Origin of the sequence: Pseudomonas sp. GD03944, assembly GCF_029839275.1 — a bacterium.
Lineage (GTDB): Bacteria > Pseudomonadota > Gammaproteobacteria > Pseudomonadales > Pseudomonadaceae > Aquipseudomonas.
In genome coordinates this window covers 1-452,287 of record NZ_JAOCAH010000003.1, presented here as the reverse complement: position 1 = coordinate 452,287, position 452,287 = coordinate 1, and the positions used below count along the sequence as shown (strand labels likewise).

Genomic DNA, 452,287 nt, shown 5'->3' with positions numbered 1-452,287 from the left:
GGCCGGGTGGAACGCCACAGCAAGGAACAGAGCCTGCTGCGCCTGACCATCCAGCTGCCCGGCCAACGCCTGCGCAAGGAACAGAACCTGCTCGAGGTGTGGATCGATCACCGCAGCAAGGAAGTCCGCTTCGGCAGCGACAAGGGCTTGCAGGTCGAACCGCCGAACCGCGGTTTGGGGCGGTTTCTCCTGGCTCAGGGCATCGCCTGGGCCCGCCAGCATTGTGCGCATTACCTGGTCGAAGGCGGCGCCCTGCCGGCCAAGGATGCACTCAGCGAAGACGCCCGGGCGCGCCGCGACCATTGCCTGCAAGCCCAGGGATTCGTGGTGGAGTACGCCGACCCGTTGCAATTGAAGGCGACCTACAGCGCCGCGCGGGTCAGCGCCCTGCACAGCGACTGGCACACCGAGAAGGTGCAGATCGTCGAACTGCTCGATGCCGCGGCCATGCTGCAGCAGGCCGATCACAACCTGCAGGAGCAGGACGGCAAGATCCGCAAGCTGGAAGAACGCATCAGCCTGCTCAAGCGCGAAGATGGCAGCCTGCGCTTCACCATCACCTGCCTGGTGGCGTTTTCCCTGTTCCAGGCCGGGCTGCTGATCTGGATCGCGACCCGCTAGCCCGGCGCTGAGACTTCAGCCTCAGCCGTTCACGCGGGAGCGGAACAGCGCCTGGTGCTCGCGGCACTGCTGGGCGGCCAGCAGAAAGACGCCATGCCCGCCCCGCTCGAATTCCAGCCAGGTGAAGTCCACCTCGGGGTACAACGCTTCGACATGCACCTGGCTGTTGCCCACTTCCACCACCAGCACGCCTTTTTCCGTGAGGTGATCGGCGGCCTCGGCCAGCATGCGGCGCACCAGGTCCAGGCCGTCGTTGCCGCAGGCCAGGCCCATTTCCGGCTCGTGCTGGTACTCGGCCGGCATGTCGGCGAAATCCTCGGCATCGACATAGGGCGGGTTGGAGACGATCAGGTCGAAGCGCTGGCCCGGCAGACCGTCGAAGCCGTCGCCCTGGACGGTGTAGACCCGCTCTTCCAAGCCATGGCGCTCGATGTTCTGGTTGGCCACTTCCAGGGCATCGAACGACAGGTCGCCCAGCACCACCTCGGCCTTGGTGAACTCATAGGCGCAAGCAATGCCGATGCAGCCGGAGCCGGTGCACAGGTCGAGGATGCGCGCCGGCTCGTGGGCCAGCCAGGGGCGGAAGCGGCTGTCGATCACTTCGGCGATCGGCGAGCGCGGCACCAGGACCCGCTCGTCGACCACGAACGGCAGGCCGCAGAACCAGGCTTCGCCCAGCAGGTAGGCGGTGGGCACGCGCTCTTCGATACGCAGACGCAGCAATTCCTGCAGGTGGGCGTGCTCGTCGTCTTCCAGGCGGCAATCGAGGTAGCCGTCGGCGATTTCCCACGGCAGGTGCAACGCGCCCAGCACCAGTTGGCGGGCCTCATCCCAGGCGTTGTCGGTGCCATGGCCGAAGAACAGCCCGGCATCCTGGAAACGGCTGACCGCCCAGCGGATGTAGTCGCGCACGGTGCGTAAACGGGTTTGGCGGGCAGCAAAAGCGTCGGTCACGTGGAATCTCCAAACGAAAGTCCACGCAGTTTAACAGCCTGTCCCGCACACGGCAGGTGGCCCCGCGCAGGAGTGTCAGGAAATAGGAAAACGAAGAACGGGGATTAGTCGCGCTCGCGGCGCAGCTCGCGGATCACGGCGATCGAAATCGCCAGGGCGAACAATAACCAGAAATGGGCGGACAACTGCGAGAAAACATCCATCAGCAACTCCTTTTGCCCTATGACCTCACACCCTGTGAAGTCGTTCGATTCTGCGCTCGACGCCACTCATTCGCAATACAGTGAAACGAAGAGGTTCACAGCGAGCCCTCACAGGCGGACAATAGGCAAAAAGATGTCCGCGCCAGCGAGGAGCCCTTTTCATGTCACACCCGCAGACACTGTTCCAAATCACCGGCCGTAGCCATGCGCCCGCCAGCCTGAGCAACGCCACCCTGGTGATCATCGATGCTCAGGAAGAGTACCGCAGTGGTGTGGTGCAACTGCCTGGGCTGAATGCCGCGCTGGTGGAGATCGTCAAGCTGCTGACCGCCGCCCGCCTGCTGGGCCGCCCGATCGTGCACGTCAAGCACCTGGGCATTCCCGATGGCCTGCTCGACCCCCGTGGCCCCCGTGGTCATCACCTGCCGGAAACCGCGCCGCTGCCGGGCGAGATCGTGGTCGAGAAACGCATGCCCAACGCCTTCAGTGGCACCGAGCTGCATGATCGCCTGCAGGCCCTGGGCCACCTGGACCTGATCATCTGCGGGTTCATGACCCACTCCAGCATCAGCACCACCGTGCGCGCCACCAAGGACTACGGCTACCGCTGCACCGTGGTCGACGCCGCCTGCGCGACCCGTGACCTGCCCACGCCCGACGGCCAGATCATCAGCGCAGCGGACATGCACCGCGCCGAAATCATCGCCCTGGCCGACAACTTTGCCGCCGTGGTGCCCCACGCCAGCGCGCTGATCTGAAAGGCCGGTTGCGTCACATCCGCTCGCCACGGGCAGCCCTTTCGGGAACCCCTGCCCGGCCAGCCGGTCATACCGCCGATAGCCACTGAGGAATCGGGATGAAGATAACCGATGGTTTTGACGCTCGCCGTCTGCGACCTCGAGGGCCAGGCAACTGGCGCTTGCGGCTGGCCGCCGTCATGGCCGCGCTCTTCGCTGCGTTCGGCATATTGCTCAGCATGGCCGGCACCGCCACCCTGCTCGGCCGCCCGCCAGCCCTGGGCCCGCTGAACGATTCCACCGGCGCCGCCGTGGTGCTGCTGGTCCTCGGCCTGGTGCTGCTGTGGGGCGGTATCGCCGTCTGGCGCATGTGCCGCCGTCGCCTGCGTCGCCCCAGCGACCTGAGCCTGTCGCCCCACCTGATGAAAAAACGCGACTGACCGCCGCCTTGCCTGGGTAAACTAGCCGCCTTCGTGGAGGCCCCGATGCAAGACGACGATTTTTCCCTGTTCAAAGCCGAGCTGCGTGGCGTCAAGCCGATCAAGCACGACCGCGCCGACACCGGCAAACCCAAACCCGACCGCAAGCAACAGGCCACCCTGCGCCAGGCGGCGACCATTCGCCAGGAATCGACCAAGGTCGACGGCCTGTCTGACCAGTTCGTCATCGACGTGGGTGCCGAAGACCCGCTGTACTGGGCTGGCAACGGCGTCCAGGACGGCCAGATGCGCAAGCTCAAGCTCGGCCAGATTGCCTTCGAAGGCAGCCTCGACCTGCATGGCATGAGCGTCGAGAAGGCCCGCGACACCCTCTGGGAGTTTCTCGCCGAAGCGGCGCGCCTGGAAGTCCGCTGCGTGCGCGTGACCCACGGCAAGGCGGTGCGCATGGACGGCCGCAAGCCGATGATCAAGAGCCACGTCAACACCTGGCTGCGCCAGCACCCGCAGGTGCTCGGTTTCACCTCCTGCCTGGCCAAGCACGGCGGCACCGGCGCGGTCTATGTGATGCTCAAGCGCACCATGATGGATGGCCGCGACGAATAGACCGGCAAAGCGACAACTCGAGCGGCCAATGGCGACAACCGACTGCCCGGGCCGCTTGCGGCCCTTGCCAGCGTAGCGGCCGCGCCCTACCCTTGCGCCTCTGTGCATACGAGTCCCCACAGGAAACCCCATGTCCCTGGAACAGAATTACACCGCGATCCTCGGCCAGCTCGGCGAGGACGTCTCCCGCGAAGGCCTGCTCGACACGCCCAAGCGCGCTGCCAAAGCCATGCAGTACCTCTGCCGCGGCTACCAGCAGACCCTGGAGGAAGTCACCAACGGCGCGCTGTTCAGCTCCGACAACAGCGAAATGGTGCTGGTGAAGAACATCGAGCTGTATTCGCTGTGCGAACACCACCTGCTGCCTTTCATCGGCAAGGCCCACGTCGCCTACATCCCCAGCGGCAAGGTCCTGGGGCTGTCCAAGGTCGCGCGCATCGTCGACATGTACGCCCGCCGCCTGCAGATCCAGGAAAACCTCAGCCGCCAGATCGCCGAAGCGGTCCAGCAGGTCACCGGCGCCCTGGGCGTGGCGGTGGTCATCGAAGCGCAGCACATGTGCATGATGATGCGCGGCGTGGAGAAGCAGAATTCGTCGATGGTCACCTCGGTGATGCTCGGTGAATTCCGCGAAAACGCCGCCACCCGCAGTGAGTTCCTGAGCCTGGTCAATAACTGATCCGTTCAGGTGTCACAAAACAGCCGGCCTTGCGCCGGCTGTTTGCTATCCGGCCCCCGCCCGATGGGACGCGGAGCGTCCCGGATGCATTCCCACGCAGAGCATGGGAACGATCAAAGGCCTCTCCTACAGATAGCCCGACTGCCGCAACCCGTAGGGTGGACAACGCGAAGCTTGTCCACCACCTGCGCGCCAATGGGACGCGGAGCGTCCCGGATGCGTTCCCACGCGGAGCGTGGGAACGATCGACCCATGAAGTCGCGCAACCGCGCCTTCAGCGGTTTTTCTTGAACCCTTCCCGCGGTTTGCGCCGCAACGGGTCGAGCAAGGGCGACAGGCCGTTGTGGTCGATCTCCTGCATCAGCGCCAGCAGGCGTCCGATCTCGCCCTGAGGGAAGCCTTCGCGGGCGAACCAGTTGAGGTAGTTGCCCGGCAGGTCGGCGATCAGCCGCCCCTTGTACTTGCCGTAGGGCATCTCGCGGGTTACCAGCAGTTCCAGGTCTTCGGGTTTCATCGGCGTGTCGGGGCTCCATGGCTGGCCTGGGATTATGCCCAATACGCCGGCGCGGTGCTCGCCAGAGGCGCCGTTCGGCATCGCGACAGGCCAAACGCCAGCAAACTCGGGTAAGCTTCGCGACCGCATTTTTCACCCGAGGTAGTGTTTCGATGATTCTCAAGGTACTGCGCAATGGCCTCGGCCAACTGATCGTGCTGATTGACCTGCTGACCCGCCCCGCCAAGCTCAAGCGCAGCCCCGAGGCCCAGGCTGCCGCTGAACAGGCCGCGCAGAACCTGGCGCTGTACCAGTTCCACGCCTGCCCGTTCTGCGTGAAAACCCGCCGTACCCTGCACAAGCTGAACCTGCCGGTGGCCCTGCGCGACGCCAAGAACGACCCGGTGCACCGCCAGGCCCTGGAGCAGGAAGGTGGCAAGATCCAGGTGCCGTGCCTGCGCATCGAGGAAAACGGCCAGACCACCTGGCTGTACGAGTCCAAGGCCATCGCCGCCTACCTGCAGGACCGCTTCGCCGCCTGATCCCTGCCCGCCCCCTGCCGGTCGTCTGCTGCCGACCTGAAGGGGGCCCTGCCACCCGGCACCGACGTGCGTTTGCCTCTACGCTGAAAGGAACCCTTCTCATCTGGCGTTCCGCTGCGCGATGAACCCCCTGAAGCAATCGATCATGCTCGTGCTGTTGCTCCTGGTGGCCATGTTCATCAGCGGCATGTGGGTCATGTCTTCGCTCAACCTGGGGTACTCGCAGCAGGCCCTTTCCGAGCTGCGCCGGGCCCAGATCGAGGACACCTTCAAGGCCAACCTCGAACGGATCGATGCCCGTCACCAGTTGATGGAGCAGAACACCGAAGACCTGGCGCGCCTGGGCGAGACCTTCAACCGCCTGCAACTGGACCGCGGCAGCAACCAGGAACTGGAAAACGCCTTGCGCCAGCATGTGCGCGACTTCCCCGAGGCCTTCGGCGGCGGCCTGTGGTTCGAGCCCCAGGCCTTTCCCAACGCGGCCTACGGCTTTGCCCGCTACGCCTACTGGGCCGCCGAGAACCGCATCGCCATGGTGCGCCACCCCGGGCAGGACAATTACCCGCAACAGCCGTGGTACCGCACCGCGCTGCCGCCAGACTGGCGCCAGACCCCGCTGCAGCCGCACCCCTACTACTGGAGCGCGGCCTACCACAGCGAGCAGGCCAAGGCGGTGCTGATCACCCTGGCCAGCCCGATGCACAACCAGGACGGGCGGATCATCGGGCTGGCCACCACCGACTGGCGCCCCGAAGAAGCCATCAAGCTGATTGGCCGCGTGCGGGTTACGCCCAGCAGTTTTGCCTTCCTGCTCGACAGCGACAACCGCAACCTCTCCAGCCCCGCCCAGGGCAACGGCGGCCAGCCTGCCGAACCGGTGATGCACGCCATTCTCAAGCGCCTGCAGGGGCGCAACGGCGCGGCCACCGAGCGGCGTCCGACCTCCGGGGTGATGCAGCGCGACACCCTGGCGGTGGACGGGGTGGATTACACCCTGCTGCACGCCCGCACCCAGTCGGGGATGCTGTTCGGGATCGGTGTGCCGCAGCACGAGATCGACTCGGTGCTCGAACCGATGCGCGCCAGCAACTACCGCATCCTGGCCATCATGGGCGTAAGCCTGCTGGTGTTGTCCGGTCTGATCCTGTATTTCGTGGCCGGCATCATGCGCCAGCTCGATGCCTCCTACACCGACCCGCTGACCCAGCTGCCGAACCGCGCCCGGCTGCTGCAGGACCTCAAGCGCCAGCCGCGCAGCAGCCTGATCCTGATCAACCTGGACGCCTTCAAGGAAATCAACGGTTTCTTCGGCCACGAGTGCGGCGACTACGTGTTGACCACCCTGGCCAGTCAGCTTGGCCACCTGCTTACCCAGGACCATGAATCAGGCAAGCAGCGGCTGTACAAGATGAGCGCCGACGAGTTCGCCGTGCTGATCGCCGAACAGCTCGACGCCCGGCAGCTGGAAATACGCCTGCAGGCCCTGTCGACCTTCATCCACACGCGGTTGCTGCTCTGGCACGACCAGGAAATCAACCTCACCGCCACCCTGGGCGCCGCGGCGTTTGCCGGCAAGCCGGCGGTGGACGTGCTGTCCGCTGCGGCCATCGCGCTCAAGCTGGCGCGCCAGCGGCAGAAGAATCACCTGGTCTACGACCCCGCCCTGAAGCTGCGCGAGCGCTACGAACACAACCTGCAATGGGCCAATCACCTCAAGCTGGCCCTGCAGGAAGACCGTATTCGCCCCTATTTTCAGCCGATCATGGACAACCACAGCGGGCAGATCAGCAAGTTCGAATGCCTGGTGCGCATGCTCGACGAGAATGACCAGCCGGTGAACCCGGCGCTGTTCCTGGATGTGGCGAAGCGCATCCGCCTGCACCGGCAGATCACCCGGATCATGGTGGAGAAATGCTGCGCGGTGTTCCGCGACCTGCCCTTCGAGTTTTCCATCAACCTGTCCTACGAGGACATGGTCGACCCCGAGCTGACGCGCTTCATCAAGCTCAAGCTGCTACAGAGTGGCATCGGCCCGCGACTGATCTTCGAGATACTGGAATCGGAAGGCATCGAGAACTACGCGAAAGTACACGCCTTCATCAGCGACGTGAAAGCGCTGGGCTGCCGCATTGCCATCGACGATTTCGGCACCGGCTACTCCAACTTCGAGCACCTGCTGCGCCTGAACATCGACCTGATCAAGATCGACGGCAGCCTGATCAAGCAACTCGACAGCGACGCCAACGCCTACAGCGTGACCCAGGGGATCGTCAATTTTGCCCGCAGCCTGGGCATGCAGACCGTGGCCGAGTTCGTCCACGGTCCGGCGGTGCAACAGAAGGTGCAGGCCCTGGGCATCGACTACTCCCAGGGCGCGCATATCGGCATGCCCCAGGCGAACCTGGTGATTCGCCCGTCATTCCTGGCGCCTGCCAATACCCTCTAGGGCCTTATTCGGCGGCCACCACGCGGATCTGGCCGACCATGCCAGCCTGGTAATGGCCAGCGATCAGGCAGGCGAAGTCGAAATCCCCCGCCCGGTTGAAGGTCCACACCAACTCGCCCTGCTGCCCTGGCCCGACATGGACCATGTACGGCGCGTCGTGCTGCATGCCAGGCATCTTGGCCATCATGGCCGCGTGGGCATCCAGCTCGGCCTTGTTGCCCAGCACGAACTCATGCATCAGGGCGCCCTCGTTGCGGTGCACGAAACGGATGGTCTCGCCCTGCTTGACCTCGATCTGCTCGGGGACGAAGCGCATCTGGTCGTTCATCCGCACCTCGATCACCCGGTCGACGGCCTGTGGGTCGCCGGCGATGCCCCAGGGCTTCTGCCCGTCGCTCGTCCCGTGGACCGCGTGCTCACCGTGCCCGGCGGCATGATCAGGGGCGGCGCCGTGGCCGGCGTGGGCGTCGTCATGGGCCAGGGCGACAGGGCTGGCCAGGAGCGCCGTGGCGGCCAGGATCAGGGCGTTCAGGTTCAACAGTTGTTTCATCGTGTTCTCCTCGTGTTCCGCGTTCCCACGTCACAGACGCGCAAACACGGAAAGCGGCGTTGCGCGCAGGCTGCGGGCAATCGCCAGGTAGCGGTGGTCGGCGTCAGGACGCCGGAAGGAATCAGAGGAGCGACGGCCGCGGTGGGCGTTCCGGCGTGTCGGCGATGAAACCATCGAAATGGACGAGGGCTGCCCTGGACGGCCCGTTCGCCTGCCAGGGAGAAAAGCGGCTCGCCGTGCTGTTCAACACCGCCGCACCGACACAGCCGGCGCACAGGCTGCAGGTGCCGGCGCTGGGCGTCTGCTGGTCAGGCTGGTGATCGCCGTGGTGCGAAGCGCTGGCCGTCTCATGCTGGCCACCGTGGTGGGCCGCCAGGCTGGCAGCGGCGGACGGCGCAACCGCATGGCAGGCCTGCATCACGCTGGCAGCCATCGCCTGCGCCGGGAGGGCGAGCATCAGCAGCCAGATGAGGGTGATACGCCAGGGTGCGCGCATGGACGTTCCAGGGAAGGACGGCGTGGACAACGCGGGGATTATGCGGCAATTCCCCCGGTTGTCCACGCCACCGCGTTCAGCCCAGCATGGTCACGTGGCGCGGGTGGCTGGCGACACGCTCCAGCCAGGCCCGCACGGCCGGGTAGGCACCCAGGTCGAAACCGCCTTCGTCAGCCACGTGGGTGTAGGCATAGAGGGCGATATCGGCGATCGAGTAGTGATCGCCCACCAGGTACGGCGTGCGCTGCAACTGCTTTTCCATGACCTTCAGCGCCTTGTAACCACGGGCCTGGCAGACCAGGTACTCCTCGCGGCGCTCCTCCGGCATGCCCTGATAGAGCTGGATGAAACGGGCGACTGCCACGTAGGGTTCATGGCTGTACTGCTCGAAGAACTGCCACTGCAGCACCTGGGTACGCAGGCGCGGCTCGGTCGGCAGGAAGTCGCTCTTGTCGGCGAGGAAGTTGAGAATCGCGTTGGACTCCCACAGGCAGGTGCCGTCTTCCAGCTCCAGCACCGGGATCTTGCCGTTGGGGTTCTTCGCCAGAAACGCTTCGCTCTGGGTTTCACCGCGCAGGATGTCGATCGGCACCCACTCATACGGCAGGTCGAGCAGGTGCAGCATCAACTTGACCTTGTAGCAGTTGCCCGACCGGTGATCGCCATAAACCTTGTACATGCGTGTGCCCTCCCCTTGATTCATCCTCGTGCTGTTCGATTACCGCGCGCTCACGCGCCGGCCTGTGCCTCACGGATCACGTTGGCCAGTCGCTTGAGCCCTTCGCCCAGGCGCTCCGGCGCCACATGGCTGAAGTTCAGGCGCAGGTGGCCCGGGTGCTGGTCCGGGTCGATGAAGAACGGTTCGCCCGGCATGAACGCCACGTTCTGAGCCAGGGCCGGTGCCAGCAACGTGCGGGTGTCCAGCGGCTGCTTGAGGGTCAGCCAGAAGAACAGCCCGCCCTGGGGCACCTGCCAGTCGGCCAGGTCGCTGAAGTGCTCTTCCAGCACCGCCTGCATGGCGTCGCGGCGCAGCCGGTAGAAGTCACGCAGCTCGGCCAGGTGACCGCGGAATTTCTCGCTGCCCAGCCATTGCAGCGCCTGCCACTGGCCAATGCGGTTGGTGTGCAGGTCGGCCGACTGCTTCAGGCGCAGCAGGTACGGGAACAGGTCCGGGGTGGCGATCAGGTAGCCGACGCGCAGGCCCGGCAGCAGGGTCTTGGACACAGTGCCGGTGTAGATCCAGCTGGCCTTCTTCAGGCGGCTGACGATCGGCGTGGCGCTGCCGGCGTCGAACACCAGCTCGCGGTACGGTTCGTCTTCGATCAGGGTCACGCCGAACTCGTCCAGTAGCGCCGCCACGGCGTCGCGCTTGGCTTCGCTGTAACGCACGGCCGACGGGTTCTGGAAGGTCGGGATCAGGTAGGCGAAGGCCGGTTTGTGCTGCTCCAGGCGCTGGCGCAGGGCATCGATCTGCGGGCCGTCGGCCTCCTGCGGCACGGCGATGCAGTCGGCACCGAACAGCTGGAACGCCTGCAGCGCGGCCAGGTAGGTCGGCGCTTCGAGCAGCACTTCGGTGCCCGGGTCGATGAACAGCTTGCTGGCCAGGTCCAGGGTCTGCTGCGAGCCGCTGACGATCAGCACCTGGCTGGCGTCGCAGGGCACGCCCAGGGCGCGGGCTTCGGCGGCGATGGCTTCACGCAATGCCGGCTCGCCCTCGCTCATGCCGTACTGGCCCATGCTCGCCGGCATTTCGCTCCAGTCGACCTTGGGCAGCATCGGTTCGGCGGGCAGGCCACCGGCGAAGGACATCACTTCCGGACGTTGCGCCGCGGCAAGAATTTCACGGATCAGGGAGCTTTTGAGGCGGGCAACGCGTTCGGAGAAAGCCATGGAAGATCACCGGTAGCAAAGGCAAGGAAAAATAAGTCAAACTGCTTGACCGAAACTACGATGCCTCGGGCAGATACGTCAATATGCTTGACCTTAAAAATCCGACCACTCAGCAGGCTGCCATGGAGGCATTCTTCCTCGGGTACCAGGCGTTTACCGCCAAACCCGATGAAATGCTGGCGCGCCGAGGCCTGTCGCGGGTGCACCACCGCATCCTGTTTTTCATCGCCAAGTACCCTGGCCTGAGCATGAAGGAACTGCTCGGCTACCTGGGGGTGAGCAAGCAGGCGCTGAACACGCCGTTGCGCCAGCTGCAGGAGATGCACCTGGTCGAAAGCGTGGCGGCGACGGACGACAAGCGCAAACGCCTGCTGGTGTTCACGCCCGAAGGCGCCAAGCTGGAAGCGGCGCTGCGCCGGGAGCAGGCCAAGCTGCTGCGCCGGGCGTTCGCCGAGGCGGGAGAAGCGGCGGTGAATGGCTGGCTGACGGTCAACCAGACCCTGCGCAAGGGACCGGGCGCCGAGGACGAGCGGCGCTAGCGCCGCCCTGCCCCGTCGCCTTGCATCAGGCTGACTGCTGAAGCTCGTTGGCGGCCTTGAAGAACACCAGGGCCATGGCCACACCGGTGCCCAGCAACGGGATCAGCGCCAGAACGATCAGGATCACCGTGGCCAGCATCAGGCCACCGATGATGTTCATCCAGGCCATGACATTGAACGCGGGGTAGACGTTCTCCACCTGACGCAGGCGAATGCCCATCCAGACCAGCAGCCCGCCATAGACACACAGCAGGCCGAAGTAGATGAACATCGGCGCGCCCAGCTCGCTGGTGGCATCCCCCCAGACCAGCTCCATGCCGCTGAGCAGCACGCCCAGCACCACCACCGCCCACACCGGGTTGGTGAGCTTCTCGGCAGCGAAACGCTGCTCCGCGAACTGTTTCAGGCGCAACAGCAGGTAGGCCCCCAGCAGCGCGGTGACCGGGCTGAGCCATTGGCTGAGCAGCGTCAGCAGCGGGTCTTCGAAATAGCCGCTGGTGAATGCCGCACCGAGGGCGACCAGCGAGCCCAGCACCGACACCAGGCTCAGCCAGCCAAGCATGCGCAACTGGCCGGCGGTCCAGCCTTCCAGGGTGCGGGGCGCCGCATCATCCACCAGGGCGACCTGGGGAGCGGCGTAGGGGTTGTTCTCAGTGGGCATCGCGGTTCCTTGTGCGCGGTTTCGTGAAGACGCAGACACTACCCGTTGCGGCAAGGTTCGCCAATCGACTGTATCGCCTTTTACGCAGGTGTCTGTACGGCGACGCCTTGCCGCGCAGGGCATAGTCTTGCAGGCATTCCCGCAGGTTTGCCCCCGAGTGCCCGAGCATGACTCCCGAACTGCTGATCGCGTTCATCGCGTTTGCCTTCGTCACCTCCGTGACGCCCGGCCCCAACAACATGATGCTGCTGGCCTCCGGGGTGAACTTCGGCCTGCGCCGCAGCGTGCCGCACATGCTCGGTATCAGCCTGGGTTTCATGGTGCTGGTGATGGCCGTGGGCCTGGGGCTCGGCCAGGTGTTCGAGCGTTTTCCGCTGCTCTACACGGTGCCGCGCTACGTGGGCGCCGCCTACCTGCTGTACCTGGCCTGGAAGATCGCCAACGCCGGCGCCCCGAACAGCCAGACGGGCGAACAGGGCAAGCCGTTCAGCTTTCTCCAGGCGGCGGCCTTCCAGTGGGTCAACCCCAAGGCCTGGGTCATGGCGATCGGCGCCATCACCACCTACACCCCCCAGGAAAACTTCGTCACCAACGTGCTGCTGATCGCCGCCCTCTTCGCCCTGGTCAACTGCCCCAGCGTCGGCATCTGGACCATGGCCGGCAGCCTGCTGCGCAACTGGCTGAACGACCCTCGGGTGCTGCGCGCCTTCAATATCGTGATGGCGCTGCTGCTGGTGCTGTCGCTCTACCCGATCCTCATCGACGTCAAAGGAGTGTTGTGATGACCGAAACCGCCCAGGCGCGCCTGCGCCCACTGGCCGATACCTCGACCTCGGCAGTGGTGGCCGGCTTCATTGCGATGCTCACCGGCTACACCAGCTCGCTGGTGCTGATGTTCCAGGCCGGTCAGGCCGCCGGTCTCACCAGCGGGCAGATTTCCTCGTGGATCTGGGCGCTGTCGGTCGGCATGGCGATCACCAGCATCGGCCTGTCGCTGCGCTACCGCGCGCCGGTGATGGTCGCCTGGTCGACCCCCGGCGCCGCACTGCTGATCAGCAGCCTGCCGAACGTGCCGTACAGCGAAGCGATCGGTGCCTACATCCTCTGCTCGGCGCTGATCCTGCTGTGCGGCGTGACCGGTAGCTTCGACCGCATCATGCGCCGTATCCCCGGCTCAATCGCCGCGGCGCTGCTGGCCGGCGTGCTGTTCAAGATCGGCCTGGAAATCTGCGTGGCCGCCGAGCAGCAGCCGCTGCTGGTGGTGGCCATGCTCCTGGCTTACCTGCTGGGCAAGCGCCTGGCGCCGCGCTACGCAGTGCTCGCGGCGCTGGTGGTCGGTTGCGTGCTGGCCGGGGTGTTCGGCCTGCTCAACTTCAGCCAGTTCGAGCTGCAACTGGCGATCCCGGAATGGACCACCCCCAGCTTCTCGCTGGCCGCCTCGATCAGCATCGGCATCCCGCTGTTCATCGTCGCCATGGCCTCGCAGAACCTGCCGGGCATGGCGGTGTTGCGAGCCAACGGCTACGACGTGCCGGCCTCGCCGCTGCTCAATACCACTGCGGTGGCCTCGATCCTCATGGCGCCCTTCGGCTCCCACGGCATCCACATGGCGGCCATCAGTGCGGCGATCTGCGCAGGCCCGGAAGCCCACGAAGACCCGCGCAAGCGCTACACCGCAGCGGTCTGGTGCGGGATTTTCTACGGCATCGCGGGCATCTTTGGCGCGACCCTGGCGGCGCTGTTCGCGGCACTGCCCAAGGCGCTGATCCTGTCGATCGCCGCCCTCGCCCTGTTCGCCTCGATCATCGGCGGCCTGACCCAGGCCATGCAGGAGCCGAAGGAGCGCGAGGCCGCGCTGATCACCTTCCTGGTGACCGCCTCGGGCATGACCCTGTTCTCGGTCGGCTCGGCCTTCTGGGGCATCGTCGCCGGCCTGCTGACCCTGGTCATCCTCAACTGGGGCAAGGCCGACAGCTGATCGCCAGCTGAAACGAAAAAAGGCGCCCGCGGGCGCCTTTTTTCATGGGTGCAACTCAGGCCTCGGCGGCCAGCTGCTTGCCGTGGGCGAAGTTGACCCACCAGCCGAACAGCGCCGCGGTGAAGAACATGATGATGCTGTAGATCGCCGCCGGAATGGCCATGGTCGAGTTGTTCAGCAGCATCGGGCTGAGCGCCAGGGCGATTGCCAGGGTGCCGTTGTGAATGCCGATCTCCATGCCGATGGCCACCGCCTGGCGCAGGCTCAGCTTGCACAGGCGCGGCACGTAGTAGCCGACCGCCAGGCTGATCAGGTTGAAGGCCAGCGCCGCCCCGCCCACCAGCGGCGCGTAATCGACGAACGTCTGCCAGTCCTTGACCACCGCCAGCAGGATGATGACCAGCAGGAACAGCGCGGAGATGATCTTCACCGGCTTTTCCATGCGCGCGGCGAAGCCGGGAAAGCGGCTGCGCAGCCACATGCCGATGGCCACCGGGCCGAGCACGATGACGAACACCTGCACCACCTTGGCGAACTGCAGCGGGATGGCCTGGTCGCCGTCCATGAAGTACGCCAGCGACAGGTTGACGATAAACGGCATGGTGAGGATGGCGATCACCGAGTTGACCGCGGTCAGGGTGATGTTCAGCGCCACGTCACCGTGGGCCAGGTGGCTGTAGAGGTTGGCCGTGGTGCCGCCAGGGGATGCAGCCAGCAGCATCATGCCGACGGCCAGGGCCGGTGCCAGGCCGAACGCCTGGACCAGGAAGAAACACACCAGCGGCAACAACAGCAATTGGCAACCCAGGCCGATCAGCACCGGCTTGGGAAACTTGGCCACCCGGGCGAAATCCGCCAGGGACAGTGACAGGCCGAGCCCCAACATGATGATGCCCAAGGCAACGGGCAGGAAAATGGTCAGTAACGGATCTGCGGTCATTCTTGTTCTACTCCGGGATCGGGACAGCGCAACGATTCTGGCGAGAGCCTGATTGAGTCCGCAGTGACTTTAGCGGCCAATCGGCGGCTGCGGGGTAGCAAAATGTAAAAAGGCGCCCGCAGGCGCCTTCTTTACCACAATCGCGTGTCAGATCGCCGTGGCACCGCCATCGACGGCCAGGGCCTGGCCGGTGGTGAACGCGGCGTTGTCGCAGCACAGGTAGAGCACGGCGGTGGCGATTTCCTCGACCTTGCCGATGCGCCCGACCGGGTGCATGGCGGCAGCGAACTCGGCCTTGCGCGGGTCCGCCTCGTAGGCGCGGCGGAACATGTCGGTGTCGATCACCGCCGGGCATACGGCGTTCACCCGCACCTTCTTCTTGGCGTACTCGACGGCCGCCGATTTGGTCAGGCCGATCACCGCATGCTTGGAGGCCGCGTAGATGCTCATCTTCGGCGCAGCGCCCAGGCCGGCCACCGAAGCAGTGTTGACGATGGCACCGCCGCCCTGAGCCAGCAGCAGCGGAATCTGGTGTTTCATGCACAGCCAGACGCCCTTGACGTTGACGCCCATGATCGCGTCGTACTCGCTCTCCTCGCCATCGGCCAGCTTGCCCTTCTCGATCTCGATGCCGGCGTTGTTGAAGGCGTAGTCCAGGCGACCGTAGGCCTCCACGGTGGCGGCCATCAGCGCCTGGACCTCGGCATCGCGGGTCACGTCGCAGCGCACGAACAGCGCCTCGCCACCGGCGGCCCGGATCAGTTCGACCGTGCCTTCACCGCCTGCCACATCGACATCGGAAACCACCACCTTGAGGCCCTGGCCGGCGAAGGCCTGGGCAGTCGCGCGACCAATGCCTGCGGCGGCGCCGGTGACCAGGGCAACCTGGCCGGAGAAGGTAAAGCTCATCGGGTGCATCCTCATCCAAGGGAAACGTCTGGGTGGAGTCTAGCCAGCGAAGCGGCCGGCGCGGCAGCACTATTCGATCAGCCGTTGGTGCCCCATGAACGGCAGTGATTCACAGGCCTGGCGGCCATCATCCAGATGGATCAACTGCCATTCGGCGACGTCGCCAGACTTGCTCCGCGTCCCAGACAGGGCTATCACAAACCCTTTCCCGATCAGTGAGTACCTGCCATGACTGCCCCACTCAACCGTCAGTTCCTCCTCGCCCAGCGTCCGGTCGGAATGCCCAGCCGCGAGACCTTCAACTACGTGGAAAGCCCGGTCGGCGAGCCCGGCCCCGGGCAGATTCTGGTGAAGAACGCCTACCTGTCCCTGGATCCGGCCATGCGCGGCTGGATGAACGACGCCAAGTCCTACATCGCCCCGGTCGGCCTCGGCGAGGTGATGCGCGCCCTGGGCGTGGGCCAGGTGGTCGCTTCGCAGCACCCGGATTTTGCCGTGGGCGATCACGTCAACGGCGCCCTGGGCGTGCAGGACTATTTCCTGGGCGAGCCCAAGGGCTTCTACAAGGTCGACCCGAGCCGCGCGCCGCTGCCGCTGTACCTGTCGGCCCTGGGCATGACCGGGATGACCGCCTACTTCGCCCTGCTCGACGTGGGCGCGCCGAAGGCCGGCGAGACCGTGGTGATTTCCGGCGCCGCCGGGGCCGTGGGCAGCATCGCCGGGCAGATCGCCAAGCTCAAGGGCTGCCGCGTGGTGGGGATCGCCGGTGGCGCGGACAAGTGCCGGTTCCTGGTGGACGAGCTCGGCTTCGATGCGGCCATCGACTACAAGTATGAAGACCTGCACGCCGCGCTCAAGCGCGACTGCCCGAAGGGCGTGGACGTGTATTTCGACAACGTCGGCGGCGAGATCCTCGACGCCGTGCTGACGCGCATCAATTTCAGGGCCCGGGTGGTGATCTGCGGCGCCATCAGCCAGTACAACAACAAGGAAGCGGTGAAAGGCCCGAGCAACTACCTGGCCCTGCTGGTCAACAGCGCGCGCATGGAAGGCATGGTGGTGATGAGCTACGCCTCGCGCTTCAGCGAAGCCGCGCAGGAAATGGGCGGCTGGCTGGCCAGCGGACAGCTGAAATCCAAGGAGCACGTGGTCGAAGGCCTGCAGACTTTCCCGGACACCCTGCTCAAGCTGTTCAGCGGCGAGAACTTCGGCAAGCTGGTGTTGAAGATCGACTGAGGTTGGGAGGTTTGGCCGCGGGCTCAAGAGCTCGCGGCTGAAGCCGCTCCTACGGGGCGACAGTGAGCGGAAGGCCCCGGGTGTCGCTTCGCTCGACCCAGGCTACGGGCTGGCTTTTGTCTGTGGGAGGGGCTTTAGCCACGAGTGTGCAGCCTTCGCGGCTGAAGCCCCTCCCACAAGTCGGTGGCGCCTCCCTGCCCTAAGCCACCGCCAGGTCTTCATCCTGCTGTTTGAGCGGCCGCCAGCGGCGCAGCAGCATGTACAGCGTCGGGATCACGAACAGGGTGAAGAAGGTGCCGACCAGCAGGCCGCCGACGATCACCCAGCCGATCTGCTGGCGACTTTCCGCACCTGCCCCGCTGGCGATCGCCAGGGGCAGCGAGCCCAGGACCATGGCCCCGGTGGTCATCAGGATCGGCCGCAGGCGCTGCACCGAGGCCTCGATGACGGCGTGGCGCAATTCCGTGCCTTCGCGCTGCAGGTGGTTGGCGAACTCGACGATAAGGATGCCGTGCTTGGTAATCAGGCCGATCAGGGTCACCAGGCCGATCTGCGAGTAGATGTTCAGGGTACCGCCGAACAGCGTCAGCGCCAGCAAGGCCCCGGCCATCGACAGCGGCACGCTGAACAGGATGATCAGCGGGTCGGTGAAACTCTCGAACTGCGCGGCCAGTACCAGGAAAATGAACGCCAGGGCCAGGACGAAGATCAGCACGATCCCCGAACTCGATTCCTTGAAGTCCCGCGAGGTACCGGTGTAGTCGTACTGGGTTTCCGGCGGGAAGACCTGCCGCGCCGCCTGCTCGAGGTAATCCAGGGCCTCGCCCAGGGTGTAGCCGCTGCCGACGTTGGCGGTGACCGTCACCGCGCGCAGCTGGTTGAAATGGTTGAGTTCCCGGGGCGCCACGGTTTCGCGCACGTCGATCAGGTTGGAGAGCTGCACCATGCTGTCGTCCCGGGCGCGGACGTAGACGCGGTCCAGGTCCTGGGGGTTGCTGCGGTCGACATCCTGCAACTGCACCAGCACGTCGTACTGCTCGCCGTTCTGCTTGAAGCGCGTGACCTGGCGGCTGCCGAACAGGCTTTCCAGGCTGCGGCCGATGGTGGCCACGTCGGTGCCGACGGCAACGGCCTGCTCGCGGTTGACCGCGACTTTCAGCTGCGGCGCATTGAGCTTGAGGTCGCTGTCCAGGCTTTCGAGCCCCGGGTAGTCGCGCACCCGGTTGAGCAGTTCTTCCACGTAGACCTGCAGCTCCTGGTACTCCATGGACGAGCGAATGACGAAGTTCACCGGTTGGTTGCGCGCGCTCTGCCCCAGCGGCGGCCGATTGACCGGGAAGGCCCGCACCCCGGCGATGTCCTGCAGCTTGGGCAACAGCTCGTTGCGGATCTCGAACTGGCTGCGCGTGCGGTCGGCCCAGTCTTCCAGCTTCATGAAGGAGATGCCTTGGGCCACCGTCGGGAAGCCGGCCACCACCATGTAGCGGTTGGTTTCCGGGATGCTGGCGTAGGCGGCTTCCAGTTCCTGGGCATAGCGGCTGGTGTAGCCGATGGTGGCGCCGTCCGGGCCGTTGAACACGCCGACAATGGTGCCGGTGTCCTCGGTGGGCGCCAGCTCGGATTTCAGCCCGGCGAACAGCCAGACGCAGGCCAGCATGGTCGCCAGCAGCACGCCGACCACCAGCACCCAGGCGGACAGTGCCTTTTCCAGTACGTGCTTGTAGCGGTAGGTCAGGCCCCGCAGGAAGCCTTCGATCAGGTTGTAGGCGCGGTTGTGGGTCTGCTGGCTCTGGTGCGGCTTGAGCAGCACCGCGCACATCATCGGGGTCAGCGTCAGGGCCACGAAGCCGGAGACCAGCACCGCCCCCGCCAGGGTCCAGGCGAACTCGGTGAAGAGCTTGCCGGTGGTGCCCTGCATGAAGCCGATCGGGGCGAATACCGCGGCCAGGGTCAGGGTCATGGCGATCACCGCGAAGGCGATCTCGCGGCTGCCCTTGAGCGCCGCCTGCACCGGGCGCATGCCCTCCTCGATGTGGCGGTGGATGTTCTCCAGCATGACGATGGCGTCGTCCACCACCAGGCCGATGGCCAGGACCATGGCCAGCAGGGTCAGGGTGTTGATGGTGAAGCCCATCAGCGACATCAGGGCGAAGGCGCCGATCAGCGAAACCGGGATGGTCACCAGCGGAATGATGGTGGCGCGCAGCGAGCGCAGGAAGATGAAGATGATCAGGATGACCAGCCCCACCGCTTCCCAGATGGTAACGAAGACGTTGTCGATGGATTCGCGGATGAACAGCGAGTTGTCGTTGGCGATGGCCATTTCCATGCCGTCGGGCAGCAGCTCGCGGATGTCCGGCAGCGCCGCGCTGAGGCCATCGGAGATTTCCAGGGGGTTGGCCGTGGCCTGCTTGATCATGCCCATGGACACCGCCGGGCGGCCCTTGTAGCGCACCACGCTGCGCTCGTCCGCGGCGCCGATCTCGGCATGGCCGACATCGGACAAGCGCAGCAGGTAGCCCCGCGAATCGTCGAGGATCAGCTGGTTGAATTGCTCCGGGGTCTTCATGTCGGTTTCCGACAGCACGGTGAACTCGCGCTGCCGGGACTCGATACGCCCGGCGGGGATTTCCACGTTCTGCCGGCGCAATGCGTCTTCCACGTCCTGCACGGTCAGGTTGTGCGCGGCCAACTTCTCCGGGTCGAGCCAGATGCGCATGGCGAAGGTCCGCGCGCCGCGCACCTGCACCTCGGACACGCCAGGAATGGTCTGCAGGCGGTCCTTGATCACCCGCTCCAGCACGTCGGTGATTTCCATGGCGCTGTAGCGGTCGCTGTAGAAGGCCATCCAGATCACCGGCTGGGCGTCGGCCTCGACCTTCTGCACGATGGGCTCGTCGATCTCGTCCGGCAGCAGGCCGCGCACCCGACCCAGGCGGTCACGCACGTCGTTGGCCGCTTCATCGGCGTTGCTGCCCAGGCGGAACTGCGCAGTGATCTGGGTGTTTTCCGAGCGGCTGATGGAGCTGACGAAATCCAGACCGTCGATGCCCGACAGCACGTCCTCGATCGGCTGCGCGACCTGGGACTCCATGATTTCCGGGCTGGCGCCGGGATAAAGGACGTTGACCGTGACGATCGGCACGTCGATGTTCGGGTACTCGCGCACCGCCAGCCGGTCATAGGCCATCAGGCCGAGCAGCACGACGATCAGTGACAGGACCGTGGCGAAGACCGGTCGCCGGATACAGATATCCGACAGGGTCATGGCATGCGTTCCCCGCTCTTGGTGCGCACGGCGGTGCCCTGGTTGACCTTCTGCCAGCCGGCGCTGATCAGGGTTTCATCGCCCTGCAGGCCTTCGATCACTTCGACGCCGCCGTCCAGGCGGCGCCCCAGCTTCACTTCGCGGCGGTCCACCTTGCCGTCGATCACCAGGTTGACCAGCAACTGGTCGCCCACCGGCATCACCGCTTCTTCGGGGATCACCAGGGCACCGGGGCGCTCGGCGAGGATCACGTAGACCTTGACGAACTGCCCGGGGCGCAGGCGACGGTCGTCGTTGTCGATGTGGGCGCGGATCGCCTGGCTGCGACCGACTTCGTCCAGGCGCGGGTTGATGGCGAAGATTTCCCCGCGAAAACGTTCGTTGGGGTAGGCGTCGAGGCTGATCTCGACGATCTGTCCCAGACGCACCTGGCTGACGGCCTTCTGCGGGATGCGGAAATCCACTTTCAGCGGGTCGAGCACCTCCAGATTGACGATGTCCTGGCCGGCGCTCAGGTAATCGCCTGGGCTGACCTGGCGCAGGCCGAGCACGCCATCGTAGGGCGCGAGAATCTGGGTCTTGTCCAGGCGCGCCTGGGCTAGGGCCAGGCTGGCGCGCGCCGCCTGCTGCTGGGCGCTGGCTTCGTCCAGGGCCTGGGCATTGCTCGCGCCACGCTTGAACAGCATTTGCGAGCGCTCGAAGTTCTTTTCGGCAAGGTTGAGGTTGGCACGGGCCTGGGCGAATTCGGCGCGGGCGATGGCGTCATCCAGGCTGACCAGGCGATCGCCGGCGGCCACCGCCTGCCCTTCGCGGAAATGCAGGGCGGCCAGGCGGCCTTCGATCTCGGGGCGGATCATCACCGACTCGTCGGAGCGCAGCGAACCGAACGTCACCAGTTCGTCACGCACCAGGGTTTTCTTGACCGGGACCACCTCGACCATCGGGCCTTCGGCAGCCTGCACCACCGGCACGGCGCTCGAGAACAACAGCGATGCCATCAGGGAACAACGCAGGAGCGCGCGCATAACCAACCTCTAAAGATGCGTAGAGGCCGAGTCTAACGGCCTCGCCGCAGGACTCGGCCGTCCAAGATGTATCCCGATATTAGCGCTGTCGGCGCCTCACTGGCGCATGCCGCGACCGCTTACCAGCAGGCGGATGCACACCGCGTAGAGCACGGCCGTGGCGACCAGCATGAAGCCGATGGCGACGCCGATGCGAATGTCGGAAACGCCAAGAATGCCATAACGGAAGGCGTTGACCATATGCAGCACCGGGTTGGCCATCGAAACCGTCTGCCAAAACGGCGGCAGCAGGCTGATCGAGTAGAACACGCCGCCCAGGTAGGTCAGCGGGGTCAGCACGAAGGTCGGGATGATCGAGATGTCATCGAAGTTGCGCGCGTACACCGCATTGATGAAGCCACCCAGAGAGAAAATCGTCGCGGTCAGCAGCACCACGATCACGGTCACGCCCAGGTGGTGCACCTGCAGGTGGGTGAAGAACAGCGACAGCACGGTGACGATCAGACCCACGGCCAGGCCGCGCAGCACGCCGCCGACCACGTAGCCGGTGAGGATGGTGTGCGGCGACACCGGCGACACCATCAGCTCTTCGACCGACCGCTGGAACTTGCTGCCGAAGAAGCTCGACACCACGTTGCCGTAGCTGTTGGTGATCACCGACATCATGATCAGGCCGGGGACGATGTACTCCATGTAGCTGAAGCCGCCCATGTCGCCAATCTGGCTGCCGATCAGGTTCCCGAAGATCACGAAGTACAGGACCATGGTGATGGCCGGGGGCAGCAGGGTCTGCGGCCAGATCCGGGTGAAGCGACGGACTTCGCGGTAGACGATGGTACGCAGCGCCACCATGTTGGCGGCGAATTCGCTGTTCACGTAGGGCTCGCTCATACCGCCACCTTCGACAGGTTCTTCTCGACCAGGGACACGAACAGCTCCTCCAGGCGGTTGCTCTTGTTGCGCAGGCTGATGACCTCGATGTTCTGCGCCGCCAATTGGCGGAACAGCTCGGTGATGCCGAGGCTCTTCTCCACCTGGACCTCGAGGGTGTGGGCGTCGAGCAATTGCGCCGGGTAGCCCTGCAGCGCCGGCGGGACCAGCAGCGCATCCCGAACATCCAGCAGGAAGGTTTCCACGTGCAGCTTGCTCAGCAGCTCACGCATGCTGGTGTTTTCGACGATACGGCCGTGGTCGATGATGCCGATGTTGCGGCACAGCTGCTCGGCCTCTTCCAGGTAATGCGTGGTGAGGATGATGGTGATGCCCTGCTCGTTCAGCTCGGTCAGGAAGCTCCACATCGAACGGCGCAGCTCGATGTCCACGCCGGCGGTGGGCTCGTCGAGGATCAGCAGGCGCGGCTGGTGCACCAGGGCGCGGGCGATCATCAGGCGGCGCTTCATGCCGCCGGACAGCTCGCGGGAGGCGACGTTGCGCTTGTCCCACAGGCCGAGCTGGTTGAGGTACTGCTCGGTGCGCTCCTTGGCGATGCGCGCCGGGATGCCGTAGTAACCCGCCTGGGTCACGACGATGTCGAACACCTTCTCGAACTGGTTGAAGTTGAATTCCTGGGGCACCACGCCGAGGCAGCGCTTGAGCGCGTAGGGGCTCTTGTCCAGGTCATGGCCGAAGACATTCACCGTGCCGCTGGATTTGGTCACCAGGGTGGAGAGAATGCCGATGGTGGTGGACTTGCCGGCGCCGTTGGGGCCGAGCAAGGCGAAGAAGTCGCCTTCGGCGACGTCCAGATCGATACCGTGCAAGGCCTGGAAGCCGTTGCCGTAAGTCTTGGTCAACTGCCGGATGGACAGAGCAGTACTCATGGAAGACGTATGCACCTTTTAGTGGAGTGAGAAGACAGAGCGGGCCGCCGCGAGCGCACCGGACAGAACAATTCTAGCGTCAGGGCGCCGTCGTGCGCAGGCAACCGAGCATTGCATGCAGCAATGAATGGCCAGCAGCCTACCAGGCTCAGCGCAGGATGAAAGGCGCTGGCATCAATGTTCGCTATCAGCCTCAGGCATGATCGGCCTCGGCCTGCAGGTCGCCCACCATCAGCGGGGCGTCGGCGGCGAACAGGTGCGGGTAGCAGGCCGCGAGGTGGTCGAAGAACAGGTGCTCCGGCACATCGGCGAACTGGCCATGGTCGGCCAGGTATTCCATGTAGCGTTCGCCCGCCTGGTTGAAGGGGTGGAAGACGCTGTCTTCGCGGCCATCGAACTCCAGCGGCGCCACCTTGAACACCCGGCACAGCGCCAGGTTGAACGCCGGGGTCGCCTTGACCCAGCGCCCGTCCAGGTACAGCTCGGTATAGCCGTGCATGGCGAACACCTCGCTACGCAGCAGCTCCAGCAGGCGCGGCGTGGCCAGGTGGTTGCGCACATCCGCCAGGCCGATGCGCGCAGGAATCCCGCAATGCCGGGCGCAGGCCGCCAGCAGCACCGCCTTGGGCACGCAGTAGCTCTCCCCGCTCAGCAAGGCATGGCTGGCCTTGAGGGTCTGCGGGTCACGGCTGAAGACGTAAGGGTTGTAACGCACCCCGTCGCGCACGGCGTAGTACAGCGCCACGGCCTGCTCCCGTGGATCGCGACTCGATCCGCGGGAGCGTTCGGCGAACTCAATCAGCGCAGGGTGGTCACTATCGATGAAGCGGCCGGGTTCAAGGTACTCACGCATCGGGGTTTCTCCATGGCTGGAACGCCAGTCTAACCACGCTGTTTGCGCCCATGTCATGGCAATCCGGCCAAGCTCGCCGCCCTTGTCGCCATCGTGTCGACTAAGCTCGTGACGGCTGCTGCACTCTGTAGGGCCGTCATCATGGAGGATTTTGCATGCTCGCTGTCTGGTTGCTCGTTCTTGTCATCGGCACCGCCTACCTGGCCCATCGCCGCACGCCCCCCGCCACCGCCCTGGCCGTGATCGCCATCTACCTGATCGCCATGGGCGCGTTCAGCCATGCCCCTGGCTGGCTGCTGGTGATCTTCTGGGTCGTGCTGCTGGCGGTGGCCATTCCCCTGGCCTTCCCGGAGCTGCGCCGCAAGCGCTTCAGCGCCCCGCTGTTCGCCTGGTTCCAGCGGGTCCTGCCGCCGATGTCGGAAACCGAACGCGACGCCATCGAGGCCGGTACCGTGTGGTGGGATGGCGAGCTGTTCAGCGGTCGCCCCGACTGGGACACCCTGCTGAACTACCCCAAGGCCCAGCTGACGGAAGAGGAACAGGCCTTCCTCGACGGCCCGACCGAAGAACTCTGCGCCATGGTCAGCGACTGGGAAATCGGCCAGCAGATGGACCTGCCGGAGAAAGCCTGGGAGCACATCAAGCAGCACGGGTTCTTCGCCCTGATCATTCCCAAGGAGTACGGCGGCAAGGGCTTCTCCGCCTACGCCCACTCCCAGGTGGCGATGAAACTGGCCACCCGCAGCGGTGACCTGGCGTCCACCGTGATGGTGCCCAACTCCCTTGGCCCGGCCGAGCTGCTGCTGCACTACGGCACCGACGAACAACGCAATCACTACCTGCCACGCCTGGCCAGCGGCCAGGACATCCCTTGCTTCGCCCTCACCGGCCCGCTGGCGGGTTCGGATGCCGGCGCCATGCCGGACACCGGCATCATCTGCAAGGGCCAGTGGCAAGGCGAGGAAGTCATCGGCCTGCGCCTGACCTGGGAAAAGCGCTACATCACCCTCGGCCCGGTGGCCACCCTGCTCGGCCTGGCCTTCAAGGCCTACGATCCGGACCATCTGCTGGGTGACGAGGAAGAACTGGGCATCAGCCTGGCCCTGGTGCCTACTGACACCCCCGGGGTGGAAATCGGCCGTCGCCACCTGCCCCTGGGCGCCGCGTTCATGAATGGCCCGAACAGCGGCAAGGACGTGTTCATCCCGCTGGAGTACCTCATCGGCGGCCAGGAAATGCTCGGCAAGGGCTGGATGATGCTGATGAACTGCCTGTCGGTGGGTCGCTCGATCTCCCTGCCGGCCGTGGGCACCGGCGCCGCCAAGTACACCAGCCTGACCACCGGCCAGTACAGCCAGGTGCGCGAGCAGTTCAACGTACCGCTGTCCGCCTTCGAAGGCATCCAGGAGGCCCTGGCGCGCATCGGCGGCAACGCCTGGCTGATGGACAGCGCGCGCATCCTGACCGCCAATGCCGTGGACCTGGGCGAGAAACCCTCGGTGCTGTCGGCGATCCTCAAGTACCACCTCACCGAGCGCGGCCGCGAATGCATCGGCCACGCCATGGACGTGCACGGCGGCAAGGGCATCATCATGGGCCCGAACAACTACCTGGCCCGCTCCTGGCAAGGGGCGCCGATCTTCATCACCGTGGAAGGCGCGAACATCCTCTCGCGCAACCTGATGATCTTCGGCCAGGGCGCCATCCGCTGCCATCCGTACGTGCTCAAGGAAATGGCCCTGGCCACCCGTGAAGACCGCGACCAGGCGCTGATCGAGTTCGATGAACTGCTGATGCAGCACATCGGCTTCGCGGTCAGCAACGCCGCCAGCACCCTGGTGCTCAGCTTGAGCCTGGGTCTGTTCGGCCAGGTGCCGGGGGACAACCTCAGCCGCCCCTACTTCCGCGCGCTCAATCGCCTGGCCGCCGCGTTCGCCATGCTGGCCGACTTCAGCATGATGCTGCTCGGCGGCGAACTGAAACGCCGCGAACGCCTCTCCGCCCGCCTGGGCGACGCCCTCAGCCATTTGTACCTGGCCTCGGCGGCGCTCAAGCGCTACCACGACCTGGACTACCCGACCTACAGCCAGCCGATGGTCCGCTGGGCTCTGGAAGAAAGCCTGTTCCAGGCCGAACAGGCCCTGGACGACCTGCTGGCCAACTTCCCCAACCGGGTGTTCGGTTGCGCCTTGCGGGTGCTGGTCTTCCCGTTCGGCCGTCGCCACAAGGGGCCGAGCGATGAGCTGGATGCAGAAATCGCCGGCATCATCGGTCGCAACAGCGGCGACCCGGCGCTGGAGCAGGTGCTGGAGGGGTGCTACCGCCCGCGCGGCGAACAGGACCCCGTCGGCGCCCTGCAACACGCCATGGACCTGCTGCACGGCGTGAAGCCGGTCCAGAAGAAACTGGCCAAGGCCCTGAAGTCCGGCGAACTCAATCCGGCACCGGGCCAGAGCGACATCGACGCCGCCCTGGCTGCGGGCGTTCTCACCGCCGAGGAAGCACAGAGCCTGAGCCAGGCCGAAGCGGCGCGCCGGGTGGTGATCGATGTCGATGACTTCGCCAAGGACGAGCTGACCCTGGCCAGCGGCAAGATACGCTGACCGGCGAACGGGACAGCGGGCGCCGGGAGTCTTATACTCCCGCGCCCGTTTTGCTCAACAGGATTGCACCATGGCCATCAGCACCCTCGATCACCACCTCGCCCTGCTTACCCACCTGCGCGGCATCCTGGTCGCCCTGGGTGAGGCCGAGCAGATTCTCGATGACAGCCATGCGATGTTTGTCGAGCGTTATGACGAGCTGCTCAGCGAGCTGCCCCGCGATCCGGAAAGCAGCCTGTACCTGGGCCAGGAACTGATCAGCCAGATCTTCCACCGTTACCCGCAGATCGCCCACCTGGTGCCGCGCGACCTGCTGTGGTTCTTCGGCGGCGACTGCCTGCACTTCATGCCGGACGAGGAAATCGCCCTCTTCCAGCGCCTGGACGAACGCCGCTTCGAAGCCGAAGAAAACGACGAGCCGTTCGACTGGAACCAGGAAAAACGACTGCTGGCCCTGCCCACCGACGGCACCAGCCACTGAAACGAAAAAGGCCCGCTTCGGCGGGCCTTTTTAGGCGCTGCGAACGGCAGCCCGTCTACGGCCGCCATTTTCAACGCAGCATGCGCCACATCTGCTGCGTGTGCTAGACATCGTTTCCCGCCCCGGCACTCATTGAGGGCTTGTCACCAACGGGCGGCCATTGAGAGTCAGCCAGTCAGGCGAAAGCTGATCGATGTTCGGGCAGCCCATGAGATTAAGCGTGCGCTGCAGTTCTTCCGCCAGCAGATCGAGCGCTCGACAGGCACCCGCTTCGCCACCAACAGCAACGCCGTACAACGTAGCTCGCCCGAGCAGCACCGCATCGGCGCCAAGTGCCAGGGCCTTGACGATATCGGCACCTCGCCTGATACCTCCATCGAGCAGTACGGGTAAACGTCCGCGCGCAAGCGGCCCGATCAGTCGCAGGGCGTCCAACGCACTGGGCGCGCCATCGAGCTGACGTCCACCGTGATTGCTCAGCACCAGACCGTTCACCCCCAAGGCAATCGCGCGCTCGGCATCGGCTGGATGCAACACGCCTTTCAGCAACAGATTACCGCCCCACTGATCCCTCAACCGAGCCAGAGAATCCCAGTCAAGCAAGCTGTCCATCTGCTCGCCGATGAACTTCATTGAGCCAAGCGCTGTACGCTCCCCCGTCGGTAGATAAGGATCGAGATTTCCCATGGAAGGCAACCCATGCGGCCACATCACCTGCCGTAACCAGCGCGGGTGACGCAATACATCGATTTTATTGAGCAAGCTCAGTTGCCGCGGCCTTACGAAATTGCGCCGATCCCACTCGCGGTTGCCAAGCACCATTGCGTCGCTGGTCAGCAACAACGTATTGACACCGACTCGCTTGGCCCGGGCCAGCAGATCCAGTTGAATCCGCGTATCCCGCATGGCATACAACTGAAACCACAGATTGGCGTCCGGAACCTGGGCGGCTACCTGCTCCAATGAGGCGTTGGCCACGGTACTCAGACAAAATGGAATCTTGCGTTTGGCCGCCGCACGCGCCAGGTGGATATCTGCATCACGGCACAGCATGCCGTTATAACCAGTAGGACCGATCAGCATCGGCATGGATGAATCCAGCCCGAACAGGGCACGCCGAGTGACAGGAACATGGCACGGCACCAAGGATCGCTGCTGAAGACCAACTTCGGCATAAGCCTGAAGGTTGCGCAACAGGCTCGACTCATCCTCGGCACCGCCAGACAGGTATTCCCATGCAAAGTGCGGCAAGCGTCGACGCGCCTGTGAAGCGAATTCGGCAACGCTGTGAATGCGGCTCAGGTCCGTGCCACTGTAAAAACGACGCATACGCGCTCCTCGGCCATAACAGGTACTTGCCTCCCTAATCAAAAAGACCCGAGCGCCCGCGGGTACTGGAGCAGAGAGGAGCTCCAGCGGAAAGCCGTTCATCTGCCCCTCTGGCTGGGCACCGCTCACCATCGCGTGGTTCGAGGGCCCTCATCAGCGATCGTCGTCACGGATCGATGATGGATGTCGACACAACGCCATGACCTCGATGTCCATGTACGGGTACAGCGGCAACTGCATCAGCGTGTCGTGCAGGGCCTGTGCATCGGGCACATCGAAGATGCTGACATTCGCGTAAAGCCCGGCAATGCGCCACAAGTGCCTCCAGACGCCTTCACCCTGCAGGCGCTGCGCCAGCTCCTTTTCATCGGCCTTGAGACGCGCGGCCTGTTCGACCGGCATGTCGGCGGGCAATTTGACGGTCATGCGTACGTGAAACAGCATGGGGAGCTCCTCATAGATTCAGTTCAGTGACGACAGAATCGCTGCAGACGTTCTTCGTCGAGCACCACACCCAGGCCCGGCGTGGTGGGGATCTGCAGTTCGAAATCCTGGTAAACCGGCAGCTCGACGAGAATGTCCTCGGTCAGCAGCAGCGGGCCGAACAGCTCGGTGTGCCATTCCAGTTTGCTCAGAGTGGCAAGGGCATGGGCCGAGGCCAGGGTGCCGACGCTGCCTTCGAGCATGGTGCCGCCGTACAGACCGATGCCTGCCGCTTCCGCGATGTAGGCGCTACGCAGTACGGCGCGCGGCCCCCCGTTCTTGGCGATCTTCAGGGCAAAGACCGGTGCGGCGCCGCAACGGGCCAGATTGAAGCTGTCTTCGACACTTTCGATGGCTTCGTCGGCCATGATCGGCGTAGGACTGCGAGCACTGATACGCGCCTGTGCCTTTAAATCCTGGCGGGGAATCGGCTGTTCGATCAGATCGACGCCGGCATCGCCTAGCGCCTGGCAGGCACGAATGGCGACAGCCTCGCTCCACGCTTGGTTAACATCCACCCGCACGCTGGCGCGATCGCCCAGCGCACGTTTGATCGCCGCCACGTGGGCGATGTCCAGCGCGGCATCACGGCCGCCGATCTTCAGTTTGAATATCCGGTGACGGCGCAGATCGAGCATGCGCTCGGCTTCGTCGATGTCCTTTGTGGTGTCGCCGCTGGCCAGCGTCCAGGCGACTTCAAGGCCATTGCGCACGCGGCCGCCTAACAGTTCGGCGACAGGCAATCCCAGTCGCTTGCCTTGGGCATCGAGCAACGCGGTTTCCACTGCCGAACGAGCAAAGGTGTTGCCGCGCACGGCACGATCAATGCGCAGCATCGCAGCGTTGACGTTGTCAGCCGGCTGACCGACGAGCAACGGTGCGAAATAGGTGTCGATGTTGATCTTGATGCTTTCCGGGCTTTCTCCGGCATAGGCCAAACCGCCGATGGTGGTGGCTTCGCCGACCCCTTCGATCCCGTCGCTGCAGCGCAGGCGCAGGATCACAAGGGTCTGCTGCTGCATGGTATGCATGGCCAGTTTGTGCGGGCGGATTGTGGGCAAATCGACGATCAGGGTGTCGAGGCTTTCGATCAGTGGAAGACTCATGGGCGGTGATCCGTGTGCATGTAGAGGCCACGCACAAGCGAAGCGACACGCCGGGACGCCTCGTTCGCGAGGCCGGTCAATAGCAGGAGAGAACAAAGGATGCGAGCGAACACGAGCATATCCTTCAGGTTTTGTTTTTGTTCAGGCCGAGATTGACCTCCGCAAATACGCGAGTCCAATATTGAATCGATTTGGCTTAATACCCAGGAGGTATCATGGAGCTGCGCCATCTGCGCTACTTCCGCGCGCTGGCAGAAACGCTGAACTTCACCCGCGCGGCCGAACGCCTGCATATCGCCCAGCCGCCACTGAGCCGACAGATTCAGCAATTGGAGGAGGAGCTGGGCGTGAGGCTGGTCGAACGTGGCAGACCCCTGCGCCTGACCGAGGCAGGGCGATTCTTTTACGAACACGCCGTGCTGCTGCTCGAACAGCTGGACCGCGTCAGCGACGACACCCGCCGCATCGCCGAGGGCCAGCGGCAATGGTTCGGCATCGGATTCGCCCCCTCGACGCTATACGGCGCACTGCCAGAGCTGATCCGTCAATTACGCGGCGAAGCTGCCATCGAACTGGGACTGTCCGAGCTGACCACCCTGCCCCAGATAGAGGCTCTCAAACGCGGCCGAATCGATATCGGCTTCGGCCGCATCCTTATCGAGGACCCAGCCATCGTCCAGGAGGTCATTCACGAGGACCCACTGGTCGCGGCCTTACCCGCCGGGCACCCATTGCTGGCAGCACCAGCCTCATTGGAAGAGCTGGCCCGCGAATCCTTCGTACTTTATCCAGGCACGCCGCGACCCAGCTATGCCGATCATGTGCTCGAGTTGTTCGCGCGTAATGGCTTGAAGATCCGTGTGGCGCAAATGACCAACGAACTGCAGACCGCCATCGGCCTGGTGGCAGCCGGTATCGGTATTAGCCTCGTACCGGCCTCGGTGCAGCGCCAGCACCGCGACGATATTGGCTACACGCCTCTGCTCGACACCAGCGCGACCTCACCCATCGTGATCAGCTACCGCAAGGATGACGATTCGCCGCTGCTCAAGCGCTGCCTGAGCCTGATTCGAGATGGAAATACGGAAAGTTTCAATACGGCGGCAGGCGATGGGCAGACGTGGTCGAACCATCGCTCGTAGAAGGCACCAACGGTGGGCTGACCGGCCATGCAGTCGCCCGGGAATATGTTCCCGGTTCAGGGACCAAATGGCCTTGAGACCAGCGGGCGTCCATTGAGAGAGCGTTGAAACGAAAAAAAGGACCATCAAGGTCCTTTTCTCGGCGATCCATGAAAGCAATAAAACTTCGTGGATCGTATATGGAGCGGGAAACGAGACTCGAACTCGCGACCCCGACCTTGGCAAGGTCGTGCTCTACCAACTGAGCTATTCCCGCATGTATGGCGTCCCCTAGGGGACTCGAACCCCTGTTACCGCCGTGAAAGGGCGGTGTCCTAGGCCACTAGACGAAGGGGACCTTGGAACTTGTGCCTCGACCGGCATGGTGTACCGTTCGACTGCTGCGCTGCCCGAGGGCAACACCTTGAAACTGGAGCGGGAAACGAGACTCGAACTCGCGACCCCGACCTTGGCAAGGTCGTGCTCTACCAACTGAGCTATTCCCGCACTGTACAACCCACTTTACGAATAAAGTGGCGTCCCCTAGGGGACTCGAACCCCTGTTACCGCCGTGAAAGGGCGGTGTCCTAGGCCACTAGACGAAGGGGACACAACCCGGAACCTACAACGCTTTTCCGGCTTCGCTTCAATGCTGTCTAGCATTGCTGCTGAAGTGGCGCGCATTCTATGGAGCCTTTCAGGAGTCGTCAACCACCTCGTAAATATTTTTTAAAATCAACGACTTCAGGCCAGAAACTGAGACACCTCTATCAGCTTCACAGCTAACGCACTACACTCGGGCGAAAAACCGGTGCTCGAGAGGTTGTAACGATGTCCCCGCTCGTGATTACGCTGCTGATAGTCGGCGGTATCGCCATTTTGATCGCCATCGCCTACATCAACCATATGGTTGAGAACAGCAAGCTGGAAAAGGCGCGGCTCAAGGCAGAACTGAACGACCGTCTGCGCCGGTTGGCCGATCTGTCCGATGCCCTCCCCGGCCAGCTGATGACGCCGGCGCTGAAGCTGGTGCTCAGCCGCCTGCAATTGCACTTCGCCGAACGGCTGCTGCCGCTGGACAAGGGCAACGCCAAGACCCAGGGCTACGTCGATGAACTGAACAAGCACATCGCCCAGGGGGAATCGATCCCCGTGCGCAACGCGCCGCAGCCGATCATCAATGAAGCCAAGGCCAAGGAAGTGCGCTTCCAGCTGGAAAACCTTCATGGCCTGATTACCCGCTGCGCCCAGGACCGCATCCTGCCGGCCAACGAGGCCAAGCACTGGGTCGCCGAAATCCGCCACATGCTGGCGCAGCTGCACATCGAATTCTTCGGCAACCTCGGCCGCCAGGCCCTGCAGCAGAACCAGCCCGGCCAGGCGCGTCTGGCCTTCGAGCGCGGCGTGCAGTACCTGCGCAAGCAACCCGATCCGACGCGCTACCAGGCAGCACTGAAGCAGCTGGAAGCCCAACTGGCCCGCGCCAACAGCCTGGTACTGAATGCCGCCCAGCCTGAAACCGAGGCCACCAGCGAGCTGACCGAAGGCCTGAAGAACATGGGCGACGACGAAGACTGGAAGAAGAAGAACATCTACGACTGACGCTACTCAGCGTCAGAAAGCAAAAAAGCCCGGACATGTCCGGGCTTTTTCATGGGCGTCACACCGATCAGTAGGTCGGCAATTCCACACCGTGGAACAGCTCTTCCAGCTCGGACTTGTTGTGGCACTGCACGGCCTTGGCCAGCATGTCCCGGGTCAGGTGTGGCGCGAATTTCTCGATGAAGTCGCACATGAAACCCCGCAGGAAGGTGCCGCGGCGGAAACCGATCTTGGTCACGCTGGCTTCGAACAGTTCGCTGGCATCCAGCACCACCAGGTCCGGGTCCAGCTTGGCATCAACTGCCATCTTGGCCACGATGCCCACGCCCAGCCCCAGGCGCACGTAAGTCTTGATCACGTCGGCGTCGGCGGCGGTGAACACCACCTTGGGCGTCAGGCCGCGGTGGCTGAACGCTTCATCCAGCTTGGAACGCCCGGTGAAGCCGAACACGTAGGTCACGATCGAATGCTCGGCCAGGGCTTCCAGGGTGAGTTTTGGCAGCTTGGTCAGCGGGTGCCCCTGGGGCACCACCACGCAGCGGTTCCAGCGGTAGCACGGCATCATCACCAGGTCGTTGAACAGCTCCAGGCCTTCGGTGGCGATGGCGAAGTCCACGGTGCCGTCGGCCGCCATTTCGGCGATCTGCATCGGCGTGCCCTGGTGCATGTGCAGCGCCACGTCCGGGTACTGCTTGATGAAGCCACTGATCACCGGTGGCAAGGCATAGCGTGCCTGGGTGTGGGTGGTGGCGATGGACAGCGTGCCCTTCTTCTCGTTGGAGAACTCCTGGGCGATCTGCTTGATGCTCTCGACCTTGCGCAGGATCTCGCCGGCGGTGGTGATGATCCGCTCGCCGGCCGGTGTCACGCGGGTGAGGTGCTTGCCACTGCGGGCGAACACCTCGACGCCCAGCTCATCCTCGAGCAAACGGATCTGCTTGCTGATGCCCGGCTGGGAGGTATAGAGACTCTGCGCCGTGGCCGAAACGTTGAGGTCGTGATGCGCAACTTCCCAGATGTAGCGCAATTGCTGGAGCTTCATAAAAATCCCTCAAAAGCAGAATAAGCGGCCATCGCGTGGCGAACGGCGACATATAACCATATTAATGGTTCAAAGAATAAATCTAGACGATTTATTTAGATACGTTGGTTATTTCGTCGGGTTACAGATCACCCCGGTTGCGGTGCTGCAGCATGGGCACCAGGTAGACGGGTACCTCGGACAGTTGCACCAGGCGCGCCGCTGTCCGGCCCAAGGGAATATCCAGCTCCGTGCCGTGGCTGTGACTGCCTACGACCAGCAAATCCACGCCGAGTTTCTGAGCCTCCTCGAGGATCACCAGGGGCGGGTCGCCCTGCACCACGCGCACGGCGCGAATCACCTCGAGGTCGTACTGGGCTTCGCCGAGCTCATCGCGAAAGCCTTCCAGCACGCGCTGCTCGATGCTGGACATGACGGTGTTGAGCCCCTGGCTGCGCAGGTCCTTCAGGCGCTCCTCGTCCAGGTAGGTCTGCAACACGGATTCGGCGAACAGGCCCATGGGTTCCACGGCGTGCACCACGTACAGGCTGGCGTTGAACGCCCGGGTCAGGGACATCGCATGTTGCAGGACATAAGGGGCGTACAGGCCAAGATCGGTAGCGTAAAGAATCGAACGAATCATGCGGCCTCCTCGACTGCCAGCGTAGCGGGCCTCGCTTGAGCTTAGCAGCGCCATCCGCAAGTCAACAAAACCGCACGCATTCAGGACGAATGGTTATATGCGGCCGCCGAACTAGAGCGAGGGTTCGTTGCTGACACCATGGGGCACATGCCCGGTGGCCACGACCTCGCGGGCCTTTTCACAGTGCCCGGCCTGGTCGTCGAAGAACACGTCGGCGCCGAAGGTGTCGAGAATCGCCGCCTTCTCCAGGCCGCCGAGGAAGAAGGACTCATCCAGGCGGATGTTCCATTCGCGCAGCGTGCGGATGACCCGCTCGTGGGCCGGCGCCGAGCGCGCGGTAACCAGCGCCGTGCGGATCGGGCAGGCCTCTTCGGGAAATTCCTGCTGCAGCCGGTGCAGGGCCGCAAGAAACGGCTTGAACGGCCCGCCGCCCAGCAACTCGCGAGCGGACTGACGCTCATGGCTCTGGAACGCCTCCAGCCCGCCCTGTTGGTAGACCCGCTCGGATTCGTCGGAGAACAACACCGCATCACCGTCGAAGGCGATGCGCAGTTCGTTACTTGCCGCTCGCCGGGCCCCGCCGGACAGGATGGTCGCTGCGCCAAAGCCCGAACGCAGCGCACTGCGCACATCGTCGGCGTGGGTGGACAGGAACAGGTGGCAGCCGAACGCAGCAAGATAAGGATCCGGGCTGCGCCCCCCGACGAACGCCGCGCGGGAAATGCCCAGGCCGTAGTGCTGGATCGAGTTGAAGGCGCGAAGGCCGGTGTCGGCACTGTTGCGCGAGACCAGGATGACTTCCACCCGTGGCTGGCCGAGGGCGGCATTCAGGCCCAGCAGCTTCTCGACCAGCGGGTAGGCATCGCCATGGGCGAGGATCTCGTCCTCGTGCTCGATCTGGTACTGGCGGTAGGCCTCGACCCCTTCGCTCTCATAGATGCGATGGCTCTCGCGCAGGTCGAACAGCGCGCTCGAGGAAATCGCCAGGACCAGCTTGTCACCCAACCCTTTACTCATGCCGACCCACCCTCACCGATTGGCGTCTTCCAGGAAACGCAACGACTGGTACAGCGCCTCGATCCGGGGCATCGGGCAGCCGGCCCGGGCAGCGGCTGCCAACGGCGCGGCGTAGACCGCCTGCAACTCCAGCGGACGCTTCAAGGCGAAATCATGGTACATGCTCGGCAGGTAGTCCGGCATACGGTCGGTGGCGGCCAGCAGTTTGCCGGCAAACCCGGCGGGCAGCGCATAACCGCAGGCCTCGGCGCCGGCCACCACTTCCTGCATGATCGCCTCGATCAGCGCGCGGCTGTCGGGGTTGCCCATCAGCCGCGTGGTGCCGGCGTTCAGCAGCACCGACAGGCCGTTGTAAGGCACGTTCCACACGAGTTTCTGCCAGCGCGCCTGGTCCAGCTGCGCCATGGCAGTGGAATCCAGCCCGGCGGCCTGGAACAGCGCCGCGCCCTCCTCGACGATCTGCTGACGAACACCGTCGTCGGCAGGACCGGAGTGGTAACCCAGGTTGACGCCCCCCAGCGCCTGGTGCTCGACCACGCCCGGCGCAGAGCGGTGCACACAGATGAAACACAGGCCACCGAGCAGGTGCAGGCTGTCCGGCAGCAACGGGCGCAACTGGTCTTCGACCGCCAGGCCGTTCTGCAGCAGCACCACCTTGGCGCCCTCCGCAGCCGCTGCGGCGATCACTGGCGCCAGTTCGGCGTTGCTGGTGGTCTTCGCCCCCACCAGCAGCCAGTCGCAGGGCGGCATGTCGGCCACTGAACGGTAGGCCTGGACTGGATGGAGCGTGAGCGTGCCATGCAGCGCACTGTTCACGATCAGCCCGCGCTCGGCCACCGCAGAGAATTCGCTGCGCAGCAGGAAGTGCACATCGAAGCCGGCCCGCGCCAGCATGACACCGTAGAAACCACCAATGGCACCGGTGCCGATGATGCCAATGCGCGGACGGGGGGATTCGGACATCAGGGTAACTCCTCTGCGGGACGGGACAGCACGCTGCCCAGCGCGTCGATCAGGTCGGGAACGCGCAGGCGGCACTGTACGGCGCCGTGAAAGGCCCCGTCGCGCACCACGAACAGCGCGGGAAGATGAAATACCTCATAGCGCTGCACCAGGCCAGCATTATCACCGGCGCCGATCCAGGCCAGGCGGTCGATGGGTAACGTCCACCCCGGCAACTCGCGGCGGGCCCAGCGGCAACTGGCGCAGCCGGTGCTGGTGAAGATCACCAGGGTAACGCCGGGCAGCGCGAGCAACTGCTTGTCGGCATCCAGATCGGTCAATTGCATTTCTGTCACTATACTGACCAAAGCGATGCCATTTTGATGGCATTGGGGGAGCGATTTTTCATGCGTCGGTTTCTGCGTCATCCCAGTGAAATGCCGGTGGAGCTGGTGCTCCGCAAACAAGCCTTCGTGCCCAAGCAGCGGCTGCACAATATCAGCCTTGGCGGGGTCGCATGCAATTCCAGTCGGGGTTTTCGCCGCGGCGCGGCCGTCGAACTGCGCATTCCGCTGTTCGGTGAGCAGGCCCGCTACCCCGGTATCGTTGCCTGGTGCCGACGCACCGACGACAACTACCTGGTCGGTGTGGCCTTCATCGATGAAGACACCCTGTTCCGCGCCCGCATGGTCGAGCAGGTCTGCCAGATCGAGCAGTACCGGCATCTGCGCGAGCAGGAATCAGGCGAACAGGTGCCGATCGAAAATGCCGCCCGGGAGTGGATCGCCCAGCACGCGCCGGAGTATTCCCACGCCAGTTTCGACTGAGCCGACGCGGCGTCGGCTGCGGATTTACGCCCCCCGCCCCATTGTCTAGGCAACCCCGAACGCGCTAAGGTTCGGCTTCCCCGCTGTGCTCCTATTGCTGTGCTCCGCCACACGGGGATCGCTGGCGGCCGGCACCCGTGACCTGATGACTCCGAACTGATGAAAAGCACGATGGCTGATTTACCGATCGATGACCTCAACGTTGCCTCCAACGAAACCCTGATCACCCCGGACCAGCTCAAGCGTGAAATCCCGCTGACTGATGCCGCGCTGAGCACGGTCGCCGCAGGCCGCCAGGTCATTCGCAACATCCTCGATGGCAAGGATCATCGCCTGTTCGTGGTGGTGGGCCCCTGCTCCATCCACGACATCAAGGCCGCCCATGATTATGCCGAGCGCCTGAAGGTCCTCGCCGCCGAAGTCTCGGACACCCTGTACCTGGTCATGCGTGTGTATTTCGAGAAGCCCCGTACCACCGTGGGCTGGAAAGGCCTCATCAACGATCCGTACCTGGATGACTCGTTCAAGATCCAGGATGGCCTGCACATCGGCCGCAAACTGCTGCGCGACCTGGCGGAAATGGGCCTGCCCACTGCCACCGAAGCCCTCGATCCGATCTCCCCGCAGTACCTGCAGGACCTGATCAGCTGGTCGGCCATCGGCGCGCGCACCACCGAATCCCAGACCCACCGCGAAATGGCCTCGGGCCTGTCGTCCGCTGTGGGCTTCAAGAACGGCACCGACGGCGGCCTGACCGTTGCCATCAACGCCCTGCAGTCGGTTTCCAACCCGCACCGTTTCCTGGGCATCAACCAGGAAGGTGGCGTATCCATCGTCACCACCAAGGGCAACGCCTACGGTCACGTGGTGCTGCGCGGCGGCAACGGCAAGCCGAACTACGATTCGGTCAGCGTCGCCATCTGCGAGCAGGAGCTGAGCAAGGCCGGCATTCGCCCCAACATCATGGTCGACTGCAGCCACGCCAACTCCAACAAGGACCCTGCCCTGCAGCCGCTGGTGATGGACAACGTCGCCAACCAGATCCTCGAAGGCAACCAGTCGATCGTCGGCCTGATGGTCGAAAGCCACCTAGGCTGGGGCGCACAGTCGATCCCCAAGGACCTGAGCCAGCTGAAGTACGGGGTGTCCATCACCGATGCCTGCATCGACTGGGACAGCACCGAAAAAACCCTGCGCGGCATGCACGCCAAGCTCAAGGACGTACTGCCCAAGCGCCAGCGCGGCTGATCGCGAAACGCAGAAACGAAAACGCCGGGCAATTGCCCGGCGTTTTTTTGCGTCTGGACTCAGCTTTTGGCGGGCTGGCGCTGACGCCGCTCCATGTAGCGCTCCACGTAGGAGCACGATGGAATCACGGTGTAACCCATGCGTTCTGCATATTGCAGTGCATGCTCGGTCAGGGCTGCGGCGATGCCACGGCCACGCAGCGAGTTCGGCACGAAGGTCCGATAGATATCCAGCGTCTGCTTACCCAGATCCATATACGCCAGGTAGGCACGATCACCATCCACTGTGGTCTCGAATTGATGACCGCCCTGGTCATGGTGAATGGACAACGCCTCGCTCATCACTTCTCCCCTAGAACTGCACCCGTACAGTATTGATCTTATCCAACCGCAGCGACATCTCTGCCGTGCCATTACCGCCTTGGAGGCTCAGAAACGCCTTATCGTTCACTACCCGTGTCAAGATGCCCTGGTAGTAAGTGCCATCATAGGTCACGAAACGCAAACGCTTGCCCACATGATCGGCCAAGCTGGCCACGCTGACAAACCCATCCGTAGCACCGCTGGTCACCGGCACCTGCTCGACCGCCGGCATCAGCTCGCCTTGCGCCGGCGCAGGCCGGGCAGACGGGTCGACCCAGGCGAAGCCGAGGGGCTGGACGTTTTCGCGGTTCACCAGCACCGTCGGTCGCATCATCGCCAGCACATCCTTGGCGTCGAAGAACTGCAGGCCATCCCACGCCATGCCCTCGGTAGGGTCCAGCTCGATGCGCAGCGACTGCGGGTCATCGAGGTAGCGGCTATAGGCGTCCAGCACCGGCTGATCGAGGGCGATGCGCTGGCTGCGCAGCACCTTGTCGAACTGCCGCACGGCAGTCTTCAGGTAGGTGGCGTGGTCCTGGCCCAGCTTGCCGGCACAGTACGACTGGACCTTGCGCTGGTACTGGTTGTCGTTGACCTCGACGCTCACCCACTGCACCCGCGGCGGCTTCAGCTGCAGGTCGACGGGCTTCTCGGGCATGTTGGCCAGCGACAAGCCGACGCGCAACTCACCCATGTCCCGGGTATCGGCCGTCAGGTTGAACGTGAGCTTCTGTGCGCCAGGCTGGAACAGGTAGGAGAACTCACCGTCGGACTCGAAGGTGCGATAGCCCATGTCCAGCAACTCGCTGGTGCCGATGGTGCGCACCTTGCCACACGCCACTTCGCTCATGGACGTGAAAACGCTGCGCTCGGCCGGCGTGTCATACAGGCTCTGCATGAACGGGCCGTGCACATCCAGGGTCAGCCCCTTGAGGCTGACGGCCATCTGCTCGGGAAACTTGCCTTCGGCCAGGCGTTCCTTGAAACGCAACAGTTCGCCGAGGCCGTTGAACTTGAGCTCGGCATGGGCGACATGCAGGCTGTCGCGCATCATCGGGATATGAATCTTGACGTTCTCGAGGCCCACACGGCCATCGAAAGACGACGTGATGCCGCCATAGCTGATGTCCATGAACGGCGACAGGCGGTCACTCGCGTCATTGACGATCGAGCGCACGGACAACCACAACGACAACTTGATCAGCACAGCGATCGCCAGTACTGACAACAGACCCCACTTGATCAGCTTGGACATGGGCACATCCTTGATTAGGCCGCGATTATTCTTGTTTCCAGATGTGCCGAGCTTATCAGCCTGATCGCCACTCAGCCACGCCAAATCAACCACTTAGAGACCTGTTGCTCAATCGGGTAGCCAGGTAGAGCGATGCCCCAGGAGTCCGTGAGGGACAGCTAAAGGATGTTGCACTGAAATGGCGCACGGATAGCCGAGCAAGGAACGTCGAAAGCCCTTATTGTCAGCCGTGCTTTTAAATGAAGATTTCAAGCCGTAGCGAACTAACGCGCTGTCGGTACATCAAATAGCAGCGGAACTGTCTAGTTTTTATACAAAACATCGCTCCGGCATGTCAGACGCTTCCGCCATGCAAAAAAAACAGGCCGTACTTGATTCGGCTCAGTTTACTTACTACAAGTTATAGGTAGTATGTACGCCGGCTAATTTCCTACCGTTTGGAAATTGCTTTTATGGAAAACTCCACCTTAAGGGGAACACGATGAACAACGTTCTGAAATTCTCTGCTCTGGCCCTGGCCGCAGTTCTGGCTACCGGTTGCAGCAGCATCTCCAAAGAAACTGAAGCTCGTCTGACTGCTACCGAAGACGCAGCTGCTCGCGCCCAAGCCCGTGCCGACGAAGCCTACCGCAAGGCTGATGAAGCTCTGGCTGCTGCTCAGAAGGCTCAGCAAACTGCTGACGAAGCCAACGAGCGCGCTCTGCGTATGCTGGAAAAAGCCAGCCGCAAGTAATAGCCCGCAACGGCTACTACTAAAGCCGACCCACTTAGTGGGTCGGCTTTTTTATTGCCCGTCGAAAGTTGCGAACAATAAAAAACCCGCCTGACGCTAACGTCAGGCGGGTTTTAGTCAATAACTCTGCGTGATGATCAGAGTGCGTGCTCATCCACGTGTGCAATTGTCGCGGTTTCGTTTGCGATCTCGACCGGCAAGCCATCTTCCGACGCCACGATCTCGCGGACCATTTCCCAGTCCAGGCGCAGCTCGCCCAGTTCGTCGCGCTTGAGCAGCGTATTGATCACGGCGGTGTGCTTGTCGACCACCGAGGCATCGGTGCCTTCGTCATCCAGCGGCGCATGGGCCTCCAGATAGATCTTGCCGCCACTGCGACCGAACTTGTACGGCTCGTTGATGATGCGCACCGAGGTGCCCACTGGCGCCATGTCGGCCAGTTGCAGCACGTTGTGGTTGAGCATGCGGAAGCAGCCGTGGCTGACGCGCATGCCGATGCCGAACTTCTTGTTCGACCCGTGAATCAGGTAACCCGGCACCGACAGCGCCATCTTGTACGGCCCCAGCGGGTTGTCCGGACCTGGCGGCACGTAGCTCGGCAGCGGATCGCCATCGGCGGCATGCTCTTCACGGATGGATTTGGGTGGGTACCAGCCCGGGTTCGGGGTCTTCGCGGTGATGCGCGCGTTGGCCACCGGCGAGCTCCAGCCTTCGCGACCGATGCCCAGCGGGTAGGTGTGCACCACGTTCTGCCCTTTCGGGTAGTAGTACAGGCGGTACTCGGCCAGGTTGATCACGATCCCTTCGCGGGGACCCGGCGGCAGGATGAAACGTGTCGGCAGGATGATCTCGGCGCCCTCGCCCGGCAGCCAGGGATCGATGCCCGGGTTGGCCACGACCATTTCCAGGTAACCCAGGTCATTGGCCACGCCGATGTCGGCAAAGGTGTCTTCGTACTTGGCCTTGATGACCTGAACCTGACCCACGATATCCTCGCCGGGTGGCGGCAACGGCAACTCCATGGCCATGGCTGGGCTGGCAAGCGCCATCAGCGAGGCAAGAGACAGGCAACGGGCGACGGCGGGAGTGCGCGACAACATCCGGAAATCCTTGGTAAGAATGGCAGTGAATTCAGATCGCGATTGTACACCGGCGCCCCGTACTGCGGGAGGCCCGGACAATCCGCTGTTACGTTTGGGTCAGTCGAATTCGGCCCAGTGGGCGCGCTCGCCACGACGCTGGGCATCGAACACCGCCTTGCAACTCGGGCACAGGCGTCTGTCACGCAGCCAGGTGGCATCCAGCGCCTGCCAGCGCGGCTGCGCCGGCAACAGACCACCGCACAGGGTCCGGTCGGCGTGGCCCGCCAGCTCCAGTTGCCGTTCGACCAGGTGCACGCGCACTTCACGGCAGGCGAACAGGTCGAGCTGTTCGTCTGGTTCGATCAGTTGATAGGCATGCACAGACCAGGCGGGACGCGGCATCTAGGGCTCCATGGCAGGGCCGCCACATTAGCCGAAACACTGTGAGCAGGAAAGCCCGGCAAAGCAGCGAGACCACGCGCCTCGCCGACTCGGGAAATCAGTACTGACGGTTACGTGGCGAACCTTGCAGGACGGCCGCCGCGCCGAGGTGTCAGAGCATGGGTTCCAGTGCGGGCCAGACGTTGTCCAGCAGCACCGGCTGGGCCTCGATGGAAGGATGCAGACCATCGTCCTGCATCATGCCCGGCACGCCACCGATGCCTTCCAGCACGAAGGGCACCAGGGCCGAACCGGACTCTTCCGCGACCTTCGGGTACACCGCAGCGAAGGCTGTGGTGTAACGCTGCCCGTAGTTGGGCGGCAGGCGCATACCGAGGATGAGCACCTTGGCCCCGATCTCCTGGGACTGCCGGACCATGGACGCAAGATTCTGTTGCAATTGGGCAGGGGGCTGTCCACGCAGGCCATCGTTGCCTCCCAGCTCGAGCACGACCAGCTCCGGCCGATGCTCTGCAAGCAGCGCCGGGAGCCGCGCGGCGCCACCTGCACTGGTGTCGCCACTGATCGACGCATTGACCACGCGGTGCTCGAAACCCTGCTCCTGCAGGCGTTTTTCCAGCAGCGCGACCCATCCCTGGCGGGTATCCAGGCCAAAAGCGGCGCTGATACTATCGCCGACGACCAGCACGGTACCCGCGCAAGCAGCCGGCCCCCACAGCAACAGGGCAACGGCGGTACTGATCAACCATGCACGCATCGGATTCTCCATGGGCTCAAGCATTCTCACGGCGCGCAACCTTAGCAAAGTGGTTCCCAGCGCGGAAGGCGAGTTAACCATTCTTCACGACCTGTCCCTCGATCTGCTGCAAGGCGACAGCCTGGCGATCGTAGGCAGTTCGGGTTCCGGCAAATCCACCCTCCTGGGCCTGCTCGCCGGCCTGGACCTGCCCAGTGGCGGCAGCGTCGCCCTGGCCGGTCACGACCTGGAAACCCTCGACGAAGACCAGCGCGCCCGGGTGCGCGCCGAGCACGTCGGTTTCGTCTTCCAGTCGTTCCAGTTGCTCGACAGCCTCAATGCGCTGGAAAACGTGATGCTGCCGCTCGAACTCGAAGGCCGCAACGATGCCCGCGAGCGCGCCCGCAGCCTGCTCGAACGCGTCGGCCTGGGCCAGCGTCTCTCCCACTACCCGCGCCAGCTGTCCGGCGGTGAGCAGCAGCGCGTGGCAATCGCCCGGGCCTTCGCCGCCGAGCCCGACGTGCTGTTCGCCGACGAACCCACCGGCAACCTCGACAGCCACACCGGCGAGCGCATCAGTGACCTGCTGTTCGAGCTGAACAAGGAACGCGGCGCCACGCTGGTCCTGGTCACCCATGACGAACGCCTGGCGCACCGCTGTCATCGTCTGATCCGCCTCGAAGCGGGCCACCTCGTCGACCACGTGGAACCCTGATGACCCGACTCCCGTTTTCCCGGCTGTTCTCGCTGGCGAGCCGCCAGTTGCTGCGCGATGCCCGCTCCGGCGAATTGCGCGTGCTGTTCTTCGCCCTGCTGGTGGCCGTGGCCGCCAGCACCGCCATCGGCTACTTCAGTGCCCGCCTCAACGACGGCATGATGCTGCGCGCCAGCGAATTCCTCGGCGCCGATCTGCTGCTGAGCGGTTCGGCCCCCGCGCGCCAGGAGCAGATAGACAGCGGCAAACAGGCCGGCCTGGAACATGCCCGGGTCGTCGAGTTCTCCAGCGTGATCGCCGGCGACGAAAACATCCAGTTGGCCAGCATCAAGGCCGGCGATGATGCCTACCCGCTGCGCGGCCAGCTGAAGAGCGCCGCCGAACCCTATGGTGCAGAGGAAGTGGGCGATGGCCCGCGCCCCGGCGAAGCCTGGGCCGAAGCCCGCCTGTTCGCCGCACTCGACCTGAAACCCGGCGACAGCATCGAAGTCGGCGCCAAGACCCTGCGCCTCAGCCGGGTCCTGACCTACCTGCCGGACGAAGCCGGCGATTTCTACAGCCTCAATCCCCACGTCCTCATTCACCTGGACGACCTGGCAGCCACCGGGGTCGTGCAGCCGGGCAGCCGCGTGCGTTACCGCGAGCAATGGCGCGGCGACGCCGAAGCCCTGGCGACCTACCGCGACGCGGTCACGCCTGGCCTCGAACCGCACCAGCGCCTAGAAGATGCCCGCGATGGCAGCCGCCAGGTCGGCGGTGCCCTGGGCCGCGCCGAACGCTACCTGAACCTGGCCAGCCTGGCCGCCGTGCTGCTGGCCGGCGTGGCCGTGGCACTCTCGGCGGCACGCTTCGCCGCCCGCCGTTTCGATGCCAGCGCCCTGATGCGTTGCCTGGGCCTTTCGCGCAACCAGGCGCTCGGCCTGTTCAGCCTGCAACTGGCCATTCTCGGCCTGGCTGCCAGCCTCACCGGCGCCCTGCTCGGCTGGTTCGGCCAATACGCCCTCTTCTATTTGCTGCAAGGTTTGCTGCCGGCCGAAGTACCGCCTGGCGATGCCTGGCCGGCCATTGCCGGGATGGCGACCGGCCTGGTCGCCCTGGCCGGTTTTGGCCTGCCGCCCCTGGCGGCCCTGGGCCGTGTACCGCCGCTGCGGGTGCTGCGCCGCGACCTGCTACCCGTGCCCGCCAGCTCCTGGCTGGTGTATGGCGCCGCCCTGCTCGCCCTGGGCGTGATCATGTGGCGCCTGAGCCTGGACCTGCAGCTGACCTTCGCCCTGCTGGGCGGCGGCCTGCTGGCGGCCGCGCTGCTTGGCGGCCTGTTGCTGCTCGGCCTGCAAGGGCTGCGTCGCCTGCTGGCCGGTGCCACATTGCCCTGGCGCCTGGGCCTGGGTCAGCTGCTGCGCCACCCGCTGGCGGCCGCTGGCCAGTCCCTGGCCTTCGGCCTGATCATCCTGGCCATGGCGCTGATCGCCCTGCTGCGCGGTGAGCTGCTGGACACCTGGCAGGACCAGTTGCCGGAAGACGCGCCCAACCATTTCGCCCTCAACGTCCTGCCGACGGAGAAGGACGCTTTCGCGGCGCGCCTGGCCGAACTGTCGCCACACCCGGCTCCGCTCTACCCGGTGGTCCCGGGGCGCCTGATCATGATCAACGGTGAGCCGGTGCGTCAGCTGGTGACCAAGGAGAGCCGCGGCGAACGGGCGATCCAGCGCGACCTCAGCCTGACCTGGGCCGCCGACCTGCCGGCTGACAACCGCCTCACCGCCGGCAGTTGGTGGAGCGCCGCGCCGGCCAGCGACCTGCCCGGGGTGTCGGTGGAGTCCGAATTGGCGGAAAGTCTGCAGCTCACGCTGGGCGACCGCCTGACCTTCACCGTCGGCGGCCTGAACCGCGAGGTGCAGGTGACCAACCTGCGCGAGGTGGACTGGAACAGCTTCCAGCCCAACTTCTACATGATCTTCGAGCCAGGCACCCTGCAGGACCTGCCGGTGACCTACCTCACCAGCTTCCACCTGCCGGCGAACCAGGAGCGCGAGCTGGTCGAACTGTCCCGGGCATTCCCCGCCGTCACCCTGCTGCAGGTCGAAGCCCTGCTGGCCCAGCTGCGCAGCATCCTGGCCCAGGTGACGGTGGCCATCGAGTTCGTCCTGCTGTTCGTGCTCGCGGCCGGGCTGGCAGTGCTGTTCGCCGGGCTGCAGGCGACGCTGGATGAACGCATTCGCCAAGGCGCCCTGCTACGTGCCCTGGGTGCCGAACGCGCGCTGATGCAGAAGGCCCGACGCACCGAGTTCGGCCTGCTGGGCGCTGCCAGTGGCGTGCTGGCGGCCCTGGGGTGCGAGCTGATCAGCTTCCTGCTGTACCGCTATGCGTTCGACCTGCAATGGAGCCCGCACCCGTGGCTCCTGCTGTTGCCGCTGATCGGTGCCCTGTTGGTGGGCAGCGCAGGCGTGCTGGGCACGCGACGGGCGCTGAATGCCAGCCCGCTGACGGTGTTGCGCGAGGGCTGATAGACTCGCGCTTTACCAGCCTCGCAGCCAGTCCATGAGCCGTTATCGCCCCCCTCGTTCCGCCGGCACGCCCCTCATTACGCCTGAAGGCGAGGCGCGCCTGCGGGCCGAACTGCACGAGCTGTGGCACGTGCGCCGTCCCCAGGTCACCCAGTCGGTCAGCGAAGCTGCCGCCCAGGGCGATCGCTCGGAAAACGCCGAGTACACCTACGGCAAGAAGATGCTGCGCGAGATCGACAGCCGCGTGCGTTTCCTGACCAAGCGCCTGGAAAACCTCAAGGTGATCAGCGCCCGCCCCAGCGACCCCGACAAGGTCTACTTCGGCGCCTGGGTCACCCTGGAAGACGAGGACGGCGAGGAGTCGCGCTACCGCATCGTCGGCCCGGACGAGCTGGACCTCAAGTTGAACCTGATCAGCATCGACTCGCCCCTGGCCCGCGCCCTGGTCGGCAAGAGCCTGGACGCGGAAGTCCGGGTGCAGACGCCCACCGGCGAGAAGACCTGGTACGTGGTCGCCATCGATTACCCCTGAACCGAGCAGCAGCCGGTTACTTCAGCGACGCCTGCAGCACCTCGACCCATGCGTCCCACGACGCCGGCCAGTGGTTGCCCGGTTTGAGCCCGGCCGGATCATAGGCGCGCGGGCGCCCGCCAAACCAGTTCACCCACCCCTGACCCGGCACATGGGCCAGCGGCACGTCGAATTCCTTGATGTACAGGCAGGTGCCTTCGGGAAAACGCGGTAGTTCCATGGGCTCAGCGCCGTGTGATCAGGCCCTGGCGGGCGACCCGTACCAGATCGCTGACCGCCTCCGACAGGCGAGCCGCCGACGGGGCCTGGACCACGGCCAGGTCGAAGCTGTCGCTGGGAAAACGCCCGAGCGATTCATCGTTCTGCACGAACTGGATACGGAAGGTACGCGGCCCAGCCCAGCGCTTGGGCCAGCCTTCGAGGTAACGCAACAAGGTGGGCTGGTGGCTACCGCCCAGGAGAATGCGCGGGTTGCGCAGGACCAGGCCCGAGGTGATCGGGGCCAGGCGCATGCAGGGTTGGGGACGAGTCATGGGCTCGAATCTCCGCCTCGAAAATCCCGCTGGGCAGCGGTGAGAGGCGACACCGAACCAGCGCTTTAGCGGTATTTCGAAGCCTCCGTGGAAGTCTTCTCAGAGTCTTGCCTGAAGCAAGTTACTCGGCGCCCCGCAAGTAGCTGTTTAAATCGGCGCAATGCGGCTGCATCCTAGAGAAATACGCCTGACGCTGTCAAGGCGGCGCCTGACCAGCCGGTCGGCGATCCCCAACCTTCGATTGGTCCCCCTGCCCACCCGCCGATGCCGCGTGCCACGGGCCTTCCAGGGCGCTCTGTCATGAGTGGCACGCACCAGGCCGGCGTGTCCCCACGTAACACCCGGGTTTGGGCGCCAGGCACGGCCTGCCTGTCCGAAACGCCCGCCATAGAGCCTCTCCTGCCTGATTCAAGGCATCTGGCACGCTTCATGCGGGAGCGCCATCGCCGTCGTACACCCCGGGATGGGGTCAGTTGGCAGCATGGATGACCTTAACTGCCCGTCACACCACTAGCGAGAGCACCAATGAACAATAACAAGACTCTGCTCGCCCTCTGCCTCGGAGCCGGCCTGTTGGCATCAGGCCAGACCCAGGCAGCCTGGTTCGGATCCTCAGGCTATACGCAAACCAAATACCCGGTGGTCCTCACCCACGGCATGCTGGGCTTCGACAGCATCCTCGGGATCGACTACTGGTACGGCATCCCCGCCGCCCTGCGCCGCGACGGCGCCACGGTGTACATCACGGAGGTCAGCCAGCTGGACACCTCCGAAGCCCGGGGCGAGCAACTGCTCGACCAGGTCGAGGAAATCGTCGCCATCAGCGGCAAACCCAAGGTCAACCTGGTCGGCCACAGCCACGGCGGCCCGACCATCCGTTACGTCGCCGCGGTACGCCCGCAACTGGTGGCCTCGGTGACCAGCGTCGGCGCCCCCCACAAGGGCTCGGCCACCGCCGACTTCATCCGCAACGTGCCGCCCGGCTCGGCCGGCGAAACCCTGCTGGCGGGCATCGTCAACGGCCTGGGCGGGTTGATCAACTTCCTCTCCGGCAGCTCCAGCACCACGCCGCAGAATTCGCTGGGCGCACTGGCCTCGCTGAACAGCCAGGGCGCGGCGAAATTCAACGCCAAGTATCCGCAGGGCATCCCGACCTCGGCCTGCGGCGAGGGCGCCTACAGCGTCGGCGGCGTGCGCTATTACTCCTGGAGCGGTACCAGCCCGCTGACCAACCTGCTCGACCCGAGCGACGCACTGATGGGGGCCAGCTCGCTGACCTTCAACGGCGAGGCCAACGATGGCCTGGTGGGGCGCTGCAGTTCGCGCCTGGGCAAGGTCATTCGCGACAACTACCGGATGAACCACCTCGACGAGGTCAACCAGACCCTCGGCCTGACCAGCCTGTTCGAGACCGACCCGGTAACGGTGTACCGTCAACATGCCAATCGGTTGAAGAACGACGGCTTGTAACCCCCTTTCAGCGGGGCCCCTGCGGCCCCGCTGTGCCCTTTTTGCCTGGCTGATGAGCGCGCCCGTGAAAAAGCTTCTGCTTCTGTTACCTGTTCTGTTCCTCGCGTCCCTCGGCGGTCTGCTGTACCTGCAACCGCTCGACGAACCGGCAGCGCCCGCCGCCCAACACACCCGCACGACGGCCCCTGTCACCGATGCCCCGCTGGTCGATTTGCAGCCGCTGCGCGAAGACAGCAAAACCAAGACGGCAGCGCCAACCGACCTGCCCGCCTCTTTCGCCGGCACCCGGATCGACGGCACCTTCCGCGTCGACGACAGCGGCAACCTGGTGATCAGCGAGGACATCCGGCGGATCTTCGATTACTTCCTCGCGGCCATCGGCGAGGAGCCGCTGCGCACCAGCGTCGCCCGACTGCAGACCTACATCACCAGCCAGCTGCCCCTCCCGGCCCGGGACCAGGCGCTGGCCCTGCTCGACAGCTACCTGGACTACAAGCGCGAGCTGATCCAGTTCGAACGCGACCTGCCGCAGATGGGCAACCTCGACGCCCTGCGCCAGCGCGAAGCCGGGGTGCAAGCCTTGCGCGCCCGTCTGTTCAGCAGCGAGGTACACCAGGCTTTCTTCGCCCGCGAAGAGGCCTACAACCAGTTCACCCTGCAGCGCCTGGCGATCCAGCATGACCGCGAGCTGGACGACGCGGCCAAGGCCGCCGCAGTCGATCAGTTACGCGACAGCCTGCCCCCGGAGATGCAGGACGCCATCCTGCCGCAACTGCAGAACGACCTGCGTCAGCAGACCGCCCGCCTGCGCGCCGAAGGTGCCAGCGCGGCGCAGATCCGCCAGTTGCGCCAGCAACTGGTTGGTGCCGAAGCGACCCAGCGCCTGGAAACCCTGGACCAGCAGCGCCAGAGCTGGAACCGCCGCATCGCCACCTACCTGGCGAGCAAATCGGAAATCGAAGGCAACCCGGGACTGAGCGCCACCGACAAGAGCAGCGCCATCAAACGCTTGGCCGAAGAAGGCTTCGATGAGCAGGAACGCCTGCGCCTGGATGCCGCCGAACAGCTGGCCAGCGCGCGCCGGGACAATCCCGAAGCCCAATGAAAAAGACCCGCACGGGGCGGGTCTTTTTCAGGGTGCGGATCGGTCAGTTGCCGATCTGCTTGTCCAGCGACAGCTTGCCAGCGCCTTCGATCAGGATCGCCACGCTCGCCGCCAGCAGCGCCAGGGCGAACTCGTAGCCGCCGTTGGACATGAAGAAGCCGTTGGCGAAGTGCGCGGTGAAAATCGCCACCACCATGGTGAGCGCCAGGACCGCAGCCGCCGGACGAACCAGCAGGCCGATGATCAGGGCGATACCGCCGAAGAACTCGGCACTGCCCGCGCCCAGGGCCATCAGGTAACCCGGCGTCAGGCCGAGGCTTTCCATGAACTGGCCAACGCCTTCCAGGCCGTAGCCGCCAAACCAGCCGAACAGCTTCTGCGCGCCGTGGGCAGCGAAGGTGATGCCGACGATGATGCGCAGGATGGTCAGGCCGTAACCCGCTTGAGTCGATGTAACCGATTTGATCAGTGTGCTCATGAACAGCAGTCCTTGTTGTGGTTGTGTTGGGAAGTGATGGCGTGCAGATTAAATCAATTCATGAATATTCAAAGCGGAAAAAACCGGTATAAAGTATCGTCATATTCGATTACTTGCGCACGGTTGCCGAGGCCTGCTGGGGCTCCAGCAAATATCGCTCCCGGTCATAAGCAAGGTAGTACTTGTTCACGCTGTTGACATAGCTGACGACGCCCATGCCCACCTGCTCCATGGCGATTCGCTCGACCTGGAAGAACCACTGGTTGGGGTTCAGCCCCCGGCGGCGCGCCTCGGCGCGCATGCTCTGCACCCGCTGCGGCCCCATGTTGTAGCCCGCCAGGACGAAGGCCATGCGCTCGCGTTCATTGAGTTGGGGGCTATTGAAATAGGAGCGGCGGATCATGGCCAGGTACTTGGCGCTGGCCTGCACGTTGTTGTCCAGTTTGCCGATGTTGCTGACCCCGACGCTGCGCGCGGCGGCCGGGGTGATCTGCATCAGCCCGGTGGCGCCGCCGGCACCCCGGGCGTTGGGGTTGAGCGTCGATTCCTTGAACGCCAGCGCCGCCAGCGCCAGCCAGTCGAACTCGTGCTGCAAGGCATAACGCTGCAACGTGGGACGCACCTTCTCCAGGCGCTGGCGTTCGGTACGGCCGAGGGGGTAATGCACCTTGTACAGGCGGCGATAGACACGCTGGAACGCCGCATCCTGGTCGTCCGGGTGGCGGTAGCCGGCCATGAACCGGTCCATGCTGGCGCCCAGCAGCGGTGTGTCGCGGCGGATGTACCAGCGCAGGTCGCCGTCGTCGGCCAGCACCAGGTGGCGATCCAGGCGCAGCTTGGGCATCACCTTGGCCCAGCGCTCGGCGATCGGCTGCTCGACCGCGGTCATGCTGAAGATGCCGGCCTGGACCATCTCCAGCACGTCCTCGACCGCCAGGCTGGGGTCGACCCATTCGATGATGATCGGCGGCAGCTTGGCGAGTATGAGTTTCTGATTGATCAGGCGCAGCGCCTCGCCGGCCGCGCTGCCGGCCGGCAACGCCATGCTGCGCCCGGCCATCTGCTCGATCTGCTGGTAGCGTCGCTCGCCCTGCCGCCCGACGACGATCAGCGGCACATTGCTGCGAATCGCCGCGCTGGCGCTGACGTGGCTGCCAGGGCGCACCACCAGCAGCTCGCCGGGTGCCACCAGGTCACCTTCGCCGCGCTGCAGGGCGCCCAGCAACTGGTCCTTGGCCTTGGGAATGATCTTCAGCTTGAGTTTGCGCCCATCCCGGGAGTTACGGTTCAGGTACTGCTCGAAGGCGCGCAGGCGCGGGTATTCGACCCCGATGCTCTGTCCCTTCACCTCGCCGGAACTGTTGCGGCTCTGGTTCACCAGCACCCGCAACTCGCCGCTCTGGCGAATGCTGGTCAGGTCCCGGGCCTGGGTCGGCTGTGTCACTTCCGGCGGCCCAGCCACACGCGCGACCACCGAGAGCGGCAGCACGAGCAGGCACAGAAGAAACAGCAATCGCGGCATCAGGGCTCCAGGAGACGGTCTGTTCGCACACGGAAAACGGACCGACTGAGAGTATGGCTGCGTTCGGCAGGTTCCCGAAGCGCAAAAAGGGCGCGGAGCGTCGCACAGCCGCCGACCAGGCGCCAGCAAAAGCTCTTACCCAACATCAATAGATTCCAATAAGTACTTGTATTTATTGGATTTATTAAAAAATAAAAAAGCTCTGATATGCTGCACGCTCATTCGAACAGGTAGCACCATGCAGCTCATCGACATCGGCGTCAATCTGACCCACCCCAGCCTCGCCACACAATGTGAAGCCGTGCTCCAACGGGCCTATGCCGCCGGCGTGTGCCAACTGGTGCTGACCGGCACCAGTGTGACCGAGAGCGAGCAGGCGCTGGCGCTCTGCCGACAACTGGACGACACCGGGCAACGCCTGTTCAGCACCGCCGGTGTTCACCCGCACGACGCCAGCAGCTGGAGCGCCGACAGCGCGCGCCAGCTCAAGGCCCTGTTGGGCGAAGCGCAGGTCCGGGCAGTGGGCGAATGCGGCCTGGACTTCAACCGCGACTTCTCCCCTCGCCCGCAGCAGGAAAAGGTCCTGGAAGAACACCTGGCCCTGGCGGTCGAGCTGCAGTTGCCGGTGTTCCTGCACGAGCGCGACGCTGACCAGCGGCTGGTGGAGATCCTGCGCGACTACCGCGATCGGTTGCCGGCGGCGGTGGTGCACTGCTTCACCGGCGAAAAACGCGCGCTGTTCAACTACCTCGACCTGGATCTGCACATCGGCATCACCGGCTGGATCTGCGACGAGCGCCGCGGCACCCACCTGCACCCGCTGGTCCGTGAAATTCCGGTCGGGCGCCTGATGCTGGAGAGCGATGCGCCCTTCCTGCTGCCGCGCAGCCTGCGCCCGAAGCCAAAGAGCGGGCGCAACGAGCCGGCGTTTCTCGGCGAGGTGCTGCGCGAGGTCGCCCTGCACCGCGGTGAAACACAAGCCGCCCTGGCGAGTCACACCACAGAGTGCGCCCGGCGTTTCTTCAACCTGCCGGCTGTCGCGCCGCACGCCGAGGCCTGAGGCAGCGCCGTTCCTATCTCGTCGATAGCCATCGCCAATTCGCCGGTCGGCCGTGCGGGCTTCTACACTGCCCGTTAACGCCTCAAGGATTGCAGTATGGGTAACGATCGACCTTCACCACACGAGCGAGACACCTATCGCCAGCGGCACCAGCACCCCACCAACCTGCTGTTGCACCTGCTGGCAGTGCCGCTGTTCATCCTCTCCTGCCTGGTTCTGCTGACCGGCCTGGTCCAATGGAGCTTCGTCGCTTTGGTCACCGGGGTGATCGGCCTGGTTGCCAGCGTGGTCCTGCAGCGCCGGGGTCATGCCCACGAGGACGACGCGGGCAACCCGCCCGACCTCAAGACGCTGCTGGTCGAGCAGTTCGTGACCTTCCCACGCTTCGTGCTCAGCGGCGAATGGTGGCGGGCCTGGCGCAACCGCCGAAAATGACCCGCCCCGCTGGCGACCCTAGCCGAAGACCGCCACGGTCTGCCGGCTGATCGCCAGCAACTCCCCCGTTGGTGTCCAGAGGCCGGCCGCGATGTTGCCGTAGCCGTCACGGGCGTGCTCGATGTGTGCCCGGTACAGGCACCAGTCGAGCGTGGTCAGGGGCTGGAGCGGCTGGATGAACTCAATGGTCCAGGTCAGCGAGCTGCCCGGCGCCGGCGAGCGCAGGTGCGGCAGCACGGCCGGTGGCCAGGCATCCACCAGCGCCAGCAGGTGGGCCTCGGTGACGGTCTGTGCCTCTTGCTCATCGCGCAGGCGCACCCAGCCGCCCATGTCCCGCGAGGGGTTGTTGGTGAACGGCATGCCGCCCAGCCCCCAGCGCATGGCCAGGAAGCGGGTGAATTCTGGGGTCACGTTACGGATGTAGGGCAGTTCCTGGCAGGCGTCGACCGCCGGCATGGACGGCGCCGGTTCGGCGGCCACATCGATGGCCGATTCCCGGGAGGCCCCGAAGCTGCCCTGAATGATGGTCACCACCTGGCCCTTCTGCACCGCCTTGCCCAGCACCTGGCTGACCGCCTTGCCTTCGCGCAGCACCTCGGCCTCGAAACTCACCGGCACATCGGGCTCCACCGGGCCGACGAAGGTCACTGCCAGCGAACGCACCGGACGGCCGTCCGGTACCCGGGCCCGCATGGCCTCGTACACCAGTGCGCCGACCAGGCCGCCGAAACTGGCGCGGCCCTGGGCCCACACGGAAGGAATCACCACCGACTGGGGGTCGTTGCGGACCGCCAGCAGCAATTCGGAAAAGGTCATAGCCACCTCATGACTGGAATGCGAGGCTGATCTTAGGGGATCGGGCACGCGAATCGGTAGCCAACTTGAGGGTGGTTCGGTCAAAAAACGCGGGATAACGGCGGACTAGAGCCGTTAGCCCTGCAAATGCCCGCGCAGGGTTTGCAGCACCTCATCGGCCCGAGCCTGTGCCCGCAGCGATGCGGCACGCCAGGTGTCGACGCAGGGCGCCAGGTCCGCTTCCACCTCGGCACGGCCCAGCCACTGGATGGTGTCGTGCCATTCGCCCAGGGCGGACTGGGCTTTCTTCAGCGCGGTTCTGGCCGGTTTCGACAGTGTCGACTCGGCGCTGTAGGCATCAGCCCCATAACGCACCCGTTTGATCAGCAGGCGCAGCCGGTGGCGGTCGTGGGCGGGATCATCCAGCGCCTCGAGCAGGCGCCGCTGTTGCTTGCGCAGGCGCCGACGCACCCGTGACCGCAGCTTCTTCAGCTCGCCCTCGGCATCGGCGCGGAACCAGCGCGCCGGCCAGTCGTCCAGGGCCACGAACAACGCCCGCAGCGAGCTGCTGGCCAGCAGGCGCTCATACCCGGCCTGCACGCGCTGCTGCCGATCGGCGAGTCCCGTGGTGACGCCCTGCTTGCGGAGGTAGGCCAGCAGCACTTCCTGGTCGCGCAGCGGGCTGCTCAGGCGCCCGACTTCGGCCGCGCTGTTCTCCAGCGCTTCGCAGGCGGGCACGCCGCGCATCGGCCGCAGCAGGCTGCGCAAGCGACGGATGGCGATGCGCAGGTCATGCAGGGCTTCGTCATCGGTACCGGCGCGCATCCGTTCGCGGCAGGCCAGCAGGCTGACTTGCAACCGCACCACCTGCTCCAGCAGTTCATCGACCATACGGGTCATCGGCTTGCCTCGTGCTTAGGGGGAACGCCCATGGTACTCAATCCCGGTTCACCCGGGTCAATCGCCAGGGCAGGCTGCGCCGCAGTGCCGCCAGCAGCACACGCAGCTGCGCCGGCGACGCTGCCCGGCCGCCATAGCGCTGCGCCTCGAAGGCGGCGACGAAGGCGCGGATGGCCGCGCCCTGCTCCGGCAGTGCCCGGGCTGCCCGTACCCCGTAATCGCGCGGCCCCTCGCCCGGCAGGCGTGGCACACCGTGCCGGCCCAACAGGGTTTCGAAACGCTGGAAGGCCCGCTGCTGCACATCGCGCTCGCGGCGCCAGGGCTTGAACATCCACAGCGCCACCAGCCCGAGCAGCAGCGCACCGCCGCCCACCAGGCCGATGGCCATAGTGCGACCGTCCACCCGGCCCAACCACCGCTGCAAAAACTCCAGCTGCTGCGCGCTCTGGTAACCGAGCACCCAGCGCTGCCAGCCGTAGTTGAGAGTGTCCCAGGCCATGCGCAGGTCGTTCAGCCAGGCCAGCTGGCGGTAGCGCAGGGGCGAGAATGGCGAATCCTCGAGGAAGCTGCCCTCCTCGGCCAGCGCCTCTTCCAGGCCCAGCTCGATGCGTTCCGGCGCGACCTGGAAGGTCGGGTCCACGCTGGTCCAGCCCTTCTCGGGCTGCCAGTACTCGACCCAGGCATGGGCGTCGAACTGGCGCACCTGCACGTAGTTGCCGTTGGGGTTGAATTCCCCGCCCTGGTAACCGGCCACCACCCGCGCCGGGATGCCCGCGGCCCGCAGCACGTAGGTCATGGCCCCGGCGTAGTGGGCGCAGAAACCGCTGCGCGTCTCGAACAGGAAGTCGTCGATGCTGTTGGCCCCCAGGCGCGGCGGCCGCAGCGTGTAGTGGAACGGCTGCTGGTTGAAATGCCGCAGCAGTGCCGCGACCAGTTGTTCGGTCTGCGGGTGCCGGGCCTTGAGTTCCGCCGCCCAGGCGCGGCTGCGCGGCTCGCCTCCCGCTGGCAACTGCAAGGCCCGGCGCAGGCCGTTCTCGGTCCCTTGCGGTTCCCGCACCGCCTGGGGCCAGGAAGTGACGCTGTACAACAGCGAGCGCTCCACCGGGCGCTCGCGCTGCAGGCGGAAGTCACTCATCTGTCGGGTGTTTTCCAGGTTGGTCTGGCCCACGTCCAGAGCAAACAGCCAGCGCTGGGTGCTGGGCTGCATGACGATGCTGTAGTTCAGCGGCTCGCCGCGCGGCTCCCAGGCCGGCGCCTGCTCCGCCTGGCCGAATACCGACTGCGACCAGCGCCGGCCGTCGAAGCGTTCCAGGGTCAGGGCCCGCCAGTACAGTTGACTGCGCGGTGGTGCCTCGTCGTCGAAGCTGGCGCGAAAGGCCAGGGCCGACGAGCGGGTCAGCTCGGCGATGTCGCCGGGCGCCATGCTATCGGCCAGCCCAGTGACGCCGCGGTCATTGGCCACGGGCAGCGACCACAGCGGCCCCAGCCGCGGGAAGAAGATGAACAGCAGCAGCATCAGCGGCAGCGCTTGCAACAGCATGCCGCCGGCCAACCGCACAGTGGGCCACGGCCGCTCGGCGATGGTGCTCTGCTGCAGACCAATCAGCGCCGCCAGCAGCGCCGTGACCGGCAGCAGGCTGAACAGCGCCACCAGGATGCTGTCGTCGAACAGGTAGGCCGTCACCACCACGAAGAAGCCGAGGAAGATCAGCACCAGGGCATCGCGCTTGGTGCGCATTTCCAGCAGTTTGAGCACGAACGCCGCGACCAGCAGCACCACGCCCGCGTCCAGCCCTACCAGGCTGCCCCGGCTGAGGAACACCGCCCCGCCGGCACCCACCATCAGCCCCAGCTTGATCAGGCCGCTGGGGTAACGCGCCCGCATGCGAAAAATCTGGATGCGCCAGGCCGCACAACCCAGCCACAGGCCGATCACCCAGAGCGGCAGGTTGGCCAGGTGCGGGATGATCACCAGGGCCTGGGCCACCAGCAGCCAGGTCAGGCTGATACGGGGAATCGCCGGTGCCTGGCTCATGGTTTCACCCCATACAGCGCCAGAGCCCGCAGGCACGCCTCGCGGTGCGCATCGCCGCTGTCGGCCGCCAGGTGCTGGCCGGGCAGGCTCAGGGCGAAGGGCTGTTGCCGTTCGGACAGCTGCAGCACCCAATGGCACAGCAGCGACAGGCGCATTTCCACATCGCCGGACAGTGCGTCGAAATCCAGGTGCAGGTCACGGCCGCTGACCGAGGCGAAATCCTTGACCAGCAGCCCCTGGCCGCGGGAATAGGCCTTCCAGTGCAGGCGGCGCTTGGAGTCGCCCGGCTGGTAGCCCTTGAGTCCCTGGAAGTCGTCGGCGCCCTGCCCGTGGGCGCGCGTGCCTTCGTCCTCCGGGTCTTCATCGGCGCCGGCGGTCAGGGGCATTTCCCCTTCCAGCGGCCGTGGGTAGACCAGCATCGACTGGTCCAGGTCGACCCAGCTCCAGGCCACCAGGATGCCCAGGGGAAAGCGGCTCTCCACCCGCAAGCGGCCCGGGCACAGCCAACCCCGGCGCACCGCCGGCACGCTCAACTCGCATTCGCTGACACCCTGGGCCGGCACATCCAGCGCCTGCAGCGCGGCGGGCGGCCAGCCGAGGGCGATGGCCTGGTGGGCACGGCCGCTGCTTTCCAGGCGGACATGGAACTGGCCCTGCTCGCGCACGAACACCGAGCGGGCGCCGCCGGCCTTGAGCACCAGGCCGCTGAGGTTGCGGTAGGTGTGCAGGATGGCGACGATGAACACCGAGCCCAGCAGAAAGGTCAGGCCATAAGCCAGGCTGTTCTGGTAATTGATGGCCGCCAGCAGCATCAGCAGCAAGGCGATGCCGAAGGCCACGCCGACCCGGGTTGGCAGGATGAAGATCCGCCGCTGGGTCAGGCGCACACTGGCCGCCGGAGGGATGCGCTGCGCCAGCCAGCGGCTCCAGCGCTGCCTGAACAGGCTCCTCAAAGCACCGGTACCTCGCGCAGCAGCCACTGCACCAATGCCCCGCCACCGTGTCCGGTGGGATCGGCCTGTTCGCGCAGGCGGTGGCCGGCCACCGACGGCAATACGGCCTGCACGTCCTCGGGGATCACGTAGTCGCGGCCGGCCAGCAGCGCCCAGGCGCGGGCGGCGCCGAGCAACGCCAGGCTGCCCCGGGGCGACAGCCCCCAGGCGAACTGTGGCTGGGTGCGGGTGGCTTCGACCAGACGCAGCACGTAGTCCACCAGCGCATCGCTGGCACGGATCTTCGGCACTTCGGCCTGCAGCAGCGCCAGTTCGCGGTGGTCGAGGATCGGTTCCAGACGCGGCAGCAGCGAACGGCGGGAATCGCCGAGCAGCAGCGCCTTTTCCGCCGCCATGGCCGGGTAACCGAGGGAAAGACGCATCAGGAAACGGTCGAGTTGCGATTCCGGCAAGGCAAAGGTGCCGCCCTGGCTCACCGGGTTCTGCGTGGCGATCACGAAGAACGGCTCCGGCAGCGGACGGGTGGCGCCCTCGATGGTCACCTGCCCTTCTTCCATGGCCTCGAGCAGCGCACTCTGGCTTTTCGGCGTGGCGCGGTTGATCTCGTCGGCCAGCACCAGCTCGGCGAACACCGGCCCCGGGTGGAAGACGAACTGCCCGGTGTCCTTGTCGAACACCGAGGTGCCGAGGATGTCGCCAGGCAACAGGTCGGAGGTGAACTGGATACGCTGGAAACTCAGCCCCAGTACCTTGGCCAGGGCATGGCTGAGGGTGGTCTTGCCCATGCCGGGCAAGTCTTCGATCAACAGGTGACCACGGGCCAGCAGGCAGGTCAGGGCCAGACGGACCTGCGCCTCCTTGCCCAATACCACCTGGTTGACGGCGTCCAGGCAGGCGTCCAGTTTCGTGCGCATCGCTCACTCCTCATGCAAGTGGGTCGATGCTACTGACCTGCGCGGGGCGGGCAAAGGCCAAAGTTACCTTTGCTCACGAAACTGTGACTTCTTACAAGCGAAAGTGCCCGGCCAGCCCCTGCAACTCCCGTCCCAGAGACGCCAGCTGGATGCTCGAGCTGGCCGATTCGTCCATGGCCAGGGCGGATTGGTCGGCGATATCACGGATCGAGGTGACGCTGCGGCTGATTTCCTCGGCCACCGCACTCTGCTGCTCGGCCGCGGCGGCGATCTGCTGGTTCATCTCGAAGATCACCGTCACGGCCGCGGCGATTTCGGCCAGCGCGCCTTCGGTCTGGTTGGCGTCCTGCACGGCCTGGTCCACCAGGGCGCCACTCTGGCGGATGTCTTCGACCGAGCGCCGCGCACCGTCACGCAGGGTGGCGATCAGGCCTTCGATTTCCGCGGTGGATTGCTGGGTGCGCCGGGCCAGGGCCCGCACTTCGTCGGCGACCACCGCGAAACCACGCCCCTGCTCGCCCGCCCGGGCCGCTTCGATGGCCGCGTTCAGCGCCAGCAGGTTGGTCTGCTCGGCCACGCTCTTGATCACGTCGAGCACCGAATCGATGCGCTGGGTGTCCTGGCTGAGCCGCTCGATGCTCTGGGTGGTGATGTCCATCGCCGCGGCCAGCAGGTTGATGCGCCCCAGGGTCTGCTGCACCACCTCCACCCCGCTGTTCACCCGGCGATCCGCCTGTTCGGTGGAAGACGCCGCCGCTTCGGCGTTGCGTGCCACCTCGTGCACGGTGGCGGTCATCTGGTTCATGGCGGTGGCGACCTGGTCGGTCTCCACCTTCTGCCCGTTGACTCCGAGCCGGGTCTGTTCGGTGATGGTGGACAGCGACTGGGCCGAGGCGGAAATCTGCATCACCCCGCTCTGCAACCGCCCGACCATGTCGCGCAGGTTGCTGGACATGCCCTGCATGGCTGTCAGCAACTGGCCGACTTCATCGCTGCGCTGCACCTCGATGCGCGCGCTGAGATCGCCCTCGGCAATGCGCCGGGCCTGCTCGATCACCTGCTTGAGCGGGCGCACGATCAGCAGGGTAATGGCCAGGGTCGCCAGCAGACCGATCAGCAGCGCCAGCCCGGTGGCCAGTACGATCAGCCAGGTGCTGGCCTGCAACTGCCCTTGCAGGCTGGCTTTCTGCCGGTCGTAGGCCTGGTTGACCAGCGTGAGAATGCGCTCGGCCTGTTGCACCAGGTTCTGGTACTCGGTTTTCTGCTGCTGCAGGAGGCCGGTGTATTCGGTGAGGCGGTCGTTGAACGAATTGACGTTGCCGATCACTTCCGCCAGGACCGCGGCATAGCCCGGATCGTCCATGGCGTCGCGCAATTCGCCGGCCAGGGTCTGGGCGTCGAGGGCCTCCTGAATGGTGGTCTGCACCGCTTCGCCACTGCTGCGGCTCTGTTCCAGACGCACCCGGGCCTGGTCCAGGGCGCGCAGCAGCAACTGGTGCACCTGGCTGATCTGGCTGGATTGCAGTACGGAGTCGGCGCCTTCCAGCCCCTGGGTGTTCTTCAGCAGGTCGACGCCGTCCTCGGCCAGGCCGTCCTTGAGCAGGTCGAGGCTGTTGGACGCGCTGACCACCAGCCAGGTGGCGGCTTCCAGGGACAAGCGCATGTTGTCGCTCTGTTCGGCGTAGCGGTCGAAAGCCGCGCGGTAGGCCGCCAGGGCGGTGGCCACATCATCCAGCACCTGGCGCTCGTCCGCCGGCAACGCCGCCTGCAGCGCCGTACTGGCGTCGAGAATGGCCTGGGCCTGGGCATGCAGGTCGGTGGCGTGCTGCTTGTCGCCAGTGAGGGCGAAATCCTGCTCGCTGCGGCGGATCTGCGACACCTGGCTGTTGATCGCACTCATGCGTTCGAGCAAGGCCGAACGGGCGCCCACGTCACGCAGCGCGAGAAATCCGGTGGCTGCCACCAGCGCCGTCAGCGCCAGCACCACGCCAAACCCCAGGGCCAGTTTCGTTGCGGTGCTCAAACTGGCGACACGTCGGTGCAGGACAGTCCACATAGCTCCCCCCTCGCATGGATGACAGCCAGGCAGCGGCGCTGCCCGCAGTCCATCCGGAAACATAGGAGCACAAGGCTGCTGGCGACAAGCCATCAACCCGGGGGTTTGGTGCTAATAGCTATGTCGGCGTCGCTTTTGTCGCAGTGAGGGCAGCTTCAGCTCGGGCGCTGCATGTCGAAGGTGTCCTGGGTGCGGCTGTAGGACATGCCGCCGAGCCGCCCGACCAGGTCGAGTTTGTGCGGGTCGATGCGGCCGTTGTCGGTCAGCACCTTGTCGTCGACATGCGCCAGCAGGACTTCGGCGAAGATCAGGTGGCAGTTCGGCGCGTCGGCCGGGTACGGCTGGATCTGCGCCACGCGGCACTCGAACGCCACCGGTGCGCCCAGCACCCGCGGCGGCGCCACGCGCTGGGACGCCTGGGTGGGAATGCCGCAGTGCTCGAATTCGCTGATGCCGTGGGGCAGCACCGCCGCACTGGCGTTCATGGCTTCGGCCTGGGCGAAGGACACCAGCTGGATCACCAGCTCGCCGGTGGCCTGCACGTTGCGCAGAGTGTCCTTGAGGCTGCCGTCGTCACGGGTGCCGACGTTGATCATCAGGGTCGGCGGCTCGTCGCTGATCACCTGGAAGAAGCTGAACGGGGCCAGGTTGCTGACCCCGTCGGCAGACAGGCTCGAGACCCAGGCGATCGGCCTGGGCGTCACCGTCGAGGCCAGCCAGCGGTAGCACTCCAGGGGCGACAGGTGCGCGAAGTCGAGCAGCATCAACGGCCCGCCCGCGATTCACGGATGTAGAAACGCGCTCGCTCGGACTTGCTGGTGCAGCCCTTGTAGCCTTCGAACTGTTGCTGGGTCTTGGCGGCGGTCAGCAGCGACAACGCCTTGGAATAACTCACGGTACCGGCGAAACCCTCGGCCTTGGCCAGGTCGAGTTCCTGCCAGGCCGCGTCCAGCTGGGTCGCGCAGGTGTCACGGTACGCCGTCTTGCCGGCACAACCGGCCAGCACCAGTACCATCAGGGGGAGACAGATCCAGGCTTTCATTGCTCATACTCCTCGGAAAAAGCAGGTTCAACAGACCGTTTGCTGGCGACCCTTGGGCATTCGAAAATCAAGTCCCCGGCGATTCGATATGACGCTTCGCTTCAGCAAAAGTGCCCGGGGTCAGGCATGATTGCGCTGCTCCAAGTACTCGACCACCGCCTGCTGATCGCCGGCGAACTCGATGCGCCCGGCCTTGCTCTCGCGCTGGAACACGTACATCGGGTCGTAGTATTCCACCAGCAGCGCCTCGATCCAGGCCCGGTGCAGATCCACGCCCGCCCCGGCCTGCTGTTCCTGCAGCGCCTGCTGCATGATCGCCGCCAGGCGCTGGTAACGCTCGCCGCCCAGGCGCTTGGTGATGTTGGTCAGGCTCTGCTGCAACCGCTCGGCGAACGCCTTGAAGCCCTCCTCCTCGCCCTGCAGCTCGATGAACGCGGCGCACAGGTCGGTGACGTAGTCCTTGAGGATGCGCTCGACGCGCCCCTGCAGGCTGTCCTCCAGCCACACCATCGGGTAGTGCTGCATGCCCTGGTACAGCTCGAGCGGCAGCGAGCACTTGCCGATGATCCGCCCTTCGTCTTCCAGCACGAACTGCGAGAGGCCAGCCGCGCGCTTGCGCAGGATGTCCACCGCCAGGGCGTTCTCGAAATCGATCTGCGCCGGTTGCCCGGTGGCGCGCTTGCCGAAGCTGGAGCCCCGGTGATTGGCGTGGCCTTCCAGGTCCAGGCTGTTCCCCAGTTGAGCGATCACTTCGGTCTTGCCGGTGCCGGTCATGCCGGCCACCAGCACGAAATTGCACTGCGCCACCGCCTGCTGGGTGGTTTCCAGCAGGAAGGTGCGCATCGCCTTGTAGCCACCGATTACCCGCGGGTAGTGGATGCCAGCCTCGCTCTTGAGCCACTGCTGGACGATCTGCGAACGCAGCCCGCCGCGGAAACAGTACAGGTAGCCGTCGGGGTTGGCCTTGGCGAACGCCGCCCAGGCCTCGATGCGCGCGGCCTTGATCGGCCCGCTGACCAGGCGATGGCCCAGCTCGATGGCCGCCTGCTGCCCGTCCTGTTTGTAGCTGGTACCGACCTTCTGCCGCTCGATGTCGTTCATCAGTGGCAGGTTGACCACACCGGGAAAGGCGCCCTTGGCAAACTCCACCGGCGCCCGGGCGTCCATCATCGGCACGCCGTCGAGGAACAGCGCGCGGTAATCCTGAGTGTTGTCGCGCATCAGATCACCTCGACGGCGTGACGCTGTCGCTCCAGCAGGTGGCCGATGGGTTGCAGCGCCAGTCCCAGTTCCCCGGCCGTGGCGAGGAATTCGGCCTCGCCTTCCGGGGTCACGGCAACCAGCAGGCCCCCGCTGGTCTGCGGGTCGCACAGCAGCAGTTTGTGCAGTTCCGGCAATGGCGCGATCTTCTCGCCGTAGCTGTCGAAATTGCGCAGGGTGCCGCCGGGGACGCAGCCCTGTTCCAGGTAGTACTCGACGTGCTCCAGGCGCGGCACTTTGGCGAACTCGATGCGCGCGGTGAGGCCGGCGCCGTCGGCCATTTCCACCAGGTGACCGAGCAGGCCGAAGCCGGTGACATCGGTCATCGCCGTCACGCCCTCGAGCCGGCCGAAGCGGCTGCCCGGCTTGTTCAGGGTGCACATCCAGTCGCGGGCCAGGCCCACGTCCTCGGCACGCAGCTTGGCCTTTTTCTCGGCAGTGGTAAGGATGCCGATGCCCAGGGGTTTGGTCAGGTACAGGGTGCAGCCGGCGGTCGCGGTGTCGTTGCGCTTCATGTAGCGTTTTTCCACCAGGCCGGTGACCGCCAGGCCGAAGATCGGCTCCGGGGCGTCGATGGAGTGGCCGCCCGCCAGGGGAATACCCGCCGCGTCGCACACCGCGCGGCCACCGCGAATCACTTCACGCGCCACTTCCGGGGCCAGCACGTTCACCGGCCAGCCGAGAATGGCGATGGCCATCAACGGGTCGCCGCCCATGGCGTAGATGTCGCTGATGGCGTTGGTGGCGGCGATGCGCCCGAAGTCGTAGGGATCATCGACGATCGGCATGAAGAAATCGGTGGTGGACACCACGCCGCGCTCGCCATCGATGGCGTACACCGCTGCGTCGTCCCGGGAGGTGTTGCCGACCCACAGGTTGGGGTCGAGGTTCTGCGCCCCGCTGCCGGCCAGGATCACTTCCAGCACCTTGGGGGAAATCTTGCACCCGCAGCCAGCGCCGTGGCTGTACTGGGTCAAACGAATCGGCTCACTCATGGACTCTCACTGCTCTCGTGTCGACAGGCGCGCGCATTCTAGCAGGCCGTGGGGTCACTGGTGCCTTGGCGCTGCCGGTCGGCCAGCGTATGTTGATAGGCATTGTGCAATGGGGGTGTGAATGAGCAAGCGAGTGGCACTGGTACTGGGTTCGGGCGGCGCACGGGGCTACGCGCATATCGGGGTGATCGAGGAACTGGAGGCACGGGGCTATGAAATCGCCTGCATCGCCGGCTGCTCCATGGGCGCGGTGATCGGCGGCATCTACGCGGCGGGCAAGCTCAAGGAATACAGCGACTGGACCCAGAGCCTGGATTACTTGGATGTCCTGCGCCTGCTGGACGTGAGCTTCCGCCTGGGCGCCATCCGCGGCGAGAAAGTCTTCGGGCGCATCCGCGAGATCGTCGGCGAGATCGACATCGAGAACCTGTCCATCCCCTTCACTGCCGTGGCCACTGACCTCACCAACCAGCAGGAAATCTGGTTCCAGGAAGGCTGCCTGCACCAGGCCATGCGCGCCTCGGCGGCGATCCCCAGCCTGTTTACTCCGGTGGTCCAGGGCAAGCGCATGCTGGTCGACGGTGGCCTGCTCAACCCGCTGCCGATCGTGCCGGTGGTCTCGGCCCACTGCGACCTGATCATCGCGGTCAACCTCAACGCCACCGGCCAGGCCCATTACCAGTTGCCGGTGATCGAACGGCCGCCGGCCCTGAAAGGCCGCTTCGACCAGCTCATGAGTGGCCTGGGCGCGCGCCTGCCGTCCTTCCGCCGCAAGGCCGACGACGACAGCGACATCCTGCTGCTGGAAGACCGCAGCCACGAGGTGCTGGAGGCACCCAACCCCTGGATCGACGAAGCCGACCCGGCCGAACAGCAACCCGCCGCCGCACCGGAAACCGCCGGTGCACCGAAATCCGCCAGCGGCTCGCGGGTCGCCGACCTGGCCGGGCCGGCCTCGCTGCTGGAGCTGATCAACCAGAGTTTCGAGGTGATGCAGACTTCCCTGGCGCAGTACAAGATCGCCGGCTATCCACCGGACATTCTGGTTAACGTGCCCAAGCGGGTGTGCCGCTTCTTCGAGTTCTACAAGGCGCCGGAGCTGATCATGCTCGGCCGGCAGATCGCCAGCGACACCCTGGACAAGTACGAGAACAACGAACGCTGAGGGGCCTCACGCCCCTTTCAGGCGGTAGCCGACCCCGGCTTCGGTGACGATGAAACGCGGGCTGGCCGGGTCGTCGGCCAGCTTCTGCCGCAGGTGCCCCACCACCACCCGCAGGTAATGGGTGTCCTCGGTGTGGGTCGGCCCCCAAATGTCCTTGAGCAGTTGCTGCTGGGTCACCACCCGCCCGGCATGCCGCGCCAGTTGCTCCAGCACCGCGTATTCCTTGCGCGTCAGGGCCACCTCGGCACCGTCCAGCAGCACCCGTCGGTAGGCGAAATCCACGGTCAGCGGCCCGATCGAGCGGCTCGATTCCAGTTGCTCGGCCACCAGCGACTGACGCAGCAGCACCCGCACCCGGGCCAGGAATTCCTGGATGCCGAAGGGCTTGGTCACGTAGTCGTTGGCGCCGCCGTCCAGGGCCAGCACCTTCTCGCCTTCGCTGGCGCGTACCGACAGCACCAGCACCGGCACACTCGACCAGGCGCGCAGCTCGCGCAGCACCTGTTGGCCGTCCATGTCCGGCAGGCCCAGGTCGAGCACCACCAGGTCCGGCTTGCCCAGGGCTGCCTGAGCCAAGCCCTGCTCGCCGTTGGCGCCTTCCAGCACGGTGTAGCCCTGGGCGGCGAGGCTGATACGGAGGAATTTGCGGATCTGCGGCTCGTCGTCGACGATCAGGATGGTCGTGGGCTGGCTGCTCATGCGCTCTCCTCGTCCATCTGCGGTTGCGGGTGCACCGGCAGGTGCAGGGTCAGGGTGGTGCCCTGGCCGTCCAGGCCCTCGCCCACGCTCACCCGCCCGCCATGGGCCCCCACCATGCCCTGACAGATCGCCAGGCCGAGGCCGGTGCCCTGCCCACCGCGATCGCCCCGGGCCACGGTGTAGAACATGTCGAAGATCCGTTCGCGCTCGGGCTCGGGAATCCCCGGTCCTTCGTCACTGACGGCGAAACGCAGCTCGCCGTCGGCCGCCTCCAGGCTCACCCGCAGGCGCCCCGGGTGCGGCGAGAAGCGCGCGGCGTTCTCCAGCACATTGACCAGTGCCTGTTCGATCAGCGCCGCATGGGCATACAGCAGCGGCAGCTCGTCGGCCACCTGCACCTCTACCTGCAGCGGCGCGAGCACCGGACGCAGGCGTTGCAGGGCGCTGGCGACGATATCGGCCGGGGCGATCCAGTCCCGGGCCAGCTTGAGTTCGCCATGGCCCAGGCGGGTCATGTCCAGCAGGTTCTGGATGTAGCGGTCGAGGCGCTCGGCCTCGTCGCGGGTGCCTTCGAGCAGCTCGCGGCGATCCGCCAGGGGGATCTGCTCGCCCAGGGCCAGCAGGCTGTCGATGGAGCCGCGCATGGCGGTCAGCGGCGTGCGCAGGTCGTGGGATACCGAGGCCAGCAAGGCGCTGCGCAGCTCTTCGGTTTGCCCGTGCAGGCGCGCCGCTTCCAGGTCTTCAGCCAGCTGCGCCCGCGCCAGGGCCTGGGCCAATGGTTGCCCCAGGGCCGCGATCAGGCGCCGGCGCTCCGGGGCCAGGGCACTGCCGTCGCGGGTGCTGATGCCCAACAGGGCCAGCGGCCCTTCTTCGGCCGACAACGGCCACCACCACCAACGTCCGCCTGGCAGGGTGCCGGTGCCCGCGCCCGCCGGCTGGCCGTGCTTCCAGGACCAATCCGCCGCCGCCCGTTCCGGCTCGGCCAGCAGCCGTTGCACCCCGGCCTCCACGCGCCACACGCCGTCGTCGCTGCGCGCCAGCACGCTGACGTCGACATCGGACCAGTGGCCGAACTGCTGCATCGCTGCCGCCAGCACAGCCTGGCGATCGGTGGCCGCGGTCAGGCGCCGCGACAGGTCGAGCAGCGCGGTGGTTTCCGCCTGGGTCTGGCGCAGCACCTGCAACTGCCGGCGCTGGCGGGTCGCCAGGTTGCCGGTCAGGCCGGCCATGAGCACGAAGAACAGCAGCGTCAGCACATCTTCCTGGCGCTGGATGCTCAAGGTCAGGGTCGGCTGGATGAACAGGAAGTTGTAGGCCAGAAATGACAGGCCGGCGCACGCCAGGGCCGGGCCCAGGCTGCTGCGCACGGCAATCACCAGCACCGCCGCGAGGAACACCAGGGAGATGTTCGGCAGCTCGACGAAACGGGCCAGGCCCAGGGCCACCGCCGCCGCCACGCCGGTTGCCAACAGCGCCAGCCCATAGGCTGGCCACTGCACCGGCGGGCGGGCGTGGGCCAGAGCCGGCGCGCGGTCGGCCTCGGTGTCCAGCACGCTGACTTCCAGCCCTTCGCCCAAGCCCAACAGGCGCTCGGCCAATCCGCGCCCGACATGCCAGCGACGGCGCAGGCGGCGTCGGCTGCGGCCCACCAGAATCAGGCTGGCCCGGCGCTCCCGGGCGTGTTCGATCAGGGTGTCGGCCACCGAGTCACCGCGCAGCAGCACCACCTCACCGCCCAGGCGCTCGGCCAGTTGCTGGGCCGCCTGCAGGTTGCCCAGGCGCGCCTCGTCACGCTCGCCGCCGGTGTCCACGTGCACCACCGACCAGGGCAGATGCCGCCGCTCCGCCACCCGGCAGGCATGACGCACCAGGCGTTCGGCCTGGCCGTCGCCGTCGATGCCGAGCAGCAGGCGCCCGCGCACCGCCGGCGCTTCCAGGCCCTGCTGGCGGTAGCGGCGATTGAGGTCGGCATCCACCCGGGCCGCGGCGGTCTGCATGGCCAGCTCGCGCAGCGCGGTGAGGTTGGTCTGGCTGAAGAAGGCGTCGATGGCGGCCCGCGCCTGTTCCGGCACGTACACCTTGCCGTCGCGCAGGCGCTCCAGCAGTTCCCGGGGTGGCAGGTCGATCAGCAGGATCTCGTCGGCCTCCTGCAGCACCCAGTCCGGCACTGTCTCGCGCACCTGCACCCCGGTGATGTCGCGCACCTGGTCGTTGAGCGCTTCCAGGTGCTGCACGTTGACCGTGGTGTAGACATCGATACCGGCATCGAGCAGCTCCTGCACGTCCTGCCAGCGCTTGCCGTGGCGGCTGCCGGGCACGTTGCTGTGGGCCAGTTCGTCGACCAGCAGCAAGGCCGGCGGCCGCGCCAGGATGGCGTCCAGGTCCATTTCGCTGAGCGCCACGCCGCGGTACTCGATGCGCTGCGCCGGCTGCTGCGGCAGCCCGGTGAGCAGCGCTTCGGTTTCCGCCCGGCCATGGGTTTCCACCACCCCGACCCGCAGGTCCACGCCCTGGCGCAACTGGGCCTGCGCCGCCTGCAGCATAGCGAAGGTCTTGCCCACCCCTGGCGCCGCACCGAGAAAGACTTTCAGGCGACCGCGCCCGCCCCGGGGCAAGTCGGCCAACAGGGCATCGGCGCGTGCAGCATCGTTCATACAGCTTACTCAGTGACCAGGGTGGGTGGATTGTCGGCCAGCGCCCGGTTCAGCGCCAGTACGTTGACCACCGGCGGGCCCACCGGCGACTGCTGCACCTGCTGTTCAATCAGGCGCACCAGGCGCGATTCGGGAATGCCCCGGGCTTCGGCGATGCGCGCCACCTGATAGCGCGCAGCGTCCGGGGACAGGTGCGGGTCGAGGCCACTGGCCGAGGTGGTGACCAGTTCCATTGGCACCGCGCCCTGCCCGGCCTGCTGCCACTGCGCGGCGGTGCCGGCAATGCGTTCGGCCAGGGCCGGGTTGCTGGGTGCGAGGTTGCTGGCGGCGCTGGCCACCGTGGCGTGGTTGCCGGCGGACGGCCGCGGCTGGAACCACTGGGCGCCGTCGAACGGCTGGGCCAGCAGCGCACTGCCGCGCACCGTGCCGTCGCCGTCACGCACCAGGCTGCCGTTGGCCTGTTCGGGAAAGGCCACCTGGGCCACGCCAGTGACGCTCAGGGGGTAGGCGACCCCGGTCAGCAGGGTCATGAAAGCCAGTACCGCAACGGCGGGACGCAATTGAGTCAGCATGGGTGTTCTCCGTATCCGGGAGGGACAGGCACCCGCCTGCCCTCCGATGAAAGTCTTGGCGCGCCTTACACCAGGCCCAGCGCCACCAGCAGCACATCGATCAGCTTGATCCCGACGAAGGGCACCAGGATGCCGCCCAGGCCGTAGATCAGCAGGTTGCGGCGCAGCAGGCTGGCCGCGTCCACCGCCTGCACCCGCACGCCTCGCAGGGCCAGGGGAATCAGCGCGACGATGATCAGCGCGTTGAACACGATGGCCGAGAGGATCGCGCTCTGCGGGCTGTGCAGCTGCATCAGGTTGAGCGCGCCCAGTTGCGGGTAAATCCCGGCGAACAGCGCCGGCAGGATGGCGAAGTATTTGGCCACGTCGTTGGCCACCGAGAAGGTGGTCAGCGCGCCGCGGGTGACCAGCAGCTCCTTGCCCACCTGCACCACGTCCAGCAGCTTGGTCGGATCGGAGTCGAGATCCACCAGGTTGGCCGCCTCGCGGGCCGCCTGGGTGCCGTCGTTCATGGCCAGGCCGACATCGGCCTGGGCCAGGGCCGGGGCATCGTTGGCGCCATCGCCGCACATGGCGACCATCTTGCCTTCGGCCTGTTCCGAGCGGATGCGCTGCAGTTTCTTCTCCGGTGTGGCTTCGGCGATCACGTCGTCCACCCCGGCCTCGGCAGCGATCGCCGCGGCGGTCAGCGGGTTGTCGCCGGTCACCATCACGGTGCGGATGCCCATGGCCCGCAGCTCGGCGAAACGCTCGCGAATCCCCGGCTTGACCACGTCCTTGAGGTGGATGGCGCCGAGCAGGCGCCCTTCCCCGGCCACCAGCAACGGCGTGCCGCCGCTCTGGGCGATCTTGTCCACCTCACGGGCCAGGGGCTCCGGCATCTGTTCGCGGGTCATGCCCAGGTAGAGCAGCACCGCATCCACCGCGCCCTTGCGGTAGCACTGGCCGTTCCAGTTGGCACCGGACAGGCGCGTCTCGGCGCTGAAGGCAATCGCCTCGATCGCGCTGCGCTCGGGTTCCGGGCCAACATTCAAGGGGCGCAGGTACTCGACGATGGACTTGCCTTCCGCCGTGTCGTCCGCCAGGGACGCCAGCAACGCCGCCTCGGTCAGGACCTTGCCGGACACGCCCGGGGCCTTGACCAGGGCGGAGCAGCGGCGGTTGCCGAAGGTGATGGTGCCGGTCTTGTCGAGCAGCAGCACGTGCACGTCCCCGGCGGCCTCCACCGCCCGGCCGGATTTGGCGATCACGTTGAGGCGCACCAGGCGGTCCATGCCGGCGATGCCGATGGCCGACAGCAAGCCGCCGATGGTGGTCGGGATCAGCGTCACCAGCAGCGCCGCCAGATACACCAGCGGCAGGTCGCCGCCGGCGTAGCGGGCGAACGGCTGCAGGGTCGCCACCACCAGCAGGAAGATCAGGGTCAGGCCGATCAACAGGATGTCCAGGGCGATCTCGTTGGGCGTCTTCTGCCGTTTCGCGCCTTCGACCAGGGCAATCATGCGGTCCAGGGTCGACTCGCCGGGGTTGGCGGTGATCCGCACCCGCAGCCAGTCGGACACCACCCGGGTGTTGCCGGTGACGGCCGAGCGGTCGCCACCGGACTCGCGGATCACCGGTGCCGACTCGCCGGTGATCGCCGCCTCGTTGACCGCGGCGATGCCTTCGATGACCTCGCCGTCGCCGGGGATCAGCTCACCGGCTTCGACCCGCACGATGTCGCCGCGCACCAGGCTGCTGGCGGCCACCGCCTGGTACTGGCCGGCGCCCTGTTCGCGGCGCGCCACCAGGCCCTGGCTACCGGACTTGAGGCTGTCGGCACGGGCCTTGCCGCGGCCTTCGGCCAGGGCTTCGGCGAAATTGGCGAAGAGCACGGTGAACCACAGCCACAGGGTGATCTGCACGGCCAGTCCGGTGGACACCGCCGGGTTGGGGATGAAGCACAGCACGGTGGTGACCAGCGCGGTCAGCTCCACCACCAGCATCACCGGCGAACGCACCAGCTGGCGGGGGTCGAGTTTCACGAAGGCCTGGCGCAATGCCGGCCGGCACAGTGCGGCGAACGAGGTGCTGGCGACCGGGCGGGCGGTATCGGCCAGCGGGATGTCTGTCTGGGTACGGGCATTCATCATGGTTCTCCCTTAGAAGCCCTGGAACATGGCGAAGTGTTCTGCGATGGGGCCGAGCGCCAGGCTCGGCAGGAAGGTCAGGCCGCCGACCAGCAGGATGGTCAGGGTCAACAGGGTGACGAACAGCGGGCCGTGGGTCGGGAAGCTGTTGCTGCCCACCGGCACCTGCTTCTTCGCCGCCAGGCTGCCGGCGATGGCCAGGACCGGCAGGATGTAGCCGAAGCGACCGATCAACATGGCCAGGGCGATCATCAGGTTGTGATACGGGGTATTGGCGCCGAACCCGGCGAAGGCCGAGCCGTTGTTGGCCGCCCCCGAGGTGTAGGCGTACAGCAGCTGGCTGAACCCATGGGCACCGGGGTTGCTCACCGAAGCCGCCGGCCCCGGCAGGCTGATCGCCAGCGCGGCCATTACCAGCACGCCCAGGGGCATGACCAGCAGGGTCGCCACCAGCAGGCGCACTTCACCGGCCTCGAGCTTCTTGCCCAGGTATTCCGGGGTGCGACCGATCATCAGGCCGGCCAGGAACACCGCGATCAGCACGAACAGCAGCATGCCGTACAGGCCCGCGCCGACGCCGCCGAAGATCACCTCGCCGAGCATCATGTTGAGCATCGTCACCATGCCGCCCAGGGCGCTGAAACTGTCGTGCATGGCGTTCACCGAACCGTTCGACGCCGCCGTGGTAGTCACCGCCCAGAGGGCCGAGGCGGCGACGCCGAAGCGGCTTTCCTTGCCTTCCATCGAGCCCACCTGCTCCACCGGCAGGCTGGCCAGGGTCGGGTTCGGCTGGTGTTCGGCATACAGGGTCACGCCCAGGCCGATGGTGAAGATGATCAGCATGCAGGCCAGCAGCGCGCGGCTCTGGCGCAGGTCCTTGACGTAGTGACCGAAGGTGAAGATCAGCGCCGCGGGAATCAGGATGATCGACGCCAGCTCGAACAGGTTGCTCCACGCCGTGGGGTTCTCGAACGGGTGCGCCGAGTTCACGCCGAAGAAACCGCCGCCGTTGGTGCCGAGCTGCTTGATGGCGATCTGGCTGGCCACCGGCCCCAGGGGGATGCTCTGGTCGGCGCCGAGCAGGGTCCTGGCCTGCACGTACTCGGTGAAGGTCTGGGGCACGCCCTGCCACACCAGGAACAGCGCCAGCACCAGGCACAGCGGCAGCAGGCCGTAAAGCGTGGCGCGGGTCAGGTCGACCCAGAAGTTGCCTACGCTGTTGCTCGAGCGCCGCGCAATACCCCGGCACAGCACCACCAGCACCGCCAGGCCGACCGCCGGGCTGACGAAGTTCTGCACACCCAGGCCGACCATCTGGCTGAAGTAGCTGAGCGCCGCCTCGCCGCTGTAGGCCTGCCAGTTGGTGTTGGTGACGAAGCTCACCGCGGTGTTGAACGCCAGGCTCCACTCCAGCCCCGGCACCTGCTGCGGGTTGAGCGGCAACAGGCCTTGCAGCACGAGAATGGCGAACAGTGCCAGCAGGCTGACCAGGGTGAAGGCCAGCAGCGCCAGGCTGTAGGTTTTCCAGCTCTGCTCGGTCTGGCTGTCGACCCCGGCCACGCGGTAGCAGAGGTTTTCCAATGGCCTGAGCAGCGGGCTCAACAGCGTCGGCTGCCCTTCCATGGCCCGGTACAGGTAACGCCCGATAAAGGGTGCCGGAATCAGCACCAACAGGAAAAAGGCCAGGATCATCCCGTAATCGTGAATCTGCATGGTGGGCCTCCTAGCGCCGCTCGGCGCGCAGCAGCGCGACCAGCAGATAAATGAAAAGCCCGGTAGCCAGGCCCAGGGATGCTCCGTCGAGAATGCTCATGTATGCGCTCCGTGATGCGGTGATGACCGCCTTGAGCGAATTGTCGCGAGCGAGGGCGTAAAGGAACGAGTGGCGGCCCCTGCCCGGGGCATAAAGAAAGCGTAAAGAACGCGTCTGGCGGGGGCGCCCGGCGTTTTCCGGGCGCCAATGAAAACGGCCAATCCCCGCTCAGGGATTGGCCGTCAGGTGTGCCACGAGAGGCCGGTCAGTGGTCGTCGGGTTTCTTCGCGGGGTCGTTGCCCAGGACCACGTGGGGCGACTTTTCGTCGACCCAGTCGCTGACCAGGCTGTAGGCCACGGCCAGCAGGGTCGGGCCGAGGAACAGGCCCATGAAGCCGAACGCCAGGATGCCGCCGAACACCCCGAGCAGCACCACCACCAGCGGCAGGTTGCCGCCGCGGCTGATCAGGTACGGCTTGAGGATGTTGTCCACGCCGCTGATGACGAAGAAGCCCCAGACGCCGAGGAAGATCGCCATGCTGATGTCGCCCTGCCACACCAGCCAGGCCACCGCCGGCCCCCAGATCAGCGGCGGCACCATGATCAGGCTGAAGCCGAAGGTCAGCAGGCCGAGCAGCAAGGCACCGGGCACGCCGGCGATCATGAAGCCGATCCAGGCCAGCACCGCCTGGGCGGCGGCGGTACCGATCACGCCGTTGACCACGCGCTGCACGGTGCCGGCGATCAGCTCCAGGTAGTGGTCGGCGCGGTCGCCGATCAGCCGCTCCAGCAGGCTGCGGGCGAAGGCCGCCAGGCGCGGGCCGTCGCGGTAGAAGAAGAACACCAGCACCAGGCTCAGGGCCAGCTCCAGCACCCCGCCGCCGATCTGTGCGCTGCGCGCCAGCAGCCAGTTGCCGACCTGGCCGAGGTACGGCTGGATGGTGGCGAAGAACTGCGCACCCTGCTGATCGATGGTCTGCCAGAAGCCCACCAGGCGGTCGCCCACCAGCGGGATATCGCCCAGCCACTCCGGCGGTGGCGGCAGGCCGGAGACCTGGAAGTTCTTGACCAGCGCGGTGGCGTCCTTGATGTGGTCCGCCAGGTTGAAGCCCAGCATCACCAGCGGCACCGCCACCAGCAGGGTCCAGCCGGCCGTCAGCAGGCCCGCGGCGGCCGATACGCGGCCCTTGAGCAGACGGGTCAGCAAACGCATCAGCGGCCAACTGGCGAAGGACAGCACGGCGGCCCAGAACAGTGCCGACCAGAAGGGTGCAAGCACCCACAACGTTGCACCGAGTAGCCCGAACAGAAGGATCTGCACCAGCAAACGGTCGTTATTCAACATCCATATCGCTCCGCGAAAGGAAACACAGGCCGGCGGCCAGACGATCGTCTGGCCGGCTCGGAAAGGGTCAAGGATGCCGGCTTGCGCGGGAAGCGACAAGCCGGCTCGTCAGCGCGTGTGGCGGATTTGGCAATGCCGGGAATGGTCCGCTCAGCGCAGCACCGTCAGGCGCAGGCCTTCGGCCTCGGCATTGCCCAGCTCCAGGCGTGCGGCACGCACCCGTTGCGCCACCAGGGCTTCGCGCCAGGCTTCGGCCTGGGGCCCGCTGAGGCTGGCACGCAGGGTGCTGTCCAGGCTCAGGCTGCGGGCCAGCAGTTCGACCCAGGCGTCGGTCGGCTCGGCATGGGCCGGCAACCGCAGTTCGCCGTCGGTTTTCAGCTGACGCAGCAGGGTCGCCGGGGTCGGCAGGACGTTCTGCAACGGTGCGTCGGCCGCCAGCAGCTCGGCGTGCAGGTAGGCCCGGCGGTTGCCCCGGGTGATGCTGTAGAGCGCCAGCAGGCTGTCCTGCTGCGGCTCGGCCAGGCGCAGCAACGCGTAGGCCTGCTGGTCGTCGGCGCCATACAGCAGCGCCTGGCCGAATACCGAGTTGGCCCACAGGTTGCTCGCGCCGCACTCGCGGCCCTGGCACCAGTAGAGCAACTCGGCGTCCTGTTCCTGCATGGCTTCGCGGGCGGCGGTGAACACATCGGTGGCCGTGTGGGTGCGCGGCAGCTCATAGGTCACGGCGGTCATCGCCCCGGTCGCCTGGATCTCGCGCTCGTAGCGCAGGCGGCCGCTGATGCGGCGGATCGAGCCTTGCGGGTAGATCCGCTCCAGCGAGGGGTTCTCGCTGAACACCGCAATTTCGCTGCCGGGGAAGCGCGGCAGCATCTCCAGATCACGGCTGCCGCTGACATCGGCCATCGCCCCGGTCGCCAGCAACGCCAGGCCCATCCCCATCGCACCGCGCATGAAGCCACTCATTTGATCAGCATCGATTGGGCGGTTTTCACCGCGTCGTCATTCCTGGCCTGCTGCACCGGCACTTGCAGACCCCGTTGTACTGCCGGCCGGGCATCCAGCTCGGCCATCCAGCGCTGCAGGTTGTCCAGGCCTTTCACCGACACCCCGGACCAGTCGTGGATGCGTACCCACGGGTAGGTGGCGATGTCGGCGATGCTGTAGTCGCCGGCCAGGTACTGCGCCTGCCCCAGGCGGGTGTCGAGCACTTCGTAGAGGCGACGGGTTTCGTGCTGGTAGCGGTCGATGGCGCTCTGCAGGTGTTCGGGGAAATAGCGGAAGAACACGTTGGCCTGGCCCTGCATCGGCCCCACCCCGCCCATTTGGAACATCAGCCATTGCATGACCTCGGAACGGCCCTTGGCGTCCTGGGGCATCAGTTGCCCGGTGAGCTCGGCGAGGTAGACGAGGATCGCGCCGGACTCGAACACGGCGAAATCACCGTTGTCGCGGTCGACGATGGCGGGAATACGGCCGTTCGGATTGATCTTCAGAAACGCCGACGCCTTCTGTTCCTTTCTGTCAAAACTCAGTGCGTGGACGGTGTAGGGCAGCTGAAGCTCTTCCAGAGCGATGGACACCTTGTGTCCATTGGGCGTTGCGGCAGTGTAAAGGTCGATCATGCGATTCTCCGTGTGCAATCGACCTCACCTTTCCCCAGTACCCCCGGCAAGTCAAGGCGCGAGCAGGAAAGGTTTGAAACAGTCTGCTACGCGCTGCGCGCCCGCCTCGTCGTCCAGGTGCAGGTGGTGGCCGCCGGGCACCCGCCGCACGTCGATGGGCGTGTCGGCCAGCAACGCCGCCAGCGACGGCTGGGCCGCCAGCATGCCCTGCTCGGCCAGCACCAGTTGCACCGGGCAGGCCAGGCGCCGAACGAAGGCCATGGCGTGGGCCTGGGTCAGACGCAGTGGCGATGGCAGGGTCAGGCGGTTGTCGGTGCGCCAGGTGTAGCCGCCCGCCACCGGCATCAGCCCGCGCTGGGCCAGCAGTTCGGCCGCCTCGCGGCTGACCGCGCCGACCCCGCGCATGCGCGCTTCCACCGCCCGTTCGAAAGCGGCGTACACTGGCTTGCGCTTGCCCGCCAGGGCCATTTGCGCGGTGAGGGCTTCGGCCAGTTTCTGCGGCGCGGCGTCGGCTTCGCCGGTGTAGGGAATCAACCCGTCGATCAGCGCCAGGCGCGTGACCCGCTCCGGCAGCGCGCCGGCCAGCATCACCGAGACGATCGCCCCCATGGAATGCCCGAGCAGGGAAAAGCGCTGCCAGCCGAACTGCTCGGCCACCTGCAGCACGTCATGCACGTAATCCCACAACGCATAGCCCGCCCCCACCGGCCGGTGGGCGGAATGGCCATGGCCGGCGAAATCCAGGGCGACGATGCGCACCCCCTCCAGCCGCGGCGCCAGTCGCGCGAAACTGTTGGCGTTGTCCAGCCAGCCATGCAGGGCGATCACCGGCTCGCCGTCCGCCGGCCCGTAGAGGTGGGCCGCCAGTTCGATGTGCGGCAGGGTCAGGCGTACTTCTTCGAAAGCCAGGGTCATGCGGAAGCCTCGGTGGTGGCCTGACCGGCCCAGCGGGCGAACAGGGATTTCAGCAATTCGGCGGTGTCCTGGGGACGTTCCAAGGGGAACATGTGGCCGCCGGGCAGCGTCAGGTATTCGCCCTTGGCCATGCGCCGGATGAGTCGGGCGTGATGGGGCAGCACCACCCGGCTGTGGCGCCCGCGCACCATGGCCAGCGGCACCTGCAATTGTTGCGGGCGCCCCGGGGCGATGTGCGGCACGCTGCGGTAGATGTTGATTTCCGTGGACGGGTCGAAGCGCAGGCGCAGCCCTTCCCCGCTCTTGAACAGGCCATGCTCGACGTAGGCGTCCAGGCATTCCGGGTCGAAGCGGCGGAACAGGGTCTTGCCGGCGAAGTACTGGCGGGCCTCGGCCGGATCGGTGAACTGTTCGCGGCGCCCCAGGGTCCGCCCGGCCGGGGTGATGCGGTCGATGAAGCCGAAACGCTTGGCGGCGCGGATCACCCATTGATCGGCGAGGGTCAGGATCGGCGAATCGAGCATCACCACACCCCGATAGAGCTGCGGATGACGCAGCGCCGCATGGTAGTGCAGCAGGCCACCCAGGGAATGCCCCACGCCCCACACCGGCTCTGCCCGTTCCTGCAGGTGATGCAACAGCTCATCCACCAGGTTGCTCCAGTTGTCATTCACCGGAAAGCGCGGGTCGTGCCCGTGCAGCGCCAGGTGACTCACGCTGTAGTCAGGCGCCAGGGCGGCGAACAGTTTGCCGTAGGTGGCGGACGGGAACCCGTTGGCGTGGGCGAAGAAGATCGGTGACGGCATGGCTCGTTCGGTTCGGCGGATACTGGGCCGGATTGTCCGGCAGCCCTGCGCCCGGGGCAATGATCGTCACGGACAATGATGATGGCGCTACGGCCAAACCCTCGGTGTCTTTATCCCGCCTCGCCGCGCAACCGCGACGGCGGTACGCCGTAGGTCCGGCGGAACACCCGGGAGAAATGCGCCTGGTCGCAGAAGCCCAGTTGCAGGGCGATCTCGCTCAGAGGCTTGCCTTGCAGCACCAAGGGCAAGGCGCGCTCCAGGCGCAGGTGGATCAGCCACTGGTGCGGCGGCAGGCCACACTGCCGGCTGAAGCGCCGCAGCGTCTGCCAGGGACTCAGGCCACAGAACGCCGCCAGTTCTTCCAGGCTCGGCGGCTGCTCCAGGCGCGACTCTAGCCACTCGCGCAGGCGCGCCCAGGTGACCCGGTCGAAGCCCGGCGTCTCCCCCGCCACGCGCAAGGTCGAGCCCTGGCTGAGCAGGCAGGCCAGCGCCTGCCACAAGGCGGTTTCCTGGACGAGCCGAGAATCGTCGCCGAGCAGCGCCGCATGGACAGTGATCAACTGACGCTGCAGCAGCGGGTTGCGTAGGCGGGTGGTGGTCAGGCGCGGGGCGCCCTGGGCGCCATCGGTCAGGCTGCGACTGGCCTGGTCCAGCCACAACGGGTCCAGGGCCAGGACCCGGATGCGGTAGCCCTCACCCGCCAGGCTGGCACCGTCATGGACATGCTCGGGCGCCATCAGCAGCGTGTCGCCGCCGCCGACCAGGCAGCGTTCGCCGCGATAGACGTAGCGCTGCTGCCCGTTCAGCATCAGGCCCAGGTGGTACTCCAGGTGAAAATGCCGGGGAAAGCTGAAACGGTGGTACTCGGCGTCGATCAGGCGGACGCCGGGTAACCCGCTGCGGATGTGGTTGATCTGCTCCATGGGCGCCAGTCTAGCGAGCGGCGCCGGGAACGGCTTGGATAAAATTGCAGGCGTCAGCCCTTCGGCGGTTGTTCGCCCAGGGGCACGATGGCCATGGTCAGCCGCGAAATGCAGCTGGCCTTGCCATCGTCACCGCTCAGGCGGATGTCCCACACGTGGGTGGTGCGCCCCAGGTGCACCGCCCGCGCCACGGCGGTCACCCGCCCGCTGCGCAGGCCGCGCAGGTGGTTGGCATTGACCTCCAGGCCGACGCAGTAGAAGCGGCTGCTGTCGAGGCAGAGGAAGCTGGCCGTGGAGCCCAGGGTCTCGGCCAGCACCACCGATGCCCCGCCGTGCAGCAGGCCATAGGGCTGATGGGTACGCGCATCGACCACCATGCTGGCCGTCAGCGAATCGTCGTCGAACGACTCGAAACGGATGTCCAGCTGTTCGCCGATGGTGTTCTTCAACATCTCGTTAAGGCGCCCGATATCCGGGGTCTGTCGCCACAGGCTCATGAACAGGTTCCTCTGCAGAGGGCGGACGCGAGAGCGCCCGCCGGCCGATCAATCGTGCCAGAGCACCGCTTCGCCGCGCTGGCCCCATTCGACGAAGCGCGATCCGTAGGTGCTTTCCACCACATTACGCTTGATCTTCAGGGTTGGCGTGAGGAAACCGTTGTCCACCGCCCAGACTTCCTTGACCAGCACCAGGCCTTGCAGGCGTTCGTGCTTGTCGAGGTTGCCATTGACCTCGTCGAGCAGCGTGCGCAGGCTGCTTTCCAGCTCGCCGCGGGTGCCGTTGGCGGCCTCCTGGCGGCCCACGTCCGACAGCACGCACAGCGCCATGGGCTGCGGCAGGCCGTCACCGACCACGCACACCTGCTCGATGCGCGAATGCTCGCCGATGCGGTTCTCGATGGGCGCGGGAGCCACGTACTTGCCCTTGCTGGTCTTGAAGATTTCCTTGATGCGCCCGGTCAGGCGCAGGTTGCCTTCGGCGTCCTGCTCGCCCTTGTCGCCGGTACGCAGGAAGCCGTCCTCGGTAATGGTCTCGGCCGTCTTCACCGGGTCCTTGAAGTAGCCCTGCATGGTCGCCCCGCTGCGCACCTGGACCTCACCGTCCTCGGCGATACGCACCTCGACGCCCGGGCTGTTCTGGCCGATCCAGCCCTGGCGGAAGCGCCCCGGCCGGCACACGTGGGAATACCCGCAGTTCTCGGTCATGCCATAGACCTCCTGGATGTCCATGCCCAGGCGGCGGTACCAGTTGAGCAGGGTTTCCGGCACCGGCGCGGCACCGGACAGCGCGTAGCGGATGGCGTCCAGGCCCAGCCCGGCCAGGACCTTGCGCCCGACGATGCGGCCAATGAACGGTAGCCTGAGCAGGCGGTCGAGCTTCTGCGCCGGCATCTTGCTGTAGACGCCCATCTGGAACTTGGTCCAGATCCGCGGCACGCCGAACATCACGGTCGGCCGGGCGCGCTTGAGGTCTTCGAGGAAGGTGTCCAGGCTCTCGGCGAAGTACACCGTCTGGCCGCCATAGAGCGAAGCCATCTCGACGAACATGCGCTCCGCCACGTGGCACAACGGCAGGTACGACAGCACACGGTCGCTTTCGTTGACGCCGAACAGCTGCACGGCATGCCCGGCGGCGAAACCGAAATTGCTGAAGTTGTGCATCACCCCTTTCGGCGCACCGGTGGTGCCCGAGGTGTAGATAATGGTCGACAACTGGTCGGCGCCGGGCCGTGGCGAGTCCTGGATCGGCGCGCAGCCCTGCAGGTCATCCCAGGTGTAGGTGAAGCTGCCCTCGGGGCGCAGTGGCAGGCCGATGGTCGGTACGTTCTGCGGCACGCCGCCGGCCATGCCCGGCCAGTCGTCCAGCTTGCCGATGAACGCCAGGGCCGCCTCGGAATGGGTCAGCACCTGGCTGACGGATTCGGCGGTGAGGTTGGGATAGAGCGGCACGGACACGTGCCCGGCCATCCAGATCGCCAGGTCGGCGACGATCCAGTGCGCACAGTTCTTGGAAATGATCGCAATGCGGCTGCCTTGCGGCAGCTCCTGGCTGCGCAGCCAGTTGGCCGCCCGCCGTGCCTGTTCACCTACATCGCCCCAGTTCAGCTCCTGCAACTGCCCACCGGGCAGGGGCTGAACCATGTAGATCTTGTTCGGATGACGCGCTTCTCGCTCGTAAAACACGTCCAGCGGCAAACGGATAGCATCGGCCACGGGGTTTCCTCCTTTGTTGTTTTTGTGGAGCCAACCAAGCAATTGCTTGGTTGACTATTCCACGCACAAAGGCGCCCCGCAAGTGGAGAAATGTTTCGGTGTGTAGTGCAGCCTCACCCCTGCCCGGGATGGACCAGCGCCAGCAGTTCCAGGGTGCCGGCCGCCAGCACCTCGCCCTCGAGTTCAGCCAGGCTGGCCGTGTGCATCGGCAAGGGTTGCTGACGGTGGCCGTGGATCAGCAAGCCGCCCAGGGCGCCCACCAGCGGCTGGTGGGTGACCAGCAGCCATTCGCCCTCGGCGCAGGCATCCAGCTCGACCAGGGCTTCGCGCAGGTCGCTTTCCGGGGTCAGCCAGGGCACTGTCTGGATGGCTCCGCTGAAGCCCACGACCTCGCGCACCAGCTCGGCGGTCTGCTGGGCCCGCACATAGGGGCTGGCGAGAATCCCGCTCAGCGGCCGTCCCTGCAACTGGACCGCCGCCTGGCGCACCTCGTCGCGCCCGTGGGCGGTCAGGGCCCGCTCGGCATCGCTGCGGGCGCGGGGTTCGGCCTGTCCATGGCGCAACAACCAGAGTCTCATCGCCCTGCCCTCACAGCTTCGGTTCTTCGTCGCGCACCGGGTGAGCGGCGGGCGGAATGCTGTGCGGCGCCTCGCCTTGCGGGGCCTGCGGCGTCGGCCAATCGGCGAACGGCCAGGGCTTTTCTTCGGTATTGAAGGTGCCGAAGCGGCCGATCTGCGCCAGGTACTGGCTCAGGCTGTCACCGAAACCCAGCAGGCTGGCGCTCGGCGCCCCGTAGAACAGGCGGTAGCCCAGCTGCAGCAGCACCACGGCGCCCAGCACCAGCTCGGCCAGCTGCCAGACGATCAGGAATATCAGCATCCAGAGCACCCGCAGCAGAATCGACTCGCGTTCCTGGTCTTGTTTTTCGTCACTCATGGCGTTCTCCCTTTCTACGGTCGCGGGTCAGAAACCCGTGGTTGGAATGAAATCGACGTCGGTCTTCGGCTCGCCCTTCATCAGCGCCCCGATCACCTGCTCCAGGGTGCGCCCCTCGAAGATGATCGCGTGCAGGCCGGTGACCAGCGGCATGTAGACCTGCAGTTCCTCGGCCTTGGCCTTGAGCACCTTGATGGTGTTGACCCCTTCGGCGACCTCGCCCAGGCGCTGGACCGCTTCGTCCAGGCTCAGGCCTTCGCCCAGGGCGAAGCCCACCTGGTAGTTGCGGCTCTTGGGCGAGGAGCAGGTGACGATCAGGTCGCCCACGCCGGCCAGGCCAAGGAAGGTCATGGGATTGGCCCCCAGATGCACGGCAAAGCGGGTCATTTCCGCCAGCGCGCGGGTGATCAGCATGCTGCGGGTGTTTTCCCCCATGCCCAGGGCGGCGGCCATGCCGGCCATGATCGCGTAGACGTTCTTCAACGCGCCGCCCAGTTCGACGCCGAAACGGTCGCCACTGGCATAGACCCGGAACGTACGGCCGTGCAGCGCGGCCTGGACCGCCTGACAGAGGGCCTCGTCTTCGCTGGCGATGACCGTGGCGGTCAACGCATGGTCGGCGACTTCCCGGGCCAGGTTCGGGCCGGACAGCACGCCGATCCGCGCCTCGGGGGCGATGTCCTGGAGGATTTCGCTCATGAGCTTGAAGCTCTGCGCCTCGATGCCCTTGGTGGTGCTGACCAGCAGCTTGCCGGCGAGTTGCCCGGCCACCGGGCTCAGTGCCTGGCGCAGGGCACTGGAAGGCAAGGCCACGAAGATCAGCTGGCAGCTGTCGATGGCCAGGGCCAGGTCGGTCAGCGGCTCGACCGCCGGGTGGATCTTCACCCCTTTCAGGTAGCGCGGGTTCTCGCGGGTGGTGCGAATGGCCTGGGCCTGTTCCGGGTCGCGCATCCAGTGCAGGACGCGCTGGCCGTTTTCGGCCAGCAGGTTGGAGATGGCGGTACCGAAGCTGCCGCCACCGAGGACAGCGATAGGTTGCTGCTGAGTCATGGTCAATCCGTAGTGAGCCATCTGCGATGGCGTTCTTCACGCATTATACGGAGCGACGGTGAAGCGGCCAGCTTTAAACCGGACTCCCGAGAACGGAGCCGGTTGGCATAAATCGCATCCCGTCCGCGCCCTTGGCTGGAAAAGCCGGGCGGCTCGGTTAACATGCAGCACCGCCAGGACGAACAAGACCGCCACATGACCCCGTTTGCGCGCCATCATTCGCCTGCTCTCCCAGCGTACGGAGCCTGCATTACAGAATGAGACAGCCCTTCTCATCGAAGCGCGTTGCGCAAGGCTCATGGTGTCCTTTCTTCTTCTACCCTTTCCAGATCGAAGCCCCGGGCACCGCCCGCGGCATCCTCGCTGGCGGACCACAGGCTGAAGGAGCCCACCGATGATCCTGCGCAAAGGTTGGGACATCCATACCCGCACGCAACTGATCAGTGTCGGCCCGGCGCTGCTGCTCACCCTGCTGCTCACCGGTTTCTTCACCTTCTCCCGCCTGCAGGACCTGCGCCAGGAGCTCAACCACACCGGCCAGCTGATCGCTAGCCAGTTGGCACCGGCCACCGAGTACGGCGTCATTTCCGGCAACCTGGAAATGCTCGACACCCTGCTGCAGGCCACCCTGAAAACGCCCCATGTGCGTTTTCTCGAGGTGCGCGACCGCGCCGACAATATCCTGGTGTATGTCGAGCAGCCTTATGGCCGCAGCCTGAGCAGCAGCCAGGTCGACATCTTTCAGGCGCCGATTCACCTGCAACGCATCGAACTGGCCAACGCCCTGGTCGAACAAGGCACCTCGCCCCTGCAACGTCCTATAGATGACTACCTGGGACGAGTAGTGGTCGGCATGTCCGACGACGCCTTCGACGAACAGCAGCAGGTGATTCTGCTCAAGGCCACGGTGCTGGCGCTGTTCGCCCTGGTGCTGACCTTCCTCCTCGCACGCAGTCTGGCCCGGGGCCTGTCGAAACCCCTGAGCGCCATGAGCGAGGCGGTGACCGCGATCCAGGCCGGCGACTACCAGACCACCCTGCCCCAGCCCGGCGACGGTGAACTGGGCGCCCTGGCCCGGCACATCAATGAACTGGCCCGGGGCCTGGAACGGGCCAGCCAGGAACAGCAGCAGGCCATGGCGCTGCTGATCAAGGCACGGGAAGAGTCGGAGCTGGCCAACCGGGCCAAGTCCGACTTCCTGGCGATGATGAGCCACGAGCTGCGCACCCCCATGAATGGCGTGCTGGGCATGCTGCAACTGCTGGAAACCACCGAGATGACCCAGGAACAGGCGGAATACGCAGCTCTGGCGGCGGAATCCACCGAGCACCTGCTGAAGGTGATCAACGACATCCTCGACTTCTCGCGCATCGAGCGCGGCGCCCTGGAGCTGGAGCGCATTCCATTCAACTTGCCGGAGCTGATCCGGGGGTCGATTCAGGTGTTCCAGCACAGCGCCCAGCAGCGTGGCCTGGACCTGCACCTGGAGATTCAGGAAGGCCTGGAGGGCCTCGAGACCCAGGGCGACCCGACACGCATCCGGCAGATCCTGGTCAACCTGATCGGCAACGCCCTGAAGTTCACCGAGGAAGGCAGCATCCGCGTCGAGACCCACTGGCAGGCGCTGGACGACCAGGTGCTGTGGCTGACCTGCTCGGTGCACGACAGCGGCATCGGCATTTCCCATGAACGTCTGGAGCGCATGTTCGACGCCTTCCAGCAGGCCGACACGTCCATTTCCCGGCGCTATGGCGGCACCGGCCTGGGCCTGCCCATCGCCCGCACCCTGGCCGAACGCATGGGCGGCACCCTGCGCGCCGAAAGCCAGGAAGGCCGCGGCTCGGTGTTTACCCTGGAAATTCCTCTGCCGTTTTCCCGCCAGCGCCAGGCGGCGACCACCGAACAGCCGCCGGAGAATGTCCAGGGCCAGGGGCAGGACGTCCTGCTGGTGGAAGACAACCCGGTCAACCAGACCGTGATCGAAGCCATGCTGCGCAGCCTCGGCTACCGGGTCAGTCTGGTCGGCGATGGCGCCCAGGCGGTGCACAGCGCCGAGCAGCGGGCGTTCGCCGCCATCCTCATGGACTGCCGGCTGCCGGTCATGGACGGCTACGAGGCGACCCGACAGATCCGCCGGCTGCCAGGCCGTGCGGACGTGCCGATCATCGCCCTCACCGCCAACGCTCTGCAGGGCGACCGCGAAGCCTGTCTGCAGGCCGGAATGAACGATTACCTGGCCAAGCCGTTCAAACGAGCGGATCTACAAGGCGTGTTACAACGCTGGCTGGCCCATCGACCATCGACGGGTGGTCATGAGCCTGGAAGTCATGCAGGCTAGTAACCATCAGGCCGCCGACCCATGGCCTGTGACAAGAACTCAGGACCGGAGTACAACTGTACTCAACGCACTGTGACTTTCACCACAACGCAATAGTCTATGACTAGGCTGCTGGCAGGCGCACGGGGTGCGCGGCCAGCCAGGACGATTCGCCCAGCCTTGACGCGTGGGGATTATTGAGGAGCTCGCATGACCAAACAAAACGCCTTCACCCGGGAAGATCTGTTGCGCTGCAGCCGCGGCGAACTGTTCGGCCCAGGTAATGCGCAACTGCCCGCACCGAACATGCTGATGATCGATCGGATCACCCACATCAGCGACACCGGCGGCAAGTACGGCAAGGGCGAGATCGTCGCAGAGCTCGACATCAATCCGGACCTCTGGTTCTTCGGTTGCCACTTCGAAGGCGACCCAGTCATGCCAGGCTGCCTGGGCCTCGACGCCATGTGGCAACTGGTTGGTTTTTTCCTCGGCTGGCAGGGCAACCCCGGTCGCGGCCGTGCCCTCGGTTCGGGCGAAGTGAAGTTTTTCGGCCAAGTGCTGCCGACGGCCAAGACCGTCACCTATAACATCCAGATCAAACGCACCATCACCCGTTCCCTGATCCTGGCCATCGCCGATGGCACCGTCAGCGTTGATGGCCGCGAGATCTACAGCGCCGAAGGCTTGCGCGTCGGCCTGTTCACCTCCACCGACAGTTTCTAAAGGACCTTTTCCATGCGTCGCGTCGTGATCACCGGTCTGGGCATCGTTTCCTGCCTGGGCAATGACAAAGAAACCGTCTCGGCCAACCTGCGTGCAGGTCGTCCGGGTATCCGTTTCAATCCCGAATACGCCGAAATGGGCCTGCGCAGCCATGTCTCCGGCTCCGTCGACCTGAATCTGGAAGAGCTGATCGACCGCAAACTGTTCCGCTTCATGGGCGATGCCGCGGCCTACGCCTACCTGGCAATGGACCAGGCGATCAAGGATTCCGGCCTGAGCGAAGAGCAGATTTCCAACCCGCGCACCGGCCTGATCGCCGGTTCCGGTGGTGCCTCCACCGTCAACCAGATGGAAGCCATCGACACCCTGCGCGAAAAAGGCGTGAAGCGCGTCGGCCCGTACCGCGTGACCCGTACCATGGGCAGCACCGTATCGGCCTGCCTGGCCACGCCGTTCAAGATCAAGGGCGTCAACTTCTCCATCTCCTCGGCCTGTGCCACCAGCGCACATTGCATCGGCCAGGCCATGGAGCAGATCCAGCTGGGCAAGCAGGACATCGTCTTCGCCGGCGGCGGTGAAGAAGAGCACTGGAGCCAGAGCTGCCTGTTCGACGCCATGGGCGCCCTGTCCACCGAATACAACGAAACCCCGGAAAAGGCCTCCCGCGCCTACGACGCCAAGCGTGACGGTTTCGTCATCGCCGGCGGTGGCGGCATGGTGGTGGTCGAGGAGCTGGAACACGCCCTCGCCCGCGGCGCCAAGATCTACGCCGAAATCGTCGGCTACGGCGCCACCTCCGATGGTTACGACATGGTCGCTCCGAGCGGCGAAGGCGCGATCCGCTGCATGCAGCAGGCGCTCTCCACGGTCGACACCCCGATCGACTACCTGAACACCCACGGCACCTCCACCCCGGTGGGCGACGTGGCGGAAATCCGCGGCGTACGTGAAGTGTTCGGCGACAAGGCCCCGGCCATCAGCTCCACCAAGAGCCTGTCGGGCCACAGCCTGGGCGCTGCTGGTGTGCACGAAGCGATCTATTGCCTGCTGATGATGGAAGGCAACTTCATCACCGCCTCGGCCAACATCGACGAGCTGGACCCGGAAGTCGCCGACCTGCCGATCCTGCGCGAGACCCGCGAGAACGCCAAGCTGGACACCATCATGTCCAACAGCTTCGGCTTCGGTGGCACCAACGCCACCCTGGTCCTGAAGCGCTGGGCTGGCAAGTAAGCCCCCTCGCTGCAACGAAAAACGGCGCCCCAGGGCGCCGTTTTTCATGGCCGATGAAAACCTTAGACGGTGAAACGCGACACCAAGGTATTGAGGTCCACCGCCAGGCGTGACAACTCGTGGCTCGCCGCGCTGGTCTGGTTGGCGCCCGCCGAGGTCTGCAGCGCCAGGTCGCGGATGTTCACCAGGTTGCGGTCCACTTCCCGGGCGACCTGGGCCTGCTCTTCCGAGGCGCTGGCGATCACCAGGTTGCGCTCGTTGATCGCGGAAATCGCCACGGCGATCTCTTCCAGGGCCTGCCCCGCGTCCCGCGCCACGTCCAGGGTCGAACGGGCCCGGCTATTGCTGCTCTGCATGGCGCTGACTGCCTGATCGGTGCCCTGCTGGATGCCGCCGATCATCTGCTCGATTTCCTGGGTGGACTGCTGGGTGCGGTGCGCCAGTGCCCGCACTTCGTCGGCCACCACGGCAAAGCCGCGTCCGGCATCGCCAGCGCGCGCCGCTTCGATGGCGGCGTTGAGCGCCAGCAGGTTGGTCTGCTCGGCAATCGAGCGGATCACGTCCAGCACCTTGCTGATGTCGCGCACCTTGTCCGCCAGCTGCTCGACCTGGTCGGCGGTGGCCGTCACGTCATCGGCCAGCAGCGTGATCGACGATACGGTCTGCCGTACCTGCTCGCGGCCGCGCTGGGCGGTGCGGTCCGACTCGCGGGACGCCTCGGAGGTGGTGACGGCGTTGCGCGCCACCTCCTCCACCGCCACGGTCATTTCGTTGACCGCGGTGGCCGCCTGTTCGATCTCGTTGCTCTGCTGGTGCAGGCCACGGGTCGAATCCTCGGTCACCGTGCTCAGTTCTTCCGAGGCCGACGCCAGTTGGCTGGACGACTCGGAGATATTGAGGATCGTGCTGCGCAGGCTCTGCTGCATGGTTTTCAGCGCGGCCAGCAAGCGCGCCGGCTCGTCGCGCCCTTCGACGTCGAAGGACTGGGTCAGGTTGCCCGAGGCCACCACTTCCGCCACCTGCACCGCATGGCTCAGCGGGGTGACGATGCTGCGCGTCAGCAGCATCGCCAGGACCACCGTGGCCAGGCCCGCCAGCACCATGGTGAGAATCACCCAGTTACGGGAGCTGTAGAAGACTTCCCCTGCCTTTTGCGCAGCGGCAGTGGCACCGTTCCGGTTGAGCTCGGTGAGCTCGGCAAGTGCTCGGGCCAACTGGTCGGCATGCTGGTTCATATCACCATTGGCCACGGCCATGGCGTCGTCCAGGCGCCCCTGGCGAGACAATTCCATGAGCTTGGCCTGTTCTTCCAGGTACGCCTTTTCGGCGGTCTTGAAGCGCTCGTAAAGGGCATGCTCCTCGCTGCCATCGATCAGTTGCTCATAGCGCTGCTGATTGACCGCGAGGTCGGCTCGCAGTTGCTGCGCCCGTGCCTCGTTCTGCCGCAACGACTCTGGTTCGCGGTTGAGCATCAAACGCAGGGTCATGGTGCGCAGACGCAGGATATCCTGGCTCATTTCGCTCAAGGCGGTCACGCTGGGCAACCAGTTCTCATCGACATCTGCCGATTGGTCACGCATGTTCGACATTTGCAGCAGGGCAAACCCGCCGAGGAAGAACACCAACAATGCCACCAGACCGAAACCGATGGCTGCCCGGGGGGCAATACTCAAATTACGCAGCGTCATGTCGAAATTCCTTCTTTGCATGAGCATTTTTTAGAACGGAAGGCAGTTAAAAGCCTCTAGCACGCCTGCTGTATCGGCCCGCTGTGAAAAACCTGAAGAAGAAAGACAGAAAACCCCGATAACGTGCTGCAGTTCATTGATTTTTTAAAATCACAGGTAAAACGACCACCATCGCCCATTAAAAAGGGCACCCGCAGGTGCCCGCTTCACCACGGCGGACGCCGCTATTCCTCCAACTCCGCCTGCACGCGACGAGGCAACACCGAGAGGAAGTTGTCGTGGGCCACCTTGTGCGCCACATCCTCCGGCAGCGCGTCGAGGAACGGCTCGAAGCCCTGCATGTACTCGCCCATGCTGTCGAACCGGCCGACCACGTCGGAGCCGAGCATGAAGCGCGCCGGGTAGCTGCTGACCAGGTGCACCCACTTGGGGTCCGGCTTGCCGTCCTTGTCCAGCAGGTAGGGGCGCAACATGGTCCACGACAGGTCGATGTACAGGTTGGGGTAGGTTTCCAGCATCCGCTCCACGGTGGGCAGGAGGAAATCCAGTTTTTCCTGGTGGCGGTGGATTTCCATGCTGGTGCCGGCGTGGGCCCAGATGAAACGCACGTGCGGGTGGTTGCGCAGCGGGTCTTCAATTTCCTGCAGGTACAACGGATTGCGCTCACGCTTGGAGGTGATGTTGGAATGCACCATTACCGGCAGGTCGTACTCGGCGGCCAGGTGATAGACCCGGGCCAGGGCTTCGTTGTTGGCGCGCGGGGCGTCGCCGTGGATCAGCGCGGTCAGGTCATCGTGACGGGTGAAGATTTCACCGATGCCCTGCCACAGGCCCGGGTCGAGTTCGAGCATGCGGCGGATGTGTGCATCGGAGTTCTTGTCGTTGGGGTTGAAGCCCGAGAGAAACGGGTGAAAGCGTTTGCGCTGCTCGGCCGGCACCTGCTTGTAGGCGTGGGCGATCAACGTATCGGTGGCGGTGTACCAGTAGGCGTTGGCGTCGTCGCCGGCGTAGTAGCGCGGGCGCTTGGGCTCGTTTTCGTCCCACTTCTTTGCCACCGGGATGCCGGACAGCATGACGTGCTCGACATTGGCCTCGGCCATGCGCTGCAGCAGCTTGTCCATGCCGGCGCTTTCCTGGAAGAAATCCACGTAGTGCAAGTGGGCATCGCTGTAGCGGTATTCACGGGCCGTGGCGGCGCTGGCGGCCAGGCCGAGCAACAGGGCGAAGCTCAAACGAAGTGCGTGCAAACCGGTGTCCTCCTGACGACTGGGAGCAGCATAGACCCTAGGCGCTGCGGCCGAGTTCAGCGCAGCGGCCGCCGCTCGATGCTGATCGGTTACACCGTGTGTCAGCCGCGCCCCAGAGCGCGCCATCACGCTGCGAATGTTTTGCCGGCGACGCACCGCTGTCTCTAGACTAGGGACTCAGCCCCTACCGCCGGAGTTTCCATGATCAGCATCCACAACGAAAAAGGCCTGCTGCAGCGTATCGAGATCGGCCCGCACACCCTGCACAGCGACGTGTCCACCGAGCTGGGTGGCGAAGGCAGCGCCCCGGAACCCCATGACCTGTTCGATGCCGCCCTGGGTGCCTGCAAGGCCCTGACCCTGGCCCTCTACGCCAAGCAGCGCGGCCTGCCGCTGGAAGGCCTGGACGTGAAGGTCAACCGCGACGACAGCGCCGAACGTCAGGGCACCTACCGCCTGAGCGTGGAACTGACCCTGCACGGCGCCCTCGACGATGCCCAGCGCCAGCAACTGCTGCGCGTGGCCGACAAATGCCCGGTGCACAAGCTGATGACCACCACCACGGTGGACGTCACCACCCACCTCGGCGAGGCGCCGTGATGAGCGAGCTGCTGGAAATCCGCCCCCGCCTGGAAGACATCGCCGGGCAACCCATCCTGCGCCCCCTGCCCTCGGCCAAATGCCGCAGCGTCGGGCCGTTCGTGTTCTTCGACCACATGCTGGCAAAGGACTACCCGCCCGGCAGCGGCATGAACATCGACCAGCACCCGCACATCGGTCTGTCCACCCTCACCTACCTGTTCGACGGCCAGCTCCAGCACAAGGACAGCCTCGGCTCTGACCAACTGGTGCAGGCCGGCGACGTCAGCTGGATGACTGCCGGCAGCGCCGTGGCCCATGTCGAGCGCACTCCGGAGGCCGTGCGCCAGAGCGGCTCGCGCCTGCACGGGCTGCAGGTCTGGCTGGCCCTGCCGGCCAGCGAGGAGCAAGGCGAACCGCACTACAGCCACCACCCCGCCAGCAGCCTGCCGCGCAGCGACAGCATGGGCGTGCAGATCTGCCTGATCGCCGGCACCGGCTTCTGCCTGGAATCCCCGGTGCCGGTGCGAAGCCCGACCGTCTACGCCGAGCTGCGCCTGGCCGCCGGCGCCAGCCTGATCATCGCGCCGGAACATCAGGAACGCGCCCTGTACCTGATCGACGGCGAAGCCCTGCTGGATGACCATGGCCTGCCCCTGCAAGGCATGGTGGTGCTGCCTGAAGGCGAATCGATGACCCTCAGTGCCTGCACCGAAAGTCACCTGGTGCTGATCGGCGGCGAGGCCATCGGCCCACGGCGAATGAACTGGAACTTCGTCGCCAGCGACCCCGCCCTGATCGACCAGGCCCGGCAGAACTGGGCCAATCGCGAATGGCCTACGGTCCCTGGCGAAACCGCCCGCATCGAACTGCCGCGCTGAAAACAGTTTCGCCTGGGCACATCCAACCGCTGTCCGTTGGGGTATAACCTTCGGCAGCGGTGGATGCATCAGGACTGGGCGGATCACAGGAAGACGGCATGCCAGACCCGACGTTCGATTACGAGAGCACCCTGGAAGCCTGCGCGCGTCAGGATGAGCGCGCCTTCCAGGCGCTCTACAAGCAGGAGGCGCCACAGATGCTGGGCCTCGCGATTACCTTGCTCGGGCAGCGTGACCAGGCAGAAGACTGCCTGCACGATGCCTTCGTGCAGATCTGGCGCAACGCCGGGCGCTTCCAGCGCTCCCTCGGCAGCGGGCGGGCCTGGATCTACAGCATCCTGCGCTACCGCGCCCTGAACCAGCTGCGCAGCCGTGGCAGGCTGGTGGAGATGGACGACGACTTCATCGAGCGCGCCGCCGACGACAGCGCCCAGGCCGCCGATTTGTTCGAGCGGCAGGCCGAAAGCCGGCAACTGCGCGATTGCCTGCGCGGGCTGGAGCGCAAGCGCCGCCACCCGATCCTGCTGGCTTTCTACCGCGGCCTGACCCACGACCAGATCGCCACCCGCCTGACCATCCCCCTCGGCACCATCAAGGCCCGTATCCGCGTCGGCCTGCGCGCCCTTCAGGAGTGTTTGCAAGCATGATCCCGCATACGCCTGAAGAACGCCGCACGCTGATCGGCGAATACGTCCTGGGCCTGCTGGATGACACCGACGCCCGAGAGGTCCGCGAGCTGATCGAACAGGACCAGGACGCCGCGCGCATGGCCCTGGAGTGGGAACACCATTTCCTCGACCTCAGCGACCAGTTGCCACCGCAAACGCCGTCTCCCGCGCTTTGGGCCCGCCTGCAGCGCAGCCTGGGCCTGGCGGCTGACCCAGCGCCCATCGGCGCCTGGTCACAGTGGTGGAACAGCCTGCTGACCTGGCGCCTGGCCACCGCCGCGCTGGCTGCGGCCCTGGTCATCGCGCTGCTGCCCGGCCTCTGGCGGCCTGCCCTCGACACCCCGGGCTACACCGTGGTGCTGCAGGCGCCGGGTGAGGCGGCCAAGCCCGGCTGGGTGGTGCGGGTGGACGGCCAGGGCGCGCTGCACCTGGAACCCTTGCTGCAGGACGACATCCCGGCGGATCGCTCGGTGCAGTTCTGGACCCTGGTCGATCCGGCCATCGGTCCGCGTTCGCTGGGCCTGGTCGAACCCGGCCAGCCGCTGACCCTGTCGCCCGAGCAGATCGGCGCGGTACAGGCCGGCCAGCTGTTCGAGCTGACCCTGGAGCCAGCAGGCGGCTCGCCGTACGACCGGCCCACCGGCAAGGTCCTGTACATCGGCCGCGCGGTCCTCGCCTCGGCCAATTGAGTGGCAGCCTGGTCGCCCTCGACGGCCAGGCTGCTGCGAAATAAATTTCGCATCTGCGACATCCAGGCCGTCATCCGTGGGTATAGCTATCAGGTGTTTCATCGAAGCACCTGCAGGCTGGCGAGCGCCAGCGCTGCACCGATGCTTGCTCGATACTCATGAGAGGACGCTTATGAACACGCTCAAGACGCTGCGCACCCTGGCCATCGGCACGCTCGCCATCGGCGCCGGTAGCGCCCAGGCCGCCACCCTGCTGGCCCTGGGTTCGGACGGCAAACTGTTCACCCTCGACAGCGACACCCGCGCGCTCACCGCTCTGGAAGCCAAGAGCCCGAGCCCGCTGCGTGGCTTCGATGTCCGCCCGGCCAACGGCACGCTCTACGCCCTGGGTGCCGACAACCAGCTGTACACCCTGGACCCGGCCAGCGGCGCGGCCACCGCGGCGGCCAAGCTGAACGACAGCCTGCCGGGCAAGGGCCAGGCCGTGGTGGACTTCAACCCGGTGGCGGACAAGCTGCGGCTGCTGGCACCTGACGGCACCAGTTTCCGCGTCAACGTGGAGACCGGCGAGGTGGTGGTCGATGGCAAGGTGGCCTACGCGAAAGACGGCCCTTATGCCGGCAAGACGCCCAAGGTCATGGCAGGCGCCTACACCAACGCCTATGCAGGCACCCACGCCACGGCGCTGTACACCGTCGACCTGGCCACCGGCAACCTGATGCTGCAGAACCCGCCGAATGACGGCGTGCAGCAGGTCGTAGGGTTGATTGCGGAGGGCCTGAAGGACGCTGCGCTGGATATCGCCAGTGACGGCAAGGGCGGTAATACCGCCTACCTGCTGAGCGGCAAGACCCTGCATACGGTCGACCTGGCCACTGGCAAAGCGACCGCGCTGGGTGAGGTGAAGGGGTTACCGGACGGCATCATCGACATCGCCGTGCTGCCCGCCAAGTAAGGCGGCTGGCGGGAGGGCTCGTCGGCCCTCCCGCTCCCCCTGCGCTCATTCGCTGGCGAAGGTCTCGTCCAGCAGGTCGTTCATGGCCTTGAACGCGCGCTTGGCCACCACCGGGTGGTATTCGTTGCTGCCTGGCGCCTTGGCATAGGGGTCGGTGAAGGAATGCACCGCACCGCCGTAGCTCACCAGTTGCCAGTCGGCCTTGGCCGCGGTCATCTCGGCGATGAAGCCTTCAACCTGCGCCGGCGGCACGGCTGGGTCATCGGCACCGTGCAGCACGAGGACCGGCGCCTTGATGTTCTTCGCATCCGCCGGGTTCGGCGTATCCAGGTTGCCGTGGAAGGACACGAAGGCCTTCAGGTCCGCTCCCGAACGGGCCAGCTCCAGCACCGTGCCGCCGCCGAAGCAGAACCCGATGGCGCCCAGTTTGCTGGTGTCCAGCGCCACCTGCCCGGCCTGGGCCTTGAGCACGTCCACCGCGGCCTGGGCGCGCTTGCGCATCAGCGGGCGGTCGCTGCGCACGGTGGTCGCGGCTTTCTTGGCCTCGTCCGGGTTGCTCGGGCGGATGGCCTTGCCGTACATGTCCGCGACGAACACCACGTACTTGTCGCTGGCGGCGCGGGCTGCCTTTTCCGCGGCCTTGTCGGTGACGCCGAGCCAGTTCGGCACCATGACCAGCCCCGGGCGTGGCGTGGTCACCGCGTCGTCGTAGATCAGCACGCCTTCGAACGCTTCGCCATCGATCTCGTAGGGCACCGGCTTGCTCACCACGGCTGCCTCGGCAAGGCCGGTCAGCGTGGCGCACAACAGCGGGATCAGGGTTTTCTTCTGCATCGTCGTGCATTCCTTTGGAGGTTGAACAACCACCATAGCCCTAGCGGCCGGGAATGACCAAACGCCGCGTCAGACCTCGGCCCCTTCGGCCCAGCGTTCGCGGATCTCGAGGATTTCCGGCAGGCGGCCGATGAACAGCTCCACCAGGCGTGGATCGAAGTGCTGGCCGCTCTGCTCACGCAGGAAACCCACTGCATCCTCGATGGACCAGGCCTGCTTGTAGGGGCGCACGCTGGTGAGGGCATCGAACACGTCGGCGATGGCCACGATACGCCCCTCAATGGGAATCTCCTCGCCGCGCAAGCCACGGGGATAGCCGCTGCCGTCCCATTTCTCGTGGTGCGACAGGGCGACGATCTGCGCCGTGCGCAGCACCCCGGACACATGCTCGCCGATGATCCGCGCGCCGATTTCCACGTGCTGGCGCATCACCTGCCATTCCTCGTCGTCGAGCTTGCCCGGCTTGCGCAGCACCGAATCGGGGATGCCGATCTTGCCGACGTCGTGCATCGGCGCGGCATTGAGCAGCTCGTCGGCGGCGTTCTCGCTGAAGCCGGCCGCCAGGGCCAGCACCCGGGAAAAGTGGCTCATGCGGATCACGTGCAGGCCGGTTTCGTTGTCCTTGTACTCGGCGGCCATGCCCAGGCGCTGGACGATTTGCAGGCGCGTGCGCTTGAGTTCGTCCAGGTGTACCAGGGACAGGTGGGTGCGCACCCGGGCGCGGACGATCGGCGGGCTGACGGGCTTGGTGATGTAGTCCACGCCGCCGACCTCGAACCCACGCGCCTCGTCGTCGACGTCCCCCAGGGCGGTGACGAAGATCACCGGAATCGCGCAGAGCGCCGGGTTGGCCTTGAGGGTTTCGCACACCTCCAGCCCCGTCATGCCGGGCATCATCACGTCCAGCAGGATCAGGTCGGGGCGTTCGCGCTCGACCATTTCCAGGGCCCGCGCGCCTTCCTTGGCGAACAGCAGCCGGTAGTGGTCCTGCAGGATGTGCCGCAGCACCTGCAGGTTGGTCGGTTCATCGTCCACCAGCAGCAACAGCGGGCGGGAATCGGTGAGCGGCGCATTCATCAGGCGGAGGTTTCCTCGTCAGTCAGGTGTTGCAGCACCTGGTCCAGTGCGTCGAGCGCCTGGTCAAAATCGAAATCATCGAGTGCCTGGCGTACGCTGGCCATGCGGCCGTCACCCGCCAGCCCCCGTTCCAGTATGGCCAGGGCTTCATCGTCCAGCCCGCCGCGCTGCACCGCATGGCGCAGCCGCTCTCCGGCCTCGCGCAGCACCTGCGGCTCGACGATGGCAGACGCCACTGCCGGCACGTGGCCCGGCACCAGGGGCACCCGTTCGGCAACGGCCTGCAGCGCCTGCTCCAGCTCGACCAGCAGACTGCGCAGCCTCGCCTCGTCCTGCGCCTCGAAGGCCTGACCCAGGGCCTGGCCCAACTGGGTGAGGTGGATCAGCGCCAGGTTGGCCGCCGCCCCGTAGAAGCGGTGCGCCAGGCCGTAGCCGTCTTTCCAGTCGCGGGCATCGATCACGGCGCCCAGGCGCTGCACCAGGTCGCCCTGCTCGCGCAGGAAGGCATTGATGGCCTCGGCCATGCGCAACGGCCCACCCCACAGGCTGGCGCCCCGTGCCCAGTCGAACAGGCCCTCGGCCTCAGGCACAGCCACGGCGCCGCCGCGCTCATCGGCAACCCCGCACAGGCGCGCGATCTCCCACAGCAACGCATGCAGGTCCAGGGGCTTGGAGGCGAAGGCGTTCATGCCGGCATCCAGCGCCGCCTGGCGGTCATGGTCGAGCACGCTGGCGGTCAGCGCGATGATCGGCACCGGCTCGCGCTGCTCCTGGCGCTCCAGGGCGCGAATCCGCCGCGAGGCCTCGAGGCCATCGACACCGGGCATCTGCACGTCCATCAACACCAGATCGAAGGCGCCATCGGCATAGGCCTGCACCGCCTGCTCGCCATCGGCCACGCAGTGGATGCCGTGCCCAAGGCGCTGCAGGTTGAGGCGCAACAGTTCCAGGTTCAGCGGCACGTCGTCGGCGGCGAGGATGTTCAACGGACCCAGTACCGGCAGCGCCAGCTGCGGCCGCAGCATCAGGCGCTTGCCGATGCGCAGCGGCAACTCGACAGTGAAGCGGCTGCCCTGCTCCAGCGTGCTCTGCACATGGATGCGCCCGTCCATCAGCTCCACCAGCTGCCGCGAAATCGTGGTGCCGAGGCCGGTGCCGCCGAAGCGCCGGCTCATGGACGCGTCGGCCTGGGCGAAGGGCTCGAAAATCTTCTCCAGACGGTCGGCGGCGATGCCGATGCCGGTGTCCTGCACGGTCAGGCGCATGGCCCCCGGCTCGCCCGACACCTGCAGGCGCACCTCGCCTTCGAGGGTGAACTTGACCGCGTTGCCCAACAGGTTGATCAGCACCTGCTGCAGGCGCAGCGGGTCGCCGCAGAAGAACTCCTCGACGCTCGCCGGGTAGTCCAGGTGCAGCTGCAAGCCTTTGCTTTCCGCGCCCAGGCGCTGGCTGGCACAGACCTGCTCGCAGAGTTCGCGCAGGGAAAAATCCAGCTGTTCCAGCTCGATCGCCCCGCGATCCAGCTTGGCGGTGTCGAGGATGTCGTTGAGCAAACCCAGCAGCGAACGCGAGGAATGCTGCACGGTGCCCAGGTAGCGCCGCTGCTCGTCGGACAGCGAGGTGTCGAGCAGCAGGTCGGTGAAGCCGATGATCGCGTTCATCGGCGTGCGGATCTCGTGGCTCATGTTGGCCAGGAAGCTGCCTCGGGCGGCGGCGGCCGCTTCGGCGCGGTCGCGGGCAGAACGCAGGTCCTGCTCCATGACCCGGCGCGGGGTCAGGTCGGTGGCCAGTTTGACCACCTTGAACGGCTTGCCGTCGGTGTCCAGGATCGGGTTGTAACTGGCCTGGAACCACACGTCCTGGCCGTCCTTGCCGACCCGCCGGTACTCGCCGTTGCGGAACAACCCGGCCCGCAACTCCTCCCAGAACAGGCGGTATTCCTCGCTTTGCGCATAGGCCGGGGCGCACAGCAGGCTGTGATGCTTGCCGAGCAGCTCATGCCGCGCGTAGCCGAACAGCGCCAGGGCGTTCTCGTTGATGTCTAGCACATAGCCGTTCAGGTCGAACTCGATCAGCGCCATGGCCTTGCTGATCGCGGTGACCTTGCCTTCGTATTCGGCATTGCGCCGCTTGGTGTCGGTCTGGTCGAGCAGCACGCCGTCGATCCAGCGCGGCACACCGGACTCGTCGCACACGGCGCTGCCGCTTTCCCAGATCCAGTGTTCCCGGCCCTCGCGGTCGAACAGGCGGTACTCCACGGCGTAGTTGCGCCCCTGCTCCACCGCCGCGGCCACCTGGTCGGCGACCGGCTGGTAATCGTCCGGGTGGTACAGGTCGGCGAACGACAGGCGCTGCTCGGTGAACTCTTCCGCCGGCCAGCCGGTGAGGGCCTGCACCGCATCGCTGACGAACAGCATGGTCCAGTTGCGGTCGAGCCGGCAGCGGAACGACACACCGGGGATGTTGCCGATCAGCGAGCGGTACTGCTGCTCGCTCTCGCGGATGGCCTTTTCCATGCGCTTGCGCTCGCTGATGTCGGTGACGAACACCACGAACAGCGGCGTGTTGCGGGCATGGGTGATGCCGACACTGATGCGCACCGGCTTCTCCTGGCCGTCGCGGTCGAGGGCGACCAGTTCCTGCTCGCCGCTCGGCAGGCTGATGACGCCGGTCTTCAGGTATTCGCGCAGGCGCCTGTCGAAGCCTTCGGCGTAACGCTCGGGCATCAGGCGGCTCATGTGGAGGCCGATCAGCTCCTCGGGCAACCAGCCGAGCAGGCGTGACGCGGCCTGGTTGGCGGACCGCACATGGCCTTCATGGTCGATGGTCAGGATGCTGTCGATCGCCGTGTCGAAGATCGACCGCAGGTGCTGCTCGCTGGCCTTGAGCTGATGGCTCAGACGCCGGTAGTGCAACAGCGCATTCACCGCCACCACGAAGATCGCCAGCATCACCGTGATCAGGGAGATGGCCAGGGCGATGTAGCCCGAATCGGTCACCGCCATCGGCGTGGTGGTTTCCGCGACACCGACGAAACGCGCCGCCGCCATGCCCGTGTAGTGCATGCCGCTGATCGCCAGGCCCATCACCAGGGCGCTGATGGCCAGCGCCCAGGGCGTGGGCAGGCGCCCCTCCAGGCCGAAGCGCACCCACAGGGCTAGGATCGCCAGCACCACCGCCACCACGATGGACAGCGCAAACATCCAGGGGTCGTAGCGCAGCAGCGGCGCCATCTGCATGGCCTCCATGCCGCTGTAGTGCATGGCGCCGATGCCCGCCCCCATCAGCACGCCGCTGACGCCCAGTTGCACGAGGCTCGGCGCGCGGTTGGTGAGCAGGTTGAGGGCGACCCAGGAAGCGCCAAGGCTCGGCAACATCGACATCAGGGTCACACCCAGGTCGAAACGCACCGCCGCGCACAGCTGGAAGGCCAGCATACCGAGAAAATGCATGGCCCAGATGCCGGCCCCCAGGGCCAGGGAGCCGGTGAGAATGGTGATCTGCCGGGCAACCCGGTGGGAGCGTCCGCGGGCCTCGCCGGCCAGTTGCAGGGCCATGCCGGAGGTGAACACGGCGATGCACAGCGACAGCAGGACCAGCTCCGGGTCATAGCTGCTGAGTACGAGAACGCTGGGGTCCGCGCCGGTGATGAACAGAGAATCGAGAATCGACATGCTACCCCTCGGCAGGCGCTGGTACGCGGCAAGCCGAATGGCAATGCGCCACCATCAGAAACGACTGCCGGCTACTTGTCAATCGCCGCGAGACCACAGGCCATCGCCCATGAAAAAGCCCGCCGAAGCGGGCTTTTCAACAGCGTAGCCGGTCAGGCCGACAATTCCACCAGCAGCTTGTTCAGACGCTGCACGTAGGCGGCCGGGTCCTTCAGGCTGTCACCGGCAGCCAGGGCTGCCTGATCGAAGAGGATGTGCGACAGATCGGCGAAGCGCTCTTCGTCCGGCTCGGCGTCCAGCTTCTCGATCAGCGGGTGGCTGGGGTTGAACTCGAAGATCGGCTTGGACTCCGGCACTTTCTGCCCGCTGGCTTCGAGGATCTGGCGCATCTGCAGCCCCAGGTCCTGCTCGCCGATGGCCAGGATCGCCGGGGAGTCGGTCAGGCGATGCGACACGCGCACCTCCGCCACCTGCTCGCCCAGCGCGGTTTTCAGGCGCTCGGCCAGGCCTTCTTTGGCCTTGGCCACTTCTTCCTGGGCCTTCTTGTCCTCTTCGGAGTCCAGCTTGCCCAGGTCCAGGTCGCCACGGGCGACATCGACGAAGTGCTTGCCGTCGAACTCGGTCAGGTAGCTCATCAGCCACTCGTCGATGCGGTCGGTGAGCAGCAGCACTTCGATGCCTTTCTTGCGGAACACTTCCAGGTGCGGGCTGTTCTTCACCTGGGCGTAGGATTCGCCGGTGAGGAAGTAGACCTTGTCCTGGCCGTCCTTCATGCGGCCGATGTAGTCGGCCAGGCCGACGCTCTGCTCGCCCGCTTCACTCTGGGTGGAGGCGAAGCGCAACAGGCCGGCGATCTTCTCCTTGTTGGCGAAGTCTTCCGCCGGGCCTTCCTTGAGGACCTGGCCGAAGTTCTTCCAGAACGCCTTGTACTGCTCGGGCTCGTTCTTGGCCAGCTTCTCCAGCATGTCCAGGACGCGCTTGGTCAGCGCCGACTTCATCGAGTCGATCACCGGGTCCTTCTGCAGGATTTCCCGGGACACGTTCAGCGACAGGTCGTTGGAATCCACCACACCCTTGATGAAGCGCAGGTACAGCGGCAGGAACTCGTCGGCCTGGTCCATGATGAACACGCGCTGCACGTAGAGCTTCAGGCCGCGTGGCGCTTCGCGCTGGTACAGGTCGAACGGGGCACGGCCCGGGACGTAGAGCAGCGAGGTGTACTCGAGCTTGCCCTCGACCTTGTTGTGGCTCCAGGACAGCGGGTTCTCGAAGTCATGGGCGACGTGCTTGTAGAACTCCTGGTACTCCTCGTCCTTCACCTCGGTGCGCGGACGGGTCCACAGGGCGCTGGCACGGTTGACGGTTTCCCACTCGGTCTCGGCCGGCTTGTCGGCCTCTTCGCCGTGGTGCTCTTTCGGCAGTTCGATCGGCAGGGCAATGTGGTCCGAGTATTTCTTGATCACGTTGCGCAGGCGCCAGCCGTCGGCGAACTCTTCTTCGCCGCTCTTCAGGTGCAGGACGATACGGGTGCCGCGCTCGGCTTTCTCGACGGTGGCGATTTCGAAATCACCCTCGCCTTTCGACGACCAGTGCACGCCTTCGCTGGCGGCAGCGCCGGCACGGCGGGTGAACACATCGACCTTGTCGGCCACGATGAACGCGGAATAGAAGCCCACACCGAACTGACCGATCAGGTGCGAATCCTTCTTCTGGTCGCCCGAGAGATTCTTCAGGAAGTCGGCGGTGCCGGACTTGGCGATGGTGCCGAGGTGGGCGATGGCCTCCTCGCGGGTCATGCCGATGCCGTTGTCCTCGAGGGTAACGGTCTTGGCGTCCTTGTCGAAGCTGACGCGGATCTTCAGCTCGGCGCCGCCTTCCAGTAGCTCCGGCTTGGCCAGCGCTTCGAAACGCAGCTTGTCACTGGCATCCGAGGCGTTGGAAATCAGCTCGCGGAGGAAGATTTCCTTGTTCGAATACAGCGAATGGATCATCAGGTGAAGCAGTTGCTTCACCTCGGTCTGGAAGCCCAGGGTTTCTTTTTGAGTTTCCACACTCATGGTCGTCTAACTCCACATTGATGACAAAGCCGCTAGGCGGCGGATGTCATGCAGATGGGGGCTTGGACTGTGATTTCAAGTGCTTGGGTGTTTTCTGCGTCACGGCTCGAGCAGCTCGATGCGGCTGACCTCTTCCGGCGACAGGCTGTAGCTGGCTTCGCCGGGGCCATTCATGCGCTGGCGCAGGACGATGTGGCCCTGCTGGTCGACGCCCTGGAAGCGCCCCTCCGCCACGCTGCCGCGCTCGGTGGTGACGCGCATGCTGAGGTTCTGGTAGCGGCTGGGGTTGCGCAGCAGGCCGTCCAGGCTGAAACGCTGGCGGCGATCCACCGGCCGGCTGACCCGCTGCTCGGCCGGCGCCACGCTGCTGTCGGTCTTCGCCACGGCCGGGGCCGCCACGTCCGGCAACGCCGGGAAACGGTCGGCCTCGACACCCCAGCCACGGCCCTCGACCTTCTTCAGCAGAACCGGCAGCTGCTGCGCCTGGCCGTTGATGGTGGCGTTGACCGTCACTTCCAGGCTGCTGGCCGGCAAGGCCAGGGGCGGCAGCGGCGCGAGCTGTACAGCGCGGGTAGCGAAACGGCGCTGCAGGTAATCCTCGATGACGTGGCGCAGGGTATCGATCGAGTCGACCCGGCGATCCACGACGCCGTCGCGGTAACGCAAGCCGTCGCTGAACAGCTCGACCTTGCCGCTGAGGGTGGTCTTGAACTGGGGCGGCAGCACCAGGTGGAAGTCCCCCGCCAGCTTGTTCGGTGCCACCGGCTCCAGGCTCAGGTGCAGGGTGTAGCCCTTGCTCAGGCGACGCGCCTCGGGCAGCTCCTGCTCGGGCAGCAGCCAGCTGACTTCGACCTCGGGCAGTACGCCCGGGTCGTTCGGCAGCACGTCCAGGCGCACCGGACCTTTCACGGGCTCCGGCAGGCGGATGATCACTTCGCGGCGGGCGAAGAAGTCCTGGCCTTCACGCAGGCTCAGCACCCCGTCGATCAGCTCGCCCTGCTGCGGCAGGAAGGGCTGGCCGTTCAACTCGCCGTGCAACGCGATGGCCAGTTCCGCCGGGGCCTTTTCCTCCGGCTTCAGCCATTCCAGGCTGATGATCGCAGCCAGACGCTGCGAGTCCTGGCTGGCCAGCAGGGTCAGGCCGACGATCAGCGGAATGAAGCCCAGGCCGGTGAGCATCACGGCCTGGCGTGCGTGGCGCCAGTGGCGGACAACGTAGATCAGCGTCAACGGCGGGATCAGGCTGCCCCAGCCCCACAGCAGGCTGGTACCAAAGGCCCGCATCACCAGCCAGACCAGGCCGGCCAGGATCAACAGCAAGCCGCCGAGGATCAGCAACGCATCCATTCACACTTCCTTAACTACGTCAGACAGCCACCGGGGGCGCCGATCAGGGTTCGTCGACCTTGAAATGAGCACGCGCCGTGGCGATGGGTTCGGTTTGGTTGGTCTGCCAGGCGGTGATGGCGACGTTGGCGACACGCCGCCCCTGTCGCCAGACCTGGCACTGGGCATAGGTGTCACGATAATGACCGGCGCGCAGGTAATCTATCGAGAAGTCGATGATTTTGGGCAAATGTGGAATGCCCATGAACATCAGCAGGTGCAGCATCGCCGCGTGTTCCATGAAACCGGCGATCACCCCGCCGTGGATCGCCGGCAGGATCGGGTTGCCGATGGTGTCCTGGTTGGCCGGCAGGCGGAACACCATGTCGTCGCCCAGGCGCAGGCACTCGATGCCGAGCAGGCGCGCGTAGGGAATCAGGCTGATCAGCGAGTCGTAGTCGTTCTGCGCGTGGGCATCGCGCACCAGCTGGTTCAGGTCTAAGGCGCTCATGCCGCACCGCCCTGCACATCGGTCTTCGATGCGGCATTGGCCTTGCCCATGCGCATGAAGGTGCCGACCGCGTGGGCGATCGGCTGCTGCGGGTCGTCCTGGTAGGCGTAGCCCCGGGTGAAGATGACGTGGGGCGTGACCCGGTAGCACTCGGCGAACCCGAACACGTCCTTGCCCGGCTCCGCCGGGTGCATGTAGTCGATGCGCAGGTCCAGGGTCGGGCAGATTTCGAAGTCGGGCAGTACGCACACCGTGGAGATGCCGCAGGTGGTGTCCATCAGGGTGGTGATCGCACCGCCATGAATCACGCCGGTCTCCGGGTTGCCGATGATCTGCTGGCTGTAGGGCAGACGCAGGGTCAGGCCCTCGGCCGTTGCGTCCTGCACCTGCAGGCCGAGCACCTGGCAATGGCGCAGGGCCGACAGAAAGCGCTGGGCGCGCTCTGCAATGGGGGAAGTGCTCATCCTCAAGCCTCGTGATGGCGACGTGAAAACCGCGAATGATACCGCCGATGCCCCCCGGCAGCACGCACCGACCGCGGCATTGCAACGAAACGACAATGAACTTATGACGCTGTGCTCCCTCGAAAAAATGTAATGGCATTTTTCCCAAGGAGAACAACATGCAAAAAACAGTCGCTTATGCCTTCATGCTAGCCGCCACACTGGGTCTTGCCGCGTGCGACAAGCCCTCCGAAAATGCCGCCGAAGACGCCCGCGAAGCCCAGTCCGAAGCGCAGGAATCGATGAACGACGCGGCCGAGCAAAGCAACGAGGCCGCCGAGCAGGAGGCCGAAGCCGCCCGCGAGCGCGCCGAAGAAGCCCAGGAGGAAGCCAACGAGATGGAGCCGGAAGACACTACCGCCCCGGCTGCCCCGGCCACGCCGCCTCCAGCGCCGACCAATCAGACCAATCAGTAACCCCTGCTGATTCGAGACGCCCGCGGCCCTCCCGCGGGCGTTTTTTCCACCTTCAGATCTTATGCCGTCAGGAACTTCCGCTTCGCTTGTTCGCTCCAAGTAGGTACGAATGAGGCCAGACGCCATCATTCGCATCACCACTGGAGACGTAACCGTGCAAAAACCATTTACCTATGCCCTGCTGCTCGCGGCCATGCTTGGCCTGGCGGCCTGCGATAACACCCCGGAAGACAAGCTGGAGTCCGCCCAGGAATCGGTTTCGGAAGCAGCCGAGTCCATGGGTGAAGCGGCTGAGCAAGCCGGCGAAGCTGTCGAACAGAAAACGGATGAAGTGATGGGCACCGAGCCCACCACAGGCGAGAAGATCGAAGACGCGGCCGACGATGCCGGCGACGCGATCGAAAACGCTGGCGATGAAGTCAGCGATGCGGCCGAAGGCCGTTGACCCCTGCCGTTTGAACGACAAGGCCCGCGTGATGCGGGCCTTGTCGTTTCTGCCTGCCGCGTTTCAGAGCGCCGGGGTCAGCATCAGCAACAGGCAGCAGAGCAGGCCGATCACCCAGACCAGGCTGCGCTGCCAGTGCAGGTCGGCCCAGTAGAACAGCAGGTACAGCACCCGCGCGATCACGAAGGTCACGGCCAGCACGTCCACCAGAATGCCGTGGGTCTGGGTCACATGGGCCATCAGCACCCCGGCGACGAACAGCGGGAAGGCTTCGATGCTGTTCAGGTGCGCGGCCAGCGCCCGGGCACCGAAGCCAGTAAGGCGCGACTGCTGGGCGCGCGGGTGATGGTTGTCGTAGCCGCCCTCCTCCTTGTTCATCGCCTTGGCTACGGGCGCCTTGGCCACGTAAATCAGTAACGCGCTGATGAAGATGCACCAGAACGGAATGCTCATTCGCTTTTCTCCTTGGGTGGATCGAATGCCGGCGTCTGGGTGTAGACCATGACCTCCAGCACGTCGGAATGAAATTCACGGCGATACAGCACCACGACCACGCCCGCGGTCACCAGCATGAAGAACCAGGGGTTGATGAACCAGGCCAGGGTCGCCATGCCGAAATAATAGGCACGCAGGCCGTAGTTGAACTGGTTGGCGGCCATGGAGATCACCCGCGCCGTGCGTTCGGCGAAGGCCTTGCGCTCCTGCTCGGTGACGTGCCGCTCGCCGATCATCGGTGCCGAGCCCACCAGCACGGCGGCGAAGTTGTACTGGCGCATGCACCAGCTGAAGGTGAAGAAGGCGTAGACGAACACCACGCCCAGGCACAGCAGCTTGAGCTCGGACAGGCCGCGGCTGGCGGCCTGCACGAATGGCAGGTCGGCGAGCAGCGACACCGCGCGGTCCGAGGCGCCGAGCACGGTGAGGATACCGGCCAGAATGATCAGGGTACTGGAGGCGAAGAAGGAGGCGTTGCGTTCGAGGTTGCCGATCACGTTGGCGTCGGCGATGCGGTTGTCGCGCAGCAGCATGCGTCGCATCCAGTCTTCCCGATACAGGTGCAACACGCTGGCCAGGCAAGGCGTGGTCCGCCCTTTCACATGGGCGTAGCGGGTATAGCCTCCCCAGCAGATCACGAACCAGAGGGCGGCGAGCACGTGTGGCAGGTAGAAATCGCTGATCGGCATGGAAGCTCCTTGTTTTCCCGCAGCGATTATAGCCACCCGGCATAAGAAAAAGCCGCTCATGGGAGCGGCTCTTTCGGAGGCAGTCGACTCAGGCGGTCGCGGTGCGACGCGTACCGAGCACGCGGTCGAACACCGCGGCCAGCAACAGGGTCACCAGGACCGGGCAGAGCCAGCCCAACCCCTGCTGAGCGAGCGGCAGGTGGCCGAAGAACGCCGGAACCACCTCGCCCCAACCGGCAGCGCCAATACCGTCCACGACGCCGAAGACCAGTGCGACAGCCATGACCGGAATGAAGACGCGGCGCTGCGATACCCACAGGCGATTGCACAGGCTCAGGGCGACCAGCACGATGGCCAGCGGGTACAGCCCTACCAGCACCGGAACCGAGACGGTGATCAACTGCGTCAGGCCCTGGTTGGACACCAGCAGACTGAACACCGCCAATACGATGACCACCGTGCGGTAGGACACCTTCAGCAGCTCGCTGAAGAACTCGCCACAGGCCGTCAGCAGGCCCACGCCTGTGGTCAGGCAGGCGAGGATGATCACCACCGCCAGCAACAACGAGCCGAACGTACCGAATGTGTGCCCGACGTAGGCGGTGAGGATCTGCCCGCCGTTCTGCGCACCGGCAGCCAGCTCGTGACTCGTGGCCCCCAGATAGAACAGCGACAGATAGACCAGCGACAGCGCCACGGCAGCTATGATTCCGGCGATCACGCAGTAACGGGTGACCAGCCCCGAATCGATGACACCACGGGCACGTACCGCATTGGCGATGACGATACCGAACACCAGGGCGCCCAGGGCATCCATGGTCAGGTACCCCTGGAGGAAGCCCTGAACCAGCGGTTCGCTGCGATAGGCATCCGTCGACTCACCGATCACACCGGCAGGCGCAAACAATGCCGCCCCGCCAAGCACGATCAGCGCAACGATCAGCACCGGCGTGATCACCTTGCCCACGCGGTCAACCAACCGCCCTGGATTCAAGGAGAGGAACAGGACCCCGGCGAAGTAAACGAATGTGTAGACGAACAGCGCCACGGGGCTGTTGCCCACGAAGGGCTGCATGCCGATCTCGAACGACGCGACAGCCGTGCGAGGCGTTGCGAACAGAGGACCGATGGCCAGGTACACGGCAACAGCCAGGGCGATGCCGGCGACGCGCCCCAGGGGAGCGGTCAATGTCGGTAAACCACCGCCTACACGGGCCAGGGCGACCACGGTGAGCAACGGCAGACCGACCCCCGTCAGCAGGAATCCAAGCGAAGCGGCAGCGATATTTTCACCCGCCGCCATCCCGGCAATAGGAGGGAAGATGATATTGCCCGCCCCCAGGAACAGGGCGAACGTCATGAAGCCAAGGGCCAGGAGATCCAGGCCTTTCAAACGAGTCATAGAAGGAAATACCACAGGCAGAAAATCAGAATGTTCCGGGGTTTCCATAGGGTATGGGGAAACGTCGTCCGGGCTCGTGGGCCGGACCGTTGCGGGTGTCGCCGGGACGCTCGTGACGTCCGGGATACCGGATACTTGCCATACTAACGAATTTCACCCGCCAGCTGCGGCGTCGCCGGACGGACTGTCGATCCCCTGTAAGTTGGCGTCGCACGCACGACACTTGCGTTCTGCCGCCCTATTCCAGTCTTTTCTGGCGCCCATGAAAAAGGCCACCCGAAGGTGGCCTTTTCGATCCGTCAGAAAGGCTTAGGCCTTCTTGACTTCCCAGCCGGTCAGCTCGGCCAGGGCCTTGCCGATGTCAGCCAGGGAACGCACGGTTTTCACGCCTGCGTCCTGCAGAGCCGCGAACTTCTCGTCCGCAGTGCCCTTGCCGCCGGAGATGATCGCACCGGCGTGGCCCATGCGCTTGCCCGCCGGAGCGGTGACACCAGCGATGTAGGACACGACAGGCTTGGTCACGTTGGCCTTGATGTAGGCAGCTGCTTCTTCTTCAGCCGAACCGCCGATCTCGCCGATCATGACGATCGCTTCGGTCTTCGGGTCTTCCTGGAACAGCTTCAGGATGTCGATGAAGTTGGAGCCCGGGATCGGGTCACCGCCGATGCCCACACAGGTGGACTGGCCGAAGCCGGCGTCGGTGGTCTGCTTGACGGCTTCATAGGTCAGGGTGCCGGAACGCGACACGATGCCTACTTTGCCTGGCAGGTGGATGTGACCCGGCATGATGCCGATCTTGCACTCGCCCGGAGTGATGACGCCTGGGCAGTTCGGGCCGATCAGGACCACGCCCAGCTCGTCGCACTTGACCTTGGCTTCCAGCATGTCGATGGTCGCGATGCCTTCGGTGATGCAGACGATCAGCTTGATGCCGCCCAGTGCTGCTTCCAGGATCGAGTCCTTGCAGAACGGAGCCGGAACGTAGATCACGCTGGCGGTAGCACCAGTCTGCTCAACGGCTTCCTTGACGGTGTTGAACACCGGCAGGCCCAGGTGAGTGGTGCCGCCCTTGCCCGGGGTCACGCCGCCAACCATCTTGGTGCCGTAGGCGATGGCTTGTTCGGAGTGGAAAGTGCCCTGCGAGCCGGTGAAGCCCTGGCAGATTACTTTGGTGTCTTTATTGATCAGGACGCTCATTACTTGCCCTCCGCAGCTTTGACGACTTGCTGAGCAGCGTCGGTCAGGCTGGTTGCCGCGATGATGTTCAAGCCGCTTTCAGCCAGTACTTTGGCGCCCAGTTCAGCGTTGTTGCCTTCGAGGCGAACGACGACCGGGATTTTCACGCCAACTTCTTTCACTGCGCCGATGATGCCTTCGGCAATCATGTCGCAACGAACGATACCACCGAAGATGTTCACCAGTACGGCAGCGACGTTGCTGTCGGACAGGATGATCTTGAAGGCTTCGGTCACGCGCTCTTTGGTTGCGCCGCCACCTACGTCGAGGAAGTTGGCTGGCTTGCCGCCGTGCAGGTTGACGATGTCCATGGTACCCATGGCCAGGCCGGCACCGTTGACCATGCAGCCGATGTTGCCTTCGAGGGCAACGTAGTTCAGTTCGAACTTGGCAGCGTGGGCTTCGCGCGGATCGTCCTGGGACGGGTCGTGCATGGCGCGCAGCTTCGGCTGGCGGTACAGGGCGTTGCTGTCGATGTTGATCTTGGCATCGAGGCAGTGCAGGTTGCCGTCAGCCTTGATGACCAGCGGGTTCACTTCCAGCAGCGCCAGGTCGTAGTCCTGGAACAGCTTGGCCAGGCCAACGAAGATGTGGGTGAACTGCTTGATCTGATCACCTTCCAGGCCCAGCTGGAATGCCAGCTCGCGACCCTGGAACGGCTGAGCGCCGACCAGCGGATCGATGGTGGCCTTGAGGATTTTCTCAGGGGTTTCGTGAGCCACTTTCTCGATGTCCACGCCACCTTCGGTGGAGGCCATGAACACGATGCGACGGCTGGAACGGTCAACTACCGCGCCCAGGTACAGTTCCTTGGCGATATCGGTGCAGGATTCGACCAGGATTTTGCTGACCGGCTGACCATTGGCGTCAGTCTGGTAGGTCACCAGACGCTTGCCCAGCCAGTTGGCGGCGAAGGCCTTGGCGTCGTCCTTGTTCTTGACCAGTTTCACGCCGCCCGCTTTACCGCGGCCACCAGCGTGGACCTGAGCCTTGACGACCCACTCGGTGCCACCGATTTTTTCGCAGGCTGCTGCGGCTTCTTCCGGGGTGTCTACCGCGAAGCCCTTGGATACGGGCAGGCCGTATTCAGCGAACAGCTGCTTACCCTGATACTCGTGGAGATTCATGCTTGTCTACCGTCTTCGTTTAGGTATTGCGCATACGGTGCTGCACTTCTGGTGCCGCACCACCTGTGACTGCCTTTGCAGAGCAATCCGCCGGGCGTTCCGCGTTGTAACCGGAGCACAACGCGGGCGACCCGCCGTGGTTCTTCCGGCAGGGGCAACCGCAACGCGGAGGCCCCTGCCTACAACTACTTAGCGCTTCTTGCGGTTGGCGATGTGGATCGCACCGCCGTTCACTGCCAGGGCTGCTTCATGCAGAGCCTCGGACAGGGTCGGGTGCGAGAAGACCATCATGCCCAGGTCTTCGGCGCTGGTGCCGAATTCCATGCCGATCGCGCCCTGCTGTACCAGCTCGGCGGCGCTTGGGCCGATCACGTGTACGCCCAGTACGCGGTCAGTCTTGGCATCGGCGATGACCTTGACCAGGCCGCCGGTGTCGTTGGCCGCCATGGCGCGACCGCTGGCAGCGAACGGGAAGGTACCGACGTTGACAGCAACGCCTTCGGTCTTCAGTTGCTGCTCGGTCTTGCCGACCCATGCGATTTCCGGGTGGGTGTAGATGACCGACGGGATCAGGTCGTAGTTCATCTGGGCCTTGTGACCGGCGATGCGCTCGGCAACCATCACGCCCTCTTCCGAGGCCTTGTGGGCCAGCATGGCGCCACGGACCACGTCACCGATGGCGTAGACGCCCGGAACGCTGGTCTTGCACTGGTCGTCGACGAAGATGAAACCGCGCTCGTCCAGGGTCACGCCGCTGTCGGTCGCCAGCAGGTCGGTGGTCACCGGACGACGGCCAACGGCCACGATCAGCTTGTCGAAAACGATCTTCTGCTCGCCTTCGGCATCGGTGTAGTTGACGGTGACCTGCTTCTTCTTGACTTCGGAACCGGTCACGCGAGCGCCCAGCTTGATCTGTAGCCCCTGCTTGGTCAGGGTCTTCAGCGCTTCCTTGGCGATCTGCTCGTCGGCAGCCGGCAGGAACTTGTCCAGGGCTTCCAGGACGGTGACTTCAGCACCCAGGCGAGCCCAGACCGAGCCCAGCTCGAGGCCGATGACGCCAGCGCCGATCACGCCCAGCTTCTTCGGTACGCTCTGGAATTCCAGGGCGCCGGTGGAGTCGACGATCACGTCCTGGTCGACCGGAGCCGGCGGGATGTCGATCGGACGGGAGCCGGAAGCCAGGATCACGTTCTCGGCTTCGACGATCTGCGTCTTGCCATCGGTGCCAGTCACTTCGACCTGCTTGTTGGCCAGCAGCTTGCCGTGGCCTTCCAGCAGGGTCACGCCGTTGGCCTTGAACAGGGTGGCGACGCCGCCAGTCAGGTTCTTAACGATGTTCGCCTTGCGGCCGATCATCGCCGGAACGTCGATGGTCACGCCTTTGGCTTCGATACCGTGGATGGCGAAACCATCCTTGGCTTCATGGTACTTCCAGGAGCTGTCCAGCAGCGCCTTGGACGGAATGCACCCGACGTTGAGGCAAGTACCACCCAGGGCGACCTTGCCGTCCTTGTCCTGGTACTTCTCGATGCAGGCAGTCTTCAAACCAAGCTGCGCGGCCTTGATAGCGGCAACATAACCGCCAGGACCGGCACCGATGACTACCACGTCGAATTTCTGAGTCATAACTGATTCCTTCTCGAAAAAACCGGGCGGTCTCATGCCGAGACCGCCTTGGGAAAGACTGGCTTAGATTTCCAGCAGCAGACGAGCCGGGTCTTCCAGCAGGTTCTTGATGGTCACCAGGAAGCTTACGGCTTCCTTGCCATCGATCAGGCGGTGGTCGTAGGACAGCGCCAGGTACATCATCGGGCGGATAACGACCTGGCCGTTGATGGCCATCGGGCGCTGAACGATGTTGTGCATACCCAGGATCGCCGCCTGCGGCGGGTTGACGATCGGGGTCGACATCATCGAACCGAAGGTACCACCATTGGTGATGGTGAAGGTGCCGCCGGTCATTTCCTCGATCGACAGTTTGCCGTCTTTGGCTTTCTTGCCGAAGGTGGCGATGCCGCTTTCGATTTCGGCCAGGCTCATCAGTTCAGCATTACGCAGAACCGGAACCACCAGACCGCGGTCGCTGGACACTGCAACACCGATGTCGGAGTAGCCGTGGTACACGATGTCGTTGCCGTCGATCGACGCGTTGACAGCCGGGAAACGCTTCAGCGCCTCGGTGGCCGCCTTGACGAAGAAGGACATGAAGCCCAGGCGCACGCCGTTGTGGGACTTCTCGAACAGGTCCTTGTACTTCGAACGCAGGGCCATGACTTCGGTCATGTCGACTTCGTTGAAGGTGGTCAGCATCGCCATGGTGGACTGGGCTTCGACCAGACGCTCGGCGATCTTGGCGCGCAGACGGGTCATCGGCACGCGCTTCTCGGTGCGGTCGCCAGCGGCGAAGACCGGAGCGGCTGCAGCCGGAGCAGCAGCGGCCTTGGCAGCCGGAGCAGCCGGGGCGTTCTTCTTGGCTTCGACGGCAGAGACGACGTCTTCCTTGGTCACGCGACCGCCCTTGCCGGTGCCGGCAATGCTGTTCGGGTCGATGCCGTTTTCTTCAGCCAGCTTGCGCGCAGCCGGCGACAGCAGGGCTTCGTCGCCACCAGCAGCCGGGGCAGCAGCAGGTGCAGCGGCGGCCGGAGCAGCAGCGGCAGCAGCCGGCGCAGGCGCAGCAGCACCGCCCTCGCCCAGGGTGCCCAGCAGTTCGTTGCTCAGAACGGTGTCGCCTTCGTTCTTGATGATCTGAGCGAGGACGCCGTCGGCCTCGGCCAGTACTTCGATCACTACCTTGTCGGTTTCGATGTCGACGATCAGCTCATCACGCTTGACCGCATCGCCCGGCTTCTTGTGCCAGGTGGCCACGGTGCCGTCGGCAACCGATTCCGGGAAAGTAGGGGCTTTGATCTCGATAGCCATTGTGTCGGGTTCCTTAAAATTCGGTTTCTTCTAGGAGGCGGCCTCAAGCGGCCGCCCCTTGCGCGAAGGCGTTAAACAGTAAAGGCGTCTTGCAGCAGTTTTTCCTGCTGTTCGGCGTGCATCGATGCATAACCGCAAGCGGGAGCAGCAGAGGCATCGCGGCCGGCGTACTCGAGGAACAGGGTCTTCTTGTGCGCAGTGATGACGCGACGCATGTGATGCTGGCTGCAATACCAGGCACCTTGGTTCATCGGCTCTTCCTGACACCAGACGACGTGCTTGAGGTTCTTGTACGGGGCCAGCGCTTCTGCCAGATCGTCCTCGGGGAACGGGTACAGCTGCTCGATACGCACGATGGCGATATCTTCGCGGCCTTCGGCACGACGCTTCTCCAGCAGGTCGTAGTAGACCTTGCCGCTGCACAGCACCAGACGCTCCACCTTCTTCGGATCGATCGCGTCGATCTCGGGGATGACGGTCTGGAACGAACCTTCGGCCAGATCTTCCAGGGTCGAGATGGCCAATTTGTGGCGCAGCAGCGACTTCGGCGTCAATACGACCAACGGCTTGCGCAGCGGGCGAATGACCTGGCGACGCAGCAGGTGGTAGATCTGGGCCGGCGTGGTCGGCACCGCCACTTGCATGTTGTGCTCGGCGCACAGCTGCAGGTAACGCTCCAGACGCGCCGAGCTGTGCTCAGGCCCCTGCCCTTCGTAACCGTGCGGCAGCAGCATGGTCAGACCGCACAGGCGGCCCCACTTGTGCTCGCCACTGGAGATGAACTGGTCGAACACCACCTGGGCACCGTTGGCGAAGTCGCCGAACTGGGCTTCCCAGATCACCAGCGCGTTCGGCGTGGTGGTGGCATAACCGTATTCGAAGGCCAGCACGGCTTCTTCCGACAGGAAGGAGTCGTACAGTTCGAACTTCGGCTGACCGTCGTACAGGTTCTTCAGCGGAACGTAGGTCGCGGCGTCCTTCTGGTTGTGCAGCACCGCGTGACGGTGCGAGAAGGTGCCACGGCCGATGTCCTGACCGGTCATGCGGATCGGATGGCCTTCGACCAGCAGGGTTGCGTACGCCATGGTTTCGGCATAACCCCAGTTGATCGGCAAGCCGCCGGCGCCCATCTTCTGACGGTCTTCGAGGATCTTCGAGACCTGACGCTGAACCACGAAGCCTTCCGGGATTTCCAGCAGTTTGCTGGACAGGTCCTGCAGGGTCTTCAGGTCGAAGCGGGTGTCGTGACGCGCGGTCCAGGTGTGGCCCAGGTACGGACGCCAGTCGACGAACAGTTCTTTGTTCGGCTCCTTGACCAGGCTCTTGACCACGTGCTGACCGTTGTCCAGCGCGGTGCGGTACTCGTCGATCTTGGTCTGCACGTCGTCGGTGCTCTGACGCGCGGAACCGGTCAGCGCATCCGCGTACAGCTCGCGGGTGGTGCGCTGCTTGGTGATCTGCTGGTACATCAGCGGCTGGGTACCGTTCGGCTCGTCGGCCTCGTTGTGGCCGCGGCGGCGGTAGCAGACCAGGTCGATGACCACGTCACGCTTGTACTGCATGCGGTAATCGACAGCCAGTTGGGTCACGAACAGCACCGCTTCCGGGTCATCACCGTTCACGTGCAGGATCGGCGCCTGGATCATCTTGGCGACGTCGGTGGCGTACTCGGTGGAACGGGCATCCAGCGGGTTGCTGATGGTGAAACCGACCTGGTTATTGATCACGATGTGGATGGTGCCGCCCGTCTTGAAGCCACGGGTCTGCGACATCTGGAAGGTTTCCATGACCACGCCCTGACCGGCGAACGCAGCGTCACCGTGCAGGGAAACAGGCAGGACCTTGTCGCCGGACACATCGCCACGACGGTCCTGACGGGCACGGACGGAACCCTCGACCACCGGGGAAACGATTTCCAGGTGAGACGGGTTGAACGCCATGGCCAGGTGCACTTCGCCGCCCGGGGTCATCACGTTGGACGAGAAGCCCTGGTGGTATTTCACGTCACCGGACGACAGGCCTTCGGTCTTCTTGCCTTCGAACTCGTCGAACAGGTCGCGCGGGTTCTTGCCGAAGGTGTTGACCAGCACGTTCAGACGGCCACGGTGGGCCATGCCGATGACGACTTCCTTGGTGCCGTAGCCGCCGGAGCGCTGGATGACTTCGTCAAGCAGCGGGATCAGGCTTTCGCCGCCTTCCAGACCGAAACGCTTGGTGCCCGGGTACTTGGTGCCCAGGTATTTTTCCAGGCCTTCGGCAGCGGTCAGGCGCTCGAGCAGGTGGCTCTGCACCTCGGCGGAGAATTCCGGACGACCACGCACGCTTTCGAGGCGCTGACTGAACCAGTTGCGCTGCTCGGAATCGACGATGTGGGTGAACTCGGCGCCAATGGTGCGGCAATATGTCTGATACAAAGCGTCGCGGATTTCCCGCAAAGTAGCTTCTTCTTTGCCAATGTACAGGCCACCGGTGCGGAAGGTGGTGTCCAGATCGGCGTCGGTCAGACCATAGTGGTTGATCGACAGATCAGCAGGCACAGGACGCTGCCACAGGCCAAGCGGATCGAGCTGGGCCGCCTGATGGCCACGCATGCGATAAGCCTGAATCAGACGCAGAACCTCGACCTGCTTCTTCTCGTGCTCACTGCTCACACTGCCGGCGGACACCGGTTGGGCGCGACGCTGGTTTTTGGCGAGGAGAACGAAATGATCGCGAATCGTCGAATGCGATACGTCAGTGGCGGCACTACCGGCCGGCAACTTCTGGAAGTAAGTGCGCCACTCTTCTGGCACAGCGTTGGGATCGTGCAGGTAGAGCTCATAGAGCTCTTCCACATAGGCAGCGTTACCACCAGATAGGTGGGCACTGTCCCACATGCGCTGCATCACGCTTTCTTGCATGCTTGGTCACCCTCGGTAAGGGGACACCACCGGCGTAGAAACCGCGCAAGCTTCCGAAGTCTTCAAGCAGCGACTTCGGTCAAGCCACCACGGATCCCGCAGATAGTCCGGGTACCAGCCCGGATGCCCCTGCTGGTCGTCATATTTTTCGAATAAGAACCACGGCTTTGTGGGCTGCGGTCCTGGCTTTTTAACTACGGTACCGGAGTTGAAGCCGGTACCGCAGGTGTTACAGGTCTAGCAACAAACGCGGATCAGGTACCGCTCTGCAACAACATGTTACGTACATGGCCGATTGCCTTGGTCGGATTGAGACCTTTCGGGCAAACGTTCACGCAGTTCATGATGCCGCGGCAGCGGAACACACTGAACGGATCATCCAGCGAAGCCAGACGCTCGGCGGTCTTGGTGTCACGGCTGTCAGCCAGGAAACGGTAGGCTTGCAGCAGTGCAGCAGGACCGAGGAACTTGTCGGGATTCCACCAGAAAGACGGGCAGCTGGTCGAGCAGCAGGCACACAGGATGCACTCGTACAGGCCATCCAGCTTCTCGCGCTCTTCCGGCGACTGCAGACGCTCGATCGCCGGCGACGGCGTGTCGTTCTGCAGGAACGGCTGCACCTTCTCGTATTGCTTGTAGAAGATGCTCATGTCGACGACCAGGTCACGAATGACCGGCAGGCCTGGCAGCGGGCGAATCACCAGCGTATTGCCTTTGACCACGGTGGAGATCGGCGTGATGCAGGCCAGGCCGTTCTTGCCGCTGATGTTCATGCCGTCGGAACCGCAGACGCCTTCACGGCAGGAGCGACGGTAGGAGAAACCTTCGTCCTGTTCCTTGATCAGGGCCAGTACGTCGAGCACCATCAGGTCCTTGCCATCGATCTGGATGTCGAAGTCCTGCATGAAGGGCGCTTTGTCCACTTCAGGGTTGTAGCGATAAACGCTGACTTTCAAGCTTTTACCGAGAGACATGGTAGCCACCCTTAATAAGTACGAACTTTGGGTTCAAACGCCGGAACCGTCTTCGGCGAGAAGTTGACGTCGCGCTTGGCAACGCGCTTCTCACCCGGGAAGTACAGGCTGTGGCACAACCAGTTGGTGTCGTCACGGTCTTCGAAGTCTTCACGGGCATGGGCGCCGCGGGACTCGGTACGGGTATCGGCGGCAATGGCAGTGGCTTCGGCGACTTCCAGCAGGTTCTGCAACTCCAGCGCTTCGATACGCGCGGTGTTGAAGGCCTGGCTCTTGTCGGCGATCTTGACGTTGGCGATGCGCTCACGCAGATCGGACAGCTGGCTGATGCCTTTCTTCATGTATTCGCCGGTACGGAATACACCGAAGTAGTTCTGCATGCACTGCTGCAGCTCTTTACGCAGCGGTGCGACGTCTTCGCCAGTGCTGCGCTCGTTGACGCCGGACAGACGCTTGAGCGACTGCTCGATGTCGGTCTCGCTGGCACCGCGGACTTCCACGCCTTCTTTCAGCGCTTTTTCCAGGTGCAGACCAGCGGCACGGCCGAACACGACCAGGTCGAGCAGCGAGTTGCCGCCCAGACGGTTGGCACCGTGTACCGATACGCACGCCACTTCACCGACAGCGAACAGACCTTCGATGATCTTGTCGTTGCCATTGGCGTCCTGGGTGATGGCCTGGCCATGAATGTTGGTGGCAACGCCGCCCATCATGTAGTGGCAGGTCGGGATGACCGGAACGGGCGCGACGACCGGGTCGACGTGAGCGAAGGTCTTGGACAGCTCGCAGATACCTGGCAGGCGGCTGTGCAGCACTTCCTCGCCCAGGTGGTCCAGCTTCAGCAGTACGTGGTCCTTGTCAGGGCCGCAACCGTTACCGGCCAGCACTTCCTTGACCATGGAACGGGCAACCACGTCACGACCGGCGAGGTCCTTGGCATTGGGCGCATAACGCTCCATGAAGCGCTCGCCGTGGGCGTTGATCAGGTAACCACCCTCACCGCGGCAGCCTTCGGTAACCAGTACACCGGCACCGGCGATACCGGTCGGGTGGAACTGCCACATTTCGATGTCCTGGACCGGCACGCCAGCACGCAGGGCCATGCCCACGCCGTCGCCGGTATTGATCAGGGCGTTGGTGGTGGAGGCGTAGATGCGGCCCGCACCGCCAGTGGCCAGAACCACGGCCTTGGAACGGATGTAGACGGTTTCGCCGGTTTCGATGCAGATCGCGATGATACCGACGATGGCGCCGTCCTGGTTCTTCACCAGGTCAACGGCGTACCACTCGTTGAGGAACGAGGTGCCAGCCTTCAGGTTGGCCTGGTACAGGGTGTGCAGCAGTGCATGACCGGTACGGTCGGCAGCGGCGCAGGTACGAGCGGCCTGAGTCGGGTTATCCGGACCTTTGGACTGGCCACCGAACGGACGCTGGTAGATGCGGCCCTGCTCGGTACGGGAGAACGGCAGGCCCATGTGCTCGAGTTCGAATACCGCCTCGGGACCTACCGAACACATGTATTCGATCGCGTCCTGGTCACCGATGTAGTCCGACCCCTTGACGGTGTCGTACATGTGCCAGCGCCAATCGTCGTTCGGGTCGGCCGACGCGATGGCGCAGGTGATGCCACCCTGGGCGGATACGGTGTGCGAACGGGTCGGGAAGACCTTGGTGACCACAGCGGTCTTGTGACCACCCTGGGCCAGTTGCAGCGCGGCACGCATGCCGGCGCCACCGCCACCTACGATGATGGCGTCATAGGAAAGAGTACGGATGCTAGCCATGAATCAGAAACCCCACAGAATCTGCACGCCCCAGACGAACATCGCGAACATGGCGATGCCGCACACGGCCTGGAACAGGAAACGCACACCAGTCGCCCACTTGCCCAGCGCCATCGGCGTCAGGTAGTCGGTGGAAATGGTCCACATGCCAACCCAGGCGTGCACGCTCAGTGCAACCAGGGCCAACAGGCTGAAAATGCGCATTGCGGTATGCGAGAACAGGCCGTGCCATTCGGCGTAGCCCATGCCCGGATTGCAGATCACATAGCCCAGCAGGAACAGCGTGTAAGCCGCGAGAACGACCGCAGAAACGCGTTGAGCCATCCAGTCATACAGGCCCGAACGCGAGAAATTCGTGACATTAGTTACCATACCCACACCCCCAGCAGCACGATCACGATCGCCGACACGACGATTACGATTTTCGAGCCCAGCTTGCCGCCTTCCAGCGTCTCACCGATGCCCATGTCCATGATCAAGTGGCGTACACCGGCCACCAGGTGGTACAGCAGAGCGGACAACAATCCCCAAATCACGAACTTGGCCAGCGGACTGGTCAGGCATTCCTTCACCTGGGCAAAGCCCTCTTCGGAGGTCAGCGACTTGTCGAGGCCGAACAGCAGCACGGCGATACCGACGAAGAGGATGACACCGGAAATACGGTGAAGAATGGACGTGTAAGCGGTGACTGGGAGTTTGATCGTCCTAAGGTCTAGGTTTACAGGTCGTTGGCTATTCACGGCTTTTTTATCACACTGAGAGCCCCTAACTATCAGGGCAAAGTTGTCGGGAAGTGCACTGGTCAGGTACCCATCACCCAAGAAGTGACAACCACCAGAAGACAGGCTAAGACCCGTGGTGGTCGGGCGCAGAGTATAGACAGTTAGGTTACTAATGACAACGCAAAGCCCCCTACCTAAATGCGGATTGCACGCCGCCTATAAATGACGTAAATAGCGCACCTTTTTGACGAAAAACCGCCCTGAAACCCTTCTGCCGCCTGGGTTTTCGCAAATTGACTTTCGGATTTATCTCACTATAGTGGTGCGGGCCCTGCGTGGGGGGCTGACTGATGATTTCAAGCATAACTAGGAGGCCACACATGGCTGACAAAAAAGCGCAGTTGATCATCGAGGGCGCAGCCCCCGTCGAGCTGCCCGTTTTATCCGGCACCGTTGGTCCCGATGTAATCGACGTACGGGGCCTCACCGCCACGGGCCGTTTCACCTTTGATCCTGGCTTTATGTCCACGGCGTCGTGCGAATCGCAAATCACCTATATCGACGGCGACAAGGGCATCCTTCTGCACCGCGGCTACCCCATCGAGCAGCTGGCAGAAAAATCCGATTACCTGGAAACCTGCTACCTGCTGCTGAACGGCGAACTGCCGAATGCCGAGCAGAAAGCCAAGTTCGTCAGCACCATCAAGAACCACACCATGGTTCATGAACAGCTGAAGACCTTCTTCAACGGTTTCCGCCGTGACGCGCACCCGATGGCCGTCATGTGTGGCGTGGTCGGCGCCCTCTCCGCCTTCTACCACGACTCCCTGGACATCAAGAACCCGCAGCACCGCGACATTTCCGCGATGCGCCTGGTCGCCAAGATGCCGACCATCGCTGCCATGGTGTACAAGTACTCCAAGGGCGAGCCCATGATGTACCCGCGTAACGACCTGACCTACGCGGAAAACTTCCTGCACATGATGTTCAACACCCCGTGCGAGATCAAACCGATCAGCCCGGTGCTGGCCAAGGCCATGGACAAGATCTTCATCCTCCATGCCGACCACGAGCAGAACGCATCGACCTCCACCGTCCGCCTGGCCGGTTCGTCCGGTGCCAATCCGTTTGCCTGTATCGCAGCCGGTATCGCCGCGCTGTGGGGCCCGGCGCACGGCGGTGCCAACGAAGCCGTGCTGAGCATGCTGGACGAGATCGGTGACGTGTCGAACATCGACAAGTTCATCGCCAAGGCCAAGGACAAGGACGACCCGTTCAAGCTGATGGGCTTCGGTCACCGCGTGTACAAGAACCGCGACCCGCGCGCCACCGTGATGAAGCAGACCTGCGACGAAGTGTTGAAGGAACTGGGCATCACCAACGACCCGCAGCTGGAACTGGCCATGCGCCTGGAAGAAATCGCCCTGACCGATCCGTACTTCAAGGAACGCAACCTGTACCCGAACGTCGACTTCTACTCGGGCATCATCCTGAAGGCGATCGGCATTCCGACCAGCATGTTCACCGTGATCTTCGCCCTGGCACGTACCGTCGGCTGGATCTCGCACTGGAAAGAAATGCTCTCCAGCCCGTACAAGATCGGCCGTCCGCGCCAGCTGTACACCGGCGAACCGCAACGCGACCTGCCGAACAAGTAATTCGGTACTCGCGATGTGAAAAAAGGCTGCCTCTGGCAGCCTTTTTTATTGGATCAGGGTTTCTCGACACGCTTGCGCAGCGCGTCCAGCGTATTGAACGGCGCATCGACCACGAAGTTGTTGGCCAACCAGGACGGCACGCTGCCACCCGGCTCGGTGTGCACCTCGTAGACCACCTCGACCTCTCCGCCCGCCTTGGGGGTCATGGTCCAGTGCCCTTCGACCTTGCTCACCCGCACGTAGCCCTTCTCTTCCGGCACATAGTCGGCCACCCCATGCAGCACCCGCTTGACGCTGCCATCAGCACCACGCTCGGTGGTCACTTGCAGCACGGAATCACGCGGCGTTACCGGCCACGGCGTGTTGAAACGGCTGTAGGTCCAGCTCGTGTCACCCTCGCGCTTGAGCAGCTTCTGCTCCTTGCATTCGTGGATCCAGGCACAGGAGCCGCTGACGTCTTCCTGCTGGGCCAGCAGGCTGGCCATGTCGGCCTTTATCAGGGCGACACCGCGATAGGCCTGGTATTTCGAACCTTCCACCTCACTGAGGTAGACCTTGATCCCCGCCTCGTCCTTGACCAAGCGCCACTCCGCAGCCTGCGCCGAACTCAATGCCAACCAGGCACAGCAACCCGCCAACAGGGAGACTTTCAATCCACTCATCGCGCTTTCCTTCACTGTCGAGCACAGACATTCAGATAGCGTGAGCGGTCGTTTGTTCCAGCCAGTCGATCATGCGAATCGCCTGCTCGCGGCTGTCGCCGCACAACTCGGGGTCCGCCGAGAACGCCGAGCACACCGCCGGGCGCTCCGGCAGCCCGAACAGGCCGCACAGATTGGCGAGGGAAAGATGGATGCAGCGCACCCCCGCCGGCTTGCCGTCCGGCATGCCTGGAATGGGTGAACTGATGGATGGGGCAACACAACAGGCGCCGCAACCTGCGCGACATTCCATGGAGAACCAGCCTCGAGAACGAAAATCGCGCGATTTTACGCCGCTTGCAGCGGTTTGGCAGCTAGTCGCCGATGGCCAGTTGCAGGCGAAAACGCGTGCCCTGCCCCGGCGCGCTGATCACCTGCAGATCGGCGCCGAGCACTTCCACCGCCAACTGGTGGGTGATGTGCAACCCCAGCCCCGTGCCGCCGCGTCCGCGCTTGGTGGTGAAGAATGGATCGAATATGCGCGCCAGCACCTCTTCGCTCATGCCGCTGCCGTTGTCCGCCACCTCGATCAGGCAACTGTGTCGTGCCTGGTCCCGCTCGATCGTCACCGTCACCACACCGTGAAAACCGGGCTCGAAGGCGTGGATCAGGGCGTTGTCGATCAGGTTCTGCAGAATCTGTCCCAGCGGGCCCGGGTAGCTGTCGAGTATCAGCGTGTCGGGGATCACCAGGTCCACCTGGTGGGGCGTCTGCTTCAACTTGGGCGTGAACACCAGCAAGACTTCGCGCACCAGCTCGATCAGGTCGAAGGTGCGCCGCTCGGTGCTGGCACGGTCACTGGCCAACTGCTTGAAGGCGCGGGTCAACTGCGCCATGCGGGTCAGGTTGCCGATGATGATCGCCAGGCCTTCCTCGTTGCGCTGCAGAAAGCGCTCCAGCATCGAGCGCTGCAGGCCCTCGCGAAAGCCCTGCTGGAGCTCCTGATTGCCCCGGTCGAGCGTCGAGGCCGCCACGCTCGCCGCACCGATTGGCGTGTTCAGCTCATGGGCGACCCCGGCCACCAGGGTGCCCAGGGACGACAGTTTCTCGGCCTGCAGCAAGGCGCCGCGGGTGCGTTGCAGTTGGTCGACGGTCACCTGCAGGTCGGCGTTGCTGCGCTGCAGCTCCGCGCCGCTCGATTCCAGCTGGCGCTGCACCTGGTCCCGTGCCTGCTCGGCCAGGGCCAGTCGCAGCACCACCACCAGCCCCAGGGTCAGCATCACACAGACGAACAGCAACACCTGCCAGATCACCTCGAACCGCAGTCCCTGGACCTGCTCATAGGACAGATGCGCCACCAGCAGCCAGCGCCCGTCCACCTCGCCGCTTTCACCGTTGCGTTCGAGAGGGTCGAAGTGGATGAACGACCAGTAACCTGTGTGATCGTCGAATACCCCACCGCTCTGCGCCACCATCCGCTTCCACCCCTCCGGGTAGCGGCTGGCCAGCGTGGCATCGGGCCTGTTCAGCATGAAGCCCCAGGCATCGTCCGGGCGCTCACCGAGCAGCCAGTAGCCCTCGTGGTCCACCAGCGCCAGGTTGCCGCCATAGGCCTGCGAGACCTGGCGCAGTCGATTCAACAGGGCGCTGCCCAGGTAATTGAGCAGCACGATGCCACGGCGCGTACCCGCTTCGTCGAACACGGGTGTCGCCCCACGCAGGGTCGGTTTGTAGGGTTCCTCGATCGCCCCGTAGTCCAGGCTCAGGTCGAACCGAGACAGGTAGTAGTCGCCAGCCGAGAGATTCATGGTCTCGACGAAGAAATAGCGCTCGGCCTTGTTCTGCAATTGCGCCCGGTCGCGAATCCAGGCGCGCCCGTCATGCCAATCGACGCGCACCTGCTCGTTGCCGTGCTCATCCAGCCAGCGGATGCGGTCATAGGTGTCGGTGCTGTCGGAAAACTCCTGGAACAGCAGCGCCAGGGCCTGGATATTCTCCTCCGAGGGATTTTCCAGCGCCCGGGCCAGCAGCGGCTGGTTGGCCAGGAACTTCACGTGGCCACGCAATGCCGCCAGGTGCCGGTTGAGCACGCCCACCCCTTCATTGATGCTGTTCTGCTGATCACGCAGCAGCGGCTCCAGCCGGGCATCGAGCAGGCGTTCGTACAGCAGCACCATCAGCAGCAGGATCAGTGCTGCCCAGGGCACGAACAGCATCAGCAGGTTACGCCGCACCGCTCTCGCTGCCAGCAACGATCGCCATTGCACCGCCATGGCTCAGCGCGCCCCGGGCCAGCTCTCGAGCCAACCCAACAGTTCCTTGAGCGGCATGGGCTTGGCGAACAGATAGCCCTGGGCGTCAAAACAGCCATGCTGCAGCACCCAGGCGGCCTGCTGCTGGGTTTCCACCCCCTCGGCAATCACCTGCATGCCAACCCGCGCGGCAATCTGGATCACCGCATCGGCGATCATCTGCTGGTCACCCAGCTCACCGATTTCCACCACGAAGCTGCGGTCGATCTTCAGCCGATCCGCCGGCAGCTGGCGTAAATAGCTCAGCGACGAAAAACCGGTGCCGAAATCGTCGATGGCCACGGTCACGCCCATCTCGCGCAAGGCATTGAGTTTTTCGCAGACCGTGTCGAAGGTGCGCATGGCCACCGACTCGGTGATTTCCACCTCGACCTGCCTGGCGCTGACGCCGGCCGCCTCCAGGTGTCCGGTGAACCGCTCGATGAAATCATGCTGCAGCAATTGCGGCGCCGATACGTTGACCGCCATGCGGATATGCGCGAACCCGGCGTCTGCCAGTTTTTTCGCCGCCTGCAACGCCAGGCGCATGAGCAGATCGCCCAGCGGGAGGATGTAGCCCGTGGCTTCTGCCAGGGGGATGAACTTCAACGGCGGCACCCAGCGCCCATCGGCCTGCTGCCAGCGAGCCAACGCCTCGACACCGGTCACCTTGCGCGAACGCAGGTCGATCTGCGGCTGCAGCTCAATGGAAATCCGCCCGGCTTCCACGGCATCACGCAGTGCCAGCAGCATGCGGAAGGACTCGGCATGCTCGCCCAGCAACTGCGGGTCATAGAAGGTGTGCTGGTCATGCCCCTGGAGCTTGGCTTGCTTCAGCGCCAGGCGGGCGTCCTGCAACGCGACCCCAGCGCTGCCATGGAAGTCCGCCAGGCGCATCGTGGTGCTGCTGAAACTGTGCACCTGGCCTAATTCATAAGGCCGGTTGTTGCTGCGAAACAGCGCCACGATGTCCGGCGCCCGTACCTGGGATTCCGGGCCCAGGATGGCGAACAGGTCATCGCGCACCCGGGCGATCAGCACATTGCTGTCGAACGCCTCGCGCAGCTTCTTGGCCACCAGACCAAGAATGAAGTCGCCGTAGCCGGTGCCGAAGGCCATGTTGGCGCCGGAAAAGTTGTCGATGTCGATCAGCACCAGCACCCGGTCATCCTTGGAGCTGTCGCGCAGCGTCATCTCGAGCATGCGGATCAGGGCGTTGCGGTTGGGAATCTTCAGCAGGTCGTCCTGGTAGGCCATCTCTTCCAGACGACTGAACAACGAGACGTTGTACAGGCCCCGGCTGATACTGGCGCTGAACACCTTGAGCAGTTCCAGCTCGGTGTCATCCAGCGGCCGCTCGGTGGCGACGTAGCAGGCGTAATCGGCGCCGGCCTGGAAACGCGGGAAAAACAGCACCGTGCAATTGCTCAGGCGCAGCGTCTGCTGTTCGCGCAAGCAGCGCCGCAACGCGTCGGCCACGTCATGGTTGTCCAGTTGGTCGAGGGTTTCGTCGATCGCCCGGTAGAACCGCCCGCTGGCGCTGACGATGCGGGCGTCCGGCTCGCCGCCGTCGGCATTGCCCTCCTCGGCCCGCACGCAGACGATGCCCTCGGCCTGGAGGTCCAGCAGCGAGGCGATCTCCGAGAGGATCTTGGCCGACAGTTCACGGGTACTGCGCGAGCAGAACAGCGCGTTGCTCGACTCGACGATCATCTGCAGGCCACGCCGGGCGCGGGCCACGGCCTTGAGTTGGGAATAGCTGCGAATCGCTGCGGTGAGCACGGTCAGCAGGCGCTCTGCCGTCAGCTCACTCTTGGTCCAGTAATCGTTGATGTCGTAGTCGCGCATGACCTCGCGCACCGGGGCCATGCCCGGTTCGCCGGTGAGCAGGACCACCCGGCTTTCGGCGTTGCCGATCACGTCCCGCAGGGCCTTGACCAGGCGCAGGCCGGCATCCTCGGTTTCCATGACCACATCGAGCAGAATCAGCGCAATATCCTGCTGCTCGGCCAGCAAGCGGGACGCTTCCCGGTAGCTGTATGCCTGCAGCAATTCGATGCGCCCGCCAAGGACCTCGAGACCGTTCAGCCCGAACGCCGTCGCGCGCTGGAAATCGGCGTCGTCATCGACCGCCAGCACCCGCCAGACGGGTTTGTCCGAAAAGGTTGTCGAATCGTCGTCGAGAAACCGTAACGTATCGTCCATGAAGGGCGCCCACCTGCCTCAATCGAAGAACAAGAAAACGGACAAACCGTCCTGAAATGCTGGCTGCAGTGCCAGTATAGACAGTGGTTCAAAGATGAATAGGGACGTCAGTGCAAATCATTAGATAGCCACCTGCCATCAGCCTTGAAGCGAGCATTGACGGGCCTTCGCCTGTTCCAGCGAGGTGTTTTCCCGCGCATTCGCCAGGGCATTCGGCCGTCCCTTTCGCGGCATCCCCCAGAAGCGCCTAACATGGGCTTTACCCAGCCTGAAAAGCCCTTGCATACTGCCGCAAGCGCAAAGGAGAGCCCATGGGACATTGGTTGGTCATCGATCTGGAAGCCACCACCGAAGAAGGTGGCTGGCCTATTGAAGAAATGGAGATCATCGAAATCGGCGCCAGCCTGGTCAGCGCCGACGGTCGTGAGGCGGATCATTTCCAGCGTTTCGTGCGCCCGCAGCGCCGCCCCTTCCTCACCAGTTTCTGCCGCGAACTCACCCACATCACCCAGGCCAACGTCGACACGGCAGCCCCCTTGGGCGAGGTCTGGCCGCAGTTCGAGCGCTGGCTGCTCAATCACCGGCCGCGCCTGGTCGGCTGGGCCAGCTGGGGGGAATACGACCGTCGCCAGTTGGAGCAGGACTGGCAGCAGCACCAGCTCAGCAGTTGCCTGAGCCAGGTGCCTCACCTCAACCTCAAGCGCCGCTTCGCCGAAGCCCGCCAGCTACCCAAGCCGGTCGGCCTGAACACCGCGCTGCAACTGGCCGGCCTGCCGTTCACCGGCCAGCAGCACCGCGCCCTGACCGACGCCCGCAACACGGCCCGCCTGCTGCCCCTGGTACTGACACCCTGAGCACACGCAAAGCAGATGACGCCCTCGGCTGGCTTGGGCATACTTGCTGCCCTTTTCAAACCCCAGTTCCGAGGAATCGCAGATGTTCAAGGTCAATGAATACTTCGACGGCACCGTGAAATCCATCGCCTTCGGCATGGCGGAAGGCCCCGCCACCATTGGCGTGATGGCGCCGGGCGAGTATGAATTCGGCACCAGCCAGCTGGAAATCATGCACGTCGTGGCCGGCGCGCTGACCGTCAAGCTGCCCGGGGGCGACAGCTGGGAAACCTTCACCGCCGGTGGCCAGTTCACCGTGCCGGCCAACAGCAAGTTCCAGTTGAAGGTCGCCGTGGAGACTGCTTACCTCTGCGAATACCGCTAAGGTCCGGCGCCTCCCGAAACCGGCCCCAGCGGCCGGTTTTTTCGTTTTACAGGTTCACCACCGAGCACCACTGCCCATGTCCCGCACCTCCCCGCTGTCCCTGATCATCCTGCCGGTTGCCCTGCTGCTGGTGGCGATGATTTCCATCCAGAGCGGCGCCTCCCTGGCCAAGGGCCTGTTCCCGCAGATCGGGGCGACCGGCACCACTGCTCTGCGCCTGGGGCTGGCGGCCATCGTGCTGTGCCTGGTGATGCGCCCATGGCGCGCCCGCCTGACCCTGGCCTCCTGCCGCTCGCTGCTGGGCTACGGCCTGTCGCTGGGTGCGATGAACCTGCTGTTCTACCTGTCGTTGAAGACCATTCCCCTGGGCGTTGCGGTCGCCCTGGAATTCACCGGCCCGCTGGCCCTGGCGCTGCTGTCGTCGCGGCGCCTGCTGGACTTCGTCTGGATCGCCCTGGCGATCTTCGGCCTGTGGCTGCTGCTGCCAACCGGCCAGACCGAAACCGCCCTCGACCCCGTGGGCATGGCCCTGGCCCTGGGCGCCGGCCTGTGCTGGGCGCTGTACATCGTATTCGGGCAGAAGGCCGGCGCCGAGCACGGTTCGCACACGGTGGCACTGGGCTCCGTGGTGGCGGCCTTGCTGGTATTCCCGATCGGCCTCTGGCAGGCGGGTAGCGGACTGTTTTCCGTCGACCTGTTGCCCATTGCCCTGGCCGTGGCACTGATGTCGTCGGCCCTGCCCTACAGCCTGGAGATGATCGCCCTGACCCGCCTGCCGGCGCGGACCTTCAGCGTGCTGATGAGCATGGAGCCGGCGATTGCCGCCCTGTCCGGCCTGCTGTTCCTCAGCGAGCGCCTCAGCGGCCACCAGTGGGTGGCCATCGCCGCAATCATCCTGGCATCGGCCGGGGCAGCGGCCACCATCCGCCCCCAGCCCAAAACGACCTGATCAGGCCGTCGCGTCGGCGTTGAACTGCAACGCCGCCAGGCGCGCATACAGCGGATTGCCGGCCACCAGTTCGGCATGCCGCCCAACCGCCGCCAGGCGCCCCTGTTCGATCACGGCAATGCGGTCGGCGCTCTTCACCGTGGCCAGGCGATGGGCGATCACCAGGGTGGTGCGGCCGCGCATCAACGCCGGCAGTGCCTGCTGGATCAGGTGCTCGCTTTCCGCATCCAGGGCGCTGGTGGCTTCGTCCAGCAACAGGATCGGCGCATCCACCAGCAAGGCCCGGGCTATCGCCAGGCGCTGCCGCTGACCACCCGACAAACCCAGGCCGGCATCGCCCAGATGGGTCTGGTAGCCATTGGGCAGGCGCTGGATGAATTCGTGGGCATGGGCGGCGCGGGCGGCGGCCTCCACCTCGGCCTGACTGGCATCGGGGCGGCCGTAGCGAATGTTGTCTTCCACCGAGCCGAAGAACAGCGCCGGGTTCTGCGACACCAGGGCAAAACAGCGGCGCAGGTCATGGGGATCGAGCCGGTCGATCGGCACGCCGTCGACCAGGATGCGCCCCTCCTGCGGGTCGAAGAAGCGCAGCAGCAGGTCGAACAGCGTCGACTTGCCTGCCCCGGATGGCCCGACCAGGGCCAGAGTTTCGCCGGCCGCCACCTGCAGGTCGATGCCGTCCACGGCAAAATGCCCCGGCCGCGAGGGGTAGGCGAAGCGCACGCCCTGCAGCTCGATGCGCCCTTGCACCGACGCCGGCAGAGACAAGCCATCAGCCGCTGGCGGCAGGATTTCATTGCGCGCCTGCAGTAGCTCGGTAATACGCTCCGCCGCCCCGGCTGCGCGCTGCAACTCGCCGATCACCTCACTCAGGGTGCCGAACGCCGAACCGACGATCAGGCTGTAGAACACGAAGGCCGCCAGCTCGCCGCCGGAAATCCGCCCGGCGATCACGTCCATGCCGCCCACCCACAGCATCACCCCGACCGCCCCCAGCACCAGCACGATGACCACAGTGATCAGCCAGGCACGCTGGGCGATACGCTTGCGCGCGGTGTCGAACGCAGCCTCGGCGGACAGGCCAAAACGCCGCCGGTCCTCGGCCTGGTGGTTGTAGGCCTGCACGGTCTTGATCTGCCCCAGCGCCTCGCCGACGTAGCTGCCGACATCGGCCACCCGGTCCTGGCTCTGCCGCGACAGCTGGCGCACGCGGCGACCGAACAGCAGGATCGGCGCCACCACCAGGGGCAATGCCGCCAGCACGATGCCGCTGAGCTTGGGGTTGGTCACCACCAGCAGCGCGATGCCACCCACCAGCATGATCAGGTTGCGCAGCGCCATGGACAGCGACGAGCCGATCACCGATTGCAGCAAGGTGGTGTCCGCGGTCAGGCGTGACTGGATTTCCGAGCTGCGGTTGCTCTCGTAGAAGCCGGGGTGCAACTCGACCAGGTGGTTGAACACCCGCTTGCGGATGTCCGCGACGAAACGCTCGCCGATCCACGACACCAGGTAGAAGCGGGTGAAGGTGCCGATGGCCAGGGCGATCACCAGCACGAAGAACAACACGATGGACTGACGCAGCGCTTCCGGCGACTGGGTCGCCAGGCCCTGGTCGACCAGCAGCTTGATGCCCTGCCCCATCGACAGGGTGATCGCGGCGGTGAACAGCAGCGCCAGCAAGGCGCCCAGCACCCGCCCGCGGTACGGCGAAATGAAGCGCCAGGCCATACGCAGTGCCGTACGTTGGCGGGAAGACAGGATCGAAGCCATGGACGCTCGCTGCAGGCCCGCTGGCCCGCGTCAAAGGGGATGGACCTGCGTCGTCGCCAGCGCAGGCGCCGGCCCGGCAACCAGGCAGAGCGCCAGGCCCGCCGCATGAACGGACAGCAGGTCGAGCGCCTGCAGCATCAGATGGGGGCGCCAGGGCGGGACATCAAGAGCACGACAAACGGCGTACCCGCCAGGCCGCCGGATCAGTCGTGCAGGAACCGGCTCGCGTGATCGGCATTGGGCAGCAGGCACTGGTCGTAGCGACCGAACAGGCGGTAGCGGTTCAGGGCAATGCGGTCATAGCCCCAATCGCGCAATGTCCGGGGCGCCACGCGCAAAACTGACAGCAGCCGCCAGGGCCAGGACAACTGGCCGACGATGCGCAGCACCGCGTCCGAGCGCACGAACAGCCTGCCGTCTTCGATGTAGGCCATGGTGTCGAAATGCGTGGTAGGCAGGTCGAACCAGGCCAGCAGCGCCTGGCCAGGCTCGGACTGCACCGAACACAGGCGAAAGCGCCGCTCCCGGTCGTGCCGGATGAGAAACCGCGCCCAGGCGTTGCACAGTTTGCACACGCCGTCGAACAGCACCACCCGGTCACCGGGCTGGATAAAGGGAGGCTGCGCGCGATCGCTCATGTCGGACTCCTGGGGCCATGGCCTCAGTTGGCGGGAAGGCGGTAGTGTCCGGTTACCGTGTAGGCGAACAGGATGTCTTCTTCCTGGGTGCCCCGGCCGATGTTGTGCAGGATCAGCGGCGTGCCGTTGTCGGTCTTGCGGTCGCTGACGATGCCAATATGGGTCAGGCCCCGGCCCAGGTCCCAGGTGACGATGTCGCCAGCCTGGTAATCGCTGGCGTTCCGCCCCCGACTCAGTGACCAGCCCTGGCGCTTGAACCAGGTCATCAGGTTGGGCACGCGGCGGTGGTCGATGTTGGCGTCGGGGCGGCTCAGACCCCAGTGTTTCGGGTACAGGTTGAAGTGGGCGCGCATGTCCCGGTGCACCGCTTCCTGCAGGTCCAATCCTTGCTGGCGCAGGGCACGGATCACCACGTCGGTGCAGACGCCAGTGGCCAGCGGCACGTCGCCGCCGGGGTAGGCCAGGCGCCGGTAGGCAGGGTCGTAGCTGAGTGTGACACCCACCTGTTCCCGGGCCGCCACCACCAGCGCATCGCGCTGCAGGGCATGGGCCTCGGCGGCCAGCACCAGCGCCAGTAACAATCCCAGCATGATTCGCATGAAGCCTTCCCTGTTCATCGTCAACGTCCTACGGGGTACAGCAGTTCCTCCTTGTACCCCGCCCACACCCGCACCACGTCGGGAAAGGCATCATCCAGCTGCACATCGCCGCTGTCCACCAGCAGCGGCCGGCCTTCCAGGGTGCCCAGCTTGCGTTTGGTGGCGATCACCCGCAGGTGTTCCAGGCCCACCGCGCGCACCACCCGCGGGCTGATCTGCTGATTGCCGCGCCCGAGGATATGCCCCTGGCCACCGATGGCGGTGACCAGCAGCCGTGCCGGGTGGTCGTCGATCAGCTCGAACAGCTGCGCCTCGGTAACGTCACGGGCGATCACCTGGCCGTTCTCGATCACGTCGACGCCCAGCAGCGTTGTCTCCAGCCCCAGGTTGGCCGCCAGCCCGTGCAGGGTCGAACCCGGCCCGAAGATGTAGCGCACGTCGGTTTCCCAGCTGCTTTCCAGCCAGGCGGCCAAGTCGGCGAGCACCAGTTCTTCGGACTCGACGCCGCCCTGCTTGACCTGCTGCACGTAGCCGCCCTCCTCCGGCACGGTGAGTTCGCCATACCAGCGCGCGGCGACTCGCCCATCGCGCAGCGCCGCCTCGTCCAGGTCGCGCACCTCGCCACTGCCCAGTCGCACCAGGCCGCCATCGAGCAGGCGCAGGGTCAGCTCGCCTGCCGCCCGAGGGCTGATGGCGTACACCCCGGACTGGATCTTCACCCCCGCCGGAATGCCCAGCACCGGCTGGCACTCGCGCACCGCGGCGCAGACATCACGGGCCGTGCCATCGCCACCGGCGAACAGGATCAACGCCACCCCGGCCTCCTGCAGTAGCTCCACTGCACGCTGGGTGTCAGCCGCCGAGGTCGAGACGCCTGACAGCTCGCCCAACACCTGGTGGGTGAAGCCCATGTCTGCCAGCAGGTCGGCGCCCATCGGCCCGGGAAAGGTCACGAACGCCAGGCGCTCGCGGGCCGGCAGCAGGCACTCCAGGGCCGCGCGGGTGCGCAAGGCCGCCTTTGGCACACTGCCCAGGGCCATGGCCTGCTCGGCCACGCCGTCGCTGCCCTTGAGTCCGGCGGGGCCACCCACACCCGCCAGGGGGTTGATGATCAGCCCCAGGTGAAACCTCGACATATCCGTCCTCGTTTTGCCAATCCGATCAGTCGCCTTTTCAAACCCATAGGTTTCTTGGCACAGTGACTGCAGGGTACATATTCACCGACAGTTTTTCGTCACTCGAACTGTCACCGCGCAGTCATTTGACCCTTTTAGACTGCGCGCACCACCTGATGAGGAGACCCGACGATGAATACCCAGAAGCAGACCACGCCCGCATCCACGCCCACGCCGCAACAGGCTCAGCAGTTTGTCGGTGGCGCCATTATCGATGCCCAGGGCCGCGAAATCCCGATCACCGAAAGCATGATCCAGCACGCCTGCAACGAGCTGGACCGCAGCCGCGAAACAGCGGCACGCCACGCCGACTGATCCTCCCGACACACCAGAAGCCCGGGCCTGCCCGGGCTTTTTCATTCTGCCCTTAGCGAACCTGCGCCCCAAGCGCCTGGACCAGCGCACCCAGCGATGGCGCCTGCCCGTGCAGCTCGACCTGCAGGCCGGTGATCTCCCGGCGCACCGGGTACTGCTTGCGCAGGGCATCGAAGGCGGCCCGGCGCTGGGCGGCATCACCCCACAGGCTGCGGCGGAAATCCGCATCGTCACGCCGCGGGTCGTACACCGCGCGGCACAGGGTGGCCAGGGCCCAGGCAGGATCGGCGCTGGCGTCGAGGCAAACCCCGGCAAGCCGCTGCGCAGGCATCAATTCATCCAGCTCTATCGCTGGGGCCACCCCCTGCTGCGCACAGTACGCCTGGTAGATCTGCGCCGTGCCGCGCAGCTTGCCGTCCAGGCTGTAGCCGGCAATGTGCGGGGTGGCGATCCGGCACAAGCCAGCCAGTTCGACGTTCACCAGCGGCTCGCCTTCCCAGACATCCAACACGGCGCGCAGGTCGCTTCGCGCCTTGAGCTGTTCGGTGAGGGCGGCGTTGTCGATCACCGCGCCACGGCTGGCATTGATCAGCCAGGCGCCCGTCTTCAGCTGGGCCAGGCGCGCCGCGTCGAACAGGTGATGGGTCGGGTGAGCACCCTGACGGGTCAACGGCGTGTGCAGGCTGATCACATCACACTCGGCGATGACCTGCTCCAGGGAAACGAAGTCGCCACCCTCTGCCGCCTGGCGCACCGGGTCGCACACCAGCACGCGCCAGCCCAGACCGCGCAGCACCGCCACCAGCCGGCCACCGACCTGCCCCGCGCCGACCACGCCGTAGGTGCGGCTCTCCAGGGCACAGCCCGCGTCCTCGGCCAGCACCAGCAAACTGCCCAGCACGTAGTCGACCACGCCCCGGGCGTTGCAGCCCGGCGCGCTGGACCAGGCGATGCCGGCCTCGCGGAAATACTCCAGGTCCAGGTGATCGGTGCCGATGGTGCAGGTGCCGACGAACTTCACCCGACTGCCCTCCAGCAAGGCGCGGTCGACCTGGGTCACCGAGCGCACCAGCAACACCTCGGCATCGCCCAGGGTCGCACGATCGATGGCCCGCCCGGGGGCGCGCTGGATCTCGCCGATGCCGGCAAAGAATTCATCGAGCAGGGGTATGTTTTCGTCGGCGACGATACGCATCAGGGAGCACCTCCAGGGCCAAGGCGGCATTCTAACCGGATGCGGCAGTGCCTGAGCAGCATGCAACCGGGGAATGACCGAACGCGCCTTTCCTGACCGATACGTCAAGGCGTAGACTGTGCGGCTTTCCAGAATACTTCTACGGAATCGTCATGCCTGCCGAGTCTCGCCTGCAGCGCGTGCGCACCGAACTGCGCACGCTGCTGGTCCTAGCCACGCCGATCATCATCGCCCAGCTGTCCTACACGGCGATCGGCTTCGTCGACACCGTCATGTCGGGGCGCTTCAGTGCCCGCGACCTGGCGGCCGTGGCCCTGGGCAACTCGATCTGGGTGCCGGTGTTCCTGTTGATGACCGGCATCCTGCTGGCTACCACGCCCAAGGTCGCCCAGCGCTTCGGTGCCCAGCAGCACCACGAGATCGGCCCCCTGGTGCGCCAGGCACTATGGCTGGCGGTGGCGGTGGGTGGCGTTGCCGCCAGCGTGCTGTGGAATGCCGAATTCATTCTGCGCCAGATGAAGGTCGACCCCGACCTGATCGAACCCACCATGGGCTATCTGCATGGCGTGGCTCTGGGCTTCCCCTGCGTGGCGCTGTTCCATGTGCTGCGCTGCTACAGCGACGGCCTGGGATTGACCCGGCCGGCGATGGTCCTGGGGCTGCTCGGCCTGCTGCTGAACATCCCCCTGAACTACGTGCTGATCTACGGCAAGCTGGGCTTTCCGGCCCTGGGCAGCGTGGGCTGCGGCTGGGCCACGGCGCTGGTGATGCTGTTCATGCTGCTGGGCATGCTGTGGTGGATTCGCCGGGCGCCGGCCTACCGCGCCAGCATGCCGCTCCAGCGCTTCGACCCGCCGCAGTGGGCACTGATCAAACGCCTGCTGGGCATCGGCCTGCCCATCGGCATCGCGGTGTTCGCCGAGTCGAGCATCTTCGCCGTCATCGCCCTGTTGATCGGCGGGCTCGGTGAGACCGTGGTGGCCGGGCACCAGATCGCCCTGAACTTCAGCTCCCTGGTGTTCATGATCCCCTACTCCATCGGCATGGCCGCCACCGTGCGCGTCGGCCAAGCCCTGGGACGCGGCCAGCCCCATGAGGCGCGCTTCGCCGCCTGGGTGAGCATTTTCACCGCCCTGAGCTACGCCTGCCTGTCGGCCAGCGCCATGCTGCTGTTGCGCGCCCCTATCGCCCGGATCTACACCCCGGACGCCGAGGTGGTGGCGCTGGCCGCCAGCCTGATCGTCTATGCCGCGCTGTTCCAGTTCTCCGATGCCATCCAGGTCACCGCCGCCGGCGCCCTGCGTGGCTACCAGGACACCCGGGCGACCATGATCATGACCCTGTTCGCTTACTGGGGCATCGGCCTGCCGGTGGGTTACGTGCTGGGGCTTACCGACCTGTTCGGCCCGGCCAGTGGGCCAGCCGGTCTGTGGCAGGGGCTGATCGTCGGCCTGACCTGCGCCGCGCTGATGCTGGCAGTGCGCCTGACCATCAGCTCAAAGCGGCACATCCTGATCAGCCGCACCGGCGAGCAAATCTAGGGCGCTGACTTTCGTAGGGTGGAACACGCTTCAGCGTTCCACCCATGGCCCCTGAACGACTGCACAGAACGATCCTGTTCCGCTACCGCCCACGCGCCACGCGTTATTCGGCCTTGGTGCGAATCCAGTACAGGTAGGTGCCCGCCTCTTCCGCCTGCTCCAGCAGCTCGTGGCCGAGGAACACGCAGAACTTGGGAATATCACGACGGGTCGAGGGATCGGTGGCGATCACCTTGAGCAGGCCACCGGGCGGCAGCTCGCGGACTTTGTTGTGCAGCATCATCACCGGCTCCGGGCAGTTCAGCCCGGTGGCGTCGAGGGTGCCGTCAGGCACGGCATCAGCATACGAGGACATCGAAAGACTCCAGAAACAGGCGGCCATTCTCGCGCAAAGCAGGCCGCCAGACCATCACCCGGTGGCGATCCGTCGCGGCCAGCGCCAGACACCCTGTGGGAGGGGCTTCAGCCGCGACACCCGCCCTGGCTCACAACCGCCGCAAATGGCAGGTCACTTCCTCGCGGTCGTGGTAGAGCTGCTTGCAGGCGATGGATACCTTGATTCGCCGAGCGGCAAACGCGTCTTCCAGGCGCTGCAGCAGGCGCCGCACTTCGGCATAGCGCTGTTTCATCGGCAGCTTGAGGTTGACCACCGCCTCACGGCACAGGCCCTCGCCAATCCAGGTTTCCAGCAAGGCGGCGCTGCGGGCTGGCTTCTCGACGATGTCGCAGACCATCCAGTCCACCGGTTGCTTGGGCTTCCAGGTAAAGCCGTCGACCATCAGGTGCTGCACCAGCCCGGTGTCCATCAGGCTGTCGGCCATGGGGCCGTTGTCGATCGCGGTCACCAGCATGCCGCGGCGCACCAGTTGGTAGGTCCAGCCGCCGGGGGCGGCGCCCAGGTCCACACCGGTCATCTCGTCGGACAGACGCGTCTCCCACTGCTCACGCGGGATGAACGTGTGCCAGGCCTCTTCCAGCTTGAGGGTCGAGCGACTCGGCGCCTCGCGCGGGAACTTCAGGCGCGGGATGCCCATGGGCCACTGCGCCGAATTGTTCGGTTCGGCCAGGCCGAGGAACACCTCGCGCCCGCTCTTGAACGTCAGCAACAGCCGCGGCTTGCGCGGGTCGTCCTGCAGGCGGCCGGCCTTGGTCAGCGCCTTGCGCAGCGGCGCCTCGAACTTCTTGCAGAAATTCGACAGTTCCTTGCCTTCGTTGGTGTCCAGTACCTCCAGCCACAGGCTGCCGCACACCGGCGCATCGGCCAGTTGCTCGAGCAACACGCTGATGCGGTCGGTTTCAGGCAGGTCGATGAAAGCACCGCGGGCCCATTGACGGGGGAAGATCAACTGGCTGAAGCGCAGGCCGCGCATCAGCGCGTCGGCGCCGCCGGCTTCGGTGCAGATGAATTCGGCATGGGCGGAATTGGCCTTGGCCTTGGCATAACCGGCCACATTCAGCAGCGCCGCGTGTTCGGACAGCTCGGCACACACCTCGCTCTCGAAACCCGGACGGCAATGCAACAGCAACGTATTCATAGGGTTCTCCTGGGGCGCGCATCATAACGGAGGGGGAACCTGCGGCGCAGCCTTCCTGTCCAGTAAAAGGACGACGGCGATGGCGCCGGAGCGCGCCACCCCGTCCTGTCACGCCCCGAGATCGCCCCAACGTGGCGAGACTCTCCAAGCAGAGCTAGCGTGAAGACTCTGCCGAACACCCGTCCTGGCTTGTGCCGTGCAAGCCAGGAAAAGGCCTGATAAGGAGTTGCGCAATGCCTTCCACAGATAGCCTGAACACCCGTCGGACCCTGGCGGTCGGCGACACCACCTACCACTACTACAGCCTGCCCGAGGCTGCCAAACAGCTCGGCGACATCGACCGCCTGCCGATGTCGCTGAAGGTGCTGCTGGAAAACCTGCTGCGCTGGGAAGACGGCAAGACCGTGACCCGCGATGACCTGCACGCGCTGTACGGCTGGCTGCAAAAACGCAGCTCCGACCGCGAGATCCAGTACCGCCCGGCCCGGGTACTGATGCAGGACTTCACCGGGGTGCCGGCGGTGGTCGATCTGGCCGCCATGCGCGACGCCATGGCCAAGGCCGGCGGCGACCCGCAGAAGATCAACCCGCTGTCACCGGTGGACCTGGTGATCGACCACTCGGTGATGGTCGACAAGTTCGCCAGCGCCTCGGCCTTCGAAGAAAACGTCGAGATCGAAATGCAGCGCAACGGCGAGCGCTACGCCTTCCTGCGCTGGGGCCAGCACGCCTTCGCCAACTTCAGTGTGGTGCCGCCGGGCACCGGCATCTGCCACCAGGTCAACCTGGAATACCTGGGCCGGACCGTGTGGACCCGCGAGGAAGACGGCAACACCTACGCCTTCCCCGACACCCTGGTCGGTACCGACTCGCACACCACCATGATCAATGGCCTCGGCGTACTCGGCTGGGGCGTGGGCGGCATCGAGGCGGAGGCGGCCATGCTCGGCCAGCCGGTGTCGATGCTGATTCCCGAAGTGATCGGCTTCAAGCTCACCGGCAAGCTCAAGGAAGGCATCACGGCTACCGACCTGGTGCTGACGGTGACGCAGATGCTGCGCAAGAAAGGCGTGGTGGGCAAATTCGTCGAGTTCTACGGTGACGGCCTGGCCGACCTGCCCCTGGCCGACCGTGCCACCATCGCCAACATGGCCCCGGAATACGGCGCCACCTGTGGCTTCTTCCCGGTGGACGACATCACCCTGGGCTACCTGCGCCTGTCCGGTCGTCCGGAGCAGACCGTCAAGCTGGTCGAGGCCTACAGCAAGGCCCAGGGGCTGTGGCGCGAACCGGGCCACGAGCCGGTGTTCACCGACACCCTGGAACTGGACATGGGCCAGGTCGAGGCCAGCCTGGCCGGCCCCAAGCGTCCCCAGGACCGCGTCGCCCTGCCCCAGGTCAACCAGGCCTTCGATGACTTCATCGGCCTGCAGCTCAAGCCCAGCAAAAAAGAGGAAGGCCGCCTGCTCAGCGAAGGCGGTGGCGGTACCGCCGTGGGCGCGGCCGACCAGACCGGGGAAGTCGATTACGAATACGAGGGCCAGACCCACCGCCTGAAGAACGGCGCAGTGGTAATTGCCGCCATCACCTCCTGCACCAACACCTCCAACCCCAGCGTGATGATGGCCGCCGGCCTGCTGGCGAAGAAGGCCGTGGAGAAAGGCCTGCAGCGCAAACCCTGGGTCAAGAGTTCGCTGGCGCCGGGCTCCAAGGTGGTGACCGAATACTTCAATGCCGCCGGCCTGACCCGCTACCTCGACGAGTTGGGCTTCGACCTGGTGGGCTATGGCTGCACCACCTGCATCGGCAACTCCGGCCCCCTGCCCGACCCGATCGAGGCGGCAATCCAGAAGGCCGACCTCACCGTGGCCTCGGTGCTTTCCGGCAACCGCAACTTCGAAGGCCGGGTGCACCCGCTGGTGAAAACCAACTGGCTGGCCTCGCCGCCCCTGGTGGTGGCCTATGCCCTGGCCGGCAGCGTGCGGGTCAACATCGCCGAAGAGCCGCTGGGCACCGGCAAGGACGGCCAGCCGGTGTACCTCAAGGACATCTGGCCCACACAGAAGGAAATCAGCGACGCCATCCTGAAAGTCGACACGGCAATGTTCCGCAAGGAGTACGCCGAAGTCTTCGCCGGTGATGCCCAGTGGCAGGCCATCGACGTGCCCAAGGCCGACACCTACGCCTGGCAGTCGGACTCCACCTACATCCAGCACCCACCGTTCTTCGAGCGCATCACCGAGGCCCCGCCGCACATCGGTGACATCCATCAGGCGCGCATCCTGGCGCTGCTCGGCGACTCGGTGACCACCGACCACATTTCCCCCGCCGGCAACATCAAGGCCGACAGCCCGGCCGGTCGCTACCTGCGCGAACAGGGCGTGGAACCACGGGACTTCAACTCCTACGGTTCGCGCCGCGGCAACCACGAAGTGATGATGCGCGGCACCTTTGCCAACATCCGAATTCGTAACGAAATGTTGGGTGGCGAAGAAGGCGGCAACACCCTGCACGTGCCCAGCGGCGAGAAGCTGGCGATCTACGACGCGTCCATGCGCTACCAGGCCGAAGGCACACCGCTGGTGGTGGTCGCGGGCAAGGAATACGGCACCGGCTCCAGCCGCGACTGGGCGGCCAAGGGCACCAACCTGCTGGGGGTCAAGGCGGTCATCGCCGAAAGCTTCGAGCGCATCCACCGTTCCAACCTGGTCGGTATGGGCGTGCTGCCGCTGCAGTTCACCGGTGGCCAGGACCGCAAGAGCCTGGGCCTGAGCGGCAAGGAAACCCTGAGCATCGTGGGCCTGGACGGGGTCGAGTTGCGCCCGTCGATGACCCTCACCGTGGAGATCCTTCGCGAGGGCGGCAAGCTGGAACGGGCCGAAGTGCTGTGCCGTATCGACACCCTCAACGAGGTCGAGTACTTCAAGGCCGGTGGCATCCTGCACTACGTGCTGCGCCAGCTCATCGCCGGTCACTGACCCCCGTGTCGCGGCAGGGCAACCCTGCCGCGACGACTTCGGCGATCCCCTAACACAGCAACTGCGGTTACACTGCGCGCCGTATCAAACAATCATAAAAATGAAGGCGTTGAGACGCCTTACGCTCAACTTCAGGCAGCGATGGCCGATTAACTCGGTATCGCCCTTAGGGACAAGCCCGCCATGCGCAATAACCAGCCAGTAACGCAACGCGAACGAACGTTCCCTTCGCAACAACGTTTGATCTCCACGACCGACGCCAAAGGGCAGATCACCTACTGCAACGAGGCCTTCATCGACATCAGCGGCTTCTCTCGCGAAGAGCTGATTCGGGCCCCGCACAACCTGGTCCGTCACCCGGACGTGCCGCCCGCCGTGTTCGCCCACATGTGGACCACCCTGAAAAGCGGCCGCCCGTGGATGGGCATCGTCAAGAACCGCTGCAAGAACGGCGACTACTACTGGGTCAACGCCTACGTCACTCCGATGCTGGAAAATGGCCAGGTCGTGGGCTACGAGTCGGTGCGGGTCAAACCCACCCCCGAGCAGGTGCGCCGCGCCGAAGCCCTGTACCAGCGGATCAACGCCGGCAAGTCGGCGATTCCCACCCGCGACAAATGGTTGCCGGTGCTGCAGGACTGGCTGCCCTTCATCCTGATCAGCCAGATCGGCTTCCTGATCGGCATCTGGCTCAACCACGGCTGGGGCTTCGCCATTGCCGCCCTGCTCTCCGTGCCGCTCGGCCTGGCCGGGTTGAACTGGCAGCAACGTGGCCTCAAACGCTTGCTGCGCCTGGCCGACCAGACCACCTCCGACCCGCTGATCGCCCAGATGTACACCGACAGCCGTGGCGCCCAAGGCCGCCTGGAAATGTCCATTCTCAGCCAGGAAGCGCGCCTGAAAACCTGCCTCACCCGCCTGCAGGACAGCGCCGAAAACCTGACCGCTCAGGCCAAGCAGGCCGACGTGCTGGCACACAACAGCTCCGCCGGACTGGATCGCCAGCGCCAGGAGACCGAACAGGTCGCCACCGCGGTCAACGAAATGGCTGCCACCACCCTGGAAGTCGCAAGCAACGTGGCACGTACCGCCATCGCCACCCAGGAGGCCAACCGCCTGACCAGCGAAGGCCGCACCATCGCCGCGGAAACCCGCGAGGCCATCCAGCGCCTGTCGGTGTCGGTGGGCGAAACCGGTGAAACCGTCACCCGCCTGGCCCACGACAGCAATGAAATCGGCGGCGTGGTCGACGTGATCAAAGGCATTGCCGACCAGACCAACCTGCTCGCCCTCAACGCTGCCATCGAGGCTGCGCGTGCCGGTGAAATGGGCCGTGGTTTTGCCGTGGTCGCCGACGAGGTTCGCTCCCTGGCTCAACGCACTGCCGAGTCCACCGGGCAGATCCACCAGTTGATCGCCAAGCTTCAGCGCACCGCCGAAGAAGCGGTACTGACCATGGAAATCGGCCGCAAACAGGCCGACGACGGCGTCGAACGCGTACAGCAGGCCGACCAGGCCCTGGCCGGCATCAGCGACTCGGTGGCCAACATCGCCGACATGGCCAACCAGATCGCCGCCGCCGCGGAAGAACAGAGCGCCGTGGCCGACGAAATCAACCGCAACATCACCACCATCGCCGAACTGTCCGACCAGACCGCCGGCGAAGCCCAGAGCACCGCCCAGCTCAGCAAGGAACTGACCGCCACTGCGCACGGGCAGTATTCGTTGGTGGAACGGTTTAATCGCTAAACGCAAAAAGGCGCACCGGGTGATACCGGTGCGCTCTTGTCTTAACACCCTGCCAATACCGCCCTTGTAGACGCCAGCCTGCTGACTCCTACGATTGACAACACATCTCTTACTCGCTCAATAAGCGATCTGCACGATCGGCAGTATCACCACCTATAGGTGATGGCGTATAACGCCTTATACAGCCGCCACGTCCCTCCGACCGACTAGGAATAGGCGAGAGTACTGCGACAGCTGAACATCGCCTCTGGTAACAAGGAAGAGTTAATGAGCATCTTCGATATTTTCCGCAAGAAGCCCAAGATGCCTGCATCTATTGAGGATGGAATGGCTTCACAGGCACATGACTTTATCAACGCATTCCGAAGCCCTGGAGCACCAATTGACGCGGCACAACTAGACTTCAGCAGAGAGTCAATATTATTGGTGGATCACGTTCTCCATGACTTTTATTCGCAAGGGGCACAACTCCCAGAGGACCTGCATTTCCTGGCATCGGCTTATTTATTTGAGTGCGCCAGAAGGCACTATGGAGGGAGATACTTAAGAGGCGATGAAAATAATCCATTCGTTCTAGTAATCGGAGAGCCCGACTTCAAGATCGGATTTTGTGCAATGGAAAAGGTTTCGGGTAGGACCACAAATGGACCGGAGGACAATCTCCAATTCTTTTTTGATGGAATAGAATCCCCCTATCAGCAGAAAAAAAACGCCACATTGCTTTAGCTGTGTCGTGTCTAGAACATATTCATACCACCAAGCCGAGGTAGCCCCGGCAGTCGAGCATTGCGATGCCCATTTTGGGCGCCGCACCTCCAAAGCAATTCGCCCCGGGTATCTCTCCACTCCATCCAGGCTACAGGCTCAAGCGGCATATGCTGCCCAGGGTCAACTTCTCTCTAATAGTTAGGCTTATCACAATGACAAAATGGATTTTTGCCATCTGGCTTGCAGGCATCATTATCCTTGGCTTTGAGATTGCAACCTTTCCCCCTGAAGAACACGTTAGCGGTAGCACGGAAGCAAGTCGCCTCACCGTACTTGTTTTTGTGCTTCTTTGTTTACCCTCAAGCGTTTTATCACTCCCACTTGCATTGATGGGACTAGACTTTTACTCCGATCAGAATTGGTTTGTACATAACGAACAACATGCTATTTTCATCTGGCTGATTGTTCATATTATTTTCGCCCTAGCTCAATGGGCTTTTATTTTTTGGTTAATAAAACGTCGCAAAAACAACCCTGCCCGCAAGATGGGTTAAGCATCCCGACACCCACTATTTTGGTGCCGGGCCTCCAAGGCGCTTCGCCCCCCGGGTATCGCTTCGCTCCACCCAGGCTACCGGTGTCGGGCCTACTTCTAGCTGACCAACCGGACGCGTTCCCCAAGGGACTTGAGGGTCACCCAGCGTGCAAAGCAGCGCATCAAGGAACTGAAGCATTACGCGCGGTACTGAACCGGAGCCAGGCTGATCGACGCCTTCCATGCGCCAGATCAAGCAATACGCATCGAGCCAACAGGACGGTTGCCAGATGCTGCCCGTGGCGTCAGGATTCAGCCAAGCCCCCAAGGAAGCCGTGGCCGATGACCCTGGAGCATTACAACCGTTCGCGTCGGCACGCCGACTTTCTCGAGTCGCTGCTCACCACGCTGGTGATCGCCCTGTTGGCGCTGGCACTGTTCGTCCCGGAAGATGAACTGCTCATCGCCCTGGCCGTGGTGATCGGCGGTGTGCTGGTGGGGCTGTACCGGCAGCATCAGTCACTCGGCGAGTACCGCTGCCCACGGTGCGGTGGTTGCCCGCACAGCGCGCAGGATGAGCGCATCGGCCATCAACAGGAATTGACCACGCCCCACTGCCTGCACTGTCGGCTGCCCCTTTCCGACTAGATCAAACCACCGCAAGACCGCATGGACGCCCATGACTCGATACATCACAAACCTGGCAGGTTTCGCCCTGCTCGCCTGCAGCCTGTTGGCCCATGCCGAACAAGGCCTGCCTTTTGGCCATCACGATCCCGACGAGATCGACGTGAGCACCAGCGTACTGCTCTACCGCTGCGCCCCTGAGAGTTTCAGCCTCTGGCTCGCGCCGGAGAACGCGCCGCGCCAGGACGGCGATCGGGTACTGCCCTTCGACAGCGCCCAGCAGCTGCTCTGCGAAAGCCGGGGTCACCGCTATTCGGTGAGCAGCCACCATTACCGCGGCGACGCACCGACCGGCTTCTGCGCGGGCGCGCAGGCCGTCAAGGTTGGCCTGTTGCGCGATGGCCAGTTGCTGCATGACGGTTACCTGGCCAACTACTGCACGCTGAATGGCGCGACCGAATTCCATTTCGGCGCACAGGATCGCGCCTGCACCGTGCAGCGACTCGACGACGGCCCGCCGGTCAATCGCTGCGAAGTGGCTCCGGCGAAGAAACCGTAGAGAAGGGCCACGCAAGAATAGCGCTCCCCCTCTACGCTTGTGTCTGCATCACGCATCGCCCCGGGTATCGCTTCGCTCCACCCAGGCTACGGCGTTGCGTTACCTCGATAGAAAACCTGCCACCGCATCCGCTGCGGCATCCAGGTGCTGCTCGTGGGTGTAGCCCGAGACCTTCAATGGCTTGAGGTCATGGTCGCCACTGACCAGCCAGTGCAGCGTGATTGATCCAGAGAGCGGGTAACCGGCCACGGTGTGGCGGTCGCCCATGGGGTCGCGCTCGCCCTGGACGATCAGGGTCGGCGTGCGCAGGTCGGCCAGGTGCGCGACCCGCGGCTTGTCGGCCTTGCCGATGGCATGAAACGGATAGCCCAGGCAGACCAGCGCATCGGCCTGAAGCTCATCCGCCAGCAGGCTGGCCATCCGCCCGCCCATGGACTTGCCGCCGATGGCCAGTGGCCCTGCGACCTGTTGGCGCACCTGAGCATGCACCGCACGCCAGTGTTCCAGCAGTCTGGCCTGGGGGTTCGGAGGGCGCTTCTTGCCGTCTTCGCGGCGCGCCGCCATGTAGGCGAACTCGAAGCGCACCACGGCAACCCCGCGTGCCGCGAGGCGTTGCGCCATCTGCTGCATGAAGTCGCTGTCCATGGGCGCACCCGCGCCGTGGGCGAGGATCAGCGTCGCCTTGCAGGTCCCCTCCGGGCGGTCCCACAACGTCGTGATATCACCCTGCCCCTGCGTGCATTGATCCTCGTCAATACCGCCGCCCAGCCCTTTGCTCATGCTTACCTCGCTTGGAAATCTGCCGGTGGCTCGGCCGCTCATGCCTGCGCCACCGGATTGATCGAACGTTTTGCCACGGAAGCCCACACAATGAACGCAACAACCAGTGCCGCCTACAACTACAAGGTGGTTCGCCAGTTCGCCGTGATGACGGTGGTTTGGGGCATCGTCGGGATGGGGCTCGGCGTGTTCATCGCCGCGCAACTGGCCTGGCCGGAGCTCAACCTGAACCTGCCCTGGACCAGCTTCGGGCGCCTGCGCCCGCTGCACACCAACGCTGTCATCTTCGCCTTCGGCGGCTGCGCGCTGTTCGCCACCAGCTACTACGCCGTACAACGAACCTCCCAGGCGACCCTGTTCGCCCCGCGCCTCGCTGCCTTCACCTTCTGGGGCTGGCAACTGGTGATCGTCCTCGCGGCGATCACCCTGCCGCTGGGTTACACCAGCAGCAAAGAGTACGCCGAACTGGAATGGCCGATCGACATTCTGATCACCATCGTCTGGGTCAGCTACGCCATCGTGTTCTTCGGCACCATCGTCAAACGCCGGGTCAGCCACATCTATGTCGGCAACTGGTTCTTCGGCGGGTTCATCCTGACCGTCGCGCTGCTGCACGTGGTCAACAACCTGGAAGTGCCGGTCACCCTGACCAAGTCCTACTCGATCTACTCGGGTGCCACCGACGCCATGGTGCAATGGTGGTACGGCCACAACGCGGTGGGCTTCTTCCTGACCGCCGGTTTCCTGGGGATGATGTACTACTTCGTGCCGAAGCAGGCCGGTCGCCCGGTGTATTCCTATCGCCTGTCCATCGTGCACTTCTGGGCGCTGATCACCCTGTACATCTGGGCCGGCCCGCACCACCTGCACTACACCGCCCTGCCTGACTGGGCGCAATCCCTGGGCATGGTGATGTCTCTGGTGCTGCTGGCACCGAGCTGGGGCGGCATGATCAACGGGATGATGACCCTGTCGGGCGCCTGGCACAAACTGCGCACCGACCCGATCCTGCGCTTCCTGGTGGTGTCGCTGGCCTTCTACGGCATGTCCACGTTCGAAGGCCCGATGATGGCGATCAAGACCGTCAACGCGCTTTCCCACTACACCGACTGGACCATCGGCCACGTGCACGCCGGTGCCCTCGGCTGGGTCGCCATGGTGTCGATCGGCTCGCTGTACCACCTGATTCCCAAGGTCTACGGCCGCGAGCAGATGTACAGCATCGGCCTGATCAACGCTCACTTCTGGCTCGCCACCATCGGCACCGTGCTCTACATCGCCTCGATGTGGGTCAACGGCATCGCCCAGGGCCTGATGTGGCGCGCGGTCAACGAAGACGGAACGCTCACCTACTCCTTCGTCGAAGCGCTGGAAGCCAGCCACCCTGGTTTCGTGGTGCGCGTCATCGGCGGTGCGGTGTTCTTCGCCGGCATGCTGCTGATGGCCTGGAACGTCTGGCAGACCGTGCGCAACACCCAGGCGGAAGAACTGAAAGCCGCCGCCCAGTATTCGCTTGAGGGAGCCCATTGATGAAACACGAACTGCTCGAGAAGAACATCGGCCTGATGGCGCTGATGATGGTGTTCGCCGTCAGCATCGGCGGCCTGACCCAGATCGTCCCGCTGTTCTTCCAGGACGTCACCAACGAACCGGTCGAGGGCATGAAGCCCTACACGGCCCTGCAACTGGAAGGCCGCGACATCTACATCAAGGAAGGCTGCGTTGGCTGCCACTCGCAGATGATCCGTCCGTTCCGCGCCGAGACCGAGCGCTACGGCCACTACTCCGTCGCCGGCGAAAGCGTCTGGGACCACCCCTTCCTGTGGGGCTCCAAGCGCACCGGCCCGGACCTGGCTCGTGTGGGCGGCCGCTACTCGGACGAGTGGCACCGCGCCCACCTGTACAACCCGCGCAACGTGGTGCCGGAGTCGAAGATGCCGGCCTACCCCTGGCTGGTGGAGAACACCCTGGACGGCAAGGACACCGCCGCCAAGATCAAGGCCATGCGCTTCCTCGGCGTGCCCTACACCGACGACGACATCGCCGGTGCCGCTGACGCAGTGAAAGGCAAGACCGAGATGGACGCCCTGGTCGCCTACCTGCAAGTGCTCGGCACTGCGCTGCAGAACAAGAGGTAGGCCCATGATTTTCGACCTGATCGATATCGGCTTCGTGCGCGGCGCGGGCACCGCCCTGGTGTTCACCGCCTTCACCTGCGTGACCCTCTGGGCCTACAGCGCCAAGCGCGCCACGGCCTTCGACGAGGCCGCGCAACTGCCCTTTGCCGATGAACCCAAGACTGCCGCACCGAGGAGCACCACCCCATGAGCACTTTCTGGAGCTGGTACGTCACCCTGCTCACGGCCTCCACCCTGCTCGCCCTGTTCTGGCTGATCTTCGCCACCCGCAAGAGCGAAGTTCACAAGAGCGAAACCGAGCAGACCATGGGGCATGCCTTCGACGGCATCGAGGAATACGACAACCCACTGCCCAAGTGGTGGTTCATGCTGTTCCTCGGCACCCTGGTGTTTTCCGTGGGCTACCTGCTGCTCTACCCGGGCATGGGCAACTGGAAAGGCCTGCTGCCCGGCTATGAAGATGGCTGGACCCAAGTCGCCCAGTGGCAGCGCGAAATGGACCAGGCCGACCAGGCCTACGGCCCGATCTTCGCCAAATATGCCGCCATGCCTCTGGAAGAGGTGGCAAAAGACGAGCAGGCGCTGAAAATGGGTGGCCGCATGTTCGCCACCTATTGCTCGGTCTGCCACGGCTCGGACGCCAAGGGCGCGATGGGCTTCCCCAACCTGACCGACGCCCACTGGCGCTGGGGCGGCGAGGCGGAAACCATCAAGACCAGCATCCTGCATGGCCGCCAGGGCGTGATGCCAGCCTGGGGTCAGCTGCTGGGCGAAGAGGGCGTGAAGCAGGTGGCCGCCTATGTCCGCCAGGACCTGGCCAAGCTGCCGCTGCCGGAAGGCACCGATGTGGACGTCGACCACGGCCGCACCCTGTTCAGCACCAACTGCGCCGCCTGCCACGGCCCGGTCGGTACCGGCATGGCCATGCTCGGCGCGCCGGACCTGACCCACTCCCAGGGCTGGATCTATGGCTCGAGCCTGGCGCAGCTGCAGCAGACTATCCGCCACGGCCGCAATGGCCAGATGCCTGCGCAGGAACAGTACCTGGGTAACGACAAGGTCCACCTGCTGGCCGCCTACGTGCTGAGCCTGAGCCGCGAGGAGAAGGCCGCCGAGCCGATCGCCGCCCAGTAAGCGACAGGCTGGCCCGTCCGGTTGGACGGGCCAGCCGAACCACCGCCCCACCCCCTCCGCTGTCACGCCGACCGGCGTTGCGACCGCATGCGACCCAGAGTCGCACCCCGGCGACCAATGGCGCTCCGCCCGTTCCAGTTGCGCTAATCTATCCAGCAGTCGCCACCTGCCATAACTCCAAGGCGATTCCCATCTTCGTCGCTCCACTTTGGAGCAAATCGATTCAGGCTCAGTGGCTTAGAGTGAGTCTCAATTGCCTCCGCAAAGCCCTTGAAACCCTGATTGTGTCGGCTTGTGTCGTTGCAATGGCTACCTGCTTTCTCCATACTTGCCGCCGATTTTTGTCCCTAAAAAATCCATTAACCGTGGAACCCCAGCATGAGCACAGCAATCAGTCAGACTGCTTATAACTACAAGGTGGTCCGCCAGTTCGCCGTAATGACGGTGATCTGGGGGGTCATTGGCATGGGTCTAGGCGTGTTCATCGCCGCACAACTCGTGTGGCCGGAACTCAACCTGGGCATGGAATGGACGAGCTTCGGCCGTCTGCGTCCCCTGCACACCAACGCGGTGATCTTCGCCTTTGGCGGTTGCGCCCTGTTCGCCACTTCTTATTACGTGGTCCAGCGCACCAGCCAGACTCGCCTGATCTCCGACGGTCTGGCCGCCTTCACCTTCTGGGGCTGGCAAGCAGTCATCGTCCTGGCTGTGATCACCCTGCCGATGGGCTACACCAGCACCAAGGAATACGCTGAGCTCGAGTGGCCGATCGATATCCTGCTGGGCATCGTGTGGATCACCTACGCGGTCGTGTTCTTCGGCACCATCGTCAAGCGCAAGACCAAGCACATCTATGTCGGCAACTGGTTCTTCGGTGCCTTCATCCTTGTGACCGCCATGCTGCACATCGTCAACAGCGCCGCCGTTCCGGTCAGCCTGTTCAAGTCGTACTCGGCCTATGCCGGTGCAACCGACGCGATGATCCAGTGGTGGTACGGCCACAACGCCGTAGGTTTCTTCCTGACCACCGGCTTCCTGGGGATGATGTACTACTTCGTGCCGAAGCAGGCCGAGCGTCCGATCTACTCCTACCGCCTGTCCATCGTGCACTTCTGGGCACTGATCACCCTGTACATCTGGGCCGGTCCGCACCACCTGCACTACACCGCTCTGCCGGATTGGGCTCAGTCCCTGGGCATGGCCATGTCCATCATCCTGCTGGCTCCGAGCTGGGGCGGCATGATCAACGGCATGATGAGCCTGTCCGGCGCCTGGCATAAGCTGCGCACCGACCCGATCCTGCGCTTCCTGGTGGTATCGCTGGCGTTCTACGGCATGTCGACCTTCGAAGGCCCGATGATGGCCATCAAGACCGTCAACGCCCTGTCCCACTACACCGACTGGACCATCGGCCACGTACACGCTGGTGCACTCGGCTGGGTAGCGATGATCTCCATCGGCTCGCTTTATCACCTGATCCCGAAGGTCTATGGTCGCGAGCAGATGCACAGCATCGCCCTGATCAACACTCACTTCTGGCTGGCGACCATCGGCACCGTGCTGTACATCGCGTCCATGTGGGTCAACGGCATCACCCAGGGCCTGATGTGGCGTGCAGTCAACGAAGACGGCACCCTCACCTATTCCTTCGTCGAAGCGCTGGAAGCCAGCCACGCCGGTTTCGTGGTTCGCATGATCGGTGGCGCGTTCTTCGTCACTGGCATGCTGTTGATGGCTTACAACACCTACCGCACCGTGCGTGCCGCCAAGCCGGCTGAATACGCTGCGGCTGCGCAGATTCCCGCCGGAGTAGCTCACTGATGAAACACGAAATCGTCGAGAAGAATATCGGCCTGATGGCGCTGCTGATGGTGATCGCCGTCAGCGTCGGCGGCCTGACCCAGATCGTCCCGCTGTTCTTCCAGGACGTCACCAATGAGCCGGTGGAGGGCCTGCGCCCTTACACCGCCCTGGAGCTGGAAGGCCGTGACGTCTACATCGCCAACGGCTGTGTGGGTTGCCACTCCCAGATGATCCGTCCGTTCCGCGCCGAGACCGAGCGCTACGGCCATTACTCCGTTGCCGGCGAAAGCGTCTGGGACCACCCGTTCCTGTGGGGCTCCAAGCGTACCGGTCCAGACCTGGCCCGCGTTGGCGGCCGCTACTCGGACGAATGGCAGCGTGCTCACCTGTACAACCCGCGCAACGTGGTACCGGAGTCGAAGATGCCGGCCTACCCGTGGCTGGTCGAGCACAAGCTCGATGGCAAGGACACCGCCAAGAAAATGGAAGTCATGCGTGGCTTCGGCATCCCCTACACCGACGAAGACATCGCCGGCGCGCGGGACGCTGTGAAGGGCAAGACCGAAATGGACGCCATCGTCGCGTACCTGCAGGTTCTCGGCACCTCCATCAAGAACAAACGGTAACGCACGATGCTTTCTTTCCTCACGGACATCGGGACCATTCGCGGTATAGGCACGGCAGTCGTGTTCATCGCCTTCATCGGCGTCGTGCTCTATGCCTACAGCAGCAAGCGCAAGTCCAGCTTCGACGAAGCCGCGAACCTGCCCTTCGCTGACGAGCCGCCGAAGCCCAAGACCGACGAAGAACAGAAAACCAACACGCGTGACGAGCAATCTTCCAGGAGCAATAACCAATGACCACGTTCTGGAGTTGGTACGTAACAATCCTTTCATTAGGCACCATCTTCGCCCTCACCTGGCTGATCTTCAGCACCCGCAAGGGCCAGCGCCAGGAAACCACCGATCAGACCGTCGGCCATGAGTTCGACGGCATCGAGGAGTACGACAACCCGCTGCCGAAGTGGTGGTTCATGCTGTTCGTCGGCACCATCATCTTCGCCCTCGGCTACCTGGCCCTGTACCCGGGCCTAGGTAACTGGAAAGGCCTGCTGCCGGGCTACGACTACCTGGACAACGAAGCCAAGACCCCCTTCGCCACCAACGTTCAGATCGCCAACGGCGAGTTCCGCAACAGCGGCTGGACCGGCGTGCACGAGTGGGAAAAGGAAATGGCCAAGGCTGACGCCCAGTACGGCCCGATCTTCGCCAAGTACGCGGCCATGCCGATCGAAGAAGTGGCCAAGGACGAGCAAGCCCTGAAAATGGGTGGCCGCCTGTTCGCGTCCAACTGCTCCGTCTGCCACGGTTCCGACGCCAAGGGCGCCTACGGCTTCCCGAACCTGACCGACACCGAATGGCGCTGGGGCGGCGACGCCGAAACCATCAAGACCACCATCCTGCATGGCCGTCAGGGCATGATGCCTGCTCAGGGCCCGGCGATCGGTGAAGATGGCGTGCGCAACGTAGCCGCTTACGTGCTGACCGAACTGGCTGGCCGCAAGCTGCCGGAAGGCGTCGAAGCCGACGTGGAAGCTGGCGGCAAGGTGTTCGCCACCGTCTGCTCGGCCTGCCACACCGCACAAGGTACCGGCATGACCGCCATGGGCGCACCGAACCTGACCAACCCAAGCGCATTTATCTACGGCAGCAGCTACGCTCAACTGCAGCAGACCATTCGCTATGGCCGTCACGGCAACATGCCTGCCCAGGAAGCCTTCCTCGGCAACGACAAGGTGCACCTGCTGGCCGCTTACGTGTACAGCCTGTCGCAAAAGCCGGAAAGCAAGTAATTCCTGATTGCATTCTGGCGCGACTTCGCGTCGCACCCGGTACCCGTCTCGCAGGCGTACCATAGCGTAATAGTGAAATTGACCCCGGTTGGCACGTATCGGCCGGGGCAGCCAACCAAAACCGCTGTGGTACGACCTGATGAGCTCACAGATACCAGTCAAAGACGTCACCCCTGCCTCGGCCAAAGGCGACACCGTCGACCTCTACGCCAACCGTGAAAAAATCTACACCCGTGCCTTTACCGGGATCTTCCGCAACCTGCGGATGGTCGGCGGTGGCGCCCTCTTCCTCCTCTACTTCGGCACCGTCTGGCTCAACTGGAACGGTCACCAGGCTGTCTGGTGGAACCTGCCGGAGCGCAAATTCCATATCTTCGGCGCCACCTACTGGCCCCAGGATTTCGTACTCCTCTCCGCCCTGCTGATCATCGCCGCCTTCGGCCTGTTCTTCATCACCGTGTTCGCCGGCCGCGTCTGGTGCGGCTACACCTGCCCGCAGAGCGTGTTCACCTGGGTGTTCATGTGGGCGGAGAAGGTCACCGAAGGTGACCGCAACCAGCGCATGAAGCTCGACAAGACGCCGATGAGCGCGCAGAAATTCCTGCGCAAGCTGGCCAAGCACAGCATCTGGGTCGCCGTATCCCTGGCCACGGCGCTGACGTTCGTGGGCTACTTCTCGCCGATCCGCGAGCTGATCCCCGAGCTGCTGACCCTGGAAGCCAGCGGCTGGGCGGTGTTCTGGGTCGGCTTCTTCACCCTTGCCACCTACGGCAACGCCGGCTGGCTGCGCGAGCAGGTGTGCATCTACATGTGCCCCTACGCGCGCTTCCAGAGCGTGATGTTCGACCAGGACACCCTGATCGTCTCCTACGACCCGCGCCGTGGCGAACAGCGCGGTCCGCGCAAGAAAGGCGCCGACTACAAGGCCCTGGGCCTCGGCGACTGCATCGACTGCAAGATGTGCGTGCAGGTCTGCCCCACCGGCATCGACATCCGTGACGGCCTGCAGGTCGAGTGCATCGGCTGCGCGGCGTGCATCGACGCCTGCGACGACATCATGGACAAGATGAACTACCCGAAAGGGCTCATCAGCTACACAACCGAACACAATCTATCCGGGCAGAAGACTCACCTGATGCGCCCGCGCCTGATAGGCTACGCCGTCGCGCTGCTGGCCATGATGGCGGTGTTCGCCTGGGCCGTTGCCAACCGCCCGCTGGTCGAGCTGGACGTACTCAAGGACCGTGTGCTGTTCCGTGAAAACGAAGAAGGCCGGATCGAGAACGTCTACACCCTCAAAGTCATGAACAAGTCTCAGCAGGACATGACCTTCGTGATCAAGGCCGACGGCCTCGACGGCCTGATCTACGAAGGCCGCAGCGAAGTCCGTGCCCAGGCGGGCGAGGTCCTGTCGCTGCCGATCGAGCTGTCCATCGCACCGGAGAAATTGCCCTCCAGTGCCAATGAAATCATGTTCCATATTCAGTCCGCTGACGATGAGAGCATCAACAACACCGCTGCGAGCCGCTTCATCGGCCCCAGCGTTCGCTGACCCAAAGGTAGTACGCACGCATGTCTGAAGAAGCACCGATCAAACCCTGGTACAAACAGTTCTGGCCGTGGTTCATTCTGTTCCTGCTCGGCTATTCGGTTGTACAGGGTCTGACCTTGCTGACCATCGCCACGAAGAACCCGCCGGGCCTGATTTCCGATGACTACTACGACGTCGGCAAGGGCATCAACCAGTCCCTGGAGCGCGAGAACTTCGCCAAGCGCCTGCAGCTGCGCGCCGACCTGGACCTGGACAACGAAGCCGGCACCGCCGAACTGCGCCTGACCGGCAACAGCGGCCCGTCCCAGCTGGTGCTAAACCTGATCTCCCCGACTCAGCCGGAGCGCGACCGCCGCGTGGTGCTGCAGCCCCAGGGCGAAGGCGTCTACACCGGGCACCTGCAGGATGCCGTACAAGGCCGCCGCTTCGTCGAACTGATCGGCCGCGAGGGCGACAACGACTGGCGCCTGTTCGAGGAAGAAACCCTGGAAGCCGGCAAGACCGTCCGCCTCGGCGACGAGTAACCCTGCCGACCGTCGATGACCAATCCCCTCCCCTGCTACCACTGTGGCCTGCCGGTTCCCGCCGGCAGTCATTTTCATGCCCAGGTCCTGGGCGAAGAACACGCCATGTGCTGCCCGGGCTGCCAGGCGGTGGCCGAAGCCATCGTCGCCGGCGGGCTCGAGCACTATTACCGGCACCGCAGTGAAACCGCCGCCAACCCCCAGGACCTGCCGCAGATCCTGCCGGACGAACTGGCGCTGTACGACCGCAGCGACGTGCAGCAGCCCTTCGTCCAGCAACAGGGTGAGCTGAGCGAGACCTGCCTGCTGATCGAGGGGATCAGTTGCGCCGCCTGTGGCTGGCTGATCGAGAAACACCTGCGCGGGCTGCCGGGGATCGCCGAGGCCTACCTCAACCTGTCCAACCACCGCCTGCAGGTGCGCTGGGCCGACAGCCAGCTGCCGCTGAGCAGCCTGCTCGCCGAGTTGCGCAAGATCGGCTACGCCGGCCATCCCTGGCAGGCCGATGCCGCCGCCGAGCGCCTGACCCAGGAAAACCGCCGCGCCATGCGCGAACTGGGGGTCGCCGGGCTGCTGTGGATCCAGATCATGATGGCGACGATGGCCACCTGGCCGGAGTTCAACATCGACCTCACCCCGGAACTGGACATGATCATGCGCTGGGTCAGCCTGTTCCTGACCACGCCGATCGTCTTCTACTGCTGCCGCCAGTTCTTCCGCGGCGCCATGCGCGACCTGCGCACCCGCCACCTGACCATGGACGTCTCGGTGTCCCTGGCCATCGGCGGCGCCTACCTGGCCGGCATCTGGTCCACGGTGACCGGCCACGGCGAGTTGTATTTCGACGCCGTGGGCATGTTCGCCCTGTTCCTGCTGGCCGGTCGCTACCTGGAACGCCGGGCCCGGGAACGTACCGCCGCGGCCACCGCCCAGCTGGTCAACCTGCTGCCGGCCTCCTGCCTGCGCTTGGATGCCGACGGCCAGACCCAGCGCATCCTGCTCAGCGAACTGCGTGAAGGCGAGCAGATCCTAGTGCCGCCGGGCGCCCTGCTGCCGGCGGACGGCCGCATTCTCAGCGGCCAGTCCAGCGTCGATGAGTCGCTGCTCACCGGCGAGTACCTGCCGCAACCGCGCAGCGTGGGTGACGCCGTCACCGCCGGCACCCTGAACGTCGAAGGTCCGCTCACCGTGCAGGTCGAGGCCCTGGGCGATGCCACCCGGCTGTCGGCCATCGTCCGCCTGCTGGAACGCGCCCAGAGCGACAAGCCGCGCTTGGCGGAAATCGCCGACAAGGTGTCCCAGTGGTTCCTGCTGTTCGTGCTGCTGGCTGCGGCCGCCGTCGGCCTGGCCTGGCTGCAGATCGACCCGGCGCGGGCCTTCTGGGTGGTGCTCGCCCTGCTGGTCGCCACTTGCCCCTGCGCCCTGGCCCTGGCCACGCCCACGGCCCTCACCGCGGCCACCGGCAGCCTGCACAAACTGGGCATGCTGCTGACCCGTGGCCACGTCATGGAAGGCCTGAACCAGATCGACACGGTGATCTTCGACAAGACCGGCACCCTGACTGAAGGGCGGTTGACCCTCAGCGCCATCCACCCGCTCGGCGCCCTCGACAGCGACACCTGCCTGGCCCTGGCCGCGGCCCTGGAAAACCGCTCCGAGCACCCCATCGCCCGCGCCTTCGGCCGTGCCGCCCAGGCCGCCGAGCAGGTCGACAGCATTCCCGGCCAGGGCCTGCATGGCTCGGTCGACGGCCGTGTGCTGCGCATCGGCCAGGCCGGCTTCGTCAGCGAACTGAGCGGGCAGCCGGCACCATCGATTCCCGGCGAGCAGGGGCAATGGCTGCTGCTGGGTGATGAACAAGGACCGCTGGCCTGGTTCGTCCTCGACGACCGCCTGCGTGAAGACGCGCCGGCCCTGGTCGCCGAATGCCGCGCCCGGGGCTGGCAGGTGCTGCTGCTGTCCGGCGACAGCTCGCCGATGGTCGGTGAGGTGGCCCGCCAGCTGGGTATCGAGCAGGCCCAGGGCGGCATGACCCCGGACGCCAAGCTGGCAACCCTGAAAACCCTGCATGAACAGGGCCGCCGCGTGCTGATGCTGGGCGACGGCGTCAACGACGTGCCGGTGCTCGCCGCCGCCGACATCAGCGTGGCCATGGGCAGCGCCACCGACCTGGCCAAGACCAGTGCCGACGCGGTGCTACTGTCCAACCGCCTGGACAGCCTGATCCAGGCCTTCACGCTGGCCCGCCGCACCCGCCGGATCATTATCGAGAACCTGACCTGGGCCAGCCTGTACAATGGCCTGGTGCTGCCCTTCGCTGCCCTGGGCCTGATCACGCCGATCTGGGCCGCGCTGGGCATGTCCGTGAGTTCGCTGCTGGTGGTGCTCAACGCCCTGCGCCTGACCCGCACCTAGGGTGGATCACGCGTCCTGTCTCCACCGCCAGTGCCGGTGGAGGCAGAAGCGATCCGCCCCATTTCGGAGATCCCATGACCGCCCTCTACATCCTGATCCCCGTCGCCATCGGTCTGGTGGCCTTCGCCATCTGGCTGTTCTTCTGGGCGGTCGACAGCGGTCAGTACGACGACCTCGACGGCCCCGCCCACAGCATCCTGCTCGACGACGAGGACCCGCTGCACAAGGCCGGCGTCGAACAGGCCAAAGCCCCCGAAGAGCCCGAGGACACGCCGCGTGGCTGAACTGCTGCCGCTGCTGGTCTCGGCGCTGATCCTCGGCCTGCTCGGTGGCGGCCACTGCCTGGGCATGTGCGGCGGCCTGATGGGCGCCCTGACCCTGGCCATCCCGCCGGAACGCCGTGGCCAACGCCTGCGCCTGCTGCTGGCCTACAACCTGGGCCGTATCCTCAGCTACACCCTGGCCGGCCTGCTGATCGGCCTGGCCGGCTGGGCCGTCGCCAACAGCCCGGCGGCCAACGCCATGCGGGTGGTCGCGGCGCTGCTGCTGATCACCATGGGCCTGTACCTGGCCGGCTGGTGGAGCGGCCTGACCCGCATCGAAGCCCTGGGCCGCGGCCTGTGGCGCTACATCCAGCCGTTGACCCGGCGTTTCATGCCGGTCACCAGCATCCCCCGGGCCTTGGTGCTCGGGGGCCTGTGGGGCTGGCTGCCGTGCGGCCTGGTCTACAGCACCCTGCTGTGGGCCGCCAGCCAGGGCAACGCCGCGGACAGTGCCGCGCTGATGTTCGCCTTCGGCCTCGGCACCCTGCCGGTGCTGATCGCCACCGGCCTGGCCGCCGAACGCCTGACCGCCCTGCTGCGCAAGCGCAGCGTGCGCATAGCCGGCGGCGTGCTGGTGATCCTGTTCGGCATCTGGACCCTGCCCGGGCCGCACCAACACTGGCTGATGGGCCACTGAGCAAGCCCCGCGCCGTGTTGACCCAGGTCAAGACTGTGCCGGGCATGGCTCCCTAGACTGGCGGCATTGCCTTTCGTGGGACACCTCCAATGCTCGACGCCATCCACTGGGACACCGACCTGATCCGTCGCTACGACCAGGCCGGCCCACGCTACACCTCCTACCCCACCGCCATGCAGTTCCATGGCGACATCGGCCCCTTCGACCTGCTGCATGCCCTGCGCGACAGCCGCAAGGCCCTGCGCCCGCTCTCGCTGTACCTGCACGTACCGTTCTGCGCGAACATCTGCTACTACTGCGCCTGCAACAAGGTCATCACCAAGGACCGGGGCCGCGCCCAGACCTACCTGCGCGAACTGCAGCACGAGATCGAAGTGGTCACCCGCCACCTCGACAACCGCCAGGTGGTCGAGCAGCTGCACATCGGCGGCGGCACCCCGACCTTCCTCAGCCACGACGAGCTGCGCCAGTTGATGGGGCACCTGCGCGAGCATTTCCACCTGCTGGATGACGACTCCGGCGACTACAGCATCGAGATCGACCCGCGGGAGGCCGACTGGTCGACCATGGGCCTGCTGCGCGAACTGGGTTTCAACCGAGTCAGCCTCGGTGTCCAGGACCTGGATCCGGCCGTGCAGCGCGCGGTGAACCGCCTGCAGAGCCTGGAGGAAACCCGCGCCATCGTCGAAGCCGCGCGCACCCTGCAATACCGCTCGGTAAACATCGACCTGATCTACGGCCTGCCGCTGCAAACCCCGGAAAGCTTCGCCAGGACCGTGGACGAGATCATCGCCCTGCAACCGGATCGCCTGTCACTGTTCAACTACGCCCACCTGCCCGAGCGCTTCATGCCCCAGCGGCGCATCAACAGCCAGGACCTGCCCAGCGCCGCCGACAAGCTGGCGATGCTCCAGGGCAGCATCGCTCAGCTCGGCAAGGCGGGTTACCGCTACATCGGCATGGACCACTTCGCCCTGCCGGACGACGAGCTGGCCAGCGCCCAGGAAGACGGCAGCCTGCAGCGAAACTTCCAGGGCTATACCACCCACGGCCATTGCGACCTGATCGGCCTGGGCGTCTCGGCCATCAGCCAGATCGGCGACCTCTACTGCCAGAACAGCAGCGACCTGGGCAATTACCAGCAGCAGTTGGCCAGCGGCCAACTGGCCACCCAGCGCGGGCTGCACTGCAACGAGGACGATCGGGTACGGCGGGCGGTGATCCAGCAACTGATCTGCCACTTCCACCTGGATATCGCCGAGGTCGAGCGGCGCTTCGGGATCGATTTTTCCAGCTATTTCGTGGAGGCCTGGCCGGCCCTGCAGCAGATGGCCAGCGACGGACTGATCAGGCTGGATGACAGGGCTATCGAAGTGTTGCCCGCAGGCCGCCTGCTGGTTCGCTCGGTGTGCATGGTCTTCGACCATTACCTCAACGAACACAGCCGGCAGCGCTTCTCGCGGGTCATCTGAGGCCCGCGCCCTGCTTACATGGCGAGCGACACGGCGGCCTGCATCTGCTCCGAAGACAGGCCCTGCTCGCGCATCGCCTTGATCAGGTTGGCGTTGGCGCTGATCAGCGCGCCGTTGAGGCTCGCCAGCTCGGTTTGGATGGCCTCGGCCTTCAGGCGCCGCTCATCGGCACTCAGGTACTGGTCGGCCATCACCGCTTCCAGCTCGGCCTTCTTGGCCGCGATCTGCGCCTTCAGCTCGCGGATCATCTTGAGGATGTTCTTGATCAGCTCCGGCAGGTCGGCATCGTCGATGTCGCGGTTCTTCTTGTCGCTGGCCGACCGTGCCTGGCCTGCCTCCGACAGGAACACCCGGATCTCCTGACGCATCTTGTCCTTAAGCAGCGGCGTGTCTTCGGCGGACGCGTTCTCTGCGGCTTTTTGCCGCTGCACCGGCGTGCCGATGTTGCCGACCGATGTTGTAGAGTCGATGCGCATGGCGTAGCTCCTGGCTCGCACGTGATCACGTCTCTGAATCGGCTGTGAATGAGCAAACTTGAGCACCGTGTCAGGTTCCGGCCGGCTGGTCGTCAGACGCCCCCTCCTGTACCCTTACGACTCTTGTGTGTTTACTTCAGGAAGAAACGACGATGTCCGAAAGCATCAAGCTGCGTGCCCCCCACCAAGCCCACTGCAAGGATTGCAGCTTGGCCAGCCTGTGCCTGCCGCTGTCGTTGAACCTGGAAGACATGGACGCCCTGGACGAAATCGTCAAACGTGGCCGCCCGCTGAAGAAAGGCGAATTCCTGTTCCGCCAGGGCGACGACTTCAACTCGGTGTTCGCCGTGCGTTCCGGCGCCCTGAAAACCTTCAGCCTGAGCGACATCGGCGACGAGCAGATCACCGGTTTCCACCTGCCCAGCGAACTGGTCGGCCTGTCCGGCATGGACAGCGAGAACTACCCGGTGTCCGCCCAAGCCCTGGAAACCACCTCGGTCTGCGAGATTCCCTTCGAGCGCCTGGACGAACTGTCGGTCCAGCTGCCGCAACTGCGCCGCCAACTGATGCGCATCATGAGCCGTGAAATCCGCGACGATCAGCAGATGATGCTCCTGCTGTCGAAGAAAACCGCCGACGAGCGCATCGCCACATTCCTGGTCAACCTCTCCGCCCGCTTCCGTGCCCGTGGTTTCTCGGCCAACCAGTTCCGCCTGGCCATGTCGCGCAACGAGATCGGCAACTACCTGGGACTCGCCGTCGAGACCGTGTCCCGGGTCTTCACCCGCTTCCAGCAAAACAAACTGCTCGAAGCCGAAGGCAAGGAAGTGCATATTCTCGACCCCATCGAGTTGTGCGCCCTGGCGGGCGGCAGCCTCGACCATTGAGCCGGTAACACGTTACCGGCCCGCTTTACCTTTCTGCCGCAGGTCCTGCCCCATGATTTTCGATGAGTTCAGCATCAAGACCCTGATCCGCCCCGTGATCGACTTCCCCAAGCCCGGCGTCGTGTTTCGTGACATCACGCCGCTGTTCCAGTCGCCCCGTGCCCTGCGCATGGTCGCGGACAGCTTCATCCAGCGCTACGTCGAGGCCGATTTCAGCCACATCGGCGCCATGGATGCCCGGGGCTTCCTGATCGGCTCGATCATCGCCTACGAACTGAACAAGCCGCTGATCCTGTTCCGCAAACAGGGCAAGCTCCCCGCCGACGTACTCTGCGAGCCCTACCAGACCGAATACGGCCAGGCCTACCTGGAAGTGCACACCGACAGCCTGTGCGAAGGCGACAAGATCGTCATGTTCGATGACCTGATCGCCACCGGCGGCACCCTACTGGCAGCCGCGCAACTGGTACGGCGCATGGGCGCAACCGTGCAGGAAGCCGCCGCGATCATCGACCTGCCGGAGCTCGGTGGCTCGCAGAAGCTGCAGGACATCGGTATCCCGACCTTCTGCCTGACCGCTTTCGAACTCACCGAACGCTGATCGACACACCCCGCCTGAACGCCCGCGTCCTGCGGGCGTTCTTGCATCTGCCGCCGGCAAACTAGCCATAAGTTGGCCCATTCCCGTGCCGGCTGGCCGGCAATGACCTCCCGCCCCCTGCGCTCTGCCGCAAAGATGAAGCCTGTTCCTGACAGGTGCCTGCCTGTCGACTGCACTGCCATCCCGAGGCCGCCTCGCCCGGCCCGAGCATCCAGGAGTCGCCCATGACTGCAAAAGCCAATCTGCCCAGCGCCAGCTTTCCCGTACGGCGCATGGATTTCAGCTTCGCCCAGACGGCCAAGTACTGGTTCGCCGACGACCCGTTCATGAGCCATTTCATGAACAACCTGTCGTCGCTGTTTCCCTACGGCGAGAAGTTTTTCGTCGACAGCGTGCGCGCCGTGCGCGACCAGGTCGAGGACCCGCAACTGAAGAAGGACATCAGCGCCTTCATCGGTCAGGAAGCCATGCACTCCAAGGAGCATGCGGCCTACAACGACTATGCCTCCGAACACGGCATCGACCTGGAGCGCCTGGAGCTGCGGATCAAGGTGCTGCTCGAGGGCGTCACCCGCATCACCACGCGCAAGCAGCGCCTGGCCGCCACCTGTGCCCTGGAACACTTCACCGCGACCATGGCCGAGCAGTTGCTGCAGCGCGAAGACCTGACCACCCAGATGAACGAGCCGAAGCTCTATCAGCTGTGGATGTGGCACGCGATCGAAGAGAACGAGCACAAGGCCGTGGCCTATGACGTCTACCAGGCCACCGGCGGCGGCTATTTCACCCGGGTGGTGATGATGGCGATCAGCACGGTGATCTTCTTCGGCGTGATCGGCTGGTTCCAGTTGCACCTGCTGCGCAAGGACCGCCAGCTGTTCAACTGGCGCAGCTGGGGCAAGGGCTTGGGCATGCTGTTCAGCCTGCGCAATGGCTTTCTCACCAAGTTACTGCTGCCCTACCTGGACTACTACCGTCCGGGCTTCCACCCCAACGACCACGACACCCGTCACCTGGAGCAGCGCTGGCGCCAACGCCTGGGCTTCGAGGGGCACTAGGGCCCCGGCTCATTCGCCCTGGTCGAAACGAGGCAGGTCATCCGCCGGTTCGAACCAGGGCACGCGGGAAGCGAACCAGATGTGCTTCTGCGGGGGAAACCACTCGGAATGGTCCAGGGTCACGCTGCTCAGCCCGATCTCGGCATACCCCTGCTCGCGGTACTCCAGGTAGGTACCGCAATCGCGGCAGAAACGCCGCTCGCCGTGCTCGCTGGAGCGAAAGATGCCGACGTCGCCGCTGAGGTAGTGCAACGCCTGGGCCGGCACCATGGCCCAGGGCACGGCCGGGGCCGCGGCGCAGCGCTGGCAGGTGCGGCAATGGCAGTAGCCGGTGTCACCCGGCAAGGCATCCAGGCGGTAGCGCACCTGGCCGCAGGCGCAGCCGCCGAACAACGGCAAGGTCACCATCTCATCGTCCTCCTTCGTCAGGCAGCTTCAGTTGCCCCAGGCTCTGCAGCACACTGGCACCGGTGAACAGCATCAGCACCTGCTCCTCGGCCAGGGCCCGCCATGCGTCGCGCCGCTCCGGCTCGCCGAGGTAGTCCAGTGACAGCTGGAACAGGTTGTGGCTGATCAACCCGGACACCTGGCGCACCACCCCGGCATCGACCTCCTCGGGCAGCAGGCGGAATTCGAGGATGTCCGCCGCCATGTCCTCGGCGAAGGCATCCATGATGCCCCGCAGCGCCTGGCGCATGACCGGCGAGGCGCCGTGCAGCTCACGCACGCCGATCAGAAAGGCCTCGGGGTTGGCGTCGACGAAATCGAAGAATAGCTGAACCGTCTCGTGGCACACCCGGCGGCCCCGGGCCAGGTCGATACCCAGCAGGGTGGGCTGGGCCTCGGCCGCGCCCTGCACCGCCCGGGACGCAGCCTCGCGGCGCAGGTCACGCAGGGGTTGGCGCAACTGGCTGTGGACCTCGCAGATCAGCGCCAGCCCCAGGTCATCCACGCTCTTGAAATGGCGGTAAAAGGTGTTGGGGTTGAGCCCGGCCTCGCGCGCCAGTTCACGCAGTCCCAGGCTGCTGAAGCTGCGGCTGGCGGAGGTCAGGCGCAGGGCGGCGTCCATCAGCAGGCGCTTTCCGGGGGCTTCGGCGGTTTTTTCCTGGGCGGTGCGGTCCCGCCCGACCTGTGCATCCATGGAGGCCCCTACCTAAAAGTTGGTTCGTACCGGCGTGGCTTGCCGACGAGTATACAAGTGTCTACTTTGGTATACGACTGTATACGCCGGCAATAACCATAACAGGAGCTTGGCCATGAACGCACCCGCTGCCCCCCTTCCCCCTGCGGCCCGCCATTGTCGAATCGCCATCATCGGCAGCGGCTTTTCCGGCCTTGGCATGGCCATCCGCCTGAAACAACAGGGTGAGCACGACTTCCTGCTGTTCGAGAAGGAAAGCGGCGTCGGCGGGACCTGGCGGGTCAACGACTACCCCGGCTGCGGCTGCGACGTGCAGTCCCACCTGTATTCGTTTTCCTTCGAGCAGAACCCCGAGTGGACGCGCATGTTCGCCAAGCAGGGCGAGATCAAGGGCTACCTGGAGCACTGCTGGGCCAAGTACCGCCTGCAACCCCACACCCTGCTGGACACCGAGATCGCCCGGCTGGCCTGGGACGAGCAGCAGGAGCGCTGGCAGATCGAAGACCGCGCCGGCAACCAGTACAGCGCGCAGTTCGTGGTGTCCGGCATGGGCGCCCTGTCCACCCCGTCGATCCCGGCGCTGAACGGCCTGGAGAACTTCGGCGGTGAGATGTTCCACTCCCAGCAGTGGAACCACGGCTACGACCTGAACGGCAAGCGTGTGGCAGTGATCGGCACCGGCGCCTCGGCCATCCAGTTCATCCCGCAGATTCAGAAGCAGGTCGCCCAGCTCGACGTCTACCAGCGCACCGCGCCCTGGATCATGCCCAAGCCGGACCGCGCCATCAGCGAGCGCGAGCGTCAACGCTTCAAGCGTTTCCCGCTGCTGCAGAAACTCTGGCGCGGCGCCATCTACGGCATCCTGGAAAGCCGGGTGATCGCCTTCGCCATGCTGCCTCGGCTGATGACCGTCGCGCAGAAGGTCGGCACCTGGTACATCAACAAGCAGATCAAGGACCCCGCCCTGCGCGCCAAGGTCACCCCGGACTACCTGATGGGCTGCAAGCGGGTGCTGATTTCCAACGACTACCTGCCGGCCCTGACCCAGCCCAATGTGTCGCTGATTACCGAGGGTATCCAGGAAATCCGCGGCCTCAGCATCGTGACCGATGATGGCCAGGAGCGGCCCATCGACGCGATCATCTTCGGCACCGGCTTCACCCCGAGCGACCCACTGCCCCGTGGCGTGGTCTTCGGGCGCGACGGCGTCGACCTGCTCGACACCTGGCCCCAGGGACCCGAGGCCTACAAGGGCACCCTTACTGCCGGCTTTCCCAACCTGTTCTTTCTGATGGGCCCCAACACCGGCCTGGGCCACAACTCGATGGTCTACATGATCGAGTCGCAGATCCACTACGTGCTCGGCGCCCTCGACCTGGTCAACCGCCAGGGCCTGCAGAGCCTGGAGGTCAAGCGCACGGTGCAGGACGCCTTCAACGGCAAGGTCCAGCGCAGCCTCGGCAGCACGGTGTGGAACACCGGCGGCTGCAAGAGCTGGTACCTGCACCCGGTCAGCGGACGCAACTGCACGGTCTGGCCCGGCTTCACCTGGCGCTTTCGCCTCTTGACCCGCCACTTCGACCCGGCGGCCTACCACTTCAGCCGGCGTGACGCGGTGCATCCGGCACAAAGCCAGGCAGCGCAAGCTACTCAGGAGGTCAGTGCATGAAATCCTTCGAAAACCAGGTTGCCGCCATCACCGGTGCCGGCTCCGGCATCGGCCGCGCCCTCGCCTGCCTGCTGGCCCGCCAGGGCTGCCACCTGGCGCTGTCCGACGTGAACGAGGACGGCCTGCGGGAAACCGCCCGACTGGCCCGGGCCCTCGGGGTCACCGTCAGCGAAGCCCAGGTCAACGTCGCCGACCGCGACGCGGTGCACGCCTGGGCCGAGCGAGTGGTGGCCGAACATGGCCGGGTCAACGCCATCTTCAACAACGCCGGCGTGGCCCAGGGCGGTACCGTGGAAGGCAACGATTACGCCGACTACGAGTGGATCATGAACATCAACTTCTGGGGCGTCCTGCACGGCACCAAGGCGTTTCTGCCGCATATCCGGGCGGCGGGCAGCGGCCATGTCGTCAACATTTCCAGCGTCTTCGGGCTGTTCTCGCAACCCGGCATGAGCGCCTACAACGCCAGCAAGTTCGCGGTGCGTGGCTTCACCGAGTCGCTGCGCCAGGAGCTGGACATGCAGGGCGGCGAGGTGTCAGCGAGCTGCGTGCACCCCGGCGGCATTCGGACCAACATCGCCAAGACCGCCCGTATGAACGACAGCCTCAGCAGCGTCACCGGCCAGGAGGCCGACCAGGCCCGGCAGCAGTTCAATGACCAGTTGCTGCGCACCAGCCCGGAAAAGGCCGCCCAGGTCATCATTCGGGGTGTACTGGCCAACAAGCGGCGCATTCTCATCGGCTCGGACGCCTATGCCCTGGATGGCATGCAGCGCCTGTGGCCGTCGGTCTACCAGCGCCTGGTCACCACCTCGATGCGCCTGGCCGCACGCTTCGCTCCGAAAACCCCGGCCAAGTCCCAGGCCACCGCCGAACGCTAGCCAAGCCTTTGCCAGGCGTTCGCGCCTGGCCTTTTTTCGTCCTTCGCAACACCCCGTGGCACGCCAAAATTGGCATAACGGTAGTTAGCGCGATAAATTGTCCGTATCACCCACGCGCCGCCGGAGACTCTCATGGCCACACAAGACGACGCCTGCTCCGACCTGTTGCTCGACAACCAGCTGTGCTTCGCCCTCTATTCGACCTCGCTGCTGATGACCAAGGTCTACAAACCGCTGCTCCAGGCCCTCGGCCTGACCTACCCGCAGTACCTGGCGATGATGGTGCTTTGGGAAGGCGACGGCATCACCGTGGGCGACCTGAGCGGCCGGATGCTGACCGACCCGGGTTCGGTGACACCGCTGCTCAAGCGCCTGGAAGCCGAAGGGCTGCTCGATCGCAAACGCAGCAGCACCGATGAGCGCGTGGTCGAGCTGTACCTCACCGAGAAGGGCCGCGCCCTGCGGGAACAGGCCAAGATCATCCCCAGTTGCATCGTCCGCGCCAGCCAGCAAACCCCGGACGAACTCACCGCCCTCAAGGAGGAACTGGTCACTCTGCGCAAGAGCCTAAACCAGGCCGTCTGATCCCTCGAGGCGGCGTTTCGCCGCCTTCCGTTCATCTCATACCCCTCCTTGAAGCAGCTGTAGGCCGCGCCAGGCCTGCTTATTCCTCAAATCACAAACAGATATAACTAAATAGTCCATTTATTTATCTTGCGAACTAAATACATGCGCAGTAGAGTTCGCCCCACGGAACTGCTTAGCGCGCAAAATATTAGCACTAATCAAAACCGAATGACCGAAGACCTGACCCTTACCCAGCTAACCATGAAGAGGATTACCACCATGTCGATTCAAACCATCGCTTACCGTGCCTACGCAGAAGCCACCGGCGGCCGTGACGGCCGTGCCATCTCCTCCGACGGCGTACTCGACGTCGCCCTGACCACCCCGAAAGAACTCGGCGGCGCTGGCGGTGAAGGCACCAACCCGGAGCAACTGTTCGCCGCTGGCTACTCCGCCTGCTTCCTGGGTGCCATGAAGTTCGTCGGTGCCCGCGACAAGCTGAGCGTCCCGGCTGACACCTCCATCGAAGGCGTGGTCGGCATCGGCGCCATCCCGAACGGCTTCGGCATCGAAGTCGAACTGCGCATCAGCCTGCCGGGCCTGGACCGCGAGCAAGCACAGACACTGATCGACCGCGCTCACATCGTCTGCCCTTACTCCAACGCCACCCGCGGCAACATCGACGTCACCCTGACCCTGGTCTGAAACCACCCCATTGAGAGAGGAGCAACACCATGAACACTCGCAAACTGCTCGCTACCAGCCTGGCCGCCCTGGCACTCGCCGGCTCCATGGGTGCATTCGCCCAGAACACCGACAGCGCCACCACGACCTACCGCTACGGCATGAACCTGGACATCAGCAAGGTGATCTCGATCGAAGAACCGAGCAGCGCCACCTGTGAAGTGGTCGAGTCGACGATGACCTACCTGAACTCGGCCGGTGAAGTGAACGCCGTGACCTACCGCACGCTGGCTGACGCCTGCAAAACCCAGAACTGACCGAAGGGCGCTCCGGCGCCCTTCCCACCCGAACCGCCTCGAAGGAATGACCATGAACATCAAGCAAACGCTGTCGATCGCCGTACTCGCCCTCGCCGTCAACACCGCTTTCGCAGCGGGCAGTCCCGGCGTCGAACGCAACACCCAGGGGTTCCTCGAAGCCCTGGCCGCCGGGGGCGGCAAGCCCCTCGAGCAGATGAGCCCGAAAGACGCCCGCGCCGTGCTGGTGGGTGCCCAGGCCGGGGTCAAGGTCGATCTGTCTGGTATCCAGGTCAGCGACAAGACCATCACTGTCGATGGCAAGTCCATCGCCCTGAAAGTCGTACGCCCGGCTGACGCCAAGGGCACTTTGCCGGTGTTCATGTTCTTCCACGGTGGCGGCTGGGTGCTGGGCGACTACCCGACCCACGAACGCCTGATCCGTGACCTGGTGGTAGGCTCTGGCGCGGCGGCGGTGTACGTCGATTACACGCCGTCCCCGGAAGCCAAGTACCCCACCGCGATCAACCAGGCCTACGCCGCCACGAAGTGGGTCGCCGAGAACGGCGCGCAGATCGGTGTCGATGGCAAACGCCTGGCCGTGGCCGGCAACAGCGTCGGCGGCAACATGGCGGCCGTGGTCGCCCTGATGGCCAAGGACAAAGGCACTCCAGCAATCAAGTTCCAGGTGCTGATGTGGCCGGTGACCGACTCCAACTTCAACAACGCCTCCTACAACCAGTTCGCTGAGGGTCACTTCCTCAGCAAGAACCTGATGCAATGGTTCTGGGACAACTACACCACCGACCCGAAACAGCGCGCCGAGGTCTACGCCTCTCCGCTGCAGGCTCCGGTGGAACGCTTGAAAGGCCTGCCGTCGGCCCTGGTGCAAACCGCCGAGTTCGACGTGCTGCGTGACGAAGGCGAGTCCTACGCCCGCAAACTGGATGCCGCCGGCGTCAACGTCACCTCGGTGCGCTACAACGGCATGATCCACGACTTCGGCCTGCTCAACGTGATCAGCCAGATCCCGGGCACCCGCAGTGCCATGCAACAAGCGGCTGAAGCCCTGAAAGCCAACCTGCAGTAACCCGCACCAAACAAAACGCCCCGCCGCTCACGCGCCGGGGCGTTTTGCGCTGTGTGGCACCGAAACGACACGCTCGTCACGTAGGGTGGATGACGCTCCACCCATCCACCAACCCGCAGTCTCGTAGCCTGGGTAGAGCGCAGCGAAACCCGGGAACACCGCCCCTCAACACCGATACCCACATCCCGGAAGCCTCCCTGCATAGCCGACACCGCTGGTGACGCGGAGCGTCACGGGATGCATGCCCACGCGGAGCGTGGGAACGATCATGCGGCGGCTATCAAACCGCGATCACGGCCATACGTAGGGTGGATGACGCTCCACCCATCCACCACGGTGCAACGCCAATTAGTAGCCTGGGTAGAGCGCAGCGAAACCCGGGAACACCGCCACTCAACACCAACCCCCACATACCGACGCCTCGCTGCATAACCAATACCGCTGGTGACGCGGAGCGTCACGGGATGCATGCCCACGCGGAGCGTGGGAACGATCAGCCGCGATCCATCACAGCGTCACAACACCTCTCCGACGCGACGATACGCCTCAATAAAAAAGCCCCGGTACCCACAAGGTGGTAACGGGGCTTTCACTGCCGGGCTCATGCCGCCTGGCTCTGCTCGTAGGTCATGCTCGTCACGCTGCCGAGCAGGTGCCGCTTCATGGCCTCGTCGAGCACGCGCTGCAACAGCGGTGCGGTGAAGTAGGCCTGCAGCGCCGCGTTCGACCGCCACTCGCCATGCACCAGCCAGGCACCGGCCTCATCGGCCTTGCGCCCGACATCGAAGCTCAGGCAGCCGTCCATCTTGCGTGCGGCGCCGCTCAAGGCCTGCAAACACAGGCCCAGTTGTTCGGAGCGCCCCCGTGCGGCGCGTACCACCGTGATATGAGTCAGCATGTCGTCTCTCCAAAGGTTGAATGACGCGGCTTCAAATGGCCGCTGTGGTGTCGCCAGGCGCTGGCAAAGCCGGCAACACGGGTTGCGCGGCACGGGCCTGGAGCCCGTGGCACTCACCCTTGGCCCACGAATCCAGGTAGGCCGTGGACAGGAACAGCGCCACGAGCGGCACCAGAATCCATTTACCGCCCATGGCATCCGCCTCAGTACGGGCTGGCGGTGGGCCGCACGATCAGCTCGCTGACGTCCACGTCCGCCGGCTGCTCGACCGCGTAGGCAATGGCCCGCGCGATGGCGTCCGGGGTAATGGCGACCTTGCGGAACTCCTTCATGGCGTCCCGGCTGAGCGGATCGGAAATGCTCTCCGCCAACTCCGACTCGACGACCCCGGGCGAAACCAAGGTGACGCGGATGTCGCCACCCACTTCCTGGCGCAGCCCTTCGGAAATGGCCTTTACCGCGTACTTGGTCGCGCAGTACACCGCGGCGGTCGGCACCACGCTGTAGGCGCCGATCGAGGCGATGTTGACGAACTGGCCGGTGCCCTGGCGCTGCATCAGCGGGAGCGCCGCGGCGATGCCGTACAGGACGCCGCGGATGTTGACGTCGATCATGCGGTTCCACTCGTCGACCTTCAGGGCGTCGAGGCGGGAAAGCGGCATGACGCCGGCGTTGTTGACCAGCACGTCGACCCGACCGAAACGGGCCACGGCCGTGTCGATGAACGCCTGGGTGTCTTCCTGGCTGGTCACGTCCAGGCGCTGGTACTCCGCATGACCGCCCGCCTGGCGGATCTCGGCGACCAGTTGTTCCAGGCGTTCGGTACGACGCGCGCCCAGCAACAGGGTGGCGCCCCGCTCGGCCAGCAGCCGTGCGCAGGCCTCGCCAATGCCGCTGCTGGCACCGGTAATCAGGATGACCTTGTCTCGGATGTTCAACATGATGCAAACCTCTGCGACTCGGGCGGCGGGTGCCGCGGTAGGTACAGAGAGTAAGCACGGAAGGCACGAGGCGTTAGTCGATTACTCGCTCATTCTTGCCCAAAACTGCGAGCGCCGTTTTCAAGCCAGGTCATGAGAACACTACCAGCCAGCCGCCTCGTAATTCCTACAGCGCCCATGAGCGCTGGACATTTGCCTATTACTGGCTAATTCTTGCCTGATCCTATGCGGCCGAAAGCGCGGCGCTGACTTGCCTGAAAAACCGGGCTAGGCTGATCCTCGCCTCAGGAGCCTACCCCCATGAATTCACTCACGCCCCCCGCAGAACTCGACCCCCGTTTCGCCGAGCGCCAGGCCGAACTGGCCGCGCTGATACGCCGCTTCAACCCCGGCGATGGCCTGCACCCCACGGCGATCGCCGGCCTGGACACGGCCTGCGCCACCGGCCCGAGCCTGCCGATGCCGACCTTGTACAAGCCGAGCCTGTGCATCATCGCCCAGGGGCGCAAGGAGGTCCGGCTGGGGGCCGAGCAGTACATCTACGACCCGCTGAATTACTTGGTGGCCTCGGTGACCCTGCCGGTCACCGGTCAGGTGATCGACGCCACGCCGGAGCAGCCCTACCTGAGCCTGCGCCTGGACATCGACCCCGCCCAGATCACCAACCTGATCGCCGATGCCGGCCCCATGGAAGTGCCCAGCCCGAGCCCACGGCGCGCGCTGTACCTCGATAAACTGGACCTGTCGATGCTCGACGCACTGATCCGCCTGCTGCGCCTGCTCGAGACGCCCCGGGACATCGCCATGCTGGCGCCCCTGGCGCTGCGTGAGATTTTCTACCGGCTGCTGCACAGCCCCCAGGGCCATCGCCTGCACGAGATCGCCATCGCCGACAGCCAGAGCCACCGCGTGGCGCGCGCCATCGAGTGGCTGAACACCCACTTCGACCAGCCGCTGCGCATCGAGGAACTGGCTCGCGAGGTCAACCTCAGTTCCTCGACCCTGCACCACCGCTTCAAGGCCGTCACCGCCCTGAGCCCGCTGCAGTACCAGAAGCAGTTGCGTCTGCAGGAAGCCCGGCGCCTGATGCTCTGCGAAGGCCTCGAAGCCGCCTCGGCCAGCTACCGGGTGGGCTATGAAAGCCCGTCGCAATTCAGCCGCGAATACAGCCGCCTGTTCGGCGCCCCACCCCTGCGCGACCTGGCGCGCCTGCGCAAGTCGGCGTGAGCGGTAACGGGGCTGGCAGCGTTCGCTACAGCCCTATCTGCTTGCTGATGATCTCGTTCATGATCTCCCGCGAACCGCCGCCGATGGACAGGATGCGGTTGTCGCGGTACAGCCGTTCCACCAGGCTTTCACGCATGTAGCCCATGCCGCCGAGGATCTGCACCGCGTCGTAGGTCAGGCGATCGGCGATGTCGGTGGCGAAGTTCTTGGCCATGGAGATTTCCTTGATCACGCTCTTGCCGGCCGCCATCTTCGCCGCCTGCCGGTAGGTGAACTCGCGGGACACCTCCAACTGCGTGGCCATCTCGGCCAGGCGGTGCTTGAGCACCTGGAACTTGCCGATCGGCTTGCCGAAGGCCTGGCGCTCACGGGCCCAGGTCATCGCTTCCTCCAGCGCCAGCTGGGCGGTCATGTTGGCCATGATCGACAAGGACAGGCGCTCGCTCTGGAAGTTGGCCATGATGCAGGCGAAGCCCATGTTTTCCGCACCGATGAGGTTCTCCACCGGCACCCGGCAGTCGTCGAAGAACAGCTCGGCGGTGTCCGACGCCCACCACCCCATCTTCTTCAGCGAACGGCCAACGGTGAAGCCCGGCGTGCCCTTTTCCACCAGCAACAGGCTGACGCCACCGAAGCCCTCGTTGCCGGTGCGCACCGCCACCGTGTAGTAGTCGGCGCGCACGCCGCTGGTGATGAAGGTCTTGCTGCCGGTGACGCGGTAGTGATCGCCCTCGCGCACCGCGCGGGTCTTGAGGTTGGCCACGTCCGAGCCGCCGGACGGCTCGGTGACGGCCAGGGCCATGATCTTCTCCCCAGCCAGCACCTGTGGCACCACTCGGTCACGCAAAGCCGGCTTGCCCCACTTGAGCACCGGCGGCAAACCGATATCCAGCGATCCCAGGCCGGCCACTAGGCCGCCGGAACCGCTGCGCATCAGCTCCTCGCTGGCCGCGACCTTGGCGAACAGGTCACCTTCATGGCTGCCGCCGAACGCCTCCGGGTAACCGATGCCGAGAATGCCCGCCGCGCCGGCCTTGAGGTACAGCTCGCGAGGAAAACTCTCGGCCTCCTCCCACGCGTCGATGTGCGGCAGGATTTCACGCTCGACGAAACGGCGCACCGAATCGCGCACCAGTTGATGGGACTCGTCGAAATACTCGTGCATGGCGGACATGGCTGCTTCCCGATAAGGTTTTGGCGACCTTACCGAGCGCTTGCTTGGTTTTCAAGGCGAGGTATCGGCCATATGCGCGGGCGATTCTTCAGCCGCGATGACCGGGACCCTGCATGCGCGGCTCAGAGGCCGGACGCGGGGCCATGGCGCAAGGCTGCTGAGGCCTGCGCCGAAACGCTTAGAGAATGATCGGCCGGCGCCCGGCAATCGAATGGGCCAGGGTGCCGCCGTCTACCAGCTCCAGCTCGCCGCCCAGGGGCATGCCGTGGGCGATGCGCGAGGCCACCAGGCCCTTGTTCGCCAGCAACTGGGCAATGTAGTGCGCGGTAGCTTCACCTTCCACGGTCGGGTTGGTGGCGAGAATCACCTCGGTGAAGGTGCCCGCCTCGATGCGCGCCAGCAGCTCGGGAATGCCGATGGCTTCCGGCCCCAGGCCATCCAGCGGCGACAGGTGCCCCTTAAGCACAAAATAACGGCCACGGAACCCGGTGTGCTCGACGGCATACACGTCCATCGGACCTTCCACGACGCACAGCAGGCTGTCATCGCGGCGCGGATCGGCGCACAGCTGGCAGATCTCGTCTTCGCTCAGGCTGCGGCACTGCTTGCAATGCCCCACCCCTTCCATCGCCTGGGTCAACGCCTGGGCCAGGCGCAACGCACCACTGCGATCGCGCTCGAGCATCTGCAACGCCATGCGCTGTGCGGTTTTCTGCCCGACACCGGGAAGGATACGCAGGGAATCGATCAGTTGACGGATCAGCGGGCTGAAGCTCATGGAGAGGTACTCGGTAACGACGGGATGTTGAGTGCAACAGGTGCTCTACTCAGCCTTGTTCACCACCGCTGCCGGGAGGTGGTCAGACGGCGTGCAGAACAAGGCGCAAACAGGCCCGAGCACCGGAGTTTACTGCTGTAAATGAGGATGCTCGGGCCTGTTTGCAACGCAGTTATGTGCGCTGGCTGGACGCCTCTTGTCAGAAAGGCATTTTGAAGCCGGGCGGAAGCTGCATCCCCGCCGTCATACCCGACATCTTGTCCTGGCTGTTCTGCTCGACCTTGCGCACCGCGTCGTTGACGGCCGCAGCGATCAGGTCTTCCAGCACTTCCTTGTCTTCCTGCATCAGGCTGTCGTCCAGGGTGATGCGCTTGACGTCGTGGCGACCGGTCATCACCACGCTGACCAGGCCGGCGCCGGATTGGCCGGTCACTTCGGCGTTTGCCAGCTCTTCCTGCATCTTCTGCATCTTTTCTTGCATCTGCTGGGCCTGCTTCATCAGGCCGGCCATGCCACCTTTCATCATGGTGCTAGTCCTCGGTAATCAGGGAGTGTCTACGGGTTCAATGCTGTCCGCGCGAATGCTCGCGGCGAACTGCTGGATCATTTGCTGCACCAGCGGATCGTTCTGGATCGACGCTTCGGCTTCGCGCTGGCGATCGGCGCGCTTGCGCGCGGCGGCCTGGGCCGGGGTTTCCTGCTCCGGCTTGCGCAGTTCGATCTTCAGGGTCAGTTCCCGACCATGGAACTGGTTGAGCGAATCGTTCAGGCGACGCTGCTGGGTCGCGTTGAACAGGGCGCTGTGCCCCGGGTCCAGATGCAACAGCCAGGTATCGCCCTCGACCGAAATCAGGGTGCAGTTGGCGCCGATGCTGCCGGTCATACCGGACAGCCCCAGCTTGGGGAACAGCTCCAGCCAGTCGGCAGCCAGGCCGGTCGCGGGCTTGGCCGCTGGCAGCGGCTCGGCCTCGACCGGCTGATCCGGCTCCATGCCGGCGAAATCGTAGTCGAACGAATCGGCGTCCATCTCGACGTAATCGTAGTCACCGGGAGGCGGCTCGTCGTCGTTGTCCGCCTCGGCCACGGGCACCGCTTGCAGCGGGGCTGGCTGAGGGGCTTCTTCGACTGCCTCGACAACGGCGGCCACGACGGGTGCTGGCTCGACCGCCGCCACTGGTGCAGGTGTCTCGACGGGCACAGCCGCCACCGCGGGTGCAACCGCCACGGGTGCCTGCTCTTCCCACGGCAAGGGGCTGGGCGCCGCAACGGCTTCGACCACCGGGGCTGGTACTTCGGCTACAGCGGCTACTGGCGTTGGCGTTGGCGTTGGCGTTGGCGTTGGCTCAGCCTGGGCAACCCTCGGCGCCTCGACAACTGGCGCCGGCTCGACGGGAGCAACGGGAGCAACGGGAGCAACGGGAGCAACGGGAGCAACCGAGGGTGCGGCAGGCGCCACGACCGGTGCAACCGGCTCTGCCGGCGCAGCGACCACGGCCGGCGCAGGCGTTGCCGCGCCGGCCACTGGGTTGGTACGGGGATCAGCAGTGGCCTGGCTAATCCCGAGCGGCTTTAGCGCCACCTTCGGTGCGTCGTCCGCATCGGCGGGCCGGAAGGCCAGCATGCGCAACAGGACCATTTCGAAGCCGCCCCGGGGGTCGGGCGCCAGCGGCAGGTCGCGGCGGCCGATCAGGCCCATCTGGTAATAGAACTGCACGTCCTCGGCCGGCAGCGCCTCGGCCAGCCCCAGGACGCGCTCGCGGTCGCCCTGGCCATTGTCCACCGCATCCGGCAGCACCTGGGCGATGGCCACGCGGTGCAGCACGTTGAGCATTTCGGCCAGCACACCATTCCAGTCGGGGCCCTGCTCGGCCAGGTGGCGCACCGCATCGATCACGCCGCGGGCATCACCCTCCAGCAGCGCGTGCAGCACGCCGTAGACCTGGCCGTGATCCAGCGTGCCGAGCATGGCCCGCACGTCGGCGGCCAGCACCTTGCCCTCACCGAAGGCAATGGCCTGGTCGGTCAGGCTCATGGCGTCGCGCATCGAGCCATCGGCGGCACGGCCCAGCAGCCACAGCGCATCGTCCTCGAACGGCACGTTCTCGGCACCCAGGACGTGGGTCAGGTGCTCGACCACCCGCTCCGGCGGCATGTTCTTCAGGGAGAACTGCAGGCAGCGCGACAACACCGTCACCGGCAGTTTCTGCGGGTCGGTGGTGGCGAGCAGGAATTTGACGTGGGGTGGCGGCTCTTCCAGGGTCTTCAGCAGCGCGTTGAACGAGCTGGTGGAGAGCATGTGCACTTCGTCGATCAGGTAGACCTTGAAGCGGCCCCGGCTCGGCGAGTACTGCACGTTGTCCAGCAGCTCGCGGGTGTCTTCGACCTTGGTGCGGCTGGCGGCGTCGACTTCGATCAGGTCGACGAAGCGGCCTTCGTCGATCTCCTTGCAGATCGAGCACACGCCACAGGGCGTGGAGCTGATGCCGGTCTCACAGTTCAGGCACTTGGCGATGATGCGGGCGATGGTGGTCTTGCCCACGCCGCGCGTTCCGGTGAACAGATAGGCGTGGTGCAGGCGCTGGCTGTCGAGGGCGTTGATCAGTGCCTTGAGCACATGGGTCTGCCCGACCATTTCGCGGAACGAGCGGGGACGCCATTTACGTGCAAGAACCTGATAACTCATCGAAAACCGTCGCGGGAGGAAAGCAAAAGTGGGCTAATGCTAGCGGAACAACGGCCAAGTTGCATCCCACGAACATGATGCGCCGCCGCTTCCTGCAATCGATGAAATAACACGAACATTTAGCTGGCTAATTTTTAATCAGCCGGTTATCATCCGCGCCGTTCGTACCAAGCTGTAAGTCATCCGGCCTTCCTGGCCCCCTCGTTGGATCCTGCAGAATTCGCCTCGCACCGCGCGGCAAGCCACTCTGCCACGACCCCACCTGCTGACTGATCTGGCCGTCTCGCGCAAGCGCTGACTCAAGCCCGCCTCCGAAGTACAGACCCGCCGAAGCCCGTCACCGGGAACTTTCGCGTGCCGACCTGCTCCGATCAGACACACTCCGCGACCTTTCACGCAGCGGACTGGAGCTTTATTCAGCGCATGATGCGCCCGTAGTTTTAGGAAACATAAATAATGAATACACATCACCAGATTCAGGATGCCATTCGCACCCTCTCCAGCGCATTTGCGCCGTTCGACTGCCGCATCATCGCGGCGCGCAAAGGCAGCTTCAGCTTTACCGTGGTCAACAAGGCCGGTATCGCCCAGCACACCCAGCGCCTGTATCCCGGCCAGTACAGCGAGGAATCGCTGCAGCAGGTGATCGAGCGCACGCGCCAGTCGCTGATGGCCTGAGCCACCAGGCCATCGCGAAACTTCTGAAGAACACCCGGGTCATAGGGTTTCCCTCTAGGAAGGAGTTCATTGATGCAAGCCATTAATCGCCAGTTCGCCGACCGTCTGTTCAATCCGCTGCGTACCGCGTTCAGCGCCCCACGCCCGGACGGCAGCGTCGTCCTCTCGCTGATCGATGAAGGTGACGCCACCGCCTACAGCCGGGTGCTCAGCGCCACGCAACTGAACGACACCCAGGCCTTCACCCAGAGCCTGGAAGAGATCCGTCTGGAGCTGGCGGTACGCGCCGGCAACATCCCGGTGGAACTGCGCAAGGCGCTGAAGGAGCAGGACAGCGTCCTCAGCTACCACCACGCCTGATTCACCCCTCACACAAAAAAGCCCCGCTTCGGCGGGGCTTTTTCATGGGCGCGACGCAGCGCTACTCACGCCTTGGCAGCAGGACTCAAACGAAAGCTGACACCCAACCGGTTGAACGCGTTCATCGCCGCGATGGCCACTGTCAGGTCGACCAAGTCCTTCTCGGCGAAAGCTGCCGACGCCGCGGCATAAGCCTCGTCGGAAACATGCGTTTCGCTGACCCGGGTCACCTCTTCCGCCCACGCCAACGCGGAACGCTCCTGCTCGGAAAACAGATAGGCCGCTTCGTGCCAGACCGGCACCAGGACCAGCTTGTCGACCGACATGCCCTCTTTGAGCAGGTCCCGTGAATGGATGTCGATGCAGTGCGCGCACCCGTTGATCTGCGACACCCGGAGGAACACCAGGTGGATGATCTGAGGCGGCAGGTTTGTCGCCGTGGTCACGAAATGGTGCAGACCGCCGAGCGCCTTGGCCGCACCGGACGAAACCTCGAACCAGTTCAAACGATTCATGGAGCATTACCCTTTTGGAAGTGGAAGCGTGAATGACGTCTGCGCCGATTCTGGTAATGAAGACGGCCAGGGTCTTGATCCAATTCGCGACTTATTCACTGATCCACTTTTTGCGACGCGCCAACAGCGGTGACGCGCCAACCGGGAAAGCCCCCAACGAAGCGCTCAGACAGCGCGCGGCTCAGGCAAGCGTCGCCAGGCGTGGCTATGGCGTGGAGAACTCAGGCGAGAAGGTCATTCATCGAGCAGGGCCAATCGCACGGAGCACCCTTCAGGCGTACCACGCACTGTCACACGTCGAGATTTTTGATCGGGGCAAGCCCTGCAGAATCGAGGACCTGGAGAATGGAGGCGACCCCGCCAGCCACACCCCGGCACACAATGTTCCCGCTGTGGCTGCTTCCTTCCGGATCTGACCAGGTTCACGGGTAATCGTTGCGGGGGGACCGACAGGGCCACCATAACGCAGCTCACCTAGCAGTGAGCCGGCGCCATTGTACCGGCTTGAAACAAACTTACAACTGCTTCAAGCACTTAGCATCCAATATGACTAGACGCGGAAACGCCCGACCAGTTGCGCCAGGCCCGAGGACAGCTCCGACAGGCGCCGGCTGGCCTGGGTACTCTGCTCCGAGGTCTGCGCCGCTTCGTTGGACAGATCGCGGATATCGCTGATGTTGCGGGCGATTTCCTCGGTCACGCTGCTCTGCTCTTCGCAGGCGGTGGCGATCTGCGCGGCCATGTCGTTGATGCGCTGCACCGAGTCGCTGGTGTCGTTGAGCGCCTGATCGACCCCGGCTGCCTGTTCGACGCTCTGTCGCGCCCGGGCACTGCCGGAATGGGTGGCCTTGACCGCATTCTGCACGCCGGCCTGCAGGCGCTGGATCATGGTCTGGATGTCCTTGGTCGACTCCTGGGTGCGGGCCGCCAGCGCGCGCACCTCATCCGCCACCACGGCGAAGCCACGCCCCTGCTCCCCTGCCCTGGCCGCCTCGATGGCGGCGTTGAGCGCCAGCAGGTTGGTCTGCTCGGCGATGCCGCGGATCACTGCCAGCACCGTGCCGATATTGGCCGCTTCCTGCTCCAGGGTGAGAATGGTGTCCGAGGCGCTTTCCACTTCCTGGGCCAGTTGGCGGATCGAATGAATGGTCGCCCCTACCACCTGAGCGCCTTCACGCGATTGCGCCTCGGCACTGCGCGCGGCGTCCGCAGCGGTCTGGGCATTGCGCGCGACTTCGTGCACCGCCACGCTCATTTCCGTGGCGGCGGTGCTGACCTGGTCGACCGCGGCGTGCTCGCTGCTGATCAGCCGGTCGTTGGCCGCCGCCATGCCTGCCAGGCTCTGGGCGGAATCGGCAACCTCGCCGGTGACCCGTCCGACCTCCTTGATCAGCGGCTGCAGCTTGTCCAGGAAGCGGTTGAAGGCGTGGCTGAGCTGCCCGAGTTCATCCTTCGACAGCACGTCCAGGCGCACCCGCAGGTCGCCGTCGCCGTCGGCGATCTGCTCGATCCGGTTCAACAGGTTGTGCAGCGGACGGGTCACCAGGATCGGGAAGCCGACCACCAGCACCAGGCACACGGCCAGGCCGACGGCAATGACCGCGCCTTGTTGCCAGGCCAGGGTCTCGCCCAGCGAGATCGCTGCCGTTCCCTCGGCGTTGGCCGCCTGGTCTTCCAGCTCACCCAGCTTGTCGATGGCCGAACGCATCGCTTCGAACTGCACCTCGCTGTCGCCGAAGCTCAGGGCACTGGCCGCCTCCGGGTCGGTCTCGCGCAATTGCAGCACCCGCTGCGACGTGGCTTTCCACTGCGCGAAACCCTGGTCGAACTGGGCCACCAGTTGCAGCGCTTCGCTGCCCGGCTGCATGGCGGCGAAGTCGTGCACGCGCTTCTGCGCCTGCTGCAGGTTTTCCGCATGGGAGGCTCGCAGCGCCTCGATATGGCTGTCCGCGCTTTCGTCCAGGGTGCCCCGCTCGGCAACCAGCGCCTGGTACAGGTCACGGTCGGCGTTGAGCAGCAGGCTGATGCCCGGCAGGTAACGGTTGGTCAGCGTGGTGCTGGAGTCGGCCACCTGGGCGATGCCACGCATGCCCAGCACCCCCATGGTCACCAGCAGCACCGCCAACAGCAGAATGGGGAGAGCGATTTTCCAGCGAAAGCCCAGATCGGCAAAGGCACGCAGCATGATGGGTACTCCGCATAATGGCGATGTACCACCAAGCGTAGACCACCGGACTGCCTAAAGCCGCTGCCCCGACCGAAGCCCGGGAACGGCTCTGGCCCGGGATTCTGCCCCCAGGGAATTTCCAGCATTGACGCAGGTCACACACTGGTCTCGTTGGCGCGGCCGCCCGCATATAAACGGTGCCGGCGTCACTCAATCGCAGTAGGCTGCGCGGGGCATCGCATAACGCACCCTTACCTATTCAAGGAGCAACACAATGGCCATCACCAAAGACCAACTGATCGGCGATATCGCTGAAGCCATCGACAGCCCGAAGGCAACCGTACGCGCCGCGCTGGAGCAACTCAGCGAAATCGTCAGCGACGCTCTGGAGAACGGCGGCGAAATCACCCTGCCGGGTATCGGCAAACTCAAGGTCAGCGAGCGCCCTGCCCGCACCGGCCGCAACCCGCAGACCGGCAAGGCCATCGAGATCGCTGCCAAGAAAGTGGTCAAGTACGTACCGGCCAAAGCCCTGACCGACGCCATCAACTAAGTCGCGCCAGGCCAGCGGGCCGGCATGCTCCGGCCCGCTCACACACTCAGATCGTCACGCCGTAATCCGCCAGCACGGCAACGAATGCCGCCTCGTCGAGCACCTTGACCCCCAGCTCACTGGCCTTGGCCAGCTTCGAGCCCGCGCCCGGCCCGGCAACCACGCAGGTAGTCTTGGCCGACACCGAACCGGCCACCTTGGCCCCCAGCCCTTCCAGCTTCTCCTTGGCCAGGTCACGGTTCATCAGCTCCAGGGTACCGGTCAGCACCCAGGTCTGCCCCGCCAGCGGCAAACCTTCGACGACTTTCTTCTCGCTGCTCCAGTGCATGCCGAAGGCCTTGAGCTGCACCTCGATGGCCCGTGCACGCTGGGCGTTCTCCGGGATATCGAAGAAGTCGCGCACCGCCTTGGCCTGCTTTTCCGGCAGCGCCTGGCGCATGTCCAGCCAGTCGCCGCTCAATACGCCCTCCAGCGTGCCGAACCGGTCCGCCAGCTTCTGCGCGGCGCCCGGGCCTACCGAGGGGATATTCAGTTTGTCGAGCATGCCGCCCAGGGTGGCGACCGCGGCGAACTCGGCGCTCAGTTCGCCCTCGTCCTGCAGCTCCAAGGCGCACTCCTCGGGCGCCAGCAAGGCACTGATCACCTGCTGGTTGTGGCTGTCCTCGAAGAAGCTGTGGATCTCGTGGGCCACTTCCAGGCCGATGTCCGGCAGGTAGGTCAGTACTTCCGGCAATGCAACGCGCACGCGCTCCAGGGAGGCCAGGGAGCGGGCCAAAACCTTGGCGGTCTCCTCGCCCACGTCGGGAATGCCCAGGGCGTAGATGAAACGCGCCAGGGTCGGCCGTTTGCTGTCCTGGATGGCCTTGAGCAGCTTGTTGCTGGAGACCTCGGCGAAGCCTTCCAGACCGATGATCTGCTCGTACTGGAGCTTGTACAGGTCCGCCGGCGAGCCGATGAGCTGCTCGTCCACCAGTTGCTCGATGGTCTTGTCGCCCAGGCCTTCGATGTCCATCGCCCGGCGCGACACGAAGTGGATGATCGCCTGCTTGAGCTGGGCCGCACAGGCCAGGCGCCCGACGCAGCGGTACACCGAACCCTGGCTGACGGTTTCCTTGCCCTTGCTGCGCTTGATCAGCTGCGTACGCTCGACCTGGGAGCCGCACACCGGGCACTGCTCCGGCACATGGATAGCGCGCGCATCTGCCGGGCGCCGGTCGGCCACCACGGCCATGACCTGGGGAATCACATCGCCGGCGCGGCGGATGATCACCGTGTCGCCGATCATCACGCCCAGGCGTGCCACTTCATCCATGTTGTGCAGCGTGGCGTTAGCCACGGTAACGCCCGCCACCTTGACCGGCTTGAGCCGCGCCACCGGCGTCACCGCGCCGGTGCGGCCGACCTGGAACTCCACGTCCAGCAGCTCGGTGAGCTCTTCCTGCGCCGGGAACTTGTGGGCGATCGCCCAGTGCGGCGTGCGCGCACGGAAGCCCAGCTGCTGCTGGTCTTCGATGTTGTTGACCTTGAACACCACGCCGTCGATGTCATAGCTCAGCGCCATGCGCCGTTCGCCGATGTCGCGGTAGTAGTCCAGGCAGGCTTCCACGCCCTTGGCCAGCTTCAGCTCGCGGCTGATCGGAATGCCCCAGGCCCGCAGCTGTTCGAGCATGCGAATCTGCGTATCCGGCAACTCGCCGCTGACCTGGCCGACGCCGTAGCAGCAGAATTCCAGGGGACGACTGGCAGTGATCTTCGAGTCCAGCTGGCGCAGGCTGCCCGCCGCCGCGTTGCGCGGGTTGGCGAAGGTCTTGCCGCCGCTTTCCGCCTGGCGCGCATTCAGCTCCTCGAAGCCGGCCTTGGGCATGTACACCTCGCCCCGTACCTCCAGCACCTGGGGCCAGCCCTCGCCCTTGAGGCGCAGCGGCACGTTGCGGATGGTGCGCACATTGGTGCTGATGTCCTCACCGGTGCTGCCGTCACCGCGGGTGGCGCCGCGCACCAGTTGGCCGTTCTGGTACAGCAGGCTGACCGCCAGGCCGTCGAGCTTGGGCTCGCAGCTGTACTCCACTTCGCCACCGGCGCCAAACAGATCGCCTGCCGGCAGGCCCAGACTGCCCTGCACGCTGCGGTCGAAGGCTCGCAGGTCGTCTTCCTCGAAGGCGTTGCCCAGGCTGAGCATCGGCACCTCGTGGCGCACCTCACCGAAGGCGCTCAGCGCCTCGCCACCGACACGCTGGGTCGGCGATTCGGGGGTGACCAGTTCCGGGTGCTCGGCCTCCAGGGCCTGCAGCTCGCGGAACAGCCGGTCGTACTCGGCATCCGGCACGCTCGGCTCGTCGAGCACGTAGTAGCGGTAGTTGTGTTCATCCAACTCGGTGCGGAGTTCCTGGATGCGCTGGGCAGCGTCGGTCATAGCGGTATCTCGAAAACGAAAAGAGCAGCCGGGGCTGCTCTTTTGACTCATGGGTGGGTTCAGCGTTTCTGAGTCATCTGCCGACGCTCGAACTCGACGATGCGCTGGCGGTAATGCTCGATGGTCTGGGCGGTCATCACGCTGCGCTGGTCATCCTTGAGCTCGCCATTGAGCTCGTGGGCCAGCTTGCGGGCGGCAGCGACCATCACATCGAAGGCCTGCTTGGGATGGCGCGGCCCCGGCAGACCGAGGAAGAAGCTGACGGCGCGGGTGCTGAAGCCTTCGATGTCGTCCAGGTCGAAGGTGCCCGGCTTGAGGGCGTTGGCCATGGAGAACAGCACTTCACCGTTGCCAGCCATGCTTTCGTGGCGGTGGAAGATGTCCATTTCGCCGAAACGCAGGCCGCTTTCCAGGATGTTCTGCAACAGCGCCGGGCCCTTGAAACCGTCTTCGCTGCGGGCGATCACGTTGATCACCAGCACTTCCTCGACCGGCGGCAGCTCCTTGGGAGCGGCCTTGGGCGCGGCGGTGCTGCGGGTGGTCTCGGGGGCGTCATCGACCGGATTGAGTAGCGTCGGCACGGGTTCGTCGAGGCCCAGGTTCAGGTCGCCCTGCTGCGGCTCGCCGGTGCGGCGACGGTTCAGTTCACGGGCGCTCATGGACGGCAGGTCTTCTTCGTCCAGCGAAGGCTCCTGGTGGCGCTCGACCACGCGTGGCGGGCTCAGCAGGTCTGGATCGCTGTCATCATCGGGCATGTTGGCGAAGCTGCGGTCGAGCTTGAACTTCAGCTTGCCCTTGCCTCCTCGCATCCGTCGCCAGCCATCGAAGAGGATGCCCGCAATCACAATAATGCCGATGACTATCAGCCATTCGCGCAGACCGAATTCCATGAAATACCTTGACCCCTAACAAAAATTTTTATGTGGAAGCAGAGCGTCCGCCCCCTGCTTCTATGACGCTAAAACGTGCGGCCAACTCCATGATCTGGCTGGCGTTTCGCACGTGCAACAAAAGTGGGCATTAAGCTAGCACGACGAAAGGCAACTTTACACCGCTGGCCGTTCGTTATAAACGTCACAAATCAAGACCATGCAGGCCGATTGCCATCCGTCACGCATCGACCATGGCCAATGCCTCTTCCACGTCCACCGCCACCAGGCGCGAGCATCCCGGCTCGTGCATCGTGACCCCCATCAACTGGTCGGCCATTTCCATGGCGATCTTGTTGTGGGTGATGTAGATGAACTGCACTTTCTCCGACATTTCCTTGACCAGTCGCGCATAGCGGCCGACGTTGGCATCGTCCAGCGGCGCATCGACTTCGTCGAGCATGCAGAACGGTGCCGGGTTGAGCTGGAAGATCGCAAATACCAGGGCCAGGGCGGTGAGCGCTTTCTCGCCCCCCGAGAGCAAATGGATGGTGCTGTTCTTCTTGCCAGGCGGACGCGCCATGATCGTTACACCGGTATCGAGTAAATCTTCGCCGGTGAGTTCCAAATAAGCGTTGCCGCCACCGAAAACTTTTGGAAACAGCGCCTGCAGACCACCGTTGATTTGGTCGAAGGTTTCCTTGAAACGGTTGCGCGTTTCCTTGTCGATCTTGCGGATGACGTTTTCCAGGGTTTCCAGGGCTTCGACCAGGTCGGCGTCCTGGGCATCGAGGTAGCGCTTGCGCTCGGATTGCTGCTGGTACTCGTCGATGGCCGCCAGGTTGATCGGCCCCAGGCGCTGGATGCGCGCCGCCAGGCGTTCGAGCTCTTCTTCCCAGGCCTTCTCCCCTGCCTCGGGCGGCAAGGTCGCCAGCACACCGTGCAAGTCGTAGTTGTCTTCCTGCAGCTGCTCCTGCAACGCCTTGCGCCGCACCGTCAGCGACTGCCATTCCATGCGCTGCTGCTCCAGCTGGCCACGCAGCAGTTGCGCCTGCTGCTCGGCCTGGGAGCGGCGCTTCTCGGCATCGCGCAGTTCGCGGTCGGCATCTTCCAGGGCCAGGCGCGCCAGCTTCAGCTCGTCTTCCACGCCCATGCGTTTGTCGAGCAGCTCTTCCAGCTTCAGGCGCAGCTCTTCCAGCGGCGCCTCGCCTTCTTCGAGGTTGAGATTGAGCTGCTCGCGTTTCTCGTGAAGGCGCTCGGCCTGCATCTCCAGGCGTTCCAGGGCCTGGCGCGTCGAGTCGTGCTGGGCCTTCAGCGAGCCCAGGCGCACGGCCAGCTGGTGGGCATGGTCCTTGTGCTGGCGAGCTTCCTGGCGCACCCGGTCGAGCCGTTCGCGCAGGGCATCGCGACGGGCCATCAGCTCCTCGCGCTGCTCGGTGTCGAGGGCCATGGCGTCCAGGGCGTCCTGCAGGTGCAGGCGCGACTCGCCGAGCTGCTCGTGTTCCAGCTCGCGCTGCTCGGCGAGTTCGAGCAGTTCGGCATCGAGGCGGCGACGGCGCAGGGTCAGCTGCTCGACCTTGGCCTGGCCGGCGGACAGCTGGGCCTTCAGCTCACCCAGACGGCGAGCCTGGTCCTGCAACTGACGCCGCAGTTGCTCGCGGGATTCTTCCTGCTGGCCCTGGGCCTCGCGCAGGTTCAGCAGTTGTTCGTCGAGCAGCGCCAGTGCTGCCTCGCGCTCTTCGCGCTCCAGGCCCAGGCGCTCGATTTCCTGGCCGCGGGCCAGCACGCCGCTTTCCGCTTCGCTGGCACGGCGCACCCGCAGGAAATTGCGCCCGACCCAGTAGCCGTCACGGCTGATCAGGCTTTCACCGTCCACCAGTGAGGCTCGGCCGGCCAGGGCATCGTCCAGGGTCTGCACCGGTTTGACCTTGCCCAGCCAGGGCGCCAGGTCCAGCGCCGCCTCGACCTTGTCCAGCAGGCTTCCAGCCATGCGGGCACCGGCGTTGCCCGGGCTGACCAGGCGCAGGTCGCCCTGGCTCAGGCCGGCGAAATCCAGACCGCTGAAGTCGTCCAGCAGCACGGCTTGCAGGTCGGCGCCCAGCACGGTTTCCACCGCCAGCTCCCAGCCGGCTTCGACCCGCAGGCCTTCGGCCAGGCGCGGGCGCTCGTTCAGGCGCTGCTCGCGCAGCCAGTCGCCGGTGCCCTTGCCGGGGTCGAGAGCAGCCTGCTGCAGGGCTTCCAGTGACGCCAGGCGACCGTTGAGGCGCTGCAATTCGCCCTGGGCCTGCTGCTGGGCCTGGCCGGCGTCTTGCAGTTCGGTGCGCAGGCGCTGCAGGCGCTCGGCCTGCTCTTCTTCGTCGGCGTGCAGGGCTTCCAGGCTCAGCTCGCTGGCGGCGATCTGCTCGCTCAGCTCGAGGATGGCGGCGTCCTCCGGGTCGGCCGCCAGTTGCTGCAATTCATCGTTCAGCCGGCGCTGGCGCTCGGCCAGGCGCTCCAGGCTCTGTTCCAGTTGCTGGATGCGCGACTGCTGCACCTCGGCCTGGCGACGCGGCTCGGCGGAGCGCAGGTTGAAGGCGTCCCACTGTTCCTGCCAGCCCTGCATGGCGCCTTCGGCGTCTTCCAGCCCGACGGCAGCCTCTTCGGCCGCGGCGGCGGTCAGTTCCTGCTCGGGCTCGAGCATCGCCAGCTCTTCGCCCAGGGTGGCGAGCAAGGTGCGGTCGTGGCCCAAGTGCGATTCGGTCTCCAGGCGCGCCCGCTCGGCTTCGCGCAGGTCGTCCTGCAACTGGCGCAGGCGCTGCTGGCCGTGCTGGATGCTCTGCTCGACCCGGGCGATATCGCCCCCCACCGAGTAGAAGCGGCCCTGCACCAGGTTGAAACGCTCGCTCAGCTCGTGGTGCCCGTCGCGCAGGCGCTCGATGCTGGCGTCGGCATTGCGCTGCTCGGCCACCAGCGCTTCGAAGCTGACTTCCTGGTTGCCGATCACCGCTTCGCGCTGGCCGACCTGCTCGTTCAGCGCCTGCCAGCGCAGGGCGGTCAGTTGCGCCTTGAGCTGGCGTTCCTCGGCCTTGTACTCCTGGTACTTCTCGGCGGCCTGGGCCTGGCGATGCAGGCGATCGAGCTGGCGTTCCAGCTCTTCGCGCAGGTCGGTCAGGCGCGCCAGGTTCTCGTGGGTGCGACGAATGCGGTTCTCGGTCTCGCGGCGGCGCTCCTTGTACTTGGAGATGCCGGCGGCTTCCTCGATGAAATTGCGCAGGTCCTCGGGCTTGGCTTCGATCAGCTTGGAGATCATGCCCTGCTCGATGATCGAGTAGCTGCGCGGCCCCAGGCCGGTGCCGAGGAAAATGTCGGTGATGTCCCGGCGGCGGCACTTGGTGCCGTTGAGGAAATAGGTGTTCTGGCTGTCGCGGGTCACCCGGCGGCGGATGGAAATCTCGGCGTAACCGGCGTACTCGCCCACCAGGGTGCTGTCGGAATTGTCGAAGATCAGCTCGATGGACGCCTGGGTCACCGGCTTGCGCGTGTTGGAGCCGTTGAAGATGACGTCGGTCATCGATTCACCGCGCAGGTTCTTCGCGGAACTCTCGCCCATCACCCAGCGTACGGCGTCGATGATGTTCGACTTGCCGCACCCATTGGGGCCGACCACGGCCGCCATGTTGCTGGGAAAGTTCACCGTGGTCGGGTCGACGAAGGACTTGAAGCCCGCCAGCTTGATGGATTTCAACCGCATCAGGGTCTGTTCCCGTTTCGGCGTGAGCCGCGTTGCTGCGAAAAAGGGTGCGAGGCAAGGCACGGGACGCCGCTAATGGTCGTTCCCTTGGCAAGTCCCGTAACGCAGCATCGCGCCATTTGGCGCGCAACCCGAAGGGCCGGGCCGTTTTTTGCGCGGTGCGGTGTTACTCGTCGTTCATCTGGAACCACCAAACCTCTCTCCTTATGCCTTCCTGCGCAAAAAACGGCTCCGGCGCGGCCGCGAGCGAAACGGGAACAGACCCTTAACGTTCTGCCAGTGTTGCCAGGACCAACTGGCAATTGTGTTGACTGTATGCCGTCAGCACCACCCGCGCCTGCTCGTGGTCACGGGCGATGATCGCCTGCAGCAGCCCGGCAAAGGTGTTAACGAACTGCCCCATCTCGCCTTTGCGCCGCTCCAGCGCCAGGTGGTAGGTGCGGCTGATGGCCGGCAGCAGGTTCTCCAGGGTTTCCTGCAGATAGGGGTTGTTGGAGAACGGAAAGGCCGCGCGCATCACATCGAAGCTGCGCTCGACAAAATCATTGATGTCTTCGCGCTGCAAGGCGTCCATCAGCGAACGCTGGATCGCCAGGAACGGCGCCAGGTCCGCCTCGACCTGCCAGCCGTCGGCCACGGAACGCGCCAGCAGGATGTAGAGTTCCACCACCAGCGCATACAGGCTCTTGACGTTGTGCGGGGTCAGCTCGGTGACCTGGGCACCGCGGTGCGGCAGGATCACGATCAGGTGCCGGCGCTCCAGCATCAGCAGCGCTTCGCGCACCGACCCGCGACTGACATTCAGCGCCTGGGTGACTTTCTGTTCCTGGATACGCTCGCGTTCCTTCAATTCGCCACGAATGATGCGTTCCGCGAGGTGATGAGCGATCTGCTCGGCGAGGCTGTCCGGTGCCTTGAACGTCATGATATTCCTTGGAGAGTGGCGCAAGGGTCTGGCGGGTCTGGCCTGCCCGGGGCAGGCGCAGGGCGTGCAGACACGGCGGCGAGTGTAACACAGGGTGTTACCGCGCCAAGCGCAGCCATGCGGGGCTTTCAGAGCAAAAGATAGGCATCGGATGGGGCATCGGGGCGGATGATTGTCCTACAACTTTCAGCACGCCTTCTTGCCGAAACCACCTGACGGAGCCCCCATGTTCGAACGACTGCCTTCCGCCTGGATGATCGCCCTGAAAAAAGCCGGCTACTGGATCTGGCTGGTCCCGGTGCTGGGCATCCCGCTGAGCTTTTACTGGTCCCTGGGCAGCGACTACCCCAATGCCTGGCCCTGGCTGGTGATCAGCGTGGTGTTCGGCCTGATCCCCCTCCTCGACTTCGTCGTCGGCCGTGACCCGGCCAACCCCGACGAGCAGCAGGACGTGCCGGTCATGACCGACCAGGGCTATTACCGCCTGCTGAGCCTGGCGACGGTGCCGTTCCTGATCGGCATGCTGGCGTGGTCGGGCTGGGCGTTCGTCAGCCATGAGGCCTGGAACTGGGTCGGCCAGCTGGGCTGGGTGCTCTCGGTGGGCACGGTCATGGGGGCCATCGGTATCACCGTGTCCCATGAGCTGATCCACAAGGACCCGCCACTGGAGCAGAACGCCGGCGGCCTGTTGCTGGCGGCCGTGTGCTACGCGGGATTCAAGGTCGAGCACGTGCGCGGCCACCATGTGCATGTCTCGACACCGGAAGACGCCTCCTCGTCGCGCTACGGGCAGAGCCTCTATGCCTTCCTGCCCCACGCCTACAAGCACAACTTCCTCAACGCCTGGGCCCTGGAGCGCCAGCGCCTGGCCCGCAAGGGCCTGCCCGCCCTGCACTGGCGCAACGAACTGGTGTGGTGGTACGCCATCAGCGCCCTGTTCCTGCTCGGTTTCACCTGGGCCTTCGGCTGGCTGGGCGCGCTGTTCTTCCTCGGCCAGGCGTTCATGGCCGCGACCCTGCTGGAGATCGTCAACTACGTCGAGCACTACGGCCTGCACCGGCGCAAACAGGACGACGGCCGCTACGAACGCACCAACCCGACCCACTCCTGGAACAGCAACTTCCTGCTGACCAACCTGTTCCTCTTCCACCTGCAGCGCCACTCTGACCACCACGCCTACGCCAAGCGCCGCTACCAGGTGCTGCGCCACTTCGATGACAGCCCGCAACTGCCCAACGGCTATGCCGGGATGATCGTGCTTGCCCTGTTTCCGCCCCTGTGGCGCGCCGTGATGGACCCGCGCGTGCGCGCTTACTACGCCGGTGAAGAGCACCAGTTGACCGACACCCAGCTCAGCCACTGAATCCCCCGCGTTACACGCAAAGCCCCGGAGGCGCAGGTCCCGGGGCTTTTTCGTGGTCGGTGCAGCGGCAGCCCGCCCGGTGGCGTCGTCTCTGGCACAAAACCCGCTTGCCTCCCGCTCATAACCGGATCGCATGAAAGCTCCTGACCAAGAGGTCAAATATTTGTTGACCCAAAAGTCAGAAACTCCTAGATTGGCCCCATGGCAGCTGACACCGGGCCCTTGCCTGCGCGAGTCCGTACCGCCGATCTAGAACAATAAAATGCCTGGAGGTCGTCCTTGATCCAGTTTTTACTCAACCGGGAGCTGCGTACCGAGCAGCGCCTCGACCCTAACGTCACCGTGCTCAACTACCTGCGTGAGCACGTCGGCAAACCCGGTACCAAAGAAGGCTGCGCCTCGGGCGACTGCGGTGCATGCACCGTGGTGGTCGGTGAGCTGGAGGGCGACAGCATCCGCTACCGCACCCTCAACTCTTGCCTGACCTTCGTGTCGTCGCTGCACGGCAAGCAACTCATTACCGTCGAAGACCTCAAGCACCAGGGCAAACTGCACAGCGTGCAGCAGGCCATGGTCGACTGCCACGGCTCGCAGTGCGGCTTCTGCACCCCGGGCTTCGTCATGTCGCTGTTCGCCCTGCAGAAGAACCAGGCGGCTACCCCGGGCGTCGGCGGTTTCGACAAGGCCGCGACCATGGAGGCCCTGGCTGGCAACCTGTGCCGCTGCACCGGCTACCGGCCGATCATCGACGCCGCGCAACAGGCGTGCTGCCAACAGCAACCCGACCAGTTCGACGCCGCCGAAGCCGACACCGTCGCCCAGCTGAAAGCCATCGCCCCGCGTGAAACCGCCGAACTCAACAGCGGCGACAAGCGCTGCCTGGTGCCGCTGACCGTGGCCGACCTGGCCGACATCTATGTGGCCAACCCCGAAGCCCGGCTGCTCGCCGGTGGCACCGACCTGGCCCTGGAAGTGACCCAGTTCCACCGCGAGCTGCCGGTGATGATCTACGTCGGCCACATCGAATCGATGAAGCGTGTCGAAGTCACCGCCGACACCATCGAGATCGGCGCCGCCACCGCCCTGAGCGACTGCTACAGCGTGCTGGCCAAGGAATACCCGGATTTCGGCGAGCTGCTGCACCGCTTCGCCTCCCTGCAGATCCGCAACCAGGGCACCCTGGGCGGCAACATCGGCAACGCCTCGCCGATCGGCGATGCCCCGCCGCTGCTGATCGCCCTCGGTGCGCAGATCGTCCTGCGCAAGGGCAGCGTGACCCGCACCCTGGCCCTGGAGGATTACTTCCTGGACTACAAGGTCACCGCCCGCCAGGACGCCGAATTCATCGAGAAGATCATCGTGCCCCGCGCCCAGGGCAACCAGGCGTTCCGTGCCTACAAGGTATCCAAGCGCCTGGACGACGACATCTCCGCCGTCTGCGCCGCATTCAACCTGGTGATCGAGAACGGCACCGTGCAGAGAGCCCGCGTCGCCTTCGGCGGCATGGCCGGCATTCCCAAACGCGCCGCCGCCTGCGAAGCCGTGCTCGAGGGCGCCGCCTGGTACCCGGGCGTGATCGAAAGCGCCTGTGACGCCCTGGCCGAGGACTTCACTCCCTTGAGCGATTTCCGCGCCAGCAAGGAATACCGCCTGCTCACCGCGCAGAACCTGCTGCGTAAATTTTTCCTCGAGCTGCAAGCTCCCGAAGTCGAAACCCGGGTGACCGCCTATGTCTAACCACCACGCCCCGAAAACCCAGGCAGAACTGGCCGAGCTGTTCCGCGCCGGCATCACCACGGGCGTCGGCCGCAGCGTCAAGCACGAGAGCGCCGAGAAACACGTGGCCGGCGAAGCGGTGTACGTGGATGACCGCCTGGAATTCCCCAACCAGCTGCACGTTTATGCGCGCATGAGTGACCGCGCCCATGCCCGCATCGTGCGCATCGACACCACGCCCTGCTACGCGATTCCCGGGGTGGCCATCGCCATCACCGCCGAGGACGTGCCCGGCCAGTTGGACATCGGCCCGGTGGTGGCCGGCGACCCGCTGCTGGCGGACGGCAAGGTGGAGTACGTCGGCCAGGTGGTGATCGCCGTGGGTGCCGACAGCCTGGAGACCGCGCGCAAGGCGGCCATGGCAGCGATCATCGAATACGAAGACCTGGAACCGGTGCTCGACGTGGTCGACGCCCTGCACAAGAAGCACTTCGTGCTCGACAGCCACCAGCACCGCATCGGTGACTCGGCGTCCGCACTGGCCAACGCTCCGCACCGTGTGCAAGGCACGCTGAACATCGGCGGCCAGGAGCACTTCTACCTGGAAACCCAGATTTCTTCGGTGATGCCCACCGAAGACGGCGGCATGATCGTCTACACCTCCACGCAGAACGCCACCGAAGTGCAGAAGCTGGTGGCCGAAGTGCTGGGCGTGCCCATGCACAAGATCGTCATCGACATGCGCCGCATGGGCGGTGGCTTCGGCGGCAAGGAAACCCAGGCCGCCGGCCCGGCGTGCCTGTGCGCGGTGATCGCGCACCTCACCGGTCGCCCGACCAAGATGCGCCTGCCGCGCGTCGAGGACATGCAGATCACCGGCAAGCGCCACCCCTTCTACGTCGAATACGACGTCGGCTACGACGACGACGGCCTGCTGCACGGCGTGCAGATCGAGCTGGCCGGCAACTGCGGCTACTCGCCCGATCTGTCCGGCTCTATCGTCGACCGGGCGATGTTCCACTCCGACAACGCCTACTTCCTCGGCAACGCCACCATCAACGGCCATCGCTGCAAGACCAACACCGCGTCGAACACCGCCTACCGCGGATTCGGCGGGCCCCAGGGCATGGTCGCCATCGAGCAGATCATGGACCACATCGCGCGCAACCTGGGCAAGGACCCGCTGGAGGTGCGCAAGCTGAACTACTACGGCAAGGAAGAGCGCAACGTCACCCACTACCACCAGACGGTGGAGCACAACCTGCTGGCCGAGATGACCGCCGACCTGGAACAGACCAGCGACTACGCCAAGCGCCGCGAGGAAATCCGCGCGTTCAACGCCAACAGCCCGGTGCTGAAAAAGGGCCTGGCGCTGACCCCGGTCAAGTTCGGCATCAGCTTCACCGCCACCTTCCTCAACCAGGCCGGCGCGCTGGTCCACATCTACACCGACGGTTCGATCCACCTGAACCACGGCGGCACCGAGATGGGCCAGGGCCTGAACACCAAGGTCGCGCAGATCGTCGCCGAAGTGTTCCAGGTCGACATCGGGCGTATCCAGATCACCGCCACCAACACCGACAAGGTGCCGAACACCTCGCCCACCGCGGCCAGCAGCGGCACCGACCTCAATGGCATGGCCGCCAAGAACGCCGCCGAAACCATCCGGCAGCGACTGGTGGACTTCCTGGTGCGCGAATACAAGGTCACCCCGGAAGACATCGAGTTCCGCAATGGCCAGGTGCGCGTGCGCGACCACTTCCTGGCGTTCGAGGAACTGATCCAGAAGGCCTACTTCGCCCAGGTGTCGCTCTCCAGCACCGGTTTCTACCGCACGCCGAAGATCTTCTACGACCGGGAGAAGGCCGCCGGCCGTCCGTTCTACTACTTCGCCTACGGCGCCGCCTGCTCCGAGGTGATCGTCGACACCCTGACCGGCGAGTACAAGATGCTGCGCACCGACATCCTGCATGACGTCGGCGACTCCCTGAACCCGGCCATCGACATCGGCCAGGTGGAAGGCGCCTTCGTCCAGGGCATGGGCTGGCTGACCATGGAAGAACTGGTGTGGAACGCCAAGGGCAAGCTGATGACCAACGGCCCGGCCAGCTACAAGATTCCTGCCATCGCCGACATGCCGCTGGACCTGCGGGTCAAACTGGTGGAGAACCGCAAGAACCCGGAAGACACGGTGTTCCACTCCAAGGCCGTGGGCGAGCCGCCGTTCATGCTCGGCATCGCCGTGTGGTGCGCGATCAAGGACGCCGTCGCCAGCCTCGGGGATTACCGGGTACAACCGGTGATCGACGCCCCGGCCACTCCGGAGCGCGTGCTGTGGGGCGTGGAGCAGATGCGCAAGTTGAAAAAAGCCAGAGCAAGCGCCGTCGAAATGGAAACGGCCGGAGCGTAGGGTGGGCTTCAGCCCACCAACATCAACGGGGGTGTATTGGTGGGCTGAAGCGGAGCGCCGCCCGGCCCACCCTACCCCCCCAAAAAACCACGGTGTACAACAATGACAAAACACGCCGAACCCAACAGCCAACCCGCCCGTCCGCTGCCGGCGCCGATTCTCGAACCGTCGCCGAGCAACTGGCGCCTGCCGCGCCCGGGCCAGACCACGCCTTCCTGGAGGTTGAGCAAATGAGCTGGATCAGCGCCCTCGCCGACCTGCAGCAACAGGGTGAACCCTGCGTGCTGGTGACCATCATCGAAGAACGCGGCTCGACCCCGCGCAATGCCGGCTCGAAAATGGTCGTCACCGCCGAACGCATCTTCGAGACCATCGGCGGTGGCCACCTGGAATACAAGGCCATGGAGCTGGCTCGCGAAATGCTCGCTGCCCGCAGCCAGGACACCCGTCTGGAGCGCTTCAGCCTGGGCGCCAGCCTCGGCCAGTGCTGCGGCGGTGCCACCGTGCTGCTGTTCGAGCCCATGGGCCAGCCCCAGGCGCAGATCGCCGTATTCGGTGCCGGCCATGTCGGCCGTGCCCTGGTGCCGCTGCTCGCCAGCCTGCCGTGCAAGGTGCGCTGGATCGATTCGCGGGAGCAGGAATTCCCATCCCAGGTACCGGCAGGCGTGGAACAGATAATCAGCGACGAAGTGGTCGACGAAGTCGATAACATGCCGGCCGGCAGCTACTTCATCGTCATGACCCACAACCACCAGCTCGACCTGGAGTTGACCGCCGCCATCCTCAAGCGCAACGATTTCGCCTACTACGGGCTGATCGGCTCGAAGACCAAGCGCGTCAAGTTCGAACACCGCCTGCGCGACCGCGGCTTCACCACCGACGTCATGCAACGCATGCGCTGCCCCATGGGCCTGAGCGACGTGAAAGGCAAATTACCCATGGAGATCGCCATTTCCATCGCCGGCGAAGTGGTGGCGCTTTACAACGCCAGCTTCGGCCAGGACGTGAAGAAAGGCGAATCCAGCGTCGCCCGACTGCTGCCCGACAGCCGCCGCGCCCGCGCCGCCGAGGGTGGCGCCTGAACCTCAACACCACCGGCGCACGACGAGTGCCCGGACAGCCATTCGCCTGACGGGGTACGCCCCGTCGTTTCACCGATGACAGACGAGAACACCATGACCACTACCAACGCCTATCGCGCCGCCATCCTGCACAGCCTCGCCGACCCCGCCGTGGTCGGTGTCGAGGCGTCCTACGAGTATTTCGAGGACGGCGTGCTGCTGGTCGAAGACGGCCGGGTCGTGAAAGTCGGCCCGGCGGCCGAACTGCTGCCGACCCTCGGCAACGTGGCCGTCACGCACTACCCCGACGCCCTGATTACCCCTGGCTTCATCGACACCCACATCCACTACCCGCAGACCGGCATGATCGCCTCTTATGGCGAGCAGTTGCTGGACTGGCTCAACACCTACACCTTCCCCACCGAGCGTCAGTTCGCCGACAAGGCCCACGCCAGTGACGTCGCCGCGATCTTCCTCAAGGAGTTGCTGCGCAACGGCACTACCACCGCCCTAGTGTTCGGCAGCGTGCACAAGCAGTCGGTTGACGCCTTTTTCGAGGCCGCCGAGGCGCTCAACCTGCGCATGATCGCCGGCAAGGTGCTGATGGACCGCAACGCCCCGGACTGCCTGACCGACACCCCGGAAACCGGCTACGCCGAAAGCAAGGAACTGATCGAGCGCTGGCACGGCAAGGGCCGCCTGCACTACGCCGTGACCCCGCGCTTCGCCCCCACCAGCACCCCGGAACAACTGGAGCTGGCCGGCAAGCTGTTCGCCGAGTACCCAGACCTGTACATGCACACCCACATTTCCGAGAACAAGGCCGAGGTGGCCTGGGTCAAGGAGCTGTTCCCGGCGCGCAAGGGCTACCTGGACGTCTACGACCACCACAAGCTGATCGGCCCGCGCGCCGTATTCGCCCACGGCGTCCACCTGTGCGACGACGAGTGCCAGCGCCTGGCGGAAACCGGTTCGGCGGTGGCGTTCTGCCCGACCTCCAACCTGTTCCTGGGCAGCGGCCTGTTCGACCTGCAGGCCATGGAACGGCACGGTGTGCGCGTCGGCCTGGGCACCGACGTCGGCGGTGGCACCAGCTTCAGCCAGCTGCAATCATTGAACGAGGCGTACAAGATCATGCAGCTGCAGGGTCAAAAGCTCGACCCGTTCAAGTCGCTGTACCTGGCGACCCTGGGCGGTGCCAACGCGCTGTACCTGGACGACAAGCTGGGCAACTTCGAAAGCGGCAAGGACGCGGACTTCGTGGTGCTCGACTACACCGCCACCCCGCTGATCGCCTACCGCATGCAGCAGGCCGAAACCCTGGCGGAAAAACTCTTCGCCCTGACCATGCTCGGCGACGACCGCGCGGTGAAAGAAACCTTCGCCGCCGGCAAGTCGGTGCACCGCCGCGATTGAGCGGGTGTGCCCCTCTGTGTAATCCCGTGGGAGGCACTTCAGCGGCGAGCTTTTGAGGCTGTCGCGGCTAAAGCCCCTCCCACGTTGATCTCTCTTGAGCGCACCCACGCTCCGCGTCCGCAACGGTCGTCGGTGTCATTCGACTGTGCGGCCAACCCCCTTGCCGCAGGTGACGCGGAGCGTCACGGGATGCATGCCCACTCGGAGCGTGGGAACGATCAACCATTCTGGGTGATGCCCCGAATCTCCTGTAGGAGCGGACTTGTCCGCGAGCTTTTCTTTCGATCCGACAAATCAGCTCGGGGCACAGGCCGCCAAGCTCGGGGCTGAAGCCCTCCTACAGGTGTCTCACCTTTGTGCCGCCCATAAAAAAGCCCCGAGGCTTGCGCGTCGGGGCTTTTTCGTTACCGCCGGATCAGCGGCTGGCGGCGCTGCGGGCCGGTTTTTTCTTCGGTTGCAGCAGGTGGGAGAACACCGCGTGCAAGTCGTCCGACGCACTCTCTTCGTCGAGGTTGAGCTTGCTGTCGATGTGGTCCATGTGGTGCATCATCAGGTCCACCGCGCGGACGGCGTCGCGGGCTTCGATGGCATCGATCAACTGGTTGTGTTCGTCGTAGGAGCAATGGGACCGGCCACCGCTCTCGTACTGGGCAATGATCAGCGAGGTCTGCGACACCAGGCTGCGCTGGAAGCTGATCAGCGGGGCGTTCTTCGCCGCCTCGGCCAGCTTCAGGTGGAACTCGCCGGACAGGCGGATACCCGCACCGCGATCACCCCGGGAAAAGCTCGCCTGCTCGTCCGCCACCATCTGGCGCAATTCGGCCAGCTGCTCGGCGGTGGCATGCTCCACCGCCAGCTCGGTGATGGCGCGCTCGACCATGCGCCGTGCATAGAAGATCTGCCGGGCTTCTTCCACGCTGGGGCTGGCCACCACTGCGCCGCGGTTGGGGCGCAGCAGCACCACGCCTTCATGGGCCAGGCGCGACAGGGCGCGGCGGATAATGGTGCGGCTGACACCGAAGATTTCGCCCAGGGCCTCTTCGCTCAGCTTGGTCCCGGGGGCCAGGCGCTGCTCGAGGATGGCATCGAAGATATGCGCGTAAACGACATCGTCCTGAGTCCCGCTGCGGCTGCTCTTGCCCGCGCGCGGCTGCTTCTTGAGGGGCTGCAATTGATCGTTCATTCTGGCTCGCGTCAAAAGGTTCGGCAGTCTCCGGCCGTTGGAAAGGCCACCGACGCATCGCATCAGCGGCTTTCACCAGCCTGTGCCTCGACTCTACTGCGTTTCGCCCGCCCTGGGGCAAGCATTCAGTAGAGATTCAGATTAAAAAGGGATGCATTGTACACAATCGATCTGCCCCGTACAGCGCAGCAGGCCTTCTATTGCACCGTTCAGGTGCATCACGGGTGAGCTATTTTCCCCGGCTTTTTCCCTCAGCGGAGCGCCGCCGGGTAAATTGATTTCTTCTAACCAGTAGGCGGCTTGGATGCCTATCGGTTTAACCCGCCTGTCACAAACGCCCCTTCACCCTAGTCACCGCTCGACCAACTCGCCAGACAAAAATCGCAACCCGTTGTTTTCAAAGTGGTTAACGGAACCCAGGGCCTTACGACCGTGTGCTCGGTGCCAACAGCCCTGCCCGACCCGCCATGAATGGCACCCTCAACACCAGAAAAAACATTATTTGCTTTTTTTGTATACAAAAGCATAATCGCGCTCGTGTGACTTCCTGACCGCTCGGTCAACAACTTAGCCAGCAAGCACACCCGAACGCACCATCTGCCTCAGAGAGTCTTCCCGTGCCACGGCATCGACTCTGGGTGGTACACAACAAGAGAGATGAGGAGTACCTGCTGTGGAAAGCGCTAAACAAGAACAACACGCGACTCACGCCCAAGGTTTTCGGAAGATCGGCCTGCTCGACCGCTTCTTCAAACTGACCGAGCACCGCACCTCCATCAAGACCGAGCTGCTGGCCGGCCTGACGACATTCGTCACCATGGCCTACATCATCTTCGTCAACCCCAACATCATGGCGGTTGCCGGCGTCGATCACGGCGCCGCCTTCGTCGCCACCTGCATTGGCGCGGCACTGGGCTGCTTCCTGATGGGGTTGTACGCCAACTGGCCCGTGGGCCTGGCGCCCGGCATGGGGCTCAATGCCTTCTTCACCTACACCGTGGTTGGAGAAATGGGCTACAGCTGGCAGATCGCCCTGGGCGCCGTATTCATTTCCGGCGTCCTGTTCATGATCATGAGCCTGTCGAAGATCCGCGAATGGCTGCTCAACAGCATCCCCATGAGCCTGCGCTTCGCCATGGGCGCTGGCGTCGGCCTGTTCCTGGGCCTGATCGGCCTGAAGACCGCCGGCATCGTCGTCGACAGCCCGGCCACGTTGCTGACCATGGGCTCGTTCGGCGATCCGTCGGCATTGCTGGCAGCCGTGTGCTTCCTGATGATCGCCGTGCTCAGCCACCGCAATGTGTTCGGCGCCATCCTGTTCAGCATGCTCTGCGTCACCGCACTGGGCTGGGCCTTCGGCCTGGTCGAGTACAACGGCCTGGTTTCCCTGCCCCCCAGCCTGGCCCCGACCTTCATGGCCATGGACATCGCCGGCGCCTTCAACGTGGCGATGGTCAGCGTGATCCTGGCCTTTCTGTTCGTGAACATGTTCGACACCGCCGGCACCCTCATGGGGGTGGCGCACCGCGCCAACCTGGTGGATGACGAGGGCAAGATCAAGGACCTTTCGAAAGCCCTGAAAGCCGACAGCACCTCGAGCGTGGTCGGCGCCGTGGTCGGTTGCCCGCCAGTGACCAGCTATGTCGAGAGCGCCTCCGGGGTGGCCGCCGGTGGCCGTACCGGCCTGACAGCCGTGACCGTCGGCCTGCTGTTTCTCGCAGCGATGTTTTTCGCCCCGCTGGCCGGCATGATCCCCGCCTACGCCACTGCCGGTGCGCTGATCTACGTCGCGATGCTGATGATGAGCGGCATGGCCCATATCGACTGGGAAGACCTCACCGACACCATCCCGGCGATCGTCACCGTGGTCATGATGCCCCTGACCTTCTCGATCGCCAACGGCATTGCCCTGGGCTTCCTGACCTATGCCACGCTGAAACTGCTGACGGGCCAGCGCGACAAGGTTTCGCTCAGCCTCTATGTGCTGTGCGTCATCTTCATTGCCAAATTCGCCTTCCTCTGAGGTAGGCTTGCCGGTATCTGCAGCGAGTCCGACGCCCTGGTAAACGAGACCGCCAGCCCTGGCGGTTTCGTTCCATTGCCCTGCCGGCCGCCCTACCGACCAGATCCTTAACCCGGCCCCGGCACCTGTCGTCGGGGCCTTGTTCATGAGAGTGTGTCCATGAGTCTGGAAACCTGGCTGCTGTTCAGCAGCGCCGCCCTGATCGTGATCCTGATCCCCGGCCCACTGTCGCTGCTGATGGTCAGCAACAGCCTGAACTACGGCCTGCGCCGCTCGGCCCCGGCGTTTCTCGGGGGTGTCTCCGCCTCGATCTGCCTGCTCAGCGCCTCCGCCTTGGGCCTGGGTGCCCTGCTGCTGGCCTCGGAGCAGCTGTTCAGCGCGTTGAAGATCGTCGGCGCGCTGTACCTGTTCTACCTCGCCTGGCAGAGCTGGCAGGAATCCCGCCAGGCCGCCAAACCGGTGAACGCCGAAGAGCCCCCGCTGAACCCCAGCGCCAGCGGCATGTTCTGGAAAGCCTTCGGCCTGGGCGCCAGCAACCCCAAGGACATCCTGTTCTTCGCAGCTTTCCTGCCGCAGTTCATCAGTGCCGAACGGCCGATGCTCGACCAACTGTTGGTGATGATCGCCACCTGGGCCGTGCTCGACCTGGGCTGCAAACTGTTCTACGGCCTCAGCGCCCAGGGCGCCGCCCGCTACCTGCGCTCCGGCAAGGGGCAAGTCTGGTTCAACCGCGTCAGCGCTGCCCTGTTCGGGGGCGCCGGCGCGGCCTCGCTGCTGAGCCGGTAAACGGTTATTTCCAGGACGGCATCCCCCCAGTGATGCCGCAATCCCGTAGGAGCGGACTCGCCCGCGAGCTTTTCTTCAACCAACACATCGATACAAGGCCTCAGCCGTCGAGCTCGGGGCTGAAGCCCCTCCTACAGAAGTCCCCATGATCGCACCCATGCTCCGCGTGGGCGCGTAGCCCCGGACGCTCTGCGTCCGCAAAGGCCCTCGTTGCGATGCGATTACGCGGGCAACGCCTATTACCGCGGGTGACGCAGAGCGTCACGGGATGCATGCCCACGCGGAGCGTGGGAACGATCAGGCCGATGGCGAGACCACAATCCCGTGGGAGGCGCTTCAGCGGCGAGCTTTTCTTCGAACGGACACATCGATGTAAGGCCGCAGCCGTCGAGCTCGGGGCTGAAGCCCCTCCTACAGAAGTCCCCATGATCGCACCCATGCTCCCCGTGGGCGCGTAGCCCCGGATGCTCTGCGTCCGCAAAGGCCTTCGTTGTGATGCGAATACGCGGGCAGCGCCTATGGTCGTGGGTGACGCAGAGCGTCACGGGATGCATGCCCACGCGGAGCGTGGGAACGATCAGGCCGATGGCGAGGCCACAATCCCGTGGGAGGCGCTTCAGCGGCGAGCTTTTCTGTCGAACCGACACATTGGTGTAAGGCCCCAGCCGCCGAGCTCGGGGCTGAAGCCCCTCCTACAGACGACACCAACACAGCCCTGAGCGCGTAGCCCCGGACGCTCTGCGTCCGCAAAGGCCTCAGCTGTGTTGCGATTACGCGGGCAGCGCCTATGACCGCGGGTGACGCAGAGCGTCACGGGATGCATGCCCACGCGGAGCGTGGGAGCGATCAGGTCGATGGCTAGGCCACAATCCCGTGGGAGGCGCTTCAGCGGCGAGCTTTTCTGTCGAACCGACACATTGGTGTAAGGCCACAGCCGTCGAGCTCGGGGCTGAAGCCCCTCCTACAGGGTTCCCTTCTGCAGGAACACCCGCCCTACAGATGCCTCCTGCGTATGCCGACAGCCCCCAAAAGAAGGGCAAAAAAAAGCCCGCAGTGTGCGCGGGCAAGGACTCTAAAAATGAGTCAGGGGGTGACAAGCATTCGGTGGTCAGCTGCCCCGGTAGGTGGAGTAGCTGTACGGGGAAATCAGCAGCGGCACGTGGTAGTGGTCCTGCCCGGCGTCGATGCCGAAGCGCAGTACCACCACGTCCAGGAAGGCCGGTTCGGGCAGGGTCACGCCGCGGGCGCGGTAGTAGTCGCCGGCATGGAAATGCAGCTGGTACACGCCGCTGCGGTAGTCCTCACCCTGCAGCACCGGTGCATCGCAGCGGCCGTCGTGGTTGGTCAGCACGGTGGTGAGCAATTCGAGCTGCGCGCCTTCGACGCGGTACAGCTCCACTTTCAGCGCACTGCCAGGGCAGCCGTGCGCGGCGTCCAGTACATGTGTGGTCAGTCGTCCCATCGGTCATGGACATCGGTCGGCTAATGCCACCCCGATGCCGCACCTCCTCTACGTTTAGTGAATGCACGAAGCCGGTTGCAGGCGCCGCAAAGCGCCGGATGCCATGGAGCATAGCACGCCCAACGACAGATATAAGACATTTTACTGATAAATTGTACACAATAATCGCGTAACGCTTTCCAGCATGAATCGCCACGGTCCTACCAAGCACTCCGCGAAACGCGCGGGCCCGATGGCAGCGTTTGTCCGGCGCAGGCAAGTTTCTTGCTTTGTCTGCCCAGCGAAAATCGTACAAATTTGTGATTTACAAAACCATATTCATTTTGTATACAATCACTACATCACGGTGACACACCTTCATCTGGGTACCTGTCCACCGCCCCCTTGCCAAGAAAGGAAGACTGCAGTGAGCGCCGACTACCCACGCGACCTCATCGGTTACGCCGACACCCCGCCCCATCCGCACTGGCCGGGCAACGCGCGCATCGCCCTGTCCTTCGTCCTCAACTACGAGGAAGGCGGCGAGCGCAACGTGCTGCACGGCGACAAGGAGTCCGAAGCCTTTCTTTCCGAGATGGTCGCGGCCCAGCCCCTGCAGGGCGTGCGCAACATGAGCATGGAATCGCTCTACGAATACGGCAGCCGCGCCGGCGTCTGGCGCCTGCTCGCGCTGTTCCAGAAGCACCAGATCCCGCTGACCGTCTTCGCCGTGGCCATGGCCGCCCATCGTCACCCGGACGCGATCAAGGCGATGGTCGCCGCCGGCCACGAGATCTGCAGCCACGGCTACCGCTGGATCGACTACCAGTACATGGACGAGGCCCAGGAGCGTGAGCACATGCTCGAGGCCATCCGCATCCTCACCGAGCTGACCGGCGAACGCCCGCTCGGCTGGTACACCGGCCGCACCGGCCCGAATACCCGGCGCATCGTGCGCGAGGAAGGCGGCTTCCTCTATGACTCCGACACCTATGACGACGACCTGCCCTACTGGGACCCGGCCAGCACCGCCGACAAGCCGCACCTGGTGATCCCCTACACCCTGGATACCAATGACATGCGCTTCACCCAGGTGCAGGGTTTCAACAAGGGTGACGACTTCTTCGAGTACCTCAAGGACGCCTTCGACGTGCTGTACGCCGAGGGCCAGGCCGGCGCGCCGAAGATGTTGTCGATAGGCATGCACTGCCGCCTGCTCGGCCGCCCGGCACGCCTGGCCGCCCTGGCGCGCTTCCTCGACTACGTGCAAGGCCACGAGCACGTCTGGTGTGCCCGCCGCGTGGACATCGCCCGCCACTGGCACGCCACCCACCCGTTCACCGCGAAAGAGAGCCGCCAATGAGCCGTTTCCAGACCCTGACCCCGTCGCGCCTGAGCCGCGAAGATTTCGTGAAGGTGTTCGCCGACATCTACGAGCACTCGCCCTGGGTGGCCGAGAAGGCCTATGACCTGGGCCTCGACGCCAATGTGGACACCATCGATGGCCTGCACCAGCGCATGGCCGACCTGTTGCTCAGTGCCAGCCATGCCGCACAGCTGGCGCTGATCAATGCGCACCCGGACCTGGCCGGCAAGGCCGCCGTCCGTGGTGAGTTGACCGCCTCCTCCACCTCGGAGCAGGCCGGTGCGGGCATACACGAATGCACCGCAGAAGAGTTCAACCGCTTCACCGAACTGAACGACGCCTACAAGGCGAAGTTCGGTTTTCCCTTCATCATGGCGGTAAAAGGCAGCAACCGACACCAGATCCTGGCGGCTTTCGAGGAGCGCATCCATAACTCCCCGGAGCAGGAATTCGCCTGCGCCCTGGCCGAGATCAACAAGATCGCGCTGTTCCGCCTGCAACAGTTGTAAGCCTCTATCCATCTCCCTCCCCAACGCCAACTACCAAGGCAGACATTCATGAAAGCTTACGCCGTACCCTTCGAGAAATACGTCAACCTCGCCGACGCTCGCCTCGGCACCAAGGCCATCTCCGTCACCGACGACTGGTTCGCCGACGTCAACCGGCTGTTCCAGCCGACCCCGGCGGTCTGGAAGGAGGGCGTGTTCGATGACAACGGCAAGTGGATGGATGGCTGGGAGTCGCGCCGCAAGCGCTTCGAAGGCTACGACAGCGCCGTGATCCGCCTTGGCGTGCCGGGTTCGATCAAGGGCGTGGATATCGACACCAGCTTCTTCACCGGCAACTTCCCGCCGTCCGCCTCCCTGGAAGGCTGCTTCGTTGCCGACGGCGACCCGAGCGACGCCACCGAGTGGACCGAAGTGCTGGGCGCCGTGGAGCTGCAGGGCAACAGCCACCACTACCACGAGATCGCCAACAGCCAGGCGTTCACCCACCTGCGCTTCAACATCTACCCGGACGGCGGCGTGGCCCGTCTACGCGTCTACGGCGTGCCGCACCGCGACTGGTCGGCCGTGGGCGACAACGAGCAGATCGACCTGGCTGCCGCCCTCAACGGTGGCCGTGCCCTGGCCTGCTCCGACGAGCACTTCGGGCGCATGAGCAACATCCTCAACCCGGGTCGTGGCATCAACATGGGCGATGGCTGGGAAACCGCCCGCCGCCGCACACCGGGCAACGACTGGGTGATCGTCGCCCTGGGCCACCCGGGCGAAATCGAGCGCATCGTCGTCGACACCCTGCACTTCAAAGGCAACTACCCGGACAGCTGCTCGATCCAGGCGGCCTTCGTCAAAGGCGGCACCGACAGCCAGATCGAGACCCAGAGCCTGTTCTGGCGCGAATTGCTGCCGAGCCAGAAGCTGCAGATGCACGCCGAGCACGAGTTCGTCGAGCAGATCAAGGCACTGGGCCCGATCACCCACGTGCGCATCAACGTATTCCCGGACGGCGGTATCAGCCGCCTGCGCCTGTTCGGAAAAATAAAATAACCGTAGGAGGGGCTTTAGCCGCGAGCTTGCAAAGGAGTCGCGGCTAAAGCCCCTCCCACACGCCCGACTATCAGCCCTCGCTTTCGCCGGCGGGGGTCTAACACAACGAACAAGAAGACCATCATGCGCACAGTGATCATCGAGCCCCTCAGCAAGGAAGCCTTCGCCCCCTTCGGCGATGTCATCGAAACCGAGGGCAGCGACTTCTTCATGATCAACAACGGGTCGACACGTCGTTATCACAAGCTGGCCACGGTCGAGACCGCCCAGCCGGACGACAACGCGATCATCAGCATCTTCAGCGCCGAGGCCCTGGACATGCCATTGACCATTCGCATGCTGGAGCGCCATCCGCTGGGCAGTCAGGCGTTCATACCCCTGCTCGGCAACCCCTTTCTGATCGTGGTCGCGCCACGTGGCGATGCACCTGAATCAGAGTTGGTCCGCGCCTTCCGCAGCAACGGCAGGCAGGGCATTAATTACCATCGCGGCGTCTGGCACCACCCGGTGCTGACGATCGAAAAGCGGGATGACTTCCTGGTGGTTGATCGCAGTGGTTCCGGTAACAACTGCGATGAGCATTTCTTCAACGAGGCAGACCAACTGCGCCTCGACCCCCACCAATAAGAGAAGCCCAGGGGACCGGTACGCCGGCACTGGGAAAGAGGTACACACTGTGGAAGCACATTTGACTGAATGGCTGAACCTGGGCATCCGCTGGATCCACATGATCACCGGCATCGCCTGGATCGGCGCATCCTTCTATTTCGTCTGGCTGGAGAACAACCTCAACCGCGCCAATCCCCGGGACGGCCTGTCCGGCGACCTCTGGGCGATTCACGGCGGCGGCATCTACCACCTGGAAAAGTACAAGCTGGCCCCACCGAAAATGCCGGAGAACCTGCACTGGTTCAAATGGGAGGCCTACGCCACCTGGCTGTCGGGCGTGGCCCTGCTGCTGGTGGTCTACTACCTGAATCCGGCCCTGTACCTGGTCAAGCCCGGTACCGACCTGGCACCGGAGCTGGCCATCGTCATCGGCTTCGGCTCGATGATCGCAGGCTACATCGCCTACCACTTCCTCTGCGATTCGCCCCTGGGCAAGCGCCCCGCGCTGCTCGGCGTCGTGCTGTTCGTGCTGCTGATCGCCGCGGCCTACGGCTTCAACCAGATCTTCAGCGGCCGTGCCGCCTACATCCATGTGGGCGCGATCATCGGCACCATCATGGTCGGCAACGTGTTCTTCACCATCATGCCGGCGCAGCGGGCACTGGTTAAGGCCATCGAAGAGAACACCACGCCGGACCCGACCCTGCCGGCCAAAGGCCTGTTGCGCTCGCGCCACAACAACTACTTCACCCTGCCGGTGCTGTTCATCATGATCAGCAACCACTTCCCGAGTACCTACGGCAGTCAGTACAACTGGCTGATCCTGGCCGGTATCGCGGCGCTGGCGGTCCTGGTACGCCACTACTTCAACACCCGCCACGACAGCAACCGCTTCGCCTGGACCCTACCCGCTGCCGCCTTGGGCATGATCTGCCTGGCGTTCGTTACCGGGCCGGCCATGAAAGCCTCCGCGCCCGAAACCGCCAACGCCATCACCTACGCACCGGTTCCGGCCACCGGCCTCCCCGGCAAGCCGCCGACCAGCAGCCCGGCCCCTGAGGCGCAGGCTCAAGCCCCGGCCAAACCGGCGGACAGCGCGCCGGTCGAACCTGCTGCCGCCACCGACGCATCGGGTGATTTCGCCAGGATCAACAGCGTGATTCAGGAACGCTGCAGCGTCTGCCACTCCGCCCAGCCGAGCAGCCCGATGTTCAGCACCGCCCCCGCTGGCTTCGTGCTCGACACGCCGCAGCAGATCCAGGCCCAGGCGGCCAAGATCCAGGCTCAGAGCGTGGCTTCGCAGATCATGCCGCTGGGCAACATCACCGGCATGACCCAGGAAGAACGCGACCTGATCGGTGCCTGGATCAGCCAGGGCGCCCAGCTCAACTGATCCACCCCCTCGCCGCACCCAGCCGGGTGCGGCAACCTCCCCCGCGCTTCTTTCCGCCCTCTCCAGCCGACTTCACCCCCGCTCATCGGCGCGCCGAAAATTGCATTTATTTTTGTACACAATTACAAAATAAATTGTTTCCAATAAATTTCATCAGCGGTATAGTCAGTACGTTCTGACTCAGCGGACAACTTTTCCGGCGAGCCAGAACAGAGGCGCCGTGAAGCCTCGTGCAAGCCCAAGACCCTATAAAAACAATTGGCAGGCTCTGACATGAACACGATCCGCATTCCCCATGCCCCGACTCCGTCCGCGGGTATCGCCAGTCGCTTCCCCTTGCCCGACCTCGCCGCTGCACGCGCCTGCGCCGTGCCCGGCTGCGCGCCCGCTCGCCCGACGGCCTGAGCCCCGCGCTCACCGCCCTATCTGCCCTTCCTGGTGGTTCGCCACCGGGCAGCCACCTGCTAGCCCTGAAAACAAGGAAAACCCGATGACGCACACCCGACTGCCCCACTGCCTCGCCCTCACCGCCGGCCTGTTCGCCGCCCCGTTCGCCGCCGCCGAAGACCTGCTGCAGTGGCAGGACAACAGCCTGACCTACCTCTACGGCGACAACTTCCAGCGCATGAACTTCAACGACGAGGAGCAGCGCTCGCAGACCACCTTCACCTTCGAGCACGCCAGCGGCTGGGTGTGGGGCGACGTGTTCTACTTCCTCGACTACATCCGCGCGGACAACACCCAGTCCCGGGGCAGTTTCAGCAACGGCACCTTCGAGCAGAAAGACAAGAGCAGCTTCTACTACATGGAGTTCTCGCCCCGGGTCAGCCTGAGCTGGCTCACCGGCCAGGACCTGTCGATCGGCCCGCTGAAGGACGTCAAGGCGGCATTCACCTATGAAAAAGGCGAAGGCGGCCCCGGCACCGAGAACTACCTGTACGGCATCGGCCTGGACTGGGACGTGCCGGGCTTCGCGTTCCTCAACACCAACCTGTACCGGGTCAAGGTCAACAATCACGTGTTCTTCGCCGACGAGAACAGCAACGGCTACACCACCCAGCTGACGGTCGCCGGTTCCTACCCCTTCACCATTGGCGAGCAGAACTTCCTCATCGACGGTTTCGTCGACTGGCGCGCCCCTTCTAAAGAAGCCAACACCCAGACGTCGGTCGGCTCCTCGATCCAGATCAAGTGGGATGCGGGCAAGGCGCTGTTCGGCGAGGAGCGCACCCTGTACCTGGGCACCGAAGTGAACATGTGGCACAACAAGTACGGTGTGAAACCCATCGACGGCAGCGCCGATGGCTTCGACCAGACCGCCGTGCAGGCACTGGTCAAGTACCACTTCTGACACGCCCACAAAAAAGGGCCGACGCATGGCGTCGGCCCTTTTTTCATTCCTGTGCGCCCGGCGCGAGCCGGACGCCCGGCATCAACTGGCGCGGGCCATGTTGCGCAGGGATTTCACTTCGTCGTGGTTGCGCTGGGCACCTTCGGCCTGACGCTGCACCACTTCGCGCACGCTCGGCGGCAGATCCTTCTGCAGGGCCTGGCGGTAGTTCTTCAGCGCCACGTCTTCGCCACGCTCGCATTCGTTGAGAATGGCGGCGTCGTCCTTGCCGGTGATCAGGCTCTTCAGGTCGACCCAGCCGCGGTGCAGGGTACCGGCCACGCTGGAGCGGGTTTCCGGGTCACCGCCCAGGCTGCGCACCAGGGCCTGCAGCTCGCTGGCCGCGGCGGCGCATTGCTGGCTGCGCTGGGTGAAAAAGGCCTTCAGACGCGCTTCCTTCACGTCTTCAGCGCACTCGCGAAACCCTTTTTCGCCGTCCTTGCTGGTTTCGATCAGATCGTTGAGTACCGAAACGACTTCTTTGTTGTCCATGACGTTTTTCCTCTCTTCTGCGAATCCATGGGCGCGCCGGGCTTGCCCGGCCGCTTCAGTGAAGTGGACTTGGCCCGTTCGCCGAAGGTTCAGGAAAAATATCGAAGCGGCGGCAAAGCGGCTCGCACGCAAGCGCCGCGCATCCGCCGCTGCGCCTGGGCCGCAACCGGTCGTCGGTCCGGTGTTCAGGGCGTGGCGGCATCGGCCCTGCCCTGGCGCCGCTTGAGCGAATCGATCTTCCACTGCTCGAGACCGATGTACTCGCTGTCCAGGTTCGCCTCCACGCCGTGCCGCTGCTTCAGTTCGGCCACCTGCCCGGCCTGCTCGGTGAGATAGCGGTCGAAGCGCTGGATCAGCGCGGCCTGCCGGCTGCTGGACAGGTGGAAACTGCCACGGGTGTAGGGCAACGACGGATCGAACACCAGCGCCCCGGGCCGGGCACGAATGTAGTCCAGGTAGTGGGTGGCCACCACCACGTTGAAGTAGGCGCCATCAGTGTCCTGCTTCAGGGCCTGGCGGATCATCTGCCGCAGGTCATCGCCGTAGCTCACCTGAATCTGACCGCTGTCGATGCGCGGCTCATAGCCACGGGGTGTCCAGCCGCGCACCATGGCCAGGCGACGGATGTCATCCACGGCCCGCCCCTGGCGCTGCGGCACCACCAGCACGCCATCCACGTAGTCGACCAGCGCCTGGCTGTAGTGCAGGGTCATGCCGGCCTTGCGCTCCGCCGCCCACAGCGGGCTGTCCGGGTATTTGAAGTCGATGTCGCCTCGCTGCAACGCCGGCAGCAACTGCTCCACCGGCAGGGCCCGGTAGACTAGCGTCACCCCGCTGTCGGCGGCGAAAGCGTCCAGCACGTCGCGGGCGAAGCCGCGGTACTGGCCCTGGGCATCGAGGTGGTAATGGGGAGCGAACGGGGTGTCCTCGACCCCGACCACATAGGTCTGGGCAGCGGCGACGGGCGCCAGCAGGACGGTAATCAACAGGCACGGACGAACGGGCGGCATAAGCGCCTCCTTGTTGTTTTTATGGTCTGGAATCGGCGAGGGCTCAGCCCCCGGTCATGCTCATGAAACGCACCACCTGCACCTGCGCATCGGTGCTGAAGTGGTGGCGCTCGGGCTTGAGGCGCAGGGCCTCGATCAGCGCCTGGCGCAGGCGCGGCGTGTCGCCGGGATGGGCGCGCAGCAGGCGCTTGAGGTCCAGGGCGTTGTCATCGCCCAGGCACAGCACCAGCTTGCCTTCGGCGGTGACCCGCACGCGGTTGCAGTCGCCGCAGAAGTTGTGGCTGTGCGGGGAAATGAACCCCACCCGGGTGCTGCTGCCCGGCACCTGCCAGTAACGCGACGGGCCGCCGCTGACGGCGCTGCTGCGCACCAGAGCGTGGCGGGTTTCGAGGCGCTGGCGCACCTCGTCGCTGGAACAGAAGGTCTGCTCGCGGGCATGGCTGGAGATGCCGCCGAGGGGCATCTCCTCGATGAAGCTGATGTCCAGGTCGCGGGCCATTGCGAACTCGAGCAGGTCCAATACTTCGTCGTCGTTGCGCCCCTTCTGCACCACGGTGTTGAGCTTGATGCGCGAAAAGCCGGCCGGACGTGCCGCCTCGATACCGCCCAGCACCTGGTCGAGGCGATCGCGGCGGGTGAAGGCGGCGAAGCGCTCGCGGCGCAGCGAGTCGAGGCTGACATTCAGGCGCTTCACCCCGGCCGCCCGCAGCGCCACCGCCTGTTCCGCCAGTTGCGAGCCGTTGGTGGTGATCGCCAGGTCGTCCAGCTCGTGACGCGCACCGAGGCGCTGCAGCAGGCTGAGCAGGTTCTTGCGCACCAGGGGTTCGCCGCCGGTGATGCGAATGCGCCGCACGCCCAGGCCGATGAAGGCATCCGCCACGGCGTAGAGCTCCTCCAGGCTGAGAATCTGCTGACGGGGGGCGAAGACCATGTCCTCGGCCATGCAGTAGGTGCAGCGAAAATCGCAGCGGTCGGTCACCGACAGCCGCAGGTAGGTGATGCGTCGTCCGAACGGATCGATCAATTGGGTAGCGTGCACGGACCCTCCCCCGGGCTCGACGAGCCGAGGCTGTGTGTCAGGAATTGCCGTGGAAAAGATGGAAACAGAAAAGCTGTTTTTTGTATACAGAAATTTGACCCCGAAGTCAGCTTGCCTGCCCCGGGCCCGCCAGCCGCTTGCTTGAGCGGCGCGCAAGGCCGGTGCTACCATGCCCGACCGCCGCCTCCAGACCAGGCGACACCAGGAAAACGACAGGGCCTATGAGCAGCATCCGCGAGCGCAACAAAGAACTGATCCTGCGCGCAGCCAGTGAAGAATTCGCCGACAAGGGCTTCGCCGCGACCAAGACCAGCGACATCGCCGCCAAGGCCGGGCTGCCCAAGCCCAACGTGTACTACTACTTCAAATCCAAAGAGAACCTCTACCGCGAGGTGCTCGAAAGCATCATCGAGCCGCTGCTCGCCGCCTCGGCGCCGTTCAACCAGCCCGGCCGCCCGGCCGACGTGCTCAAGGCCTACATCCGCTCGAAGATCCGCATCTCCCGCGACCTGCCCTTCGCCTCCAAGGTGTTCGCCAGCGAAATCATGCACGGTGCGCCGCACCTGTCGCCCGAGCAGGCCGAACAGCTCAACGCCCAGGCCCGGCACAACGTGTCATGCATCCAGCGCTGGGTGGACCAGGGCCTGATGGCCAAGGTCGACCCGCACCACCTGCTATTCAGCATCTGGGCCGCGACCCAGACCTACGCCGACTTCGACTGGCAGATCTCCACTGTCACCGGCAAGGCCACCCTCAGCGACGACGACTATGAAGCCGCGACCCAGACCATCATCCGCCTGGTAATCAAGGGCTGCGACGTGGACGAAAGCGCAATCAGCCCCTCCGAGCAGGTCGGCAATAGCTGATCGCTGGTACCCCGGTGGGTTACGGCGCGTCCGATACCACCGGAAACCGCCACACCGCAAACGCGCCTAACCCACCCTACGGACGGCGCCGCATTCCCGTAGGGTGGGTTAGCGGCGCCGATCCGCGATACAAAAAACACCGCTGAACCAAACGCGCCGCGTAACCCACCATGGCGCCAGATGCAACGCCACAGCAGGCCAGTCGGCTGGTGATCCCGGTGGGTTACGGCGCGACCGATACCACCGGCAACCGCCACACCGCAAACGCGCCTAACCCACCCTACGGACGGCGCCGCATTCCCGTAGGGTGGGTTAGCGGCGCCAATCCGCGCCACAAAAAACACCGCCGCCCCCAACGCGCCGCGTACCCCGCCACGACGTCAGCCGTCACACCACAGCAGGCCGATCAGCGGTGATCCCCCGGTGGGTTACGGCGCACCCGATAGCGTCGGCAACCGCCACATCGCAACCGCGCCTAACCCACCCTACGAACAGCCCCGCATTCCCGTAGGGTGGGTTAGCGGCGCCAATCCAAGACACCAAAAACACCGCCGCCCCCAACGCGTCGCGTAACCCACCATGGCGTCAGATGCAACGCCACAGCAGGCCAGCCGGCTGGTGATCCCGGTGGGTTACGGCGCGCCCGATAGCACCGGCAACCGCCACACCGCAAACGCGCCTAACCCACCCTACGGACGGCGATGCTTTCCCGTAGGGTGGGTTAGCGGCGCCAATCCAAGACACCAAAAACGCCGCCGCCCCCAACGCGCCGCGTAACCCACCACGACGTCAGCCGTCACACCACAGCAGGCCAGCCGGCAGCGTCCCCGGTGGTTCACACGATCGGACCTTACGCCGCCACGCCCGCATCCGCCTGCAGCCCCACCGCCTCCACGGCGCTGATCGCGCATTGTTCGTCGATGTCCGAGGTGTCGCCGGTGATGCCGATGGCGCCGAGCAGCTCGCCGGCGGTGTCGCGGATCAGCACCCCGCCCGGGGCCGGGACCAGGTTGCCGGCGGCCAGGGCGTTCACCGCCCCGATAAAGGCCGGACGCTGCTGGGCGTCGGCGGCGATCAGGCGCGAGCCCTTGCCCAGGGCCAGGGCGCCCCAGGCCTTGCCGATGGCGATCTGTGGGCGCAGCAGGCTGGCGCCGTCCTCGCGCTGCAGGCTCACCAGATGGCCACCCGCGTCGAGCACCGCCACGGTCAGCGGCGCGCTCGGCAGTTCGCGGCCGGCGGCCAGGGCATGGCGGGTGATGTCCAGGGCCAGGGTCAGGTTGATTGCGTTCATAAGGTTCCTCTCAACGGTCAGTAAGACGTTCGCCGCACCTCCCTTTCGGGATAGCGCGACAGCAGAAAGCCCCTATGCAATAGCCCAACGGCGGCGCCAGCGCAATCAATTAATACAATTACGTGGCTTTATGTGTACAAAGTAAACACACATAAACACCAACTCAAGTATCGACAAAGGCACTCAACCACCCCGGGTATCCCAATACCCTGGCGTGTTATAGATCGCCTTCAGGTAGTCGATGAAAGACCGCACTTTCACCGGCAGGTAACGCTGCTGCGGGTACACCGCCTGGATGTCGTAGGCCGGGATTTCGTACTCATCGAGCACCGTCACCAACTCGCCGGCCTTGAGCTCGGCCTGGATCTCCCAGGTCGAGCGCCAGCCGATGCCCAGCCCCTGCTTGACCCAGTCGTAGAGCAGCTCGCCGTCGTTGCAGTCGAGGCTGCCGGAAACCCGCACCGCCACCTGCTTGCCGTCGCGCAGGAAGGTCCAGCCACGCTTCTGCCCACCCTGCAGGTTGAACGCCAGGCAGTTGTGGCGGGCCAGGTCCTCCAGGGTGCGCGGCACCCCGTGCACCTCGAAGTAGGCCGGTGCGCCGCACACCACCCGGCGGTTGGGATAGAGCTTCACCGCCACGTAGTTGGGGTCGGTCACCTCGCCGATACGGATGCCCACGTCGTACCCCTGGCGCACCAGGTCCACCAGGCTGTCGGTGAAGTTGAACGACAGCTTGAGGTCCGGGTAACGCGCGAGAAACGCCGGTGCATGGGGCGCGATATGCCGCCGGCCGAACGCCGCCGGCGCCGACACCACCAGGTGCCCACGCACCGAATTGCCGCCCCGGGCGACGCTGGCATCGGCTTCGTCGAAGTCCTTGAGCAGCACCCGGGCCCGCTCCAGGTACTGCTCGCCGAGGTCGGTGAGTTGAAGGCCGCGGGTCGAGCGGTGCATCAGCTTGATACCCAGGTGCTGCTCCAGGGCATCCAGACGCCGGCCCATGACCACAGGGGTCACGCCCTCACTGAGAGCGGCCGAGGCGAAGCTGCCGTTATCGGCGACCAGGACGAAACTGCGAACGAGTGTATGGCGGTCCATTCAATACTCCAGATATCGACAGAACTGAAGTATCCATCAATTCCGTCCCGTTGGCCCAGTCGGCATCCTTGGCTCACCTGAACGTTTTCGAATAACGCCAAGAGGAAAGATCATGGCCAGAATGAGAGCAATCGAGGCCGCCGTCCTGGTGATGCGCCGTGAAGGCGTCGACACCGCCTTCGGCATCCCCGGCGCCGCCATCAACCCCCTGTACGCCGCGCTGAAGAAAATCGGTGGCATCGATCACGTCCTGGCCCGCCACGTCGAAGGCGCCTCGCACATGGCCGAAGGCTACACCCGCACCAACGCCGGCAACATCGGCGTGTGCATCGGCACCTCCGGCCCGGCCGGCACCGACATGGTCACCGGCCTGTACTCGGCCAGCGCCGACTCCATCCCGATCCTCTGCATCACCGGGCAGGCACCGCGTGCCCGCATGCACAAGGAAGACTTCCAGGCGGTCGACATCACCAGCATCGTCGAGCCGGTCACCAAGTGGGCCACCACCGTGATGGAACCCGGTCAGGTACCGCGTGCCTTCCAGAAGGCCTTCTTCGAGATGCGCAGCGGCCGCCCGGGTCCGGTGCTGATCGACCTGCCGTTCGACGTGCAGATGGCCGAGATCGAATTCGACATCGACGCCTACGAGCCCCTGCCCCTGGCCAAGCCCGCCGCCAACCGCGTGCAGGCGGAGAAAGCCATCGCCCTGCTGAACGACGCCGAGCGCCCACTGATCGTCGCCGGTGGCGGCATCTTCAACGCCGACGCGGCGGACAAGCTGGTGGAGTTCGCCGAACTGACCGGCGTACCGGTGGTCCCGACCCTGATGGGCTGGGGCGCGATCCCGGACGACCACAAGCTGATGGTCGGCATGGTCGGCCTGCAGACGTCGCACCGCTACGGCAACGCCACCCTGCTCGAATCCGACCTGGTATTCGGTATCGGCAACCGCTGGGCCAACCGCCACACCGGTTCGGTGGACGTCTACACCGAAGGCCGCACGTTCATCCACGTCGACATCGAACCGACCCAGATCGGCCGTGTGTTCAACCCGGACCTGGGCATCGTCTCCGACGCCGGCGCCGCGCTGGACGCCTTCCTCCAGGTCGCCCGCGAGTGGAAATCCGCCGGCAAGTTGAAGGACCGCAGTGCCTGGGTCGACGCCTGTCGCGAGCGCAAGCGCACCCTGCAGCGCAAGACCCACTTCGACAACGTGCCGGTCAAGCCGCAGCGCGTGTACGAGGAAATGAACGAGTTCTTCGGCAAGGACACCTGCTACGTCAGCACCATCGGCCTGTCGCAGATCGCCGGCGCGCAGTTCCTGCACGTCTACAAGCCGCGCCACTGGATCAACTGCGGCCAGGCCGGCCCGCTGGGCTGGACCATTCCGGCGGCCCTGGGCGTGGTCAAGGCCGACCCGAGCCGCAAGGTCGTGGCGCTGTCGGGCGACTATGACTTCCAGTTCATGATCGAGGAGCTGGCGGTGGGTGCGCAGTTCAACCTGCCGTATATCCACGTGCTGGTGAACAACTCCTACCTGGGCCTGATCCGCCAGGCGCAGCGCGGCTTCGAGATCGACTACTGCGTGCAGCTGGCCTTCGAGAACATCAACGCGCCGGAGATCAACGGCTACGGCGTCGACCACGTGGCCGTGGTGGAAGGCCTGGGCTGCAAGGCAATCCGCGTGTTCGACGCCAACGACCTGCAGGCCGCCTTCGCCGAGGCCAGCAAGCTGATGACCGAGCACCGCGTGCCGGTGGTGGTCGAGGTCATCCTGGAGCGTGTCACCAACATCTCCATGGGCACCGAGATCAACGCGATCAACGAGTTCGAAGAACTCGCCGAACGCGGCACCGACGCCCCGACCGCCATTTCGCTGCTGGATTGACGCAACCGTAGGGTGGATGTCGCGACGCGCATCCACCCACGCAACCGAGGAATGCCCCATGCCCCGTTTCGCTGCCAACCTGTCCATGCTGTTCACCGAAGTGGACTTCCTGGACCGCTTCGCCGCTGCCGCCGACGCCGGCTTCAGCGGTGTCGAATACCTGTTCCCGTATGACTTCACCGCCACCGAAATCAAGGCGCGCCTGGATGCCAACCGCCTGGAGCAGGTGCTGTTCAACCTGCCTGCCGGCGACTGGGCCAAGGGCGAGCGCGGCATCGCCTGCCACCCGGACCGCGTCGAGGAATTCCGCAGCGGCGTCGACACCGCCATCGCCTACGCCAAGGTGCTGGGCAACACCCAGATCAACTGCCTGGCTGGCATCCGCCCGCAGGGCGTGGACTGCGCCACGGTCGAGCAGACCTTCGTCGACAACCTGCGCTACGCCGCGGACAAGCTGCAGGCCGCCGGCATCCGGCTGGTCATGGAAATGATCAACACCCGCGACATCCCGGGCTTCTACCTGAACACCACGGAGCAGGCCCTGGCGATTCGCGAAAAAGTCGGCAGCGCCAACCTCTACCTGCAGTACGACATCTACCACATGCAGATCATGGAAGGTGACCTGGCGCGTACCGCCGAGACCCACCTGGCCGCGATCAACCATGTGCAGCTGGCCGACAACCCGGGCCGCCACGAGCCAGGCACCGGCGAGATCAACTACCGCTTCCTGTTCGCCCACCTGGACCGCATCGGCTACCAGGGCTGGATCGGCTGCGAGTACAAGCCCCTGACCACCACCAGCGCCGGCCTCGGCTGGATGAAGACCCACAACGTGATCTGAGCGAAACCGCTGTTCGTAGGGTGGCTTGAGCGAAGCGATACCCCTACCCCTCCTGCGGACTGGCCACAAACAGGCGTCGTCTGGCGCACACACGGACAAGAGGATTTTTCACATGGCTAAAATCGGATTCATCGGCACCGGCATCATGGGCAAGCCCATGGCGCAGAACCTGCAGAAGCACGGCCACACCCTGTTCTTCTCCGAGCACTTCGACAAGGCGCCGGCCGACCTGGTCGGCGACAACGGCATCGCCCTGGCCAACCCGAAGGAAGTCGCCCAGGAAGCCGAATTCATCATCATCATGGTCCCGGACACCCCGCAGGTCGAGGACGTGCTGTTCCGTGAGGACGGCGTGGCCCGCGGCGTCGGCGCCGGCAAGGTGGTCATCGACATGAGCTCGATCTCCCCCACCGCCACCAAGGCCTTCGCCGAGAAGGTCAAGGCCACCGGCGCCGCCTACCTGGACGCCCCGGTGTCCGGCGGTGAAGTCGGTGCCAAGGCCGCCAGCCTGTCGATCATGGTCGGCGGCTGCCCGAACGCCTTCGAACGCGCCCTGCCGCTGTTCCAGGCCATGGGCAAGAACATCACCCGCGTCGGCGGCAACGGCGACGGCCAGACCGCCAAGGTGGCCAACCAGATCATCGTCGCCCTGAACATCCAGGCGGTGGCCGAGGCCCTGCTGTTCGCCGCCCGCAACGGCGCCGACCCGGCCAAGGTACGCGAGGCGCTGATGGGCGGCTTCGCCGGCTCGAAGATCCTCGAGGTGCACGGCGAGCGCATGATCAAGGGCACCTTCGACCCGGGCTTCCGCATCGCCCTGCACCAGAAGGACCTCAACCTGGCCCTGTCCGGCGCCCGCGAGCTGGGCCTCAACCTGCCCAACACCGCCAATGCGCAACAGGTGTTCAGCACCTGCGCGGCCCTGGGTGGCAGCAACTGGGACCACTCGGCGCTGATCAAGGGCCTGGAACACATGGCCAGCTTCAACATTCGCGGCGAGAAGGCCTGACGTTTTCCGGCTCCTGTGGGAGGCGCTTCAGCGGCGACTGTCGCGGCTAAAGCCCCTCCCACCGAGCAATCCGGAAGACAGCCGGCCTGATCGTTCCCACGCTCCGCGTGGGCATGCATCCCGTGACGCTCCGCGTCACACCGGCAGGCCGACAGGCCTGGCCGAGCACCACGCACACCGCCCGCTCCCTGGAGCGGGCAACCCTTTCGACCTTCCTGGCAGGAGGTGTCACGGCCCGATTGCCAGGTTGGTCGATTCCATTCCCCAGGTGCTGCCAGGCGGCGCCTGGGGAATGGAATCGACCCAGCGCCAAGAGCCTGTTCAACGTCTGCTGCGCGTCGGCCCTGCCGCGTTAAAAACAGGCTCGGACTGCTCATTTACAGCTCGTAAAGTCGGACGCGACTCCGACCGGACCTCGCCTGTTTTTTGCCTTGCATGGCTCTAGCTCGCGAGACGTTGAACAAGCTCTAAGAACAACGAGAACACAGCCATGACCTTCGATCCGCAACGCCTGCTTCGCGACCTGTTCGCCACCGCCATCGACGCGGCCCACCCGCGCCAGGTGCTGGCCGACCACCTGCCCGCCGACCGCAGCGGGCGGGTGATCGTCATCGGTGCCGGCAAGGCCGCGGCGGCGATGGCCGAGGTCATCGAGCGTGAATGGCAGGGCGAGGTCTCCGGCCTGGTGGTGACCCGCTACGGCCATGGCGCCGACTGCCAGAAGATCGAGGTGGTCGAGGCAGCCCATCCGGTCCCCGACGACGCCGGCGAGCGCGTCGCCCGCCGCGTCCTGGAGATGGTCAGCGGCCTGCGCGAAGACGACCGGGTGATCTTCCTGCTGTCCGGCGGCGGCTCGTCCCTGCTTGCCCTGCCCGCCGAGGGCATTTCGCTGGCCGACAAGCAGGCGATCAACAAAGCCCTGCTGCGCTCCGGCGCTTCGATCAACGACATGAACTGCGTGCGCAAGCACCTCTCGGCGATCAAGGGCGGGCGCCTGGCCAAGGCCTGCTGGCCGGCCAGCGTCTACACCTACGCGATTTCCGACGTGCCGGGCGACGAGGCCACGGTCATCGCCTCCGGCCCCACCGTCGCCGACCCCACCACCTCGGCGGACGCCCTGGCAATCCTCGCGCGCTACCAGATCGAGGTCCCGACCCACGTGCGCGACTGGCTGCAGGACCCACGCTCGGAAACCCTCAAGCCCGGCGACCCGTGCCTGGCGCGCAGCCACTTCCAGCTGATCGCCACGCCCCAGCAGTCCCTCGACGCGGCAGCCGAGAAGGCCCGCGCCGCCGGCTTCCCTACGCTGATCCTCGGCGACCTGGAAGGCGAAGCCCGGGACGTGGCCAAGGTCCACGCCGGCATCGCCCGCCAGGTGCTGCTGCACGGCCAGCCGATCGCACCGCCCTGCGTGATCCTGTCTGGCGGTGAAACCACGGTGACCGTACGCGGCGACGGCCGTGGCGGGCGCAACGCGGAGTTCCTGCTGGCCCTCACCGACAGCCTCAAGGGCCTGGACGGGGTCTATGCCCTCGCCGGCGACACTGACGGCATCGACGGCTCGGAAGACAACGCCGGCGCCATCATGACCCCCTACAGCCACGCCCGCGCCGGCATCAAGGGCCTGTCCGCCCGGGATGAGCTGGACAACAACAACGGCTACGGCTACTTCGCCGCGCTGGACGAGCTGATCGTCACCGGCCCGACCCGCACCAACGTCAACGACTTCCGCGCCATTCTGATTCTCGAGAGCACTGCCAAATGACCCCTGACAAGAACGTGAAAATCCTCGCCACCCTCGGCCCGGCTGTCGACGGCATCGACGGCATCCGCCAGCTGGTGGAAGCCGGGGTCAACCTGTTCCGCCTGAACTTCAGCCACGGTGAGCACGCCGACCACGCCCAGCGCTACCAATGGGTGCGCGAGGTGGAGCGCCAGCTGCACACGCCGATCGGCATCCTCATGGACCTGCAAGGGCCGAAGCTGCGGGTCGGCCGGTTCGCCGACGGCAAGGTCAACCTGAGCCGTGGCCAGGCCTTCCGCCTGGACCTGGACAGCACCCCCGGCGACGCCAGCCGGGTCAACCTGCCCCACCCGGAAATCATCGACGCCCTGCAGCCCGGCATGAGCCTGCTGCTCGACGACGGCCGCCTGCGCCTGGAGGTGACCGCCAAGCACGGCACGGCCATCGACACTCGGGTGGTCGCCGGTGGCGAGCTGTCCGACCGCAAGGGGGTCAACGTACCGGAGGCGGTGCTGCAATTGTCGCCGCTGACCGAGAAGGACCGCCGCGACCTGGCGTTCGGCCTGGAGCTGGGGGTGGATTGGGTGGCGCTGTCGTTCGTGCAGCGCCCGGAAGACATCGTCGAAGCCCGCGAGCTGATCCAGGGCAAGGCCTTCCTGATGGCCAAGATCGAGAAGCCCTCGGCGGTGCAGCACCTGCCGGAAATCGCCCGCCTGTGCGACGCGATCATGGTGGCCCGGGGCGACCTGGGCGTGGAAGTGCCGGCGGAGAATGTGCCGCGCATCCAGAAGGACATCATCCGCACCTGCCGCCAACTGGGCCGCCCGGTGGTGGTGGCCACGCAGATGCTGGAATCCATGCGTTTCTCCCCGGCGCCGACCCGTGCCGAAGTCACCGACGTGGCCAACGCCGTGGCCGAGGGCACCGATGCGGTGATGCTGTCGGCGGAAACCGCCTCCGGCGACTACCCCCTGGAAGCCGTGCAGATGATGAGCAAAATCATCCGCCAGGTGGAGAGCGGCCCGGACTACCAGGCCCAGCTCGACGTCAGCCGGCCCCAGGCCGAAGCCACCGCCTCGGACGCCATCAGCTGCGCGATCCGCCGCATCAGCTCGATCCTGCCGGTAGCCGCCCTGGTCAACTACAGCGAATCCGGCGCCTCCAGCCTGCGGGCGTCCCGCGAGCGGCCGTCGTCGCCGATCCTCAACCTGACCCCGAGCCTGGACACCGCCCGCCGCCTGAGCGTGGCCTGGGGCGTCTACTCGGTGGTCAACGAACGCCTGCGCAAGGTCGAGGAAGTCACCAGCACCGCCCTGGAAATTGCCCAGGCGCAAGGCATGGCCAAGCGCGGCGACACCGTGGTGATCACCGCTGGCGAGCCGTTCGGGCAACCCGGCAGTACCAACAGCCTGCGCATCGAAACACTGCGCTAGCACCTGGGCCGGGCGCACCTGACCGGCCGTTCTGAACGGCGCCCGGTCTTTTCCCGGCGGGGCGCCAGACCCGCCTTTTTTACCTGCCGCCACGGTCTCAACGCGTCCACGGCCCGTCGGGTGGGTCAGGCGCGGAACACCGTTGCGGGGCACACCACAGCTGCACCGGCACCGTAACCCGCCACAGCCCTGAACGACAGACACCCGTCCACGGCAGGCCCCTGCCTTTCTCGCCCTCGGTGAGCCCCATGCGTCATGCCCTGCGTTGCCTTCGCGCCCTGCTCAACGGCTTCAGCCAGATCTTCCTGCAGACCCATGCCGGCTGCGGCGCGCTGGTGGTACTGGCGATCCTGATCGGCGCACCGCAGCTGCTCGGTGGCGCGCTGCTCGGCGGCCTGAGCAGCATGCTCGCGGCCCATCGGCGGGGTTACCCGGCGGCGGACATCGCCTGCGGCCTGTACGGCTACAACGGCATCCTGCTCGGCCTGCTGATCAGCCTGCAATTCGCCTGGTCGCCCTGCATGGCGCTGCTGATCGTCGCCAGCGCCGGGCTGTCCAGCCTTGCCTTGGGCCACTGGATGGCGCGCCTGCGCCAGCGCCAGTGGCTGCCGGCCTTCACCTTCCCGTTCGTGGCCCTGGGCTGGGTCCTGATGGGGCTGGCTCCGGCCCTGCCCCTTGAAATGTCCACTGTCAGTAGCGCATTGACCGTCACCCCGCTCGACGGACTCGGCATCCTGCTGGCGCTGCTGCGTGGGATCGGCCAGGTGATTTTCCTCGACACGCCGCTGGCCGGCGCCTGCCTGTGGCTCGGCCTGCTGCTGGCCGACCGCCGTGCCGCCGGGTGGGCGCTGCTCGGCTCGACAGGCGGCACAGCCCTGGCGCTGTGCCTGGGCTGGCCAACCGAGGCAGCCCTGGCTGGCCTGTACGGCTACAACGCCTGCCTGGCCGCCATTGCCCTGAGCCAGGTGCACCGGAGTCCCTGGGCGCCGGCACTGGGCATCGGCCTGGCATTGCTCCTGCAGCCAGGTTTCACCGCCCTCGGCCTGGCCGCCCTGACCATGCCGTTCATCCTCGCCTGCTGGCTGGTCCAGGCCAGCATCCGCACCTGGCAGCGGGCGGTTGCCGATGGCGCACCGCCCCTGCCACGCCGCCCTTCCTGAGGCCTGCCGCCGCTTCGCTAAATGAGGCGAACCCATGGGGCATTCGGCAGTCCCACCTCTAGGTTTGTGCGAAAGCGCCTGCACGCCAGGCGCCGCAGAAACCGTCACGGACAACCGACAACGACGTCGAGGCGCCTGCTGCGTCCGCTGAGGGAGACCCTGCATGCCCCTGCTCAAGCTGCTGCACCTGATGGCCCTGATCTGCTGGTGCGGCGCCCTGCTCTACCTGCCGGCACTGATCGCCGCCGGCACCCGCCGCAGCGAGACCCTGTTCTACCGCGACCACGGCCACCTGACACGCCTGGTGTTCACCCTGATCGCCACGCCGGCCGCGCTGCTGGCCATCGGCTCGGGCACCGCGCTCTTCATCCGTGACTCGATCTTCGATGCCTGGCTGATCTTCAAGCTCACCGCCGTGGCCGGCATGGTCCTGTGCCATGCGCTATGCGGGGTGTTGGTGCTGCGCATCGAGCGCACCCCGGAGCGAAGCGTCGGCCGCGAATGCGTGCTGATTGGCGTGGCGCTGGTGGCGCTGATTGCCGTGACCCTGTGGCTGGTACTGGCCAAACCGTACTGATGAAGGATGCCCCCACGCCATGAACGGCCCGATCACACAGCGCTCACCCGTCCACATCCACGCCCACGGCGTGCTCGTACACCAGGCGCCCGCCCAGGTAGGCGGCCAGGGCGATCAGGGCTGCGGTCAGCAGCGACAGGTACAGGCACCAGCGCGCCATGCCGTCTTCCTGCCCGTGGTAATGCAGCAGCCAGTTGAGGCTGGCCAGCGACAGCATCATCACGGCGATGATGGCGTGGCACCAGGCGGTGATCTTCTCGCGGATGCGCGGAACACTCAGCAGATCGACCAGGCCGGCAATGCTCGCCACCCAGCCGCCCAGGGCGCCGACGCCGGACAGCCACAGGCTGGCCCGCGCCCAGAACGGATCGCCGGTGAGGATGTAGGCGAAATCGGTGCCGACCAGGCCCAGCAGCGCCGCCACCGGGAAGTGGATCATCATCGGGTGCAGCGGGTGCCCGGCAATTGCCGCGCGGCTCATGATCGATCCAGTGTCCTTTGCCATCGCGGCCTCCTTGATTCGGCGAACGGAAAAACGTCGACGCCCGCCAAGCGCAGCGCCTACCTGCAATTGACCACCCTGGCGCTGGCAGTTCCATCATTAACGGCCTGCAGCGGCCCGCAGTCGGCCCTCGACCCGGCCGGGCCGATGGCCCGCGAGGTGGCGGTGATCTGGTGGGCCATGTTCGGTTTCGCCAGCCTGGTGCTGCTGGTGGTCACCGCGCTGTGGCTGTACGCCATGTGCCGCAAACCCCGCCAGATCGACGAGCAGCAGGCGCGGCGGCTCAACCGTCACTGGATCATCGGCGGCGGGCTGATCCTGCCCAGCGTCAGCATCGGCCTGCTGCTGGCGTTCGGCATTCCCGCCGGGCACCGCATGCTGCCGTTGCCGGTGGTGGGCGAACAGCCGCTGCGCATCGAGGTGATCGGCCACCAGTGGTGGTGGGAGGTGCGCTACCCGGACAGCGGCGTGGTCACCGCCAACCAGTTGCACCTGCCGGTGGGCAGGCCGGTGGACCTGGACGTCACCAGCGCCGACGTGATCCACGCCTTCTGGGTGCCGCGCCTGGGCGGCAAGATCGACATGATCCCCGGCCGGCACAACCGCATCCGCCTGCAGGCCGACCAGGCGGGCACCTTCCGCGGCCAGTGCTCGGAGTTCTGCGGCACCCAGCACAGCCACATGATCCTCGACGTCCGGGCCCATGACGATGAGGCCTTCGCCGCCTGGCTGGAGGCCCGCCGCGCGCCCCAGGTCGCCGCCCTGCCCGGCCCGGCCGGCGAGACCTTCGCCAGCCAGTGCGGCAACTGCCACCGGGTCGCCGGGGTCAGCGACGGTGAGCGCGCACCGGACCTCACCGACATCGGCTCGCGCGCCAACCTGGGCGCCGGCGTGCTGGCCAACGAGCCCGGCGCTCTGCTGCGCTGGCTGCACGAACACCAGCGCCTGAAGCCCGGCAATGGTATGCCGCTGGCCGGCGACATCGACCCCGACCACCTAAGCGCCATCGCCGACTGGCTGGAGACCCTTGCCCCGTGACCCGTGAAAACAGCCAGAACGCCACCGACCCGGATCAACTGCACGACCAGTTCAACGAGGTCTGGGGCAACCCGCGCGGCTGGAAGGCGCTGACCATCGTCAACCACACCACCATCGGCCTGCGCTTCATGCTCACCGGACTGGGCTTCTTCCTGTTCGGCGGCCTGCTGGCGATGCTGGTGCGCACGCAGCTGGCGATGCCGGGCTACGACTTCCTCGAGCCGGACGTGTACAACCAGATCTTCACCATGCACGGCACGGTGATGATGTTCCTGTTCGCCGTGCCGATGATGGAAGGGCTGGCGGTCTACCTGATCCCGAAGATGCTCGGCGCCCGCGACCTGGCCTTCCCCCGGCTGTCGGCCCTGGGCTACTGGTGCTACCTGTTCGGCGGGCTGATTCTGTGCTCCAGCCTGTTCCTCGGCATCGCGCCCAAGGCCGGCTGGTTCATGTACACCCCACTGTCCAGCGCGGCCCACACGCCGGGGCCGAACTCGGATTTCTGGCTGCTGGGCATCACCTTCGTGGAGATTTCCGCCGTGTCGGCCGGGGTCGAGCTGGTGGTGTCGATCCTGCGCACCCGTGCCGAAGGCATGGCCCTGAACAAGATGCCGATCTACGCCTGGTACATCCTGGTGATGGCGATGATGATCGTGATCGGCTTCCCGCCGCTGATCCTCGGCAGCATCCTGCTGGAACTGGAGCGCGCCGCCGGCATGCCATTCTTCGAGGTGGCCCGGGGCGGCGATCCGCTTCTCTGGCAGCACCTGTTCTGGCTGTTCGGCCACCCCGAGGTGTACATCATCTTCCTGCCGGCCGCGGGCATCGTCTCGACCCTGCTGCCGGTGTTCTGCCAGCGCCCGCTGGTGGGCTACCGCGCCGTGGTGCTGGGGGTGCTGACCACCGGTTTCATCAGCTTCGGGCTGTGGGTGCACCACATGTTCACCGTGGGCATCCCGCAGCTGGCCCAGGCGTTCTTCAGCGCGGCGAGCATGCTGGTGGCAATCCCCACGGCGATCCAGGTGTTCGCCTGGATCGCCACGCTGTGGGTCGGGCGGCCGGTGTACCACGTGCCGATGCTGTGGCTGGTGGGCTTTCTCATCGTGTTCGTCTGCGGCGGCCTGACCGGCGTGATGCTGGCCCTGGTGCCGTTCGACTGGCAGGTGCACGACACCCACTTCGTGGTCGCGCACATGCACTACGTGCTGGTCGGCGGCATGTTCTTCCCACTGGTGGCCGGCATCTACTACTGGCTGCCGCACTTCTCCGGCCGTATGCCCTCCGAGCGCCTGGGCAAGTGGGGCTTCTGGCTGATATTCATCGGCTTCAACCTGACCTTCCTGATCATGCACTGGACCGGCCTGATGGGCATGCCGCGCCGGATCTACACCTACGAGGCAGGGCTGGGCTGGGACATTCCGAACCTGGTGTCGTCGATCGGCAGCTTCATCATGGCCTTCGGTGTCGCCACGGTGCTGCTGGATATCACCCTGCACTTTCGCTTCGGCCAGCCCGCGCCGCAAAACCCGTGGAACGCCGACACCTTCGAGTGGGCCACCAGCCTGCCGCCGAGCCCGTACAACTTCGTCAGCCTGGCGAAGATCACCAGCCGTCATCCGCTGTGGGATGACCCAAGCCTGCCGGCCAGCGTCGCCCGGGGCGAACACGCGCTGACGGTGATCGACCACGGCCGCCGGGAAACCTGGGGCGTCGAGCCGCTGACCGGCAAGGTCCGGGAGATCATCCACCTGCCGGGCAACAGCTGGCTGCCGTTCATTGCCGCGTGCTTCATCGCGGTGATCTGTTTGAGCCTGCTGACCAAGGTCTACTGGCTCGCCGCCGTGGCCAGCCTGGCGGCAACGGTGGTACTGCTGCGCTGGAGCTGGGAAAACGGTGCGCACCCGAAGGCCGCGCCGGACGCCCGTACCCAGCCGGGCGAGCCGCCGCTGCACTCGCGCACCACCGATGGCCCCGGCATCTGGGGCATGGCCGTGACGCTGCTGGCCAACGGCGCGCTGTACCTGGGGCTGCTGTTCGGCTGGTTCTACCTGTGGACGGTGTCGCCGAACTGGCTGGTGCCGGATGCGCCGGTGTTCGACCAGCGCCTGCTGCTGGCCAGCGCCGTGCTGCTGGCCGCCGCCGTGCTCTGGCAGCGCCCGGTGCTCAAGCGCCTGCGCAAGCGCCAGGGCGAACCGCGCACGCTGATGCGCTGTTTCAGCGGCGTGGCGTTGCTGGGCCTGGCGCAGTCGGCCTTGCTGCTGTGGGCGCTGCTCGGCGGCGACCTGGCGCCCCGGGCCACGGCCCATGACGCGGTGATCGTGGTGATGCTGGTCTACAGCCTGGTGCATGGCGTGCTGGCGGCGGTGCTCAGCGCCCTGCAGGCGCTGCGCGTGTACCACGGCTACGTCGGCAGCGAGTCGCCCTACGAGCCTCTGGTGGTCGAGCAGCTCTGGCAGTACAACCTGGTGGTGCTGTGGATCACCTACTTCTCCCTGGTGCTGTTCCCGCCGACCTTCGGGGGTGCGTGATGCAGCGCCTGCGCTCCCCCTACAACCCGATCCATATCCCCCTCGGCCTGACCCTCTGGAGCCTGTGGTTCGTGGTGCTCTACGGCGGCCTCTCGGTGGGCTGCGCCCTGCTGCCGCCGCCCCTCGAACAGGGCGCCTGGACCTGGCTGAACGCCGCCCTCGGCCTGGCCGCCCTGCTGACCACGGCCCTGCTGCTATGGCTGGCGCGGTTGTTCCAGCACGCGGCGCGGCGTGCGCCCGACGAACCGGCCCAGCGTTTTGTCGCTCATATCAGCGCCGGCGTGCACCTGATCGCCGCCATCGCCACCCTGTTCATCGCCCTGCCCATCGTGAGCCTGCCCCCATGCCTCTGATGCTCCTTGCCCTGTTCGCCCTGCTGCCCGGCACCGCCGCCGCCCACGGCCTGTTCGACGGCCACCTGGAAGACCGCCTGCCGGTGCTGTTCAGCGCGCTGCTGCTGGGCGCCGCCTGGCTGCTCTACATCATCGGCTGCCGACGGGCCAAGCCCCATGGGCTGGAGCCGATGTGGATGCACCTGGCGATGGTCATCACCGTGCTGGCGGTGTTCGGCCCCATTGACGATTGGGCGGAAACCAGCACCACCCTGCACATGCTGCAGCACATGCTGTTCATGATCGTCATCGCCCCGCTGTGGGCCCTGGCCCGGCCCCTGCCGCAGTGGCGAGCCGCCGCCGGCAGCTGGCTGCAGCCGCTGTACAACGGCGTGCTGCGCAGCGGTCGGCACCCGGTGCCGCTGGCCCTGCTGCACGGCGCGGTGATCTGGATCTGGCACACCCCGAGCCTGTACATGCTGGCCCTGGAAAACACCTGGTGGCACGTGGTCGAGCACGCCTGTTTCCTGTTCAGCGCCTGGCTGTTCTGGTGGTCGTGCCTGCGTGCCACGCCGTCGCGCATCCCCCATGCGCTGATGGCGATCCTGCTGACGCTGATGCACACCGGCCTGCTGGGCGCCCTGCTGACCTTCGGCAACACGCCGTTCTACGGCGAATCAAGGGACCTGGCGGACCAGCAACTGGCGGGCCTGCTGATGTGGGTGCCGGGCAGCCTGGTGTACCTGGCGGCTGCCGGCTGGATCACCTGGCGCTGGCTGACCCGGGTCTGGCGCCGCCAGAACCTGCCGGGGCAGGAAACGAACGGCTGAGCGTCAGCCGCGTTCGGTGGGGTTGGAGGTCAGCTCGAAGGGGCTGTTGCTGCGGCGCTGGTTGCGGTCTTCACGCGGGGTGGCGCCAAAGAAGTTGCGGTAGGCGCTGGAGAAATGCGGGCCCGAGGAGAAGCCGCAGGACAGGCCGATCTGGATGATCGACTTGCTGGTCTGCATCAGCAGCTGGCGCGCCTTGTTCAGGCGCAGCTCCAGGTAGTACTGGCTCGGCACGCGGTTGAGGTACTGCTTGAAGATGCGCTCCAGCTGACGGCGCGACACGCACACGTGCTGGGCGATCTCGTCGGTGGTCAGCGGCTCTTCGATGTTGGCTTCCATCAGCAGCACGGCCTGGGTCAGCTTCGGGTGGCTGGAGCCCAGGCGGTTCTGCAACGGGATGCGCTGGCGCTCGCCGCCCTCGCGAATGCGCTCCACCACCAGCTCTTCCGACACCGCGCCCGCCAGCTCGGCACCGTGGTCGCGGGCCAGCAGCGCCAGCAGCAGGTCGAGCACCGACAGGCCGCCACAGGCGGTCAGGCGATCACGGTCCCAGTCGAACAGGTGGCTGGTGGCGATGACCTTGGGGAAGCGCTCGGTGAAATCGTCCTGCCAGCGCCAGTGCACCGCCGCACGGTAGCCGTCGAGCAGGCCCAGTTGCGCCAGCGGGTAGACCCCGGCGGACACCCCGCCGATCACGCAGCCGCTGCGCACCACCTGCTTGAGCGCACCGGACAGCGCCGCCGGCATCACCGCCGGGGGCTCGTCGGCCACCAGGAACAGCTTGTGGCAGCCTTCCAGCTTGCCCACCCAGGATTCACCCGGCAGCCGCCAGGCGCACTCCACGGCCGGTTCGGCCTGGAGGAACAGCAGCTCGTAGACCACTTCGGGATGGACGCGCTGGGCAACGCGCAACGCCTCCTCGGCCAGCGCCAGGGTCAGAGGCTTGGTGTTGGGCCAAAGCAGGAAGCCGATTCGGTGGGCATTCATGGCGGGCAGTTTAAGCTCGATTGGCGGCTGAGGGCATGACAGGCAATCACTGCCGCTTTATTTAAGGCTACCGGAAAGAAATTGCTTGAGCCGATCGGATTGCGGGTTGGCCAGGACGTCCTTGGGGCAACCGCGCTCTTCCACCAGGCCCTTGTGCAGGAACACCAGTTGGTTGGACACCTCGCGGGCAAAGCCCATCTCGTGGGTCACCACCACCATGGTACGCCCTTCCTGGGCCAGGTCCTGCATGACCTTGAGCACTTCGCCAACCAGTTCCGGATCGAGGGCCGAGGTCGGCTCGTCGAACAGCATGACTTCCGGCTCCATCGCCAGGGCCCGGGCGATCGCCACGCGCTGCTGCTCGCCGCCGGACATGTGCGCCGGGTAGGCCTCCTTGCGGTGCGCCACACCCACCTTGTTCAGGTAGTGCTCGGCCTTCTCGCGGGCTTCGGTCTTGCTCACGCCCAGCACGTGCACCGGCGCTTCCATGACGTTTTCCAGCACGTTCATGTGCGACCACAGGTTGAAGTGCTGGAACACCATCGACAGGCGCGAACGCATGCGCTGCAGCTGCTTCGGGTCGGCGGCACGCAGCGCACCGTCCTTGCTCGGCACCAGCTTCAGCTCTTCGTTGTTGAGCAGGATCTTGCCGGCGTGGGGCTGCTCCAGCAGGTTGATGCAGCGCAGGAAGGTGCTCTTGCCCGAACCGCTGGAGCCGATGATGCTGATCACATCGCCCGCCTTGGCCGCCAGGGACACGCCCTTGAGCACTTCGTGGGTGCCGTAGCGCTTGTGCAGGTCCTGAACTTCAAGTTTGTACATGGTTTCCACTCTCGTGAATCAGTCGCTGAGCCGGCGACCTGGGCGAATAGAGGTTCGGGCGCCGGCGCCCATCATGACCGATCGGCCGCCTTCACGCCTTACGCGGCGCCAGGTAGGCCAGCCAGCGGCGCTCGGCCAGCTTGAACAGGCGCACCAGCACGAACGTCAGGCACAGGTAGATCACCCCGGCGGTGATGAAGGCTTCGAACGGCAGGTAGTACTGGGAGTTGACCGTGCGCGCCGCACCGGTGATGTCGATCAGGGTGACGATCGACGCCAGGCTGGTGGTGTGCAGCATCATGATCACTTCGTTGCTGTACTGCGGCAGCGCGCGGCGCATGGCCGACGGCAGCAAGATGCGGCGGTACAGCTTGGCCCGCGACATGCCCATGGCCTTGGCCGCCTCGATCTCGCCATGGGGCGTGGCCTTGAGGCTGCCGGCGAGGATCTCGGCGCTGTAGGCGCTGGTGTTGATGGCGAACGCCAGGCAGGCGCAGAAGGTCGCGTTGGACAGGTACGGCCACAGCACGCTCTCGCGCACGGCCTCGAACTGCGCCAGCCCGTAGTAGATCAGGAACAGCTGCACCAGCATCGGGGTGCCACGGATCACATAGGTGTACAGCCAGGCCGGCCCGTTGACCCAGGGCGAGCGCGATACGCGCATCAGGCCCAGGGGCACGGCCGCCGCCAGGCCGACGGCCAGGGAAATCAGCAGGATCTTCAGGGTCACCAGCACGCCACCCATGTAGAGCGGCAGGCTGTCCCAGATCACGGTGTAGTCGAAAATCATGGTCACCGGCTCCTAGAGATCAGCGGCTTTGGTGCCGACCGAGTAGCGTTTTTCCACGTAGCGCAGGATCAGCAGCGAGACACTGGTAATCACCAGGTACAGGCCGGCTACCGCCAGGTAGAAGGTGAAGGGTTCGCGGGTCGCGTCAGCGGCGCTCTTGGCCTTGAACATCATGTCCTGCAGGCCGACCACGGAAATCAGCGCGGTGGCCTTGGTCAGCACCAGCCAGTTGTTGGTGAAGCCGGGGATCGCGAAGCGGATCATCTGCGGCACCAGGATGCGGAAGAACACCTTGGTTCCGCTCATGCCATAGGCCAGGCCGGCCTCGCCCTGCCCCTTGGGAATGGCCATGAACGCCCCCCGGAAGGTTTCCGACAGGTACGCACCGAAGATGAAGCCCATGGTAAAGACACCCGCCACGAACGGGTTGATGTCGATGTACTCGTCATAGCCGAGCATCGGCGCCAGGCGGTTCACCAGGTCCTGGCCGCCGTAGAAGATCAGCAGGATCAGCACCAGGTCGGGAATGCCGCGGATCACGGTGGCGTAGGTTTCGCCGAGCACGGCCAGCCACTTGACCGGTGACAGGCGAAAGGCCGCCCCGAGCAGGCCCAGCACGATAGCGACCGCCATCGAGGTGAGCGCCAGGCCCAGGGTGAGCCAGGCACCTTCGAGGATGGTCGAGCCGTAGCCGTTCAACATGCCCTGGTTACCTCATGCGGGCGTCCGCGACGCCGGGTATGCGACAAAAACGAAAAAGTGGCGCAAACCCCGTGTCAGCGAGTTTGCGCCACTTCCAGTGGGAGACGAGGATCAGTCGCCGTAGACGTCGAACGAGAAGTACTTGTCCTGCACTTCCTTGTACTTGCCGTTGGCGCGGATCGCCAGGATGGCAGCACTGATCTTGTCGGCCAGGGCCTTGTCGCCCTTGCGTACAGCGATGCCCTGGCCTTCGCCGAAGTATTTGACGTCGGTGAAGTCCGGGCCGACGAAGGCGAAGTTCTTGCCGGCGTCGGTCTTGAGGAAACCGTCGTCGAGGTTCACCGAGTCCGCGATGCTGCCGTCGAGGCGGCCGGCGGTCAGGTCCAGGAACACTTCGTTCTGCGAGGTGTAGCGCACGATTTCCGCGCCAGCGGGGGCGAAGACGTCGGTGGCGTAGCGGTCATAGACGGACGAGCGCTGCACGCCGATCTTCTTGCCCTTGAGGTCGGTGGCGACGTTGTCCATCTTGCTGCCGGCCTTCATGACCAGCTTGGCCGGGGTGGCGTAGTACTTGCCGGTGAAGTCGACGGAGCGCTTGCGCTCTTCGGTGATCGACATCGACGACAGCACGGCGTCGAACTTGCGGACTTTCAGGGCGGGGATCAGGCCGTCGAATTCCTGCTCGATCCACTTGCACTCGACCTTCATCTCTTCGCACAGGGCGATGCCGATGTCGTAGTCGAAGCCGGTGATGTTGCCATCCGGAGTCTTGTAGGCGAACGGCGGGTAGGCCGCTTCGATACCAATGCGCAGCGGCTTGTCGGCCATGGCCAGGGGCGACAGCACGGACAACGCCAGTGCACCGAGAAGTGCGATCTTCTTCATCTTGTGACTCCTTCGAAAGGGAATGGCTCGGGACGACAATGTGAGGGTCCGGCGCATCCAGCCATGCTATGAATTGTAGAGAACATCGCCCTCGCTGCTGCTTGTGGCGCATGCGTCAGGCGGGCCCGGCTGGGTGAGCGGCATTCTAGCGACAGGCCTGAAGCCGATATTTCCTCAATGCGACAACTAATTACAAAAGCCCAGGACGGGCACGGCAGGCATCTTGACAGACTCTGCTTTTCATGCAGAGCAAAACACGACGAATAACCGGTTAGCAAAGCAATTAGCGCGCCGGATGTTAACAAAGTCTTGATTGGCGCGGTATACGCGCCGTGGCCGGGTTTTCCGACAGGGTGTTTCCGCCCGGCATCGGGGCACCGGCGTTTCCATCCGCCCCATCACCGTGCAGCGCGTTACCGCCCGGCCCCAAAAAACACAAACCCCGCCCGGTGCGTGGCCGGGCGGGGTTTGCGTACTGCTAGCGGATCAGGCAACCTGCATGGTGCGGTGCGTCTCGATCAGGTGCTGGACCACGCCCGGGTCGGCCAGGGTGGAGATGTCACCGAGCGAATCGTACTCGGCCGTGGCGATCTTGCGCAGGATGCGGCGCATGATCTTGCCCGAGCGGGTCTTCGGCAGGCCCGGTGCCCACTGGATGACGTCCGGGGTGGCGATCGGACCGATCTCCTTGCGCACCCAGTTCTTCAGCTCCTGGCGCAGCTGTTCGGACGGCTCGTCGCCCTGGTTGAGGGTGACGTAGACGTAGATGCCCTGCCCCTTGATGTCGTGCGGCACACCGACCACCGCCGCCTCGGCGACTTTCGGGTGGGCGACCATGGCGCTTTCGACTTCGGCGGTGCCCATGCGGTGGCCGGAGACGTTGAGCACGTCGTCCACGCGACCGGTGATCCACCAGTAGCCGTCTTCGTCGCGGCGTGCACCGTCACCGGTGAAGTACATGCCCTTGAAGGTCTTGAAGTAGGTGTCGACGAAACGGTCGTGGTCGCCGTACAGGCTGCGCGACTGGCCCGGCCAGGAATCGAGGATCACCAGGTTGCCCTCGGCAGCGCCTTCGATCAGGTTGCCCAGGTTGTCCACCAGGGCCGGCACCACGCCGAAGAACGGACGGGTCGCGGAGCCCGGCTTGAGCGCGGTGGCGCCCGGCAGCGGGGTGATCATGAAACCGCCGGTCTCGGTCTGCCACCAGGTGTCGACGATCGGGCAGCGCGACTGGCCGACCTTCTCGTAGTACCAGTTCCAGGCTTCCGGGTTGATCGGCTCGCCCACCGAACCCAGCAGGCGCAGGCTGGAGCCATCGGCGCCGGCCACGGCCGCTTCGCCCTGGGCCATCATGGCGCGGATCGCGGTCGGTGCGGTGTAGAGGATGTTGACCTTGTGCTTGTCGATGATCTTCGACACGCGGGTCACGTCCGGGTAGTTCGGGATGCCTTCGAACAGCAGCGTGGTCGCGCCGTTGGCCAGCGGGCCGTAGACGATGTAGCTGTGGCCGGTGACCCAGCCCACGTCGGCGGTGCACCAGTAGATTTCGCCCGGCTTGTAGTCGAACACGCGCTCATGGGTCAGCGCGGCGTACACCAGGTACCCGCCGGTGGTGTGCAGCACGCCTTTCGGCTTGCCGGTGGAACCGGAGGTGTAGAGGATGAACAGCGCTTCCTCGGCGCCCATTTCCTTCGGCGCGCAGACGCTGCCGGCCACCTTCATCAGGTCCTCGAACCAGATGTCGCGGTGCTGGTTCCACTTGATCTCGGAACCGGTGCGCTGGACCACGATGACCTTCTGGATGCTGCGGGTCTCGGGGTTGGTCAGGGCGTCGTCGACGTTGGCTTTCAGCGGGATCTTCTTGCCGCCACGCAGGCCTTCGTCAGCGGTGATCACCACCTTGGACTGGCAGTCGATGATGCGGCCGGCCAGGGCTTCCGGCGAGAAGCCGCCGAACACCACGGAGTGGATCGCACCGATGCGGGCACAAGCCAGCATCGCCACCACGGCTTCCGGGATCATCGGCATGTAGATGGTCACCACGTCGCCGCGGTGCACGTCCTGGCCACGCAGGGCGTTGGCGAACTTGCACACTTGCTCGTGCAGTTCGCGGTAGGTGATTTCCTTGTGCTCGGACGGGTCGTCGCCTTCCCAGATGATCGCGATCTGATCGCCGCGCTCGGCCAGGTGACGGTCCAGGCAGTTGTAGGAGACGTTCAGGGTGCCGTCGGCGAACCACTTGATGTCGACGTGGTGGTCGTCGAAGGAGGTCTGCTTGACCTTGGTGAATGGCTTGATCCAGTCGAGGCGCTGAGCCTGCTCACGCCAGAAACCATCAGGGTTGATCACCGACTGCTGGTACATGGCTTTGTACGTGGCTTCATCGGTCAGCGACCGAGCCGCCACCTCCGGGCGCACGGGATACAGGGACGCAGAACTCATCAGAAACACCTCGGGGGTAGTTGTTGTTCTCTGTGGCCCATTGTGTAGCCAGCCCCCCCTACCCGGGCCATTCGACCATCGTATTACCGCTCTGCGACCATGGTCTTGGCTGCGCCGACGCCCTGCTCATGCCGTGCCGGCGGGTGTCGGCAGCCGTCAGCTGGCGCCGTGCGGCTCGGCGATCTCGATCAGGTTCAGGTCCGGGTCGCGGACGTACACCGAGCGGATCGGCCCGGTGGCACCGGTGCGCATCACCGGCCCCTCGATGATCGGCCAGCCGGCCCGCTGCAGGTCGTCGATCACGGTTTCAAGCGGTTTGCTGGCAATGAAACACAGGTCCAGCGCCCCGGGCACCGGCAGGTGCGCCTTGGGTTCGAACTCGTGGCCGCGCACGTGCAGGTTGATCTTCTGGTTGCCGAAGCAGAACGCCTGGCGGCCATTGCCGAAGGTCTCCAGGCGCATGCCCAGCACCTCGGTATAGAAGTGCACGCAGGCCTGCGGGTCGCAGGTGGTGAGGACCAGGTGGTCGAGGTGATCGATCATGCGAACGGCTCCTGTCTGATGGACCCAGCTTGCCCGTTCCGGGCACACGGGGCACGAAAAAAATCCGCCCGATAGCGGGCGGATTCGGGGTGGTGCGGTCGACGCGATCAGGTCGGCGCCGACGTCCGTCTTGGCGAGCGTCACTCCGTAGCGGACGCAGAGCGTCCGGGGAGGCATTCCCACGCGGAGCGTGGGAACGATCAATTGCCGGGCGCGCAGGTCCTGTGTAGGAGCGGGCTTGCCCGCGAGCTTTGCTCTTCTTTGCCATGGGGCACAACCTCTTCCTACCGACGCTCCGCGCCACCGACGGCAGGTAGGACGACCGTCACTCCGTAGCGGACGCGGAGCGTCCGGGGAGGCATTCCCACGCGGAGCGTGGGAACGATCCGTTGCCGGGCGCACAGGCTTGCCCAACAACGCTGTCAGGGCTTGTTGGCCGCCTGGGCGGCTTCGATCAGGTCGGCGCCGATTTCCTTCTCGAACTTCTTCCACACCGGCTGCATCGCCTTGCGCCATTCTTCACGCTGCTCGGGGGTCAGCGTAACGATCTCGCTGGTACCTGCGTCGATGATCTTCTGGCGCGAGGCGCGGTTCAGGTCGTCGGCCTGCTTGTTCACCTCCACCGTGACCTCGGCCATCACCTTGTCCAGTTCGGTGCGCACGTCCTCGGGCAGGCCGTTCCAGAATTTGGTGTTGGTGATCACCATGTAATCGATGGCGCCGTGGTCGGACTCGGTGAAGAACTTCTGCACCTCGTGGACCTTCTGGCTCTCGTAGTTCGACCAGGTGTTCTCGGTGCCATTGACCACACCGGTCTGCAGGCCCTGGTAGACCTCGGCAAAACTCATCTTGCGCGGGGCGGCGCGCAGCGCCTTGAACTGTTCGTCCAGCACGGCGGAGGCCTGCACGCGGAACTTCAGGCCGCGGGCATCCTTGGGCTCGTGCAGCGCCTTGTTCGACGACAGCTGCTTCATCCCGTTGTGCCAGTAGGCCAGGCCGGTGATGCCCTTGCCTTCCATGGAGGTGAGCAGTGCCTTGCCCTGGGGGCTTTGCTGGAAGCGGTCGACGGCGTGGATGTCATCGAAGATGAACGGCAGGTCGAAGATCTGGATCTGTTTGGCGTAGTGCTCGAACTTGGCCAGGGACGGCGCCAGCAGCTGCACGTCGCCCAGCAGCAGGGCTTCCATTTCCTTGCCGTCGCCGAACAGCGAGGAGTTCGGGTAGACCTCGACCTTGACCCGGCCCGGCAGGCGTTCCTCGGCCAGCTTCTTGAACAACAGGGCACCCTGGCCCTTGGGCGTGTGCTCGGCCACCACGTGGGCGAACTTGATGCTGATGGGTTCCTCGGCCTGGCTCAGGCCGGCGAATGACAGGGACATGGCGCAGACCAGCGCCTTGGCGGTGAGTTTAAGCATGGTGTGACCTCGTTTTATTGTTGTAAGCGTTCACAAGCGTTAGCCGTCCCTGGGCGTTGCATGACTCCTCGATTCGTGGCGCGGCGCGATCAGGCCGACAGGCCGGCGCGTTCGAGCAGGCGCCGGGCGCGGCCGACCACCGGGGCGTCGACCATCTGCCCGTCGACCACGAACACGCCGTCGCCGCTGGCATCGGCCGCCAGCACGCGCTGCGCCCAATCCAGCTCCTGGGCGCTGGGCATCAATGCCTGGTGGACCACCGCCACCTGGCTCGGGTGGATGCACAGCAGGCCGCCGAAGCCCATGTCACGGGCATCCTGGCTGGCACGCTGCAAGCCGTCCGGGTTGTCGATGGCCGGGAATACGCTGTCCAGCGGCGCCGCCAGCCGAGCCGCGCGGCTGTGCAGCAGGATGGTGTAGCGCGCCTGGTCGAGCATCCGCTCGGCGGCAGCGGTGCCGCTGGCAAGGCCCAGGTCCAGGCCCAGGTCGAGGGCACCGAACGACAGGCGCTCAACGCCCTCGGCACGGGCAATCGATGGCAGCGCCAGCAGGCCCTCGGCACTTTCGATGATCGGCCACACCGGCTTGCCGCAGACCCGCACGCGGATCACCTGCTCGGCGCATTCGACCTTGGGCAGCAGCACGCCGATGACCCCGGGGTGACGCTGGCACAGGTCGATGTCCTGGGCCTGGCCGTCGTGGCCGGGGGCGTTGATGCGCACCAGCAGGCGCGCGCCGGGGTTGTCCGTGAGAAAGGCGTCGAGGTGGTTGCGCGCCTCGGCCTTGAGGTGTTCCTGCACGGCGTCTTCGAGGTCGACGATCACCACGTCGGCCCCACTGGCCAGGGCCTTGGGGATTCGCTCCGGGCGCGTGGCCGGGACGAACAGGGCGCTGCGTATGGTCTTGTTGTTCATGGGCACGTCCTTCGTTTACACAAGGCGGGCGACGCCGGTCGCCCGCCGTCGATGGGCCTACACCGTGCCCTGGGCACGCAGGCGCTCGATGTCGTCCGGGGCATAGCCCAGTTCGGCCAGCAGGCTGGCGCTGTGCTCGCCGAGGGCGGGCACGGCGTCCATGCGTGGGCTGAAGGCACTGTTGTGCCCCGGCGGCAGCAACGCCGGCAGCGGACCACTCGGGCTGCCGACCTCGACCCAGCGCTCACGCGCCTGGAGCTGCGGGTGCGCCCACACGCCGGCCATGTCGTTGACGTGGGCGTTGGCGATCTGCGCGGTGTCCAGGCGCTCGATGACCTGCTCGGCGCTGAGTTCGGCGAAGGTCTCGACGATCAGGCCGCGCAGGGTCTCGCGGTTGGCCGAGCGCCGGGCGTTCGCCGAGAAGCGCTCGTCGCTGGCCAGCTGCGGTTGCAGCAGCACCTTGTCGCAGAACGCCTGCCACTCGCGTTCGTTCTGCAGGCCGAGCATCACCGTGCCACCGCCCCCGGTGGGGAACGGGCCGTACGGGTAGATGGTGGAATGGGAGGCGCCGGCCCGCGGCGGCGGCGTCGCGCCCTGGTAGGCGTAGTACATGGGGTAGCCCATCCACTCCACCAGGCTTTCCAGCATCGACACGTCGACGCGGCTGCCCTCCCCGGTCTTGTCGCGCAGCATCAGCGCCGACAGCACGCCGGTGTAGGCGTACATGCCCGAGGCGATGTCGGCGATGGAGCAACCGGCCTTGGCCATCTCCTCGTCACCGGCGCCGCCGGTCACCGACAGGAAGCCGCCCTCGCTCTGGATCAGCAGGTCGTAGGCTTTCTTCTGTTCGTACGGGCCGCCCTCGCCGTAGCCGGAGATGTCGCAGACGATCAGCCGCGGGAAGCGCTCGTGCAGCGCCTCGAACGACAGGCCCATGCGCGCTGCCGCGCCCGGTGCCAGGTTCTGCACCAGCACGTCGGCCTGGGCCAGCAGGCTGTCCATGACCTGCAGCGCGTCGCCCTGCTTGAGGTCCAGGGTCAGGCTCTCCTTGGAGCGGTTGGTCCAGACGAAATGCGAGGCCAGGCCGCTGACGCGCTCGTCATAGCCCCGGGCGAAATCGCCGCTGCCGGGGCGCTCGACCTTGATCACCCGGGCCCCGAGGTCGGCCAGCTGACGGGTGCAGAACGGCGCGGCAATGGCGTGTTCCAGGCTGACCACGGTGATGCCGTCGAGGGGACGGGGTTGCTGTTTGCTGGCGTTCATATCCGTTTCCTGTTTCGTGAGTGCTCCCCAGAGGGAGTCACTGTCATGCGTTGGATCGTTACCCGGCGGCTTGTGGGGGATGATCGCCACTGAAGCGCCTCCCACAGGCCGTCGTCCGGGTCAGATCAACCGGAACACATCGGCGGCGTCGTGCAGGCTCCACACGCGCTGGATCAGCACCCCGGCTTCGTCGGCGCTGGCCGCGTCGGAGAACGCCAGCAGGCGGCGGAACTTGTCCTCCAGTTCCGGCCGCGACAGGGTGTTGCCCGGGTCGCCCTTGGGTTCGTCGATGCCGGCTTCCAGGCGTCGCCCATCGACGGTGATCACCTCGATGCGGCCCAGCCAGCGCGCCGGGTAGGCGCCGTCCACGTCGGCATCCAGCTGCATGCCGACCTTGTCGCGGAAAGCCGCCACCCGTGGATCGGTCAGGGCATGCTGGTGGAACTCGGTCAGCCCGGCCTTGCCATAGAAGGCGATCAGGCCCAGCACCGTGCCCATGGAGAACTTGGCCTGGTGCACGCTCTGCGGCACGGTCACCCGACCCAGCACGTCGATGGCGCCCTGGTGCACGCGGGTGGTGACCTGGGCGATGTGTTCCGGGCGCAGGCTGTCGCGCTGCATCAGGTGCAGCAGCGCGTCCGCCGCCGGGTGGGTGTGGCGGCACGAGGCGTGGAACTTGAACGAGGTTTCCGTCAGCGCCCAGCGACTGCCTAGGCGATCCACCAGGCACGCCGGATTGGCGTCGCTGGACATCCCGGCGGCCATGCCCTGCTTGCCTTCGAGAATCTCCTGGGCGCCGGTCAGGCCGTCTTCGGTCAGGTACGCCGCGAGCAAACCGTCGGCGGCGGCCTTGGCGGTGTGCAGTTGCTTGGAGTCGGCGGCATCGCGCAGGAACTGCCAGAGACCCGCAGCTTGTGTGCCGGCGCTGCCCAGGCAGTTGACGAACTGCGCCTGGTTGAAGCCCAGCAGCTTGCCCACCGCCACGGCGGCGGCCAGGGTGCCGACGGTGGCCGTGGTGTGGAAGATGCGGTAGTGCGAACGACCAAGGAACTCGCCGATGCGGATACCCGCCTCGTAGCCCGCCACCGACGCGACGATCAGCTCGCGGCCGGACTTGCCCAGGTCCTGGGCCGCCGCCAACGCGGCCGGAAACACCACGGTGGCCGGGTGCAGCACCGAGCTGTTGTGCAGGTCGTCCTGTTCCACCAGGTGCGAGCTGGCGGCATTCACCAGGGCGGCGAAATGCGCCGAGGTGCGCTCGCCGTTCACCAGCACCTGGCTACGCCCGCTGCTCGGGCCCATGCGCCGGGCATAGCGCTCGAACAGCGGAATCGGGTGCTGGCCCTTGCTGGCCAGGGCGGAACCCAGCCAGTCGAGGAACAGGTCTTCGGTACGCTCGACCACCTGGGTCGGCAGGTCGTCGTAACGCAGGTCGGCGAGGAAACCGGCGAGCTGGTGGGTATTGGTGCTCATATTCGCCGCCTCAGAAGCTGCGTGGCAGCTCGAGCAAATGCTCGGCCACGTAAGACAGGATCAGGTTGGTCGAGATCGGCGCCACCTGGTACAGGCGGGTCTCGCGGAACTTGCGCTCGACGTCGTATTCGTTGGCGAAGCCGAAGCCGCCGTGGGTCTGCAGGCAGGCGTTGGCCGCCTCCCAGCTGGCCTTGGCCGCCAGGTACTTGGCCATGTTGGCGGCCGCCCCGGCGTTGCGCCCGGCGTCGTACTCCTCGCAGGCGCGCCAGCGCATCAGGTCGGCGGCCTCGATCTCGATATGGGCTTCGGCGATGGGGAACTGCACGCCCTGGTTCTGGCCGATCGGCCGGCCGAACACCACGCGGTCGCGGGCGTACTGGGCGGATTTCTCGATGAACCAGCGGCCGTCGCCGATGCACTCGGCGGCGATCAGGGTGCGTTCGGCATTCAGGCCGTCGAGGATGTAGCGGAAACCCTTGCCCTCTTCGCCGATCAGGCTGCTGGCGGGGATTTCCAGGTTGTCGAAGAACAGCTCGTTGGTCTCGTGGTTGACCATGTTGGCGATCGGCTGCACGGTCAGGCCGTTGCCGATGGCCTCGCGCAGGTCGACCAGGAAGATCGACATGCCTTCGGACTTCTTCTTCACCTCGGCCAGCGGCGTGGTGCGAGCCAGCAGGATCATCAGGTCGGAATGCTGGATGCGCGAGATCCATACCTTCTGGCCGTTGATCACATACTTGTCGCCCTGGCGCACGGCGGTGGTCTTGATCTTGGTGGTGTCGGTGCCGGTGGTGGGCTCGGTCACGCCCATGGACTGCAGGCGCAGTTCGCCGCTGGCGAGCTTGGGCAGGTAGTAGCGCTTCTGCTCTTCGCTGCCGTTACGCAGCAGGGTGAACATGTTGTACATCTGGCCATGGATGGTGCCGGAGTTGCCGCCGCAGTGGTTCACCTCTTCGAGGATCACCGAGGCCTCGGCCAGGCCCAGGCCGGAGCCGCCGTATTCTTCCGGGATCATCGCCGACAGCCAGCCGGCTTCGGTCATGGCGCTGACGAAGGCTTCGGGAAAGCCCTTCTCTTCATCGATCTTGCGCCAGTACTCGGCGGGAAACTCCGCGCACAGGGCACGCACGCCTTCGCGGATCGCGTTGAGTTCTTCGTTATGGTTGGGGTTCATAGGTGGTCCTCGATTCTTGTCGTTATCGCGGCAGGCGCCGGGTCGTTGGTCAGTCGAAGTGCACGTCGGCGCGCTGCGCCAGGCCAGCCTGGTTGCCGGCCCAGAGTTCGGCGGTGCCGGTCGCCGTGAGGCGTCCGCCCACCTCGAACGGCTCCGGTGATACCAGCGGACGCAGGCCGCGGTAGGCGAAGCGGCGCAGGCGGGCCGTCGGGTTGGCGCGGCAGAACGCACGCAGGCTCAACGTGGCGATCAGAGGGCCGTGCACCACCAGCCCGGCGTAGCCCTCGGTCTCGGTGACATAGGGCCAGTCGTAGTGGATGCGGTGACCGTTGAAGGTCACGGCGCTGTAGCGAAACAGCAGCGTGGCGCTCGGCGTCACGGCTTCGCGCCAGTCGCCGGCGACCAGTGCCTCGCCACTGCCGGTCTTGGGCGGGCTGGGCTCGCGGTAGACGATGTCCTGCTCCTCGCGGATCGCCAGCTCGCCATCCTGGTGATAGTCGTGGCGCACGGTGACGAACAGCAGCGCGCCGGTGCGGCCGTGTTTCTCTTCGATGTGGGTGATGGTCGACAGGCGACTGGCTTCACCGCCCACCCGCAGCGGCTGGAAGAACTCGACGCGGCCGCCGGCCCACATGCGGTTGCGGTTGTCCGCCGGCGGCAGGAACCCGCCCCGCGCCGGGTGCCCGTCTTCGCCCAGGCCGCTTTCGGCCACCGGCTCCTGGAAGAACGCCCAGTGCCAGAGCGGCGGCAACGCCTCGCCATGGGCCGGCGTCGGCTCGCCCAGGGTCGCGGCGATGCGCTTGACCAGGTTGCGACTGAGTTGGTCGTGGGCCTCTTCGGTGCGGCCGATCCAGGCAGAAAAAGCAGAGTCACTCATGGGCATGTTCCAGCTGTCTTCTTGTGTGCTGGGAGCATGCAACCGGGCTAGCGTTCTGAGAATTTGCATTTACGTAAGCCGGCGTTCGGATATACTGAACGCCAGGATGGGCGCTCACCCTGTAGGAGAGCCCTTGACCTGTAGGAGCGGGCTTGCCCGCGAGCTTTTCGTCACCCGCCAGATTGCCGTTTGGCGACGACCGTCGAGCTCGCGGCCAAGCCCGCTCCTACAACAACAGCCTCTACACGCTGGACAGGAACCCACCATGCACTTCGATCTACCGGACCTGCGGCTCTTCATCCATATCGCCGAGTCGCCGAGCCTGACCCAGGGCGCGCGGCGGGCGTTTCTCTCGCCGGCGGCGGCCAGCGCGCGGATCAAGGCCCTGGAGGGCCAGCTCGGTTCACGCCTGCTGTACCGCGACAGCCGTGGTGTCGAGCTGACCCCGGCCGGGCAGCGGCTGCTGCAGCATGCGAGGCTGATCATGCGCCAGGTGGATTACCTGAAAAGCGAATTCACCGAATACGGCACCGACGCCGCCGGGCATATCCGCATCTTCGCCAACACCACCGCGGTCACCGAATTCCTGCCCGAGGTACTGGCCGGCTTTCTCGCCGCCCGCCCCGGGGTCAGCGTGGACCTGCAGGAGCGCCTGAGCCGCGACATCGTGCGTGGGGTGCTGGACGGCGCCGCCGACCTCGGCATCATCGCCGGGCCGGTGCATGTGCGCGGCCTGCAGGTGCTGCACTTCAGCACCGACCGCCTGGTGCTCACCGTGCCCCTCGGCCACCCCCTGGCCGACCGCCCCAGCGTCAGCCTGGGCGACACCCTGCAGTACCAGCACATCGGCCTGCATGAAGGCAGCACCCTGCTGAGTTTTTTGCGCGACCGCGTGGAAAAACTGGGGGAAAGCCTGTCGCTGCGCATCCAGATGTCCAGCTTCGAAGCCATCTGCCGGATGATCGAGGCAGGGGTCGGCATCGGCATCATTCCCGAGTCCGCCGCCCAGCGGCACAGCCGCACCATGCAGCTGGCCACCGTCGAACTGGACGAGCCCTGGGCCGTGCGCGAACGCAGCGTGCTGGTCCGCGATCTGGACGCCCTGCCCGGCAGCGTGCGCGCCCTGATCGCCACCCTCGGCGCCGACGTCCCGGCACACCATCCGGACGAAAAAAAGGCGACCTGATAAAGGTCGCCTGCCCACACATTCCATAACGGAATGGCGAAACGCTTGCATTCAAATCACGCAGGATTCGAACACCTGCAGTCTGCTCCAGGCCACGGGGCGCGTGCCATTGCACCAAGGTCGTAGTCTGCTGCCGGCGGCAGGGTCACTGCTCCTTGCCCAACCCGTGCTCGCGCAGCTTGTTGGCGATGGTGGTGTGCGACACGCCGAGGCGCTTGCCCAGCTGCCGGCTGCTCGGGTGGTCGTGGTAGAGGCGTTCCAGCACGGCTTTCTCGAAGCGCCCGAGGATGTCGTCCAGGCTGCCTTCCACCGAGAACTCGCCCAAGGGCTGCGGCGCCCCGTAGTCCGGCAGGCGGATGTGTTCGAGGCGCACCGTGCCGCCCTCGCACAGCGACACCGCCTGGAACAGCACGTTCTCCAGTTGCCGCACATTGCCCGGCCAGTGATAGTGGCCGAGCTTGTCCAGCACCGCCGGCTGCAGGGCCGGCAGCGGGCAGCCGATCTGCCGGCTGGCCTGGTCGAGGAAGTGATCGACCAGCGGCGCCAGCCCGTCCAGGCATTCGCGCAGCGGCGGGATGTGCAGGCTGAGCACGTTGAGGCGGTGGTACAAGTCCTGGCGGAATTCGCCGCGGCTGCACAGCTCGGACAGGTCGACCTGGGTGGCGCAGATGACCCGCACGTCCAGGTACACCTCCTCGTCGCTGCCGACCCGGCGGAAGCAGCCGTCCTGCAGAAAGCGCAGCAGCTTGGCCTGCAGGCGCGGGCTCATCTCCCCCACGCCGTCGAGGAACAGCGTGCCGCCCGCGGTCAGCTCCAGCAACCCCAGCTTGCCCTCCGGCCGCGCGCCTTCGAAGGCGCCGGGGCCGTAGCCGAACAGCTCGGTCTCGGCCATGGACTCCGGCAGGCCGGCGCAGTTGAGCGCCATGAACGGCGACTGGCCGCGCGGGCTGGCCAGGTGGCAGGCGCGGGCCAGCAGTTCCTTGCCGGTGCCAGTCTCGCCCTCGATCAGCAACGGCGCATCCAGCGGCGCCATGCGCCGGGCTTCGCGGACCACGGCGGCCATCACCCGCGAGCTCTGGAAGATGCTGTCGAAGCCGCGCAGTTCCTGCTTGCGCACGTGGTAGATGCGCTCGCCCACGCGGTCGGCGCGGTGCAGGGTCAGCACCGCCCCGGCCAGGGCCTCGCTCTCGTCGTGCTCCGATTGCAGCGGCGCGATGTCGGCCAGGAACACGTCATTGCGGACCTTGATCCGCAGGCCGTTGATCCGCGACTTGTTGGCCCGCACCAGCTCCGGCAGGTCGAAATCCTCGGTGTAGCGCGACAGCGGGATGCCCGGCACCTCGTCGACCCGTACGCCCAGCAGCTGGGCCGCGGCGCGGTTGGCGGCAACGATGGAGCCGCCCATGTCGATGGACAGCACCGGAAACTCCAGGGCGCCGAGCAGCGCGTTCAGCTCCAGGTGGCGCCGCTCGCTGGGCATCAGGCCCACGCGCTTGACGCCGAACACCCCGGCAATGGCTTCGAACTTGGGGCGCAGCGACTGGAATTGCAGGTTGATCAGGTTCGGGCAGTGCAGGTAGATCGCGTTACCCTGCTCGCCGCCGACCTCGCCCCGGGCGACGTTGATGCCGTAGTCGACCAGCAGGTTGAGGATGTCGCGCAGGATGCCGATCCGGTTCTGGCAATGGACTTTGATACGCATGGCAGGCGGGTGTCCGTCTTGTGGGGGCGACGCTGCGCTCGACTATCTGCAGGGCGGCCCGTTTTTTCGTCAAGAATATGTGACAGATAAGCCCACCAGCAAGAAGGCGCCACGCGATGGGCGCCCATCCGTAACTTTTTCTTTACGAAACACCGCCTGCATTGCCGTTCACACGGACGAAGCCTGGGCGCCAGCCGGGCACCGACTGCGGTATCTGTATGTCCATTACAACAACAGATGCCCCCGCAGGAGGCAGCGATGGCGCACACGCAGTACGTGGCTCGGCAACCGGATGAACACGGCGTCATCCATTACAGCGACAGCGAGCACCAGGTGTGGAACACCCTCATCACCCGGCAGCTGGCACTGGTCGAACAGCGCGCCTGCCAGGAGTACCTGGACGGCATCGAGCAGCTCGGCATGCCGCTCACCCACATCCCCCAGCTCGACGCCATCAACCGCGTGCTGCAGGCCACCACCGGCTGGAGCGTGGCGCGGGTACCGGCACTGATTCCGTTCCAGACCTTCTTCGAACTGCTGGCCAGCAAGCGCTTCCCGGTGGCGACCTTCATCCGCACCCCCGAAGAACTCGACTACCTGCAGGAGCCCGACATCTTTCACGAGATCTTCGGCCACTGCCCGCTGCTGACCAACCCCTGGTTCGCCGAATTTACCCACACCTACGGCAAGCTCGGCCTCAACGCGAGCAAGGAAGAGCGCGTGTACCTGGCGCGGCTGTACTGGATGACCATCGAATTCGGCCTGCTCGACACGCCCCAGGGCCAGCGTATCTACGGTGGCGGCATCCTGTCATCGCCCAAGGAAACGCTCTACTGCCTGTCCGGCCAACCCGAGCACCAGGTCTTCGACCCCGTGGAAGCCATGCGCACCCCCTATCGCATCGACATCCTGCAACCGGTGTATTTTGTCCTGCCGCAGCTGCGCTGCCTGTTCGACCTGGCGCACCAGGACATCATGGCCATGGTCCAGCAGGCCCGGCAGCTGGGGCTGCACGCACCGAAATTCCCGCCGAAGGCGGCGTGACGGCGCCGCCCGCCGCCATCCACCCCATTTTTTCTGGAGAATCCCGATGTCCCTTGCCCAAGCCCAATGCGAAGCCTGCCGCGCCGATGCGCCGAAAGTCTCGGAGGCCGAACTGGCCGAACTGATCCGCGAAATCCCGGACTGGAACATCGAAACCCGTGGCGACCACATGGAGCTGGAGCGGGTATTCCTGTTCCGCACCTTCCGCCACGCCCTGGCCTTCACCAACGCCGTCGGTGCCATCGCCGAGGAGGTTGGCCATCACCCGGCGCTGCTCACCGAATGGGGCAAGGTCACCGTCACCTGGTGGAGCCACGAAATGCGTGGCCTGCACCGCAACGACTTCATCATGGCCGCCCGCACCGACGTGCTGGCGAGCACCGCCGAAGGCCGCAAGTAACCCACTCTGCCGGGCCCCGATCGAGGGCCCGCTGCCCGCGAAAACGCCCTGCGCCGGGGCGTCAAAGCGCCTCGAAAACGCCTCGAAAAATCGAATGACCGTTCGTCGATAAAAATAACCCTTTAAAAACAGTACCTTGCAAAGCGTAGCGGCATACTGTGGCGCGCATTCTGCTTGCGACCCCTGTCAGAGTTCCCTAGGGTTGTTTGTCATGAAGTCGCTGATTGCCCCCATCAGTTCGTTGCTTGGCGGGGTTGCGTTACTCCTGCTGGGCAACGGCTTGCTCAACACGCTCCTGACCCTGCGCGGTGTCGCCGAAGGCTACTCCACCGGCATGCTCGGCCTGATCATGTCCGGGTACTTCGTGGGGTTCCTGCTCGGCACCTGGCTGGCGATTCCGCTGGTCCGCCGCGTCGGGCATATCCGTGCATTCGCCTTCTGCGCCGCCCTCGCCGCGATCACCGCCCTGCTCCATGTGCTGCTGGTTAACCCGTGGCTGTGGCTCGGCCTGCGGGTGCTCTACGGCCTGGCCCTGGTCGGCCTGTACATGGTCATCGAAAGCTGGCTCAACGCCCAGGCGCCGAACGACAAGCGCGGCCAGGTGTTCGCCGTGTACATGGCGGTCAACCTCGGTGCCCTGGCCGCCGCCCAGCAACTGCTGAGCCTGGCCGACCCCGGTGAATTCCTGCTGTTCGCCCTGGCGGCGATCCTCATCAGCGCCGCGCTGATGCCCATCATGCTGACCCGCCAGGCCCAGCCCAGTGTGCCGGACACGATGCACACCAACGTGCGCAAACTGGCCAGCATCGCACCCCTGCCGATCGCCGCCGCGGCGCTCTCCGGCCTGGCCATGGGCGGCTTCTGGGGCATGGCCCCGGTGTATGCCAGCCTCAACGGCTTCGACGCCACCGGTGTCGGCCTGATGATGAGCAGCGCGATTCTCGGCGGAGCCCTGCTGCAATGGCCCATCGGCCGCTTCTCCGACAGCCACGACCGGCGCTGGGTGCTGTTCTGGGTGGTCAGTGCAGCGGTCGTTGTGTCGCTGCTGATGAGCCTGTTGCCGGCCGGACGCCTGCTGCTGGGGCTGATGTTCGTGTTCGGCGGGCTGTCCTTCGCCATCTACCCCATTGCCGTGGCCCAGCTGATCGACCAGCTGCACAGCGACGAAATCCTCTCCGGTTCCAGCAGCCTGCTGATGATGAACGGCATCGGCGCCGTGGGCGGGCCGATGCTCGCCGGGGTGCTGATGCAGTACGCCGGCGCCGCCGCCCTGCCGCTGTATTTCGCCGCGACCCTGGGCGTGCTGGCGGCCTACACCCTGTACCGCCTGCGCCACGTCAGCGACCTGGTCGCCGGCGAGCACGCGCACTTCATGCCGATGCTGCGCACCAGCCACACCGTGCTGGAAATGATGCCCGACGCCCCACCCACGGACGACGACAACCACCCCGATCATTCCGGCGACACGCCCGAGCGCGCCGCCACTTCACCGTAGGCCACCGGCCTGCATACCAGAGGCGCCCACCCGGGCGGCCCCAGCGGGCCACCGGCAAGGTGCCCGCTTTGCCCGTCGGCTGATGTCGGCGCGTCACTGCCACCACACAAGGACAGGGAGACAGCGCATGCTACTTGCCACCGATCTTGATGGAACCTTTCTCGCCGGCGATCCCGAGGATCGCCTCGCCCTCTACCAGACCATCGCCGCCCACCCCGAAATCAAACTCGCCTACGTCACCGGTCGCAGCCTGGAAGCGGTGCTGCCGCTGCTGGCCGACCCGACGCTGCCGCAGCCCGACTTCATCATCGCCGACGTTGGCGGCAGCCTGGTGCACGGCGACACCCTGCAACCGATCCAGCCCCTGCAAAGCGTGGTGGACGCCCGCTGGCCCGGCGAAAGCCAGGTCGCCAGTGCCCTCGAAGGCTTCGGCCTGGAGCGCCAGGACGTGCCCCAGGCGCGCCGTTGCTCCTACTTCTGCACCCCGCAGGAAGCCGCCAATCCGGCCCTGCTGGAGGTGGCCGACGAGCTGGGCTGCGACCTGCTGTACTCCGCCGAACGCTACCTGGATTTCCTGCCCCGGGGTGTGAACAAGGGCAGCAGCCTCAAGGCCCTGGCCGAGTGGCTGGGCCTGGACGATGACCAGGTGCTGGCCGCCGGCGATACCCTGAATGACCTGTCGATGCTCAGCGGGCGCTTCAAGGGCGTGTGCGTCGGCCAGTCGGAAACCGCCCTGCTCGCCGCCACCGGCAGCCACTCGCGCACCCTGCACGCCAGCCGGCCTGGCTGCGGCGGGATTCTCGAGGCCTTCGCCCATTTCGGCTTCCTCGGCGAGCACGGTATCGCTGCCGAGAAACGCCAGGCCACCCAGCCCGGCAAGGCCGAGCTGGTGATGGTCTATCACCGCCTGCCCTACGAGGAATACCGAGGCAGCGACGGCAAGGTGCAGCGCCGCCGGCCCACCTCGCCCAATGGCATCATTCCGACCCTGCTGAGTTTCTTCGGCGACGGCCGGCCCGGCTCGTGGATCGCCTGGGCGGTGCACGAAGACGGTGACGAGCCGTTCGACCGCCACACCACGGTGGACGCCGAGCGCTACCCCAAGCTCACCGCGGCCCGGGTCAAGCTGAGCAAGGACGACATCGACATCTTCTACAAGCGCTTCTCCAAGGAGGCGTTCTGGCCGACCCTGCACACCTTCTGGGAGCGCGCCGTGTTCAACGAGGACGACTGGGCGGTGTACCTCAAGGTCAACCGTGCCTTCGCCGAACGCACCGCCGAAGAAGCCGCCGAAGGCGCCACGGTGTGGCTGCACGACTACAACCTGTGGATGGTGCCGGCCTACCTGCGCGAGCTGCGCCCGGACCTGCGCATCGCCTTCTTCCACCACACCTACTTCCCCTCGGCGGACGTGTTCAACGTGCTGCCCTGGCGCCGGCAGATCGTCGGCAGCCTGCTGCAGTGCGACTACATCGGCTTCCACATCCCGCGCCAGGTGGAGAACTTCGTCGACGTGGCCCGGGGCGTCACCCCGCTGCGCCCCCTTAGCCAGCACAATTGCGCCCCGCGTTTCGTCACCTACGGCTGCGCGGTGGGCCTGGAGCGCATGACCACCGCCGTGGACACCGGCAACCGCGTGGTCAAGCTGGGTGCCCACCCGGTGGGGCTGGACATCGAGCGGGTACGCGCCGCCCTCGACTCGGCGAAGATCCGCGAGATGATGGCCACCCTGCGCGACGAGCTGGCCGGGGTGAAGCTGATCCTCTCGGTGGAGCGCCTCGACTACACCAAGGGCATCCTGGAAAAACTCCAGGCCTTCGAGCGCCTGCTCGACGACAACCCGGAGCTGCTGGGCAAGGTCACGCTGGTCAGTGTGTGCGTGCCGGCGGCCAAGGAAATGACCATCTACGACGAGCTGCAAGGCCAGATCGAACAGGCCGTGGGCCGGATCAACGGGCGCTTCGCCCGGGTCGACTGGACGCCCCTGCAGTTCTTCTTCCGCAGCCTGCCGTTCGAGGAAGTCAGCGCCTGGTACGCCATGGCCGACGTCATGTGGATCACCCCGCTGCGCGACGGCCTGAACCTGGTGGCCAAGGAATTCGTTGCTGCCCAGGGCCTGCTGGAAGGCCGGGGGGTACTGGTGCTGTCGGAATTCGCCGGGGCGGCGGCCGAGCTGAAAGGCGCCCTGCTGACCAACCCCCACGACCCGGTGGACATGGTGCAGACCTGCTACCTGGCGCTGAACATGCCCCGCGCCGAAGCCCAGGCCCGCCTGCGCGAGCTGTTCGACATCGTCAGCTACAACGACATCCGGCGTTGGGGCGATGACTTCCTCGCCGCCGTAACAGAACCGGAGCAGACCCAGCCCGCGGTGCTCGAATTGGTGTCCTGAAGGGGGCCCCGCAGGAACGCCCCCCCTACAACGTCGTGATAATGCGAGGGGATGTAGCGGTGAGTCCCGGGCACCTGGCGGTGCCCGGTCTCGAAGGAATCAGACGCGGAAGCGGCTGACCATGGTTTGCAGCTGGGCGCCCAGGCGGGCCAGTTCGACGCTGGAGGCGGCAGTTTCTTCGCTGGCGGCGGCGGTCTGTTCGGACACGTCGCGCACGTTGAGGATGCTGCGGCTGATTTCCTCGGCCACGGCGCTCTGCTCTTCGGCGGCGGCAGCGATCTGCTGGTTCATCGATTGGATGTTCGACACCGTGCGGGTGATGGTTTCCAGGGAGCCACCGGCCTTGCGGGTCAGGGCCACGCTGCTGTCGGTCAGCTCGCGGCTGCTCTGCATGATCGACGCCACCTGCTGGGTGCCGCTCTGCAGGCCGGCCACCAGCTCTTCGATTTCCTCGGTGGATTTCTGGGTGCGCTGGGCCAGGCCACGCACTTCGTCGGCGACCACGGCGAATCCACGACCGGCTTCACCGGCACGGGCCGCTTCGATGGCGGCGTTGAGCGCCAGCAGGTTGGTCTGCTCAGCCACGGTCTTGATCACGTCCATGACGCTGCCGATCTTCTGGCTTTCCTTCTGCAGGTCGCTCATGGCCTGGGTCGAACGGCCCACTTCGGCGGCCAGGTGCTCGATCTGCTGGATCACCTCGCCCACCACGCGGTCACCCTGACGGGCTTCTTCGTCGGCCTGGGAGGCGGCGCGGGAAGCGTCTTCGGCGTTGCGGGCGACCTCCTGCACAGTGGCTGACATTTCATGCATGGCGGTGGCGACCTGGTCGGTCTCGACCTTCTGGCTGTTGACGCCGGCACTGGTCTGCTCGGTGACCGCGGACAGCTCTTCGGCGGCGCTGGTGATCTGCGCCACGCCGTCGCGGATGCCGCCGATCAGGTCACGCAGGGTGGTACCCATGTGCTGGATGCCCTGCTGCAACACGCCGATTTCGTCCTGGCGGGTGACGGCCAGGGTCTTGGTCAGGTCGCCGGAGGCGATGCGCTCCACCGCGTCCAGGGCGTCCTTCAGCGGACGGGTGATCTGGCGGGTGATGATCCACGCAGCCAAGACACCGAGGATCAGGGCCAGCAGGGTGGCGCTGATCTGCAGGGTACGGGCGCTGGCGCTCTCGCTGTCGCGGCGTTCCATCTGGATGGCGGTCAGCTTCTGGCTGGCGTCGACGATCACGTAGCCCTGCTCGGTCATTTCCTTGCGGTACAGCGCGACGTTTTCGGTGGCTTTCTTGAAGCCCAGCACTGCGGTGCGGTAGCCGTTCAGCGCACGCTCGATCTGCTCGACACGGTCATTGGCGCCATACTGCGAACGGAACTGCCCCAGTGCCGCCAGGCTCGCGTCGATCGACGCCAGGGCCGTGCGCTCGGTATCGGCGTTGGTGTTGAAAATGAACCCACGCACGTTGTAACGCACCACCTGCCAGGCGTTGCTGAGCTTGGCGATGGTCTGGAACTGGGCGAAACGGGTTTCATCGTAATCCGGCAGGGCCGCGATGGCGTTGCCGATCTCGTCATACAGCTGACCGACATTGCTGCCCTCGCGCACCATGGCCTCGCGGGCTTCGCCGATGCCGCGGTAGGCGGTACGCATGCCGTTGAGGGACACCTGGTAGGCCTTGATCTCGCCTTCCTGCTGTTTCAGCAGGCGCACGTTTTCCGGGCTCTTGAACTTGGCCAGGGTTTCCTGGTGCTGGGCGGTGAAGTCCTCGAGGGTCTTCTGCACGTTGTCGGCGATCTTCTCGTCGCCGTTGGCCAGCATGTACTGCAGGCGCACGATACGCAGGTTGGTCAGCGAGTCGTTGAGGCGACTGATGTCGCCCATCCAGTCACTGCGCTGGATCAGGCTGCCGAGGCTGGTCCAGCCAGCGAGGGCGAGCACGACGGTCATGGCCAGCACGAGGCCAAAACCGAGGGCAAGTTTCAAGGTGACGCTGATGTTGGCAAACCAGCTGTTCATTTAATTCTCCGACCTGTCGAAAGGGAGGTGTACCAGCAGCTGGGAGAATTGTTTTTATGACCAGCCAGTCCAAAGGGCAGGCATTCTATCGGCAGTCGGGAAAATAACTAGAACATCTATCGGCAGTTCTTTTGCAGAAAAAGGACGACTCGGTCACATTCGGGACGCGGGAGGGAGGCAGTAGACGAATTTCGCCCCCTACCTCCCATGTGGCAATTTGCCGCATCACCCCCCATCACTCGTGTTCGCAATTGATCATCCACGGCACGCCGAAACGGTCCACCAGCATGGCGAAACGCGCGGCCCAGAAGGTTTTCTCCAGGGGCATCTGCACCTGGCCCTGCTCCGACAATGCGGCGAACAGACGCTCGGCCTCGGCCACGCTGTCCACATTCAGGGTCACGGAACAGCCCTTGATCCCGGCATAGGACTCGCCGGGCATGCCGTCGGAGGCCATCAGCACCTGCCCGTCCAGGGTCAGGCAGGCGTGCATGATGCGGTCGTGGAACTGCGCGGGCACGTCATCGCGGGCCGGGCTCTCGCCGAAACGCATGAGTTCCAGGGTGCCGCCCAGGCACTGGGCGTAGAAGGTGAAGGCCGCTTCGGCCTGGCCGTCGAAGATCAGGTAGGGATTGAGTTTCATGCTGCGCTCCTGCTCAGGGCTTGGTGATCTGGGCGCGCAGGCGGTCTTCCTGCTCGCGCAATTCGGAGGTGAACTCGGCGCCGAAATCCTCGGCCTCGAAAATCTGGCGGATCTCGATTTCCGAGTCGCTCAACATCGGGTTGGGGCAGCGCTTGACCCAGTCGATGCAGGCCTGCAACGACTCGACCTGGAAAATCCAGAAGCCCGCGACCAGTTCCTTGGTTTCCATGAACGGCCCGTCGACGACCGTGCGCGTCTCGCCGGAAAAGCGCACGCGCGCGCCCTTGGCGCTGGGGTGCAGGCCTTCGCCGGCCAGCATCACGCCGGCCTTGACCAGCTCCTCGTTGTAGGCGCCCATTGCGGTGAGCAGTTCTTCGCTGGGCATCTCGCCGGCTTCGGATTCTTTGCTCGCTTTGACGATCACCATGAATCGCATTGTCGTTCTCCTGAATGGCAGTGGCGGGGGAGCGGTTCGATACCGGCTCTGTCCATTGGTCGAACCGCCCCGGGCGATTTCGACAGGCCCCTGAAGATTTTTCCGGCGTGCTTCAGTCCAGCAGATCGAAGCCGGTGCTGCCCACCCGCTCGCCATTGACCAGCACGTGCACGGCGTGGTGTCCCGGGTAATGCACGCGGGTGGTCAACTGGCGGATCTGCTGGCTGCGCCCCAGGGTCACGCTGCCGTGGCCGGGCAGCTCCAGGGTTGTCAGCTTGAATACCTTGGCGCTGGTCGCCCCGCTCTTCTTCACGTAGTCGATGGCGTAGTCGATCACCAGACGCTGGGCCTGGTCCGACTGGGACACCAGGGTGAAGGCCAGCCGCATGCTGTCGCCCAGGCGCACCGGCTGCGGCTCGATGCGCAGGTCCTGCAGCGCGACCTGGGGCGCCTGCCCCGCCCCGAGGATCGCCAGGGCGCGGCGGTTGCCCTGCTTGACCAGGCTGCGCAGCGCATGACGGATGATCCAGGCGGTGCGGCGGTCGTCCTGGGGCCACTGCTCCAGCTGGTCGAGCAGGTAATCCGGGTGATCCTTGCCGATGTCGTTGAGGTGGTTGGCCACCGATTTGCGCACGTACAGGCTGTCGTCGGCGCGCAGACGCTCGAGGATCGGCATCACCCGCTGCGGCTCGGCCTGCACCCGGGCCAGACGGAACGACCAGGGCAGCCGCGGCCGGCAGCCTTCGCTGGCCAGGCGCCGCACGTGCTCGTCACCGTCCTGCGCCCAGTCGTGCATCACCGCCAGGGTGCGGTCGAAGTCCGCCAGCAGAAAATGCCGGATGGCGAACTCCGAGGAGCCGAAGCCGGTGAAGTAACGCAACGCCTCCAGGGACTGCTGGACATGGCCCTGGCCGTAGGTGGCCACGTACTGCGGCAGGAACAGGCTGACGAAGCCACTGTTGATCCGCGGCGCGACGGGGTACAGCGCCGCCAGCGCCTGGGGAAAGTCCATGTCCAGCACCTGGTGCAGGCAGTCGCTGACCCGCTGCAGGCGCTGCGTCACCGACAGGTCGTCCAGGCCGTCGCTGGCGAGGCGCAGAAAGGCCGCGGTGTCGAATGCGGGATGGACCGCCTGCACCTGCTCGGCGATGTGCCGCAGGCGTTCGCGGTTGAAGATTTCCTTGAGGGCGGGGGCTCGCTGGAGCTGGTCGTCCGTGGGCAGAGGCATCGTGGGTCCTGTCGAAATCGGGGAATGACCACAGCCTAGCGGCAGCGACTGACAGCCCTATGTCAGGAGCTGGCGGTGGTGCCGTGCCGTCTGTTCGGCCACCTCGACCATCAGGTGGCGCAGGCTGTCCGGCCCCAGCACCGTGGCGCTGCTGCCGAACGACAGCAGCCAGGTGGCCAGCGCCGGCCACTCCACGGTGGACAGGGTCAGGGTGTGCACGCCCTCTTCCACCTGCTCGTCGAGCAGCCCCAGGTACCACTCGCGCTTGGCCCGGTCGGCGGCCGCCGGCTCGAAGCGGATGCGCGCCTGCAACAGCGGCTCCGGCATGCCCTGCACGAACGCCTCGGCGGAGAAGTCGGCGCGCGGCACGAAGGTTTCGTCCAGCACCTCGACCTGGCGCATGCGGTCGCAGCGGAAATCCCGGTAGGCGCCACGCAGGCGGCACCAGCCGATCAGGTGCCAGCGTTGCAGGTAATGGATCAGGCCGTGGGGCTCCACTTCCCTCCCCGCCGTCTGCTCGCCGTGGGCACCGCCGTAATCGAAACGCAGCACCTGGCGCAGGCCCAGGGCGCGCTGCACCACGTCCAGGTGACTGGGTGGCGCGCCCAGCGGGCTGACGAGGCTGGCCATGCCCTGTTCGAGGCTGTCGATCCGCTCGCGCGGGGCCGCCGGCAACACGCTGCGCACCTTGGCCAGGGCCGATTGCATCGGGCCGCTGAGCGAAGGGTCGGTGAACTGCTGCACGAGCAGGCCGCCGGTGATCAGCGCGGCGGCCTCCTGCTCGGTGAAATTCACCGGCGGCAGGTGGTAGCCCTTGAGCAGGCTGTAGCCGAGCCCGGCCTGGGCCGCGATGGGCACGCCGGCCTCGCCCAGGGCGGCCAGGTCGCGGTACACGGTGCGCACGCTCAGGCCAAAATGCTCGGCCAGGTAGTCGGCGGTCACCAGGCGACGGCCCTGGAGCACCAGGATCATCGCCAGCAGGCGGTCCAGTCGGTTCATGGGCGGGCGGAAGACGTGGCCTGCAGCACCTCGGGATTGGCCAGGCCCGTGGGCGCACCACGGAAGAAGGCCAGCACGTTGGCGAAGGCATCGCCGAAGTACAGCTCGTAGCTGTGGCGCTCGACGTAGCCAATGTGCGGCGTGCACAGCACCCGGGGATTGCGCAGCAGCGGGTGGTCGGTGTCGAGCAGCGGCTCCTGCTCGAACACATCCAGCGCGGCGAAACCGGGGCGCCCCTGCTCCAGGGCGGTCTGCAGGGCGCCGGGGGCGATCAGTTCGGCGCGGCTGGTGTTGACCAGCAGCGCATCGGGTTTCATCCGCGACAGGTCGTCGAGGGTGATGCCGTGCCGCGTCTCAGCCGCCAGGCGCAGGTGCAGGCTGACGATGTCGGCCTCGGCGAAGAACGCCTCGCGCGAAGTCGCCGCCCGGTGCCCGTCCGCCTCAGCGGCCTGGCGCGAGCCCTCGCTGCCCCACACCAGCACCGGCATCTCGAACGCCTGGGCGTAACGGGCCAGGCGCTGGCCGATCTTGCCGTAGCCCCAGATGCCCAGGGTCTGCCCGCACAGGCGCTCGCCCAGGTTGACCTGCCACTGGCCGGCGTACAGGCCGTCGATGGCACCGCGCAGCTGACGCCGCGCGTTGAGCATCAGGGCCCAGGTCAGCTCGGCGGCGGCCACCGGCGAACCCCGGCCCTCGACCACCGCCACCCCACGTCGGGTGCAGGCAGCAATGTCGATGTGCGGACCGGTCTTGCCGGTCTGGCTGATCACTTTCAAGCGCGGTAGGCGCGCCAGCAGGGCGTCGTCGATCACCGTGCGTTCGCGGGTCAGGACCAGGGCGTCGGCCTCGGCGAAACGGTGGGCCAGCACGTCGGGGTCTTTCTGCACATCGTGGTAGAGCGAAACCTGGTGGCCCTCCAGCTGGGTGAAACACGCCAGCGAACGGATGGCGTCCTGGTAGTCATCGGGAATCACGATATGCATGGGGCCTGCTCCTTGGAAGGTGGACGGGATAATGGCAAGCGCCGGCCGGTTAGTCGACTGCCGGACGCGGTACGCTCAGGCGCATGATCAGCCGGGCGAAGAAGGCCCCGGTGAGCACCACCCCGAGCAGGCGTAGAGTCTGCATGGCCAGCACCAAGCCGACGTCCGACTGGGTGTCCACCGCGATGATCGCCATGGCGTCCAGGCCGCCCGGGCTGGTGGCCAGGTACACCGAGAGGAAGTCCATGCCCAGCCAGTGAGCGATCACCCAAGCCGAGGCGGCGCAGAGCAGGATCAGCAGCAAGGCGCCCAGCACCATCGCCGGCAACCGGCCCCAGACGTAGCGCAGGGTCGGCCGGTCGAAGCGCAGGCCGACGTAGCAGCCGATCACGCCGTAGGCCACCGCCAGCAGGGTGGCCGGCAGATGAATCTGCACCAGCCCGGTCACCTGCAACAGGCCGCCGAGGAACAGCGGCAGGAGCAAGGCCCCGGCCGGCAGGCGTGCCCCGAGCAGCGCCCCGCTGGCGATCACCGCCAGGCTGGCGAGCAGGTTGAAGATGCTGCTCAGGTCGAAGGCAAACGGCGCCGCCTGCACCTCGCTGGCACCGCCCTCGACACCCAGCAGGCGGCTGACCATGGCCCCGACCACCACCACGCAGACCACCCGCACGTACTGCATGGTGGCCACCACCCGGGCGTCGGCGCCCTGCTCTTCGGCCATGCCGACGATGGCCGAGGCCGCCCCCGGTGCCGTGCCCCAGGCCGCGGTGCTGGCCGAAAGGCCGGCGAAGCGCACCAGGCCCAGGCCGACCAGGGCGCTGAGCGACACCGTCAGCAGCGTCGCCAGCAGCATCATCTGCCAGGTCTGGGCCAGGGACAGCAGCACCGCCAGGCTGATCGAGTGGGCGATCAGTGCACCGACGCAGCCCTGGCCGAGCTTGAACAGCAGCTTCGGCACGCGAATGGTCGCGCCGCTGGCACCGAAGGCGATGGCCACCAGCATCGGGCCGAGGAACTGCCCCGCCGGTACGTCCGCGTGTCGCAATCCCTGCCCCGCCGCTCCCGCCAGAATCACCAGCAACACCCACTGCAGAACGACGGGCAAGGCACTCAGGGAAACAGTACGAGGTAGCGACACGATGGACCTCCAGAGCGTCGACAAAGGAATCTGACGCGATGGACAAATTATCGGTGGCGCAACCTATCAAGTCTATTTTCTAATAGTGATTAATTCATAACTGCGAGTTATCGATTATGGACCTGCGCGACTTGGCCTATTTCGAGACCATCGCCGAGCTGGAACACCTGGGAAAGGCGGCGGAAAAACTCAACCGCAGCCAGCCGGCGCTGACCAAGAGCATCCAGCGCCTGGAAGAATCCCTGGGCACCAAGCTGTTCCAGCGCGACGGCCGGCGGATCAAGCTGACCGCGGTGGGTGAACTGCTGTTGCAACGGGGCCGGCAGTTGCAGCGCAACATCGCCGAGACGGAACGGGAGGTGCGGGATTTCGCCAGCGGCGCGGTGGGCAACATCCGCCTGGGTTGCGCGGCGACCATGGCCGAGTACCTGCTGCCGCAGCTGACCGCGGCCCTGCTGGAACGGGCGCCGGACATCACCCTGAACCTGCTGATCGGCCAGGACGACATGCTCCGCGAGCAACTGCGCACCGACCGCCTGGACATGATCATCTGCCCGCTGATCAGCGGCGATCCGTCCCTGACCAGCTACCCGCTGCTAGAAGACGAAGCGGTGGTGGTCGCCAGCCGCAACCACCCGATCTTCCAGAAGCCCTGCCGCCTCGAAGACCTCAGCCAGTACCGCTGGGTATTGCCGGGCAGCGGCGTATCGGCGCGACGCTGGATCGACACGGTGTTCCAGTCGCGGCAGTTGCCGCCGCCCTTCGTGCAGATCGAGACCAACACCATTTCCCTGCTGCCGCGGCTGATCGCCCGCACCAACCTGCTGAGCTTCCTGGCCCGCGAGACCCTGGAGTTCGGCAAAGGCGTGGACCGCCTGCGCGAGGTGCCGCTGCCGGAAACCACCATGACCCGCACCATCGGCGTCAGCCTGCGCACCGGCGGCTACCTGTCGCCGGCGGCGCAGACCTTGGTGCAGCTGCTGCAGGACGACGCCAAGCGCTTCTTCACCGGCCTCTGAGCGAACTCAAGCCAGGGCGATGGCGGCGGCCTGCTGCACCAGCTCAGGCTCGGGGCGCACCCCGGTGTAGAGCACGAACTGTTCGAGGGCCTGCAACACGATGACCTCGGCCCCGGTGATCACCGGCTTGCCCTGGCGGCGCGCCAGGCGGATCAGCGGGGTTTCCGGCGGAATCGCCACCACGTCGAACACGTAGCGAGCCGCCTCTACCGCGGCTTCGCTGAAGGCCAGGCTCTGCGCCTCCGGGCCGCCGCTCATGCCCAACGGGGTGACGTTGATCAGCAGCGCCGGCCGCGTCTCGCCCAGCTGCGCCTGCCAGGTGAAGCCACAGGCCTGGGCCAGCGCCCTGCCCGTCGTCTCGTTGCGCGCGACGATGCAGCCGTCGCGAAAATCGCTGTCGCGCAGGGCGAATGCCACGGCCTTGGCCATGCCGCCGCTGCCGTGCAGGGCGAAGGAGGCGTCAGTGGGAATGCGGTGGCTGCGCAGCAGACTGGCCACCGCCTGGTAATCGGTGTTGTAGCCGGTCAGGTGGCCCTGCTCGGCAACGATAGTGTTCACCGAGGCGATGCCGGCGGCCGAGGGATGCAGCGCATCCAGCAGCGGGATGCAGGCTTCCTTGAACGGCATCGACACCGCGCAGCCCCGAATACCCAGGGCGCGGATGCCGCCGATGGCAGCCGGCAGGTCGGTGGTGCTGAAGGCCTTGTAGACGAAGTTCAGGCCCAGGGCCTGGTACAGGTGGTTCTGGAAGCGTGTGCCGAAGTTGCCGGGCCGTGCCGACAGCGACATGCACAGCTGGGTGTCTCGGTTGATCGAAGCCAGCATGGGGCACTCCCTCCGGGGCACGGGGCGCCCCGGAGGTCGCCCCGCTGAAGGTCAGAAGATGTAGTCGGTGGTCAGGAAGCTCGACTCGCGCTTGCGAATGATCTCGCTGATCAGCGCCTTGTTGTCGTCCTGGAACTTGGTGGCCACCAGGGTGCGGATGGAGAACGTGCGCAGCGCGTCATGTACCGACAGCGTGCCTTCGGCCGAGTTCTTGCGACCGTTGAACGGGAAGGTGTCGGGGCCGCGCTGGCACTGGGCGTTGATGTTGATGCGGCCCACCTGGTTGGCGAAGGCATCGACCAGCCGGCCGATCTGCGCCGAATCGTTGCCGAACAGGCTGAGCTGCTGGCCGAAGTCGGAATGCAGCACGTACTCGATCACCTCCTCCAGCTCGCGGTACGGCACCACCGGGATCAGCGGGCCGAACTGCTCTTCCTGGTACAGGCGCATCTGCGGCGTGACCGGGCTGAGCACCGCCGGGTAGAAGAAGCTCTGGCGGTGGCTGCCGCCGCCGGGGTTGATCACCCGCGCGCCCTTCGCCACCGCATCGGTGAGCAGGCCGTTGAGGTAGTCGACCTTGCCCGGTTCGGGCAGCGGCGTCAGCGCCACGCCGTCGTCCCAGGGCATGCCGGGCTTGAGCTGGGCCAGCCGGGCGCAGAACTTGTCGAGGAACGGCGCCAGCACGTCCTCATGAACGAAGAGAATCTTCAGGGCGGTACAACGCTGGCCGTTGAACGACAGCGAGCCGGTAACGGCCTCGCTGACCGCGTTGTCCAGGTCCACGTCCGGCAGCACGATGCCCGGGTTCTTCGCGTCCAGGCCCAGGGCCGCGCGCAGGCGGTGCGGGCGCGGGTGCAGTTTCTTCAGGTCGCTGGCGCCCTTGTTGGTGCCGATGAAGGCGAACACGTCGACCTTGCCGCTGGCCATCAGCGCGCTGACGGTCTCGCGGCCACGGCCGTAGATGATGTTGATGACCCCGGCCGGGAAGCTGTCGCGGAAGGCTTCGAGCAGCGGGCGGATCAGCAGCACGCCGAACTTGGCCGGCTTGAACACCACGGTGTTGCCCATGATCAGCGCCGGGATCAGGGTGGTGAAGGTCTCGTTCAGCGGGTAGTTGAACGGCCCCATGCACAGCGCCACACCCAGCGGCACCCGGCGGATCTGCCCGAGGGTGCCCTGCTCCAGCTCGAAACGGCTGGAGCGGCGATCGAGTTCCTTGAGCGCCTGGATGGTGTCGACGATGTAGTCGCAGGTGCGGTCGAATTCCTTCTCCGAATCCTTGAGGTTCTTGCCGATCTCCCACATCAGCAGCTTGACTACGGCTTCGCGCTGCTCGCGCATGCGCGCCAGGAAGGTCTCGACGTACTGGATGCGCTCGGCCACGCGCAGCGTCGGCCAGGCACCCTGGCCGTGGTCATAGGCCGCCACCGCCGCATCCAGCGCCGCCAGGGCGGCGTCGGCATCGAGCAGTGGCGTGCTGCCCAGCATCACCTGCTGATCGCCCTGCTCAGTGGCCAGGAACACCGGGCTGCGCACCGTGGCCAGCGGACCGTCCCAACTCACCAGCTCGCCGTTCACCAGGTACTCGCGCTGCTTGATCGGGGCGCCCGGGCGGTAGCGCTCTGGGATGTCGGCGGCGGTGGGAAACAGGTCGTCGAGCTGATGGGGCGCGGTCATGACAGGTCCTCTTGCGAATACGCGGGTGGGTGAATCAATCCAGGAGTTTCAACGCCTCGGCACTGCACTGCTGGACCTTGGCCCAGTCGCCGTTCTTGATCCATTGGCTGTCGAGCATCCAGCTGCCGCCCACGCACATCACGTTGGGCTGGGCCATGTAGCGGGTCAGGTTCTCGGTGTTGACCCCGCCGGTGGGGCAGAAACGCGCCTCGCCGAACGGCCCGCCGAGGGCCTTGAGCGCCGCCACGCCGCCGGAGAGTTCCGCCGGGAACAGCTTGAAGCGGCGGTAGCCCAGGGCGTAGCCGAGCATGATGTCCGAGGCGCTGCTGGTACCCGGCAGCATCGGCACCGGGCTGTCCAGGCTGGCCTTGAGCAATTCGGTGGTGGAACCCGGGGTCACGATGAACTGCGCGCCGGCCTCCTCGGCCGCCGCCAGCATCTGCAGGTCGAGCACGGTGCCGGCGCCGACGCACAGGTCGGGGCGTTCTTCGCGCAGACGACGGATGGCGGTGAGGCCGAACGCCGAGCGCAGGGTCACTTCCAGCACCGTCAGGCCACCGGCGGCCAGGGCGTCGGCCAGGGGCAGGATGTCCGCTTCGCGGGCGATGGTGATCACCGGCATGATCCGCGCGCGGGCACAGATGCTGTCGAGCAGTTTGATCTTGTCGGCCATGCGCTGCTGCAGGCCAGTGTCGAGCGTCGTCATAACGGTTGGTCCTTCAGCCCTAGGGGCACCAGTAGATCGCAAGGGGAGCGTTTACGAAGGCGCGAACAGGCATCCGCGTCACGTCATCCAGGCCCAGGGCCTCGTTCAGGGTCGCCAGCTTGGCCTGGCCCTGGATCGCCAACAGGGGCAACCGGGCACTGGCCAGCACGGGCAGGGTCAGGGTCAGGCGCTGGCGCGGCTCGCTCGGCGCCTGCATCGGCAGGCACCGGCGCGTGCCGTCGGGCTGCAGCGCCTGCGCCAGGTTCGGGCTGCCGGGGAACAGCGACGCGGTGTGGCCGTCGTCGCCCATGCCCAGCACCAGCACATCGATGGGCGGCAGCTTCGCCAGGGCCTGGTCGGCGAGTTCCGCCGCCTGCTCCAGGCTGTTCGCCACCTGGTACAGGCTGACGAAACGCGCCTCGGCCGCCGGGCCGCGCAGCAGGTGACGGCGCACCAGGCCTTCGTTGCTGGTGGCGTGGTTGACCGGCACCCAGCGTTCGTCTGCCAGGCTCACCACCACCTGCGACCACGGCAGGTCCAGGCCGGACAGGTATTCGAAGAAAGCAATCGGGCTGCGCCCGCCGGAGACCACCAGGGTCGCCATGCCGCGTTCGGCAATGGCGTCGCGCAGGGCCTGCGCCACGTCGAGCGCCAGGCGCTCGGCCAGTTGTTCGGCATTGCCCAGTTCGTGCGTGCGCACGCCTGCGGGCAAGGCCAGGTCAGAGATCGCCATACCAGGACCTTCCGTCTCGGGTTATCAACGCGACCGATGCCATCGGTCCCCAGGTGCCGGCCGGGTACGGCTTGGGCGAATCGCCCAGTTGCTTCCAGCCGGCGATCAGTTGGTCGCACCACTGCCAGGCGAATTCGATTTCGTCCTTGCGCACGAACAGGTTCTGGTTGCCGCCCATCACTTCCAGCACCAGCCGCTCGTAGGCATCGGGGATGCGCGCGCTGCGGTAGGTGTCGGAGAAGTTCAGCTGCAACGGGCCGCTGCGCAGCTGCATGCCCTTGTCCAGGCCCTGGTCCTTGGTCATCACCTGCAGGGCGATGCCCTCGTCCGGCTGCAGGCGGATGATCAGCTTGTTGCCGATCAACTGGCGCTGCTCGGGAGCGAAGATGTAGTGCGGCGGTTCCTTGAAGTGGATGACGATCTGCGACAGCTTCTGCGGCATGCGCTTGCCGGTGCGCAGGTAGAACGGCACGCCGGCCCAACGCCAGTTGCGGATGTCCAGACGCAGCGCAACGAAGGTCTCGGTGTCGCTGCGGGTGTTGGAGTTCTCTTCTTCCAGGTAGCCCGGCACCGCCCGGCCATCGCTGCTGCCGGCGATGTACTGGCCGCGGATCACCTGGCGCCCCAGTTGCTCGGCAGTGATCGGCTCCAGGGCCTTGAGCACCTTGACCTTCTCGTCGCGGATGCTGTCGGCGGACAGGTCGCTGGGCGGGTCCATGGCAATCAGGCAGAGCAGCTGCAGCAGGTGGTTCTGGATCATGTCGCGCAGCTGCCCGGCCTGGTCGAAATAGCCCCAGCGTCCTTCGATGCCGACCTTCTCCGCCACGGTGATTTCCACGTGGGAGATGTGGTTCTGGTTCCACTGGGTTTCGAACAGGCTGTTGGCGAAACGCAGGGCGATCAGGTTCTGCACCGTCTCCTTGCCCAGGTAGTGGTCGATGCGATAGACCCGGGACTCGGGGAAGTACTGCGCCACCGCCTCGTTCACCGCCCGCGAGGACGCCAGGTCATGGCCGATGGGCTTCTCCAGCACCACCCGGGTGCGCTCGGCCAGGCCGATGGCGGCCAGGTTGGCGCAGATGCCGCCGTAGACCGACGCCGGGGTGGCGAAGTAGGCAATCACCTGCTCGCTCGCGCCGACCCGCTCGGCCAGGGCGGCGTAGTCGTCGGCCTGGAGAAAATCCATCTGCAGGTAGCTCAGGCGTGCGTTGAAACGCGCCAGGACGGCGGCGTCCAGGTCGCCGGCGGGCACGTAGCGGCGCAGGTGCTGTTCAATGGCAGCGAGGTGCTGGCTGGCGTCGCCGGCGTCACGGGCCAGGGCCAGGATGCGGGTGTCCGCATGCAGCAGGCCGGCGCGGTCCAGTTGATAGAGCGCCGGGAACAACTTACGGAGCGCCAGATCCCCCAGCGCACCGAACAGGGCGAAGGAACAGGCGTCGACGGTTATGGATGGCATAATATTTGTTCTTCTATCAAGATGACGTAGAAATACCGGCTGCGGCAGGTTTTTACAAGACTCAATGTAGTAATAAACACAACATTTTTTAGAAATCCACCTGCCTATGGCCGCGATACGGGGCGCCCAGTAGGATAGGCCTGCCTTTTTACTCCCCGTCGAGGACGAACATGGATCGCGTGCGTAACCTGCTGGAACAGATCAAGGGACGTCTCGACAGCCTGAACAAGGCCGAACGCAAGGTCGCCGAAGTGATCCTGCACAACCCGCAGCAGGCCACCCGCTTCAGCATCGCCGCCCTGGCCCAGGCCGCCCAGGTCAGCGAACCGACGGTCAACCGTTTCTGCCGCTCCTTCGGCGTCGGCGGCTACCCCGAACTGAAGATGCAGCTGGCCCAGAGCCTGGCCAGCGGCGCCGCCTACGTCAGCCGCGCAGTGGAAGCCGACGACGGCCCCGAGGCTTACACGCGCAAGATATTCGGCAGCGCCATCGCCTCCCTGGACAGCGCCTGCAACGTGCTCGACCCGCAACTCATCAGCCGCGCCGTCGACCTGCTGATCCAGGCCCGGCAGATCCACTTCTTCGGCCTCGGCGCCTCGGCCCCGGTGGCCCTGGATGCCCAGCACAAGTTCTTCCGCTTCAACCTGGCGGTCACCGCCCATGCCGACGTGCTGATGCAACGCATGCTGGCCTCGGTGGCCCACACCGGCGACCTGTTCGTGATCATTTCCTACACCGGCCGCACCCGCGAGCTGGTGGAGGTGGCACGCCTGGCCCGGCAGAACGGCGCTTCGGTACTCGGCCTCACGGCCGCCGGCTCGCCCCTGGCCCAGGCCAGTACCCTGAGCCTGGACATCCCGCTGCCGGAAGACACCGACATCTACATGCCGATGACCTCGCGCATCATCCAGCTCACCGTCCTCGACGTCCTCGCCACCGGCGTGACCCTGCGCCGCGGCGTGGACTTCCAGCCCCACCTGCGCAAGATCAAGGAAAGCCTCACCGCCAGCCGCTACCCGGCCGACGAAGAGCCCAGTTGAGCCAACGCCCTACCGCAACCCCGTAGGGTGGGTTAGGTGCCTGTTACGGACGTCAAAACACTACGATTCGCGCCGCGCCGTAACCCACCACCGCAGCACCACCGGGTATCGCCTGGTGGGTTACGCGGCGCGCCAATACCGTGACCAACCAACAGCCCGGCGTGCGCCGCTAACCCACCCTACAAAAGCATGCGCCCTCCTGGCTGACAGCGACCCCGTAGGGTGGGTTAGGTGCTTGTTACGGACCTCAAAACACCACGATTTGCGCTGCGCCGTAACCCACCACCGCAGCACCACCGATTACCGCCTGGTGGGTTACGCGGCGCGCCAACACCGCGGCCAACCCACCGCCCGGCACGCGCCGCTAACCCACCCTACGAGAGCCGAGTTACCGCAACCCCGTAGGGTGGGTTAGGCGCTTGGTACGAACATCAAAACGCCTCGATTTACGCTGCGCCGTAACCCACCACCGCAGCACCACCGGATACCGATTGGTGGGTTACGCGGCGCACCAATACCGTGACCAACCCACGGTCCGACATGCGCCGCTAACCCACCCTACGAGAGCCGAGTTACCGCAACCCCGTAGGGTGGGTTAGGTGCTTGTTACGGACGTCAAAACACCACGATTTGCGCTGCGCCGTAACCCACCACCGCAGCACCACCGCTTACCGCCTGGTGGGTTACGCGGCGCGCCAATACCGTGACCAACCGACGGCCCGGCATGCGCCGCTAACCCACCCTACGAGGGGCGTGGCGGCGCATACCGGGTGCCGCGCTGTCACTTCCACCAATACTCGACCTGCACGCCGAAGTTGGAGCCGTGGCGGGCGGTGTCGAAGGCGCCGGTGTCGGAGAGCGCCGAGCCGGCGGCCAGGAGGCTGGCGGCGCGCTGGGCGGCCTTGTTCCAGCTGGCGTAGGTGTAATACAGGCGGAATTCAGGGCGTGCCCAGAAGCCCATGCCGGCCGGCGACCAGGTCGGTGCCACGGTGAATTTGGTCAGCTTGCGCGTACCGTCCGGCGCTTCCACCTGGTCGCGGCCGATCTCGCCGACCAGCTTGAACTGCTCGGTGAAGGCATAGCTGGTGCGACCACCCACCGACAGCCAGTTCTGGTCGTCGCCATCCGGGCGGGTGTCCTTCTGGTACACCACTTCGACCTGGCCACCCAGGCGCGGAGTGATCTGCCAGTCGAAGAACTCCACCAGGCGCCAGCTCTTGGCGCTGTTGTCCAGGGTCGGGTCGCCGGTGTAGCCCAGGCCGGTACCCGGGCCGCGGCCGTATTGCAGGGCGAAGGTGTTGACCCCGCCGAGGAAATCTTCCTGCTTGTGCTGCGCGGTCACGGCCCAGCCGCTGTGGCTGTCGGTGCTGTCCGGCTTGTCGATGTAACTGACGCCCACTTCCAGCTCGCCACCCGGATTGACCTTGAAGCCGCCGACGTTGAAGTCATGGCGGTTGATGTAGGGCTCCTGGTCGTAGTTGTCCTTGCGCGAGAACACGTAGCTGTACTTCAGGTCGCCGATCACCATCTCGTCGATGCCGAAGCCGGTGGCGCTCTGGTTCCAGTAGTAGAAGTCGGAGATGTGGATGTCGTTCCGTTTGTAGAAACGACGCCCCGCCCACAGCGAGCCGCCGTTGAGCGCCGGCATGTTGCTCCACTCGGCGTACATCTGGTTCATCCGCGCGAAGCCGTAGTCGCCGGTGAATTTCGGTGTGTGGCCGTACTGGTTGTAGAGCTGCGCCATGCCTTCGACGCTGATCACCGAACCGTCATCCAGGCGGAACAGGTCCTGACGCAGGTCCAGCTCGATGTACTGCTCGCACTCGTTACCCAGGCGGTATTTGGATTGCGCACCTGGCAGCTGGAAGCACTGCTGCGTGCCACCGGTGTCGGCACTCCCGGCGCCGCTGCGCACGTAACCGGTGAATTCCACGGCCTGCGCCTGGGGCAGGATCAGACAGCCGAGCGTTGCCGCCAGGCCCAGCTTCGATACAGTTTTCATAGCCTCTCCTTTTGTTTTTATTGTTCAACTGCTCACTGCATAACGCCCCAGACGCGTGGAAACGGCAGGCACGCCCCTGGGCACCAACACGGGTAACGAAAAAATCAGCGGGTCTTGAGCTGGGTGACGTTGCCGGCCGGCTCAGCCGCCGAGCGCGACTTTCCCGGCAGCAGGCGCTCACCACTCTGGGCATCGAACAGCAGCACCTTGCTCGGCTCGAACTGCAGCGACAGCGTGGCCCCCACCGGTGGCGCCTGGTCCGGTGCCAGGCGGCAGCAGACCTTGGTCTGGTTGAGGTTGACGAACACCAGGGTGTCCGGCCCTGTGGGCTCGGTGACCTCCACTTCGGCGCGGATGCTCGGCAACTCGCCGCCCTCGCCCGCCAGCTGGATCTGTTCCGGGCGGATGCCGAGGATCACCTCACGGCTCTCCACCCCTGCCGGCATGTCGCCCAGGGGCAACTCGCAGCGCGCCTGCCCCGAATCGAGCAGCGCCCACAGCTGGTCGTCGCGACGCTGCAGACGCAGGGGGATGAAGTTCATCGGCGGCGAACCGATGAAGCTGGCCACGAACAGGTTGGCCGGGTCGTTGTAGATCTGCTGCGGGGTGCCGAACTGCTGGATGATGCCGTCCTTCATCACCGCCACCTTGTCGCCCAGGGTCATGGCCTCGATCTGGTCGTGGGTGACGTAGACCGTGGTGGTCTTCAGGCGCTGGTGCATCAGCTTGATTTCGGTGCGCATCTCCACGCGCAGCTTGGCGTCGAGGTTCGACAGCGGCTCGTCGAACAGGTAGATCTTCGGCCGCCGCGCCAGGGCCCGCCCCATGGCCACCCGCTGCTGCTGGCCGCCGGACAGCTGGCCGGGCTTGCGGCCCAGCAGGTGCTCGATCTGCAGCAGCTTGGCCACCCGGGCCACTTCGGTCTCGATATCAGCGGCGCTCATCTTGCGCATCTTCAGGCCAAAGGCAATGTTGTCGCGCACGCTCATGGTCGGGTACAGCGCATAGGACTGGAACACCATGGCGATGTCGCGATCCTTGGGGCTCATGCCGCTGATGTCGGCGCCGTCGACCAGGATCGCGCCGCCGCTGATGTTCTCCAGCCCGGCGATGCAGTTCATCAGGGTGGACTTACCGCAGCCGGACGGGCCGACCAGGATCAGGAATTCGCCGGAGCCGATCGACAGCTCGATGTTCTTCAGAGTGTCCGCCAGACCAGTGCCGTAGGACTTGTTGACGTTGCGCAGTTCGAGGGTTGCCATGTCGCTCTCCTAACCTTTGACTGCGCCGGCGGTGAGGCCGCGCAGGAAGTACTTGCCAGCCAGCACGTAGACCACCAGGGTCGGCAGGCCGGCGATCATGGCGGCAGCCATGTCGACGTTGTATTCCTTGGCCCCGGTGCTGGTGTTGACCAGGTTGTTGAGGGCCACGGTGATGGGCTGGGCGTCGCCACTGGCGAACACCACCCCGAACAGGAAGTCGTTCCAGATCTGGGTGAACTGCCAGATCAGGCAGACCATGATGATCGGCGTCGACATGGGCAGCAGGATTCGCCCGAAAATGGTGAAGAAGCCCGCCCCGTCCAGGCGCGCGGCCCGCACCAGGGCATCCGGCACGCTCACGTAGTAGTTGCGGAAGAACAGCGTGGTGAAGGCGATGCCGTAGACCACGTGCACCAGCACCAGGCCGGTGGTGGTGTTGGCCAGGCCGAACTTGCCGAGGGTGAACGAGGCCGGCAACAGCACGGTCTGGAACGGCAGGAAGCAACCGAACAGCAGCAGCCCGAAGAACAGCTGCGAACCACGGAAGCGCCACATCGACAGCACGTAGCCGTTCAGCGCGCCGATCGCCGTGGAGATCAGCACCGCCGGCACGGCGATCTTCATCGAGTTCCAGAAGTAGCCATCGACCACACCCCAGGCCTTGACCCAGCCGATCACGGTGAACACCTCGGGCCAGGACAGCAGGTTGCCGGTGCGGATGTCGTCGGGGGTCTTGAAGCTGGTCAGCAGCATCACCACCAGCGGCACCAGGTACAGCGCCGCCGCCAGCAGCAGCGTGGCGTGGATGGCCAGGCGGCTCGGGCTGAATGCTTTATTCATGGCGCTTGCCCCGCAGTTCCGAGTAGAGGTACGGCACCAGGATCGCCAGGATCGCGCCCAGCATCAGCATGGCGCTGGCCGAGCCGATGCCCATCTGGCCGCGACTGAAGGTGAACGAATACATGAACATCGCCGGCAGGTCGGAGGCGTAGCCGGGACCGCCGGCGGTCATGGCGGCGACCAGGTCGAAGCTCTTGATGGCGATGTGGGCGAGGATCATCACCGCACTGAAAAACACCGGGCGCAGGCTCGGCAGGACGATGCGCAGGTAGATGGTCGGCAGGCCCGCGCCGTCCACCTGGGCGGCGCGGATGATCGACTGGTCGACGCTGCGCAGCCCCGCCAGGAACAGCGCCATGACGAAGCCCGAGGCCTGCCACACGGCGGCGATCACCAGGCAGTAGATGACCCGGTCCTGATCCACCAGCCAGTCCAGGCGAAAGCCTTCCCAGCCCCAGTCGCGCAGCATCTTGTCCAGGCCCAGGCCGGGGTTGAGCAGCCACTTCCAGGCGGTGCCGGTGACGATCATCGACAGCGCCATGGGGTACAGGTAGATGGTGCGGATGAAGCCTTCGCGGCGGATGCGCTGATCCAGCAGCACCGCGAGGAACACCCCGATCAGCAGGCTGATGCCGATGAACAGGCCGCCGAACACCAGCAGGTTCTGGCTCGCCACCCACCAGCGGTCGTTGTCCATCAGGCGGGCGTATTGCTGCAGACCCACCCACTTGTAGCTGGGCATGAAGCTGGAGTTGGTGAACGAGAGCACCAGGGTCCAGAGGATGTAGCCATAGAAGCCGACCAGCACCACCACCATGCTCGGCGCCAGCACCAGCTTGGGCAGCCAGCGCTGCAGCGCATCCAGGGGTGAGGCCTTGGTCATTACCGTCGCGACACTCATCGGGCATTACCAGTCAGGGAAGAAATCCGGGCCGAACGCCGCCCCCGACAGGACCGGGGCCCTGTCGCGAGAGGCGTTGTGATGAAGGAAACGGGCCGGGGATACCGGCCCGGTTCAACCTACTGGGCGGATTTGATCGCCGCGTAGATCTGCGCGCCGGCCTTGCTCGGGTCGGCGTTCTTCTCGCTCATGAAGTTGGTCACCACGTCGAAGATGGCGCCCTGCACGGCGAGGTTGGTGGCCATGCTGTGGGCCATGCTCGGCTCCAGCTTGCCGTTCTTGTCGGCCTCCTGGAAATCCTTCATGGAGGCCTGGGCACAGCTGTCGAACTTGCTCATGTCCAGGTCGGAGCGCACCGGGATCGAGCCCTTGTTCTGGTTGAACACGTACTGGAACTCCGGTTCCAGTGCGATGCGCGCCAGGGCGTGCTGGGCGGCGATGTCGCCTTCCTTCTTGAGCTTGAACATGGCCATGGAGTCGATGTTGTAGGTGTAGCTGCCGGCGGTGCCCGGCATCGGCACGCACTGGTAGTCCTTGCCCGCCACCTTGCCGGCGGCGGTCCACTCGCTCTTGGCCCAGTCGCCCATGATCTGCATGCCGGCCTTGCCGTCGATCACTTCGGCGGTGGCCAGGTTCCAGTCACGGCCGGCGCGGTTGTCGTCCATGTAGGTCGAGAGTTTTTTCAGCGCGGTGAAGACTTCGGTCATCTGCGGGCTGGTGAGGGTGGCTTCGTCGTTCTCGACGAATGCCTTGTGGAAGCCCTCGGCGCCCATGATGCCCAGCACCAGGCCTTCGAACACGGTGCTGTCCTGCCACGGCTGGCCGCCGTGGGCCAGGGGAATGAAGCCGGCGGCCTTGAGCTTGTCGCCGGCGGCGTAGAGTTCTTCGAGGGTGGTCGGCGCCTTGTCGATGCCGGCCTTCTCGAACACCTGCGGGTTGATCCACAGCCAGTTGACCCGGTGGATGTTCACCGGCACCGCCACGTAGTGGCCGTCGTACTGCATGGTGTTGGAAACGGTCTTGGACAGCAGGCCATCCCAGTTGTTGGCCTTGGCCACGTCATCGAGGGTGCTCAGCAGGTCGAGCGAGCCCCACTCCTGCAGGTCGGGGCCCTTGATCTGCGCGGCGCCTGGCGGGTTGCCGGAGACCACGCGGGTCTTGAGCACGGTCATGGCAGCGGAACCGGCGCCCCCAGCGACGGCACTGTCCTTCCAGGTGAAGCCGTCTTTCTGCACCAGGTCGCGCAGGACGTTCACGGCAGCGGCTTCACCACCGGAGGTCCACCAATGGACGACTTCGACGGTGCCCTTGGAATCGGCAGCGAGTGCGGAGAGGGGAAACAACGAGGCGAGAGAAACAGCAGTAGCGAGGCGCGTGATCGCGTTCATGTGAATACCTTTTCTTGTTGTTATGCATGCAAGCCTGCTGCTTGCGCTGCATGGATTCTAAGTCCGGTCCACTACCCCGGAGGTAACGAAGGGACGCGCAAATGTCACTGTGGCGTTACACAGCCGCCAGGGCCGTGGCCAGGCTCGGCGCCAGCGGCAGACGCGGCAGCAGCACGGCCTGGTAGGCGTGGTAGAGGTCCGGCTTGCCCGGCCAGATGCTGCCGGCCGGTCGGTTGTGCGGGTCGAGTTCATGGTGCCAGCTGCCACCGTGCAGATCGATGAAGTGGCTCGCACAGAAATCCCAGAAACAGCGGTACCAGTCTTCGTAGAGCGCGTCGCCGGTGCGCCGCAACAAGGCAGCGGCGGCCGCACTGGCTTCAGCATGCACCCAGTGCAGGCGCGCACGCACCACCGGCTGGCCGCTCCAGTCCAGGCTGTACACCAGGCCCGGCGCCCCGTCGGCCGCCCAAGCATCGCGGCAGGCGCTGGCGAACAGGCCGCGGGCATCGTCCAGCAGCCAGTCCGGTGCGGTGAGCCCGGCGTTCTCCATCGCTGCCTCGAGATGCAGCAGCAGGCGCGCCCACTCGAAGCTGTGCCCCGGCGTGCTGCCGTAGGGGCGGAACGGGTCGGCGCGGTTGCCCTCGTTGTAGTCCGGCAGCGCCTGCCAGCCCTGGTCGAAGTGTTCGATCACCACATGCCCCTGGGCCGCGGCGTGGCTGTGGATCACCCGCCCGGCGATACGCAGCGCACGCTGCAACCACAGCGGGTCGCCCGTCGCATCGGCCAAGGCGAGAAAGGCCTCGGTGGCGTGCATGTTGCTGTTGGCGCCGCGGTAGGCTTCTTCCTGCTGCCAGTCGCGGCTGAGGTTCTCGCGCAGCGCCCCTTCCTCTTCGCTCCAGAAGCGCGCGTCGAGAATCGCGATGGCCTCGTCCAGCAGCGCCTGGGCACCGGGCCGCCCGGCGACCTTGGCGGAACTGGCGGCCAGGGCGACGAAGGCATGCAGGTAGGCGGACTTGTCGCCGCTGCAGGTGGCATCGGCGAACCAGCCATCGAACTCGGCGTCGCGCAGGGCACCTTGCAGCGCGGTGATGCCGTGGTCCACCAGCGCCGCGTAACCGGGGATGCCCTGGATATGGGCCAGGGCGAAGCAATGGGTCATGCGCGTGGTGTGGATCAGCTCGGCGACAGCGCCCGGCGGCAGCGTGCCGTCGGCCTCGAGGGCGGCGAAGCCCTGCTCGACCCGGGACGCACGGGCGAATGGCAACAGCCGCGCGCCCTCGGCGTCCAGCCAGGCCAGGTGGGCCGGCTTGAGCAGCCAGCTGTCGGGGTTCAGTGCAGGTCGTGACATTGTTATTGCTCCCTGTCGATCGGCGTTATGGGTACGACAGCGCCGGTCACGTAATGAGCGGAGGAACCGCACGGTGGATGGGTGAAGCGACATCCACCCTACACGGGCGCCGTGACCGGCTGTTGAACCGTAGGGTGGATGACGCTCTTTTCATCCACCACCAGGCGCCGCGGTCGATCACCCGGCAGGCGTCGCTGGAGTCTACCCAGCGCCCCATTACCGCCACGTAACGAAAGCGCCCGCCTTTGTCACCAACCGGTGACATTCACTCCGGGGTGCGCGGCAGGCGCAGGGTGACGCGCAGACCGCCCTCGCGCAGGTTGCGCAGGCTGACTTCGCCGCCGTGGCTGTGGGCGATGTTGCGCGCGATGCCCAACCCCAGGCCGTAGCCCTGCTGCTGCCCGGCCAGGCGGAAGTGCGGCTCGAAGACCTGTTCCAGGCGCTGCTCCGGCACCCCGGGGCCTTCGTCGTCGACGTGCAGCACGTAGGCGTTGTTGTCGTCCTCGATGTGCAGGTGGGCGTTCTGTCCGTACTTGAGGGCGTTGTCCACCAGGTTGCCGATGCAGCGGCGCAGCGCCAGGGGCTTGCCCAGGTAGGCGGCGCGCGCTTCGCCGTCCAGGGTCACGCGGCCGTTGCCCGCCGGCGCCAGGTACGGCTCCACCAGGCAAAGCAGCAGGTGGTTGAGGTCCACCGGCTCGATGTTCTCGTGGATGTCGGTGTCCTTGACGCACTGCAGGGCGCCCTTCACCAGCAGTTCCAAGTCGTCCAGGTCGCGGCCGAACTTGGTCTGCAGGTTCTCGTCGTCCAGCAGCTCGACCCGCAGGCGCAGGCGGGTGATCGGCGTGCGCAGGTCATGGGAAATCGCACTGAACAGCTGGGCGCGCTCGGTCAGGTAACGGCTGATGCGTTCGCGCATGGCGTTGAACGCCCGGGCCACCTCGACCACTTCGCGCCCGCCGCCCTCTTCCACCGGCTCCACTTCGGCGCCCAGCGACATGTGCCGCGCCGCCCGCGCCAGGCGCTTGAGCGGCCGGCTCTGCAAGTGCACCAGCAGGCCGATGAACAGCAGCAGGAAGCCACTGGTGAGCAGAATGAACCACAGCTGCTGGGCCGGCAGGATCGGCTCCTCCAGGCTGGTGTAGGGCTCCGGCAGCAACGAGGCGATATACAGCCATTCTCCGGGCGCCAGCTGGATCTGGGTGACCAGCACCGGCGGATTGACTGGTTCCAGGGTCAGCGCGTAGTGCGCCCAGGAACGCGGCAGCTCGTCGAGTTTCAGACCGCCGTTGAAGATGCGCAGGTCGTCCGGGCTGACGAAGGTCACGGAGATGTCCGCCGCATCGCCGAGAGAGTGACGCAGCACCTCGCCCACCGCGTCCACCACCGCCTGCTTGCGCGGCGTCACCGGCAGCAGACGCATCTGCAACGGGCGGTCGTTGAGGCTGACCACGAAACGCGTGCCGCCCATGCTGCGCAACTGGTCGAGCACCAGCGGCCGATAGGCCACCGGCAGCGAGCGGAAGTAACGCACGCTGGCCGACATCGAATGGGCCAGGCTGCGGGCGGTGGTGACCAGACCTTCAAGCTGGGTGGCACGCAGCTGCGACAGCCAGATGGCGCTGGACAGCGCCTGGGCCGCCAACACCGCCAGCAGGGTCAGCAGCAACATGCGCCCGAGCAGCGAGCGCGGCACCGGCAGCCAGCGCCGCCGCTTAGCGTGCATCGCCCACGTGCGCAGTGACCGCCGCCGCCAGTTGATAGCCACTGCCACGCACGGTGCGGATCAGCCGTGCCGGTTTCTCGGTGTCACGCAGGCGCTGACGCAGGCGACTCACGGCCATGTCGACGATGCGCTCGAGCGGCATCACTTCACGGCCGCGGGTGGCATTGCCGATGGTGTCGCGGTCGAGGATCTGCTGCGGGTGGTCGAGGAACAGCTTGAGCAGGGCGAAATCCGCACCGGAGAGGATCACTTCCTCGCCGTCGCGGTGGAACAGCCGGTGGCTGACCATGTCCAGCCGCCAGTCGTCGAAGGCCAGCACTTCGCCGCCGCGCTCCTGGGTGAACTGCACCCGGCGCAGCAGGGCCTTGATCCGCGCCAGCAGTTCGCGGGGGCTGAACGGCTTGCCCAGGTAATCGTCGGCGCCCAGCTCCAGGCCGATCACCCGGTCGGCTTCATCGGAGCTGGCGGTGAGCATGATCACCGGCACCTGGGCGAAACGCTGGTGCTCGCGCACCCAGCGACAGAGGCTGAAACCGTCCTCGTCGGGCAACATCACATCGAGAATCACCAGGTCGGCCTGCTCCGCGCACAGGCTCTGGCGGAAGCCGGCACCGTCGGCGACGGCGCGCACCTGGAAGCCGGCACGGCTCAGGTAGGTATTCAGCAGTTCACGAATCTCCTGGTCGTCATCGACCAGCAGAATCGACTTTCCGGGCTGGCTCATCGTCCGCCGTCCTTGTTGTGGTGGTTCCGTCGACGCGTCCATGAAGACACCGTCGATGGCTCTACGCTGGCACCCGCCGCGACGTCGCAGTGTCGACGCGCAGCAGATCGTAGACAGGTCTCAGCGCTGTGCCAAGGCCTGTTGTAGGGCCACGCCGGCCCCCATCAGCCCCGGGTACTCGGCCGTCACCAGCCACACCGGGATGCCTTCAAAGTATTCGCTCATGCAGCCCTTGTCGCTGAAGCTCTTGGCAAATCCGCTGCTCAGAAAACGCTCGGCAAAACGCGGCACCACCCCGCCGACGATGTACACCCCGCCCCGCGCACCCAGGGTCAGCACGTTGTTGCCGGCGGCGCGACCCAGCCAGCAGCTGAATTGCTCCAGCACCTCGGCGGCGATGCGCTCGCCGGCCAAGCCGGCGGCGGTGATTTCCGCTGGGGTGGCGTGGTCCGGGTGGTGGCCATCCAGGGCACAGATTGCTCGGTACAGCGCCAGCAGGCCATTGCCGCTGAGCACGTCTTCGGCGCGCACATGGCCCAGCTGGTGATGCAGCACCTGCCAGAGAGCAGCCTCGCGTGGGCTGCCGATCGGCAGGTCGACATGCCCGCCCTCGCCCGGCAACGCCATCCAGCGTCCATCGGGCAGCGCCAGCAGGGTGCCGACACCCAGGCCGGTGCCGGCGCCGATCACCACGGCCGGGCGGTCCGCCTGGGCCTCGCCCGGGCACACCTGCACCCGCTCGTCATCACGCACCCGGGTCATGCCCAGGGCCATGGCGGAGAAGTCGTTGATCAGCAGCAGTTCGTCGACCTGCAAGGTCTCGCAGAACGCCGCACGGCTGATGCGCCAGTGGTTGTTGGTGAAGCGGAACAGGTCGCCGCTGACCGGCCCGGCGCAGGCCAGGCACACCGAGCCGATGGACCCCAGTGGCAAACCCTGGGCCTCCAGGTAGGCGGCGATCGCCTGCTCGGGACCGGAAAAGTCGGCCGTGGCCAGGACCTGCACCGCCTCCAGCTGGTCATCACGCCACAGCGCGAAGCGTGCGTTGGTGCCACCGATGTCGCCAACCAGCGCCAGCTTCACTTCAGCGCTTCCAAGTTGTGGGTGAAGGCGCTGGCGCCCTGCTCGGCCGAGCTGAAGGCCTGGCGCATGAAACCGAACAGTTCGCGGCCGCAGCCGACACCACTGTCCTGCAGGCCGGGCGCAAGTTCGCGCGCGGCCAGTTCCTGATCGTCCACCAACACGCGCAGCTCACCCTTCTGGCCGTCGACCCGAATGATGTCGCCGTCACGCACCCGGGCCAGCGGGCCGCCGTCGTGGGCTTCGGGGCAGACGTGGATGGCCGCCGGGATCTTGCCCGACGCACCGGACATGCGCCCGTCGGTGACCAGCGCCACCTTGAAGCCGCGGTCCTGCAGCACGCCAAGGAACGGGGTCATCTTGTGCAGCTCGGGCATGCCGTTACTGCGCGGCCCCTGGAAGCGCATCACCGCCACGAAATCCCGCTCCAGCTCGCCAGCCTTGAAGGCATCGGCCAGTTCCTGCTGGTCCTGGAACACCCGGGCCGGTGCTTCGACCACCTGGTGCTCGAGCGCCACCGCCGACACCTTCATCACCCCGCGGCCGAGGTTGCCTTCCATCAGGCGCAGGCCGCCTTCCGGCGAAAACGCGCGGGCCACCGGGCGCAGCACGCTTTCTTCCAGGCTGGTGGTCGGGCCGTCGCGCCACACCAGCTTGCCGTCCTCCAGGAACGGTTCACGGGTGTAGCGGCTGAGGCCGTGGCCGGCCACGGTGTTGACGTTCTCGTGCAGCAGCCCGGCGTCGAGCAGCTCGCGGATCAGGAACGCCATGCCGCCGGCCGCCTGGAAGTGGTTGATGTCGGATTTGCCGTTCGGGTAGACGTGGGCCATGGTCGGCACGACTTCCGACAGGTCGGCCATGTCCTGCCAGGTCAGCTGGATGCCTGCCGCCTGGGCGATAGCCGGCATGTGCAGGGTGTGGTTGGTCGAGCCGCCGGTGGCGTTCAGGGCGACGATGGAGTTGACCAGGCAACGCTCGTCGACGATTTCGCCCAGCGGCATGAACTGCCCGCTCTGTTTGGTCAGGCGGGTGATCTGATGCGCCGCCTCCTGGGTCAGGGCATCGCGCAGCGGCGTGTTCGGGTTGACGAAGGACGCGCCCGGCAAGTGCAGGCCCATGACCTCCATCAGCAACTGATTGGTGTTGGCGGTGCCGTAGAAGGTGCAGGTGCCGGGGCTGTGGTAGGCCGCCATTTCCGCGGCCAGCAGCTCGTCACGGCTGGCCTTGCCTTCGGCGTAGCGCTGGCGCACGTCGGCCTTTTCCTTGTTCGACAGCCCGGACGGCATGGGGCCGGCCGGGACGAACAGGGTCGGCAGGTGGCCGAAGCGCAGCGCGCCCATCAACAGGCCGGGCACGATCTTGTCGCAGATGCCGAGCATCAGCGCGGCGTCGAACATGTTGTGCGACAGCGCCACGGCGGTGGACATGGCGATCACTTCGCGGCTGGCGATGCCCAGCTCCATGCCCGGCTCGCCCTGGGTCACGCCGTCACACATGGCGGGCACGCCGCCGGCGAACTGGCCGACCGAGCCGACGTCGCGCAGGGCCTGTTTGATCTGGTCGGGAAAGCGCTCGTAGGGCTGGTGCGCCGAGAGCATGTCGTTGTAGGCGGAGACGATGGCCACGTTGGCGGCGTTCATCAGGCGCAGGGTCTGCTTGTCCTCGCTGCCGCACCCTGCCACGCCGTGGGCGAAGTTGGCGCATTGCAGCTTGCCGCGCTGCGGGCCTTCACTGGCGGCGGCGTGGATCATCGCCAGGTAGCGTTCACGGGTAGCCCGGCTGCGGGCGATCAGGCGGTCGGTGACCTCAAGGACACGAGGATGCATGCTATCGACTCCAGGCTAGGTAACGCCGTATTTTTATAGTTAAAACAAAATACTGCCACCGCAAATCGGAAAACTCCAGCCGGAAAACGGGGCATTTGTAGTAAAAACAACAAACACTCAGGAAGCGGGCAACGCGTCGGCTGGCAGGCAGCAGTGCCGGTTGTCCAGCGCTTCCAGCAGGCGGCAGTGTTCGGCGTGTTCGCTGCTGCAGCCGGCCAGCTTGCTCAGCTCGGCTTTCATCGATTGCAGGTCGCGAATCCGCGCCTCAATGGCCTGCAGGTGCTCCTGCACCAGTTGGTCGGCCTCCGCGCAGGAGCTCTGCGGTTGACTCGCCAACCCGAGCAAGGTGCGAATTTCTTCCAGGCTGAACCCCAGCTCGCGGCCCCGGCGGATGAAGCGAACGCGGCGAATGTCCACGTCGTCGTAGTGGCGGTAGCCCGAGGCGCTGCGCTTGGGCGCCGGCAGCAGCTCGCTGCGCTCGTAGAAGCGAATGGTTTCCAGGTTGACGCCGCTCTCACGGCTCAAGGCGCTGATGGTCATCGGCTTGCCCATGGTCTCACTCCGTAGTGACTACGGGGTTCAGCCTACCGCCAGCGCCGCACAAAGAGAAGCCACCTAGCGCCGCCAGCACCGCAGAACCGTCTCAGGCCCGCGGGTTGTGGGGTAGCCGCGCACTGAGAAAGTCGAGGAAGCAGGTGATGCGCGACGCCAGGGCGGTGTTGCGGTAGTACACCGCATGCACCGGCTGACGCACCTCCACCCGCTGCTCCGGCAACACCTCCACCAGGGCACCGCTGGCGCGGTCGGCGTCGGTCATGAAGTCCGAGAGGCAGACCATGCCCTGGTCGGCCAGCGCCAGCTCGCGCATGGTGTCGCCGCTGGAGACGCGCAGGCTCGGGGTGATTCGCCAGCGCTCGCCGAGAGCATGACGCAGCGGCCATTCGTTGAGGCTGTCGGGCTCGGTGAAGCCGATCAGGCTGTGCCCGGCCAACTCCTCGGTGCGGGTCGGCGTGCCATGGCGGGCCAGGTAGGCCGGGCTGGCCAGCACCCGTCGCCGGCTGTGGCACAGCGGCCGGGCGTGCAGGCTGGAATCGGGCAGCGTGCCGATGCGGATGGCCAGGTCGGTGCGCCGTTCCAGCAGGTCGATGATGCGGTCGTCGCTGTACAGCTCCAGTTCGATCTGCGGGTACAGGGCGCGAAATTCACCGATCATCGGCACGATCACATGCAGCATGAAGGGCGAGGCGGTGTTGATGCGCAAGCGCCCGGCCGGGGCCTGGCGACGCACGGCGATCTGCTCCTCGGCCTCTTCGACGCTGGCAAGGATGCGCCGCGCCTGGGCCAGGAACACCTCGCCCTCCTCGGTCAGCTCCAGGCGGCGCGTGGTGCGGCGCAGCAAGGTGACGTCGAGCTTTTCTTCCAGGCGGCTGAGCGCGCGGCTGACGCCGGAGGCGGTCTGGGCCAGCTGTTCGGCGGCGGCGCTGATCGAGCCACTGTCCACCACGCTGACGAAAGCCAGCAATTCATCGAGGGTTGTTTTCATTCGTGCATATTAGTCAAATATCTTGTGCCGAGAACCCTATTTTTCGGCACGAGTGATCCCAGGAGACTGCGCACCATTCCCCTTCACTGGAGCGCATCCCATGCCCATTGCCCTGCTGGCGCTGACCCTGAGCGCCTTCGCCATCGGTACCACCGAGTTCGTCATCGTCGGCCTGATCCCGACCATCGCCGCCGACCTGGGCGTCAGCCTGCCGTCCGCCGGCCTGCTGGTCAGCCTGTATGCCCTGGGGGTCGCCGTCGGCGCCCCGGTGCTCACCGCCCTCACCGGCAAGGTCCCGCGCAAGGCCCTGTTGCTCGGCCTGATGGTGCTGTTCACCCTGGGCAACCTGCTGGCCTGGCAGGCGCCCGGCTATGAGTCGCTGATCGCCGCCCGCCTGGTCACCGGCCTGGCCCACGGCGTGTTCTTCTCCATCGGCTCGACCATCGCCACCAGCCTGGTACCCAAGGAGAAAGCCGCGAGCGCCATCGCCATCATGTTCACCGGCTTGACCGTGGCCCTGGTCACCGGCGTGCCCCTGGGCACCTTCATCGGCCAGCAGTTCGGCTGGCGCGAGACCTTCCTGGCGGTGTCCGCCCTGGGTGTGATCGCCTTCATCGGCAGCCTGCTGTATGTGCCGAAGACCATCCAACACAACACGCCGGCCTCGGTGCTGCAGCAACTGCAGGTGCTCAAGCAGCCGCGCCTGCTGCTGGTGTATGCGATGACGGCGATCGGCTACGGCGGCACCTTCATTGCCTTCACCTTCCTCGCGCCGATCCTCCAGGACATCTCCGGCTTCAGCGCCGGCAGCGTCAGCCTGGTACTGCTGGTCTATGGCGTGTCGGTGGCGGTCGGCAACATCTGGGGCGGCAAGCTGGCAGACCGCCACGGCCCGATCCGCGCCCTGAAGCTGATTTTCCTGCTGCTGGCCGGGGTGCTGCTCCTGCTCACCTTCACCGCCCACAACCCGTGGCTGGCGCTGGGTACCGTGCTGCTCTGGGGCGCGGTGGCCTTCGGCAACGTGCCGGGGTTGCAACTGTACGTGGTGCGCCAGGCTGAACATCACACCCCCCATGCGGTCGATGTTGCATCGGGCCTGAACATCGCCGCGTTCAACCTGGGCATTGCCATCGGCGCCTGGGCGGGCGGCCTGATCGTCACCCACCTGGGGCTGATCCACACCGCCTGGATCGGCGCGCTGGTGGTGCTGGGCGCCTTCGCCCTGACTGCCCTGAGCGGCCACCTGGACCGCCGCAACCCGCTGCCGGAGAGCAGCGGCGACAGCCGCCTGGTGGTCGGCCACTGATTGGCGTACGGGAGCGGCCTCGACGGCGAGCATGGGTGACGGCACCCATAAAAAGCTCGCGGGCGAGCCCGCTCCTACACGAAGCACCTCTAACCTACTTTGGGAGTTTTTATGCAGACCATTCCTTCGCTGGGCCTCGGTACTTTTCGCCTCAAAGGGCAGCAGGTGATCGACGCCGTGCGCACCGGCCTGGAGCTGGGCTACCGGCACATCGACACCGCGCAGATCTACGGCAATGAAGCGGAAATCGGCCAGGTCATCGCCGAGAGCGGCATCCCCCGTGACGAGCTGTTCGTCACCACCAAGATCTGGACCGAGAACCTCGGCCACGATGCGCTGATTCCCAGCCTCGAAGACAGCCTGGCCAAGCTGCGCCTCGACCATGTGGACCTGACCCTGATCCACTGGCCGTCACCCAACGATACCCTCGCCGTAAGCGACTACCTGGGCACCCTCCTCGCCGCCAAGCAGCAGGGCCTGACGCGCTCGATCGGTGTGTCGAACTTCACCAACGCCCACCTGCAGCAGGCCATCGACGCCGTGGGCGCGGACCAGATCGCCACGCACCAGGTGGAGATTCACCCGTTCCTGCAGAACCGCAAGGTCGTGGCGTTCGCCCAGCAACACGGCATCCACCTCACGGCCTACATGCCGCTGGCCTACGGCAAGGTGATGCACGACCCGGTGATCCAGGGCATCGCCGCCGCCCAGGGCGTGACCGCGGCGCAGGTCAGCCTGGCCTGGCTGCTGCAACAGGGCTTTGCGGTGATCCCGTCGTCGACCAAGCGCGCCAACCTGCAAAGCAACCTGGACGCCATCACCCTGCGCCTGAGCGACACGGAAATGGACGCCATCGCCGCCCTGGACAAGGGTGACCGCCTGGCCAACCCGAACTTCGCCCCGAAATGGGATTGAGGCGCTAACGGCAAGTCGCCTGGATCGAGGTACCCGTAGGGTGGGTTAGGCGCCTGTCACCGACGTTGAAAACACCACCACCTCAGCCGCGCCGTAACCCACCATCGCAGCACCACCGGCTACCGCTTGGTGGGTTACGCGACGCGCTGCAACCGAGGCGACCCAACGATTCCGAACAGCGCCGCTAACCCACCCTACGCAATCGTCAGTTCGCCACACCCGTAGGGTGGGTTAGGTGCCTGTCACCGACGTTGAAAACACCACCGCCTCAGCCGCGCCGTAACCCACCATCGCAGCACCACCGGCTACCGTTTGGTGGGTTACGCGACGCGCTGCAACCGCGGTGACCCAACGATTCCGAACAGCGCCGCTAACCCACCCTACGCCAATCGCCAGTTCGCCAGTTCGCCACACCCGTAGGGTGGGTTAGGCGCCTGTCACCGACGTTGAAAACACCACCGCCTCAGCCGCGCCGTAACCCACCATCGCAGCACCACCGGCTACCGCTTGGTGGGTTACGCGACGCGCCGCAATCGCGGTGACCCAACGATTCCGAACAGCGCCGCTAACCCACCCTACGAAAAAACCGGCGTTTCGCCGCCCCCGTTCCCGGACACTCCGCGTTCGCCACGCCGATGTCCTGGAATACGCCCTCAGAAATCCACTTTTCCTCTGCCCGCCTTGATCGCGCCGCGCTTGCTCTTGCCTTCCAGGCGCCGGGTCTTGGAGCCCAGGGTGGGCTTGGTCGGGCGGCGGGCCTTTTCGGTCTTGCCGGCGCTGCGGATCAGCTCGCCCAGGCGCTCCAGGGCGTCGGCGCGGTTCTGTTCCTGGGTGCGGTATTGCTGGGCCTTGATGATGATCACGCCGTCGGCGGTGATGCGGCTGTCGCGCAGGGCCAGCAGGCGTTCCTTGTAGAACGGCGGCAGCGACGAGGCCTGGCTGTCGAAGCGCAGGTGCACCGCGCTGGAAACCTTGTTGACGTTCTGCCCGCCAGCGCCCTGGGCGCGGATGGCGGTCAGTTCGACTTCGTGTTCAGGCAGGTGGATGCTGTTGGAAATGACCAGCATGGCTAACAACTTGACGGCGAACGGAAGGCACAGGATACCCGCTATCGACCGGCGCCGCCGACACGCGTCGCCCGAGCGCTAGAGCGCGGCCAGCGCCCAGCCCATCAGCAGCGGCAGCGCCACGGCGCTGATCACCCCCAGCAGGCTCATGCCCAGGGCGGCGAAGGCGCCGCATTCCGAGCCCTCTTCCAGCGCCCGGGCGGTGCCGATGGCGTGGGCATTGATGCCGTAGCTCAGCCCCCGCGCCGCCGGGTGGGTGATCTTGAACAGCCCCAGCAACCACGGCCCCAGCGCCGTGCCGACCACCCCAGTGATCATCACGAACACCGCCGCCAGGGACGCCAGGCCGCCGAGCTGCTCGGCCACCAGCATGGCGATGGGCATGGTCACCGACTTGCCCGACAGACTCGCCAGCACCGGCAGTTCCGCGCCCATGGCGGAGGCGATAATCAGGGTCAGGGCCACGGTCAGGGTGCCGCCGAACAGCACCGTCAGCAGCACCGGCGCTGCCAGCAGGCGGATGCGCTTGATGTTGTTGTACAGCGGCACGGCCAGGGCGATGGTCACCGGCCCGAGCAGGAAGGCGATGGGCTCTGCGCCCTGGCGGTAGGTGGCGTAATCCATGCCGCACAGATACAGGGTGCCCACCACCAGCAACATGGACACCAGCACCGGCTGCAGCACCAGCCAGCCACTGCGCTTGTAGACCATCAGGGCGAACTGGAAGGCCAGCAGGGTCAGCCCCACCGGGAACAGCGGGTGATCGATCACCAGCTGCGCAATGGCCCACTCACTCATGACCGCCCTCCACCTTGCGCTCCACACGCCGCGCCAGACGCTGCATCATCCAGCCGCACAAGGGCACGGTGACCAGCAGCGACAGGCACAGCGCGACGAGGATCGCCGGCAGATCGGCCAGCAGCGCGTCGCTGGCGACCATGATCCCGGCCGCCGGCACCACGAACAGCAGCGGCAGGTACTGCAGCAAGGTGCCGGTCGCCTGGGTCAGCGGCTCGCTCACCTGGCCGCGCAACAGCAGGTAGCCGAACAGCAGCAACAGGCCGATGACGCTGCCGGGCAGCATGGGCAGCAGCAGTTCGCTGAGGACACTGCCGAGGATTTGCAGGAGGACCAGCCAGGTCAGTCCTTTCAACACCATGAATACGCTCCTTACGTGCGGCGGCGGAACAGCGGCCGCGGCTCGATTGCCGACCGCCCGTATACCACACTCACGCCGGCCAGTCCCTTGAGGGCGTCCGCCACGGACTTGTCTTCGCGCACCGCAAAGGCATCGAAGCCGCACTGGCGCATGTGGCTGAGCTGGTCGCGCAGCACGTCGCCCACCGCCCGCAGTTCGCCGCGCCAGCCCAGGCGCGTGCGCAGCAGGTAGGCCTGGCTGTAGCCACGGCCATCACGGAAGCTGGGGAAGTCGATGGCAATCAATGGCAGCACGTTCAGGTAGGGCTGCAGCCCCTCCACCTCGTCGTCCGGCGCCAGGCAAAGGCCGTCGGCGCTGAGGTGCTCGCCGCTCAGGACGGCCTCGTCCTGACGGGCGATCCAGGCGCTCAGCGGCAGGATCAGCTGGCCTTCCGGCAGCGTCTCCGGCACCGGGTCGATACGCTGCCAGGGGTCGTTCTCGACGATCTGCGGTGCGCCGTCGATCAAGCGGATCAGGTTGTTCATGCGGGCACCTCCGCCTTGCGGTAGACCTGTTCCTTGAACGGTTCCAGGCCGATGCGCTGCACGGTATCGACGAAACGTTCCTCGACTTCGCGGTAATCGGTGAAGGTGCGCACCAGGCCTTCGATCACGTCGGGAATTTCCGCCGCGCTGAACGACGGGCCGATGACCTTGCCCAGCGCGCTGTCCTTGCCCTGGGCGCCGCCGATGGTGACCTGGTACCACTCGCTGCCGTTCTTGTCGACGCCGAGGATGCCGATATTGCCGATGTGGTGGTGGCCGCAGGCGTTCATGCAGCCGGAGATATTCAGGCTCAGGTCGCCGAGGTCGTGCAGATAGTCGAGGTCGCTGAAGCGTTCCTGGATCGCCTGGGCGATGGGGATCGATTTGGCGTTGGCCAGGGCGCAGAAATCACCGCCCGGGCAGGCGATGACATCGGTCAGCAGGCCGATGTTCGGCGTGCCCAGCCCCGCCTCGCAGGCGGCCTGCCACAACGCGTAGAGATCGCCCTTGCGCACGTCCGGCAGCACCAGGTTCTGTTCGTGGGCGATGCGGATTTCGCCGAAGCCGTAGTGCTCGGCCAGCTCGGCGACGCGCTCCATCTGTTCGGCGGTCACGTCCCCCGGGGGCGCGCTGAGGCCCGGCTTGGTCGACAGCACCGCCGCTACGTAGCCCGGCACCTTGTGGGTCAGGGTATTGCGCGACACCCAGCGGGCGAAGTCGGCGTCACGCGCCAGGTCGCTGCCCAGCCCCAGGTCGATGTCCGGCAGGTGTTCGTAGTGCGGCGCGACGAAGGCATCGGCGACGCGCTGGTATTCCGCCTCGGTGAGTTCGGCCGGGCCGTCCTTGATGTGTTGCCACTCCTCCTCGACTTCACGGGCGAAGGCCTCGATGCCCAGCGCCTTGACCAGGATCTTGATCCGCGCCTTGTACTTGTTGTCGCGCCGACCGTGGCGGTTGTAGACCCGCAGGATGGCTTCGACATACGACAGCAGGTGCCGCCACGGCAGCGCCTCGCGGATCTGCTGGCTGAGGATCGGCGTGCGCCCCAGGCCGCCACCGACCATGACGCGGAGCAGCATCTGCCCCTGCTCGTCGCGGTAAACGTAGAGCCCGATGTCATGCATCATCACCGCCGCACGGTCCTCCTCGGCGGCGCACAGGGCGATCTTGAATTTGCGCGGCAGGTAGAGGAATTCCGGGTTGATGGTCGACCACTGGCGCAGAATTTCCGCCAGCGGGCGCGGGTCCAGCAGCTCGTCGGCGGCCACCCCGGCAAAGGCCTCGGTGGTGATGTTGCGCACGCAGTTGCCGGAGGTCTGGATGGCGTGCATCTGCACGTCGGCCAGCAGTTCGAGGATGTCCGGCACCTGTTCCAGCTCGATCCAGTTGAACTGGATGTTCTGCCGCGTGGTGAAGTGCCCGTAGCCGCGGTCGTAGTCCCGGGCGATCTGCGCCAGGGTGCGCATCTGCCGCGCCGCCAGCGTGCCGTAGGGAATCGCCACGCGCAGCATGTAGGCGTGCTTCTGCATGTACAGGCCGTTCTGCAGGCGCAGCGGCAGGAATTCCTCTTCGCTCAGCTCGCCGCTGATGCGCCGCCCGACCTGGTCGCGGAACTGCGCCACCCGCTCGCGCACCAGCGCCTGGTCGTATTCGTCGTACTGGTACATGCCGCGCCACCTCATCGAACCCACGGTCATCGCCCCCGGCTCTGGCCGGGTGGCGTTCAGGTCGAAGACTATGCGCAGCCGGCTGCACACGAACCAGACTCAGATAATTCAAAAAAAACCGGATCAGGCATCCGACACAACGCCTGAAAGGTAAGCGCAGGCTGTCGGTATTGCTCACGCCTACGGTCAGCCAGGCATGGGCATCCAATCCATCTGATACGGTTTTTATTGGAAAATCTGAGTCTGTTTTCAATACACGCCAGCGTCGATCATGCACACAGCCAAAGATAACGCCAGATGAGGCGACCACCATGACCGACCGCATTCCCGTCACACTCATAGACACCATCAACCCCAAGGCCCCGGTGCGCCTGACCCCGGCCCAGGCCGGCGGTGCGATTCACACCCGCAGTTTCACCGGCCTGTACCGCAACCTGCGCCTGTACGGTGCCGGCCTGCTGTTCCTGCTGTTCTTCGGTACAGCCTGGCTGAACTGGGGTGATCGCCAGGCGGTGCTGTGGGACCTGGGTGGCAGCCAGTTCCATATCTTCGGCGCCACCTTCTGGCCCCAGGACTTCATCCTGCTCTCGGCGCTGCTGATCATCGCGGCGTTCGGCCTGTTCTTCATCACAGTGTTCGCCGGCCGCGTGTGGTGCGGCTACACCTGCCCGCAGAGCGTGTTCACCTGGGTCTTCATGTGGGTGGAAAAGGTCACCGAGGGCGAGCGCCACCAGCGCATCAAGCTCGACGCAGCCCCCTGGTCGCTGAACAAGCTGGCACGGCGCGCGGCCAAGCACAGCCTGTGGGGCGCGGTCAGCCTGGCCACGGGCCTGACCTTCATCGGCTACTTCACCCCGATCCGCGACCTGGTGCAGGACCTGCTGCTGCTCGATATGAACGGCACCACCACGTTCTGGGTGCTGTTCTTCACCACGGCCACCTACCTCAATGCCGGCTGGCTGCGCGAGAAGGTCTGCGTGCACATGTGCCCCTATTCGCGCTTCCAGGGTGTGATGTTCGACCAGGACACCCTGCTGGTCTCCTATGACAGCGCCCGCGGCGAAGGCCGTGGCCCGCGCCGCAAGGACAGCGACTACCGCGCCGAAGGCCTGGGCGATTGCATCGACTGCACCGTGTGCGTGCAGGTCTGCCCGACCGGCATCGACATCCGCGACGGCCTGCAACTGGACTGCCTCAGCTGCGGCGCCTGCATCGACGCCTGCGACGAGGTGATGGACAAGATGGGCTATGAACGTGGCCTGGTGCGCTACACCTCCGAACGCGCCCTGGCCGGCGGCAAGACCCGCCTGCTGCGCCCGCGCCTGGTGGCCTACGCCATCGCCCTGCTGGCGATGATCGGTGCCACGGTCTGGGCCTTCGAAACCCGCGCGCCGATTTCCCTGGACGTGACCAAGGACCGCGGCCTGTTCCGCGAGAACAGCGTCGGCCAGATCGAGAACATCTACAGCCTGAAGATCATCAACAAGACCCAGCAGCCACGCCGCTACGCCGTGTCGCTGGCCGAGGGCGGCGGTGACTACGCCCTGCAGGGCAAGCGCGAGATCGAGCTGGCCCCCGGCGAGATCCTCGATGTGCCAGTCAGTGTGGCGCTGCTGAAGGAGCGTTCGCGCGGCGGTTCGGAGCCGATCGTGTTCGAGGTGCAGGACCTGCAGGATGCAGACAGCCGCGTCAGCGCGCGCAGCGCCTTCGTCAGCCCGGCCGGTCGTTGAGGGCAGGCATGAACGCTGGTATAGAGTATGGCGCTCCGCCTCCCCTGAATCAGGACAAGATGAAGCGCTACGAAAAGTTTGCCGATGAAATCGCCGAGCTGATCCGTACCGGCGTACTGGCCGCGGGTGAAAAGGTCCCCTCGGTGCGGCACGCCAGCCGCACCTACGGGGTCAGCCCGTCTACGGTGTTCCAGGCCTATTACCTGCTGGAAGACCGCGGCCTGATCCACGCCCGGGCGCGCTCCGGCTACTTCGTCCGCGAACACGCACAGCACCCGTTGCACGAGCCGGAGATCAGCACCCAGCAGGCGCAGACCACCGAGGTGGATGTCAGCGAACTGGTGTTCTCCGTGCTCGGCTCGCTGAAGGACCCGAACACCGTGCCCTTCGGTTCGGCCTTCCCCAGCCCCAACCTGTTCCCCCTGCCCCGCCTGGCGCGCTCCATGGCCCAGAGCGTGAAGGACATGCAGCCCCAGGCGGTGATCGCCGACATGACCGAGGGCAACCCCAACCTGCGCCGGCAGATCGCCCTGCGCTACATGGTCAGCGGCGTGATGCTGCCGCTGGAAGAACTGGTGATCACCAACGGCGCCATGGAGGCCCTCAACCTCTGCCTGCAGTGCGTGACCCAGCCGGGCGACCTGGTGGCCATCGAGGCGCCGGCCTTCTACGCCACCCTGCAGGTGCTGGAACGGCTCAAGCTCAAGGCGGTGGAAATCCCCGTGCACCCGCGCGAAGGCATCGACCTGGAGAGCCTGGCCGGCAGCCTGGCCACCCTGCCGATCAAAGCCTGCTGGTTCATGAGCAGCCTGCAGAATCCGCTGGGTGCGAGCATGAGCGAGGGCAAGAAAGCCGCCCTCTATGACCTGCTGCGCGAGCACCAGGTGCCGCTGATCGAAGACGACGTGTACGCCGAGCTTTACTTCGGCAATCAGCCGCCCAAGCCGGTGAAGAGCCATGACCGCGACGGCCTGGTGATGCACTGCGGCTCGTTCTCCAAATGCCTGGCGCCCGGCTACCGGGTCGGCTGGGTGGCGGGCGGACGCTTCGCCGAACAGATCACCCGGCAGAAACTGATGACCACCATCTCGCCGTCGGTGCCGGCCCAGGCGGCCCTGGCCGACTACCTGCAGCACGGCGGCTTCGACCGGCACCTGCGCAAGCTGCGCCACGCCCTGGAATCGCAGCAGGACTCGATGCTCGCCTCGGCGGCCCGGCACTTCCCGGCGCACACCCGGGTCACCCGGCCCAGCGGCGGTTACTTCCTGTGGTTCGAGTTTCCCGAGCAGGTCGACTCGCTGCGTCTGTTCAAGCTGGCCCTGGCCCAGGGCATCAGCCTCGCACCGGGGCCGATCTTCTCCGCCAACCGGCGCTTCGGCAACTGCGCGCGGCTGAACTACGGCCACCCCTGGACCAGCCAGAGCGAAAAGGCCATGGCCACCCTGGGGCAGATCATCGCGTCGTTCTGAGGCACGACGGGATCACTGCGACGGACCGCTGCGACCAGTCAAAATCAAGGCCTGCCGGGTAGTCCGTAGCTGAAACCTTTGCTTGAAATTTCTCACAGCAAACGGCTCGCGGCTCGGCTAACGTAGCCGCCTGATTCCGTCACGAGGTCGCTTCATGGATTCCATTACCCAGGCGGTGCTGGGCGCCACCATTCAGGGCGCCCTGCTCGGTCGCTGGCAAGGCCGCAAGGCGCTGGTGTACGGCGCCATGCTCGGCACCGTGCCGGACCTGGACGTGGTCATCGACTACGGCGACGCCGTGGCCGACATGACCTTCCACCGCGGCTTCAGCCACTCGCTGTTCTTCCTCAGCGCCCTGGCGGTGCTGCTGACCTGCCTGGCCCGGCGCTACCGACCGCACCCCGGGTATTCGGCGCAACGGCTGTTCCTGACGTTATGGCTGGTGCTGATCACCCACCCGCTGCTCGACAGTTTCACCAGCTACGGCACCCAGCTGTTCTGGCCGCTGATGCCAATCCCCACCGCCTGGTCGAGCATCTTCATCATCGACCCGCTGTACACCGTGCCGCTGATCGTCGCGGTGCTGCTCGGCGCCATCGGCGGCCTGCACGGCAAGGTCAGCAAGGCCCCCGCCATCGCCCTCGTCCTCTCGACCTGCTACCTGGGCTTCACCGTGGCCGGCAAGGTCATGGCCGAGCAGCGCGTGGAAGCCGAACTGGCCCGCCAGGGCATCCAGGCCGAGGCGGTCTTCAGCGGCCCGACGCCATTCAACAGCCTGCTCTGGCGGGTCACCGTGGTCGACGGCGAGGATTACTACGAAACCCTGGTGGGCTGGCGCGACACCGCGCCGCCGCACCTGGAGCGTCTGCCTCGCGGCCTGGCGCTGGCCGAGGCGCTGAAGGACTCGCCGGCCCATGCCCGCCTGGCCTGGTTTACCGGTGGCATCCTGCGCTACGACCGCATCGACGACCACCTGATCGTCACCGACCTGCGCCTGGGCATGACCGGCTTCCACCCCTTCCGCTTCGACTTCGCCCACTGGCAGGACGGCGCCTGGCAGGTCAATCCCTGGATCGACCGCCTGCCCATGGAACGCGGCAGCCTGGAACACATGAAGCTGCTGTGGTCTCGCGCCTGGCAACCGGAAGTCCAGGTGCCGCTGACGCAATGGGCGGATGAACTGCGCAAACCGGTGCCGGTGCTCGGCAAGGCGCATTGATACGGGACCCTCTGATGGCTCCCACGCTCCGCGTGGTAGCCCAATCCCGTGACGCTCCGCGTCACCCACGGTGGGGCTGACGCGTAACTACCCGTAGGAGCGGACTTGTCCGCGAGCTTTTCGTCGCTACCGACAGATCACTGCCAGAACAACGATCGCCGAGCTCGGGGCTGAAGCCCCTCCTACAGGGGCACGATAGGGCTGACGACCGATAGCCCGCAGCGGACGCAGAACGTCCGGGGCTGCATGCCCACGCGGAGCGTGGGAACGATCACGGCAGGGCTGACGCGTAACTCCCCGTAGGAGCGGACTTGTCCGCGAGCTTTTTTGGCTCTACCCACAGATCACTGCCAAAACACGACCGCCGAGCTCGGGGCTGAAGCCCCTCCTACAGAGGGCACCTACAGCCCCGGATCAGGCCCTCAGGTCCGGAACTGCCGCACCAGACCTTGCAGCTCCACACCCAGGCGGGCCAGTTCGGCGCTGGAGGCGGCGGTCTGTTCGCTGGCGCTGGCGCTCTGTTCGCCGATGTCGCGCACGCGGGTCACGCTTTCGCTGATGGTCTCGGCCACCGCACTCTGCTCTTCGGCCGCGGCGGCGATCTGCTGGTTCATCTGTTCGATGGTGCTGACCGCCTGGGTGATGCGGCCAAGGGCGTCGCCGGCCTGGCCGGCCAGGGCCACGGTGCGCTGGGTCAGGGTGCGGCTGCTTTCCATCTGCTGCACCGCGCCCTTGGCCATGCGCTGCAGGCTGGCGATCAGGGTTTCGATTTCTTCGGTGGACTCATGGGCGCGGCGCGCCAGGGCCCGCACCTCGTCGGCGACCACGGCGAAACCACGGCCCTGCTCACCGGCCCGAGCGGCCTCGATGGCGGCGTTCAGCGCCAGCAGGTTGGTCTGCTCGGCGACGTTGCGGATCACTTCCAGCACGCTGCCGATGCGCGCGCTTTCCTGGTTCAGGGCCTGGATGGCTTCGGCGGACTGCTCCACCTCGCTGGCCAGGTCGCCGATCTGGCTGACCGCCTGCTGCACCACTTGGTTGCCCTGCTGGGCTTCCTGGTCGGCATCGCGCGCGGCCAGGGAGGCCTGCTCGGCGTTCTGCGCCACTTCCTGCACGGTGGCAGCCATCTGGTGCATGGCGGTGGCGGTCTGTTCGGTTTCGACTTTCTGGGTTTGCACGCCGACGCTGGTCTGCGAGGTGATCGCCGACAGCTGCTCGGCGGCCGCAGCGATCTGGCTCACACCACCGCCGATGCGCCCGACCAGGTTGCGCAGGCTGCCGGTCATGCTCTGCATGGCCTTGAGCAGTTGCCCCAGTTCGTCGCCACGGTTGACCGGCAGGTCCTGGCTCAGGTCGCCCTCGGCGATGCGCTGGGCGAAGGCCACGGTCTGACGCAGCGGCGCGACGATCGAACGGGTGATGCTCCAGCCCGCCGCCAGACCGATGACGATGGCAGCGATGCCCATCACGCCAAGCAGCAGCATGGCCTGACGGCTGTCGTCGGACATGCCCTGCTCTTCCAGGTTCTTGGCTTCGCCGGCCATGGCCAGCACCTTGTCGGCCTGCTCGAGCATGGTCGCGCCACTGGCCAGGTTCTGCTGGTGCACCTGCTGGTAATTGGCGAAGGCCTGCTGGTAGGTGCCGAGGGCGGTCATGGCCACTTCGATGGCGCGTTTCTGGTCTTCGTTGAGCCAGACCATCAGTCCCTGGGCCGAGGACTGCAGGTCGTAGTTGACGTAGTTCCAGTCTTCCAGCGCCGACTCGGAGCCGTCGATGATGTACAGGCTCTCGTGGCCGCGCAGCTCGAGCATGCGCTTGCTGAGGTTGGAGGCGGTTTCGGCCAGGGTCAGCGGGTCGCTGCCGCGCAGGTTATCGCCGCTCAGGCGCAGTTCGCGCACCGCGTCGTACATGCCCAACTCGGTCATTTCGAACTGGTCGCGGGCTTCGCGCGCGGCCTCTTCCATCTGGGTCCGGGCTTCGGTGGCTCGGGTCTGCTGCAGCACGAAGGCGTCGAACTGGGTCAGGTAATCCGCCGTTGCCTGCGCCATGGCCTGCATGCGGCTCTTTTCAGTGGCGCTCGCCAGGGCCACCTGCTCGTCCAGCAGGGCCTGCACCTTGGCCAGTTGTTCGCGCATCCGTTGCGCATCGGTCTCGGCATGGCTCAGGGCGAAATCACCCTCGATGCGCCGGGCCTGGAGGATTGCCGCATCGATCGCCGACAGGCGAACGGTCTGCGCATGCCCCTGCATGACCGACTGCACGGCGACGAAGCCACTGCCGGTCACCGCGATGGTGAGCAGCAGAACCAGGCCGAAGCCCACGAGGAGCTTCTTGCCAACGGCGAGGTCGACGAAAAGACGGATGACGGATTGCAACATGAAACGACTCCATTGTTTTTATCAGCTACGGCACTCGGGAGCGTCTGGAATGGGCCCCACAGCGATGCCGTCGTTCACGATCATGTCAGTGCACTGTTGCAGTGGAACTAGCCCGCCCTGACAGCTCGTCATCGGCCGAGCGCGGCAAAGCGTTAACCTTAATTGCAACAGAATGTCGGCCTGAGCAGCAGCATTTTGCCACTACTGCAGGCGCTGCGGGCGGGAAACCGCACGCCTGCCGACGGGACGCCCCGCCACCCTGGACCGGCGGCGGGACGCGGGGCGCGATCAGCCCGCGTTGGCCTGGGCGCGCTTGCGCAGTTGGTAGCAACCCCAGATGAACGCCAGCCAGAACGGGATGGCGTAGACCGACAGGCGAATGCCCGGGATGAACAACATAACGCCGAGGATGAACACCACGAACGCCAGGCACAGGTAGTTGGCGAACGGGAACCAGAACGCCTTGAAGCCAGGCTCCACGCCCTTGGCCTGCATGGCCTTGCGGAACTTGAGGTGGGCCAGGCTGATCATCGCCCAGTTGATCACCAGCGAGGCCACCACCAGCGACATCAGCAGCTCCAGCGCACTCTTCGGAGCCAGGTAATTGACCACCACGCACAGCAGGGTCACCAGTGCCGACAGGCCGATCGCCAGCACCGGCACGCCGCGCTTGTTGAGCTTGAGCAGCGCCCTGGGGGCATCGCCTTGGGACGCCAGGCCATAGAGCATGCGGCTGTTGCAGTACACGCCGCTGTTGTAGACCGACAGCGCTGCGGTGAGGACCACGAAGTTGAGGATGTGCGCCGCGGTGTCGCTGCCGATCAGCGAGAAAATCTGCACAAACGGACTGCTGCCGTAGGCGTCGCCGCCGGCGGTCAGGGTCGCCACCAGGCTGTCCCAGGGGTACAGCGACAGCAGCACGGTCAGCGCACCGATGTAGAAGATCAGGATGCGGTAGACCACCTGGTTGATCGCCTTGGGGATCACCTTGCGCGGCTCGGCGGCTTCGGCGGCGGTGATGCCGACCAGCTCCAGGCCGCCGAAGGAGAACATGATGATCGCCATCATCATCACCAGCCCGCTGATGCCGTTGGGGAAGAACCCGCCGTGGCTCCACAGGTTGCTGATGCTCGCCTGCTCACCGCCGGCGCCGCTGAACAGCAGGTACAGGCCGAGCAGGATCATGCCGATGATCGCCACCACCTTGATGATGGCGAACCAGAACTCGGCCTCGCCGAAGGCTTTGACGTTGCTCAGATTGATCAGGTTGATCAGCACGAAGAAGGCGGCAGCCGTGACCCAGGTGGGGATGTCCGGGTACCAGTACTGCACGTACTTACCGACGGCCGTGAGCTCGGCCATGCCCACCAGCACGTACAGCACCCAGTAGTTCCAGCCCGAGAGGAAGCCGGCGAACGGCCCCCAGTAGGCATGGGCGAAGTGACTGAAGGAGCCGGCCACGGGCTCCTCGACGATCATTTCGCCCAGTTGGCGCATGATCAGGAAGGCGATGAAACCGCCGATGGCGTAGCCGAGGATCATCGACGGCCCGGCGCTCTGCAGCACCCCGGCCGAGCCGAGGAACAGGCCGGTGCCGATGGCGCCGCCCAGGGCGATGAGCTGGATATGGCGGTTCTTCAGGCCGCGATTGAGCGAGCCGGCCTGCAAAGTCTCTTGGGTCATTCGTCACCTGCTTGTTTTTACCTGTGACGGAATGGAACCCGTCACGCTTGTGGCAGGACGGAATGACACGGCTCAGATAAAGCCGAGGGGGTGCCGACCCCTGCGCGACGAGCCGGCCGGCTCGGGGCCGGCGATCACTGCGCGTCGCGCTGCGCCTCGGGAGCGGCCTGCTTGAAGGCGTCGAGGGCTTCGCAACGTGCGGTCATGGCGAGAATGCGCGGATAGGCAGTTAGGTCACAGTTAAAACGGCGCGCATTGTACACCTGCGGAATCAAACACGCCTCCAGATATCCCGGGCGCTGGCCCAGGGACAGTCGGTCGTCGAACGCCGCGAGCCCGGCCTCTACCGCCGCCAGGCCGGTGTGTACCCAGTGGCTGTACCAGGCGTTGCGGGCCGCCTCCTCCACCCCCAGCTCGCCGGACAGGTATTGCAGGACCCGCAGGTTGTTCAGCGGGTGCACGTCGCAGACGATGTGCAGCGCCAGGGCACGCACCCGGGCGCGGTCCACCGGGTCCACCGGCAGCAGCGCCGGCACCGGAAAGATTTCCTCCAGGTACTCGATGATCGCCAGCGACTGGGCGATGCACACCCCACCGTTCTCCTCGTCCTCCAGCAGTGGCAGCAGTTGCTGCGGGTTCAGCGCGCGGTAGGCCTCGCCCCGCTGCTCACCGCCGTCGCGCACCAGGTGCACCGGCACGTGTTCGCAGGCCAGTCCCTTGAGGTTGAGCGCGATCCGCACCCGGTAGGCGGCGCTGGAGCGCCAGTAGCCATAGAGTTTGAGCATCTGCGGTTCCCTGTTGTGGTTGTGTGCAGAGTGTAGGAAAAGTTTGCGCCCCCTTGCGTGCCGCGTGCTGTCGCCTCTCTGGGTGTCACAACCGAATCCCGTAGCGGACGCGGAGCGTCCGGGGATGCGTTACCACGCAGAGCGTGGGAACGATCACGACAGATCCGGCGCGCAATAGACCTGTAGGAGCGGGCTTGTCCGCGAGCTTTTTTGGCTCTGCCGGTAGATCACTGCCAGGCAGCGACCGTCGAGCTCGGGGCTGAAGCCCCTCCTACGGGAACTGCGCGGGCGTTAGGTCGGGTGGACATACTGGAGCCATCAGCGTGCTCACTCGCCGTCGTAGCGCTCCACCACCTGGTCGATGGCGCCGAACAGGCTCTGGCCGCTGGCGTCGAACATTTCGATGCGCACCCGGTCGCCGAAGCGCAGGAACGGCGTTGTCGCCTCGCCGCTCTCGACGATTTCCAGCATGCGTTTTTCCGCCAAGCAGGATGAGCCAGCGCTGCGGTCGTAGTTGGACACGGTGCCCGAACCGATGATGGTGCCACTGCCCAGGGCGCGGGTCTTGGCGGCGTGGGCCACCAGGGTCGGGAAGTTGAAGGTCATGTCGGTGCCAGCGTCCGGCTGGCCGAACAGCGCGCCATTAATGTGCGACACCAGCGGGCGGTGCACCTTGCCATCCTTCCAGCTGTCGCCCAGCTCGTCCGGGGTGATGGCCACCGGCGAGAAGCTCGACGACGGCTTACTCTGGTAGAAGCCAAAGCCCTTGGCCAGCTCGCCTGGGATCAGGTTGCGCAGCGACACGTCGTTCACCAGCATCAGCAGCTGGATATGGTGCGCGGCCTCGCCCGCGGTGACGCCCATGGGCACGTCGTCGGTGATCACCGCCAGTTCGGCTTCCAGGTCGATGCCCCAGGCCTCGTCCGCCAGGCGGATGGGTGCCTGGGGCGGGATGAAGGTGTCCGCGCCACCCTGGTACATCAGCGGGTCGTGCCAGAAGCTCTCGGGCATCTCTGCACCGCGCGCCTTGCGCACCAGCTCCACATGGTTGACGTAGGCGCTGCCATCGGCCCAGTGATAGGCGCGCGGCAACGGGCTGTGGCAGGTCGCCGGGTCGAAGGCGAAGGCGTCCGCCTCCACGCCGTCGTTCAGGCGCTGATACACCGCCTCCAGACGCGGACGGCATTGCGCCCAGTCGTCCAGCGCGGCCTGCAGGGTGGCGGCGATGCCCGGCACCCGCACGGCACGCTGCAGATCGCGGGAAACCACCAGTAGTACGCCGTCACGGCCCTGATTCAGTGATGCAAGCTTCATGGTCGAACCTTAGAAATTCAGTGTTCGGGCAGGGCCCCATGCCCTGCCCGCAAGGGCGTCACGCACTGCCAGGTGCGCGCCAGGAATTGACGTACTGCGGCACGTCCACCGCCGCCGCAGCGTCACCGACTTCCAGGGCGCGCCGGGTGTCGATCATCACCGCCACCTCGTCGATGAAGGTGGCCGGGTTCTCCTGGCTCTTCTTCAGCGCCTTGGGGTGCGGCCCGTGGGGGAAACCACAGGGGTGCAGCGTGACCATGCCGGCCTCGATGTTGTCGCGGCTGAAGAAGTTGCCGCGGTGGTAGAACAGCACTTCGTCGTAGTCATCGTTGTTGTGATAGAACGGCACCTTCAGCGCGCCGGGGTCGCTTTCCACCGGACGCGGGGTGAAGGTGCAGACCACGAAGCCATTGGCGACGAAGGTGGTGTGCGCCGACGGCGGCAGGTGGTAGCGGTGGCTCACCAGCGGCCGGATATCGCGCCAGTTCAGGCGCACCACCGTGTTGTCGCCGTGCCAGCCCACCACGTCCAGCGGGTTGTAGGGGAACGTCACGGTGCTGACCTGGTTGCGCCGCTTGATGCGGATCTGCCAGGTGTTCTCGTCCTGCTGCGCCTTGAAGGCGTCATCCAGTTTCGGGTGGTCGAGCACCGCCGCGTCGAAGATCGCCTGGGGCCCGAGCAGGCCCTTGTCCGGCAACTGGTAGGCACCGTCGGTGTTCTCGATCAGCAGCATGAAGGTCGGCTCGCGGGCCTCGATGCGCCAGGCGGTACCGCGCGGCACCACCAGGTAATCGCCGTCGCGGTAGCTCAGGTGGCCGAAGTCGCAGTAGAACTCCCCTGCCCCCTCATGGATGAACAGCAGGTCATCGCCATCGGCGTTGCGCACCAGGTGGCGCATGGCGCCCTCGGTCTTCCAGACCCGCAGCTTGATATCGCCGTTGTGCAGCGCCAGGGGCGCCTGCAACGGGCAATCGCGCTCGCTGGAAATGTCGTTGAAGTTGAAGGCATGGGGACGAAGCGGGCCGTCCCAGTCGATCCAGCCGGTGGGCGGGTGCTTGTGGTGCAGGTGGGCGGTGGGGCCGAAGAACCCTTCGCGGCCCATCTCCCGCTCGTAGGTCCCCGACGGGAAATCGCAATGCGCCTGGCGTGAGCACTCGCCCTCGCGCAGGGGGAAACTGATCCATTTACGGCTCATGGCCGGCTCTCCTCGATGCAACGCTCGTGTGCGATGACAGGTGGGCCGCGCCGCGCACGGCAGCGCCCACCTCGCGCCCGGTCAGTCCGCGGAAATCACGCCCCGGCGCACCTGGTCTTCCTCGATCGACTCGAACAGGGCCTTGAAGTTGCCTTCGCCGAAGCCCTGGTTGCCCTTGCGCTGGATGATCTCGAAGAAGATCGGGCCGATCACCGTGTTGGTGAAGATCTGCAGCAGGATGCCGTCGTCACCTGGCGCGCCATCGATCAGGATGCTCAGGTCGCGCAGCACGTCGGTCGGCTCGCCATGGCCGGCAACCCGGGTGTCGACCTTTTCATAATAGGTGCCCGGCGTGCTCATGAAGTCCACGCCGTTGGCGCGCAGCTGGCGCACGGTGGCATAGATGTCGTCGGTGGACAGGGCGATGTGCTGGATGCCTTCGCCGTGGTACTCGCGGATGAATTCCTCGATCTGCGACTTGTCGTCCGCCGACTCGTTGATCGGGATGCGGATCTTGCCGCAGGGCGCGGTCATTGCCCGGGACAGCAGGCCGGTGAGCTTGCCTTCGATATCGAAGTAGCGGATTTCGCGGAAGTTGGCGATGCGCTCGTAGAAGCCCGACCATACGTCCATCTGCCCGCGTCGCACGTTGTGGGTCAGGTGGTCGATGACCTGCAGGCCCACGGCATTGTCGTTCGGGGTGCGGCCTTCGATGTACTCGAAATCCACGTCGTAGATGGTCTTGTCGCCATAACGGTCCACCAGGTACAGCAGCGAACCGCCGATGCCTTCGACGCAAGGGATGTTCAGTTCGCCGAAGTTGGCGTGGCTGCCGACCAGGCGCGCGCCCTGGGATTCGACATAGGCCGCGGCCTGGGCCGCATTCTTCACCCGGAAGGCCATGGCGCAGGCACTCGGGCCGTGCTTCAGGCCGAATTCGCGGACGTGCCCGGTGGGACTGCCATTGAGCACGAAGTTGATGCCGTGCTGCTGGAACAGGAAGACTTCCTTGGAACGGTGCTTGGCGGTTTCGGTGAAGCCCATGGCCACGAACAACTCGCGCAGCTGCTGGATGCCTTCGGGGGTCGGGGCGGTGTATTCGACGAATTCGAAACCGTCGGTGCCGATGGGGTTGTGCTGTTCGATCTTGGTCACGGCGTTCATTCCGCCTCCTCGTTGTTGTTATGGGCCACGCCGGGTCAGGCGCTGCATTGACCTCATCACAACCGAGCCGAGGCAGGCCCACAAGGCGCCCCCCTCGCCGCCCAGACGCCATAGCCGGACTGCCCTGGCAACTAAACCTTACAGCCCATGCGCAGCTATGCTTGGCCTGAGTTTCCCCGCAGCTGCGACCCGATTTCGTAACGTTTTATTTACAAGGCGGTGCGTGGCGTTGCCACACAAGCGTTGAGCTGCCGTCGGCACAGGTGGGAAAACCGGGGTTATCGCTTCCGCGCGCAAACAGTGGCACCATGCCATCAAGTGGCGCAGTCCCGACAAGAACAACTCAAGGAGGCCATCGTATGAGCGACGAAACGACCGAGAGCACCGACCTTCCCGCCAGCGACGATCAACGCCTGGAGACCCTGGAAAAAAGCCAGCGTTTGAACCGCATCCTGCTGATCGCCCTCAGCGGCGTGCTGCTGATGACCCTGGCCAGCTGGGGCACCTGGGGGCTGTTCAGTCTCTTCGCCAGCAAACCCGAAGACCTCACGGCGGCCCATATCGAAGCCTTGCAGAAACGCGTCGACAGCGCCGAGAAGCAGGCCGAAGGGTTGAATACGCAACTAGAGCAGTTGCGCGCGCTGGTTGCCATCCAGGCCAAGAGCAGTGCCACGCCGCCACCGTCGCCCCCTGCTCCCGTGGATCCGAGCCCGGAAATCCTGCGCCAGGTGGCCACGGTGATGACGGCCCAGGAACAGAGCTTCCAGCACAGCCTGGGGGCACTGAAGAACGGCATGCGTGACCTGGCCGGCATGATCGCCGGCTCCCGCAGCTGGCTGAGCGACTACAACGAGGCGTTGGACAAATCGCTGAAGGACAGCCAGGAGCGGCAGAAGCGCCTGCAACAATGGGCCAGCGGCAAGGCCGCACCGCGCTCCTGACGGCAGTTGCGGACGCAGAGCGTCCGGGGATGCGTTACCACGCAGAGCGTGGGAACGATCATCGGCAGCCGTACCGTCATTTCCCGGGTGTCGCTTCGCTCGACCCAGGCTACGGGTCAGGTAGCCAAGGCTTTAGTGCTGCAGGTGCCCGTACAGCTTGGCGTAGAGCCCGCCTTCTTCGATCAGCTGCTGGTGGCCGCCGTCCTCGGCGATGCTGCCGCCGTCGAACACCAGCACGCGGTCGGCCTGCTTCACCGCGCTCAGGCGGTGGGCGATGATCAGCGTGGTGCGGCCCTGCAAGAAGCGCCCCAGCGCCTGGTGCAAGGCGTACTCGGTGGCGGCATCCAGGGCCGAGGTGGCTTCGTCAAGGATCACCACTTTCGGCTCGGCGAGCACCATGCGTGCAATTGCCAGGCGCTGGCGCTGACCACCGGACAGGCGCACACCGGAACGGCCGACGATGCTGTCCAGCCCTTGCGGCAACTGCGCGATAGTGGTCGACAGCTGGGCGATTTCCAGGGCCCGCCAGCAATCTTCATCCGAGCGTTCGCGGCCCATGCACAGGTTGGCGCGTACCGTGTCGTTGAACAGTGCCGGGTGCTGCAGCACCACCGCCACGTTCTCGCGCACGGTTTCCAGGCCGACCTCGTCCAGGCCGCTGCCGCCAAAGCGGATGCTCCCGGCTTGTGGCGTGTACAACCCCAGCAGCAGCTGCACCAGGGTGCTCTTGCCGCCGCCGCTGGCGCCGACGATCGCTACCTTCTCCCCCGGCGCGATGCGCAGGTTGAGTCCGTCGAGCACCGGCTCCTCGCCATAGGCGAAGGTCAGCCCGCGCACCTCGATGCCCACGGTGTCATGCCCCTTGAACGGGTCGACTTTCGCCGGGTACTGCGGCTCGTCGGCCCGCGCCAGCAGCTCGTTGATCCGGGTCAGCGCGCCACCGGCGGCGTAGAAGGCGTACTGCAGGCTGAGCAACTGCTCCACCGGGCCGATCATGAACCACAGGTAGCTGAACACCGCCAGCATCTGGCCGATCGACAGGTCGGAAAACAGCACGGTGAGCATGGCGGCAGCGCGGAACACGTCGATGCCGAACTGGAACAGCAGACCGCTGGCGCGGTTGGACGCGTCGGTTTTCCACTGCGAAGCCACGGCGTAGTTACGCACGTCCTGAGCACGCTGCCCGAGCCGGCCGAGGAAATAGCCCTGGCGGTTACCGGCGCGTATTTCCTGGATCGCCTCCAGGGTTTCGGTCAGGGCCTGGGTGAAGCGCGAGGTGCTGTCGTTCTCCAGCTTCTTCAGGTGCTTGACCCGCTTGCCCAGCTGCACCGTGGCGTAGATCACCAGCGGGTTGAACAGCAGGATCAGCAGTGCCAGCTGCCAGTGCATCCACAGCAGGATCGCCGAGGTGCCGGCCAGGGTGAGGATCGCCACCAGGAAGCGGCTGAGGGTCTCGCCGACGAATTTGTCCAGGGTGTCCAGGTCGGTGACCAGGTGGGTGGTCACGGTGCCGCCGCCCAGGCTTTCGTACTCGCCGAGGGAGATGCGCTTCAGGCGCTCGATCAGGCGGATGCGAATCCGGTAGACGATGTCCTTCGACAAGCGCGCGAACAGCCGCGCCTGCAACACGTTGAACACCAGCGCCAGGCCGCGCAGCAGTGCCGTCAGCACCAGCATCAGACCAATGTAGCCGGCCGCGGTCTGCCAGTCGCCCGGCAGGAAGTTGTCCATGATGCGCAGCGCGGCATCGCCGTCGTTGAGCAGCACCTCGTCGACCAGCAACGGCAATAGCAAGGGGATCGGCACGCTGCACAGGGTGGCCAGTACCGCCACCAGGTTGGCGAGGATCAGGGCTTTCTTGTGGCGCAGGGCCAGGCGGCGGATTTCTTCCCAGCTCAGCCGATCAGGCATTGACCGCACGCTCCAGCCAGCGTCCCAGCAGTGGTTGCAGCACCGACAGCGGCTGGTAGCCGTTGGTCAGCAGGGCCAGTTGCCCGTCCCGCTCGGCCAGCAGCGTGGGGAAGCCGGCGATGCCCAGGTCCTGCACCCAGGTGAAATCCGCCGCGGTCGCCGTGTGCTGCTCGGCGCTGTCGAAAGCGCCGGCGAACTCGATGCGCGGCAAGCCGGCCTGCTCGGCCAGCTCGACCAGCACGCTGGCCTGGGTCACGTCGCGGCCTTCGGTGTAGAACGCCTCCTGGATACGCTCAGCCAGCGGCCGCACGCTGTCGACATCGAGGTGGCGCGCGGTGACCAGCGCCCGGCAGGCCGGCTCGGTGTCGTAGACCAGGCCTTCCGGCAGGCCCTCTTCGAAGTTGAACAGCTGGCCGGTGCTGGCGTTGACCGCCTGCCAGTAGCCCAGGTAGCGCACCCGCGCCGCGGCGTCGATCGCCACCCGGTCACGGCGCAAGCCGCCAACGATCAGGTGCGTCGACACGCCGTGGGCGGCCGCCTGCTCGGCGAGGGACGCAAGCACCGGGGCAAAGCCCCAGCACCAGGAACACATCGGGTCCATCACGTACAGCAGGCGTGCGTGCATGCTCAGATCTCGCGGTTTTGACGGGGGTTGTAGCCCAACGGGTGCGGCTGGTTGCGGGCCTTGGCCAGCTCGATCTGGCGCTGGCGTTCACGGGCGCCCTCGCGGGTCTTCTCCGGCAGCGAATCCCAGCAATGCGGGCAGCTCACACCGGGAGCGTAGAACTCGGATTCGCGGTCGGCAACGGACACCGGCGTGCGGCACGCATGGCACTGGTCGTAATCGCCTTCGGAAAGGTCGTGGCGCACGGTCACACGGTTGTCGAAGACGAAGCAGTCGCCCTGCCACAAGGTCTCTTCCTGGGGCACTTCCTCGAGGTACTTGAGGATGCCGCCCTTGAGGTGGAAGACCTCTTCGAAGCCCTGGCCGAGCATGTAGCTGGAGGCCTTCTCGCAGCGGATGCCACCGGTGCAGAACATGGCGACCTTCTTGTGCTTGGCCGGGTCGAAGTTGGCCTTGATGTAGTCCGGGAATTCGCGGAACGACTTGGTCTTGGGGTCGATGGCGCCGGTGAAGGTGCCGATCGAGACTTCGTAGTCGTTGCGGGTATCGATGAGCAGCACTTCCGGGTCGCTGATCAGCGCGTTCCAGTCCTGCGGTTCGACGTAGGTGCCGACCTGCTGGTTGGGGTCGACGCCCGGTACGCCCAGGGTCACGATCTCTTTCTTGAGCTTGACCTTGGTGCGGTAGAACGGCTGTTCGTCGCAGTAGGATTCCTTGTGGTCGACGTCCGCCAGGCGCGGGTCGAGACGGAACCAGGCGAGCAGCCCGTCGATGCCCTGGCGGCTGCCGGACACGGTGCCGTTGATGCCTTCCTCGGCGAGCAGCAGGGTGCCCTTGATGCCGTGCTCCAGCATCACCTCCAGCAGCGGTTCGCGCAGGGCCGTGTAATCCGGCAGGGATACGAATTTGTAGAGTGCCGCCACGACGATCGTGTCAGTCATGTCTTGCTTCCTTCAGTAGTCGCCCACGTAAAGGGCGGACCGGGGTCATGAAAACGAACGCGCCGGCGATCAGGCCGGCGCGCTGCACAGTTTACGTTTCCTCAGGGCTGCCGTGTAGGGGCGAATTGCCTCAGCAGCGCCCGTGTGTCAGTGGCTGCCACCGCGGCAGGTCGGCGAAGCCGGTGCCGCGCCCTGGGTCAGCCACTCGTCCGGGGTGTAGGTGTGCAGCGCCAGGGCATGCACCTCGCTCATCAGCTCACCGGCGCAGGCGTAGGCCTTCTGGTGACGCTTGACCGCATTCAGCCCGGCGAACTGCGGGCTGACGATCACGGCCTTGTAGTGCGTTTCCAGGCCACGGCTGTGCATGTGGCTTTCGTCCTGCACCGTCAGGTGCTGGGGCTCCAGGGCGGCAAAGGCCGCCTGGAGGCGTTCGAGCTTGGTCATCTAGGGCTCCGTTACTGCTTTTTCTGGCCGAGTTCGGCCGTCATGTCCGCCAGCAGCTTGTTCACCTGCGGTACCGCGGCTTCGAGCTTGGTCTGGGTCAACTGCGCCGATTCGGCGGTCAGGGTCGGCATTTTCTGCAGGACCTTCTGCCCCAGCGGCGACTTGTAGAAGGTGATCAGTTCCTGCAACTCCGCTTCGGTGAAGTTGCTGGTGTACAGCTTGACCATGTCCGGCTTGATCTTGTCCCAGCCGACCGCCTGATCCAGAGCGGTATTGGCCTTGGCCTGGTAGCTCTCGAGCACGGCCTGCTTGTTCTGCGGCGCGCCGCTTTCGGCGAAGCGCTGGGCGAACATCTGCTGGACCTGGGCATAGACCGGCACGGCGAGCTTGTCTGCCCGGGCCAGTTGCAGGAACTGCTCGGCATCGGCGGCATGGCTTTTCGCGTCGGCCAGGACCTGGGCACTCCCGCAAGTCAGCAGAACGGCGGCAACGAGGGCAGGGAAACGGGTCATGGGATACTCCTGGAAGGGGGAACGAATAGGCTTCGACCCCGCGAAGCGCCATTTTGTGCCCAACACCCCTGCACACTCAAGCCAGGACCAACGTGTCGGGCATCACAGAACACCCGTGCGCCAGCGCACTGCCTGGCCCACGAGCAATTTGCCAGCACTTGCGACACGCCGCCGCAGGGGCGCATCCTCCGCGGATAACTTCCAACAAGATATTGCGGACTCCGTTCACGCAATGCCGCTGCACACATGGACGTGTTCAATGAACAGCATCAGTCACCCGCCCTTGCCCGCCCTGTGCGACGCCCGGGGACAACTCAACCCCCAGGCCATCGGCTGGTCGACCCGACCGCGGATGGACTACAGCCTGCCCGGCCACAGCGGGCGCCGCAAACGCTGGAACCACTGGTGCACCACCACCCCGCGCTGGATGCTGTCGCTGACCCAGGCCGACGTCGATTACCTGGGCTACAGCGCCGCCTACTTCCTCGACCTGGAAACCGGCGCGTCAGTGGCCCACAGCCAACTGCGCCTGCTTTCACGGGGCTGTCGCCTGCCCAGCCAGCCGCTGCTGAGCCACGAATTCAACCACCCGCGCCTGCACCTGACCATCGCCGAACACCCCGGACGCGCCCGCATCACGGTCAGCGCACCGGACATCGGCGGCCAGCCCCTGCACGTGGCGCTGGACATCCAGCGTCCGGCGCACCTGGAGTCGGTCAACCTGGTGGCGCCCCTGAGCCACAACCGCTTTCATGCCACCTGCCGCCAGCTCGGCCTGCCCACCAGCGGCAGCGTGCAGTTAGGGGACCGGCACTACGAATGCGAACCGGGCCAGAGCTTTTCCGCCATGGATTTCGGCCGCGGCGTGTGGCCCCTGCGCAGCCACTGGACCCGCGCCGCCTTCGCCGCCCCCGGCGGCATCGCCGGCAACTTCGGCTCGGGCTGGACCGAATACAGCGGGCTGTCCGAAAACGCCCTGTGGTTCGGCGGCGAGTTGCAGCACCTGGACGCCCCGGTCCACATCGAGCAACCCTCCCACAGCCCCCTCGCGCCCTGGCGCCTGAACACCGACGACGAACGCGTCGACCTGACCTTCACCCCGCGCCAGCGCCACTTCGCCCGCCCGCGCCTGGGGTTCTTCTACGCCGACACCCAACAGTGGTTCGGCCATTTCAACGGCGTGCTGCGCGGCCCCGACGGCGAACGCGTGCCGGTCGACGGCGCCCTCGGCTGGCTCGGTGCGACCAACGCCCGCTGGTAATCGTCGCCATAGAGAAACAAGGGAACCGCAACAGGCAGCAGCAGCCTAAACTTGCGAAATCGCCCCCCGGAGAATCTCCATGAGCCGCACCGAAACCGACAGCCTCGGCCCCATCGAAGTCCCTGAAAACGCCTATTGGGGCGCCCAGACCCAGCGCTCGCTGATCAACTTCGCGATCGGCGAGGAGCGCATGCCGCTGGCGGTGCTGCACGCCCTGGCGCTGATCAAGAAAGCCGCCGCCCGGGTCAACAACCGCATCGGCGACCTGCCACCGGACATCGCCCGCCTGATCGAACAGGCCGCCGACGAGGTGATCGCCGGTCAGCATGACGACCAGTTCCCCCTGGTGGTGTGGCAGACCGGCAGCGGCACCCAGAGCAACATGAACGTCAACGAAGTGATCGCCGGCCGTGCCAACGAGCTGGCCGGCGGCGCCCGCGGCGGCAAGAGCCCGGTGCACCCGAACGACCACGTCAACCGGGCCCAGAGTTCCAACGACTGCTTCCCCACCGCCATGCACATCGCCGCGGCCCGTGCCGTACAGCAGGATCTGCTGCCGGCGATCAGCGAGCTGTCGGGCGGCCTGGCCGAACTGGCGGCCCGCCATGGCAAGCTGGTGAAGACCGGCCGCACCCACATGATGGACGCCACGCCGATCACCTTCGGGCAGGAGGTGTCGGCCTTCGTCGCCCAGCTCGACTACGCCGAGCGCGCCATCCGCGGCGCCCTGCCCGCGGCCTGCGAACTGGCCCAGGGCGGCACGGCGGTGGGCACCGGCCTCAACTCGCCACCCGGCTTCGCCGAAGCCATCGCCGCGGAACTGGCGGCCCTGAGCGGCCTGCCGCTGGTCAGCGCACCGAACAAGTTTGCCGCCCTCGCGGGCCACGAACCCCTGACTGCCCTGTCCGGTGCGTTGAAGACCCTGGCCGTGGCCCTGATGAAAATGGCCAACGACCTGCGCCTGCTGGGCTCCGGCCCCCGCGCCGGGTTCGCCGAAGTGCGCCTGCCGGCCAACGAGCCCGGCAGCTCGATCATGCCTGGCAAGGTCAACCCGACCCAGTGCGAAGCCCTGTCGATGCTGGCCTGCCAGGTGCTCGGCAACGACGTGGTGATCGGTTTCGCGGCGAGCCAGGGTCACCTGCAACTCAACGTGTTCAAGCCGGTGATCATCCATAACCTGCTGCAATCGATCCGCCTGCTGGCCGACGGCTGCCGCAACTTCCAGCGCCACTGCATCGCCGGTCTGGAGCCCGATCCGCGCACGATGGCGGCGCACCTGGAGCGTGGCCTGATGCTGGTGACCGCCCTCAACCCGCACATCGGCTACGACAAGGCGGCGGAAATCGCCAAGAAGGCCTACCAGGAAGGCACCACCCTGCGCGAAGCGGCCCTGCAGCTCGGCTACCTGACCGAAGAGCAGTTCGACACCTGGGTGCGTCCGGAGAGCATGCTGGAGGCCGACCACCATGACTGAGGGGGCGAAGAGCGGCGCCACGCCCCTGGAGGGCGATGGCAAACGGATTCTGATGGTCTTCGGCACACCCAAGGGCAACAGCCTGTGCCACGCCCTGGGCGAGTCCTACGCCCACGGTGCGCGCAGCGAAGGCCATGTGGTGCGCCAGCTGAAACTGGGGGAAATGACCTTCGACCCGATCCTGCGCGACGGCTACGACCAGAGCCAGAACCTGGAGCCGGACCTGCTCGAGGCCCAGCGCCAGATCCACTGGGCCGAGCACCTGGTGTTCGTCTACCCGGTCTGGTGGGGCGGCATACCGGCGCTGCTCAAGGGCTTCTTCGACCGGACCTTCCTGCCCGGTTTCGCCTTCAAGTACCGCAACCGCTCGCAGCTCTGGGACAAGCTGCTCAGCGGCAAGACCGCCGACCTGCTGGTGACGCTGGACACGCCGCCCTGGTACTTCCGCTGGATCTACGGCGCCCCGGCCCACCGCCAGATGACCCGCACCATCCTCGGCTTCTGCGGCATCAAGACCCGGCGCCTGGCCGAGTTCGGCCCGGTCCGCCCCTCCTCCGAAGCACAGCGCCAGAGCTGGCTGCGCCGCGCCGAAACCCTCGGCTCGCGGGTCTGAGTGCGGCGGGCGCCTGCCCGCTAGACCGGCAACCGGCTACGGGCCGCGCGGCGCGCCCGCAGGCTGGCCATGAGCGACGGCGCCAGCGCCGTCAGTGCCGACCCCAGCACCACCAGCACCGCACCACAGTAGGCGATCCAGTTGACCTCTTCCGGCAGCACATGCCCCGGCCACCAGGTGGCGGCCAGGGCCACCGAGGCGAAGGTCACCAGCGGCGTCAGCGCCAGGGTCGCGCTCACCCGCGACGCCTCCCAGTGCGCCAGCGCCTCGGCAAAGGCGCCATAGGCCACCAGGGTGTTCAGGCAACAGGCCAGCAGCAGCCAGCCCTGCACCGGGCTCAGGTTCAGCACCTCCAGGGGCTGGGCCCAGGGCGTGAGCAGCGCGGCGCAGGCCAGGTAGATCACCATCATCACCTGCACCGAGTTCCACACCGTCAGCAGCTGCTTCTGGGCCAGGCCGTAGAAGGTCCAGACGAAGGCGGCGGCCAGCACCACCAGCACCCCGACCGTGTAATCGCTCAGCGAGGTCAGCAGCTCGCCCAGGCGCTGGTTGAAGAACAGCACGAAGCCGCTCATCAGCACCAGCAGGCCGAGGCTCTGCCCCAGGCTGAAACGCTCGCGAAAGATGAACAGGCTGCTGATCAGCAGCAGGATCGGCGCGACCTGGATCACCAGTTGCGTGGTGCCGGGGCTGAGCATCCTCAAGCCCACCAGGTACAGCACGTAGTTGGCGCTGAGCCCGCCGATCGCCAGGGCCAGCAGCCAGCCGCCCTTGCGCCCCAGCGGGCGGAAACGCGGCAAGCGCCCCACCGCCGCGAGGTAGGCCAGCAGGATGGAACCGGACACCAGCAGGCGGTACCAGGTCACCGTGACCGGGTCCATCACCTGCAGCACTTCCTTGAGTTTGATCGGCAGGACGCCCCACAGCACCGCCGTGGTCAGCGCGAGAAACAGGCCGTAGGCCCAACGGCCGGACGAAATATGCATGAAAACCTCTGGCAGGCGGTGCTCACAGCGTCCCGGACAGGCTGGCCGGCACCGCGAAGCCGCATTCTAGAGTGGTCGACCGCCCGGGCACAGGAACAGTTCGACCTGGCAACTGTATCGGCACGCGTCACGAAGCCGGCGCCAAGAAAGCTTAAAAGTCGCGAAACCACCAGGAACAAGCGGCAATTGACTGCCTTCTGTCGACAAATCGAGAAAATCGCCAAGCCAGGATTAGACTCAAAACATGCGCAACTGCCTGCGAGGTTTCGCCATGTTCGGTCAACGCACAATAGATGCCGCCCCCAGCACCCACTACCGCAGCGAGCGGGTCAGTGCCGTCAACGGCCAGTATTTCTTCGCCACCCGCGAAGGCACACTGGAAGGCCCGTTCTTCACCCGCGTCGACGCCGAGCGGGAGATCGCCTTCTACATCCGCCGCATGATCCAGGCCGCCGGTATCATCGACAGCCGCGCGTTCTAGGGCAACCCTGCCGCCCACTTGCACGCTGTAGGAGCCCCGCCCCGGGGCGAAGCGGTTGAGGCAGTCAGCGGTAATTCGCCGCGGGGCGCGGCTCCCACAAGGTCAGCGCATGCCTGTGCGCAGCAATTGCCTGCGAGCTTTCAGTTTCAATTCCTCGCACATCGAGCTCGCGGACAAGTCCGCTCCTACGAGGGACCATCGAGCTCCCTTGATGCGCGCCCTCTAGTGTAGGAGCCCCGCCCCGGGGCGAAGCCGCTGAGGCAGTCAGCGGTACCGTACGGCCGCACCCATTCGCCGCGGGGCGCGGCTCCCACAATAGCCAGCGATTTTCCGTGAGATACAGCTTCAGGCCTCTCCCGGGGGCGCTTCGCTCGACTCAGGCGACGCACAGCCTGTCCTCCAATAAAAAACCGCACCGAGGCGCGGTTTTTCAGTTCTACGGCGGAAGAGCCTTCGTGGGAGGCGCTTCAGCGGCGACACAGCGGTCAGCGCACGGCTTCGAACAGGCCGGTGGCGCCCATGCCGCCGCCCACGCACATGGTGACGATGCCGTAGCGCAGGTTGCGCCGTTGCAGCTCGCGCACCAGGTGCCCGACCTGGCGCGAACCGGTCATGCCGAACGGGTGGCCGATGGAGATCGAACCGCCGTTGACGTTGTACTTGGCGTTGTCGATTTCCAGGCGATCACGGGCATACAGGCACTGCGAGGCGAAGGCTTCGTTCAGCTCCCACAGGTCGATGTCGGCGATGCTCAGGCCCTTGGCCTTGAGCAGCTTCGGCACCGAGAACACCGGTCCGATGCCCATTTCATCCGGCTCGCAGCCCGCCGCGACGAAACCGCGGAAGAACGCCTTTGGCTTGAGCCCCAGCTCGAGGGCTTTCTCCAGGCTCATCACCAGGGTCATCGAAGCGCCGTCGGACAGCTGCGACGCGTTGCCGGCGGTGACCGAACCGTCTTCGGCGAAGGCCGGTTTAAGGGAGGCCAGGCTTTCCAGGGTGGTGTCGGGGCGGTTGCAGTCATCGCGATCGACTACGCCGTCGACGATCTTTTTCTCGCCGGTGGCCTTGTCTTCGATCAGGTACTTGACGCTCATCGGCACGATTTCGTCGTCGAACAGGCCGGCCGCCTGGGCCTGGGCCGTGCGCTGCTGGCTCTGCAGGGCGTAGGCATCCTGGGCTTCGCGGCTGACGTTGTAGCGGCGCGCGACCACTTCGGCAGTCTGGCCCATCGGGTAGTAGATGCCCGGCACGTCCTTCTGCAGGATCGGGTTGAACAGGTTATCCATGTTCATGCTTTTCAGGGTCAGGGTGATCGACTCGACGCCGCCGGCGACGATCACGTCGCTGCAGCCCGAGGCGATCTGGTTGGCCGCGATGGCGATGGCCTGCAGGCCCGAGGAGCAGAAGCGGTTGAGGGTCATGCCCGCCACCTGGGTACCCAGGCCGGACAGCACTGCCACGTTGCGGCCGATGTTCATGCCCTGGGCGCCTTCGTTGGAGCCGGCGCCGACGATGCAATCGTCGACCAGCGCCGGGTCGATGCCACTGCGTGCCAGCAAGGCATTCACGCAATGGGCCGCCATGTCGTCCGGGCGGGTCTGGTTGAACTTGCCACGGAAGGATTTGGCCAGGCCAGTCCGCACGCTGTCGACGATCACCACTTCACGCATGACGCACCTCTTTCTTGTTGGGAGTTGAGATGCGGGCAGGATAAATCCGGAAAATCGTCAGCGGCGACGACCATTCACCAGGCGTATGCAAACCCATCCGTTCGCCACGCCTGGCCGGTTCAATCCCTGGCGAACGCCGCCTCCAGCGCTTCGTTGATGGTGCGCAGCACCTTCACCCGGGCGAAGCGCTTGTCGTTGGCCTCGACCAGGGTCCAGGGCGCGATTTCGCTGCTGGTACGGTTGACCATGTCTTCCACCGCGTCACGGTACTGCGGCCACTTATCGCGGTTGCGCCAGTCTTCCTCAGTGATCTTGAAGCGCTTGAACGGGATCTGCTCGCGCTCCTTGAAGCGCTTCAACTGGGTATCGGCATCGATGGCCAGCCAGAACTTGACCAGCACCACCCCGGCATTGGTCAGCTGTTCCTCGAAGTCGTTGATCTCGCCATAGGCACGCAGCCAGTCGGTGGTGCTGCAGAAGCCCTCCACCCGCTCAACCAGCACCCGGCCATACCAGGAGCGGTCGAAGATGGTGAAATTGCCCTTGCCCGGAACATGCCGCCAGAAGCGCCACAGGTAGGGTTGCGCGCGCTCCTCTTCGGTGGGCGCGGCCACCGGGATGATGCGGTACTGGCGCGGGTCCAGGGCCCCGGTCACGCGACGGATGGCCCCGCCCTTGCCAGCGGCGTCGTTGCCCTCGAACACCGCCACCAGGGCGTGACGGCGCATGCGCTTGTCGCGCATCAGCCCGGAAAAACGCGCCTGTTCGGTGGCCAGTTGTTCCTGGTACTCGTCCTTGGCCAGTTGCTGGGTCATGTCCAGGCTGTCGAGCAGGCCGCGGTTGTCCAGGCTGGCGCCCATGGAGGCGGCGTGCGGGTTGGTGCGCTGGTCGGTGGGCGCTTTCAGCGCGGCCTGCAACCCTTCCAGCAGGATTCGCCCGACGGTGAGGCTGCGGTAGTACTCGTCGACACCTTCGATCACATGCCAGGGCGCATGCTCGCGGCTGGTGCGGCGCAGCACCCGCTCGCCATGGCGCACGAACTTGTCATAGGTCTTGGACTGCTGCCAGTCCAGCGGGCTGATGCGCCAGCTGTGCAGCGGGTCGTCCTTGAGCGAATCCAGGCGCGCCTTCATCTGCTGCTTGGAGAGGTGGAACCAGAACTTGAAGATCAGCGCGCCTTCGTCGCAGAGCATCTGCTCCAGGCCCAGGGCGCCGCTGATGGCCTGGTCCAGCACCGCATCCTTGAAATGCCCGTGCACCCTGCCCTGCAGCATCTGGCTGTACCAGTTGCCGAAGAAGATGCCGATGCGCCCCTTGGGTGGCAACTGGCGCCAGTAGCGCCACGCCGGCGGCCGGGCCAGTTCCTCGTCGGTCTGCTGGTCGAAGGTGCTGACCTGGATCAGCCGCGGGTCCATCCACTCGTTGAGCAGCTTGACCGTCTCGCCCTTGCCCGCGCCCTCCACGCCATTGATCAGGATGATCACCGGGAAGCGCCCCTGGGCCTTCAGTTCGTATTGGGCCTCGAGCAACGCCTCGCGCAGCGCCGGCTCCTCGGCGGCGAAGGTCGCCTTGTCGATGCGATGGCCAATTTCGGCTGATTCGAGCATGTACCACTCCCTGTAGAGGTTCCTGTTCAGCCTAATGGATCAACGCCGGTCGTGCCCACCCAGTGGCGCACAATCCGCCGCCATGCCCTGGCGATGGCCCTGGAAACGCCAGAAAATTGATCTGGACAAGGTGTCTGCTCAACGCCCCGCGGGTAGAATCCGCAGCTGCTCGCCCTGCCTTCTGGACTCGCCGCCCCATGCCCGACACCCCGCCACCTCACGCACAACTCGACTGGGACGACCGGGGCCAGCCGCTGTCGCGGCAGTACGGCGATATCTACTTCTCCCAGAGCGACGGCCTGGAAGAAACCCGCTACGTGTTCCTGGCCAACAACGACCTGCCCGATCGTTTCGCCGCCCTGGGCGATGGCCAGCACCTGGTGATCGGCGAGACCGGTTTCGGCACCGGGCTGAATTTTCTCTGTGCCTGGCAGTTGTTCGAGCAACAGGCCGCCCCGGGGGCGCGCCTGCATTTCGTCAGTGTCGAGAAATACCCGTTGCACCGCGACGACCTGCAGCGCGCCCTGGCCTTGTGGCCGGAGCTGCGCCCCTACGCCGACGCGCTGATCGGGCAGTACCTGACCCTGCACCCGGGCTTCCAGCGGCTGGTGTTCGCCAATGGACGGGTGATCCTGACCCTGCTGATCGGCGATGCCCTCGATCTGCTGCCGCAACTCGACGCACGGGTCGACGCCTGGTTCCTCGATGGGTTCGCCCCGGCCAAGAACCCGGACATGTGGATGCCGGAACTGTTTGCCGAGGTGGCGCGGCTGTCGGCGCCAACGGCCACCTTTGGCACCTTCACCAGTGCTGGTGTCGTGCGCCGCGGCCTGCGCGCGGTCGGGTTCACCGTCAAACGCGTTCCCGGCCTGGGCAAGAAGTGGGAAGTCATCAAGGGCCGCTTCGAAGGCGAACCGGCCGCCCCCGGCAAACCCTGGTTCGCCCGCCCGACACAGCCCGCCTCGTCCCGTCATGCGCTGGTGATCGGCGCCGGCCTGGCCGGTTGCGCGACGGCGGCCAGCCTGGCGGCACGGGGCTGGCAGGTCACCGTGCTGGAGCGCCACGCCGACATCGCCCAGGAAGCCTCGGGCAACCCCCAGGGCGTGCTCTACCTGAAGCTGTCGGCCCACGGCACCACGCTGTCGCGCCTGATCGTCAGCGGCTTCGGCCACACTCGCCGACTGCTGGAGCGTATGCACAAGGGCCAGGACTGGGACAACTGCGGCGTGCTGCAACTGGCCTTCGACACCAAGGAAGCGCATCGCCAGGCTCAGCTGGCTGCGGCCTTCCCGGCCGACCTGCTGGTCAACCTCGACCAGGCCAGCGCCGAAGCCGCCACGGGCATTTGCCTGCCTGCCGGGGGCCTGTTCTATCCCGAAGGCGGCTGGGTGCATCCGCCGGCGCTGTGCCGGTACCTGATCGACCACCCGGCGATCACCCTGATGACGCACCAGGAAGCCTTGGAGCTGCGGCGCACCAACGACGGCTGGCAAGCCTGGGACGCGGCGCAGTTGCTCGCCAGCGCGCCGGTGGTGGTGCTGGCCGGGGCGGCCGAGATCAAGCGCTTCCCGTTCAGTGCCGAGCTGCCGCTCAAACGCATTCGCGGGCAGATCAGCCGGCTGCCGGCGACAGCGGCCAGCGGCGCGTTGCGCAGCGTGGTGTGTGCCGAGGGGTATGTGGCACCGGTGCGCGACGGCGAACACACGCTGGGCGCCAGTTTCGACTTCAACAGCGACAACCTGACACCCAACAGCCGCGATCATGCCGGGAACCTGCAACTGCTCGAGGAAATCTCCAGCGACCTGACGAACCGCCTCGGGGCACGGGATCTCGACCCGGAAATGCTGCAGGGGCGCGCCGCGTTTCGCTGCACCAGCCCGGACTACCTGCCCATCGTCGGCCCCCTGGCGGAGCGCGAGGCCTTCAGCGCCGCCTACGCGGTGCTGGGCAAAGACGCGCGCCAGGTGCCGGACACGCCCTGCCCCTGGCTCGACGGCCTGTACATCAACAGCGGCCACGGTTCACGCGGCCTGATCACCGCCCCGCTGTCCGGCGAACTGATCGCCGCCTGGCTCAACGACGAACCGCTGCCCGTCCCCCGCGACGTCGCCGACGCCTGCCACCCCAACCGGTTTGCGTTGCGCCAGTTGATTCGTAACAGCTGAGTGATACGCCTGCGGGGTTCTGACTGAGGCTCGATAACCGTGGCGGACGCAGAGCGTCCGGGGCTGCATGCCCACGCGGAGCGTGGGAACGATCAGGCACCTGTAGGAGAGGCCTTGGCCTCAAGCTCGACGGCCTGTGGTACGGCGCTGATCTGGCGGAGAAACGAAGAGCTCGCGGGCAAGACCGCTCCTACGGGGCGGCGCAACCTCCAGGCTAACGTCGCTGACAGCCGTGCGAAACGCAGCGCCTGGGAACGATCAACGACCTGTTTTTGTAGGAGCCGCGCCCCGCGGCGAATCGCGGTCCTGGCGCAGAGCCGTGTACAGGCACTCCCTCACTCCAACTCGTCACACAGTTCCGCCGCGCGCAGCAGGGCCGCGGTGAGGCTGTGGCGTTCCCAGTCGCTCAGGGCGGCGAAGCGTTTGCGAAATTCCGGTGGCAGCAGGGTCGGCGCCTGTTGCATCAGGACCCGGCCCGCGTCGCTGAGCAACAGCCACTGCCGGCGGCGGTCCTGGTCGTCGCGCTGGCGCTGCAGCAGTCCGCGCTCTTCCAGGCGATCGAGCATGCCCGACAGGGTGGCGGCGGTCAGGCTGACCCGGCCGCTCAGATCGCTGGCGGTCAGGCGCTTCTCGCCGGCCAGCACCTGCAGAATCATCAGTTGCATGGGCGTCAGGCCGCCGAAGCGGGTCAGGCGCTTGGCGTGCACTTCCCCCGCCTGCTGCAGACGACGCATGGCCTGGAACAGCGGCAGCTCGAAGGCGACAACAGATGACAAATCAGTTTCAGCAGGAACTATTTTCTCGTCCATATCTCTATTTAAGCTCAACTTATAACTTTGACATGAAAGCATTTATTTGTTTTGGTGTAAAAGGTCCGGCGCAGCTGGACACCCTCCCCAACGGCAACACCGGTAAGGAATTATGTGCGGAATAGCAGGAGAGTTACGTTTTGATCAGCGCCCGGCAGACTTGGCCGCGGTCGAGCGAATCACCCACCACCTGGCCCCTCGCGGCCCCGACGCCCACGGCTTTCACAGCCAGGGGCCCGTCGCCCTCGGTCACCGTCGCCTGAAGATCATGGACCTGGCCGAAGCCTCCGGCCAACCGATGATCGACAGCGATCTTGGCCTGTCGATGGTGTTCAACGGCGCCATCTACAACTACCCCGAATTGCGCGAAGAACTGAAAGCCCTCGGCTATCGCTTCTTCTCCGGTGGCGACACCGAAGTGCTGCTCAAGGGCTACCACGCCTGGGGCAAAGACCTGCTGCCCAAGCTCAACGGCATGTTCGCCTTTGCCGTGTGGGAGCGCGACAGCCAGCAGTTGTTCATCGCCCGCGACCGCCTTGGCATCAAGCCGCTCTACCTGTCGCGCACCGGCCAGCGCCTGCGCTTCGCCTCGAGCCTTCCAGCTCTGCTGCAGGGCGGCGACATCGGCAAGACCCTGGACCCGATCGCCCTCAACCACTACCTGAACTTCCATGCTGTGGTCCCCGCGCCGCGCACCATCCTGGCGGGCGTGGAGAAACTGCCGCCGGCCACCTGGATGCGCATCGACGCTAAGGGCCAGGTCGAGCAACAGAGCTGGTGGACCCTGCCCTTCGGTCCCCAGGGCGACGAAGCGACCTACAGCTTCGAAGACTGGCGCGACCGCGTGCTCGACGGCATGCGCGAGGCGGTGTCGATCCGTCAGCGCGCCGCGGTGGACGTCGGCGTGCTGCTTTCGGGCGGCGTCGACTCCAGCATGCTGGTCGGCCTGCTGCGCGAAGCCGGCGTGGAAAACCTCTCGACCTTCTCCATCGGCTTTCAGGATGCCGGCGGCGAACGGGGCGACGAATTCCAGTATTCCGACCTGATCGCCGAGCGCTTCGCCACCCAGCACCATCAGCTGCGCATCGGCGAGCACGAGATTCTCGAGCAGCTGCCGGCGGCCTTCCGCGCCATGAGTGAGCCGATGGTCAGCCATGACTGCATCGCCTTTTACCTGCTGTCGCGAGAAGTGGCCAAGCACTGCAAGGTGGTGCAGAGCGGCCAGGGCGCCGACGAGCTGTTCGCCGGCTACCACTGGTACCCGCAGGTGGATGGCGCGGCCAGCCCGTTCGATGCGTACCGCAAGGCGTTCTTCGACCGCGACCACGACGAGTACGCCGCCTGCGTCCAACCGCAGTGGCTGAGTCACGATGCCGCCGGCGATTTCGTCCGTGAGCACTTCGCCCAGCCCGGTGCCGAGGCGGCCGTGGACAAGGCCCTGCGCCTGGACAGCACGGTGATGCTGGTCGACGACCCGGTCAAGCGCGTCGACAACATGACCATGGCCTGGGGCCTGGAAGCGCGCACGCCTTTCCTCGACTACCGATTGGTTGAACTCTCGGCGCGCATCCCGGGTCGGTTCAAGTTACCGGACGGTGGCAAATACGTGCTCAAGGAAGCGGCGCGGCAGGTCATTCCGGCAGCGGTCATCGACCGCCCGAAAGGCTACTTCCCGGTGCCGGGTCTCAAGCACCTGGAAGGCGCCACGCTGGGCTGGGTGCGTGACCTGCTGGTGGACCCGAGCCAGGACCGCGGGGTGTTCAACCCCTCGATGCTCGACCAACTGCTGACCGACCCGCACGGGCAACTGACGCCCCTGCGCGGTTCGAAGCTCTGGCAACTGGCAGCCCTCAACCTGTGGCTGACCGAACAGGGACTGTGAGTGCCCCTTCCGGTTCACCCTGAGTGGTGGGCACCGCCGGCGCTCCACGGCCAGAGCGGTGTCCACGCAATCCATGACCCGGCACAGATCCGGGCGAAGCTGAGAGCAAGGACCACCATGCGAGCCACTGCCTTCAATCAACGTCTTCTGCGCGGCCAGGCGCCCTCCTACGAGCGCCTGCAAGCGCGTTTCGCCGAAGGCCATGATGACGAACCCCGGGAGCCCATTGCCGTGCATTGCGGCTGGGGTCGTCTGCTCATCGGACACACCTACCCCGACGCCAGCAGGCTGGCCCAGGACCTGCTGACCGAGCAGGTGGGCGAACGGGACATCGCCCTGTACGTCGCCGCCCCGCAGCAGGTGCTGGCGCAGTCCCCGCAACAACTGTTCCTCGACCCCTCCGACACGCTGCGCCTGTGGTTCAGCGACTACCGCCCGGCGCGCCGCAGTTTCCGTGGTTTCCGCATTCGCCGGGCCCAGACCGCCGAAGACTGGCAGGCCATCAACTGCCTGTACCAGACCCGCGGCATGCTGCCGATCGACCCGGAAAAACTCACGCCGCGCCACCTCGGTGGCCCGGTCTACTGGCTGGCCGAGGACGAGGACAGCGGCGCGGTGATCGGCAGCGTCATGGGCCTCAATCACCACAAGGCCTATGGCGACCCCGAGCACGGCAGCAGCCTGTGGTGCCTGGCGGTCAACCCGAACTGCAGCCGCCCCGGCGTTGGCGAAGCGCTGGTGCGCCACCTGGTGGAACACTTCATGAGCCGCAGTCTGAGCTACCTCGATCTGTCGGTGCTGCATGACAACGGCCAGGCCAAGAAGCTCTACGCCAAGCTGGGCTTCCGCGACCTGCCGACCTTCAGCATCAAGCGCAAGAACGGCATCAACCAGCCGCTGTTCCTCGGCCCTGGCCCCCAGGACGAACTGAACCCGTACGCGCGGATCATCGTCGACGAGGCCCTGCGCCGGGGCATCGACGTGCAGGTGGATGACGCCGAGGCCGGCCTGTTCACCCTCAGCCATGGCGGGCGACGCATCCGTTGCCGCGAGTCGCTGACCGACCTCACCAGCGCCGTCAGCATGACCCTGTGCCAGGACAAGCGCCTGACCCACCGCGCCCTGTCGCGGGCGGGCCTGAGCCTGCCGGCCCAGCGCCTGGCGGGCAGCGCCGAGGAAAACGCCGCGTTCCTCGCCGAGCATGGCAGCGTGGTGGTCAAGCCGGTGGACGGCGAACAGGGCCAGGGCGTGGCCGTGGACCTGCGCACCCCGGGCGAGGTGCAGGCCGCCATCGAACGGGCCCTGCCCTTCGACAACCGGGTGCTGCTGGAGAGCTACCACGAAGGGTTCGACCTGCGCATCGTGGTCATCGGCTTTGAAGTGGTTGCAGCGGCCATCCGCCGCCCGGCGGAGATCGTCGGCGATGGCCGGCACAGCGTCGGCGACCTGATCGATGTGCAGAGCCGTCGCCGCCAGGCCGCGACCTCCGGCGAAAGCCGCATTCCCAAGGACGCGGAAACCCTGCGCACCCTGCACGCGGCCGGCTTCGACTACGACAGCGTGCTGCCCGCGGGCAAACGCCTGGCCGTGCGCAAGACCGCCAACCTGCACACCGGCGGCAGCCTGGAAGACGTCACCGACATCCTCCACCCGGTCCTGGCCGAAGCCGCGGTGAAAGCTGCCCGGGCGCTGGAAATCCCGGTGGTCGGCCTCGATCTGCTGGTGCCGGCCGCCGACCAGCCCGAGTACGTGTTCATCGAAGCCAATGAACGGGCGGGCCTGGCCAACCACGAGCCGCAACCGACCGCCGAGCGCTTCGTCGACCTGCTGTTCCCCCTCAGCGAGGAAATTCACTGATACCCGCGGGCGGCGCCCGGCCCGGGTCGGCCGGGCCTTGCGCTCGCCTGCTTTCGTTCATAAGGAGACCTCATGTCGCAGCTCCCTGAACCCGATTCCGAGTACCTGCAGAAAGTCCTCCTGGAGATGCTGGCCATCCCCAGCCCCACCGGTTTCACCGACACCATCGTGCGCTACGTCGCCGAGCGCCTCGAAGAGATCGGCATCCCCTTCGAAATGACCCGTCGCGGCACCATCCGCGGCACCCTCAAGGGCAAGCAGACCAGCCCGGACCGGGCCATCTCGGCCCACCTCGACACCATTGGTGCCATCGTCCGTACCGTGCAGGACAACGGCCGCCTGGGCCTGGCGCCGGTGGGCTGCTGGTCGAGCCGCTTCGCCGAAGGCAGCCGGGTCAGCGTGTTCACCGACCACGGCGTGGTGCGCGGCAGCGTGCTGCCGCTGATGGCATCGGGTCATGCGTTCAACACCGCGGTGGACAACCTGCCGATCAGCTGGGACCACATCGAGCTGCGCCTGGACGCCTACAGCGCCACCCGCGCCGACTGTGAATCCCTGGGTATTTCCGTCGGTGATTTCGTCGCCTTCGACCCGCTGCCGGAGTTCACCGAAAGCGGCCACATCAGCGCCCGTCACCTGGATGACAAGGCCGGCGTGGCAGCGCTGCTGGCGGCCCTCAAGGCGGTCAAGGAAAGCGGCCTGGAGCTGGAGATCGACTGCCACCCGCTGTTCACCATCACCGAGGAGGTCGGCTCCGGCGCGGCAGGCGCCCTGCCCTGGGACGTCAGCGAGTTCGTCGGCATCGACATCGCCCCGGTCGCCCCCGGCCAGCACTCCAGCGAGCACGCGGTCAGCGTGGCCCTGCAGGATTCCGGCGGCCCCTACGACTACCACCTGTCCCGCCAGCTGCTGCGCCTGGCCAGCGAAAACGAGATCCCGGTGCGCCGCGACCTGTTCCGCTACTACCACAGCGATGCCCAGTCGGCGATCACCGCCGGCCATGACATCCGTACCGCGCTGATGGCCTTCGGCTGCGACGCCACCCACGGCTATGAACGCACCCACATCGACAGCCTCAAGGCCTTGAGCCGCCTGATCAGCGCCTACCTGCTCAGCCCGCCGGTATTCGCCAGCGATGCACAGCCGGCCAAGGGCTCGCTGGAGCGCTTCAGCCACCAGCTGGAGCACGATGCGCAGATGGAAAGCGATACCCGGGTGCCGACCGTGGACAGCGTGCTGAACCATCGCGACCAGGACCCTTGAAGGGGCCTGAACATCCGGGCAAAGTGTCGGACAAAAGGATTGCGGGTGCTGCTGGAGGCCCGGTTCGGCTCGCTTGAGGTGTTCGGATGCCTCGTCTCGCTCTGGCTCTTCTTCTGTTGTGGCTCAGTGGCACGGCCTGGGCCCAGCAGCCTATCGTGCTCGACAAGGATGACCTGCGGCTCTCGCTCTCGCCGGGGCTGTCGTATTACGAAGACGTCGCGGGTGACCGGACCCTGTCGCAGATGCGCGCCCTCGCCGACGACGCCTTCACCCCGGTTCACAGCAAGTACGCCAACTTCGGCAAGAACGAGTCGGTCTGGTGGTTCAAGGTCCGCCTGGACAACGCCCTGGTTCATGCTCTCGACGGCTACCTCGAGATCAATTACCCACTGCTCGATGACCTGCGCGTCTACCTGATCGGCCCCGACGGCCAGTTCACCGAGCAGTCCAGCGGCGATCGCCAGGCGTTTTCCCAGCGCCCGGTGCAGGTGCGCAACTTCTGGTTCCCGACCCACCTCGCACCCGGCCAGAACACCCTGCTGCTGCGGGTGGAGACCACCAGCACGGTATTCGTACCGATGTTTTTCAGCACCTACGGCGCCAGCGCCGCCGCCCAGGAAAACCTCATGGGCTTCAACGGCGCGTTCTACGGCGTGCTGTTCGCCATGTTCTTCTACAACCTGTTCCTCTACCTGTCGCTGCGCGAGTCCGCCTACCTCTGGTACCTGGCCTACAACATCAACGTCGGCCTGCTGGCCGCCTGCTTCGACGGCATGCTGTTCAAGCTGCTGCCCGAACACGTGGCGTTCCAGTCCATCAGCATCTATGTGCTGATGTACCTGCACTGCCTCACCGCCGTGCAATTCAGCCGCCACTTCCTGCATGCGCAGCAGTATTTCCCGCGCCTGGACAAGGGCCTGCGCCTGCTCATGCTGGCGACCTTCGCCTGCCTGATCTCCGTGCCGCTGATCGGCCTGCCGACCTGGAACATCCTGGCCAGCATCACCGTGTCCCTGGTTTCGCTGAGCCTGTTGCTGAGCGGCATCTACGTCTGGCGCAAGGGGCTGCGGTATGGCTCCTACTACATCCTGGCCTGGGGCATCCTGCTGTTCGCCTTCATCCAGGCCACCACCGGCTCCCTGGGGCTGGAAATCTTCGGCATCTTCGGTGCCACGGCGGTGAAGATCGGCGTGACCATCGAGCTGATCACCCTGTCCATCGGACTGGCCGACCGCATCAACACCCTTAAGGAAGAAGGCTTCCTCTCGCGCCAGGCCGCCGAACAGGCGAACATCGAGAGCAAGGCCAAGAGCCGCTTCCTGGCCAAGATGAGCCACGAGATCCGCACCCCGCTCAACGGCGTGCTGGGCATGCTGCAGCTGCTCAGGGAAACCCCGCTGGACCGCAGCCAGCGCTTCTATGTCGACACCATTTCCAGCTCCGGCGGCGCGCTGATGACGGTGATCAACGACATCCTCGACTACGCGCGGATCGAGTCCGGCAAGTTGAGCCTGGAGAAGATCGAGTTCGACCTGGAGGAAATGGTTTCCGAGACCCTCAGCCTGTTCACCGGGCAGGCCCTGGACAAGCGCCTACGCCTCTATGTCAGCCTGGAGAACGGTGTGCCGCGGCGCATCCAGGGTGACCCGATCCGCCTCAAGCAGGTGCTGATGAACCTGCTGAGCAACGCACTGAAGTTCACCGCCGACGGCCACGTGGCGGTCAACGTCTGCCGGCGCAGCGACTCCCAGGGCAACCCGCACCTGGTGTTCGCCGTCAGCGACAGCGGTATCGGTATCAGCGACGACGTGCTGGCACAGCTGTTCGAGTCCTTCGCCCAAGGCGACTCCAGCACCACCCGCCGCTACGGCGGCAGCGGCCTGGGCCTGGCGATCAGCAAGGAACTGGTGGAAATGATGGGCGGCCGCATCGAAGCCCAGAGCACGCCGGGCCAGGGCACGCGCTTCGCCTTCGACATCCCGCTGGAAAAGGAAAACACCGACGAAGACGACCTGGTCCGCCTGCTGAACGGCCGCACCGCCCTGCTCACCTCCCTCGACGGCCTGGGCCTGGATGCCCTGAGCCGCCTGCTCGGGCGTTGGGGCATGCGCACCGAGCGCTGCCAGACGCCGGAGCGGCTGCAGAGCTACCTCGACGACTACGCCGTGCCACCGCTGCTGGTGCTGATGGCCCCCTGGCCGGGCAGCACCTGCCACTGGCTGGACTCACTGCGACCGCGACTCAAGCCGGGACAGCGTGTACTGTTGCTGTGCCCGCCCGACCAGTGCCAGCAAACGCCGCCCAGCGGCTCGCTGCGCCTGCTCAACCTGGCCCAACCCCTGGCCATCACCGCCCTGCGCGAAGCACTGCAGGAGCTTTACGAGGAGCGCCGCATGGAGATCCGCAGCATGCCGCGAGAAGTGAGCAACAGCCACGCCAGCGCGCCGTGCATCCTGGTCGCCGAAGACAACGCCGTGAACCAGCTGGTGGTCCAGGGCTTCCTGAAGAAGCGCGGCTACAGCATCCGCCTGGTGGCCAACGGCCTGGCCGCGGTGGACGAATACCGGCGCAATCCGACTGCCATCCAGCTGGTGCTGATGGACTGCGAAATGCCGGAAATGGACGGTTTCGAAGCCACCCGGCAGATTCGCCGCTTTGAGCGCCAGAACAACATCCCCGCCGTGCCGATCGTCGCCCTCACCGCACACATCCTCGACGAACACCGCCAGCACGGCGCCGAAGCCGGCATGGACGAATTCCTCGGCAAGCCCCTGGACAGCGCCAAGCTCTACAGCACCCTGGACCGCTACCTGCTCGACCAGCCGGCAGATAGCTGAGGCACGAACGGGCCATTTGCAGGAGAGGCCTTGGCCTCGAGCTCGGTGGCCCCGCACCAGCACCGCGTTGTCGTCAGGCTAAAAGCTCGCGGGCAAGCCCGCTCCTACAGACGGCGGCGTTCGTCATCGTTCCCACGCTCCGCGTGGGCATGCAGCCCCGGACGCTCCGCGTCCGCAACGGCTGTCGGTACCATCACCGTTTGTGGTCATGCGGCCTGTGTAGGAGAGGCCTCGGCCTCGAGCTCGGCGGCCTGCGCTCCGGCGCCGCGTTGTCGTCAGGCAAAGAGCTCGCGGGCAAGCCCGCTCCTACAGACGGCGGCGTTCATCCTGCATTACCGATCGTTCCCACGCTCTGCGTGGGCATGCAGCCCCGGACGCTCCGCGTCCGCTGCGGCTGTCGGTACCGTTTGTGGCCATACGGTCTGTGTAGGAGAGGCCTCGGCCTCGAGCTCGGCGGCCTGCGCTCTGGCGCCGCGTTGTCGTCTGGCAAAGAGCTCGCGGGCAAGCCCGCTCCTACGGGTGGGCATCAGCGCCGTGGTCAGGGAGACGCAGGCGCGTTAGCATCGCACCCGCCCTATGGAGACCGACACCGTGCTGATCCCTGCCGACCTGCTGGAAAGCGACACCCTGACCCGCCTGATCGAAGACTTCGTGACCCGCGACGGTACCGACAATGGCGATGAAACGCCCCTGGAAACACGGGTGGCGCGGGTGCGGCGGGCGCTGGACAAGGGCGAAGCGGTGATCGTCTTCGACCCGGAAAGCCAGCAATGCCAGCTGGCGTTGAAGCGGGACGTTCCCAGGGAATGGCTGGAAGACCTCGAGAACTGAGGGATCAGCCGAGGGTGCTGCTCTCGCGCTCCCAGGCGCAGCGCACGCGCAACTCGCCCTCCTGCGGGCTGTGGAAGCCGTTATCGGACTCCCAGCGGAAGGTGTGGGTGCCGTTCAGCTCGGTTTCCAGGTGCACCACGGCGCTGGCCCAGTACAGGCGTTTGAGCAGTGCCTCGAAGTGCTTGATCCACAGGCTCCACTCGTACTCCACCGCCCGGTAGCTGGCGCCGAAGTGAATCACCTGGGTCTGGTACAGGCCGTCGCCCTGCTGCCGGCAGAACGAAAACATTTCCCGGCCGAGAAACGGCCAGGCATCACCGGCAGGCAGCTGGTCCAGCACCTGGCGATTGATCTCGCGGCGCAAACGGCTCTCCAGCGCACTGTCCGAAGGCCAGTCGCGGATGCAGCCATAAACGATGGATTCAGACTCCACACCGGCACTCCAGAAAAACCAGGCTGCGTTCTAACACAGCCCTGTCACGCAAGGAAGAAACGAGCGGCAACTTTGCGGATTCCTGCGCAGCTGCGCCACGACACCCAACCAGCATTCGCCGCGGGCGCGGCCCCCACAATGGGAATCGCGAACCGCCCAAACCTGTAGGAGCCCCGACCCGGGGCGAAGCTTTTGAGCCAACCCGCAATACCGCATCGCTGCCACCATTCGCCGCAGGCGCGGCTCCCACAATGGGAATCGCGAACCGCCCACACCTGTAGGAGCCCCGACCCGGGGCGAAGCTTTTGAGGCAACCCGCAATACCGCATCGCTGCCACCATTCGCCGCGAGGCGCGGCTCCCACAATGGGAATCGCGAACCATCCAAACCTGTAGGAGCCCCGACCCGGGGCGAAGCTTTGAGGCAACCTGCAATACCGCATCGCTGCCACCATTCGCCGCAGGCGCGGCTCTCACAACGAGTGGAGATATCAGGCCTTGCGCGGGCCGCGGCGCATGATCCAGGCTAGCACCGTCATCGACACGGCCAGGCCGGTCAGTACGACGAAGGGCAACTGGTAATTGCCCGACAGGTCGCGGGCCAGGCCCGACAGGATCGGCGTCAGGCAGGCGATGCTGTACCCCATGAACAGCATCATGGCGGTCCAGCGGCTGACGGCCATGGGCGAGCCCGCCTCGTACAGCGGCAGCACCAGCGACAGGGCGAACGAACCGCCGAGACCAAAACCAATGGTGACCGCCCACAGCTCGGGAAGGAAGGTCGGCAGGAAGGTGATCATCGCCAGGCTCACCGACGACAACAGGCCGCACGCCACCAACAACAGGTAGCGGGCGTCGAAGCGCTGGGCCAGCCACGGCAGGATGAACGAGCTCGGCAGGCCCATCAGCATCGACACGCTGAACAGCGTGTTGCTGTGCAGCATCGACAGCCCCGCTTCGTGGTAGCGCGCCACCGCCCAGGTGGCCAAGGCGTAGAACAGGCCGGCCTGGATCGCGAAGAACCCGCTGATCAGCCAGGCGCGCGGTTGCCGCCAGGGCAAGCCGCCCTTCCCTTCGGCACCGCCGTCCTGCTCGGGGTGGCTGGGCAGGAAGCTCCACACCACCACGCCGACGATGGCCGGCAATGCCCAGATGGCCAGGCCGAACGACCAGTCATCCCCCAGCAATTGGGTGGCCGGCGCCGTCAGCACCGCACCGCCGGCGCCGCCAATGGCCATGCTCAGGGAATACCAGCCCACCACATGACCCATGCGCCCAGCGAAGTGGCGCTTGATGAAACCGGACAACAGCGGGCCAGCCACGGCAATGGCCGCCCCCAGCAACACCGCACTGCCGATCAGCACGGCGCTGGCGTGGCCGGCCAGGCGCAGCAACAGCGCCAGGGCGATCACGCCGAGGCACAGGGTAATGGTGCGTTCCAGGCCCAGGCGCAACGCCAGGCGCGGCGCCACGGGCGCCAGCAGGCCCATGCACAGGACCGGCAAGGCGGTGGTGAGGCTGATCAGGCTGCGGGTCAGGGACAGCTCGGTCGCTATCCGCTCGATCAGCGGGGCCAGGGAGGTGATGCCGGGGCGAAGGTTGATCGCCGCGAACATCAGGGCCAGCAACAGGGTTGCCCGGGAAATGGCTTTCACAAAGAGTCCAACGTCATGACGGCTGGCAGGCCGGGGGGCGCAACCCTAACGCCGCGCCCCGCCAGGAGCAAGCCTGGCAGGCATCTTTCTGACTGGAAGGTCAGTTCCGCCCGCTCACTAGCGGCACACCGGCCGTCAGACCGGCTTGGCCTTGGCGCGCATCTTGTCGGCCATGCTGGTCATTTCGGCATACAACAGCTGCGGGTTCTTCTGCTTGATGGCCCAGGCCATGCGGCCCTGCTCGTGCGGCAGGATCATGAACTCGCCCTTGGCCATTTCCTGGTAGATGTAGTCGGCGATATCCGCCGCGGTGATCGGCGAGCTTTCCAGCAGTTTGCCGACCTGGGCCTTCATCGCCGGGGTCGGACCGCGGAAGGAGTCCAGCAGGTTGGTCTGGAAGAACGACGGGCACACCACGTGCACGGCGATTTCCTGCATCTTCAACTCGACCAGCAGGCTCTCCGACAAGGCCACCACACCGGCCTTGGCCACGTTGTAGTTGCTCATGCCCGGGCCCTGCATCAGCGCGGCCATGGAGGCGATGTTGACGATCGTGCCCTTGCTGCGCTCCAGCAGTGGCAGGAACGCCTTGCAACCCTTGACCACGCCCATGAGGTTGATCGCGATCTGCCAGTCCCAGTCCTCCAGCGACAGCTCGCTGAAGAACCCGCCCGAGGCCACGCCCGCGTTGTTGACGATGACATCGATGCCGCCGAACTTCTGCTCGCAGGCTTGGGCCAACGCAGTGAGCTGGCTGTAGTCACGCACGTCGCAGCGCTGGGTGAAACCGTCACCGCCCGCCTCGCGGACCAGGGCGAGGGTTTCCGCCAAGCCAGGTTCATTCACATCGGCCAGCGCCAGCTTCCAACCTTCACGCGCCCAACGCAGTGCGATTTCACGACCCAATCCCGAACCCGCGCCGGTAATCATCATGCGATTTTGCATACAGAGGTCGCCTTAGTGTGCTGTGGTAGATGGCGTCAGTGTAGCGAAGGAAATAATCCTCCCCACCCACCATCAGACTCCTGAATGCCGAGGCCGAAGCCAACTTCAAGCACAGCCACAAAGGGCATCACGCTCCGTAGGAGCGGACTTGTCCGCGAGCTCTGCTATTCGAGGCCCAGACCGCCGAGCTCGAGGCCAAGGCCTCTCCTACAGGGAGCGCAGCGAGCGACGGCTGCGCCAGGCACGCCAACCGATCACGCCGTACACCAGCAGGTTGACGATCAGGACGAAGGCCCCCAACCACAACTGGATCTGCGGCGTCAGCCCGGCCGGGTAGATGATCGGCACCAGGTAGTGCTCGATAAAGCCCCCTTCATAGCCCGCCTCACCCGCCGCGTGGCGCAGGCTGTTTTCCAGGGGCGTCAGCGGGCACTGCAGGTGCAGCACTTCGACGGTGACGCCCCATACCGCCGCCGGCAGGTGCAGCCAGATCAGCCACGACCAGCGCAGCAGCAACAGGCCACCGAGCACGGCGAACAGGATGAACAGCAGGTGAATCAGCAGCACCGCATCGGCGGCGAAGGAAATGAGCATGGTCTCAGCCGGTCAGGTGCCATGGGCAAGGTGCAGTGCCCTCGTCAGTGGCAATAGCGCGCCGCTCAGGTGCGGCGCTTGAGGTGGATCCAGTCGACGATCTCGCCTTCCGGCGTATAACCGCTGACCGTCTCGCGCAGGAGCTGGCGCACACGGTCATAGTCATCCCGCTCGACCGCCGCGAGCAGATCACCCAGGACCTTGCGGAACACATCCCACGCCAGGTATTCCTCGTTGGCGCGCATGATCATCGGGTGCTCGGTGGGGCTGACGTTGTCGCCGATCAGCAGTTCCTCATAGAGCTTCTCCCCCGGCCGCAGCCCGGTGAACTCGATGGCGATGTCACCGTGCGGGTTCTTGTCCGAACGAATGCCCAGGCCGCTGAGGTGAATCATCTTCTCGGCCAGCTCGACGATCTTCACCGGCTGGCCCATGTCCAGCACGAACACATCACCGCCCTGCCCCATGGCACCCGCCTGGATCACCAACTGAGCAGCTTCCGGGATGGTCATGAAGTAACGGGTGATATTGGGATGGGTCACCGTCACCGGCCCGCCCTTGCGAATCTGCTCGTAGAAACGCGGGATCACCGAGCCGGAAGACCCCAGCACGTTACCGAAACGCACCATGGTAAACCGGGTCTTGTTGACGTGATGAACCGCGTCGCCCGCGCCGAACAGGACCGGCGCAGACTCGGCGCTCAGCGCCTGCAGCACCATCTCGGCCAGGCGCTTGGTGCTGCCCATGACGTTGGTCGGGCGCACCGCCTTGTCGGTGGAAATCAGCACGAAATGCTCGACCCCGGCCTTCACCGCGGCCTGGGCCGTGAAGGTCGAACCCAGCACGTTGTTCAGCACGCCTTCGGCAATGTTGTGCTCGACCATCGGCACGTGCTTGTACGCCGCGGCGTGATAGACCGTATTGACACTCCAGGTACGCATCACATCGAACAACCGCTCCGGGTTGCGGATCGACCCGAGAATCGGCACCAACCGCACCGGCAGCGAATCGCGACGCACCCGCTGCTCCAGCTCGGTGTGGATGCTGTACAGGTTGTACTCGCTGTGCTCGAACAACAACAGCGTGGTCGGCCCGGTCGCCACGATCTGCCGGCACAACTCCGATCCGATCGACCCGCCGGCGCCGGTCACCATAACCACCTGCCCACGGATACAGCGTTCGAACAGCGCCTTCTGCGGCGGCACCGCATCCCGCCCGAGCAGGTCGGCGATGTCGACTTCCTGAACGTCCTCGACCTTTACACGGCCGCTGGCGAGATCCATGAAGCCGGGCACACTGCGAACATGCAGAGGATACTGCTCAAGCAACTCAAGTACTTCCCGTCGACGGCCACGCGTTGCGGAGGGAATGGCCAAGAGAATTTCCTGAGCCCCTGTGTCCTCGATCATCCGCTGGATATGCTCGGGTTTGTAGACGCGTAAGCCCGCAATTACACGCCCGGCAATGCCATCATCATCGTCCACAAAAGCCACAGGACGCATAGCACGCCCCATGCGCAACGCTGCAATGAGCTGGTTACCCGCGGCTCCGGCGCCATAGATGGCAACATGTACCCGCCCGTCTCCGCCGTGAGCGAAGCCGCCCTTCATGTTTGGATCGAACCAGTCGCCCATGAAGAACTGGCGCATGAAGAGACGCAATCCCCCCAGGAGAACCAGGCTCAACCACCAATAGTTGAAAACCATTGAGCGGGGTATCACAGCAGGCGTGTTTGGGTACCAATACACGACCAGTGCCAATAGCAACGCTGAAAGCGAAACAGCCTTGGCAATCGCGATCAACGCATCGTTGCCAAGATAGCGCATGACCGCGCGATACATCCCGAAGCGAATAAACAAAGGCAACGCAATCAAAGGTGCTGTGATGAACAACCAGCCGTGACCTGAAAAGGGATGCACGACATTGAACTCGCCCAGACGCACGACGAAGGCCATCCATAAGGCAATCCAGATCAATACCGTATCGGCCAGCAACTGCAGCAGACGCTTGTCGCGCCTTGGCAGATTGAGCAGCAACCGTCGCAAAGCATCCATCACAACATCCTTAAAAGCATGAGGTCACTCATGGCCAATCATGGGAGCGACTATTTCCCCCCTGAAGGCAGCCAGTTTGCAATCAAGCCATCAGGCAGAAGGAAGGCGCCTTTAGTCATACCTCCAACCGATACGCTCACTCCAGCTATCGTACCACCCGATCACCACCGCCCTTCCCAAGCGCGGTTTGCACCAGAAGCTGGAAGTACAGGGGCAACGTCATCGAATGGATCATCTTGGCGTCCATCTCTGCGAGTGCCTTTGGCGTCGACATATCGATATGATTGACCTGCGCCAAGCCAGTGACGCCTGGACGTACATCATAGACACCTCGCGCATCGCGCTCAGCAATGAGTTCTTCTTGATTGAAAAGATTCGGCCGTGGTCCGACCAGGCTCATCTCGCCCTTTAGCACGTTCCACAGCTGCGGCAACTCGTCCAGTTTGGTTTTCCGCAAAAAGCTCCCCAGTCGAGTGATCGAAGCAGACGACGCCAGGTGCGTAGCCACAGAAGCCGTGTCAACTGACATTGTCCTGAACTTGACCAATATGAACGGCTTCTTGCCGCGGCCGACGCGTTCTTGTCGGAACAATGGCGAGCCGGTGTCCAGAACGCCAAGCAAATAGATGATAAAAAGCACTGGAAAACCGAACACCAATCCCAGTAGCGAAAAAAAAATATCACACGCACGAATCATCAAGAGCCTCATGTTCACGTAGCAATTCGACTCAGCGCCACTCGAGCGCTAACAGGGGGGGTCCACTCCAACATGTTTCGGGTTTTGCTGATATCGACCTGGAGATCCCCACAAACCTTCTCAACCCGATCACGCTTGCCCAACAAGCCTGCGGCGAATGCCATCAACCCTACGGGCACCGGTATGAGAAAAGCACTGCGATTGAGTGCTTTCGCCACGCATACCAACAGCTCAGTTGTAGAAATGTCTTCCCCATCACCAGCAAGAAATACTTGATTCACTGCCTTGGGGTGAGTGATACAAACATCAATCAGATCGACCAGGTTCTCTAACGCGACCAACGTCCTGCGGTTGTGCACTGCTCCGAGCGGCAATGGAACACCTCGTGAAACCGCACGAACCAACTTTCCAAAATTACCCGGAGCTCCTGCTCCATAAACCAGGGGGGGGCGAATAATCACTACCTCTAACGCAGACTCTGCGGCGAGCGACATAAGTGCCTGCTCGGCCTCCCACTTGGATTGTGCATAGAAGTCTACCGGCGCAGGCTTGTCATCAGCGGTGAGCGGCCTCCCCCCTTGGTAGCCATTAACACCTATCGAACTAATAAAAATCAGCCGCCGAACACCTGCCGCAACAGCCTGCCGAGCGAGGTTCAGCGTGCCATCGACATTGACGGAACGAAAAGCAGCCAAAGCCTCCACAGAAGCTGGCAACGTCAGATGCGCGAGCCCCGCGACATGAACAACAACATCCACCTCGTTGAGCGGCAAACTCCAATCCGTCTCGGCGTTTATGTCACCCACTTCGAAAACTCGTGCAGAGCCACTGACGGTGTAGCCTGCAGTACGTACCGCGACCACCAGATCCAGTTCACGCTGAGAAAAATGCCGCAATAACGCACTGCCGACGAAACCGCTGGCTCCTGTCAACAAAACTCGCATGGTCAGGACAACGCCTCTTCATAAACTGCGATGGTTTTATCCAGCATCAAGGAAAACGTAAATTCGGACTCATATCGATGCCGGCCTGCTTCGCCCATGCGGCGCCTAATGCCGGCATCCGCAAGCAGCAATTCAAGGCGTTCGACCAGCAAAGCAGTGGAATCTCGCTTGACCAGATAACCGGTATTCCCTTCAAGCACAGCCTCCGAGACGCCGCCCACATCGGACGCGATGACCGGCAATCCGGCGCGCATCGCCTCGAGAATCGTCAGCGGCAAACCTTCCCAATGAGATATCAGGACGAATACATCTGACGTCGACAGCCTTGCCGAGACATCAGTACAGGCTCCGGAAAATGTCACGTTGTCGGCAAAACCCAGGTTGGCAGCTAGATCAATCGCAGCCTGCATCTGCGGTCCATCACCAATCAGCTCAAGATGCCAACGCACTGGAGAGATAGACGCAAAGGCACGCAACAAGGCCGCCTGATCTTTAGGCGCTTCGAAACGAGCGACCATAACAAAACGTACGACGTCTCCCGTCGCGGCCCGCTGAGCCCGTATCTCGGCCGGAACATCGGGCATGCCGTTATGCACCACGGCAAGCTGGCTTGATGGCGCAACCCGCTCCGCCAAGGCGAGGCTCCTGTCATAGTCGGAGACAGTAATGATCCGTTTTGCCAGCGGGGCAATGAGTCGTTCGATAACTCGATAAAGGAAGCGACGCCTTGGGGATACGCCCTCGGTAAATGCCCAGCCATGAGCCGTAAATATACAAGGCGCGGTCAGCCCTATAGCGCTAAGGCGCCCAATAATTCCGGCCTTTGAGGAGTGCAAGTGAACCAGATCTGGCTTCAAGCGCTTTAGCACACCATGTAGCTCGAATATCGCCTTAACATCAACAAGCAGGTCGATCTCTCTGATCATATGTTTCAAAGAGATGCACTTTAACGATCGGTCTCGCGCATGCTGCAGAAAAACACCCTGCCCACCAACCAGAATAGTAATGTCATAACCACGAGACTGCAGGCCTGCAGCAAGATCTAGAAGGTGAACACTGGCGCCCCCCATCACATCAGAGCGTGTTATGACAAAGACAACTTTCATAGAAAAACCAAAAAAACCATTAAAGCGCCTTCACTCACGCACACTGGAGATAAATTTTAAAAAGCCTGATCGTTCCAGAATGCTATCCCACATAAATTCAGACGCATCGAAAAAAAAATCATCACTGATACGATTGGAAGAAATATCGACATGGTGCTGCAATTCATCAAGCCATAAAAAGCGCACACCGTGATCGCTAGAAAACTTCGAAGCCCAATGATATTTATTGCTAAAAACAACCAACCCACTCGCCAAGTATTCTAGCGTTTTGGTACTGGTTTGGATGTTAAATGGGTATAGATCCGGCGTGTAATTCAACCCAGCCCACGCTCGACTGTATAGCCTAGGCAGATCATCGCGAGAAACCCTTCCCGCAAACTCGACATTCGCATTCTCACGAAACAGATCATGTACTGAAGCAGCAACCTCACCGACAATAAGAAGCTTATACCCAAGCGCCAATAATCGCTGAAATTCCTCAACCAACCCAGTACGTCCGGCAATAGAACCTGAATAAATTATGTCGAAGTCTGGACAAGCATTTGGCTTCTGAAAAAGCGCGGCATCCACGCCCATATCTCGCAAAATGTAGGGAACGCTTGATCCAAACCCCAAATTCTCTCGAACGACTTCATTCAAGAAAATGCGCCCGCCAGGCTGGCCGTTAACGATTTTCTTTACTGTATCCTTGAGTACCGGCCATGGTGCCACGGAAAGGCTTTGATACTCATGCACCTCAGCAGCACCAGAAGCCTTTCGCCGCCAAAAAGGGCGCAGGCCCATAAAATAAATATTTACTTCGTTGTCAGAACAGAGTTCTTCCTCCGGCGCCAGTTGAACATCGACCTTGGATTGCTCAAGGAATTTCTTGTACGCATAAGCCTCAGGAGTATAAGCATGCTTTTTTAAACCCACACCAACCTTCATCAAACACCTTCCCCTGAGGGCGCGAACAATTAGCTAGCAGCCGGCCAGCCTCGAGCACGAAGCAATTTCAGCGAATACCACGCCAAACGAGCACAGCACAAAATCGTTTGCCCTATGACATTGTGTCCAACCTGGACCTGAACCCGATAAAGCTCCGTAATAGACCCAAGCAGATCATAAGAACTTAATCCACCCGTACCAAAGTAACCAACCACCTTGCGGCTGACTGTGATTGTCGAGCCTCCTTTTATAGCGGCCAGCAAAAATAATTGATCTGCCGCTATAGGATAGCGCCTGGAATAAAATCCAAATTTATCATGCAAGGCTCGATTGATAAGCACGCCTACAGCATGGCTGGAAAAATATGCAAACTGACCTACGCGCCATGCGCTGCCGCGCCCTGCTGTCTTCACATGGCCATCAAAGCTGACAGATGCAGTTACGAAATCAGCATTCGCTGTCAAAGACTCTCTATAGATGCTTATTGCTTCCGGGTACAGCCCATCATCCGCCCCCACGACCAGATAATAATCACCGGAGCTTGCTTTAATCCCTCGATTTAACGCATCGTAAATACCAAAGTCTTCTTGAGAAACAATCTTCAGATTCAAGTCTTTAATCGAACAAAGCAGATCCAAGGTTCCATCGGTCGATGCACCATCCGCAACGACCCACTCAAAATCCTGATCCGTCTGAGCACGCAAAGACGCTACAAGCTCGGGCAAAACATCGACAGCATTGTAGGTGGCGGTAACTATACTGATCGTAGCTCGCTCATTCATAATTGTGAGACTTCAAAAAATCGTTGTATGCTTTTCCAAGCCCTTCTTCCAACTGAACCAGCGGCTGCCAAGCAAGCGATAACAGCTTCGCGCTACTCATCAGTTTGCGCGGAGCGCCATCAGGCTTGGAGGTATCAAAGCGGAGAGTTCCGGAATAACCAACTACCGCAGCAACCAGCTCAGCTACTTCGCGAATACTGTAATCGTGCCCAAATCCCACGTTAATGTGCGAGCACATAGGCGTTACGCACTGTTGCCACCGATCAGTCGACAGGTTCATGACATGAACACTCGCAGCAGCCATATCGTCGACATACAGAAACTCGCGACGTGGTTCGCCAGTACCCCAAACGACCACCTGCTCATCCCCACGCAGCTTGGCCTCGTGAAAACGACGGATAAGCGAGGGAATTACGTGACTATTTTCAGAGTGGTAATTATCGCCGGGGCCATAAAGGTTGGTTGGCATTACGCTGCGATAATCGCGCCCATATTGGCGATTGTAGCTTTCGCACAGCTTGATGCCCGTTATTTTGGCGAGCGCATAGGGTTCATTGGTCGGCTCTAACGGCCCCGTAAGCAAGCTATCCTCGGCCATTGGCTGAGGAGCAAGCCTAGGATAAATACAGGACGACCCCAAAAAGAGCAGTTTCTGTACATCTGCGACATGCGCGCTGTGAGTGATATTAGCCTCGATCATCAGGTTTTCATAAATGAACTCAGCTGGGTAAGAATGGTTGGCATGGATGCCGCCTACCTTGGCTGCCGCCATATAGACCTGATCAATACGCTCGTTCTGAAAGAAAGCATCTACAGCCGCCTGACTGCAAAGATCAAGTTCGCTGCGACTACGAGTAACAATATTTTGGTAGCCCAAAGCCATCAGCTGTCGAACAATAGCGGAGCCGACCATGCCTCTATGGCCTGCGACGAAAATACGTGCGTTAAGATCGTCGGACATTCCCATCAGCTCTCCACCGAAACCGGTACATCATGCCCGTGTGCTTTCAATAAAGAATGTCGCTGGGCAGCTTTAAGATCCTCAGCCACCATCTCTGCACACATTTCTTGAACAGTGATTTCCGGGACCCACCCAAGCGACACCTTGGCCTTCGTAGGATCGCCCAGTAGGGTTTCTACCTCAGCTGGGCGGAAATAACGCGGATCGACACGAACAACTACATCGCCAACTTTAAGACCTGGAGCTTTCTGACCCTCGATAGAGGAAACAATCGCAACTTCCTCTACGCCCAATCCCTCGAAGCGCAGAGTAATACCGAGTTCAAGCGCTGACCACTCAATAAACTGACGCACGCTGAACTGTACGCCGGTAGCAATAACAAAGTCTTCAGGCTTCTCCTGTTGGAGCATCAACCACTGCATCCGCACATAATCCTTGGCATGCCCCCAGTCACGCAAAGCGTCGAGATTACCGAGGTATAAGCAATTCTCAAGTCCCTGTGCAATATTGGCTAATCCGCGGGTGATCTTACGTGTGACAAATGTTTCACCACGGCGAGGGCTTTCATGGTTGAAAAGAATGCCGTTACAGGCATACAGGCCATACGCTTCACGGTAGTTAACAGTAATCCAGTAGGCATACAACTTAGCCACAGCATAAGGGCTTCGCGGATAGAATGGAGTCGTCTCTTTCTGAGGTACTTCTTGCACGAGACCATAGAGTTCGCTGGTGGATGCTTGGTAAAAACGGGTCTTTTTCTCCAACCCAAGGATACGTATGGCTTCCAATAACCGCAACGTACCCATAGCATCCACATCGGCGGTGTATTCAGGTGACTCGAAGCTAACAGCTACGTGTGATTGAGCACCTAGGTTATACAATTCGTCCGGCTGAACTTCTTGCAAAATCCGAATAAGATTCGAGGTATCTGTCAAGTCGCCATAATGCAAGCGAAAACGTGCGTGCTCTACATGCGGATCTTGATAGATGTGATCTACACGCTGAGTATTGAACGAAGATGCACGACGCTTAATACCGTGAACTTCGTAGCCTTTTTCCAGGAGAAATTCGGCAAGGTAAGAACCGTCTTGCCCAGTGATGCCAGTGATGAGGGCTTTTTTTGTCATTGCACTGTTCCCCAGCAAGCTCTTCTATTATTAAACACTTCAAGTTTTTCCAAAAGTCTTAATTCAGCGTCGAAACGTAACGCATCTACTTTCTTCAACTGTTCATAACCCGCGGACACAAGCTTTTTTTGAAGATCATTATCGTCGTATATACGCTCTATTGCGCCAGCCAGTTCAAAAGCAGAATCCGGGCTAACACACAACGCACCGTCTCCTACTTGCTCACTTAACAATATAGAGTAAATGACGGGTTTGCCCGCTCCCCACGCTTCAAGAGGCGGTAAATTGGTAGGCCCAAAATAGGTAGGCATTACTAGAGCCTTAGAAAGCGAATACAATCCACGCATGTCTTGTTCATCAACAAAACCTGTAAACAATATCTGATCGGCCACGCCTAACTTTTCCGCTACAGTTTTCACGTGTGCTTTGTTACTCTGCTCACCGCCACAAAAAACAGCTGAATAATACTTTCCTTGCTCTTTCAATAAAGCCAAAGCTTGCACAATTCGAACGTGATTTTTATGTGGCCAGAACTGAGCAGGGTAGAATAAATAATTTTCAGGCAAGCCCATCCGGCGAGACAGGCTCTGTAGATCAACTGAGTTTTGGTTATTAAAAAATGCTGCAGGCTGAAAGGGCATCGCTAGCAGACGACTTGAATCCGTGCCATAACAACGAACAGCTCGGCGACTTAACTCTTCTGAGTCTGTCAATGTTAAAAATGAGCGATTGATAGCATGGCGATACAGATTTTCTCTTCGAACAAACTCTCCATTTTCTGAAACCTCTGGAAACTCTGGATGATCCCGATGGCACAGATCCCAGACAGTTAAAACGTAAGAGAGAGAACGAAATGCGAGCGCATAACTGGAAGGACCAGCAAAATAGGCAAGGTCCACCTGCGCAGCAATCATCTCCCGCTCCAGCTTAGTTACAGGTCGCGTGCGAATGACCAACGAGTCTGTTAATGGAGACGACTGCGCCAACACCATCACTCGCAAACGCTCCAGCAGCCCCCTGCGTACATAGCGCACACTGACTCCCTGCAAAGAGGGATGTGCTGCATTTTCCGCAACGGTTGTAAACACCTCAACAGTCATCCAAGAAGGACATATACGTATCAGCTGCCTGATGGCATTGAGTGCTTGCTGAAAGCCACCACCGCTATGTAGCCGCTGCTCCAAAACGATACCGATCTTCATTTTTTTCTCAACACCGAGAATCCTGCCCAAGAGTTTGACGACGGAGCTGTCGCTCCCAGCCACTCTCGGTGATGAATCACCTCAAAGCCATGAAGCTCAGCGAACAATTCTATTTCTGGCAGAAACAGATATCGCATGCGATGAGTCTCTCGGATGATCTCAGTAGTGTCATCTGCCTTTACGAAAGTTTCGTAGTTTACTTCTACAACACATTGCTGCTCGTTTACTTGAGACTCAGCAATACGCAAAATGGAAAAATCGTTATCCTGTAGCCGTTTGATCCTTGTCTCCGGGCGCTGAGTGAGCACCGCAGGGCCATACCAATAATCAAAGATTAGTATCCCGTCTCTCTCAAGGTGAACATTCGCTGTGGCAAATGCAGCCTGCAAGTCTGTGTTGTCTGTTTGATAACTAAAAACATGAAAAAGAGAGAGCACCACATCGAATTTCCGGCCAGCTCGGTAGCTCCGTACATCACCAACAGAAAAATTCAAGCGCTCACGTAATTCGGAGGATAACGAGTCTCGCCTTTTCGATGCGGTAGCAAGCATCGTTTCGCTAAGGTCGATACCATGCACTTCATACCCAGCCTCAGCAAAAAGCTGAGCATGAATGCCTGTACCGCAACCCATCTCGAATACAGATGTTTTACCGTCTGCGTGAGCACGCAATACCGAAAGTACGAACTCTGCCTCGCCACGATAATCCTTATCTCGGTAAAGCAGGTCATAATAGCGGGCATATTGATCAAAAACTTTCATTGCATCAAATATCCATAAGCTCGCGAACGGATTCAATGACTCTAACCTGTTGCTCCTGAGTCAACCCCAAACCGCTAGGAATATAGAAGCCTCGTCGAGCGAGATTCTCGGAAACAGGGTAATGTTCGCCACTAAAAAGCCCCATTTTTTTGAATACGGGCTGCTCATGCATCGACCAGAAAAATGGACGTGTCCCCACCCCCATCTTACCAAGACGCCCCATGGCCTCTTCTGCATCAAACGGAACATTGGCATCAAGCACCATGCCGAAGACCCAATAAATATTTTCGGCATAAACGGTACTTGCCAGAGGTAATTGCAAGCCAGCAACATTAGACAGACCGGCCTGATAGCTCGCCCCCATCTCGCGCTTGCGTAGTACGAACTCCGGAAGCCGTTCAAGCTGAGCAACACCTAAAGCGGCCTGCAAATTCGTCATACGCAGATTCCACCCCAAACGCTCATGAACAAAACGCTTTTGAGGCTGGAAACACAGGTTGCGTAAACTACGGCACTCATCAGCCAAGCGGTCGTCATTCGTGACGATCATTCCGCCTTCACCAGTAGTAATGTGTTTGTTCGGATAGAAACTAAAAATGCTGACATCTCCGAAACTACCACAAGGACGCCCTTTGTAGGTCTGCCCGTGCATTTCAGCTGCATCTTCAATAACTTTCAATCCGTGATCTTGAGCAATTTTTAATAACGGATCCATATCGACCGGCAAGCCGTATATATGAACGACCATAATTGCTCTGGTTCGAGAAGTAACTTTCTCTTCAACTTGGTTAATATCCATATTCCAGGTCAACGGATCACTGTCAACCAGAACCGGTACCAAACCGGAGCGAACAATCTGACTAATACAAGAAATGATGGCAAATGTTGGCAATATAATCTCGTCACCAGACACCAACCCCAGTGCCTCTATCGCAGCATCTATAGCAGCAGTACCATTGGAAACAGCAATTGCATGCGTACGCCCGACGCTGATAGCAAACTCGTCTTCGAAACGCTTGATGAAAGGTCCTTCGGAAGAAATCCATCCAGTATCAATACATTCTGTTAGATACTTTTTTTCATTACCATTCAAGAGAGGTTCATTAACGGGAATAAAAGCCATGTTATTTCAACCTCACCTGGTCAATCGATATTGGATCGAAGCGCGTTTTATCCGCTTCACCCGCATAGGGCCCTTGCTTGACTTCAATAATTTCACTTGCCTCAAGCATCTCAAATCCATGTCCACCAAAGGCCAGCAGTATCACATCCCCCTGAAAAAGGGTTCGACTTTCAAGATAATTCTGATCTTCGTCATAAAAATCAACGCGAACACGACCCGTCTTGATAAACAATACTTCCTTGGTATATTGAACTTCACGCGGCACGGCATTATGGACATGTGGAGGAATTACATATCCCTCTGGACGATTCATGTAACCCAGTTGCTGCGAGTAATCACCGGGGGTAAAAAAATGAATACCCTCCTCCCGATAATCTGCACGCAGCAGAAGGGCAAGCATTTTTCCATCCCAGACAATTTTCTCTATCATGGGTCGCATATCCTTAATAATAAACTGAGCGGTGCACCCAAGCGCGAACCTCTGGGTCTTCGCGATAGGCTTTCTGGTGATAGGAAAAACCGGCTTTATGCCCTTTTTTCAGTTCCGCCAACGCCATTCTAAGATCTCTACCGCTCATTAGATCACTAATTTTACGGACAGCGAACCCGGCAGCTCTTCGAAAAAAAATGACCATTGACTTGGGGGCTACGTCAGGCTGATTTTCTCGCAAACTTGTAAATGAATCAGAAACGCCTTGACTATACCCGCGCTGATAAAAATAGCGGAATGTCATCCGCTCCGGCGTAACTTTGTGAAATACCGAAGCACCTGGGTGGAATACACACCTCATTTTCGAATTTTCAACAAAACGCGAAACGTGAGTTTCTCCGTCGCCACGAAAACGGATAAGTTCTTGAGGCATTCCGTCGGGGTGAAATCCTCCAGCCTGGAGCAGAACATCTTTACGAATTGAAAAATTACAGCCCCAAACTAAATAAGGTGAAATATCCCCGGGAACACGGGTGAACTCAATAACACTCAACGACGGAATGAAATGATAACCTTGAGCATCAGAGCGCTGCCAAAGCCGCTTTAGCCAAAGAGGCGGCTCTTCAAGAAATTTCGGATAGTTATTTCCTCCGACCATCGCCACATCTGCATCTTGAAAAGCCTCAGCAATACTCTCCAACCAAGTAGGCAGCGCCTCGATATCATCATCAGCGAAGACGAGTATCTCTCCCCTGGCGGACAACATTCCTGCATGACGCCCATTGTGCAAACCAGGCTCTGGCGTATAGATACCTACCAAGTTACGAATATGGCCTTGATAACTCTCAATTACGCTTGACGTTGCATCCGTCGACCCGTTATCAACCACTATGACTTCAAATGCAGAGCTGTCTAAACTTTGAGAGGAAATAGACTCCAGCGCCTGCGCCAACAGGTCAGCACGGTTTCGTGTAGGGATAATAACGGAGATCATGGATTCTTCGCCAATACGCCCCACCACATATTCGGTAGGCTTTCATGCTGCTCAACGAGCGGCATCACATCTTCGTGAACAACACGCTGTACTCCTTCAGCCCAGCCATAATCATGGAAAATGACAACAGCTCCTGGTTTTAAAAAAACCTTATAATATTCCCAATCAGCTTTTGCACCTTCGTACGAATGATCGCCATCGATAAAAAGCAAATCAAGCTCAGAAACAGTCGACCGAACAACTTCAACGACCTGTGTACTATATCCGCGAACTGGAACTATTTTTCTAGAATATTTTTCCGTATTCTTCTTGAACTCACTCCACGTATCACGATGCCCCTCCGTCATAGCATCATTGTTCCATGTATCCACACATAGAATCCGAGCAGCTTGATCATCCTTTACAGCAGCCCCAAAACAACATGCCGAAGCGCCAATATAAGAGCCAATCTCGCATATATTACGCTTACCTAAAGCCAACTTATTAAGCGCAATACGTTCCTTCATAGTGAGATGTGATTCAACTCCAAAAGCACTAATCAAGCGTGGATGCCGCATCATATAAAGCAGCTTTTTTACTTTACCCTTAACTTGCGAAAAGGAGAATTTCATACAGTCCCTCTTTCACTGACTTTTTTTGCAGGAACACCTACATAAACTCCGCTGGCAGAAAGCGTTCGGTTTACTACCGCGCCTGCACCAATAACACTACCTCGCCCTACTATTACACCATCTAGCACACGAACACCTGCACCGAACCAAACGTCATCTTCTACGCATATCCCTTTCATTGTTTCGCCTTGCTGATAAATAAACAAATCGGGATCAGAAAAGTTATGGTTAGATGGTATAAACACCGAATGTGTCGCAATGCGCACACCGTTCCCTATCAACAATCCGCCATGCCCATAAAGAACACAGTATGGATTAACAGAGCAGTTTTTTCCGATACTTATCTTGCCGCCATAGGCCCGCAAAATTACTCCTTTATCAATGAAGCAACCTTCGGCGATAGAAATTTCTCCGCCCATACAAGAAACCTCTGCGCTCCACTTCACATGAGCCGACCAAGAGACCTGAACTCCCTGCAAACGTAAAACCAACACCCTTGCAAGAGAAGAAAACTGTATAAACCTGCCCTTAATTCTTTCGAAAATACGCATTATACATCCAAGCAAAAATCTCACTATATGCACCCCGATTCATATGACATATAAACACAAACAAAGAAAAAGCCATGATGATTGAGACTATAGCACCTATCCAAGCAGCATCAAAAAAGTGCTCTACAAAAATCAAGCACGTTAGCGATACCGAAAAGATCGCTATATATCTGATAAAAAACCAAGATTCTATGCCCAGGCATTTATGTGCCAGTACCGCATGAATTAAGCTTCCGAAGGCAACAACACAAAGAAGCCGAGCATAAAGAAAAGCCTCCAATCCATACTCAACAGAAAAAATATACGCAGGAAGAAACACAGCAACACCTATGGCCATAGGGTAGACCTCGTACTGAGGAGAACCAGCCGCCCTATAGGCTTCGGAATTTGCCACAAACAAACAAGATAGTCCCTGAGCCAAAGCAATAACACCTATTACTTGGCCGACTCCCGCCCATACATCTTCAAAGAATAGGGATTCTGCCCAATTTGAAATACCGTATATAAAAAAGCCCAAAGGGAGAAAAATCCCGCCTAAAACATTAACAATTTTTCTCAATGAAAGTGAAATATCTTGCTTCGCCTCACGAACGAGCCAGGAATAAAAAACAGGAAGTACAGGCGCAGAAACGATTGCATAACCATATATAACCAATAAACTACCAACACGATAAAGGCCAAGCTCGTGGCCGCCTAAAAAAGCGCCAACTATTAGAGCGTCGGCCCACTGGTAAAACCAAGCTAGAAATCCGGCTAATCCCACCCAAGAGCCAAATCGCACCATATCTCGAGTGACATCACTTTTAAAAATTAGCCTGGGCCTCCAAGTGCTAATGCTCCAGAGCATAACAACTTGAACAAGCTGTCCAGCCAAGGTACCCATCACTAAAGCCCAATACCCCCAACCGTACCAAGCCAATGGAACCGATGCCATTCCTGGTAGAATAACGGTGGCAAAACGCACCCAAAATAATTTTTTAAAGCTCATTTCCTTCTGTAATAAAGCAATTTGCACAGAACATAATGCACCAAAAATAATCTGCACAGTCATTGCTTTTAAGACAGCGGTTACTCGATCGTCCTGGAAAAAAGATAGCGCTATTGAACTTGAAAAGCCATACAGTGTAATAGCGATTACGACCCCTAGGCCAACATTTATCCAAAAAGCTGAATTAGCCGCAACAGCCAATTCTGTTTGTTGCCGAATCAGAGCTTTACTCATTCCTGCTTCCCAAAATATCTGAGAGAACGCAACAACCATCATTGCGGCAGTCATAACACCAAAATCTTCTGGCGTAAGAAACCATGCTAAGACAATAAACAGCAATGGTTGAACAAGTTTAGTCGCAAACTCCGCAAGAAACGACCACTTCAGGGCATTAACAAAGCTCATGAGCTTATATAATTCCTGTACCAACCCACCCAAGACTTAATACCATCCGCCAACGCAGTCTTAGGCTCGAACCCCACAGCAGAATTAATAGCATCTATATCTGCATATGTAGCAAGCACATCTCCATTTTGCATTGGCAGATAGTTTTTTACCGCCTCAATACCAAGCACGCCCTCAAGGAGCTCTATAAAATCCATAAGCTCAACTGGCGTATGGTTTCCAATATTGTAAATTCGATAAGGCGCATGACTTACTGATGAGCCAAACTCATTGGAAACCTTCTGTGGCTTTGGTGAAGGAACTTGATCAAGCACGCATACTGTGCCATCGACTATATCGTCGATATAAGTAAAATCCCGAAGCATCTTGCCATGATTAAATACATCAATAGGTCGCCCCTCTAGGATCGCAGAGGTAAATAGCCAAGGCGCCATATCAGGCCTACCCCAAGGGCCATACACTGTAAAATATCGCAATCCTGTCACTGGCAACTCGTATAGATGACTATAACTGTGCGCCATTAACTCATTAGATTTTTTCGTAGCCGCATACAAGGAAACGGGATAATCCACATTGTCGCTTACAGAAAATGGAATTTTTTTGTTCGCGCCATAGACACTGGAAGAGCTTGCGTATACTAGGTGCTCCACTCCGTTATGCCTGCAGCCTTCTAAAATATTGACAAAGCCAACCAAATTACTTTGAACATAGGCATTTGGATTTTTCAGCGAATAGCGAACCCCGGCCTGAGCTGCCAAGTTAACAACCCGTTCCGGCCTTACATCAGAAAAAACCTTGCTTAGAAAGGCAACATCGGCGATATCTCCTTTATAGAAGAAAAATGCCTCATATTGTTCAAGTTGCTTCAGTCGCGCCTGCTTTAGTTGGGGATCATAATAGTCATTCAGATTGTCGACGCCAAAAACCTCATCACCTCGTTCGAGCAGCCGCTTTGCTACATGCATTCCGATGAAGCCAGCAGCTCCTGTTACCAAGACCTTCATGCGTCTCCTCCAAACAGATCGCGCGTATAGACCTTATCAGCTACGTCATTGAGCACTGCATTGCAACGATTGGCGATGATGATATCCGCCTCTGCCTTAAATGCCGCCAAATCCCTCATAACTCGAGAGCGATAGAACTCTGCATCCGCAAGTGCAGGTTCAAAGATTATGACGTCTATACCTTTGGCCTTGAGACGCTTCATAATGCCCTGGATGGCAGATGCGCGGAAATTGTCGCTGCCAGCCTTCATAACCAGCCTGTAAATCCCTACCGTTTTCGGATTACGTCGCAGAATATCTTCTGCAATAAAATCCTTGCGGGTAGTGTTTGCTTCAACAATCGCGTGAATCAGGTTCTGCGGTACGTCTTGGTAGTTAGCCAGCAGCTGCTTTGTATCTTTGGGGAGGCAATACCCGCCATAGCCAAAACTGGGATTGTTGTAGTGGCTACCTATACGCGCATCCAGACACACACCGTCAATGATTTGACGAGTATCCAGGCCGTGTGTAAGCGCATAGGTGTCTAGCTCATTGAAAAAAGCTACACGCATTGCTAGGTAGGTATTCGCAAATAACTTGATTGCTTCCGCCTCGGTGCTATCAGTGAATAGCACAGGTACACCCTGCTTAACCGCGCCCTGCTGCAGGAGCCCTGCAAACACCTCCGCCCTGCTCGAGCGCTCACCTACAACTATTCGGCCAGGGTATAGGTTGTCGTACAGCGCCTTCCCCTCACGTAAAAACTCTGGGGAGAAAATAAGGTTCTCAGTATCCAGAGCCTGCCGAGTTCGCTCGGTATAGCCCACGGGAACAGTGGACTTGATCACCATCACTGCCCTGGGGTTGATGGCAACGACATCACGGACAACCGCCTCAATGGACTGCGTATTGAAGTAATTGGTCTTCGGGTCGTAGTCCGTCGGCGTCGCAATGATGACGAAGTCAGCGCCGTCATAGGCTTCATTCTTATTGAGCGTCGCTCGGAAGTTGAGTGACTTGTTATCCAGGAACTCCTGAATCTCCGCATCTTCGATGGGCGATTGACGACGGTTCAGCAAGTCAACCTTTTCAGGGACGAGATCCACAGCTACGACTTCGTTGTGCTGTGCCAGCAGAACGGCATTGGCCAGGCCGACGTAACCAAGGCCAGCGATGGCGATTTTCAATGACTTCTCCCGTACTGGTCATCAAAACGCACGATGTCGTCCTCGCCCAGGTAGCTGCCAGACTGCACTTCAATGATCTCCAGGGGGATACTGCCGGGGTTGGAAAGGCGATGAATGTCGCCCAAGGGAATGTAGGTGCTCTGATTTTCGCTGAGTAACAGCGTTTCACTGCCCCGAGTGATTTCTGCTGTGCCCTGAACAACGACCCAGTGCTCGGCGCGATGGTGATGTTTCTGCAGACTCAAGCTGGCTTTGGGGTTGACCTGGATGCGCTTGACCTTGAAGCGCCCCCCCTCGTCGATGCTGTCATACCAGCCCCAAGGACGATGAACCTTCCGGTGGAGGCTGAGTTCTTCCCGAGACTGCTGATTGAGCAGACTCACGATCTGCTTGACCTCCTGGCAACGGCTTCTGTCCGCGACCAGAACGGCGTCTGCCGTTTCAATCACCACCAGATTCTCCACGCCGACCAATGCCACCAGGCGGCTGTTGGCATGCACAAGCGAATTACGGCTTTCGGTTATCAGCACATCACCCTTGAGCGCATTGCCGCCCTCCTCTTTGGGCGATACGTTCCAGACGGCATCCCATGCACCCAGATCGCTCCAGCCGGCATCCAAGGGCACCATCTTGATCGGGAAACTACTGCCGGGGCATTTTTCCATGACGGCGTAGTCGACAGACTCACTGGGGATCGCCGAAAAAGCCTCACTCTCAGGACGAATAAATGCGCCGTCTATTCGCTTATTTGCCCAGGCGGCCAAGGTCGCCTGAAAAATATCGGGCCGAAAGGACTCCAAGGCCTGCAGCCACACGGACGCCTTGAGCACGAACAGACCGGCGTTCCAGTAATAGCCACCTTCATCCAGATAGGCCTGAGCGGTGTCCCTGTCGGGCTTCTCTACAAAGCGCTCGACTGCGGCTACAGCCTCTTCGGAGGCACTCACTTTGATATAGCCGTAGCCGGTTTCAGGCTTGTCGGGGGTAATACCTAGGATGACGATATTTCCCTTATCCGCCGACTCAACGGCTTGGCGCACCGCACGGCAAAAGGCGTCGTCATCATTGATGGCCTGATCAGCGGGTGTGACGACAAGGACTGGATCATCCCCTGCATCACGCGCAGCCAGAGCGGCCAGCGTCAGCGCAGGAGCAGTATTACGCCCATTGGGCTCAAGCAGGAAAGTGGCTCGATCAACCCTCAGCTCTCGCAACTGCTCCTGGGCTAAAAAGCGATGCTCTTCATTGCAGACGATGTAGGGCATGCAAGGAGAAGCCTCGGCCTCGCCTACACCGAGAAGGCGCTTGATGGACTGCTGAAACAGACTGTCATTGCCGACCAGGGAGAGAAACTGCTTGGGAAATCCTGCGCGCGATAAGGGCCATAAACGCGTACCTGCGCCACCACACAAGACGACGGGCTGAACGGGAGTAGCTGGTTTCATGAGACATTGAACCTGTTGTGATGGGTACTCATCAGCTGATGACGACACCGATTCCATTCCGGGCCCCATCAAGTTCCAAACGAAAAATATATCATTGAAACTACTCAGGTTTCTTGGAATATCTGTATGCCCGAAAGCCCACCGATCACGGTACGGCGCGCCCCGGGGAATCTAGAACCTCAACCCTTTCACAAGGGGTTTTCTTTATAGCTGGCCGGGCAAGATTATCTTCGCCTGGTGCCCCTCACAGGCATAGCGCTCACGCAGCCTTTGCGCCAAAGCTGTTCGTGCAGGGTTATCACCATGCACCAGCCGAATTTCGCCTGGCCACTCACGCATCCCCGTAACGAAGCCGACCAACCCTTCCTGATCCGCATGCGCCGAGTACCCACCAATGCTGTCAACACCTGCCCGTATGGTGTATCGCTCCCCGTCCAGGGAGACGTAACCGCCGTTCGGGCTGTGCAGCTGGATGGCGTGGCCGGGTGTTCCCCGTGCCTGGTAGCCGACAAAGAGCACATTATGCCGGTTATCGCCGAGCATGGCTTTCAAGTAGTTGATGATTCGACCATTGGAGCACATGCCGTTGCCGGCGATGACCACAGCGGGCCGTGCACTGTCCGCCAGATGACGGACCATGGCCAGGTGCTCCTGGTGGCTGTCGACGGTCAGCAGTTGCTCGAAACCCAGCGGCTTGCGCCCCTCTTCCAGCAGCTGCTGTGCTTCGTCGTTCCAGAACGGCTGCAATTCGCGATAGACCCGGGTGAAGCGGCTGGCCAGGGGTGAATCGAGGATGATCGGTAGATTGGCCCAGATATTATCGCCCTTCCCCCCAGCACCACCGGCTCGTTGCTCATGCAGGATGCCTTCCAGTTCGTAGAGCAGTTCCTGGGTGCGTCCGATGCTGAACGCCGGGATCAGTACCGTACCCTTGTCCTCAAGCGCCCGTTCGATCACGCGACGCAGGCGTTCGCGACGGCGTTGCCGATCTTCATGCAGCCGGTCACCGTAGGTGCTTTCAAGGATCAGGGTATCGGCCCGCTCGGGAGATTCGGGCGGTCGCAGCAGCGGCGTGTGTGATGCCCCCAGGTCACCGGAAAAGACGATGCGCTTGCTCTCTTCGGAGGCAGGGTAATGCAGGTCGATTTCCGCATAGGCCGATCCCAGGATATGCCCGGCTCGCTGCAGGCGCAGGCGGCACTGCAGGTGCTCGGTATCCTGAAGGGTGAACCAGGTGTCGTATGGCACGGCGATGATGCGCTGTTCGATCAGCGACAGGTAGCGCTCGACCTGCCTCTGGTCACGGCTGAAGCCCAGCTTGAAGGCATCCTCCAGCACGATGGGCAGAAGCCGGGCCGACGGTTCGCTGCACAGGATCGGCCCCTGGAAACCGGCCGCCAGCAAGTAGGGAATGCGCCCGACATGATCAATATGCACATGCGTGGCCAGCAGCGCCTGGATACCGTCCAGCGGGAATTCGATGGCCAGCCTGTCGGCACCGGAGCGCCCATCTGCTGAGGCCTCTTCCCCCTGGAAAAGGCCGCAGTCGATCAGGAGGCTGTGACGGGCATCCATGAGCAGTTGATGGCAGGAGCCGGTGACGCCGTCCGTAGCGCCATGATGCAAAATCTGAGGGTATGGCATCAGGTTAGTCCGTTAACCAAGTGATGAGTGAGTGTGTTCGGGGAACCAGAAACGGCGGGAATTCTGACACGGCAGTCGCTCAGGTCAAGCAACGGGCGCGATATGAACGGCGCGAAGACGGCCGGCAAAAGAAGGCGGAGGCAGGAGATGACTCAGGCGACGCCCAAGAAAAACCCGGCAAAGGCCGGGTCATTCATCTTCGTTTACACGATCGCGTAATTCTTTACCCGGCTTGAAGTGCGGGACGAACTTGCCATCCAGGCGAACCGACTGACCTGTCTTCGGATTGCGACCGACGCGTGGAGCACGATAGTGCAGAGAGAAGCTGCCGAAGCCGCGGATTTCAATACGATCCCCGGTGGCCAGCGCCTGAGACATCTGTTCCAGCATGGTCTTGATTGCCAGCTCGACATCTTTATTCGAGAGCTGCCCCTGATGGGTGACAATCCGTTCGATCAACTCCGACTTGGTCATGGTTTTCCCTTCTTTTTCAAGTGGCTAGATCACTCGATAGAAGGGTTTTAGCATGCTGATCAGCTTTTGAACAGCCTAAAAGACACCCCACCAGAAAATTGTGCACCAGATAGCGCACGATAGAGGCAGTTGACGTAAGCCCTTGTCTGGATTGGATTGTTTGCGAGCTGCCTATGACAAAAGACATATGCTCGGTATTGGCGCGCTCGGTTCGTGGAGAAATTTTACCTGTCAGCGATACCTAGGTAGATAACTATTCGCCGCGGGGCGCGGCTCCTACAATGGATAGCGACATGACTCAGCTCTTGCGGGAGCCCGACCCGGGGCGAAGCCTTGTGGAGCGTCAGTGATATCGCGGCGTGGCTGCGATTCGCCGCGCGGGCGCGGCTCCTACAGTGGATCGCGACATGACTCAGCTCTTGGAGGAGCCCCGTCTCGGGGCGAAGCGTTGTGGTGCGCCTGCAATATCGAGGCAGGCTCGCGATTCGCCGCGAGACGCGGTTCCTACAAGGGACCACTGCATCAGCCCGGCTCTTGTGGGAGCTCCGACCAGGGGCGAAGCTTTGCAGGCCGTAACGCATGTCACGCCTCAAGAAACCGAACTACTCTGAATAAGCTACTAGCCACGGGAAAGGATTCCCATGCAAGATCATCGCTATGCATCTCACCGCCTCCGACAGGGACGCTGGTCCCTCCACGGGCAGATTTACATGGTGACCACGGTCACCAAGAATCGACAGCCTGCCTTCAGCGACTTTGTCGCCGCCAGAATATTGATCAACACCATCCGACAAGATGAACTGCGGGACTCGCACGCCACGCTCTCTTATGTACTCATGCCTGATCACCTGCATTGGCTGCTACAGCTCCGGCAAGGCACACTTTCACAACTGGTAGGCCGGGTTAAATCCATCTCAGCTAAACGCTTGGGCAAAGCGCTCTGGCAGAAAGGTTTTCATGATCGCGCCCTGCGCCGAGAGGAGGACATTCGTGATGTGGCACGTTACATCGTCGCCAACCCACTACGCGCCGGCCTCGTGAAACGATTAGGTGATTACCCACATTGGGATGCGATCTGGCTGTAGCGCGCCGGAGATAACACGGTAATCGTTCGCCGCGGGGCGCGGCCCTACAAGGGGTCGAGGCGCTGCTGGCTTCTGTAGGGAGCCCCGACTCGGGGCGAAGCGTTGTGGTACGTCAGCAATGTCGCGGCGTGGTTGCGATTCGCCGCGGGGCGCGGCTCCTACAGTGAATCGCGACATAACCCAGTTCTTGTGGGAGCCCCGACCCGGGGCGAAGCATTGTGGTACGTCAGCGATGTCGCAGACACAAAAAAGGGCGACCGAAGTCGCCCTTTTTCTGGATTACCCGAACTTAGTTCTGGTTTTCCATTTGTGCGCGGATCAGATCACCGATGGTGGTCGGACCGGCAGTTTCAACGTCCTGCTTGCTGCGCATTTCTTTGATCGCTTCCTTCTCGTCTTCAACGTCTTTCGACTTGATCGAGAGGCTGATCACGCGGCTCTTGCGGTCAACGCTGATGATCTTGGCTTCTACTTCTTCGCCTTCTTTCAGCACGTTGCGCGCGTCTTCAACGCGGTCACGGCTGATTTCGGAGGCTTTCAGAGTCGCTTCGATGTCGTTGCCCAGATCGATGATGGCGCCTTTGGCGTCAACTTCTTTCACGGTGCCACGGACGATGGTGCCCTTGTCATTGACCGACACGTAGTTGGAGAACGGATCGTCTTCCAGCTGCTTGATGCCCAGGGAGATGCGCTCGCGCTCCGGGTCAACGGACAGGATGACGGTTTCCAGCTCGTCGCCTTTCTTGAAGCGGCGTACAGCTTCTTCGCCTACTTCGTTCCAGGAGATGTCGGACAGGTGAACGAGGCCGTCGATGCCGCCATCCAGACCAATGAAGATACCGAAATCGGTGATCGACTTGATGGTGCCGGAGATCTTGTCACCCTTGTTGAACTGACCGGAGAAGTCTTCCCACGGGTTGGTCTTGCACTGCTTGATACCCAGGGAGATACGACGACGCTCTTCGTCGATATCCAGGACCATGACTTCCACTTCGTCGCCGACGTTGACGACTTTGGACGGGTGGATGTTCTTGTTGGTCCAATCCATTTCGGATACGTGCACCAGACCTTCCACGCCTTCTTCCAGCTCTGCGAAGCAGCCGTAGTCGGTCAGGTTGGTAACGCGCGCCATGACGCGGGTGCTTTCCGGGTAACGAGCCTTGATGGCAACCCATGGGTCTTCGCCCAGTTGCTTCAGGCCCAGGGATACGCGGTTACGCTCGCGATCGTACTTCAGAACCTTGACGTCGATCTCGTCGCCAACGTTGACGATCTCGGACGGGTGCTTGATACGCTTCCAGGCCATGTCGGTGATGTGCAGCAGACCATCGACGCCGCCCAGGTCAACGAACGCACCGTAGTCGGTGAGGTTCTTGACGATACCTTTGACCTGCTGGCCTTCCTGCAGCGATTCCAGCAGAGCTTCGCGCTCGGCGCTGTTTTCGGCTTCCAGGACGCTGCGACGGGAAACGACAACGTTGTTGCGCTTCTGGTCCAGCTTGATGACCTTGAATTCCAGCTCTTTGCCTTCCAGGTGAGTGGTATCACGCACCGGACGGACATCGACCAGGGAACCCGGCAGGAACGCGCGGATGCCGTTGACGTCAACGGTGAAGCCGCCTTTGACCTTGCCGTTGATAACGCCCTTGACCACTTCTTCAGCAGCGAAAGCAGCTTCCAGAACAATCCAGCACTCGGCGCGCTTGGCTTTCTCGCGGGACAGCTTGGTTTCACCGAAGCCGTCTTCAACCGCGTCCAGCGCAACGTGGACTTCGTCACCGACTTTGATGGTCAGCTCGCCTTGTTCGTTGTAGAACTGCTCGAGCGGGATGACGCCCTCGGACTTCAGACCGGCATGTACAGTGACCCAGTCACCGTCGATGTCGACCACGATGCCGGTGATGATGGCACCCGGCTGCATGTCGAGGGATTTCAGGCTTTCTTCAAAAAGTTCTGCAAAGCTTTCGCTCATGTTGATTCCTGTTGATCAAGGGCAGGGATTTGCCCAAACCACACTCCAGACAATGTGGGTTCGTTCACGTAAAAAGAGGCCTACGGGACTAGGACTGGTTTCCCGTATGCCTCCTTGCGAGCGGATCAGCTTAAGCAGCTGTTGCTCAGGTTATCCAGCGAGGTCGCGATTGGCGACTTCGCTCAGAATTCGTTCAAGCACCTGCTCGATGGACAGTTCGGTGGAATCCAGCTGAATTGCATCGGCGGCCGGCTTGAGCGGTGCCACGGTTCGCTGCATGTCGCGCTCGTCGCGCGCCCGAATCTCATCAAGAAGACTCGCGAGATTAACATCATCGCCCTTGGCCTTCAACTGCAAGTAGCGGCGACGCGCGCGCTCCTCGGCGCTGGCGGTCAGGAAAATCTTCAGCGGCGCGTCCGGGAACACCACTGTGCCCATGTCGCGGCCATCGGCCACCAGGCCCGGCATTTCCTGGAATGCCCGCTGGCGCTGCAGCAAGGCTTCGCGCACGGCCGGCAGAGAAGCGACCTGCGAAGCACCGGCACCCACCTGCTCGTTACGGATGGCGTCCGTGACCTCCTCGCCTTCCAGAATGATGCGCTGCCCCTGGCCATCGGCCCCGGCGATGAACTGCACATCCAGGTGAGCCGCGAGGACTTTCATCGACTCTTCGTTGGTCAGGTCCACGCCGTGGTTGCTCGCGGCGAATGCCAGCAGGCGGTAGAGCGCGCCCGAGTCGAGCAGACTCCAGCCGAGCTGCTTGGCCAGCAGGCCGGCAACCGTTCCCTTGCCCGAGCCGCTTGGCCCGTCGATTGCGATGACCGGTGCCTGGACAGTCATGACTTGCCCTCCTCGGCCACTTGAATCCCCACCTGCGCCGCCAGGGCGAGGAAGTTCGGGAACGAGGTGGCGACGTTGGCGCAGTCGTGGATGCGGATCGGCGCGGTCGCACGCAGCGAGGCCACGCTGAAGGACATGGCGATACGGTGGTCGCCATGGCTGTGCACTTCGCCGCCGCCAATCACGCCACCTTCGATGACGATGCCGTCCGGGGTCGGCTCGGCTTTCACGCCCAGCGCGATCAGGCCATCGGCCATGACCTGGATACGGTCGGATTCCTTGACCCGCAGCTCCTCTGCACCGCGCAGCACGGTGCGGCCCTGGGCGCAGGACGCGGCGACGAACAGCACCGGAAATTCATCGATGGCCAGCGGTACCAGGTCTTCCGGGATATCGATGCCTTTCAGCTCAGCCGAACGCACACGGATGTCCGCCACCGGCTCGCCGCCGACTTCACGCTGGTTTTCCAGGGTGATGTCGCCCCCCATCAGCTTGAGGATGTCGATCACGCCGGTACGGGTCGGGTTGATGCCCACGTGCTCCAGCACCAGCTCGGAATCCCGGGCGATACTGCCCGCCACCAGGAAGAACGCGGCGGAAGAGATATCCGCCGGGACTTCGATATGGGTAGCGCTCAGCGTGTGGCCGGACTCGACGCTGGCGGTGCTGCCCTTGACCGCCACCGGGTAGCCGAAGCCACGCAGCATGCGCTCGGTATGGTCACGGGTCGGCGCTGGCTCGGTGACCGAAGTCCCGCCAGCGGCATAGAGGCCGGCGAGCAGCAGGCAGGATTTGACCTGCGCGCTGGCCATGGGCATCTCGTAGCTCATGCCGGTCAGTTTCTGGCCTCCGCGGATGGTCACTGGCGGACGGCCTTCCGGACCGGTCTCGATGACAGCGCCCATCTCGCGCAGCGGCTTGGCCACCCGGTTCATCGGGCGCTTGGACAGCGACGCATCGCCGGTCAGGGTGGTGTCGAACGGCTGGGCAGCCAGCAGGCCGGACAGCAGGCGCATCGAGGTGCCGGAGTTACCCAGGTAGATCGGGCCAGGTGGCGGTTTCAGGCCATGCATGCCCACGCCATGGATGGTCACGCGACCGTGGTGCGGGCCTTCGATGACCACGCCCATGTCACGGAACGCCTGCAGGGTGGCCAATGCATCCTCGCCTTCCAGGAAGCCTTCGACCTCCGTGGTGCCCTCGGCCAGCGAACCCAGCATGATCGAGCGGTGGGAAATGGATTTGTCGCCCGGAACACGAATTCGCCCGGAAAGTTTGCCACCCGGAGTGGCCAGGAAAATCAGATCGTTCGAGTGCATAGCGTCCACATAGGCCCTGCGGGCCAGAATTTTGCTGAAATGCTCGCGGGCCACACGGGCGCGTGTGAAAACGCCCAGCAACTGGTGCCCATCCCCTGCGTCGACCGCGTCGCGCAAGGCGTCGAGGTCGTCGCGAAACACATCCAGGGTCCGCAGCACGGCCTCGCGGTTGGCGAGGAAGATATCGTGCCACATCACCGGATCACTGCCGGCGATTCGCGTGAAATCGCGAAAACCACCAGCGGCATAGCGGAAAATTTCCAGATTCTCGCTGCGTTTGGCCAGCGAATCGACCAGACCAAATGCCAATAGATGAGGCAGGTGGCTGGTGGCGGCAAGCACCTCGTCGTGGTGCTCGACCTGCATGTGCTCGACATCCGCGCCCAGCTCGCGCCACAGGCGATCCACCAGGGCAATCGCCTGGGCGTCGGAATGCTCGAGCGGCGTGAGGATCACTTTATGCCGGCGGAACAGCTCGCCATTGGCCGCCTCGACACCACTCTGCTCGGACCCGGCAATCGGATGCCCGGGCACGAAGCGCGCCGGCATGCCATCGAACGCCAGGCGCGCCGCGCGCACCACGTTGCCCTTGGCGCTGCCGACATCGGTCAGTACCGCGTCGCCCAGGTCCAGCCTGGCGAGTTCGCCCAGCAGCTTTTCCATGGCCAGGATCGGTACGGCCAACTGAATGACCTGCGCACCCTGGCAGGCAGCCGCCAGGCTCTCCTCGCAGCGGTCGACCACACCCAGCTCGACGGCCATGCGCCGGGACTCAGGGTCGAGATCGACACCCACCACCTCGCGGCACAGGCCACGCTCACGCAGCCCCTTGGCAAACGATCCGCCGATCAGGCCCAGGCCGATGACCACCAAGCGGCCGATCATAGGAACAGCGGGCTGAACCCCAGTGACAGGCTGTTTCGATTCCGTCACGCGCTCAGCACCTTGCCCAACACCTCGAGGAAACGTGCGTTCTCTTCCGGCAGGCCGATGGAAACCCGCAGGTAGGTGGGCATGCCGTAGCCTGCCACCGGGCGCACGATCACGCCGTCACGCAACAAGGCCTGGTTGATGGCGGCGGTGTCGCGGCCGAAATCGATGCAGATGAAGTTGCCCTTGGACGGAATCCAGCCCAGGCCGAGCGCCCGGCAACCGGCTTCCAGCTGCGCCATTCCAGCATCGTTGACTTCGCGGCTGCGCGCCAGGTACTCGGTATCCTCGAGCGCCGCGCAGGCTGCAGCCTGCGCCAGGCTGTTGACGTTGAAGGGCTGGCGAACGCGATTGAGCACATCGGCGATCTGTGCCGAGCTGATCGCGTAGCCCACGCGCAGCGCCGCCAGGCCATAGGCCTTGGAGAAGGTGCGCGAAACCAGCAGGTTGGCGTGGCGCGCCAGGTAATCCAGGCCATCTGGCAGCTCATCGCCTTCGGCGAACTCGATGTACGCCTCGTCCAGGACCACCAGCACGTTCTCAGGCACGCGCGCCAGGAAGTCGCTCAACGCCTGCGGACCGAACCAGGTGCCGGTCGGGTTGTTCGGGTTGGCGATGAACACCACACGGGTATTGCCATCGACAGCCTTCAGCATGGCCTCCAGGTCATGACCGTAGTCTTTGGCCGGCACGACCTTGCTCGCAGCTCCCACGGCCTGGGTGGCGATCGGGTAAACGGCGAAGGCGTGTTCGCTGAACACCGCATTCAGGCCCGGCGCCAGGTAGGCGCGCGCCACCAGCTCGAGAATGTCGTTGGAACCGTTGCCCAGGGTGATCTGGCTGGCATCCACGGAGTAACGCGCAGCGAGACGGCTCTTCAGGTCAAACCCGTTGCCGTCCGGGTAGCGCGTCAGCTCGGCCAGCTCGGCACGGATCGCCTCCAGCGCCCGCGGGCTCGGGCCCAGCGGGTTTTCGTTGCTGGCCAGTTTGACGATGGCGGCCGGATCGAGATCCAGCTCGCGTGCCAATTCATCGACGGGCTTGCCCGGCACATAAGGGGACAGCTTTTGCACACCCGGCTGGGCCAGGGTCAGAAAATCGCAACTCATCACTTACCTCGTTGATCCTGCCAGTCGAACCGGCCACAGCCGGTGACGCTGCCCGGCGCCCCGCTCGGGCGCTATCGGGCCGGGCTGTCTGTCAGAGCACAGCCTTGGGATAGGACCCCAGCACTTTCAGCGCCACGGCTTCCTGATTGATCTTCTCCAGCACATCCTTGATCAGCGGATCGCGGTGATGGCCGACGAAGTCGATGAAGAACACGTAGGTCCACTTGCCGCTGCGCGAGGGACGGGTCTCGATACGGGTCAGGTCGATGCCGTTGTTGTGGAACGGCACCAGCAACTCGTGCAGCGCGCCCGGCTTGTTGCGCATGGAGATGATGACCGAGGTCTTGTCATCGCCGGTCGGCGGCACTTCCTGGCTGCCAATGATGAGGAAGCGTGTGGAGTTGTCCGGGCGGTCCTCGATCTTCTCGGCCAGCTTGGTCAGCCCGTACAGGTTGGCCGCCATGTCGCCGGCGATGGCCGCGGAGTTCCACTCGCTCTTCACCCGCTTGGCCGCATCGGCGTTGCTGGAGACAGCGATCCGCTCGACGTTCGGGTAATGCGCGTCCAGCCACTTGCGGCACTGGGCCAGGGACTGGGCGTGGGAATAGATGCGGGTGATCTTGTCAGTCTTGGTGGTTTCACCGACCAGCAGGTGGTGGTGAATACGCAGCTCGACTTCGCCACAGATCACCATGTCGTGCTCGAGGAAGCTGTCCAGGGTGTGGTTGATCGCGCCTTCGGTGGAGTTCTCCACCGGCACCACGCCGAAGTTGACCGCCCCGGCGGCCACTTCCCGGAACACTTCGTCAATCGCAGCCATCGGCACGCTGATCACGGCGTGGCCGAAATGCTTCATCGCCGCGGCCTGGGAGAAGGTCCCCTCAGGGCCGAGGTAGGCCACCTTGAGCGGGTTTTCCAGGGCCAGGCAGGACGACATGATCTCGCGGAACAGACGCGCCATCTCCTCGTTGCCCAGCGGCCCCTGGTTGCGCTCCATGACGCGCTTGAGCACCTGGGCTTCACGCTCGGGGCGGTAGAAGACCGGCGATTCGCCTTCCTTCAGTTCCTTCATCTTGACCCGGGCGACTTCCTCGGCGCAGCGTGCACGGTCGCTGATCAGCTCGAGAATGCGCTCATCGAGGTTGTCGATGCGCAGGCGCAGGGCCTGCAACTCCTGCTCGGACATGTCAGCCGTGCTCCTTCTCGAATTCCGCCATGTAGGCCACCAGCGCCTCGACGGCGTCCAGCCCCACGGCGTTATAGATGGAGGCACGCATGCCACCGACCGAGCGGTGACCCTTGAGGTTGAGCAGGCCACGGGCGTCGGCACCGGCCAGGAACGGCTTGTCCAGACGCTCGTCCGCCAGGCGGAACGGCACGTTCATCCAGGAGCGGGCATTGACCGCGATCGGGTTGCTATAGAGGCCGCTGGCATCGATGGCCTTGTACAGCAACTCCTGCTTGGCGCGGTTGCGCTGCTCCATGGCAGCGACACCGCCCTGCTCTTTCAGCCACTCGAACACCAGGCCGGAGAGGTACCAGGAGAAGGTCGCCGGGGTGTTGTACATCGAGCCATTGTCGGCTGCGACCTTGTAGTTGAGCATGGTCGGGCAGCTGGAACGGGCGCGGCCCAGCAGGTCCTCGCGAACGATCACCACGACCAGGCCCGACGGGCCGATGTTCTTCTGCGCGCCGGCGTAGATCAGGCCGAATCTGGAGATATCGATTTCACGCGACAGGATATCGGAGGACATGTCCACCACCAGTGGCACGTCGCCGGTTTCCGGAATCCAGTCGAATTGCAGGCCACCGATGGTTTCGTTGCTGGCGTAGTGCACGTAGGCCGCGTCTTTGCTCAGCTGCCACTCGTTCTGGCCGGGAATGGCGAAGTAATCGTAAGGCTTGGCGCTGGCGGCGACATTGATGTTGCCGTAACGGCGCGCCTCTTCGATGCTCTTCTTGGACCAGATGCCGGTGTCGACATAGTCGGCCGTACCATCTTCGGGCAGCAAGTTGAGGGCGATTTCAGCGAACTGCTGGCTGGCGCCGCCCTGCAGGAACAGCACCTTGTAGTTCGACGGGATGGCGAGCAGATCACGCAGGTCCTGCTCGGCCTTTTCGGCGATGGCCACGTAGTCATCGCTGCGGTGGCTCATCTCCATGACGGAAAGGCCTTTGCCGTTCCAGTCCAGCAGTTCAGCCTGGGCACGTTGCAGTACAGCTTCGGGAAGCGCGGCAGGGCCGGCGCAGAAGTTAAAGGCTCGCTTGCTCACGTCGTACTCTCTCAGTTCACCCACACCGCCAACCGGCGACGGTGCATGCCGTCATTCCTGCAGGTGTGGGGCGCAGCACCGTGGCGCTGCGCCCTGCCCGCTTACTCTTCGTTTGGTGCCGGGGCGTCCGCATCCGGCTCGGCAGCGTCAGCCACGCCGTCGGCCTCGTCGCCCGGCTCGACACCTTCCAGCACCTCGCCGTCTTCGCCGATCACCACGTCGCCTTCCACTTCCGAAGGCTCCTGCACACGCTCCAGGCCGACCAGGGTTTCATCGCTGGCCAGCTTGATCAGGGTAACGCCCTGGGTGTTACGACCCGAACTGGACACTTCGTCCACACGGGTACGCACCAGGGTGCCCTGATCGGAAATCAGCATGATTTCCTCGCCGTCCTGCACCTGGATGGCACCGATCAGCTTGCCGTTACGCTCTTTGGTGACCATGCCGATCACACCCTGGCCACCACGGCCACGGCGCGGGAACTTGCTCAGCGCGGTGCGCTTGCCGAAACCACGCTCGGAAGCGGTGAGAATCTGCGCGCCCGACTCGGGGATCAGCATGGAAATCAGGGTCTGGCCCTTGCCCAGGCGCATACCGCGGATACCACGGGCGCCACGGCCCATGACGCGCACCACGCTTTCGGCGAAGCGGATCACCTTGCCGGCGTCGGAGAACAGCATGACTTCCTTGGCGCCGTCGGTGATGGCCGCCGCGATCAGGGTGTCGCCTTCTTTCAGTTTGAGGGCGATCAGGCCACTGGTGCGCGGACGGGCGAACTGCGACAGCGGGGTCTTCTTCACGGTACCGAACGCAGTGGCCATGAAGATGTAGGCACCGGTCGGCTCGGCGACCAGCTCGGCGGTCTCGCCTTCGGCCTCTTCGACTTCCACGGCCTCTTCGGCCTCGACCACTTCGCCTTCGATCACGTCTTCGGCGTCGTCCAGGTCCTCGTCGGCACCAGCGCTCTGTTGCAGGGCTTCCAGGTCGATCTGCAGCATGGTGGTGATGAACTCACCTTCGTCCAGCGGCAGCAGGTTGACCAACGGACGACCACGGGCAGCGCGGGACGCTTCCGGAATCTCGTAGGTCTTCAGCCAGTACACCTTGCCCTTGCTGGAGAACAGCAGCAGCGTGGCGTGGCTGTTGGCCACCAGCAGGTGCTCGATGTAGTCCTCGTCCTTGACGCCGGTCGCCGACTTGCCCTTGCCACCACGGCGCTGGGCCTGGTAAGCCGACAGCGGCTGGGTCTTGGCATAACCGCCGTGGGAGATGGTGACCACGCGCTCTTCTTCGGTGATCAGATCGCCCAGGGTCAGGTCCAGACGGGTGTCGAGGATCTCGGTGCGGCGCTTGTCGCCGAACTCGGCCTTGACGCTTTCCAGTTCCTCGCGGATCACTTCCATCAGGCGCACGGCGCTGGTGAGAATGTGGATCAGCTCGCCGATCTGGGTGAGGATCTCCTGGTACTCGGCCAGCAGCTTCTCGTGCTCCAGGCCGGTCAGGCGGTGCAGGCGCAGGTCCAGGATGGCCTGGGCCTGTTCCGGGGACAGGTAGTACTTGCCTTCACGCAGACCGTATTGCGGCGGCAGGTCTTCCGGGCGGCAGGAATCGGCACCGGCACGTTCGACCATCGCTTCTACCGCGCTGGATTCCCACGGCGTGGCGATCAGCGCTTCCTTGGCCTCGGACGGCGTCGGCGAGGCCTTGATCAGGGCGATGACCGGGTCGATGTTCGACAGCGCGACCGCCTGGCCTTCCAGGATGTGGCCACGCTCACGGGCCTTGCGCAGCTCGAACACGGTGCGGCGGGTGACCACTTCGCGGCGGTGCAGGATGAACGCCTCGAGCATGTCCTTGAGGTTCAGGACCTTCGGCTCGCCGTCGATCAGTGCCACCACGTTGATGCCGAACACGCTCTGCATCTGGGTCTGGGCGTAGAGGTTGTTCAGGATGACCTCAGGCACCTCGCCGCGACGCAGCTCGATCACGATGCGCATGCCGTCCTTGTCGGACTCGTCGCGCAGCTCGGTGATGCCTTCCAGCTTCTTCTCTTTGACCAGCTCGGCGATCTTCTCGATCAGACGCGCCTTGTTCAGCTGGTACGGCAGCTCGGTGACGACGATCTGCTGGCGGCCACCGACCTTGTCGATGTCCTCGACCTCGGCGCGGGCGCGGATATAGATGCGGCCACGGCCGGTGCGATAGGCCTCGATAATGCCGGCGCGGCCATTGATAATCGCGGCGGTCGGGAAGTCCGGGCCGGGGATGTACTGCATCAGTTCATCGACGGTCAGCTCGGAATTGTCGATCAGCGCCAGGCAGCCATCGATGACTTCACTGAGGTTGTGCGGCGGGATGTTGGTCGCCATGCCCACGGCGATACCGCTGGAACCGTTGACCAGCAGGTTCGGGATCTTGGTCGGCATGACCGCCGGGATGATCTCGGTGCCGTCGTAGTTGGGCACCCAGTCCACGGTTTCCTTGTGCAGGTCGGCCAGCAGTTCGTGGGCCAGCTTGGTCATGCGCACTTCGGTGTATCGCATGGCCGCGGCGTTGTCGCCGTCCACCGAACCGAAGTTGCCCTGACCGTCGACCAGCAGGTAACGCAGGGAGAAGGGCTGCGCCATACGCACGATGGTGTCGTACACCGCGGTATCACCGTGGGGGTGATATTTACCGATCACGTCACCGACCACACGGGCGGACTTCTTGTAGGCCTTGTTCCAGTCGTTGCCCAGTTCGCTCATCGCATAGAGGACCCGACGGTGCACGGGCTTCAAGCCGTCGCGTGCATCCGGCAAAGCACGCCCGACGATTACGCTCATCGCGTAGTCGAGGTAGGACTGCTTCAGTTCGTCTTCGATGTTGACCGGGAGGATTTCTTTGGCCAGTTCGCCCATGAGTAGCCTGGTTCCTTTTTCTGGTGAAACTTCGCGCCATTCGTCCTGAATGGGGCGAAGCGTGCCGCTGCGGCTCGAACGGGCTGCATGACGGGTTCAATCGGACGATTCGTCAGCCGCACCCCGGAGCGGCATTCGCCGCATCTGGAGCCCGGGTTGCGGGATCGCTGCCAATCAACTCGCCATACAGGCCACAGGCCAGCAGTGACTCACGACAAATCAATGAGTTATGCCACGTATCTGCGCAGTTCGGGCGCTCATGCGGAGCGCCCCTGAAAACCGTCGGAGCTTATCACAAACACCGCCCCACACCTATCCCCAGCCGGCAGGCGCGCAACCGGCGGAAATGGCCTGCCCGGTGATCAGTGCAAACGCTTGCGGCACATTAATTGGGCCATCTTCGCGGCATCCGGACGCTCGACCACGCCTTTCTCCGTGACGATGAAGTCGATCAGGTCGGCCGGGGTCACGTCGAACACCGGGTTCACCACGTCCAGCCCGGCACCGACGCGCTGGCCGTTGACGTCCAGCAGTTCGCTGGCGTCGCGCTCCTCAATCGGGATGTCCTCGCCGCTTTCCAGGGCCAGGTCGATGCTCGAACTGGGCGCCACCACCATGAAGCGCACCCCGTGATGCATGGCGTTGACCGCCATCTGGTAGGTGCCGATCTTGTTCGCCACATCGCCATTGGCGGTGATGCGGTCCGCGCCGACGATAGCCCAGGTAATACCACGAGTCTTCATCAGGTGCGCCGCCGCGGAATCGACGCACAAACTGGCCGGAATGCCCTCATTGGCCAGCTCCCAGGCCGTCAGGCGCGAGCCCTGCAGCCAGGGACGGGTCTCGCCGACATACACCCGTTCCACCAGCCCTTCGAGGTGCGCCCCACGGATCACCCCCAGGGCGGTACCGAAACCGCCGGTGGCCAGGGCGCCGGTGTTGCAATGGGTCAGCAGGTTCTGCTGGCTGCCCTGGTGCTTGCGAATCAGGTCCACCCCCAGCTGGGCCATGGTCAGGTTGGCTTCGCGGTCACTCTGATGGATCTGCAGGGCCTCGACCTCCAGCGCCCGCAGGGGGTTGTCGCCTTGCTTCAGGCGCCCCAACCGTTCACGCATGCGGTTGAGTGCCCAGAACAGGTTGATCGCCGTCGGCCGCGCGTCCGCCAACAGCTGGAAATCCGCCTCCAGCTCGGCCCGCCAGTCACCGCCCTGCTCGATGCGCGCCCGCGCGCCCAGCACCACGCCAAAGGCCGCCGCGATGCCGATGGCCGGCGCCCCGCGCACCACCCGCCCGCGGATGGCCTGGGCTACGCCGGCAGCCGAGTGACAGGCATGCCAGCTTTCCTCGAACGGCAATACACGCTGGTCGAGCAGGTACAGGGCGCCATCCCGCCAATCGATGGCCGTGACCTTCTCCGCTGCCAGCAACTGCTCGCGCATCTCACACCTCACCCCATGAAACAAAAGCCGCGGATTATACGCACAAGCACCTCGCCCCAAGCCCAGCAAAAGCTTAGCCGCAATGAAATCCCCCGACCTGCCGGTGGCGTTGCGACTTCAAGCGCACGGCGTTCCTCTATAAACTCTGCGCCTTGACTGATTACCGGACGCCACCCCATGCCTGAAGCCCCGCTCGACCTGCTGCTGCTCCCCACCTGGCTGGTGCCGGTCGAGCCCGCCGGGGTCGTGCTGCACGAGCATGGCATCGGTATCCGCGACGGGCGCATCGCCCTCATCGCCCCCCGCGCCGAAGCGCTCAGGCACGCCGCCACGGAAGTTCGGGAGCTGCCCGGGCGCCTGCTCACCCCCGGGCTGATCAACGCCCACGGGCATGCCGCCATGACCCTGTTCCGCGGCCTGGCCGACGACCTGCCGCTGATGACCTGGCTGGAACAGCACATCTGGCCCGCCGAAGCCAAGTGGGTCGACGAGCAGTTCGTGCAGGACGGTACCGAGCTGGCGATCGCCGAGCAGATAAAAGGTGGCATCACCTGTTTCTCGGACATGTACTTCTTCCCCGAGATGGCCAGCGAACTGGTACACCGCAGCGGCATTCGCGCGCAAATCACCATTCCAGTGCTGAATTTCGCCATTCCGGGCGCCCGCGACGCCGACGAGGCCCTGCGCAAGGGCCTGGCGCTGTTCGACGACCTCAAGCACCACCCCCGGGTGAAAGTCGCCTTCGGCCCCCACGCGCCCTACACGGTCAGCGACGACAAGCTGGAAAACATCCGCATGCTGGCCGAGGAACTGGACGCCGGCATTCATATGCACGTCCAGGAAACCGCCTTCGAGGTTCAGCAGAGCCTGGAGCTGCACGGTGAGCGGCCGATGGCCCGCCTTTCCCGCCTGGGCCTGCTCGGCCCGCGCTTCCAGGCGGTGCATATGACCCAGATCGACGACGAAGACCTGGCGCTGCTGGTGGCCAGCAACACCAGCGTCATCCACTGCCCGGAATCCAACCTCAAGCTCGCCAGCGGCTTCTGCCCGGTGGAGCGCCTGTGGCAGGCCGGCGTCAACGTGGCGATCGGCACCGACGGCGCCGCCAGCAACAACGACCTCGACCTGCTGGGCGAACTGCGCACCGCCGCCCTGCTGGCCAAGGCCGTCGCCTGCTCCGCCACCGCCCTGGATGCCCACCGCGCCCTGCGCATGGCCACCCTGAACGGCGCCCGCGCCCTTGGCCTGGATGACTGCATCGGCTCGCTGGAGCTCGGCAAGGAGGCCGACATGGTGGCTTTCGACCTGTCCGGCCTGGCCCAGCAACCGATCTACGACCCGGTCTCGCAACTGATCTACGCCAGCGGCCGCTCGTGCGTCGAGCACGTCTGGGTCGGCGGCAAGGCGCTGCTCGATGACCGCCAGCTGACCCGCCTGGACGAACAGCAGATCATCGCCACCGCCCAGGCCTGGGGTAGCCGGATCAGGCCGCGATAGCCGCAGGGCGCTGCGACAAACTGACATACACTGGGCCGCCACATGGCGCCCCCTCCACCGCATGAAACTGGCAACATGGACAGCCAAAGCCCAGGCTTCCCGTCTCCAGCTTGACCCAGGGACTACTATGAGCAACGTCGACCACGCAGAAATCGCCAAATTCGAAGCCCTCGCCCACCGCTGGTGGGACCGCGAGAGCGAGTTCAAGCCTCTGCATGACATCAACCCGCTGCGGGTCAACTGGATCGACGAGCGTGTCGGACTGGCCGGCAAGAAAGTCCTGGATGTCGGTTGCGGCGGCGGCATTCTCAGCGAAGCCATGGCTCAGCGTGGCGCCACCGTGACCGGCATCGACATGGGCGAGGCGCCGCTGGCCGTGGCCCAGCTGCACCAGCTGGAGTCCGGCGTGTCGGTGGAGTACCGCCAGATCACCGCCGAAGCCATCGCCGCGGAAATGCCCGAGCAGTTCGACGTGGTGACCTGCCTGGAGATGCTCGAGCACGTGCCGGACCCGGCCTCGGTGATCCGCGCCTGCCACGCCCTGGTGAAGCCGGGTGGCCAGGTGTTCTTCTCGACCATCAACCGCAACCCCAAGGCCTACATGTTCGCGGTGATCGGTGCCGAGTACCTGCTGCGCCTGCTGCCGCGCGGCACCCATGACTTCAAGAAATTCATCCGCCCCTCGGAACTGGGCGCCTGGAGCCGTTCGGCCGGCCTGCAGGTCAAGGACATCATCGGCCTGACCTATAACCCGCTGACCAAGCATTACAAGCTGTCGTCGGACGTCGACGTCAATTACATGATCCAGACCCTGAAAGAGGACTGAGGCGTGTCTTGCGCCGGCTCGTGACCGTCCCGTAATCAGGGCGGCCCGATCCGGCATGGCCTGGGCGGTGCTTCACACCATTGACGTGTAACAACCCGGCATCATGCTGGCACCCACGGGCCGCGATGCAGCGAGGAAAACAACGAATGCCACACCCCATGCGCCTACGTGCAGTTCTTTTCGACATGGACGGTACCCTGCTCGACAGCGCGCCGGATTTCATCGCCATTTGCCAGGCCATGCGGGCCGAGCGCCAGTTGCCGCCGATCGCCGAGAAGCGCGTGCGCGACCAGGTGTCCGGCGGCGCCCGCGCCATGGTGGCCACCACCTTCGAGATGAACCCCGAGGACGAAGGCTTCGAGGCGCTGCGCCAGGAATTCCTGGACCGCTACCAGGAACACTGCGCCACCCTCACCCGCCCCTTCGACGGCATCGAGCAGCTGCTGGCCGACATCGAGCACGCCAAGCTGCGCTGGGGCGTGGCGACCAACAAGCCGGTGCGCTACGCCGAACCGATCATGCAGCGACTCGGCCTGGCCCAGCGCTCGGCCGTGCTGGTCTGCCCCGACCACGTCAGCAACAGCAAGCCCGATCCGGAAATGCTCCTGCTGGCCTGCGAACAGCTGGGCCTGCATCCCGGGGAAACCCTGTTCATCGGCGATGACGCCCGCGACATCGAAGCCGGCCGCGCCGCCGGCTGCCGCACCGCCGCCGTGACCTATGGCTACATCCACCCGGACGACAACCCGCGCCACTGGGGCGCCGATGTGGTCGTCGACCACCCGAACGAACTGCGCGCTGTGCTCGATCAGGCCCTGTGCAGCTGCTGATCGACTCCGTTACCTGACCACCGCAAGCCGGGTCGCAGCCGTTCGCCGCCTCGACCCGCCCGCCAAGAGAGAAACCACCATGTTTGACTACAGCGCCCGCCCCGACCTGCTCCAGGGCCGCGTGATCCTGGTAACGGGTGCCGGACGCGGCATCGGCGCCGCCGCCGCCAAGACCTTCGCCGCCCATGGCGCCACCGTGCTGCTGCTGGGCAAGACCGAGGAAAACCTGACCCGCGTCTACGACGCCATCGAGGCCGCCGGCCATCCGCAGCCCGCGGTCATCCCGTTCAACCTGGAAACCGCCCAGCCCCACCAGTACGACGAACTGGCGGCGATGATCGAAAACGAGTTCGGCAAGCTTGACGGCCTGCTGCACAACGCCTCGATCATTGGCCCACGCACGCCGCTGGAACAGTTGTCCGGCGACAACTTCATGCGGGTGATGCACGTCAACGTCAACGCCATGTTCATGCTGACCAGCACCCTGCTGCCGCTGCTCAAGCTGTCGTCCGACGCCTCGGTGGTCTTCACCTCCAGCAGCGTCGGCCGCAAGGGCCGCGCCTACTGGGGCGCCTACGCAGTGTCCAAGTTCGCCACCGAGGGCCTGATGCAGACCCTGGCGGACGAAGTCGACGGCATCGCCAACGTCCGCGCCAACAGCGTCAACCCGGGTGCCACCCGCACCGACATGCGTGCCCAGGCCTACCCGGGCGAGAACCCGGCGAACAACCCGCTGCCCGAGGCCATCATGCCGGTCTACCTGTACCTGATGGGCCCGGACAGCGCCGGCGTCAATGGTCAGGCGTTCGACGCCCAATAAACCTGCCGCTTCCGGCAAGAAATTGGCGTATCCCGCTCACAGCGGCAACGATTTGCCGCTGTGATGTCATATAAATGGCCACCACTGGCCATTTGCTTTCACTAAAGCCGCGTAAGTTGCTGACTTCACATAATTTTTCCCTCCGCTGAACCCATTGGCACGGAATTCGCTCTAACCCCTCCATCGCCGTACAACGCGCCAGAGGTTCAGCGCTCATGGTCCCTCCCAGCCCGACCAACACCATCGATTTCGACGCCGCCAAGCTGCAACGCCTGGGCTTCACCGGCTCGCGCCCGCCGTCCCTGCAGCCGGTCACCCTGCTGCAGTTGCGCCAGCAGCTCAGCCTGCAATTGCAGACCAGCCTGGATGTCGAGCGCATCCTGCGCCTGTTCTTCAGCGAAGTGCAGCGCCTGGTGAGCCTGGATGCCCTAGCCTATCACTACCAGATCAGCGACCTGCGCCTGGAGCTGGGCGAGCGCGCCAATCACTCGGCGGCCTACCGCTTGAGCCATGACGGCGAGTACCTGGGCGAGCTGATCTTCCGGCGCAAGGTGCGTTTCGAGGACGAAGAGCTGGCGCAGCTGGAATCCTTGCTGGCCAGCCTGCTGTTCCCTCTGCGCAACGCCCTGCTCTACCGCTCGGCCCTGCAGAGCGCACTGCGCGACCCGCTGACTGACACCGGCAACCGGATCGCCATGGACCAGGTGCTGCAGCGCGAAGTCGACCTGGCTCGCCGCAACCTGCAGCCGCTGTCGTTGCTGATGCTCGACCTGGACCACTTCAAGCAGATCAACGACCAGCATGGCCACGGCACCGGCGATGAAGTGCTGCGGGCGGTAGCCACGACATTGAAGAGCCAGCTGCGCAACGTGGACATGGTGTTCCGTTACGGCGGCGAGGAATTCCTGGTGCTGCTCTCCGGCACCTGCCGGGAAGCCGCGGCGATGGTTGGCGAGCGCCTGCGCTACGCCGTGCTCGAGCTGCAATGCATGGACCAGGGGCGCGCCATCGAATTGTCGATCAGCCTCGGCTGCTCCACCCTGCTGCCGGGCGAGTCGGCGGAAAGCCTGCTGCGCCGCGCCGACAATGCGCTCTACGTGGCCAAGCGCGATGGCCGCAACCGCCTGACCATGGCCGGCTGAACGTCAGATAACGCGCAAGAAAAAGGGGCCATCGGCCCCTTTTTTCATTCACCCCGTTCGCCGCTTACTGCGGCTTGCGGCTGCCACGCCCGAATCCCGGACGCTGGCCGTCACCAGCCGGCTGCGGGCGACGCTTGGCGGGTGCACCCGCCGGCTTGCGTGCCGGACGATCCGCCAGCTCGACACCGGGACGCTGGGCGCCCTTGCCGGGGCGTTTCTTGCCCACATCGCTGGGCCGCTCGGCAACCGGCGTGCCCTTGCTCTGATCACGCGGCGCCCGCGACGGACGCTCGCCGCCTTCGCCACGGGGCGTGCGCGAGCGACCCTGGTCGCCCTCTGCCGGGCCGCCATGGGCCGGGCGCAGGGTGCGTGCAGGACGCTCGCCCCGACCGACCGGCTTGGCCGACTTGCGCTGCAGGCGGTCGAGCTTGTCGCGGACCTTTTCCTTCATGTCAGGCAGTGCGACCGGCTTGAGGCCGACTTCCTCGCTGAGGATATCGACTTCACGCTGGCTCATTTCGCGCCAGCGGCCCATGGTCAGGTCCGAGGTCATGAACACCGGGCCGAAACGCACGCGCTTCAGGCGGCTGACCACCAGCCCCTGGGATTCCCACAGGCGGCGTACTTCGCGGTTACGGCCTTCCATCACCACGCAGTGGTACCAATGGTTGAAGCCTTCGCCGCCGGGCGCTTCCTTGATGTCGGTGAATTTGGCGGGGCCGTCTTCGAGCATCACGCCGGCCTTGAGGCGCTCGATCATTTCCTCGTCGACCTCGCCACGCACACGCACCGCGTACTCGCGGTCCATCTGGTAGGACGGGTGCATCAGTCGGTTGGCCAGCTCACCGTCGGTGGTGAACATCAGCAAACCGGTGGTGTTGATGTCGAGGCGGCCAATGTTGATCCAGCGGCCTTCTTTCGGGCGCGGCAGGCGATCGAACACGGTCGGGCGGCCTTCCGGGTCGTCGCGGGTGCAGATTTCGCCGTCCGGCTTGTTGTAGATCAGCACGCGACGAACGGTTTCCGCCGCTTCTTCGCGCTTGATCACGCGGCCATCGATGGCGATGGCGTCATGCAGGTCGACCCGCTGGCCCAGGCTGGCGGCGGCGCCGTTGACCTTGACGCGACCCTGGGTGATCCAGGTTTCGATCTCGCGACGCGAGGCCAGGCCCAGGCGTGCCAGGACCTTCTGCAGTTTTTCGCCAGCGGGGCTGTATTCTTCGGATTCACTCATCTGGGCACCTCCCGGTGTTTCTCTAGTGATGGATGACGATATGTCGTCGAAGGGGCGCGCATCATACGCGGATCAGGCGCCGTGCGCACGGCTTCAGACTAGGACCTGATGGCCCAGCTGTACAACCCGCCCGGCCCGCCGATGAGAAACCGCAGGTCGCTCACAAACCGTAGGAGCGGACTTGTCCGCGAGCTCTCTATTCAGACAGCCCGCCCCACACCAGACACAGGCCGCCGAGCTCGAGGCCAAGGCCTCTCCTACGAAGAGTCCCCCGATGCCCGCCACACACCGTAGGAGCGGACTTGTCCGCGAGCTCTCTATTCAGACAGCCCGCCCCGCACCAGGCACAGGCCGCCGGGCTCGAGGCCAAGGCCTCCCCTACAAAGAGTTCCACACCGTAGGAGCGGACTTGTCCGCGAGCTCTCTATTCAGACAGCCCGCCCCGCACCAGGCACAGGCCACCGAGCTCGAGGCCAAGGCCCCTCCTACAAAGAGTCACCCGGGGCCAGCCACACACCGAAGAACCGCGCCTGGCGCTGTCAGCGTTTGCGACGGCCGGTGGCCTGGAGCGCCAGCAGGCGCAGGTCGGCCTCGGCCAGCACGGCCCGTCGTTCGGCCTTGCCGAGCTTTTTCCAGCCCTTGATTTCCGCCTTGCTGCGGCCACACCCGACACAGACCGCATCGTCGAACTTGCAGACGCCGATACAGGGATCTTTCATCGCCTTGGCACCTCCGGCAACGCGTACCACCAGACCTCAATGGCCTGGCAGGGGCTCTTCGTCCAGGGATTCGCCCTGTTCATCCGCCGCCTCGGCTTCGTCCGTGTGTTCGGGCAGGTCATCGAAATCGGTCTTGAGCCCCTGCTCCATCGAATCCAGCTCGGCCAGCAGGCTGCTGAAGCTGGTTTCTTCGCGGGGTTCAGTCGCTTGAGACTCGTCGGCCAGCGCCAGGTCGGCACGGGCCTGCAGGCCTTCGGGCGCCGCCACATCATCGTCGAACGCCAGCACCGGCTCGGGCTCCAGCTCGCGCAGGGCGGCCAGCGGCGGCAGTTCTTCCAGGCTCTTCAGGTTGAAGTGATCGAGAAAGGCCTTGGTGGTGGCGAACATCGAGGGCCGTCCTGGCACGTCACGGTAGCCGACGACCCGGATCCACTCGCGCTCCAGCAACGTCTTGACGATATGGCTGTTGACCGCCACGCCACGGATGTCTTCGATTTCACCACGGGTGATCGGCTGGCGGTAGGCGATCAGCGCCAGGGTTTCCAGCATGGCCCGCGAGTAGCGCTGCGGCCGCTCTTCCCACAGGCGGCCGACCCAGGGTGCGAAACGCTCGCGCACCTGCAGGCGATAGCCCGACGCCACTTCCTTCAACTCGAAGGCACGCCCCTCGCAGGACGCCTGCAACACCTCCAGCGCCGCCTTGAATACGGGCGGTTCCGGACGTTCGGCCTCTTCGAACAGCTCGTACAGGCGCTCCAGGGATTGCGGCTTGCCGGAGGCCAGGAGAAAGGCTTCCAGCAGGCTCGCCAGTTCGCGGGGATCGTTCAGGTTCATCGTCACTCGGCTCGCGCACGCACGTGGATCGGTCCAAAGGCCTCATTCTGCACCAGCTCGACCAGGGATTCCTTGATCAATTCGAGCACTGCCATGAAGGTCACCACCACCCCCAGGCGCCCCTCCTCCAGGGCGAACAGTTCGACGAAGGGCACGAACGCGCCGCCTTTCAGGCGCTCCAGCACCTCGCTCATGCGCTCGCGAGTGGACAGCGCCTCGCGGGTCACCTGGTGGCTTTCGAACATGTCGGCCCGGCGCAGCACTTCGGCCATGGACACCAGCAGCTCTTCCAGGCTGACGTCCGGCAGCAGCTTGCGCGCCCGCGCCTCCGGGGCGTCCAGACGCGGCACGCTGAGGTCGCGGCCCACCCGCGACAGCTGGTCGATGCCTTCTGCGGCCGCCTTGTAGCGCTCGTACTCCTGCAACCGGCGGATCAGCTCGGCCCGCGGGTCCTCTTCTTCCTCTTCGGCATCGGCGGAGCGCGGCAGCAGCATGCGCGACTTGATCTCGGCCAGCATCGCCGCCATCACCAGGTACTCGGCCGCCAGCTCCAGGCGCACCGACTGCATCAGCTCGACATAGCCCATGTACTGGCGGGTGATTTCCGCCACCGGAATATCCAGCACGTCGATGTTCTGCTTGCGGATCAGGTACAGCAGCAGGTCCAGCGGCCCCTCGAATGCCTCGAGAAACACCTCCAGCGCATCCGGCGGGATATACAGGTCAACCGGCAGCTCGGTCACGGCCTGGCCGTAGACCAGCGCGAACGGCAGTTCCTGCTGGGCACCGGCCTGGCTGTCGACAGGCTCGTGAGGGGACGTCGGTTGCATGGTCAATCTCGTGATCGCGGCGTTATCGGCGCATTCGTGGTCAGTCGGGCTGCTGGCGTTTCGGCCAGCCAAAGGCGCCACTATAACAATGCGACCGGTTACCTACAGAGGGGTTTGTAGCGTTTCGGCATTGCCGCTCAGTCAGCGCCGAACGGAGACGGGTCACCGCAGCCGACCCGGATCACCTCGGGGTCGTCTTCCACCAGGCTGACCACGGTCGAAGCCTCCAGCCCGCCGAAGCCGCCGTCGATGATCAGGTCGACCTGGTGCTCGAGCATCTGGCGCATTTCATAGGGGTCGCTCATGGGCAACTGCTCCCCCGGCAGGATCATGCTGACGCTCATCAGCGGCTCGCCCAGTTCCTCGAGCAGGGCCTGGGCGATCGGATGGCTCGGCACCCGCAGGCCGATGGTGCGCCGCTTGGGGTGCAACACCATGCGCGGCACTTCCCGCGTGGCATTGAGGATGAAGGTGTACGGCCCGGGCGTGTGGGTCTTCAGTAGGCGGAACGCGCCGGTATCGACCTTGGCGAACAGGCTGAGCTGGGACAGGTCGCGGCAGACCAGAGTGAAGTTGTGCTTGTCGTCCAGCTGGCGCAGGCGGCGGATGCGTTCGACAGCGTTCTTCTCCCCCAACCGGCACCCCAGGGCATAGGACGAGTCGGTGGGATAAATCACCACGCCGCCCGAGCGGATGATTTCAACCGCCTGCTTGATCAGCCGCGGCTGGGGGGTCTCCGGATGGACCTGGAAAAATTGGCTCACACTGACTCCCTGTTCAGATTGCGCGTGGCTGCTGGACATGATGGAAGCGCGCCCAAAGAGGGGGAAGGTCGTCGGGAACCGGGCGGTACATGCCCAGCTCGGACCAATCGCCCGGTGCGTGAAAGTCGCTGCCGGCACTGGCCAGCATACCGAACTCGCGCGCCAGGATCGCCAGACCGCCGACCTGCTCGGCCGGCTGCATGCCGTTCACCACTTCAAGGGCATGACCACCCGCCTGGACGAAATCGGCGACCAACCGGCGTCGCTTACTACGAGTAAAGTCGTACTGCCACGGGTGCGCCAGGCTGATCCACGCGCCGGCTTCACGCAGGGTGCCGACCACCTCTTCCAGGGTCGGCCAATGCTGCTTCACGTCCCCCAGCTTGCCCGCCCCCAGCCACTTGCGAAACGCTTCGGCGCGGTCCTTCACATGGCCGGCGCGCACCAGGAAATCGGCGAAATGCGGACGGGCCGGCGCGTTGGCGCTGTCGCCCAGTTCCTGCTGGATCGCCCGCGCCCCGTCCAGCGCCCCGGCCATGCCCTTGAGCTCGAGCCTACGGCTGATTTCCCGGGCGCGCAGCCAACGGCCTTCGTGCAGCTCGGCGATCGCCTGGCGCAGGGCCGGCGCCTCGCTGGCGAAGGCATACCCGAGCACGTGGATGGTCGCCCCACCCCAGGTGCAGGACAGTTCGATGCCGTTGACCAGCTGCATGTCCAGGGCCTCGGCCGCGGCACGCGCTTCCTCGAGCCCCTCCAGGGTGTCGTGGTCGGTCAATGCCAGCACGCGCACGCCGCGCTCATGGGCCCGGGCGACCACCACCGAGGGCGCCAGGGCGCCGTCAGAGGCGGTGCTGTGGCAATGCAGATCGACTTCCATACAGGCGCTTTCCCGTTCATTCATGTTTGTTATTATGCCCCAGATAACGATTCTCGCTGCCCTTACACAATAATTCCTCGACTTTGCGTGCCCGCACTGCTTTTCTGCCTTGCACAGGCAGCGGCACACCCTGTCGCGCCAGCCTCACACTAAGGATCGAAATGCTCTACGCCATTATCGCCACCGATGTCGCCAACTCCCTGGAAAACCGTCTGGCCGCCCGTCCGGCGCACCTCGCCCGCCTGGAGCAGCTCAAGAGCGAAGGCCGCCTGATCCTCGCCGGCCCCCATCCTGCCGTCGACAGCAACGACCCGGGCAGCGCCGGTTTCTCCGGCAGCCTGATCGTCGCCGAGTTCGAGTCGCTGAACGCCGCCCAGAGCTGGGCCGACGCCGACCCCTACCGCGCAGCGGACGTCTATGCCTCCGTGGTGGTCAAGCCGTTCAAGCGGGTCCTGCCCTGACCGCATCCCCTGCACTCAGCCGATGACCACCCGTAGGAATTAGGAGTTCCGATGCGCCCAGCCTCGCTGTGTTTGCTGTTTGCCGTAGTCATGCTGCCGATCGGCCTGCATGCAGAACAAAGCCCGCCGCAACCGGCGACCACGACCGAAACAGTCGAGCAGCGCACCCAGGACCTGGAGCAGCGCGAGCAGGAGCGAGAAGCGCTGCGCGCCGAGTTGCAGGCCAACAACGGCGAGCGCGAAACGGCGCAACTGCAACGCCTGCGCCAGGAAAACCAGCGCCTCAAGCTGCAACTCAAGGAAGCCCAGTCCAGCCAGCCCAAGGGGCTGCTCAGCGTCGAGCAGTGGTGGTTCGCCGTGGGCGCAGGCGCGGGCCTGCTGGGCGTCGTCCTGGGCGCGATGCTGCGTGGCAACCGTCGTTCGCGGCGCGAATGGATCAACTGACGGCCCTATGAGCACCCTGTTACTCATCGACGACGACGTCGAGCTGTGTGAACTGCTGGTCAACTGGCTGACCCAGGAAGGCTTCCAGGTGAGCGCCTGCCACGATGGCGGCAGCGCCCGCCGCAACCTGGCCAGCCACACGCCCGACGCCGTGGTGCTGGACGTGATGCTCCCCGATGGCAGCGGCCTGGAGTTGCTCAAGCAACTGCGCAACGACCACCCCGAGCTGCCGGTGCTGATGCTGTCGGCCCGGGGCGAACCGCTGGACCGCATCCTCGGGCTGGAACTGGGCGCCGACGACTACCTGGCCAAACCCTGCGACCCCCGGGAGCTGACAGCCCGCCTGCGCGCGGTGCTGCGCCGCAGCCTGCCGCCCAGCGCACCGAGCCAGCTGGAGCTGGGCGACCTGTGCTTCAGCCTGGCCCGTGGCGTGGTCATGATCGGCGACCACGAGGTGATCCTCACTCTCTCGGAAAGCCGCCTGCTGGAAACCCTGCTGCGCCAACCCGGCGAGCCGGTGGACAAGCAGGAACTGGCGCAACTGGCCCTGGGCCGCAAGCTGACCCTCTACGATCGCAGCCTCGACATGCACGTCAGCAACCTGCGCAAGAAACTCGGCCCGCACCCTGACGGCCGCCCGCGGATCGTCGCCCTGCGCAGCCGCGGCTACTACTACTGCGCCTGAGGACTGTGTAAAGGCCGGCGCCGACCGCCTTTACCCAAGCTTTACCCTTGGCTGACCGCCCTTGACCTTGACCGCCCTAGACTGGGCTCATCCGGTAAATGACCGGTTTCGAGACAAGGAGAGACACCATGCGCAAGACCCTGACCGCCGTACTGCTCGTCCTGACCCTGCCGACCCTGGCCATGGCCATGCCCGAAGGCGGCCCGCGCCACGGTGGCGAGCACGGCCCGCGTTTCTTCAAGGAGCTGGACCTGAGCAAGGAGCAGCACCGCGAAATCCGCAAACTGATGGGCGAGCAGATGAAGAGCCGCCACACCATCACCCAGCGCTACCTGGACAAGCTGCCGGCTGCCGAGCAGAAGGCCATGCAGGACGAGCTGAAAGCCGCCCGCGACAAGCAGCAGAGCGCCATCCGCGCCCTGCTCAAGCCCGAGCAGCAGAAAGCCTTCGATGAGCACCAGAAGAAGATGGAAGCCCATCGTGCCGACCGCAAGGCCTTCGAAGCCTGGAAAGCCGACCAGGCCAAGAAGACCCAGTAACCGCAACCTGCGCCTGCCCACCCCGCCACTGGCTGGGTGGGCATTGGCGCTTGTGCGTTGAGGGCAGCTCCAGCAGGATTCACCCCCGTCATCGTCATATCGGGCCTCGAGGCCTGACCTAGGAGTTCACGTGCGTTCATTGTTCTGGCGCATCCTGGCCAGCTTCTGGCTGGCAATCGCCCTGGTGGCCGGCCTGTCCATGCTGCTGGGCCGCGCGCTGAACCAGGACGCCTGGATCCTCGCCCACCACCCGGGCATCGACGGCCTGGCCGAAACCTGGACCCAGCGTTACGAAACCCAGGGCCCGGAAGCCGCCCAGGCGTTTCTCGAACGCCGCAAGAAGCGTTTCAGGATCGACGTGCAGGTCCTGGGCGAGAACGGCCAGCCCCTGGTCAGGGGCACCTTCCCACCCCGGGCCGCGGCCCTCGAAGCCCGCCAACAGAACGAACGCCGCCTGCCCTGGCGCCGCCTGAGCAACGACTACACCAGCCCGACCACCGACGAAAGCTACCTGTTCATCTACCGCATTCCCCACCCGGAGCTGGCCGCCTGGCACCGCGGCAGCCTGTTCTGGCCGCTCAGCGCCTTGGGCATCGCCCTGGTGGTGCTGACCCTGATCAGCCTGTTCCTGACCCTGTCCATCACCCGCCCGCTCAACCGCCTGCGCGGCGCGGTGCACGACCTGGGGCAGACCGCCTACCAGCAGACCAGCCTCGCCCGCCTCTCCACCCGGCGCGACGAGCTGGGCGTGCTGGCCAGCGACTTCAACCGCATGGGCGCGCGCCTGCAAGGGCTGATCGGCAGCCAGCGCCAACTGCTGCGCGACGTGTCCCATGAATTGCGCTCGCCCCTGGCGCGCCTGCGCATCGCCCTCGCCCTGGCCGAGCGGGCCGACCCGGAAGAACGGGAACGCCTGTGGCCACGCCTGGTGCAGGAATGCGACCGGCTGGAAGCGCTGATCAGCGAGATTCTCGCCCTGGCCCGCCTGGACGCGGACCCCGGCGCGGCGCAACCGGTGGACATCGGCCTGGTGCTACGCAAGATTCGCGAGGACGCCCAGCTCGCCGCGCCGGAGCAGCGCGTGGTCATCGAACAGACGGAGACGGTAACGGTCCAGGGCTGGCCGGACATGCTGGAGCGGGCGCTGGACAACCTGCTGCGCAATGCCCTGCGCTTCAACCCGGCGGGTCAGCCGATCGACATCGAGGTCGCGCCCCAGGCGGAGCACCTGCATATCACCCTGCGCGACCACGGCCCGGGCGTGGCCGAGGATCACCTGCCGCACCTGGGCGAGCCGTTCTACCGTGCGCCGGGGCAAAGTGCGGCCGGTCACGGCCTGGGGCTGGCGATCGCTCGCCGCGCCATCGAGCGGCACGGCGGGCGTCTCGAACTGGGCAACAGCCCGGAGGGCGGGTTCTGCGCCAGGGTCATCCTGCCCCTGGAACAGCGCGGCACGGCCTAGTTCGGCCAGCGGCTGACGAAGTCCGCCACGTTCACCTGCGGCGCCGTGCGCAGCTCGCGCTCCGGCGTGCCCAGGTACAGGTAGCCGACGATCTGCTCGCCTTCGCCCAGGCCCAGCCCGGCTTCCACCGTCGGGTTGTAGGCCATGTCGCCGGTGCGCCAGACCGCACCGATGCCCTGGGCATAGGCGGCGAGGATGATCGCGTGGGCCGCGCAGCCAGCCGCGATAACCTGCTCTTCCTTCGGCACCTTGAAATGCGACTGCACCCGCGCGATGACCACCACCAGCAGCGGCGCGCGCAACGGCATGGCCCGGGCCTTGGTCAGCGCCTCTTCGGTGGGGGAACCTTCCGCCACCGCCTGGGCGAACAGCTCACCCAGTTGCTGGCGCCCGTCGCCCTCGATGGTGAGAAAGCGCCACGGCCGCAGCTGGCCGTGGTCCGGCGCGCGCAGCGCTGCACGGAACAACTGCTCACGCTGCTCGGCAGAAGGCGCCGGCTCGCGCAGACGCGGTGCCGACACACGATTGATCAAGGCCTCGAGAGCATCCATCTGCCACCTCACAGAATAAAAAGAGGAGGAATTCTAGAGCCTGCCGGCCGGCAACAGGAGAAAAACTGCCTCAGGCCACGCGTTCCGGCGACAGTTCCGGTTGCTGCGGCGGGGTCAGCGGCGGCAAGCCGTGGGCACGCCGGGCATCGTCGCAGCGCGGGTTGTGCTCGCCATTGGACCAGGACGCTTCGAAGTCCCGGCAAGGGCTGGAGCGCTGTTCATACAGCGTGCAGCGCACGCCCTCGCCCACGGCACCCAGCAACGCCACGCAGCGTGCGGGCTTGCTCTCGGTGCCCCGCATGGCAACCCGATGCGGGGTGATCAGCACCACCTGATCGTCCGGCACGAGACCGCCGGCCGACTGGCATTCACCCCAAAAGAAAGACACACGAAAGTGCGCGCAGCAGGCGCCGCACGTAAGACAGGGATTGCTATTCGACATGATTGAGAGGGCTCAGAAACCGGCAAGGGCCGGCACCTGGCGCCTATTCTATGCAGCGCCAAACGCTTGTAAAGCGGCAAATATCGACGGGTTTACAGGCCGTATCGCTGGCGTAGAATGGCGCCCTTTGCCACACCAGAGCGAACCTCACTCCATGGCCCTGCCGACGTTGCGCGTCATCGCGTTCATCAACGGTATCTTCCTCGTGACCCTGGCCATCAGCATGGTGATTCCCATGCTCACCCTGGTCCTCTTCGACCGGCCCCAGGAGCTCAACGCGTTTCTCTGGTCCAGCCTGATCACCCTCTGCGCCGGCCTGGCCATGATCGCCCAGGGCCGCCAGGAAGGCACTCACCTGCGCCCCCGCGACATGTACATGCTGACGGTGTCCAGCTGGGTGCTGGTGGGGATCTTCGCCGCCATCCCGTTCATGCTCGCCCAGGGCATGAGCTACACCGACGCCTTCTTCGAAAGCATGTCCGGCATCACCGCCACCGGGGCCACGGTGCTCACCGGCCTGGACAGCATGTCGCCAGGCATCCTGATCTGGCGCTCACTCTTGCACTGGCTCGGCGGTATCGGCTTCATCGCCATGGCGGTGGCGATCCTGCCGATGCTGCGCATCGGGGGCATGCGCCTGTTCCAGACCGAATCCTCGGACCGCTCGGAAAAGGTCATGCCGCGCTCGCACATGGTGGCCAAGTACATGGTCGCCGCCTACCTCGGCATCAGCGTGCTGGGCTGCCTGGCGTTCTGGGCTGCGGGCATGAATCTGTTCGACGCCATCAACCACACCATGTCGGCCATCGCCACCGGCGGTTTCTCGACCTCGGACCAGTCCCTGGCCAAGTGGAGCGCACCGGCGGTGCACTGGGTCGCGGTGGTGGTGATGATCCTCGGCAGCCTGCCGTTCGTGCTCTACGTGTCGACCCTGCGCGGCAATTACCGTGCCCTGATCAAGGACCAGCAGGTCCGGGGCTTTCTCGGCATCCTCCTGGCCACCTGGGTGACGCTGGGCACCTGGTACTACCTGACCACCGACCTGCACTGGCTCGACGCCATCCGCCACGTGGCGGTCAACACCACCTCGATCCTCACCACCACCGGCTTCGCCCTGGGTGACTACACCCTGTGGGGCGGCTTCGCCGGCATGCTGTTCTTCTACCTGGGCTTCATCGGCGGCTGCTCGGGCTCCACGGCCGGCGGCCTGAAGATCTTCCGTTTCCAGGTCGCCTACATCCTGCTCAAGGCCAACCTGCAGCAGCTGGTGCACCCGCGGGCGGTGATCAAGCAGCAGTACAACCGCCACCGCCTCGACGAGGACATCGTCCGCTCGATCCTGACCTTCTCGTTCTTCTTCACCATCACCATCGCCGCCCTGGCGCTGGCCCTGACCCTCTGCGGCCTGGACTGGATCACCGCCCTCAGCGGCGCGGCCAGCACGGTATCCGGCGTCGGCCCGGGCATGGGCCCGGTGATCGGCCCGGCCGGCACCTTCGCCAGCCTGCCGGACATGGCCAAGTGGCTGCTGACCCTGGGCATGCTGCTGGGTCGCCTGGAAATCCTCACGGTGCTGGTGCTGTTGATGCCGGCCTTCTGGCGGCACTGACCGGCTACAGGCGCGCGCGGTACTCGCCCGGGGTGCAGTCGAACCAGCGTCGGAACGCACGGAAGAAGTTGCTCGGGTCGGCGAACCCCAGCAGGTAGGCGATTTCCAGCAGCGTCAGGCTGGGCTGCGCCAGGTACTGCTCGGCCAGCTCGCGCCGGGTTTCGTCCAGCAGGTGCTGGAAACTGGTGCCTTCGTCCTGCAGGCGGCGCTGCAAGGTGCGCTGCGACAGGTGCAGCGACTGCGCCACCACTTCCCGTTTCGGCTCCCCCTGGGGCAATAGGCGGCACAGCACCTGGCGCGCCTGGTGGGTGACCCGGCTGCCGGAGAAGCGCGCCAGGTAATCCCCCGCGAAGGCATCGTGCAGTTGCGCCAGGGACTCGTTGGCGGTGGGCAGGGGCATCTCCAGGTCAGCCCGCTCGAAGCGCACGCCGTAGTGGCTGGCATTGAAGGTCAGGGGCGCCTGGAACACCTGCTGGAACGGGCCAATGTCCGCGGGCGGATCGCCCTGGAACAGGATCTCCTGGGGGCGAATCTGCCGCCCGGTCATCCAGCGGCAGAATGCCAGGGCATAAGCCAGGGAGGCCTCGGCGCTCTGCCGGGCCGGCGGCAGGCGATCGCCGTGGATCGCCAGGATCAGTTCATAGCCCTTGGCGGTGGGGCGAAAACTCAGGTCAGCGCCCTCGCCGATGATCCGCTGGTAACGCACCAGGCGCGCGAACCCTTCCTTGAGGGTGCGGCTGGACATCAGCGCATAGCCCACCACATGAAACGACGCCGGCCGCACCACGCGGGCCATGTTCAGGCCGATCGCCGGGTTGCCGGATACCTCCACCGCGCGGTGCCACAGGCGGGTCATGGCGTCCTGCGGGAAGCGCGCGTCGGGGTCGTTGAGCGCTTCGTAGTCCAGGCCCAGTTCGGCGAAGATCGCCCGGCAATCGACACCGCCCATTTCCAGTGCCTGGACGATACCCAGGGCCCAATTCGACGACGTGGTACGTTCGCTCATGGCGTTATTCTTGTTCGACTGAGGAAACCCGCTCGCCGCGGGCTGGCAGCGAAGGATACTAAACTGGCACCTAATGTCACTGGCCCGGTGGGACACTCGGCCTAGACTGGCAGGCAGAACAACAGGAGGTGACCATGACCACCCAGCCCGATGAGCGATTCACCCGCTTCGCCGATTTCTACCCCTATTACCTGCAGGAGCACAGCAACCCGACCTGCCGCCGCCTGCATTACGCCGGCAGCCTGCTGGTGCTCGGCATCCTCGCCTACGCCCTGTTCACCCAGCAGTGGCTGTGGCTGCTGGCCATCCCGCTGGCCGGCTACGGTTTCGCCTGGGTCGGGCACTTCGTGTTCGAAAAGAACCGCCCGGCCACCTTCCAGTACCCGCTGTACAGCCTGATGGGCGACTGGGTCATGCTCAAGGACGCCTTCACCGGTCGCATCAAGTTCTGATCATTCCCCCATAACGACAAGAACGAGAACACAACCATGACAGCCCGAGCCCAGTTCAACCACATGCAGGACGGCAGCGCCGCCGACTGGGCGATCATCGCCCAGGACTTCATGGCCTACGCGGCCCAGTTGCCGGACCGCATCCTCACCCACCTGAAACTGCTCGATGGCGACTTCGGCGGCTTTCCGGTGGATCGCCTGACCCACTCGCTGCAAACCGCGACCCGCGCCCACCTGGACGGTCGCGACGAGGAATACGTGGTCTGCGCGCTGCTCCACGACATTGGCGACACCCTTGGCAGCTTCAACCACCCGGACATCGCCGCCGCCATCCTCAAGCCCTTCGTCAGCGCGGAAAATCACTGGATCGTGGAAAAACACGGGGTGTTCCAGGGCTACTACTTCTTCCACCACCTGGGCATGGACCGGCACCTGCGCGAGCAATTCAAGGACCACCCGCAGTACCAGGCGACCATCGACTTCTGCGCCAAGTACGACGCCGCGGCCTTCGACCCGGATTTCGAGACGTTGCCGCTTAGCTTCTTCGAGCCCATGCTGCGCCGGGTGTTCGCCCAGCCGAAGAACACCCTGTACAAGGCGGTGGTCCAGCCGGCGGCATGACCGCTGGCCTGAACCTTATCGCCGTTCGGCAGCAGTGCTTGGCTGGCACTGCTGCGCTTGGTTATGATCCCGCTTTGTTCGCAAGCCTGGCCTGGCCATTGCAGACAGCCCAGGCGTCCGGTAGAGGCGCCAGAAAATCAGCAGGGATCGTTCCAACCCATGAATGCAGCCACACTCAACCGGCTCAACACCTTGCCGGCCCCGCCGCTGCGTGAGTATTACTCGCGCGTGCTGGCCTATATCGCGATCGCCGCGAGCATTGCTGCCGGAACCTATGCCCAGCACTTTGGCTACCACATCCTGTGGATGGTGCCCTACGCGCTGCTCTACCCGCACCTGGCCCACCACCTGAGCCTGCGTTTCAAGCGCGAACACCCGCAAACCACCACCCTGTGCCTGCTGTTCATCGATTCCCTGCACTGCGGCGCGGCCCTGGCCCTGCTCGGGTTCTCCGTGGTGCCGAGCCTGATGGCCGTGCTGACCCTGTGCTTCAGCTCCCTGGTCCTCGGCGGCCTGCGCCACATGGGGCTGGCCCTGCTGATCGCGGTCAGCGGCACGCTGCTCACCGCCGCCATCACCGGCTTCGAGGTGAATGTGTCGACCCCGGCCCTGGTGGCCCTGGTCAGCATCGCCTTCACCACCCTGTACATCTGCATCACCGCCTACTTCGTGCACCAGCAGGGCCTGCGTCTGGCCCAGGTGCGTAGCGAGATCAAGCGCGAGCAGGAAAAGGCCGCGCGCCTGGCGCGCAACCTGGCCAAGTACCTGTCGCCGCAGGTCTGGGAATCGATCTTCAGCGGCAAGAAGAGCGTGCGCCTGGAAACCCAGCGCAAGAAGCTCACCGTGTTCTTCTCCGACATCAAGGGCTTCACCGAGCTGTCCGAAGAGCTGGAAGCCGAAGCCCTGACCGACCTGCTCAACACCTACCTCACCGAAATGTCGAAGATCTGCCTGAAATACGGCGGCACCATCGACAAGTTCATCGGCGACAGCGTCATGGTGTTCTTCGGCGACCCCACCAGCCAGGGCGCCAAGAAGGACGCGGTGGCCGCCGTGTCCATGGCCATCGCCATGCGCAAGCACATGAAGGTGCTGCGCCAGCAGTGGCGCGCCCAGGGCATCACCAAGCCCCTGGAAATCCGCATGGGCCTGAACACCGGTTACTGCACCGTGGGCAACTTCGGCGCCGACACCCGCATGGACTACACCATCATCGGCCGCGACGTGAACCTGGCCAGCCGCCTGGAAAGCGCCGCCGAATCCGGGGAAATCCTGATTTCCCACGAGACCTATTCGCTGATCAAGGACGTGATCATGTGCCGCGACAAGGGCCAGATCACCGTCAAGGGCTTCACCCGTCCGGTGCAGATCTACCAGGTGGTGGACTTCCGCCGCGACCTGGGCGCCACCTCCAGCTACGTCGAGCACGAGCTGCCGGGCTTCTCCATGTACCTGGACACCAACGGCATCCAGAACTTCGACAAGGAACGGGTCATCCTCGCCCTGCAACAGGCGGCGGAAAAACTCCGGGACAAGGTCATCATGTAGCCATGAAAAAAGCCGCCAGCAGGCGGCTTTTTTCATGGGCGCTCGGCGGGACGGCTACGGTACCGCCACCTCTGCCGCCACGCAGGCCTCGCCACCGGGCACCGGCTGGTGCGCCAGGAACTCCAGGGCCGAAGCCCGCCAGGATTGGCGCCCTGCCCGCTCGGCACACACCGCCCGATCCAGCGCCAACGCCGCCCGGCACGCTTCGCCGAGGTCCTCGTTCATCACCCCGGTCACCCCCGCCTCCAGCACATCCAGCGGCCCCGGCACGGGAAAGGCCGCCACCGGCGTGCCACAGGCCAGCGCTTCCAGCATCACCAGCCCGTAGGTATCGGTACGGGACGGAAAGACCAGCACGCTGGCCTGGCGATACCGCTCGGCCAGGGCTTCACCGTGCTGATAGCCGAGAAACCGCACCGCCGGATACGCCGCCTCCAGCGCGTCGCGCTGCGGTCCGTCACCGACTACCTGTTTCTCGCCCGGCAGTTCCAGGTCGAGGAAGGCCTTGAGGCTCTTTTCCGGGGCGATGCGCCCGACGTACAGGAACACCGGAGGCTGACCGTCGTCGCGTGGTGCCGGATGGAACAGCTCGGTGTTCACGCCTTTGCGCCACAGGGCCAGGTGCTGCATGCCCCAGGCCGCGAACTCGTCGCGCAACCGCTCGGTGGTCACCAGCACCGCCTGGCTCGGCCGGTGGAACGCTCGCAGGTAGGCGTAGCCCCAGGCCAGCGGAATACGCGGCCAGCGGGTGTGGATGTACTCGGGAAAGCGCGTGTGAATGGCACTGGAAAACCCCAGGCCGCGCTTGCGCAGCCAGCGCCGGGCCGCCCAGCCCAGCGGCCCTTCGGTGGCCAGGTGCACGCAGTCCGGGCGGAAATCGCCAATCGCCGGGCCGACGCGCCACAGGTCCCACACCAACGGGATTTCCGGGTAGGTCGGGCAAGGCCGCGAACGAAAGTCCTGGGGCGACAGCACCTTCACCTCGTGCCCCAGGGCCTGCAGCTCCCGCACCAGCGCCTGCAGGCTGGTCACCACGCCGTTGACCTGCGGCAGCCAGGCGTCCGAGACGATGAGAACCCTCATGCCACGGGCTCGGCGGCCGGCAGTACCTGCTGGGTCTGGCGTAGCTGGTCTTCGGCCAGGCGATAGAGTTCGATGGTGCCATCCAGGTGCTCGATCAGCGCCGTGCAGGACTCGACCCAATCCCCGCAGTTCATGTACTCGACCTCGCCCATCGGGCGAATCTCGGCGTGGTGGATGTGGCCGCAGACCACCCCGTTGAAACCGCGTTTGACGCACTCGTGGGTGATGGCTTCTTCGAAGTCGCTGATGAAGTTCACCGCGCTCTTGACCTTGTGCTTGAGGTACGCCGACAGCGACCAGTAGCCGTAGCCATAGCGGCTGCGCCAGTGGTTCAGCCAGCGGTTGAGGGTCAGGGTGATCTCGTAGGCCGAGTCGCCGAGAAAGGCCAGCCAGCGGTGGTAGCGGGTGATCACGTCGAACTGGTCGCCATGGATCACCAGCAGGCGGCGGCCGTCGGCGGTGATGTGTTCGGCTTCGTCGACCAGCTGGATATTGCCCAGCATCAGGCTGGAGTAGCGGCGCAGGAACTCGTCGTGGTTGCCGGTGACGTAGATCACCTCGGTACCGCGCTTGCTCATGGTCAGCAGGCGACGGATCACGTTGGTGTGCGCCTGGGGCCAGTAGATACCGCCGCGCAGCTTCCAGCCGTCGATGATGTCGCCGACCAGGTAGATGCGGTCGGTCTGGTAGCGCTTGAGAAAGGCCGACAGGTGCTCCGCCTGGCAATCGCGGGTGCCAAGGTGTACATCGGAGATCCACAGGGTTCGGACACGTTGTTTGCGGCTGGGCTTGGCGAGCAGAGCGCTGGTCATGGGGCGACCTCCGGCTGGGTTTCTACGAGCTTGCTCGCCAGCGGTGAAGTGATTGTGACGCCACCATGGCAGTTCAATGACAGCTACACCGGCAGGCCGCCCTGTTAAACTGCCGCCTCGGACGAGGAACCCCGCCATGCCTTCGCTGCTTTCCCTGCGTCACTACAGCCACGAACTGCTCAGCCACAGCCACGCCCATGCGCAGCTGGTGTTCGGCCTGCGCGGCGAGCTGGACTTCGAAGTGGCCGGCCTGGGCAGCCGGGTGCTGCGCCAGGTGCTCGCGGTGGTGCCGGCGGAGGCCCCCCATGCCTGCGGCAGTCGCCACGGCAGCCAGTGCCTGGTGCTCGACGTGCCGTCCGAACACTGGCTCGCCCAGCACCTGGGGCCCCATGCCGACGCCAGCCGGCGCCTGATGGAAAAACCGGGGGCGATCAGCCTCACGCCGTCCCAGAGCCAACTGGTCGGCTGGCTGGCCGCCAGCCCGATCAACGACCCGGTGATCGCCCAGCAGGGTGCCGCCCTGCTCCTGGCCAGCCTGGCCAACGCACACCCCATCCAGGACGGCGGCCGGTTGCCGCTGGCCGCGATCGATGCCCATATCGACCAGCACGCCGCCCACCCGCTGCAGGTCGCCGACCTCGCGCGCCTCAGCGGGCTGTCTGCCGCGCGCTTCCACGCGCGTTTCCTCGACGAGACCGGGCTAACGCCCATGGAGTACGTGCGCAGCCGTCGCCTGCACCTGGCCCGCCAGCTCCTGCAAGGCAGCAGCCTGCCGATCGGCGAGATCGCCGCCCGGGTCGGCTACGCCTCGCAGAGCGCGTTCACCGCGGCCCTGTCGCGCCAGTTCGGCGTGACGCCCCGCAGCCTGCGCCAGGGGCGCGAGTAACGCGACAAAGCGCGCCACTCCCGCGACAGACAGCCCTGGCCACGCCCCCTAGACTGCACCGCGACACCGTAATGGGGAGGCACCATGGACACGATCGAGTGGGACGATTTTCAACGGGTTGAGCTGCGCGTCGGCACGGTGCTGTCCGCCGAGCCGAACCCCAAGGCCCTCAAACCCGCCTACGTGCTGCAGGTCGATCTGGGCGAATGCGGGGTGAAGACCTCCAGCGCCCAGTTGACCGCCCACTACAGCGCCAGCGAGCTGGTCGGCCGGCAGGTGCTGTGCGTGTGCAACTTCGCGCCCAAGCGGGTGGCCGGGGTGCGCTCCGAGGTCCTGGTAACCGGGGTCTACGACGCCGACGACAAGGTGGTGCTGGCCAGCTTCGACAAGCCGCTGCCCAACGGGGCGCGCCTGGCATGACCGAACGCAAGGCCCTGCTGGCCATTCACCTGGGCGCACTGCTGTTCGGCCTGTCGGGCATCTTCGGCAAACTGGCGCAAACCACACCGCTGGCCATCGTCGCCGGCCGGGCGCTGTTCGCCGTGGCCGCCCTGGCCCTGTTCGCCCAGCTGTTCGCGCCGTCCCGGGGCAACCGTCCCACGGTTCGGCAGCTGGGTCTGCTGGCCCTCGGCGGGCTGCTGCTCGGCAGCCACTGGATGACCTTCTTCGAGGCGGTGAAAGTCTCCGGCGTGGCCATCGCCACCCTCGGCTTCGCCAGCTTCCCGGCGTTCACCGTGCTGCTGGAGGGCCTGCTGTTCCGTGAACGCACCCGCCCCAGCGAATACCTGATGGTGACCCTGGTGTGCATCGGCCTGGTGCTGGTCACGCCGACCTTCGACCTCGGCAGCGAAGCGACCGTCGGCCTGCTCTGGGCAGTGCTGTCGGGGCTGCTGTTCGCCCTGCTGTCACTGCTCAACCGCGCCAGCACCCGGGGCCTGGACCCGGTGCAGGCCGCGCTGTGCCAGAACCTAACCGTGCTGCTGTGCTTCATGCCCTTCGCCTGGCCGCTGCTGCCCAGCGTGACGCTGCTCGACTGGCTGTGGCTGGCGATGCTCGGGGTGTTCTGTACCGGCCTGGCGCACAGCCTGTTCGTTGCCAGCCTGCGCGTGCTGAAAGCCCGGACCGCCGCCGTGATCTTCGCCCTGGAGCCGGTCTACGGCATCGTCTTCGCCTGGTGGCTGTTCCACGAGATCCCCACCCTGCGCATGCTGGCCGGCGGCGCGCTGATTATCCTGGCGATCTTCTACTCCGCCCGCATGGCCCGCTGAACGCGCGCCCTGCAGGAGAGGCCCTGGCCGCGAGTTCGGCGGCCTGAGCAATACCGAGTCGGCGGTGAGCCGAACAGCTCGCGGGCAAGCCCGCTCCTACAGGTACACCCTCGCCCCTACAGACTCAGGTACTCACGCGGTCGTTATGGCCCAAGTCGCGCTCGGGGTCGATGTGGTCACGCAGGCGCTGCTTGAGCACCTTGGCTTCAGGGAAACCGCCGTCCGCCTTGCGTTCCCACAGCTGCACGCCGTCGCAGGTGATGCGAAACACCCCGCCGGTACCCGGTTCGAGGCTGACCCGGGCCAGGTCGTCGGTGAAGGTCGACAGCAACTCCTGGGCAAGCCAGGCAGCACGCAGCATCCACTGGCACTGGGTGCAATAGGTGATGGTCACTTCGACTTTACGGGAGGACATGGCGCGGCTCGCAGTGGACAGGAGCCACCCATGATACGCCTGCGACGGGGATTTGCCTCGCCCGGATGCCACCTGTCAGGCGGCATCCGGCGCGGGTCAGGCGATTTTCGCCAACAGCTCGCGCGCCTGTTCCTTCTGCGCGTCGTCGCCTTCGATGATCACTTCGTTGAGAATGTTGCAGGCGCTTTCCAGGCTACCCTGCTCGATATAGGCCAGGGCCAGGTTGAGCTTGGACAGGGTGTCGCGGTTGTCGTCCAGGTCACCCAGGTCGCTCAACAACAGGCTGTCGGCGGCGTCCGGCTGCTTCAGGAAATTATCGTCCAGCTCGCTCTGCAGCCAGTCCTCCGAAGGGTGTTCCTCGACCAGCATCGATGCGGCGAACGGGCTGCGCACATCGTGCTTGTCCAGGCCGTGGTGCTCCGGCTCCTGCGGGGCAGCCGGAGCCACCTTGGCGCGGGCGGTGGTGGAGAACGGGCTGACCAGGTCCCAGTCGGCATCCAGCGACAGGTCGTCCAGGTTGAGCTGGAAGTCATCCGACAGCTCAGGCGTGGCAGCCGGTGCGAGCGCTGGCGTGTCGTCGAGCAGCAGGTCGTCGGGGGCGGCGGTGTCGCTGAGCAGGTGCGGATGACGGGCCTTGAGCTGGTCGAGACGGGCCGGGGTAAAGCCCTCCTCGCGCAACACCGCCTCTTCGCGTGCGAAGGCCTGGGCATCACCCAGTTGGGCATACACCTCCAGCAGACGGAAGCGGATGTCGCTGCGCATCGGCTGGGCATCCAGGGCCTTGCGCAGCGCAACGGCGGCCTCGCTGAAACGGCCGTAGGCAATGTAGATGTTTGCGCCTTCCAGGGCGTCCACCGGCACGGCGGAGCGCAGCGGCGCAACCGGAGCCGGCGCGGGAGCGACCGCCGCAGCCGCCACCACGGGCGCGGCAGCAACCACCGGGGCGACCGGGGCCGGAGCGGCCACCGCGACGACCTCGGGCTTGGCGGGCGTCGGCTCGACCGGGGCCGGACGACGGCGGGCACGCCAGTACAGGGCAACCAAACCGGCCAGCAACACGAGCAACAGGGCCAGGGTCGCGCTCAACCACGAACGCTCCTGGCTGGCTGGCGCCTCGACCGGGGCAGCTGGCGTTTCAGCCGGCGCGGCCACCGGAGCAGCGTCCACCACTGGCGCTGGCGGTGCATCCAGGCGTGCCTGCAACTCGGACAGGCGCTGGTCCTTGCTGGCCAGCTGGGATTGCAGTTCCTGCACCTGCGCCTGCAGATCCGCCAGGCCCTGTTGCAGTTGCTGGTTTTCCTCGGCCTGTTCGGCCAGGGCCTCGTCGATACGGCGCTGCGCGGCCACCAGGGCCTCGGCCTGCGGTTCCAGCGGCTGTTGTGGCGCCTGCTCCGAGGTGACGACCGTGTCCTGCGGGGCGGCGCTCACCGCCTCGGGCGCCGCAGCAGCCTGGGGATTGGCCGCATCCGGCAGCAGCAGATCGGCACCGGCCTGCAAACGATTGATATCGCCGTTGCTGAAGGCTTGCGGGTTGAGGGCGTGGATGTCCCGCATCAGCCGATCCTGGGACAGCTCGCTGCCCGCCGCGCGCAGACCGGCGGCGATGCTCCACAGGCTGTCGCCGCGGCTGACCTGGTAGCGCTGACCCTGGGTTGCCGACGGCATCACCGCGGGCGCGCTGTAGGTCTGGGTCGGCTCCACCGGGGCCGGGCGCGCCGGGGTGGCGGCCGCTTGCGACGGGGCCGACGGCACGCTGGCCATGGTGCGGTAGGCCGAGGACCCCGGCGGGTCCAGCAGCACGGTGTATTCGCGCAGCAACTGCCCGTTGGGGCGCGCCACCTCGACGATGAAATTCAAGTACGGCTCGTTGACCGGCCGATTCGACACCACACGGATCACGCTGTTGGAGCCGCGCAGGATCGGGGTGAAACGCAGGTCATTGAGGAAGAACAGGCGATCGACCCCGGAGCGGCTGAACACCTCCGCCGACGCCAGGCGCACCAGCACGTCGCTGGACGTCAGGTCACCGACTTCGAGCAGCTCGATTTCGGCGTCCAGGGGCTGGTTCAGGGCGGAATGCAGGGTGATCTCACCCAGACCGAGCGCAGGGACCACCCCCGAGTAAAGTGCCGAGCTCGAAGCCAGGCCAAGCAGCAGTTGGCGAACTGGGGTCATGAAAACTCCCGGTAGATCCCTAGCAACCCGTCTGCTGCTGACACCCAGGCGTACCTGCCCTGAAGGTGATGACGCAGACGTTGCAACGTGTTCAAGCGGCAGGTGACGGTCCATGTCGAACCCGGCTAATAAGTGAGTATGGCCATGATTTGCAGTCTTGCTCGGCTCTCTGCATGCATGACACTGGGCATGGCGCCATCATACGCAATGCGTAGGTGGCTATCCAAAAAAACCGACGCAGTTCACATTCTTGCCGACCGCTGTCATGCCGCACGCGAACGCACGTGCCAGGCAGCCAGCATCGTCAGCACGAACACCCCGGCCATCAGCCAGAAACTCTGCTGGAAAGCCCTGGCCTCCGCCAGCAGGCCCATCCCTTCGCGCGCGTGCCGCCACTCGAGGAAGAAGGTCAACAAATTGACCCCGAATGCGCCGCCAAGTTGCCGAACGAAGGTGATCGCCCCGGCGCCCTGGGCCAGTTCGTCCTGGCTGAGGATATCCAGCGACCCGGTGCTCAACGCCGGCAGCAGGATGCCCAGGCCGATGCGGCCGACGCAGGCCCAGAAACACAGCACCAGGAACGAAGCGCCCTGCCCCTGCCAGCCCAGGCCGGCGCAGGACACGGCGAACACCAGCAGGCCGCCGGTCAACAGCACCGCGGCGCTCAGGCGATCGCTCAGCCAGCCGCCGAAAAACGAGGCGAAGCCCATCATGATGCCGGTGGGCAACAGCAGCAGGCCGGCGCGACCGGCGCCATAGCCTTCCACGGTCTGCAGGTACAGCGGGATCAGGTAGGTCGAGCCGTACAAGCCCAGGCCGAGGGCCAGGGCCACCCAGCTCGCGCTGCGAAACCCGGCGTGGCGCCACAGTGTCAGCGGCAGCAACGGCGTGCTGCTGCGCCAGCTGCGCACGAAGAAACCGACCGCGGTAACGACGCCGAGCAACCCCGGCGCCCAGACCCGCGCATCGAGCCAGGAAAATCGCTGCGCCTCGGCCAGCGCGCCCAGGGAGGCGAACAGCGCCACGCACAGCAGGGCAAACGCCCAGACATCCAGGAATGGCGTGCTGCGCTCACGCTGGTTGGGCAACAGCCAGTGGCCGCCCAGCACACCGAGCACGCACAACGGCAGCGGCAACCAGAACACCGCGTGCCAGCCGAAATGATCGACCAGGTAACCGCCGATGGTCGGCCCCAGGGTCGGCGCGATCATCACGCCCAGCCCGTAGAGGCCCAGGGCCGTGCCGCGGCCGCCGTCGGCGAAGACGCGGAAGATCAGCACCATCGCCAGGGGCTGGACGATACCGGCGCACAGCCCCTGGATGATACGCAGCGCAATCAGTTGCCAGGCCGCTTGCGCCACCAGTGCCAGCAGCGAGCTGACGATGAACAGCAGCAAGCCGACCTGGGCTGTGCGGCGGGCGCCCAGGCGTGCGTGGGCCCAGGCCGCCAGCAGCAGGCCGGCGGTCATCGCTGCGAGAAATCCGGTGGAGAGCCATTGGGCCAGGGGGCGGCCGATGGCGAAGTCCTGCATGATCGCAGGCAGCGCGACGTTGATGCTGGTCGAGGCCAGCACCATGGCCATGCTGCCGACCATCAGGATACCCAGCAGCCATTGCGGGTAGCGCGCCCCATAGCGCGCTTGCAAGGCGGCCAGGTCGTGCTGCATCAGCGCTTTTCCAGGTTACTCAGGATGCGCGCGTGGACTTGCTGGCAACGGCGCAGTTCGTCTTCGTCGATGCCGGCGAACAGCTCCTGGCGCAGCTGGGTGGAAATCGCCTCGATCTTCTCGATCAGCGGCTGCGCCTTGGGGCTCAGGGCGATCTTCTTGGCGCGACGGTCCTCGGGCACCATGTGCCGGCTCACCAGGCCCTGGGCTTCCAGGCTGTCGAGCAGGCGCGCCAGGGTCGGCCCTTCCACCCCGACGCTCTGCGCCAGCTCACGCTGGGTCGGCAGTTCATCGAAGCGCGCCAGGTGCAGCAACACCAGCCAGCGCGCCTGTGACAGGCCCAGCCCGACCAGGCGACGGTCCAATTCGGCGCGCCAGGCGCGGGACAACTGGGCAAGCTGCATGGCAAAACGGTGTTGATCGGTTAGCGACATGGTGGCAACGGCTCTTATAAGTATAAAAAACTAATTATTAGCCAGCTAACCATGACTGCAATGCCGAGAGCAATACTCCGGCGCGTCGATATGTTTCACCATTTCACATATTGATCTTCGACGAAGCCCCAGCAGTTGGCGATGGGCACCTCCGGCCGCCCGACCGGCCGCAGCACGCCGCTGAACTGACCGAAGATCTGCTTGAAGTTGCTGGCCAGGATGCCCAGGTTCATGTGCTCCTGGTGCAGGCCCCGGGCCTCGAAACGCAGCGCCACCTGGCCGTCGTGGGAATCGATGCGCCAGGGCTCCAGCGGGCGGCGGCGCTGGAAATCGAAACGCACCGTGTCGACCTTGATCAGCTCGCCGTCCAGCCAGTAGCAGTTCTCGGTGAAACTGGTTTCGTTGACCCCGCACGACAGGTTCAGGCCGACCCGCTGCCGCTCGGCACGGCCGGACAGGCAGGCCCAGTTCCAGTGGGTTTCCGGGCGCATGTAGCCGGCCGACCAGTCGTGGTGGGCGAAGGCATCGATCTGTTCCAGGTCGAATTCGCCCAGGGCACTGCGGATGTGCCCGGAGCAGCGCACCCCCGCCACCTTCTGCGCGTAGACCCAGCCATTCACCGCGGTGGGCGTGCTGATGCACATGGGCTGGAAGGCCGGCTCGGTCTCGCTGAATGCCGCATCGATGCGCGTGCCGTCGTCCAGTTCCACCAGCAGGCGCTTCTCGCGCACGCCGGGCTGGTTCTCCAGACGCAAGCGGTTGCGCCCGCTGCGCAACTCGCACACGCCATCATCCGGGCGCTGGGAAAACTGCGTGCCCAGGCCGAACGGCAATTTGAACTGGCGTTCGATCATGCGCCCGCTGGCCGGGTGGAACAGGTAGACGAAGCCGATCCCCGCCAGGCTCAGGTTGGCCAGGGCGCAGCCGCCGATCAGGGTGTCGCTGATGATGCCGAAATACTGGAACTGGTGGAAACGCCGCCATTTGGCCAGGGCGCCCAGGCGGCGCCCCATGGGGGAGCGGAAGTCGAAATCGCGGTAGTTGATCAGGCCGGGCGGGCTGGAAAACAGGCCGTAGTGAGGCTGGCCATTGGCCTGGATCAGTCGTTCCATCGGGTAAATCGCTCGCAAAACAGTGCTGGAATGCTAGCAGTGCCGCTTCGCGTCGCCACTCACGCGCCGCGCCAGCCGAGCGACAAAACGCGCCAATCAGGCCACCACGCGGTTGCGCCCAAATGCCTTGGCCTCGTACAACGCCCGATCGGCGTGCTCGTACAGCACGGCGAACGCGCCCTCTTCCCCCGGGCAGATGCAGGCCACGCCGACGGACATGGTCAGCACGCTGGCCGTGGTGGATTTCTCGTGTTCGATGCCGAGGGTTTCCAGGGCCTTGCGCATGGCGTCGGCGCGGTGCCGGGCCTCCATCTCGCCGATGTCGTACAGCAACACCGCGAACTCCTCGCCGCCCAGGCGCACCGCCATGTCCAGCGGACGCCGGGCAGCCTCCTGCAACAGCGTGCCGACCCGTTGCAGCACGACATCGCCGGCCTGGTGCCCGTAGCGGTCGTTGTAGGCCTTGAAGTGGTCGATGTCGCAGAGCAGCAGCGCCAGGGACTTGCTCTCGCGCAGGGCCTGGCGCCACAGCCGCTCGAACTGGCGGTTGAAGCTGCGCCGGTTGTTCAGCCCGGTCAGGCTGTCGTGATCGGCCAGCAGGCGCATCAGGTTGCGCAGCAGGAAATCCTCGCGCGACTTGTACTCCAGCAGGTAACAGCCCACGCCACCGATCAGGTTGCTGCACAGCAGGAACAACAGGTTGCTGGTCAGCTCCACCAGCGGCAGCCCGGACAGCACCTCGACGCCCGCGTAGATCAGCATCAGCGCCAGCGCGCACAACGCCGCTTCGATCAGGCGCAGCCCAAGCAGGAAGTAGATCGCGATGCTCGCCAGCAGCAGCCCTTCATAGGGGTAGTTCGGATCGTACAGGCGCCCGATGGGGACGATGGCGGCGATGCCCAGGCCCAGGGCAAGCGCCCCCAGGATGCTCAACGGCTGGTAGCAAGAGAGGCGAACTCCCCACAGCAGCAGCCCTCCCAACCCCAGCAGCACGCCCAGAACCGCCAGACGAACCACGAGAATCCACCCCAGGTAGGGCGGCGGGATGAGCAGTATGTCGATCGAGATGAACGCCAGCCAGATCAGGAGAGTGAAGACCAGGGCGACGCGCTTGAGCATCGAGCTTTCGCCTTGCCGGTGGCGGCGGTACTCGGACTCCAGGGGCCGGGAAAAGCGCAAGCGACGAAATCCCTTGGCCAACTGGTCGGCATAGGGACTCGGCTGAACGTCCTCAAGCCAGGTTTGATCGCTCGACACCGCCACCTCGATTTCGTGTTCCAGCACTCACCTTAGATGGCAAAAGTCACTACCTGCAAGCCGGCGGCCAGCGTCTCAGACCTCGAACTCGGCCTGCAACGCGGCCCGCACACAATGCAGCACGCCTTCGTCGACGCGACCGGCAAACGCATCGGCCACGTCGGCCACCGAGGGCAGCTCGCCTTCGCCGTCGAGGAACATGTCCTGGATTTCCCCGAGCAGCTCTTCCGGCAGGTCCAGGGCTTGCTCCAGGGACAACTGCTGGCTGCCGATGGCCTCGGCCAGCAGGCTGTAGACGTTCTTTTCCGTGCACTTGAGCTGGCCGGCGATCTGCAGCGGGGTCATGCCCGCCCGGGCCAGGCTGACCAGTTCGTGGCGCAGGTCGACCACCACGCTCGGCGCCTCCTCCGCACCGCCCAGCACCTCGAGGAAGGCCTCGCCATAACGCTCCAGCTTGCGCGCGCCGACGCCGCTGACCTGGGCCATCTCGGCCAGGGTGCCCGGCTTGCTGCGCAGCATTTCCAGCAGGGTGGCATCGGGGAAGATCACGTACGGCGGCACGCCGTGCTCTTCCGCCAGTTTGCGGCGCAGGGCACGCAGGGCTTCCCACTGTTCACGCTCGTCGCCACGCACCAGCTGGCTGGCGGCGCTGCTGGAGGCCTTGGCGCTTTGCTGCGGTTTCAGGTCGCGGCGCAGTTGCAGGGTCACTTCGCCGCGCAGCAGGGGCCGGCAACTGTCGGACAGGCGCAGGCCACCGAAACCTTCCAGGTCGACATCGGCCAGGCCGCGCGCCACCAACTGGCGGAACAATGAGCGCCACTCGCCTTCGCTGAAGGCCTTGCCCATGCCGAACACCGCCAGGTGCTGATGGCCGGATGCGCGAATCTTCTCGTTGTCACGGCCCAGCAGGATATCGACCAGGTAGCCCACGCCATAGCGCTGGCCGCTGCGGTAGATGGTCGACAGCGCCTGGCGCGCCGGCTCGGTGGCGTCCCAGGTCTGCACCCCGTCGATGCAGTTGTCGCAGTGCCCGCAGGGGGTCGGCAGCTCTTCGTCGAAATAGGCCAGCAGCGCCTGGCGGCGGCAGCGGGTTTCCTCGCACAGCGCCAGCATGGCATCGAGCTTGTGCTGCTCGACGCGCTTGTGGCGCTCGTCGCCTTCGGAGTTGTTGAGCATCTGCTTGAGGAAGATCACGTCCTGCAGGCCGTAGGCCATCCAGGCATCCGCCGGCAGGCCGTCGCGCCCTGCCCGCCCGGTTTCCTGGTAATAGGCCTCCAGGGACTTGGGCAGGTCGAGGTGGGCGACGAAACGCACGTTGGGTTTGTCGATGCCCATGCCGAAGGCGATGGTCGCCACCATGATCAGGCCCTCCTCGTTGAGGAAGCGCTTCTGGTGGTAGGCGCGCAGGTCGCTGGCCAGCCCGGCGTGGTACGGCAGCGCCGGAAAGCCCTGCTCGGAGAGGAACGACGCCACCTCCTCGACCTTCTTGCGCGACAGGCAATAGACGATGCCCGCATCGCCCTTGCGCGCCGCCAGGAAGCTCAGCAACTGCTTGCGCGGCTGCTCCTTGGGCACGATGCGGTAGAAGATGTTCGGCCTATCGAAGCTCGACAGGAAACGCTCGGCGTTCTGCAGGTGCAGGCGGGTGACGATTTCCTCGCGGGTGCGCATGTCGGCGGTGGCCGTCAGGGCGATGCGCGGCACATTCGGGAACAGCTCGGCCAGTTGCCCCAGCTGCAGGTATTCGGGGCGGAAATCGTGGCCCCACTGCGACACGCAGTGGGCTTCGTCGATGGCGAACAGGGCGATGTCCAGGCTCTGCAGGAAGGCCAGCATGCGCGGCTGCACCAGGCGCTCCGGGGCCAGGTAGAGCATCTTGATCTCGCCGCGGCGGATACGGTCGGCGATGCTGCGCTGCTCGTCCGCACCCAGGGTGGAGTTCAGCGCCACCGCGGCCACCCCCAGCTCCTCCAGCGTGGCGACCTGGTCGTCCATCAGCGCGATGAGGGGCGAGACCACCACCGCCAGGCCCTCGCGCATCAGCGCCGGCACCTGGAAACACAGGGACTTGCCGCCACCGGTGGGCATCAGCACCAGCGCATCGCCGCCACCGGCCACGCGCTCGATGATCGCCCCCTGGCGACCACGGAAACTGTCGTAGCCAAAGACGTCTTTGAGGATGCGTTGTGCGTGGTCGAGCATTGCGGGTCTCCGGAGCGAGCCGGGCATTATACGCATCTGCCACCCCAGGGGCTGACCATCTGTAACCGGGCCCTTTTCAAAAGCAGCCAATTTAAGCGGAACTATGGCCGCTAAAGCGCCTCTGGACTAGAATCCAGCCTCGTTTACTCCTTCAAGGTAGCCCCACGATGTCCTTCGCCGAGCAACTGTCCCGCCTGCAAGCCTTCCTCGATGCCGATGAGCTGCACGAAGAGGCCCTGGACTACGTGGCCGCCCACGGTTACCTGACCGCCCTGTCGATCTGCCCGGACCAGGTCCCGGCCCGCGAATGGATCGACGCGCTGTTCGCCGAGCCGCCGCACTACCGCAGCGACGCCGAGCGCGAAGAGATCGAAACCACCCTGCTGCAACTGCAAGCCCATATCGCTCGCCAACTGGCCAGCGACGACGACCCGGAAATGCCCTGCGACCTCGACCTGGGCGACGACCCGGACGATTCCGAACTGCGCGGCTGGTGCATCGGCTTCATGGAAGGCGTATTCCTGCGTGAGTCGGTGTGGTTCGAAGACGCCGAAGACGAGGTCAGCGAACTGCTGCTGCCGATCATGGTTGGCTCGGGTCTGTTCGACGAACAGCCGGAGTTCGCCGAGATCGCCCGCGACCGCGACCTGGTCGACAGCATGGTCGATCAGATCCCCGAGCTGCTGACCGCCCTGTTCCTGCTGTGCAACGCACCGGAAGAAAAGCCGGCGCTGCTCAAGCCCCGTCACCACTAAGTCGCGCCATGGCGCGCGACGTCCGCATCAATCGCAACCCGGCCATCCGCTACGCGCTGCTGGCCGTCGGTTGGCTGAGCGTGGCGCTGGGCGTGATCGGTATTTTCGTGCCGATCCTGCCCACCACGCCCTTCCTGCTGCTGGCCGCCGCCTGCTTCATGCGCAGCTCCGAGCGTTTCTACCACTGGCTGGTCGATCACCCCCGCCTCGGCCCGTGGATTCGCGACTACCTGGAAGGCAACGGCATCCCTCTCAAGGGCAAGGTCTACGCCCTCGGCCTGATGTGGCTGAGCATCGGCTTTTCCTGCTACCTGGTGCCGCTGTTCTGGGCCCGTCTGTTCATGCTCACCAGCGCGGTGCTGGTCAGCCTGTACATCCTCAAGCAGAAGACTCTGCCAAACCCTTGACGCCAACACCTGGCCACTGGCTATTTCCGGCAAAATCCAGGCACACCACCTAGACTCTGTCCATTACCGGCAGAGGCGCGCGTCATGCAGCCAGGGCAGCTCACTCAAGGACGATTCCAGCGCCAGCTGCGGCCCTGGCTGGGCGCGTCGTTGCTGCTGATCGGCCTGAGCGGCGCGCTGGCCAACTGGGACTTCGGACTGATCCTGCAGAACGCGGAAACCCGCTACGGCACCCTCGGCGCCGCCAAGGAGCGCATCCAGGCCTGGGACGCGCTGATCAACGCCAGTGCCGGCCTGCCCGAGCGCGAGCTGCTGAGCGAGGTCAATCGCTTCTTCAACCGGCAGATCCGTTTCTCCGACGACACCCGTGTCTGGCAGGAGAACGACTACTGGGCCACCCCCATCGAATCCCTGGTCAAGGGCGCCGGCGACTGCGAGGACTACTCCATCGCCAAGTACTTCACCCTGCGCCGCCTCGGGGTGCCCAGCGAAAAGCTGCGCATCACCTACGTCAAGGCGCTGCGCCAGAACCAGGCGCACATGGTCCTGACCTACTACGCCAGCCCCGGTGCCGAACCCCTGGTGCTGGACAACCTGATCGCCGAAATACGCCCTGCCTCGCAACGCAAGGACCTGCTGCCGGTGTACGCCTTCAATGCCGAAGGCCTGTACCTGGCGGGGTCGAACAGCCGCAAGAGCGATACCAAGAAACTGTCCCGCTGGCAGGACCTGCTGAAAAAGATGCGTGCGGAAGGCTTCGCCATCGGCGAAGGCTAGGAGACCTCTATGTCGTTACTCAAACAGCTGTTCCTCGCCATCTGCCTGTTCCTGGTGGTGGCCTTTACCGGCAGTTTCATCGCCAGCGTGGAGAGTTCGCGCGAGCAGTTGCTCAGCCAGCTGCGCTCCCACGCCCAGGACGCGGCCACTGCCCTGGGGCTGTCGCTGACGCCGCACATCGACGACCCGGCGATGGTCGAGCTGATGGTCAGCTCGATCTTCGACAGCGGCTACTTCACCAGCATCCGCGTGGTGCGCATTCCCGACGACGCGGTGATCGTCGAACGCCAGACCGGCAGCGACTCGGACACCGTGCCCGACTGGTTCGCCGAACTGGTCGACATCCATCCCCAGGGCGGCGACGCGCTGATCATGCGCGGCTGGGACCAGGCCGCGCGGGTCGAAGTGCTCAGCCATCCGCAGTTCGCCCTGGCGCGGCTGTGGGGCAGCGCCCTGGGCAGCCTGGCCTGGCTGCTGCTGTGCGGGCTGGTCAGCGCGATCCTCGGCGGCTGGTTGCTGCGCAGCCAGCTGCGCCCCCTCGACACCATGGTCCAGCAGGCCCAGGCCATCAGCCGCCGCGAGTTCCTGACCCTGCCCAAGGTGCCGCGCACCGCCGAGCTGAAACGCGTGGTCATGGCCATGAACCAGATGGTGGAAAAGCTCAAGACGTTGTTCGCCGAGGAAGCCGCGCGCAGCGAGAAACTGCGTGAAGAGGCCTACCAGGACAGCCTGACGGGGTTGGGCAACCGGCGCCTGTTCGACATCAAACTGGCCAACCACCTGCTGGTCACCGAACAAAGCACCACAGGCTACCTGCTGCTGCTGCGCGTCAACGACCTGGGCGGGCTGAACCAGCGCCTTGGCGGGCAGCGCACCGATGCCCTGATCGCGGCGATCGGCGAGCTGCTCACTCGCCTGCTGGCCCAGCCCGGCCGCTCCGACTGGCTGGCGGCGCGCAGCCGCGGCGGCGAATTCACCCTGCTCGCCCCCGGACTGGCCCGGGAGGATGTCGAGCACCTGGTCGAGGCCCTGCTGGAAGGGCTGGAAAGCCTGCGGCAGACCGGCGCCAGCGACTGCACCCCGGTGGCCCACCTGGGCATCGCCGCCTTCCGCCCCGGCGAAGCCAGCGCCCAGGTCATCGGTCGCGCCGACCAGGCCCTGGCCGAGGCGCAGAGCGACCCGAGCCGCCCGTGGGCGCGTCAGGACGATTTCAACGGCCAGGCCAGCAACGGCCTGCACGACTGGAGCACCTGGATCGACGACGCCCTCACCCGCCACCAGATCCAGTTGTACTTCCAGCCGGTGGTCACCTGCGCCAGGCCCACGACGCCGCTGCACCACAAGGTGCTCGCCCGCCTGCGCGACCCGCAGGGCGAAACCATCGCCGCCGGGCGTTTCCTGCCCTGGGTCGAACGCCTGGGCTGGGCCCCGCGCTTCGACCTGGCCATGCTCGAACACTGCCTGGCGCACCTCGCCGAGCACCCGCAACCGCTGGCGCTGAGCCTGTCCGCCGCCACCCTGCGCGAACCGGCTAGCCTGGCGAAACTGATCGACTGCCTGAAACAGCACCCGCAACAGGCGCAATGGCTGACCCTGGAAGTGGACGAACGCCACCTGCCGCCGCCGGCCGAATTGGAAGCCCTGAGCCAGTCGATCCGCGCCGCCGGCTACGGCCTCGGCCTGCAGCACTTCGGCGGGCGTTTCAGCCTGATCGGCAACCTCACCCACCTGGGCCTGGCCTACCTGAAAATCGACGGCACCTACATCCGCGCTATCGACCAGGAAAGCGACAAGCGCCTGTTCATCGAAGCGATCTTCCGCGCCACCAACAGCATCGACCTGCCGCTGATCGCGGAAATGGTCGAAACCGAAGGCGAACTGACCACCCTCGACGAACTCGGCATCCACGGCGCCATGGGCCGCCTGATCGGTGCACCGGCGCCGTGGCAGGAGTGATTACGGCACGGCCTGGTTCGATCGATCCCGGACGCTCCGCGTCCCCAGCGTTACAGGCCCGTGGTGGACAAGCTTCGCGTTGTCCACCCTACGAACAGCGCAAGCGGCCTCGACCTCGCACACTGATCGTTCCCACGCTCCGCGTGGGAATGCCTCCCGGGACGCTCCGCGTCCCCAGCGATACAGGCCCGTGGTGAACCAGTTCGCGCTGTGCCCCCCCCTGCGAACGTGCCCCAAGCGCTTTCGGCGATGGCTCAGACCAACCGCGGCTCGTCGTCCAGTAAACCGCCCAGGCCTTCCAGTTCGGCGCGGGTTTCGGCGCGTTGGTGGAGTTTGCGGCGGGCGGCTTCGGGGAGGTCGGTGTAGCGGATGACGCCGCGGTGCACGAGTACCGAGACCAGGTCTTCGAGCACCCGCACCAGTTCCAGGTCGGAATGCTGCAGGGCCGCCAGGTGGTTGTGCAGGGCGTGGGTGGCCAGCCAGGCCTGCACGTCGGGGTCGTCCGGCGGCAGGGTCTGGCTCATGGCCGCAAAGGGTTCGTACTCGACCCGCAGAATCCGGTTCTTCTCATCGCGCTGCACATAAAGCATGACTGCCTCCTGCATCTGCCCGAGCCCCGTGCCATGCAGGGCAACGGGGCATAAAAAAGCCCGCCAGCCTTGCGGTTGGCGGGCTGCTCTTGCCATAGAGCTTAGGCGTTCACCACCAAAGAGCCATCATTGAGCATGCCGGCAATTACATCCCCGGCATTGGTCGAGCCGTACACGGCGCCGAGGTCGACGCCGTCGAGCACGATGGTCTGGATGTTGCCGCCGTTCGAGGCACCGTTGCTGTCCGCCACGATGGTGGTGGACGGGCCGAACGAGAAGGTCAGGTAGGACTCCAGGTTCCCGGCGTTCTCGCCCGTCAGCAGCGCAGACAGGTCCAGCGCATCGCCATTGGGGCCGGTCTGGAAGTCGGCGACCACGTCGATGCCGGTCTCGCCCGCGCCCCAGATGAAGATGTCTTCGCCCTCCCCGCCGATCAGCCAGTCGTTGCCAGCACCGCCGTACAGCTTGTCGTTGCCGGCCCCGCCGTTGAGCACATCGTCGTTGGCGCCCCCATACAGGATGTCGTCGCCCTCGCCGCCCATCAGGTTATCGTTGCCGTTGCCGCCATGGAGGGTGTCGTTGCCGGCCCCGCCGTAGACCACGTCATTGCCAGCAAGACCATCCAGGCTGTTGTTGCCCTCGTTGCCGCCCACCAGGTTATTGCCGCTGGTGCCCGTGCTGCTGTACTGGGTGTCCTTGATGCCGACCGTCAGCACCGCGCTGTCCGTGCTGCCATCGGCGTCGACGATGTCGTAGGTGAAGCTGTCCGACGCCCCCGACGGAAGATCGCCCGTCAGCGGGATGTAGGTGTAGGCACCATTCGCCGCGATATAGAGGGTGCCGTACTGGCCCACCAGGGTCAGCCCGCCCGCCTCCATGTCCTGCCCGTTGACACCGGTCACCGATACGCCGCCATCCGGCCCCGGGTTGTCGTTGCTCAGCACGTTGCCGGATGCCATCAGCGCTGCGACCCAGACCACGCCTGGCGCCGTCACGCTGACGTTCTGCAGCGGGTTGGTGTACTGCAGCTTGGTGATGTCCAGGTCCGCCCGCCCGGACAGGTTGCCCGGGAAGGAGGTGCTGCCCGAATTGTCGCGCACCGTGAACTTGACGTAGTACTGGCCCGACTGGGTGATCGAATCGAAGCTGGCGTTGCTCCGGTTGCCGGTCTGGTTCAGCAATTGCGCGACCGGGTTGCTGTCCCCCACCCGGAACAGCTCGGCATCCCAGCGGTCCGCCGAATTCCAGTTGCCGGTGGACGCGCTGAAGATCACCTGCGCCGGCGCACCAGCATTAGCGTTCACGGTGAAGGTGCTGGACTGGGAGGACTTCTGGCCCATGTTAGGGGCGTTGTCGATGTCACCGATGTTGACGTTGGTGGTCGGTCCGCCGCCATGCACCGCGTACTGCGCGGTGTAGGTGGAGTTGCCGCTCAGCGTCCAGTAACCCTCCTGAGCCTGTGCCATGTCGTCCTTGGCCACGGGGCCGCCGTCTTCGATGGTGATCGTCAGGTCGGCGCTCGACGTATCGCCATCGCGGTCGGCGATGGTGTAGCGGAACACGTCCACCGCCCCGGCTGGAGCGCTGCTCGGCGCCGAGTAGGTGTAACTGCCGTCACTGGCGATCACCAGGGTGCCGCCCAGTTGCGTGGTCAGCGGCCCGGTGGAGCCGCCTTCCGGCACGCCCACGGTGACTTCATCGCCATTTTCGTCGGTGTAGCTGACGAACACCACGCTGATCGGGCCGTCGGTGCCCGGGTCGTCCACGCCATCGGGGCCGGCATCGGTGATGACGTTGCCCTCCAGCGAATCCGGCACCGTTTCGCCCAGGGTGGCCGACAGCTCGTTCGGGTCCTGCACCACGATCACCGTGTCGCCGGCGTTGCCCACCTTGCCCAGTTCGGTCGCGGCCGTGCCGTTGCTCGGAATCTGGATGCCCACGGCAATCACGTCGATGTCGTTGCTGTCGACGAAGTTCTGCCATCCGGACGGCGCGCCGTTGCCGGACGGATAGGGTTCACCGTCGGACAGGAAGTACAGGCGGTTCTCGTAGTCGTCCAGGTCCGGGTTGTCCAGATCGTCTTCCAGCTCGTCACGGGCCAGGGCCAGGGCATTGCTGTAGCTGGTGTTGCCGCCCTCCGCCATGCCGTCGATGGCATTTTTCGCCGCCACCGGGTCCGTGCCTTCGTACACCAGGCGGGCACCGCTGTCGAAATCGATCACCTTGAAGTTCAGCGGCACGCCCAGGGCGATGTAGCTGTTGATCAGGTTGACCAGGGCGACCTTGGCCACGTCCAGGCGCGTGACGTCCTCTTTCTTGCCGTCACCATCGAGGTCAGCCTTGACGATGTCATCCATGCTGCCCGAGGAGTCCAGCACCAGGGTCAGGTTGAACGGCGGCAGGCCGCTTTCCACGACGCTGGCCTCGTTGTCCTTGGCCACCGGCACGCTGTCCTTGATGCATATGGTCAGGTTGGCGCTGTCGGTGTCGCCGTCGGCATCCTTCACGGTGTAGGTGAAGACATCCTCGCTGTCGCCGGTGACATTCGCCGGCGCCTGGTAGGTGTAGGTGCCGTCGCTGGACATGGTCAGCGTGCCGCCCAGGAAGGTTTCCAGCGGGCCGGTCGTGCCACCCGCCGGCACGTCGACGGTCTGCGAGTTGCCGTCCGCATCCAGGTAGGTGACCGAGATCACGCTGAGCGCGCCGTCGGCACCCGCGACATCCGCCCCCTCGGTGCCCACGTCGCTGATCACGTTGCCCGTCACACCATCCGGCACCGTGTCGTCCAGGGTGGCCGACAGTTGGTTCGGGTCCGTCACCACGATCACCGAGTCACCGTCATTGCCCACGGCCTCCAGGGCGTTTTCGGCGTTTCCGCCAGTCGGGATCTGGATACCCACGGTAATCACGTCGATATCCTTGTCATCGACGAAGTCCTGCCAGCTGGCCGGTGCGCCGTTGCCCGACGGGTAGGGCTCGCCATCGGACAGGAAGTACAGGCGGTTCTCGTAGTCATCCAGGTCCGAGTTGGCCAGGTCTTGCTCCAGCTCGTCACGGGCCAGGTCCAGCGCCGCGTCGTAGTTGGTGTTACCGCCTTCGGTCATGGCATTGATGGCCGCCTTCGCCGCGGCCGGGTCCGTGCCTTCGTAGACCAGGCGCGCACTGCTGTCGAAATCGATCACCTTGAAGTTCAGCGGCACGCCCAGGGCGATGTAGCTGTTGATCAGGTTGACCAGCGCAGCCTTGGCCACATCCAGGCGCGTGACGTTTTCCGGAGTGCCATTGCCATCCAGGTCAGCCTTGACGATGTCATCCATGCTGCCCGACGAGTCGAGCACCAGGGTCAGGTTGTACGGTGGCAGGCCGGTGCCTTCGATGCACACCTTGTTGTCCTTGGCGTCCGGTACGTCATCGACGATGTTGACGTCGATAGTGCCCGTTGCGCTGTCGCCATCGCGGTCGGTGACCACCACCTCGAACTGCTCGGTGAGGGTGTTCGGCCCCTGCACGGCATCATGGCCGACGGCATTCTCCAGGGTGTAGGCATAGCTCACCGTGCCGCCGCTGGCGGTCCCGGTGAAGCCGGTGATATTTAGCACACCACCTGCGCTTTCGATGACCAGCGGCGCACCTTCCGTTGCGCCCTGCAACTGGGCGAAGGTGAACGCCACGCCGTCGATCGTGAGGGTGTCGAGCCCGTCCGGCGACTCGAAGCTGAAGCTGCCGGTCTGGGTCAGGGCGCCGTCATCCGGCGCGGAGCCATTCGGCAGGTGCTGCTCGTCGACCGTGACTTCGCCACCGTTGACGTCCAGGCCCTCCAGGGTGATGCCGTTGTTGGTACCGGTGATGCTGATGGTCAGGTACGCCGTGGAAATATCGCCGTCGGCATCCTTCATCGTGTACTGAACGCGCTCGCTGACGGTCTCCCCTTCGGCCAGGCCCAGGGTGTCCGGGTCATCGTTGTTCAGGGTGAAGCTGTATTCGCCCGTGGCCGGGTTCAGCACCAGGGTGCCGTACTTGCTCAGCTCGGCGATGGCCGCGGTGTTGGCCGGCGAGCCGTTCCAGCCAACGAATGCCTTGCCGCCGTCGGCACCGGCCGAGTCGTTGTCCAGCACATTGCCGGACACCACGTTGGCACTCTCGCCTTCGACCAGGGCGTCAGGGGTGTCGTCCTCGGCAGTGGGGCCGTCGTCCTTGAAGCTGATCAGCTTGCCCAGGTCCAGGGTGCTGCTGGCCGTGTCGCCGTCGTTATCGGTAACAGTCGCCTTCAGGCCGATCAGCTTGGCATCCAGGCCGATCGGCTCGTCCGGGTCAGTGCTCGGGTGCTTCAGCGCGCGCAGCTGATCGAGGGTCACCACACCGGCGTCATCAACGCTGACCGTGAACACCAGTTCGCCGCTCTCGTTACGCCCTTCGATGGTCGAGGTACCCACCAGGCTGAGGAACACCGATTCACCGGTTTCCGTATCGATCAGGCCCGAATCCACCGGACCGTCCTCGCTGCCTTTCAGGGTCAGCTCGTACTCCAGGCTGCGCTGCCCGTCCGCCCCGGCATCGACATTGAACACCCCGCTGAAATCGCGGCTGGCGTCCACGTCGAAGTCGCTTTCATCGACCTGCAACTGGCCGCCCCAGGTGACCGAGATGCTGACGTCGTTGTAGTCGAAGTCGGAGGTGTCGGTCTTGTCTTCCCAGTTCTGGTTGCCCGGGTGATCGGTGTCCTGCAGGTGAGCGCCGCCCGGGTTGAGGGTGGCATCGCTGAACAGCACATTGGCACCGTCCGCGCCTTCCAGACGAACACCATCGAGCACCGCGTGCCATTTGCCGCCATCGAACTCGAAGGTCAGCTCGGCGCCGTCACTCAGGCCGTCGTTCTCGGCACCATCGGGAATGATGAAGAATCCCACGTCTTCCGGGTTCAGCCCATCCAGGCTGGCCTGGTCGCCGATATCCAGGTCCAGCACGTTGGCCCAGAGCACCTTGCCGCTCACCGGGGCACCATCCGGGCCCTTGACGTAGTAGCCGTAGCTGTTGGCGTAACCGGCGTCGCTGCCCTTGAAGGTCACATAGGACTTGTCGGACACGTCGCTCTGGCTGATGGTCGGGGTGTCGTCGTCGATGTTCACCCGAATGGTGGCGCTGGCGCTGTCGCCATCGCCGTCGGTCACGGTGTAGCCGATGTTGAGGTGGATATTGTTCTCGTGGCCGCCCTCTTCATGGCGCAAGGCCTGCAGCAGGCTCACCGTGTAATCGCCGGTTTCCGGATCGACCTGCACGGTCATCAAATCACCACGGCCCTCTGCCGAGGTAATGGTCAGCATGTTGGTATCCGGGTCCCAGGTCGAGGTCACGGCCTCGTTGCCCAGGGTGTCGGGGCCGGTCAGTTCGAAGGATTGCTGGCCATCGGCGCCGGCCGAGAAATTCAGCGTACCGGTGGCGGTGGTGGCGGCACCGTTGGTGTCACCAAGACCGCCATTGATCCCGCCGTCCAGCCCTTCGTCGTCGAGGATCGGTTTGACCGTTTCATCGCAGGCCACCGGCACATCGTCCTCGATATCGATGACGAAACTGCCCGCCTCCAGCGGGTCGGCCAAGGGGTCGCCGTCGCCATCGGTGGCGATCAGCAGGCCGGAGAAGTCGATACCCAGCGCGCCCAGGGTTTCGCTGTCATCGCTGTTGTCGAGCGGATGATCGATCGGGCCTTTCAGGGTGAAGGTGTAGCTGCCGTCCGGGTTCACCACCAGGGTGAAGATGTCCGCACCGCCGGCCGTGGCGGTCAGGGTGCTGACACCGGTGATGTCATCCACCACCACGTCGTACTCCAAGTCGACCTGGTTCGATTGCAGCTGCTGGGCTTCCAGCGTGCCGGTGTCGGCGCTCAGGGCAAAACCGCCCTTGCCGTCGGCACCGAAGCTGACCAGGGCATCCAGGGCACCGGCACCACCGGTAGCGATCAGGGTCTGGGTCGGCACATTGCCGCTTTCACCATTGCCCATGCCCAGGGCATCTTCGTGCACCAGACCGCGCACGACCGGGCGATCGCCCTCCTCACCTGCCTGCACCGGCACATCGTCTTCGATATCGATGACGAAGCTACCCGGCTCGAACGCATCGGCCAGCGGATCGCCATCCCCGTCCTTGGCGATCAGCAGGCCGGAGAAGTCCAGCGCCAGGCTGCTGTCCCCCAGGGTTTCGCTGTCGACGCCGTTGCCTTCAGGGTGATCGATCTTGCCTTCCAGGGTGAAGGTGTAGCTGCCGTCGGCATTCACTTCGAGGATGAAGATTTCCGGACCATCGACGCCCGCCGTAGCGGTCAAGGTGCTGATCCCGGTATCCGGGTCCACCACCACGCTGTACACCAGCGGCACACCGCCGGATTCCAGGTTCAGGCCCTCCAGGCTGGAGGTGTCCTCGCTCAGCTCAAAACTGCCACGACCGTCCGCACCGAAGCTGACCAGCGCATCCAGGGCGCCGATACCACCGGTAGCGACCAGGGTCTGGGTCGGCACATTACCGCTTTCACCGTTGCCCGTGCCCAGCGCATCCTCATGCACCAGGCCAGTCACCACAGGGCGGTCGCCCGGCGTGCCGCTCTGTACCGGCACGTCATCCTCGATATCGATGACGAACGTGCCCTCATCGAAACCATCCAGAATCGGATCACCGTCACCGTCGGTCGCGATCAGCATCCCGGAGAAGTCCAGGGCCAGGCTGCTATCGCCCAGGGTTTCGCTGTCGACGCCGTCGTCTTCCGGGTGGTCGATCTTGCCTTCCAGGGTGAAGGTGTAGCTGCCGTCGGTGTTCACTTCCAGGGTAAATACCGGCGCACCACCCTCGCCTGCCGTGGCGGTCAGGGTGCTGATACCCGAGACCTCGTCCACCACCACGGTATACACCAGCGGCACACCGCCAGACTCCAGCAGCAGGGCTTCCAAGGTTCCGGTGTCGGCGCTCAACGCGAAACCGCCACGCCCGTCGGCGCCGAAACTGACCAGCGCATCCAGGGTGCCCGGACCGCCCTCTACGACTAGGGTCTGCGCCGGGTCGGTGTCTTCGCCATTGCCGTCACCCAGCGCATCTTCGTGCACCAGGCCAGTCACCACCGGGCGGTCGCCGGCACCACCGGTCTGCACCGGCACATCGTCCTCGATATCGATGACGAAGGTGCCTTCGTCAAAACCGTCTGCCAGGGGATCGCCATCGCCATCGGTGGCAATCAGCAGGCCGGAGAAGTCCAGCGCCAGGCTGCTGTCACCCAGGGTTTCGCCGTCCACACCGTCGCCCTCGGGGTGGTCGATCTTGCCTTCCAGGGTGAAGGTGTAACTGCCGTCGGTGTTCACTTCCAAGGTAAATACCGGCGCACCGCCCTCACCCGCCGTAGCGGTCAGGGTGCTGATACCGGTGACCTCGTCCACCACCACGCTGTACACCAGCGGCACACCGCCAGACTCCAGCAGCAAGGCTTCCAAGGTTCCGGTGTCGGTGCTCAGTGCGAAACCGCCGCGCCCGTCGGCGCCGAAGCTCACCAGGGCATCCAGGCTACCGGGGCCACCTTCGGCGACCAGGGTCTGCGCCGGGTCGGTGTCTTCGCCATTGCCGTCATCCAGCGCATCTTCGTGCACCAGGCCATGCACCACCGGACGGTCGCCGGCACTACCGGTCTGCACCGGCACATCGTCCTCGATATCGATGACGAAGCTGCCTTCGCCGAACCCGCCTTCGAGCGTATCGCCGTCATAATCGGTGGCCACCAGCAGGGCCGAGAAGTCCAGGGCAATGCTGCTGTCGCCGAGGGTTTCACTGTCGACACCATCGTCTTCAGGGTGATCGATCTTGCCTTCCAGGGTGAAGGTGTAACTGCCGTCAGGGCTCACTTCCAGGGTAAAGATCGGGGCATCCCCGGCCATGGCGGTCAGGGTGCTGACGCCGGTTTCAGGGTCCACCACCACGCTGTACTCCAGGTCGACCTCGCCGGAGGTCAGCCCCAGGTCGTACAGGCTCTGCAACGCGGCCTCGCTACCGCTGAGGGAAATGCCGCCAGGGCCGTCGGCGCCAAAATTCACCAGGGCACTCAGGGTACCGGCCGGCGCCGAGACGGTCGTGGTCTGCGCCGGATCGGTGTCTTCACCATTGCCATCGGCCAGCGCATCTTCATGCACCAGTTCGCGCACCACCGGGCGCTCGCCCTCTTGCTGCGCGGGCGAATCGTCGTTGACGGTGAGGGTCAGGGAGCCGCTGGCCGGCGTGCCGTTGCCATCGGTGATGGTGTAGCCGAACGGGAAGTCCAGGTCGTTTTCGTCGCTGCCACCTTCACTCGGGGCCGCATGGTCGATGGGCGCCTCCAGGGTGAAGGTGTACTCGCCGGTGGCGATGTTGGTGACTTGCAGGGTGAACACCACGCTGTCACCGGCAAAGGCGGTGAGGGTCAGGCCATCGTCGCTGACGGTGTAGGTCAGCGGCATACCGCCCGAGGTCACGCCCAGGTCATCAAGGCCTGCGGTGCTCCAGGCGAAGCTGCCGATGCCGTCCGGGCCGAAGCTGTAGCCCAGCGAACCACTGACTTCGACGTCTTCGCCAGCGGCGTCGTTGACGCCACCGGCAATGCCGTCCGGCAGGCCGTCTTCGTCCACCGCGTTGCTGGCGGTGCCACCGGTGGGAATACCGTCGACGAAGGGCTGCGGGTCATCGGTGAAGACCGGATCGGGATCGGGGAATTCCACCGGGGTGTTGAAGCCGGCAGTGGGGAAGCCGATGACCGGGTCGATCGCGCCGCCGACGGCATCGAGCAGTACGAAGCTGTGTCCACCGCCGACACCGCCTGCGCCACCACCGGCGCCTGGGCCGGCTGCGGTGGCCTCGCCGGCCATGGTCGGGTCGGCGCCAGCCTCGATAGCGGCCTGCAGCTGCTCGACATCGGTGAGGTCGTTGGCGCTCGGCGCAACAGGCGCGGCGTCCTGGGCACCCACCGTGTTATCGGGGTTCTGCGCGAGCATCTGCACCGTGAGGTTCACGCTGCTGTCGCGCCCGAGGGTCAGTTGCTGACCGTTCCCCAGGTTCACGGCAACCGCACCGGCGGCCCCCGTCACCAATTGCTCGCCGGCGAAAACGCGATCGCCTTCGACCAGAGGCCGGCGCGTTCCATCGCCCGCTACCGCAAATACCTCGCCGACAACCTGACTGACGACACCGATTGAAGTAGCCATGTTCCTTACCTCACTGCACCTGCCGACAACCGCCGACACAATTCAAAAAGGGTCAAAAACACCTTCCCGAACATGGGCTACAACGAAGCAACTGAGTGAAATGGAACGGCGCCTACTGCGTCAAAAAAATACTACGACAAAAAAATGTCGCGCAAACCGCGCCGTACTACTCCATCAGAATCCTCCCCGCCCTATGCACTACAAAATCGTTCCTGACCACCTGCTTTTGTCGCGCACAAGCCCGTAGGCGGCGAAATACGCGACTCCTGGGTGGAAACAATGTGCTCGATTTCAAAGTCTGCATAAGTTTTTTTCGGAATAAGCCTTGTGCGAAATTCTTCTGAGCTTCTCCAAAAGTTGTTCTTAGCTGTGATGTTACAAGCCTGAAACGGTTTTACAGGCAAAAAAGCCAAATATTTGGCGACAAGAACAGCACAACTATCTATGGAGATTCACACATGCGAGCTTTCAATCCGCTGTGGAGCAGTATTCTGTTGGCGATGGCCTGCTCCCAGGCCCAGGCCATTACCCTCACCGAAGCCATCCAGAGCACGCTGGACAACCACCCGGAGATTCGTTCCGGGATCAACAGCCGCCTTTCGTCGGATGAAGAAGTGAAAATCGCCAAGGGCGGTTACCTGCCCACCGTCGACCTGCTGGTCGGCTATGGCCGGGAAAACACCGACAGCCCCAGCACGCGTGCCCTGGACGGGGACCACAACACCGAAACCCTGAATTACCGCAACGCCGAGCTGCGCCTGCGGCAGATGCTGTTCGACGGCTTCAACACCCCCAACGAGGTCGGCCGCACCGAAGCGGTGGTCAATTCCCGGGCGTACCGCGTGCTCGGCACCTCGGAAAGCCTGGCGCTGCGCACCGTCGAGGTGTACCTGGACGTGCTCCGGCGCCGCGAGATGGTAGACCTGGCCAGGAACAACCTGCAGGCCCACCAGCGCATCAACGACCAGATCGACCTGCGCAGCCGCCAGGGTGTCGGCAGCACCGCCGACCTCGACCAGTCCGGCGCGCGCCTGGCCCTGGCGGAAAACAACCTCTACACCGAACAGGTCAACCTGGCCGATGCCGAGGCGAACTTCTTCAGCGCCACCGGCCGCATGCCCGACGAGCTGAGCTCACCGGTCAGCATCAAGAGCGCGATGCCCGCCGACCTGATGACGGCCCGGCAGATGGTGATGGACAACAACCCGCTGCTCAAATCCGCCCAGGCCGACGTGCATGCCGCCGAGAAGCAGTACGAGACCGCCAAGGCGCCCTTCTACCCGCGCTTCGACGTGGAGCTGGCCACCAGCGCCGATGACAACGTGCAGGGTGACGAGGGCCACTACAACACCTGGCGGGCCGCGGTGGTGATGAACTACAACCTGTTCAACGGCATGCGTGACAAGGCCCGCCTGCAGTCCACCGCGCACCAGGTCAACGAGTCGATGGACATCCGCAACAACGCCTTGCGCCTGATCAACGAGAACCTCTCGCTGGCCTGGAACGCCATGGAAAACGCCCGCCTGCAAACGCCCAAGGCCCGCGACTACGCGGACTACACCTCGCGGGTACGCGGCGCCTACCAGGACCAGTTCGGCCTCGGCCAGCGCACCCTGCTCGACCTGCTCGACAGCGAGAACGAGCTGTTCACCGCCAACCGTCGCTACACCGATGTGCGTTTCACCGAAGAGTTCGCCATGTACCGCGTGATGGCGGCCATGGGTGAGCTGCTGCGCCAGCAGCAGGTCGTTGTCCCGGCCGAAGCCGTCGCCCTGTCGGAAGTGAAGAGCGAGGCGCGTCTACCGGAAATGAAGTAGTACCGGCAGAGGAGCAGTAGAACGTGACGACCATGGAACGGACTGGCACCGCCAGTGACCCGCGCTTGAGCCATGACGATCCGCTTCTGGATGGTCTGTTGATCCTGTGCAAGCTGCACGGCTGTTCGGTCAGCCGGGGCAGCCTGAGCGCCGGCCTGCCGATGCCCGAGCAGTGCCTCGACGCCGAGTTGCTGCCCCGCGCAGCGGCTCGGGCCGGCCTGCAGGGGCGCCTGCTGCGCCGCGAGCTGGGGGCGATTTCGGCCCTGAGCCTGCCGGTGCTGTTGCTGCTCAAGGACGGTCGCAGCGCGGTGCTGCGCAAGTGGGACAACAGGAACCAGGCGCTGATCCTGCCGTGCGAAGCGGAAGGCGGCGAGCAGTGGGTCAGCCGCGAGCAGCTCGATGCGGCCTACAGTGGCCGGGCCTTCTTCGCCCGGCCGCGGCACGAGCTGGAGGAAGTGCGCACGCCCCTGGTGCCACGGATCGAGGCCTGGTTCCGCGACACCCTGAAACTCTCGCGCTGGCTCTACACCGACGCGGTACTGGCCAGCTTCCTGATCAACCTGCTGGGCCTGATGGTGCCGCTGTTCGTCATGCAGACCTACGACCGCGTGGTGCCCAACCAGGCCACCTCCACGCTGTGGGTCCTGGCCATCGGCCTGTTCGTCGGCACCGGTTTCGAGCTGCTGCTGCGCGTGCTGCGCGCGCACCTGCTGGACACCGCCGGCAAGAAGACCGACGTGGTGCTGTCGGCCACCCTGTTCGAGCGCATCACCGGCATGTCGATGAAGGCCCGCCCGGCCACCATCGGCGGCTTCGCCCAGAGCATCCACGACTTCCAGGGGCTGCGCGAATTCCTCACGGCGGTAACGCTGACCAGCCTGATCGACCTGCCCTTCGCCGTGCTGATGATCGTGGTGATCGGCCTGCTCGGCGGCTGGCTGGTGGTCATTCCGCTGCTGGCCTTCCCGCTGACCGCGCTGTTCGCCCTGATCATCCAGGCCCGCCTGCGCGACACCGTGGAGAAAAGCCTGGCCCTGGCCTCGGAGCGCCAGGCCCTGCTGATCGAAACCCTTGGCGGCCTGGAAACCCTCAAGGCCTGCGGCGCCGAGAGCGAGCGCCAGCACCGCTGGGAAAAGACCCACGGCGCCCTCACCCGCCTCGACAGCCACGCGCGCTTCCTGTCGTCGCTGGCCACCAACGGCACGATGTTCTTCCAGCAGTTCGCCGGCATGGCGACGATCGTCGCCGGGGTCTACAGCATCATCGCCGGGGACCTCAGCGTCGGCGCCCTGGTGGCCTGCTACATGCTCGGCAGCCGCGTGCTGGCGCCCCTGGGGCAGATCGCCGGGCTGATCACCCGCTACCAGCAGGCACGCCTGACCATGACCAGCACCGACGCGCTCATGGCCCTGCCCCAGGAGCGCCAGGCCAAGCAGCGTCCGCTGGACCGCACCCAGCTCAGCGGCAGCCTGGAGATCCGCCAGGTCACCTTCCGCTATCCGGGCCAGAGCGCCGCGGCGCTGAACAACGTCACCCTGAAGCTGAAACAGGGCGAACGGGTCGGCATCATCGGCCGCAGCGGCTCCGGCAAGAGCACCCTGGCCCGGCTGGTGATGGCCTTCTACACCCCGGACGAAGGACAGATCCTGCTCGACAACCTGGACCTGCGCCAACTGGACGTGGCCGATCTGCGCCACCAGATCGGCTATGTCGCTCACGACCTGCCGCTGCTGGCGGGCAGCCTGCGCGACAACCTGACCCTGGGCGCGCGCTACATCAGCGACGCGCGCATGCTCGAAGTGGCCGACCTGACCGGCGTCAGCGAAATGGCCCGGCAGCACCCGCAAGGCTTCGACCGCCCGGTGGGCGAGCGCGGACAGCTGCTCTCCGGCGGCCAGCGCCAGGCGGTGCTGATGGCCCGGGCGCTGCTGCTGGACCCGCCGATCCTGCTGCTGGACGAGCCGACCAGCGCCATGGACAACACCAGCGAAGACATCCTGCGCAACCGCCTGCACGGCTGGACGCAGAACAAGACCCTGCTGCTGATCACCCACCGCACCTCGATGCTCAGCCTGGTGGATCGCCTGGTGGTGCTGGACAACGGCCAGATCGTCGCCGATGGCCCCAAGGAGTCGGTGATCGAAGCGCTGCGCAAGGGCCGTGTCGGCCCGGCCGCCAGCTAGCCCCGGACAGAAGGACAGCCCCATGGAAGTACGCCAGAACATCGGTGATTACCTGTCCAGCCTGCGCAGCCGCCGGCAGGACACCGAATTCATGCCGGAAGTCGACGGCGCGATCCTCGAAGACTCGCCCTGGTTCGCCCGCATCACCGTCTGGGCGGTCAGCGCCTGCCTGCTCTGCGCGCTGGTCTGGGCCAACTTCGCGGTGCTGGAGGAAGTCACCACCGGCGAGGGCAAGGCCATTCCGTCGAGCAAGATCCAGGTGATCCAGAACCTCGAAGGCGGCATCGTCAGCGAAATCTTCGTGCGCGAAGGCCAGGTGGTGGACAAGGACGACGTGCTGCTGCGCCTGGACGACACCCGCTTCCTGTCCAACAAGGGCGAGACCGAAGCCGATCGCCTGGCGCTGATCGCCCGCGTCGAGCGCCTGGCAGCCGAAGCCGAGGGCCGGCCGATCGCCATGCCGGAGGAGATCGCCAACGAAGCACCGCAACTGGCCGAGGACGAGCTGGCGCTGTACCGCTCGCGGCAGCAGCGCCTGCAGAGCGAACAACGCACCCTCAACGAACAGCTGCGACAGAAGAGCCAGGAACTGGCGGAATTCCGCGCCAAGGCCCAGCAGTACCGCTCCAGCCTCGGCCTGCTGCAGCAGGAACTGAACATGTCGCAGCCGCTGGTGGCCACCGGGGCGATCTCCCAGGTGGAAATCCTTCGCCTGCGCCGCAGCGCCGTGGAAGCCCGGGGCTCGCTGGACGCCACCAACCTGGCGATCCCCCGCGCCGAAGCCGCCGTCAGCGAGATCAAGAGCAAGATCGACGAGTCCGAACTGGTGTTCCGCTCCGACGCCTTCAAGGAGCTCAACGAAGTGCGCACCGAGCTGAAGAAGATCACCGCCACCAGCTCGGCCATCGAGGACAAGGTCAGCCGTACCACGGTGACCTCGCCGGTGAAGGGCATCATCAAGCAGCTCAAGGTCAACACCATCGGCGGCGTGGTGCAGCCGGGCAGCGACATGCTGGAAATCGTCCCGCTGGAAGACAACCTGCTGATCGAAGCCCGGGTGCGCCCCCAGGACGTGGCCTTCCTCCACCCCGGGCAGAAGGCCATGGTCAAGTTCAGCGCCTATGACTACACCATCTACGGCGGCATGAAGGCCAACCTGGAACTGATCAGCGCCGACACCATCACCGACGAAGAAGGCAACAGCTTCTACCTGATCCAGGTGCGCACCGAGAAAAGCCACCTGGGCAGCGACGAACACCCACTGCTGATCATCCCCGGCATGATCGCCACGGTGGACATCATCACCGGCGAGAAAAGCGTACTGGACTACCTGCTCAAGCCGGTGCTCAAGGCCCGTTCCGAAGCCATGCGCGAGCGCTAGTCGGGCGAGCCGTCGCGCTGGTGGTTGCGGCGGTAGGTGTCCTCGCCCATGGCCGCGATCTGCCCCTCGATCAGCGCCTCGAACGGCGCGAGCAAGGCGTCGAAGGTGGCCGGTGCCTCGATCAGGTTGAGCGCGGCGACCACCGCTTCGAGGGTCGACAGCGCACCGGGCTCCGGCGCCTTGCGCAGGCGGTAGCGCGAGGTCAGGCCCGGCGCCAGGGTAACCCGTGGCAAGGCAGCCAGCGCCGGGTTGCAGTGCAGCAGTTTGCGCGCCTTGCGCCAGGTGCCGTCGGGCACCACCAGCAACATCGCCCCCCCTTCATCGCCCTCGCCGGCAGCCGGCAGCACCTGCGCGTCGTCCCCGGGAAACAGCAGGTGCGCGCGATAACCCGGTTGTGCCAGCAATGCCGGCAGGTCGTCGAACACCTCGCCGACCCGCAGTTCGGCATTGGCCAGGCCCAGGGCCGCCAGCCGCGCAGTATTGAGGGCGTGATCGACCTCGCTCGGGTGCTGCAGGATCAGCACCCGGGTTCGGCTCGGCAGATGGGGAATCAGGGCACACAGGCAATGCACCTGGGGGCGGCAACAGCGGGGGCAACGGGGGCGCGGCATCGGGTTCTCCTCAGCGCGCCAGTGTGCCACAGAGCGAGGCTGGCTTACGTCGGCGTTTCCGCCCGGGGCAATTCGGCGAAGAGCGCCTTCTGGATGCCGAGCATGCGCGCCGCCTTGCTCTCGAGCACCTCGTCGGTCGGCGCCTCTGCCGGCAGGTGCGCCAGTTGCGCCGCCACGTTCATGATCAGCGCCTCGCGGGAAAACACCCCGCTGCCCAGTTTCCACGCCGCGCCGATCAGCTCGCGCATCTCCAGCGGCAGGCGCCAGCGGGTGCGCAACGCCGCGCCGTAGGACGCCGAATGCGCGCGCAGGGCACCGACGATCTGCAGCTCGCTCAGCTCGCCACCGGCCTCGTGCCAGTCATTCAGGGTGCGCAGCACCGCCAGGTCGCCCAGGCAATGCAGCAGGCCGGCGGTGTAGCAGCGGTCGGCGTTGGCCCGCAGGCGCACCGCCAGCCAGCGGGCGTGATCGGCGGTGCGCTGGGACAAGGCCCAGTAGTGCGCGGCGCTGGTCGCCAGCACGTCATGCTGCAGGTTGGCGCTGCGCTGCATCGCCACCCCCAGTGCCAGGTTCAGGGCGTGCACCAGGCCCAGCTTCGGCAGCGCCTGGGCCAGGCTCTGGCAGGCAGCACCGCGCTGGCGGTCGGCAGAATTGGCGGCAGCGATCAGCTGCGCGGTGAGCTGCGGGTCGACGCCGAACAGGCGCTCCAGCTGCCCCAGGTCGCAATTGTTGCTGCTCAGGCGCTGCACGGCCTCCTGCACCGACTCCAGCATGGGCGCGCCCTGGGCGCTGTCACGGCAGCGGTCGAGGAAGGCGTCCAGGCTTTCGCCCTGGGCCAGGGCCGGGATCGGGCAGACCACCTCCTCACCCGGCAGGATCAGCACCTGGCGCAAGCGCTGCAGCAGCTTTTCCGCGTCGAAGGGTTTGGTCAGGTAGGCGGTGGGCGCCAGTTGCAAGGCGGCCTTGACGCTGTTGGCGTCGGCCTTGCTCGACAGCAGGAAGAACGGCACCGGCGCCTGGCGGTTGCGCCGCAACTGGCGCAGCAGTTCCAGGCCATCGACACCGGGCAGCGCCCAGTCGGCGATGACCAGTGCCGGGCGCTCGCGCTGGCACTGGTCGAGGGCGCTGGACCCGTCGCTCACGCCGCGTATGCGCGCATCGCAGCGGGCGGTGCGCACCAGTTGCTGCAACAGGTCGCGGGTCCAGGGGTCCTCGTCGGCGATCAGCACGACGGGGGACTGGCTGCTGGTACTCATGGAACACTCTTCGATCAGGTCAACGGAAACGGCATAGGCCGCCGACGAACGTAAGCGGCCCATGCCCGGCGGGCCACTCAGCGATTGAAACGTTCCGCCAGACTATGCAGGTAATCGGCCATCTGTTCCAGTTCCTTGCCGGTGGCGGCGCCCTGGTGGGCCTGCCCGGCGCTGTGGTCGGAGAGCTGAGCGATGCGCGTGATCTGCCGGCTGATGTCTTCCGCCACGTGGCTCTGCTGCTCGGACGCCGCAGCGATCTGCTGGCTCATGCCGGTGATGCGGCTGACCGATTCGCTGATGCCGTCCAGGGCAGAACGCACCGATTCGACGCTCTGCACACTCTCCTTGGAAATTTCCTCGCCGCGCCCCGCCGTTTCCACCGCCCGCTCCGCGCCAGCCCGCAACGAGGCGATGATCTGGTGAATCTGCTCGGTGGATTCGCGGGTGCGCGAGGCCAGGGACCGCACCTCGTCGGCGACCACGGCAAAGCCCCGGCCCTGCTCCCCGGCCCGCGCCGCTTCGATGGCTGCGTTCAGGGCCAGGAGGTTGGTCTGTTCGGCGATCGAGGTGATCACGTCGGCGACGCTGCCGATCGACTGGGTCGAATTGGCCAGGTCGTTGACTGCCTGGCCGATGTCCACCACCGCCTTGGCCATGTGCTGCATGGAGGTCAGGCTGCCGCTGGCCAGCTGTCGGCCCTGCTGGGCCAGGTGCTCGGCTTCCTCGGCGGCGTGGGAGGTGCTCTGCACGTTGTGCGTGACCTCCTGGATGGTCGCTGCCATCTGGTTGATCGCCGTGGCCGACTGGTCGGTTTCCACCCGCTGCTGGTCCAGCAACTCGGCCCCCGAACGCGCCAGCCCGGCAGCCTGGGCGGCGTGTTTCTTGACGTTGACCCCGGCGTCTTCCAGGCGCGTCAGGGCCGTCTGCAGGCGCGCCTCCTCGCTGATCATCGCCATGTCGAGCAAGGCCTGGGCGCCGCGGTTGTCGCTGTAGGTCAGGGCCACCAGGGCGCTGGTGAAGGCTTTGGGGTGGTCGGCGAGGGTTTTGCGAATCAGCTGGCGCTTGCTGTACAGCTGGTAGGAACCCAGGGCGAACAGGGTGGCCAGGATAAACGCCATCAGCCAGGCGCCACTGAGCACGTAATGGGCGCCGAGGATCACCAGTCCCGCCAGGATCAGCGGCCAGGAACGCAGCAGGTCGTAGGTCAGGTATTCCAGCTTGGGCACCGGCGCCTTGCCATTGCGCAGGCGCGCATACAGCGCTTCGGCCCGGCGCTTCTGCGCCTCGGTGGGCAGCGAGCGCACCGACTCGTAGCCAGCCATGCGGCCGTTCTCGTAGATCGGCGTGACGTAGGCGCTGACCCAGTAGAAGTCGCCATTCTTCGAGCGGTTCTTGACGATCCCCATCCAGGGCTTGCCCTGCTTGATGGTGTCCCACATGTGCCCGAACACCGCGGGCGGCATGTCCGGGTGGCGAACCAGGTTGTGAGGTTGCCCGATCAGCTCTTCGCGAGTGAAGCCGCTGATCTCGACGAATGCGTCATTGCAGTAGGTGATTTTGCTGTTCAGATCAGTGGTGGAAATCAGTCGCTCATTTCCCGCGAAGGTGCGTTCGCGCTGGGTCACTGGGAGGTTCTGGCGCATTGCTGCAATCCCTGTCGTTGAAGGTGATGTGTACTTCCCGGCCCACAATCATTAGGTCTAGCACAGACTTGGCACAGTGCCAGCAATGTCGCCCCTAACCGATTGATACTGCTTGCAGAATAGGTCCGCGCGACAAGGAACGCTCTCAGCGGAAAGTCCAATACCCAAGCGCCTCGCGACAGGCAGCCGAAGGTCGGCATGTGACGCAGGTAAAAACGCAGGTAGATGACGGCCTGAACAGGCCCGAACAGAATGGGGATGAACGCCGGCTAACGGTGCTCACCCGCTCTGGAACGCCGCCTGCCGGACGGGCAGGACGGACACGGTGGACGCCGCGTGAATCAGCGGCGACGACGCGGAGCCTGGGGCTCGCGCGGAGGGTTGTTGCGTACCGGGACAGGCTGCGGTTGCGGCCGTTCCAGCAGACCGAGGGCAACCAGCAGGTCTTCCAGGGTGTTTTGCATCTTGGCGATCATGAGACTTCCTCCTGCCAAGGACATCGACTGGGTACTCAGGGTACCTGACCCAAGCCTAGATGAAAGTGCGGCAAAACGCCCGCCTTTCATGCCGAGCGGTCGTAGGACGTCTGCGCCGAGCCGATATGAAAAGCTCGCCGCTGAAGCGCCTCCCACAGCCGCCTGTGTGGGCCACCTGTGTGGGAGGGGCTTTAGCCGCGACAGGCCTCAGAACGTCGCGCGCATCCCCACGTACAGGGTGCGGCCCGGGCCGGGTTCGAAGTAGCGACCGTTGGCGTCGTTGATCCGCACGTTGTCGAAGTAACGCCGATCCAGCAGGTTGTCGACGCCCAGGTACGGCTCCCAGCTCTGCTCGCCGACATCGAAGCGCTTGCCCAGGCGCAGGTTGGTCAGCGCATAACCCGGCACCCGCACGTCGTTGCGGTCGTCGGCGAACATGTGGTCGAAGGCGCTGACATTCAGCCGCGCGTACGCCCCTTCGTGCTCGTAGCCGAGTTCGGCGAACAGCGTCTGGCGCGGCAGGCCGGCGATGTGATTGCCCTGCAGATCGGTGCCTGCCACCTGGTACTGGTCGAAGCGATAACGGCTGTAGGTGTAGGCCGTGGTCAGGCGCCAGCGCTCGTGCCACTGCCACTGCAGGCTGGCTTCCAGGCCGTCGCGGCTGGATTCCCCGGCGTTGCGGTAGAAATTGCGCCCCGGCTGCCCGGGCAAGGTGAAGGTCACCAGTTCGTCTTCCAGGTCCATGCTGAACAGCGCCAGTTCGTAGCGCAGGGTCGACCACTCGCCTTTCAGGCCGATCTCCCGGTTCAGCGCCTGGGCCGGGCTCAGGCCCGGGTTGAAACCGCCCCCCCCGGGGTTGGCCAGCTCGTTAACGGTGGGCGTTTCGAAGGAGGTGGAAATCCGCCCGTACAGCGACTGGTGCGCGCTCAACCGGTAGCTCAGGCCCAGGCTGTAGTTCCAGTCCTCCAGGTTGCGCGAGCCGGAGTCGTCGCGGCCGTCGGCGAGAAAGCGGTCGTCCACCGCCAGGCGCACCTTGTCGTACCGCAGGCCAAGGGTGGCCTGCCACTTGTCGCTGAGAGTGATCTCGTCCTCGATGAACAGGCCGCTGCTGTCGGCCGACTCGTCCTGGCGCTGGGTCAGGTTGCCCCGGGTGCCCAGCAGGTTGTCGTAGCGGCGACGGTCGTCCTCCTGGGTTTCCACGTCGAAGCCCACCGTCAGCTTGTGCGGCAGCCCGAGCATCTCGCGGTGATGGCTGTACTGCCCGCCCACCCCGCCGGACAGGCGATCGAAGGTGGTCTGCCCGCCGTTGGTGAACGACAGGCGATTGCCGAACTCGCGGCGCGCCACGTAGCTGCGCAGCTGGTACTCGTCGGCGCCGCTGGCGAAGCCGTCCCAGACCAGCGCCAGGCGCTGCTGGCGGATGTACTCGTCGGCATCGAAACGCAGGTTGTTCGGCGCCGCCTGGTTGCGGTCGGCCCGTACTTCGGCGGCGGTCAGGCCGCCCGGGTCTTCGGCGCGGTTGTCGATGGCATTGAAGCTCAGGCCCAGCCGGCCGGCATCGCTGTACCAGCGCAGCTTGCCGGTCAGGCTGTTGGTTTCCGCCCGGGAGTGCTCGCGGTAGGCATCCAGCTGCGTGCTGTTGAAGGCCAGCAGCCCGCCCAGGTTGTCGTGCATGCCCGAGGCCTCGGCGCGCAGGCGCCGGTAGCCCAGTTCGCCACCGCTCAGTTCCACCGCGGCATGGGGCTCGGCCGTCGGTTCCCGGGTCTGGATCGCCAGCACGCCGCCGGCGGCGTTGCCATACAGCACCGATGCCGGCCCGCGGATGACTTCCATGCGTTCCACCAGCCCGAGGTCGAGGCCGTCCAGTTCGGTCTGCCCGTCGGGCATGGTCAGCGGCACGCCATCGACCAGCACCCGCACCCCGCGCACGCCGAAGTTGCCCCGGGCGCCAAAGCCGCGAATCGACGGGCGCAGGCCCTGGGCGAGGTTGTAGCGGTTCTGGCTGAACACCCCGGGCACCGGCGCCAGCAGGCGGTCCAGCGCCAGGTTCTGCTCGCCGGGAGCGTCCTGGGCATCCACCGCGCTGACCGCCGCGGGGGCGGTCAGCCAGCGGCTGCTGGTGCGGGGCGAGGTGATGATCAACGGAGCGGTTTCGGCAACCGACGTTTCGTCGGTGGTGTCGGCCAGCGAACTGCTGGCCCCGCTGGTGAGAAAGATGCCGGCGACGGCGTTGAACCAGGTTTTCGAATGAACAGTCATTGGGGGTCTTGGTCGACTCTGCGGCGATAGGGGAATACATCGATGACCTTGCCGGCCCGGATGACCGCTTGCAGGCCCTTCCAGTAATCGGCGTCGTACAGGTCGCCATGCAGCTGGCTGAACAGCCGGCGCTGGCGGATATCGGCGAACAGGAACGGCGGAAACTCCTCGGGGAACACGTCCAGCGGAGCGACCGAGTACCAGGGTTCGGAGGACATTTCGTCCTCGGGGTAACGGGGGGGCGGAATGCGCCGGAAATTGACCTCGGTGAGGTAGCAGATCTCGTCGTAGTCGTAGAACACCACGCGGCCATGGCGGGTGACGCCGAAGTTCTTCAGCAGCATGTCGCCGGGGAAGATGTTGGCCGCCGCCAGTTGCTTGATCGCCAGGCCGTAATCGTCCAGCGCCTCGCGCACCTGGGTTTCGCTGGCGTTCTCGACATACAGGTTGAGCGGTGTCATGCGCCGTTCCGTCCAGCAGTGGCGCACCAGCACGCTGTGGCCCTCGACCACCACGGTGGACGGCGCCACCTCCAGCAGCTCGGCCAGGCACTCGGGCTCGAACTTGCTCAGGGGAAAGCGGAAATCGGCGAATTCCTGGGTGTCGGCCATGCGCCCTACCCGGTCCACGCTTTTCACCAGGCGGTACTTCTCGATCACCGTATTGCGGTCGACGCTCTTGGCGTGCGAGAAGCGGTCCTTGATGATCTTGAACACCGTGTTGAACCCCGGCAGGGTGAACACGCTCATCACCATGCCGCGCACGCCGGGGGCCATGATGAACTTGTCGTCGGTGGTCGCCAGGTGGTTGATCAGCGCCCGGTAGAACTCCGACTTGCCGTGCTTGTAGAAGCCGATCGAGGTGTACAGCTCGGCGATGTGCTTGCCCGGCAGGATGCGCTTGAGGAAGCCCACGAACTCCGCCGGGATCGCTACATCGACCATGAAGTACGAGCGGGTGAAGGAAAAGATGATCGACACCTCGGCCTCGTCGGTGATCGCTGCATCGACCTGGATACCCTGACCCTCGGGATGCAGCAGCGGAATGACCAGCGGCCATTGTTCGTCCTGGGTGAACACGCGACCCACGAGGTAGGCGCCCTTGTTGCGATACAGCACCGAGGAAAAAAGTTCCACCGTTAGCACCGGGTCCTTGCACACCCAGTCCGGCAGGCTGGCGCGCAACTGACGCTCCAGGCGCGCCAGATCCCGCGGCAGGTCGGCGAACGGCACGGCGAAGCGGTAGTCGGCAAAGATCGCCTGGAGCATGTCGCCGAGGTTCTGCTCGCAGCGGTAGCGACGGGTCTGCGCCGCACGCTGGCGGTCGTGCAGCGACGGCCGGGTGGTGTGGATGAACATGCAGCCGTCGCTGATCAGGTCGTGGCTGAACAGGCTGCAGAAGATCGAGTTGAACCAGGTTTCCGCCAGTTCGTCGTCGAAACGCAAGTCGATTAGGCCGATGTAGGCGCTCTTCACCAGCGGCCACTGGGTGACGTCGAGCAGCTGTGCGCTGAACCGCTGGCGCAGGCCGTCGCTGACTTCACCGACCTTTTCCTCGTACAGGTTGATGCGCGCCGCCGAGGCCTGCTGCGCCTCCTGCCACTGCGCCTGCTCGAAGCGCGCCTGGGCGCCGTCGGTGATCTGGCGGAAATGCTCACGGTAGTCGTCGAAACCCGCGAGTATCTGCTGGGCGATATCGGTAGCCGGCCATGACGGGGGCATAAACAGGACCTCTGTCAGATAGAGCGATGAGCTTAGCCAGCGTCCTACGCGGTACGCCAGCCTGATACTCAGGTAGAAAACGAAAGAAGGCCTTTCGGGCCATCGGGACTGCGGCGACCCGCACATGATGTTGAGCACGGCGCAGCCCGCATCGGTTTCACCCATGAAACAAATGTCCCTCGGCAGCGTTACCGCTTGCACACCAGCCTCTGGCTCACTCCCGGCGTCCGACGGTCACACTGTGAAATTCTGTCCCATATAAAAAACCATGTTCCATATATAAAACGTAAGGAAATTTCTTACACGACATAACCACATGATTAATAAAGAATTTTTAAATTAAATCAGCACTTTTTGTGACTGGCATTCTTAATGCACTCAGCGGAGTTCAATACCAATAAGACAGACCCGAGAGTTTCCCCATGGCCGTGAAAGAGATGTACGCAATCGCTTCGCCCTGGAACGCCACACACTCAGAAACCGAACATGCCCCTACCGAAATCGAGTTCCGTAATGTCGGCAAGTCGTTCTCGACCAAGGGACAATCCGAAGCGCCTTTCGCCATTCAGGACGTGAACTTCACCATTCGCCGCGGCGAGGTGGTCTCGATCATCGGCCCCTCCGGCTGCGGCAAGAGCACCATTCTCAATATGGGCTCCGGCCTGTACCTCCCCACCCGGGGTGAAGTGCTGGTCGGTGGCGAAGTGGTCAGCGGCCCGGTACCCAAGGTCGCGTTCATGCTGCAGAAGGACCTGCTCATGCCCTGGCGCAGCATTCGGCAGAACGTCGAGCTGGGCCTGGAAATCCAGGGAATGGCAGCAACGAAGCGCACCGCCATCGCTGAAAACCTGCTCAAGCGTTGCCACCTGCATGGTTTCGGTGATCACTACCCGTTCCAGCTGTCCGGCGGCATGCGTCAACGTGCAGCGCTGGCCCGCACCCTGGCGATCGACCCCCAGGTACTGTTTCTCGACGAACCATTCTCGGCCCTCGACGCGCAGACCAAGATGATTCTGCAACAGGATCTGGCGCGGATGCTTTTCGAAGAGAAGAAAACCGCATTGTTCATCACCCATGACCTGGTCGAGGCCATCGCCCTGTCCGACCGCCTCCTGGTCATGAGCGCACGCCCCGGCACCATCATCGAAGAAATCGAGATTGACCTGCCGTTTCGCGACAACCCCCTGGAACGCCGCAAGTTGCCGGAAATCGGCCCGTTGGCCGGCCGCCTGATGGATCTGCTGAAGGTCGGCGAAGACCTCGACCTGCACTGATTGACGCCCCACTCAAAATCGAATCGGGAGTACGCATGCTCACCACCTCTATCAAGCGCGTGGCTCATACGGCGCTGGCCGCCATTGCGCTCAGCCTGACCGCCCCTGCTCACGCCGAGCTGACCAAGGTCACCTACCTGTTGCCCGCTCCACCCAGCCTGCCGGCCTTCGCGCCGTGGGTTCTGGCCAAGGAAAAGGGCTACTACGAGGCCGAGGGCCTGGACCTGAAATTCATCGCGGCCAAGGGCGGTGTCGATGTGGCCAAGCAGATCGGTGCGGGTAACGCCCTGATCGGCGGCGCCATCGGTGACACACCGATCATCGTTCGCCCGAACGGCATTCCGGTGCGTGCAGTGGCCATACTCGGCGGCGGTGGCGTGACCATGATCGCCACCAATGCCGGCGAGAACATCCGCTCGATCAGCGAGCTCAAGGGCAAGACCCTGACCGTGATGTCCTACTCCGACACCACCTACTACGCCCTGCTCGCCTCGCTGCGCAAGGCCGGCCTGGGCAAGAACGACGTCGATATCCAGGCCGCCGGGCCATCGGGTGTCTGGCAGCTGTTTTCGGCGAACAAGGCCCAGGCCATGGCCGGCGTGCCGGACTGGGTGGTGAATGCCGAAGAGGCCGGGGTCACCTACGACCTGATCCCCCGTGAACAGGTCTTCGAAAGCATGGCCCAGGCCATCCTTGCCTCCGACGACGCCATCGAAAACCACCCGCAGATCGTCCGGGGCGTGGTCCACGCCACCCTGCGCGGCCTGCAGGACATCATCGAAGACCCCGAAGCCGCCGCCGCGAGCTTCGCCCGCGCGGTCCCGACCTACGCCGGCAAGGAAGACCTGCTGGAGCGGACCATGCGCCTGTACATCGAGTACGTCTACGCCGGACAGCCCGTGCTCGGCCGTATCGACCCGGCCCGCCTGGATGCGGTGCGCACGTTCTATGTCAGCGAAGGCATCGTGACCCGCGAACCGGCGCTCGACGAGCTCTACAGCAACCAGTTCATAGCCCGGAACAGCCCCGTCACCGCCTCCGAGGTAAATGCCCGATGAGAAACCTCAACACGTCCATGCTCGGCAGCATCGCCCTGCTGGTTCTCTTTCTGCTGCTCTGGCAATGGGGCCCCGGCCTGTTCGGCATGCCCGAGTTCGTCATGCCGCCGCTCAGCCGCGTCACCCAGGAAGGCCTGCTGATGTGGCAGTCCGGCAATCTGCTGCAGCACACCCTGATCACCGCCTTCGAGATCATCGTCGGCTTCGCCCTGGGGGCGCTGCTCGGCGTGGCGATTGGCGTCTCGCTAGGGCTTTCACCAGCGGCCGAGGCCATCCTCTCGCCGTACATCCTGGCCTTGCAGATAGCGCCCAAGGTGGCCTTCGCCCCGCTGTTCGTCATGTGGCTGGGCTACACCATCTACCCGAAGATTCTCATCGCCATCCTGATCGTCTTCTTCCCGGTGATGATCAACGTGCTCTCGGCCATCCGCACGGTTGATCCGGACATGATCAACCTCGTGCGGACCATGAACGCCAGCCGCTGGCAGATCTTCCGCCTGGTGGAATTTCCGTCGGCCATGGCCGCTCTGTTCTCCGGTCTGCGCATCGCGTCGACCCTGGCGGTAATCGGGGTGACCGTCGGCGAACTGGTCGGTGGCAACCAGGGCCTGGGCTTCCTGCTGGTGCATTCCGAAGGTCAGGGCAACACCGCCGGCGTGTTCGTTGCCATCGTCATGCTCACCGTCATCGGCGTACTGGCCTATGGCGCGGTGGTCTGGGCGGAGAAGCGCGTTCTCCACTACCTCCCCAAAGCCATGCTGAGCACGCAATGATGACCGCCTTCAAGAATCTGCTCGAAGGCCGCCGCGTGCTGGTCACCGGCGGTGCTGGCGGCCTGGGCTACAGCTTCGCCCAGGCCATCGCCGAGGCCGGTGCCCGGGTGGTGATCGCCGACGTGCTCGCTGGCCGGGTGCAGCAGGCTGCCTGCGAACTGAGCGAGCTTGGCCTGGATGTCAGCGGTGTGGCGCTGGACCTGGCCAACCCGGTGTCCATCGACACCTGCCTGGAACGCACCGTCAAGCGGCTGGGCGGGCTCGATGGCCTGGTCAACAACGCGTCGATCACCAACTCCGGCGGTAAAAGCTGCGAAGAGCTGGACATCGAGACGTGGGATCGGGTCATGCACGTCAACGTACGCGGCACCTGGCTGATGACCCGTGCCGCCCTCCCGGCCCTGCGCGAAAGCGGCCGTGGTGCGGTCATCAACCTGGCTTCCGATACCCCGCTGTGGGGCGCGCCGAACCTCTTGGCCTACGTCGCCAGCAAAGGCGCGTTGATCGCCATGACCCGCAGCCTGGCCCGTGAACTGGGCAACGCCAACATTACCGTCAACGCCGTCGCACCCGGCCTGGTGCGGGTGGAGGCCACCGCCTACGTCCCCGAGGCCCGCCACCGGCTGTACACCGAACAACGGGCCATCCAGCGCCCGCAACTGCCCGATGACGTCAATGGCGCGGTGCTGTTCGCCCTGTCCGACCTGTCGCGCTTCATCACTGGACAAACCCTGCCGGTCAACGGCGGGTTCGTCATGCCCTGAGCAAGGAGAACACCATGACCGACCTTTCCCAACAACACGATGCCCCGAAATCCTGGGACCGCCCCGCCGGCGCGGACCTGGCCAGCTGGATGCAGTCCCGTATCGCCCGCTACGAGACGCGCCGCTACGACTGGAACGCGTTGAAATTCCAGGCTGACTACGACCCCAAGTTCCGCCGTGCGCAGATGCGTTACGTGGGTACGGGGGGCACGGGCGTGAGCAACGACATGAACACCATTCCGTCCGAGCACTTCACCTTCTCGACCATGGTCATTCCCGCCGGCCATGAAGGCCCACCGCACCTGCACACCGACGTCGAAGAGGTGTTCTTCGTCTTGCGCGGCAAGCTCAAGGTCATCATCGAAAAGGACGGCGAGCGCTTCGAGACCATCCTTACCGACCGTGACCTGATTTCCGTGCCGCCTGGGGTCTACCGCGAGGAGATCAACATTGGCGATGAAGACGCGCTGATGTGCGTGATGCTCGGTGCCAAGAAGCCGGTGACACCCACCTATCCGCCAGCGCACCCGCTGGCCACCATCAAGCGCGGATGAGCCAATGACCACGGTCATCGAAAATCCCCTCGCGCCGCTGCAGGAGCAGCTCCAGCAAAGCTTCGCCGAGCGCACGGTGCGCATCGGCGAGGGCCAGCAGGGGTTGCGTGAAGCAGGTCGTGGCGCGGCTATCGTGCTGCTACATGGCATCGGCTCCGGTGCCGCGTCCTGGCTGCAGGTGGCCATGGCCCTGAGCGATCGGGCCCGTGTGATCGCCTGGGACGCCCCCGGCTATGGCCGCTCCACACCCCTTGCGCTGCCCATGCCCAAGGCCGGTGACTACGCCAGGCGCCTGGGGCAGCTGCTCGATGCCCTGGCCATCGAATGCTGCGTGTTGGTCGGCCACTCCCTGGGCGCACTCCCGGCAGCAGCCTTTGCGCAGGCTCATCCGGATCGGGTCAGTCGCCTGGTCCTGCTGAGCCCGGCACGTGGCTATGGCGCCTCCGACCTCAGCGAGCAGGGTCAGGCGGTACGCGCCGCACGCCTGAGTGCCCTGGAACAACATGGCATCGCGCAGATTGCTCGCGAGCGCAGCGTGCACCTGGTGTCCGCTGCTGCCAGTGCGACAGCCCTGCACTGGGCGCAATGGAACATGGCACGCCTGCTGCCCCAAGGCTACCGCCAGGCCATCGAATTGCTCTGCGGCGACGACCTGCTGCGCTACAGCCCGTTGAACGTGCCGTGCGAGGTGCACTGCGGCAGCGCCGACAGCATCACCCGCGCCGAAGCCTGCCAGGCCCTGGCCAGCGCATTCGATGCACCGTTCAGCCTGATTGCCGGTGCAGGCCATGCCTGCGCCATCGAACAACCCGACGAGGTGACCGGGCGCCTGGCCCTGGCACTGGACGCCTCTTTCGCAGGTGGAACACGATGAACGACACCGACTCGTTGAAAGAACATCAGGACAAATACATCGTCCCCGGCCTGGAGCGCGGTCTTCTGCTGCTCTGCGAATTCAGCCGGCAGAACCGCACCCTCACCGCTCCCGAACTGGCTCGGCGCCTGTCCCTGCCACGTTCCACCATCTTTCGCCTGCTGACGACGCTGGAAACCATGGGGTTCGTCACCCGCAGCGGCAATGAGTACCGTCTGGGCATGTCGGTCCTGCGCCTGGGCTTCGAATACCTGGCGTCGCTAGAGTTGACCGAACTGGGCCAGCCGCTGCTGGCGCGTCTGTGCGACCACTTGAACTACCCGAGCAACCTGGTGGTGCGCGACGGTCGCTCGATCGTTTACGTGGCCAAGGTTTCACCGCCATCGGTGTTTTCCAGCGCGGTGACCGTCGGCACCCGACTCCCCGCTCACGCCACGGTGCTGGGGCGGATTCTGCTGACTGACCTGAGCCTGACCGAGCTGCGGGAGCTGTACCCGGAAGAACACCTGGAACAGCACTCGCACTGCACCCCGAAAACCGTGCTGGAACTGTTCGATCTGGTACAGGCTGACCGCCTGCGCGGCTACGTCAGCGGTGAAGGCTTCTTCGAGTCGACCATCTCGTCCATCGCCGCCCCGGTACGCGATGCCAGTGGCCACGTGGTCGCTGCCCTCGGCCTGACCATCCCCACCGTGCAGATCGGCCACATCAACTTCGTCAATCTGCTCAACCAGGTACGCAACAGCGCTGCTGAGCTGTCGCAGTTGCTCGACTACACCCCCAACGCCGGCCATGGGCGCGTCACAGCGCTGATGAGGGACTGAGATGAACCCCTACCAACTTCACGACAGCACGGTAATCGTCACCGGTGGCTCGTCCGGTATCGGCTATGCCTGCGTCGAGCTGCTGCTGGAAGCCGGCGCCCGGGTGGCTTTTTGCGGGCGCAATGAAGAGCGCCTGCGTAACGCCGAAACGCGGCTGCGCGAGCGCTTTCCCGAAGCGGCTTTGTGGGCCCAGGTGTGCGACGTGCTCGATGCCGATTCGGTCCGTGCCTTCGCCGCCGCCAGCCTGGCCGCGCTCGGTCCGGCCCAGGTGCTGGTCAACAATGCCGGTCAAGGCCGTGTATCGACCTTTGCCAATACCACCGACGAGGCCTGGAGCGACGAACTGCAGCTGAAGTTCTTCTCGGTGATCAACCCGGTGCGCGCCTTCATGAGCCAACTGCAGAGCCAACCGAACGCCTCGATCGTCTGCGTCAACTCGCTGCTGGCCTGCCAGCCGGAGCCGCATATGGTTGCCACCTCGGCCGCCCGGGCCGGGGTTAAAAACCTGGTGCGCTCGATGGCGTTCGAGTTCGCCGAACAGAACATCCGGGTCAACGGCATCCTCATCGGCCTGGTCGAATCCGGCCAATGGCGGCGCCGCTTCGAGGCCCGCGAAGAACGCGAGCAGAACTGGTCGCAATGGACCGCGCAGCTGGCGCAACGCAAACAAATTCCCCTGGGCCGCCTGGGCCTGCCGAAGGAAGCGGCGCAGGCGATCCTGTTCCTCGCCTCGCCCCTGTCGGCCTACACCACTGGCAGTCATATCGATGTATCCGGAGGCCTGTCCCGCCATGCGTAACGAAAACACTGTCACCGTCGGTGCCGTCATCACCGCGTTTCTCGAACAATGCGAGGTCAAGGCTGCCTTCGGTGTGATCTCGATCCACAACATGCCGATCCTCGATGCCTTCGCCGTGCGCGGCAACATCCGGTTCGTCATGGCCCGCGGCGAAGCCGGGGCGACCAACATGGCCGATGCCTACGCCCGCAGCACGGGTGGCCTGGGCGTGTGCCTGACCTCCACCGGCACGGCCGCCGGCAACGCCGCCGGGGCGATGGTCGAGGCGCTGACCGCCGGCACTCCCCTGCTGCACATCACTGGTCAGATCGAAACGCCGTACCTCGACCAGGAGCTGGCCTACATACACGAAGCCCGCGACCAGTTGACCATGCTCAAGGCGGTCTCCAAGGCGGCATTCCGCGTGCGCAGCGTCGAGACCGCGCTAAGCACCTTGAAACTCGCCGTGCAGACTGCCCTGACCGCGCCCACCGGCCCGGTCAGCGTGGAAATCCCGATCGACATCCAGTCAGCCTACATCCCCATGCCCAGCGACCTGTCACCGCTGCCGATCCCGATCGCCGCGCCTGCCGCCGAAGCACTCGACCTGGTCGCCGAACGCCTGGCCAGCGCCACACGCCCGTTGCTCTGGCTCGGTGGCGGCGCGCGCCATGCCGGTGCGCAGGTCAAACGCCTGCTGGACATGGGCGTTGGCGTGATCACCTCGACCCAGGGCCGGGGGGTGGTCAACGAAGACGACGAGCGCTGCCTGGGGGCGTTCTCGCAGAACAAACGGGTCGAAGATTTCCTGCAGACCTGCGATGCCCTGGTGGTAGCCGGCTCACGCCTGCGCAGCAACGAGACCTTCAAATACGCCCTGAAGCTGCCACCCACCACCTTGCGCATCGACGTCAATCCGGCGATCGAGGGGCGAAGCTACCCCAGCGACCTGTTCATCTGCGGCGACGCCGCGCAAGCCCTAGATGGCCTGGCCGACCGCCTGCAAGGCCGTCTGAACCTCGATCCAAACTTCCTGCCCGAGCTCAAGGCCGTGCGTGAACAGGCCCGCAAACAACTGATCGCCGACCTGGGCCCGTACTCGGCGATGGTCGAACAGTTGCAGGGGCAAACCGGGCGCGACTTCACCTGGGTACGCGACGTGACGCTGTCCAACAGCATCTGGGGTAATCGCCTGCTCAACCTCTACCACCCGCTCTCCGGTGTACACGCCCTTGGTGGCGGTATCGGTCAGGGCCTGGCGATGGGCATTGGCGCCGGGGTCGCGGCAGCGGAAACCGCACCGGGACGCAAGGTGTTCGTCCTGGCTGGCGACGGTGGTTTCATCCTCAACCTCGGCGAATTGGCAACCCTGGTCCAGGAAAAGGCCAACGTGGTCATTTTCCTGATGAACGACCAACGCTACGGGGTGATCCGCAACATCCAGGATGCCATCTACGGCGCCCGTCACGCCTACGTCGAGCTGCACACCCCGGACTACGGCAAGCTCGCCGAGTCACTTGGCCTGCGCCATGGCCTGGTCAGCGACCTGAATGATTTCGGCGCGGTGCTCGATGGCGCCCTCGGCGAGCCAGGCCCGTTCCTGCTGGAAGTCGACATGCTCAGCGTCGGTGGTTTCGCCACTCAGTTCGCCGGCCCTCCCAACAGCGAAACCAAGGCACAGAAGGCCACGGCCTGAGGACCCCATCATGTTGCATATCACCATGATCGGCTGCGGCGCCATTGGCGTCGGCGTACTCGAATTGCTGGAGCAAGACCCGCAGTTGTGCGTCGACGCGGTGATCGCCTCGGCCGGCTCCGAAGACCTGGTGCGCCAGCGCATGGCCCGTTTTCGTCAGCCCCCTCAGGTGCTCACCGCCCTGCCCACCGATGCGCACCCCGACCTGCTGGTCGAGTGCGCCGGCCACAAGGCCATCGAAGAACACGTACTGCCGGCGCTGGAACGCGGCATCGCGTGCCTGATTGTCTCTGTCGGCGCGTTGTCCGAGGCCGGCCTGGTCGAACGCCTGGAAGCGGCAGCCGCACGCGGCAACACCCGCATCGAACTGCTGCCCGGGGCCATCGGTGGCATCGATGCGCTGTCGGCGGCCAAGGTCGGCGGCCTCGATTCGGTCGACTACATCGGTCGCAAGCCGGCACGAGCCTGGAAGAACACCCTGGCCGAACAGGTGTGCGATCTGGACAGCCTCAACGAGCCAACCGTGATCTTCGAAGGCAGCGCCCGGGAAGCGGCACGGCTGTACCCGAAGAACGCCAATGTTGCCGCCACCCTGTCGCTCGCCGGCCTGGGCCTGGACCGAACCTGGGTAACGCTGATCGCCGACCCGCTGAGCGAAGACAACGTGCATCAGTTTCAAGCACGTGGCGCCTTCGGCGGCTTCGAAATGAGCCTGCGCGGCAAGCCGCTGCCGGCCAATCCGAAGACCTCGGCATTGACCGTCTACAGCGTGGTCCGCGCCCTGGGCAACCACGCACATGCCATTTCCATCTAGGGGACTGCCCATGACTGTGGAACAGAGCTTACCCATATGCATCGCCGGCACCTGGCGTCTGGGTGGCGGTGAGCGCTACGCCACCCACTACCCGGCGACCGGCGAGCCCGTCGCCTGGCTCAATGCCGCCAGCCTGGAGGATGTCGAAGCCGCCGTGCAGGGTGCGCACCAGGCCTTCCTGCACAGCGGCTGGGCACAACGCAAGCCGCACGAGCGCGCAACGGTGCTGTACCGCATCGCCGGGCTGATTCGCGAACGTGCCGAGGAGCTGGCGCAGCTGCAACGCCAGGACAACGGCAAGCCGATCAACGAAACCCGCGCCCTGGTTGCCAGTGCCGCAGGCACCTTCCAGTTCTTCGCCGCCGCCTGCGAAACGCTGGAAGAAACCATCACTCCGTCACGGGGTGACTTCATCAGCATGAGCGTTTACGAGCCCATGGGGGTGGTCGCGGCGATCACCCCCTGGAACTCGCCGATCGCCAGCGAAGCGCAAAAAGTCGCGCCGGCCCTGGCCGGTGGCAACGCGGTGGTGATCAAACCTGCGGAGATCACGCCTCTGCTGGCCCTGCAACTGGCGCAGATCTGCGAAGACGCCGGCCTGCCCAAAGGGCTGATCAGCGTACTGCCGGGCAAGGGCTCGCTGCTGGGTGATGCACTGACTCGCCACCCGCTGGTCAAGCGCGTGTCGTTCACTGGCGGTACCCGCACCGGCAAGCACATCGCTCACATTGCTGCCGACAAGATGATGCCGGTATCGCTGGAGCTGGGAGGCAAATCGCCGACCATCGTCCTCGAAGATGCCGATCTCGATCATGCGGTGGCCGGCGTGCTGTACGGCATCTTCAGTTCCTCGGGCGAAGCCTGCATCGCCGGCTCCAGGCTGTTCATCGCACGCGCCCTGTATGAGCCGTTCATGACCCGCCTGACCGCTGCCGCAGCGCAATTGCGCCTGGGCGATCCGGCAGACGAACGCACCCAGATGGGCCCACTGATCAGCGCCAGCCACCGCGAGTCGGTGGAGCGTTATGTTGCCCTCGGCCTGGCCGAAGGTGGCCGCCTGCGCCTGGGCGGCGAACGCCCCAGCGGCGGTCTGTTCGACCAGGGCCACTTCTACCCGCCGACCATCCTCGAAGGCCTGGGTAATCACCAGCAGGTATGCCAGGAAGAAATCTTCGGCCCGGTGCTGGTGGCCCTGCCCTTCGACGGTGAAGACGCACTCATCGAGCAGGCCAACGACAGCCTGTATGCCCTTGCCGCCGGAATCTGGAGCCGCGACTACAAACGCGCCTGGACGCTGGGCCGCAAGCTGCAGGCCGGCACGGTGTGGATCAACACCTACAAGCAGTTTTCCATCTCGACCCCGTTCGGCGGCTGGCGTGACAGCGGGCTGGGCCGCGAGAAGGGTCGCCTGGGCATTCTGCAGTACATGGAACAGAAGAGCCTCTACTGGGGCATGAACCAACAACCGCTGGCCTGGGCCGGCGTGGAGACAGAGCAATGAGCGTACTGGGCATCGACGAAATCACCTATGGCGTGGAGGACCTGGCCACCTGCGCGCACTTCTTCTCCGACTGGGGGCTGAACAAGGTCAGCGAGCAGCCCGACGAGGTGATCTTCGAGACCCTCAATGGCTGCCGCGTTGTACTCGCCGCCCTCGACAAACCAGGACTCCCACCCGCCATCGAGCCTGGCTCGACCGTCCGCGAGGTGGTCTGGGGCGTCGAAAGTGAGGCAGACCTGGAGCTGTACAGCCAGCGCATTGCCAACGACCCAGGCTTTGTCGAAGGCAATGGCCGCATTGGTTGCACCGACCCCAACGGCCTGGCGATCCGCCTGCAAGTGACCCGCAAGTGCACGCTGGACATCGAGTGCAGCGGCCACAACACCTGGCAGAGCAAGGGCCGGATCAACAAACCGGCACCGGTCTATGACCGTGCCGCGCCGATCGAAGTCGGCCACGTGGTGTTTTTCGTCAAGGACGTCAACGCCTGCGAGGCCTTCTACCACGAACGCTTCGGCTTCCAGGCCTCGGACCGCTACCCCAACCGCGGTGCCTTTCTGCGGACCGCCGAGGAAGGCGGCCACCACGACCTGTTCATGCTTCAGCTTCCAGCGCCACGCGCCGGGCTCAACCACGTGGCGTTTACCGTGCGCGACCTGCATGAAGTGTTCGGCGGCGGCATGCACATCTCGCGCTGCGGCTGGGCCACCGAAATCGGTCCCGGCCGTCATCCGGTGTCGTCGGCGTTCTTCTGGTACTTCAAGAACCCGGCCGGTGCTCTGGTCGAGTACTACGCCGACGAAGACCAGCTGACCGGCGAATGGCAGCCGCGCGAGTTCGAACCCGGCCCGACGGTGTTCGCCGAATGGGCGATCGCCGGCGGCATCGATGGCAACACCCGGCGCCAACAGCACGTCGACGCCCCCCAAGGCAAATTCCTCACCGACAAGCCGAAACCTTGAGCAGGAGTTACCCATGCATTCCCTGAATATTGCAATCGCCGGTGCAGGCATCGGTGGTTTGACGGCTGCCATTGCCTTGCAACGAGCCGGGCACCAGGTCACCGTATTCGAGCAGTCCAGAGCCTTCCTGCGGGTCGGCGCCGACATCAACCTCACGCCCAACGCGGTGCGCGCGCTGGATGGTCTGGGTATCGGCCCCGCCGTGCGGATCCCTGCCGCCCGGCCCACCCACCGCATCAGCCGGATGTGGGACAGTGGCGAAGAAACCTCGCGCCTGGAAATGTCCGACACCGCTGAGCAGAAATACGGCGCACCGCAACTGACCATCCACCGTGCCGATCTGCTCGCGGCGCTGGCCGACGTTTTTCCGCGACAGCAGGTGCAGTTCGCCAAGCGCGCCGAATGGGTGGAACAGGCTGACGACGGCATTACCCTGCATTTCAGGGATGGCAGCCAGCACCATTGCGATGTACTGATCGGCGCCGACGGTATCCACTCGGTGGTGCGCAACGCACTGTTTGGCGAAGAGCATCCGCGTTTCACCGGTGTGGTGGCTTACCGCGCGGTGGTTCCGACCGAGCGGGTCGCGCATGTGCCGAACATCCAGGCGTTCACCAAATGGTGGGGACCGAACCCGCAAAGCCAGATCGTCACGTTCCCGCTGAATCAGGGCAAAGACATTTTCATCTTCGCCACCACGGCTCAAGACAGCTGGCATGAAGAGTCCTGGACCAGCGCAGGTGATGCCGACGAGTTGCGCAGCCACTATCAAGGGTTCCACCCGGATGCCCGCGCCCTGCTCGATGCCTGCAGCGATGTGCTCAAGACGGCACTGTATGAGCGCGACCCGCTACCGTTCTGGTCCAAGGGGCGGATCACCCTGCTGGGCGATGCCTGCCACCCGATGATGCCGTTCATGGCTCAGGGTGCCGGCCAGGCCATCGAAGACGCGGTGGTGCTTGCACGCCACCTGCAAGACATCGACAGCCCGGCATCCGTTGCCGCGGCTTTGCAGGCTTACCAGCAAGCGCGCCTTGAGCGCACCAGCCAGATCCAGATCGGCTCGCGGGGCAACCAGTGGCTCAAGGACGGCGGCAACGCCGACTGGGTCTACGGCTATGACGCCTGGGCCGTGCCCACCAATAACGCGGTCTGTGCATGAGCCGCGCCTTGTTGAGCACCGAACGGTTCAAGCATGGCCCGGCTTCATGGCGCGAGGCCCTGCGCCTGCCGCCGGGCCTCGCGCCAGCCCCGGTCGAGCTCAACCAGAGCGGGGCCCCGTTCAGCACTGAGGTTTTCCCGACCCCCCCCCTTTATTCCGGTACGCGAAACGATCCGCGAACGGATACGCAACGGAGGTCAATGACATGAGCACCAGCGAACGATTCCTCGAGCCCCATCAGGCTCGCACGCGGCCCAACACCCAGTTCGAAGAGCTGCTGGGTGACGCCATAGAACGCGCATTCGGCAACGGCGTGAGCGAACTGCCGGCGCTGCTCGCCCACCTCAACCTGGCCGGGCCGCCCTGCCCGCTGACCAGCGGCGAGTGGACCGAGGAGGCCTATAAAACCCTGATGGCCCGGCTGGGCGAATGACCCGGCACAAGGAATAACAAGATGAATATGCAACTGACCGCCGACCCTGTTGAACACCACCTGGCCAATGGCCTGAAAGACCTCTGGTTCCCGGTGCTGCCATCGGCGCTGCTGACCCACAAACCCGTCTCGATTCGCCGCCTGGGTTACAAGATCGCCCTGTGGCGCGACAACGATGGTCGCGTTCACGCCCTGGAAGACCATTGCCCGCACCGCGGCGCGCCGCTGTCGCAGGGCCCGGTACTGGGCGACCGCCTGCAGTGCCCGTACCACGGCGTCGAAGTGCGCTGCGACGGCACGGTGACCAAGGTCCCCGGCAGCCCCGGCTGCAAGCTCGAAGGCAGCCGCCCGACGCGGATGTTCCATACCCGCGAGACCGCTGGCGCGATCTTCCTGTTCAATGCCGACGACCCGCACCTGGAGACACCACCGGAGCTGGTATTGCCCGAGCAATTGAGTTCCCCCGAGTGGAGCAGCTTCCTCTGCTACACCGAGTGGAAAGGCGACTATCGCTACGTGCTCGACAACGTCATGGACCCCATGCACGGCACCTACCTGCACAAGATGTCCCACTCCATGAGCGAGGGCGAAGCCACCGCCAGGTTCATCACCCGTGACACCGCACAAGGCTTCTTCTTCGAGAAAGAAGGCCAGCGCGGGGTCAACTTCGACTGGACCGAATTCCTCGACAACGGCTGCCACTGGCTACGCCTGGAAATACCCTACCCGAAGACTGGTGGCCCGGGTGGCAACTTCACCATCATCGGCAGCTACACCCCGAGCAGCCGGGCGCTATCGGCAGTCTTCCACTGGCGCGCCCGACCGCTGACCGGCTGGCAGCGCGACACCTGGCGCTTCCTCTACAAGAACCGCCTCGAAGCACGCCACTGGGCGGTGCTGGAGCAGGACCGCGTGCTGCTGGAGTTCATGGAGTTCGACGCCAATCAGCGCGAGAACCTCTACCAGCATGACCTGGGCGTGGTCCGCCTGCGCCGCTACCTCAAGGGCAAGGCCAAGGAGCAATTGGCCCTGATCGAAGCCAAGCAACTGCCATGAGGTGGACGATGTCGAACGCATCCGTAGTCAGCGCGCTGGTGCACACCCTGCGCCATGAAGCCGAAGGGATCATCAGCGTCGAGCTACGCCCCTGGGGCGATAGCGTGTTCGCGCCGTTCGAGGCCGGCTCCCACATCGACCTGCACCTGGCCAACGGCCTGGTGCGCAGCTACTCACTGCTCAACGCGCCGAGCGACCAGGGCCGTTACGTGGTCGGCATCCTGCGCGACCGCAACAGCCGCGGCGGCTCGCGCTTCGTTCACGAGCAATTGCGGGTGGGCAGCGAGCTGAAAATCTCCCAGCCACGTAACAATTTCGCCCTCGACACCCACGCCAGCAACAGCGTGCTGGTGGCGGGCGGCATCGGTATCACGCCGATCTATTGCATGTTTCGCCAATTGCTGGCGCTGGGCAGGTCGGTCGAGCTGATCTACTGCGCCCGCTCCCGCCGCGAGGCAGCGTTGCTGGAAGAAATCGCCGAGAGCGGCGGCAAGGTGATCTACCACTTCAATGACGAGAAAGATGCCCTGCCGAATCTGGCCGGGTATCTGGTGGGGCGGCCGACCGATACGCACTTCTATTGCTGCGGGCCGACACCGATGCTCGACGCCTTTGAAGGAGCCTGTGAGCGCCTGGGTTATGCGCATGCGCATATCGAGCGTTTCAGCGCAGCCGAGTTGCCGCCCTCGGCGGATGCCCTGGACCGCTACAGCGTCGAGCTTAGCCGGTCGGGCAAGACACTGGCTGTCGAACCTGGCGTGAACCTGCTGGATGTGCTGCTCGAAGCAGGGTGCGATATCGAATACAGCTGCCGTGAAGGGGTGTGCGGCTCCTGTGAAACACCGGTACTGGAAGGCGAACTCGACCACCGCGATGGTGTGCTGACCAAAGCCGAACGGGCGGCGAACAGATCGATGATGGTCTGTGTGTCTGGCTGCAAGAGCCGCCGATTGGTGCTGGATATCTGACTGACCGAGTTGCTCCACACTTTGACCGACCCATCAGGGTCGGTTTTTTTTTGCGTAAAACAATGCGGCAAAGATTCCACTTACCAAACAACGAACGTACCGATCCGCATCACCTTGCGTATTGGCGCCACCGTTTCCCCACGCGGCTGTTACTTATATTCCGCGCCGTTCCAGATACGGCACAGAGCTGCTCGTTCAAATATAAATAATTGTTTTAAATGAAATTTATCTCGACAGAAGAACCCTCTCGGCTGGCACAGTTTCTGCTCTTTCCCCTCTGCCTCAACCTTTAAAAGTTTTCATCTGTAAAACAATAAAAAAACCGATCCATACGCTGCACTTTATTCGACACATCTCGATTTTTATCACGCCATTGTTCAGGCGAGGGGAGCGTGTTGTCGCAGGAAAGTGCTCAACCTGAAGGGCATTAATATGAACAACTATGTATTGAGCCTCGGTTTGCTGTTCAGCAGTACCGCCTGCCTGGCAACCGAACCCGTCTCCGACAAACCGCCGGCGGCAAAGAAACCCTTCCCGCACATGACCTGGCACAGCGACGATGGTCAGAGCACCCTGGACATAGGCGGAACCCTGCGCACCAACTACCGCAACGAGCACTGGGAGACCACCGAAAACAACGGCCGCTTCCTGTTCGATACCTTTCGCCTCGACGTGCAAGCCAGCCACCAGCAACTGTTCAGCGATATTGGCTACTGGTTCCAGGACGACGGCAAACGCTCCATCGACCGCGGCTACATCGGCTATCGCTTCACCCCTCAGGCCAATCTGCAACTGGGTGCGCCCTTCAAACCGTTCGGCCTGGAGCCCTACCCGCAATTCGGCTGGACCTACCACATCCCGTTCTTCATGGGCTACGCCTCCAGCGCCGGCGCAGGCCTCAAGTACAGCTACAAGGACCCTAACTGGAACCTGCAACTGGGCTATTTCCCTCGCATGATGCCGTCCAGCCTGCGCTACTCCCCCGAAGTCGGCCGCTATGCCGATCTCGCGGACAATGCCGTGCCCGTTGCCCATTCGCGCCAGGACAACGAAAAGCGTAATCAGCTCAATGGCCGGCTCGCCCGGACGTTCAGCGGCGAAGACTGGAAGACCGAAATCGGCGCCTCGCTGGCCGCTGCCCAGCTGTACAACGCCACCACCGATGACAATGGCAGCTACTGGGCCGGCGGCGTGCACGCCATCCTCAATCGCGGGCCATGGACCCTGACCAGCCAGGCGATTCGATATGAATACGATCCAAAGAACCCCGCAGGCGTCAGCGAAGACTCGGTGCTGATGGGCGGTAACGGCCTGACGCCGGCCTTCCTGATCGCCTCGAAGGCAACCATTGCCACCGTCAGCCTTGGCTACGACGTATTCACCCCGAACCTGGGCCAACTGAAGAAGATCAAGCTGTACACGGACTACAGCCGGATGATGAAAGACAAGAACGGCTGGGACGATTCGCAGATGTTCACCGTTGGCGCGCAGTTCCTGGCCATGCCGATCATGGCCTGGATCGATTTCACCTGGGCACGCAACGCCAATCCGTTTGGCGGTGCCGAGAACGGCACCGGGTGGAGCAGCACCAGCTCGGTTGGCAGCAACGACTGGTACCACCGGACCAACATCAACATCGGCTATTACTTCTGATCTTAAAGCCCGCCCGACAACTGCCGGGCGGGCCCTTCTCATCACATGGAACGCCCTCTCCCAGGCAACGCCACCGTAGCCTCCTGCTTCACAGGGAGGCGTTAGGTGTTGCGAAATCCTGGGCCCCTCGATTTAAAAGCCGAATCCGGATTGCCTTGGCGTCTTCGCCCGGCAACACTGCATGCCTCTGTACCCCACGAGGAGGTCACTGTGCGTCTTGTCGATCTGTTGCGCCTGCTTTCCCTGGCCGCCATCTGGGGCGCGAGCTTTCTGTTCATGCGCATCGTAGCGCCGGTGCTGGGCAGCGTGCCGACCGCGTTCTTCCGCGCCAGCCTGGGCATGCTCGGCCTGCTGGCGGTGTTGCTGCTGATGCGGGTGAGCTGGGATTTTCGCGGCAAGCTCAGGCATTGCCTGGTGCTCGGGGTGATCAACGCCGGCCTGCCGTCGGTAATGTACTGCCTGGCGGCGCTGGTGCTGCCGGCCGGTTACTCGGCAATCCTCAACGCCACCACCCCCATGATGGGCGTGCTGATCGGCATGCTGTTCTTCTCTGAAGCGATCACGCCCAGCAAGGCGGCAGGCGTGGCACTGGGGTTGTTCGGCGTGGGCGTACTGACCCAGACCGGCCCGGTGGACTTCGACCTGTCGCTGCTGCTCGGCGCTGGCGCCTGCCTGGTGGCGACCGCCTGCTACGGCTTCGCCGGCTTCCTGACCCGACGCTGGATCGGCCAGCAAGGCGGCCTGGACAACCGGCTCACGGCGTTCGCCAGCCTGTGCGGCGCCAGTCTGTTCATACTGCCGCTGTTCGGTGGTTCATTGATCGTGCAACCACCGGCCAGTTGGGGTGGCCTGGAGGTCTGGCTGTCGCTGGCGGGCCTGGGCTTCGTCTGCACCGCGTTCGCCTACGTCCTGTACTTCCGCCTGCTGAGCGACGTCGGCCCGATCAAGGCCTCGACCACCACCTTCCTGATCCCCCCGTTCGGGGTGCTGTGGGGCGCCCTGCTGCTGGACGAGCCGCTGTCCTGGAGCTACCTGTACGGCGGCGTGCTGATCGCCATCGCCCTGTGGCTGGTGGTGCGCACGCCGGCATTGCCGGCGGCGGTGCCTGCCGCGCCGAAGCAGGGCTGACAGCGAACCGGCTCAGGCCTGGTTGAGCTGGGTCTTGAGCAGGTCGCGGAAGGTCTGGATCAGCGGTTCGCGCGACCGCCCGCGGCGCAGGATCAGGGAAAACGGCGCCTGGTAGCCGAAGGTCGCCGGGGACAGCACCCGCAGTTTCCCCGACTCGACCCAATGCTGGGCGTAGTGCTCGGGCAGGTAGCCGATGTAGGCGCCGGACAGCACCAGGATCAGTTGCGCCTCCATGGACTCCACCGTCGCCGCGCTGTGCTTGAAACCATGGCGGGCCAGCTCCGCCTGGCTCCAGTAGCCACGGCCGACCATGCGCTGCTGGGTGATCAGCTCGATGGGGATGCGCCGCTGCTCGAACAGCGGGTGGCGCTCACTGCAATACAGCCAGTGCTGCTCGCGGTACAGCGGCTGGTAGATCAGGCCGTTCATCCGCGTGGAGAAGGCGCCGATGGCCAGCTCCAGGCGATTGTCCATCACCGCCAACTGCAATTCGTAGGGGCTCATCACCGACAGGTGCAGGTGCACGCCGGGGTATTCCTGGCTGTAGGCACCGATCACCTCGGCCAGTGGCAAGGCCGGGTCGCTGACGGTGGAGTCCAGCACCCCCAGATTCAGGGTGCCACGCAACTCGCCCTTGAGCGCCGCCGAGTAGCGCTCGAAGCCTTCCAGTTCGCCGAGCAGGCGCAGGGTTTCCTGGTGGAACAGTTCGCCCTTGCTGGTCAGGCTGAAGCCGCCCCGCCCGCGGTGGCACAGGACGATGCCGAGCTGGCTTTCCAGCTGGCTCATGTAGGTGCTGATCGCCGAGGTGGACAGGTTCAGTTCCTGCTGCGCGGCGGCAAAGCCCTGATGGCGGACGATGGCGGCGAAGATGCGCAGCAGTTTCAGGTCGGGCAAGGTAAAGGACATGGCGGGCCGCACAGCGAGAACGGGAAGCCAGTGTAGCGCTGCTGTCGCAACGGCGGCACCCTGCTCCGCCCCTTTAGTTCAGGATTTACTGAACTAAGAATTTGTTGAAGAGGATTTATCCCGCACGCCAACCGGCCAAGAATGAGGCCATAACGAGGTACCGGCTCCAGCCGGATACCACCGGGCGCCATGCCGCGCCCCTTGCCAAGCTGCCGCAGACCCTCGCCCTCTCAGGAGATGGCCATGCGACTGGAACTCTTCCGCACCCTCTGGGGGTATCGCGGCAGTTGGCAACAGGCACTCGACGAATTGCTCGGTGCCGGTTTCGACGGCCTCGAAGCCCGCGTTCCCGAAACCGCCGTGCAGCGCAGCAGCAACGCCCGCCTGCTGCGCGAGCAGCACATCCCCTATATCGCCACCCTGTTCACCTCCACCCCGGTGCTGCCGCGCCAGAGCGACTCACCCAAGGTGCACCTGCAGGACCTCGCCGACAAGCTCGGTTGGGCGGCGGAACTGTCGCCGCGCCTGGTCAATATCCTGGCTGGCAACGACCGCTGGTCCCTGGCAGAACAGGTCGACTTCTTCGGTCGCGCCGCCGAACTGGGCCAGCGCAGCGGCCTGCACTGCTGCTTCGAGATCCACCGGGGGCGTTCCCTCTACAGCCCCTGGGTGACCCTCGACCTGATCCGCCAGGTGCCTGAGCTGCGCTTCACCAGCGACATCAGCCACTGGGTGGTGACCTGCGAGCGCCTGCTGGACGACGCCATCGATGACCTGACCCCCTTCACCGAGCGGGTCGACCATATCCAGGCCCGGGTCGGCTACGACCAGGGCCCGCAGGTGCCCCACCCCGGCGCGCCGGAATACGCCGACACCCTGGCCTTTCACCAGCGCCACTGGGAAACCATCTGGACCAGCCAGCAGCGCCGGGGCCAAGCCGTCACCAGCATGACCCCCGAATTCGGCCCAGACGGTTACCTGCACCACCTGCCCTTCACCGACGTGCCAGTCGCCGACCTGTGGCAGCTGAACCAGTGGATGGCGCGCAACGAGCGCCAGCACTTCCATCGTTTCACCAGCCGCTGAGAACCCGTGATGACCCACACCGCCAAGCATTTCACCGAAATCCCCGTGGTCGATATCGCCGGCCTGTTCAGCGACGACCTCGCCGATCGCCAGGCCGTGGCCGACGCCCTGGGCCGCGCCGCCCGCGAGGTCGGTTTCCTCTATATCAGCGGCCACGGCATCGACCCGGCGCTGATCGATGGTCTGCACCGGGCGGCCGAGCGCTACTTCGCCCAGCCGCTGGACGCCAAGATGCAGCACTACATCGGCACGTCGGAAAGCCACAAGGGCTTCGTGCCCGAAGGCGAGGAGCGTTACTCCCTGGGCAAGCCGGACCACAAGGAAGCCTTCGACATCGGCTTCGAGGTCCCCGCCGACAACCCGCTGTTCCTGGCCGGCACCCCGCTGCTGGGGCCGAACCACTGGCCGAGCGTGCCGGACTTCAAGGAAGCCGTGCAGGCCTACTACGCGCAGATATTCCAGCTCGGCCGGGTGCTGTTCCGTGGCTTTGCCCTGGCCCTCGACCTGCCCGAACACACCTTCGACGACATGGCCAACTTCCCGCCGTCCAAGCTGCGCCTGATCCACTACCCCTACGACGGCGATGCCCACGACGCCCCCGGCATCGGCGCCCACACCGACTACGAGTGCTTCACCATCCTGCTCGCCGACCGCCCGGGCCTGGAGGTGATGAACGACCTCGGCCAGTGGATCGATGCGCCGCCGCGCGACGGCGCCTTCGTCGTCAACATCGGCGACATGCTCGAAGTGATGAGCGCCGGCACCTTCGTCGCCACCTCACACCGCGTGCGCAAGGTCAGCGAGGAGCGTTACTCCTTCCCGTTCTTCTATGCCTGCGACTACCACACGCAGATCCGCCCGCTGCCGCAGTTCGAAGCCGAAGGCCAGCCCTACGAGGCCATCAGCATCGGCGAGCACATGTGGAGCCAGGCCTTGCAGACCTACCAATACCTGAAGAAGCGCGTCGAGGACGGGCACCTGCAGTTGCCCGAACGCGCGCGTCGGCCCTCCAGCTTCGGCCACCTGAAGCACCAGCCCGACGCCCTGTGATTTCCACCTGCCAACACAACACCCTGATCCGGAGATAACGACAATGGCAATCCGCACCTCGATCCGCAGCACCACCCTGGCCAGCTGCGTACTGGCCGGCCTGTTCCAGTTCGGCGCCGCCCAGGCCGCCGACGCCCCGAAGACCATCGCCAGCGGCGAGCTGAAGGTGGGTATGGAAATCTCCTACCCGCCGTTCGAGTACTACGAAGGCGACAAGGTGATGGGCTTCGACCCCGAAGTCTCCACCGAACTGGCCAAGCGCCTGGGCCTCAGCGCCAGCTTCGATGACACGCGCTTTCCCAACCTGATCCTGGGTCTCAACGCCGGGCGCTTCGACGCCATCATCTCCGGCATGTACATCCTGCCGGAGCGCCTGGAACAGGCCGACGCCATCCCCTACGCCAAGACCGGCGCGGCGATCATGGTGCGCAGCAACGCCGAGAAGAAACCCGCCACCCCAGAAGAGCTGTGCGGCCTGACCGTCGGCCTGCAGCAGGGCACCTCGTGGATTCCGGCCCTGCAAAAAGTCTCCGACGGCTACTGCAAGGAACAGGGCGCTGGCACCATCACCATCAACCAGTACCCGACCACCTCGGAAACCTCGCAAGCCCTGCTCTCCGGCCATATCCAGGCGCACCTGGAAATCGACGCCGCCTCGCTGCTGATCGTCGACAAGGCCCGGGGCCGCATCGCCATCAGTTCGAAGAACGCCATCTACCCGCAGGTGCTGGGCATCTACGTGAAGAAAGGCAACGCCCCGCTGCTCGACTCGCTGAAAACCGCCCTGGACGAATTCAAGGCCAGCGGCGACTACGCCGAGCTGCTGAAGAAATACAACCTGGAAGAGGCCTGAGCTGGACCTGTGGGAGAGGCTTCAGCAGTGCTCAGTCGCGGCTGAAGCCCCTCCCACATCTCCCAGGCAACACACTGGCGGCCGGCACCTGATCCGGCCGCTAACCCTTTTTTCGGTTTGAGCCGCGGGTGCACTGCATGCAATTCGAATGGAGCTATTTCTTCTCCCTGTTCTCCATGCCGGCCTTCTGGCTGGCCTGCTGGACGGTGGTCAAGCTCAGCGCCCTGGCCTGGCTGATCGGCCTGGTGCTGGGCTTCGGCCTGGCCAGCGCCAAACAGGCCGACAGCCGCTGGCTGCGCCTGCCGGCCTCGACCTACGTGTGGTTCTTCCGCAGCGTGCCGCTGCTGGTGCTGCTGATCTTCGTCTACAACCTGCCGCAACTGCTGCCGGGCAGCGGCGGCCTGCTGTCGCAGCCGTTCTACGCCGGCCTGATCGCCCTGGTATTGACCGAAGCGGCGTACATGGCCGAGATTCACCGCGGCGGCCTGCTGTCCGTGGCCAAGGGGCAGCGTGAAGCCGCCCGGGCGCTGGGCATCAGCAGCCTCGGCACACAGCGCCTGATCGTGGTGCCACAAGCCTTTCGCATCGCCCTGCCGACCCTGACCAACGAATACGTGACCATCGTCAAGCTGACCTCGCTGGTCTCGGTGATCTCGCTGACCGAACTGCTGCTGGTCGGCCAGCGCCTCTATGCGCAGAACTTCCTGGTGCTGGAAACCCTTGGCGCCGTGGCGGTGTACTACGTGCTGATCGTCACCCTGTTTGGCTGGGGCCTGCAGTACCTGGAACGCCACCTCGACCTGAGCCGGCGCAAGCCGGACACCCTGGACGACCCCGCAGTCGCCGCGCTGCGCACCACCCTGCCGACCCTGGCCAACCGCGCCGCGTCGGTGCAGGCCCCCGGCACGCCGGATGCGCTGCGCCTGAGCAACCTGCACAAGCACTACGGCAACCACCACGTGCTCAAGGGCATCGACCTCACCGTGAAGCCCGGCGAAGTGGTGTCGATCATTGGCCCCTCCGGCTCCGGCAAAACCTCGCTGATCCGCACCATCAACGGCCTGGAGCGCATCGACCAGGGCGAGATCGTGCTGTTCGGCGAACACTTCATCCAGGCCGGCGACCGCCCGGACAACCGTCGCCAGCGCGACGGCGTACGGCGCATCGGCATGGTGTTCCAGAACTTCAACCTGTTCCCGCACCGCACCATCCTCGACAACGTCCAGCTGGCGCCGCGCTATCACCGCCTGGACAGCCGCGAGACGCTGCGCGCCGAGGCCCTGGCCCTGCTCGACAAGGTCGGCCTGCTGGCCCACGCCGACAAGTACCCGCACCAGCTCTCCGGCGGCCAGCAACAGCGCGTGGCCATCGCCCGCGCCCTGGCGATGAAGCCGGACATCATGCTGTTCGACGAACCCACCTCGGCCCTCGACCCCGAGCTGGTCGGCGACGTGCTGGCGGTGATCCGCGCCCTGGCCCGCGAGGGCATGACCCTGCTGATCGTCACCCACGAGATGGACTTCGCCATGTCCATCTCCGACCGCGTGCTGTTCATGGAAGACGGCCACGTGCAACTGGATGCCGCGCCCGACGCCATTCGCCACGGCGAACACGAGCGCGTGCGCCGCTTCATCGGCCTGGAGACCCCGGCATGAATGACCTCGACACCCTGCGCCGCGACCTCGCCGCGGCCTACCGCCTGGCTGCCCTGTTCGGCTGGGACGACACCCTCTACACCCACTTCTCCGTGCGCCTGCCGGGGGACGAGCCGCGCTTTCTGATCAACCCGTTCGGCCTGTTCTTCGAGGAAATCCGCGCCAGCGACCTGATCGTGGTCGACATGCACGGTAAGGTGGTGGAAGGCCGGGCCGACTACAACGTCGCCGGGTTCACCATCCACAGCGCGGTGCACATGGCCCGCGACGACGCCCACTGCGTGATCCACACCCACACCCTGGCCGGCATGGCGGTGGCCGCCCAGGACGACGGCCTGCTGCAACTCAACCAGATCAGCACCGAATTCCACCAGCGGGTCGGCTACCACGCCTACGAGGGCGTGGCCCTGGACCTGGACGAACGCCGGCGCATCCAGGCGTCGCTGGGCGACCACATCGCCCTGATCCTGCGTCACCACGGCCTGCTCAGCGTCGGCGCCAGCGTGGCCGATGCCTTCGCCATCATGTTCTACCTGAACCGCGCCTGCGAAATTCAGCTGGCGGCCACCGGTAGCGGCAGGCCGGTAACCCCGATTCCCGAGCACCTCAGCCGGCACGCCTGCGAACAGCTGCAAGGCGCCGAATGGCAGCGACAACTGCTGTGGCAGGCCTGGTTGCGCAAGCTGGATCGCCTCGATCCGAGCTATCGGGACTAGCGCCAAGCCCACTAAGACGGGGCTTTGCGGCTCAGTTCAGGAATCCCTGAACTGATTTTTTGCCCCCACGGATTTTTCCCAACGCGTGGCTGACCAAGAATTCGGCCACAACCATAACGAGCCTGAGGCCTTCCCATGGACAAGACCCTGCACCAACCCCTGGGTGGCAACGAGATGCCCCGCTTCGGTGGCATCGCCACCATGATGCGCCTGCCGCACATCCAGTCCGCGGAGGAAAAGCGCCAGCTCGACGCGGCCTTCGTCGGCATCCCGCTGGACATCGGCACCTCGCTGCGTTCCGGGACCCGCTTCGGCCCCCGCGAGATCCGCGCCCAGTCGGTGATGATCCGCCCCTACAACATGGCCACCGGCGCCGCCCCCTTCGACTCGATCAACGTGGCCGACATCGGTGACGTGGCGATCAACACCTTCAACCTGCTCGACGCCGTGCGCATCATCGAAGCGGCCTATGACGAGATCGTCGAATACGGCATCAAGCCGCTGACCCTGGGTGGCGACCACACCATCACCCTGCCGATCCTGCGGGCCCTGCACAAGAAGTACGGCAAGATCGGCCTGGTCCACGTCGACGCCCACGCCGACGTCAACGACCACATGTTCGGCGAGAAGATCGCCCACGGCACCACCTTCCGCCGCGCCCAGGAAGAAGGCCTGCTCGACAGCCAGCGCGTGGTGCAGATCGGCCTGCGCGCCCAGGGCTACACCGCCGAGGACTTCAACTGGAGCCGCAAGCAGGGCTTCCGCGTGGTGCAGGCCGAAGAGTGCTGGCACCAGTCGCTGGCGCCGCTGATGGCCGAAGTGCGTGACAAGGTCGGTGGCGGCCCGGTGTACCTGTCCTTCGACATCGACGGCATCGACCCGGCCTGGGCGCCCGGCACCGGCACCCCGGAAATCGGCGGGCTGACCACCATCCAGGCCATGGAGATCATCCGTGGCTGCCAGGGCCTGGACCTGATCGGCGGCGACCTGGTGGAGGTCTCGCCGCCCTACGACACCACCGGCAACACCTCGCTGCTCGGTGCCAACCTGCTCTACGAAATGCTCTGTGTACTGCCCGGTGTCCAGCGCCGCTGACACCCGCTCGCCATAACAACAACAAGACGGCCGCCCACGGGCGGCTCAGGAGACGTGACATGCATACCCTTTCCCTGCCCCTGCGCGCCTGCCACTTCGAAGTGAGCCCGCCGCCGGACCTGCCCCGTCCTTCCGGCCTGCGCCCCTGAGGCGCGCCCACCGAACGCTTCGAACCGCGGGCGCACTGCGCTCGCCCCATGCCAGCAACATGAGAACAAGAAGATGATCCTGGATATTTCCGTTGTCGTCATATACGCCGCCGCCATGCTGTTGCTCGGCTGGTACGGCATGCGCCGCGCGCGCAATCAGGAAGACTACCTGGTGGCCGGCCGCAACCTCGGCCCGGCCTTCTACCTGGGCACCATGGCCGCCACCGTGCTCGGCGGCGCGGCCACCGTCGGCACCGTGCGCCTGGGGTACGTGCACGGCATTTCCGGCTTCTGGCTGTGCGCCGCGCTGGGCGCCGGCATCATCGTGCTCAACCTGTTCCTGGCCAAGCCGCTGCTCAAGCTGCGGATCTACACCGTCACCCAGATCCTCGAACGCCGCTACACCCCCATGGCCCGCCAGGCCAGCGCGGTGGTGATGTTCGCCTACGCCCTGATGATCGCCGTGGTCTCCACCCTGGCCAGCGGCACCGTGCTGCAGGTGCTGTTCGACCTGCCGTTCTGGGTCGCCATCCTGCTCGCAGGTGGCGTCGTGGTGGTGTATTCGAGTATCGGCGGCATGTGGTCGCTGACCCTCACCGACATCGTGCAGTTCGCGATCAAGACCATCGGCCTGATGCTGGTGCTGCTGCCGATCTGCCTGTATCGCGTCGGCGGCTGGGACGAACTGGTGGCCAGGCTGCCGGACACCGCGTTCAGCTTCACCACCATCGGCTACGACACCATCCTCACCTACTTCCTGATCTACTTCTTCGGCATCCTGATCGGCCAGGACATCTGGCAGCGGGTGTTCACCGCCCGCAGCGAAGGGGTGGCACGGGTGGCCGGTAGCCTGGCCGGCGTGTACTGCGTGATCTACGGCCTGGTCGGCGCACTGATCGGCATGTGTGCCAAAGTGCTGCTGCCGGAGCTGGACAACCCCAACAACGCCTTTGCCGCCGTGGTCCAGGACGCCCTGCCGAACGGCATTCGCGGCCTGGTGATCGCCGCCGCCCTGGCCGCCATGATGTCCACCGCCAGCGCCGGCCTGCTTGCCGCCTCGACCACCGTCACCGAAGACCTGCTGCCGAAACTGCGTGGCGGCCGCGCCTCGACCCTTGGTCTGGCGCGCCTGTTCACCCTGCTCACCGGGCTGGTGGTGCTCGGTATCGCCCTGGTGGTCAACGACGTGATCGGCGCCCTGACCCTGGCCTACAACCTGCTGGTCGGCGGCATCCTGATCCCGATGCTCGGCGCCATCTACTGGAAACGCGCCACCACCGCCGGCGCCGTCGCCAGCATGGCCCTGGGCTGCGGCACCGCGCTGGTGTTCATGTTCCGCGACGGCCTGGAGGCCAACACGCCGATCTACTACAGCCTGGCCGTCGGCCTGCTGGCCTTCGTCATCGGCAGCCTGCTGACCCGGCCCCAGGTGCGGGCCACCAGCCTGGCGTGACGCGACGCGCTACCCTCAACCCACGGTGCCGGCCCTGAGCCGGCACCTCGATGTCCAGCACAAGGAACCGATCATGACCACCTGCGGCGAATACCTCGTCAAACAACTGCAGGCCTGGGGCGTCGACACCGTCTTCGGCATCCCCGGGGTGCACACGGTCGAGCTCTACCGCGGCCTGCCGTCCAGCGGCATCCGCCACATCACCCCGCGCCACGAACAGGGCGCCGGCTTCATGGCCGACGGCTACGCGCGGGTGACCGGCCAGCCGGGGGTGTGCTTCATCATCACCGGCCCCGGCATGACCAACATCCTCACCGCCATGGGCCAGGCCTACGCCGACTCGATCCCGATGCTGGTGATCTCCAGCGTCAACGAGCGCGAGCGCCTCGGCCTGGGCAAAGGCTACCTGCACGAGTTGCCCAACCAGCGGGCCATGACCGCGGGTGTGACCGCCTTCAGCCACACCGTCATGAGCGTCGAGCAACTGCCCGAGGTGCTGGCCCGCGCCTTCGCCGTGTTCGAGGGCGAACGGCCGCGCCCGGTGCACATCGAACTGCCGCTGGACATCATCACCGCCGACGCCTCGCACATGCCGCTGGCGCCTCGCCCTGAAGTACGCCGCCCGGCGCCGAACCGCACGCTGATCCGCCAGGCTGCCGACCTGCTGAAACAGGCCCGGCAACCGCTGCTGCTGCTCGGTGGCGGTTGCGTCAGCGCCGAGGCCGAAGCCCGCGCCCTGGCCGCCGCACTCGACATCCCCACCGCCCTGACCATCAATGCCAAGGGCCTGCTGCCACCGGGCCACCCGCTGCTGCTCGGCAGCAACCAGTCACTGGTGCCGGTGCGCGAGCTGGCGCTGGAGGCGGACGTGGTGCTGGCCATCGGCACCGAGCTGGGAGAAACCGATTACGACGTGGTATTCGACGGCAACTTCAAGCTGCCGGGGCGGCTGATCCGCATCGACATCGACGCCCAGCAGTTGCAGCGCAACTTCACGCCGCACCTGGCGATCCAGGGCGATGCCCGCCTGGCCATGCGCATGCTGCTGGCCGAGTTCGGCTCCCAGGAGCTGAACCCCAACAGCCCTGGCGCCGAGCGAACCGCCGCCGTCCAGGCGCGCCTGGGTGAAGAGTTCAGCGGCTGGGCCCACTACCGCCAGCTGTTCGACACGATCCTGGACGCCCTGCCCGATGCCCGCTTCGTCGGCGACTCGACGCAGACCGTCTACAGCGGCAACCACCTGGTGGAGCTGGACGGCGCGCGGCGCTGGTTCAATTCGTCCACCGGTTACGGCACCCTGGGCTACGGGTTGCCGGCGGCGATCGGCGCCACGCTGGCCGAACCGGGGCGCCCGGTGATCAGCCTGATGGGCGACGGCGGCCTGCAGTTCTCCCTGCCGGAGCTGGCCAGTGCGGTGGAGGCGAACGTCGGCATCATCGTGCTGCTGTGGAACAACAGCGGTTACGGCGAGATCAAGCGCTACATGCAGCGCCGCGACATCACCCCGATCGCCGTCGACATCTACACCCCGGACCTGCTGGCCATCGCCCGTGGCTTTGGCTGCGCAGCCGAGCGCGCCCGCGACCACGCCCACCTGGCCGAGCTGCTGCGCGGCGCCCCGGCGGACCGGCCGCTGGTCATCGAGGTCCGTGAAGAAGCGCCCTTCCACCCCTGATCACTGCCGCTCGCGCACGACGCG

At 64.7% G+C, this 452,287-nt stretch carries 409 protein-coding genes, 4 tRNA genes and 1 other RNA gene (1 of these 414 cut by a window edge); 176 read left to right on the top strand and 238 right to left on the bottom strand.

All coding sequences use genetic code 11. The features are described 5' to 3' along the window. Positions 1–621: the 3' portion of a hypothetical protein gene (locus N5C28_RS08100; protein WP_279821491.1), read on the top strand. Its footprint begins 183 nt before the window's first position; the window shows 621 of its 804 coding nt (coding positions 184–804); its start codon lies off the left edge, out of view; its stop codon occupies positions 619–621. Between the two features lie 21 nt (positions 622–642). On the opposite strand, the gene prmB is transcribed toward N5C28_RS08100, so the two are convergent. Continuing rightward, positions 643–1,575, bottom strand: coding sequence for a 50S ribosomal protein L3 N(5)-glutamine methyltransferase (gene prmB / locus N5C28_RS08095; RefSeq protein WP_279821490.1), 933 nt, complete (start codon positions 1,573–1,575; stop codon positions 643–645). 364 nt (positions 1,576–1,939) lie between these two features. Between prmB and N5C28_RS08090 the strand changes: the two genes are divergently transcribed. The 4 genes from N5C28_RS08090 (at position 1,940) to folE (ending at position 4,237) form a co-directional block, all read left to right on the top strand. Then, positions 1,940–2,536, top strand: coding sequence for a cysteine hydrolase family protein (locus tag N5C28_RS08090; protein WP_279821489.1), 597 nt, complete (start codon positions 1,940–1,942; stop codon positions 2,534–2,536). 98 nt (positions 2,537–2,634) lie between these two features. Then, positions 2,635–2,955 (top strand): hypothetical protein, encoded by a 321-nt coding sequence (locus N5C28_RS08085; RefSeq protein WP_279821488.1) that lies wholly within the window; start codon positions 2,635–2,637, stop codon positions 2,953–2,955. A 45-nt stretch (positions 2,956–3,000) separates the two neighbouring features. Then, positions 3,001–3,558, top strand: coding sequence for a Smr/MutS family protein (locus N5C28_RS08080; protein ID WP_279821487.1), 558 nt, complete (start codon positions 3,001–3,003; stop codon positions 3,556–3,558). 130 nt (positions 3,559–3,688) lie between these two features. Then, positions 3,689–4,237 (top strand): GTP cyclohydrolase I FolE, encoded by a 549-nt coding sequence (folE, locus tag N5C28_RS08075; protein ID WP_279821486.1) that lies wholly within the window; start codon positions 3,689–3,691, stop codon positions 4,235–4,237. Positions 4,238–4,511: 274 nt separating this feature from the next. On the opposite strand, the gene N5C28_RS08070 is transcribed toward folE, so the two are convergent. Then, entirely contained in the window at positions 4,512–4,751 is a 240-nt protein-coding gene (locus tag N5C28_RS08070) for a DUF3820 family protein (protein WP_279821485.1), read from the bottom strand. 152 nt (positions 4,752–4,903) lie between these two features. Between N5C28_RS08070 and N5C28_RS08065 the strand changes: the two genes are divergently transcribed. Beyond that, positions 4,904–5,272 (top strand): glutaredoxin, encoded by a 369-nt coding sequence (locus N5C28_RS08065; protein WP_279821484.1) that lies wholly within the window; start codon positions 4,904–4,906, stop codon positions 5,270–5,272. 145 nt (positions 5,273–5,417) lie between these two features. Continuing rightward, a complete protein-coding gene (locus N5C28_RS08060) occupies positions 5,418–7,718 on the top strand; it encodes an EAL domain-containing protein (protein ID WP_279821482.1) in 2,301 nt (766 codons plus the stop codon). A 4-nt stretch (positions 7,719–7,722) separates the two neighbouring features. Here the strand turns inward: N5C28_RS08060 and N5C28_RS08055 are convergent, their stop codons facing one another. The 4 genes from N5C28_RS08055 to N5C28_RS08040 form a co-directional block, all read right to left on the bottom strand. Beyond that, complete coding sequence (locus tag N5C28_RS08055; protein WP_279821481.1) at positions 7,723–8,268, bottom strand: cupredoxin family protein; 546 nt, start codon at positions 8,266–8,268, stop codon at positions 7,723–7,725. A 121-nt stretch (positions 8,269–8,389) separates the two neighbouring features. Next, entirely contained in the window at positions 8,390–8,764 is a 375-nt protein-coding gene (locus tag N5C28_RS08050) for a hypothetical protein (protein ID WP_279821480.1), read from the bottom strand. A gap of 76 nt (positions 8,765–8,840) precedes the next feature. Further along, complete coding sequence (locus N5C28_RS08045) at positions 8,841–9,443, bottom strand: glutathione S-transferase family protein (protein ID WP_279821479.1); 603 nt, start codon at positions 9,441–9,443, stop codon at positions 8,841–8,843. A gap of 50 nt (positions 9,444–9,493) precedes the next feature. Continuing rightward, the gene (locus tag N5C28_RS08040; protein WP_279821478.1) at positions 9,494–10,654 is read right to left on the bottom strand and encodes a PLP-dependent aminotransferase family protein; all 1,161 of its coding nucleotides are present in this window, start codon (positions 10,652–10,654) and stop codon (positions 9,494–9,496) included. Between the two features lie 83 nt (positions 10,655–10,737). Between N5C28_RS08040 and N5C28_RS08035 the strand changes: the two genes are divergently transcribed. Then, the gene (locus N5C28_RS08035; protein ID WP_279821477.1) at positions 10,738–11,193 is read left to right on the top strand and encodes a MarR family transcriptional regulator; all 456 of its coding nucleotides are present in this window, start codon (positions 10,738–10,740) and stop codon (positions 11,191–11,193) included. A 25-nt stretch (positions 11,194–11,218) separates the two neighbouring features. Here the strand turns inward: N5C28_RS08035 and N5C28_RS08030 are convergent, their stop codons facing one another. Next, positions 11,219–11,854, bottom strand: a complete 636-nt coding sequence (locus tag N5C28_RS08030) for a hypothetical protein (protein WP_279821476.1) — start codon at positions 11,852–11,854, stop codon at positions 11,219–11,221. Between the two features lie 167 nt (positions 11,855–12,021). Between N5C28_RS08030 and N5C28_RS08025 the strand changes: the two genes are divergently transcribed. Continuing rightward, entirely contained in the window at positions 12,022–12,636 is a 615-nt protein-coding gene (locus N5C28_RS08025) for a LysE family translocator (protein WP_279821475.1), read from the top strand. Further along, positions 12,636–13,832, top strand: coding sequence for a benzoate/H(+) symporter BenE family transporter (locus N5C28_RS08020; RefSeq protein WP_279821474.1), 1,197 nt, complete (start codon positions 12,636–12,638; stop codon positions 13,830–13,832). The genes N5C28_RS08025 and N5C28_RS08020 overlap by 1 nt, the downstream gene beginning before the upstream one ends. 55 nt (positions 13,833–13,887) lie before the next feature. On the opposite strand, the gene N5C28_RS08015 is transcribed toward N5C28_RS08020, so the two are convergent. Continuing rightward, positions 13,888–14,772, bottom strand: a complete 885-nt coding sequence (locus N5C28_RS08015) for a bile acid:sodium symporter family protein (protein WP_279821472.1) — start codon at positions 14,770–14,772, stop codon at positions 13,888–13,890. Between the two features lie 147 nt (positions 14,773–14,919). Beyond that, positions 14,920–15,681 (bottom strand): SDR family oxidoreductase, encoded by a 762-nt coding sequence (locus tag N5C28_RS08010; protein WP_279821471.1) that lies wholly within the window; start codon positions 15,679–15,681, stop codon positions 14,920–14,922. Between the two features lie 228 nt (positions 15,682–15,909). Here N5C28_RS08010 and N5C28_RS08005 point away from each other — a divergent pair, with 228 nt between their 5' ends. Next, positions 15,910–16,917 carry an NADP-dependent oxidoreductase gene (locus tag N5C28_RS08005; protein ID WP_279821470.1) on the top strand — a complete coding sequence of 336 codons (1,008 nt, stop codon included), beginning with the start codon at positions 15,910–15,912 and terminating at the stop codon, positions 16,915–16,917. A 199-nt stretch (positions 16,918–17,116) separates the two neighbouring features. Here the strand turns inward: N5C28_RS08005 and N5C28_RS08000 are convergent, their stop codons facing one another. The 5 genes from N5C28_RS08000 to N5C28_RS07980 form a co-directional block, all read right to left on the bottom strand. Beyond that, positions 17,117–20,185, bottom strand: coding sequence for an efflux RND transporter permease subunit (locus N5C28_RS08000; protein ID WP_279821469.1), 3,069 nt, complete (start codon positions 20,183–20,185; stop codon positions 17,117–17,119). Next, on the bottom strand, positions 20,182–21,183 hold the full coding sequence (locus N5C28_RS07995; RefSeq protein WP_347881256.1) for an efflux RND transporter periplasmic adaptor subunit: 1,002 nt from the start codon (positions 21,181–21,183) through the stop codon (positions 20,182–20,184). Before N5C28_RS07995 ends, N5C28_RS08000 begins: the two co-directional genes overlap by 4 nt. Positions 21,184–21,306: 123 nt before the next feature. Then, a complete protein-coding gene (locus N5C28_RS07990; RefSeq protein ID WP_279821547.1) occupies positions 21,307–22,086 on the bottom strand; it encodes an ABC transporter permease in 780 nt (259 codons plus the stop codon). An 11-nt stretch (positions 22,087–22,097) separates the two neighbouring features. Then, the gene (locus N5C28_RS07985; protein WP_279821466.1) at positions 22,098–23,030 is read right to left on the bottom strand and encodes an ABC transporter ATP-binding protein; all 933 of its coding nucleotides are present in this window, start codon (positions 23,028–23,030) and stop codon (positions 22,098–22,100) included. A gap of 193 nt (positions 23,031–23,223) precedes the next feature. Next, complete coding sequence (locus N5C28_RS07980; RefSeq protein WP_279821465.1) at positions 23,224–23,883, bottom strand: transglutaminase family protein; 660 nt, start codon at positions 23,881–23,883, stop codon at positions 23,224–23,226. Between the two features lie 155 nt (positions 23,884–24,038). Between N5C28_RS07980 and N5C28_RS07975 the strand changes: the two genes are divergently transcribed. Both N5C28_RS07975 and N5C28_RS07970 read left to right on the top strand, forming a co-directional pair. Then, entirely contained in the window at positions 24,039–26,486 is a 2,448-nt protein-coding gene (locus tag N5C28_RS07975) for an acyl-CoA dehydrogenase (RefSeq protein ID WP_279821464.1), read from the top strand. Positions 26,487–26,556: 70 nt separating this feature from the next. After that, the gene (locus tag N5C28_RS07970; RefSeq protein WP_279821463.1) at positions 26,557–26,967 is read left to right on the top strand and encodes a PA2817 family protein; all 411 of its coding nucleotides are present in this window, start codon (positions 26,557–26,559) and stop codon (positions 26,965–26,967) included. Positions 26,968–27,096: 129 nt separating this feature from the next. On the opposite strand, the gene N5C28_RS07965 is transcribed toward N5C28_RS07970, so the two are convergent. The 3 genes from N5C28_RS07965 to N5C28_RS07955 all read right to left on the bottom strand — a co-directional run bounded on the left by N5C28_RS07965 (position 27,097) and on the right by N5C28_RS07955 (position 29,885). Beyond that, the gene (locus N5C28_RS07965) at positions 27,097–28,296 is read right to left on the bottom strand and encodes an alpha-hydroxy acid oxidase (protein WP_279821462.1); all 1,200 of its coding nucleotides are present in this window, start codon (positions 28,294–28,296) and stop codon (positions 27,097–27,099) included. Between the two features lie 153 nt (positions 28,297–28,449). After that, entirely contained in the window at positions 28,450–28,740 is a 291-nt protein-coding gene (catC, locus tag N5C28_RS07960) for a muconolactone Delta-isomerase (protein ID WP_279821461.1), read from the bottom strand. Positions 28,741–28,763: 23 nt separating this feature from the next. After that, a complete protein-coding gene (locus tag N5C28_RS07955) occupies positions 28,764–29,885 on the bottom strand; it encodes a muconate cycloisomerase family protein (protein ID WP_279821460.1) in 1,122 nt (373 codons plus the stop codon). Between the two features lie 215 nt (positions 29,886–30,100). On the opposite strand from N5C28_RS07955, the gene N5C28_RS07950 reads away from it, so the two are divergent. Next, positions 30,101–31,027 carry a LysR family transcriptional regulator gene (locus N5C28_RS07950; RefSeq protein WP_279821459.1) on the top strand — a complete coding sequence of 309 codons (927 nt, stop codon included), beginning with the start codon at positions 30,101–30,103 and terminating at the stop codon, positions 31,025–31,027. A 180-nt stretch (positions 31,028–31,207) separates the two neighbouring features. Here the strand turns inward: N5C28_RS07950 and N5C28_RS07945 are convergent. From N5C28_RS07945 to N5C28_RS07930, 4 genes are all read right to left on the bottom strand, one after another. Next, positions 31,208–31,283: transfer RNA gene (locus N5C28_RS07945), tRNA-Gly, on the bottom strand. Between the two features lie 5 nt (positions 31,284–31,288). Beyond that, a tRNA-Glu gene (locus tag N5C28_RS07940) sits at positions 31,289–31,364 on the bottom strand. Between the two features lie 73 nt (positions 31,365–31,437). Further along, a tRNA-Gly gene (locus N5C28_RS07935) sits at positions 31,438–31,513 on the bottom strand. A gap of 27 nt (positions 31,514–31,540) precedes the next feature. After that, a tRNA-Glu gene (locus N5C28_RS07930) sits at positions 31,541–31,616 on the bottom strand. Between the two features lie 221 nt (positions 31,617–31,837). Here N5C28_RS07930 and N5C28_RS07925 point away from each other — a divergent pair. After that, positions 31,838–32,608, top strand: coding sequence for a hypothetical protein (locus tag N5C28_RS07925; protein WP_279821458.1), 771 nt, complete (start codon positions 31,838–31,840; stop codon positions 32,606–32,608). Between the two features lie 67 nt (positions 32,609–32,675). Here the strand turns inward: N5C28_RS07925 and cysB are convergent, their stop codons facing one another. The 5 genes from cysB to N5C28_RS07900 all read right to left on the bottom strand — a co-directional run bounded on the left by cysB (position 32,676) and on the right by N5C28_RS07900 (position 36,578). Next, positions 32,676–33,650 (bottom strand): HTH-type transcriptional regulator CysB, encoded by a 975-nt coding sequence (gene cysB, locus N5C28_RS07920; RefSeq protein WP_279821457.1) that lies wholly within the window; start codon positions 33,648–33,650, stop codon positions 32,676–32,678. 121 nt (positions 33,651–33,771) lie between these two features. Next, positions 33,772–34,272: a universal stress protein gene (locus tag N5C28_RS07915; RefSeq protein ID WP_279821456.1), complete on the bottom strand. Its 501-nt coding sequence runs from the start codon at positions 34,270–34,272 to the stop codon at positions 33,772–33,774. A 111-nt stretch (positions 34,273–34,383) separates the two neighbouring features. Continuing rightward, on the bottom strand, positions 34,384–35,289 hold the full coding sequence (locus N5C28_RS07910) for a 5'-nucleotidase (RefSeq protein ID WP_279821455.1): 906 nt from the start codon (positions 35,287–35,289) through the stop codon (positions 34,384–34,386). 12 nt (positions 35,290–35,301) lie between these two features. After that, positions 35,302–36,252 carry a putative 2-dehydropantoate 2-reductase gene (locus tag N5C28_RS07905; RefSeq protein ID WP_279821454.1) on the bottom strand — a complete coding sequence of 317 codons (951 nt, stop codon included), beginning with the start codon at positions 36,250–36,252 and terminating at the stop codon, positions 35,302–35,304. After that, the gene (locus N5C28_RS07900) at positions 36,252–36,578 is read right to left on the bottom strand and encodes a thioredoxin (RefSeq protein WP_279821453.1); all 327 of its coding nucleotides are present in this window, start codon (positions 36,576–36,578) and stop codon (positions 36,252–36,254) included. The genes N5C28_RS07905 and N5C28_RS07900 overlap by 1 nt, the downstream gene beginning before the upstream one ends. Before the next feature lie 60 nt (positions 36,579–36,638). On the opposite strand from N5C28_RS07900, the gene N5C28_RS07895 reads away from it, so the two are divergent. Then, positions 36,639–37,058: a PilZ domain-containing protein gene (locus N5C28_RS07895; RefSeq protein ID WP_279821452.1), complete on the top strand. Its 420-nt coding sequence runs from the start codon at positions 36,639–36,641 to the stop codon at positions 37,056–37,058. Between the two features lie 171 nt (positions 37,059–37,229). After that, a complete protein-coding gene (locus tag N5C28_RS07890; RefSeq protein WP_279821451.1) occupies positions 37,230–38,306 on the top strand; it encodes a 3-deoxy-7-phosphoheptulonate synthase in 1,077 nt (358 codons plus the stop codon). Positions 38,307–38,365: 59 nt separating this feature from the next. Here the strand turns inward: N5C28_RS07890 and N5C28_RS07885 are convergent, their stop codons facing one another. Together N5C28_RS07885 and N5C28_RS07880 are read right to left on the bottom strand one after the other, a co-directional pair. After that, a complete protein-coding gene (locus N5C28_RS07885) occupies positions 38,366–38,647 on the bottom strand; it encodes a GNAT family N-acetyltransferase (RefSeq protein WP_279821449.1) in 282 nt (93 codons plus the stop codon). A gap of 10 nt (positions 38,648–38,657) precedes the next feature. After that, positions 38,658–39,923, bottom strand: a complete 1,266-nt coding sequence (locus N5C28_RS07880) for a hypothetical protein (RefSeq protein ID WP_279821447.1) — start codon at positions 39,921–39,923, stop codon at positions 38,658–38,660. Positions 39,924–40,404: 481 nt separating this feature from the next. Here N5C28_RS07880 and oprI point away from each other — a divergent pair, with 481 nt between their 5' ends. Then, a complete protein-coding gene (oprI, locus tag N5C28_RS07875; RefSeq protein WP_106740573.1) occupies positions 40,405–40,656 on the top strand; it encodes an outer membrane lipoprotei OprI in 252 nt (83 codons plus the stop codon). A gap of 137 nt (positions 40,657–40,793) precedes the next feature. Here the strand turns inward: oprI and N5C28_RS07870 are convergent, their stop codons facing one another. The 3 genes from N5C28_RS07870 to N5C28_RS07860 form a co-directional block, all read right to left on the bottom strand. Next, complete coding sequence (locus tag N5C28_RS07870; RefSeq protein WP_279821445.1) at positions 40,794–41,756, bottom strand: L,D-transpeptidase family protein; 963 nt, start codon at positions 41,754–41,756, stop codon at positions 40,794–40,796. 99 nt (positions 41,757–41,855) lie between these two features. Further along, on the bottom strand, positions 41,856–42,140 hold the full coding sequence (locus N5C28_RS07865; protein WP_279821444.1) for a hypothetical protein: 285 nt from the start codon (positions 42,138–42,140) through the stop codon (positions 41,856–41,858). Between the two features lie 151 nt (positions 42,141–42,291). Continuing rightward, entirely contained in the window at positions 42,292–42,897 is a 606-nt protein-coding gene (locus N5C28_RS07860) for an arylesterase (RefSeq protein WP_279821442.1), read from the bottom strand. Positions 42,898–42,907: 10 nt separating this feature from the next. Between N5C28_RS07860 and N5C28_RS07855 the strand changes: the two genes are divergently transcribed. From N5C28_RS07855 to greB, 3 genes are read left to right on the top strand one after another with little or no spacing between them, the layout of a single operon-like run. Then, positions 42,908–43,591, top strand: a complete 684-nt coding sequence (locus N5C28_RS07855) for an ABC transporter ATP-binding protein (RefSeq protein WP_279821440.1) — start codon at positions 42,908–42,910, stop codon at positions 43,589–43,591. Then, on the top strand, positions 43,591–46,095 hold the full coding sequence (locus N5C28_RS07850; protein ID WP_279821438.1) for an ABC transporter permease: 2,505 nt from the start codon (positions 43,591–43,593) through the stop codon (positions 46,093–46,095). Before N5C28_RS07855 ends, N5C28_RS07850 begins: the two co-directional genes overlap by 1 nt. 34 nt (positions 46,096–46,129) lie before the next feature. Next, a complete protein-coding gene (gene greB / locus N5C28_RS07845; RefSeq protein WP_279821437.1) occupies positions 46,130–46,627 on the top strand; it encodes a transcription elongation factor GreB in 498 nt (165 codons plus the stop codon). Positions 46,628–46,643: 16 nt separating this feature from the next. Here the strand turns inward: greB and N5C28_RS07840 are convergent, their stop codons facing one another. Together N5C28_RS07840 and N5C28_RS07835 are read right to left on the bottom strand one after the other, a co-directional pair. After that, positions 46,644–46,847, bottom strand: a complete 204-nt coding sequence (locus tag N5C28_RS07840; protein WP_279821436.1) for a hypothetical protein — start codon at positions 46,845–46,847, stop codon at positions 46,644–46,646. 4 nt (positions 46,848–46,851) lie between these two features. Next, positions 46,852–47,160, bottom strand: a complete 309-nt coding sequence (locus N5C28_RS07835; protein ID WP_279821434.1) for a class I SAM-dependent methyltransferase — start codon at positions 47,158–47,160, stop codon at positions 46,852–46,854. A 525-nt stretch (positions 47,161–47,685) separates the two neighbouring features. Here N5C28_RS07835 and N5C28_RS07830 point away from each other — a divergent pair. Further along, a complete protein-coding gene (locus N5C28_RS07830; protein WP_279821433.1) occupies positions 47,686–48,630 on the top strand; it encodes a triacylglycerol lipase in 945 nt (314 codons plus the stop codon). Between the two features lie 64 nt (positions 48,631–48,694). After that, positions 48,695–49,735, top strand: coding sequence for a lipase secretion chaperone (locus N5C28_RS07825; RefSeq protein ID WP_279821431.1), 1,041 nt, complete (start codon positions 48,695–48,697; stop codon positions 49,733–49,735). Between the two features lie 43 nt (positions 49,736–49,778). Here the strand turns inward: N5C28_RS07825 and N5C28_RS07820 are convergent, their stop codons facing one another. Continuing rightward, positions 49,779–50,213: a DoxX family protein gene (locus N5C28_RS07820; protein WP_279821430.1), complete on the bottom strand. Its 435-nt coding sequence runs from the start codon at positions 50,211–50,213 to the stop codon at positions 49,779–49,781. A gap of 109 nt (positions 50,214–50,322) precedes the next feature. Beyond that, on the bottom strand, positions 50,323–51,735 hold the full coding sequence (locus N5C28_RS07815) for a transglycosylase SLT domain-containing protein (protein ID WP_279821429.1): 1,413 nt from the start codon (positions 51,733–51,735) through the stop codon (positions 50,323–50,325). Between the two features lie 238 nt (positions 51,736–51,973). Here N5C28_RS07815 and N5C28_RS07810 point away from each other — a divergent pair, with 238 nt between their 5' ends. Beyond that, the gene (locus N5C28_RS07810) at positions 51,974–52,795 is read left to right on the top strand and encodes a TatD family hydrolase (RefSeq protein WP_279821427.1); all 822 of its coding nucleotides are present in this window, start codon (positions 51,974–51,976) and stop codon (positions 52,793–52,795) included. Between the two features lie 96 nt (positions 52,796–52,891). Then, positions 52,892–53,230, top strand: coding sequence for an Mpo1-like protein (locus tag N5C28_RS07805; RefSeq protein ID WP_279821426.1), 339 nt, complete (start codon positions 52,892–52,894; stop codon positions 53,228–53,230). An 18-nt stretch (positions 53,231–53,248) separates the two neighbouring features. Here N5C28_RS07805 and N5C28_RS07800 read toward each other — a convergent pair whose 3' ends face one another. From N5C28_RS07800 to selD, 10 genes are all read right to left on the bottom strand, one after another. After that, positions 53,249–54,046, bottom strand: coding sequence for a thioesterase family protein (locus N5C28_RS07800; protein WP_279821425.1), 798 nt, complete (start codon positions 54,044–54,046; stop codon positions 53,249–53,251). Positions 54,047–54,160: 114 nt separating this feature from the next. Further along, a complete protein-coding gene (locus N5C28_RS07795) occupies positions 54,161–54,925 on the bottom strand; it encodes a CHAD domain-containing protein (protein ID WP_279821424.1) in 765 nt (254 codons plus the stop codon). 37 nt (positions 54,926–54,962) lie between these two features. Next, positions 54,963–56,960, bottom strand: a complete 1,998-nt coding sequence (locus N5C28_RS07790; RefSeq protein WP_279821423.1) for a DUF3488 and DUF4129 domain-containing transglutaminase family protein — start codon at positions 56,958–56,960, stop codon at positions 54,963–54,965. Further along, a complete protein-coding gene (locus tag N5C28_RS07785) occupies positions 56,957–57,913 on the bottom strand; it encodes a DUF58 domain-containing protein (RefSeq protein WP_279821422.1) in 957 nt (318 codons plus the stop codon). Before N5C28_RS07785 ends, N5C28_RS07790 begins: the two co-directional genes overlap by 4 nt. Continuing rightward, the gene (locus tag N5C28_RS07780; protein ID WP_279821421.1) at positions 57,910–58,827 is read right to left on the bottom strand and encodes a MoxR family ATPase; all 918 of its coding nucleotides are present in this window, start codon (positions 58,825–58,827) and stop codon (positions 57,910–57,912) included. Before N5C28_RS07780 ends, N5C28_RS07785 begins: the two co-directional genes overlap by 4 nt. A gap of 91 nt (positions 58,828–58,918) precedes the next feature. Then, positions 58,919–60,883, bottom strand: a complete 1,965-nt coding sequence (locus tag N5C28_RS07775; protein ID WP_279821420.1) for a methyl-accepting chemotaxis protein — start codon at positions 60,881–60,883, stop codon at positions 58,919–58,921. A gap of 155 nt (positions 60,884–61,038) precedes the next feature. Then, on the bottom strand, positions 61,039–61,647 hold the full coding sequence (locus N5C28_RS07770) for a flavin reductase family protein (RefSeq protein ID WP_279821419.1): 609 nt from the start codon (positions 61,645–61,647) through the stop codon (positions 61,039–61,041). Continuing rightward, complete coding sequence (locus tag N5C28_RS07765; RefSeq protein WP_279821418.1) at positions 61,647–61,925, bottom strand: hypothetical protein; 279 nt, start codon at positions 61,923–61,925, stop codon at positions 61,647–61,649. Before N5C28_RS07765 ends, N5C28_RS07770 begins: the two co-directional genes overlap by 1 nt. 120 nt (positions 61,926–62,045) lie before the next feature. After that, on the bottom strand, positions 62,046–63,146 hold the full coding sequence (mnmH, locus tag N5C28_RS07760) for a tRNA 2-selenouridine(34) synthase MnmH (RefSeq protein ID WP_279821417.1): 1,101 nt from the start codon (positions 63,144–63,146) through the stop codon (positions 62,046–62,048). After that, positions 63,146–64,180 (bottom strand): selenide, water dikinase SelD, encoded by a 1,035-nt coding sequence (gene selD, locus N5C28_RS07755; protein WP_279821416.1) that lies wholly within the window; start codon positions 64,178–64,180, stop codon positions 63,146–63,148. Before selD ends, mnmH begins: the two co-directional genes overlap by 1 nt. Before the next feature lie 121 nt (positions 64,181–64,301). On the opposite strand from selD, the gene N5C28_RS07750 reads away from it, so the two are divergent. Next, a complete protein-coding gene (locus N5C28_RS07750) occupies positions 64,302–65,345 on the top strand; it encodes a patatin-like phospholipase family protein (protein ID WP_279821414.1) in 1,044 nt (347 codons plus the stop codon). Positions 65,346–65,351: 6 nt separating this feature from the next. On the opposite strand, the gene N5C28_RS07745 is transcribed toward N5C28_RS07750, so the two are convergent. The 17 genes from N5C28_RS07745 to N5C28_RS07665 form a co-directional block, all read right to left on the bottom strand. After that, positions 65,352–66,044, bottom strand: coding sequence for a response regulator (locus tag N5C28_RS07745; protein ID WP_279821413.1), 693 nt, complete (start codon positions 66,042–66,044; stop codon positions 65,352–65,354). After that, entirely contained in the window at positions 66,041–68,698 is a 2,658-nt protein-coding gene (locus N5C28_RS07740) for a sensor histidine kinase KdpD (RefSeq protein WP_279821411.1), read from the bottom strand. Before N5C28_RS07740 ends, N5C28_RS07745 begins: the two co-directional genes overlap by 4 nt. Before the next feature lie 5 nt (positions 68,699–68,703). Continuing rightward, positions 68,704–69,270: a potassium-transporting ATPase subunit KdpC gene (kdpC, locus tag N5C28_RS07735; protein ID WP_279821410.1), complete on the bottom strand. Its 567-nt coding sequence runs from the start codon at positions 69,268–69,270 to the stop codon at positions 68,704–68,706. 65 nt (positions 69,271–69,335) lie between these two features. Beyond that, positions 69,336–71,399 (bottom strand): potassium-transporting ATPase subunit KdpB, encoded by a 2,064-nt coding sequence (gene kdpB / locus N5C28_RS07730; RefSeq protein WP_279821409.1) that lies wholly within the window; start codon positions 71,397–71,399, stop codon positions 69,336–69,338. 12 nt (positions 71,400–71,411) lie between these two features. Then, on the bottom strand, positions 71,412–73,112 hold the full coding sequence (gene kdpA / locus N5C28_RS07725) for a potassium-transporting ATPase subunit KdpA (RefSeq protein ID WP_279821408.1): 1,701 nt from the start codon (positions 73,110–73,112) through the stop codon (positions 71,412–71,414). Between the two features lie 10 nt (positions 73,113–73,122). Then, the gene (kdpF, locus tag N5C28_RS07720; protein ID WP_279821407.1) at positions 73,123–73,212 is read right to left on the bottom strand and encodes a K(+)-transporting ATPase subunit F; all 90 of its coding nucleotides are present in this window, start codon (positions 73,210–73,212) and stop codon (positions 73,123–73,125) included. A 205-nt stretch (positions 73,213–73,417) separates the two neighbouring features. Next, positions 73,418–74,497, bottom strand: coding sequence for an AI-2E family transporter (locus tag N5C28_RS07715; RefSeq protein ID WP_279821406.1), 1,080 nt, complete (start codon positions 74,495–74,497; stop codon positions 73,418–73,420). A 150-nt stretch (positions 74,498–74,647) separates the two neighbouring features. Continuing rightward, positions 74,648–75,448 (bottom strand): DUF4892 domain-containing protein, encoded by an 801-nt coding sequence (locus N5C28_RS07710; protein WP_279821405.1) that lies wholly within the window; start codon positions 75,446–75,448, stop codon positions 74,648–74,650. 8 nt (positions 75,449–75,456) lie between these two features. Next, a complete protein-coding gene (locus N5C28_RS07705) occupies positions 75,457–76,119 on the bottom strand; it encodes a glutathione S-transferase N-terminal domain-containing protein (protein WP_279821404.1) in 663 nt (220 codons plus the stop codon). Positions 76,120–76,170: 51 nt separating this feature from the next. Then, positions 76,171–77,034, bottom strand: a complete 864-nt coding sequence (locus N5C28_RS07700) for an alpha/beta hydrolase (protein WP_279821403.1) — start codon at positions 77,032–77,034, stop codon at positions 76,171–76,173. Further along, entirely contained in the window at positions 77,031–77,840 is an 810-nt protein-coding gene (locus N5C28_RS07695; RefSeq protein ID WP_279821402.1) for an alpha/beta hydrolase, read from the bottom strand. The genes N5C28_RS07700 and N5C28_RS07695 overlap by 4 nt, the downstream gene beginning before the upstream one ends. Before the next feature lie 110 nt (positions 77,841–77,950). Then, positions 77,951–78,763, bottom strand: coding sequence for an AraC family transcriptional regulator (locus N5C28_RS07690; protein ID WP_279821401.1), 813 nt, complete (start codon positions 78,761–78,763; stop codon positions 77,951–77,953). 53 nt (positions 78,764–78,816) lie between these two features. Further along, complete coding sequence (locus N5C28_RS07685) at positions 78,817–79,260, bottom strand: hotdog fold thioesterase (RefSeq protein ID WP_279821400.1); 444 nt, start codon at positions 79,258–79,260, stop codon at positions 78,817–78,819. 48 nt (positions 79,261–79,308) lie between these two features. Next, positions 79,309–80,976, bottom strand: coding sequence for an AMP-binding protein (locus N5C28_RS07680; protein ID WP_279821399.1), 1,668 nt, complete (start codon positions 80,974–80,976; stop codon positions 79,309–79,311). Between the two features lie 113 nt (positions 80,977–81,089). Then, positions 81,090–81,554: a phosphohistidine phosphatase SixA gene (gene sixA, locus N5C28_RS07675; protein ID WP_279821398.1), complete on the bottom strand. Its 465-nt coding sequence runs from the start codon at positions 81,552–81,554 to the stop codon at positions 81,090–81,092. A gap of 10 nt (positions 81,555–81,564) precedes the next feature. Then, the gene (locus N5C28_RS07670; RefSeq protein ID WP_279821397.1) at positions 81,565–81,912 is read right to left on the bottom strand and encodes a DUF4389 domain-containing protein; all 348 of its coding nucleotides are present in this window, start codon (positions 81,910–81,912) and stop codon (positions 81,565–81,567) included. Between the two features lie 27 nt (positions 81,913–81,939). Next, on the bottom strand, positions 81,940–82,962 hold the full coding sequence (locus N5C28_RS07665) for an NAD(P)H-dependent glycerol-3-phosphate dehydrogenase (RefSeq protein WP_279821396.1): 1,023 nt from the start codon (positions 82,960–82,962) through the stop codon (positions 81,940–81,942). Positions 82,963–83,356: 394 nt separating this feature from the next. Between N5C28_RS07665 and N5C28_RS07660 the strand changes: the two genes are divergently transcribed. From N5C28_RS07660 to fabB, 3 genes are all read left to right on the top strand, one after another. Beyond that, positions 83,357–85,300: an ATP-binding protein gene (locus tag N5C28_RS07660; RefSeq protein ID WP_279821395.1), complete on the top strand. Its 1,944-nt coding sequence runs from the start codon at positions 83,357–83,359 to the stop codon at positions 85,298–85,300. A 189-nt stretch (positions 85,301–85,489) separates the two neighbouring features. After that, a complete protein-coding gene (fabA, locus tag N5C28_RS07655; RefSeq protein WP_279821394.1) occupies positions 85,490–86,005 on the top strand; it encodes a 3-hydroxyacyl-[acyl-carrier-protein] dehydratase FabA in 516 nt (171 codons plus the stop codon). 12 nt (positions 86,006–86,017) lie between these two features. After that, positions 86,018–87,238: a beta-ketoacyl-ACP synthase I gene (fabB, locus tag N5C28_RS07650; protein ID WP_279821393.1), complete on the top strand. Its 1,221-nt coding sequence runs from the start codon at positions 86,018–86,020 to the stop codon at positions 87,236–87,238. Positions 87,239–87,300: 62 nt separating this feature from the next. Here fabB and N5C28_RS07645 read toward each other — a convergent pair whose 3' ends face one another. After that, positions 87,301–88,926, bottom strand: a complete 1,626-nt coding sequence (locus N5C28_RS07645; RefSeq protein ID WP_279821392.1) for a methyl-accepting chemotaxis protein — start codon at positions 88,924–88,926, stop codon at positions 87,301–87,303. A gap of 224 nt (positions 88,927–89,150) precedes the next feature. Beyond that, positions 89,151–90,173, bottom strand: coding sequence for an amidohydrolase family protein (locus N5C28_RS07640; RefSeq protein WP_279821391.1), 1,023 nt, complete (start codon positions 90,171–90,173; stop codon positions 89,151–89,153). A 201-nt stretch (positions 90,174–90,374) separates the two neighbouring features. Between N5C28_RS07640 and N5C28_RS07635 the strand changes: the two genes are divergently transcribed. The 5 genes from N5C28_RS07635 to N5C28_RS07615 all read left to right on the top strand — a co-directional run bounded on the left by N5C28_RS07635 (position 90,375) and on the right by N5C28_RS07615 (position 93,945). Further along, positions 90,375–90,773 carry an OsmC family protein gene (locus N5C28_RS07635; protein WP_279821390.1) on the top strand — a complete coding sequence of 133 codons (399 nt, stop codon included), beginning with the start codon at positions 90,375–90,377 and terminating at the stop codon, positions 90,771–90,773. Further along, positions 90,773–91,633 carry a pirin family protein gene (locus N5C28_RS07630; RefSeq protein ID WP_279821389.1) on the top strand — a complete coding sequence of 287 codons (861 nt, stop codon included), beginning with the start codon at positions 90,773–90,775 and terminating at the stop codon, positions 91,631–91,633. The genes N5C28_RS07635 and N5C28_RS07630 overlap by 1 nt, the downstream gene beginning before the upstream one ends. 98 nt (positions 91,634–91,731) lie before the next feature. Next, entirely contained in the window at positions 91,732–92,280 is a 549-nt protein-coding gene (locus N5C28_RS07625) for a sigma-70 family RNA polymerase sigma factor (RefSeq protein WP_279821388.1), read from the top strand. Continuing rightward, a complete protein-coding gene (locus N5C28_RS07620; protein WP_279821387.1) occupies positions 92,277–92,990 on the top strand; it encodes an anti-sigma factor in 714 nt (237 codons plus the stop codon). The genes N5C28_RS07625 and N5C28_RS07620 overlap by 4 nt, the downstream gene beginning before the upstream one ends. A 172-nt stretch (positions 92,991–93,162) precedes the next feature. Then, positions 93,163–93,945, top strand: coding sequence for a DUF4394 domain-containing protein (locus N5C28_RS07615; protein ID WP_279821386.1), 783 nt, complete (start codon positions 93,163–93,165; stop codon positions 93,943–93,945). 45 nt (positions 93,946–93,990) lie between these two features. On the opposite strand, the gene N5C28_RS07610 is transcribed toward N5C28_RS07615, so the two are convergent. The 7 genes from N5C28_RS07610 to N5C28_RS07580 all read right to left on the bottom strand — a co-directional run bounded on the left by N5C28_RS07610 (position 93,991) and on the right by N5C28_RS07580 (position 103,888). Next, positions 93,991–94,779, bottom strand: coding sequence for a dienelactone hydrolase family protein (locus N5C28_RS07610; protein WP_279821385.1), 789 nt, complete (start codon positions 94,777–94,779; stop codon positions 93,991–93,993). A 69-nt stretch (positions 94,780–94,848) separates the two neighbouring features. Beyond that, positions 94,849–95,856 carry an HD domain-containing phosphohydrolase gene (locus N5C28_RS07605; RefSeq protein ID WP_279821384.1) on the bottom strand — a complete coding sequence of 336 codons (1,008 nt, stop codon included), beginning with the start codon at positions 95,854–95,856 and terminating at the stop codon, positions 94,849–94,851. Beyond that, positions 95,856–99,530 (bottom strand): PAS domain S-box protein, encoded by a 3,675-nt coding sequence (locus tag N5C28_RS07600; protein WP_279821383.1) that lies wholly within the window; start codon positions 99,528–99,530, stop codon positions 95,856–95,858. The genes N5C28_RS07605 and N5C28_RS07600 overlap by 1 nt, the downstream gene beginning before the upstream one ends. A 152-nt stretch (positions 99,531–99,682) precedes the next feature. After that, positions 99,683–101,587, bottom strand: a complete 1,905-nt coding sequence (gene htpG, locus N5C28_RS07595; protein WP_279821382.1) for a molecular chaperone HtpG — start codon at positions 101,585–101,587, stop codon at positions 99,683–99,685. A gap of 99 nt (positions 101,588–101,686) precedes the next feature. After that, on the bottom strand, positions 101,687–102,934 hold the full coding sequence (locus N5C28_RS07590; protein ID WP_279821381.1) for an MFS transporter: 1,248 nt from the start codon (positions 102,932–102,934) through the stop codon (positions 101,687–101,689). Between the two features lie 43 nt (positions 102,935–102,977). Next, entirely contained in the window at positions 102,978–103,424 is a 447-nt protein-coding gene (locus N5C28_RS07585) for a PaaI family thioesterase (protein ID WP_279821380.1), read from the bottom strand. After that, positions 103,421–103,888, bottom strand: a complete 468-nt coding sequence (locus tag N5C28_RS07580) for a PaaI family thioesterase (RefSeq protein ID WP_279821379.1) — start codon at positions 103,886–103,888, stop codon at positions 103,421–103,423. The genes N5C28_RS07585 and N5C28_RS07580 overlap by 4 nt, the downstream gene beginning before the upstream one ends. Before the next feature lie 158 nt (positions 103,889–104,046). Between N5C28_RS07580 and N5C28_RS07575 the strand changes: the two genes are divergently transcribed. Both N5C28_RS07575 and N5C28_RS07570 read left to right on the top strand, forming a co-directional pair. Further along, entirely contained in the window at positions 104,047–104,343 is a 297-nt protein-coding gene (locus N5C28_RS07575) for a hypothetical protein (RefSeq protein WP_279821378.1), read from the top strand. 109 nt (positions 104,344–104,452) lie between these two features. Further along, complete coding sequence (locus N5C28_RS07570; RefSeq protein WP_279821377.1) at positions 104,453–104,788, top strand: hypothetical protein; 336 nt, start codon at positions 104,453–104,455, stop codon at positions 104,786–104,788. Between the two features lie 63 nt (positions 104,789–104,851). Here N5C28_RS07570 and N5C28_RS07565 read toward each other — a convergent pair whose 3' ends face one another. From N5C28_RS07565 to sdhC, 12 genes are all read right to left on the bottom strand, one after another. Next, positions 104,852–105,241 carry an MAPEG family protein gene (locus tag N5C28_RS07565; RefSeq protein WP_279821376.1) on the bottom strand — a complete coding sequence of 130 codons (390 nt, stop codon included), beginning with the start codon at positions 105,239–105,241 and terminating at the stop codon, positions 104,852–104,854. After that, a complete protein-coding gene (locus tag N5C28_RS07560; protein ID WP_279821375.1) occupies positions 105,238–105,972 on the bottom strand; it encodes a DUF599 family protein in 735 nt (244 codons plus the stop codon). The genes N5C28_RS07565 and N5C28_RS07560 overlap by 4 nt, the downstream gene beginning before the upstream one ends. Before the next feature lie 88 nt (positions 105,973–106,060). Continuing rightward, a complete protein-coding gene (brnQ, locus tag N5C28_RS07555; protein ID WP_279821374.1) occupies positions 106,061–107,374 on the bottom strand; it encodes a branched-chain amino acid transport system II carrier protein in 1,314 nt (437 codons plus the stop codon). A gap of 309 nt (positions 107,375–107,683) precedes the next feature. Next, positions 107,684–108,571 (bottom strand): succinate--CoA ligase subunit alpha, encoded by an 888-nt coding sequence (gene sucD / locus N5C28_RS07550; protein ID WP_279821373.1) that lies wholly within the window; start codon positions 108,569–108,571, stop codon positions 107,684–107,686. Further along, complete coding sequence (gene sucC, locus N5C28_RS07545; protein WP_279821372.1) at positions 108,571–109,737, bottom strand: ADP-forming succinate--CoA ligase subunit beta; 1,167 nt, start codon at positions 109,735–109,737, stop codon at positions 108,571–108,573. The genes sucD and sucC overlap by 1 nt, the downstream gene beginning before the upstream one ends. A 189-nt stretch (positions 109,738–109,926) precedes the next feature. Beyond that, the gene (gene lpdA / locus N5C28_RS07540; protein ID WP_279821371.1) at positions 109,927–111,363 is read right to left on the bottom strand and encodes a dihydrolipoyl dehydrogenase; all 1,437 of its coding nucleotides are present in this window, start codon (positions 111,361–111,363) and stop codon (positions 109,927–109,929) included. Positions 111,364–111,426: 63 nt separating this feature from the next. Further along, on the bottom strand, positions 111,427–112,656 hold the full coding sequence (gene odhB / locus N5C28_RS07535; RefSeq protein ID WP_279821370.1) for a 2-oxoglutarate dehydrogenase complex dihydrolipoyllysine-residue succinyltransferase: 1,230 nt from the start codon (positions 112,654–112,656) through the stop codon (positions 111,427–111,429). Between the two features lie 71 nt (positions 112,657–112,727). Further along, positions 112,728–115,556 carry a 2-oxoglutarate dehydrogenase E1 component gene (locus N5C28_RS07530; RefSeq protein WP_279821369.1) on the bottom strand — a complete coding sequence of 943 codons (2,829 nt, stop codon included), beginning with the start codon at positions 115,554–115,556 and terminating at the stop codon, positions 112,728–112,730. A 254-nt stretch (positions 115,557–115,810) separates the two neighbouring features. Continuing rightward, positions 115,811–116,530 (bottom strand): succinate dehydrogenase iron-sulfur subunit, encoded by a 720-nt coding sequence (locus tag N5C28_RS07525; protein ID WP_279821368.1) that lies wholly within the window; start codon positions 116,528–116,530, stop codon positions 115,811–115,813. A gap of 11 nt (positions 116,531–116,541) precedes the next feature. Then, positions 116,542–118,314, bottom strand: a complete 1,773-nt coding sequence (gene sdhA, locus N5C28_RS07520; protein ID WP_279821367.1) for a succinate dehydrogenase flavoprotein subunit — start codon at positions 118,312–118,314, stop codon at positions 116,542–116,544. A 3-nt stretch (positions 118,315–118,317) separates the two neighbouring features. After that, complete coding sequence (sdhD, locus tag N5C28_RS07515; protein ID WP_024308045.1) at positions 118,318–118,686, bottom strand: succinate dehydrogenase, hydrophobic membrane anchor protein; 369 nt, start codon at positions 118,684–118,686, stop codon at positions 118,318–118,320. Next, positions 118,680–119,054 carry a succinate dehydrogenase, cytochrome b556 subunit gene (gene sdhC, locus N5C28_RS07510; RefSeq protein WP_279821366.1) on the bottom strand — a complete coding sequence of 125 codons (375 nt, stop codon included), beginning with the start codon at positions 119,052–119,054 and terminating at the stop codon, positions 118,680–118,682. Before sdhC ends, sdhD begins: the two co-directional genes overlap by 7 nt. A gap of 362 nt (positions 119,055–119,416) precedes the next feature. Between sdhC and gltA the strand changes: the two genes are divergently transcribed. Continuing rightward, positions 119,417–120,694: a citrate synthase gene (gltA, locus tag N5C28_RS07505; protein ID WP_279821365.1), complete on the top strand. Its 1,278-nt coding sequence runs from the start codon at positions 119,417–119,419 to the stop codon at positions 120,692–120,694. Positions 120,695–120,747: 53 nt separating this feature from the next. On the opposite strand, the gene N5C28_RS07500 is transcribed toward gltA, so the two are convergent. The 4 genes from N5C28_RS07500 to N5C28_RS07485 all read right to left on the bottom strand — a co-directional run bounded on the left by N5C28_RS07500 (position 120,748) and on the right by N5C28_RS07485 (position 125,831). Beyond that, positions 120,748–121,356, bottom strand: coding sequence for an START domain-containing protein (locus N5C28_RS07500; RefSeq protein WP_279821364.1), 609 nt, complete (start codon positions 121,354–121,356; stop codon positions 120,748–120,750). A 31-nt stretch (positions 121,357–121,387) separates the two neighbouring features. Continuing rightward, positions 121,388–121,648: a YkgJ family cysteine cluster protein gene (locus N5C28_RS07495; RefSeq protein ID WP_279821363.1), complete on the bottom strand. Its 261-nt coding sequence runs from the start codon at positions 121,646–121,648 to the stop codon at positions 121,388–121,390. A 61-nt stretch (positions 121,649–121,709) separates the two neighbouring features. After that, positions 121,710–123,569, bottom strand: a complete 1,860-nt coding sequence (locus N5C28_RS07490) for a sensor histidine kinase (RefSeq protein ID WP_279821362.1) — start codon at positions 123,567–123,569, stop codon at positions 121,710–121,712. 42 nt (positions 123,570–123,611) lie between these two features. Further along, complete coding sequence (locus N5C28_RS07485; protein ID WP_279821361.1) at positions 123,612–125,831, bottom strand: EAL domain-containing protein; 2,220 nt, start codon at positions 125,829–125,831, stop codon at positions 123,612–123,614. Positions 125,832–126,142: 311 nt separating this feature from the next. Here N5C28_RS07485 and N5C28_RS07480 point away from each other — a divergent pair, with 311 nt between their 5' ends. From N5C28_RS07480 to rhtA, 3 genes are all read left to right on the top strand, one after another. Further along, positions 126,143–126,685, top strand: coding sequence for an exonuclease domain-containing protein (locus N5C28_RS07480; RefSeq protein WP_279821360.1), 543 nt, complete (start codon positions 126,143–126,145; stop codon positions 126,683–126,685). An 82-nt stretch (positions 126,686–126,767) separates the two neighbouring features. Next, positions 126,768–127,049 carry a pyrimidine/purine nucleoside phosphorylase gene (locus N5C28_RS07475; RefSeq protein ID WP_279821359.1) on the top strand — a complete coding sequence of 94 codons (282 nt, stop codon included), beginning with the start codon at positions 126,768–126,770 and terminating at the stop codon, positions 127,047–127,049. 76 nt (positions 127,050–127,125) lie between these two features. Further along, on the top strand, positions 127,126–127,998 hold the full coding sequence (gene rhtA / locus N5C28_RS07470; protein WP_279821358.1) for a threonine/homoserine exporter RhtA: 873 nt from the start codon (positions 127,126–127,128) through the stop codon (positions 127,996–127,998). On the opposite strand, the gene N5C28_RS07465 is transcribed toward rhtA, so the two are convergent. The 4 genes from N5C28_RS07465 to N5C28_RS07450 all read right to left on the bottom strand — a co-directional run bounded on the left by N5C28_RS07465 (position 127,999) and on the right by N5C28_RS07450 (position 132,144). Further along, positions 127,999–129,771, bottom strand: coding sequence for an ABC transporter transmembrane domain-containing protein (locus tag N5C28_RS07465; RefSeq protein ID WP_279821357.1), 1,773 nt, complete (start codon positions 129,769–129,771; stop codon positions 127,999–128,001). 203 nt (positions 129,772–129,974) lie between these two features. Continuing rightward, the gene (locus tag N5C28_RS07460; protein ID WP_279821356.1) at positions 129,975–130,409 is read right to left on the bottom strand and encodes a thiol-disulfide oxidoreductase DCC family protein; all 435 of its coding nucleotides are present in this window, start codon (positions 130,407–130,409) and stop codon (positions 129,975–129,977) included. Positions 130,410–130,432: 23 nt separating this feature from the next. Beyond that, the gene (locus N5C28_RS07455) at positions 130,433–131,026 is read right to left on the bottom strand and encodes a DUF1287 domain-containing protein (RefSeq protein ID WP_279821355.1); all 594 of its coding nucleotides are present in this window, start codon (positions 131,024–131,026) and stop codon (positions 130,433–130,435) included. A gap of 2 nt (positions 131,027–131,028) precedes the next feature. Continuing rightward, positions 131,029–132,144, bottom strand: coding sequence for an ATP-NAD kinase family protein (locus N5C28_RS07450; protein ID WP_279821354.1), 1,116 nt, complete (start codon positions 132,142–132,144; stop codon positions 131,029–131,031). 171 nt (positions 132,145–132,315) lie between these two features. Between N5C28_RS07450 and N5C28_RS07445 the strand changes: the two genes are divergently transcribed. Next, positions 132,316–132,498, top strand: a complete 183-nt coding sequence (locus tag N5C28_RS07445; RefSeq protein ID WP_279821353.1) for a PA1571 family protein — start codon at positions 132,316–132,318, stop codon at positions 132,496–132,498. A 52-nt stretch (positions 132,499–132,550) separates the two neighbouring features. Here N5C28_RS07445 and pdxB read toward each other — a convergent pair whose 3' ends face one another. Then, positions 132,551–133,693 (bottom strand): 4-phosphoerythronate dehydrogenase PdxB, encoded by a 1,143-nt coding sequence (pdxB, locus tag N5C28_RS07440; RefSeq protein ID WP_279821352.1) that lies wholly within the window; start codon positions 133,691–133,693, stop codon positions 132,551–132,553. 152 nt (positions 133,694–133,845) lie between these two features. Between pdxB and N5C28_RS07435 the strand changes: the two genes are divergently transcribed. Beyond that, positions 133,846–135,234, top strand: coding sequence for an MATE family efflux transporter (locus N5C28_RS07435; RefSeq protein ID WP_279821351.1), 1,389 nt, complete (start codon positions 133,846–133,848; stop codon positions 135,232–135,234). Positions 135,235–135,337: 103 nt separating this feature from the next. On the opposite strand, the gene tusA is transcribed toward N5C28_RS07435, so the two are convergent. Further along, a complete protein-coding gene (gene tusA, locus N5C28_RS07430; RefSeq protein WP_279821350.1) occupies positions 135,338–135,589 on the bottom strand; it encodes a sulfurtransferase TusA in 252 nt (83 codons plus the stop codon). Positions 135,590–135,719: 130 nt separating this feature from the next. After that, the gene (gene rlmM / locus N5C28_RS07425) at positions 135,720–136,769 is read right to left on the bottom strand and encodes a 23S rRNA (cytidine(2498)-2'-O)-methyltransferase RlmM (RefSeq protein ID WP_279821349.1); all 1,050 of its coding nucleotides are present in this window, start codon (positions 136,767–136,769) and stop codon (positions 135,720–135,722) included. Positions 136,770–137,002: 233 nt separating this feature from the next. On the opposite strand from rlmM, the gene acnA reads away from it, so the two are divergent. The 6 genes from acnA to N5C28_RS07395 all read left to right on the top strand — a co-directional run bounded on the left by acnA (position 137,003) and on the right by N5C28_RS07395 (position 143,925). Then, positions 137,003–139,747: an aconitate hydratase AcnA gene (gene acnA, locus N5C28_RS07420; protein WP_279821348.1), complete on the top strand. Its 2,745-nt coding sequence runs from the start codon at positions 137,003–137,005 to the stop codon at positions 139,745–139,747. Between the two features lie 183 nt (positions 139,748–139,930). Beyond that, the gene (locus tag N5C28_RS07415) at positions 139,931–141,496 is read left to right on the top strand and encodes a PAS domain-containing methyl-accepting chemotaxis protein (RefSeq protein WP_279821347.1); all 1,566 of its coding nucleotides are present in this window, start codon (positions 139,931–139,933) and stop codon (positions 141,494–141,496) included. A 267-nt stretch (positions 141,497–141,763) separates the two neighbouring features. After that, positions 141,764–142,222 (top strand): hypothetical protein, encoded by a 459-nt coding sequence (locus N5C28_RS07410; RefSeq protein ID WP_279821346.1) that lies wholly within the window; start codon positions 141,764–141,766, stop codon positions 142,220–142,222. 194 nt (positions 142,223–142,416) lie between these two features. Next, a complete protein-coding gene (locus N5C28_RS07405; protein WP_279821345.1) occupies positions 142,417–142,758 on the top strand; it encodes a hypothetical protein in 342 nt (113 codons plus the stop codon). 323 nt (positions 142,759–143,081) lie between these two features. Further along, on the top strand, positions 143,082–143,387 hold the full coding sequence (locus tag N5C28_RS07400) for a hypothetical protein (protein WP_279821344.1): 306 nt from the start codon (positions 143,082–143,084) through the stop codon (positions 143,385–143,387). A gap of 31 nt (positions 143,388–143,418) precedes the next feature. Continuing rightward, positions 143,419–143,925, top strand: a complete 507-nt coding sequence (locus tag N5C28_RS07395) for a hypothetical protein (protein ID WP_279821343.1) — start codon at positions 143,419–143,421, stop codon at positions 143,923–143,925. Positions 143,926–144,024: 99 nt separating this feature from the next. Here the strand turns inward: N5C28_RS07395 and N5C28_RS07390 are convergent, their stop codons facing one another. Further along, positions 144,025–144,705, bottom strand: coding sequence for an alpha/beta family hydrolase (locus tag N5C28_RS07390; protein WP_279821342.1), 681 nt, complete (start codon positions 144,703–144,705; stop codon positions 144,025–144,027). Between the two features lie 90 nt (positions 144,706–144,795). Between N5C28_RS07390 and ccoN (N5C28_RS07385) the strand changes: the two genes are divergently transcribed. The 14 genes from ccoN (N5C28_RS07385) to hemN all read left to right on the top strand — a co-directional run bounded on the left by ccoN (N5C28_RS07385) (position 144,796) and on the right by hemN (position 158,555). After that, the gene (gene ccoN, locus N5C28_RS07385) at positions 144,796–146,235 is read left to right on the top strand and encodes a cytochrome-c oxidase, cbb3-type subunit I (RefSeq protein ID WP_279821341.1); all 1,440 of its coding nucleotides are present in this window, start codon (positions 144,796–144,798) and stop codon (positions 146,233–146,235) included. After that, positions 146,235–146,843, top strand: coding sequence for a cytochrome-c oxidase, cbb3-type subunit II (ccoO, locus tag N5C28_RS07380; protein ID WP_279821340.1), 609 nt, complete (start codon positions 146,235–146,237; stop codon positions 146,841–146,843). The genes ccoN (N5C28_RS07385) and ccoO (N5C28_RS07380) overlap by 1 nt, the downstream gene beginning before the upstream one ends. A gap of 4 nt (positions 146,844–146,847) precedes the next feature. Further along, positions 146,848–147,033 (top strand): cbb3-type cytochrome c oxidase subunit 3, encoded by a 186-nt coding sequence (locus N5C28_RS07375; RefSeq protein ID WP_279821339.1) that lies wholly within the window; start codon positions 146,848–146,850, stop codon positions 147,031–147,033. Continuing rightward, a complete protein-coding gene (gene ccoP / locus N5C28_RS07370) occupies positions 147,030–147,977 on the top strand; it encodes a cytochrome-c oxidase, cbb3-type subunit III (RefSeq protein ID WP_279821338.1) in 948 nt (315 codons plus the stop codon). Before N5C28_RS07375 ends, ccoP (N5C28_RS07370) begins: the two co-directional genes overlap by 4 nt. A 378-nt stretch (positions 147,978–148,355) precedes the next feature. Continuing rightward, positions 148,356–149,798 carry a cytochrome-c oxidase, cbb3-type subunit I gene (gene ccoN, locus N5C28_RS07365; protein WP_279821337.1) on the top strand — a complete coding sequence of 481 codons (1,443 nt, stop codon included), beginning with the start codon at positions 148,356–148,358 and terminating at the stop codon, positions 149,796–149,798. Then, positions 149,798–150,406: a cytochrome-c oxidase, cbb3-type subunit II gene (gene ccoO / locus N5C28_RS07360; RefSeq protein ID WP_279821336.1), complete on the top strand. Its 609-nt coding sequence runs from the start codon at positions 149,798–149,800 to the stop codon at positions 150,404–150,406. The genes ccoN (N5C28_RS07365) and ccoO (N5C28_RS07360) overlap by 1 nt, the downstream gene beginning before the upstream one ends. Before the next feature lie 6 nt (positions 150,407–150,412). After that, positions 150,413–150,640: a cbb3-type cytochrome c oxidase subunit 3 gene (locus N5C28_RS07355; RefSeq protein ID WP_279821335.1), complete on the top strand. Its 228-nt coding sequence runs from the start codon at positions 150,413–150,415 to the stop codon at positions 150,638–150,640. Then, positions 150,637–151,632: a cytochrome-c oxidase, cbb3-type subunit III gene (gene ccoP / locus N5C28_RS07350; RefSeq protein WP_279821334.1), complete on the top strand. Its 996-nt coding sequence runs from the start codon at positions 150,637–150,639 to the stop codon at positions 151,630–151,632. Before N5C28_RS07355 ends, ccoP (N5C28_RS07350) begins: the two co-directional genes overlap by 4 nt. Positions 151,633–151,771: 139 nt before the next feature. After that, positions 151,772–153,184, top strand: coding sequence for a cytochrome c oxidase accessory protein CcoG (gene ccoG, locus N5C28_RS07345; RefSeq protein ID WP_279821333.1), 1,413 nt, complete (start codon positions 151,772–151,774; stop codon positions 153,182–153,184). Positions 153,185–153,204: 20 nt separating this feature from the next. Continuing rightward, the gene (locus tag N5C28_RS07340) at positions 153,205–153,708 is read left to right on the top strand and encodes a FixH family protein (protein WP_279821332.1); all 504 of its coding nucleotides are present in this window, start codon (positions 153,205–153,207) and stop codon (positions 153,706–153,708) included. Between the two features lie 15 nt (positions 153,709–153,723). Next, the gene (locus tag N5C28_RS07335) at positions 153,724–156,123 is read left to right on the top strand and encodes a heavy metal translocating P-type ATPase (protein WP_279821331.1); all 2,400 of its coding nucleotides are present in this window, start codon (positions 153,724–153,726) and stop codon (positions 156,121–156,123) included. Positions 156,124–156,197: 74 nt separating this feature from the next. Then, positions 156,198–156,407, top strand: coding sequence for a cbb3-type cytochrome oxidase assembly protein CcoS (gene ccoS / locus N5C28_RS07330; protein ID WP_279821330.1), 210 nt, complete (start codon positions 156,198–156,200; stop codon positions 156,405–156,407). Further along, on the top strand, positions 156,400–157,083 hold the full coding sequence (locus tag N5C28_RS07325; RefSeq protein WP_279821329.1) for a sulfite exporter TauE/SafE family protein: 684 nt from the start codon (positions 156,400–156,402) through the stop codon (positions 157,081–157,083). Before ccoS ends, N5C28_RS07325 begins: the two co-directional genes overlap by 8 nt. Positions 157,084–157,172: 89 nt before the next feature. Continuing rightward, complete coding sequence (gene hemN, locus N5C28_RS07320; RefSeq protein WP_279821328.1) at positions 157,173–158,555, top strand: oxygen-independent coproporphyrinogen III oxidase; 1,383 nt, start codon at positions 157,173–157,175, stop codon at positions 158,553–158,555. 14 nt (positions 158,556–158,569) lie between these two features. Here the strand turns inward: hemN and N5C28_RS07315 are convergent, their stop codons facing one another. Then, positions 158,570–159,031: a hypothetical protein gene (locus N5C28_RS07315; RefSeq protein WP_279821327.1), complete on the bottom strand. Its 462-nt coding sequence runs from the start codon at positions 159,029–159,031 to the stop codon at positions 158,570–158,572. A 152-nt stretch (positions 159,032–159,183) separates the two neighbouring features. On the opposite strand from N5C28_RS07315, the gene fnr reads away from it, so the two are divergent. The 3 genes from fnr to N5C28_RS07300 all read left to right on the top strand — a co-directional run bounded on the left by fnr (position 159,184) and on the right by N5C28_RS07300 (position 161,577). Beyond that, positions 159,184–159,918, top strand: a complete 735-nt coding sequence (gene fnr / locus N5C28_RS07310) for a fumarate/nitrate reduction transcriptional regulator Fnr (RefSeq protein WP_279821326.1) — start codon at positions 159,184–159,186, stop codon at positions 159,916–159,918. 52 nt (positions 159,919–159,970) lie between these two features. Continuing rightward, positions 159,971–160,519: an adenine phosphoribosyltransferase gene (locus N5C28_RS07305; RefSeq protein WP_279821325.1), complete on the top strand. Its 549-nt coding sequence runs from the start codon at positions 159,971–159,973 to the stop codon at positions 160,517–160,519. 224 nt (positions 160,520–160,743) lie between these two features. Beyond that, a complete protein-coding gene (locus N5C28_RS07300; protein WP_279821324.1) occupies positions 160,744–161,577 on the top strand; it encodes a metal-dependent hydrolase in 834 nt (277 codons plus the stop codon). Between the two features lie 9 nt (positions 161,578–161,586). Here N5C28_RS07300 and N5C28_RS07295 read toward each other — a convergent pair whose 3' ends face one another. Together N5C28_RS07295 and N5C28_RS07290 are read right to left on the bottom strand one after the other, a co-directional pair. After that, positions 161,587–161,985, bottom strand: a complete 399-nt coding sequence (locus N5C28_RS07295; protein WP_279821323.1) for a GFA family protein — start codon at positions 161,983–161,985, stop codon at positions 161,587–161,589. Between the two features lies 1 nt (position 161,986). Beyond that, positions 161,987–162,718, bottom strand: a complete 732-nt coding sequence (locus N5C28_RS07290) for a TetR family transcriptional regulator (RefSeq protein ID WP_279821322.1) — start codon at positions 162,716–162,718, stop codon at positions 161,987–161,989. Between the two features lie 115 nt (positions 162,719–162,833). Here N5C28_RS07290 and N5C28_RS07285 point away from each other — a divergent pair, with 115 nt between their 5' ends. From N5C28_RS07285 to N5C28_RS07260, 6 genes are all read left to right on the top strand, one after another. After that, positions 162,834–164,387, top strand: coding sequence for an NAD(P)/FAD-dependent oxidoreductase (locus N5C28_RS07285; RefSeq protein ID WP_279821321.1), 1,554 nt, complete (start codon positions 162,834–162,836; stop codon positions 164,385–164,387). Next, positions 164,384–165,268 (top strand): SDR family NAD(P)-dependent oxidoreductase, encoded by an 885-nt coding sequence (locus tag N5C28_RS07280; RefSeq protein ID WP_279821320.1) that lies wholly within the window; start codon positions 164,384–164,386, stop codon positions 165,266–165,268. Before N5C28_RS07285 ends, N5C28_RS07280 begins: the two co-directional genes overlap by 4 nt. Before the next feature lie 132 nt (positions 165,269–165,400). Beyond that, complete coding sequence (locus N5C28_RS07275) at positions 165,401–165,853, top strand: MarR family transcriptional regulator (RefSeq protein ID WP_279821319.1); 453 nt, start codon at positions 165,401–165,403, stop codon at positions 165,851–165,853. A gap of 261 nt (positions 165,854–166,114) precedes the next feature. Further along, complete coding sequence (locus N5C28_RS07270; protein ID WP_279821318.1) at positions 166,115–166,540, top strand: organic hydroperoxide resistance protein; 426 nt, start codon at positions 166,115–166,117, stop codon at positions 166,538–166,540. 29 nt (positions 166,541–166,569) lie between these two features. Further along, a complete protein-coding gene (locus N5C28_RS07265; RefSeq protein ID WP_279821317.1) occupies positions 166,570–166,836 on the top strand; it encodes a DUF2790 domain-containing protein in 267 nt (88 codons plus the stop codon). A 52-nt stretch (positions 166,837–166,888) separates the two neighbouring features. After that, complete coding sequence (locus N5C28_RS07260; protein ID WP_279821316.1) at positions 166,889–167,905, top strand: alpha/beta hydrolase; 1,017 nt, start codon at positions 166,889–166,891, stop codon at positions 167,903–167,905. Positions 167,906–168,506: 601 nt separating this feature from the next. On the opposite strand, the gene N5C28_RS07255 is transcribed toward N5C28_RS07260, so the two are convergent. Genes N5C28_RS07255 through N5C28_RS07245 form a run of 3 tightly spaced genes read right to left on the bottom strand, consistent with a single transcriptional unit; the run spans position 168,507 to position 169,744 of the window. Beyond that, complete coding sequence (locus N5C28_RS07255) at positions 168,507–168,803, bottom strand: antibiotic biosynthesis monooxygenase (protein WP_279821315.1); 297 nt, start codon at positions 168,801–168,803, stop codon at positions 168,507–168,509. Positions 168,804–168,834: 31 nt separating this feature from the next. After that, positions 168,835–168,996, bottom strand: a complete 162-nt coding sequence (locus N5C28_RS07250) for a hypothetical protein (RefSeq protein WP_279821314.1) — start codon at positions 168,994–168,996, stop codon at positions 168,835–168,837. 10 nt (positions 168,997–169,006) lie between these two features. Continuing rightward, on the bottom strand, positions 169,007–169,744 hold the full coding sequence (locus N5C28_RS07245) for an SDR family oxidoreductase (protein ID WP_279821313.1): 738 nt from the start codon (positions 169,742–169,744) through the stop codon (positions 169,007–169,009). Between the two features lie 300 nt (positions 169,745–170,044). On the opposite strand from N5C28_RS07245, the gene N5C28_RS07240 reads away from it, so the two are divergent. Then, on the top strand, positions 170,045–170,971 hold the full coding sequence (locus N5C28_RS07240) for an AraC family transcriptional regulator (protein WP_279821312.1): 927 nt from the start codon (positions 170,045–170,047) through the stop codon (positions 170,969–170,971). A 25-nt stretch (positions 170,972–170,996) separates the two neighbouring features. On the opposite strand, the gene N5C28_RS07235 is transcribed toward N5C28_RS07240, so the two are convergent. The 4 genes from N5C28_RS07235 to dnaX form a co-directional block, all read right to left on the bottom strand. Further along, a complete protein-coding gene (locus N5C28_RS07235) occupies positions 170,997–172,145 on the bottom strand; it encodes an acyl-CoA dehydrogenase family protein (RefSeq protein WP_279821311.1) in 1,149 nt (382 codons plus the stop codon). Positions 172,146–172,323: 178 nt separating this feature from the next. Further along, positions 172,324–172,923, bottom strand: coding sequence for a recombination mediator RecR (recR, locus tag N5C28_RS07230; RefSeq protein ID WP_279821310.1), 600 nt, complete (start codon positions 172,921–172,923; stop codon positions 172,324–172,326). A gap of 199 nt (positions 172,924–173,122) precedes the next feature. Next, entirely contained in the window at positions 173,123–173,449 is a 327-nt protein-coding gene (locus tag N5C28_RS07225; RefSeq protein WP_074940389.1) for a YbaB/EbfC family nucleoid-associated protein, read from the bottom strand. Positions 173,450–173,467: 18 nt separating this feature from the next. After that, positions 173,468–175,606, bottom strand: coding sequence for a DNA polymerase III subunit gamma/tau (gene dnaX, locus N5C28_RS07220; RefSeq protein WP_279821309.1), 2,139 nt, complete (start codon positions 175,604–175,606; stop codon positions 173,468–173,470). 456 nt (positions 175,607–176,062) lie between these two features. Here dnaX and N5C28_RS07215 point away from each other — a divergent pair, with 456 nt between their 5' ends. Both N5C28_RS07215 and N5C28_RS07210 read left to right on the top strand, forming a co-directional pair. After that, positions 176,063–176,284, top strand: coding sequence for a hypothetical protein (locus tag N5C28_RS07215; RefSeq protein WP_279821308.1), 222 nt, complete (start codon positions 176,063–176,065; stop codon positions 176,282–176,284). A gap of 72 nt (positions 176,285–176,356) precedes the next feature. Further along, positions 176,357–176,644, top strand: a complete 288-nt coding sequence (locus N5C28_RS07210) for a DUF3509 domain-containing protein (protein WP_279821307.1) — start codon at positions 176,357–176,359, stop codon at positions 176,642–176,644. A gap of 65 nt (positions 176,645–176,709) precedes the next feature. On the opposite strand, the gene N5C28_RS07205 is transcribed toward N5C28_RS07210, so the two are convergent. From N5C28_RS07205 to N5C28_RS07195, 3 genes are all read right to left on the bottom strand, one after another. Then, a complete protein-coding gene (locus tag N5C28_RS07205) occupies positions 176,710–177,159 on the bottom strand; it encodes a carboxymuconolactone decarboxylase family protein (RefSeq protein ID WP_279821306.1) in 450 nt (149 codons plus the stop codon). 355 nt (positions 177,160–177,514) lie between these two features. Next, positions 177,515–177,611: signal recognition particle sRNA small type (gene ffs, locus N5C28_RS07200), an RNA gene on the bottom strand. Positions 177,612–177,709: 98 nt separating this feature from the next. After that, positions 177,710–179,344 carry a methyl-accepting chemotaxis protein gene (locus N5C28_RS07195; protein WP_279821305.1) on the bottom strand — a complete coding sequence of 545 codons (1,635 nt, stop codon included), beginning with the start codon at positions 179,342–179,344 and terminating at the stop codon, positions 177,710–177,712. Between the two features lie 256 nt (positions 179,345–179,600). Here N5C28_RS07195 and N5C28_RS07190 point away from each other — a divergent pair, with 256 nt between their 5' ends. Further along, positions 179,601–179,879, top strand: a complete 279-nt coding sequence (locus N5C28_RS07190) for an HU family DNA-binding protein (RefSeq protein ID WP_279821304.1) — start codon at positions 179,601–179,603, stop codon at positions 179,877–179,879. A gap of 46 nt (positions 179,880–179,925) precedes the next feature. On the opposite strand, the gene ligA is transcribed toward N5C28_RS07190, so the two are convergent. The 4 genes from ligA to N5C28_RS07170 form a co-directional block, all read right to left on the bottom strand. Further along, positions 179,926–182,292, bottom strand: a complete 2,367-nt coding sequence (ligA, locus tag N5C28_RS07185; RefSeq protein ID WP_279821303.1) for an NAD-dependent DNA ligase LigA — start codon at positions 182,290–182,292, stop codon at positions 179,926–179,928. Positions 182,293–182,351: 59 nt separating this feature from the next. Continuing rightward, the gene (zipA, locus tag N5C28_RS07180; RefSeq protein WP_279821302.1) at positions 182,352–183,182 is read right to left on the bottom strand and encodes a cell division protein ZipA; all 831 of its coding nucleotides are present in this window, start codon (positions 183,180–183,182) and stop codon (positions 182,352–182,354) included. 220 nt (positions 183,183–183,402) lie between these two features. After that, positions 183,403–186,891: a chromosome segregation protein SMC gene (smc, locus tag N5C28_RS07175; protein WP_279821301.1), complete on the bottom strand. Its 3,489-nt coding sequence runs from the start codon at positions 186,889–186,891 to the stop codon at positions 183,403–183,405. 265 nt (positions 186,892–187,156) lie between these two features. Next, a complete protein-coding gene (locus N5C28_RS07170; RefSeq protein WP_279821300.1) occupies positions 187,157–187,816 on the bottom strand; it encodes a GntR family transcriptional regulator in 660 nt (219 codons plus the stop codon). Between the two features lie 226 nt (positions 187,817–188,042). Between N5C28_RS07170 and N5C28_RS07165 the strand changes: the two genes are divergently transcribed. From N5C28_RS07165 to guaD, 6 genes are all read left to right on the top strand, one after another. Beyond that, positions 188,043–189,179 carry an alkane 1-monooxygenase gene (locus N5C28_RS07165; RefSeq protein ID WP_279821299.1) on the top strand — a complete coding sequence of 379 codons (1,137 nt, stop codon included), beginning with the start codon at positions 188,043–188,045 and terminating at the stop codon, positions 189,177–189,179. A 279-nt stretch (positions 189,180–189,458) separates the two neighbouring features. Beyond that, the gene (gene xdhA, locus N5C28_RS07160; protein WP_279821298.1) at positions 189,459–190,916 is read left to right on the top strand and encodes a xanthine dehydrogenase small subunit; all 1,458 of its coding nucleotides are present in this window, start codon (positions 189,459–189,461) and stop codon (positions 190,914–190,916) included. Further along, complete coding sequence (xdhB, locus tag N5C28_RS07155) at positions 190,909–193,305, top strand: xanthine dehydrogenase molybdopterin binding subunit (RefSeq protein WP_279821297.1); 2,397 nt, start codon at positions 190,909–190,911, stop codon at positions 193,303–193,305. The genes xdhA and xdhB overlap by 8 nt, the downstream gene beginning before the upstream one ends. A gap of 102 nt (positions 193,306–193,407) precedes the next feature. Beyond that, positions 193,408–193,539, top strand: a complete 132-nt coding sequence (locus tag N5C28_RS07150; RefSeq protein ID WP_279821296.1) for a hypothetical protein — start codon at positions 193,408–193,410, stop codon at positions 193,537–193,539. Beyond that, complete coding sequence (gene xdhC, locus N5C28_RS07145; RefSeq protein WP_279821295.1) at positions 193,536–194,387, top strand: xanthine dehydrogenase accessory protein XdhC; 852 nt, start codon at positions 193,536–193,538, stop codon at positions 194,385–194,387. Before N5C28_RS07150 ends, xdhC begins: the two co-directional genes overlap by 4 nt. A gap of 93 nt (positions 194,388–194,480) precedes the next feature. After that, positions 194,481–195,782, top strand: coding sequence for a guanine deaminase (gene guaD, locus N5C28_RS07140; RefSeq protein ID WP_279821294.1), 1,302 nt, complete (start codon positions 194,481–194,483; stop codon positions 195,780–195,782). 415 nt (positions 195,783–196,197) lie between these two features. Here guaD and N5C28_RS07135 read toward each other — a convergent pair whose 3' ends face one another. Next, positions 196,198–196,965, bottom strand: coding sequence for a GntR family transcriptional regulator (locus N5C28_RS07135; RefSeq protein ID WP_279821293.1), 768 nt, complete (start codon positions 196,963–196,965; stop codon positions 196,198–196,200). A gap of 673 nt (positions 196,966–197,638) precedes the next feature. Between N5C28_RS07135 and N5C28_RS07130 the strand changes: the two genes are divergently transcribed. After that, complete coding sequence (locus tag N5C28_RS07130) at positions 197,639–198,988, top strand: NCS2 family permease (RefSeq protein WP_279821292.1); 1,350 nt, start codon at positions 197,639–197,641, stop codon at positions 198,986–198,988. A 159-nt stretch (positions 198,989–199,147) separates the two neighbouring features. Next, on the top strand, positions 199,148–199,774 hold the full coding sequence (locus N5C28_RS07125) for a LysE family translocator (RefSeq protein WP_279821291.1): 627 nt from the start codon (positions 199,148–199,150) through the stop codon (positions 199,772–199,774). Between the two features lie 1,108 nt (positions 199,775–200,882). Here N5C28_RS07125 and uraH read toward each other — a convergent pair. Continuing rightward, positions 200,883–201,236 carry a hydroxyisourate hydrolase gene (gene uraH / locus N5C28_RS07120; RefSeq protein WP_279821290.1) on the bottom strand — a complete coding sequence of 118 codons (354 nt, stop codon included), beginning with the start codon at positions 201,234–201,236 and terminating at the stop codon, positions 200,883–200,885. 406 nt (positions 201,237–201,642) lie between these two features. Between uraH and puuE the strand changes: the two genes are divergently transcribed. The 7 genes from puuE to N5C28_RS07085 all read left to right on the top strand — a co-directional run bounded on the left by puuE (position 201,643) and on the right by N5C28_RS07085 (position 207,484). Further along, positions 201,643–202,578 carry an allantoinase PuuE gene (puuE, locus tag N5C28_RS07115; protein ID WP_279821289.1) on the top strand — a complete coding sequence of 312 codons (936 nt, stop codon included), beginning with the start codon at positions 201,643–201,645 and terminating at the stop codon, positions 202,576–202,578. Next, positions 202,575–203,090 (top strand): 2-oxo-4-hydroxy-4-carboxy-5-ureidoimidazoline decarboxylase, encoded by a 516-nt coding sequence (uraD, locus tag N5C28_RS07110; protein WP_279821288.1) that lies wholly within the window; start codon positions 202,575–202,577, stop codon positions 203,088–203,090. Before puuE ends, uraD begins: the two co-directional genes overlap by 4 nt. 48 nt (positions 203,091–203,138) lie before the next feature. Beyond that, positions 203,139–204,131, top strand: a complete 993-nt coding sequence (gene alc / locus N5C28_RS07105) for an allantoicase (RefSeq protein ID WP_279821287.1) — start codon at positions 203,139–203,141, stop codon at positions 204,129–204,131. Positions 204,132–204,254: 123 nt separating this feature from the next. Next, a complete protein-coding gene (locus N5C28_RS07100; RefSeq protein WP_279821286.1) occupies positions 204,255–204,758 on the top strand; it encodes an ureidoglycolate lyase in 504 nt (167 codons plus the stop codon). 49 nt (positions 204,759–204,807) lie between these two features. Next, positions 204,808–206,133 (top strand): urate hydroxylase PuuD, encoded by a 1,326-nt coding sequence (locus N5C28_RS07095; protein ID WP_279821285.1) that lies wholly within the window; start codon positions 204,808–204,810, stop codon positions 206,131–206,133. 273 nt (positions 206,134–206,406) lie between these two features. Further along, the gene (locus tag N5C28_RS07090) at positions 206,407–206,538 is read left to right on the top strand and encodes a hypothetical protein (RefSeq protein WP_279821284.1); all 132 of its coding nucleotides are present in this window, start codon (positions 206,407–206,409) and stop codon (positions 206,536–206,538) included. An 85-nt stretch (positions 206,539–206,623) separates the two neighbouring features. Continuing rightward, positions 206,624–207,484, top strand: a complete 861-nt coding sequence (locus N5C28_RS07085; RefSeq protein ID WP_279821283.1) for an outer membrane protein OmpK — start codon at positions 206,624–206,626, stop codon at positions 207,482–207,484. 81 nt (positions 207,485–207,565) lie between these two features. Here N5C28_RS07085 and N5C28_RS07080 read toward each other — a convergent pair whose 3' ends face one another. From N5C28_RS07080 to moaA, 3 genes are all read right to left on the bottom strand, one after another. Beyond that, on the bottom strand, positions 207,566–208,015 hold the full coding sequence (locus tag N5C28_RS07080) for a PA2169 family four-helix-bundle protein (protein WP_279821282.1): 450 nt from the start codon (positions 208,013–208,015) through the stop codon (positions 207,566–207,568). Positions 208,016–208,200: 185 nt separating this feature from the next. Then, entirely contained in the window at positions 208,201–209,025 is an 825-nt protein-coding gene (locus tag N5C28_RS07075) for a transporter substrate-binding domain-containing protein (protein WP_279821281.1), read from the bottom strand. Positions 209,026–209,068: 43 nt separating this feature from the next. Further along, positions 209,069–210,064 (bottom strand): GTP 3',8-cyclase MoaA, encoded by a 996-nt coding sequence (gene moaA / locus N5C28_RS07070; protein WP_279821280.1) that lies wholly within the window; start codon positions 210,062–210,064, stop codon positions 209,069–209,071. 221 nt (positions 210,065–210,285) lie between these two features. Here moaA and N5C28_RS07065 point away from each other — a divergent pair, with 221 nt between their 5' ends. After that, complete coding sequence (locus N5C28_RS07065; RefSeq protein ID WP_279821279.1) at positions 210,286–210,930, top strand: TetR/AcrR family transcriptional regulator; 645 nt, start codon at positions 210,286–210,288, stop codon at positions 210,928–210,930. 850 nt (positions 210,931–211,780) lie between these two features. Here the strand turns inward: N5C28_RS07065 and N5C28_RS07060 are convergent. Continuing rightward, positions 211,781–212,221, bottom strand: a complete 441-nt coding sequence (locus tag N5C28_RS07060) for a heme-binding protein (protein WP_279821278.1) — start codon at positions 212,219–212,221, stop codon at positions 211,781–211,783. A gap of 183 nt (positions 212,222–212,404) precedes the next feature. Continuing rightward, the gene (locus tag N5C28_RS07055; RefSeq protein WP_279821277.1) at positions 212,405–213,319 is read right to left on the bottom strand and encodes a LysR family transcriptional regulator; all 915 of its coding nucleotides are present in this window, start codon (positions 213,317–213,319) and stop codon (positions 212,405–212,407) included. 112 nt (positions 213,320–213,431) lie between these two features. Here N5C28_RS07055 and gcl point away from each other — a divergent pair, with 112 nt between their 5' ends. The 7 genes from gcl to N5C28_RS07020 all read left to right on the top strand — a co-directional run bounded on the left by gcl (position 213,432) and on the right by N5C28_RS07020 (position 221,971). Then, complete coding sequence (gene gcl, locus N5C28_RS07050) at positions 213,432–215,207, top strand: glyoxylate carboligase (RefSeq protein WP_279821276.1); 1,776 nt, start codon at positions 213,432–213,434, stop codon at positions 215,205–215,207. A 58-nt stretch (positions 215,208–215,265) separates the two neighbouring features. After that, the gene (gene hyi, locus N5C28_RS07045) at positions 215,266–216,048 is read left to right on the top strand and encodes a hydroxypyruvate isomerase (RefSeq protein ID WP_279821275.1); all 783 of its coding nucleotides are present in this window, start codon (positions 215,266–215,268) and stop codon (positions 216,046–216,048) included. Between the two features lie 112 nt (positions 216,049–216,160). Continuing rightward, complete coding sequence (locus tag N5C28_RS07040; protein ID WP_279821274.1) at positions 216,161–217,057, top strand: 2-hydroxy-3-oxopropionate reductase; 897 nt, start codon at positions 216,161–216,163, stop codon at positions 217,055–217,057. Positions 217,058–217,547: 490 nt separating this feature from the next. Continuing rightward, positions 217,548–218,822: a glycerate kinase gene (locus N5C28_RS07035; RefSeq protein ID WP_279821273.1), complete on the top strand. Its 1,275-nt coding sequence runs from the start codon at positions 217,548–217,550 to the stop codon at positions 218,820–218,822. Further along, a complete protein-coding gene (gene pyk, locus N5C28_RS07030) occupies positions 218,819–220,234 on the top strand; it encodes a pyruvate kinase (protein WP_279821272.1) in 1,416 nt (471 codons plus the stop codon). The genes N5C28_RS07035 and pyk overlap by 4 nt, the downstream gene beginning before the upstream one ends. Positions 220,235–220,482: 248 nt before the next feature. Further along, on the top strand, positions 220,483–221,394 hold the full coding sequence (locus N5C28_RS07025; RefSeq protein WP_279821271.1) for an urea transporter: 912 nt from the start codon (positions 220,483–220,485) through the stop codon (positions 221,392–221,394). Positions 221,395–221,557: 163 nt separating this feature from the next. Beyond that, the gene (locus tag N5C28_RS07020; protein ID WP_279821270.1) at positions 221,558–221,971 is read left to right on the top strand and encodes a CopD family protein; all 414 of its coding nucleotides are present in this window, start codon (positions 221,558–221,560) and stop codon (positions 221,969–221,971) included. A gap of 43 nt (positions 221,972–222,014) precedes the next feature. Here the strand turns inward: N5C28_RS07020 and N5C28_RS07015 are convergent, their stop codons facing one another. Beyond that, positions 222,015–222,476, bottom strand: a complete 462-nt coding sequence (locus tag N5C28_RS07015; protein WP_279821269.1) for a DUF2231 domain-containing protein — start codon at positions 222,474–222,476, stop codon at positions 222,015–222,017. A 144-nt stretch (positions 222,477–222,620) separates the two neighbouring features. Here N5C28_RS07015 and coxB point away from each other — a divergent pair, with 144 nt between their 5' ends. From coxB to N5C28_RS06995, 4 genes are read left to right on the top strand one after another with little or no spacing between them, the layout of a single operon-like run. Then, positions 222,621–223,511, top strand: a complete 891-nt coding sequence (coxB, locus tag N5C28_RS07010; protein WP_279821268.1) for a cytochrome c oxidase subunit II — start codon at positions 222,621–222,623, stop codon at positions 223,509–223,511. Further along, positions 223,508–226,039, top strand: coding sequence for a cytochrome c oxidase subunit I (gene ctaD, locus N5C28_RS07005; protein ID WP_279821267.1), 2,532 nt, complete (start codon positions 223,508–223,510; stop codon positions 226,037–226,039). The genes coxB and ctaD overlap by 4 nt, the downstream gene beginning before the upstream one ends. Then, the gene (locus tag N5C28_RS07000) at positions 226,039–226,392 is read left to right on the top strand and encodes a hypothetical protein (RefSeq protein ID WP_279821266.1); all 354 of its coding nucleotides are present in this window, start codon (positions 226,039–226,041) and stop codon (positions 226,390–226,392) included. Before ctaD ends, N5C28_RS07000 begins: the two co-directional genes overlap by 1 nt. Beyond that, positions 226,383–227,201 carry a cytochrome c oxidase assembly protein gene (locus N5C28_RS06995; protein WP_279821265.1) on the top strand — a complete coding sequence of 273 codons (819 nt, stop codon included), beginning with the start codon at positions 226,383–226,385 and terminating at the stop codon, positions 227,199–227,201. Before N5C28_RS07000 ends, N5C28_RS06995 begins: the two co-directional genes overlap by 10 nt. A gap of 3 nt (positions 227,202–227,204) precedes the next feature. Here the strand turns inward: N5C28_RS06995 and argR are convergent, their stop codons facing one another. From argR to N5C28_RS06930, 13 genes are all read right to left on the bottom strand, one after another. Then, positions 227,205–228,185 carry a transcriptional regulator ArgR gene (argR, locus tag N5C28_RS06990; RefSeq protein ID WP_279821264.1) on the bottom strand — a complete coding sequence of 327 codons (981 nt, stop codon included), beginning with the start codon at positions 228,183–228,185 and terminating at the stop codon, positions 227,205–227,207. Positions 228,186–228,242: 57 nt separating this feature from the next. After that, positions 228,243–229,007 carry an ABC transporter ATP-binding protein gene (locus tag N5C28_RS06985; protein ID WP_279821263.1) on the bottom strand — a complete coding sequence of 255 codons (765 nt, stop codon included), beginning with the start codon at positions 229,005–229,007 and terminating at the stop codon, positions 228,243–228,245. Between the two features lie 91 nt (positions 229,008–229,098). Beyond that, positions 229,099–229,797 (bottom strand): ABC transporter permease, encoded by a 699-nt coding sequence (locus N5C28_RS06980; RefSeq protein ID WP_279821262.1) that lies wholly within the window; start codon positions 229,795–229,797, stop codon positions 229,099–229,101. A 12-nt stretch (positions 229,798–229,809) separates the two neighbouring features. Further along, positions 229,810–230,499 (bottom strand): ABC transporter permease, encoded by a 690-nt coding sequence (locus tag N5C28_RS06975; RefSeq protein ID WP_279821261.1) that lies wholly within the window; start codon positions 230,497–230,499, stop codon positions 229,810–229,812. A 111-nt stretch (positions 230,500–230,610) separates the two neighbouring features. Continuing rightward, on the bottom strand, positions 230,611–231,384 hold the full coding sequence (locus N5C28_RS06970) for an ABC transporter substrate-binding protein (RefSeq protein WP_279821260.1): 774 nt from the start codon (positions 231,382–231,384) through the stop codon (positions 230,611–230,613). Between the two features lie 486 nt (positions 231,385–231,870). Next, complete coding sequence (gene acs, locus N5C28_RS06965) at positions 231,871–233,826, bottom strand: acetate--CoA ligase (protein ID WP_279821259.1); 1,956 nt, start codon at positions 233,824–233,826, stop codon at positions 231,871–231,873. A 156-nt stretch (positions 233,827–233,982) separates the two neighbouring features. After that, complete coding sequence (locus N5C28_RS06960) at positions 233,983–234,369, bottom strand: VOC family protein (protein WP_279821258.1); 387 nt, start codon at positions 234,367–234,369, stop codon at positions 233,983–233,985. Between the two features lie 422 nt (positions 234,370–234,791). Next, a complete protein-coding gene (gene dctP, locus N5C28_RS06955) occupies positions 234,792–235,784 on the bottom strand; it encodes a C4-dicarboxylate TRAP substrate-binding protein DctP (protein WP_279821257.1) in 993 nt (330 codons plus the stop codon). Between the two features lie 89 nt (positions 235,785–235,873). Continuing rightward, entirely contained in the window at positions 235,874–236,698 is an 825-nt protein-coding gene (locus tag N5C28_RS06950; RefSeq protein ID WP_279821256.1) for a CoA ester lyase, read from the bottom strand. Positions 236,699–236,755: 57 nt separating this feature from the next. Continuing rightward, positions 236,756–237,961, bottom strand: a complete 1,206-nt coding sequence (locus tag N5C28_RS06945) for a CaiB/BaiF CoA-transferase family protein (protein ID WP_279821255.1) — start codon at positions 237,959–237,961, stop codon at positions 236,756–236,758. 120 nt (positions 237,962–238,081) lie between these two features. Beyond that, entirely contained in the window at positions 238,082–239,434 is a 1,353-nt protein-coding gene (locus tag N5C28_RS06940) for an MmgE/PrpD family protein (protein ID WP_279821254.1), read from the bottom strand. Between the two features lie 10 nt (positions 239,435–239,444). Next, positions 239,445–240,608, bottom strand: a complete 1,164-nt coding sequence (locus N5C28_RS06935; RefSeq protein ID WP_279821253.1) for an acyl-CoA/acyl-ACP dehydrogenase — start codon at positions 240,606–240,608, stop codon at positions 239,445–239,447. Positions 240,609–240,657: 49 nt separating this feature from the next. Beyond that, positions 240,658–241,485: a MaoC family dehydratase N-terminal domain-containing protein gene (locus N5C28_RS06930; protein ID WP_279821252.1), complete on the bottom strand. Its 828-nt coding sequence runs from the start codon at positions 241,483–241,485 to the stop codon at positions 240,658–240,660. A 265-nt stretch (positions 241,486–241,750) separates the two neighbouring features. Between N5C28_RS06930 and N5C28_RS06925 the strand changes: the two genes are divergently transcribed. Beyond that, positions 241,751–242,671 (top strand): LysR family transcriptional regulator, encoded by a 921-nt coding sequence (locus N5C28_RS06925; protein WP_279821251.1) that lies wholly within the window; start codon positions 241,751–241,753, stop codon positions 242,669–242,671. A gap of 145 nt (positions 242,672–242,816) precedes the next feature. On the opposite strand, the gene N5C28_RS06920 is transcribed toward N5C28_RS06925, so the two are convergent. Continuing rightward, complete coding sequence (locus N5C28_RS06920; RefSeq protein ID WP_279821250.1) at positions 242,817–244,373, bottom strand: sigma-54-dependent transcriptional regulator; 1,557 nt, start codon at positions 244,371–244,373, stop codon at positions 242,817–242,819. 258 nt (positions 244,374–244,631) lie between these two features. On the opposite strand from N5C28_RS06920, the gene phhA reads away from it, so the two are divergent. The 4 genes from phhA to ggpS all read left to right on the top strand — a co-directional run bounded on the left by phhA (position 244,632) and on the right by ggpS (position 249,704). Further along, positions 244,632–245,417 carry a phenylalanine 4-monooxygenase gene (gene phhA, locus N5C28_RS06915; protein ID WP_279821249.1) on the top strand — a complete coding sequence of 262 codons (786 nt, stop codon included), beginning with the start codon at positions 244,632–244,634 and terminating at the stop codon, positions 245,415–245,417. Positions 245,418–245,463: 46 nt separating this feature from the next. After that, complete coding sequence (locus N5C28_RS06910; RefSeq protein WP_279821248.1) at positions 245,464–245,817, top strand: 4a-hydroxytetrahydrobiopterin dehydratase; 354 nt, start codon at positions 245,464–245,466, stop codon at positions 245,815–245,817. A gap of 211 nt (positions 245,818–246,028) precedes the next feature. Then, positions 246,029–247,312 carry an MFS transporter gene (locus N5C28_RS06905; RefSeq protein ID WP_279821247.1) on the top strand — a complete coding sequence of 428 codons (1,284 nt, stop codon included), beginning with the start codon at positions 246,029–246,031 and terminating at the stop codon, positions 247,310–247,312. A gap of 127 nt (positions 247,313–247,439) precedes the next feature. Next, a complete protein-coding gene (gene ggpS / locus N5C28_RS06900; RefSeq protein WP_279821246.1) occupies positions 247,440–249,704 on the top strand; it encodes a glucosylglycerol-phosphate synthase in 2,265 nt (754 codons plus the stop codon). Between the two features lie 99 nt (positions 249,705–249,803). Here the strand turns inward: ggpS and N5C28_RS06895 are convergent, their stop codons facing one another. The 7 genes from N5C28_RS06895 to N5C28_RS06865 form a co-directional block, all read right to left on the bottom strand. Next, positions 249,804–251,720 carry a methyl-accepting chemotaxis protein gene (locus tag N5C28_RS06895; protein WP_279821245.1) on the bottom strand — a complete coding sequence of 639 codons (1,917 nt, stop codon included), beginning with the start codon at positions 251,718–251,720 and terminating at the stop codon, positions 249,804–249,806. 235 nt (positions 251,721–251,955) lie between these two features. Beyond that, the gene (locus tag N5C28_RS06890) at positions 251,956–252,363 is read right to left on the bottom strand and encodes a VOC family protein (protein WP_279821244.1); all 408 of its coding nucleotides are present in this window, start codon (positions 252,361–252,363) and stop codon (positions 251,956–251,958) included. A gap of 13 nt (positions 252,364–252,376) precedes the next feature. Next, positions 252,377–252,799, bottom strand: a complete 423-nt coding sequence (locus tag N5C28_RS06885; protein ID WP_279821243.1) for a YciI family protein — start codon at positions 252,797–252,799, stop codon at positions 252,377–252,379. A 112-nt stretch (positions 252,800–252,911) separates the two neighbouring features. Further along, positions 252,912–254,027 (bottom strand): DNA alkylation repair protein, encoded by a 1,116-nt coding sequence (locus N5C28_RS06880; protein ID WP_279821242.1) that lies wholly within the window; start codon positions 254,025–254,027, stop codon positions 252,912–252,914. 57 nt (positions 254,028–254,084) lie between these two features. Next, entirely contained in the window at positions 254,085–255,026 is a 942-nt protein-coding gene (locus N5C28_RS06875; protein WP_279821241.1) for a YafY family protein, read from the bottom strand. Next, positions 255,023–256,009, bottom strand: coding sequence for a D-2-hydroxyacid dehydrogenase family protein (locus N5C28_RS06870; protein WP_279821240.1), 987 nt, complete (start codon positions 256,007–256,009; stop codon positions 255,023–255,025). Before N5C28_RS06870 ends, N5C28_RS06875 begins: the two co-directional genes overlap by 4 nt. A 49-nt stretch (positions 256,010–256,058) precedes the next feature. Continuing rightward, positions 256,059–257,147: an AbrB family transcriptional regulator gene (locus N5C28_RS06865; RefSeq protein ID WP_279821239.1), complete on the bottom strand. Its 1,089-nt coding sequence runs from the start codon at positions 257,145–257,147 to the stop codon at positions 256,059–256,061. A gap of 116 nt (positions 257,148–257,263) precedes the next feature. Between N5C28_RS06865 and N5C28_RS06860 the strand changes: the two genes are divergently transcribed. Continuing rightward, positions 257,264–258,166 (top strand): LysR substrate-binding domain-containing protein, encoded by a 903-nt coding sequence (locus tag N5C28_RS06860; RefSeq protein ID WP_279821238.1) that lies wholly within the window; start codon positions 257,264–257,266, stop codon positions 258,164–258,166. A 6-nt stretch (positions 258,167–258,172) separates the two neighbouring features. Here N5C28_RS06860 and N5C28_RS06855 read toward each other — a convergent pair whose 3' ends face one another. Genes N5C28_RS06855 through zwf form a run of 5 tightly spaced genes read right to left on the bottom strand, consistent with a single transcriptional unit; the run spans position 258,173 to position 263,563 of the window. Further along, entirely contained in the window at positions 258,173–258,991 is an 819-nt protein-coding gene (locus tag N5C28_RS06855) for a shikimate 5-dehydrogenase (protein WP_279821237.1), read from the bottom strand. A 51-nt stretch (positions 258,992–259,042) separates the two neighbouring features. Then, a complete protein-coding gene (locus tag N5C28_RS06850) occupies positions 259,043–260,668 on the bottom strand; it encodes an NADP-dependent glyceraldehyde-3-phosphate dehydrogenase (RefSeq protein WP_279821236.1) in 1,626 nt (541 codons plus the stop codon). Between the two features lie 34 nt (positions 260,669–260,702). After that, positions 260,703–261,374 (bottom strand): bifunctional 4-hydroxy-2-oxoglutarate aldolase/2-dehydro-3-deoxy-phosphogluconate aldolase, encoded by a 672-nt coding sequence (locus N5C28_RS06845; RefSeq protein ID WP_279821235.1) that lies wholly within the window; start codon positions 261,372–261,374, stop codon positions 260,703–260,705. Between the two features lie 19 nt (positions 261,375–261,393). Beyond that, positions 261,394–262,107, bottom strand: coding sequence for a 6-phosphogluconolactonase (gene pgl / locus N5C28_RS06840; protein WP_279821234.1), 714 nt, complete (start codon positions 262,105–262,107; stop codon positions 261,394–261,396). Continuing rightward, positions 262,094–263,563 (bottom strand): glucose-6-phosphate dehydrogenase, encoded by a 1,470-nt coding sequence (gene zwf, locus N5C28_RS06835; protein WP_279821233.1) that lies wholly within the window; start codon positions 263,561–263,563, stop codon positions 262,094–262,096. The genes pgl and zwf overlap by 14 nt, the downstream gene beginning before the upstream one ends. Positions 263,564–263,742: 179 nt before the next feature. On the opposite strand from zwf, the gene N5C28_RS06830 reads away from it, so the two are divergent. Further along, positions 263,743–264,603, top strand: coding sequence for a MurR/RpiR family transcriptional regulator (locus N5C28_RS06830; protein WP_279821546.1), 861 nt, complete (start codon positions 263,743–263,745; stop codon positions 264,601–264,603). Between the two features lie 781 nt (positions 264,604–265,384). On the opposite strand, the gene N5C28_RS06825 is transcribed toward N5C28_RS06830, so the two are convergent. The 12 genes from N5C28_RS06825 to N5C28_RS06770 all read right to left on the bottom strand — a co-directional run bounded on the left by N5C28_RS06825 (position 265,385) and on the right by N5C28_RS06770 (position 279,240). Continuing rightward, positions 265,385–266,605, bottom strand: a complete 1,221-nt coding sequence (locus tag N5C28_RS06825) for a carbohydrate porin (protein WP_279821232.1) — start codon at positions 266,603–266,605, stop codon at positions 265,385–265,387. A gap of 104 nt (positions 266,606–266,709) precedes the next feature. After that, positions 266,710–267,867, bottom strand: coding sequence for an ABC transporter ATP-binding protein (locus tag N5C28_RS06820; RefSeq protein ID WP_279821231.1), 1,158 nt, complete (start codon positions 267,865–267,867; stop codon positions 266,710–266,712). 9 nt (positions 267,868–267,876) lie between these two features. Then, positions 267,877–268,707 carry a carbohydrate ABC transporter permease gene (locus N5C28_RS06815; protein ID WP_279821230.1) on the bottom strand — a complete coding sequence of 277 codons (831 nt, stop codon included), beginning with the start codon at positions 268,705–268,707 and terminating at the stop codon, positions 267,877–267,879. Then, entirely contained in the window at positions 268,700–269,608 is a 909-nt protein-coding gene (locus tag N5C28_RS06810) for a sugar ABC transporter permease (RefSeq protein ID WP_279821229.1), read from the bottom strand. The genes N5C28_RS06815 and N5C28_RS06810 overlap by 8 nt, the downstream gene beginning before the upstream one ends. Positions 269,609–269,727: 119 nt before the next feature. After that, positions 269,728–270,996, bottom strand: coding sequence for an ABC transporter substrate-binding protein (locus N5C28_RS06805; RefSeq protein WP_279821228.1), 1,269 nt, complete (start codon positions 270,994–270,996; stop codon positions 269,728–269,730). 115 nt (positions 270,997–271,111) lie between these two features. Next, on the bottom strand, positions 271,112–272,344 hold the full coding sequence (locus N5C28_RS06800; protein ID WP_279821227.1) for an AGE family epimerase/isomerase: 1,233 nt from the start codon (positions 272,342–272,344) through the stop codon (positions 271,112–271,114). Positions 272,345–272,609: 265 nt separating this feature from the next. After that, positions 272,610–274,067 carry an ATP-binding protein gene (locus N5C28_RS06795; RefSeq protein WP_279821226.1) on the bottom strand — a complete coding sequence of 486 codons (1,458 nt, stop codon included), beginning with the start codon at positions 274,065–274,067 and terminating at the stop codon, positions 272,610–272,612. Then, the gene (locus N5C28_RS06790) at positions 274,057–274,791 is read right to left on the bottom strand and encodes a response regulator transcription factor (protein ID WP_279821225.1); all 735 of its coding nucleotides are present in this window, start codon (positions 274,789–274,791) and stop codon (positions 274,057–274,059) included. The genes N5C28_RS06795 and N5C28_RS06790 overlap by 11 nt, the downstream gene beginning before the upstream one ends. 120 nt (positions 274,792–274,911) lie before the next feature. Further along, entirely contained in the window at positions 274,912–275,874 is a 963-nt protein-coding gene (locus N5C28_RS06785) for a glucokinase (RefSeq protein WP_279821224.1), read from the bottom strand. Beyond that, the gene (gene edd / locus N5C28_RS06780) at positions 275,871–277,697 is read right to left on the bottom strand and encodes a phosphogluconate dehydratase (protein ID WP_279821223.1); all 1,827 of its coding nucleotides are present in this window, start codon (positions 277,695–277,697) and stop codon (positions 275,871–275,873) included. The genes N5C28_RS06785 and edd overlap by 4 nt, the downstream gene beginning before the upstream one ends. A gap of 117 nt (positions 277,698–277,814) precedes the next feature. Next, positions 277,815–278,249 (bottom strand): MerR family DNA-binding protein, encoded by a 435-nt coding sequence (locus tag N5C28_RS06775; RefSeq protein WP_279821222.1) that lies wholly within the window; start codon positions 278,247–278,249, stop codon positions 277,815–277,817. Between the two features lie 91 nt (positions 278,250–278,340). After that, positions 278,341–279,240, bottom strand: coding sequence for a LysR substrate-binding domain-containing protein (locus N5C28_RS06770; RefSeq protein ID WP_279821221.1), 900 nt, complete (start codon positions 279,238–279,240; stop codon positions 278,341–278,343). Positions 279,241–279,340: 100 nt separating this feature from the next. Between N5C28_RS06770 and N5C28_RS06765 the strand changes: the two genes are divergently transcribed. Both N5C28_RS06765 and dkgB read left to right on the top strand, forming a co-directional pair. After that, positions 279,341–280,546 (top strand): MFS transporter, encoded by a 1,206-nt coding sequence (locus tag N5C28_RS06765; protein WP_279821220.1) that lies wholly within the window; start codon positions 279,341–279,343, stop codon positions 280,544–280,546. Between the two features lie 111 nt (positions 280,547–280,657). Then, a complete protein-coding gene (gene dkgB / locus N5C28_RS06760; RefSeq protein WP_279821219.1) occupies positions 280,658–281,461 on the top strand; it encodes a 2,5-didehydrogluconate reductase DkgB in 804 nt (267 codons plus the stop codon). A gap of 653 nt (positions 281,462–282,114) precedes the next feature. Here the strand turns inward: dkgB and arfB are convergent. From arfB to N5C28_RS06735, 5 genes are all read right to left on the bottom strand, one after another. After that, positions 282,115–282,528, bottom strand: coding sequence for an alternative ribosome rescue aminoacyl-tRNA hydrolase ArfB (gene arfB / locus N5C28_RS06755; RefSeq protein ID WP_279821218.1), 414 nt, complete (start codon positions 282,526–282,528; stop codon positions 282,115–282,117). Between the two features lie 78 nt (positions 282,529–282,606). Beyond that, complete coding sequence (locus N5C28_RS06750; protein WP_279821217.1) at positions 282,607–283,326, bottom strand: LrgB family protein; 720 nt, start codon at positions 283,324–283,326, stop codon at positions 282,607–282,609. Beyond that, positions 283,319–283,687, bottom strand: coding sequence for a CidA/LrgA family protein (locus N5C28_RS06745; RefSeq protein ID WP_279821216.1), 369 nt, complete (start codon positions 283,685–283,687; stop codon positions 283,319–283,321). Before N5C28_RS06745 ends, N5C28_RS06750 begins: the two co-directional genes overlap by 8 nt. A gap of 11 nt (positions 283,688–283,698) precedes the next feature. Next, positions 283,699–284,211, bottom strand: a complete 513-nt coding sequence (locus tag N5C28_RS06740) for a DUF934 domain-containing protein (RefSeq protein ID WP_279821215.1) — start codon at positions 284,209–284,211, stop codon at positions 283,699–283,701. After that, positions 284,208–285,878, bottom strand: coding sequence for a nitrite/sulfite reductase (locus N5C28_RS06735; protein WP_279821214.1), 1,671 nt, complete (start codon positions 285,876–285,878; stop codon positions 284,208–284,210). The genes N5C28_RS06740 and N5C28_RS06735 overlap by 4 nt, the downstream gene beginning before the upstream one ends. A gap of 311 nt (positions 285,879–286,189) precedes the next feature. Between N5C28_RS06735 and ccoG (N5C28_RS06730) the strand changes: the two genes are divergently transcribed. From ccoG (N5C28_RS06730) to N5C28_RS06720, 3 genes are all read left to right on the top strand, one after another. After that, positions 286,190–287,608 (top strand): cytochrome c oxidase accessory protein CcoG, encoded by a 1,419-nt coding sequence (ccoG, locus tag N5C28_RS06730; RefSeq protein WP_279821213.1) that lies wholly within the window; start codon positions 286,190–286,192, stop codon positions 287,606–287,608. A gap of 59 nt (positions 287,609–287,667) precedes the next feature. Further along, positions 287,668–289,077: a GntR family transcriptional regulator MpaR gene (gene mapR / locus N5C28_RS06725; RefSeq protein WP_279821212.1), complete on the top strand. Its 1,410-nt coding sequence runs from the start codon at positions 287,668–287,670 to the stop codon at positions 289,075–289,077. A gap of 154 nt (positions 289,078–289,231) precedes the next feature. After that, positions 289,232–290,296 (top strand): metal-dependent hydrolase, encoded by a 1,065-nt coding sequence (locus N5C28_RS06720; RefSeq protein WP_279821211.1) that lies wholly within the window; start codon positions 289,232–289,234, stop codon positions 290,294–290,296. A gap of 422 nt (positions 290,297–290,718) precedes the next feature. On the opposite strand, the gene N5C28_RS06715 is transcribed toward N5C28_RS06720, so the two are convergent. The 6 genes from N5C28_RS06715 to hppD all read right to left on the bottom strand — a co-directional run bounded on the left by N5C28_RS06715 (position 290,719) and on the right by hppD (position 298,815). Continuing rightward, entirely contained in the window at positions 290,719–292,674 is a 1,956-nt protein-coding gene (locus N5C28_RS06715) for a methyl-accepting chemotaxis protein (protein WP_279821210.1), read from the bottom strand. A 288-nt stretch (positions 292,675–292,962) separates the two neighbouring features. Beyond that, positions 292,963–294,357, bottom strand: a complete 1,395-nt coding sequence (locus N5C28_RS06710; protein WP_279821209.1) for an amino acid permease — start codon at positions 294,355–294,357, stop codon at positions 292,963–292,965. 134 nt (positions 294,358–294,491) lie between these two features. Next, the gene (gene maiA / locus N5C28_RS06705) at positions 294,492–295,142 is read right to left on the bottom strand and encodes a maleylacetoacetate isomerase (protein ID WP_279821208.1); all 651 of its coding nucleotides are present in this window, start codon (positions 295,140–295,142) and stop codon (positions 294,492–294,494) included. 327 nt (positions 295,143–295,469) lie between these two features. Then, the gene (locus N5C28_RS06700) at positions 295,470–296,456 is read right to left on the bottom strand and encodes a fumarylacetoacetate hydrolase family protein (protein ID WP_279821207.1); all 987 of its coding nucleotides are present in this window, start codon (positions 296,454–296,456) and stop codon (positions 295,470–295,472) included. A 58-nt stretch (positions 296,457–296,514) separates the two neighbouring features. Then, complete coding sequence (locus N5C28_RS06695) at positions 296,515–297,651, bottom strand: homogentisate 1,2-dioxygenase (protein ID WP_279821206.1); 1,137 nt, start codon at positions 297,649–297,651, stop codon at positions 296,515–296,517. 81 nt (positions 297,652–297,732) lie between these two features. Continuing rightward, positions 297,733–298,815: a 4-hydroxyphenylpyruvate dioxygenase gene (gene hppD, locus N5C28_RS06690; RefSeq protein WP_279821205.1), complete on the bottom strand. Its 1,083-nt coding sequence runs from the start codon at positions 298,813–298,815 to the stop codon at positions 297,733–297,735. Between the two features lie 359 nt (positions 298,816–299,174). On the opposite strand from hppD, the gene N5C28_RS06685 reads away from it, so the two are divergent. Next, a complete protein-coding gene (locus N5C28_RS06685; RefSeq protein ID WP_279821204.1) occupies positions 299,175–299,756 on the top strand; it encodes a hypothetical protein in 582 nt (193 codons plus the stop codon). 132 nt (positions 299,757–299,888) lie between these two features. On the opposite strand, the gene N5C28_RS06680 is transcribed toward N5C28_RS06685, so the two are convergent. The 5 genes from N5C28_RS06680 to N5C28_RS06660 form a co-directional block, all read right to left on the bottom strand. Continuing rightward, the gene (locus N5C28_RS06680) at positions 299,889–301,667 is read right to left on the bottom strand and encodes an ABC transporter ATP-binding protein (protein ID WP_279821203.1); all 1,779 of its coding nucleotides are present in this window, start codon (positions 301,665–301,667) and stop codon (positions 299,889–299,891) included. Continuing rightward, positions 301,660–302,292 carry a DsbA family protein gene (locus N5C28_RS06675; protein ID WP_279821202.1) on the bottom strand — a complete coding sequence of 211 codons (633 nt, stop codon included), beginning with the start codon at positions 302,290–302,292 and terminating at the stop codon, positions 301,660–301,662. Before N5C28_RS06675 ends, N5C28_RS06680 begins: the two co-directional genes overlap by 8 nt. 2 nt (positions 302,293–302,294) lie before the next feature. Then, positions 302,295–303,233 (bottom strand): rhodanese-related sulfurtransferase, encoded by a 939-nt coding sequence (locus N5C28_RS06670; RefSeq protein WP_279821201.1) that lies wholly within the window; start codon positions 303,231–303,233, stop codon positions 302,295–302,297. 147 nt (positions 303,234–303,380) lie between these two features. Continuing rightward, on the bottom strand, positions 303,381–303,677 hold the full coding sequence (locus N5C28_RS06665) for a BolA family transcriptional regulator (RefSeq protein WP_279821200.1): 297 nt from the start codon (positions 303,675–303,677) through the stop codon (positions 303,381–303,383). 11 nt (positions 303,678–303,688) lie between these two features. Next, complete coding sequence (locus tag N5C28_RS06660; RefSeq protein ID WP_279821199.1) at positions 303,689–304,189, bottom strand: DUF2059 domain-containing protein; 501 nt, start codon at positions 304,187–304,189, stop codon at positions 303,689–303,691. 259 nt (positions 304,190–304,448) lie between these two features. Here N5C28_RS06660 and N5C28_RS06655 point away from each other — a divergent pair, with 259 nt between their 5' ends. From N5C28_RS06655 to N5C28_RS06645, 3 genes are all read left to right on the top strand, one after another. Continuing rightward, the gene (locus N5C28_RS06655) at positions 304,449–305,450 is read left to right on the top strand and encodes a DUF2804 domain-containing protein (protein WP_279821198.1); all 1,002 of its coding nucleotides are present in this window, start codon (positions 304,449–304,451) and stop codon (positions 305,448–305,450) included. Positions 305,451–305,529: 79 nt separating this feature from the next. Further along, positions 305,530–306,924: a class II fumarate hydratase gene (locus N5C28_RS06650; protein ID WP_279821197.1), complete on the top strand. Its 1,395-nt coding sequence runs from the start codon at positions 305,530–305,532 to the stop codon at positions 306,922–306,924. After that, on the top strand, positions 306,917–307,537 hold the full coding sequence (locus N5C28_RS06645) for an NAD(P)H-dependent oxidoreductase (protein WP_279821196.1): 621 nt from the start codon (positions 306,917–306,919) through the stop codon (positions 307,535–307,537). Before N5C28_RS06650 ends, N5C28_RS06645 begins: the two co-directional genes overlap by 8 nt. Before the next feature lie 20 nt (positions 307,538–307,557). Here N5C28_RS06645 and N5C28_RS06640 read toward each other — a convergent pair whose 3' ends face one another. Then, positions 307,558–308,523, bottom strand: coding sequence for a DMT family transporter (locus N5C28_RS06640; protein ID WP_279821195.1), 966 nt, complete (start codon positions 308,521–308,523; stop codon positions 307,558–307,560). A gap of 271 nt (positions 308,524–308,794) precedes the next feature. Here N5C28_RS06640 and N5C28_RS06635 point away from each other — a divergent pair, with 271 nt between their 5' ends. Then, entirely contained in the window at positions 308,795–309,004 is a 210-nt protein-coding gene (locus N5C28_RS06635; RefSeq protein ID WP_279821194.1) for a DUF6316 family protein, read from the top strand. Positions 309,005–309,489: 485 nt separating this feature from the next. Here the strand turns inward: N5C28_RS06635 and N5C28_RS06630 are convergent, their stop codons facing one another. Together N5C28_RS06630 and pap are read right to left on the bottom strand one after the other, a co-directional pair. Then, complete coding sequence (locus N5C28_RS06630) at positions 309,490–310,674, bottom strand: thiolase family protein (protein ID WP_279821193.1); 1,185 nt, start codon at positions 310,672–310,674, stop codon at positions 309,490–309,492. 119 nt (positions 310,675–310,793) lie between these two features. Then, positions 310,794–312,281 (bottom strand): polyphosphate:AMP phosphotransferase, encoded by a 1,488-nt coding sequence (gene pap, locus N5C28_RS06625; protein ID WP_279821192.1) that lies wholly within the window; start codon positions 312,279–312,281, stop codon positions 310,794–310,796. 197 nt (positions 312,282–312,478) lie between these two features. On the opposite strand from pap, the gene mnmC reads away from it, so the two are divergent. After that, a complete protein-coding gene (gene mnmC, locus N5C28_RS06620; RefSeq protein ID WP_279821191.1) occupies positions 312,479–314,446 on the top strand; it encodes a bifunctional tRNA (5-methylaminomethyl-2-thiouridine)(34)-methyltransferase MnmD/FAD-dependent 5-carboxymethylaminomethyl-2-thiouridine(34) oxidoreductase MnmC in 1,968 nt (655 codons plus the stop codon). Positions 314,447–314,781: 335 nt separating this feature from the next. On the opposite strand, the gene N5C28_RS06615 is transcribed toward mnmC, so the two are convergent. After that, positions 314,782–315,255, bottom strand: a complete 474-nt coding sequence (locus N5C28_RS06615) for a MarR family winged helix-turn-helix transcriptional regulator (protein ID WP_279821190.1) — start codon at positions 315,253–315,255, stop codon at positions 314,782–314,784. Positions 315,256–315,367: 112 nt separating this feature from the next. On the opposite strand from N5C28_RS06615, the gene N5C28_RS06610 reads away from it, so the two are divergent. The 5 genes from N5C28_RS06610 to N5C28_RS06590 all read left to right on the top strand — a co-directional run bounded on the left by N5C28_RS06610 (position 315,368) and on the right by N5C28_RS06590 (position 323,925). After that, positions 315,368–317,137 carry an N-acetylglutaminylglutamine amidotransferase gene (locus tag N5C28_RS06610; protein WP_279821189.1) on the top strand — a complete coding sequence of 590 codons (1,770 nt, stop codon included), beginning with the start codon at positions 315,368–315,370 and terminating at the stop codon, positions 317,135–317,137. A 117-nt stretch (positions 317,138–317,254) separates the two neighbouring features. Beyond that, entirely contained in the window at positions 317,255–318,994 is a 1,740-nt protein-coding gene (gene ngg / locus N5C28_RS06605; RefSeq protein WP_279821188.1) for an N-acetylglutaminylglutamine synthetase, read from the top strand. Positions 318,995–319,066: 72 nt separating this feature from the next. After that, positions 319,067–320,257, top strand: a complete 1,191-nt coding sequence (locus tag N5C28_RS06600) for an osmoprotectant NAGGN system M42 family peptidase (protein ID WP_279821187.1) — start codon at positions 319,067–319,069, stop codon at positions 320,255–320,257. A gap of 86 nt (positions 320,258–320,343) precedes the next feature. Further along, on the top strand, positions 320,344–323,094 hold the full coding sequence (locus N5C28_RS06595; protein WP_279821186.1) for a hybrid sensor histidine kinase/response regulator: 2,751 nt from the start codon (positions 320,344–320,346) through the stop codon (positions 323,092–323,094). Between the two features lie 591 nt (positions 323,095–323,685). Next, positions 323,686–323,925: a YheU family protein gene (locus N5C28_RS06590; RefSeq protein ID WP_279821185.1), complete on the top strand. Its 240-nt coding sequence runs from the start codon at positions 323,686–323,688 to the stop codon at positions 323,923–323,925. Positions 323,926–323,929: 4 nt separating this feature from the next. Here N5C28_RS06590 and N5C28_RS06585 read toward each other — a convergent pair whose 3' ends face one another. The 25 genes from N5C28_RS06585 to ihfB all read right to left on the bottom strand — a co-directional run bounded on the left by N5C28_RS06585 (position 323,930) and on the right by ihfB (position 348,947). Beyond that, complete coding sequence (locus N5C28_RS06585; RefSeq protein ID WP_279821184.1) at positions 323,930–324,358, bottom strand: hypothetical protein; 429 nt, start codon at positions 324,356–324,358, stop codon at positions 323,930–323,932. A gap of 490 nt (positions 324,359–324,848) precedes the next feature. Beyond that, on the bottom strand, positions 324,849–326,012 hold the full coding sequence (locus N5C28_RS06580) for an MFS transporter (RefSeq protein WP_279821183.1): 1,164 nt from the start codon (positions 326,010–326,012) through the stop codon (positions 324,849–324,851). A gap of 135 nt (positions 326,013–326,147) precedes the next feature. Beyond that, complete coding sequence (locus tag N5C28_RS06575; protein WP_279821182.1) at positions 326,148–326,957, bottom strand: SDR family oxidoreductase; 810 nt, start codon at positions 326,955–326,957, stop codon at positions 326,148–326,150. 207 nt (positions 326,958–327,164) lie between these two features. Further along, the gene (locus tag N5C28_RS06570) at positions 327,165–327,551 is read right to left on the bottom strand and encodes a DUF2784 domain-containing protein (RefSeq protein ID WP_279821181.1); all 387 of its coding nucleotides are present in this window, start codon (positions 327,549–327,551) and stop codon (positions 327,165–327,167) included. Between the two features lie 65 nt (positions 327,552–327,616). Further along, positions 327,617–329,608, bottom strand: a complete 1,992-nt coding sequence (locus N5C28_RS06565; protein ID WP_279821180.1) for a nucleoside-diphosphate sugar epimerase/dehydratase — start codon at positions 329,606–329,608, stop codon at positions 327,617–327,619. Positions 329,609–329,750: 142 nt separating this feature from the next. Continuing rightward, positions 329,751–330,302, bottom strand: a complete 552-nt coding sequence (locus N5C28_RS06560) for a sugar transferase (protein ID WP_279821179.1) — start codon at positions 330,300–330,302, stop codon at positions 329,751–329,753. 14 nt (positions 330,303–330,316) lie between these two features. Beyond that, positions 330,317–331,246 (bottom strand): NAD-dependent epimerase/dehydratase family protein, encoded by a 930-nt coding sequence (locus tag N5C28_RS06555; RefSeq protein ID WP_279821178.1) that lies wholly within the window; start codon positions 331,244–331,246, stop codon positions 330,317–330,319. A gap of 2 nt (positions 331,247–331,248) precedes the next feature. Further along, positions 331,249–332,352 (bottom strand): glycosyltransferase family 4 protein, encoded by a 1,104-nt coding sequence (locus N5C28_RS06550; RefSeq protein WP_279821177.1) that lies wholly within the window; start codon positions 332,350–332,352, stop codon positions 331,249–331,251. 30 nt (positions 332,353–332,382) lie between these two features. After that, a complete protein-coding gene (locus N5C28_RS06545; RefSeq protein WP_279821176.1) occupies positions 332,383–333,279 on the bottom strand; it encodes a glycosyltransferase in 897 nt (298 codons plus the stop codon). Between the two features lie 29 nt (positions 333,280–333,308). Further along, complete coding sequence (locus N5C28_RS06540) at positions 333,309–334,061, bottom strand: glycosyltransferase (protein ID WP_279821175.1); 753 nt, start codon at positions 334,059–334,061, stop codon at positions 333,309–333,311. Next, the gene (locus tag N5C28_RS06535) at positions 334,054–335,022 is read right to left on the bottom strand and encodes a GDP-L-fucose synthase (RefSeq protein WP_279821544.1); all 969 of its coding nucleotides are present in this window, start codon (positions 335,020–335,022) and stop codon (positions 334,054–334,056) included. The genes N5C28_RS06540 and N5C28_RS06535 overlap by 8 nt, the downstream gene beginning before the upstream one ends. Before the next feature lie 5 nt (positions 335,023–335,027). Further along, positions 335,028–336,149, bottom strand: coding sequence for a GDP-mannose 4,6-dehydratase (gene gmd, locus N5C28_RS06530; RefSeq protein ID WP_279821174.1), 1,122 nt, complete (start codon positions 336,147–336,149; stop codon positions 335,028–335,030). Continuing rightward, positions 336,146–337,351, bottom strand: coding sequence for a glycosyltransferase family 1 protein (locus N5C28_RS06525; protein WP_279821173.1), 1,206 nt, complete (start codon positions 337,349–337,351; stop codon positions 336,146–336,148). Before N5C28_RS06525 ends, gmd begins: the two co-directional genes overlap by 4 nt. Beyond that, complete coding sequence (locus tag N5C28_RS06520) at positions 337,348–338,112, bottom strand: class I SAM-dependent methyltransferase (RefSeq protein ID WP_279821172.1); 765 nt, start codon at positions 338,110–338,112, stop codon at positions 337,348–337,350. The genes N5C28_RS06525 and N5C28_RS06520 overlap by 4 nt, the downstream gene beginning before the upstream one ends. 4 nt (positions 338,113–338,116) lie before the next feature. Next, positions 338,117–339,235 (bottom strand): DegT/DnrJ/EryC1/StrS family aminotransferase, encoded by a 1,119-nt coding sequence (locus N5C28_RS06515; RefSeq protein WP_279821171.1) that lies wholly within the window; start codon positions 339,233–339,235, stop codon positions 338,117–338,119. Between the two features lies 1 nt (position 339,236). After that, complete coding sequence (locus N5C28_RS06510) at positions 339,237–339,665, bottom strand: hypothetical protein (protein ID WP_279821170.1); 429 nt, start codon at positions 339,663–339,665, stop codon at positions 339,237–339,239. A 13-nt stretch (positions 339,666–339,678) separates the two neighbouring features. Next, entirely contained in the window at positions 339,679–340,659 is a 981-nt protein-coding gene (locus tag N5C28_RS06505) for a glycosyltransferase family 2 protein (protein WP_279821169.1), read from the bottom strand. Next, positions 340,656–341,270: a class I SAM-dependent methyltransferase gene (locus tag N5C28_RS06500; protein WP_279821168.1), complete on the bottom strand. Its 615-nt coding sequence runs from the start codon at positions 341,268–341,270 to the stop codon at positions 340,656–340,658. The genes N5C28_RS06505 and N5C28_RS06500 overlap by 4 nt, the downstream gene beginning before the upstream one ends. Further along, positions 341,267–341,821 carry an acyltransferase gene (locus N5C28_RS06495; protein WP_279821167.1) on the bottom strand — a complete coding sequence of 185 codons (555 nt, stop codon included), beginning with the start codon at positions 341,819–341,821 and terminating at the stop codon, positions 341,267–341,269. The genes N5C28_RS06500 and N5C28_RS06495 overlap by 4 nt, the downstream gene beginning before the upstream one ends. Then, a complete protein-coding gene (locus N5C28_RS06490; RefSeq protein ID WP_279821166.1) occupies positions 341,799–343,214 on the bottom strand; it encodes a lipopolysaccharide biosynthesis protein in 1,416 nt (471 codons plus the stop codon). The genes N5C28_RS06495 and N5C28_RS06490 overlap by 23 nt, the downstream gene beginning before the upstream one ends. Next, positions 343,211–344,218, bottom strand: a complete 1,008-nt coding sequence (locus N5C28_RS06485; protein WP_279821165.1) for an NAD-dependent epimerase — start codon at positions 344,216–344,218, stop codon at positions 343,211–343,213. The genes N5C28_RS06490 and N5C28_RS06485 overlap by 4 nt, the downstream gene beginning before the upstream one ends. Continuing rightward, positions 344,215–345,384 (bottom strand): nucleotide sugar dehydrogenase, encoded by a 1,170-nt coding sequence (locus N5C28_RS06480; RefSeq protein ID WP_279821164.1) that lies wholly within the window; start codon positions 345,382–345,384, stop codon positions 344,215–344,217. Before N5C28_RS06480 ends, N5C28_RS06485 begins: the two co-directional genes overlap by 4 nt. Then, a complete protein-coding gene (locus tag N5C28_RS06475; protein WP_279821163.1) occupies positions 345,381–346,829 on the bottom strand; it encodes a mannose-1-phosphate guanylyltransferase/mannose-6-phosphate isomerase in 1,449 nt (482 codons plus the stop codon). The genes N5C28_RS06480 and N5C28_RS06475 overlap by 4 nt, the downstream gene beginning before the upstream one ends. Before the next feature lie 204 nt (positions 346,830–347,033). Beyond that, positions 347,034–348,473: an MBL fold metallo-hydrolase gene (locus tag N5C28_RS06470; protein ID WP_279821162.1), complete on the bottom strand. Its 1,440-nt coding sequence runs from the start codon at positions 348,471–348,473 to the stop codon at positions 347,034–347,036. 189 nt (positions 348,474–348,662) lie between these two features. Then, positions 348,663–348,947 (bottom strand): integration host factor subunit beta, encoded by a 285-nt coding sequence (gene ihfB, locus N5C28_RS06465; RefSeq protein WP_131173513.1) that lies wholly within the window; start codon positions 348,945–348,947, stop codon positions 348,663–348,665. A 641-nt stretch (positions 348,948–349,588) separates the two neighbouring features. Between ihfB and N5C28_RS06460 the strand changes: the two genes are divergently transcribed. Next, the gene (locus N5C28_RS06460; RefSeq protein ID WP_279821161.1) at positions 349,589–350,032 is read left to right on the top strand and encodes a transposase; all 444 of its coding nucleotides are present in this window, start codon (positions 349,589–349,591) and stop codon (positions 350,030–350,032) included. Positions 350,033–350,321: 289 nt separating this feature from the next. Here N5C28_RS06460 and rpsA read toward each other — a convergent pair whose 3' ends face one another. The 8 genes from rpsA to mtnA form a co-directional block, all read right to left on the bottom strand. Further along, positions 350,322–352,004 (bottom strand): 30S ribosomal protein S1, encoded by a 1,683-nt coding sequence (gene rpsA, locus N5C28_RS06455; RefSeq protein WP_279821160.1) that lies wholly within the window; start codon positions 352,002–352,004, stop codon positions 350,322–350,324. A gap of 150 nt (positions 352,005–352,154) precedes the next feature. Further along, positions 352,155–352,844: a (d)CMP kinase gene (gene cmk, locus N5C28_RS06450; protein WP_279821159.1), complete on the bottom strand. Its 690-nt coding sequence runs from the start codon at positions 352,842–352,844 to the stop codon at positions 352,155–352,157. Further along, on the bottom strand, positions 352,841–355,048 hold the full coding sequence (locus tag N5C28_RS06445) for a bifunctional prephenate dehydrogenase/3-phosphoshikimate 1-carboxyvinyltransferase (protein ID WP_279821158.1): 2,208 nt from the start codon (positions 355,046–355,048) through the stop codon (positions 352,841–352,843). The genes cmk and N5C28_RS06445 overlap by 4 nt, the downstream gene beginning before the upstream one ends. Positions 355,049–355,092: 44 nt before the next feature. Continuing rightward, complete coding sequence (gene hisC, locus N5C28_RS06440) at positions 355,093–356,202, bottom strand: histidinol-phosphate transaminase (RefSeq protein WP_279821157.1); 1,110 nt, start codon at positions 356,200–356,202, stop codon at positions 355,093–355,095. A 91-nt stretch (positions 356,203–356,293) separates the two neighbouring features. Then, complete coding sequence (gene pheA / locus N5C28_RS06435) at positions 356,294–357,388, bottom strand: prephenate dehydratase (protein ID WP_279821156.1); 1,095 nt, start codon at positions 357,386–357,388, stop codon at positions 356,294–356,296. A gap of 1 nt (position 357,389) precedes the next feature. After that, positions 357,390–358,475: a 3-phosphoserine/phosphohydroxythreonine transaminase gene (gene serC, locus N5C28_RS06430; protein WP_279821542.1), complete on the bottom strand. Its 1,086-nt coding sequence runs from the start codon at positions 358,473–358,475 to the stop codon at positions 357,390–357,392. Between the two features lie 101 nt (positions 358,476–358,576). After that, positions 358,577–361,375 (bottom strand): DNA gyrase subunit A, encoded by a 2,799-nt coding sequence (gene gyrA / locus N5C28_RS06425; RefSeq protein ID WP_279821155.1) that lies wholly within the window; start codon positions 361,373–361,375, stop codon positions 358,577–358,579. 362 nt (positions 361,376–361,737) lie between these two features. Beyond that, positions 361,738–362,814 carry an S-methyl-5-thioribose-1-phosphate isomerase gene (gene mtnA, locus N5C28_RS06420; protein ID WP_279821154.1) on the bottom strand — a complete coding sequence of 359 codons (1,077 nt, stop codon included), beginning with the start codon at positions 362,812–362,814 and terminating at the stop codon, positions 361,738–361,740. A gap of 177 nt (positions 362,815–362,991) precedes the next feature. On the opposite strand from mtnA, the gene N5C28_RS06415 reads away from it, so the two are divergent. The 5 genes from N5C28_RS06415 (at position 362,992) to N5C28_RS06395 (ending at position 367,929) form a co-directional block, all read left to right on the top strand. After that, entirely contained in the window at positions 362,992–364,311 is a 1,320-nt protein-coding gene (locus N5C28_RS06415) for a TRZ/ATZ family hydrolase (protein ID WP_279821153.1), read from the top strand. A gap of 127 nt (positions 364,312–364,438) precedes the next feature. Then, positions 364,439–365,137, top strand: coding sequence for a bifunctional 2-polyprenyl-6-hydroxyphenol methylase/3-demethylubiquinol 3-O-methyltransferase UbiG (ubiG, locus tag N5C28_RS06410; RefSeq protein WP_279821152.1), 699 nt, complete (start codon positions 364,439–364,441; stop codon positions 365,135–365,137). 158 nt (positions 365,138–365,295) lie between these two features. Continuing rightward, entirely contained in the window at positions 365,296–365,967 is a 672-nt protein-coding gene (gene mupP, locus N5C28_RS06405; protein ID WP_279821151.1) for an N-acetylmuramic acid 6-phosphate phosphatase MupP, read from the top strand. Positions 365,968–366,046: 79 nt separating this feature from the next. Next, positions 366,047–366,787, top strand: coding sequence for a YciK family oxidoreductase (locus N5C28_RS06400; RefSeq protein WP_279821150.1), 741 nt, complete (start codon positions 366,047–366,049; stop codon positions 366,785–366,787). A 215-nt stretch (positions 366,788–367,002) separates the two neighbouring features. Further along, entirely contained in the window at positions 367,003–367,929 is a 927-nt protein-coding gene (locus N5C28_RS06395) for a GGDEF domain-containing protein (protein ID WP_279821149.1), read from the top strand. Between the two features lie 64 nt (positions 367,930–367,993). Here N5C28_RS06395 and rluB read toward each other — a convergent pair whose 3' ends face one another. The 6 genes from rluB to N5C28_RS06365 form a co-directional block, all read right to left on the bottom strand. Continuing rightward, positions 367,994–369,163 carry a 23S rRNA pseudouridine(2605) synthase RluB gene (gene rluB, locus N5C28_RS06390; RefSeq protein ID WP_279821148.1) on the bottom strand — a complete coding sequence of 390 codons (1,170 nt, stop codon included), beginning with the start codon at positions 369,161–369,163 and terminating at the stop codon, positions 367,994–367,996. Between the two features lie 539 nt (positions 369,164–369,702). Further along, positions 369,703–369,882, bottom strand: coding sequence for a DUF1289 domain-containing protein (locus N5C28_RS06385; RefSeq protein WP_279821147.1), 180 nt, complete (start codon positions 369,880–369,882; stop codon positions 369,703–369,705). 36 nt (positions 369,883–369,918) lie between these two features. After that, on the bottom strand, positions 369,919–370,716 hold the full coding sequence (scpB, locus tag N5C28_RS06380; RefSeq protein ID WP_279821146.1) for an SMC-Scp complex subunit ScpB: 798 nt from the start codon (positions 370,714–370,716) through the stop codon (positions 369,919–369,921). Positions 370,717–370,718: 2 nt separating this feature from the next. Further along, positions 370,719–371,417 carry a ScpA family protein gene (locus N5C28_RS06375; protein WP_279821540.1) on the bottom strand — a complete coding sequence of 233 codons (699 nt, stop codon included), beginning with the start codon at positions 371,415–371,417 and terminating at the stop codon, positions 370,719–370,721. A gap of 266 nt (positions 371,418–371,683) precedes the next feature. Next, entirely contained in the window at positions 371,684–372,310 is a 627-nt protein-coding gene (locus tag N5C28_RS06370; RefSeq protein ID WP_279821145.1) for an L-threonylcarbamoyladenylate synthase, read from the bottom strand. Between the two features lie 13 nt (positions 372,311–372,323). Further along, positions 372,324–373,187, bottom strand: a complete 864-nt coding sequence (locus N5C28_RS06365; RefSeq protein ID WP_279821144.1) for a PHP domain-containing protein — start codon at positions 373,185–373,187, stop codon at positions 372,324–372,326. Between the two features lie 161 nt (positions 373,188–373,348). On the opposite strand from N5C28_RS06365, the gene N5C28_RS06360 reads away from it, so the two are divergent. The 5 genes from N5C28_RS06360 (at position 373,349) to N5C28_RS06340 (ending at position 376,778) form a co-directional block, all read left to right on the top strand. Next, positions 373,349–373,648 carry a YciI family protein gene (locus N5C28_RS06360; RefSeq protein ID WP_279821143.1) on the top strand — a complete coding sequence of 100 codons (300 nt, stop codon included), beginning with the start codon at positions 373,349–373,351 and terminating at the stop codon, positions 373,646–373,648. A 51-nt stretch (positions 373,649–373,699) separates the two neighbouring features. Beyond that, entirely contained in the window at positions 373,700–374,092 is a 393-nt protein-coding gene (locus tag N5C28_RS06355; protein ID WP_279821142.1) for a translation initiation factor 2, read from the top strand. Between the two features lie 7 nt (positions 374,093–374,099). After that, on the top strand, positions 374,100–374,777 hold the full coding sequence (locus tag N5C28_RS06350) for a response regulator transcription factor (protein ID WP_279821141.1): 678 nt from the start codon (positions 374,100–374,102) through the stop codon (positions 374,775–374,777). 128 nt (positions 374,778–374,905) lie between these two features. Further along, positions 374,906–375,316 carry a Spy/CpxP family protein refolding chaperone gene (locus N5C28_RS06345; protein ID WP_279821140.1) on the top strand — a complete coding sequence of 137 codons (411 nt, stop codon included), beginning with the start codon at positions 374,906–374,908 and terminating at the stop codon, positions 375,314–375,316. Positions 375,317–375,446: 130 nt separating this feature from the next. Then, positions 375,447–376,778: a HAMP domain-containing sensor histidine kinase gene (locus N5C28_RS06340; RefSeq protein WP_279821139.1), complete on the top strand. Its 1,332-nt coding sequence runs from the start codon at positions 375,447–375,449 to the stop codon at positions 376,776–376,778. Here N5C28_RS06340 and N5C28_RS06335 read toward each other — a convergent pair. Then, positions 376,775–377,329, bottom strand: a complete 555-nt coding sequence (locus tag N5C28_RS06335; protein ID WP_279821138.1) for an NAD(P)H nitroreductase — start codon at positions 377,327–377,329, stop codon at positions 376,775–376,777. The two genes, N5C28_RS06340 and N5C28_RS06335, sit on opposite strands and share 4 nt — an antisense overlap. Positions 377,330–377,399: 70 nt before the next feature. Then, positions 377,400–377,771, bottom strand: coding sequence for a YkgJ family cysteine cluster protein (locus N5C28_RS06330; protein ID WP_279821137.1), 372 nt, complete (start codon positions 377,769–377,771; stop codon positions 377,400–377,402). A 154-nt stretch (positions 377,772–377,925) separates the two neighbouring features. On the opposite strand from N5C28_RS06330, the gene N5C28_RS06325 reads away from it, so the two are divergent. Beyond that, the gene (locus tag N5C28_RS06325; protein ID WP_279821136.1) at positions 377,926–379,380 is read left to right on the top strand and encodes a TrkH family potassium uptake protein; all 1,455 of its coding nucleotides are present in this window, start codon (positions 377,926–377,928) and stop codon (positions 379,378–379,380) included. A 4-nt stretch (positions 379,381–379,384) separates the two neighbouring features. On the opposite strand, the gene N5C28_RS06320 is transcribed toward N5C28_RS06325, so the two are convergent. Next, complete coding sequence (locus N5C28_RS06320; RefSeq protein WP_279821135.1) at positions 379,385–380,386, bottom strand: AraC family transcriptional regulator; 1,002 nt, start codon at positions 380,384–380,386, stop codon at positions 379,385–379,387. Positions 380,387–380,520: 134 nt separating this feature from the next. Here N5C28_RS06320 and N5C28_RS06315 point away from each other — a divergent pair, with 134 nt between their 5' ends. The 3 genes from N5C28_RS06315 to N5C28_RS06305 all read left to right on the top strand — a co-directional run bounded on the left by N5C28_RS06315 (position 380,521) and on the right by N5C28_RS06305 (position 383,007). After that, positions 380,521–380,838 (top strand): Mpo1-like protein, encoded by a 318-nt coding sequence (locus N5C28_RS06315; RefSeq protein ID WP_279821134.1) that lies wholly within the window; start codon positions 380,521–380,523, stop codon positions 380,836–380,838. 36 nt (positions 380,839–380,874) lie between these two features. Next, positions 380,875–381,459 (top strand): HD domain-containing protein, encoded by a 585-nt coding sequence (locus tag N5C28_RS06310; RefSeq protein WP_279821133.1) that lies wholly within the window; start codon positions 380,875–380,877, stop codon positions 381,457–381,459. Positions 381,460–381,618: 159 nt separating this feature from the next. Continuing rightward, complete coding sequence (locus tag N5C28_RS06305; protein WP_279821132.1) at positions 381,619–383,007, top strand: adenylate/guanylate cyclase domain-containing protein; 1,389 nt, start codon at positions 381,619–381,621, stop codon at positions 383,005–383,007. Positions 383,008–383,061: 54 nt separating this feature from the next. Here N5C28_RS06305 and N5C28_RS06300 read toward each other — a convergent pair whose 3' ends face one another. After that, entirely contained in the window at positions 383,062–384,090 is a 1,029-nt protein-coding gene (locus N5C28_RS06300; RefSeq protein WP_279821131.1) for a glycosyltransferase family 1 protein, read from the bottom strand. After that, entirely contained in the window at positions 384,087–384,902 is an 816-nt protein-coding gene (locus N5C28_RS06295; protein WP_279821130.1) for a UDP-2,3-diacylglucosamine diphosphatase, read from the bottom strand. The genes N5C28_RS06300 and N5C28_RS06295 overlap by 4 nt, the downstream gene beginning before the upstream one ends. A gap of 136 nt (positions 384,903–385,038) precedes the next feature. Between N5C28_RS06295 and N5C28_RS06290 the strand changes: the two genes are divergently transcribed. The 3 genes from N5C28_RS06290 (at position 385,039) to N5C28_RS06280 (ending at position 387,056) form a co-directional block, all read left to right on the top strand. Continuing rightward, the gene (locus N5C28_RS06290) at positions 385,039–385,788 is read left to right on the top strand and encodes an AraC family transcriptional regulator (RefSeq protein ID WP_279821129.1); all 750 of its coding nucleotides are present in this window, start codon (positions 385,039–385,041) and stop codon (positions 385,786–385,788) included. Positions 385,789–385,872: 84 nt separating this feature from the next. After that, positions 385,873–386,208 (top strand): tRNA-binding protein, encoded by a 336-nt coding sequence (locus N5C28_RS06285; RefSeq protein WP_279821128.1) that lies wholly within the window; start codon positions 385,873–385,875, stop codon positions 386,206–386,208. Continuing rightward, positions 386,205–387,056: a DMT family transporter gene (locus N5C28_RS06280; protein WP_279821127.1), complete on the top strand. Its 852-nt coding sequence runs from the start codon at positions 386,205–386,207 to the stop codon at positions 387,054–387,056. Before N5C28_RS06285 ends, N5C28_RS06280 begins: the two co-directional genes overlap by 4 nt. Positions 387,057–387,180: 124 nt before the next feature. Here the strand turns inward: N5C28_RS06280 and N5C28_RS06275 are convergent, their stop codons facing one another. The 7 genes from N5C28_RS06275 to recQ all read right to left on the bottom strand — a co-directional run bounded on the left by N5C28_RS06275 (position 387,181) and on the right by recQ (position 396,318). Beyond that, positions 387,181–387,471, bottom strand: a complete 291-nt coding sequence (locus tag N5C28_RS06275; protein WP_279821126.1) for a SelT/SelW/SelH family protein — start codon at positions 387,469–387,471, stop codon at positions 387,181–387,183. Between the two features lie 96 nt (positions 387,472–387,567). Further along, on the bottom strand, positions 387,568–389,646 hold the full coding sequence (locus tag N5C28_RS06270; protein WP_279821125.1) for a FimV/HubP family polar landmark protein: 2,079 nt from the start codon (positions 389,644–389,646) through the stop codon (positions 387,568–387,570). Positions 389,647–389,909: 263 nt separating this feature from the next. Further along, positions 389,910–391,313 carry a DHA2 family efflux MFS transporter permease subunit gene (locus tag N5C28_RS06265; RefSeq protein WP_279821124.1) on the bottom strand — a complete coding sequence of 468 codons (1,404 nt, stop codon included), beginning with the start codon at positions 391,311–391,313 and terminating at the stop codon, positions 389,910–389,912. Continuing rightward, positions 391,313–391,747, bottom strand: a complete 435-nt coding sequence (locus tag N5C28_RS06260; protein ID WP_279821123.1) for a MarR family transcriptional regulator — start codon at positions 391,745–391,747, stop codon at positions 391,313–391,315. Before N5C28_RS06260 ends, N5C28_RS06265 begins: the two co-directional genes overlap by 1 nt. 95 nt (positions 391,748–391,842) lie before the next feature. Further along, the gene (locus N5C28_RS06255) at positions 391,843–392,859 is read right to left on the bottom strand and encodes a DUF2804 domain-containing protein (protein ID WP_279821122.1); all 1,017 of its coding nucleotides are present in this window, start codon (positions 392,857–392,859) and stop codon (positions 391,843–391,845) included. Between the two features lie 96 nt (positions 392,860–392,955). Next, positions 392,956–394,116, bottom strand: a complete 1,161-nt coding sequence (locus N5C28_RS06250; RefSeq protein ID WP_279821121.1) for a GGDEF domain-containing protein — start codon at positions 394,114–394,116, stop codon at positions 392,956–392,958. 75 nt (positions 394,117–394,191) lie between these two features. Next, positions 394,192–396,318, bottom strand: a complete 2,127-nt coding sequence (gene recQ, locus N5C28_RS06245) for a DNA helicase RecQ (protein WP_279821120.1) — start codon at positions 396,316–396,318, stop codon at positions 394,192–394,194. A 167-nt stretch (positions 396,319–396,485) separates the two neighbouring features. On the opposite strand from recQ, the gene N5C28_RS06240 reads away from it, so the two are divergent. The 4 genes from N5C28_RS06240 (at position 396,486) to lapD (ending at position 400,213) form a co-directional block, all read left to right on the top strand. Beyond that, positions 396,486–397,073: a YecA family protein gene (locus N5C28_RS06240; RefSeq protein ID WP_279821119.1), complete on the top strand. Its 588-nt coding sequence runs from the start codon at positions 396,486–396,488 to the stop codon at positions 397,071–397,073. A gap of 8 nt (positions 397,074–397,081) precedes the next feature. Next, positions 397,082–397,480: a YbaN family protein gene (locus tag N5C28_RS06235; RefSeq protein WP_279821118.1), complete on the top strand. Its 399-nt coding sequence runs from the start codon at positions 397,082–397,084 to the stop codon at positions 397,478–397,480. Positions 397,481–397,564: 84 nt separating this feature from the next. Next, the gene (gene lapG, locus N5C28_RS06230) at positions 397,565–398,257 is read left to right on the top strand and encodes a cysteine protease LapG (RefSeq protein WP_279821117.1); all 693 of its coding nucleotides are present in this window, start codon (positions 397,565–397,567) and stop codon (positions 398,255–398,257) included. 9 nt (positions 398,258–398,266) lie between these two features. Continuing rightward, complete coding sequence (gene lapD, locus N5C28_RS06225; RefSeq protein ID WP_279821116.1) at positions 398,267–400,213, top strand: cyclic di-GMP receptor LapD; 1,947 nt, start codon at positions 398,267–398,269, stop codon at positions 400,211–400,213. A gap of 254 nt (positions 400,214–400,467) precedes the next feature. Here lapD and N5C28_RS06220 read toward each other — a convergent pair whose 3' ends face one another. Together N5C28_RS06220 and N5C28_RS06215 are read right to left on the bottom strand one after the other, a co-directional pair. Then, positions 400,468–400,803: a tryptophan synthase subunit beta gene (locus N5C28_RS06220; protein WP_279821115.1), complete on the bottom strand. Its 336-nt coding sequence runs from the start codon at positions 400,801–400,803 to the stop codon at positions 400,468–400,470. Positions 400,804–400,904: 101 nt separating this feature from the next. Next, positions 400,905–410,006, bottom strand: a complete 9,102-nt coding sequence (locus N5C28_RS06215; protein ID WP_279821114.1) for a retention module-containing protein — start codon at positions 410,004–410,006, stop codon at positions 400,905–400,907. Between the two features lie 458 nt (positions 410,007–410,464). Between N5C28_RS06215 and N5C28_RS06210 the strand changes: the two genes are divergently transcribed. From N5C28_RS06210 to N5C28_RS06200, 3 genes are read left to right on the top strand one after another with little or no spacing between them, the layout of a single operon-like run. Continuing rightward, positions 410,465–411,823, top strand: a complete 1,359-nt coding sequence (locus N5C28_RS06210; protein WP_279821113.1) for a TolC family outer membrane protein — start codon at positions 410,465–410,467, stop codon at positions 411,821–411,823. 23 nt (positions 411,824–411,846) lie between these two features. Further along, positions 411,847–414,006 carry a type I secretion system permease/ATPase gene (locus N5C28_RS06205; protein WP_279821112.1) on the top strand — a complete coding sequence of 720 codons (2,160 nt, stop codon included), beginning with the start codon at positions 411,847–411,849 and terminating at the stop codon, positions 414,004–414,006. 22 nt (positions 414,007–414,028) lie between these two features. Next, the gene (locus tag N5C28_RS06200) at positions 414,029–415,387 is read left to right on the top strand and encodes an HlyD family type I secretion periplasmic adaptor subunit (protein ID WP_279821111.1); all 1,359 of its coding nucleotides are present in this window, start codon (positions 414,029–414,031) and stop codon (positions 415,385–415,387) included. Here N5C28_RS06200 and N5C28_RS06195 read toward each other — a convergent pair. The 6 genes from N5C28_RS06195 to aceK all read right to left on the bottom strand — a co-directional run bounded on the left by N5C28_RS06195 (position 415,384) and on the right by aceK (position 423,353). After that, positions 415,384–415,998, bottom strand: coding sequence for a DTW domain-containing protein (locus N5C28_RS06195; RefSeq protein WP_279821110.1), 615 nt, complete (start codon positions 415,996–415,998; stop codon positions 415,384–415,386). The genes N5C28_RS06200 and N5C28_RS06195 overlap by 4 nt on opposite strands. Before the next feature lie 44 nt (positions 415,999–416,042). Further along, on the bottom strand, positions 416,043–417,254 hold the full coding sequence (locus tag N5C28_RS06190; protein WP_279821109.1) for an HDOD domain-containing protein: 1,212 nt from the start codon (positions 417,252–417,254) through the stop codon (positions 416,043–416,045). Between the two features lie 77 nt (positions 417,255–417,331). Next, the gene (locus tag N5C28_RS06185; RefSeq protein WP_279821108.1) at positions 417,332–418,897 is read right to left on the bottom strand and encodes a PAS domain-containing methyl-accepting chemotaxis protein; all 1,566 of its coding nucleotides are present in this window, start codon (positions 418,895–418,897) and stop codon (positions 417,332–417,334) included. A gap of 341 nt (positions 418,898–419,238) precedes the next feature. Further along, complete coding sequence (locus N5C28_RS06180; protein ID WP_279821107.1) at positions 419,239–419,373, bottom strand: PA1414 family protein; 135 nt, start codon at positions 419,371–419,373, stop codon at positions 419,239–419,241. Between the two features lie 207 nt (positions 419,374–419,580). Then, a complete protein-coding gene (locus tag N5C28_RS06175; RefSeq protein ID WP_279821106.1) occupies positions 419,581–421,632 on the bottom strand; it encodes a TonB-dependent receptor in 2,052 nt (683 codons plus the stop codon). Continuing rightward, positions 421,629–423,353: a bifunctional isocitrate dehydrogenase kinase/phosphatase gene (aceK, locus tag N5C28_RS06170; RefSeq protein ID WP_279821105.1), complete on the bottom strand. Its 1,725-nt coding sequence runs from the start codon at positions 423,351–423,353 to the stop codon at positions 421,629–421,631. Before aceK ends, N5C28_RS06175 begins: the two co-directional genes overlap by 4 nt. A 437-nt stretch (positions 423,354–423,790) precedes the next feature. Here aceK and N5C28_RS06165 point away from each other — a divergent pair, with 437 nt between their 5' ends. The 18 genes from N5C28_RS06165 (at position 423,791) to N5C28_RS06080 (ending at position 441,625) form a co-directional block, all read left to right on the top strand. Further along, positions 423,791–424,627, top strand: coding sequence for an ABC transporter ATP-binding protein (locus N5C28_RS06165; protein ID WP_279821538.1), 837 nt, complete (start codon positions 423,791–423,793; stop codon positions 424,625–424,627). A gap of 35 nt (positions 424,628–424,662) precedes the next feature. After that, a complete protein-coding gene (locus N5C28_RS06160; RefSeq protein ID WP_279821104.1) occupies positions 424,663–425,685 on the top strand; it encodes an ABC transporter substrate-binding protein in 1,023 nt (340 codons plus the stop codon). Further along, on the top strand, positions 425,682–426,458 hold the full coding sequence (locus N5C28_RS06155) for an ABC transporter permease (protein WP_279821103.1): 777 nt from the start codon (positions 425,682–425,684) through the stop codon (positions 426,456–426,458). Before N5C28_RS06160 ends, N5C28_RS06155 begins: the two co-directional genes overlap by 4 nt. After that, positions 426,458–427,222 (top strand): SDR family oxidoreductase, encoded by a 765-nt coding sequence (locus tag N5C28_RS06150; protein ID WP_279821537.1) that lies wholly within the window; start codon positions 426,458–426,460, stop codon positions 427,220–427,222. The genes N5C28_RS06155 and N5C28_RS06150 overlap by 1 nt, the downstream gene beginning before the upstream one ends. 14 nt (positions 427,223–427,236) lie before the next feature. After that, complete coding sequence (locus N5C28_RS06145) at positions 427,237–427,776, top strand: cupin domain-containing protein (protein ID WP_279821102.1); 540 nt, start codon at positions 427,237–427,239, stop codon at positions 427,774–427,776. Between the two features lie 4 nt (positions 427,777–427,780). Further along, positions 427,781–428,650 (top strand): alpha/beta hydrolase, encoded by an 870-nt coding sequence (locus tag N5C28_RS06140; RefSeq protein WP_279821101.1) that lies wholly within the window; start codon positions 427,781–427,783, stop codon positions 428,648–428,650. Next, a complete protein-coding gene (locus tag N5C28_RS06135; RefSeq protein WP_279821100.1) occupies positions 428,647–429,474 on the top strand; it encodes an IclR family transcriptional regulator in 828 nt (275 codons plus the stop codon). The genes N5C28_RS06140 and N5C28_RS06135 overlap by 4 nt, the downstream gene beginning before the upstream one ends. Position 429,475: 1 nt before the next feature. Further along, complete coding sequence (locus N5C28_RS06130; RefSeq protein ID WP_279821099.1) at positions 429,476–430,273, top strand: SDR family oxidoreductase; 798 nt, start codon at positions 429,476–429,478, stop codon at positions 430,271–430,273. Further along, positions 430,266–431,948 carry a thiamine pyrophosphate-binding protein gene (locus N5C28_RS06125; protein WP_279821098.1) on the top strand — a complete coding sequence of 561 codons (1,683 nt, stop codon included), beginning with the start codon at positions 430,266–430,268 and terminating at the stop codon, positions 431,946–431,948. The genes N5C28_RS06130 and N5C28_RS06125 overlap by 8 nt, the downstream gene beginning before the upstream one ends. A 10-nt stretch (positions 431,949–431,958) precedes the next feature. Beyond that, complete coding sequence (locus N5C28_RS06120) at positions 431,959–432,762, top strand: aspartate dehydrogenase (protein WP_279821097.1); 804 nt, start codon at positions 431,959–431,961, stop codon at positions 432,760–432,762. Positions 432,763–432,772: 10 nt separating this feature from the next. Continuing rightward, a complete protein-coding gene (locus N5C28_RS06115; RefSeq protein WP_279821096.1) occupies positions 432,773–434,263 on the top strand; it encodes an aldehyde dehydrogenase in 1,491 nt (496 codons plus the stop codon). Continuing rightward, complete coding sequence (locus N5C28_RS06110) at positions 434,260–435,225, top strand: VOC family protein (protein WP_279821095.1); 966 nt, start codon at positions 434,260–434,262, stop codon at positions 435,223–435,225. The genes N5C28_RS06115 and N5C28_RS06110 overlap by 4 nt, the downstream gene beginning before the upstream one ends. 13 nt (positions 435,226–435,238) lie before the next feature. Next, positions 435,239–436,387 (top strand): FAD-dependent monooxygenase, encoded by a 1,149-nt coding sequence (locus N5C28_RS06105; protein WP_279821094.1) that lies wholly within the window; start codon positions 435,239–435,241, stop codon positions 436,385–436,387. 205 nt (positions 436,388–436,592) lie between these two features. Beyond that, positions 436,593–436,820 carry a recombinase-like helix-turn-helix domain-containing protein gene (locus tag N5C28_RS06100; protein ID WP_279821093.1) on the top strand — a complete coding sequence of 76 codons (228 nt, stop codon included), beginning with the start codon at positions 436,593–436,595 and terminating at the stop codon, positions 436,818–436,820. A gap of 21 nt (positions 436,821–436,841) precedes the next feature. Then, a complete protein-coding gene (locus N5C28_RS06095) occupies positions 436,842–437,876 on the top strand; it encodes an aromatic ring-hydroxylating dioxygenase subunit alpha (RefSeq protein WP_279821092.1) in 1,035 nt (344 codons plus the stop codon). Positions 437,877–437,884: 8 nt separating this feature from the next. Further along, on the top strand, positions 437,885–438,844 hold the full coding sequence (locus tag N5C28_RS06090) for a PDR/VanB family oxidoreductase (RefSeq protein ID WP_279821091.1): 960 nt from the start codon (positions 437,885–437,887) through the stop codon (positions 438,842–438,844). 432 nt (positions 438,845–439,276) lie between these two features. Then, entirely contained in the window at positions 439,277–440,497 is a 1,221-nt protein-coding gene (locus N5C28_RS06085; RefSeq protein WP_279821090.1) for a hypothetical protein, read from the top strand. A 210-nt stretch (positions 440,498–440,707) separates the two neighbouring features. After that, positions 440,708–441,625, top strand: coding sequence for a DMT family transporter (locus tag N5C28_RS06080; protein WP_279821089.1), 918 nt, complete (start codon positions 440,708–440,710; stop codon positions 441,623–441,625). Positions 441,626–441,637: 12 nt separating this feature from the next. Here N5C28_RS06080 and N5C28_RS06075 read toward each other — a convergent pair whose 3' ends face one another. Next, positions 441,638–442,531 carry a LysR family transcriptional regulator gene (locus N5C28_RS06075; protein WP_279821088.1) on the bottom strand — a complete coding sequence of 298 codons (894 nt, stop codon included), beginning with the start codon at positions 442,529–442,531 and terminating at the stop codon, positions 441,638–441,640. 243 nt (positions 442,532–442,774) lie between these two features. On the opposite strand from N5C28_RS06075, the gene N5C28_RS06070 reads away from it, so the two are divergent. The 8 genes from N5C28_RS06070 to N5C28_RS06035 all read left to right on the top strand — a co-directional run bounded on the left by N5C28_RS06070 (position 442,775) and on the right by N5C28_RS06035 (position 452,263). Then, positions 442,775–443,617, top strand: a complete 843-nt coding sequence (locus N5C28_RS06070; protein WP_279821087.1) for a sugar phosphate isomerase/epimerase — start codon at positions 442,775–442,777, stop codon at positions 443,615–443,617. 9 nt (positions 443,618–443,626) lie between these two features. After that, the gene (locus tag N5C28_RS06065) at positions 443,627–444,667 is read left to right on the top strand and encodes a 2-oxoglutarate and iron-dependent oxygenase domain-containing protein (RefSeq protein ID WP_279821086.1); all 1,041 of its coding nucleotides are present in this window, start codon (positions 443,627–443,629) and stop codon (positions 444,665–444,667) included. A gap of 43 nt (positions 444,668–444,710) precedes the next feature. Further along, positions 444,711–445,520, top strand: coding sequence for an ABC transporter substrate-binding protein (locus N5C28_RS06060; protein ID WP_279821085.1), 810 nt, complete (start codon positions 444,711–444,713; stop codon positions 445,518–445,520). Between the two features lie 137 nt (positions 445,521–445,657). Beyond that, a complete protein-coding gene (locus N5C28_RS06055) occupies positions 445,658–447,175 on the top strand; it encodes an amino acid ABC transporter permease/ATP-binding protein (protein WP_279821084.1) in 1,518 nt (505 codons plus the stop codon). Further along, on the top strand, positions 447,172–447,891 hold the full coding sequence (locus N5C28_RS06050; protein WP_279821083.1) for a class II aldolase/adducin family protein: 720 nt from the start codon (positions 447,172–447,174) through the stop codon (positions 447,889–447,891). The genes N5C28_RS06055 and N5C28_RS06050 overlap by 4 nt, the downstream gene beginning before the upstream one ends. A 135-nt stretch (positions 447,892–448,026) precedes the next feature. Then, positions 448,027–448,986, top strand: coding sequence for an agmatinase (gene speB, locus N5C28_RS06045; RefSeq protein ID WP_279821082.1), 960 nt, complete (start codon positions 448,027–448,029; stop codon positions 448,984–448,986). A 222-nt stretch (positions 448,987–449,208) separates the two neighbouring features. Next, positions 449,209–450,588 (top strand): sodium:solute symporter, encoded by a 1,380-nt coding sequence (locus N5C28_RS06040; protein ID WP_279821081.1) that lies wholly within the window; start codon positions 449,209–449,211, stop codon positions 450,586–450,588. 73 nt (positions 450,589–450,661) lie between these two features. Then, positions 450,662–452,263, top strand: a complete 1,602-nt coding sequence (locus N5C28_RS06035; RefSeq protein WP_279821080.1) for a 5-guanidino-2-oxopentanoate decarboxylase — start codon at positions 450,662–450,664, stop codon at positions 452,261–452,263. Positions 452,264–452,287 lie beyond the last annotated feature (24 nt).

Excerpts from the sequence above, each read along its gene's own strand:
- N5C28_RS08090 (WP_279821489.1), top strand. The coding sequence starts at position 1,940 with ATGTCACACCCGCAGACACTGTTCCAAATCACCGGCCGTAGCCATGCG.
- N5C28_RS08085 (WP_279821488.1), top strand. The coding sequence starts at position 2,635 with ATGAAGATAACCGATGGTTTTGACGCTCGCCGTCTGCGACCTCGAGGG.
- N5C28_RS08080 (WP_279821487.1), top strand. The coding sequence starts at position 3,001 with ATGCAAGACGACGATTTTTCCCTGTTCAAAGCCGAGCTGCGTGGCGTC.
- folE (WP_279821486.1), top strand. The coding sequence starts at position 3,689 with ATGTCCCTGGAACAGAATTACACCGCGATCCTCGGCCAGCTCGGCGAG.
- N5C28_RS08070 (WP_279821485.1), bottom strand. The coding sequence starts at position 4,751 with ATGAAACCCGAAGACCTGGAACTGCTGGTAACCCGCGAGATGCCCTAC.
- N5C28_RS08065 (WP_279821484.1), top strand. The coding sequence starts at position 4,904 with ATGATTCTCAAGGTACTGCGCAATGGCCTCGGCCAACTGATCGTGCTG.
- N5C28_RS08060 (WP_279821482.1), top strand. The coding sequence starts at position 5,418 with ATGCTCGTGCTGTTGCTCCTGGTGGCCATGTTCATCAGCGGCATGTGG.
- N5C28_RS08055 (WP_279821481.1), bottom strand. The coding sequence starts at position 8,268 with ATGAAACAACTGTTGAACCTGAACGCCCTGATCCTGGCCGCCACGGCG.
- N5C28_RS08050 (WP_279821480.1), bottom strand. The coding sequence starts at position 8,764 with ATGCGCGCACCCTGGCGTATCACCCTCATCTGGCTGCTGATGCTCGCC.
- N5C28_RS08045 (WP_279821479.1), bottom strand. The coding sequence starts at position 9,443 with ATGTACAAGGTTTATGGCGATCACCGGTCGGGCAACTGCTACAAGGTC.
- N5C28_RS08040 (WP_279821478.1), bottom strand. The coding sequence starts at position 10,654 with ATGGCTTTCTCCGAACGCGTTGCCCGCCTCAAAAGCTCCCTGATCCGT.
- N5C28_RS08035 (WP_279821477.1), top strand. The coding sequence starts at position 10,738 with ATGCTTGACCTTAAAAATCCGACCACTCAGCAGGCTGCCATGGAGGCA.
- N5C28_RS08030 (WP_279821476.1), bottom strand. The coding sequence starts at position 11,854 with ATGCCCACTGAGAACAACCCCTACGCCGCTCCCCAGGTCGCCCTGGTG.
- N5C28_RS08025 (WP_279821475.1), top strand. The coding sequence starts at position 12,022 with ATGACTCCCGAACTGCTGATCGCGTTCATCGCGTTTGCCTTCGTCACC.
- N5C28_RS08020 (WP_279821474.1), top strand. The coding sequence starts at position 12,636 with ATGACCGAAACCGCCCAGGCGCGCCTGCGCCCACTGGCCGATACCTCG.
- N5C28_RS08015 (WP_279821472.1), bottom strand. The coding sequence starts at position 14,772 with ATGACCGCAGATCCGTTACTGACCATTTTCCTGCCCGTTGCCTTGGGC.
- N5C28_RS08010 (WP_279821471.1), bottom strand. The coding sequence starts at position 15,681 with ATGAGCTTTACCTTCTCCGGCCAGGTTGCCCTGGTCACCGGCGCCGCC.
- N5C28_RS08005 (WP_279821470.1), top strand. The coding sequence starts at position 15,910 with ATGACTGCCCCACTCAACCGTCAGTTCCTCCTCGCCCAGCGTCCGGTC.
- N5C28_RS08000 (WP_279821469.1), bottom strand. The coding sequence starts at position 20,185 with ATGACCCTGTCGGATATCTGTATCCGGCGACCGGTCTTCGCCACGGTC.
- N5C28_RS07995 (WP_347881256.1), bottom strand. The coding sequence starts at position 21,183 with ATGGCATCGCTGTTGTTCTCGAGCGCCGTGCCGGTGGTGCAGGCTGCC.
- N5C28_RS07985 (WP_279821466.1), bottom strand. The coding sequence starts at position 23,030 with ATGAGTACTGCTCTGTCCATCCGGCAGTTGACCAAGACTTACGGCAAC.
- N5C28_RS07980 (WP_279821465.1), bottom strand. The coding sequence starts at position 23,883 with ATGCGTGAGTACCTTGAACCCGGCCGCTTCATCGATAGTGACCACCCT.
- N5C28_RS07975 (WP_279821464.1), top strand. The coding sequence starts at position 24,039 with ATGCTCGCTGTCTGGTTGCTCGTTCTTGTCATCGGCACCGCCTACCTG.
- N5C28_RS07970 (WP_279821463.1), top strand. The coding sequence starts at position 26,557 with ATGGCCATCAGCACCCTCGATCACCACCTCGCCCTGCTTACCCACCTG.
- N5C28_RS07965 (WP_279821462.1), bottom strand. The coding sequence starts at position 28,296 with ATGCGTCGTTTTTACAGTGGCACGGACCTGAGCCGCATTCACAGCGTT.
- catC (WP_279821461.1), bottom strand. The coding sequence starts at position 28,740 with ATGCTGTTTCACGTACGCATGACCGTCAAATTGCCCGCCGACATGCCG.
- N5C28_RS07955 (WP_279821460.1), bottom strand. The coding sequence starts at position 29,885 with ATGAGTCTTCCACTGATCGAAAGCCTCGACACCCTGATCGTCGATTTG.
- N5C28_RS07950 (WP_279821459.1), top strand. The coding sequence starts at position 30,101 with ATGGAGCTGCGCCATCTGCGCTACTTCCGCGCGCTGGCAGAAACGCTG.
- N5C28_RS07925 (WP_279821458.1), top strand. The coding sequence starts at position 31,838 with ATGTCCCCGCTCGTGATTACGCTGCTGATAGTCGGCGGTATCGCCATT.
- cysB (WP_279821457.1), bottom strand. The coding sequence starts at position 33,650 with ATGAAGCTCCAGCAATTGCGCTACATCTGGGAAGTTGCGCATCACGAC.
- N5C28_RS07915 (WP_279821456.1), bottom strand. The coding sequence starts at position 34,272 with ATGATTCGTTCGATTCTTTACGCTACCGATCTTGGCCTGTACGCCCCT.
- N5C28_RS07910 (WP_279821455.1), bottom strand. The coding sequence starts at position 35,289 with ATGAGTAAAGGGTTGGGTGACAAGCTGGTCCTGGCGATTTCCTCGAGC.
- N5C28_RS07905 (WP_279821454.1), bottom strand. The coding sequence starts at position 36,252 with ATGTCCGAATCCCCCCGTCCGCGCATTGGCATCATCGGCACCGGTGCC.
- N5C28_RS07900 (WP_279821453.1), bottom strand. The coding sequence starts at position 36,578 with ATGCAATTGACCGATCTGGATGCCGACAAGCAGTTGCTCGCGCTGCCC.
- N5C28_RS07895 (WP_279821452.1), top strand. The coding sequence starts at position 36,639 with ATGCGTCGGTTTCTGCGTCATCCCAGTGAAATGCCGGTGGAGCTGGTG.
- N5C28_RS07890 (WP_279821451.1), top strand. The coding sequence starts at position 37,230 with ATGGCTGATTTACCGATCGATGACCTCAACGTTGCCTCCAACGAAACC.
- N5C28_RS07885 (WP_279821449.1), bottom strand. The coding sequence starts at position 38,647 with ATGAGCGAGGCGTTGTCCATTCACCATGACCAGGGCGGTCATCAATTC.
- N5C28_RS07880 (WP_279821447.1), bottom strand. The coding sequence starts at position 39,923 with ATGTCCAAGCTGATCAAGTGGGGTCTGTTGTCAGTACTGGCGATCGCT.
- oprI (WP_106740573.1), top strand. The coding sequence starts at position 40,405 with ATGAACAACGTTCTGAAATTCTCTGCTCTGGCCCTGGCCGCAGTTCTG.
- N5C28_RS07870 (WP_279821445.1), bottom strand. The coding sequence starts at position 41,756 with ATGTTGTCGCGCACTCCCGCCGTCGCCCGTTGCCTGTCTCTTGCCTCG.
- N5C28_RS07865 (WP_279821444.1), bottom strand. The coding sequence starts at position 42,140 with ATGCCGCGTCCCGCCTGGTCTGTGCATGCCTATCAACTGATCGAACCA.
- N5C28_RS07860 (WP_279821442.1), bottom strand. The coding sequence starts at position 42,897 with ATGCGTGCATGGTTGATCAGTACCGCCGTTGCCCTGTTGCTGTGGGGG.
- N5C28_RS07855 (WP_279821440.1), top strand. The coding sequence starts at position 42,908 with ATGGGCTCAAGCATTCTCACGGCGCGCAACCTTAGCAAAGTGGTTCCC.
- N5C28_RS07850 (WP_279821438.1), top strand. The coding sequence starts at position 43,591 with ATGACCCGACTCCCGTTTTCCCGGCTGTTCTCGCTGGCGAGCCGCCAG.
- greB (WP_279821437.1), top strand. The coding sequence starts at position 46,130 with ATGAGCCGTTATCGCCCCCCTCGTTCCGCCGGCACGCCCCTCATTACG.
- N5C28_RS07840 (WP_279821436.1), bottom strand. The coding sequence starts at position 46,847 with ATGGAACTACCGCGTTTTCCCGAAGGCACCTGCCTGTACATCAAGGAA.
- N5C28_RS07835 (WP_279821434.1), bottom strand. The coding sequence starts at position 47,160 with ATGACTCGTCCCCAACCCTGCATGCGCCTGGCCCCGATCACCTCGGGC.
- N5C28_RS07830 (WP_279821433.1), top strand. The coding sequence starts at position 47,686 with ATGAACAATAACAAGACTCTGCTCGCCCTCTGCCTCGGAGCCGGCCTG.
- N5C28_RS07820 (WP_279821430.1), bottom strand. The coding sequence starts at position 50,213 with ATGAGCACACTGATCAAATCGGTTACATCGACTCAAGCGGGTTACGGC.
- N5C28_RS07815 (WP_279821429.1), bottom strand. The coding sequence starts at position 51,735 with ATGCCGCGATTGCTGTTTCTTCTGTGCCTGCTCGTGCTGCCGCTCTCG.
- N5C28_RS07810 (WP_279821427.1), top strand. The coding sequence starts at position 51,974 with ATGCAGCTCATCGACATCGGCGTCAATCTGACCCACCCCAGCCTCGCC.
- N5C28_RS07805 (WP_279821426.1), top strand. The coding sequence starts at position 52,892 with ATGGGTAACGATCGACCTTCACCACACGAGCGAGACACCTATCGCCAG.
- N5C28_RS07800 (WP_279821425.1), bottom strand. The coding sequence starts at position 54,046 with ATGACCTTTTCCGAATTGCTGCTGGCGGTCCGCAACGACCCCCAGTCG.
- N5C28_RS07795 (WP_279821424.1), bottom strand. The coding sequence starts at position 54,925 with ATGACCCGTATGGTCGATGAACTGCTGGAGCAGGTGGTGCGGTTGCAA.
- N5C28_RS07790 (WP_279821423.1), bottom strand. The coding sequence starts at position 56,960 with ATGAGCCAGGCACCGGCGATTCCCCGTATCAGCCTGACCTGGCTGCTG.
- N5C28_RS07780 (WP_279821421.1), bottom strand. The coding sequence starts at position 58,827 with ATGCGCACGAAACTGGACGCCTGCCTGGACGCCGTCAACCAGGTGGTA.
- N5C28_RS07775 (WP_279821420.1), bottom strand. The coding sequence starts at position 60,883 with ATGTGGACTGTCCTGCACCGACGTGTCGCCAGTTTGAGCACCGCAACG.
- N5C28_RS07770 (WP_279821419.1), bottom strand. The coding sequence starts at position 61,647 with ATGCTGCTCGACTTCGCGCACCTGTCGCCCCTGGAGTGCTACCGCTGG.
- N5C28_RS07765 (WP_279821418.1), bottom strand. The coding sequence starts at position 61,925 with ATGAAAGCCTGGATCTGTCTCCCCCTGATGGTACTGGTGCTGGCCGGT.
- mnmH (WP_279821417.1), bottom strand. The coding sequence starts at position 63,146 with ATGCGCGACAACACTCAGGATTACCGCGCGCTGTTCCTCGACGGCGTG.
- selD (WP_279821416.1), bottom strand. The coding sequence starts at position 64,180 with ATGAGTGAGCCGATTCGTTTGACCCAGTACAGCCACGGCGCTGGCTGC.
- N5C28_RS07750 (WP_279821414.1), top strand. The coding sequence starts at position 64,302 with ATGAGCAAGCGAGTGGCACTGGTACTGGGTTCGGGCGGCGCACGGGGC.
- N5C28_RS07745 (WP_279821413.1), bottom strand. The coding sequence starts at position 66,044 with ATGAGCAGCCAGCCCACGACCATCCTGATCGTCGACGACGAGCCGCAG.
- N5C28_RS07740 (WP_279821411.1), bottom strand. The coding sequence starts at position 68,698 with ATGAACGATGCTGCACGCGCCGATGCCCTGTTGGCCGACTTGCCCCGG.
- kdpC (WP_279821410.1), bottom strand. The coding sequence starts at position 69,270 with ATGCTGACTCAATTGCGTCCCGCCGTTGCGGTACTGGCTTTCATGACC.
- kdpB (WP_279821409.1), bottom strand. The coding sequence starts at position 71,399 with ATGAATGCCCGTACCCAGACAGACATCCCGCTGGCCGATACCGCCCGC.
- kdpA (WP_279821408.1), bottom strand. The coding sequence starts at position 73,112 with ATGCAGATTCACGATTACGGGATGATCCTGGCCTTTTTCCTGTTGGTG.
- kdpF (WP_279821407.1), bottom strand. The coding sequence starts at position 73,212 with ATGAGCATTCTCGACGGAGCATCCCTGGGCCTGGCTACCGGGCTTTTC.
- N5C28_RS07715 (WP_279821406.1), bottom strand. The coding sequence starts at position 74,497 with ATGTTGAATAACGACCGTTTGCTGGTGCAGATCCTTCTGTTCGGGCTA.
- N5C28_RS07710 (WP_279821405.1), bottom strand. The coding sequence starts at position 75,448 with ATGCGCGGTGCGATGGGGATGGGCCTGGCGTTGCTGGCGACCGGGGCG.
- N5C28_RS07705 (WP_279821404.1), bottom strand. The coding sequence starts at position 76,119 with ATGATCGACCTTTACACTGCCGCAACGCCCAATGGACACAAGGTGTCC.
- N5C28_RS07700 (WP_279821403.1), bottom strand. The coding sequence starts at position 77,034 with ATGACCCTGGCTTTCGAAGAAGTACGCCTGACCCTGCCGCACATCGAA.
- N5C28_RS07695 (WP_279821402.1), bottom strand. The coding sequence starts at position 77,840 with ATGCCGTCACCGATCTTCTTCGCCCACGCCAACGGGTTCCCGTCCGCC.
- N5C28_RS07690 (WP_279821401.1), bottom strand. The coding sequence starts at position 78,763 with ATGGAGCAGATCAACCACATCCGCAGCGGGTTACCCGGCGTCCGCCTG.
- N5C28_RS07685 (WP_279821400.1), bottom strand. The coding sequence starts at position 79,260 with ATGAGCCTGTGGCGACAGACCCCGGATATCGGGCGCCTTAACGAGATG.
- sixA (WP_279821398.1), bottom strand. The coding sequence starts at position 81,554 with ATGAGACTCTGGTTGTTGCGCCATGGACAGGCCGAACCCCGCGCCCGC.
- N5C28_RS07670 (WP_279821397.1), bottom strand. The coding sequence starts at position 81,912 with ATGAGTGACGAAAAACAAGACCAGGAACGCGAGTCGATTCTGCTGCGG.
- N5C28_RS07665 (WP_279821396.1), bottom strand. The coding sequence starts at position 82,962 with ATGACTCAGCAGCAACCTATCGCTGTCCTCGGTGGCGGCAGCTTCGGT.
- N5C28_RS07660 (WP_279821395.1), top strand. The coding sequence starts at position 83,357 with ATGATCCTGCGCAAAGGTTGGGACATCCATACCCGCACGCAACTGATC.
- fabA (WP_279821394.1), top strand. The coding sequence starts at position 85,490 with ATGACCAAACAAAACGCCTTCACCCGGGAAGATCTGTTGCGCTGCAGC.
- fabB (WP_279821393.1), top strand. The coding sequence starts at position 86,018 with ATGCGTCGCGTCGTGATCACCGGTCTGGGCATCGTTTCCTGCCTGGGC.
- N5C28_RS07645 (WP_279821392.1), bottom strand. The coding sequence starts at position 88,926 with ATGACGCTGCGTAATTTGAGTATTGCCCCCCGGGCAGCCATCGGTTTC.
- N5C28_RS07635 (WP_279821390.1), top strand. The coding sequence starts at position 90,375 with ATGATCAGCATCCACAACGAAAAAGGCCTGCTGCAGCGTATCGAGATC.
- N5C28_RS07630 (WP_279821389.1), top strand. The coding sequence starts at position 90,773 with ATGAGCGAGCTGCTGGAAATCCGCCCCCGCCTGGAAGACATCGCCGGG.
- N5C28_RS07625 (WP_279821388.1), top strand. The coding sequence starts at position 91,732 with ATGCCAGACCCGACGTTCGATTACGAGAGCACCCTGGAAGCCTGCGCG.
- N5C28_RS07620 (WP_279821387.1), top strand. The coding sequence starts at position 92,277 with ATGATCCCGCATACGCCTGAAGAACGCCGCACGCTGATCGGCGAATAC.
- N5C28_RS07615 (WP_279821386.1), top strand. The coding sequence starts at position 93,163 with ATGAACACGCTCAAGACGCTGCGCACCCTGGCCATCGGCACGCTCGCC.
- N5C28_RS07610 (WP_279821385.1), bottom strand. The coding sequence starts at position 94,779 with ATGCAGAAGAAAACCCTGATCCCGCTGTTGTGCGCCACGCTGACCGGC.
- N5C28_RS07605 (WP_279821384.1), bottom strand. The coding sequence starts at position 95,856 with ATGAATGCGCCGCTCACCGATTCCCGCCCGCTGTTGCTGCTGGTGGAC.
- N5C28_RS07600 (WP_279821383.1), bottom strand. The coding sequence starts at position 99,530 with ATGTCGATTCTCGATTCTCTGTTCATCACCGGCGCGGACCCCAGCGTT.
- htpG (WP_279821382.1), bottom strand. The coding sequence starts at position 101,587 with ATGAGTGTGGAAACTCAAAAAGAAACCCTGGGCTTCCAGACCGAGGTG.
- N5C28_RS07590 (WP_279821381.1), bottom strand. The coding sequence starts at position 102,934 with ATGGATGCGTTGCTGATCCTCGGCGGCTTGCTGTTGATCCTGGCCGGC.
- N5C28_RS07585 (WP_279821380.1), bottom strand. The coding sequence starts at position 103,424 with ATGAGCGCCTTAGACCTGAACCAGCTGGTGCGCGATGCCCACGCGCAG.
- N5C28_RS07580 (WP_279821379.1), bottom strand. The coding sequence starts at position 103,888 with ATGAGCACTTCCCCCATTGCAGAGCGCGCCCAGCGCTTTCTGTCGGCC.
- N5C28_RS07575 (WP_279821378.1), top strand. The coding sequence starts at position 104,047 with ATGCAAAAAACAGTCGCTTATGCCTTCATGCTAGCCGCCACACTGGGT.
- N5C28_RS07570 (WP_279821377.1), top strand. The coding sequence starts at position 104,453 with ATGAGGCCAGACGCCATCATTCGCATCACCACTGGAGACGTAACCGTG.
- N5C28_RS07565 (WP_279821376.1), bottom strand. The coding sequence starts at position 105,241 with ATGAGCATTCCGTTCTGGTGCATCTTCATCAGCGCGTTACTGATTTAC.
- N5C28_RS07560 (WP_279821375.1), bottom strand. The coding sequence starts at position 105,972 with ATGCCGATCAGCGATTTCTACCTGCCACACGTGCTCGCCGCCCTCTGG.
- brnQ (WP_279821374.1), bottom strand. The coding sequence starts at position 107,374 with ATGACTCGTTTGAAAGGCCTGGATCTCCTGGCCCTTGGCTTCATGACG.
- sucD (WP_279821373.1), bottom strand. The coding sequence starts at position 108,571 with ATGAGCGTCCTGATCAATAAAGACACCAAAGTAATCTGCCAGGGCTTC.
- sucC (WP_279821372.1), bottom strand. The coding sequence starts at position 109,737 with ATGAATCTCCACGAGTATCAGGGTAAGCAGCTGTTCGCTGAATACGGC.
- lpdA (WP_279821371.1), bottom strand. The coding sequence starts at position 111,363 with ATGACTCAGAAATTCGACGTGGTAGTCATCGGTGCCGGTCCTGGCGGT.
- odhB (WP_279821370.1), bottom strand. The coding sequence starts at position 112,656 with ATGGCTATCGAGATCAAAGCCCCTACTTTCCCGGAATCGGTTGCCGAC.
- N5C28_RS07530 (WP_279821369.1), bottom strand. The coding sequence starts at position 115,556 with ATGCAAGAAAGCGTGATGCAGCGCATGTGGGACAGTGCCCACCTATCT.
- N5C28_RS07525 (WP_279821368.1), bottom strand. The coding sequence starts at position 116,530 with ATGTCTCTCGGTAAAAGCTTGAAAGTCAGCGTTTATCGCTACAACCCT.
- sdhA (WP_279821367.1), bottom strand. The coding sequence starts at position 118,314 with ATGGCTAGCATCCGTACTCTTTCCTATGACGCCATCATCGTAGGTGGC.
- sdhD (WP_024308045.1), bottom strand. The coding sequence starts at position 118,686 with ATGGTAACTAATGTCACGAATTTCTCGCGTTCGGGCCTGTATGACTGG.
- gltA (WP_279821365.1), top strand. The coding sequence starts at position 119,417 with ATGGCTGACAAAAAAGCGCAGTTGATCATCGAGGGCGCAGCCCCCGTC.
- N5C28_RS07500 (WP_279821364.1), bottom strand. The coding sequence starts at position 121,356 with ATGAGTGGATTGAAAGTCTCCCTGTTGGCGGGTTGCTGTGCCTGGTTG.
- N5C28_RS07495 (WP_279821363.1), bottom strand. The coding sequence starts at position 121,648 with ATGGAATGTCGCGCAGGTTGCGGCGCCTGTTGTGTTGCCCCATCCATC.
- N5C28_RS07485 (WP_279821361.1), bottom strand. The coding sequence starts at position 125,831 with ATGGACGATACGTTACGGTTTCTCGACGACGATTCGACAACCTTTTCG.
- N5C28_RS07480 (WP_279821360.1), top strand. The coding sequence starts at position 126,143 with ATGGGACATTGGTTGGTCATCGATCTGGAAGCCACCACCGAAGAAGGT.
- N5C28_RS07475 (WP_279821359.1), top strand. The coding sequence starts at position 126,768 with ATGTTCAAGGTCAATGAATACTTCGACGGCACCGTGAAATCCATCGCC.
- rhtA (WP_279821358.1), top strand. The coding sequence starts at position 127,126 with ATGTCCCGCACCTCCCCGCTGTCCCTGATCATCCTGCCGGTTGCCCTG.
- N5C28_RS07465 (WP_279821357.1), bottom strand. The coding sequence starts at position 129,771 with ATGGCTTCGATCCTGTCTTCCCGCCAACGTACGGCACTGCGTATGGCC.
- N5C28_RS07460 (WP_279821356.1), bottom strand. The coding sequence starts at position 130,409 with ATGAGCGATCGCGCGCAGCCTCCCTTTATCCAGCCCGGTGACCGGGTG.
- N5C28_RS07455 (WP_279821355.1), bottom strand. The coding sequence starts at position 131,026 with ATGAACAGGGAAGGCTTCATGCGAATCATGCTGGGATTGTTACTGGCG.
- N5C28_RS07450 (WP_279821354.1), bottom strand. The coding sequence starts at position 132,144 with ATGTCGAGGTTTCACCTGGGGCTGATCATCAACCCCCTGGCGGGTGTG.
- N5C28_RS07445 (WP_279821353.1), top strand. The coding sequence starts at position 132,316 with ATGAATACCCAGAAGCAGACCACGCCCGCATCCACGCCCACGCCGCAA.
- pdxB (WP_279821352.1), bottom strand. The coding sequence starts at position 133,693 with ATGCGTATCGTCGCCGACGAAAACATACCCCTGCTCGATGAATTCTTT.
- N5C28_RS07435 (WP_279821351.1), top strand. The coding sequence starts at position 133,846 with ATGCCTGCCGAGTCTCGCCTGCAGCGCGTGCGCACCGAACTGCGCACG.
- tusA (WP_279821350.1), bottom strand. The coding sequence starts at position 135,589 with ATGTCCTCGTATGCTGATGCCGTGCCTGACGGCACCCTCGACGCCACC.
- rlmM (WP_279821349.1), bottom strand. The coding sequence starts at position 136,769 with ATGAATACGTTGCTGTTGCATTGCCGTCCGGGTTTCGAGAGCGAGGTG.
- acnA (WP_279821348.1), top strand. The coding sequence starts at position 137,003 with ATGCCTTCCACAGATAGCCTGAACACCCGTCGGACCCTGGCGGTCGGC.
- N5C28_RS07415 (WP_279821347.1), top strand. The coding sequence starts at position 139,931 with ATGCGCAATAACCAGCCAGTAACGCAACGCGAACGAACGTTCCCTTCG.
- N5C28_RS07410 (WP_279821346.1), top strand. The coding sequence starts at position 141,764 with ATGAGCATCTTCGATATTTTCCGCAAGAAGCCCAAGATGCCTGCATCT.
- N5C28_RS07405 (WP_279821345.1), top strand. The coding sequence starts at position 142,417 with ATGACAAAATGGATTTTTGCCATCTGGCTTGCAGGCATCATTATCCTT.
- N5C28_RS07400 (WP_279821344.1), top strand. The coding sequence starts at position 143,082 with ATGACCCTGGAGCATTACAACCGTTCGCGTCGGCACGCCGACTTTCTC.
- N5C28_RS07395 (WP_279821343.1), top strand. The coding sequence starts at position 143,419 with ATGACTCGATACATCACAAACCTGGCAGGTTTCGCCCTGCTCGCCTGC.
- N5C28_RS07390 (WP_279821342.1), bottom strand. The coding sequence starts at position 144,705 with ATGAGCAAAGGGCTGGGCGGCGGTATTGACGAGGATCAATGCACGCAG.
- ccoN (WP_279821341.1), top strand. The coding sequence starts at position 144,796 with ATGAACGCAACAACCAGTGCCGCCTACAACTACAAGGTGGTTCGCCAG.
- ccoO (WP_279821340.1), top strand. The coding sequence starts at position 146,235 with ATGAAACACGAACTGCTCGAGAAGAACATCGGCCTGATGGCGCTGATG.
- N5C28_RS07375 (WP_279821339.1), top strand. The coding sequence starts at position 146,848 with ATGATTTTCGACCTGATCGATATCGGCTTCGTGCGCGGCGCGGGCACC.
- ccoP (WP_279821338.1), top strand. The coding sequence starts at position 147,030 with ATGAGCACTTTCTGGAGCTGGTACGTCACCCTGCTCACGGCCTCCACC.
- ccoN (WP_279821337.1), top strand. The coding sequence starts at position 148,356 with ATGAGCACAGCAATCAGTCAGACTGCTTATAACTACAAGGTGGTCCGC.
- ccoO (WP_279821336.1), top strand. The coding sequence starts at position 149,798 with ATGAAACACGAAATCGTCGAGAAGAATATCGGCCTGATGGCGCTGCTG.
- N5C28_RS07355 (WP_279821335.1), top strand. The coding sequence starts at position 150,413 with ATGCTTTCTTTCCTCACGGACATCGGGACCATTCGCGGTATAGGCACG.
- ccoP (WP_279821334.1), top strand. The coding sequence starts at position 150,637 with ATGACCACGTTCTGGAGTTGGTACGTAACAATCCTTTCATTAGGCACC.
- ccoG (WP_279821333.1), top strand. The coding sequence starts at position 151,772 with ATGAGCTCACAGATACCAGTCAAAGACGTCACCCCTGCCTCGGCCAAA.
- N5C28_RS07340 (WP_279821332.1), top strand. The coding sequence starts at position 153,205 with ATGTCTGAAGAAGCACCGATCAAACCCTGGTACAAACAGTTCTGGCCG.
- N5C28_RS07335 (WP_279821331.1), top strand. The coding sequence starts at position 153,724 with ATGACCAATCCCCTCCCCTGCTACCACTGTGGCCTGCCGGTTCCCGCC.
- ccoS (WP_279821330.1), top strand. The coding sequence starts at position 156,198 with ATGACCGCCCTCTACATCCTGATCCCCGTCGCCATCGGTCTGGTGGCC.
- hemN (WP_279821328.1), top strand. The coding sequence starts at position 157,173 with ATGCTCGACGCCATCCACTGGGACACCGACCTGATCCGTCGCTACGAC.
- N5C28_RS07315 (WP_279821327.1), bottom strand. The coding sequence starts at position 159,031 with ATGCGCATCGACTCTACAACATCGGTCGGCAACATCGGCACGCCGGTG.
- fnr (WP_279821326.1), top strand. The coding sequence starts at position 159,184 with ATGTCCGAAAGCATCAAGCTGCGTGCCCCCCACCAAGCCCACTGCAAG.
- N5C28_RS07305 (WP_279821325.1), top strand. The coding sequence starts at position 159,971 with ATGATTTTCGATGAGTTCAGCATCAAGACCCTGATCCGCCCCGTGATC.
- N5C28_RS07300 (WP_279821324.1), top strand. The coding sequence starts at position 160,744 with ATGACTGCAAAAGCCAATCTGCCCAGCGCCAGCTTTCCCGTACGGCGC.
- N5C28_RS07295 (WP_279821323.1), bottom strand. The coding sequence starts at position 161,985 with ATGGTGACCTTGCCGTTGTTCGGCGGCTGCGCCTGCGGCCAGGTGCGC.
- N5C28_RS07290 (WP_279821322.1), bottom strand. The coding sequence starts at position 162,718 with ATGGATGCACAGGTCGGGCGGGACCGCACCGCCCAGGAAAAAACCGCC.
- N5C28_RS07285 (WP_279821321.1), top strand. The coding sequence starts at position 162,834 with ATGAACGCACCCGCTGCCCCCCTTCCCCCTGCGGCCCGCCATTGTCGA.
- N5C28_RS07280 (WP_279821320.1), top strand. The coding sequence starts at position 164,384 with ATGAAATCCTTCGAAAACCAGGTTGCCGCCATCACCGGTGCCGGCTCC.
- N5C28_RS07275 (WP_279821319.1), top strand. The coding sequence starts at position 165,401 with ATGGCCACACAAGACGACGCCTGCTCCGACCTGTTGCTCGACAACCAG.
- N5C28_RS07270 (WP_279821318.1), top strand. The coding sequence starts at position 166,115 with ATGTCGATTCAAACCATCGCTTACCGTGCCTACGCAGAAGCCACCGGC.
- N5C28_RS07265 (WP_279821317.1), top strand. The coding sequence starts at position 166,570 with ATGAACACTCGCAAACTGCTCGCTACCAGCCTGGCCGCCCTGGCACTC.
- N5C28_RS07260 (WP_279821316.1), top strand. The coding sequence starts at position 166,889 with ATGAACATCAAGCAAACGCTGTCGATCGCCGTACTCGCCCTCGCCGTC.
- N5C28_RS07255 (WP_279821315.1), bottom strand. The coding sequence starts at position 168,803 with ATGCTGACTCATATCACGGTGGTACGCGCCGCACGGGGGCGCTCCGAA.
- N5C28_RS07250 (WP_279821314.1), bottom strand. The coding sequence starts at position 168,996 with ATGGGCGGTAAATGGATTCTGGTGCCGCTCGTGGCGCTGTTCCTGTCC.
- N5C28_RS07245 (WP_279821313.1), bottom strand. The coding sequence starts at position 169,744 with ATGTTGAACATCCGAGACAAGGTCATCCTGATTACCGGTGCCAGCAGC.
- N5C28_RS07240 (WP_279821312.1), top strand. The coding sequence starts at position 170,045 with ATGAATTCACTCACGCCCCCCGCAGAACTCGACCCCCGTTTCGCCGAG.
- N5C28_RS07235 (WP_279821311.1), bottom strand. The coding sequence starts at position 172,145 with ATGTCCGCCATGCACGAGTATTTCGACGAGTCCCATCAACTGGTGCGC.
- recR (WP_279821310.1), bottom strand. The coding sequence starts at position 172,923 with ATGAGCTTCAGCCCGCTGATCCGTCAACTGATCGATTCCCTGCGTATC.
- N5C28_RS07225 (WP_074940389.1), bottom strand. The coding sequence starts at position 173,449 with ATGATGAAAGGTGGCATGGCCGGCCTGATGAAGCAGGCCCAGCAGATG.
- dnaX (WP_279821309.1), bottom strand. The coding sequence starts at position 175,606 with ATGAGTTATCAGGTTCTTGCACGTAAATGGCGTCCCCGCTCGTTCCGC.
- N5C28_RS07215 (WP_279821308.1), top strand. The coding sequence starts at position 176,063 with ATGAATACACATCACCAGATTCAGGATGCCATTCGCACCCTCTCCAGC.
- N5C28_RS07210 (WP_279821307.1), top strand. The coding sequence starts at position 176,357 with ATGCAAGCCATTAATCGCCAGTTCGCCGACCGTCTGTTCAATCCGCTG.
- N5C28_RS07205 (WP_279821306.1), bottom strand. The coding sequence starts at position 177,159 with ATGAATCGTTTGAACTGGTTCGAGGTTTCGTCCGGTGCGGCCAAGGCG.
- N5C28_RS07195 (WP_279821305.1), bottom strand. The coding sequence starts at position 179,344 with ATGCTGCGTGCCTTTGCCGATCTGGGCTTTCGCTGGAAAATCGCTCTC.
- N5C28_RS07190 (WP_279821304.1), top strand. The coding sequence starts at position 179,601 with ATGGCCATCACCAAAGACCAACTGATCGGCGATATCGCTGAAGCCATC.
- ligA (WP_279821303.1), bottom strand. The coding sequence starts at position 182,292 with ATGACCGACGCTGCCCAGCGCATCCAGGAACTCCGCACCGAGTTGGAT.
- zipA (WP_279821302.1), bottom strand. The coding sequence starts at position 183,182 with ATGGAATTCGGTCTGCGCGAATGGCTGATAGTCATCGGCATTATTGTG.
- smc (WP_279821301.1), bottom strand. The coding sequence starts at position 186,891 with ATGCGGTTGAAATCCATCAAGCTGGCGGGCTTCAAGTCCTTCGTCGAC.
- N5C28_RS07170 (WP_279821300.1), bottom strand. The coding sequence starts at position 187,816 with ATGACGTTCAAGGCACCGGACAGCCTCGCCGAGCAGATCGCTCATCAC.
- N5C28_RS07165 (WP_279821299.1), top strand. The coding sequence starts at position 188,043 with ATGTTCGAACGACTGCCTTCCGCCTGGATGATCGCCCTGAAAAAAGCC.
- xdhB (WP_279821297.1), top strand. The coding sequence starts at position 190,909 with ATGTCTAACCACCACGCCCCGAAAACCCAGGCAGAACTGGCCGAGCTG.
- N5C28_RS07150 (WP_279821296.1), top strand. The coding sequence starts at position 193,408 with ATGACAAAACACGCCGAACCCAACAGCCAACCCGCCCGTCCGCTGCCG.
- xdhC (WP_279821295.1), top strand. The coding sequence starts at position 193,536 with ATGAGCTGGATCAGCGCCCTCGCCGACCTGCAGCAACAGGGTGAACCC.
- guaD (WP_279821294.1), top strand. The coding sequence starts at position 194,481 with ATGACCACTACCAACGCCTATCGCGCCGCCATCCTGCACAGCCTCGCC.
- N5C28_RS07135 (WP_279821293.1), bottom strand. The coding sequence starts at position 196,965 with ATGAACGATCAATTGCAGCCCCTCAAGAAGCAGCCGCGCGCGGGCAAG.
- N5C28_RS07125 (WP_279821291.1), top strand. The coding sequence starts at position 199,148 with ATGAGTCTGGAAACCTGGCTGCTGTTCAGCAGCGCCGCCCTGATCGTG.
- uraH (WP_279821290.1), bottom strand. The coding sequence starts at position 201,236 with ATGGGACGACTGACCACACATGTACTGGACGCCGCGCACGGCTGCCCT.
- uraD (WP_279821288.1), top strand. The coding sequence starts at position 202,575 with ATGAGCCGTTTCCAGACCCTGACCCCGTCGCGCCTGAGCCGCGAAGAT.
- alc (WP_279821287.1), top strand. The coding sequence starts at position 203,139 with ATGAAAGCTTACGCCGTACCCTTCGAGAAATACGTCAACCTCGCCGAC.
- N5C28_RS07100 (WP_279821286.1), top strand. The coding sequence starts at position 204,255 with ATGCGCACAGTGATCATCGAGCCCCTCAGCAAGGAAGCCTTCGCCCCC.
- N5C28_RS07090 (WP_279821284.1), top strand. The coding sequence starts at position 206,407 with ATGAACACGATCCGCATTCCCCATGCCCCGACTCCGTCCGCGGGTATC.
- N5C28_RS07085 (WP_279821283.1), top strand. The coding sequence starts at position 206,624 with ATGACGCACACCCGACTGCCCCACTGCCTCGCCCTCACCGCCGGCCTG.
- N5C28_RS07080 (WP_279821282.1), bottom strand. The coding sequence starts at position 208,015 with ATGGACAACAAAGAAGTCGTTTCGGTACTCAACGATCTGATCGAAACC.
- N5C28_RS07075 (WP_279821281.1), bottom strand. The coding sequence starts at position 209,025 with ATGCCGCCCGTTCGTCCGTGCCTGTTGATTACCGTCCTGCTGGCGCCC.
- N5C28_RS07065 (WP_279821279.1), top strand. The coding sequence starts at position 210,286 with ATGAGCAGCATCCGCGAGCGCAACAAAGAACTGATCCTGCGCGCAGCC.
- N5C28_RS07060 (WP_279821278.1), bottom strand. The coding sequence starts at position 212,221 with ATGAACGCAATCAACCTGACCCTGGCCCTGGACATCACCCGCCATGCC.
- N5C28_RS07055 (WP_279821277.1), bottom strand. The coding sequence starts at position 213,319 with ATGGACCGCCATACACTCGTTCGCAGTTTCGTCCTGGTCGCCGATAAC.
- gcl (WP_279821276.1), top strand. The coding sequence starts at position 213,432 with ATGGCCAGAATGAGAGCAATCGAGGCCGCCGTCCTGGTGATGCGCCGT.
- hyi (WP_279821275.1), top strand. The coding sequence starts at position 215,266 with ATGCCCCGTTTCGCTGCCAACCTGTCCATGCTGTTCACCGAAGTGGAC.
- N5C28_RS07040 (WP_279821274.1), top strand. The coding sequence starts at position 216,161 with ATGGCTAAAATCGGATTCATCGGCACCGGCATCATGGGCAAGCCCATG.
- N5C28_RS07035 (WP_279821273.1), top strand. The coding sequence starts at position 217,548 with ATGACCTTCGATCCGCAACGCCTGCTTCGCGACCTGTTCGCCACCGCC.
- pyk (WP_279821272.1), top strand. The coding sequence starts at position 218,819 with ATGACCCCTGACAAGAACGTGAAAATCCTCGCCACCCTCGGCCCGGCT.
- N5C28_RS07025 (WP_279821271.1), top strand. The coding sequence starts at position 220,483 with ATGCGTCATGCCCTGCGTTGCCTTCGCGCCCTGCTCAACGGCTTCAGC.
- N5C28_RS07020 (WP_279821270.1), top strand. The coding sequence starts at position 221,558 with ATGCCCCTGCTCAAGCTGCTGCACCTGATGGCCCTGATCTGCTGGTGC.
- N5C28_RS07015 (WP_279821269.1), bottom strand. The coding sequence starts at position 222,476 with ATGGCAAAGGACACTGGATCGATCATGAGCCGCGCGGCAATTGCCGGG.
- coxB (WP_279821268.1), top strand. The coding sequence starts at position 222,621 with ATGGCCCGCGAGGTGGCGGTGATCTGGTGGGCCATGTTCGGTTTCGCC.
- N5C28_RS07000 (WP_279821266.1), top strand. The coding sequence starts at position 226,039 with ATGCAGCGCCTGCGCTCCCCCTACAACCCGATCCATATCCCCCTCGGC.
- N5C28_RS06995 (WP_279821265.1), top strand. The coding sequence starts at position 226,383 with ATGCCTCTGATGCTCCTTGCCCTGTTCGCCCTGCTGCCCGGCACCGCC.
- argR (WP_279821264.1), bottom strand. The coding sequence starts at position 228,185 with ATGAATGCCCACCGAATCGGCTTCCTGCTTTGGCCCAACACCAAGCCT.
- N5C28_RS06985 (WP_279821263.1), bottom strand. The coding sequence starts at position 229,007 with ATGTACAAACTTGAAGTTCAGGACCTGCACAAGCGCTACGGCACCCAC.
- N5C28_RS06980 (WP_279821262.1), bottom strand. The coding sequence starts at position 229,797 with ATGATTTTCGACTACACCGTGATCTGGGACAGCCTGCCGCTCTACATG.
- N5C28_RS06975 (WP_279821261.1), bottom strand. The coding sequence starts at position 230,499 with ATGTTGAACGGCTACGGCTCGACCATCCTCGAAGGTGCCTGGCTCACC.
- N5C28_RS06970 (WP_279821260.1), bottom strand. The coding sequence starts at position 231,384 with ATGAAGAAGATCGCACTTCTCGGTGCACTGGCGTTGTCCGTGCTGTCG.
- acs (WP_279821259.1), bottom strand. The coding sequence starts at position 233,826 with ATGAGTTCTGCGTCCCTGTATCCCGTGCGCCCGGAGGTGGCGGCTCGG.
- N5C28_RS06960 (WP_279821258.1), bottom strand. The coding sequence starts at position 234,369 with ATGATCGATCACCTCGACCACCTGGTCCTCACCACCTGCGACCCGCAG.
- dctP (WP_279821257.1), bottom strand. The coding sequence starts at position 235,784 with ATGCTTAAACTCACCGCCAAGGCGCTGGTCTGCGCCATGTCCCTGTCA.
- N5C28_RS06950 (WP_279821256.1), bottom strand. The coding sequence starts at position 236,698 with ATGAACAACAAGACCATACGCAGCGCCCTGTTCGTCCCGGCCACGCGC.
- N5C28_RS06945 (WP_279821255.1), bottom strand. The coding sequence starts at position 237,961 with ATGAACGCCAGCAAACAGCAACCCCGTCCCCTCGACGGCATCACCGTG.
- N5C28_RS06940 (WP_279821254.1), bottom strand. The coding sequence starts at position 239,434 with ATGAGCACCAATACCCACCAGCTCGCCGGTTTCCTCGCCGACCTGCGT.
- N5C28_RS06935 (WP_279821253.1), bottom strand. The coding sequence starts at position 240,608 with ATGAACCCCAACCATAACGAAGAACTCAACGCGATCCGCGAAGGCGTG.
- N5C28_RS06930 (WP_279821252.1), bottom strand. The coding sequence starts at position 241,485 with ATGAGTGACTCTGCTTTTTCTGCCTGGATCGGCCGCACCGAAGAGGCC.
- N5C28_RS06925 (WP_279821251.1), top strand. The coding sequence starts at position 241,751 with ATGCACTTCGATCTACCGGACCTGCGGCTCTTCATCCATATCGCCGAG.
- N5C28_RS06920 (WP_279821250.1), bottom strand. The coding sequence starts at position 244,373 with ATGCGTATCAAAGTCCATTGCCAGAACCGGATCGGCATCCTGCGCGAC.
- phhA (WP_279821249.1), top strand. The coding sequence starts at position 244,632 with ATGGCGCACACGCAGTACGTGGCTCGGCAACCGGATGAACACGGCGTC.
- N5C28_RS06910 (WP_279821248.1), top strand. The coding sequence starts at position 245,464 with ATGTCCCTTGCCCAAGCCCAATGCGAAGCCTGCCGCGCCGATGCGCCG.
- N5C28_RS06905 (WP_279821247.1), top strand. The coding sequence starts at position 246,029 with ATGAAGTCGCTGATTGCCCCCATCAGTTCGTTGCTTGGCGGGGTTGCG.
- ggpS (WP_279821246.1), top strand. The coding sequence starts at position 247,440 with ATGCTACTTGCCACCGATCTTGATGGAACCTTTCTCGCCGGCGATCCC.
- N5C28_RS06895 (WP_279821245.1), bottom strand. The coding sequence starts at position 251,720 with ATGAACAGCTGGTTTGCCAACATCAGCGTCACCTTGAAACTTGCCCTC.
- N5C28_RS06890 (WP_279821244.1), bottom strand. The coding sequence starts at position 252,363 with ATGAAACTCAATCCCTACCTGATCTTCGACGGCCAGGCCGAAGCGGCC.
- N5C28_RS06885 (WP_279821243.1), bottom strand. The coding sequence starts at position 252,799 with ATGCGATTCATGGTGATCGTCAAAGCGAGCAAAGAATCCGAAGCCGGC.
- N5C28_RS06880 (WP_279821242.1), bottom strand. The coding sequence starts at position 254,027 with ATGCCTCTGCCCACGGACGACCAGCTCCAGCGAGCCCCCGCCCTCAAG.
- N5C28_RS06875 (WP_279821241.1), bottom strand. The coding sequence starts at position 255,026 with ATGAACCGACTGGACCGCCTGCTGGCGATGATCCTGGTGCTCCAGGGC.
- N5C28_RS06870 (WP_279821240.1), bottom strand. The coding sequence starts at position 256,009 with ATGCATATCGTGATTCCCGATGACTACCAGGACGCCATCCGTTCGCTG.
- N5C28_RS06860 (WP_279821238.1), top strand. The coding sequence starts at position 257,264 with ATGGACCTGCGCGACTTGGCCTATTTCGAGACCATCGCCGAGCTGGAA.
- N5C28_RS06855 (WP_279821237.1), bottom strand. The coding sequence starts at position 258,991 with ATGCTGGCTTCGATCAACCGAGACACCCAGCTGTGCATGTCGCTGTCG.
- N5C28_RS06850 (WP_279821236.1), bottom strand. The coding sequence starts at position 260,668 with ATGACCGCGCCCCATCAGCTCGACGACCTGTTTCCCACCGCCGCCGAC.
- N5C28_RS06845 (WP_279821235.1), bottom strand. The coding sequence starts at position 261,374 with ATGACGACGCTCGACACTGGCCTGCAGCAGCGCATGGCCGACAAGATC.
- pgl (WP_279821234.1), bottom strand. The coding sequence starts at position 262,107 with ATGGCGATCTCTGACCTGGCCTTGCCCGCAGGCGTGCGCACGCACGAA.
- zwf (WP_279821233.1), bottom strand. The coding sequence starts at position 263,563 with ATGCCATCCATAACCGTCGACGCCTGTTCCTTCGCCCTGTTCGGTGCG.
- N5C28_RS06825 (WP_279821232.1), bottom strand. The coding sequence starts at position 266,605 with ATGAAAACTGTATCGAAGCTGGGCCTGGCGGCAACGCTCGGCTGTCTG.
- N5C28_RS06820 (WP_279821231.1), bottom strand. The coding sequence starts at position 267,867 with ATGGCAACCCTCGAACTGCGCAACGTCAACAAGTCCTACGGCACTGGT.
- N5C28_RS06815 (WP_279821230.1), bottom strand. The coding sequence starts at position 268,707 with ATGAATAAAGCATTCAGCCCGAGCCGCCTGGCCATCCACGCCACGCTG.
- N5C28_RS06810 (WP_279821229.1), bottom strand. The coding sequence starts at position 269,608 with ATGAGTGTCGCGACGGTAATGACCAAGGCCTCACCCCTGGATGCGCTG.
- N5C28_RS06805 (WP_279821228.1), bottom strand. The coding sequence starts at position 270,996 with ATGAACGCGATCACGCGCCTCGCTACTGCTGTTTCTCTCGCCTCGTTG.
- N5C28_RS06800 (WP_279821227.1), bottom strand. The coding sequence starts at position 272,344 with ATGTCACGACCTGCACTGAACCCCGACAGCTGGCTGCTCAAGCCGGCC.
- N5C28_RS06795 (WP_279821226.1), bottom strand. The coding sequence starts at position 274,067 with ATGCACGCTAAGCGGCGGCGCTGGCTGCCGGTGCCGCGCTCGCTGCTC.
- N5C28_RS06790 (WP_279821225.1), bottom strand. The coding sequence starts at position 274,791 with ATGAGCCAGCCCGGAAAGTCGATTCTGCTGGTCGATGACGACCAGGAG.
- edd (WP_279821223.1), bottom strand. The coding sequence starts at position 277,697 with ATGCATCCTCGTGTCCTTGAGGTCACCGACCGCCTGATCGCCCGCAGC.
- N5C28_RS06775 (WP_279821222.1), bottom strand. The coding sequence starts at position 278,249 with ATGGGCAAGCCGATGACCATCAGCGCCTTGAGCCGTGAGAGCGGCGTC.
- N5C28_RS06770 (WP_279821221.1), bottom strand. The coding sequence starts at position 279,240 with ATGAAAACAACCCTCGATGAATTGCTGGCTTTCGTCAGCGTGGTGGAC.
- N5C28_RS06765 (WP_279821220.1), top strand. The coding sequence starts at position 279,341 with ATGCCCATTGCCCTGCTGGCGCTGACCCTGAGCGCCTTCGCCATCGGT.
- dkgB (WP_279821219.1), top strand. The coding sequence starts at position 280,658 with ATGCAGACCATTCCTTCGCTGGGCCTCGGTACTTTTCGCCTCAAAGGG.
- arfB (WP_279821218.1), bottom strand. The coding sequence starts at position 282,528 with ATGCTGGTCATTTCCAACAGCATCCACCTGCCTGAACACGAAGTCGAA.
- N5C28_RS06750 (WP_279821217.1), bottom strand. The coding sequence starts at position 283,326 with ATGAGTGAGTGGGCCATTGCGCAGCTGGTGATCGATCACCCGCTGTTC.
- N5C28_RS06745 (WP_279821216.1), bottom strand. The coding sequence starts at position 283,687 with ATGGTGTTGAAAGGACTGACCTGGCTGGTCCTCCTGCAAATCCTCGGC.
- N5C28_RS06740 (WP_279821215.1), bottom strand. The coding sequence starts at position 284,211 with ATGAACAACCTGATCCGCTTGATCGACGGCGCACCGCAGATCGTCGAG.
- N5C28_RS06735 (WP_279821214.1), bottom strand. The coding sequence starts at position 285,878 with ATGTACCAGTACGACGAATACGACCAGGCGCTGGTGCGCGAGCGGGTG.
- ccoG (WP_279821213.1), top strand. The coding sequence starts at position 286,190 with ATGACCGACCGCATTCCCGTCACACTCATAGACACCATCAACCCCAAG.
- mapR (WP_279821212.1), top strand. The coding sequence starts at position 287,668 with ATGAAGCGCTACGAAAAGTTTGCCGATGAAATCGCCGAGCTGATCCGT.
- N5C28_RS06720 (WP_279821211.1), top strand. The coding sequence starts at position 289,232 with ATGGATTCCATTACCCAGGCGGTGCTGGGCGCCACCATTCAGGGCGCC.
- N5C28_RS06715 (WP_279821210.1), bottom strand. The coding sequence starts at position 292,674 with ATGTTGCAATCCGTCATCCGTCTTTTCGTCGACCTCGCCGTTGGCAAG.
- N5C28_RS06710 (WP_279821209.1), bottom strand. The coding sequence starts at position 294,357 with ATGACCCAAGAGACTTTGCAGGCCGGCTCGCTCAATCGCGGCCTGAAG.
- maiA (WP_279821208.1), bottom strand. The coding sequence starts at position 295,142 with ATGCTCAAACTCTATGGCTACTGGCGCTCCAGCGCCGCCTACCGGGTG.
- N5C28_RS06700 (WP_279821207.1), bottom strand. The coding sequence starts at position 296,456 with ATGAAGCTTGCATCACTGAATCAGGGCCGTGACGGCGTACTACTGGTG.
- N5C28_RS06695 (WP_279821206.1), bottom strand. The coding sequence starts at position 297,651 with ATGAGCCGTAAATGGATCAGTTTCCCCCTGCGCGAGGGCGAGTGCTCA.
- hppD (WP_279821205.1), bottom strand. The coding sequence starts at position 298,815 with ATGAACGCCGTGACCAAGATCGAACAGCACAACCCCATCGGCACCGAC.
- N5C28_RS06685 (WP_279821204.1), top strand. The coding sequence starts at position 299,175 with ATGAGCGACGAAACGACCGAGAGCACCGACCTTCCCGCCAGCGACGAT.
- N5C28_RS06680 (WP_279821203.1), bottom strand. The coding sequence starts at position 301,667 with ATGCCTGATCGGCTGAGCTGGGAAGAAATCCGCCGCCTGGCCCTGCGC.
- N5C28_RS06675 (WP_279821202.1), bottom strand. The coding sequence starts at position 302,292 with ATGCACGCACGCCTGCTGTACGTGATGGACCCGATGTGTTCCTGGTGC.
- N5C28_RS06670 (WP_279821201.1), bottom strand. The coding sequence starts at position 303,233 with ATGACTGACACGATCGTCGTGGCGGCACTCTACAAATTCGTATCCCTG.
- N5C28_RS06665 (WP_279821200.1), bottom strand. The coding sequence starts at position 303,677 with ATGACCAAGCTCGAACGCCTCCAGGCGGCCTTTGCCGCCCTGGAGCCC.
- N5C28_RS06660 (WP_279821199.1), bottom strand. The coding sequence starts at position 304,189 with ATGACCCGTTTCCCTGCCCTCGTTGCCGCCGTTCTGCTGACTTGCGGG.
- N5C28_RS06655 (WP_279821198.1), top strand. The coding sequence starts at position 304,449 with ATGAACAGCATCAGTCACCCGCCCTTGCCCGCCCTGTGCGACGCCCGG.
- N5C28_RS06650 (WP_279821197.1), top strand. The coding sequence starts at position 305,530 with ATGAGCCGCACCGAAACCGACAGCCTCGGCCCCATCGAAGTCCCTGAA.
- N5C28_RS06645 (WP_279821196.1), top strand. The coding sequence starts at position 306,917 with ATGACTGAGGGGGCGAAGAGCGGCGCCACGCCCCTGGAGGGCGATGGC.
- N5C28_RS06640 (WP_279821195.1), bottom strand. The coding sequence starts at position 308,523 with ATGCATATTTCGTCCGGCCGTTGGGCCTACGGCCTGTTTCTCGCGCTG.
- N5C28_RS06635 (WP_279821194.1), top strand. The coding sequence starts at position 308,795 with ATGTTCGGTCAACGCACAATAGATGCCGCCCCCAGCACCCACTACCGC.
- N5C28_RS06630 (WP_279821193.1), bottom strand. The coding sequence starts at position 310,674 with ATGCGTGAAGTGGTGATCGTCGACAGCGTGCGGACTGGCCTGGCCAAA.
- pap (WP_279821192.1), bottom strand. The coding sequence starts at position 312,281 with ATGCTCGAATCAGCCGAAATTGGCCATCGCATCGACAAGGCGACCTTC.
- mnmC (WP_279821191.1), top strand. The coding sequence starts at position 312,479 with ATGCCCGACACCCCGCCACCTCACGCACAACTCGACTGGGACGACCGG.
- N5C28_RS06615 (WP_279821190.1), bottom strand. The coding sequence starts at position 315,255 with ATGGACGAGAAAATAGTTCCTGCTGAAACTGATTTGTCATCTGTTGTC.
- N5C28_RS06610 (WP_279821189.1), top strand. The coding sequence starts at position 315,368 with ATGTGCGGAATAGCAGGAGAGTTACGTTTTGATCAGCGCCCGGCAGAC.
- ngg (WP_279821188.1), top strand. The coding sequence starts at position 317,255 with ATGCGAGCCACTGCCTTCAATCAACGTCTTCTGCGCGGCCAGGCGCCC.
- N5C28_RS06600 (WP_279821187.1), top strand. The coding sequence starts at position 319,067 with ATGTCGCAGCTCCCTGAACCCGATTCCGAGTACCTGCAGAAAGTCCTC.
- N5C28_RS06595 (WP_279821186.1), top strand. The coding sequence starts at position 320,344 with ATGCCTCGTCTCGCTCTGGCTCTTCTTCTGTTGTGGCTCAGTGGCACG.
- N5C28_RS06575 (WP_279821182.1), bottom strand. The coding sequence starts at position 326,957 with ATGCAAAATCGCATGATGATTACCGGCGCGGGTTCGGGATTGGGTCGT.
- N5C28_RS06570 (WP_279821181.1), bottom strand. The coding sequence starts at position 327,551 with ATGCTCATTTCCTTCGCCGCCGATGCGGTGCTGCTGATTCACCTGCTG.
- N5C28_RS06560 (WP_279821179.1), bottom strand. The coding sequence starts at position 330,302 with ATGATTCGTGCGTGTGATATTTTTTTTTCGCTACTGGGATTGGTGTTC.
- N5C28_RS06555 (WP_279821178.1), bottom strand. The coding sequence starts at position 331,246 with ATGCGAGTTTTGTTGACAGGAGCCAGCGGTTTCGTCGGCAGTGCGTTA.
- N5C28_RS06550 (WP_279821177.1), bottom strand. The coding sequence starts at position 332,352 with ATGAAAGTTGTCTTTGTCATAACACGCTCTGATGTGATGGGGGGCGCC.
- N5C28_RS06545 (WP_279821176.1), bottom strand. The coding sequence starts at position 333,279 with ATGAAGGTTGGTGTGGGTTTAAAAAAGCATGCTTATACTCCTGAGGCT.
- N5C28_RS06540 (WP_279821175.1), bottom strand. The coding sequence starts at position 334,061 with ATGAATGAGCGAGCTACGATCAGTATAGTTACCGCCACCTACAATGCT.
- N5C28_RS06535 (WP_279821544.1), bottom strand. The coding sequence starts at position 335,022 with ATGTCCGACGATCTTAACGCACGTATTTTCGTCGCAGGCCATAGAGGC.
- gmd (WP_279821174.1), bottom strand. The coding sequence starts at position 336,149 with ATGACAAAAAAAGCCCTCATCACTGGCATCACTGGGCAAGACGGTTCT.
- N5C28_RS06525 (WP_279821173.1), bottom strand. The coding sequence starts at position 337,351 with ATGAAGATCGGTATCGTTTTGGAGCAGCGGCTACATAGCGGTGGTGGC.
- N5C28_RS06520 (WP_279821172.1), bottom strand. The coding sequence starts at position 338,112 with ATGAAAGTTTTTGATCAATATGCCCGCTATTATGACCTGCTTTACCGA.
- N5C28_RS06515 (WP_279821171.1), bottom strand. The coding sequence starts at position 339,235 with ATGGCTTTTATTCCCGTTAATGAACCTCTCTTGAATGGTAATGAAAAA.
- N5C28_RS06510 (WP_279821170.1), bottom strand. The coding sequence starts at position 339,665 with ATGATAGAGAAAATTGTCTGGGATGGAAAAATGCTTGCCCTTCTGCTG.
- N5C28_RS06505 (WP_279821169.1), bottom strand. The coding sequence starts at position 340,659 with ATGATCTCCGTTATTATCCCTACACGAAACCGTGCTGACCTGTTGGCG.
- N5C28_RS06500 (WP_279821168.1), bottom strand. The coding sequence starts at position 341,270 with ATGAAATTCTCCTTTTCGCAAGTTAAGGGTAAAGTAAAAAAGCTGCTT.
- N5C28_RS06495 (WP_279821167.1), bottom strand. The coding sequence starts at position 341,821 with ATGCGTATTTTCGAAAGAATTAAGGGCAGGTTTATACAGTTTTCTTCT.
- N5C28_RS06490 (WP_279821166.1), bottom strand. The coding sequence starts at position 343,214 with ATGAGCTTTGTTAATGCCCTGAAGTGGTCGTTTCTTGCGGAGTTTGCG.
- N5C28_RS06485 (WP_279821165.1), bottom strand. The coding sequence starts at position 344,218 with ATGAAGGTCTTGGTAACAGGAGCTGCTGGCTTCATCGGAATGCATGTA.
- N5C28_RS06475 (WP_279821163.1), bottom strand. The coding sequence starts at position 346,829 with ATGAAACCAGCTACTCCCGTTCAGCCCGTCGTCTTGTGTGGTGGCGCA.
- N5C28_RS06470 (WP_279821162.1), bottom strand. The coding sequence starts at position 348,473 with ATGCCATACCCTCAGATTTTGCATCATGGCGCTACGGACGGCGTCACC.
- ihfB (WP_131173513.1), bottom strand. The coding sequence starts at position 348,947 with ATGACCAAGTCGGAGTTGATCGAACGGATTGTCACCCATCAGGGGCAG.
- N5C28_RS06460 (WP_279821161.1), top strand. The coding sequence starts at position 349,589 with ATGCAAGATCATCGCTATGCATCTCACCGCCTCCGACAGGGACGCTGG.
- rpsA (WP_279821160.1), bottom strand. The coding sequence starts at position 352,004 with ATGAGCGAAAGCTTTGCAGAACTTTTTGAAGAAAGCCTGAAATCCCTC.
- cmk (WP_279821159.1), bottom strand. The coding sequence starts at position 352,844 with ATGACTGTCCAGGCACCGGTCATCGCAATCGACGGGCCAAGCGGCTCG.
- N5C28_RS06445 (WP_279821158.1), bottom strand. The coding sequence starts at position 355,048 with ATGATCGGCCGCTTGGTGGTCATCGGCCTGGGCCTGATCGGCGGATCG.
- hisC (WP_279821157.1), bottom strand. The coding sequence starts at position 356,202 with ATGAGTTGCGATTTTCTGACCCTGGCCCAGCCGGGTGTGCAAAAGCTG.
- pheA (WP_279821156.1), bottom strand. The coding sequence starts at position 357,388 with ATGTCCGAGCAGGAGTTGCAGGCCCTGCGCCTGCGCATCGACAACCTC.
- gyrA (WP_279821155.1), bottom strand. The coding sequence starts at position 361,375 with ATGGGCGAACTGGCCAAAGAAATCCTCCCGGTCAACATCGAAGACGAA.
- mtnA (WP_279821154.1), bottom strand. The coding sequence starts at position 362,814 with ATGCGCGAGCAGTTGCTGGCAGCGGAGAAGGTCACGGCCATCGATTGG.
- N5C28_RS06415 (WP_279821153.1), top strand. The coding sequence starts at position 362,992 with ATGCCTGAAGCCCCGCTCGACCTGCTGCTGCTCCCCACCTGGCTGGTG.
- ubiG (WP_279821152.1), top strand. The coding sequence starts at position 364,439 with ATGAGCAACGTCGACCACGCAGAAATCGCCAAATTCGAAGCCCTCGCC.
- mupP (WP_279821151.1), top strand. The coding sequence starts at position 365,296 with ATGCGCCTACGTGCAGTTCTTTTCGACATGGACGGTACCCTGCTCGAC.
- N5C28_RS06400 (WP_279821150.1), top strand. The coding sequence starts at position 366,047 with ATGTTTGACTACAGCGCCCGCCCCGACCTGCTCCAGGGCCGCGTGATC.
- N5C28_RS06395 (WP_279821149.1), top strand. The coding sequence starts at position 367,003 with ATGGTCCCTCCCAGCCCGACCAACACCATCGATTTCGACGCCGCCAAG.
- rluB (WP_279821148.1), bottom strand. The coding sequence starts at position 369,163 with ATGAGTGAATCCGAAGAATACAGCCCCGCTGGCGAAAAACTGCAGAAG.
- N5C28_RS06385 (WP_279821147.1), bottom strand. The coding sequence starts at position 369,882 with ATGAAAGATCCCTGTATCGGCGTCTGCAAGTTCGACGATGCGGTCTGT.
- scpB (WP_279821146.1), bottom strand. The coding sequence starts at position 370,716 with ATGAACCTGAACGATCCCCGCGAACTGGCGAGCCTGCTGGAAGCCTTT.
- N5C28_RS06365 (WP_279821144.1), bottom strand. The coding sequence starts at position 373,187 with ATGGAAGTCGATCTGCATTGCCACAGCACCGCCTCTGACGGCGCCCTG.
- N5C28_RS06360 (WP_279821143.1), top strand. The coding sequence starts at position 373,349 with ATGCTCTACGCCATTATCGCCACCGATGTCGCCAACTCCCTGGAAAAC.
- N5C28_RS06355 (WP_279821142.1), top strand. The coding sequence starts at position 373,700 with ATGCGCCCAGCCTCGCTGTGTTTGCTGTTTGCCGTAGTCATGCTGCCG.
- N5C28_RS06350 (WP_279821141.1), top strand. The coding sequence starts at position 374,100 with ATGAGCACCCTGTTACTCATCGACGACGACGTCGAGCTGTGTGAACTG.
- N5C28_RS06345 (WP_279821140.1), top strand. The coding sequence starts at position 374,906 with ATGCGCAAGACCCTGACCGCCGTACTGCTCGTCCTGACCCTGCCGACC.
- N5C28_RS06335 (WP_279821138.1), bottom strand. The coding sequence starts at position 377,329 with ATGGATGCTCTCGAGGCCTTGATCAATCGTGTGTCGGCACCGCGTCTG.
- N5C28_RS06330 (WP_279821137.1), bottom strand. The coding sequence starts at position 377,771 with ATGTCGAATAGCAATCCCTGTCTTACGTGCGGCGCCTGCTGCGCGCAC.
- N5C28_RS06325 (WP_279821136.1), top strand. The coding sequence starts at position 377,926 with ATGGCCCTGCCGACGTTGCGCGTCATCGCGTTCATCAACGGTATCTTC.
- N5C28_RS06320 (WP_279821135.1), bottom strand. The coding sequence starts at position 380,386 with ATGAGCGAACGTACCACGTCGTCGAATTGGGCCCTGGGTATCGTCCAG.
- N5C28_RS06315 (WP_279821134.1), top strand. The coding sequence starts at position 380,521 with ATGACCACCCAGCCCGATGAGCGATTCACCCGCTTCGCCGATTTCTAC.
- N5C28_RS06310 (WP_279821133.1), top strand. The coding sequence starts at position 380,875 with ATGACAGCCCGAGCCCAGTTCAACCACATGCAGGACGGCAGCGCCGCC.
- N5C28_RS06305 (WP_279821132.1), top strand. The coding sequence starts at position 381,619 with ATGAATGCAGCCACACTCAACCGGCTCAACACCTTGCCGGCCCCGCCG.
- N5C28_RS06300 (WP_279821131.1), bottom strand. The coding sequence starts at position 384,090 with ATGAGGGTTCTCATCGTCTCGGACGCCTGGCTGCCGCAGGTCAACGGC.
- N5C28_RS06295 (WP_279821130.1), bottom strand. The coding sequence starts at position 384,902 with ATGACCAGCGCTCTGCTCGCCAAGCCCAGCCGCAAACAACGTGTCCGA.
- N5C28_RS06290 (WP_279821129.1), top strand. The coding sequence starts at position 385,039 with ATGCCTTCGCTGCTTTCCCTGCGTCACTACAGCCACGAACTGCTCAGC.
- N5C28_RS06285 (WP_279821128.1), top strand. The coding sequence starts at position 385,873 with ATGGACACGATCGAGTGGGACGATTTTCAACGGGTTGAGCTGCGCGTC.
- N5C28_RS06280 (WP_279821127.1), top strand. The coding sequence starts at position 386,205 with ATGACCGAACGCAAGGCCCTGCTGGCCATTCACCTGGGCGCACTGCTG.
- N5C28_RS06275 (WP_279821126.1), bottom strand. The coding sequence starts at position 387,471 with ATGTCCTCCCGTAAAGTCGAAGTGACCATCACCTATTGCACCCAGTGC.
- N5C28_RS06270 (WP_279821125.1), bottom strand. The coding sequence starts at position 389,646 with ATGACCCCAGTTCGCCAACTGCTGCTTGGCCTGGCTTCGAGCTCGGCA.
- N5C28_RS06265 (WP_279821124.1), bottom strand. The coding sequence starts at position 391,313 with ATGCAGCACGACCTGGCCGCCTTGCAAGCGCGCTATGGGGCGCGCTAC.
- N5C28_RS06260 (WP_279821123.1), bottom strand. The coding sequence starts at position 391,747 with ATGTCGCTAACCGATCAACACCGTTTTGCCATGCAGCTTGCCCAGTTG.
- N5C28_RS06255 (WP_279821122.1), bottom strand. The coding sequence starts at position 392,859 with ATGGAACGACTGATCCAGGCCAATGGCCAGCCTCACTACGGCCTGTTT.
- recQ (WP_279821120.1), bottom strand. The coding sequence starts at position 396,318 with ATGCTCGACCACGCACAACGCATCCTCAAAGACGTCTTTGGCTACGAC.
- N5C28_RS06240 (WP_279821119.1), top strand. The coding sequence starts at position 396,486 with ATGTCCTTCGCCGAGCAACTGTCCCGCCTGCAAGCCTTCCTCGATGCC.
- N5C28_RS06235 (WP_279821118.1), top strand. The coding sequence starts at position 397,082 with ATGGCGCGCGACGTCCGCATCAATCGCAACCCGGCCATCCGCTACGCG.
- lapG (WP_279821117.1), top strand. The coding sequence starts at position 397,565 with ATGCAGCCAGGGCAGCTCACTCAAGGACGATTCCAGCGCCAGCTGCGG.
- lapD (WP_279821116.1), top strand. The coding sequence starts at position 398,267 with ATGTCGTTACTCAAACAGCTGTTCCTCGCCATCTGCCTGTTCCTGGTG.
- N5C28_RS06220 (WP_279821115.1), bottom strand. The coding sequence starts at position 400,803 with ATGCTTTATGTGCAGCGCGATGAGAAGAACCGGATTCTGCGGGTCGAG.
- N5C28_RS06215 (WP_279821114.1), bottom strand. The coding sequence starts at position 410,006 with ATGGCTACTTCAATCGGTGTCGTCAGTCAGGTTGTCGGCGAGGTATTT.
- N5C28_RS06210 (WP_279821113.1), top strand. The coding sequence starts at position 410,465 with ATGCGAGCTTTCAATCCGCTGTGGAGCAGTATTCTGTTGGCGATGGCC.
- N5C28_RS06200 (WP_279821111.1), top strand. The coding sequence starts at position 414,029 with ATGGAAGTACGCCAGAACATCGGTGATTACCTGTCCAGCCTGCGCAGC.
- N5C28_RS06195 (WP_279821110.1), bottom strand. The coding sequence starts at position 415,998 with ATGCCGCGCCCCCGTTGCCCCCGCTGTTGCCGCCCCCAGGTGCATTGC.
- N5C28_RS06190 (WP_279821109.1), bottom strand. The coding sequence starts at position 417,254 with ATGAGTACCAGCAGCCAGTCCCCCGTCGTGCTGATCGCCGACGAGGAC.
- N5C28_RS06185 (WP_279821108.1), bottom strand. The coding sequence starts at position 418,897 with ATGCGCCAGAACCTCCCAGTGACCCAGCGCGAACGCACCTTCGCGGGA.
- N5C28_RS06180 (WP_279821107.1), bottom strand. The coding sequence starts at position 419,373 with ATGATCGCCAAGATGCAAAACACCCTGGAAGACCTGCTGGTTGCCCTC.
- N5C28_RS06175 (WP_279821106.1), bottom strand. The coding sequence starts at position 421,632 with ATGACTGTTCATTCGAAAACCTGGTTCAACGCCGTCGCCGGCATCTTT.
- aceK (WP_279821105.1), bottom strand. The coding sequence starts at position 423,353 with ATGCCCCCGTCATGGCCGGCTACCGATATCGCCCAGCAGATACTCGCG.
- N5C28_RS06165 (WP_279821538.1), top strand. The coding sequence starts at position 423,791 with ATGTACGCAATCGCTTCGCCCTGGAACGCCACACACTCAGAAACCGAA.
- N5C28_RS06160 (WP_279821104.1), top strand. The coding sequence starts at position 424,663 with ATGCTCACCACCTCTATCAAGCGCGTGGCTCATACGGCGCTGGCCGCC.
- N5C28_RS06155 (WP_279821103.1), top strand. The coding sequence starts at position 425,682 with ATGAGAAACCTCAACACGTCCATGCTCGGCAGCATCGCCCTGCTGGTT.
- N5C28_RS06150 (WP_279821537.1), top strand. The coding sequence starts at position 426,458 with ATGACCGCCTTCAAGAATCTGCTCGAAGGCCGCCGCGTGCTGGTCACC.
- N5C28_RS06145 (WP_279821102.1), top strand. The coding sequence starts at position 427,237 with ATGACCGACCTTTCCCAACAACACGATGCCCCGAAATCCTGGGACCGC.
- N5C28_RS06140 (WP_279821101.1), top strand. The coding sequence starts at position 427,781 with ATGACCACGGTCATCGAAAATCCCCTCGCGCCGCTGCAGGAGCAGCTC.
- N5C28_RS06135 (WP_279821100.1), top strand. The coding sequence starts at position 428,647 with ATGAACGACACCGACTCGTTGAAAGAACATCAGGACAAATACATCGTC.
- N5C28_RS06130 (WP_279821099.1), top strand. The coding sequence starts at position 429,476 with ATGAACCCCTACCAACTTCACGACAGCACGGTAATCGTCACCGGTGGC.
- N5C28_RS06125 (WP_279821098.1), top strand. The coding sequence starts at position 430,266 with ATGCGTAACGAAAACACTGTCACCGTCGGTGCCGTCATCACCGCGTTT.
- N5C28_RS06120 (WP_279821097.1), top strand. The coding sequence starts at position 431,959 with ATGTTGCATATCACCATGATCGGCTGCGGCGCCATTGGCGTCGGCGTA.
- N5C28_RS06115 (WP_279821096.1), top strand. The coding sequence starts at position 432,773 with ATGACTGTGGAACAGAGCTTACCCATATGCATCGCCGGCACCTGGCGT.
- N5C28_RS06110 (WP_279821095.1), top strand. The coding sequence starts at position 434,260 with ATGAGCGTACTGGGCATCGACGAAATCACCTATGGCGTGGAGGACCTG.
- N5C28_RS06105 (WP_279821094.1), top strand. The coding sequence starts at position 435,239 with ATGCATTCCCTGAATATTGCAATCGCCGGTGCAGGCATCGGTGGTTTG.
- N5C28_RS06100 (WP_279821093.1), top strand. The coding sequence starts at position 436,593 with ATGAGCACCAGCGAACGATTCCTCGAGCCCCATCAGGCTCGCACGCGG.
- N5C28_RS06095 (WP_279821092.1), top strand. The coding sequence starts at position 436,842 with ATGAATATGCAACTGACCGCCGACCCTGTTGAACACCACCTGGCCAAT.
- N5C28_RS06090 (WP_279821091.1), top strand. The coding sequence starts at position 437,885 with ATGTCGAACGCATCCGTAGTCAGCGCGCTGGTGCACACCCTGCGCCAT.
- N5C28_RS06085 (WP_279821090.1), top strand. The coding sequence starts at position 439,277 with ATGAACAACTATGTATTGAGCCTCGGTTTGCTGTTCAGCAGTACCGCC.
- N5C28_RS06075 (WP_279821088.1), bottom strand. The coding sequence starts at position 442,531 with ATGTCCTTTACCTTGCCCGACCTGAAACTGCTGCGCATCTTCGCCGCC.
- N5C28_RS06070 (WP_279821087.1), top strand. The coding sequence starts at position 442,775 with ATGCGACTGGAACTCTTCCGCACCCTCTGGGGGTATCGCGGCAGTTGG.
- N5C28_RS06065 (WP_279821086.1), top strand. The coding sequence starts at position 443,627 with ATGACCCACACCGCCAAGCATTTCACCGAAATCCCCGTGGTCGATATC.
- N5C28_RS06060 (WP_279821085.1), top strand. The coding sequence starts at position 444,711 with ATGGCAATCCGCACCTCGATCCGCAGCACCACCCTGGCCAGCTGCGTA.
- N5C28_RS06055 (WP_279821084.1), top strand. The coding sequence starts at position 445,658 with ATGCAATTCGAATGGAGCTATTTCTTCTCCCTGTTCTCCATGCCGGCC.
- N5C28_RS06050 (WP_279821083.1), top strand. The coding sequence starts at position 447,172 with ATGAATGACCTCGACACCCTGCGCCGCGACCTCGCCGCGGCCTACCGC.
- speB (WP_279821082.1), top strand. The coding sequence starts at position 448,027 with ATGGACAAGACCCTGCACCAACCCCTGGGTGGCAACGAGATGCCCCGC.
- N5C28_RS06040 (WP_279821081.1), top strand. The coding sequence starts at position 449,209 with ATGATCCTGGATATTTCCGTTGTCGTCATATACGCCGCCGCCATGCTG.
- N5C28_RS06035 (WP_279821080.1), top strand. The coding sequence starts at position 450,662 with ATGACCACCTGCGGCGAATACCTCGTCAAACAACTGCAGGCCTGGGGC.